This window comes from Arthrobacter sp. SDR-2R, assembly GCF_057747955.1.
On the sequence record NZ_CM173231.1, the window covers coordinates 3984360 to 4441231 of the forward strand.

At 66.8% G+C, this 456872-nt stretch carries 407 protein-coding genes, 11 tRNA genes, 3 rRNA genes, 1 other RNA gene, 3 pseudogenes and 9 riboswitches (2 of these 434 cut by a window edge); of the genes and pseudogenes, 179 read left to right on the forward strand and 246 right to left on the reverse strand.

Features of this window, described 5'->3' with window-relative positions; genetic code table 11:
• The 3 genes in view from iolD to iolC are tightly spaced (at most 31 nt apart) and all read right to left on the reverse strand, a layout consistent with a single transcriptional unit that may run on beyond the window.
• Positions 1-975: the 5' portion of a 3D-(3,5/4)-trihydroxycyclohexane-1,2-dione acylhydrolase (decyclizing) gene (gene iolD / locus AC3ANU_RS18385; RefSeq protein ID WP_268003350.1), read on the reverse strand. Its footprint begins 954 nt before the window's first position; the window shows 975 of its 1929 coding nt (coding positions 1-975); it begins with the start codon at positions 973-975; its stop codon lies off the left edge, out of view.
• Between the two features lie 31 nt (positions 976-1006).
• Complete coding sequence (locus tag AC3ANU_RS18390) at positions 1007-1942, reverse strand: Cgl0159 family (beta/alpha)8-fold protein (protein WP_488315039.1); 936 nt, start codon at positions 1940-1942, stop codon at positions 1007-1009.
• A complete protein-coding gene (gene iolC, locus AC3ANU_RS18395) occupies positions 1939-2943 on the reverse strand; it encodes a 5-dehydro-2-deoxygluconokinase (RefSeq protein ID WP_488315040.1) in 1005 nt (334 codons plus the stop codon). Before iolC ends, AC3ANU_RS18390 begins: the two co-directional genes overlap by 4 nt.
• Before the next feature lie 381 nt (positions 2944-3324).
• Between iolC and AC3ANU_RS18400 the strand changes: the two genes are divergently transcribed.
• Together AC3ANU_RS18400 and AC3ANU_RS18405 are read left to right on the forward strand one after the other, a co-directional pair.
• The gene (locus AC3ANU_RS18400) at positions 3325-3684 is read left to right on the forward strand and encodes an ArsR/SmtB family transcription factor (protein ID WP_488315041.1); all 360 of its coding nucleotides are present in this window, start codon (positions 3325-3327) and stop codon (positions 3682-3684) included.
• Positions 3684-4166 (forward strand): SRPBCC family protein, encoded by a 483-nt coding sequence (locus AC3ANU_RS18405; protein WP_018769584.1) that lies wholly within the window; start codon positions 3684-3686, stop codon positions 4164-4166. Before AC3ANU_RS18400 ends, AC3ANU_RS18405 begins: the two co-directional genes overlap by 1 nt.
• Here AC3ANU_RS18405 and AC3ANU_RS18410 read toward each other — a convergent pair.
• From AC3ANU_RS18410 to AC3ANU_RS18485, 16 genes are all read right to left on the reverse strand, one after another.
• Positions 4124-4942 (reverse strand): triose-phosphate isomerase family protein, encoded by an 819-nt coding sequence (locus AC3ANU_RS18410; RefSeq protein WP_134165628.1) that lies wholly within the window; start codon positions 4940-4942, stop codon positions 4124-4126. The genes AC3ANU_RS18405 and AC3ANU_RS18410 overlap by 43 nt on opposite strands.
• A gap of 29 nt (positions 4943-4971) precedes the next feature.
• On the reverse strand, positions 4972-6318 hold the full coding sequence (locus AC3ANU_RS18415) for an MFS transporter (protein ID WP_018769582.1): 1347 nt from the start codon (positions 6316-6318) through the stop codon (positions 4972-4974).
• A gap of 101 nt (positions 6319-6419) precedes the next feature.
• Positions 6420-7187: an SDR family NAD(P)-dependent oxidoreductase gene (locus AC3ANU_RS18420; protein WP_018769581.1), complete on the reverse strand. Its 768-nt coding sequence runs from the start codon at positions 7185-7187 to the stop codon at positions 6420-6422.
• Between the two features lie 17 nt (positions 7188-7204).
• Positions 7205-8158 (reverse strand): 3-hydroxyacyl-CoA dehydrogenase family protein, encoded by a 954-nt coding sequence (locus AC3ANU_RS18425; protein ID WP_488315042.1) that lies wholly within the window; start codon positions 8156-8158, stop codon positions 7205-7207.
• Complete coding sequence (locus tag AC3ANU_RS18430) at positions 8155-8649, reverse strand: ribose-5-phosphate isomerase (RefSeq protein ID WP_488315043.1); 495 nt, start codon at positions 8647-8649, stop codon at positions 8155-8157. Before AC3ANU_RS18430 ends, AC3ANU_RS18425 begins: the two co-directional genes overlap by 4 nt.
• A 10-nt stretch (positions 8650-8659) precedes the next feature.
• A complete protein-coding gene (dhaL, locus tag AC3ANU_RS18435) occupies positions 8660-10381 on the reverse strand; it encodes a dihydroxyacetone kinase subunit DhaL (protein WP_056389091.1) in 1722 nt (573 codons plus the stop codon).
• 46 nt (positions 10382-10427) lie between these two features.
• On the reverse strand, positions 10428-11426 hold the full coding sequence (locus AC3ANU_RS18440; protein WP_488315044.1) for a sugar phosphate isomerase/epimerase family protein: 999 nt from the start codon (positions 11424-11426) through the stop codon (positions 10428-10430).
• A 132-nt stretch (positions 11427-11558) separates the two neighbouring features.
• Positions 11559-12248, reverse strand: coding sequence for a GntR family transcriptional regulator (locus AC3ANU_RS18445; RefSeq protein ID WP_018769576.1), 690 nt, complete (start codon positions 12246-12248; stop codon positions 11559-11561).
• A gap of 115 nt (positions 12249-12363) precedes the next feature.
• Positions 12364-13140: an SDR family NAD(P)-dependent oxidoreductase gene (locus AC3ANU_RS18450; protein WP_018769575.1), complete on the reverse strand. Its 777-nt coding sequence runs from the start codon at positions 13138-13140 to the stop codon at positions 12364-12366.
• Positions 13141-13149: 9 nt separating this feature from the next.
• Positions 13150-14499, reverse strand: coding sequence for an MFS transporter (locus AC3ANU_RS18455; protein ID WP_026265817.1), 1350 nt, complete (start codon positions 14497-14499; stop codon positions 13150-13152).
• A 219-nt stretch (positions 14500-14718) separates the two neighbouring features.
• Positions 14719-15450, reverse strand: a complete 732-nt coding sequence (locus tag AC3ANU_RS18460) for a FadR/GntR family transcriptional regulator (RefSeq protein WP_018769573.1) — start codon at positions 15448-15450, stop codon at positions 14719-14721.
• Positions 15451-15641: 191 nt separating this feature from the next.
• Positions 15642-16544 (reverse strand): succinate--CoA ligase subunit alpha, encoded by a 903-nt coding sequence (sucD, locus tag AC3ANU_RS18465; RefSeq protein WP_018769572.1) that lies wholly within the window; start codon positions 16542-16544, stop codon positions 15642-15644.
• Positions 16545-16555: 11 nt separating this feature from the next.
• Positions 16556-17725, reverse strand: coding sequence for an ADP-forming succinate--CoA ligase subunit beta (sucC, locus tag AC3ANU_RS18470; protein WP_018769571.1), 1170 nt, complete (start codon positions 17723-17725; stop codon positions 16556-16558).
• A 225-nt stretch (positions 17726-17950) separates the two neighbouring features.
• Positions 17951-18667: a hypothetical protein gene (locus tag AC3ANU_RS18475; RefSeq protein WP_026265816.1), complete on the reverse strand. Its 717-nt coding sequence runs from the start codon at positions 18665-18667 to the stop codon at positions 17951-17953.
• A gap of 20 nt (positions 18668-18687) precedes the next feature.
• Positions 18688-21243, reverse strand: coding sequence for a DNA helicase PcrA (gene pcrA, locus AC3ANU_RS18480; protein WP_223993908.1), 2556 nt, complete (start codon positions 21241-21243; stop codon positions 18688-18690).
• A gap of 90 nt (positions 21244-21333) precedes the next feature.
• Positions 21334-22164 (reverse strand): inositol monophosphatase family protein, encoded by an 831-nt coding sequence (locus tag AC3ANU_RS18485; protein ID WP_134165632.1) that lies wholly within the window; start codon positions 22162-22164, stop codon positions 21334-21336.
• A 32-nt stretch (positions 22165-22196) separates the two neighbouring features.
• Here AC3ANU_RS18485 and AC3ANU_RS18490 point away from each other — a divergent pair, with 32 nt between their 5' ends.
• Positions 22197-22823: a hypothetical protein gene (locus AC3ANU_RS18490; RefSeq protein WP_056389110.1), complete on the forward strand. Its 627-nt coding sequence runs from the start codon at positions 22197-22199 to the stop codon at positions 22821-22823.
• Here the strand turns inward: AC3ANU_RS18490 and AC3ANU_RS18495 are convergent.
• Positions 22820-23593 (reverse strand): DUF998 domain-containing protein, encoded by a 774-nt coding sequence (locus AC3ANU_RS18495; RefSeq protein ID WP_223993906.1) that lies wholly within the window; start codon positions 23591-23593, stop codon positions 22820-22822. The genes AC3ANU_RS18490 and AC3ANU_RS18495 overlap by 4 nt on opposite strands.
• Before the next feature lie 83 nt (positions 23594-23676).
• Here AC3ANU_RS18495 and AC3ANU_RS18500 point away from each other — a divergent pair.
• The 3 genes from AC3ANU_RS18500 to AC3ANU_RS18510 all read left to right on the forward strand — a co-directional run bounded on the left by AC3ANU_RS18500 (position 23677) and on the right by AC3ANU_RS18510 (position 24679).
• Positions 23677-23749, forward strand: a tRNA-Arg gene (locus AC3ANU_RS18500).
• A gap of 1 nt (position 23750) precedes the next feature.
• Positions 23751-24245, forward strand: coding sequence for a DUF6314 family protein (locus AC3ANU_RS18505; protein ID WP_223993904.1), 495 nt, complete (start codon positions 23751-23753; stop codon positions 24243-24245).
• Entirely contained in the window at positions 24242-24679 is a 438-nt protein-coding gene (locus tag AC3ANU_RS18510) for an NUDIX hydrolase (protein ID WP_142068542.1), read from the forward strand. The genes AC3ANU_RS18505 and AC3ANU_RS18510 overlap by 4 nt, the downstream gene beginning before the upstream one ends.
• 10 nt (positions 24680-24689) lie before the next feature.
• Here AC3ANU_RS18510 and AC3ANU_RS18515 read toward each other — a convergent pair whose 3' ends face one another.
• Positions 24690-26603: an ABC transporter ATP-binding protein gene (locus tag AC3ANU_RS18515; protein ID WP_223993902.1), complete on the reverse strand. Its 1914-nt coding sequence runs from the start codon at positions 26601-26603 to the stop codon at positions 24690-24692.
• Positions 26600-28267, reverse strand: a complete 1668-nt coding sequence (locus AC3ANU_RS18520; protein WP_223993900.1) for an ABC-F family ATP-binding cassette domain-containing protein — start codon at positions 28265-28267, stop codon at positions 26600-26602. The genes AC3ANU_RS18515 and AC3ANU_RS18520 overlap by 4 nt, the downstream gene beginning before the upstream one ends.
• A 250-nt stretch (positions 28268-28517) precedes the next feature.
• Here AC3ANU_RS18520 and AC3ANU_RS18525 point away from each other — a divergent pair, with 250 nt between their 5' ends.
• Both AC3ANU_RS18525 and AC3ANU_RS18530 read left to right on the forward strand, forming a co-directional pair.
• Positions 28518-29249, forward strand: a complete 732-nt coding sequence (locus AC3ANU_RS18525) for a hypothetical protein (protein ID WP_056389121.1) — start codon at positions 28518-28520, stop codon at positions 29247-29249.
• A complete protein-coding gene (locus AC3ANU_RS18530; protein ID WP_223993896.1) occupies positions 29246-29983 on the forward strand; it encodes a hypothetical protein in 738 nt (245 codons plus the stop codon). The genes AC3ANU_RS18525 and AC3ANU_RS18530 overlap by 4 nt, the downstream gene beginning before the upstream one ends.
• A gap of 212 nt (positions 29984-30195) precedes the next feature.
• Here the strand turns inward: AC3ANU_RS18530 and AC3ANU_RS18535 are convergent, their stop codons facing one another.
• From AC3ANU_RS18535 to AC3ANU_RS18580, 10 genes are all read right to left on the reverse strand, one after another.
• Positions 30196-33228 carry an alpha-mannosidase gene (locus AC3ANU_RS18535; protein ID WP_488315045.1) on the reverse strand — a complete coding sequence of 1011 codons (3033 nt, stop codon included), beginning with the start codon at positions 33226-33228 and terminating at the stop codon, positions 30196-30198.
• A 125-nt stretch (positions 33229-33353) separates the two neighbouring features.
• Positions 33354-34232 (reverse strand): formate dehydrogenase accessory sulfurtransferase FdhD, encoded by an 879-nt coding sequence (fdhD, locus tag AC3ANU_RS18540; protein WP_018769558.1) that lies wholly within the window; start codon positions 34230-34232, stop codon positions 33354-33356.
• 50 nt (positions 34233-34282) lie between these two features.
• A complete protein-coding gene (locus AC3ANU_RS18545) occupies positions 34283-35761 on the reverse strand; it encodes a molybdopterin molybdotransferase MoeA (RefSeq protein WP_488315046.1) in 1479 nt (492 codons plus the stop codon).
• On the reverse strand, positions 35758-36054 hold the full coding sequence (locus AC3ANU_RS18550; RefSeq protein WP_056331155.1) for a DUF6457 domain-containing protein: 297 nt from the start codon (positions 36052-36054) through the stop codon (positions 35758-35760). The genes AC3ANU_RS18545 and AC3ANU_RS18550 overlap by 4 nt, the downstream gene beginning before the upstream one ends.
• Positions 36051-36725, reverse strand: coding sequence for a molybdenum cofactor guanylyltransferase (gene mobA, locus AC3ANU_RS18555; RefSeq protein WP_488315047.1), 675 nt, complete (start codon positions 36723-36725; stop codon positions 36051-36053). The genes AC3ANU_RS18550 and mobA overlap by 4 nt, the downstream gene beginning before the upstream one ends.
• Before the next feature lie 95 nt (positions 36726-36820).
• Positions 36821-37321 (reverse strand): HNH endonuclease, encoded by a 501-nt coding sequence (locus AC3ANU_RS18560; RefSeq protein ID WP_018769554.1) that lies wholly within the window; start codon positions 37319-37321, stop codon positions 36821-36823.
• Between the two features lie 268 nt (positions 37322-37589).
• Positions 37590-38357 (reverse strand): NlpC/P60 family protein, encoded by a 768-nt coding sequence (locus tag AC3ANU_RS18565; protein WP_018769553.1) that lies wholly within the window; start codon positions 38355-38357, stop codon positions 37590-37592.
• Between the two features lie 163 nt (positions 38358-38520).
• Positions 38521-39198 carry a C40 family peptidase gene (locus AC3ANU_RS18570; protein WP_134165666.1) on the reverse strand — a complete coding sequence of 226 codons (678 nt, stop codon included), beginning with the start codon at positions 39196-39198 and terminating at the stop codon, positions 38521-38523.
• Positions 39199-39268: 70 nt separating this feature from the next.
• A riboswitch (cyclic di-AMP (ydaO/yuaA leader) is annotated at positions 39269-39448 on the reverse strand.
• A 128-nt stretch (positions 39449-39576) separates the two neighbouring features.
• A complete protein-coding gene (locus tag AC3ANU_RS18575) occupies positions 39577-40398 on the reverse strand; it encodes a M23 family metallopeptidase (RefSeq protein WP_224084466.1) in 822 nt (273 codons plus the stop codon).
• A gap of 12 nt (positions 40399-40410) precedes the next feature.
• A riboswitch (cyclic di-AMP (ydaO/yuaA leader) is annotated at positions 40411-40622 on the reverse strand.
• A gap of 138 nt (positions 40623-40760) precedes the next feature.
• Positions 40761-41462, reverse strand: coding sequence for an iron-dependent transcriptional repressor DtxR (locus AC3ANU_RS18580; protein ID WP_018769550.1), 702 nt, complete (start codon positions 41460-41462; stop codon positions 40761-40763).
• Positions 41463-41755: 293 nt separating this feature from the next.
• Between AC3ANU_RS18580 and serC the strand changes: the two genes are divergently transcribed.
• Positions 41756-42886, forward strand: coding sequence for a phosphoserine transaminase (gene serC, locus AC3ANU_RS18585; protein WP_056389141.1), 1131 nt, complete (start codon positions 41756-41758; stop codon positions 42884-42886).
• Positions 42887-42946: 60 nt separating this feature from the next.
• Here the strand turns inward: serC and AC3ANU_RS18590 are convergent, their stop codons facing one another.
• Both AC3ANU_RS18590 and AC3ANU_RS18595 read right to left on the reverse strand, forming a co-directional pair.
• Positions 42947-43522, reverse strand: coding sequence for a DUF3027 domain-containing protein (locus AC3ANU_RS18590; RefSeq protein WP_488315048.1), 576 nt, complete (start codon positions 43520-43522; stop codon positions 42947-42949).
• Positions 43523-43529: 7 nt separating this feature from the next.
• Positions 43530-43913, reverse strand: coding sequence for a cold-shock protein (locus AC3ANU_RS18595; RefSeq protein WP_018762148.1), 384 nt, complete (start codon positions 43911-43913; stop codon positions 43530-43532).
• Positions 43914-44139: 226 nt separating this feature from the next.
• On the opposite strand from AC3ANU_RS18595, the gene AC3ANU_RS18600 reads away from it, so the two are divergent.
• Genes AC3ANU_RS18600 through AC3ANU_RS18610 form a run of 3 tightly spaced genes read left to right on the forward strand, consistent with a single transcriptional unit; the run spans position 44140 to position 48517 of the window.
• Positions 44140-44373, forward strand: coding sequence for a hypothetical protein (locus tag AC3ANU_RS18600; RefSeq protein ID WP_223993879.1), 234 nt, complete (start codon positions 44140-44142; stop codon positions 44371-44373).
• 10 nt (positions 44374-44383) lie between these two features.
• Entirely contained in the window at positions 44384-46858 is a 2475-nt protein-coding gene (locus tag AC3ANU_RS18605; RefSeq protein WP_488315049.1) for a helicase-associated domain-containing protein, read from the forward strand.
• 12 nt (positions 46859-46870) lie between these two features.
• The gene (locus tag AC3ANU_RS18610) at positions 46871-48517 is read left to right on the forward strand and encodes a DNA repair helicase XPB (RefSeq protein ID WP_488315050.1); all 1647 of its coding nucleotides are present in this window, start codon (positions 46871-46873) and stop codon (positions 48515-48517) included.
• A 19-nt stretch (positions 48518-48536) separates the two neighbouring features.
• Here the strand turns inward: AC3ANU_RS18610 and AC3ANU_RS18615 are convergent, their stop codons facing one another.
• Positions 48537-49406 carry an FHA domain-containing protein gene (locus tag AC3ANU_RS18615; RefSeq protein WP_056389153.1) on the reverse strand — a complete coding sequence of 290 codons (870 nt, stop codon included), beginning with the start codon at positions 49404-49406 and terminating at the stop codon, positions 48537-48539.
• A 5-nt stretch (positions 49407-49411) separates the two neighbouring features.
• The gene (locus tag AC3ANU_RS18620; protein ID WP_134165648.1) at positions 49412-49669 is read right to left on the reverse strand and encodes a hypothetical protein; all 258 of its coding nucleotides are present in this window, start codon (positions 49667-49669) and stop codon (positions 49412-49414) included.
• A gap of 245 nt (positions 49670-49914) precedes the next feature.
• Between AC3ANU_RS18620 and AC3ANU_RS18625 the strand changes: the two genes are divergently transcribed.
• From AC3ANU_RS18625 to AC3ANU_RS18640, 4 genes are all read left to right on the forward strand, one after another.
• Entirely contained in the window at positions 49915-50415 is a 501-nt protein-coding gene (locus AC3ANU_RS18625; protein WP_026265813.1) for a DUF427 domain-containing protein, read from the forward strand.
• A gap of 73 nt (positions 50416-50488) precedes the next feature.
• Complete coding sequence (locus tag AC3ANU_RS18630; protein WP_018769540.1) at positions 50489-51199, forward strand: response regulator transcription factor; 711 nt, start codon at positions 50489-50491, stop codon at positions 51197-51199.
• A gap of 2 nt (positions 51200-51201) precedes the next feature.
• The gene (locus AC3ANU_RS18635) at positions 51202-52713 is read left to right on the forward strand and encodes a sensor histidine kinase (RefSeq protein ID WP_488315051.1); all 1512 of its coding nucleotides are present in this window, start codon (positions 51202-51204) and stop codon (positions 52711-52713) included.
• Positions 52714-52819: 106 nt separating this feature from the next.
• The gene (locus AC3ANU_RS18640) at positions 52820-53107 is read left to right on the forward strand and encodes a WXG100 family type VII secretion target (protein ID WP_488315052.1); all 288 of its coding nucleotides are present in this window, start codon (positions 52820-52822) and stop codon (positions 53105-53107) included.
• Positions 53108-53132: 25 nt separating this feature from the next.
• Here the strand turns inward: AC3ANU_RS18640 and AC3ANU_RS18645 are convergent, their stop codons facing one another.
• Entirely contained in the window at positions 53133-54254 is a 1122-nt protein-coding gene (locus tag AC3ANU_RS18645) for a ribonuclease HI family protein (RefSeq protein WP_268002620.1), read from the reverse strand.
• 293 nt (positions 54255-54547) lie between these two features.
• On the opposite strand from AC3ANU_RS18645, the gene AC3ANU_RS18650 reads away from it, so the two are divergent.
• On the forward strand, positions 54548-55858 hold the full coding sequence (locus AC3ANU_RS18650; protein WP_488315053.1) for an ABC transporter substrate-binding protein: 1311 nt from the start codon (positions 54548-54550) through the stop codon (positions 55856-55858).
• A 150-nt stretch (positions 55859-56008) separates the two neighbouring features.
• On the opposite strand, the gene groL is transcribed toward AC3ANU_RS18650, so the two are convergent.
• The 5 genes from groL to AC3ANU_RS18675 form a co-directional block, all read right to left on the reverse strand.
• Positions 56009-57643 carry a chaperonin GroEL gene (gene groL / locus AC3ANU_RS18655; RefSeq protein WP_018769535.1) on the reverse strand — a complete coding sequence of 545 codons (1635 nt, stop codon included), beginning with the start codon at positions 57641-57643 and terminating at the stop codon, positions 56009-56011.
• Positions 57644-57933: 290 nt separating this feature from the next.
• On the reverse strand, positions 57934-59247 hold the full coding sequence (locus AC3ANU_RS18660; protein ID WP_488315054.1) for an ABC transporter substrate-binding protein: 1314 nt from the start codon (positions 59245-59247) through the stop codon (positions 57934-57936).
• Entirely contained in the window at positions 59247-59453 is a 207-nt protein-coding gene (locus tag AC3ANU_RS18665; RefSeq protein WP_134165653.1) for a cold-shock protein, read from the reverse strand. The genes AC3ANU_RS18660 and AC3ANU_RS18665 overlap by 1 nt, the downstream gene beginning before the upstream one ends.
• A gap of 53 nt (positions 59454-59506) precedes the next feature.
• Complete coding sequence (locus AC3ANU_RS18670) at positions 59507-60145, reverse strand: LytR C-terminal domain-containing protein (protein ID WP_488315055.1); 639 nt, start codon at positions 60143-60145, stop codon at positions 59507-59509.
• 51 nt (positions 60146-60196) lie between these two features.
• Positions 60197-60526 (reverse strand): DUF3263 domain-containing protein, encoded by a 330-nt coding sequence (locus tag AC3ANU_RS18675; protein ID WP_488315056.1) that lies wholly within the window; start codon positions 60524-60526, stop codon positions 60197-60199.
• 140 nt (positions 60527-60666) lie between these two features.
• On the opposite strand from AC3ANU_RS18675, the gene AC3ANU_RS18680 reads away from it, so the two are divergent.
• Both AC3ANU_RS18680 and AC3ANU_RS18685 read left to right on the forward strand, forming a co-directional pair.
• The gene (locus AC3ANU_RS18680) at positions 60667-61437 is read left to right on the forward strand and encodes a uracil-DNA glycosylase (RefSeq protein ID WP_488315057.1); all 771 of its coding nucleotides are present in this window, start codon (positions 60667-60669) and stop codon (positions 61435-61437) included.
• 14 nt (positions 61438-61451) lie between these two features.
• On the forward strand, positions 61452-62291 hold the full coding sequence (locus AC3ANU_RS18685) for a siderophore-interacting protein (RefSeq protein WP_488315058.1): 840 nt from the start codon (positions 61452-61454) through the stop codon (positions 62289-62291).
• Here the strand turns inward: AC3ANU_RS18685 and AC3ANU_RS18690 are convergent.
• The 3 genes from AC3ANU_RS18690 to AC3ANU_RS18700 form a co-directional block, all read right to left on the reverse strand.
• Positions 62288-63775 (reverse strand): threonine/serine exporter family protein, encoded by a 1488-nt coding sequence (locus tag AC3ANU_RS18690; RefSeq protein WP_488315059.1) that lies wholly within the window; start codon positions 63773-63775, stop codon positions 62288-62290. The genes AC3ANU_RS18685 and AC3ANU_RS18690 overlap by 4 nt on opposite strands.
• Before the next feature lie 34 nt (positions 63776-63809).
• Positions 63810-65126 carry a peptidoglycan bridge formation glycyltransferase FemA/FemB family protein gene (locus tag AC3ANU_RS18695; protein WP_134165655.1) on the reverse strand — a complete coding sequence of 439 codons (1317 nt, stop codon included), beginning with the start codon at positions 65124-65126 and terminating at the stop codon, positions 63810-63812.
• A gap of 132 nt (positions 65127-65258) precedes the next feature.
• Positions 65259-66392: a lipid II:glycine glycyltransferase FemX gene (locus AC3ANU_RS18700; protein WP_056389176.1), complete on the reverse strand. Its 1134-nt coding sequence runs from the start codon at positions 66390-66392 to the stop codon at positions 65259-65261.
• A gap of 121 nt (positions 66393-66513) precedes the next feature.
• Between AC3ANU_RS18700 and AC3ANU_RS18705 the strand changes: the two genes are divergently transcribed.
• Positions 66514-67059: a TspO/MBR family protein gene (locus tag AC3ANU_RS18705; protein ID WP_056389195.1), complete on the forward strand. Its 546-nt coding sequence runs from the start codon at positions 66514-66516 to the stop codon at positions 67057-67059.
• Positions 67060-67105: 46 nt separating this feature from the next.
• On the opposite strand, the gene AC3ANU_RS18710 is transcribed toward AC3ANU_RS18705, so the two are convergent.
• From AC3ANU_RS18710 to AC3ANU_RS18725, 4 genes are all read right to left on the reverse strand, one after another.
• Entirely contained in the window at positions 67106-68545 is a 1440-nt protein-coding gene (locus tag AC3ANU_RS18710; RefSeq protein ID WP_488315060.1) for an L-serine ammonia-lyase, read from the reverse strand.
• A gap of 142 nt (positions 68546-68687) precedes the next feature.
• A complete protein-coding gene (gene gcvT, locus AC3ANU_RS18715; protein ID WP_488315061.1) occupies positions 68688-69836 on the reverse strand; it encodes a glycine cleavage system aminomethyltransferase GcvT in 1149 nt (382 codons plus the stop codon).
• An 11-nt stretch (positions 69837-69847) separates the two neighbouring features.
• The gene (gene gcvP / locus AC3ANU_RS18720) at positions 69848-72706 is read right to left on the reverse strand and encodes an aminomethyl-transferring glycine dehydrogenase (protein ID WP_488315062.1); all 2859 of its coding nucleotides are present in this window, start codon (positions 72704-72706) and stop codon (positions 69848-69850) included.
• 53 nt (positions 72707-72759) lie between these two features.
• Positions 72760-72867, reverse strand: a riboswitch (glycine riboswitch).
• Between the two features lie 26 nt (positions 72868-72893).
• Positions 72894-72991, reverse strand: a riboswitch (glycine riboswitch).
• Between the two features lie 93 nt (positions 72992-73084).
• On the reverse strand, positions 73085-73621 hold the full coding sequence (locus tag AC3ANU_RS18725) for a TetR/AcrR family transcriptional regulator (RefSeq protein WP_142068613.1): 537 nt from the start codon (positions 73619-73621) through the stop codon (positions 73085-73087).
• A gap of 85 nt (positions 73622-73706) precedes the next feature.
• On the opposite strand from AC3ANU_RS18725, the gene AC3ANU_RS18730 reads away from it, so the two are divergent.
• Entirely contained in the window at positions 73707-75266 is a 1560-nt protein-coding gene (locus tag AC3ANU_RS18730) for an MFS transporter (protein ID WP_488315063.1), read from the forward strand.
• An 81-nt stretch (positions 75267-75347) separates the two neighbouring features.
• On the opposite strand, the gene AC3ANU_RS18735 is transcribed toward AC3ANU_RS18730, so the two are convergent.
• Positions 75348-75827: a Dps family protein gene (locus tag AC3ANU_RS18735; protein WP_018772030.1), complete on the reverse strand. Its 480-nt coding sequence runs from the start codon at positions 75825-75827 to the stop codon at positions 75348-75350.
• 221 nt (positions 75828-76048) lie between these two features.
• On the opposite strand from AC3ANU_RS18735, the gene AC3ANU_RS18740 reads away from it, so the two are divergent.
• Positions 76049-77605, forward strand: a complete 1557-nt coding sequence (locus AC3ANU_RS18740; RefSeq protein ID WP_488315064.1) for an APC family permease — start codon at positions 76049-76051, stop codon at positions 77603-77605.
• A 79-nt stretch (positions 77606-77684) separates the two neighbouring features.
• Here AC3ANU_RS18740 and AC3ANU_RS18745 read toward each other — a convergent pair whose 3' ends face one another.
• The 7 genes from AC3ANU_RS18745 to araB all read right to left on the reverse strand — a co-directional run bounded on the left by AC3ANU_RS18745 (position 77685) and on the right by araB (position 84202).
• A complete protein-coding gene (locus tag AC3ANU_RS18745; RefSeq protein ID WP_488315065.1) occupies positions 77685-78230 on the reverse strand; it encodes an AMIN-like domain-containing (lipo)protein in 546 nt (181 codons plus the stop codon).
• 159 nt (positions 78231-78389) lie between these two features.
• On the reverse strand, positions 78390-78692 hold the full coding sequence (locus AC3ANU_RS18750) for a DUF4193 domain-containing protein (RefSeq protein ID WP_026266196.1): 303 nt from the start codon (positions 78690-78692) through the stop codon (positions 78390-78392).
• Between the two features lie 92 nt (positions 78693-78784).
• On the reverse strand, positions 78785-78988 hold the full coding sequence (locus tag AC3ANU_RS18755) for a hypothetical protein (RefSeq protein WP_018772034.1): 204 nt from the start codon (positions 78986-78988) through the stop codon (positions 78785-78787).
• Between the two features lie 107 nt (positions 78989-79095).
• On the reverse strand, positions 79096-80109 hold the full coding sequence (locus tag AC3ANU_RS18760; protein WP_018772035.1) for a LacI family DNA-binding transcriptional regulator: 1014 nt from the start codon (positions 80107-80109) through the stop codon (positions 79096-79098).
• Positions 80110-80157: 48 nt separating this feature from the next.
• Complete coding sequence (gene araA, locus AC3ANU_RS18765) at positions 80158-81678, reverse strand: L-arabinose isomerase (RefSeq protein ID WP_488315066.1); 1521 nt, start codon at positions 81676-81678, stop codon at positions 80158-80160.
• A 56-nt stretch (positions 81679-81734) separates the two neighbouring features.
• Positions 81735-82451, reverse strand: coding sequence for an L-ribulose-5-phosphate 4-epimerase (locus AC3ANU_RS18770; protein ID WP_488315067.1), 717 nt, complete (start codon positions 82449-82451; stop codon positions 81735-81737).
• Complete coding sequence (gene araB, locus AC3ANU_RS18775; RefSeq protein ID WP_156400198.1) at positions 82448-84202, reverse strand: ribulokinase; 1755 nt, start codon at positions 84200-84202, stop codon at positions 82448-82450. The genes AC3ANU_RS18770 and araB overlap by 4 nt, the downstream gene beginning before the upstream one ends.
• A 266-nt stretch (positions 84203-84468) precedes the next feature.
• Between araB and chvE the strand changes: the two genes are divergently transcribed.
• The 3 genes from chvE (at position 84469) to mmsB (AC3ANU_RS18790) (ending at position 88511) form a co-directional block, all read left to right on the forward strand.
• The gene (gene chvE / locus AC3ANU_RS18780) at positions 84469-85596 is read left to right on the forward strand and encodes a multiple monosaccharide ABC transporter substrate-binding protein (protein ID WP_142068633.1); all 1128 of its coding nucleotides are present in this window, start codon (positions 84469-84471) and stop codon (positions 85594-85596) included.
• 106 nt (positions 85597-85702) lie between these two features.
• Entirely contained in the window at positions 85703-87232 is a 1530-nt protein-coding gene (gene mmsA, locus AC3ANU_RS18785) for a multiple monosaccharide ABC transporter ATP-binding protein (RefSeq protein WP_056391196.1), read from the forward strand.
• Between the two features lie 4 nt (positions 87233-87236).
• Positions 87237-88511: a multiple monosaccharide ABC transporter permease gene (gene mmsB, locus AC3ANU_RS18790; protein ID WP_018772041.1), complete on the forward strand. Its 1275-nt coding sequence runs from the start codon at positions 87237-87239 to the stop codon at positions 88509-88511.
• A gap of 77 nt (positions 88512-88588) precedes the next feature.
• On the opposite strand, the gene AC3ANU_RS18795 is transcribed toward mmsB (AC3ANU_RS18790), so the two are convergent.
• The 5 genes from AC3ANU_RS18795 to AC3ANU_RS18815 all read right to left on the reverse strand — a co-directional run bounded on the left by AC3ANU_RS18795 (position 88589) and on the right by AC3ANU_RS18815 (position 93755).
• Entirely contained in the window at positions 88589-89842 is a 1254-nt protein-coding gene (locus AC3ANU_RS18795; protein WP_056391193.1) for an MFS transporter, read from the reverse strand.
• Positions 89843-89881: 39 nt separating this feature from the next.
• Positions 89882-92062: an elongation factor G-like protein EF-G2 gene (locus AC3ANU_RS18800; protein ID WP_488315068.1), complete on the reverse strand. Its 2181-nt coding sequence runs from the start codon at positions 92060-92062 to the stop codon at positions 89882-89884.
• An 85-nt stretch (positions 92063-92147) separates the two neighbouring features.
• The gene (locus AC3ANU_RS18805) at positions 92148-92573 is read right to left on the reverse strand and encodes a ChaB family protein (RefSeq protein WP_134166099.1); all 426 of its coding nucleotides are present in this window, start codon (positions 92571-92573) and stop codon (positions 92148-92150) included.
• 68 nt (positions 92574-92641) lie between these two features.
• Positions 92642-92718: transfer RNA gene (locus tag AC3ANU_RS18810), tRNA-Thr, on the reverse strand.
• 149 nt (positions 92719-92867) lie between these two features.
• On the reverse strand, positions 92868-93755 hold the full coding sequence (locus tag AC3ANU_RS18815) for a DsbA family protein (RefSeq protein ID WP_018772045.1): 888 nt from the start codon (positions 93753-93755) through the stop codon (positions 92868-92870).
• Between the two features lie 178 nt (positions 93756-93933).
• Between AC3ANU_RS18815 and otsA the strand changes: the two genes are divergently transcribed.
• The 4 genes from otsA (at position 93934) to AC3ANU_RS18835 (ending at position 99162) form a co-directional block, all read left to right on the forward strand.
• Positions 93934-95436, forward strand: a complete 1503-nt coding sequence (otsA, locus tag AC3ANU_RS18820) for an alpha,alpha-trehalose-phosphate synthase (UDP-forming) (RefSeq protein ID WP_018772046.1) — start codon at positions 93934-93936, stop codon at positions 95434-95436.
• Complete coding sequence (otsB, locus tag AC3ANU_RS18825) at positions 95426-96259, forward strand: trehalose-phosphatase (RefSeq protein WP_134166101.1); 834 nt, start codon at positions 95426-95428, stop codon at positions 96257-96259. Before otsA ends, otsB begins: the two co-directional genes overlap by 11 nt.
• 218 nt (positions 96260-96477) lie before the next feature.
• Positions 96478-97560 (forward strand): ABC transporter ATP-binding protein, encoded by a 1083-nt coding sequence (locus AC3ANU_RS18830; RefSeq protein ID WP_018772048.1) that lies wholly within the window; start codon positions 96478-96480, stop codon positions 97558-97560.
• A 183-nt stretch (positions 97561-97743) separates the two neighbouring features.
• Complete coding sequence (locus AC3ANU_RS18835; RefSeq protein WP_018772049.1) at positions 97744-99162, forward strand: DUF4032 domain-containing protein; 1419 nt, start codon at positions 97744-97746, stop codon at positions 99160-99162.
• Between the two features lie 3 nt (positions 99163-99165).
• Here the strand turns inward: AC3ANU_RS18835 and AC3ANU_RS18840 are convergent, their stop codons facing one another.
• Positions 99166-100536 (reverse strand): FAD-binding oxidoreductase, encoded by a 1371-nt coding sequence (locus AC3ANU_RS18840; protein WP_488315069.1) that lies wholly within the window; start codon positions 100534-100536, stop codon positions 99166-99168.
• Positions 100537-100713: 177 nt separating this feature from the next.
• Here AC3ANU_RS18840 and AC3ANU_RS18845 point away from each other — a divergent pair, with 177 nt between their 5' ends.
• Positions 100714-102447 carry a glycoside hydrolase family 13 protein gene (locus AC3ANU_RS18845; RefSeq protein ID WP_134166103.1) on the forward strand — a complete coding sequence of 578 codons (1734 nt, stop codon included), beginning with the start codon at positions 100714-100716 and terminating at the stop codon, positions 102445-102447.
• 2 nt (positions 102448-102449) lie between these two features.
• Positions 102450-103535 carry a LacI family DNA-binding transcriptional regulator gene (locus AC3ANU_RS18850; protein WP_134166105.1) on the forward strand — a complete coding sequence of 362 codons (1086 nt, stop codon included), beginning with the start codon at positions 102450-102452 and terminating at the stop codon, positions 103533-103535.
• Here the strand turns inward: AC3ANU_RS18850 and AC3ANU_RS18855 are convergent.
• From AC3ANU_RS18855 to AC3ANU_RS18885, 7 genes are all read right to left on the reverse strand, one after another.
• Complete coding sequence (locus AC3ANU_RS18855; RefSeq protein WP_134166107.1) at positions 103532-104059, reverse strand: SRPBCC family protein; 528 nt, start codon at positions 104057-104059, stop codon at positions 103532-103534. The two genes, AC3ANU_RS18850 and AC3ANU_RS18855, sit on opposite strands and share 4 nt — an antisense overlap.
• A gap of 130 nt (positions 104060-104189) precedes the next feature.
• Positions 104190-104306, reverse strand: a 5S ribosomal RNA gene (rrf, locus tag AC3ANU_RS18860).
• A 171-nt stretch (positions 104307-104477) separates the two neighbouring features.
• Positions 104478-107607: ribosomal RNA gene (locus AC3ANU_RS18865) — 23S ribosomal RNA — on the reverse strand.
• A gap of 516 nt (positions 107608-108123) precedes the next feature.
• Positions 108124-109646: ribosomal RNA gene (locus AC3ANU_RS18870) — 16S ribosomal RNA — on the reverse strand.
• Together the 16S, 23S and 5S rRNA genes form the textbook arrangement of a ribosomal RNA operon.
• A 457-nt stretch (positions 109647-110103) precedes the next feature.
• Positions 110104-113808, reverse strand: a complete 3705-nt coding sequence (locus AC3ANU_RS18875) for a 1,4-alpha-glucan branching enzyme (RefSeq protein ID WP_488315070.1) — start codon at positions 113806-113808, stop codon at positions 110104-110106.
• Between the two features lies 1 nt (position 113809).
• Positions 113810-115603 carry a maltose alpha-D-glucosyltransferase gene (gene treS / locus AC3ANU_RS18880; RefSeq protein ID WP_018771179.1) on the reverse strand — a complete coding sequence of 598 codons (1794 nt, stop codon included), beginning with the start codon at positions 115601-115603 and terminating at the stop codon, positions 113810-113812.
• Positions 115600-117642, reverse strand: coding sequence for an alpha-1,4-glucan--maltose-1-phosphate maltosyltransferase (locus AC3ANU_RS18885; RefSeq protein ID WP_488315997.1), 2043 nt, complete (start codon positions 117640-117642; stop codon positions 115600-115602). The genes treS and AC3ANU_RS18885 overlap by 4 nt, the downstream gene beginning before the upstream one ends.
• 192 nt (positions 117643-117834) lie before the next feature.
• Here AC3ANU_RS18885 and glgP point away from each other — a divergent pair, with 192 nt between their 5' ends.
• Together glgP and AC3ANU_RS18895 are read left to right on the forward strand one after the other, a co-directional pair.
• Positions 117835-120453 carry an alpha-glucan family phosphorylase gene (gene glgP, locus AC3ANU_RS18890; RefSeq protein ID WP_186447770.1) on the forward strand — a complete coding sequence of 873 codons (2619 nt, stop codon included), beginning with the start codon at positions 117835-117837 and terminating at the stop codon, positions 120451-120453.
• Between the two features lie 63 nt (positions 120454-120516).
• The gene (locus tag AC3ANU_RS18895; protein ID WP_488315071.1) at positions 120517-122304 is read left to right on the forward strand and encodes a thiamine pyrophosphate-requiring protein; all 1788 of its coding nucleotides are present in this window, start codon (positions 120517-120519) and stop codon (positions 122302-122304) included.
• Between the two features lie 54 nt (positions 122305-122358).
• Here the strand turns inward: AC3ANU_RS18895 and AC3ANU_RS18900 are convergent, their stop codons facing one another.
• The 8 genes from AC3ANU_RS18900 to AC3ANU_RS18935 form a co-directional block, all read right to left on the reverse strand.
• Positions 122359-122715: a barstar family protein gene (locus AC3ANU_RS18900; RefSeq protein WP_018771183.1), complete on the reverse strand. Its 357-nt coding sequence runs from the start codon at positions 122713-122715 to the stop codon at positions 122359-122361.
• 7 nt (positions 122716-122722) lie between these two features.
• Positions 122723-123211: a guanyl-specific ribonuclease gene (locus AC3ANU_RS18905; RefSeq protein ID WP_018771184.1), complete on the reverse strand. Its 489-nt coding sequence runs from the start codon at positions 123209-123211 to the stop codon at positions 122723-122725.
• A gap of 5 nt (positions 123212-123216) precedes the next feature.
• Entirely contained in the window at positions 123217-125322 is a 2106-nt protein-coding gene (gene glgX / locus AC3ANU_RS18910; RefSeq protein ID WP_056389212.1) for a glycogen debranching protein GlgX, read from the reverse strand.
• Positions 125323-125412: 90 nt separating this feature from the next.
• The gene (rlmB, locus tag AC3ANU_RS18915; RefSeq protein ID WP_018771186.1) at positions 125413-126402 is read right to left on the reverse strand and encodes a 23S rRNA (guanosine(2251)-2'-O)-methyltransferase RlmB; all 990 of its coding nucleotides are present in this window, start codon (positions 126400-126402) and stop codon (positions 125413-125415) included.
• A 105-nt stretch (positions 126403-126507) separates the two neighbouring features.
• Positions 126508-127965: a cysteine--tRNA ligase gene (gene cysS, locus AC3ANU_RS18920; RefSeq protein ID WP_488315072.1), complete on the reverse strand. Its 1458-nt coding sequence runs from the start codon at positions 127963-127965 to the stop codon at positions 126508-126510.
• A gap of 9 nt (positions 127966-127974) precedes the next feature.
• Positions 127975-128475, reverse strand: coding sequence for a 2-C-methyl-D-erythritol 2,4-cyclodiphosphate synthase (ispF, locus tag AC3ANU_RS18925; RefSeq protein ID WP_018771188.1), 501 nt, complete (start codon positions 128473-128475; stop codon positions 127975-127977).
• Positions 128476-128483: 8 nt separating this feature from the next.
• Positions 128484-129266, reverse strand: a complete 783-nt coding sequence (ispD, locus tag AC3ANU_RS18930; protein WP_018771189.1) for a 2-C-methyl-D-erythritol 4-phosphate cytidylyltransferase — start codon at positions 129264-129266, stop codon at positions 128484-128486.
• 108 nt (positions 129267-129374) lie between these two features.
• Entirely contained in the window at positions 129375-129857 is a 483-nt protein-coding gene (locus tag AC3ANU_RS18935) for a CarD family transcriptional regulator (protein ID WP_011690592.1), read from the reverse strand.
• Positions 129858-130129: 272 nt separating this feature from the next.
• Here AC3ANU_RS18935 and AC3ANU_RS18940 point away from each other — a divergent pair, with 272 nt between their 5' ends.
• The gene (locus AC3ANU_RS18940) at positions 130130-130729 is read left to right on the forward strand and encodes a hypothetical protein (protein ID WP_134165864.1); all 600 of its coding nucleotides are present in this window, start codon (positions 130130-130132) and stop codon (positions 130727-130729) included.
• Positions 130730-130818: 89 nt separating this feature from the next.
• Here AC3ANU_RS18940 and AC3ANU_RS18945 read toward each other — a convergent pair whose 3' ends face one another.
• Together AC3ANU_RS18945 and AC3ANU_RS18950 are read right to left on the reverse strand one after the other, a co-directional pair.
• Positions 130819-131499 carry a response regulator transcription factor gene (locus AC3ANU_RS18945; RefSeq protein WP_026266060.1) on the reverse strand — a complete coding sequence of 227 codons (681 nt, stop codon included), beginning with the start codon at positions 131497-131499 and terminating at the stop codon, positions 130819-130821.
• A complete protein-coding gene (locus AC3ANU_RS18950; protein WP_224084464.1) occupies positions 131496-132728 on the reverse strand; it encodes a sensor histidine kinase in 1233 nt (410 codons plus the stop codon). Before AC3ANU_RS18950 ends, AC3ANU_RS18945 begins: the two co-directional genes overlap by 4 nt.
• Before the next feature lie 205 nt (positions 132729-132933).
• Here AC3ANU_RS18950 and phoU point away from each other — a divergent pair, with 205 nt between their 5' ends.
• On the forward strand, positions 132934-133596 hold the full coding sequence (gene phoU / locus AC3ANU_RS18955; RefSeq protein ID WP_018771193.1) for a phosphate signaling complex protein PhoU: 663 nt from the start codon (positions 132934-132936) through the stop codon (positions 133594-133596).
• Positions 133597-133671: 75 nt separating this feature from the next.
• On the opposite strand, the gene AC3ANU_RS18960 is transcribed toward phoU, so the two are convergent.
• Entirely contained in the window at positions 133672-134418 is a 747-nt protein-coding gene (locus AC3ANU_RS18960) for a phosphoglyceromutase (RefSeq protein ID WP_488315073.1), read from the reverse strand.
• 98 nt (positions 134419-134516) lie between these two features.
• On the opposite strand from AC3ANU_RS18960, the gene AC3ANU_RS18965 reads away from it, so the two are divergent.
• The gene (locus tag AC3ANU_RS18965; RefSeq protein WP_056389223.1) at positions 134517-135371 is read left to right on the forward strand and encodes a class I SAM-dependent methyltransferase; all 855 of its coding nucleotides are present in this window, start codon (positions 134517-134519) and stop codon (positions 135369-135371) included.
• Here the strand turns inward: AC3ANU_RS18965 and AC3ANU_RS18970 are convergent.
• Both AC3ANU_RS18970 and AC3ANU_RS18975 read right to left on the reverse strand, forming a co-directional pair.
• The gene (locus AC3ANU_RS18970) at positions 135356-135709 is read right to left on the reverse strand and encodes a DUF2516 family protein (protein WP_026266062.1); all 354 of its coding nucleotides are present in this window, start codon (positions 135707-135709) and stop codon (positions 135356-135358) included. The two genes, AC3ANU_RS18965 and AC3ANU_RS18970, sit on opposite strands and share 16 nt — an antisense overlap.
• Positions 135710-135718: 9 nt before the next feature.
• On the reverse strand, positions 135719-136909 hold the full coding sequence (locus AC3ANU_RS18975; protein WP_018771197.1) for a trans-sulfuration enzyme family protein: 1191 nt from the start codon (positions 136907-136909) through the stop codon (positions 135719-135721).
• A 135-nt stretch (positions 136910-137044) separates the two neighbouring features.
• Between AC3ANU_RS18975 and tmk the strand changes: the two genes are divergently transcribed.
• From tmk to AC3ANU_RS19005, 6 genes are all read left to right on the forward strand, one after another.
• Positions 137045-137719 (forward strand): dTMP kinase, encoded by a 675-nt coding sequence (gene tmk / locus AC3ANU_RS18980; protein ID WP_018771198.1) that lies wholly within the window; start codon positions 137045-137047, stop codon positions 137717-137719.
• A complete protein-coding gene (locus AC3ANU_RS18985) occupies positions 137716-138879 on the forward strand; it encodes a DNA polymerase III subunit delta' (protein ID WP_056389228.1) in 1164 nt (387 codons plus the stop codon). The genes tmk and AC3ANU_RS18985 overlap by 4 nt, the downstream gene beginning before the upstream one ends.
• Complete coding sequence (locus tag AC3ANU_RS18990; protein ID WP_144600289.1) at positions 138876-140441, forward strand: alpha/beta hydrolase; 1566 nt, start codon at positions 138876-138878, stop codon at positions 140439-140441. Before AC3ANU_RS18985 ends, AC3ANU_RS18990 begins: the two co-directional genes overlap by 4 nt.
• A 105-nt stretch (positions 140442-140546) precedes the next feature.
• Positions 140547-140619 (forward strand) — tRNA-Thr (locus tag AC3ANU_RS18995).
• A 494-nt stretch (positions 140620-141113) separates the two neighbouring features.
• Complete coding sequence (locus AC3ANU_RS19000) at positions 141114-143090, forward strand: APC family permease (protein WP_488315074.1); 1977 nt, start codon at positions 141114-141116, stop codon at positions 143088-143090.
• Between the two features lie 425 nt (positions 143091-143515).
• On the forward strand, positions 143516-144457 hold the full coding sequence (locus tag AC3ANU_RS19005) for a polysaccharide deacetylase family protein (RefSeq protein ID WP_223993854.1): 942 nt from the start codon (positions 143516-143518) through the stop codon (positions 144455-144457).
• 110 nt (positions 144458-144567) lie between these two features.
• Here the strand turns inward: AC3ANU_RS19005 and AC3ANU_RS19010 are convergent, their stop codons facing one another.
• Positions 144568-145809: an NAD(P)/FAD-dependent oxidoreductase gene (locus AC3ANU_RS19010; protein WP_018771203.1), complete on the reverse strand. Its 1242-nt coding sequence runs from the start codon at positions 145807-145809 to the stop codon at positions 144568-144570.
• Between the two features lie 122 nt (positions 145810-145931).
• Between AC3ANU_RS19010 and AC3ANU_RS19015 the strand changes: the two genes are divergently transcribed.
• The 3 genes from AC3ANU_RS19015 to AC3ANU_RS19025 all read left to right on the forward strand — a co-directional run bounded on the left by AC3ANU_RS19015 (position 145932) and on the right by AC3ANU_RS19025 (position 148376).
• A complete protein-coding gene (locus tag AC3ANU_RS19015) occupies positions 145932-146936 on the forward strand; it encodes a hypothetical protein (RefSeq protein WP_488315075.1) in 1005 nt (334 codons plus the stop codon).
• 62 nt (positions 146937-146998) lie between these two features.
• Positions 146999-148090 carry a hypothetical protein gene (locus AC3ANU_RS19020; RefSeq protein ID WP_488315076.1) on the forward strand — a complete coding sequence of 364 codons (1092 nt, stop codon included), beginning with the start codon at positions 146999-147001 and terminating at the stop codon, positions 148088-148090.
• A gap of 100 nt (positions 148091-148190) precedes the next feature.
• Complete coding sequence (locus tag AC3ANU_RS19025) at positions 148191-148376, forward strand: hypothetical protein (RefSeq protein WP_018771206.1); 186 nt, start codon at positions 148191-148193, stop codon at positions 148374-148376.
• A gap of 218 nt (positions 148377-148594) precedes the next feature.
• On the opposite strand, the gene AC3ANU_RS19030 is transcribed toward AC3ANU_RS19025, so the two are convergent.
• From AC3ANU_RS19030 to AC3ANU_RS19075, 10 genes are all read right to left on the reverse strand, one after another.
• Positions 148595-149440, reverse strand: coding sequence for an aldo/keto reductase (locus AC3ANU_RS19030; protein WP_026266063.1), 846 nt, complete (start codon positions 149438-149440; stop codon positions 148595-148597).
• Between the two features lie 117 nt (positions 149441-149557).
• Positions 149558-150001, reverse strand: coding sequence for a hypothetical protein (locus AC3ANU_RS19035; protein ID WP_018771208.1), 444 nt, complete (start codon positions 149999-150001; stop codon positions 149558-149560).
• A gap of 7 nt (positions 150002-150008) precedes the next feature.
• Positions 150009-150635 (reverse strand): bacterial proteasome activator family protein, encoded by a 627-nt coding sequence (locus AC3ANU_RS19040; RefSeq protein WP_018771209.1) that lies wholly within the window; start codon positions 150633-150635, stop codon positions 150009-150011.
• A 91-nt stretch (positions 150636-150726) separates the two neighbouring features.
• Positions 150727-150930 (reverse strand): YbdD/YjiX family protein, encoded by a 204-nt coding sequence (locus AC3ANU_RS19045; RefSeq protein WP_018771210.1) that lies wholly within the window; start codon positions 150928-150930, stop codon positions 150727-150729.
• Positions 150930-153227 (reverse strand): carbon starvation CstA family protein, encoded by a 2298-nt coding sequence (locus AC3ANU_RS19050; RefSeq protein ID WP_056389249.1) that lies wholly within the window; start codon positions 153225-153227, stop codon positions 150930-150932. The genes AC3ANU_RS19045 and AC3ANU_RS19050 overlap by 1 nt, the downstream gene beginning before the upstream one ends.
• Positions 153228-153453: 226 nt before the next feature.
• Positions 153454-153738, reverse strand: a complete 285-nt coding sequence (locus AC3ANU_RS19055; RefSeq protein WP_018771212.1) for a DUF1540 domain-containing protein — start codon at positions 153736-153738, stop codon at positions 153454-153456.
• Between the two features lie 93 nt (positions 153739-153831).
• Positions 153832-156696, reverse strand: a complete 2865-nt coding sequence (locus AC3ANU_RS19060; protein ID WP_488315077.1) for an ABC transporter permease family protein — start codon at positions 156694-156696, stop codon at positions 153832-153834.
• Positions 156696-157433, reverse strand: coding sequence for an ABC transporter ATP-binding protein (locus AC3ANU_RS19065; RefSeq protein ID WP_488315078.1), 738 nt, complete (start codon positions 157431-157433; stop codon positions 156696-156698). Before AC3ANU_RS19065 ends, AC3ANU_RS19060 begins: the two co-directional genes overlap by 1 nt.
• Positions 157430-158035, reverse strand: coding sequence for a PadR family transcriptional regulator (locus tag AC3ANU_RS19070; RefSeq protein WP_224084274.1), 606 nt, complete (start codon positions 158033-158035; stop codon positions 157430-157432). Before AC3ANU_RS19070 ends, AC3ANU_RS19065 begins: the two co-directional genes overlap by 4 nt.
• Positions 158036-158158: 123 nt before the next feature.
• Positions 158159-159142, reverse strand: a complete 984-nt coding sequence (locus tag AC3ANU_RS19075) for an NAD(P)H-quinone oxidoreductase (protein ID WP_018771216.1) — start codon at positions 159140-159142, stop codon at positions 158159-158161.
• Between the two features lie 108 nt (positions 159143-159250).
• Between AC3ANU_RS19075 and AC3ANU_RS19080 the strand changes: the two genes are divergently transcribed.
• A tRNA-Ser gene (locus AC3ANU_RS19080) sits at positions 159251-159338 on the forward strand.
• A gap of 93 nt (positions 159339-159431) precedes the next feature.
• Here AC3ANU_RS19080 and AC3ANU_RS19085 read toward each other — a convergent pair.
• On the reverse strand, positions 159432-161360 hold the full coding sequence (locus tag AC3ANU_RS19085; protein WP_144600281.1) for an FAD/NAD(P)-binding protein: 1929 nt from the start codon (positions 161358-161360) through the stop codon (positions 159432-159434).
• 84 nt (positions 161361-161444) lie between these two features.
• On the opposite strand from AC3ANU_RS19085, the gene AC3ANU_RS19090 reads away from it, so the two are divergent.
• From AC3ANU_RS19090 to AC3ANU_RS19100, 3 genes are all read left to right on the forward strand, one after another.
• Positions 161445-163688 carry a prolyl oligopeptidase family serine peptidase gene (locus AC3ANU_RS19090; protein WP_488315079.1) on the forward strand — a complete coding sequence of 748 codons (2244 nt, stop codon included), beginning with the start codon at positions 161445-161447 and terminating at the stop codon, positions 163686-163688.
• 189 nt (positions 163689-163877) lie between these two features.
• A tRNA-Ser gene (locus AC3ANU_RS19095) sits at positions 163878-163966 on the forward strand.
• Between the two features lie 205 nt (positions 163967-164171).
• Positions 164172-165653 (forward strand): MFS transporter, encoded by a 1482-nt coding sequence (locus AC3ANU_RS19100; RefSeq protein WP_478222345.1) that lies wholly within the window; start codon positions 164172-164174, stop codon positions 165651-165653.
• Here AC3ANU_RS19100 and AC3ANU_RS19105 read toward each other — a convergent pair.
• Positions 165577-167781, reverse strand: a complete 2205-nt coding sequence (locus AC3ANU_RS19105; RefSeq protein ID WP_478222346.1) for a RecQ family ATP-dependent DNA helicase — start codon at positions 167779-167781, stop codon at positions 165577-165579. The genes AC3ANU_RS19100 and AC3ANU_RS19105 overlap by 77 nt on opposite strands.
• 140 nt (positions 167782-167921) lie before the next feature.
• On the opposite strand from AC3ANU_RS19105, the gene AC3ANU_RS19110 reads away from it, so the two are divergent.
• The 4 genes from AC3ANU_RS19110 (at position 167922) to AC3ANU_RS19125 (ending at position 171608) form a co-directional block, all read left to right on the forward strand.
• Entirely contained in the window at positions 167922-169340 is a 1419-nt protein-coding gene (locus tag AC3ANU_RS19110; protein ID WP_018771221.1) for a phosphomannomutase/phosphoglucomutase, read from the forward strand.
• 6 nt (positions 169341-169346) lie between these two features.
• Positions 169347-169844 (forward strand): hypothetical protein, encoded by a 498-nt coding sequence (locus AC3ANU_RS19115; protein WP_144600277.1) that lies wholly within the window; start codon positions 169347-169349, stop codon positions 169842-169844.
• 15 nt (positions 169845-169859) lie between these two features.
• Positions 169860-170309, forward strand: a complete 450-nt coding sequence (locus AC3ANU_RS19120) for an RrF2 family transcriptional regulator (RefSeq protein ID WP_018771223.1) — start codon at positions 169860-169862, stop codon at positions 170307-170309.
• A gap of 138 nt (positions 170310-170447) precedes the next feature.
• On the forward strand, positions 170448-171608 hold the full coding sequence (locus tag AC3ANU_RS19125; RefSeq protein ID WP_018771224.1) for a globin domain-containing protein: 1161 nt from the start codon (positions 170448-170450) through the stop codon (positions 171606-171608).
• Positions 171609-171683: 75 nt separating this feature from the next.
• Here AC3ANU_RS19125 and AC3ANU_RS19130 read toward each other — a convergent pair whose 3' ends face one another.
• Positions 171684-173516, reverse strand: a complete 1833-nt coding sequence (locus AC3ANU_RS19130; RefSeq protein ID WP_018771225.1) for a phosphoenolpyruvate carboxykinase (GTP) — start codon at positions 173514-173516, stop codon at positions 171684-171686.
• Positions 173517-173793: 277 nt separating this feature from the next.
• Between AC3ANU_RS19130 and AC3ANU_RS19135 the strand changes: the two genes are divergently transcribed.
• The 5 genes from AC3ANU_RS19135 to AC3ANU_RS19155 all read left to right on the forward strand — a co-directional run bounded on the left by AC3ANU_RS19135 (position 173794) and on the right by AC3ANU_RS19155 (position 178847).
• Positions 173794-173870: transfer RNA gene (locus tag AC3ANU_RS19135), tRNA-Arg, on the forward strand.
• A 76-nt stretch (positions 173871-173946) separates the two neighbouring features.
• Positions 173947-175401 (forward strand): dihydrolipoyl dehydrogenase family protein, encoded by a 1455-nt coding sequence (locus AC3ANU_RS19140; protein ID WP_488315080.1) that lies wholly within the window; start codon positions 173947-173949, stop codon positions 175399-175401.
• 67 nt (positions 175402-175468) lie between these two features.
• Positions 175469-176170: an ABC transporter ATP-binding protein gene (locus AC3ANU_RS19145; RefSeq protein WP_134165841.1), complete on the forward strand. Its 702-nt coding sequence runs from the start codon at positions 175469-175471 to the stop codon at positions 176168-176170.
• A complete protein-coding gene (locus AC3ANU_RS19150) occupies positions 176167-178203 on the forward strand; it encodes a YhgE/Pip domain-containing protein (protein WP_144600273.1) in 2037 nt (678 codons plus the stop codon). The genes AC3ANU_RS19145 and AC3ANU_RS19150 overlap by 4 nt, the downstream gene beginning before the upstream one ends.
• Positions 178200-178847 (forward strand): TetR/AcrR family transcriptional regulator, encoded by a 648-nt coding sequence (locus AC3ANU_RS19155; RefSeq protein WP_018771229.1) that lies wholly within the window; start codon positions 178200-178202, stop codon positions 178845-178847. The genes AC3ANU_RS19150 and AC3ANU_RS19155 overlap by 4 nt, the downstream gene beginning before the upstream one ends.
• Positions 178848-179340: 493 nt before the next feature.
• Here the strand turns inward: AC3ANU_RS19155 and AC3ANU_RS19160 are convergent, their stop codons facing one another.
• Entirely contained in the window at positions 179341-180345 is a 1005-nt protein-coding gene (locus AC3ANU_RS19160; protein ID WP_144600272.1) for an EamA family transporter, read from the reverse strand.
• 72 nt (positions 180346-180417) lie between these two features.
• Here AC3ANU_RS19160 and AC3ANU_RS19165 point away from each other — a divergent pair, with 72 nt between their 5' ends.
• Entirely contained in the window at positions 180418-181356 is a 939-nt protein-coding gene (locus AC3ANU_RS19165; protein ID WP_134165870.1) for a LysR family transcriptional regulator, read from the forward strand.
• Positions 181357-181371: 15 nt separating this feature from the next.
• Here the strand turns inward: AC3ANU_RS19165 and AC3ANU_RS19170 are convergent, their stop codons facing one another.
• The 3 genes from AC3ANU_RS19170 to AC3ANU_RS19180 all read right to left on the reverse strand — a co-directional run bounded on the left by AC3ANU_RS19170 (position 181372) and on the right by AC3ANU_RS19180 (position 184434).
• Positions 181372-181899: a SixA phosphatase family protein gene (locus AC3ANU_RS19170; protein WP_026266065.1), complete on the reverse strand. Its 528-nt coding sequence runs from the start codon at positions 181897-181899 to the stop codon at positions 181372-181374.
• A 131-nt stretch (positions 181900-182030) separates the two neighbouring features.
• On the reverse strand, positions 182031-182897 hold the full coding sequence (locus AC3ANU_RS19175; RefSeq protein ID WP_018771233.1) for a winged helix-turn-helix domain-containing protein: 867 nt from the start codon (positions 182895-182897) through the stop codon (positions 182031-182033).
• A 568-nt stretch (positions 182898-183465) separates the two neighbouring features.
• The gene (locus AC3ANU_RS19180) at positions 183466-184434 is read right to left on the reverse strand and encodes a hypothetical protein (RefSeq protein ID WP_488315081.1); all 969 of its coding nucleotides are present in this window, start codon (positions 184432-184434) and stop codon (positions 183466-183468) included.
• Between the two features lie 226 nt (positions 184435-184660).
• Here AC3ANU_RS19180 and AC3ANU_RS19185 point away from each other — a divergent pair, with 226 nt between their 5' ends.
• From AC3ANU_RS19185 to AC3ANU_RS19210, 6 genes are all read left to right on the forward strand, one after another.
• Positions 184661-185401: a response regulator transcription factor gene (locus AC3ANU_RS19185; protein WP_018771234.1), complete on the forward strand. Its 741-nt coding sequence runs from the start codon at positions 184661-184663 to the stop codon at positions 185399-185401.
• A 13-nt stretch (positions 185402-185414) separates the two neighbouring features.
• Entirely contained in the window at positions 185415-186890 is a 1476-nt protein-coding gene (locus AC3ANU_RS19190) for a sensor histidine kinase (RefSeq protein WP_018771235.1), read from the forward strand.
• A gap of 155 nt (positions 186891-187045) precedes the next feature.
• A complete protein-coding gene (locus AC3ANU_RS19195) occupies positions 187046-188392 on the forward strand; it encodes a bifunctional glycosyltransferase family 2/GtrA family protein (protein WP_018771236.1) in 1347 nt (448 codons plus the stop codon).
• Positions 188389-190530 (forward strand): ArnT family glycosyltransferase, encoded by a 2142-nt coding sequence (locus AC3ANU_RS19200; protein WP_488315082.1) that lies wholly within the window; start codon positions 188389-188391, stop codon positions 190528-190530. Before AC3ANU_RS19195 ends, AC3ANU_RS19200 begins: the two co-directional genes overlap by 4 nt.
• A gap of 6 nt (positions 190531-190536) precedes the next feature.
• The gene (locus AC3ANU_RS19205) at positions 190537-192585 is read left to right on the forward strand and encodes an ArnT family glycosyltransferase (protein WP_488315083.1); all 2049 of its coding nucleotides are present in this window, start codon (positions 190537-190539) and stop codon (positions 192583-192585) included.
• Positions 192586-192792: 207 nt separating this feature from the next.
• Positions 192793-192953, forward strand: a riboswitch (cyclic di-AMP (ydaO/yuaA leader).
• A 5-nt stretch (positions 192954-192958) separates the two neighbouring features.
• A complete protein-coding gene (locus tag AC3ANU_RS19210; protein WP_488315084.1) occupies positions 192959-193672 on the forward strand; it encodes an aggregation-promoting factor C-terminal-like domain-containing protein in 714 nt (237 codons plus the stop codon).
• Between the two features lie 95 nt (positions 193673-193767).
• Here the strand turns inward: AC3ANU_RS19210 and AC3ANU_RS19215 are convergent, their stop codons facing one another.
• The 3 genes from AC3ANU_RS19215 to AC3ANU_RS19225 all read right to left on the reverse strand — a co-directional run bounded on the left by AC3ANU_RS19215 (position 193768) and on the right by AC3ANU_RS19225 (position 195682).
• The gene (locus tag AC3ANU_RS19215) at positions 193768-194169 is read right to left on the reverse strand and encodes a glyoxalase superfamily protein (RefSeq protein WP_488315085.1); all 402 of its coding nucleotides are present in this window, start codon (positions 194167-194169) and stop codon (positions 193768-193770) included.
• Between the two features lie 61 nt (positions 194170-194230).
• Positions 194231-194866, reverse strand: a complete 636-nt coding sequence (upp, locus tag AC3ANU_RS19220) for a uracil phosphoribosyltransferase (RefSeq protein ID WP_018771241.1) — start codon at positions 194864-194866, stop codon at positions 194231-194233.
• Between the two features lie 12 nt (positions 194867-194878).
• Positions 194879-195682: a phosphatase PAP2 family protein gene (locus tag AC3ANU_RS19225; protein ID WP_043425400.1), complete on the reverse strand. Its 804-nt coding sequence runs from the start codon at positions 195680-195682 to the stop codon at positions 194879-194881.
• A gap of 55 nt (positions 195683-195737) precedes the next feature.
• On the opposite strand from AC3ANU_RS19225, the gene tadA reads away from it, so the two are divergent.
• A complete protein-coding gene (gene tadA / locus AC3ANU_RS19230; RefSeq protein WP_144600265.1) occupies positions 195738-196244 on the forward strand; it encodes a tRNA adenosine(34) deaminase TadA in 507 nt (168 codons plus the stop codon).
• Here tadA and AC3ANU_RS19235 read toward each other — a convergent pair.
• The 4 genes from AC3ANU_RS19235 to AC3ANU_RS19250 form a co-directional block, all read right to left on the reverse strand.
• The gene (locus tag AC3ANU_RS19235) at positions 196241-197344 is read right to left on the reverse strand and encodes a glycosyltransferase family 4 protein (RefSeq protein ID WP_488315086.1); all 1104 of its coding nucleotides are present in this window, start codon (positions 197342-197344) and stop codon (positions 196241-196243) included. The two genes, tadA and AC3ANU_RS19235, sit on opposite strands and share 4 nt — an antisense overlap.
• 2 nt (positions 197345-197346) lie before the next feature.
• A complete protein-coding gene (locus AC3ANU_RS19240; RefSeq protein ID WP_018771245.1) occupies positions 197347-197742 on the reverse strand; it encodes a 6-pyruvoyl trahydropterin synthase family protein in 396 nt (131 codons plus the stop codon).
• A gap of 2 nt (positions 197743-197744) precedes the next feature.
• A complete protein-coding gene (locus AC3ANU_RS19245; protein ID WP_056389314.1) occupies positions 197745-198785 on the reverse strand; it encodes a zinc-dependent alcohol dehydrogenase in 1041 nt (346 codons plus the stop codon).
• 193 nt (positions 198786-198978) lie between these two features.
• Entirely contained in the window at positions 198979-200517 is a 1539-nt protein-coding gene (locus tag AC3ANU_RS19250; RefSeq protein WP_488315087.1) for an HNH endonuclease signature motif containing protein, read from the reverse strand.
• Positions 200518-200667: 150 nt separating this feature from the next.
• Here AC3ANU_RS19250 and AC3ANU_RS19255 point away from each other — a divergent pair.
• A tRNA-Ser gene (locus tag AC3ANU_RS19255) sits at positions 200668-200757 on the forward strand.
• Positions 200758-200826: 69 nt separating this feature from the next.
• Here the strand turns inward: AC3ANU_RS19255 and AC3ANU_RS19260 are convergent.
• The 14 genes from AC3ANU_RS19260 to AC3ANU_RS19325 all read right to left on the reverse strand — a co-directional run bounded on the left by AC3ANU_RS19260 (position 200827) and on the right by AC3ANU_RS19325 (position 217882).
• Positions 200827-201861 (reverse strand): zinc-binding dehydrogenase, encoded by a 1035-nt coding sequence (locus AC3ANU_RS19260; RefSeq protein ID WP_488315088.1) that lies wholly within the window; start codon positions 201859-201861, stop codon positions 200827-200829.
• A 176-nt stretch (positions 201862-202037) separates the two neighbouring features.
• Positions 202038-202559, reverse strand: a complete 522-nt coding sequence (locus AC3ANU_RS19265; protein WP_488315089.1) for a GNAT family N-acetyltransferase — start codon at positions 202557-202559, stop codon at positions 202038-202040.
• 64 nt (positions 202560-202623) lie between these two features.
• The gene (locus AC3ANU_RS19270) at positions 202624-203373 is read right to left on the reverse strand and encodes an SRPBCC family protein (RefSeq protein WP_488315090.1); all 750 of its coding nucleotides are present in this window, start codon (positions 203371-203373) and stop codon (positions 202624-202626) included.
• Between the two features lie 265 nt (positions 203374-203638).
• Positions 203639-205918: a gluconokinase, GntK/IdnK-type gene (locus AC3ANU_RS19275; protein ID WP_488315091.1), complete on the reverse strand. Its 2280-nt coding sequence runs from the start codon at positions 205916-205918 to the stop codon at positions 203639-203641.
• A 28-nt stretch (positions 205919-205946) separates the two neighbouring features.
• Positions 205947-207176 carry a D-mannonate dehydratase ManD gene (gene manD / locus AC3ANU_RS19280; protein ID WP_223993805.1) on the reverse strand — a complete coding sequence of 410 codons (1230 nt, stop codon included), beginning with the start codon at positions 207174-207176 and terminating at the stop codon, positions 205947-205949.
• Positions 207177-207242: 66 nt separating this feature from the next.
• On the reverse strand, positions 207243-208631 hold the full coding sequence (gene uidB, locus AC3ANU_RS19285) for a glucuronide transporter (protein WP_018772185.1): 1389 nt from the start codon (positions 208629-208631) through the stop codon (positions 207243-207245).
• Between the two features lie 198 nt (positions 208632-208829).
• Complete coding sequence (locus AC3ANU_RS19290; protein WP_261377428.1) at positions 208830-210179, reverse strand: mannitol dehydrogenase family protein; 1350 nt, start codon at positions 210177-210179, stop codon at positions 208830-208832.
• A gap of 77 nt (positions 210180-210256) precedes the next feature.
• Positions 210257-211660, reverse strand: coding sequence for a glucuronate isomerase (gene uxaC, locus AC3ANU_RS19295; protein ID WP_134165122.1), 1404 nt, complete (start codon positions 211658-211660; stop codon positions 210257-210259).
• A gap of 3 nt (positions 211661-211663) precedes the next feature.
• A complete protein-coding gene (locus AC3ANU_RS19300) occupies positions 211664-212569 on the reverse strand; it encodes a sugar phosphate isomerase/epimerase family protein (protein WP_488315092.1) in 906 nt (301 codons plus the stop codon).
• Positions 212570-212572: 3 nt separating this feature from the next.
• On the reverse strand, positions 212573-213736 hold the full coding sequence (locus AC3ANU_RS19305; protein ID WP_488315093.1) for a Gfo/Idh/MocA family protein: 1164 nt from the start codon (positions 213734-213736) through the stop codon (positions 212573-212575).
• On the reverse strand, positions 213733-214581 hold the full coding sequence (locus AC3ANU_RS19310) for a sugar phosphate isomerase/epimerase family protein (protein ID WP_488315094.1): 849 nt from the start codon (positions 214579-214581) through the stop codon (positions 213733-213735). Before AC3ANU_RS19310 ends, AC3ANU_RS19305 begins: the two co-directional genes overlap by 4 nt.
• A 2-nt stretch (positions 214582-214583) precedes the next feature.
• Positions 214584-215507 carry a carbohydrate ABC transporter permease gene (locus tag AC3ANU_RS19315; RefSeq protein WP_018772179.1) on the reverse strand — a complete coding sequence of 308 codons (924 nt, stop codon included), beginning with the start codon at positions 215505-215507 and terminating at the stop codon, positions 214584-214586.
• Complete coding sequence (locus AC3ANU_RS19320; RefSeq protein WP_018772178.1) at positions 215504-216514, reverse strand: carbohydrate ABC transporter permease; 1011 nt, start codon at positions 216512-216514, stop codon at positions 215504-215506. The genes AC3ANU_RS19315 and AC3ANU_RS19320 overlap by 4 nt, the downstream gene beginning before the upstream one ends.
• A 6-nt stretch (positions 216515-216520) precedes the next feature.
• Positions 216521-217882, reverse strand: a complete 1362-nt coding sequence (locus tag AC3ANU_RS19325; RefSeq protein ID WP_026266211.1) for an ABC transporter substrate-binding protein — start codon at positions 217880-217882, stop codon at positions 216521-216523.
• Between the two features lie 217 nt (positions 217883-218099).
• Here AC3ANU_RS19325 and AC3ANU_RS19330 point away from each other — a divergent pair, with 217 nt between their 5' ends.
• Positions 218100-219152, forward strand: coding sequence for a LacI family DNA-binding transcriptional regulator (locus AC3ANU_RS19330; protein WP_018772176.1), 1053 nt, complete (start codon positions 218100-218102; stop codon positions 219150-219152).
• A gap of 177 nt (positions 219153-219329) precedes the next feature.
• Here AC3ANU_RS19330 and AC3ANU_RS19335 read toward each other — a convergent pair whose 3' ends face one another.
• Both AC3ANU_RS19335 and AC3ANU_RS19340 read right to left on the reverse strand, forming a co-directional pair.
• A complete protein-coding gene (locus AC3ANU_RS19335; protein WP_134165126.1) occupies positions 219330-220589 on the reverse strand; it encodes an FAD-dependent oxidoreductase in 1260 nt (419 codons plus the stop codon).
• Positions 220582-221868 (reverse strand): MFS transporter, encoded by a 1287-nt coding sequence (locus AC3ANU_RS19340; RefSeq protein WP_018772174.1) that lies wholly within the window; start codon positions 221866-221868, stop codon positions 220582-220584. The genes AC3ANU_RS19335 and AC3ANU_RS19340 overlap by 8 nt, the downstream gene beginning before the upstream one ends.
• A 48-nt stretch (positions 221869-221916) precedes the next feature.
• On the opposite strand from AC3ANU_RS19340, the gene AC3ANU_RS19345 reads away from it, so the two are divergent.
• From AC3ANU_RS19345 to AC3ANU_RS19380, 8 genes are all read left to right on the forward strand, one after another.
• Positions 221917-222723 carry an IclR family transcriptional regulator gene (locus AC3ANU_RS19345; RefSeq protein ID WP_488315095.1) on the forward strand — a complete coding sequence of 269 codons (807 nt, stop codon included), beginning with the start codon at positions 221917-221919 and terminating at the stop codon, positions 222721-222723.
• A 109-nt stretch (positions 222724-222832) separates the two neighbouring features.
• Complete coding sequence (locus AC3ANU_RS19350; RefSeq protein ID WP_268002581.1) at positions 222833-223963, forward strand: cupin domain-containing protein; 1131 nt, start codon at positions 222833-222835, stop codon at positions 223961-223963.
• On the forward strand, positions 223963-224787 hold the full coding sequence (locus tag AC3ANU_RS19355) for a fumarylacetoacetate hydrolase family protein (RefSeq protein ID WP_223993791.1): 825 nt from the start codon (positions 223963-223965) through the stop codon (positions 224785-224787). Before AC3ANU_RS19350 ends, AC3ANU_RS19355 begins: the two co-directional genes overlap by 1 nt.
• Positions 224787-225539, forward strand: coding sequence for a maleylpyruvate isomerase family mycothiol-dependent enzyme (locus AC3ANU_RS19360; protein WP_223993785.1), 753 nt, complete (start codon positions 224787-224789; stop codon positions 225537-225539). The genes AC3ANU_RS19355 and AC3ANU_RS19360 overlap by 1 nt, the downstream gene beginning before the upstream one ends.
• A 235-nt stretch (positions 225540-225774) precedes the next feature.
• Entirely contained in the window at positions 225775-227373 is a 1599-nt protein-coding gene (locus AC3ANU_RS19365; RefSeq protein WP_488315096.1) for a PucR family transcriptional regulator, read from the forward strand.
• The gene (locus AC3ANU_RS19370) at positions 227370-228326 is read left to right on the forward strand and encodes a glutaminase (RefSeq protein ID WP_018772168.1); all 957 of its coding nucleotides are present in this window, start codon (positions 227370-227372) and stop codon (positions 228324-228326) included. Before AC3ANU_RS19365 ends, AC3ANU_RS19370 begins: the two co-directional genes overlap by 4 nt.
• A 47-nt stretch (positions 228327-228373) precedes the next feature.
• A complete protein-coding gene (locus AC3ANU_RS19375) occupies positions 228374-229891 on the forward strand; it encodes an amino acid permease (RefSeq protein ID WP_488315097.1) in 1518 nt (505 codons plus the stop codon).
• A gap of 40 nt (positions 229892-229931) precedes the next feature.
• Positions 229932-231647, forward strand: coding sequence for a thiamine pyrophosphate-dependent enzyme (locus AC3ANU_RS19380; protein WP_134165132.1), 1716 nt, complete (start codon positions 229932-229934; stop codon positions 231645-231647).
• 59 nt (positions 231648-231706) lie between these two features.
• On the opposite strand, the gene AC3ANU_RS19385 is transcribed toward AC3ANU_RS19380, so the two are convergent.
• The gene (locus AC3ANU_RS19385; RefSeq protein ID WP_018770854.1) at positions 231707-232054 is read right to left on the reverse strand and encodes a hypothetical protein; all 348 of its coding nucleotides are present in this window, start codon (positions 232052-232054) and stop codon (positions 231707-231709) included.
• Positions 232055-232269: 215 nt separating this feature from the next.
• Here AC3ANU_RS19385 and AC3ANU_RS19390 point away from each other — a divergent pair, with 215 nt between their 5' ends.
• The 7 genes from AC3ANU_RS19390 (at position 232270) to AC3ANU_RS19420 (ending at position 242579) form a co-directional block, all read left to right on the forward strand.
• Complete coding sequence (locus AC3ANU_RS19390; RefSeq protein WP_018770853.1) at positions 232270-232479, forward strand: hypothetical protein; 210 nt, start codon at positions 232270-232272, stop codon at positions 232477-232479.
• A 150-nt stretch (positions 232480-232629) separates the two neighbouring features.
• Positions 232630-233262: a hypothetical protein gene (locus AC3ANU_RS19395; RefSeq protein ID WP_134165133.1), complete on the forward strand. Its 633-nt coding sequence runs from the start codon at positions 232630-232632 to the stop codon at positions 233260-233262.
• Positions 233263-233345: 83 nt separating this feature from the next.
• On the forward strand, positions 233346-234116 hold the full coding sequence (locus AC3ANU_RS19400; protein WP_134165134.1) for a YcnI family copper-binding membrane protein: 771 nt from the start codon (positions 233346-233348) through the stop codon (positions 234114-234116).
• Between the two features lie 101 nt (positions 234117-234217).
• Complete coding sequence (locus AC3ANU_RS19405) at positions 234218-234871, forward strand: DUF4232 domain-containing protein (protein ID WP_026266006.1); 654 nt, start codon at positions 234218-234220, stop codon at positions 234869-234871.
• A gap of 90 nt (positions 234872-234961) precedes the next feature.
• Positions 234962-236569: an FAD-dependent oxidoreductase gene (locus AC3ANU_RS19410; protein WP_488315098.1), complete on the forward strand. Its 1608-nt coding sequence runs from the start codon at positions 234962-234964 to the stop codon at positions 236567-236569.
• Positions 236570-236734: 165 nt separating this feature from the next.
• On the forward strand, positions 236735-241756 hold the full coding sequence (locus AC3ANU_RS19415; RefSeq protein WP_488315099.1) for an ATP-dependent helicase: 5022 nt from the start codon (positions 236735-236737) through the stop codon (positions 241754-241756).
• Positions 241749-242579, forward strand: coding sequence for an Fpg/Nei family DNA glycosylase (locus tag AC3ANU_RS19420; protein ID WP_488315100.1), 831 nt, complete (start codon positions 241749-241751; stop codon positions 242577-242579). Before AC3ANU_RS19415 ends, AC3ANU_RS19420 begins: the two co-directional genes overlap by 8 nt.
• A gap of 22 nt (positions 242580-242601) precedes the next feature.
• Here AC3ANU_RS19420 and yczE read toward each other — a convergent pair whose 3' ends face one another.
• A complete protein-coding gene (gene yczE / locus AC3ANU_RS19425; RefSeq protein WP_018770845.1) occupies positions 242602-243237 on the reverse strand; it encodes a membrane protein YczE in 636 nt (211 codons plus the stop codon).
• A 61-nt stretch (positions 243238-243298) separates the two neighbouring features.
• On the opposite strand from yczE, the gene yczR reads away from it, so the two are divergent.
• A complete protein-coding gene (gene yczR, locus AC3ANU_RS19430) occupies positions 243299-244780 on the forward strand; it encodes a MocR-like transcription factor YczR (RefSeq protein WP_478222372.1) in 1482 nt (493 codons plus the stop codon).
• Positions 244781-244941: 161 nt separating this feature from the next.
• Here yczR and AC3ANU_RS19435 read toward each other — a convergent pair whose 3' ends face one another.
• Together AC3ANU_RS19435 and AC3ANU_RS19440 are read right to left on the reverse strand one after the other, a co-directional pair.
• Positions 244942-245634, reverse strand: a complete 693-nt coding sequence (locus AC3ANU_RS19435; protein WP_488315101.1) for an SRPBCC family protein — start codon at positions 245632-245634, stop codon at positions 244942-244944.
• Positions 245631-246269, reverse strand: a complete 639-nt coding sequence (locus AC3ANU_RS19440) for a helix-turn-helix domain-containing protein (protein WP_488315102.1) — start codon at positions 246267-246269, stop codon at positions 245631-245633. The genes AC3ANU_RS19435 and AC3ANU_RS19440 overlap by 4 nt, the downstream gene beginning before the upstream one ends.
• A gap of 110 nt (positions 246270-246379) precedes the next feature.
• On the opposite strand from AC3ANU_RS19440, the gene AC3ANU_RS19445 reads away from it, so the two are divergent.
• On the forward strand, positions 246380-247354 hold the full coding sequence (locus AC3ANU_RS19445) for an RluA family pseudouridine synthase (protein ID WP_018770841.1): 975 nt from the start codon (positions 246380-246382) through the stop codon (positions 247352-247354).
• Here AC3ANU_RS19445 and AC3ANU_RS19450 read toward each other — a convergent pair.
• Positions 247326-247856: an O-acetyl-ADP-ribose deacetylase gene (locus AC3ANU_RS19450; protein WP_018770840.1), complete on the reverse strand. Its 531-nt coding sequence runs from the start codon at positions 247854-247856 to the stop codon at positions 247326-247328. The genes AC3ANU_RS19445 and AC3ANU_RS19450 overlap by 29 nt on opposite strands.
• On the opposite strand from AC3ANU_RS19450, the gene AC3ANU_RS19455 reads away from it, so the two are divergent.
• Positions 247855-248514 carry a DedA family protein gene (locus tag AC3ANU_RS19455; protein WP_018770839.1) on the forward strand — a complete coding sequence of 220 codons (660 nt, stop codon included), beginning with the start codon at positions 247855-247857 and terminating at the stop codon, positions 248512-248514. The genes AC3ANU_RS19450 and AC3ANU_RS19455 overlap by 2 nt on opposite strands.
• On the opposite strand, the gene AC3ANU_RS19460 is transcribed toward AC3ANU_RS19455, so the two are convergent.
• The 3 genes from AC3ANU_RS19460 to AC3ANU_RS19470 all read right to left on the reverse strand — a co-directional run bounded on the left by AC3ANU_RS19460 (position 248511) and on the right by AC3ANU_RS19470 (position 252401).
• Positions 248511-248816, reverse strand: a complete 306-nt coding sequence (locus tag AC3ANU_RS19460) for a hypothetical protein (RefSeq protein ID WP_018770838.1) — start codon at positions 248814-248816, stop codon at positions 248511-248513. The genes AC3ANU_RS19455 and AC3ANU_RS19460 overlap by 4 nt on opposite strands.
• Before the next feature lie 124 nt (positions 248817-248940).
• On the reverse strand, positions 248941-251748 hold the full coding sequence (ppc, locus tag AC3ANU_RS19465) for a phosphoenolpyruvate carboxylase (protein WP_488315103.1): 2808 nt from the start codon (positions 251746-251748) through the stop codon (positions 248941-248943).
• Positions 251749-251861: 113 nt separating this feature from the next.
• Positions 251862-252401, reverse strand: a complete 540-nt coding sequence (locus AC3ANU_RS19470) for a hypothetical protein (protein ID WP_018770836.1) — start codon at positions 252399-252401, stop codon at positions 251862-251864.
• A 132-nt stretch (positions 252402-252533) separates the two neighbouring features.
• On the opposite strand from AC3ANU_RS19470, the gene AC3ANU_RS19475 reads away from it, so the two are divergent.
• A complete protein-coding gene (locus tag AC3ANU_RS19475) occupies positions 252534-253394 on the forward strand; it encodes a DUF1684 domain-containing protein (RefSeq protein ID WP_488315104.1) in 861 nt (286 codons plus the stop codon).
• Here the strand turns inward: AC3ANU_RS19475 and AC3ANU_RS19480 are convergent.
• Both AC3ANU_RS19480 and AC3ANU_RS19485 read right to left on the reverse strand, forming a co-directional pair.
• The gene (locus tag AC3ANU_RS19480) at positions 253391-254596 is read right to left on the reverse strand and encodes an acyl-CoA dehydrogenase family protein (protein ID WP_134165143.1); all 1206 of its coding nucleotides are present in this window, start codon (positions 254594-254596) and stop codon (positions 253391-253393) included. The genes AC3ANU_RS19475 and AC3ANU_RS19480 overlap by 4 nt on opposite strands.
• Positions 254593-255387 carry an SDR family NAD(P)-dependent oxidoreductase gene (locus AC3ANU_RS19485; RefSeq protein ID WP_018770832.1) on the reverse strand — a complete coding sequence of 265 codons (795 nt, stop codon included), beginning with the start codon at positions 255385-255387 and terminating at the stop codon, positions 254593-254595. Before AC3ANU_RS19485 ends, AC3ANU_RS19480 begins: the two co-directional genes overlap by 4 nt.
• A gap of 124 nt (positions 255388-255511) precedes the next feature.
• Here AC3ANU_RS19485 and AC3ANU_RS19490 point away from each other — a divergent pair, with 124 nt between their 5' ends.
• The gene (locus AC3ANU_RS19490) at positions 255512-256798 is read left to right on the forward strand and encodes a glycoside hydrolase family 76 protein (protein WP_488315105.1); all 1287 of its coding nucleotides are present in this window, start codon (positions 255512-255514) and stop codon (positions 256796-256798) included.
• Here the strand turns inward: AC3ANU_RS19490 and AC3ANU_RS19495 are convergent.
• Positions 256795-258435 (reverse strand): glycoside hydrolase family 32 protein, encoded by a 1641-nt coding sequence (locus AC3ANU_RS19495; protein WP_488315106.1) that lies wholly within the window; start codon positions 258433-258435, stop codon positions 256795-256797. The genes AC3ANU_RS19490 and AC3ANU_RS19495 overlap by 4 nt on opposite strands.
• 125 nt (positions 258436-258560) lie before the next feature.
• Complete coding sequence (locus tag AC3ANU_RS19500; protein ID WP_488315107.1) at positions 258561-259169, reverse strand: YdeI/OmpD-associated family protein; 609 nt, start codon at positions 259167-259169, stop codon at positions 258561-258563.
• Between the two features lie 125 nt (positions 259170-259294).
• Between AC3ANU_RS19500 and AC3ANU_RS19505 the strand changes: the two genes are divergently transcribed.
• The 7 genes from AC3ANU_RS19505 (at position 259295) to AC3ANU_RS19535 (ending at position 265697) form a co-directional block, all read left to right on the forward strand.
• On the forward strand, positions 259295-260038 hold the full coding sequence (locus AC3ANU_RS19505; protein WP_478222380.1) for a VOC family protein: 744 nt from the start codon (positions 259295-259297) through the stop codon (positions 260036-260038).
• A gap of 9 nt (positions 260039-260047) precedes the next feature.
• The gene (locus AC3ANU_RS19510; RefSeq protein ID WP_018770827.1) at positions 260048-260587 is read left to right on the forward strand and encodes an NUDIX hydrolase family protein; all 540 of its coding nucleotides are present in this window, start codon (positions 260048-260050) and stop codon (positions 260585-260587) included.
• Positions 260588-260675: 88 nt separating this feature from the next.
• Positions 260676-261671: a DUF6707 family protein gene (locus AC3ANU_RS19515; RefSeq protein ID WP_018770826.1), complete on the forward strand. Its 996-nt coding sequence runs from the start codon at positions 260676-260678 to the stop codon at positions 261669-261671.
• A gap of 72 nt (positions 261672-261743) precedes the next feature.
• A complete protein-coding gene (locus AC3ANU_RS19520) occupies positions 261744-262472 on the forward strand; it encodes an SRPBCC family protein (RefSeq protein WP_056392168.1) in 729 nt (242 codons plus the stop codon).
• Between the two features lie 51 nt (positions 262473-262523).
• Complete coding sequence (gene tgt, locus AC3ANU_RS19525; protein WP_488315108.1) at positions 262524-263819, forward strand: tRNA guanosine(34) transglycosylase Tgt; 1296 nt, start codon at positions 262524-262526, stop codon at positions 263817-263819.
• A 22-nt stretch (positions 263820-263841) separates the two neighbouring features.
• On the forward strand, positions 263842-264591 hold the full coding sequence (locus AC3ANU_RS19530) for a dienelactone hydrolase family protein (protein ID WP_018770823.1): 750 nt from the start codon (positions 263842-263844) through the stop codon (positions 264589-264591).
• A 167-nt stretch (positions 264592-264758) separates the two neighbouring features.
• A complete protein-coding gene (locus AC3ANU_RS19535; RefSeq protein WP_478222383.1) occupies positions 264759-265697 on the forward strand; it encodes a type IV toxin-antitoxin system AbiEi family antitoxin domain-containing protein in 939 nt (312 codons plus the stop codon).
• Positions 265698-265823: 126 nt separating this feature from the next.
• Here the strand turns inward: AC3ANU_RS19535 and AC3ANU_RS19540 are convergent, their stop codons facing one another.
• Positions 265824-266585 (reverse strand): queuosine precursor transporter, encoded by a 762-nt coding sequence (locus AC3ANU_RS19540; RefSeq protein ID WP_488315109.1) that lies wholly within the window; start codon positions 266583-266585, stop codon positions 265824-265826.
• 196 nt (positions 266586-266781) lie between these two features.
• Here AC3ANU_RS19540 and AC3ANU_RS19545 point away from each other — a divergent pair, with 196 nt between their 5' ends.
• The 4 genes from AC3ANU_RS19545 (at position 266782) to AC3ANU_RS19560 (ending at position 269708) form a co-directional block, all read left to right on the forward strand.
• A complete protein-coding gene (locus tag AC3ANU_RS19545) occupies positions 266782-267438 on the forward strand; it encodes a TetR/AcrR family transcriptional regulator (protein ID WP_488315110.1) in 657 nt (218 codons plus the stop codon).
• Between the two features lie 22 nt (positions 267439-267460).
• Positions 267461-268372, forward strand: a complete 912-nt coding sequence (locus AC3ANU_RS19550) for a TIGR01777 family oxidoreductase (protein WP_488315111.1) — start codon at positions 267461-267463, stop codon at positions 268370-268372.
• Positions 268369-268779 (forward strand): hypothetical protein, encoded by a 411-nt coding sequence (locus AC3ANU_RS19555; protein ID WP_488315112.1) that lies wholly within the window; start codon positions 268369-268371, stop codon positions 268777-268779. Before AC3ANU_RS19550 ends, AC3ANU_RS19555 begins: the two co-directional genes overlap by 4 nt.
• A gap of 71 nt (positions 268780-268850) precedes the next feature.
• Positions 268851-269708, forward strand: a complete 858-nt coding sequence (locus AC3ANU_RS19560; protein ID WP_018770817.1) for a hydroxymethylpyrimidine/phosphomethylpyrimidine kinase — start codon at positions 268851-268853, stop codon at positions 269706-269708.
• 112 nt (positions 269709-269820) lie between these two features.
• Here the strand turns inward: AC3ANU_RS19560 and AC3ANU_RS19565 are convergent, their stop codons facing one another.
• On the reverse strand, positions 269821-271569 hold the full coding sequence (locus AC3ANU_RS19565) for a pyruvate dehydrogenase (RefSeq protein ID WP_488315113.1): 1749 nt from the start codon (positions 271567-271569) through the stop codon (positions 269821-269823).
• A gap of 162 nt (positions 271570-271731) precedes the next feature.
• The gene (locus tag AC3ANU_RS19570) at positions 271732-273123 is read right to left on the reverse strand and encodes an MFS transporter (protein ID WP_488315114.1); all 1392 of its coding nucleotides are present in this window, start codon (positions 273121-273123) and stop codon (positions 271732-271734) included.
• Positions 273124-273354: 231 nt separating this feature from the next.
• On the opposite strand from AC3ANU_RS19570, the gene AC3ANU_RS19575 reads away from it, so the two are divergent.
• From AC3ANU_RS19575 to AC3ANU_RS19585, 3 genes are read left to right on the forward strand one after another with little or no spacing between them, the layout of a single operon-like run.
• On the forward strand, positions 273355-274026 hold the full coding sequence (locus AC3ANU_RS19575; RefSeq protein WP_026266003.1) for a response regulator transcription factor: 672 nt from the start codon (positions 273355-273357) through the stop codon (positions 274024-274026).
• A complete protein-coding gene (locus AC3ANU_RS19580) occupies positions 274023-275474 on the forward strand; it encodes a sensor histidine kinase (protein ID WP_488315115.1) in 1452 nt (483 codons plus the stop codon). The genes AC3ANU_RS19575 and AC3ANU_RS19580 overlap by 4 nt, the downstream gene beginning before the upstream one ends.
• Complete coding sequence (locus tag AC3ANU_RS19585) at positions 275458-276480, forward strand: TAXI family TRAP transporter solute-binding subunit (protein WP_488315116.1); 1023 nt, start codon at positions 275458-275460, stop codon at positions 276478-276480. The genes AC3ANU_RS19580 and AC3ANU_RS19585 overlap by 17 nt, the downstream gene beginning before the upstream one ends.
• 172 nt (positions 276481-276652) lie before the next feature.
• Here AC3ANU_RS19585 and AC3ANU_RS19590 read toward each other — a convergent pair whose 3' ends face one another.
• A complete protein-coding gene (locus tag AC3ANU_RS19590) occupies positions 276653-278164 on the reverse strand; it encodes a helix-turn-helix transcriptional regulator (RefSeq protein WP_056392189.1) in 1512 nt (503 codons plus the stop codon).
• Positions 278165-278201: 37 nt separating this feature from the next.
• Between AC3ANU_RS19590 and AC3ANU_RS19595 the strand changes: the two genes are divergently transcribed.
• From AC3ANU_RS19595 to aceB, 3 genes are all read left to right on the forward strand, one after another.
• Positions 278202-278330 carry a hypothetical protein gene (locus AC3ANU_RS19595; RefSeq protein WP_488315117.1) on the forward strand — a complete coding sequence of 43 codons (129 nt, stop codon included), beginning with the start codon at positions 278202-278204 and terminating at the stop codon, positions 278328-278330.
• Positions 278314-279630 (forward strand): isocitrate lyase, encoded by a 1317-nt coding sequence (aceA, locus tag AC3ANU_RS19600; RefSeq protein WP_018770809.1) that lies wholly within the window; start codon positions 278314-278316, stop codon positions 279628-279630. Before AC3ANU_RS19595 ends, aceA begins: the two co-directional genes overlap by 17 nt.
• Before the next feature lie 217 nt (positions 279631-279847).
• Positions 279848-281500, forward strand: a complete 1653-nt coding sequence (aceB, locus tag AC3ANU_RS19605; RefSeq protein WP_488315118.1) for a malate synthase A — start codon at positions 279848-279850, stop codon at positions 281498-281500.
• A 206-nt stretch (positions 281501-281706) separates the two neighbouring features.
• Here the strand turns inward: aceB and AC3ANU_RS19610 are convergent, their stop codons facing one another.
• Positions 281707-282900, reverse strand: coding sequence for an MFS transporter (locus AC3ANU_RS19610; protein ID WP_018771875.1), 1194 nt, complete (start codon positions 282898-282900; stop codon positions 281707-281709).
• Between the two features lie 130 nt (positions 282901-283030).
• Between AC3ANU_RS19610 and AC3ANU_RS19615 the strand changes: the two genes are divergently transcribed.
• Together AC3ANU_RS19615 and AC3ANU_RS19620 are read left to right on the forward strand one after the other, a co-directional pair.
• The gene (locus tag AC3ANU_RS19615; protein WP_488315119.1) at positions 283031-283990 is read left to right on the forward strand and encodes a D-2-hydroxyacid dehydrogenase family protein; all 960 of its coding nucleotides are present in this window, start codon (positions 283031-283033) and stop codon (positions 283988-283990) included.
• Between the two features lie 14 nt (positions 283991-284004).
• Positions 284005-284538, forward strand: a complete 534-nt coding sequence (locus AC3ANU_RS19620; protein ID WP_056392192.1) for a GNAT family N-acetyltransferase — start codon at positions 284005-284007, stop codon at positions 284536-284538.
• A gap of 31 nt (positions 284539-284569) precedes the next feature.
• Here the strand turns inward: AC3ANU_RS19620 and AC3ANU_RS19625 are convergent, their stop codons facing one another.
• Both AC3ANU_RS19625 and AC3ANU_RS19630 read right to left on the reverse strand, forming a co-directional pair.
• Entirely contained in the window at positions 284570-286738 is a 2169-nt protein-coding gene (locus AC3ANU_RS19625) for an amylo-alpha-1,6-glucosidase (RefSeq protein WP_488315120.1), read from the reverse strand.
• A gap of 57 nt (positions 286739-286795) precedes the next feature.
• A complete protein-coding gene (locus AC3ANU_RS19630; RefSeq protein WP_488315121.1) occupies positions 286796-287857 on the reverse strand; it encodes a glycosyltransferase family 4 protein in 1062 nt (353 codons plus the stop codon).
• Between the two features lie 213 nt (positions 287858-288070).
• Here AC3ANU_RS19630 and AC3ANU_RS19635 point away from each other — a divergent pair, with 213 nt between their 5' ends.
• A complete protein-coding gene (locus AC3ANU_RS19635; RefSeq protein WP_056392197.1) occupies positions 288071-288769 on the forward strand; it encodes a DsbA family oxidoreductase in 699 nt (232 codons plus the stop codon).
• Positions 288770-288804: 35 nt separating this feature from the next.
• Positions 288805-289491: a TetR/AcrR family transcriptional regulator gene (locus tag AC3ANU_RS19640; protein ID WP_134165163.1), complete on the forward strand. Its 687-nt coding sequence runs from the start codon at positions 288805-288807 to the stop codon at positions 289489-289491.
• Between the two features lie 18 nt (positions 289492-289509).
• On the opposite strand, the gene AC3ANU_RS19645 is transcribed toward AC3ANU_RS19640, so the two are convergent.
• Together AC3ANU_RS19645 and AC3ANU_RS19650 are read right to left on the reverse strand one after the other, a co-directional pair.
• On the reverse strand, positions 289510-290172 hold the full coding sequence (locus AC3ANU_RS19645; RefSeq protein WP_056392200.1) for a LytR C-terminal domain-containing protein: 663 nt from the start codon (positions 290170-290172) through the stop codon (positions 289510-289512).
• The gene (locus tag AC3ANU_RS19650; RefSeq protein WP_026266165.1) at positions 290165-290464 is read right to left on the reverse strand and encodes a type II toxin-antitoxin system VapB family antitoxin; all 300 of its coding nucleotides are present in this window, start codon (positions 290462-290464) and stop codon (positions 290165-290167) included. The genes AC3ANU_RS19645 and AC3ANU_RS19650 overlap by 8 nt, the downstream gene beginning before the upstream one ends.
• A 177-nt stretch (positions 290465-290641) precedes the next feature.
• Between AC3ANU_RS19650 and AC3ANU_RS19655 the strand changes: the two genes are divergently transcribed.
• The gene (locus AC3ANU_RS19655; protein WP_488315122.1) at positions 290642-291541 is read left to right on the forward strand and encodes a hypothetical protein; all 900 of its coding nucleotides are present in this window, start codon (positions 290642-290644) and stop codon (positions 291539-291541) included.
• Between the two features lie 94 nt (positions 291542-291635).
• A complete protein-coding gene (locus AC3ANU_RS19660; protein ID WP_018771865.1) occupies positions 291636-293261 on the forward strand; it encodes a stealth family protein in 1626 nt (541 codons plus the stop codon).
• Positions 293262-293278: 17 nt separating this feature from the next.
• Here AC3ANU_RS19660 and AC3ANU_RS19665 read toward each other — a convergent pair whose 3' ends face one another.
• Together AC3ANU_RS19665 and AC3ANU_RS19670 are read right to left on the reverse strand one after the other, a co-directional pair.
• A complete protein-coding gene (locus tag AC3ANU_RS19665) occupies positions 293279-294208 on the reverse strand; it encodes a phosphodiesterase (RefSeq protein ID WP_018771864.1) in 930 nt (309 codons plus the stop codon).
• Positions 294209-294367: 159 nt separating this feature from the next.
• Positions 294368-294880: a glutathione peroxidase gene (locus AC3ANU_RS19670; RefSeq protein ID WP_018771863.1), complete on the reverse strand. Its 513-nt coding sequence runs from the start codon at positions 294878-294880 to the stop codon at positions 294368-294370.
• Positions 294881-295152: 272 nt separating this feature from the next.
• On the opposite strand from AC3ANU_RS19670, the gene AC3ANU_RS19675 reads away from it, so the two are divergent.
• Entirely contained in the window at positions 295153-295635 is a 483-nt protein-coding gene (locus tag AC3ANU_RS19675) for a hypothetical protein (protein ID WP_488316017.1), read from the forward strand.
• Positions 295636-295757: 122 nt separating this feature from the next.
• Here AC3ANU_RS19675 and AC3ANU_RS19680 read toward each other — a convergent pair.
• Positions 295758-296564, reverse strand: a pseudogene (locus AC3ANU_RS19680) (M23 family metallopeptidase); the annotation flags it as partial.
• 102 nt (positions 296565-296666) lie between these two features.
• On the opposite strand from AC3ANU_RS19680, the gene AC3ANU_RS19685 reads away from it, so the two are divergent.
• On the forward strand, positions 296667-297602 hold the full coding sequence (locus AC3ANU_RS19685) for an oxygenase MpaB family protein (protein WP_478222400.1): 936 nt from the start codon (positions 296667-296669) through the stop codon (positions 297600-297602).
• A gap of 82 nt (positions 297603-297684) precedes the next feature.
• Here the strand turns inward: AC3ANU_RS19685 and AC3ANU_RS19690 are convergent.
• Positions 297685-297769: transfer RNA gene (locus AC3ANU_RS19690), tRNA-Ser, on the reverse strand.
• A gap of 391 nt (positions 297770-298160) precedes the next feature.
• Between AC3ANU_RS19690 and ffs the strand changes: the two genes are divergently transcribed.
• The 3 genes from ffs (at position 298161) to recR (ending at position 302384) form a co-directional block, all read left to right on the forward strand.
• Positions 298161-298257: signal recognition particle sRNA small type (ffs, locus tag AC3ANU_RS19695), an RNA gene on the forward strand.
• A gap of 21 nt (positions 298258-298278) precedes the next feature.
• Positions 298279-301692 carry a DNA polymerase III subunit gamma and tau gene (locus tag AC3ANU_RS19700; protein ID WP_488315998.1) on the forward strand — a complete coding sequence of 1138 codons (3414 nt, stop codon included), beginning with the start codon at positions 298279-298281 and terminating at the stop codon, positions 301690-301692.
• Between the two features lie 92 nt (positions 301693-301784).
• Entirely contained in the window at positions 301785-302384 is a 600-nt protein-coding gene (gene recR, locus AC3ANU_RS19705) for a recombination mediator RecR (protein ID WP_018771859.1), read from the forward strand.
• A 33-nt stretch (positions 302385-302417) separates the two neighbouring features.
• Here recR and AC3ANU_RS19710 read toward each other — a convergent pair whose 3' ends face one another.
• Entirely contained in the window at positions 302418-303536 is a 1119-nt protein-coding gene (locus AC3ANU_RS19710; RefSeq protein WP_488315123.1) for a hypothetical protein, read from the reverse strand.
• Between the two features lie 259 nt (positions 303537-303795).
• Here AC3ANU_RS19710 and AC3ANU_RS19715 point away from each other — a divergent pair, with 259 nt between their 5' ends.
• Positions 303796-305154: an aspartate kinase gene (locus tag AC3ANU_RS19715; protein ID WP_018771857.1), complete on the forward strand. Its 1359-nt coding sequence runs from the start codon at positions 303796-303798 to the stop codon at positions 305152-305154.
• An 85-nt stretch (positions 305155-305239) separates the two neighbouring features.
• Here the strand turns inward: AC3ANU_RS19715 and AC3ANU_RS19720 are convergent, their stop codons facing one another.
• Entirely contained in the window at positions 305240-305455 is a 216-nt protein-coding gene (locus AC3ANU_RS19720) for a hypothetical protein (protein WP_018771856.1), read from the reverse strand.
• A 118-nt stretch (positions 305456-305573) separates the two neighbouring features.
• Positions 305574-305816 (reverse strand): hypothetical protein, encoded by a 243-nt coding sequence (locus AC3ANU_RS19725; protein ID WP_018771855.1) that lies wholly within the window; start codon positions 305814-305816, stop codon positions 305574-305576.
• 77 nt (positions 305817-305893) lie between these two features.
• On the opposite strand from AC3ANU_RS19725, the gene AC3ANU_RS19730 reads away from it, so the two are divergent.
• The 4 genes from AC3ANU_RS19730 (at position 305894) to AC3ANU_RS19745 (ending at position 308263) form a co-directional block, all read left to right on the forward strand.
• On the forward strand, positions 305894-306382 hold the full coding sequence (locus AC3ANU_RS19730) for a MarR family winged helix-turn-helix transcriptional regulator (protein ID WP_018771854.1): 489 nt from the start codon (positions 305894-305896) through the stop codon (positions 306380-306382).
• A 78-nt stretch (positions 306383-306460) separates the two neighbouring features.
• Entirely contained in the window at positions 306461-307024 is a 564-nt protein-coding gene (locus AC3ANU_RS19735; protein WP_488315124.1) for an SSI family serine proteinase inhibitor, read from the forward strand.
• Positions 307002-307934: a 3-methyladenine DNA glycosylase gene (locus AC3ANU_RS19740; RefSeq protein ID WP_488315125.1), complete on the forward strand. Its 933-nt coding sequence runs from the start codon at positions 307002-307004 to the stop codon at positions 307932-307934. Before AC3ANU_RS19735 ends, AC3ANU_RS19740 begins: the two co-directional genes overlap by 23 nt.
• Complete coding sequence (locus tag AC3ANU_RS19745) at positions 307931-308263, forward strand: subtilase-type protease inhibitor (RefSeq protein ID WP_134165167.1); 333 nt, start codon at positions 307931-307933, stop codon at positions 308261-308263. Before AC3ANU_RS19740 ends, AC3ANU_RS19745 begins: the two co-directional genes overlap by 4 nt.
• A gap of 92 nt (positions 308264-308355) precedes the next feature.
• Here AC3ANU_RS19745 and AC3ANU_RS19750 read toward each other — a convergent pair whose 3' ends face one another.
• Both AC3ANU_RS19750 and AC3ANU_RS19755 read right to left on the reverse strand, forming a co-directional pair.
• Positions 308356-311487, reverse strand: a complete 3132-nt coding sequence (locus AC3ANU_RS19750; protein WP_488315126.1) for a S8 family serine peptidase — start codon at positions 311485-311487, stop codon at positions 308356-308358.
• Positions 311488-311748: 261 nt separating this feature from the next.
• On the reverse strand, positions 311749-311934 hold the full coding sequence (locus AC3ANU_RS19755) for a hypothetical protein (protein WP_018771849.1): 186 nt from the start codon (positions 311932-311934) through the stop codon (positions 311749-311751).
• Positions 311935-312203: 269 nt separating this feature from the next.
• Here AC3ANU_RS19755 and purS point away from each other — a divergent pair, with 269 nt between their 5' ends.
• From purS to purL, 3 genes are read left to right on the forward strand one after another with little or no spacing between them, the layout of a single operon-like run.
• Positions 312204-312455, forward strand: a complete 252-nt coding sequence (purS, locus tag AC3ANU_RS19760) for a phosphoribosylformylglycinamidine synthase subunit PurS (RefSeq protein ID WP_015935902.1) — start codon at positions 312204-312206, stop codon at positions 312453-312455.
• 1 nt (position 312456) lies between these two features.
• Positions 312457-313230, forward strand: a complete 774-nt coding sequence (purQ, locus tag AC3ANU_RS19765) for a phosphoribosylformylglycinamidine synthase subunit PurQ (protein WP_018771848.1) — start codon at positions 312457-312459, stop codon at positions 313228-313230.
• Positions 313227-315536 carry a phosphoribosylformylglycinamidine synthase subunit PurL gene (gene purL, locus AC3ANU_RS19770; protein ID WP_488315127.1) on the forward strand — a complete coding sequence of 770 codons (2310 nt, stop codon included), beginning with the start codon at positions 313227-313229 and terminating at the stop codon, positions 315534-315536. Before purQ ends, purL begins: the two co-directional genes overlap by 4 nt.
• A gap of 74 nt (positions 315537-315610) precedes the next feature.
• On the opposite strand, the gene AC3ANU_RS19775 is transcribed toward purL, so the two are convergent.
• Genes AC3ANU_RS19775 through AC3ANU_RS19790 form a run of 4 tightly spaced genes read right to left on the reverse strand, consistent with a single transcriptional unit; the run spans position 315611 to position 317184 of the window.
• Positions 315611-315904 (reverse strand): DUF503 domain-containing protein, encoded by a 294-nt coding sequence (locus AC3ANU_RS19775; protein WP_488315128.1) that lies wholly within the window; start codon positions 315902-315904, stop codon positions 315611-315613.
• Between the two features lie 14 nt (positions 315905-315918).
• Entirely contained in the window at positions 315919-316239 is a 321-nt protein-coding gene (locus tag AC3ANU_RS19780) for a putative quinol monooxygenase (RefSeq protein ID WP_488315129.1), read from the reverse strand.
• A complete protein-coding gene (locus AC3ANU_RS19785) occupies positions 316236-316778 on the reverse strand; it encodes a DUF1990 domain-containing protein (protein WP_224084262.1) in 543 nt (180 codons plus the stop codon). The genes AC3ANU_RS19780 and AC3ANU_RS19785 overlap by 4 nt, the downstream gene beginning before the upstream one ends.
• Positions 316771-317184 carry an MmcQ/YjbR family DNA-binding protein gene (locus AC3ANU_RS19790; protein WP_142069078.1) on the reverse strand — a complete coding sequence of 138 codons (414 nt, stop codon included), beginning with the start codon at positions 317182-317184 and terminating at the stop codon, positions 316771-316773. Before AC3ANU_RS19790 ends, AC3ANU_RS19785 begins: the two co-directional genes overlap by 8 nt.
• 45 nt (positions 317185-317229) lie before the next feature.
• Here AC3ANU_RS19790 and AC3ANU_RS19795 point away from each other — a divergent pair, with 45 nt between their 5' ends.
• The gene (locus AC3ANU_RS19795; RefSeq protein WP_018771842.1) at positions 317230-318258 is read left to right on the forward strand and encodes an isopenicillin N synthase family dioxygenase; all 1029 of its coding nucleotides are present in this window, start codon (positions 317230-317232) and stop codon (positions 318256-318258) included.
• Here the strand turns inward: AC3ANU_RS19795 and AC3ANU_RS19800 are convergent.
• The 10 genes from AC3ANU_RS19800 to AC3ANU_RS19845 form a co-directional block, all read right to left on the reverse strand.
• Positions 318255-318680, reverse strand: a complete 426-nt coding sequence (locus AC3ANU_RS19800; protein WP_488315130.1) for a CoA-binding protein — start codon at positions 318678-318680, stop codon at positions 318255-318257. The two genes, AC3ANU_RS19795 and AC3ANU_RS19800, sit on opposite strands and share 4 nt — an antisense overlap.
• Before the next feature lie 37 nt (positions 318681-318717).
• Complete coding sequence (locus tag AC3ANU_RS19805; RefSeq protein ID WP_488315131.1) at positions 318718-319689, reverse strand: hypothetical protein; 972 nt, start codon at positions 319687-319689, stop codon at positions 318718-318720.
• Positions 319686-320237, reverse strand: a complete 552-nt coding sequence (locus AC3ANU_RS19810; protein WP_056392220.1) for an RNA polymerase sigma factor — start codon at positions 320235-320237, stop codon at positions 319686-319688. The genes AC3ANU_RS19805 and AC3ANU_RS19810 overlap by 4 nt, the downstream gene beginning before the upstream one ends.
• 294 nt (positions 320238-320531) lie before the next feature.
• Entirely contained in the window at positions 320532-320903 is a 372-nt protein-coding gene (locus tag AC3ANU_RS19815; protein WP_018771838.1) for a YegP family protein, read from the reverse strand.
• 188 nt (positions 320904-321091) lie between these two features.
• Positions 321092-322381, reverse strand: a complete 1290-nt coding sequence (locus tag AC3ANU_RS19820) for an adenylosuccinate synthase (protein ID WP_026266160.1) — start codon at positions 322379-322381, stop codon at positions 321092-321094.
• Between the two features lie 238 nt (positions 322382-322619).
• On the reverse strand, positions 322620-323711 hold the full coding sequence (locus AC3ANU_RS19825) for a M14 family zinc carboxypeptidase (RefSeq protein WP_488315132.1): 1092 nt from the start codon (positions 323709-323711) through the stop codon (positions 322620-322622).
• 167 nt (positions 323712-323878) lie between these two features.
• A complete protein-coding gene (locus AC3ANU_RS19830; protein WP_134165177.1) occupies positions 323879-325606 on the reverse strand; it encodes a choice-of-anchor G family protein in 1728 nt (575 codons plus the stop codon).
• On the reverse strand, positions 325603-326100 hold the full coding sequence (locus AC3ANU_RS19835; protein ID WP_223993681.1) for a hypothetical protein: 498 nt from the start codon (positions 326098-326100) through the stop codon (positions 325603-325605). The genes AC3ANU_RS19830 and AC3ANU_RS19835 overlap by 4 nt, the downstream gene beginning before the upstream one ends.
• 232 nt (positions 326101-326332) lie before the next feature.
• Complete coding sequence (locus tag AC3ANU_RS19840) at positions 326333-326947, reverse strand: S24/S26 family peptidase (RefSeq protein ID WP_488315133.1); 615 nt, start codon at positions 326945-326947, stop codon at positions 326333-326335.
• Between the two features lie 18 nt (positions 326948-326965).
• Complete coding sequence (locus tag AC3ANU_RS19845; RefSeq protein WP_134165179.1) at positions 326966-327661, reverse strand: SipW-dependent-type signal peptide-containing protein; 696 nt, start codon at positions 327659-327661, stop codon at positions 326966-326968.
• Between the two features lie 256 nt (positions 327662-327917).
• A riboswitch (SAM riboswitch) is annotated at positions 327918-328021 on the forward strand.
• Between the two features lie 13 nt (positions 328022-328034).
• On the opposite strand from AC3ANU_RS19845, the gene AC3ANU_RS19850 reads away from it, so the two are divergent.
• Together AC3ANU_RS19850 and AC3ANU_RS19855 are read left to right on the forward strand one after the other, a co-directional pair.
• Positions 328035-329243 (forward strand): cobalamin-independent methionine synthase II family protein, encoded by a 1209-nt coding sequence (locus tag AC3ANU_RS19850; protein ID WP_223993677.1) that lies wholly within the window; start codon positions 328035-328037, stop codon positions 329241-329243.
• Positions 329244-329444: 201 nt separating this feature from the next.
• Positions 329445-330074: a uracil-DNA glycosylase family protein gene (locus AC3ANU_RS19855; protein WP_142069093.1), complete on the forward strand. Its 630-nt coding sequence runs from the start codon at positions 329445-329447 to the stop codon at positions 330072-330074.
• Between the two features lie 12 nt (positions 330075-330086).
• Here the strand turns inward: AC3ANU_RS19855 and AC3ANU_RS19860 are convergent, their stop codons facing one another.
• The 4 genes from AC3ANU_RS19860 to AC3ANU_RS19875 all read right to left on the reverse strand — a co-directional run bounded on the left by AC3ANU_RS19860 (position 330087) and on the right by AC3ANU_RS19875 (position 332662).
• Positions 330087-330227, reverse strand: a complete 141-nt coding sequence (locus tag AC3ANU_RS19860; RefSeq protein ID WP_018771833.1) for a hypothetical protein — start codon at positions 330225-330227, stop codon at positions 330087-330089.
• Positions 330228-330422: 195 nt separating this feature from the next.
• The gene (locus tag AC3ANU_RS19865) at positions 330423-330845 is read right to left on the reverse strand and encodes a DUF3151 domain-containing protein (protein WP_018772228.1); all 423 of its coding nucleotides are present in this window, start codon (positions 330843-330845) and stop codon (positions 330423-330425) included.
• Entirely contained in the window at positions 330846-331865 is a 1020-nt protein-coding gene (gene fbaA / locus AC3ANU_RS19870; protein ID WP_018772229.1) for a class II fructose-bisphosphate aldolase, read from the reverse strand. It lies immediately after the preceding gene.
• A 122-nt stretch (positions 331866-331987) separates the two neighbouring features.
• Entirely contained in the window at positions 331988-332662 is a 675-nt protein-coding gene (locus AC3ANU_RS19875; protein ID WP_018772230.1) for a TrmH family RNA methyltransferase, read from the reverse strand.
• A 40-nt stretch (positions 332663-332702) separates the two neighbouring features.
• On the opposite strand from AC3ANU_RS19875, the gene AC3ANU_RS19880 reads away from it, so the two are divergent.
• A complete protein-coding gene (locus AC3ANU_RS19880) occupies positions 332703-333545 on the forward strand; it encodes an HAD-IIA family hydrolase (protein WP_018772231.1) in 843 nt (280 codons plus the stop codon).
• Between the two features lie 2 nt (positions 333546-333547).
• Here the strand turns inward: AC3ANU_RS19880 and AC3ANU_RS19885 are convergent, their stop codons facing one another.
• The 5 genes and pseudogenes from AC3ANU_RS19885 to AC3ANU_RS19905 all read right to left on the reverse strand — a co-directional run.
• Positions 333548-334588 carry a thioesterase domain-containing protein gene (locus AC3ANU_RS19885; protein ID WP_223993675.1) on the reverse strand — a complete coding sequence of 347 codons (1041 nt, stop codon included), beginning with the start codon at positions 334586-334588 and terminating at the stop codon, positions 333548-333550.
• Positions 334589-334657: 69 nt separating this feature from the next.
• On the reverse strand, positions 334658-335278 hold the full coding sequence (locus tag AC3ANU_RS19890; protein WP_026266219.1) for a hypothetical protein: 621 nt from the start codon (positions 335276-335278) through the stop codon (positions 334658-334660).
• Between the two features lie 82 nt (positions 335279-335360).
• Positions 335361-336134, reverse strand: a complete 774-nt coding sequence (locus tag AC3ANU_RS19895; RefSeq protein ID WP_056392235.1) for a GAF and ANTAR domain-containing protein — start codon at positions 336132-336134, stop codon at positions 335361-335363.
• A 110-nt stretch (positions 336135-336244) separates the two neighbouring features.
• Positions 336245-336829 (reverse strand): orotate phosphoribosyltransferase, encoded by a 585-nt coding sequence (gene pyrE / locus AC3ANU_RS19900; RefSeq protein WP_196804802.1) that lies wholly within the window; start codon positions 336827-336829, stop codon positions 336245-336247.
• A 96-nt stretch (positions 336830-336925) separates the two neighbouring features.
• Positions 336926-338137: pseudogene (locus AC3ANU_RS19905) on the reverse strand (FAD-dependent oxidoreductase); the annotation flags it as partial.
• A gap of 75 nt (positions 338138-338212) precedes the next feature.
• Between AC3ANU_RS19905 and nadE the strand changes: the two are divergent.
• On the forward strand, positions 338213-339067 hold the full coding sequence (gene nadE, locus AC3ANU_RS19910; RefSeq protein ID WP_018772237.1) for an NAD(+) synthase: 855 nt from the start codon (positions 338213-338215) through the stop codon (positions 339065-339067).
• 114 nt (positions 339068-339181) lie between these two features.
• Here the strand turns inward: nadE and AC3ANU_RS19915 are convergent, their stop codons facing one another.
• On the reverse strand, positions 339182-339970 hold the full coding sequence (locus AC3ANU_RS19915; RefSeq protein ID WP_488315134.1) for an IclR family transcriptional regulator: 789 nt from the start codon (positions 339968-339970) through the stop codon (positions 339182-339184).
• A 170-nt stretch (positions 339971-340140) separates the two neighbouring features.
• On the opposite strand from AC3ANU_RS19915, the gene AC3ANU_RS19920 reads away from it, so the two are divergent.
• From AC3ANU_RS19920 to AC3ANU_RS19935, 4 genes are read left to right on the forward strand one after another with little or no spacing between them, the layout of a single operon-like run.
• Positions 340141-340857, forward strand: coding sequence for a CoA transferase subunit A (locus AC3ANU_RS19920; protein ID WP_134165184.1), 717 nt, complete (start codon positions 340141-340143; stop codon positions 340855-340857).
• A 45-nt stretch (positions 340858-340902) separates the two neighbouring features.
• Entirely contained in the window at positions 340903-342360 is a 1458-nt protein-coding gene (locus AC3ANU_RS19925) for a short-chain fatty acid transporter (RefSeq protein WP_488315135.1), read from the forward strand.
• Positions 342361-342392: 32 nt separating this feature from the next.
• Entirely contained in the window at positions 342393-343082 is a 690-nt protein-coding gene (locus AC3ANU_RS19930) for a CoA transferase subunit B (RefSeq protein WP_134165185.1), read from the forward strand.
• Positions 343079-344272, forward strand: coding sequence for an acetyl-CoA acetyltransferase (locus AC3ANU_RS19935; RefSeq protein WP_488315136.1), 1194 nt, complete (start codon positions 343079-343081; stop codon positions 344270-344272). Before AC3ANU_RS19930 ends, AC3ANU_RS19935 begins: the two co-directional genes overlap by 4 nt.
• 54 nt (positions 344273-344326) lie before the next feature.
• On the opposite strand, the gene AC3ANU_RS19940 is transcribed toward AC3ANU_RS19935, so the two are convergent.
• A complete protein-coding gene (locus tag AC3ANU_RS19940; RefSeq protein WP_018771684.1) occupies positions 344327-344905 on the reverse strand; it encodes a GlcG/HbpS family heme-binding protein in 579 nt (192 codons plus the stop codon).
• 197 nt (positions 344906-345102) lie between these two features.
• Between AC3ANU_RS19940 and AC3ANU_RS19945 the strand changes: the two genes are divergently transcribed.
• The 5 genes from AC3ANU_RS19945 to AC3ANU_RS19965 all read left to right on the forward strand — a co-directional run bounded on the left by AC3ANU_RS19945 (position 345103) and on the right by AC3ANU_RS19965 (position 348620).
• Complete coding sequence (locus AC3ANU_RS19945; protein WP_488315137.1) at positions 345103-346332, forward strand: sensor histidine kinase; 1230 nt, start codon at positions 345103-345105, stop codon at positions 346330-346332.
• Positions 346329-346955 carry a response regulator transcription factor gene (locus AC3ANU_RS19950; protein ID WP_134165188.1) on the forward strand — a complete coding sequence of 209 codons (627 nt, stop codon included), beginning with the start codon at positions 346329-346331 and terminating at the stop codon, positions 346953-346955. The genes AC3ANU_RS19945 and AC3ANU_RS19950 overlap by 4 nt, the downstream gene beginning before the upstream one ends.
• Positions 346956-347087: 132 nt before the next feature.
• Positions 347088-347291 (forward strand): cold-shock protein, encoded by a 204-nt coding sequence (locus AC3ANU_RS19955; protein WP_009357211.1) that lies wholly within the window; start codon positions 347088-347090, stop codon positions 347289-347291.
• Between the two features lie 149 nt (positions 347292-347440).
• The gene (locus AC3ANU_RS19960) at positions 347441-347770 is read left to right on the forward strand and encodes a hypothetical protein (protein WP_478222415.1); all 330 of its coding nucleotides are present in this window, start codon (positions 347441-347443) and stop codon (positions 347768-347770) included.
• Between the two features lie 67 nt (positions 347771-347837).
• The gene (locus AC3ANU_RS19965) at positions 347838-348620 is read left to right on the forward strand and encodes a MerR family transcriptional regulator (RefSeq protein ID WP_488315138.1); all 783 of its coding nucleotides are present in this window, start codon (positions 347838-347840) and stop codon (positions 348618-348620) included.
• Positions 348621-348639: 19 nt separating this feature from the next.
• Here the strand turns inward: AC3ANU_RS19965 and AC3ANU_RS19970 are convergent, their stop codons facing one another.
• Genes AC3ANU_RS19970 through AC3ANU_RS19985 form a run of 4 tightly spaced genes read right to left on the reverse strand, consistent with a single transcriptional unit; the run spans position 348640 to position 352293 of the window.
• Entirely contained in the window at positions 348640-349323 is a 684-nt protein-coding gene (locus AC3ANU_RS19970; protein WP_488315139.1) for a DedA family protein, read from the reverse strand.
• A gap of 27 nt (positions 349324-349350) precedes the next feature.
• Positions 349351-350127 carry an enoyl-CoA hydratase gene (locus AC3ANU_RS19975; RefSeq protein WP_488315140.1) on the reverse strand — a complete coding sequence of 259 codons (777 nt, stop codon included), beginning with the start codon at positions 350125-350127 and terminating at the stop codon, positions 349351-349353.
• Positions 350124-351140, reverse strand: coding sequence for a 3-hydroxyisobutyrate dehydrogenase (gene mmsB, locus AC3ANU_RS19980; RefSeq protein WP_488315141.1), 1017 nt, complete (start codon positions 351138-351140; stop codon positions 350124-350126). The genes AC3ANU_RS19975 and mmsB (AC3ANU_RS19980) overlap by 4 nt, the downstream gene beginning before the upstream one ends.
• Positions 351133-352293: an enoyl-CoA hydratase/isomerase family protein gene (locus tag AC3ANU_RS19985; RefSeq protein WP_478222419.1), complete on the reverse strand. Its 1161-nt coding sequence runs from the start codon at positions 352291-352293 to the stop codon at positions 351133-351135. The genes mmsB (AC3ANU_RS19980) and AC3ANU_RS19985 overlap by 8 nt, the downstream gene beginning before the upstream one ends.
• A 161-nt stretch (positions 352294-352454) precedes the next feature.
• Here AC3ANU_RS19985 and AC3ANU_RS19990 point away from each other — a divergent pair, with 161 nt between their 5' ends.
• Positions 352455-353261: an exodeoxyribonuclease III gene (locus tag AC3ANU_RS19990; RefSeq protein ID WP_026266132.1), complete on the forward strand. Its 807-nt coding sequence runs from the start codon at positions 352455-352457 to the stop codon at positions 353259-353261.
• 34 nt (positions 353262-353295) lie between these two features.
• Entirely contained in the window at positions 353296-354186 is an 891-nt protein-coding gene (locus AC3ANU_RS19995) for a DUF8083 family protein (protein WP_018771694.1), read from the forward strand.
• A gap of 4 nt (positions 354187-354190) precedes the next feature.
• Here AC3ANU_RS19995 and AC3ANU_RS20000 read toward each other — a convergent pair whose 3' ends face one another.
• The 5 genes from AC3ANU_RS20000 to AC3ANU_RS20020 form a co-directional block, all read right to left on the reverse strand.
• Complete coding sequence (locus AC3ANU_RS20000; RefSeq protein WP_018771695.1) at positions 354191-355243, reverse strand: LacI family DNA-binding transcriptional regulator; 1053 nt, start codon at positions 355241-355243, stop codon at positions 354191-354193.
• Between the two features lie 125 nt (positions 355244-355368).
• Positions 355369-355617 carry a hypothetical protein gene (locus AC3ANU_RS20005; protein ID WP_026266133.1) on the reverse strand — a complete coding sequence of 83 codons (249 nt, stop codon included), beginning with the start codon at positions 355615-355617 and terminating at the stop codon, positions 355369-355371.
• Positions 355614-356513 carry a carbohydrate ABC transporter permease gene (locus tag AC3ANU_RS20010; RefSeq protein ID WP_018771697.1) on the reverse strand — a complete coding sequence of 300 codons (900 nt, stop codon included), beginning with the start codon at positions 356511-356513 and terminating at the stop codon, positions 355614-355616. Before AC3ANU_RS20010 ends, AC3ANU_RS20005 begins: the two co-directional genes overlap by 4 nt.
• The gene (locus tag AC3ANU_RS20015; protein ID WP_026266134.1) at positions 356510-357547 is read right to left on the reverse strand and encodes a carbohydrate ABC transporter permease; all 1038 of its coding nucleotides are present in this window, start codon (positions 357545-357547) and stop codon (positions 356510-356512) included. The genes AC3ANU_RS20010 and AC3ANU_RS20015 overlap by 4 nt, the downstream gene beginning before the upstream one ends.
• Before the next feature lie 7 nt (positions 357548-357554).
• The gene (locus AC3ANU_RS20020) at positions 357555-358847 is read right to left on the reverse strand and encodes an ABC transporter substrate-binding protein (protein ID WP_018771699.1); all 1293 of its coding nucleotides are present in this window, start codon (positions 358845-358847) and stop codon (positions 357555-357557) included.
• A gap of 140 nt (positions 358848-358987) precedes the next feature.
• Here AC3ANU_RS20020 and AC3ANU_RS20025 point away from each other — a divergent pair, with 140 nt between their 5' ends.
• A complete protein-coding gene (locus AC3ANU_RS20025; RefSeq protein ID WP_488315142.1) occupies positions 358988-360790 on the forward strand; it encodes a glycoside hydrolase family 13 protein in 1803 nt (600 codons plus the stop codon).
• 85 nt (positions 360791-360875) lie between these two features.
• On the opposite strand, the gene AC3ANU_RS20030 is transcribed toward AC3ANU_RS20025, so the two are convergent.
• From AC3ANU_RS20030 to AC3ANU_RS20070, 9 genes are all read right to left on the reverse strand, one after another.
• Positions 360876-361487, reverse strand: coding sequence for a hypothetical protein (locus AC3ANU_RS20030; protein WP_018771701.1), 612 nt, complete (start codon positions 361485-361487; stop codon positions 360876-360878).
• A complete protein-coding gene (locus AC3ANU_RS20035) occupies positions 361484-362122 on the reverse strand; it encodes a hypothetical protein (protein WP_488315143.1) in 639 nt (212 codons plus the stop codon). The genes AC3ANU_RS20030 and AC3ANU_RS20035 overlap by 4 nt, the downstream gene beginning before the upstream one ends.
• Positions 362119-362499, reverse strand: a complete 381-nt coding sequence (locus AC3ANU_RS20040; protein WP_018771703.1) for a hypothetical protein — start codon at positions 362497-362499, stop codon at positions 362119-362121. Before AC3ANU_RS20040 ends, AC3ANU_RS20035 begins: the two co-directional genes overlap by 4 nt.
• Positions 362496-362687, reverse strand: coding sequence for a membrane protein (locus AC3ANU_RS20045; RefSeq protein WP_018771704.1), 192 nt, complete (start codon positions 362685-362687; stop codon positions 362496-362498). The genes AC3ANU_RS20040 and AC3ANU_RS20045 overlap by 4 nt, the downstream gene beginning before the upstream one ends.
• Positions 362684-363133, reverse strand: a complete 450-nt coding sequence (locus AC3ANU_RS20050; protein ID WP_026266136.1) for an Asp23/Gls24 family envelope stress response protein — start codon at positions 363131-363133, stop codon at positions 362684-362686. The genes AC3ANU_RS20045 and AC3ANU_RS20050 overlap by 4 nt, the downstream gene beginning before the upstream one ends.
• Before the next feature lie 198 nt (positions 363134-363331).
• Positions 363332-364927, reverse strand: a complete 1596-nt coding sequence (locus AC3ANU_RS20055; RefSeq protein ID WP_018771706.1) for a glycoside hydrolase family 68 protein — start codon at positions 364925-364927, stop codon at positions 363332-363334.
• A gap of 693 nt (positions 364928-365620) precedes the next feature.
• Positions 365621-365696, reverse strand: a tRNA-Phe gene (locus AC3ANU_RS20060).
• Between the two features lie 48 nt (positions 365697-365744).
• Positions 365745-365818: transfer RNA gene (locus AC3ANU_RS20065), tRNA-Asp, on the reverse strand.
• Between the two features lie 91 nt (positions 365819-365909).
• A tRNA-Glu gene (locus tag AC3ANU_RS20070) sits at positions 365910-365982 on the reverse strand.
• A gap of 164 nt (positions 365983-366146) precedes the next feature.
• Between AC3ANU_RS20070 and AC3ANU_RS20075 the strand changes: the two genes are divergently transcribed.
• The 5 genes from AC3ANU_RS20075 to AC3ANU_RS20095 all read left to right on the forward strand — a co-directional run bounded on the left by AC3ANU_RS20075 (position 366147) and on the right by AC3ANU_RS20095 (position 371297).
• Positions 366147-367163 carry a PHP domain-containing protein gene (locus AC3ANU_RS20075; RefSeq protein WP_018771707.1) on the forward strand — a complete coding sequence of 339 codons (1017 nt, stop codon included), beginning with the start codon at positions 366147-366149 and terminating at the stop codon, positions 367161-367163.
• An 89-nt stretch (positions 367164-367252) separates the two neighbouring features.
• Complete coding sequence (locus AC3ANU_RS20080) at positions 367253-368227, forward strand: DMT family transporter (protein WP_026266137.1); 975 nt, start codon at positions 367253-367255, stop codon at positions 368225-368227.
• Between the two features lie 9 nt (positions 368228-368236).
• Entirely contained in the window at positions 368237-368665 is a 429-nt protein-coding gene (locus tag AC3ANU_RS20085) for a metallopeptidase family protein (RefSeq protein ID WP_018771709.1), read from the forward strand.
• 10 nt (positions 368666-368675) lie between these two features.
• On the forward strand, positions 368676-369596 hold the full coding sequence (locus AC3ANU_RS20090; protein ID WP_018771710.1) for a cation diffusion facilitator family transporter: 921 nt from the start codon (positions 368676-368678) through the stop codon (positions 369594-369596).
• A gap of 192 nt (positions 369597-369788) precedes the next feature.
• A complete protein-coding gene (locus tag AC3ANU_RS20095) occupies positions 369789-371297 on the forward strand; it encodes a C40 family peptidase (RefSeq protein ID WP_488315144.1) in 1509 nt (502 codons plus the stop codon).
• A gap of 66 nt (positions 371298-371363) precedes the next feature.
• On the opposite strand, the gene AC3ANU_RS20100 is transcribed toward AC3ANU_RS20095, so the two are convergent.
• The 5 genes from AC3ANU_RS20100 to AC3ANU_RS20120 all read right to left on the reverse strand — a co-directional run bounded on the left by AC3ANU_RS20100 (position 371364) and on the right by AC3ANU_RS20120 (position 378477).
• Positions 371364-372248, reverse strand: coding sequence for an ABC transporter permease (locus tag AC3ANU_RS20100; RefSeq protein ID WP_018771712.1), 885 nt, complete (start codon positions 372246-372248; stop codon positions 371364-371366).
• Positions 372238-373308: an ABC transporter ATP-binding protein gene (locus AC3ANU_RS20105; RefSeq protein WP_488315145.1), complete on the reverse strand. Its 1071-nt coding sequence runs from the start codon at positions 373306-373308 to the stop codon at positions 372238-372240. The genes AC3ANU_RS20100 and AC3ANU_RS20105 overlap by 11 nt, the downstream gene beginning before the upstream one ends.
• 45 nt (positions 373309-373353) lie before the next feature.
• Complete coding sequence (locus AC3ANU_RS20110) at positions 373354-374469, reverse strand: LolA family protein (RefSeq protein ID WP_488315999.1); 1116 nt, start codon at positions 374467-374469, stop codon at positions 373354-373356.
• 60 nt (positions 374470-374529) lie between these two features.
• Entirely contained in the window at positions 374530-377373 is a 2844-nt protein-coding gene (locus AC3ANU_RS20115) for a PEP/pyruvate-binding domain-containing protein (protein ID WP_488315146.1), read from the reverse strand.
• Positions 377374-377436: 63 nt separating this feature from the next.
• Positions 377437-378477: a universal stress protein gene (locus AC3ANU_RS20120; RefSeq protein ID WP_056392273.1), complete on the reverse strand. Its 1041-nt coding sequence runs from the start codon at positions 378475-378477 to the stop codon at positions 377437-377439.
• A gap of 428 nt (positions 378478-378905) precedes the next feature.
• Between AC3ANU_RS20120 and AC3ANU_RS20125 the strand changes: the two genes are divergently transcribed.
• Positions 378906-379544: an NAD(P)/FAD-dependent oxidoreductase gene (locus AC3ANU_RS20125; protein WP_018771717.1), complete on the forward strand. Its 639-nt coding sequence runs from the start codon at positions 378906-378908 to the stop codon at positions 379542-379544.
• 49 nt (positions 379545-379593) lie between these two features.
• Here AC3ANU_RS20125 and AC3ANU_RS20130 read toward each other — a convergent pair whose 3' ends face one another.
• Positions 379594-380247 (reverse strand): copper resistance CopC family protein, encoded by a 654-nt coding sequence (locus tag AC3ANU_RS20130; RefSeq protein ID WP_082581780.1) that lies wholly within the window; start codon positions 380245-380247, stop codon positions 379594-379596.
• Between the two features lie 111 nt (positions 380248-380358).
• Here AC3ANU_RS20130 and AC3ANU_RS20135 point away from each other — a divergent pair, with 111 nt between their 5' ends.
• The gene (locus AC3ANU_RS20135; protein ID WP_056392274.1) at positions 380359-381798 is read left to right on the forward strand and encodes an NCS2 family permease; all 1440 of its coding nucleotides are present in this window, start codon (positions 380359-380361) and stop codon (positions 381796-381798) included.
• A 31-nt stretch (positions 381799-381829) separates the two neighbouring features.
• On the opposite strand, the gene AC3ANU_RS20140 is transcribed toward AC3ANU_RS20135, so the two are convergent.
• Positions 381830-383134 carry a cation:proton antiporter gene (locus AC3ANU_RS20140; RefSeq protein WP_056392276.1) on the reverse strand — a complete coding sequence of 435 codons (1305 nt, stop codon included), beginning with the start codon at positions 383132-383134 and terminating at the stop codon, positions 381830-381832.
• Between the two features lie 228 nt (positions 383135-383362).
• Here AC3ANU_RS20140 and hutG point away from each other — a divergent pair, with 228 nt between their 5' ends.
• Positions 383363-384352, forward strand: coding sequence for a formimidoylglutamase (gene hutG, locus AC3ANU_RS20145; RefSeq protein ID WP_056392278.1), 990 nt, complete (start codon positions 383363-383365; stop codon positions 384350-384352).
• A 19-nt stretch (positions 384353-384371) separates the two neighbouring features.
• On the opposite strand, the gene AC3ANU_RS20150 is transcribed toward hutG, so the two are convergent.
• Both AC3ANU_RS20150 and AC3ANU_RS20155 read right to left on the reverse strand, forming a co-directional pair.
• Positions 384372-385040, reverse strand: coding sequence for a response regulator (locus AC3ANU_RS20150; RefSeq protein ID WP_018771722.1), 669 nt, complete (start codon positions 385038-385040; stop codon positions 384372-384374).
• A complete protein-coding gene (locus AC3ANU_RS20155; RefSeq protein WP_488316000.1) occupies positions 385037-386617 on the reverse strand; it encodes a sensor histidine kinase in 1581 nt (526 codons plus the stop codon). Before AC3ANU_RS20155 ends, AC3ANU_RS20150 begins: the two co-directional genes overlap by 4 nt.
• Before the next feature lie 309 nt (positions 386618-386926).
• On the opposite strand from AC3ANU_RS20155, the gene AC3ANU_RS20160 reads away from it, so the two are divergent.
• The 4 genes from AC3ANU_RS20160 to AC3ANU_RS20175 are packed head-to-tail and all read left to right on the forward strand — an operon-like array spanning position 386927 to position 390429.
• Positions 386927-387937: a Bug family tripartite tricarboxylate transporter substrate binding protein gene (locus AC3ANU_RS20160; RefSeq protein WP_018771724.1), complete on the forward strand. Its 1011-nt coding sequence runs from the start codon at positions 386927-386929 to the stop codon at positions 387935-387937.
• A complete protein-coding gene (locus AC3ANU_RS20165) occupies positions 387934-388437 on the forward strand; it encodes a tripartite tricarboxylate transporter TctB family protein (RefSeq protein ID WP_018771725.1) in 504 nt (167 codons plus the stop codon). The genes AC3ANU_RS20160 and AC3ANU_RS20165 overlap by 4 nt, the downstream gene beginning before the upstream one ends.
• Positions 388438-389976 (forward strand): tripartite tricarboxylate transporter permease, encoded by a 1539-nt coding sequence (locus AC3ANU_RS20170; RefSeq protein WP_018771726.1) that lies wholly within the window; start codon positions 388438-388440, stop codon positions 389974-389976.
• A gap of 57 nt (positions 389977-390033) precedes the next feature.
• A complete protein-coding gene (locus AC3ANU_RS20175) occupies positions 390034-390429 on the forward strand; it encodes a universal stress protein (RefSeq protein ID WP_018771727.1) in 396 nt (131 codons plus the stop codon).
• A 2-nt stretch (positions 390430-390431) separates the two neighbouring features.
• On the opposite strand, the gene AC3ANU_RS20180 is transcribed toward AC3ANU_RS20175, so the two are convergent.
• Complete coding sequence (locus tag AC3ANU_RS20180; protein WP_018771728.1) at positions 390432-391313, reverse strand: fumarylacetoacetate hydrolase family protein; 882 nt, start codon at positions 391311-391313, stop codon at positions 390432-390434.
• Positions 391314-391520: 207 nt separating this feature from the next.
• Between AC3ANU_RS20180 and AC3ANU_RS20185 the strand changes: the two genes are divergently transcribed.
• Positions 391521-391781, forward strand: coding sequence for a hypothetical protein (locus tag AC3ANU_RS20185; protein WP_144601200.1), 261 nt, complete (start codon positions 391521-391523; stop codon positions 391779-391781).
• A gap of 70 nt (positions 391782-391851) precedes the next feature.
• On the opposite strand, the gene AC3ANU_RS20190 is transcribed toward AC3ANU_RS20185, so the two are convergent.
• The 4 genes from AC3ANU_RS20190 to AC3ANU_RS20205 form a co-directional block, all read right to left on the reverse strand.
• Positions 391852-392097, reverse strand: coding sequence for a hypothetical protein (locus AC3ANU_RS20190; protein WP_018771730.1), 246 nt, complete (start codon positions 392095-392097; stop codon positions 391852-391854).
• A gap of 162 nt (positions 392098-392259) precedes the next feature.
• Entirely contained in the window at positions 392260-393852 is a 1593-nt protein-coding gene (gene hutH / locus AC3ANU_RS20195; RefSeq protein ID WP_056392285.1) for a histidine ammonia-lyase, read from the reverse strand.
• A 3-nt stretch (positions 393853-393855) separates the two neighbouring features.
• Complete coding sequence (hutU, locus tag AC3ANU_RS20200) at positions 393856-395553, reverse strand: urocanate hydratase (protein WP_223993619.1); 1698 nt, start codon at positions 395551-395553, stop codon at positions 393856-393858.
• A 139-nt stretch (positions 395554-395692) separates the two neighbouring features.
• Positions 395693-396535 (reverse strand): IclR family transcriptional regulator, encoded by an 843-nt coding sequence (locus AC3ANU_RS20205; RefSeq protein WP_018771733.1) that lies wholly within the window; start codon positions 396533-396535, stop codon positions 395693-395695.
• A gap of 334 nt (positions 396536-396869) precedes the next feature.
• Here AC3ANU_RS20205 and AC3ANU_RS20210 point away from each other — a divergent pair, with 334 nt between their 5' ends.
• A complete protein-coding gene (locus AC3ANU_RS20210) occupies positions 396870-398357 on the forward strand; it encodes an amino acid permease (protein ID WP_186447830.1) in 1488 nt (495 codons plus the stop codon).
• A 48-nt stretch (positions 398358-398405) separates the two neighbouring features.
• Positions 398406-399041: a LysE family translocator gene (locus AC3ANU_RS20215; protein WP_026266143.1), complete on the forward strand. Its 636-nt coding sequence runs from the start codon at positions 398406-398408 to the stop codon at positions 399039-399041.
• Positions 399042-399185: 144 nt separating this feature from the next.
• Here AC3ANU_RS20215 and AC3ANU_RS20220 read toward each other — a convergent pair whose 3' ends face one another.
• Positions 399186-400049, reverse strand: a complete 864-nt coding sequence (locus AC3ANU_RS20220) for an SDR family oxidoreductase (RefSeq protein ID WP_488315147.1) — start codon at positions 400047-400049, stop codon at positions 399186-399188.
• 139 nt (positions 400050-400188) lie between these two features.
• Here AC3ANU_RS20220 and AC3ANU_RS20225 point away from each other — a divergent pair, with 139 nt between their 5' ends.
• Together AC3ANU_RS20225 and AC3ANU_RS20230 are read left to right on the forward strand one after the other, a co-directional pair.
• On the forward strand, positions 400189-400575 hold the full coding sequence (locus AC3ANU_RS20225) for a winged helix-turn-helix transcriptional regulator (protein WP_018772206.1): 387 nt from the start codon (positions 400189-400191) through the stop codon (positions 400573-400575).
• A 167-nt stretch (positions 400576-400742) separates the two neighbouring features.
• Positions 400743-401009, forward strand: coding sequence for a hypothetical protein (locus tag AC3ANU_RS20230; RefSeq protein WP_018772205.1), 267 nt, complete (start codon positions 400743-400745; stop codon positions 401007-401009).
• A gap of 22 nt (positions 401010-401031) precedes the next feature.
• Here the strand turns inward: AC3ANU_RS20230 and AC3ANU_RS20235 are convergent, their stop codons facing one another.
• Positions 401032-401781 (reverse strand): 3-hydroxybutyrate dehydrogenase, encoded by a 750-nt coding sequence (locus AC3ANU_RS20235; RefSeq protein ID WP_018772204.1) that lies wholly within the window; start codon positions 401779-401781, stop codon positions 401032-401034.
• A 63-nt stretch (positions 401782-401844) separates the two neighbouring features.
• The gene (locus AC3ANU_RS20240; RefSeq protein WP_018772203.1) at positions 401845-403224 is read right to left on the reverse strand and encodes an MFS transporter; all 1380 of its coding nucleotides are present in this window, start codon (positions 403222-403224) and stop codon (positions 401845-401847) included.
• A gap of 127 nt (positions 403225-403351) precedes the next feature.
• On the opposite strand from AC3ANU_RS20240, the gene AC3ANU_RS20245 reads away from it, so the two are divergent.
• Positions 403352-404248, forward strand: coding sequence for a LysR family transcriptional regulator (locus AC3ANU_RS20245; RefSeq protein ID WP_018772202.1), 897 nt, complete (start codon positions 403352-403354; stop codon positions 404246-404248).
• Here the strand turns inward: AC3ANU_RS20245 and AC3ANU_RS20250 are convergent.
• The 11 genes from AC3ANU_RS20250 to AC3ANU_RS20300 form a co-directional block, all read right to left on the reverse strand.
• Positions 404245-405156 carry a spermidine synthase gene (locus AC3ANU_RS20250; protein ID WP_018772201.1) on the reverse strand — a complete coding sequence of 304 codons (912 nt, stop codon included), beginning with the start codon at positions 405154-405156 and terminating at the stop codon, positions 404245-404247. The genes AC3ANU_RS20245 and AC3ANU_RS20250 overlap by 4 nt on opposite strands.
• A 32-nt stretch (positions 405157-405188) precedes the next feature.
• Complete coding sequence (rfaE2, locus tag AC3ANU_RS20255; protein WP_018772200.1) at positions 405189-406721, reverse strand: D-glycero-beta-D-manno-heptose 1-phosphate adenylyltransferase; 1533 nt, start codon at positions 406719-406721, stop codon at positions 405189-405191.
• A complete protein-coding gene (locus tag AC3ANU_RS20260) occupies positions 406718-408178 on the reverse strand; it encodes an aldehyde dehydrogenase family protein (protein ID WP_488315148.1) in 1461 nt (486 codons plus the stop codon). Before AC3ANU_RS20260 ends, rfaE2 (AC3ANU_RS20255) begins: the two co-directional genes overlap by 4 nt.
• A 95-nt stretch (positions 408179-408273) precedes the next feature.
• Complete coding sequence (locus AC3ANU_RS20265) at positions 408274-408990, reverse strand: SDR family oxidoreductase (RefSeq protein ID WP_142069206.1); 717 nt, start codon at positions 408988-408990, stop codon at positions 408274-408276.
• Positions 408991-409034: 44 nt separating this feature from the next.
• Positions 409035-410450: a D-glycero-beta-D-manno-heptose 1-phosphate adenylyltransferase gene (gene rfaE2 / locus AC3ANU_RS20270; RefSeq protein ID WP_488315149.1), complete on the reverse strand. Its 1416-nt coding sequence runs from the start codon at positions 410448-410450 to the stop codon at positions 409035-409037.
• Complete coding sequence (locus tag AC3ANU_RS20275) at positions 410447-411157, reverse strand: D-sedoheptulose-7-phosphate isomerase (RefSeq protein WP_134165211.1); 711 nt, start codon at positions 411155-411157, stop codon at positions 410447-410449. Before AC3ANU_RS20275 ends, rfaE2 (AC3ANU_RS20270) begins: the two co-directional genes overlap by 4 nt.
• The gene (locus AC3ANU_RS20280) at positions 411154-412419 is read right to left on the reverse strand and encodes a glycosyltransferase (RefSeq protein ID WP_488315150.1); all 1266 of its coding nucleotides are present in this window, start codon (positions 412417-412419) and stop codon (positions 411154-411156) included. Before AC3ANU_RS20280 ends, AC3ANU_RS20275 begins: the two co-directional genes overlap by 4 nt.
• Complete coding sequence (locus AC3ANU_RS20285; RefSeq protein WP_488315151.1) at positions 412416-413450, reverse strand: glycosyltransferase; 1035 nt, start codon at positions 413448-413450, stop codon at positions 412416-412418. Before AC3ANU_RS20285 ends, AC3ANU_RS20280 begins: the two co-directional genes overlap by 4 nt.
• Positions 413447-414535: a glycosyltransferase family 9 protein gene (locus tag AC3ANU_RS20290; RefSeq protein WP_488315152.1), complete on the reverse strand. Its 1089-nt coding sequence runs from the start codon at positions 414533-414535 to the stop codon at positions 413447-413449. Before AC3ANU_RS20290 ends, AC3ANU_RS20285 begins: the two co-directional genes overlap by 4 nt.
• Positions 414535-415071 (reverse strand): D-glycero-alpha-D-manno-heptose-1,7-bisphosphate 7-phosphatase, encoded by a 537-nt coding sequence (locus tag AC3ANU_RS20295; RefSeq protein ID WP_018772192.1) that lies wholly within the window; start codon positions 415069-415071, stop codon positions 414535-414537. The genes AC3ANU_RS20290 and AC3ANU_RS20295 overlap by 1 nt, the downstream gene beginning before the upstream one ends.
• 229 nt (positions 415072-415300) lie before the next feature.
• Positions 415301-416248 (reverse strand): sigma-70 family RNA polymerase sigma factor, encoded by a 948-nt coding sequence (locus AC3ANU_RS20300; protein ID WP_488315153.1) that lies wholly within the window; start codon positions 416246-416248, stop codon positions 415301-415303.
• 151 nt (positions 416249-416399) lie between these two features.
• Between AC3ANU_RS20300 and AC3ANU_RS20305 the strand changes: the two genes are divergently transcribed.
• Complete coding sequence (locus AC3ANU_RS20305) at positions 416400-417440, forward strand: NAD-dependent epimerase/dehydratase family protein (protein WP_488315154.1); 1041 nt, start codon at positions 416400-416402, stop codon at positions 417438-417440.
• 56 nt (positions 417441-417496) lie between these two features.
• On the opposite strand, the gene AC3ANU_RS20310 is transcribed toward AC3ANU_RS20305, so the two are convergent.
• Positions 417497-418213: a hypothetical protein gene (locus AC3ANU_RS20310; RefSeq protein ID WP_144601192.1), complete on the reverse strand. Its 717-nt coding sequence runs from the start codon at positions 418211-418213 to the stop codon at positions 417497-417499.
• 187 nt (positions 418214-418400) lie between these two features.
• On the opposite strand from AC3ANU_RS20310, the gene AC3ANU_RS20315 reads away from it, so the two are divergent.
• The 5 genes from AC3ANU_RS20315 (at position 418401) to AC3ANU_RS20335 (ending at position 422396) form a co-directional block, all read left to right on the forward strand.
• Entirely contained in the window at positions 418401-419390 is a 990-nt protein-coding gene (locus AC3ANU_RS20315; RefSeq protein ID WP_488315155.1) for a hypothetical protein, read from the forward strand.
• Entirely contained in the window at positions 419390-419821 is a 432-nt protein-coding gene (locus AC3ANU_RS20320) for a phage holin family protein (RefSeq protein ID WP_026265945.1), read from the forward strand. Before AC3ANU_RS20315 ends, AC3ANU_RS20320 begins: the two co-directional genes overlap by 1 nt.
• A complete protein-coding gene (locus AC3ANU_RS20325; RefSeq protein WP_488315156.1) occupies positions 419818-420480 on the forward strand; it encodes a DUF3618 domain-containing protein in 663 nt (220 codons plus the stop codon). The genes AC3ANU_RS20320 and AC3ANU_RS20325 overlap by 4 nt, the downstream gene beginning before the upstream one ends.
• A gap of 104 nt (positions 420481-420584) precedes the next feature.
• The gene (locus AC3ANU_RS20330) at positions 420585-421814 is read left to right on the forward strand and encodes a YihY/virulence factor BrkB family protein (RefSeq protein ID WP_223993591.1); all 1230 of its coding nucleotides are present in this window, start codon (positions 420585-420587) and stop codon (positions 421812-421814) included.
• A gap of 324 nt (positions 421815-422138) precedes the next feature.
• Positions 422139-422396, forward strand: coding sequence for a hypothetical protein (locus tag AC3ANU_RS20335; RefSeq protein WP_018772209.1), 258 nt, complete (start codon positions 422139-422141; stop codon positions 422394-422396).
• Positions 422397-422495: 99 nt separating this feature from the next.
• Here the strand turns inward: AC3ANU_RS20335 and AC3ANU_RS20340 are convergent, their stop codons facing one another.
• The 5 genes from AC3ANU_RS20340 to AC3ANU_RS20360 form a co-directional block, all read right to left on the reverse strand.
• Positions 422496-423272: a glycosyltransferase family 2 protein gene (locus tag AC3ANU_RS20340; protein ID WP_488315157.1), complete on the reverse strand. Its 777-nt coding sequence runs from the start codon at positions 423270-423272 to the stop codon at positions 422496-422498.
• Positions 423269-424648 (reverse strand): PIG-L family deacetylase, encoded by a 1380-nt coding sequence (locus AC3ANU_RS20345; protein ID WP_488315158.1) that lies wholly within the window; start codon positions 424646-424648, stop codon positions 423269-423271. The genes AC3ANU_RS20340 and AC3ANU_RS20345 overlap by 4 nt, the downstream gene beginning before the upstream one ends.
• A complete protein-coding gene (locus tag AC3ANU_RS20350; protein WP_488315159.1) occupies positions 424642-425730 on the reverse strand; it encodes a hypothetical protein in 1089 nt (362 codons plus the stop codon). Before AC3ANU_RS20350 ends, AC3ANU_RS20345 begins: the two co-directional genes overlap by 7 nt.
• 55 nt (positions 425731-425785) lie before the next feature.
• Positions 425786-426475, reverse strand: a complete 690-nt coding sequence (locus AC3ANU_RS20355; RefSeq protein WP_056389630.1) for an O-methyltransferase — start codon at positions 426473-426475, stop codon at positions 425786-425788.
• Positions 426476-426561: 86 nt separating this feature from the next.
• The gene (locus AC3ANU_RS20360) at positions 426562-426885 is read right to left on the reverse strand and encodes a thiamine-binding protein (RefSeq protein ID WP_488315160.1); all 324 of its coding nucleotides are present in this window, start codon (positions 426883-426885) and stop codon (positions 426562-426564) included.
• Positions 426886-427009: 124 nt separating this feature from the next.
• Between AC3ANU_RS20360 and AC3ANU_RS20365 the strand changes: the two genes are divergently transcribed.
• Positions 427010-427669, forward strand: a complete 660-nt coding sequence (locus AC3ANU_RS20365) for a TetR/AcrR family transcriptional regulator (RefSeq protein WP_144601442.1) — start codon at positions 427010-427012, stop codon at positions 427667-427669.
• 97 nt (positions 427670-427766) lie between these two features.
• On the forward strand, positions 427767-427991 hold the full coding sequence (locus tag AC3ANU_RS20370) for a hypothetical protein (RefSeq protein ID WP_018772216.1): 225 nt from the start codon (positions 427767-427769) through the stop codon (positions 427989-427991).
• 81 nt (positions 427992-428072) lie between these two features.
• Here AC3ANU_RS20370 and AC3ANU_RS20375 read toward each other — a convergent pair whose 3' ends face one another.
• The 7 genes from AC3ANU_RS20375 to AC3ANU_RS20405 form a co-directional block, all read right to left on the reverse strand.
• On the reverse strand, positions 428073-428453 hold the full coding sequence (locus AC3ANU_RS20375; protein ID WP_488315161.1) for a hypothetical protein: 381 nt from the start codon (positions 428451-428453) through the stop codon (positions 428073-428075).
• 81 nt (positions 428454-428534) lie between these two features.
• Positions 428535-428672 (reverse strand): hypothetical protein, encoded by a 138-nt coding sequence (locus AC3ANU_RS20380; protein WP_223993586.1) that lies wholly within the window; start codon positions 428670-428672, stop codon positions 428535-428537.
• Positions 428673-428905: 233 nt separating this feature from the next.
• Complete coding sequence (locus AC3ANU_RS20385; RefSeq protein ID WP_488315162.1) at positions 428906-429217, reverse strand: AzlD domain-containing protein; 312 nt, start codon at positions 429215-429217, stop codon at positions 428906-428908.
• Positions 429214-430014 carry an AzlC family ABC transporter permease gene (locus AC3ANU_RS20390; protein ID WP_134165223.1) on the reverse strand — a complete coding sequence of 267 codons (801 nt, stop codon included), beginning with the start codon at positions 430012-430014 and terminating at the stop codon, positions 429214-429216. Before AC3ANU_RS20390 ends, AC3ANU_RS20385 begins: the two co-directional genes overlap by 4 nt.
• Positions 430011-430472 carry a DoxX family protein gene (locus AC3ANU_RS20395; RefSeq protein ID WP_488315163.1) on the reverse strand — a complete coding sequence of 154 codons (462 nt, stop codon included), beginning with the start codon at positions 430470-430472 and terminating at the stop codon, positions 430011-430013. Before AC3ANU_RS20395 ends, AC3ANU_RS20390 begins: the two co-directional genes overlap by 4 nt.
• Before the next feature lie 155 nt (positions 430473-430627).
• Positions 430628-432013, reverse strand: a complete 1386-nt coding sequence (locus AC3ANU_RS20400; RefSeq protein WP_488315164.1) for a CoA transferase — start codon at positions 432011-432013, stop codon at positions 430628-430630.
• 7 nt (positions 432014-432020) lie between these two features.
• Positions 432021-432920, reverse strand: coding sequence for a glycerophosphodiester phosphodiesterase (locus AC3ANU_RS20405; RefSeq protein ID WP_018772223.1), 900 nt, complete (start codon positions 432918-432920; stop codon positions 432021-432023).
• A gap of 49 nt (positions 432921-432969) precedes the next feature.
• Between AC3ANU_RS20405 and AC3ANU_RS20410 the strand changes: the two genes are divergently transcribed.
• Positions 432970-434331, forward strand: coding sequence for a DUF445 domain-containing protein (locus AC3ANU_RS20410; protein WP_478222450.1), 1362 nt, complete (start codon positions 432970-432972; stop codon positions 434329-434331).
• Positions 434332-434547: 216 nt separating this feature from the next.
• On the opposite strand, the gene AC3ANU_RS20415 is transcribed toward AC3ANU_RS20410, so the two are convergent.
• The 3 genes and pseudogenes from AC3ANU_RS20415 to AC3ANU_RS20425 all read right to left on the reverse strand — a co-directional run bounded on the left by AC3ANU_RS20415 (position 434548) and on the right by AC3ANU_RS20425 (position 437794).
• Positions 434548-435297, reverse strand: a complete 750-nt coding sequence (locus AC3ANU_RS20415; RefSeq protein ID WP_488315165.1) for a LamB/YcsF family protein — start codon at positions 435295-435297, stop codon at positions 434548-434550.
• A complete protein-coding gene (locus AC3ANU_RS20420) occupies positions 435281-436081 on the reverse strand; it encodes a hypothetical protein (protein ID WP_026266216.1) in 801 nt (266 codons plus the stop codon). Before AC3ANU_RS20420 ends, AC3ANU_RS20415 begins: the two co-directional genes overlap by 17 nt.
• 172 nt (positions 436082-436253) lie before the next feature.
• Positions 436254-437794: pseudogene (locus AC3ANU_RS20425) on the reverse strand (amino acid permease).
• A 50-nt stretch (positions 437795-437844) separates the two neighbouring features.
• A riboswitch (glycine riboswitch) is annotated at positions 437845-437940 on the reverse strand.
• Positions 437941-438039: riboswitch (glycine riboswitch) on the reverse strand.
• 291 nt (positions 438040-438330) lie between these two features.
• A riboswitch (glycine riboswitch) is annotated at positions 438331-438431 on the forward strand.
• A 160-nt stretch (positions 438432-438591) separates the two neighbouring features.
• On the opposite strand from AC3ANU_RS20425, the gene gcvP (AC3ANU_RS20430) reads away from it, so the two are divergent.
• From gcvP (AC3ANU_RS20430) to lipA, 6 genes are all read left to right on the forward strand, one after another.
• A complete protein-coding gene (gene gcvP, locus AC3ANU_RS20430) occupies positions 438592-441465 on the forward strand; it encodes an aminomethyl-transferring glycine dehydrogenase (RefSeq protein WP_488315166.1) in 2874 nt (957 codons plus the stop codon).
• Positions 441466-441474: 9 nt separating this feature from the next.
• Positions 441475-442623, forward strand: a complete 1149-nt coding sequence (gcvT, locus tag AC3ANU_RS20435; protein ID WP_488315167.1) for a glycine cleavage system aminomethyltransferase GcvT — start codon at positions 441475-441477, stop codon at positions 442621-442623.
• A gap of 49 nt (positions 442624-442672) precedes the next feature.
• Entirely contained in the window at positions 442673-443056 is a 384-nt protein-coding gene (gene gcvH, locus AC3ANU_RS20440; RefSeq protein ID WP_018772259.1) for a glycine cleavage system protein GcvH, read from the forward strand.
• Positions 443053-444375, forward strand: a complete 1323-nt coding sequence (gene glyA / locus AC3ANU_RS20445) for a serine hydroxymethyltransferase (protein WP_488315168.1) — start codon at positions 443053-443055, stop codon at positions 444373-444375. The genes gcvH and glyA overlap by 4 nt, the downstream gene beginning before the upstream one ends.
• Before the next feature lie 326 nt (positions 444376-444701).
• Entirely contained in the window at positions 444702-446141 is a 1440-nt protein-coding gene (locus AC3ANU_RS20450) for an L-serine ammonia-lyase (RefSeq protein ID WP_488315169.1), read from the forward strand.
• Between the two features lie 47 nt (positions 446142-446188).
• Positions 446189-447202 (forward strand): lipoyl synthase, encoded by a 1014-nt coding sequence (gene lipA, locus AC3ANU_RS20455; protein WP_488315170.1) that lies wholly within the window; start codon positions 446189-446191, stop codon positions 447200-447202.
• A 25-nt stretch (positions 447203-447227) separates the two neighbouring features.
• On the opposite strand, the gene AC3ANU_RS20460 is transcribed toward lipA, so the two are convergent.
• The 3 genes from AC3ANU_RS20460 to AC3ANU_RS20470 form a co-directional block, all read right to left on the reverse strand.
• Positions 447228-449573 carry a glycoside hydrolase family 65 protein gene (locus AC3ANU_RS20460; protein ID WP_018769663.1) on the reverse strand — a complete coding sequence of 782 codons (2346 nt, stop codon included), beginning with the start codon at positions 449571-449573 and terminating at the stop codon, positions 447228-447230.
• A gap of 140 nt (positions 449574-449713) precedes the next feature.
• Positions 449714-450451, reverse strand: coding sequence for an HAD family hydrolase (locus AC3ANU_RS20465; RefSeq protein ID WP_488315171.1), 738 nt, complete (start codon positions 450449-450451; stop codon positions 449714-449716).
• A gap of 218 nt (positions 450452-450669) precedes the next feature.
• Positions 450670-451287 (reverse strand): alpha/beta hydrolase, encoded by a 618-nt coding sequence (locus AC3ANU_RS20470; RefSeq protein WP_056391027.1) that lies wholly within the window; start codon positions 451285-451287, stop codon positions 450670-450672.
• A gap of 172 nt (positions 451288-451459) precedes the next feature.
• Between AC3ANU_RS20470 and AC3ANU_RS20475 the strand changes: the two genes are divergently transcribed.
• The 5 genes from AC3ANU_RS20475 to AC3ANU_RS20495 all read left to right on the forward strand — a co-directional run bounded on the left by AC3ANU_RS20475 (position 451460) and on the right by AC3ANU_RS20495 (position 456267).
• Positions 451460-451717 carry a DUF6458 family protein gene (locus AC3ANU_RS20475; protein WP_018769660.1) on the forward strand — a complete coding sequence of 86 codons (258 nt, stop codon included), beginning with the start codon at positions 451460-451462 and terminating at the stop codon, positions 451715-451717.
• 267 nt (positions 451718-451984) lie between these two features.
• Positions 451985-452791, forward strand: coding sequence for a DeoR/GlpR family DNA-binding transcription regulator (locus AC3ANU_RS20480; RefSeq protein WP_056391029.1), 807 nt, complete (start codon positions 451985-451987; stop codon positions 452789-452791).
• Positions 452788-453825, forward strand: coding sequence for a 1-phosphofructokinase family hexose kinase (locus AC3ANU_RS20485; RefSeq protein ID WP_488315172.1), 1038 nt, complete (start codon positions 452788-452790; stop codon positions 453823-453825). The genes AC3ANU_RS20480 and AC3ANU_RS20485 overlap by 4 nt, the downstream gene beginning before the upstream one ends.
• A 2-nt stretch (positions 453826-453827) precedes the next feature.
• Complete coding sequence (locus AC3ANU_RS20490) at positions 453828-455924, forward strand: PTS fructose transporter subunit IIABC (protein ID WP_056391033.1); 2097 nt, start codon at positions 453828-453830, stop codon at positions 455922-455924.
• Between the two features lie 67 nt (positions 455925-455991).
• Positions 455992-456267 carry an HPr family phosphocarrier protein gene (locus AC3ANU_RS20495; RefSeq protein WP_018769656.1) on the forward strand — a complete coding sequence of 92 codons (276 nt, stop codon included), beginning with the start codon at positions 455992-455994 and terminating at the stop codon, positions 456265-456267.
• A 142-nt stretch (positions 456268-456409) separates the two neighbouring features.
• Here the strand turns inward: AC3ANU_RS20495 and AC3ANU_RS20500 are convergent, their stop codons facing one another.
• Together AC3ANU_RS20500 and AC3ANU_RS20505 are read right to left on the reverse strand one after the other, a co-directional pair.
• Complete coding sequence (locus tag AC3ANU_RS20500; RefSeq protein ID WP_056391037.1) at positions 456410-456841, reverse strand: SRPBCC domain-containing protein; 432 nt, start codon at positions 456839-456841, stop codon at positions 456410-456412.
• A gap of 3 nt (positions 456842-456844) precedes the next feature.
• Positions 456845-456872, reverse strand: the 3' end of a protein-coding gene (locus AC3ANU_RS20505) for a class I SAM-dependent methyltransferase (protein WP_018769654.1). The gene runs 815 nt beyond the window's last position; only the last 28 of its 843 coding nucleotides appear in the window; its start codon lies off the right edge, out of view; its stop codon occupies positions 456845-456847.

The window sequence follows — 456872 nt, forward strand, 5'->3', positions numbered from 1 at the left end:
CACGTCCGGGTTCTGGAACGCTGTGCGTGACGCGGTGGTGAAGTCCTCGTAGCGGGTGCCGATGCCGATGATCAGGTCGGCGTCGGCAGCGATGGCGTTGGCCGCCGTCGTACCGGTGGAGCCGATGGCACCCAGGCTGAACTGGTGGTCCCACGGCAGGACGCCGACGCCGGCCTGGGTGTTGCCTACCGGGATGCCCGTCAGCTGGGCGAGCTTTGCGAGCTCGTCGTTGGCGTAGGCGTAGAGGACGCCGCCGCCGGCGATGATCAGCGGGCGCTTCGCGGCACGGATGGCCGCGGCGGCACGGGCGATGTCGTCGTCGTCCGCGTCGGGGCGGCGGATCCGCCACTCCCGCTCGGCCAGGAACTCCTCGGGGACATCGAACGCCTCGGCCTGGACATCCTGAGGCAGCGAGATGGTTACGGCGCCGGTCTCCGCCGGATCCGTCAGGACACGCAGGCCGTGGTGGAACGCGGAGAACAGCTGTTCCGGGCGGGTGACGCGGTCGAAGAACTTGGACAGTGGCCGGAAGGCGTCATTAACGGTGATGTCGTAGGCGTAGGGCTGTTCGAGCTGCTGCAGCACGGGGTCTGCCGCGCGGGTGGCGAACGTGTCGCTGGGCAGCAGCAGCACCGGCAGCCGGTTCGTCGTGGCCAAAGCGGCACCGGTCAGCAGGTTGGAGGACCCCGGGCCGATCGAGGTGCTGATGGCGAAGGTCTGGCGGCGGCGGGTATGCCGGGCATACCCCACGGCCTGGTGCGCCTGGGCCTGTTCGTTCCGGCCCTGGTAGTACGGCATGATGGCCGGGTCCAGCTGCTGGTACTGCTTCAGGGCCTGCCCCACACCGGCAACGTTACCGTGCCCGAAGATACCGAACGTGCCGGGGATGAGCCGCTCCCGGTAGTCCACACCGCCCACCTTGTCGACGGTGTATTGCTTGGACAGGTATTCGACGACGGCCTGGGCCACCGTCATCCTGCGCGTTCCTGTTGTGTCCATGGGGAGGCTACTCCGATACTTCCGTGGTGTGGTTCAGCAGTGAGGCGGCCGTGGCCACGGCACCGGCAACATCGCCGTCGGCCGGGTACAGGAGCGTCCGGCCAACAGTGAGGCCCTGGACGCCCGGGAGCGCCAGTGCCGCCTGCCAGGACGCAAAGACCTCGTCCTGGGACCCATCCGGGTCTCCGCCCAGCAGGACGGTGGGCATGGTGGTGGCGGCCATGACGCGTTCCATCTCCGCCACGACGGGAAGCTTCATCCAGGTGTAGGCGCTGGTGGAGCCCAGCGCCTCTGCGATGGCGATGGACTTGATCACGGCGTTGGTGGACAGATCGTTGCGGACGCGGCCGTTTTCCCGGACCGACAGGAACGGTTCCACCATGGCAATCAGCTTGCGCTCCGCCAGCGAATCGATGGCCTTCGCGGTCGCTTCCAGGGTGGCCACGGTGTCGGGGTCGCCCAGGCAGATGCGGGTGAGCATCTTGCCGCCGTCAGCACCCAGGGCCTCCAGAGCGGCGGCGGTGTGGCCGGTGAAGCGGTCATCGAACTCGTTGACCAGCCCGGAGAGGCCGCCGCGGTTCATGGAACCGAAGACCAGCTTGCCGTCCAGGGCGCCCAGCAGCAGCAGGTCGTCCATGATGTCCGGGGACGCCAGGACACCGTCGACGGCGGGGTTGGCCAGGGCGATCTGCAGCCGGTCCAGCAGCTGACGCCGGTCAGCCATGGCCACGGGGTCGCTGCCGACGGCAAGGGCGCCGCGGGCGGGGTGGTCGGCGGCGACGATGAAGTTCTGCCGCCCCGACTTCAGGCCGGGGTGGCGCCGGCGGGACTTGGCCGCCCGGGCCACGGCACCAGGGTCTTCCAGCCGTATAGTGCTCAGGTGCTCATAGCGGCGCGGATCGTCGTCCACAGCGTTGTTGGAAGCAAGAGAGGTGAGGGTCACAGTGCTGCTCCTTCGGGAATCGAGGCGCCCGGAACCGCGCGGCCGCGTTCGGCCAGCAGCGAGGTGACCTCCTCCGGCGTCGGCATGGCGTCGGCGCAGGAAAGGCGTGAGGCGACGATGGCGCCGGCGGCGTTGGCGTAGTCCAGGACCTGTGCCAGCGGCCAGCCGGAGAGGAGTCCGTGGCAGAAGGCGCCGCCAAAGGAGTCGCCGGCACCCAAGCCGTTGAGGGTTTCCACCGGGACGGGCGCGGAGACCACGCGTTCGGTGCGGGTCTTGGCCATCACGCCTTCGGGGCCGAGCTTGACGACGGCGATTTCCACGCCGGCAGCGAGCAGGCGGTCCGCCTGCTCATCGGGAGTCCCCTCGCCGACTGCCACGGCACATTCCTTGTCGTTGCCGATCGCGACCGTGACGTGCGGCAGGACCTTGGCAACCTCGGCCCGGGCCTCCTCCTCGGAAGCCCAGAACATCGGCCGGTAATCCAGGTCCAGGATGGTGAACTGGCCCTCAGCCAGCCCGGTCCGCGGCCGCGCCTCATGCGCGGCAATGTGCGCTGATCGCGAGGGCTCCTGGCACAGGCCGGTCACCGTGGACCAAAAGATCCCGGCCTCACGGATGGCGTCCAGGTCCAGCTCTTCAGCCTTGATCTGCAGGTCCGGCGCCGTGGGGAACCGGCCGTAGAAGTACAGCGGGAACTCGTCCGTGGCCGGCTTGATCGCGCAGAAGGTCACCGCCGTGGGCCAGTCCTTCACCGGGGTAACAAAGGCGTCATCGACGTTGAACTTGCGCAGCTCGCGGTGCAGGTAGGCGCCGAACGGATCATCCCCGGTCCGGGTAATGACCCCGGTGCGGCGTCCGTGGCGGGCGGCGGCAACAGCGACGTTGGACGGTGAACCGCCAAGGTATTTGCCGAAGGAACTAACGTCCTCCAGGCCAACCCCGATGTCGTTCGGGTAGATATCAACGCTGATGCGCCCGATCGTAAGAAGCTCGTGGGTCACGGGAATCGTGGACCTTTCTGGTGTGGAACGCGGATCCTTCGAGGGGCAGGAGTTCCGGGACTGGCAGGCCGTGGCGTGGGCCACAGGCACTACTTTGCCTTAGATCCAATGTCCTGTCAAAGGTTTGTACTGACATACTGACAACTGATGCTGCCGGGCGCCGCGGTCCCAATATTGCGGGTGCCGGAACTACTTTCTAGCGACGGCCAACTCTCCCGTACGTACTGCGCGCAGCCGAAGCCGAAGGACCAGCCACCGGCGCTGTTTTCCACGTAGCCGAAATCCCGGATGACGCGGGGTCTTGAATCGTCACCCTGGGACTCCTATGCTTAAACAACTCAAAGGTTGATAAACCTGGAGGTTGATTAGAAACGGGCAGCAATGAACCCTGAAAGTGCGGCATTGGACTCGGCCTTCATGGCCCTGGCAGATCCCGTGCGGAGGAGCATCATCGCCCGGCTCAGCCGGGGCCCGGCAACAGTGAACGAATTGGCAGAACCGTTCGAGATCTCCAAGCAGGCGGTCTCGAAACACATCCAGGTACTCGAGCAGGCAGCGCTGGTGACCCGAAGCAGGGATGCACAGCGCAGGCCCGTCCACCTGAACCCGGCGCGGCTTGAGGAGCTGACCGCCTGGATTGACCGGTACCGGTTGGTCCGCGAAGGCCAGTTCCGCAGCCTCGACGCCGTTCTTAGGTCAAACGCTGCGGACAGCGGCGACAAATCCTCCAAGGAGTCATGATGAGCAATTCCCTGAAACTCAGCGTTCCTGAGGGCGTCCCCTTCATCGATTACGAGCGCGAGTTTGATTTCCCGGTGGCGGACGTGTTCCGCGCCCACAAAGAACCGGACCTGATTGTCCAGTGGCTGGGCCCGCGGGGCTTGAAAATGGAGATCGACCACTACGATTTCCGCACCGGCGGCAGCTACCGCTACCTGCACACAGGACCGGACGGTGTGGCCTACGAGTTCAAGGGCATCTTCCACACCGTCCGGGACAACGAATTCGCCATCCAGACCTTTGAGTTCGGCGGATACCCGGATGTGGTCAGCCTGGACTTCATGACGTTTGAGGACCTGGGCAACGGAAGGACCCGGTTGCGGGGCCACTCCGTCTACCCAAGCCAGGAGGCGCGCGACGGCATGGCCCAGTCCGGGATGGAGGGCGGCCTGAGCGAGGGCTACGAGCGGCTGGAGGAATTGCTGGCCGGGGCGCGGGTCTGAGCCAGGGCGAGGGCTTCGTCCAGCACGCGGCCAAGGTTGGCGGCGTCGTGCGCAAAACGGCCCAGGAAGAGTCCGTCCGCTGCGGGAAGCTGCGGCAGCAGCCCTGGCCCGGCACTGCCGCCATAAATCAGGGGGCAGTCCGGGCCCAGTGCGGCCCGGAGCAGGGTCAACACGGAGTTGATGTGCTGCGGCGGGGCGGGTGCAGGAGCACCGATAGCCCATACGGGTTCATAGGCCAGGACCAGGCAGCTTAGGAGGCTGGCGTCACCGCCAGTAGCGGCGTGGACCTGCCGCACGCAAAAGTCGGCGGCAGCACCGGCGTCGAGCCTGTCCGGCTCACCGATGCAAAGCAGCGGGGTAAGGGAACTGTCGACGGCGGCACGCACCTTGCGTGCCACCACGGCGTCGTCCTCGGCGAACAGGCTGCGGCGTTCCGCGTGGCCGATCTCGACGAGCTGGACGCCCAGTTCGGCCAGCATGCCGGGGCTGACTTCACCGGTGAGGGGCCCGTCCCCCCAGGCGCAGTTCTGGGCGCCGAGCAGGACGGGTGAGCCGGCCAGGATCCGTGTGGCCGGCTCCAGGACGGGGAAGGAAGGGATGACGAAGACCCGGACCGGTGCGTCCTTGGCGGAATGCGCACCCAGCCCGGGCCTTTCGTCCACAACGGAGCGCACCTCCGACAGCCAGCGCAGGCTTGCCTGGTAACCCAGGTACATTTTGGTGCTGACGCCGATGTGGACGGTGCCGTTGCCTGTGCTGCTGCCGGAGGTGCGCATGAAGTTCCTTGCGATGTGTTGTGACGGGCTCAGTCGAGCAGGTCGTCGGCCTTGTTCTTGAACCGCTTGGTGGCGTACATCATTGCGGCGGCCACGAAGGGCAGGACGCCCAGGGCGTACACACCCATGGATCCGGTGGGCGAGTGCGTGGCCTCGTTGACGGCGGTCCGCAGGATCGGGGCCACAAAGCCGCCCAGGTTGCCCAGCGAGTTGATCAGGCCGATGCCCGCCGCTGCTGCGGATCCGGCGAGGAACGCGGTTGGGTAGGACCAGACCACCGGACCGACGGCGAGGAAGCTGCAGACTGCCAGGGTTATGAAGATCATGCCCAGGACCGGCTGGTGGTTGGTTCCCGCCCAAGCCGAGCCGAAGATGCACAGGCCGGTGGAGAGAAACAGGATGGTGCCGAACTTCCGCCGCTTGGCAACGGTGTTAGCCGCCCGGCCGATGAAGTAGCAGGAGAAGATGCCGAAGAACCACGGGACCGCGATCAGCAGGCCGACGGCGAGGCCCACTTTCTGCCCGGTCAGGGACGACACCTGCTGCGGCAGGAAGAACGTCACGCCATAGACGGCGATCTGCAGGCAGAAGTAGATGGCGGTGAAGTACCAGACCCGGCCGTTGCGCATGGCGGCGAGGATGCCGCGGGGGCCGGTCTGGTCCTTGATGTTGTCTTCCAGTGCCATGACTTCCTTGAGCGCGTACTTCTCCTCCCGGCTGAGGAACTTGGCCTTTTCGGGACCGTTGATCAGGAAGAAGAAGGCGGCGATGCCGGCCAGGACTGCGAGCAGGCCCTCGACGAAGAACATGACCTGCCAGCCGCGCAGGCCCGGCACCTGGTCGCCGATGTTGATCAGCCAGCCGGAGAGGGGGTTGCCGATCATCTGGGAGAACGGCTGGGCCAGGTAGAAGATGGCGAACATCTGGACGCGCACCTTGTTGGGGAACCATTCGGCCAGGTACATGATCACGCCGGGGAACAGGCCGGCCTCGGTCACGCCGAGGAGGAAACGCAGGATCACGAACGAGGTCTCGCCCTGGACGAAGGCGAAGCACGCCGAAACGATGCCCCAGGTGATGGCGATGCGCGCCAGCCAGATCTTGGCGCCGACCTTCTTGAGCAGCAGGTTGCTGGGGATCTCGAAGATCGCGTAGCCAATGAAGAAGATGCCGGCGCCCAGGGCGAAGGCTGCGGCGGACACTCCTTTGTCCGCCCCGAGGGCCGCCTCGGCAAAGCCGACGTTGGTGCGGTCCAGGAACGAAACGACGTACAGGATGACCAGCATCGGCATGAGCCGGCGGGCCGCCTTGAAGATCGCGGACTTCAGGACCGGACGGGCCAGAAGTTCCTTGGATGTTGCGGTGGTTTCGGACACAACACTCTCCTTCGAGTGGTGACGTGGTGGTTTCCGCGGGCCGGCGGCCCGCATGTTGGTGGTGGCTCCGGTCTTCGTGATGCGAAGGGAAACGGAGGCCGTCAGTGCATGTACAGTCCGCCGTCGACGTTCAGCGTCTGGCCGGAGATATACCCGGCGTCCTCGCCAATCAGGAAATGGATGGCGGCAGCGATGTCGCGCGTGTTGCCCACGCGGTTCACCACCAGGTCCTTGACCAGCTCGTCCTTGCGTTCCTCGCTCAGGGTGCCGCCCATGATGTCGGTGTCGATCGGCCCGGGCGAGATGGCGTTGACAGTGATGTCGTACTCCCCCAGTTCACGGGCGGTGGCGCGGGTCAGGCCGATGACGCCGGCCTTGGCCACGGAGTACGGGGTCTTGCTGAAGGTTCCGCCACCGCGCTGGGCGGAGACGGAGGAAATGTTCACAATCCGGCCCAGCTGGTTCTTGACCATCGATTCGGCGGCACGGCGGGTGGCGTAGTGGACGCCGTTCAAGTTGATGCTGAGTACCCGGTCCCATTCGGCGGCGTCCAGTTCCAGGTACGGCACCGGGGAGCTGACGCCCGCGATGTTGGCCAGGGCCACCAGCTGCGGAAGTTCGGCCTCGATCTCGTCGATGGCCGCCCGGACCGACGCTTCGTTGCTGACGTCTGCGCCTGCTCCGTGGGCCTTGATTCCGTACTTTTCGGCCAGCTCCTTGGCCACGGCCTTGGTGGCGGCGTCATCGATGTCGATCACGCCGATGTTCCAGCCGCGCTCTGCCAGGTAGTCTGCGGTGGCCCGGCCGATGCCGCGTTCGGAGACAGCGCCGGTAACGATCACCGTGCGGTCTGTGGGAAATGCTGTCATGGAGGTGTTCCTTCGGATCAGGAAAGCGGGGCAGGGCCCAGCTCTTCGATGAGCTTCTGCATGGCGACGTACGCCTTGTTCCGGTAGGCAACCAGGGCTGCGGTCCGGTCTGCGGGGACGTCAAGGAAGCCGGAACCGGTCTTGGTGCCCAGCTGGCCGGCGTCGACCTTTTCCTGCAGGATCTTGGGGGTGGCGAACCGCTCCGGGAACCCGGTCTGGAGGGACTTGTAGCAGAACGCATATACGTCCAGGCCCGCCATGTCGGCGATCGCAAACGGCCCGAAGAACGGCAGACGGAAGCCGAAGGTGGTGCGCACCAGGGTGTCCACGTCCTCCGCGGTGGCGATGCCTTCCTCCACCACTTGGGCTGCCTCGTGGAACAGGGCGTACTGGAGCCGGTTGAGCACGAAGCCGGTCACGTCCTTGACGGTGGCTGTTTCCTTGCCGGTCTCCCCCACGATGGTGCGGGCCGCCTGGATGGTGGCCTCGGAGGTGCCCTCGTGCGGGATGACTTCCACGCCGGGAATGAATGGTGCCGGGTTGGAGAAGTGGACGCCCAGGAAGCGCTCCGGGTTGTCCACCACCTCGGCCAGCTTGGCGATGGAAATGGTGGAGGTGTTGGAACCAATGATGGCCTCGGGGCGGGCGGCGGCGCTGATCCTGCCCAGGGTGGCGTGCTTGATCTCCAGGATCTCCGGCACTGCCTCCTCGATGTACTCGGCGCCGGCCACGGCTTCTTCGATGTCCTTGGCTGCCCAGAGGTTTTCCTTGAGCAGGTCGGTGGCGTTGGCCGGGAACAGGCCGGCGGCGACGAACTCGTCGGACTCCTTCAGGAGCCGTTCGTAGTTGCTTTGCGCGATTTCAGCGGAGACGTCGGCGAGTGCCACGCGGGCTCCTGCGAGTGCCAGGACCTGGGCGATCCCGCCGCCCATATAGCCTGAGCCGACGACGGCGATGTTGCGGTTGCTCATTTGTCTTCAAGTCCTTCCGACGCGTCCTCGTAGGAGGAGATTGCGTCTACTTTGGCCGCGGATGGGGAGTCTTCATCGAAGCGGTGGTCAAGCCACTCGCCCACCAGTTTCTTGGCCAGTTCCAGGCCGATGACGCGCTGGCCCATGGTCAGCACCTGGGCGTTGTTGGACAGCACGGAACGCTCCACTGAGTAGCTGTCGTGTGCTGTGACGGCCCGGATGCCGGGAACCTTGTTGGCCGAGATGGCCACGCCGAGGCCGGTTCCGCAGATCAGCAGGGCACGGTCCGCCTCTCCGGCTGCGACCTTGCGGGCTGCGGCGACAGCAAGGTGCGGATAGGCAGTAGCGTCGTCGGCGCCCACGCCCACGTCCTCCACCGAGGCGACCCGGGGGTCTGCCTCCAGCATCTCGCGCAGCGCGTTCTTGTATTCGACGCCGGCTTCGTCATTGCCGACGACGATGCGCCAGCCTTGCTGGGTGTGTTCGGTCATGCGATTCTCCTTAGTGGCTTTCGATGGTGGCGGCGTACTCGGCCACCCTGCGGGCAATGAGGCCGAACGAAACGGCGCCGGGATCCGGGTGGCCCAGGCTCTTCTCGGCCAACGGGCGCGCCCGGCCTTTCCTGGGGCTGAGTCCGGCAGTCGCGTCAGCGGCCTCGGCGGCGGCCTCCGCTGCCGCACGAAGGCTGCCGGCCAGGCTGCCGCCGTCGTCAATTGCTTTGGTGAAGGTCTCGGCGAACGGAAGGAGCGCGTCCACCATGGTCTTGTCTCCCGCCTCGGCCTTGCCCAAGGTGACAATGGCGTCGCGGAGGGCATTGACGGCCGCCGCTGCGTCGGCCGCGGTGTAGGCGTCCTTGCTGCCCAGGGTCCTGCCGACGGCGGTGACCGCCGCGCCCCAAAGGGCCCCGGAGGTACCGCCGGCACGCTCGGCCCACTGCTCCCCCGCCGCCGCAAGCACTTCCTCCAGGCCGGCACCGCCGGCATGGGACTTCTCCGCGGCAGCAACGGCAGCATCCACTCCGCGGCGCATTCCGATGCCGTGGTCGCCGTCCCCGGCGATGGCATCCAGCTTCCCGAGTGCCTCCTCGTGTTCGACGACGACGGACCGGGCTTCCTTCAACACTCCCACCGCCGTGGCAGCCAGCGCGGTGGACGCCGGCGTGGCTGCCAGCCCCGGCGTCGTGGCCGCCTCGGCCAGGGACTCGACGGCCCGGGCCCGGCGCGGGGCCAGGTTGCCCTTGCGGAAGGCGGGGGTGTCAGCCGGCGCGGCCCAGAACTTCTCCAGTTCCGCATCCAGCCAGAACAGCGTCAATGACAGGCCGGACATGTCCAGGCTGGTCACCAGTTCACCGCACTCCGGCTCAACGATCTCGAGTCCGGCAGCGGTGAGCAGAGCCTCGATCTTGCCGAACAACAGGAAGAGTTCGTCGTACTTGACTGTTCCCAGTCCGTTGAGGATGGGCACTAACCGGCGGCCTGCGGTTTCCGGCTTGTCCTTCAAAAGCCCGTCCACCAACAGCTTGGCCAGTTCACTGGCACTGGGCAGGGGCAGGTCTGAAATCCCCGGTTCGCCGTGAATGCCCAGTCCCACGGACATCATGCCTTCCGGCACGGTGAAGAGGGGCTCGGATGCTCCGGGGAGGGTGCAGCCGGCGAACGCCACGCCCAGCGAACGGGTGTGGTGGTTGGCCTTGATGGCAAGCCGCTCCACCTCATCCAGGTCCAGCCCGGCCTCTGCCGCCGCGCCGGCAACCTTGAAGACCGTCAGGTCGCCGGCGATGCCGCGGCGCTTGCCGATCTCCTCGAGGGGCGCGCTGGCGATGTCGTCAGTCACCAGGACGGTGCGGGTTTCGATGCCCTCAGCGTTCAGCTTCTCCTGGGCCTGGCCGAAGTGGAGCACATCGCCGGCGTAGTTGCCGTAGCTCAGGAGGACGCCGCCGCCGGTCTGGGATGCCTTGGCCACGCGGTACACCTGCCCGGCGGAGGGGGAAGCGAACATGTTGCCGCAGGCGCTTCCGGCGGCGAGCCCTGCCCCCACCAGGCCGGCGAAGGCGGGGTAATGGCCGGAACCGCCGCCAATGACCACTGCCACCTGGCCCTCTGGTGTTTCGGTGGAACGGACAACGCCGCCGTCGACTCGCGCCACATACTTGCGGTTGGCGGCCACGAAACCGTCGAGGGCGTCGTCTGCGAACTGCGCTGGATCGTCAAATATCTTTGTCATGATTCCTCGTTGAACCGGTTGGATCGGTTGGGAAGCCTGCCGTGGCTTAGCGTGCGGGGACAGCCGCCGGGGCCTGCCGGCCCTGCGCTACCATGCTGGTGCCCAGGGTGTAGCCATCGCGCTTGGGCAGGACCTGGCGGCGCAGGTAGTCCTGGTTGGCGGCGGTGACGCTCAGGCCGTCGCCGCCGTAGTGCTCGGTGCAGATGATGCCCTGGAAGCCCACCGAGATGGCGAACTGGAAGGCCTCGCGGTAGCTGATGAGGCCGGATTCCATGGGCGCCGGCATGGCGACGTAGTGGTTCCGGGCCTGGTCCTCGTCGCGGATGTAGTTCTTGACGTGCCAGTAGTTGGAGTAGGGCAGCGTCTTGTGCACCAGTTCGCGCCAGTCTTCGATGGGGCGGTGCAGGCGGATCAGGTTGCCCAGGTCGGGGTTCAGTCCAACGTTGGGCAGGTCGATGTCCTGGACGAGCTGCACGGAGGAGTCAGCAGTGCCGAGGTACGTGTCCTCGTACATCTCCAGGGACACCAGGAGGCCGAGTTCAGCGGCGTGCTTGCCGACCTCCCGGATGCGGGTGACGGCGTTGTTCCAGGTTTCCTTGTCCGCTACCGGGTCCTTGTGGCCTTCAACGGTCCAGAACCAGAGCTGTTTCTGCTGCTCCGGGGTGATGGCCTGGTGCAGGCCGATGGAGACGACCTCGCAACCGAGCTGCGCAGCGGCGTCGATGGTCCGGTGGGTGTAGGCCAGGTTTTCCTCCCACTTGCCTTCCTCAATCACGCTGCGGCGGATGGCGGAGATGGAGGGAAGCCCGAGGCCGGCGGCACTGGCCGCGGCCTTCAGTTCGTCCAGACGGGCGCTTGAGAGATCGCCCGGCCGCACCCAGCTGTCGGTGAGGTCGGCGTTGCTGAAGCCGGCGTCTGCGACTTCTTCAAAGACCTGCTGCCAGTCGCTGGCGGGGGCCTCCTGGGCGGTGGTCCCGTCCGGCTTTGTTCCCGGGAACTGCAGCAGGGCAGCAGCGATGGGCCAGTTTTCAGCGGTGTACGGCATTGTCACTCCAAATTTAGAATCGCATTTCCTATAGGATCTACGCTATTCGAGGCCCTGTCAAGGGCCTCTCTGTTCCTCCCGGGCGGAGGTTGGTGAAAAAGTCGGGCCATATTGGGCCCATGGGCGTGCGTGCTAGCTGCGCACTTCGCTGTCGTGCTGCGAGCGCTGCTTGACGCCTTCGATGTGGTCGATCATTTTCTGCCGGGCAAGATCGGCGTCGCCGGTCTCGAAGGCTTTGAGGATCTCGGTGTGCTCGGCAATGGCGTAGTCGGCATCGGTCACGCCCAGGCCGCCAAAGAAGCGGAAGCGCTGCACCTGCCCACCCAGGGCGTTGTATGCGGACAGCAGGAACTGGTTGTCAGCGGACTCGGCGATGAGCCGGTGGAACCGTTCATCGGCTTCCCAGTAGGCGCGGAACTCCGTGAAGGATGGACCGCGCGGGGCTGCCTTGAGGTCCTCGATGGCCTGCTCCAGCTGCCCGGTCAGTTCCGGGTCAGCATGCTTGCAGGCCATGAAGGCATTGGCCGGTTCGATCACCAGGCGGGCGTCCATCAGGTCGGCCAGTTCTTCCGGGGAGAACAGCGGTGCCACACGGTAGCCGCGCAGGGCCATCCTCCGCACCATCCCGGTCGCTTCCAGCCGGGCGAGCGCTTCGCGCACCGGCGTCGGGGAAACGTCCAGCTCCCTGGCCATCCCGTCGATGCTGACCGGGGTTCCCGCCTCCAGCCGGCCGTCCATCAGGGCAACAAGAAGCGCTTCGTAAACGTGGTCGGCGAGGACCTGCCTGCTCACGCCGCCGGAGGCCTGGTTCTTGGTTGCCATGTAGAAATCCTATAGCCGGAAAATGTGCGGGAGCGCGTGGGATGGGGTGTCCCCGGACACGTCCCGCTGGTGCCGTACGGCCGGCAGGCAGCACTGCACCAGCGGAAACCGGTGGTCAGGAAACCTGCAGGCCGCCGTTGATGTCGTAGGTGGCGGCAGTAATGTAGCCGGCGTCCTCGCTGAGCAGGAATGCGATCAGCGCCGCCACTTCCTCCCGGGTTCCCACCCGACCCATCATGATGCCCTCGGACATCTGGGCCTTGCGCTCGTCCGTCAACGTTCCGCCCATGATGTCAGTGTCGATCGGACCGGGGGCGATGGCGTTCACGGTGATGTTGTGTTCACCCACTTCACGGGCCAGCGCACGGGTGAAACCGAGGATGCCGGCTTTCGAGGCGCTGTAGGCCACCTTGGAGTAGGTGCCGCCGCCACGCTGGGCCGAGATGGAGGAGATGCTGACGATCCTCCCGAGTTCGCGCTCGATCATGCCCCTGAGGACCCGCTGGGAAACAAGGAAGGTGCCGCGCATGTTGATGGCGAAGACCTTGTCCCATTCGGCCACCGTGGTCTCCATGAAGGGGGTGGGTGAGCTGATTCCGGCCAGGTTGACCAGTCCGACGATGGGCGGAAGCGCCTCCTCAATTTCCGTGATGGCGCGGTCAACCGATGCCTCGTCGGAGACGTCGGCGCCCACGCCGATGGCCTTGACGGCACGGCTGGAGCCGATTTCGGCAGCCGCGGCCTTCGCGTCTTCGGCATTGATGTCCAGGATGGCGATGGACCAGCCCTCGCTGGCCAGCCGGTCAGCGGTTGCCCGGCCAATGCCGCGGGCAGATGCTGCCCCGGTGAGGACAGCGGTGCGCTCTGCGGGGAAGGTGTGCTGTGTAGTCATTGATGCGTCCTAGTGGGTTTCGGCGGCAGGAACTGTGACCCCGGGGGCGGAGACACCCTCCGGCCGCTTGCGTGCGTAAAGGTAGGTGGCGGCGGCGGTCACGGCGAGGCAGGCGGCCAGGAAGACCAGCCCGCTCTGGCTGTTTCCGGTGGCGTCCTTGAGGATGCCCACGATGTAGGGCGCCACGAAGCCGCCCAGGTTGCCAAGGGAGTTGACCATGGCGAGGCCGGCGGCGGCTGCAGCACCGGTGAGGGCTGCGGAGGGCATGGCAAGGAACGGCGCGATGGCGGAGTAGATGCCCATGGCCGCGAGGGTCAGGAACACCATGGCGAGCACGGCATTGACCGGCAGCAGGTAGCCTGCGCCCAGGAGGCCGACGGCGGCGAGCACCATGCTCATGCTGGCATGCCATACCCGGTTGCCGGTGCGGTCTGAGCGCTTGCTCCAGAAGTAGACGAAGACGGCAGCGATGGCGTACGGGATGAAGACGATGAAGCCCACCTGGGTCGAGTCGAACTTGCCCAGCGCCTTGACGATGGTGGGCAGCCAGAGGCCCAGGCCGTAGATGCCGCATACCAGGCCGAAGTACAGGGCCGAGTATGCGATGGTGCGGGGGTCCTTCAATCCGGCAAGGAAGTTGTGGTTGCCGGACTTCTGCTTGTGGGCCAGTTCGGCGCTCATGGTGTTGGAGAGCCACTCACGCTCTTCCGGCTTGAGCCACTTGGCGTGTTCGGGCCGGTCCGTCATGACGAAGGGGGTGATGATGCCCAACAGGATGGCGGGAATGCCTTCCAGGATGTAGAGCCACTGCCAGCCGTGCAGGCCTGCCACGCCCTCCAGGTTCAGGAGCATGCCGGACACCGGGGCGCCGAGGGCGTTGGAGATGGGCTGGGCCAGGATGAAGATGCCCAGCACCGTCACGCGCTGCGCCGCGGGGAACCACAGGGTCAGGTAGAAGAGGATGGCCGGGAAGAAGCCTGCCTCGGCGGCTCCGAGGAGGAAGCGGATGATGTAGAACGTCGCTTCACCGTTCACCAGGAACATGGCGGTGGCAAAGATGCCCCAGCTGATGAGGATGCGGGCGATCCACTTGCGGGCGCCATAGCGGTACATGCCGCCGTTCGACGGGATCTCAAGCAGTGCGTAGCCGAGGAAGAAGATGCCGGCGCCCAGGCCGTAGGCGGCCTCGGTCAGTCCGATGTCCCCCTGCATGCCGAGCTTGGCGAAACCAACGTTGTTCCGGTCCAGGTAGGCAATGAAGTACAGGAGGACGATCAGGGGCATGAGCCTCCGACGAACCTTGCGGAGGGTGGTCTCGCCCAACTCGCTGAGAGCGGGGGCAGCAGCACGGGAGGTCATCGCAGGCCTCCCAGGGTGGTGTGGGGACCCTCGAAAAGGGAATGCGCGCGCATGACGACTCCTTTGGCTGGCGGCATTTTTTGGGGGTGATATCAGATGTCTGATGTCTGTAGGAGATTCTAATCACAGGGGACGGGAGCGTCAACACGGCTGCGGACGCGGCCTGGTGGGGATGCCGCTGACAGGGAATACCCCGATGGGACGGGCCCGGACAGGCGGCTAGCGGGCCGCGGCTCCGCTGCGGCTGGACACGGCAAGGTAGTGCTCGTAATCCTCGAAAGTCTGGGTGATATGTGCATCCATGGTGGAGCGGGCGGTGGCCGGGTCTCCGGCGGCGATGGCGGCCAGGACCATCTTGTGGTGGTGGATGGCGTGCCGCTGCACGTCGGGGAACGCCGAGGTTTCGCGCCGCATGGCGTAGAGCAGGGTGGACAGCTGGCCCAGCAGGGCCGGCACGAACGGGTTGCCGGACGCGCGCAGAACGGTGTCGTGGAAGGCGATGTCTGCCACGGTCAGCGCGTCCACGTCGCCGGCATGGTGGGCCGCTTCCATCTGCTCCACGCTGTCCTGCAGCGCGGCGAGGTCAGCCGGCCGGTGCCGGGAGGCAGCGAGTTCGGCCGCGCCGGTCTCCACCATGCGGCGGACCTCGAGCAAACGGAGTGCCACCTGGTCCGAGGCCACTCCCCTGGAGGCTGCGCGCATGATGGCGTCCAGTCCGGTCCAGCGCTCGGGCGGGTTGACGAAGGTGCCCAGGCCGCGCCGGACGTACACCACGTCCTGCGCTTTCAATACCTTCATGGCCTCGCGGGCCGTCAGCCTGCTGACACCGGACTCCTTGGCGATATCCGCTTCAGGCGGCAGGGCGTCGTCGGCCTTGATCTCTCCGCTGAGGATGTGCTCAAGGACTTTGTCGACGACGGCGTCGACCAGGGTCGGTCGCTTCTCTGCCATCCGTCATCCCCTGCCTGCGCGCGCAAGGCGCCCTGATTTTCCTTCCTCAACATTACTCGACGCACTCGGGCGCGCGCTGCCCGCCGTCGTCGTGCGTCAAACAGTCAGGTTGGTTAAACAGCAAACGCGGGGCCGCCCTGCCGGTCCCCAAAGGGGAACCGGGCCGGGTGGCCCCGCGTTGTGCAGGACTGCTAGAGGGCTGCGTAGACCTCACGGAGCAGCTTGGCGGTCTCGGACGGCGTCTTGCCGACCTTGACACCGGCAGCCTCGAGGGCTTCCTTCTTGGCCTGGGCGGTACCGGCGGAACCGGAGACGATGGCACCTGCGTGGCCCATGGTCTTGCCTTCGGGCGCGGTGAAGCCGGCCACATAGCCGACGACCGGCTTGGTGACGTTGGCCTTGATGAAGTCGGCTGCGCGCTCTTCGGCGTCGCCGCCGATTTCGCCGATCATCACGATGGCCTTGGTCTCGGGGTCAGCCTCGAACGCGGCCAGGGCGTCGATGTGCGTGGTGCCGATGATGGGGTCGCCGCCGATGCCGATGGCGGTGGAGAAGCCCAGGTCGCGCAGTTCGTACATCATCTGGTAGGTCAGGGTACCCGACTTGGAAACCAGGCCGATGGGGCCCTTGCCGGTGATGTTGGCCGGGGTGATGCCAACCAGCGCTTCGCCGGGGGTGATGATGCCGGGGCAGTTCGGGCCGATGATGCGGGTGACCTGGTTGCCGTCGGCATCCACCTTGGACTGGGCCAGGGCCCAGAATTCGGCGGAGTCCTGGACGGGGACGCCTTCGGTGATGACCACGACCAGGCCGATGCCGGCCTCGATGGCTTCCACAACGGCGTTCTTGGTGAATGCCGGCGGCACGAAGACGATGGAGACGTCGGCGCCGGTTTCCGCCATGGCTTCCTTGACGGTGCCGTAGACGTTGATTTCCTTGTCGCCGTGCAGGACCGTGGTGCCGGCCTTGCGGGCGTTGACGCCGCCGACGATGTTGGTGCCCGCCTTAAGCATCAGCGCGGTGTGCTTGGTGCCTTCGCCGCCGGTGATGCCCTGGACGATGACCTTGGAGTCCTTGTTCAGATAGATAGACATGGTGCGTCCCTTTACTTAGCTGCGTTGGCGAGCTCGGCGGCCTTGTCGGCGCCCTCGTCCATGGTGGCGGCCAGGGTTACCAGCGGGTGGTTGGCCTCGGTGAGGATGCGGCGGCCTTCCTCGACGTTGTTGCCGTCAAGGCGGACTACCAGCGGCTTGTTGGCGGAGTGGCCCAGCTCGGCCAGCGCGCCAACGATGCCCTTGGCGACGGCGTCGCACGCGGTGATGCCACCGAAGACGTTGACGAACACGGACTTGACCTGCTCGTCACCCAGGATGACGTCCAGGCCTGCGGCCATGACCTCTGCGGAGGCTCCGCCGCCGATGTCCAGGAAGTTGGCGGGCTTGACGTTGCCGTGGTTCTCGCCGGCGTAGGCCACGACGTCGAGGGTGGACATGACCAGGCCGGCGCCGTTGCCGATGATGCCTACTTCGCCGTCGAGCTTGACGTAGTTGAGGTCCTGCGCCTTTGCCTTGGCCTCAAGCGGGTCCGCTGCGTCCTTGTCCTCGAGCTGCGCGTGCTTCGGGTGGCGGAAGTCGGCGTTCTCGTCGAGGGAAACCTTGCCATCGAGGGCCAGGATGTCACCGTTGCCGGTCTTGACCAGCGGGTTGACCTCCACCAGGGTGGCGTCTTCCTTCTTGAAGACGTCCCAGAGCTTCAGGATGACGCCTGCCACCTGGCCGCGGAGTTCCTCGGCGAAGCCTGCAGCTGCGACGATCTCGTCCGCCTTGGCCTGGTCGATGCCCACGGCGGGGTCGATGGCAATCTTGGCCAGCGCTTCGGGGCGTTCGACGGCGAGCTGTTCGATTTCCATGCCGCCCTCAACCGAGCACATGGCCAGGTAGTTGCGGTTGGCCCGGTCCAGCAGGACGGAGAAGTAGTATTCCTCGGCGATGTCCGCACCCTGGGCAATCATCACCTTGTTAACGGTGTGGCCCTTGATGTCCATGCCCAGGATGTTGGTGGCGTGCTCAAACGCTTCGTCGGCGGACTTTGCCACCTTGACGCCGCCGGCCTTGCCGCGGCCGCCTACCTTGACCTGTGCCTTGACAACGGTTACGCCGCCGATCTTCTCGGCGGCTGCCTTTGCTTCTTCTGGGGTGTACGCCACGATGCCGGCAAGCACGGGTACACCGTGCGCCTCGAACATATCGCGCGCCTGGTATTCAAACAGGTCCACGGTTTAGTGTCCTTCTACGTCGAAGTAGTTTCTGTACAGTCGGACACCATCCGAAAAGACGATGACCGGGCTGCGGATTGCACGCACCGGCGGCCTGTCTGGAAACGAGCCACGCGGCGTAATGCTCCATGGGGAACTCTAGTCCTTTGGAGGGACCGGGCCGTCCCAGACTACCTCTTATGTGAGTAAGCACACTATTCTATGGAGCGTAGAAAAACCGCGGATTTACGGGGTTTTTGGGCCCTCTGCCTGCGGGGATGCACTGCTTTTGGCGGGGCCCGGGACCAGTTCGTAACGTTCGGGGGAGATGAAGAATCCGACGCCGGCGGAGACGTTTCCGCACGCCACGCCGCCGTTGTAGGCGGAACAGCGCAGCCCGTTCCGTTCGAGGTTCTGACCGTCCGCAAGCACAGGCAGCTGGGCCAGCGGGCCGGCCTTGGTCCCCTTGGGTCCGTAGGCCGCTTCCATCGACGTGACGCCGGAGCGGCATTCGCCGTAGCGTGCACTGTCCGGGGCCAGCAGGGCCACGCCGCCCAGGTAGCCCAGGTGGGTTCCGGCGCAGTCATCCCTAACGTCCCCGGGTTGGGGAGGCTGATAGGTGGCCAGCTCGCAGTGGGCCACCGGGACAATGGGCAGCTTGTTGTTGGCAGCGTCGCCGTAGCGGTTCTGCTGGTACGGCAGGTTCACGTGGTCCCCGCGCGCAGACGTCAATGAACAGGCGATGGTGCGGTCCGCGGTGATGAAGGAGAGGACGTCGCCACCGCTGGAGTATGTCTTGGCGTCGGCCAAGGGCGCCTTTTCCAGTTGTTCCATGGGCGGCAGCGGGGCCGGTGGAACGTAGGAGGGGTCCTTGGTGGTCACGCTGCATCCCGTGGCGGTGACAGCAATGAGGAGGAGAAGGGCGGCGAGCATCCCCCAGACATTCCGTCGCATGGGCTCCATTATGCCCGGCCGGGGGCGGCTTAGGCGTCGAGCTTGGTCAGCGGCGCGTACCGCAACAACAGGCGCTTCTCGCCGACGTCGAACTTCACCTTGGCCACGGTCTTGTCCCCCGCTCCTTCAAGCGCCAGGACCGTGCCGTTGCCGAAGCTGGTGTGGTTGACCTTGTCTCCCACGCTGACGGCGATGATTTCCTTTTGCGGCTGCACCCGGTTCTTGGCGATGAACGCCGGAACGTCGGCGTTGAATCCCGCCGAGGAGTCCGCTGCCGCGCCACGGGCAGTGCCGGCGCCCCAGAAGGACCCGCTGTAGCGGCCGGACCCGATGGAACCGCCGCCCCAGCCGCCGGCCTGCCTGCTGGTTCCTTCACGCTTCCATTCCAGGAGCTCCGCCGGGATTTCCTCGAGGAACTGGCTGGCGGGGTTGTACTGGCTCTGGCCCCACATGCTGCGCACCTCGGACCGGGTCACGTAGAGCCGCTTGCGGGCACGGGTCAGTCCCACGTACGCCAGGCGTCGTTCCTCGGCCAGTTCCTTGGGGTCGGTGGCGGAGCGCTGGTGCGGGAAGAGGCCGTGCTCCATGCCGGTCAGGAAGACCACGGGGAATTCCAGGCCCTTGGCCGTGTGCAGGGTCATGAGGGTCACCACGCCCAGCCGTTTGGCCTCGGCGACGGCGGCGTCGATGTCCGCGCCGGGAGCATCCGGGATCTGGTCGGCGTCCGCTACCAGGGAGACCTGTTCCAGGAACGCGCCAAGGCTTCCTTCCGGGTTCTCCTGCTCGTACTCGCGAACTACGGCCACGAGTTCAGCCAGGTTCTCCACGCGGGACTCGTCCTGCGGATCGGTGCTGGATCGCAGCGCGGCAAGGTAGCCCGTCTGTTCCAGCACGGCTTCCAGGGCGGCGGCCGCCCCGGATCCGGAGGCAACCTCGGCCAGGTCGTCCAGCATCTTCACGAAGCCCAGGACGGCGTTGACGGACCGGGTGGCCATGCCGGGCGCCTGGTCGGCGCGGCGGGCTGCCTCCATGAACGACGTCCGCTCACGCTGGGCCAGGGCCGCGACGGCGCCTTCGGCGCGGTCGCCGATGCCGCGTTTGGGCTCATTCAATACACGGCGGAGGTTGACGTCGTCATCCGGGTTGACCAGGACGCGCAGGTACGCCAGGGCGTCCTTGATTTCCTTCCGCTCGTAGAAGCGGGTGCCGCCCACCACCTTGTACGGCAGGCCCACGCGCACCAGGACGTCTTCGATGGAGCGGGACTGGGCGTTGGTCCGGTAGAAGATGGCAACATCGCCGGGGCGCAGGTTCTCCTCGTCCTGGAGCCGGTCGATCTCCTTGGCGATGAACTGCGCTTCGTCGTGCTCATTTTCGCCGACGTAGCCGATGATCTTGTGGCCTTCGCCCTCGGCGGTCCACAACCGTTTTTCCGGACGGTTGGGGTTGCGGGAGATGACCGAGTTCGCCGCGCTCAGGATGTTTTGGGTGGACCGGTAGTTCTGCTCCAGCTTGATGGTGCGGGCCTCCGGGTAGTCCTTTTCGAACTCCACGATGTTCCGGATGTCCGCCCCGCGGAAGGCGTAGATGGACTGGTCCGAGTCACCCACCACGGTGAGTTCCGACGCGCCCGGGCCCTCCCCCACGATTTCCCGCACCAGGGCGTACTGGGCGTGGTTGGTGTCCTGGTATTCGTCCACCAGCACGTGGCGGAACCGGCGGCGGTAGGACTCGGCGAGCGCGGGGAAGGCACGGAACATGTAGACGGTCTCGGCGATCAGGTCGTCGAAGTCCATGGCGTTGGCCTGCCGGAGGCGCTGGGTGTAGCCCTTGTAAACGTCCGCGACCGCATGTTCGAAGGGGTCGTTGTAATTGGCTGCCGAGGCAAAGGAATCGGCGTCGATGAGCTCGTTCTTCAACGCCGAGATCTTGTGCTGGATGGCCTTGGGCGCAAACTTTTTGGGGTCCAGGTCCAGGGCCTTGGAGACCTGGGTGACCAGCCGCAGGGAGTCGGCGGAGTCGTAGATGGAGAAATTGGATTTCAGGCCGACGTTGGCCGCTTCCTGCCGCAGGATCCGCACGCAGGAGGAATGGAACGTGGAGATCCACATGATCTTGGCGCGTCCGCCCACCAGCGCCTCAATGCGCTCCCGCATTTCCGCGGCGGCCTTGTTGGTGAAGGTGATGGCCAGGATTTCGCCGTGGTGGGCACGGCCGGTGGCGATCAGGTACGCGATCCTGTTGCTGAGCACCCGGGTCTTTCCGGATCCGGCACCGGCGACGATCAGCAGCGCCGGCCCGGCATGCTTGACCGCTTCCTCCTGCTGGGGGTTCAGCCCCTCCAGCAGCTGGGCAGCGTCCGGGCGGTGGCTGCCTTGGTGCCGGCCGCCGTCGTGCCTGTCCGTGCTGTCCCGGTCCCGGTGGTGCCCGACCCCGTTGTTCTGCTGCCAGCCGGCCTGGCTGGCCGGCATTCCGCCGGGCCCGGCCGTGGTGGCAACGCCCTCCGGCCCCGTCCTGGTGCGGGCGGTGGCGGCAGGAGCGGCCTTGAACGGTCCGTCAGAGTACGGGTCAAACAACATATCCATGGTGCATACAAGTCTAGGCGGTGGGACCGACAACGCCTTCCAGCCTGTGGACTACTGCCGCTGACCCGTGAACCAGTGCCGGCAACCGCCTCAGGCCACCGAGCCTGACTGAAGGGCTGCACGCAACTCCTGAACCGCCGTCGTTCCTCCTGCCAGGAACCACTCCAGCCCGTTGACGCGGACTGTGTCCACGGCGCCCCCCGCCGCCCGGACGATCGCCTTGCCCGGCAGCCAGTCCCATTCCGGGCAGCTGTGCTGGAACCAGCACCCCAGCTGCCCGTCTGCGACACGGCCCAGGTCGCAGGACCCGGATCCCAGCATGCGGAGGGACGCGGCGGAGGTGGCGGCCGCGTGCCAGGGCATGGCGCACATGGGATCCATCAGCCAGGTGGGGTGGATGTAGGTGGCGGCCCCAAGCTCGGCGACGCTGGTGGCGTTGCGTTTGCCGCCGTCGTCGCTGAAACCGGTGAGGAGGCCACCGTTCAGGGTGGCGGGCCGGTCACGGCCGCCGAGCCACAGTTTGTCCTCCTCCGGCTGGAAGACGGCGCCCAGCAGCACATCATCGCGGTCCTTCAGGGCAATGGCGGAACACCAGTAGGTGGATCCGTGCAGGAAGTTGTAGGTGCCGTCCACGGGGTCGATCACCCAGGTACGGCCGCTGGTTCCCTGGACGGAGGCGCCTTCCTCACCCAGGATGCCGTCATCCGGCCGGCAACGTTGGAGCTGCTCCAGCACGTAGGCCTCGGCGGCGTGGTCCGCCGCCGTCACCACGTCCGAGACGGAGGTCTTTTGTTCCGACTGCAGGCCGGCCATGCGCATGAGGAGCGCCAGTTGCCCGGCTTCGCGGACCAGCGCGGCCGCCAGTTCGTAGTCGTCCAGTGCGGGATCAAGAACAGCTGCGCTGTGTCGGCCAGTGGTCATGGCTTCAGTTTATGGGGCGGGATAATGGTGCCATGGCCAAAACCCCTGCCCAGAGGATCAAGAAGCACGGCGACAAAGCGGTTGTGCCGCAGCACCACCTTCCACCTGTCGTGAACCCCACCACGGCGCGGACGCCGCAGAAGGCTCAGGGCAACAGCAACCTGATTGTGGTTGCCGGCGTGGTGGCAAGCCTGTTCCTGTTCTGGTACCTGCACCTGCTGACCCTGGACCAGCTCACCCAGCTCACCAAGGGCCTGGCCATGCCCGATTCGCTGGTGGGCGGGTTCGATCCCGGCTACATCGGCCGCCTGCAGGCAGCGATGGACGGCGATGCCCTGGGCCAGCTGAACTATGTCCACAAGACCGCGGGGACCCTCTTCCCGCTGATCTTCGGCTTCACGTGGCTGCTGCTCATTGGGACCAATGTGGCACGGAAGGGGCTGCGCTGGGCGTTGTGGGCCTTGCCCATGCTGTTCGTTGTGGTCCGGTTGTGGGGGAACGTGGCCATAGACGCCATGATGGCCTCGGAAGGTCCCGACGCCGGCCAGGTTGCCCTGGCGTCCGGCCTCACGGTGGCGGGGTGGGTGCTTTTGGTGTTGAGCCTCCTGGCCGGGGCCGCGGCTGTGTTCCTGAACAGCCGGAAACGGAACGAGACCTAGCCGGCAGTTACCCGGGCCGCCGCAGCCGCCGCCCGCTGTTCCTTCCGGTGCCGGTGCACCCGCTGTGCAATGACCAGCCCGGCGGCGGCCATGCCCACTGTCACGGGGTACCCCATGAGCCGTTCCAGCGTCCCGGGCTCGGGAACCATCATGCGGGTAAGCCCGCCGGTTGCCACCGCGGCCAGTGACACGCCGCCGCAGGCCACCAGGAACCACGCCATCCCGGTCTTCCGGAGCCACAGGAGTCCCAGGACCAGCAGGGCCGCACCACCCGTCACGAAGTACGTGACGGCGCCGGCATAATGCCAGGGTGAGCCGGCGTCCTCCGGGACCAGGCCCACAACCACCGTCCCTGCCCCGGCGGCTCCGGTGAGCAGCCGGACCGCGGCGGCCGCGAGCCAGGGTCCCCTGCGGCCCCAGCCGACCCTGGTCCCGGGGCGGGCACCCACGCGCAGCAGCCCGGACGTCAGCATCACCGCCCCCACCAGCAGGCCAAGGCCCTGGACCACGAACGAGGCATTCATCAGCCAGTTCAGGGGTGAGCAGACGTCCCGGCCTGAGAACGTCCCGCAGTGGAGGGCACCGAGGTCACTGATGTACCCGGTCCGCAGGTCGTAGGGACGGGGTCCGGACCACGCCATGGCCACGGCTGCCTCCGCGGCGAAATACTGCAGCACGCTCAGGATTGCCCAGGCCCCGATGTACTGCCGGGTGGACGCAACGTTCGGAATGAAGGCGGCGGCGGGAGCGGCAGTGGGGGCTGGACTCATGCCATGAGCGTAGTACGGCCCGGCACCTTGTATGCTTGTAACCGTGTCCGGACGGACCGGCCCCGCCGAACCACCGGATGCCCGCCCTCGTAGCTCAGTGGATAGAGCACGGCTCTCCTAAAGCCGGTGTCGTTGGTTCGATTCCAATCGAGGGCACTTGAACTCCCGTGTCCCGGAGCCCAGCCTCCGCGCCTACCTCCTGGGCAACCAGCCGGCCGGCGCCGCAAGCCACAACACCCACCCGGGCCGCTGGCTGGTGGAGCGCGACCTGCTGGACAGGTCGGAGGGCACCCGCGGAACCTTTTCCGGCGTCGTCCTTTTCATCCCCACGGACGACGACGGCGTGGCCTTCCGTGAGGAAGGCACCATGCGCTGGCCTGCTTTTTCCGGCCCCGCCTCACGCGAGTACCTGCTGCGGACCACCGGGCGCCCTGACGCGCTGGACTTCTTCTTCCCCGACGGCCGCCCCTTCCACCGGATGAGCTTCACGCCGGAAGCCAACCTGGACAGCCACTGGTGTGATCCCGATACCTACCGGGTGACCTACACCTTGGAGGACCCTGACCACTTCAGCTACAGCTGGGATGTCACCGGTCCGCGCAAGGACCTGCTGCTGACTTCACACCTGGTGCGGACGCAGGCACCGGCATGAAACACCGCATCGTGGTTTCCGCCGTCTGCGTGTTCGACCACACCGGCCGCCTGCTGACCGTGCGGAAGCGCGGCACCACCATGTTCATGCACCCGGGCGGCAAGCCGGAACCGGGCGAGACAGCTGTGCAGGCCGCAGCCCGGGAGCTTGAGGAAGAAGTGGGCATCACCATCGACCCGCGCGAACTGGTGTTGATGGGCGTGTGGATCGCCGACGCAGCCAACGAGGCCGCCACTGACATTGAAGCCACCGTCTTTACCGCTCCGGGCACCTGGTCAGCACACCCTTCAGCTGAGATTGCCGAGATCCGCTGGCTGGACCTGGACGTCCTGGCTTCCGGCGCCGGACAGGCCCGGGACCTGGCGCCACTGCTGACGGACCACATCCTGCCCCTGCTGGCCGCCCGGGCAGTCCCGGGAGCCGCGCAGGCTTAGCTGATCAACCCTAGAACTCGGGGACGGACTCCTGGGCCACGGCGGTGGCCTCCGCGAACTGCGTCCGGTAGAGCTCGGCGTAGCGGCCGCCGGCGGCCAGGAGCTCCGTGTGGGTTCCGCGTTCCACAATTTGACCGCCCTCGACCACCAGGATGGCGTCGGCCGCGCGGACGGTGGACAGCCGGTGGGCAATCACGACGGCGGTCCGCCCCTCGAGTGCGGCGCCCAGGGCTGCCTGCACGGCGGCTTCATTCGTGGAGTCCAGGGCAGCGGTGGCCTCGTCGAGGATGACGACGCGGGGCTGCGCGATCAGGAGCCGGGCAATGGTCAGCCGCTGGCGTTCGCCGCCGGAAAGCCGGTAGCCGCGCTCCCCCACCACCGTTTCCAGCCCGTCCGGCAGGGACCTGATCATCGTCTCCAGCCGTGCCTGCCGCAGCACGTCCCACATTTCCTCTTCGGTTGCGTCGGGCTTGGCCAGCCGAAGGTTGGACGCGATGGTTTCATGGAACAGGTGGCCGTCCTGGGTCACCATGCCCAGGGTGTCCCGCAGCGAATCGAAGGTGGCGTCCCGCACGTCCAGCCCGGTGCCCCGCGCAGTGCCGCCGAGACGCACTGCGCCGGAGTCGACGTCGTACAACCGCGACAGCAGCTGGGCGATGGTGGACTTGCCGGCGCCGGAGGAACCCACCAGCGCCACCGTCTGGCCCGGTTCCACCCGGAAGCTCACGCCGTGCAGCACTTCCTCGCCGCCGCGGGTGTCCAGGGTGGAGACTTCCTCCAGCGAGGCCAGCGAGACCTTATCCGCGGACGGGTAGGCGAAGCGGACGTTGTCGAATTCGACGGACACGGGGCCGGCAGGAACGGGCTTCGCGTCCGGCTTCTGCTGGATCAGCGGCTGCAGGTCCAGGATCTCGAAGACGCGTTCAAAGCTGACCAGGGCGCTCATGACTTCCACCCGGGCGTTGGACAGGGCCGTGAGCGGAGCGTAGAGCCGGGTCAGCAGCAGTGCCAGCACCACCACATCCCCGGGTGCCAGCTGGCCGCCCAGGGCAAGCCAGCCGCCCAGGCCGTACACCAGTGCCAGTGCAAGCGCGGACACCAGGGTCAGGGCCGTGACGAAGGTGAACTGCAGCATCGCCATGCGGACGCCGATGTCCCGGACGCGGCCAGCGCGGGCAGCGAATTCGCGGGATTCCTCGTCAGGCCGTCCGAACAACTTGACCAGGGTTGCGCCCGGCGCCGAGAACCGCTCGGTCATTTGGGTGCCCATGGCGGCGTTGTGCGCGGCAGCTTCCCGGCGCAGGTCAGCCAGCTTGGAGCCCATGCGCCGGGCCGGAATCAGGAAGATCGGCAGCAGCACCATGGCGAGGACGGTCACCAGCCACGACGTATTGAGCATCACGGCCAGCGTCAGGGCCAGCGCCACCGAGTTGCTCACCACCCCGGAAAGGGTTCCGGCGAAGGCGGACTGGGCGCCGATGACATCGTTGTTGAGGCGGCTGACCAGCGCGCCCGTGCGGGTCCGCGTGAAGAAGGCAATGGGCATCCGCTGCACGTGGTCGAACACCCGCGTGCGCAGGTCCACGATGACGCCTTCGCCGATGGTCGAGGACAGCCAGCGGGTCAAGAGCCCCACCCCGGCCTCACCGACGGCCACGATGGCGATCAGCACTGCCAGCCAGATGACCGTGTCAACGCCGGTCTTGGCGATGATGGCGTCAACCACCTTGCCGGCAAGCACCGGGGTGGCGACGGCCAGGAAGGCAGCCGCAATGGAGGAGAGCACAAAGGCGATGAGCTTGCCCTTGTGGGGGGCGGCAAAGGCCAGCACCCGCTTCAGGGTCTCTTTGGAAAATGGCTTCGAAGCGCTCTTTGCGGTGCTGATGTTGTAGAGCGAACTCCAGGCTACGCGGTCCATGCTCATGGCTGTTTCTCCTGGGTTGCAGTGTGGTGGAGTTCCTGGACCGTGCCGTTTTCCAGGTGCCACCGGTAGTCGAGTCGAACGTTTTCCAGCAGCCGGCGGTCGTGGGTGACCAGCAGCAGCGCTCCGTCGTAGCTTTCAAGGGCCTCTTCCAGCTGTTCTATGGCCGGCAGGTCGAGGTGGTTGGTGGGTTCGTCCAGCACCAGCAGGTTCACGCCGCGGGCCTGGAGCAGCGCGAGGGCAGCCCGCGTCCGCTCACCCGGTGACAGGGAATCCACGGTCCTCGACGTGTGGTCCGCCTTGAGGCCGAACTTGGCCAGGAGCGTGCGAACGTCGGCACTGTTCCAGTCCGCCAGCACCGCTTCGACAGCGTCGCCCAGCGGCAGGGCGCCGTCCAGCAGCCCGCGGGCCTGGTCTATTTCGCCGACGGCGACGGAGGCACCCATGGAGGCATCGCCGTCGTCCGGCGCCTGGGTGCCCAGCAGCAGGCGCAGGAGGGTGGATTTGCCGGCGCCGTTGGGGCCGGTGATGCCCACGCGCTCGCCGCCGTTGAGCTGGAGGCTGACCGGTCCCAGCGTGAAGTCGCCCTGGCGTGCCACGGCCTTGCGCAAGGTGGCGACGACGGCGCTGGAGCGCGGTGCCTGGCCGATGCTGAACTGGAGCTGCCATTCCTTCCGGGGCTCCTCCACCGCGTCCAGACGGGCGATCCGGGATTCCATCTGCCGGACCTTCTGGGCCTGCTTTTCGGAGGATTCAGTACTGGCGGCGCGCCGGATCTTGTCGTTGTCGGGGTTCTTCTTCATGGCATTGCGAACGCCCTGCGAACTCCACTCCCGCTGCGTCCGTGCCCGCGAGACCAGGTCTGCCTTGGTGGCGGCAAACTCCTCGTACTTCTCGCGGGCGTGCCGCCGCATCACCGCGCGCTCCTCGAGGAAGGCGTCGTAGCCGCCGTCGTAGACAGCCACACTGTTCTGTGCCAGGTCAAGTTCGACGACGCGGGTCACACAGCGCGCCAGGAACTCGCGGTCATGGCTGACCAGCACCACGCCGCCGCGCAGCCCCGTTACGAAGTTCTCCAAGGTGGCCAGCCCCGCGAGGTCGAGGTCGTTGGTGGGCTCGTCCAGGAGCACCACATCGAAGCGGCTCAGCAGGAGGGCCGCCAGGGCCACCCGGGCGGCCTGGCCGCCCGAAAGACCCGTCATCAGCGCATCGGCGCCGGCGTCCAGTCCGAGGTCTGCCAGCACCGCCGGGACACGGTCGTCCAGGTCAGCGGCGCCGGAGGCCATCCAGCGGTCAAAGGCACGGGCGTAGGCGTCATCCGCCCCCGGAGCGCCGGAACCGAGTGCTTCCGCGGTGGACTCCATGTCGGCGGTCGCTTCCGCGCAGCCGGTCCGGCGGGCAATGTAGGCCGCCACTGTTTCGCCGGCAATGCGCTCGTGCTCCTGTGGCAGCCATCCAACGAAGGCATCGGACGGCGCAAGGTTGACCGAGCCCTGCTGGGGCTGGTCGACACCGGCCAGGAGGCGCAGCAGCGTCGATTTACCGGCACCGTTGGCACCCACCACGCCCACCACGTCGCCGGGGGCAACCGTCAGCGAGAGCCCGGAAAAGAGCACCCGGTGGCCGTGGCCACCGGAGATGTCCTTCGCAACAAGGGTTGCAGTCATCGAATCGTCCTTTCGCCGCTGCCCGGACAGCCGCCGACGGCCGGCAGAGGCGGCGAAAACCGGGCCGCGGCGCCGCTGGGGCTGCAGGACATAGAAGAACCCGCTGGTCCGGACTTGGGGGGTGTACGGACCAGCGGGCTCGACCATCAACTATAGGCGAAGGTGGACCATGGGCAAAATCGGCGGCACGGCCGGGGCGGGGACGGCACGGTAAAATCGTCCTCACCACCCGTTCTGCAGAGAGCACTCCATGACCCTTCCTGCCAAGGCGTTCCAGCGCTGGCTGCAAGGCATCGCGCCAGATGCCAGCACTGCAGACGTCTGCAGGGTCTCCGGAATCAAGCGGACCACGCTGGCCCAGCAGCTGGTCCGGGGCAAAGTCTCCGTGAGCACGGTGGTCAGCATCAGCCGCGCGTACAACATCAACCCCGTCGACGCACTGTCCGGGTTTGACGCCTACAGCGCCCTGGGAAGCCCGCCGCGTCCACCCACCCGCAGCGAGCTGGTCAGCCAGATTTCCACGCCGGACCTCCTGCGGGCGCTCCTGGCCCGCCCCGCAATGGACGCGGCCCGGGGAGCAGCCTCTCCCGCCCTCACTCCTGCCCCGCACGCCACCTCCGTGAAGAACTGGGTCGATGCCATAGACGACGGCGAGGTCCGGCACCGCGTGTCCGCCTCCACGGGAGTGGCGCCGCAAAACTATTCCGCCCAGTTGACCGCCAACCGGCTGTCCCCGGAGCTCGCCTTAGCGACGGCATTGGCGGCCGGAGTGGGACCCGCCGGCGGACTGGTGGCCACGGGAATCATTACGGAGGAGGAGGCCGGCTGGCCTCCCGGTGCCCGGCAGGCGGCGCTGGACAGCCTCACCGACGGAGAACTCACAGCCCTTGCTGGAGACCGGCTTCAGGCAATGGGCAAAGTACTGCGCCGCCAGGAGCAGGACCAAGCGCAGACAGAAAAAATTTGGGAGAACCTGGGATGATCGAAACCCTTCAATGGAGCACGCTGGCCATTTGCGCCCTTATTGCGGTGGCCCGCGTCCCCAGCACACTCAGAGGAGAAAACCGCTCCCTTTTCGGCATCTTTGCCTTGATGACCCTGGCCATCCTGTTGAGCATCCAGGGGCCGTACATCGTCATCGACCAGGCGCTGGGCGGGATCAACCTGGCCAACCTGTTGCTGCGCTTCGTCATTTTCGGCGCCATCTTCTTCATGGGTATCCGCGTTTCCAGGGGCTTCGGTGCAAGGGATGCGTACAGGCTCATAACCGGAAGGGCCGGGGTTTCGGTCCTTGCGGTCATTTCCGTTGTCATGGTGACGCTGTTCTTCATGATGGGCACTAGCGGGTCGTCGGCCGGGCTGACAGGGGTTGTGGGTACGGATCCCTGGAACTCTGCCTTACTGGAGTATTACGGGGCCGCCGGCCGGGCTTACCCCGCCTACATCACGTTGGCTTTGCTGCCGGCAATGGTGCGTGCAGTCTTCGGCCGGCTTCCCGCCCTGGTCCGGGTTGCCGCGGGGCTGCTGGGTCTTGGTGCCGTAGCCACGGGCCTGAGTTTGTCTTTCCCTCTTATCCCGCCCACCCTTGGCCAGATAGAGTTCCTTATTAACTACACGGCCGTGCTGTGCTTCGTCGTCGGGCTGGCATTAATCTGGGTCGCCAAAATGGTCAATGCGCGCGGCGCGGCACGCCGGAGGACATCTACCGAAATGTAACCTTCGTGCGCTTTCACAAAAACATTAGAATGTGAAACAATCATGAATGTGTGAAGGCGGGGCTGCCAAGCGTTTTCGAACGGGGATAAATTCCAAAGCGCCGGCCGCCCCGGGGGCCTTTGCACGCATTGGGGGGATGAGTGGTGGCGGATCGTTGGGGACCGCCCCCACTCAGCCTATTTAAGGACCATGGCCCCCAAGGGACACTGATCCTATTTCCTGGCAAACCTCAATGTCACCAACTGGAACGGCCGGAGCGCGAGCTCGGCACCGGTATCTGCCGGAACAATTCCGGGCGCCTCGGCGGCACGCTCCAGGAGATCCGTCGGCACCACGCCATTGACAGGGAAGTTGGCTGTGAGAGTTCCCACGGACCGCTGCCCCAACGACTCATAGAGCCGGACCACCACATCGCCCGATCCGTCCTGGGCCAGCTTCACCGCTTCAATGACCAGGGCCGGATTGCTGACGGAGAAGAGCGGCTCCACCGCGGTGCCGCCGCTGACCAGCCGGGGCGCCAGGTTGGTGCGGTACCCTTCCTGGACGGCGGCCGCAATGTCAGCACCTGGGCGGATGGTCACCGTCAACTCCTGGTGTCCGCGGTCGGCGTCGGGGTCGGGGAACTTAGGAGCCCGCAGCAGGGACAGGCGCACCGTAGTAGTGGTTCCGCCGTCGGATTCCCTGATGCTTCTGCCCACGTCGTGGCCGTACGTGGAGGAGTTGGCCACCGCCACCCCGTAACCGGGCTCCCCCACGTGGATCCACCGGTGGGCACAGATTTCGAACTTCGCGGCTTCCCAGGAGGTGTTGGTGTGGGTGGGCCTGAAGACGTGGCCGAACTGTGTTTCGGCAGCTGACCGGTCTGCCCGCACGTCGAGGGCAAAGCCGAGTTTCAGCAGCTTTTCGCGCTCCTGCCAGTCCACGGCCGTGGTGATTTCCAGTGACGGGCTGCCGGGGGCCAATGTGATGCGCTGGGTCAGCGGCGAGCTCCCTGCCAGCCGTTCCACCACCACCACGGCGCTGCCGTCTTCATTGGCCAGCCGGACCGACTCCGCGTGGACCAGCGGAGTGACATTGCGGCGGTAGAACTCGTCGATGTCCCAGGCGTCCCATTCGTTGGGGGTGTCGCGGTGCAGTTCCAGCAGGTTGCCGCGCTGGCCAGGGGCGATGGCCTCTCGTCCGGTGGCGTAGTCACGCAGGGACGCGAGGAGTCCATCGGCGTCCACCTCGACCCGGATAATCCCGTTGTCCAGGATGTAGCCGCCGTGGTGTGGCGTGGCGAGCACCGGCCCAGGGAGCGGCGTCGGTTCCGCTGCCGCAAGGGCGGGCACTCCATTCCTTGCGTGCGGCGCAGCGTTAAGCAGGAACTGCCGGTCCCCGGAGCCCAGCATGGCGGCAGCTGCCTGGCTGATGATTGCTTCAAGCGCCGTTTCGATGGCCTGGTAGTTACGCTCGGCGTCCTGGTGGACCCAGGCAATGGAGCTGCCGGGAAGGATGTCGTGGAACTGCTGCAGCAGTACCAGTTGCCAGAGCCGCTTGAGCTCGGCATCCGGATAGTCGTATGCGCCGGCCGACCGGACTGCAGCCGTGGAACACCACAGTTCCGCTTCACGCAGCAGGTGCTCGCTGCGCCGGTTGCCCTTCTTGGTCCGCGCCTGGCTGGTGTACGTGCCGCGGTGCAACTCCAGGTACATTTCGCCCACCCAGACAGGCAGTGCCGGGTAGTCTTCCTCGGCCTGCCGGAAGAAACTCTCCGCAGAGCCGATCCTGACCCTGGGCGATCCCTCCAGATTCGCGGTGCGGGCAGCCGCCGCAAGCATTTCGCGGGTGGGTCCGCCGCCGCCGTCGCCATAGCCGAAAGGCACCAACGACACCGTTCCGCGGCCGTGGTCCCGGTAGTTGCGCTCGGCGTGGGCAAGGTCCCTGCCGCTGAGGTCCGAGTTGTAGCTGTCCACCGGCGGAAAGTGGGTGAACAGCCGGGTGCCGTCGATTCCCTCCCAATTAAAGGTGTGGTGCGGCATCCTGTTTGTCTGGTTCCAGGAGATCTTTTGGGTAAGGAACCAGCGGCTGCCCGCGGCTTTTACGATCTGGGGCAGGGCGGCACTGTATCCAAACGAGTCCGGGAGCCACGCCTCCCTGCACTCAATGCCGAACTCCGCCAGGAAGAAGCCCTTGCCCTCCACGAACTGCCGCGCCATGGCTTCGCCGCCGGGCATGTTGGTATCCGATTCCACCCACATGCCGCCGACGGGCACGAACTGGCCTGCCCGGACCTTTTCCCGGATCCGGCTGTACAGCTCCGGGTACAGCTCCTTGATCCATGCCAGCTGCTGCGCGGACGAACAGGAGAAGACGAAAGTCGGGTCTTCATCCATCAGTGCCACCACGTTGGAGAACGTCCGGGCGCATTTGCGGATGGTTTCACGGACCGGCCAGAGCCAGGCCGAGTCGATGTGGGCATGGCCCGTAGCAACCAGTTGATGCGCGGAAGCGTAGGCGGGGCGGGCAAGGACTTCGGCGAGCTCCTGCCGTCCTGCCGGCGCGGTCCCGGCAACATCGTCAGGGTCCATCACATCCATCATGCGTTCGAAGGCCCGGAGGATCTCATGGCGGCGGGGAAGCTCCAGGGGGAGTTGTTCCATGAGGCCGGCCAGCGTCCACACGTCCTGCTGGAGTTCCCACACGCACTGGTTGAGTTCAGCGATGGCGATGTTGCCCAGCCGGTACTGGGGTGCTCCCCCGGCGGTCGCCTTGTCTCCCAGCGGGGTGGCGGCAAAGGTCCAGCCTTGCGCCATGTCCGGGTTCGCGGCCGCCTCCACGTAGAAGTCCACGGCCATGCCGCCGCCCAGCAGCTTCAGGGGAATGTACTGGTTGCGGGGTGAGATGGCCTTGATGATGGTCCCGTCAGGCCGCCAGGCGATGCCCTCGCACTGAAACCCGGGCGCTTCGGTGGTGAACCCAAGATCCACCACCACCTCCACGGTGGTTTCCGGGCCGCCGCCCCAGGATTCCGGCACCTCCCCTTGCAGCCGGAGCCAGGTGGTCCCCCACGGCCGGCCCCAGGCGGCGCCGTGCTCCTGCGGCTGGAACTCCTGCCGCATCGCTTCGAGCGCGGGGACCGGTTCACCGGGGGCGTCCCAACTGCTCAGGGCAAGCGGGACCGTCCGGCTGTAGACGGCAGGGGCGATGCGCTCGCGCACAAACCTGGCCAGGCGGACTTCCGTGATCCTGCGGTCGTCATGCAAAATAAGTCCTCTTTAGGCTCGGGGCTGGATCATCGCGTCCATTCGATGGACAAATCTACCCTCCGGCAGCATTGCAACCAACCCCCTTGCCCGGGCAGCCACGTCCCAGCCGTGCATTGGCCCTCCTAGCCACTGGGCACGGCTGGTGCAGGGCGCAGGATCCGCGAGTCCCCGGCGTAGACGTTAAAGCTGGTGTGCCGGCTGAAACCCGCCAGCGTCAAGCCGTTCGCCTCGGCCAGTTCCACGGCAAGACTGGAAGGGGCACTCACGGCAGCCAGGACGGGAATGCCCGCAAGGGATGCTTTCTGGACCAGCTCGAAGGACGCCCTGCCAGATACCTGGAGGACGGTTCCGGTAAGAGGCAGGAGGCCCTCGCGCAGTGCCCAGCCCACCACTTTGTCCACGGCATTGTGGCGTCCCACGTCCTCGCGCAGGCACATGAGCTGCGGCTCGCCGTCGTCATCGATCCTGAACAGGCCTGCCGCGTGCACGCCGCCGGTGTCCTCGAAGACACGCTGGGACTTCCGCAACATCCCCGGCAGGGCGGCCAGGACTTCCGCGTCCACAGTCAACGGGTCCGTCCGGGGGCTGAAGTGGGAGGACTTTTGGACAGCTTCGATGGAGTCCGTTCCACAGATGCCGCAGGAGCTGGACGTGTAGACGTTGCGGCCGGTGTCGGGAACTGGCACATCCGGCCGCAGCTGGGCCTCCACCACGTTGAATGTCTGGACACCGTTCTCGTCCTCGCCGGCACAGAATCGCAGCGAAACCAGCTGTTCGGGGGCCCATATGACCCCCTCGGACACCAGGAATCCAGCCACCAGGTCAAAGTCGTCCCCCGGGGTTCGCATGGTGACCGAATAGGAAAGCTTTCCCAGCCGGATCTCCAGCGGTTCCTCGACGGCGAGGACGTCTTCGCGGTGGCGGACCGGGTACTCCAGGGCTCCCGGCGAACCGTCCAGGACATACTTGTGCACCTTGCGGCGCTGGGTTACGCGTCCCATGTTCCACCCTGCTTGTTCATTACTCCATCATGGCACCAACAGGGGCCGCCTCAGCCCAGGAGGGCGCTCCAGTCCACGGGTCCGCTGGGTGCCGGCTTACCCTTGGGCTGGCCTGTCCGTGCGGCGCTTCTTGGTTTGGCTTTGGCCGGGCCGTCCTGGGTAGGAGGTATTGGCGGCCCCCATGGCAGGGCCAACGCGGGCACCGGCTCGCCGAGCTGCACGCCGTGCGGTGGCACTACCAGCACACCGTCCGCGGCGGCGAGCCCGCGCATCATCCCTGGCCCCGTATGCTGCGCCGGGGACGCCATGCCGTACAGCAGCCGGAACGGCATCAGCCGGGTACGCCCGGGGTCCGGCTCGATCATGGTCCCGCACGGCACCTCCTCCACCGCCGGCATGGGACGGTGCCCCAGTGCGGCCAGCAGCGGGGCCCCCACAGTGGAAAGGGCCATCATGGCCGCGAGCGGGTTGCCGGGAAGCCCCAAAACGAAGCGTCCGTCGGGCAGTTCGGCGAGCACGGCGGGGTGGCCGGGCCGCATGGCCACGCCATCGATGATGAGCCGGCCGCCGAGTTCGGCCACTGCCCTGCGGAGGTGGTCCGTTCCCGAGCGCCCGGTGCCACCGGTAGTAATGACGACGTCGGCCGGCAGGTCCGGCGCGTCCGGCACCTCCGGCAGCACGTCCTCGAGCGCCGCAAGCCATTCGTCATAGGAGTCGCCGATCCGCTGCTGCCCGACGGGTATGCCGCCCAGCATGGCGACGACATCCGGCAGCTGCGGGCCGAAGGTGTCGCGCACCTGGCCCGGGGCCGGCGTGCCGTGTTCCACCACTTCGGACCCGGTCAGGACCAGGCGCACCACGGGCTTTCCCTGGACCTGCACATCGTCGTAGCCTGCCAGCGCGGCAAGTGCCAGGTGGGCGGGATTGAGCTCCACCCCCGCCTTGACCAGGATGTCCCCTTCCAGGGCTTCCTCCCCGGCTTTCCTGATGTGCTCTCCCGCGCGGGGCTCGCCCGGGCGGGCCTTGCCTCCGGTCATCAGGAGTGGGAGTCCTTCATCGTCCTGGCCAAGGACTGCGCTCTCGGTGCGAAGCACTGCCTTGCCGCCTGCAGGGATCAGGCCGCCGGTGGCGATGGGGCTGGCCTGGTGCGGTGCCAGCCGGGTGCCGGGTTCCACCGGGATCCAGGGGCCGCTTCCGTTGACTACCCAGCCGTCCATGGCCGAGGACGCATAGTGGGGCATGTCCTGGAGGGCCACGATGTCCTGGTCCAGTTTGCGGCCCAACGCGATACGCAGTGCCACTGGTCCGGGAGGAATGGGGGTTGCGGCGTCGAACGCCGCCTGCCGGGCCTCTTCCCACGTGTGGGCAGCATGGTGCTGGCCCGCATGCCCTGCTTCCGCCGTCCCGGCTTGGACTGCGCCGGAGTCAGTGGTTCCGGGTTCAGTGGGTCCGGGTCCAGCTATGCCGGCCGGCCCTTCCGCTTCGCTGCCAGGTGGCGCCTCCGGATCGCTTTGGGGTTCCGCGGTCATTCGCCGGGAGTCCCGGCGGCAGCCTCGGCCTCGTAGTCCTTTGCCAGTGTGCGGGCAACGGCCAGGGCCGCATCCATTGATTCAGCGTCCATCTCCCTGCCGGGAGCCGCAGCCAGGCCCGCAGCGAACCCGGCGATGAAAGTGGTGAGCGGAGCGGCTGGCCGGACCACAGCATGGGCGGCGACGCCCGCAAGCGCCAGCACCGCGTTGACGTCCACCTGGACGTCCTCAAGCTTGTACGCCTGGAGAAGTGCCCTGCACCACTCTTCCAGTGTTTCGTCCTGGCTCTTCACGTATTGCCTCCCACGTTTGCTCCGCCCGTCTGCCGGTCCTGGCGTTCGCTCTGGTTCCCGGCGGCAATCCCCAGCGCGGCAGCGTCATCCCAGGTATCCACATCAGAGGTGGACCCGGCAGGGACTGTGACAAGCTGCACGTCCAGATTAGCAAGGAGCGACCTGACAGAGCCGTTGACCAGCGCCCCGCGGGCAGCGAGGTCCCTGCACGCCTTTGTTAACTCAGGCGTGCGGTAAAAACCCACCAGTGGCTGTGGGCGGTCGCCTTCGGCAGCCATGACATTTGCCGGGTCCGCCGCCGTGGACATCTGCAAAGCTTCCTGAAGCGCTGCCACCGCTTGGGATGCCAGCGGCATGTCGCAGGCCAGCACCAGGAGGTAGGGCGCACCCTCGCCGATGTCCGCCAGCGCATCCAGCCCGGCCGCTATGGCTGCCGCCGGGCCCGCGAAGTGCGGCTGCTCCCTGCAGCTCAGCAGGTTGGGAGGCCAGATTGGCAGGGAAGCCATCTCGCCCACAACTGCCACATGCCGGGCCCCCGCGGCGGCAGCGACAGCGCGTTCGAGGAGGGATTGGCCTTGGAAGACGAGCGACTGCTTGGGTACGCCGCCCAGCCGCGATGACCTCCCCCCGGCCAGGATCACGGCATCAAAGGCAAGCCCGTTCACTTCCACTCCCCCAGCCTAGCGACCGGCAGCGTAGGGGCCGCACTGCGGGTCAGAACATCCGGCGCACCGGAGCATCACGGCAACTCAGGCAGCGCGGGGTGTCAGGCAGCGCGTTCCGGAAGCAGGAAGGGGTCCCAGGCCGGCGTGGGCTTCTCCAGTTCCTTGATCTGCCAGATGGTTCCGTGCGGCGGTTCGGGCACGAACCGCAGGGTCCATCCCATCTCGGCTGGAGTGTGGTCGCCCTTGACGTTGTTGCAGCGCAGGCAGGCGGCCACCAGGTTCTCCCACGAATCGGCCCCGCCCCGGGACTTGGGGTGAACATGGTCAATGGTGTGCGCCGCTTTCCCGCAGTAGGCGCATTTATGCCCGTCGCGCCGGAGTACGCCCCTGCGGCTGACGGCCGTGGAGTGGTTGTACCGGGGCCGGATGTAGCGGTTGAGGAGGATCACGGACGGGCGGCCCAGAATGTCAGTAGGGCCCACCACGGGGTCGTCACCTTCGGCCACCACACTTGCCTTGCCCGTGAGCACAAGCACCAGCGCCCGGCGGAAAGTAATAACCGCCAGCGGTTCATATCCAGCATTCAGAACGAGAGTGCGCATGCACTTACCTCTTCACGGCCGCACCCGTCAGGGGCACGAGGGCCGGCTGCCCTCGGCATGTCCGGGCTATGGATCGACATCACAAGAGTAAACAAAGAAGTGCAGAATCGGGTAATCGCCACTCTGGAGCAGGACAACGGCTGGACACCGCGGGAGGGTCGGCCGCGGGCGGCGCGGGCCGATTAAGCGCGAAGGACCCCCACCGGGATGGCGGGGGTCCTTGGGGGCATTGCCAGGCCTGCGGCCGTTCAGGCCTGCCTTGGGATGCTTAGTTGACGCGGATGAACACGGGGCCGGAACCCACGTTTGCGCTGAAGACCACAGTCTGGTTTCCGTTGTAGCCGCCGTGGACTGCCATGCCGTTTCCGGCGTAGACAGCAATGTGGGCCATGCCCGCGCCGCCGTCAGCGTAGTAGATCAGGTCGCCCGGCTGCGCTTCGGCTGCACTCACGGTGCGGCCCAGGGACAGGTAGCCGGCGGGCCAGTCATGGAAGTGGATGCCGACGGCGGCCAGCGAGTTGGTGACCAGCATGGTGCAGTCCTGCATAACGCCGAGCTGGGCGTAGGCGGCCGAGAGGATTGCAGCGCCCTTGCCGCTGGCGGAAGCCTGGGCAGCGGGAGCGGCCGGAGCAGCAGCGGTGGCAACCTTGGCGGTGACCTTGGGAGCCGCAACGGGCTCGGCGGCAGGAGCAGCTTCCTGCACCTCGACCTGGGGCTCAGGCTCGGCGACGGGAGCCGGCGTGGTGGTGACAGCGGGCTTCTCGTAGCTGATGGCGATGGTGGAAGCCGCGGAAATCGGGGCGTCGATTGCGGATTCAACTTCCAGTGCGGACGCCGGAGCGGAATCACGCTTGACGTTGGCGTCGGCAGCGTTGGCCGCGATGCCGCTGGTCAGGACCAGGCCGGAAGCGGCAGCGATAACCGCAGCCTGGCGGCCCATGCCGCCTGCGTTGTCGCTGACGGCCTTTGCAATAACAGCGATCGAGTTGGTTTTGGTGACCTCGGCGCGATGCCGTGCGGTGGCACGAGTCGTCATCAGTTCTCTCTTTCGTTTTTCCCTCAAACCGCTTGTAGGCAGGCGAAGGTTGTTGGACGCGCCGGCATCTTGGGGGTACGTCGGCGCGTCCCGAACGGGGATGTGGTTTCTAGCGAAAAAGCCTTGGGCAAAGAAATAGCCCTTGGAGCGTTAAGCCCAAGAACTAGTTGCCGTAGTGGTAGTACGAGGAGGTGCCAGTGGCTGCAGGCGAGTGGAGCAGCGTGCCCTGGGAGGGGTTGAGTGCGCTGATCATCATGCCGTTGCCGACGTAGATGCCGACGTGCGCGCCACCGTTCTGGACAACCAGGTCACCCGGCTGCGGGGTGGAGGTGGGAGTCATGATGCTCCACGCATTGGTGCGGGGGATGCTGATTCCGGCCTGGGCGTAAACCCACTGCACGAACCCGGAGCAGTCCCAGCCGGTGACCGGGCTGGTGCCGCCCCACACGTAGGAGTGGCCGATGCCGGTGTAGGCGATGGCAGCGATGCCCGAGGTTGCCGCAGCGGATACGGTCTCCGCCGTCTTGGCGGCCGGAGACGCCTCCTGGCCTGCAGTGGTGGCGCGGTTCGCCGAGGCCGTGGACTGGGTACGCACCGCTTCCACCTTCGGAGCAGCGGTGGTCTTGACGACCGGACGCTCGAAGGACACCGTGGCCGTGGGTGCGGCCGTGACAGCGAGGGCTGCCTGGGACGAGCCGGACTCGGTGGAGGCAGAGACACCGGCCGTGGTGTCAGCTGCCGTGGCGGGCAGGCCCATGCTCAGGATGAGGCCGGAAGCCGCTGCCACAACGGCAGCCTGGCGGCCTACGGTCCCGGCATTTGCGCTGACGGCCTTGGACATGGCGTCCAGGGGGTTGGTGCGAACCGTTTGCGCACGGTGGCGCGCAGAATGATGGCGTGAAGACACGAAGGTAGCCTCTCCCAATGCCTGCGAGGTGAGCTGTCGGATTCGGATGGGAGTCACCCGGCCACGCTGCTTCCTGGGAAGCTTGTGACTTAACCCCAAGGCCTTCTGAACATGAAGGCCAAAATTGGTTCCCCCGCCCCTGCCAGACGATGAAATGCGAACGGACCTTGAGCGGTGGCAGAGTTAGGCAATCCACTCAAGAGCGTCAACTTCGGAAAAGTTGACGCGAGTTAGACGGTACAGCAGTTTTGCTTCAATGTCACATTCAGGTCACGGCGCGTCGCGGACATGTGAGAGCGGGCAACCATTTGGTTACAGCCAGCCCATGGGATCGACAACTTCGCCATTGACCTGCACCTCGAAGTGGAGGTGGCAGCCGGTGGATGCGCCCGTGGTACCGCTCAGTGCCACCACGTCCCCGCGGGAGACGGTCTGGCCCACCTTGACGTTGAAGGACGAGAGATGGTTGTAGGTGGTCTCCAGCCCGTTGCCGTGGTCAATGACCACGCGGTTTCCGCCACCGAACTGGTGCCAGCCGGCAAAGGTCACGGTACCTGTCGCGGCGGCCAGGACCGAGGTCCCGCACTGCGCCACGAAGTCCTGGCCCCGGTGGAAGTCTCCGGAGCCTCCGGTGATGGGACTGACCCGGTAGCCGAAGGGGGAAGCGGTGGTGAGGGAGGCGAGGGGTGCAGCCAGGGTGCCGGCCGAAGCGGCACGCGTGACGGAGCCGGCGGACTGGGCGCTCAGGAGTTGCTTCAGCTTCCCGTCCGGGTCGGCCTGGGTCACCACGGCCGACCGGCTGAAGTCGATCTGTGCTCCGACATCGGCCGAGATCTGGGGCTGGGGGCTGACGGCGGACGCGGCCAAGGGGGCACTGCCGGCGGCATCCGTGGCCATGACGGGACTCGTGGCGGGCACCGTGACCGTCAGCACCAGGCCTGTGGCGGCAAGGGCAATGCCGGCTTTTTGGCCAATACCGCTGGCCGCGGCAAACTCCGTCATCTGCCGGAAGGGACCCCGGCGGCGGCGCGCGTCACGATGCAGGTCGCGGGGGCGCTCCGCTGCGACAACTTCGGCAACCCGGGGTGCCGAAGGGGGGCCGGCCGCGCGGCGGCGGCCCCGGGAGGTCTGCATGGTCAAGAAGGGTTCCTCTCTGGAAGAAGCCTGCGGAGTTAGCTGTCGGATTCGGGTCAGAGAGATCAAAGACCCGGTCCGCCTTAGGCAAGCTTCTGCACAGGGGGTATTCCCGGAAGAATCCTTCACTGGAGAGGCTTGCTGCTGACGGACTTCACCCCAAGGCAGTCCCCCGCTGCCGCTTGTGGTTCCCCCGCCTCTGCCAGTAACGACTCGTGCACCTGACCCGCTGGCAGAGCTCGGCTCCGGATCAGGTAACGCTTATGTATCAACGCTTGGTTCCACTATAGAGGCTTAAGACCCTAGGTAACAATTCCGTTACCTTTGCGTGGTCGCCCCTCTGTGGGGTATGGGGGCCCCGATCAGGGCTGGCTGATGGCCACGAAGACGTGGGCGGCAACCTCGGGCGGCAGCTCCAATGCGCCTTCGATTCCGGGGACCCGCACGGAGATGTATTCGCCCACGCGTTCCAGCGCCACGGCGGCACCCGGCCGGATACCGCCCTCGTCCAGCTGCGCCAGCAGCTCCGGTTCCACCTGGATCGGCTCCGCCAGGCGGCTGATGGTCACTCCGGAGGCGGGCCCGTAATTCTTCATCGCTTCCACCAGGCTGATGGCGCCGTCGGCAAAGCCGGGCCCCGCCTGGCCGCCCAGCGCCGCAAGGCCAGGGATGGGGTTGCCGTACGGCGACTCGGTGGGGTGGTCCAGCATCTCGTAGATGCGGCGCTCAACGCGCTCGCTCATGACATGTTCCCAGCGGCAGGCTTCGTCGTGGACGTAGGCCCAGTCCAGGCCAATGACGTCTGCCAGCAGGCGTTCGGCCAGCCGGTGCTTCCGCATGACCTCCGTGGCGCGCTTGCGGCCCGTGTCCGTGAGTTCCAGGTGCCGGTCGCCGGACACGACCACCAGCCCGTCCCGCTCCATGCGGCCGATGGTCTGGGAAACGGTGGGACCGGAGTGGCGCAGACGCTCGGCGATACGGGCCCGAAGGGCAACGATGTTTTCTTCCTCAAGCTCCAGAATGGTCCTGAGGTACATCTCCGTAGTGTCGATCAGATCCGTCATCCAGCTCAGCTCCTCGAGCGCAGTACCTTGCGTTGTCCCACCGTATCGCCTCTTCGCGCAAAGTAGTCCGGGGGAAAGCTTAGCCTATTTTGACTTTGTCCGAATAGCCGCGCCCCGAGGGGCTGCGCGGGGACGGCACGTCTCACTGTCCGGACTATGACGGGCCTGGCTCCCGCCCCCGGCGGCGGTTCAGGCAGAATGGGAATGGCCCGCAGCGCAGCCACCGGCGCTGCCGGCCACCGACCGCCCGCCCTTCCGGACCAAACTTTTGTCCCCGCCGAATTGGAGCACCTGTGAGCGACACCAGCATCACGATCCCCGCCGACCTCCTGCCCCAGGACGGGCGGTTCGGAGCCGGCCCGTCAAAGGTCCGGCAGGAGCAGATCGACGCGCTGGCAGCAGCTTCCAAGACGATCCTTGGCACATCGCACCGGCAGGCCCCGGTCAAGAACCTGGTCGGAGCGGTCCGTGAAGGGCTGAGCCAGTTCTTCCGCGCCCCGGAGGGCTACGAGGTGGTCCTCGGCGTCGGCGGCTCCACGGCTTTCTGGGACATCGCGAGCTTCGGCCTCGTGGAGAAGAAGGCCCAGCACCTGTCCTTCGGTGAGTTCGGGTCCAAGTTCGCCGCCGCCACCAACAAGGCGCCCTTCCTGGAAGCCTCCTCCATCATCAAGTCCGAGCCCGGCACCCGGCCCGCAGCCAAGGCCGAGGCCGGCGTGGACGTCTACGCCTGGCCGCAGAACGAGACCTCCACCGGCGTCGCCGCCCCCGTCAAGCGGGTAGCCGGAGCCGACGAGGGATCACTGGTCCTCGTGGACGCCACATCAGCGGCCGGCGGATTGGACGTGGACGTTGCCGAGAGCGATGTCTACTACTTCGCCCCGCAGAAGAACTTTGCCTCCGACGGCGGCCTCTGGCTTGGCCTGTTCTCCCCCGCAGCGCTGGAACGCGCCGCGCGCATCAAGGCCAGCGGCCGCTGGATCCCGGATTTCCTGGACCTGCAGACCGCCATCGATAACTCCCGCCTGAACCAGACCTACAACACCCCGTCGCTGTCCACGCTGGTGACGCTGAATGCCCAGGTCCAGTGGCTGAACTCCAACGGCGGCCTGGACTTCGCGGCTGCACGGACGGCCGATTCAGCCGGCCGCATCTACAGCTGGGCGGAAGCGTCCGGCTTCGCCACCCCGTTCGTGGCCAAGCCCGAGGAACGCTCCAACGTGATCGCCACGATCGACTTCGACGAATCGATTGATGCCGCCACCGTGGCCAAGGTCCTGCGCGCCAACGGCATCGTGGACACCGAGCCTTACCGGAAGCTGGGCCGCAACCAGCTGCGCATCGCCACCTTCGTGGCCATCGAGCCCAGCGACGTCTCCGCCCTGCTGGCCAGCATCGACTACGTGGTGGGCGAGCTGCGCAAGTAACCACAGTTAAAGCACGACGGCGCCGCCCGGGTTTCCCCGGACGGCGCCGTTTGTTTGTGGTCAGGAAGTCCTTGTTTCGGCGTCAGGCTCCGCGCCGTCGTCGGCCGGCCCTTCATCCCCAGGTTCCCGCTCCGCTGCCCGAAGCCCATCCGGGTTCCCCTGCCCGGTCCCCTGCCCGGGCTCCTGCTGTTCCGGTTCCTGCTGTTCCGGCTCCTGCTGCTCCGGTTCCTGCTGCTGTTCGTCCTCGGGACGGACGCGTTCGGCCCACGGCACCCACTCCGGGGCCAGGACGGAGTCCCCGGACGGCAGCAGGCCCAACTCGTTGACCGTGACCACCTTGGAGCGCGAGTTACGGGTCAGTACCGCATACCACTGCCAGCCCACATAGCCGGGCAGCCGGGATTCGAACAGGTGCGTGACCAGCCGGTCGCCCTCGCTCTTGGCTGCCAGGTGCGGCCCGATGGTGCCGGCCGGGGTGATGCCCTCCACTGCAGCCCGGGCGGTGTCCACCGCCGCGGCCAGGAAAGCATCGGGCTTGCCCGTGCGCCACACGGGCACGCCTGCCTTGCGCTTGGGCTGGGTCTTGGCAGCCTGCTCCTGCACTGGCGTGCCCGGCTGATCAGGTTGGGGGTCCATGGGCAGCCTAAACGTCCAGCTCGTCGGCAACCTTACGCAGGGCGGCAGCAATGGCCTTGCCCTTGTTGCCGTCCGGGTACTTGCCCTTGGACAAGGTTCCGGACAGGTTGTCCAGGACGGTCACCAAGTCCTGAACCAGCGGGGCGAGGTCCTTCGCGCTGGGGCGCTTGGCCTTGGCGATGGACGGGGTCTTGTCCAGCACCCGCAAGCCCAGGGCCTGGGCGCCCTTGCGGCCGTCCGCAACCCCGAACTCCACCCGGGTGCCCGCTTTCAGTTCCGTCACGCCCTCGGGCAGCGACGACTTGGGCAGGAAGACCTCCTGGCCGTCTTCGCCCGCGAGGAACCCAAAGCCCTTGTCCTTGTCATACCACTTGACCTTGCCGGTAGGCACGTAATCAACCTTCTTCGTTCTGCTGTCATGAGACACGGCCGGCTGCCACCGCGTCCGCATTGTTGTGCGGGTTCAAGGTATGGCCAGCGCAAACCGTGTTGGTCTGTATCCTTCAAGGTTATCCTGCCGCGTGCCCTAATCACGCTTCCGGCCGCACCGTTCCGCCCCGGGCGCAAGCTCCCGGTGCTTTCACTTGCGGCGCTGCTGCCGCTGTAGCGTTACGTCCATGACTCCCTTGCGTTACCGGCGGCCGCTGATGGTCCTCGCCGCTGTTATAGCCGTGCTGTCCCTCATTGCTGTGGGAACTGTGATGGCGCTTGCCTTCGCCAACACGGTCGCCCCCGCCTGGGTCACCTACTCGGCCCTTTACGGCCTGCCGGCGGCCTTCGTCCTGATGCTCCTGGTGGTCCTGGACGGCGTTGCCGCCAGGCGGCGGGCGGGGAAGCGGGAGCCGCGGTAACGTTGGACTGATGTCCCTCATTCGAGCGCTCGGCAAGGACCTGGAGGCGCGCAGCGACGACTCGTTGCGCGCCTTGTTCGCCGCGCGGCCGGACCTCATTTCCCCCTCTGTTCCGGACTTCGCCGCGCTGGCGGCGCGTGCCAGTTCACGGGTCAGCGTCCAGCGTGCGCTGGAGCGCCTCACCCGGCCGCAGATGCAGGTGCTTGAGACCCTCCATCTGTGCACCAACACGGACACCGGGCACAGCGCCTCGGCGGAGGGCCTGCACCAGTTGATCCGGGGTTCATCCCTGGCCGTCATCGAACAGATCATGGACACCCTGCAGGAACTCGCTTTGGCGCATCCTGCGGTCCCCCCGCATGGCGCCCACGCCCAGGCTGCCGGGCACCACTACTACCTCCCTGTCGGCTCCCTCAAGGATGTGGTGGGAATCTATCCCGCCGGGCTGGGCCGCAGCTACACGGAGCTGGTCCGCCTGCAGCCGGCCTTCGCCCAGCGGGTGGTCCAGCTGGTCTCCGAACTGCACCGCGGCGGATTCGCGATCCACGATGCCAGCACGCCCATGGAGGCGGCGCTGGCGCTCCAGCATTGGACCTCCTCCCCCGAGGCACTGCGGGACATCCTCGCCAACGCCCCGGAACGGACGACGGCGTTGCTCGCCAGGTTCCGCAACTGGGCCATGGGTGCCGTCCCCCAGGCGCAACGGAAAGCGTCGGTCACCACGGAGGGTGCCGACGTCGGGCCCGTGGACTGGCTCCTTGCGCGCGGGCTGCTGGTTCCGCTGGATGCCGCCCACGTGGAGTTGCCGCACAGCGTGGGGCTGGCCCTGCGCGGCGGGGCGATCATCGACGACTTCACCCTGTCCCCGCCGGCCCCGGAGCTTGGCCGGACCACCGCGGCGCTGCGCAGGAATGCAGCGCTCAGCGCCATCTCTGAAACCCTGCGGCTGGTCTCCGAACTGCTGCATGCCGTCAGGGAGAACCCGCTGGCCACGCTGCGCAGCGGAGGCGTGGGGATACGCGAGATGCGCCGCCTGTCCGACCAGCTGCGCGTCGACCAGGGGGTGACGGGCCGGCTGTTGGAGCTGTGCGGCCTGGCGGGCCTGATCCGCCTCGACGTCGACTCGTCCTCATGGGTGCAGCCGCCGCAGCTGGAATGGCTGGTGCTGCCGAGGCAGGAACAATGGCTGTGGCTGGTCAACGCCTGGCTGGCCAGCGAGCGCGTGCCGTCGATGGTGGGCCAGCCCATGAACACGGCAGCGGCAGCACCTTCCCGGGGACCGTCCGGAGCCACCATCCCGGCGTTGTCCGCCGGTGCGCAGCGGCCTGACGCCCCGGTGGTCCGCAAGCGCATCCTGGAGATCCTGCACGAACTCACGCTCGAAGCTGCAGGACCGGACGGCACCGTGCCCGTGCTGGATGCCGCCGCGGTCCTGCAGCGTGCGGAATGGTCCCAGCCGCGGATGGCCCGGCGGTTCAGTTCCCTCATCCGGGGAGTCCTCGCCGAGGCGGAGATGCTGGGCCTGGTGGGCTCAGGTGCGCTGAGCCAACTCGGAAGCGCGTTCGCCGAAGACCAGCCCGATGCTGCCCTTGCCATCCTTGGCGAGCACCTGCCGGCAGCCCTGAACCATGTGCTGTTGCAGGCAGACCTGACCGCCGTTGCCCCCGGCTACCTCGCTCCCGCCCTGACCGAAAAGCTCCTGGTCATGGCGGACGCCGAGGGGCAGGGCCCGGCCACCATCTACCGCTTCTCGGCGACGTCCATCAAACGGGCACTCGATGAGGGCTACGACGCCGCAGGCCTGCTGGCGTTTCTCCGGGAACACTCCGCCACCGCTGTCCCCCAGCCGCTGGAGTACCTGGTGGAGGACACGGCCTCCCGGCACGGCCAGCTCCGGGTGGGCCAGGCCGCAAGCTTTGTCCAGAGTGATGATGAAGCTGCACTCCGCGAGTTGCTGGCGGGGCCCAAAGCGGCGCAGCTCGGCCTGGCCCGCCTTTCCCCCACGGTCCTCACGTCGTCGGCACCGCCCCGCGAGCTCGCCGCCGCACTTCGGAGCCTGGGCCTGTCCCCTTCTGTGGACGGCGTCGAACCCGCCGCCCACGTCCGCCGGTCTTCCCTACCGCAGGAAAGCCTGCGTCCCGTCTATACCGCCCCGCGGATGGCGCCCGCGGCGGAGGAGGTTGACGCCCAGCTGGACGTCCTGCGGCGGCCGGGCCCCGCCGTCGGACACCACCCCGGTACCGCCGCCGGCGGCGAGGCAGCAACCCAGCTGGGGCTTGAGGCACTGCAACGGGCCATCCGGCTGAAGCAGCGGATCCACATGAACGTGGTGGACAATCTGGGGAATGCAAGCCTGGAAATTGTTGTTCCGCTTTCTGTGAGCGGGGGCCGGGTCCGCGTGTTCGATCCTGCCAAGGACACCGAGCGGGTCCTGTCCGTCCATCGCATCATCGACATTGAGGCCGCAGAGGAACTGCGCCAGTAAAGGATTCCCCGCGTGACCGACGGACCCCTGATCGTCCAAAGCGATAAAAGCATCCTCCTCGAGGTGGACCATGAGCTGGCCACCGAGGCCCGGCACGCCATTGCGCCGTTCGCCGAACTGGAGCGGGCGCCCGAGCACATGCACAGCTACCGGCTGACCCCGTTGGGGCTGTGGAACGCCCGGGCCGCCGGGCTGGATGCGGAGAAGGTGCTGGATGCGCTGCTGAAGTATTCGCGTTTCCCGGTTCCGCATTCGCTACTGATCGACGTCGAGGAGACCATGTCCCGGTATGGACGCCTCCGCCTCGAAAAGGACCCGCGCCACGGACTGGTCATGCGGACCGATGACTACCCCGTGCTGGAGGAAGTGATCCGGGCCAAAAAGATCGCACCGCTGCTGGGTCCAAGGATCGATGGCGAGACGGTGGTGGTGCATGCCTCCCAGCGTGGGCAGCTCAAGCAGCTGCTGCTGAAACTCGGCTGGCCGGCGGAGGACCTGGCCGGTTACGTGGACGGCACGCCGCACCTGATCTCCCTCAACGAGGACGGGTGGAAACTGCGGCCCTACCAGCGCCTGGCCAGCGAAAACTTCTGGGCGGGCGGCAGCGGGGTGGTGGTGCTGCCCTGCGGCGCCGGCAAAACCCTGGTGGGGGCCGCGGCCATGGCCACCGGTTCCACCACCACACTGATCCTGGTCACCAACACCGTGGCCGCCCGGCAGTGGAAGGACGAACTGCTCAGGCGCACCTCCCTTACAGAGGAGGAAGTGGGCGAATACTCCGGCGCCCTGAAAGAGGTCCGGCCGGTGACCATCGCCACCTACCAGGTGCTCACCACCAAGCGCGGCGGCATCTACCCCCACCTGGAACTGGTGGACGGCCACGACTGGGGACTCATCATCTACGACGAGGTCCATCTCCTGCCCGCACCGATCTTCAGGATGACGGCCGACCTGCAGGCCCGCCGCCGCCTTGGGCTGACCGCCACCCTGGTCCGGGAGGACGGGCGCGAGGGCGAGGTGTTCAGCCTGATCGGACCCAAGCGGTATGACGCACCCTGGAAGGACATCGAGTCCCAGGGCTACATCGCGCCGGCCGACTGCGTGGAGGTCCGCGTCGACCTGCCAAAGGACGAACGCGTGGCCTACGCCATGGCCGACGACGCGGACAAATACCGGCTGTGCGCCACCTCCGAATCCAAGACACACGTGGTGGAGCAGCTGGTGGCGCTGCACGCCGGCGAGCAGCTGCTGGTGATAGGCCAGTACATTGACCAGCTGGACGATCTGGGCGAGCGGCTGCAGGCACCGGTGATCAAGGGCGATACCTCCGTCAAGGTACGGCAGAAGCTCTTTGACGCGTTCCGCGCCGGGGAGCTGCAGACCCTTGTGGTGTCCAAGGTGGCCAACTTCTCCATCGACCTGCCGGAGGCCTCGGTGGCCATCCAGGTCTCAGGCTCCTTCGGCTCGCGGCAGGAGGAGGCGCAAAGGCTGGGCCGGCTGCTGCGGCCCAAGAAGGACGGCAGGGCGGCCCGCTTCTACTCACTCGTGGCACGGGACACCCTGGATCAGGAGTTCGCTGCCAGGCGCCAACGGTTCCTGGCCGAGCAGGGGTATGCCTACCGGATCATGGACGCCAAGGACGTGCACGCCGCGGACTGACCCGCAGCGTGCACGCCGTTCACGTCACGCCCTCGGAACTGTCGCGCTCCATGGTGCCCGTTCTGGGATCGAACTGCGGGCGTTCGTAGGCCAGTTCCCCGCCGCTGCGGCCGCCGTAGGGACGGCCGTGGTCCGCAAATTCCTCCCGGAAGAAGGCCAGGCACCATTGCCCCATCTGGATCCTTGCCCCGGTCCGCAGGACGGATGGTCCCGTCCGGGAGACGCTGCCGCTGACGGGACCGTTCGGTACCAGGACGTATTCATCCTGCCCGTCGTGCCTGATTTCGGCGTGCAGCTCCGCCAGGCCCTCGAGCCGGACGTCCGCGCCTGCGCCGCTCCCTATCGTTGTAACGTCTGCCGTGAGGGCCACCTCCCGCGGAATCTGCCCGGTCCAGGTGGCGGCGTCCTGGACAAAGATCAGCCGCGGCCGGCCACCGCCCCTGGCGTAGTGGGTGGTGGTGATGCGGCGGGTGATCTTCCGCTGGACAGTGGGCACCAGCGGCAAGGGAGTCGACGGCGGCAGCAGCCGCATTCCTTTGGGCCTCCGCCTGCCCTGGCGGACCAACGGCAGCAGGGAGCCGAGTTTGCCGAGCTTGATGTGGGGGGAACGCGTGACCAGCCGCTGGGAGGCAGGGCTGGCCACGTTGCCCAGGCTGAGGATGTTTCCGCCGGGGCCGGCCACGGTGACGCTCACCCCCTTGCGGGCCAGCAGCTCCGCCAGCGGTTTGATCTCCTCCAGGGAGGGCAGCCCGCCGCCGGTCAACGGCGCCAGGCCTTCCAGGGACACTGTTACCTCGGAGCCGGCGGCCCTGGCGCTGCCCGAGGTGACGGCACCGGACTCGTCCGTGTAGGAGAAGTCCAGATCAACGTCCAGACGGTACTGGGGCATGTCCGTCAGCCGCGGTTCGCGTCCGACCCGGCGGCATCCCTGTCGCTGGTGGTGACGCGCAGGCTGCCGTTGAGCTTCCATGTGGCGCGCGGCGCGTCCGGGCCGATGTCGCGTGGAACTTCAATGGTCATATCGACGAACTGGTAATTGATCGCAGCACCCTTGCCGGTGAGATAGGACCACATCTCCTCGGCAAGGTCTGCCCAATCCCGGATGCTGCGTTCGTTTACAGCTGCGTTTTCAGAAGCACTCAGGTCAGTCATGATGGTCTATCCCCTTCGATGGGCCAGGAACTATCGGGTTACTACCGTTGTTGGCGCGGGACCACCAGGGACGGGACGAGGCGGCAGCCGGTGATCCGTTGGAACGCTGGTGCCGGGCTTGACCGCCCGGCAAGCATCACTGTATTCCCGGCCGCAGGGCGGGGGAAGATGCCGGGCGCGGAACGTTCTTGCCGTGAATTGGGTTCCCTGGTGCGTAACAGCGGTCTGCGACGCACACTGGAAGCATGAGTCCACGAATCATTCCCGTCGTGCCCGGGCCCGGGCAGGAGTCGGTCTGGGACTATCCCCGGCCGCCGCGGATCGAACCCAGCACGGAACGCATACGCATCGTCCTTGGAGGCGAGGTGATCCTTGACACCACCGACTCGCTGCGCGTTCTTGAGACCAGCCATCCACCGGTGTACTACGTCCGGCAGTCAGCATTCGTCTCCGGCGCGCTGGAGCCTGCTGCCGGCAGCAGCTTCTGCGAGTTCAAGGGCGCGGCCAATTACCTGACGGTGCGCGGCGGGGGTAAGGAGGCGGACGGCGCTGCCTGGTCCTACCCCGAGCCGGCGTCCGGGTTTGAGGCGCTCGCCGGGCGGGTGGCCGTCTACGCCGGGAGGATGGATTTCTGCGAAGTTGACGGGGAACGGGTGCAGGCGCAGCCGGGCCGCTTCTATGGTGGCTGGATCACCAGCCGCGTGGTGGGTCCCTTCAAAGGCGAGCCGGGAACAATGGACTGGTAAGCCCAAGCGGGCCTTCATCATGCTCACAACGAATATCCAGACAACTCCCAGAGACTGGGAGCATGATGGGAACATGAACAAGAACGGTCCAGAAGCCAGGCTGCTCGTCGTCGACGATGAACCCAACATCCGCGAGCTCCTCTCCACGTCATTGCGGTTCGCCGGCTTTGAAGTGGTCTCCGCTGCCAACGGGCGCGATGCCCTCGCCGCGGCCGACACGCACGCCCCTGACCTGGCCGTGCTGGACGTCATGCTGCCTGACATGGACGGCTTCACCGTGACCCGCCGGCTCCGTGCCGCCGGGAAGCACTTCCCGGTCCTCTTCCTGACCGCGAAGGACGACACCGAGGACAAGGTCACCGGCCTCACCGTGGGCGGTGACGACTATGTCACCAAGCCCTTCAGCCTCGACGAAGTGGTGGCCCGGATCCGCGCCGTCCTGCGCCGGACGCAGCCCCTGCTGGACGACGATGCGGTGATCCGCGTTGACGACCTCGAACTCGACGACGACGCCCACGAGGTGCGGCGCGGGGGCACTGTCATCGAGCTCTCCCCCACGGAATTCAAGCTGCTGCGCTACCTCATGCTCAATCCCAACCGGGTGCTGTCCAAATCGCAGATCCTGGACCATGTGTGGGAGTACAACTTCAACGGCGACGCGTCCATCGTGGAGTCCTACATTTCCTACCTTCGGCGGAAAGTGGACATCGACCCGGAGGCGCCGGCCCTGATCCAGACCAAGCGCGGCGTGGGCTACGTGCTCCGGACGGCTGAAAAGCGCTGACCTTGCTGAAGCGGTGGAAGTCGGCCTCGCTCAGGTCGCAGCTGGTGGCCATGATCATGGCCCTGCTGATTGTGGCCCTGACGGTGACCGGAGCGGTCACACTGACGCTGCTGCACAGCTATCTCCAGGGGCAGGTGGACGACAAGCTGAATGCCGCCGTCGACTCTGCCCGGAAACAGCGCTCGTTCACGCAGCTGCAGGCGCCCAGCTCCATTCCCACCGACTATTCGCTGATGCTCTTCGCCCCGGGTGAGCAGCCGTACACCTTCGGCGGTGATCCGGACGACCACCCGGACATCAGCGCCATCTCCGTGGAGCAGGCGCAGGCACGCGGGCTGGTTCCCTTCCAGGTCCGTGGAACGGACGGGGAAAACTGGCGGGTGGTGGCAGTGACCGTCCAGAACGGCCAGACCACCGCCGTGGTGGTCATCGGCCTGCCCCTGGAGAGCGTCGACGATGTCCTCAAGCATGCCACCCTGGTGGTCACCGGGGTGGGCCTGTTGACGCTGCTGCTGGCCTCGCTTATTGCCAGCTGGACCGTGTCGAGGTCCTTCCGGCCGCTGGCCCGCGTGGAGAAGACTGCGGCAGCGATTGCCGCCGGTGACCTCTCCCGCCGTGTGGAGGTGGAGAACCCTGCCACCGAGCTGGGCCGGTTGAGCAGCTCGCTGAACGCCATGCTGGCGCACATCGAGACCGCGTTCGCTGCACGGACCGCCTCAGAGGCACGGATGCGCCGCTTCGCCGCCGACGCGTCCCACGAACTGCGCACTCCCCTGGTCACCATCCGCGGGTTCTCCGAGCTGTACCGCCACGGCGCCCTGGCGACGGACGAAGACGTGGCCACCGCCATGGGCCGGATCGAAAGCGAAGCCAAGCGCATGGGTTCGATGGTTGAGGACCTGCTCCTGCTGGCACGCCTCGACGAACAGCGGCCGCTGCAGCAGAAGCCCGTGGACCTGCAACTGATTGCGCACGACGCCGTGGTTGACACCCAGGCCAGCGACCGGTCCCGGCTGATCACGCTCACCGGACTCGACGGCGGACCGGCGGCACCGGCCCCGGTCCTTGGGGATGAGGCCAAGCTGCGCCAGGTGGTGGGCAACCTCGTGGGCAATGCCCTGCGCTATACCCCGGAGGGCAGCCCCATCGAAGTCGCCGTCGGGGTCCGCGGGACCGACGGCGAAGAACGTTCCATCATCGAAGTCCGGGACCATGGGCCGGGTATCTCGGAAGAGGACGCAGCCAAGGTCTTTGAACGCTTTTACCGGGCTGACACGTCCCGGACCAGGGAGACGGGCGGCAGCGGCCTCGGGCTCGCCATCGTGGCGGCCATCGTGGGGTCGCACGGCGGTTCGGTAAGGGTGGAAAAGACCGACGGCGGCGGCGCCACGCTGGTGGTGAGCCTTCCGCGGCGAGAGGATTCCGCCCGCACTGGCGGCGTGGACGGGCAGGAAACCACCGCCCGCAGTGCCGCAGGGGCCAAGGGCAGCGACGGGTCGGTTATCCACATATAGTCCTCCGGCCATGGCTGCCGCCCGGTTCTGCTCCATAGGCTCGTCCCAGCAGCCCGGATCCGCCGGGCGCGGGGGCGCTCCGCCCGCCGTATCGAAAGGCACAGCCATGAGCATTATTTCCGTCGACACCGAATTACTGCAGCTGAAGTCCGCGAACGTCCAGGCCACCGTGGACCGGATCAGGGCGGACGTGCACGCAATGAAGCGTGGCCTCGACGAACTGCAGGGATCATGGCGCGGTGCAGCGGCCACCAACTTCCAGGCGCTCATCACCGAATGGACCATCACCCAGGGCCGGGTGGAGGCGTCGCTGGCGTCCATCAACGCGGCCCTGGCCTCTGCAGCGGCCACGTATGCCCAGGCGGAGCAGGGAAACACGCAGCGGTTCAGCTGACGCCCGTGTGAGCTGAACGGTTCGCCTACGCTTCCGGCGTTCCCTGATGGAACCGCAGCCGCCACCGGCCGCCGTCGAGGACCCACAGCGAGCTGCGCAGCGTGGTGCCTGAGCGGGCGAAACTGCGGTAGGTCAGCAGGACCGCGCTGGTGCCGATGCGGTCAGCGCCCAGGATTTCGATATCGGTCCGTTCACCGGGATCCTCTTCGAGGGCCATCATCATGGCGTCCCGGGTCCAGACCCTTCCCGAGCTGCCAATCTCCATGAAGTCCGGGTGCAGCAGGACAGCCGTCCGGCCGATATCCCCCCGCACCAGTGGGCCCAGCAGCTCACGTTCGAGCTCTTCGACCAGCGCCTCAGGCGGGATGGCGCCGGCCTGTTGCGTTGCCTCGGCCATGTCAAGGGCGTCGCTGTCCAGTTCGCTGAACAGGTCAAGTTCATCGAAGGCCGGGAGCGGTTCAGGGGTGGCGCGCGGCCTGCCGGCGCCCGCTGCCGGTGCGCCACCGCCGGCCCCTGGTACCGGGCGCCCAGGAGCAGCGGTCGGGATGTCCAGGGTGGCGGGCGGGAAGCCAATACCGGAGGGCTGCCCGTCGGCGGCATGTCCGGAGCCGGATGGGGTCGCAGCAGGTTGGTGTTCGGCTGCGTGGTGTGCAGCTGCGTGGTGCGCGCCAGGGTGGTGTCCGCCGGGGAACCCGGGCCCGGACCTGGCTGCCACGCCCTGCTGGTACGCCGTTGCCGCGGCCCTGGCCCGTTCGTCCGCAGCCTCGTTCAGTTCATGGCCGGCGTGGCCCTTGACCCACTCAAATGTGTAAACCCGGCCGGCCAGCTCGCGGTCGAGTTCCTTCAACAGTTCCACGTTCAGGACGGGTTTTCCGTCTGCCTTGCGCCAGCCCTTGCGCTTCCAGCCCGGCATCCATTTGGTAATTGAGTTGATCACGTACTGGCTGTCGCAAAGGATGCGCAGGTCCTCACCGGGCAGGTGGGCGGTGGCGCGCAGGAGGTCAAGGACAGCCATCAGCTCACCCTGGTTGTTGGTCCCGTGCGGCCAGCCCCCGGCCCGCCAGCAATCGTCATTCACATACCAGGCCCAGCCGGCCGGACCGGGATTTCCCAAGGCCGAACCATCAGCCGCTGCAGTAATCGTCACCAAACCATCCTGCCAGAAGCCACCGACATTGGACCGACGCCACAGCATCCCAGCCTGGGCGAGCTGCCGCACCCCTTCCGGTGCCCCGGCAGCGGGCTGTGCGAATGGTCGTAAGCGCAACTTTGACGACCGAAGCGGCAGGGGTCGGGAAAACGCTTACCGAAACTTCTTGACGTGAGCATGCCGGGCGCGACACAATCACTTCATCACTCGAGAAAACGGTTTCTGATCTTCGCCGGTCAGCGCATCACGGCGACCCCGGCGCACAAGGAGCCCATCCGGAAGGAACATCAATGACGATTCCAGTCGTAAGCCGGCGCCGCTTCCAGCTGGGCGCGGCCGCGCTGGCACTCTCCATACTGGCCACCGGCTGCGGGGCCCCCGGCGGTGCAGGCGACAACGGCCAGGTGACCTTGCGGTTCGCCTGGTGGGGCAATGAATACCTGAACGCACAGACAAACAAGGTCATCGCGGCCTTTGAGGCATCGCACCCGAACATCAAGATCAAAGCGGAGCCGGGAGAATGGTCCAGCTACTGGGACAAGCTGGCAACGAAGACCGCCGCCAACGATGCGCCCGACGTCGTCCAGATGGACCAGAAATACATCGCCGAATACGGCGGCCGCGGGGCGCTGATGGACCTGTCCAGGCAAAACGGCATCGATACCTCAAAACTGGACAAGGAAGCGCTTGCGTCGGGCCAGTACGGCGGCGCCCAGTACGGGCTGAGCACAGGCCGGAACGCCTATGTCATCATGGCCAACACGAAAGTGTTCCAGGCAGCGGGAGTGCCCGTGCCGGACGACAAGACCTGGACGTGGAAAGACTTCGTGGACACGGCGGCGAAGATCAGCGCAGCAGGTGACGGGAAGAGTTACGGGGCCGCTTATGGCAGCAACGAAGCCGACCTGATCATCTGGCTGCGCCAGCACGGCGAGAATCTGTACTCAGGGGACGGCAAGCTCGACTTTGAAGCCGCGACTGCAGCGTCCTTCTGGGAACGGATCAAGGAACAGCGCGACTCCAAGGCCAGCCCCGCGGCCACCGTGGCAACCGAGGATGCAGGGGCAGGACTGGAGGAAAGCCTGTTCGGAACAAACCGGGTGGCCATGGCCTGGTGGTGGACCAACCAGCTTGGTTCCCTTGAAGCCACCACCGGCAGCAGCATAAAGATACTGCGGGCCCCCAGCGTCGACGGCGCCTCGGCCGGCAATGGCATGTACTACAAGCCCACCATGTTCTGGTCTGCATCCTCCCGTTCGAAGCATTCCCAGCAGGCCGCGGAGTTCATCAACTATCTCACCAACAGTCCGGAGGCGGGCGCCATCCTGATGACCGACAGGGGCGTCCCCACCAATCCGGACATCGTTTCGGGCATCACCCCGCAGCTTAAGCCGGCTGACACCACCGTGGTTGGATTCCTGAAGGACATAGCCCCGGACATCAAGGACGCACCGCCTGTCCCGCCCGTGGGTGCAGGGAGCGTCCAGAACGTCATCAGGAGGTACACGGATGAAGTGCTGTACGACCGGATGACCCCGCAGGCCGCGGCGGAAGCCTTCAAGAAGGAAGTCCAGGGGATGCTGGATTCGGCCCGGAAGTAACTCCCCTCCCACAGCTCCTTGTCCGGGCGGCCAAGCCGGCACAGGCCGCATCCGTGGCCGGGAACAAAACCTCCGGCACAAAAGTGCGGCCCCCTCGCAAACGAGGGGGCCGCACTTTGCGGTTGGCGGGAGAGGTCCCGGCAGGAGGGCTTAGAAGCCGCCCATGCCTCCCATGCCGCCCATGTCGTCTCCGCCTGCGGGGGCGGCGTTCTTCTCCGGCTTGTCAGCCACCACTGCTTCGGTGGTGAGGAACAGGCCAGCGATGGAAGCCGCGTTCTGCAGGGCAGAGCGGGTTACCTTGACGGGGTCGTTGACGCCGGCAGCCAGCAGGTCGACGTATTCGCCGGTGGCTGCGTTCAGGCCGTGGCCTGCGGGCAGGCCGCGGACCTTGTCCACCACGACGCCCGGCTCGAGGCCGGCGTTGAAGGCGATCTGCTTCAGCGGGGCGTCGATGGCAACGCGGACGATGTTGGCGCCGGTTGCTTCGTCGCCGGAGAGCTGCAGGTTGGCGAATGCCTTGGCACCGGCCTGGATGAGCGCCACGCCGCCACCGGCCACGATGCCTTCTTCAACTGCAGCCTTGGCGTTGCGGACTGCGTCCTCGATGCGGTGCTTGCGCTCCTTGAGCTCAACCTCGGTGGCGGCACCGGCCTTGATGACTGCAACGCCGCCGGCCAGCTTGGCCAGCCGCTCCTGCAGCTTCTCGCGGTCGTAGTCGGAGTCCGAATTCTCAATCTCGGCGCGGATCTGGGAAACGCGGCCGGCGATCTGGTCGGCGTCGCCGGCACCTTCAACGATGGTGGTCTCGTCCTTGGTGACAACAACCTTGCGGGCCTGGCCCAGGAGTTCCAGGCCGGCGTTCTCCAGCTTGAGTCCAACCTCTTCGGAGATGACCTGGCCGCCGGTGAGGACGGCGATGTCGGCCAGCTGGGCCTTGCGGCGGTCGCCGAAGCCCGGAGCCTTGACGGCGACAGACTTGAAGGTGCCACGGATCTTGTTGACGATCAGGGTGGCCAGGGCCTCGCCCTCGATGTCCTCGGCAATGATCAGCAGCGGCTTGTTGGACTGCATGACCTTTTCCAGGACAGCAACCAGTTCCTTGACGTTGGAGATCTTGGAGTTGACGATCAGGATGTACGGATCCTCAAGGACCGTTTCCTGGCGCTCGGCGTCCGTGACGAAGTAGGCGGAGATGTAGCCCTTGTCGAAGCGCATGCCTTCGGTGAGCTCGAGCTCCAGGCCGAAGGTGTTGGACTCCTCGACCGTGATAACGCCTTCCTTGCCCACCTTGTCCAGGGCTTCGGCGATGAGGGCACCGATTTCGTCGTCACCGGCGGAGATGGAGGCGGTGGCCGCGATCTCTTCCTTGGTTTCGATTTCCTTGGCGGAAGCCAGGAGTTCGCGGGTGACAGCCTCGACGGCCTTCTCGATGCCGCGCTTGAGGGACAGCGGGTCGGCGCCGGCGGCAACGTTGCGCAGGCCTTCCTTGACCAGGGCCTGGGCCAGGACGGTGGCCGTGGTGGTGCCGTCGCCGGCAACATCGTCGGTCTTCTTGGCAACTTCCTTGACCAGCTCAGCGCCGATCTTCTCGTAAGGATCGTCCAGCTCGATCTCCTTGGCGATGGAAACACCATCGTTGGTGATCGTGGGGGCGCCCCACTTCTTTTCGAGGACGACGTTGCGTCCACGCGGGCCGAGGGTGACCTTAACGGCGTCGGCGAGGGTGTTCAGGCCACGCTCAAGGCCGCGGCGTGCCTCTTCATCAAATGCAATGATCTTGGCCATAACGGCAGTAGTCCTTTCGGGACAGTCGTTAAGAATGAACCTTCGCTGCAGTGCCCGCGACGGACGATCCTTTGACGGCGGCCTCTGTATGCCTCCGGGAGGGGATCTCACTGAAGTGAGGTGTTTCTTTCGCTCCTCGTCCGGTGCCCCGCGCCGCCGGCCGGAACCAGGCTTTGCTTTAGCAGTCGGTACGTCAGAGTGCTAACTCAATAATTAGCACTCCCCAGGTGAGAGTGCAAGCGAAAAGACGCCGGACGGGCGCGTAGGGGCAGCGGCTTCGCCCAGGGCGATCAGCTTGAATGTCCGGCCGTCTCCCGGCCGGTGGGGGTGGGGTTGTTCTCCGGGCCGTAGGTGAATACGGAGAAAACGGCGGTGGTGATATCTCCGTTGGCGTCGAAGGCAACCGGTCCTGACTCGCCGTCGTAATTGATGTCCGGATTGGCAGCAAGGCCGCCCAGGCACTCCTTGTACGTCAGGCACGGGGCGGGCGGGGCTGTTGCCCCCGGGGCAGGCGTCCCCGCGGAGGGCGTCCCGTCGGACGTGGTCCTGCCCGATGCGGCGCCACCCGAAACCGGAACCAGGTTGGCGGCGATGGAGCGTCCGGCATCGTCCTGGGCCCTTGCCGCCGCCAGGGCCGCCAGGGTCACGGCGTCGTAGGTTTCAGCAGCATACGAGACGTCCTTCAGGGAAGGATCAACGGCCAGGAGCTTTCCCTGGAAGGCGGCGGTGGGCAGTTGGCCCGGGACGACGGCGCGGGCGCCGTCCAGGGCCCGGGAGGGGAGCCCTGATCCGTAGCGGGCAAAGGCGCCATCGCTGAGGAGAATCTTTGAACCCCTGAGGCCGGAGTTGTTCAGCTCGGCCAACGCGCCCTGCGTCCCTTCCCGGGCAACCAGGACCACGGCGTCCGGGCTGGCCTTGGCTGCGGAGCGTGCGGCTTCGGCGGCGGCGCCGGGCTTGAAGGCGGCTCCGGGCAGGACCGTCAGGCCGGACTGTTGCGCGGCTTTCGTGACGGCAGCCGACAGGTCCTTGCCGTAGGCACCTTCCTGGTACACCACGGTGATGCTGGCGGCCCCGGCGTCCTTGGCGAGTTTGGCCAGCACAGGACCTTGCGCGACGTCGGCCGCGGCCGTGCGGAAGTAGTAGCCTCCGCTGGCGATCCCGGAGAGGGCGGCAGCGGTGTTGGCCGGCGAGATGAGGGGTATGCGTGCGTGGGACAGGATGTCCACGGCGGCGGCCGCGTGGCTGGAATCGGTGGGTCCAATGACCACGTCCGCCTTGGCGGCCACCAGGTCCTTGGCCTGGCCTGCGGCTTCCTGGTCCGGATGCGCCGGCAGCAGCTCCACCGGCCGGCCTTTGTGTCCGCCGGCGGCGTTGATTTCCTGGATGGCCAGCTTGGCGGCCGCCAGCTGGGGCGCATTAAGGAAGGCATTGCCGCCGGTGTTGTCCAGGATCAGGCCCACCCGGAGGACGCCATCGCCGGAGGCTTCGACCGGGTCCACCCTGGCGTTGCCGCCGGCGCCCGAACATGCTGTGACCGCGAGGACTGCCCCCAGGGAAACGGCCAGCGCCGCTCGGCCGCGGACCGGGAAACGGTAAAACGGCATCACTGGGCGGGCCGGACGTTTTCCGCCTGGGGACCTTTTTCGCCCTCCCCGACTTCCAGCTGCACCCTCTGCCCCTCATCCAGTGCGCGGTAGCCCTCCCCCTGGATCGCGGACCAGTGGACAAAAACGTCATCACCGGAGCCGTCAACGGTGATGAAGCCATAGCCCTTTTCAGCGTTGAACCATTTGACGGTTCCCAGTGCCATGATGAACAACTCTTTCCGTTGGGGTTATGCAGCCGTGGGCGGAGCGGGTGCGGCTAGCGGTATCCGGGGCCAAGCACCACCACGAGCCGCACCTGGAATTCGGTGCTGTTCACCACGGTGGGGATGTTGAGCAGCCCGGCAAGCGCCTGTGCGTTTGCCAGTTGCTGGGGGCCGGAGTAGAAGATCACGGAGGATTTCTGCGGGGCGCCGGACCAGTTGCCTACCTGGCCGAGGCGCCATCCGTCCGCCTGGACGGTTCCGGCCACCCGGCTGGCCAGCCCTGCCGTGCCTGCCGCGTTGTAAACCGCCACTGCCTGCGTCCTGTCGACGGCTGCCTCCCGGGTGGCGGAAGGTGTGGCCTGGGGCTCCGGGTCACTGCTTTGGGTTGGTTCAGACGAAGCAGACGGAGACGGCGAAGCAGGAGGCGCGGATGCCTGCGTGGCCGATGGGGTGGTTCCGGTTCCGGCCAGCGGAGCTGACTCCACGCTCGCCGATGCCTGGCTCGCGGTGGCGCTGAATCCCAGCTTGGGAAGGATCAGGAAGGACACCAGCCCTATGGCAAGGGCCGCCATCCCCACTACCAGGATGGGCCACAGCCGCACCCGGGACGGGGCCGAGGCCGTCCGGTGGACACCTTGTCGCGACGCGGCCTCCGGGACCTTGTCGAATTCATCGCGGGCGTATCTGGTCATGGTGGAAGGACATCCTTGTTGATTGCGGCTGTTGTCCCGGCCTGGGGGTTGTTAAGCGTCGGATCCCAGGCGCCGGGCAGTGCGCGCACGGTGGCGCGACGTACGTAGTCTACGCAATCTCTTCACCAGCATGGGATCGTGTGCCAGCGCATCCTCGCGGTCGATCAGTGCGTTCAGGAGCTGGTAGTAATGGGTCGCGGAGAGGTCAAAGAGGTCGCGGATGGCCTGCTCCTTGGCCCCTGCGTACTTCCACCATTGCCGTTCCAGGGCCAGCATCTGCTGTTCGGGCTCGGAGAGGGAGGACTCACGGAGGGTGAAATCCGCCAAAAGGGACTTCCGTGGATCCTGCTCCGGCAGGTGTTCCCGGGCCGGTTCCGCCACGGCACACTCCTTCGCTGGTTACGGTAAATGTCTTACCCCCATGCTACCGGTCGAATAACACCGGTGTCATTCGCGCCCCGCGCCTGCACCGGCCCGGTGCCGCGGGCGGGCGTCCCCCGATGGCCTGCAAGAATGGAACGATGTTTGAATCGGATGCGCTGTTCGAGCTGCAGCAGGACCCGGCGGACGGCACCCGCTTCGCTGACCTGGCTGACCTGCCCCTGGCGGAGCTCATGGCGCCGGACTGGGCCGCGGCCCTGCAGGGAGTGGAGGGCAAGCTCCGGTCGGTCCTGGCCTTCCTGGCTGCCGAAGAGGCGGCCGGGCACCAACTCCTGCCGCCGCCGTCGAACGTCCTGCGCGCCTTCCGCCAGCCGCTCGCCGGCGTCAAGGTCCTCATCGTGGGCCAGGACCCCTACCCCACCGCGGAGCACGCAGTCGGGCTGTCGTTTTCCGTCGATGCCCGCACGCGCCCCCTCCCCCGCAGCCTGGTGAACATCTACCGCGAACTCGAATCGGACCTCGGCATTCCGCCGCGCGTCCATGGCGACCTGTCGGCATGGACGGAGCAGGGCGTGCTGCTCCTGAACCGGGTACTCACGGTCAGGGCAGGATCTGCTGGGTCCCACCGGGGCAAAGGCTGGGAGGACATTACGACGGCGGCCGTCACCGCCCTGGCATGCCGCCGGGCCGCGGATGGGTCCAGGATGCCTTTGGTGGCGGTGTTGTGGGGCAAGGAGGCGGAGGGCCTCCAGCCGCTGCTGGCAGGCGCCCCCGCCGTCATCAGCCCGCACCCCAGCCCGCTGTCCGCCTCCCGCGGGTTCTTTGGCTCCAGGCCATTCAGCCGGGTGAACCAACTGTTGCGCGAACAGGGTGCAACGGCCGTAACCTGGGAACTCCCGCCGTCGCCCTAGCTTAGGCTTGCCTTATGAGCACCGTCCCCGCCGCCACCAGCGCCACGAAGAAGAGCCGCCCCCAGGTCACCCTGACCGTGCTGCGCAAGGAACAGCTGTCCCCGCACATGGTCCGGATCGTGGCCGGCGGGGAGGGCTTCAGCGACTTCGCCAACAACGGCTTCGTGGACCGGTACGTGAAGATCGTTTTCCCGCAGCCCGGGGTTGACTACCCCTCCCCGCTGGACCTGTGGGCCGTCCGGGAAACCATGCCGCGCGAGCAGTGGCCGTTCACCCGCACCTATACGCTGCGCTGGGTGGATCCGGAGGCGAGCGAACTCGCCATCGACTTCGTGGTCCACGGCGACGAGGGCCTGGCGGGTCCATGGGCGGCAGGGGCACAGCCGGGCGAGACACTGACCTTCACCGGACCCGGCGGCGCCTACAACCCCAACCCCGAGGCCGACTGGTACCTGTTCGCCGGTGATGAGGCAGCGCTTCCTGCCATCGCCGCATGCATCGAGGCCCTGCCCGCGGAGGCAACCGGGCTTGCCTTCCTGGAGGTAGGTTCCGAGGCCGACATCCAGCCTGTTTCCGCCCCTCCCGGGCTGGAGATTACCTGGCTGGCCCGCAACGGCACACCGGCAGGTGCCAGCGACCTGCTTGTCAGGGCGGTGGCGGAGGCCGAATGGCCCACCGGCACCGTGGATGTGTTTGCACATGGCGAACGCGGCTATATGAAGGCCCTCCGCGAAATCTTCTTCAAGCAGCGCGGCCTGGATCGCCGGCAGGTGTCCCTCTCCGGTTACTGGGCGCAGGGCCGCGTGGAGGACGTGTTCCAGGCCGAGAAAAAGCTCCCGGTCGGCCAGATCTAGCGGCGGCGCGCCCGGCGCCGCTCGTTGCTTGCCAGGCTGCGGGTCAGGGGCCGGGCCAGCACGTCGCCCAGGACGATGCCGCCGGCCGTTCCCAGCACGATGGCACCGGCGCTGAGCATTCCTCCGGCGCCGGCCACGATCTCGGACTCCTCAACGGTGAGGACGTACATGGACCGGAATATCGTGAGGCCGGGCAGCAGGATCAGGGCTGCGGGAACTGCCACCACCAGCTGCGGCGCACCCATCCGCAGCGCCACCACCCGTGCCAGCAGGCCAATGACGACGGCGGCCATGGCAGGGGCGAAACGGTCCCCGATGCCCAGCAGGCCGCAGCCCAGCAGCACCAGGTAGCCCGCCACGCCTACGGCTGCGGTTGGCAGCAGGAGCTTCCAGGTGGTCTGTTCCGTAATGCCGATGGCCATCACGGCGGCGGCTACGAAGATGATGAGGACCCACAGATCGTAGGCGGGCGGGAAGGTCTGGGTAACGTCGATGCGCTGCAGCCCGGTCAGCTCCCCCACCACGAAGGCAACAGCGATCCCTGCCACGATGGCGCCGAACGTCAGCAGCGTGGACAGGAACCGTCCGGCCGCCGTCACCGGGAAGCCGTTGATGGCATCCTGCACGGAGGACACCAGGCGCCCGGTGGGAAGGAGCAGCAGGATGCCGCCCACCACCACGATGGACGGCGATGCGGTGAGCCCGAACTGCCAGAGCAGCAGCGCCAGCATGGTGACCACGAAAGAGCAGCTGGCGGTGATGAAGAAGTCCGGTACGCGCCAGCGTCCCAGCTGCCGGGCCAGCAGGCTGATGCCGATATTGGCCACGAACGCAACTGCCGAGGACACCGGACCGCCGCCCAGCACGCCAACGAACACGGCGGCGAAGATGCCGAAGGCGGCCGTGACCATCCAGCGCGGATAGGGTTTCGGGCTGGTGATGGCCTCGTTCAGCCGGCGGATCGCCTCATCCCGGCCCACGCCGCCGGCCACGATGTCCGTGACCAGTTGGTGCACCTTGGCCAGGCCCGCATAGTTGTTGGTCCAGGAGCGCACCACGCGCAGCAGGGCGATCGGCGTCTGGTCCTTGGGTGCGTAGTTGATACCCACGGACTGGTTGGTGATGTCCACCTCGATGTTTTTCAGCCCCAGGGCCGCGGTGACGGCAATGATGCTGGTTTCCACTTCCAGGGCGCCGGCGCCATACCGGAACATGGTCTCGGCCAGGTGCAGGGCGAAATCCAGGGTCTTCCGGGCGGAGGTGTCCACGCCACCCACCTGGATGGTGGGGTTGGCGTAGGGACTCCCCGCCAGCCGGTCCACGATGCTCAACGGGGCGGTTGGTGGATTCTCGCCCTGCACCAGGCGGCGCAGCATCCTCTTGGCGGCAGCGTCCTGCCGAAGCTGCGCAGGGGTCAGCGGTTCAGTCTTGGGCAGGCCGTCAGTCTTTGGCCTGTGCCCTGGCCGTTCGTGCCGTTCGGTCATGCCCGCTTCCTCCCTGTACGCGGTTTATGGACGGTCAGGCTGCACGCTTCAGCGGCAACTTGCCCAGCAGCGTGCGGGCGGCGGCCGCAGCGGACCTGGCGAGCCTGTTGGCATGGAAGACGGCGGGCCGCACCGGCACGACGAAGTCTCCCACCAGCTGGACCACTTCACCGCCAAAGCCCTTCTTGAATTCGTAGCCGCCGTGGCCTTCCTCGTCCTGGCCGGAGATGCCGAAGGTGCCGTAGAAGTTGTACCGCGGGTATCCCTTCTCGAGGGCATGCAGCATCATTCCCCAGTACAGGGAGGTTGCGCCGTTGAAGTAGATGTAGTCCTGGACGGTGCCGCCGATGACGCACACCACCTCATCGCCGTAGCAAACGAAGTGGATGGCTGCCACGGTGGCCGTCCCCACGGAGTCGGGGAACCTTTCGATGTCCTTCAGGCTCCGCTCGTAGCTGTCCACCAGGTCCTGTACCACTTTGAGCCGGTTGGCCTTCTTTTTGCTGCCGGTCTCCTCCACCTCACGGCGGAGATCTGCTGCGGTGGCTGACTCCGTTGCCAGGCGCTCAGTGATGGATTTCCGGTAGGCCGGGATGTCGATCTTCGCCATCATCAGCTTGGTGAATTCCGGGGTGGTGGTCCGGAGCAGGTGTTCGTAGTAGGCGCGTTCGCGGTAGACGAATCCTTTTTCGTCACCGGCCCGGCTCAGGGCCCCGTAGAAGTCGTCCAGGGTGTCCAGGGTGGCCTGTTCCAGGAAGACGCCGTTCTTTTCCGCTTTGCGGATGGCTTTGCGCGTCCGGTAGCTGGTGCTCATGATCAGTTCTTCGGCGTCCTGGATGCCCACCAGGTTCTTGATGAACATCCAGTTGACGTTGACGAAGTTCATGTCCAGGCCCTGGTGCTCGAACCCCAGCCGTTCCAGGTCGGCCACCAGGGGCCGGTTGTCCTCGACGTCGGGGTGCTCGGCGCCGTCGGCGTCCCGGGCGATGTACCTGACGTTCGGCGAGATCCGCAGTTCAGCGGCTTTGCGGCCTGCCGCGTGCTTGCGGAGAAGCTCGACGACGGCGCCCACCAGGTTCCGGTCCGTGTAGTCCATAAGGGGGCCCTTGGCGCATTCACAGACGGTGTAGCCGAGGCGGTTTGTGGTGTAGTTGAGCTTTCCTGCCGCCACGAGTTCCCCGTTGCGCCGGACCCCGAAGAGTTCCACCTGCTGGCCGCGTGCTCGCTGGAAACGGGCAAAATCAATGGACTGCAGGAAACTGTTCTGCGGGTGCTTCAGGGCGAAGGCCTCAAAGTCGGCGTCGCTGAGGTTGGCGTATTCAAGCCCGGTAGCGGCGGAAACTGGATTCAAGGGGTGACCTTCTTCTGGACTCTTCGCGGCCTGGTGGGCGCGCGATGGGCGGGCGGTGTTCGGGGCGGCCGGCACGCGGGCGTGCTGGTCCGGCGGGGGTCGCGGGAGCTTTGCGGGTCTGGCGGCTGCAGGTTAGTAGAACTGCTGGCCGGTCCGTGCGGTTTCAATCCGGCGGAAGATCTTTTCGCCGCCTTTGACCCAAAGCCGGTGCCGCAGCGGGGACAGGACGTAGTCGTGGCAGCCCACGAAGTCGGTCACTGTCTTGGTGAAGCTGGTCTTGAACATGCCCATTCCGTAAAGGTTGTGGGTCTTGTCCTTGATGCGCGCAGCTGGAGGCGTGCCGCAGAAGTCGTACTCGGTGCAGCCGAGTTCCTGCATCCGGCGGATGGCCGCCCACTGGACCAGGTGCGAGTCACCGTACTGTTTGCGGTTCTGGGTGGAACCGCCGTCCTTGTAGGTTGCCTTGGCACCGTAGTTGATGACGAATGCGCCCACGCTGGGCTTTCCGTCCTCGTAGGTGAAGAAGAAGTTGCCCTGGCCGCGGTTGCTGAACTCATCCCAGAACTGTGCGTAGTAATCGTAGCTGCGCAGGGGCATGGATCCCTTGGCGCTGACGGTGTTGACCATCAGGTCGTACAGGGCGCGGTAGGTTTCAGGTCCGGGTTCCTGCCGGACCACCTGGCAGCCTTCGCGTTCGGCACGCCGGATGGCATTGCGGGCGCGCGAGGAGATGGCTTTGAATACTGCCTCTTCGGAGCCGGAGATATCCAGCAGGGCGGTGGAGTCGTTGGACTGGATATTGGGCGCTTTCACCAGGTTGGCCGCGCGCAGTTCCTTCTGCACCTCGTCGGAGTCGATAATGTCCGGTTCCACTTTGATGGTGAAGACATTCAGCTTCCTGCCGCGGACAAACGCGGCAACGGATTCAAGGACGGGGCCGAGGTCCGCTGCATCGGCCAGGTCGGGGCCCTTGATCAGGTACCACAACCGTCCCAGGACGGGGAAGCTCTTCTCCAGCACCAGGTTGTAGCTGGAGTTTCCGGGGCTTTCCAGCACCAGGAACCGGACTTTCCAGCCGCTTCCGTTCTTGACCGATGCATAGGCGGCGGACTGCAGCATATTGCCGCCGTTCGGATTGGCCGTGACGTGCTTGTCCCAGTTTTCAATTTCCTCGGCGGTGGCAAAACGTGCGGTGAATTGTCGCAAGGGGGCCTTGTCCAATCGGGTCTGTGCGCGGTTTCGGTAGTTCTGGGTGCGTGCGGACATGCAGCCTCAAGTCTAAAGCCTGATGTGCTTCCGGCTTTTCGCCGACCGGCGGTGCACGGGCGGCATCCGCGTTCAGAATGCCCGCTTGACGTCGCTGTTGGCGGTCAACAAGGGTGTAGGCATGAGGCCGGATGGGGAAGAGACTACAGCCCGCACGGGGAGCGACGGACAGCCCTACAGCGCCGGGGTGCAGGTGGCCGCGCTTATCGGATTCCTGGTGGCGTCACTGTTGGTGGCGGCGCTGGGCGGCCTGGCCTCGGCGGCCAATGTCTCCGGCTGGTACGCCACCGCAGACAAGGCGCCCTGGTCCCCGCCCAACGGCGTGTTTGGTCCCGTCTGGACCGTCCTCTATGCGGCAATGGCTGTCGCAGCGTGGCTGGTCTGGCGCCGGCGGACCAGCAGGACGCGTCCGGCAATGGCCGCCTACGCCGTCCAGCTGGTCCTCAATCTTGCCTGGACCCCCGCGTTTTTCGCCCTTTACCCCGCCCTTGGCACGCCGGCCCTGTGGCTGGGGCTGGCCATCATCCTTGCCCTGATCGCCGCCGTCGCAGTAACCGTTGTGTATTTTGGTCCCATCAGCCGCACGGCCGGGCTGCTCCTGCTGCCCTACGTGTCATGGCTGGTGTTTGCGGCCAGCCTGAACTGGTGGGCCGCGGCGCATAACTAAGCGATGGTCTCCGCGTGGCCTGTGGCGTCGCGTTGCCAGGTGGGGATCAGCATTCGACGACGTTGACGGCGAGGCCGCCCATGGCGGTTTCTTTGTATTTGGAGGACATGTCCTTGCCGGTTTCGCGCATGGTGATGATGACTTCGTCCAGGGACACGCGGTGGGTGCCGTCGCCCCAGAGCGCCATTTTCGCGGCGTTGATCGCTTTCGCGGCCGCGATCGCGTTCCGTTCGATGCAGGGGACCTGGACCAGCCCGCCGATCGGGTCGCAGGTCAGGCCCAGGTTGTGTTCCATCGCGATTTCCGCGGCGTTCTCCACCTGCGCCGGGGTCCCGCCCATGACCTCGGCCAGGCCCGCGGCCGCCATCGAGGACGCCGACCCCACCTCGCCCTGGCAGCCGACCTCGGCCCCGGAGATCGAGGCCTGTTCCTTGTACAGCACCCCCACCGCGCCCGCGGCCAGCAGGAACCGCACCACCACCGCGTCCCGGTCCTCCTGGGTGGCCTTGTCCATGCCCGGGGCGAAATGCAGGGCGTAGAACAGCACCGCGGGGATGATCCCGGCCGCCCCGTTCGTCGGGGCGGTGACCACCCGCCCGCCGGAGGCGTTCTCCTCGTTCACCGCCAACGCCACCAAATTAACCCACTCCTGCCAATACCTGGCATCGAACGGGCCCGCGTCCCACGCCGCATCCGTCTCCTCGACCGGGCCGCCCGCGGATTCCTTCTTCAACCGGTCGTACCAGTCAGGGGCGCGGCGGCGGACCTTCAACCCGCCCGGCAGCACCCCTTCCCGCCTCAACGAGGCGGCCACGCAGCCCTCCATCACCGACCAGATCTGCAGCAGCCCCGCCCGGATCTGCTCCTCGTCCCGGGAGACTTTTTCGTTCACGAGCATCACATCGGCGATGCCCAACCCGGTCACCGCGCAGTGCCCCAGCAGCTCCGCCGCGGTCCGGAACGGCAGCGGCAGTTCCTGTTTGGACGCGTCCAGTTCCTGCTGCGCCGCGTCCTCCTCGCCCTCCCGGACGATGAACCCGCCACCCACCGAGAAAAACGTCGCCGAATGCAGCACCTCCCCGGCCGCATCAGTGACCGTGAACGTCATCCCGTTCGTGTGCCGCGGCAACACCGTCAACGGCCGCAGCACCATGTCCTTCACCCCGTACGGCAAGGCCACAGCACCGGCCAGGTTCAGCACCCCGGTCTCCGCGATCGAGGCCAGCCGCTCCTCCACCTCGGCGGGCAGGATCAACTCCGGATGGAACCCCTCCAACCCCAACAAAACGGCGGTCATCGTCCCATGCCCATGACCCGTCGCCGCCAACGACCCATACAAATCAACCCGCAACCCCGCCACATCACCCAGGACACCCAGGCCCTTGAGCTCCTCAGCGAACACCGCAGCAGCCCGCATCGGCCCCACAGTATGCGAAGACGAAGGCCCAATCCCGATCGAAAACAGGTCAAAGACTCCAACAGCCATAACGGGGTATTTCCTAACTAAATCTGGTTCGGTTGCCGCTCAACCCACTTCCTGTACGTCCTGTCAGCCTCGACACACCGGTCCATGCGCACCAGGGGCCGGCAGAGCCGGACCCGAAGCCGGCCACGGTGCGGTACAGGGCTTACTTTTGGCGTTTGTAGAACGGGAGGTCGACGACTTCGAATGGCTCCGCCTTGCCACGGAGGTCCACGTCGAGGGCGGTGCCGGGTGCCGAGTATTCGACGTCGACGTAGGCCATGGCGATGGGGTAGCCAAGGGTGGGCGACGGCTGGCCGGAGGTGACTTCGCCAACCGTGGCGCCGTCCTTGAGGACGGGGTAGTGCGCGCGTCCGGCGCGGCGGCCCTGGCCTTTGAGCCCCACGAGGCGGCGGCCGGAGGTGCTGCCGGCTCCGGCTTCCTTTTTGGCGGCCAGGGCGGCTTTGCCGACGAAGTCGCCTTCCTTGGAAAGCGCGACGACGGGGCCGAGGCCGGCGGCGAACGGGTCGCCCTGCAGCGACAGTTCGTTGCCGTACAGGGGCATTCCCGCTTCGAGGCGCAGGGAGTCACGGGAGGCGAGGCCTGCCGGGGTCAGTTCCCTGTCGTCGGCGACGGCGATCAGTGACTGCCACAGCGCGGGGGCATCGTCGTTGCCCACGAAGATTTCGAACCCGTCCTCACCCGTGTACCCGGTGCGGGCAAGCAGGAGTTCCTTTCCGGCGCCGCCTACCAGGAGCGGCACGCTGACAGCGGCGTAGTACTTCAGCTCAGTGACCAGTGCGTGCTGCGCGGCCGGGACCAGGCGCAGCAGGAGTTCCTGGGCCTTGGGGCCCTGGACGGCGATCAGCGACGTGCGGGCTGAGGCATCCTCCACTACAACATCGAACCCGGCGGCCCGTTCCTGCAGGGCAGCGGCCACCACGGTGGCATTGCCCGCGTTGGGGACCACCAGGAAGACGTCGGCGCCGTCCTGCGCGGCAGGGCGTCGGTAGGTGATGAGGTCGTCGATGATGCCGCCGTCCTCGTTGCAGATCAGCGAGTACTTGGCCTTGCCCACGGCCATGGCGGAGATCTTTCCCACCAGGGCGTAGTCCAGGAAGGCTGCGGCATCCGGGCCGGTCACCCAGACCTCGCCCATGTGGGAAAGGTCGAACAGGCCGGCAGCCTTGCGGACGGCGTGGTGTTCAGCAAGCTCCGAGCTGTACTTCAGCGGCATCTGCCACCCGCCGAAGTCCGTGAAGGAAGCTCCAAGCTTCTTGTGCTCGTCGTAAAGCGCGGTGTATTTCTCGGTCATGGCGCCGGTCCTCAGTTTTCGAAGTCTTCCAGCGGCGGGCAGGAGCAGATGAGGTTCCTGTCACCTGCGGCGCCGTCGATGCGTCCCACGGGCGGGAAGTACTTGTCCTGCTTGTGGTGGGCAGGGAACGCCGCCTGCTCCCGCGGGTAGGCGCGGTCCCAGTCAGAGCTGACGACGGCGGCCGCCGTGTGGGGTGCGCGGCGCAGGGGTGAATCCGCTACAGCAAAGTCGCCGTTGGCCACCTGGTCGATTTCCTTGCGGATGCTGATCATGGCCTCGATGAAGCGGTCGATCTCGGCCAGGTCCTCTGACTCGGTGGGCTCCACCATCAGCGTGCCCGCGACAGGGAACGAAAGGGTGGGGGCGTGGAAACCGAAGTCGATCAGCCGCTTGGCCACGTCCTCGGCCGTGACTCCCGTCTTCGCCGTGAGTTCGCGCAGGTCCAGGATGCACTCGTGCGCCACCAGCCCGCCTTCACCGGTGTAGAGGACCGGGAAGTATTCGTTCAGGCGGGACGCGACGTAGTTGGCCGCCAGCAGCGCGGACTTGGTGGCCTCGGTCAGGCCCTCACCGCCCATCAGCTTCACGTAGGCCCAGGAAATCGGCAGGACGCCGGCCGAACCGAACCGGGACGCCGAGATCGCCACACCGTGCCCGGCTTCGTGCGCCGCCTTGTTCGCGTCGCCCGGCATGAACGGTGCCAGGTGCGCCTTGGCGGCAACGGGCCCGACGCCGGGTCCCCCGCCGCCGTGCGGGATGCAGAAGGTCTTGTGCAGGTTCAGGTGGGACACGTCCCCGCCGAACTGGCCCGGCTGGGCCAGCCCTACCAGGGCGTTGAGGTTGGCGCCGTCGATGTAGACCTGGCCGCCCGCGGCGTGCACAGCGTCACAGACTTCGCGGACATCCCCATCGTAGACACCGTGGGTGGAGGGGTAGGTGATCATGATGGCCGAGAGGACGTCCTTGTTGGCCTCGATCTTGGCCGTCAGGTCGTCGTGGTCGATGGTGCCGTCGGCAGCCGTGGCCACGACGACCACCTTCATGCCCGCGAGCACGGCGGAGGCGGCGTTGGTGCCGTGCGCCGAGGCCGGGATCAGGCAGACGTTGCGCTGCTGCTCGCCCCGGGAATGGTGGTAGCCGCGGATCGCGAGCAGCCCGGCGAGCTCGCCCTGCGAGCCCGCGTTGGGCTGGATGGACACCTGGTCATACCCGGTGATCTCGGCGAGGTCCGCTTCCAGGCCGGCGATGAGTTCGCGCCAGCCTTCGGTCTGGGAGTCCGGGGCGAACGGGTGGATCGAGGCGAACTCCGGCCAGGAAATGGCTTCCATCTCGGCCGTGGCGTTCAGCTTCATGGTGCATGAACCCAGCGGGATCATGGTGCGGTCCAGCGCCAGGTCCCGGTCCGAGAGCTTGCGGATGTAACGCAGCAGCTGGGTTTCAGACCGGTGCGTGTTGAAGACCGGGTGCTGCAGGTAGTCGGAGGAACGCTCGACGGCGGCCTCCAGCCCAAAGCCCTGGCCCTCGCCCTGGACCTCGGCAACCGTGGCGCCAAAGACGTCGGCAACCTGGGCGACGATGGCCGCCGTCGTGGTTTCATCGAGGGCGATGCCTACGGTGTCGGCGTCGACGCTGCGCAGGTTGATGCCCCGCGCCTCGGCGTCGGCGATGATGCCAGCAGCCCGTCCGGGGACCCGGACCGTAAGGGTGTCGAAGAAGCTCGTGTGCAGCACCTCGACGCCGGCGGCCGCAAGCGAGGCCGCCAGGCTACGGGCGTGGCGGTGCGCCGTTTGGGCAATCGCCTTCAGGCCGTCGGGGCCGTGGTAAACGGCGTACATGGACGCAACGATGGCCAGCAGCGCCTGGGCGGTGCAGATGTTGGACGTGGCCTTCTCGCGGCGGATGTGCTGCTCGCGGGTCTGCAGTGCCAACCGGTAGGCAGGCGTGCCGGCGTCGTCCTTTGACACCCCAACCAGGCGGCCAGGCAAGGAACGCTCCAGGCCTTTGCGGACAGCCATGTAGGCGGCATGGGGGCCGCCGAAGAACAGCGGCACGCCAAAACGCTGGGCTGAGCCGACGGCAATGTCCGCGCCCTGCTCGCCCGGAGGGGTGATCAGTGTCAGGGCCAGCAGGTCCGCAGCCACGGTGACCAGCGCGCCCCGGTCCTTGGCAGCGGCGATCACGGCGGACTGGTCCCACACGCGGCCGGAGACCCCGGGCTGCTGCAGCACGATCCCGTTGATGTCGCCCTCGGGCAGGCCCTTGGACAGGTCGGCGACCTCCACCTCGAAGCCGAGCGCCTCCGCACGCCCCAGCACGATGGCGATGGTCTGCGGCAGCACGTCGATGTCCAGGACGGTCTTGCCGCCTGCCGCGGGCTTGGTCTTGTTGGCGCGGCGCATCAGCAGCACGGCCTCGGCCACCGCCGTTGCTTCATCCAGCAGCGAAGCGTTGGCGATGGGCAGGCCCACAAGGTCCTGCACCATGGTCTGGAAGTTCAGCAGCGCCTCAAGCCGGCCCTGCGAAATCTCCGGCTGGTAGGGCGTGTAGGCGGTGTACCAGGCCGGGGATTCCAGGATGTTGCGGCGGATCACCGGCGGAGTCACGGTGTCGTAGTAGCCCTGGCCGATCAGCTGCACCGCCGTCTTGTTCTTGGCGGCAAGCTTCCGCAGTTCCGTGAGGACTTCAACCTCACTGAGGGCGTCCTGCAGGCGAAGGGCGGTGTCCTGGCGGATGACCTTGGGAACCGCGGTGTCCACAAGGGAATCGACCGAGTCGTAGCCTACGGCTTTGAGCATGGTGTCGACGTCGGCCTGGCGGCGCGCGCCGATATGGCGGTCTACGAAAGTGGTGGAGGCTGGGGTAACCGACACGAAGGAACTCCATTTACTCAGGCGGCGAAGGGTACGCCACAGCTATTCGGGTTCCTCCCCGCTCTGTATTGGACCTGAGAGTTTCCGCGTTCCCTGCCTGGGCAGGACCCGCTTGCACCGTCGGTGAGCACAACAGTCCCTACCTCTCCAAAAGAGAATAAGACTGCCTGCTGCTTTCCAGAGGTGCCTCGCCGCGGCGGTACGGGGGCCTGCGAGATTCCTGGGGAGGATTTGCTCCTACGGCGCCTGCCTGTACTTCCGGCAGAACTCTCCCGCCGCAGATCAAAGGCTATTCATTTGTTGGATCATGAAGGCCGGTGACAGCCCTCACAACTTTCTATTGTCCTACGCGGCAACCCCTCCCGGCAAATGACGGAGCTACCTGCGGAGCCGTTCCAGCGCGGCCAGGAGTTCCTCCACGTCAGCGGCCGCTCCCCCGGCCGGCGCAGGGGCCACGGACAGCATGGCGTTGAAGTACAGGCCGTCCCCCATATAGAGGACTGCCTTGGCCAGCCCAGGTCCCACATCCGCAGCAATTTCGTCCAGCCAGCGCTGCTGGATGGCCGCGAAGCGGCGCCGCGTCTCCTCGTGGGCCACCTCTGCAAGCCGGGTGGCGGCCACGATGGCACGGTCCAAAGGGGTATCCGCCCAGACCGAGGAACGGATGAAGTAGGCCGCGGCGCCTTCAGCTGCCGACGCCATGGCATCGGCATCCTCGCTCGCCAGGCCCTCCAGGCGGTCAAGCAACACGGCAATCAGGGCTTCCTTGTTGGGAAAGTGGTAGAGGAGGCCGCCTTTGGATACGCCGGCCTTGCGCGCCACGGCATCGAGGGTGGCCGCCCGCTCACCCACTTCAATCAGCAGGGACTCGAAGGCGTCAAGGACCGCGTCACGGGCAACAGGCTTTCGGGGCATGCCCTCCATCATGCCCTCCCCCGTGCAGGAATAAGGAAAACCATCGCATTTTTAAACTATACCGTCCGGACGGTATAGTTATCTCATGACCACTTCCATCGAGAGTTCGGCAACCGGGCAGGCAAGCAGCACTTCCATGCGTCCTCCGTGGCGCGACTGGCTGGCGCTGGGGCTCCTGATGTTTCCCGTGCTGCTGGTGGCGGTGGACAACACCGCACTGACGTTCGCGCTGCCGGCCATCGCCCGGGCCCTGGAACCCACGGGCGTGCAGCTGCTGTGGATCGTTGACGCCTACCCCCTGGTGCTGGCCGGGCTGCTGGTATCAATGGGAAGCCTCGGCGACCGGATTGGGCGGCGGAGGCTGCTCATCCTTGGCAGCATCGGCTTTGCCGCGCTGTCCGTTGCGACGGCTTTTGCACCCGCGCCGGAATGGCTCATCGCCGGCCGCGCCGCCCTGGGATTCTTCGGCGCCATGCTGATGCCGTCCACCTTGTCGCTGATCCGCAACATTTTCCCCGAGCCCAATCGCCGCAGGCTGGCCGTCGCCATCTGGGCCGCCGGATTCTCCGGCGGCGCGGCCCTGGGTCCGATCTTCGGCGGCTGGCTGGTGGAGCACTTCTGGTGGGGTGCCGTCTTCCTGGTGGCGGTCCCCCTCATGCTCCCCCTGCTGGCGTTTGGACCGGCCCTCATCCCGGAATCGAAGGATCCGGCACCCGGCAAGGTGGACATCCCCAGCATCCTGCTCTCCATGCTGGTCATGGTGCCCGTTGTCTACGGGATCAAGGCAGTTGCCACCGAAGGTCCAGGGGCGGCAGGTCTGGGCGCCATCGCCTTCGGCCTGGCCACGGGGGCGGTGTTCGTGCAGCGGCAGCAGCGGCTGGCGCACCCCCTGCTGGACATGTCCCTGTTCCGGAACAGGGTGTTCAGCATGGCCATCAGCGCCAACATCCTTGCCCTGTTCTCCTTCAACGGCTTCATCCTGTTCCTCGCCCAGCACCTCCAACTCCTCGAGGGAATGACGCCGTCCGCAGCGGGCGTTGCCATGATCCCGGCACTGGCCGCCACGGTGGTGGCCGGCCTGGTGGTGGTGCCGCTGGTCCGCAAGGTCCGCCCGGGATACGTGGTGGCTGCGGGGTTGGCGTTCAGTGCCACCGGCTACACCATGGTGGCATTCGGGAATCACGACGGCGGCCCCTCGCTGCTGCTGGCAGCCCTGCTGGTCCTTGCACTGGGCGTGGGTACGGCCGAAACCATCTCCAACGACCTCATCCTCGGGTCCGCGCCGCCGGAGAAGTCAGGCGCTGCCGCGGCAATCTCCGAGACCGGCTACGAGGTGGGGTCGCTGCTGGGCACGGCGGTACTGGGCTCCATCCTGACGGCGTCCTACCAGCAGAACCTGCGGCTGCCCGCAGGCCTTGACGGCATGCTGCCCGGCTCCTCCCTGCACAGCGCGAGGGAAACACTTGCCGGCGCAGTGGAAGCAGCAAACCTGCTGCCCGCTTCCCTGTCGGACACCGTCCGGGACGCTGCGGCGTCAGCGTTTGATTCCGGCGTGCACATCACTGCGGCAATTGGGCTGGTACTGATGGCGACGGCGGCAGTCCTCGCCGCCGTCGTGCTGCGGAAGGTGCCGAAAGCGGCCTAACCAAGCGAAACAAAAAGGGCGCCTGGTACCGGATCAATTCCGATACCAGGCGCCCAAAGGGTCCAGGCGGGTGGCCGCCGGCTACTTGGAGTCGGCGGCTGTGACCTTGGCGGTCGGCTTCATGTTTTCAGCCTGCACCATCCAGGCAAACTGCTCCAGCCGGGCAATGAACTCGTGCAGGAGGTCCGCGGAGGTGGGATCCTCCTCGTCCACTTCGTCATGGACTTTGCGCATGGTGCCCACGGCGGCTTCCATGGCGGCAACGATCCGCTCGATGGCATCCGTGGTGCTGATCAGCCCTTCAGGGAACTGGGCCAGGCTGGTGGTTTCGGCAACGGTGGAGCTGCGGCCATCCGGGAGTGCATGCAGGGCGCGCATCCGTTCGGCTGTGTCGTCGGCGAACTGGCGGGCAGCGTCGACGATCTCATCAAGCTGCAGGTGCAGGTCGCGGAAGTTGGTGCCCACGATGTTCCAGTGCGCCTGCTTGCCCTGGACGTGCAGTTCGATCAGGTCGGCCAGGACAGCCTGCAGATTGTTGGTCAGTGTCGGTGAAGCTTTCATGCGTCCTCCTCAAGTGGTCCAATACGGCCGACGCTACCAGCCGAGCACGTAGCGGCGGCAGGGCTTTCGGCAATTTCTCAGTGAGCTTACTAATTTGGAAAGGAAGTCATAAACGAATGTGATTCATATTGCGTCTTGCATCACAGGTCCGGCACCCCCATACTAAATGAACGCCATTCATATAGTGACCTCCGTCTCACAGCCTTCCAGAAAGTGGTGCCATGACAGAGACAATCCGCACCAGTACGGCCAAACCCGGTCCGCACGCCCACGCCCCGTCCGCGGACGGCGTCAGCGCCAAAGGCCTCAAGGGCGGGCAGCTCGGGCTCCTCGCCGTCGTCGTCCTGGGCATTTCAACCATCGCCCCCGCCTACACCCTCACCAGCGCACTCGGACCCACCGTCAATGAAGCCGGACTCCAGTTGCCAGTCATCTTCCTGATCGGGTTCATCCCCATGATCCTGGTCTCGCTCGCCTACCGGGAGCTCAACGCCGACTCCCCGGACAGCGGCACAACCTTCACCTGGGTGACCAAAGCCTTCGGCCCCTGGGTCGGCTGGATGGGCGGCTGGGGCCTGCTGGCCGCCAACATCATCGTGCTGTCCAACCTGGCCGGCGTCGCCGTCGACTTCTTCTACCTCTTCCTGTCCCAGCTCACCGGCTCACCGGAACTGGCAGACCTGGCCGGCAACAAAGCGCTGAACGTCCTGACCTGCTTCGTGTTCGTGGCGCTGGCTGTTTGGGTCAGCTACCGCGGGCTGCACACCACCAAGGTGGTGCAGTACGGCCTGGTGGGCTTCCAGCTTCTGGTCCTGGGGCTGTTCGTCGCCATGGCCTTCGCCAACTGGTCCACGTCCGAAACGGCCATCCCGTTCAGCTGGGACTGGTTCGACGTCACGAAGATCGAGACGTTCGGCCAGATTGCCGCCGGCATCTCGCTGTCGATCTTCGTGTACTGGGGCTGGGATGTGTGCCTCACGGTCAACGAGGAAACAGCGAACGGCCAGAAGACGGCCGGACTGGCCGGCACCCTGACCGCCGTCATCGTCCTGGCCATCTACCTCCTGGTCAGCATCGCCACCATGATGTTCGCCGGCGTCGGGGACACCGGCAACGGCCTGAACAACGCCGACAACCAAGAGAACATCTTCACGGCCCTGGCCTCCCCCATCATGGGCCCCTTCGCCATCCTGATGTCCCTCGCCGTGCTGTCCAGTTCCGCGGCCTCCCTCCAGTCCACGTTCATGTCGCCGTCCCGAAGCCTGCTGGCCATGGCGCACTACGGCGCCCTGCCTGAACCGTTCAGCCGGATCAGCAGGAAGTTCGCGACGCCGGGCTACGCCACCATCGCCGCCGGCGTCCTGTCCGCCGGGTTCTACGCGGTGATGCACGTGGTCAGCGAAAACGTCCTGAATGACACCATCCTGGCCCTGGGTCTGATGATCTGCTTCTACTACGGCCTCACCGCGCTGGCCTGCACCTGGTACTTCCGCCACAGCCTGTTCAACAGCACCCGCCACTTCCTGCTGCGGCTGGTATGCCCGGTGGTGGGCGGCGTGGGCCTGTTCGTGGTGTTCGTCCAGACCGCCGTGGACAGCCTGGCGCCGGAGTTCGGCAGTGGTTCCGAGGTCTTCGGCGTGGGCCTGGTGTTCATCCTGGGCATCGGCATCCTGGCCCTGGGCGCCGTCGTCATGCTGGTCATGTCCCGCACGCACCCCGGCTTCTTCCGCGGCGAAACCCTCAAGCGGGACACCCCCGCGCTGGTAGTGCCGGAATAGATCGCTGAAGGCCGCCACAACGCTGCCTGAACGAAAAAGGTGCCGTGCCCCCATCAGGGGCACGGCACCTTTTTCGTTTTCACCAGTAGTGCGCCACGTCGATCACCAGGCGCGAGCCCGGGCCGGGACCGGCCAGGGTGAAGACCCGGAACGGCAGGCGGGCCCGGACGCCCAGACCGAGGCTTGTGTACCCCTCGAAGCTTCCGGCCGAAACCACCTGGCGGAACGTCTGGTAGCCGGCCACGTTGCTGAGTTCAGCCTTGTCCGCCGGGTTGTAGGTGGGGTTGCCGTTCTGGTCGTAGGACGGCGCCTTGATGCTGATATGCAGGCGCGCGCCGCCCCGTACCGGGATGAAGGCCCCGGAGCCTTCCTGCTCAATCCGCGGCACATACTGCACCGTGTAGGACACGGGGGGCCCGTTGAGGTCCACCACCAGCCGGTCGAAGCAGTAGTGCTGCCCGGTCCGGACATTGGTGACCGATGCGGTCCCCGTATCCTGCCCGGTCTTCGCAAGGGAGCCCCATGTGAGGCCGCAGTAGGGCGCCGCCGAGGCGGGTGCCTGGACCACGATTCCCAGCCCGGAAGCCAACAGGATTGCCGCGAGCCAGGTGAGGAACTTCTTCATAGCAGTGCCATCCACGACTAAAGACCATTGGATGCTTCCAGCGTAGGAGTGTCCGGACCGGGAAACGAGGGGGCATTTTGATAACGACGGCGTCCGGGGACAAAGCAGCGCCGGCCACCTCGGGGAGGTGGCCGGCGCCGGCAAAAATCAGGAAGACACTCAGCCTTCGCAGTCGCGGCAGTACTTCAGGCCGTCCTTTTCACGGGCAACCTGGGAGCGGTGCCGGACCAGGAAGCACGACGAGCAGGTGAACTCATCGGACTGCTCGGGAACCACAATGACGGTCAGTTCCTCATTGGACAGATCGGCGCCGGGCAGGTCGATGCCTTCAGCGGTGTCGTTCTCGTCGACATCGATAACCGCGGTCTGCGCGTTGCCGCCCCGTGACGCCTGGAGGGCCTCGAGAGAGTCGGCCGGCGACTCTTCTTCCTGCTTGCGTGGAGCATCGTAATCGGTAGCCATAGCGTGTTCACTTTCGTTGCTGCGCAGCGCCATTTCAGGCACCTCAGTGCAGCAGTTTAGGGCATTATCGCGCTACCGGCGCAATAGTGTGGCTAAGCAGACATTCTGCCGCTTCCGCCCGCTGTTCCTGCATGCCCGGACCGGGCCTGGTCGGCACCGAGGGACACTCCGCTCAAGGCCGGAAGCCAGCCCCACCGGGTGGCGTCGGCCATGGCGCCGGCGGCACTGGACTCGGATTCGTAGGTGAAGGTGTCCAGCAGCCAGTCGCGGAGCCGGATGAGCAGGGTAGCCGTCATGCACTGAAAACTACGCAGCGATTGTTGTGGCCACGTTTCGCGCCGGTCTCCCCCGGATTAAATCAGCTGCCGGCAGGATCTCCGGCCGGATTCGGCAGGCGGGTTCTTCAGGCGGGCGGTGCCGTGCTGCTGCGCAGGACGAGTTCCGGCTCCACGACAAGTGTCCGGGGTCCTTCCGCGCCGCTGAACGCCGTCAACATCATCTGCATGCACCGCCGGCCCAGTTCCTCGAAGTCCTGCCGGACCACCGTCAGCGGCGGACTGAAATAGCCGGCCTCGGGCTGGTCGTCGAAGCCCACCACGGACACGTCCTGCGGCACTTTGATGCCGGCCTCGGTCAGGGCGCGCAGGACTCCCAGGGCCATCTGGTCGTTGCCCACGAAGAGGGCGGTGGCCCGGCGGGTGGCCGCGATCCGCCGGCCGATGGCGTAGCCGCTGCCGGCGCTCCAGTCACCTTCGATGATCAGGTCCGCCTCGAGTCCTGCGGAGGCAAGGGTGGACCGCCAGCCGTCGGCACGCGCCACGGCATCGATCCAGTCCTGCGGGCCCGCGACGTGCCCGATCCTGACGTGCCCCTGCCCAATGAGGTGCCGCACGGCGAGTTCGGCCCCGCGGCGCTGGTCCACCCTGACGCCGCCAACAGTGTCATTCCCCTCGGGTCCAACGGCCACCACCGGGACCCCGATGGGAAGTTCCGCCAGGGCGGCCAGCGTCTCAAGGTGCGGAACGATCACCACGATGCCGTCCACCGACTGGTCCAGGAAGTGCCTGACGGCGTCCAGGATCGCGTCCCGGCTGACCTCCCGCAACGCGGCGACGCTGACGAAATATCCGGCGTCCCTCGCAGCGCGTTCCACGCCCAGCAATGTATTGGCAGGACCGTACTGGGAGAGCTCGCTGCCCAGGACCCCTATGGTCTGCGAGCGCCGGGTGACCAGGCTCCGGGCTGCGGTGTTGCGGCGGTAGCCGAGCCGGGCTATCACCGCTTCCACTTTTTCCCGCGTCCCCGGGCTCACGTTGGGGTGGTTGTTGACCACCCGTGACACGGTCTGGTGTGAGACCCCGGCCAGCTCCGCCACGTCCTCAAGCCTCGGCAGCCGGCGTGGTTTGCCGTGCGTCACGGGGTTGTTGTCCGTGGCGGGCGCCGGGAGCTCAGCCGTGCCATTGGATCAGATCCCGCCTGCCAGCTTGTAGTAGGCGGCGTTCCAGTTCAGGTCCTTCTTGAACTGCCGGATGGTGGTGTCGTGGTCAATGGTCAGCAGTTCGGTTTTGGCGATCTCGGCGAAGTCTTCGAACACGTCCATGCCCACCTGGGTGGAGAGCACGGTGTGGTGGGCAGCGCCGGCCGTGAGCCAGGCTGCTGCGGAGGTTGCGAAGTCCGGCTTGGGCTCCCACAGGGCGCGGGCCACGGGCAGGTTTGGCAGCGGCTGGTCCAGGGGAACGACGTCGACGGCGTTGGCTACCAGGCGGAAACGGTCCCGCATGTCGGACAGGGCGACGACGACGCCCGGGGAGGCATCGGCGTCGAACACCAGGCGGACCGGGTCCTCCTTGCCGCCGATGCCCAGCGGGTGGATTTCCAGGCGCGGCTTCGACGCCGTGAGGGAGGGGCAAACTTCCAGCATGTGGGCGCCCAGGATCTTCTCGGACCCGGGCTCCAGGTGGTACGTGTAGTCCTCCATCAGGGAGGCACCGCCGGGCAGGCCGGCACCCATCACCTTCGCGGCGCGCACCAGGATGGCGGTCTTCCAGTCGCCTTCGGCGCCAAAGCCGAAGCCGGCGGCCATGAGCCGCTGGACCGCAAGGCCGGGAAGCTGCCGCAGGGCGCCCAGGTCCTCGAAGGAGGTGGTGAACGCGGCGGAGCCGTTGCCCTCCAGGAAGCTGCGCAGGCCCAGCTCGATCCGGGCGCCGTACCGCAGCGATTCATGCCTGGCCGCGCCTGCGCGGAGCTCCGGCACCACGTCGTAAAGGTCCGCATATTCCGCCACCAGCGCGTCGACGTCGGCCTCCGCCGCGCCGTGCACGGCGTCCGCGAGCTCGTTGACGGACCAGGTGTTCACGGCGACGCCGAAGCGCAGCTCCGCCTCGGTCTTGTCGCCTTCGGTGACGGCGACGTTGCGCATGTTGTCCCCGAAGCGTGTCAGCTTAAGGGTGCGGACGGCGGCCCAGCCGGCGGCGGCGCGCTGCCAGGAGCCCACCTGGCGTGCCACCTCGGGGTTGGAGACATGCCCGACGACGGTCTTCCGGGCGATGCCCAGGCGGGACTGGATGTACCCGAACTCGCGGTCGCCGTGCGCGGCCTGGTTCAGGTTCATGAAGTCGAAGTCGATGTCCGCCCACGGCAGGTCCCGGTTGGCCTGGGTGTGCAGGTGCAGCAGGGGCTTACGCAGCAGGTCCAGGCCCTGGATCCACATCTTGGCCGGGCTGAACGTGTGCATCCAGGCGGTCACACCGATCACCGAATCATCGGCGTTCGCCTCCAGGGCGGTGCGCCGGATGGCATCCGAATCGGTGAGGACCGGCTTCCAGACGATCTTGACCGGGACGGCGGAATTGGCGTTGAGCTGGTTGGCGATCTCCTGCGACTGGGCGGCCACCTGCTTGAGGACCTCCTCCCCGTACAGGTGCTGGCTGCCGGTGAGGAACCAGACCTCGTAGCCGTCGAGGGAGGTGCTTGCTGCGGTGCTCATGGATTCTCCTGGGAAGTTGTGTAATGACGGCGCCGTGGATTACTGGCCTGTGTTGTTTATTGGCCGTAGACGTTCTGGTAGCGGGCATAGAGGGAGTCGATGGAGCCCTGGTCGATGGGCAGCGGTTCGCCCAGCTGGCGGGAGATGTGGACGGTGCGGGCCACTTCCTCGCACATCACGGCGGCCTTCACCGCGGAGCGGGCGTCCTTGCCGATGGTGAAGGGGCCGTGGTTCTGCATCAGGACCGCCGGTGAATTGGAGTTCTTCAGCGTCTCCACGATCCCGTGGCCGATCGAGTCGTCCCCGATCAGCGCGAATGGGCCCACCGGGATGGAGCCGCCGAACTCATCGCCCATCATGGTCAGCACGCACGGAATGGCCTCCCCCCGGGCAGCCCAGGCAGTGGCGTAGGTGGAGTGGGTGTGCACCACGCCCCCCACCTCCGGCATGTGCCGGTACACGTAGGCGTGCGCTGCGGTGTCCGACGACGGCGACAGCGGCGGGTTGCCCCAGTCCACGGTCCCGCCGCCACCGACGTTGGTGCCCCTGACGGGCATGCCGTGCAGGTCCGTCACGATCATCTGCTCCGGGGTCAGGTCCTGGTAGGCGACCCCGGAGGGCTTGATAACCATGAGGTCGGTGCCCGGCACCCGGGCGGAAACGTTGCCTGCGGTCCACACCACCAGTTCGTAGCGCGTCAACTCAGCGTGCAGGGCGCACACGTCCTCCCGGATCCGGGCGATGGTTTCCAGGATCCCGGTGTCGGTGCTCATGCGGAGACCCCCACGGCAGGTTCGGCGGCGGAGCCGGGCAGGCTGGCCCGGGCGGCTTTGCGCTGGATGGCCTTGAGCCGGTGCATCACGTCATTGCCGCCGCGGCCAAAGTAGTCGTGCAGTGCCTTGTATTCCTGGAACAGTTCCTCGTACGCGGCAACGTTTTCCGGGATCGGCGTGTAGACCTCGCCGGGTTCGGCGCCCATGGCGGCGGCGGCTTCCCGGATGTCCGCGTATTCACCCGCGGCCACGGCGGCGTGGATGGCCGATCCCAGGGCCGGGCCCTGCTCCGAGCCGATAGTGGACAGCTGCAGGCCGGTGGCGTCCGCGTAGATCTGCATCAGCAGCCTGTTCTTGAGCAGGCCACCGGCCACGATGAATTCCCTGACCGGAACCCCGGCGTCGCGGAACGCGTCCACGATGGTGCGGGTTCCGAAGGCCGTGGCTTCCAGCAGGGCACGGTAGGTGTCCTCGGGCCGGGTGGCAAGGGTCTGGCCCACCACGATGCCGGACAGCTCGTGGTCCACCAGCACCGAGCGGTTGCCCGAGTGCCAGTCGAGCGCGATCAGGCCGTGCTCCCCGATGGCCTGCCGCGACGCCAGTCCGGTGAGGTACTCGTGGATTCCCAGCCCCGCGTCCCCGGCAGCCTCATGGTATTCGGGCGGGACGCCGTACCTGGTGAACCAGCCGAAGATGTCCCCCACACCGGACTGACCGGCCTCGTAACCCCACAGGCCGGGCACGATGCCGCCGTCCACTGCCCCGCACATTCCCGGCACTTCACGCAGTTCGCTGCCGTTCATCACATGGCAGGTGGAGGTGCCCATGATAGCCACCAGCTGGCCGGATTCCACGGCCTTGGCAGCAGGGGCAGTGACGTGGGCGTCAACGTTTCCCACGGCCACGGCGATGCCCTCCGGCAGCCCGGTCCAGGCTGCAGCCTCCGCCGTCAGGGTCCCTGCGGCGTCCCCCAGCCGCCCGATCGTGTGCTCCAGCTTGGAACTGACAAAGTCCTTGAAGTCCGGATTCAGGGCGGCCAGGAAATCCTCCGAGGGGTACCGCCCGTCCTGGTAGATGCCCTTGTAGCCGGCGGTGCAGGCGTTGCGGACGTAGCGGCCGCACAGCTGCCAGACGATCCAGTCGGCCGCCTCCACCCAGTGGTCCATTTCGGCGTAGGCCTCCGGGTCCTCTTCCAGCAGCTGCAGGCCTTTGGCGAATTCCCACTCGGACGAGATCAGGCCGCCGTACCGCGGAAGCCAGTCTTCGCCGCGTTCGGCCGCCAGCCGGTTGATCCGGTCGGCCTGCCCCTGGGCGGCGTGGTGGCGCCAGAGCTTCACGTAGGCATGCGGGCGGTTGGCATAGCCCGGCAATTCGTTCAGCGGCGTGCCATCGGCCTTCACGGGCACCATGGTGCAGGCGGTGAAGTCGGTGGCAATGCCGACGACGGCGGCCGGGTCGATCCCCGCGTCAGCCACCGCGGCAGGAACGGCGGTGCGCAGGACGTCCCGGTAGTCGTTGGGCACCTGAAGCGCCCATTCGCCGGGAAGCCGCGTGCCGTCGTCGCCCGCCACGTCACCGGGCAGGGAGCCGGTCACCACCGCATGGGGATATTCATGGACGGCGCTCCCAAGCTCCTTGCCGTCGCGGACCCGCACCACCACGGCGCGGCCGGACAGGGTCCCGAAGTCCACGCCGACCACGCAGTGGTCGTGGCGGGGGTCGGAGCTGGAAGTAAATAGCGCATCTGGCATGGGGTTGCCTCCATCCGGGAGGCAAGCGGCCTCATTACCGGTTTTGTAGGGTCAGGGTCGAGCTAAGTGCTGCAGCAAGTGTGAACGCTAACAAAGAAGAAGTCAATGCCATCGAAAGATTTCGGAGTTTCCGGGAGAAGGCTCTTGTTAGCGTTCACAAATCAGTCTATATTGAACCGACACATCAACCATGTGGCCAGGACCGGGAGCACCGTTGCTTCCCGGCCCAACAACACTTCGCGGCAATGCTGCCGCGGAAGGAGATTATGGTGAGAATCAAAAAACTCATGGGCGCGGTGGCCCTTGTCCTCGCCCTGACCGTGGGAGCCACCGGTTGCGGCTCCCGTGGCGGAACCAGCGAATCCAGCGGCGCAGCGAAGCCCAGCGACTCGCTGGTTGGCATCTCGATGCCAACCCAGACATCTGAACGGTGGATCGCCGACGGCGCCAATGTTGAGAAGTCCCTGAAAGACCTCGGCTACAAGACGGACCTCCAGTTCGCCAACGACGACATCCCCACGCAGGTCTCGCAGATCGAAAACATGCTGACCAAGGGCGCCAAGGCCCTGATCATCGCTGCCATCGACGGCACCACCCTGACCGACGTCCTGGCCAAGGCCAAGGAGCAGAACGTCAAGGTCATCGCCTACGACCGCCTTATCAACGGCACTCCGAACGTGGACTACTACACCACGTTCGACAACTACACCGTGGGCGTCCAGCAGGCCACCTCGCTGCTGACCGGCCTGGGGCTGGTCGACGCGAGCGGCAAGAAGGTGGACGGCAAGGGCCCCTTCAACATCGAACTTTTCGCCGGAAGCCCGGACGACAACAACGCCAACTTCTTCTGGACCGGCGCCATGGACACCCTCAAGCCCTACATGGATGCCGGCACCCTGAAGGTCCCCAGCGGCCAGACCAAGTTTGAGCAGGCCGCCATCCTTCGCTGGCAGGCACCCGTGGCGCAGAAGCGCATGGAGGACATCATCACCTCCGCCTACAGCTCGGGCACCAAGCTGAACGGCGTCCTTTCCCCGTACGACGGCCTGTCCATCGGCATCATCTCCGCCCTCACCAGCACCGGCGGCTACGCCAAGGGAAGCCTTCCGGTGGTCACCGGCCAGGACGCCGAAAAGGGCTCCGTGAAGTCCATCGTCGCGGGCGAGCAGTACTCCACCATCTTTAAGGACACCCGCCAGCTCGGCGCACAGGCCGTCAAGATGGTCGACGCCGTCCTCAAGGGCCAGGAACCTGAAACCAACGACACCAAGACCTACAACAACAAGGTCAAGGTTGTTCCGGCCTTCCTGCTGAAGTCCGTGATCATCACCAAGGACAACTACAAGAAGGAACTGATCGACTCGGGTTACTACACCGACGCCGACGTCAAGTAGTCAGCGTCCGGGGGCTGTGGCCGGACCTCCATCCGGCCGCAGCCCCGCCCGCAACCTCCTGCAGCAGCAGGACGGCCAAGCTTCGACCAGTCAGTGGGAATTGACGATGAACACACCCATTCTTCAAATGCGAGGAATCACCAAGACCTTCCCCGGCGTGAAAGCGCTGCAGGACGTCACCCTCGATGTGAACCGTGGAGAGGTCCACGCCATCTGCGGCGAAAACGGCGCCGGCAAATCAACGCTCATGAAAGTGTTGTCCGGCGTCTATCCACACAACAGCTTCGAAGGGGAAATCCTCTTCGAAAACGAACCCTGCAACTTCTCCAGCATCTCGGACAGCGAGAAGCGGGGCATCGTGATCATCCACCAGGAACTGGCGCTGAGCCCGTACCTCTCCATCGCTGAGAACATCTACCTTGGCAATGAACAGGCCACCAACGGATGGGTGGACTGGCGCAAGACCAACCTGGAGGCAGCAAAGCTGCTGGCCCGCGTGGGCCTCGACGAAAACCCCGTCACCCCCGTCCAGCACATCAGCGTGGGCAAGCAGCAACTCGTGGAGATCGCCAAGGCGCTGTCCAAGGAAGTGAAGCTGCTCATCCTGGACGAGCCCACGGCCGCCCTCAACGACGAGGATTCCGGCCACCTGCTGGACCTGATCCTCCATCTGAAGGGCCAGGGGGTAACCAGCATCATCATCAGCCACAAACTCAATGAAATCCGCAAGGTGGCCGACGCCGTCACCATCATCCGGGACGGCAAAACCATTGAGACCCTCCGGCTCGATGAAGGCCAGATCACCCAGGAACGCATCATCCGCGGCATGGTGGGCCGCGACCTGGAGAGCCTGTACCCGGACCGCGAGCCGAACATCGGTGAGGAAGTCCTCCGGATCGAGGACTGGTCCGTCCGGCATCCCCAGGACCACAGCCGCATGGTGGTCCGCAACGCCAACCTGCATGTCAGGAAGGGCGAGGTGGTGGGACTTGCCGGGCTGATGGGCGCCGGGCGCACCGAACTCGCCATGAGCGTCTTCGGCCGAACCTACGGCACCGCAATGTCCGGCAAGGTCTATAAGTACGGCGAGGAAATCAACACCTCCACCGTCTCCGACGCCATCCGCCACGGCATCGCCTACGCCACCGAGGACCGCAAGCACTACGGCCTGAACCTCATCGAGGACATCAAGCGCAACATCTCCCTTGCAGCGCTGCGCAAGCTCGCCAAACGCGGCTTCGTGGACAAGAACCAGGAGACCGTGGTGGCCAACGGCTACCGGAAGAGCATGAACATCAAAGCGCCCTCGGTGGCCGCCATCACCGGCAAGCTCTCCGGCGGCAACCAGCAGAAGGTGGTGCTCAGCAAATGGATGTTCTCCGACCCGGACGTGCTCATCCTCGATGAACCCACCCGCGGGATCGACGTCGGGGCAAAATTCGAGATCTACACGATCATCGCCAAACTGGCGGCCGAAGGAAAAGCCGTGATCGTCATTTCCTCGGAACTTCCCGAACTCCTGGGCATCTGCGACCGCATCTACACCCTCGCCGCCGGCCACATCACCGGCGAAGTCCCCATCGCCGAGGCCACCCAGGAAACCCTGATGCACTACATGACCAAAGAGAAGGAATAGCGAAATGTCCGCCTTACGAGAATCGCTCGGATTCCTCACCAGCCGCCTCCGCCAGGTTGGCATCTTCGTTGCCCTGATCCTGATCGTCCTGCTATTCCAGGGGCTGACCGGCGGGATCCTGCTGGAACCGCAGAACGTCACCAACCTGGTGGTCCAGAACAGCTACATCCTCATCCTGGCCATCGGCATGGTGATGGTGATCATCGCCGGGCACATTGATCTTTCCGTCGGATCCGTTGCCGGGTTCATCGGCGCGGTGGCCGGCGTCATGATCGTGCACTGGGGCTGGCCGTGGTGGGCCGCAATCCCTGCCTGCCTGGTGGTGGGTGCCCTTGTGGGCGCCTGGCAGGGCTACTGGATCGCCTATGTGGGGATCCCGGCCTTCATCGTCACGCTGGCGGGCATGCTGATCTTCCGCGGACTCACGCTCATCACCCTCAAGAACCAGCAGATCACCCCCTTCCCCGCCGAACTGCGGGCCCTGGGCGGCGGTTTCCTTCCGGACATCTCCGGCGGCACCTCCGTCCTGGAATGGCTCACCGTCATCCTGGGTGTCGGCGCTACGGTGGCACTGCTGATCCAGGCCCTCAAGGAGCGCAGGATCCGCAGGAAGTTCGATCTCGAAAGCGAACCCCTGGTCTGGTTCGTCATCAAAACCGCCTTCACGGCGCTGCTCATGCTCATCATCACCTTCCTGCTGGCCTCCTACCGCGGCACGCCGATCGTCCTGGTGGTCCTGGCGGTCCTGGTGATCGCCTACACCGCCCTGATGAGCAACAGCGTCTTCGGGCGGCACACGTACGCCATCGGCGGCAACCTCCATGCAGCTGAACTGTCAGGCATCAAGACCAAGGCCGTCACGTTCCGGCTCTTCGTGAACATGGGCGTGCTCGCCGCACTGGCAGGCCTGGTCTTCACTGCGCGGCTCAACTCGGCACAGCCCGCCGGTGGAACAGGCTTCGAACTGGACTCCATCGCCGCGGCCTTCATCGGCGGCGCCGCCGTTACCGGTGGCATCGGAACAGTCGCGGGAGCCATGATCGGTGGCCTGATCATGGGCGTGCTCAACAACGGCATGTCCATCCTGGGCCTGGGCACCGATTACCAGCAGCTCATCAAGGGCCTGGTACTCCTTGTCGCCGTCGGCTTCGACATCTTCAACAAGAACCGCAGCGGCGGCGGTGGTGACCTCGGCAAGCGGTTCAAGCTGAAGACCACGCCCCCGCCCGCCGAGGAAAAGCCGACGCCAGCGGCCAGCGAAACCGTAGGCGTCAAGTAGCGGCTACCGCGGCCGCGGCGCTGCTCCATGCAGACCCGGGCCTTGGACATCACGTCCGGGGCCCGGGTCTTTGCGGCTCAGGGCGCTGCCGCGAGCCCGGTAGCAACATCTGCCGGCGAGCGCCGGCGGCGGCTGAGGAGGATGAAGGGTGCCGCCAGCAGCTGCACCGCGCCGCCCAATGCGAGCGATGCCGGGTAGCCGTAGAGGTCTGCGGCCCTGCCGAGCGCCGGCTGCACCACCACTCCCCCACTGGACCCCATGAGCGAGGCGAAGCTCAGGACGGTTGCCCGCTGTTTCGAGCCGATCATGTCGTTCAGGTAGGCCTGGCGCACGGGGGTTCCGGCGGAGGCCACCACGGCCCAGAGTGCCAGGAGCACCAGTGCCAGCCAGAAGATGCTGGTGGCCAGGAGCACCACCAGGACCACCGAGCTGGTGATGGTTGAAATGATCAGGACGGTGGTGCGCCGGCGGACCAGTTTCCGGACCAGCGGAGCCAGCCAGCCGCCCAGGATGTCCGCGCCGGCAACAATGGCCGCTGCCAGGCCTGCGATGGCGTAGGCCCTGGGATCTCCGAAGAGCTGCAGCAGGTAAGGCTGGAGGGCATAGAAGACATAGAATCCCACGCCCTCGGTGAACGGCGCAGCCAGCATCATGTACCTCACCGGCGGGTTCCGCAGGCCGCCGTCCAGCGAGGCGCGCAGGACAGCCCGCGTGGCCTGCACCGGGTGGGCCGAACGCTCCGGGGTGAAGCCGACGTCGTGCATGAGCAGGAAGGCCACCGCGAACATTGCCACCAGCACCGCGACGCGCAGCAGGAACGGCACGCCCAGGTTCGTTGCCTGCGCGATGACGCCGCCGGCCACTGACCCTGCCAGCATGGCGATCCCGGAAACCATCTGGCCGCGGCCCAGGACCGCTTCCAGGCCGCCGTCGTAACCGGAGAAGTGCAGGGCGTCCACCAGCCAGGCTTCCACTGCCCCCGAAAAGAAGGTGAAGCCAAGCCCCAGCAGCGCCGACACCCCGGCCCACCACCAGAACGGTGCGGACAACTGCCACAGCAGGTAATAGAGGTAGGTGGATCCTGCCAGGGTTACGGTGCCCAGCAGGAAGGAGGTCCGGCGCCCCCAGCTGTCCGCGACTACCCCGGTGGGAACCTCGAAAAGCACCATCCCGGCAGTGAAGAAGGCGTTTGCAGCGAAGGCTTCCAGGTTGGTCAGCCCGGCGTCGAGCAGGAACAGCGTATTGATGCCCCAAATGAACGACGCCGCAAGGGTGTTGCCCAACGTCAGCGTCAGGTATACGGTCTGGATCTTTCGTGCTGCGGCGTTCACCGGCGGCCGTTCCCTGTATCTGTTCCTGCCATGGCGGGCTCAGGATGGGCTGTAATTAGGGGGTACGGGGTCATGGCGCAGGTACTGGCGGCGGAAGCGCCCGGTGCCGGCGGTCAGCGCCCGCAGTTCCACCGCATACCGCAGGAGTTCCTGGTCCGGGACTTCGGCGCTGATCTCCGTGAGGCCCTCACCGGAAGAGGTGGTGCCGGTGAGGCGTCCCCGCCGGCCGGACAAATCACTCATCACTGTGCCCACATGTTCATCGGCGACCGTGATGGAGACGGATGACACCGGCTCCAGCAGCTGGATCCTTCCTGCTGCCGCGGCCTCCCGGAGCGCCAGCGCCCCGGCCGCCTGGAACGCCGCATCCGACGAATCCACGCTGTGGGCCTTGCCGCCCACCAGGGTGACCCGCAGGTCAACTACGGGAAAGCCCGCGGCGACGCCCTTGTCCATTTGGGCCCGGACGCCCTTCTCAATGGACGGGATGAACGTTCCCGGGATCACGCCGCCCACCGTCTTGTCCACGAACTCGAACCCCGCGCCGCGCTCCAGCGGTTCCACCTCGATGTCGCACACGGCGTACTGGCCGTGTCCGCCGGACTGTTTAACATGGCGGCCGTGGCCGGAGGCGGCGGTGGCAAAGGTTTCCCGCAGCGGCGTCACCACGTCCACGGTGTGCAGTTTCACTCCCTGTTCGCGCAGCCTGTCCAGGACCACCTCCGCGTGCGCCTCGCCCATGCACCAGAGGACCAGCTGATGCGTTTCGGCGTTCCGGTCCACCCGCAAGGTGGGGTCACCCGCCGCTATCCGGCCCAGGCTGCGGGCCAGCGCGTCCTCGTCGCTGCGGGAATCGGCTTCCACGGCAACCGGCAGCAGCGGCTCAGGCATTTCCCACGTGGCGAGCAACAGCGGGCTTTCCCGGGCGGAAATGGTGTCGCCGGTTTCGGCGCTGCCCAGCTTCGCCAGGGCACACATGTCCCCCGCCACGCAAAAGGGGACGGGGCGAAGGGTAGCACCCAGCGGTGAGTAGATATGGGTCACCCGTTCATCGGTGTCATGGTCCTGGTGACCCCGGTCGGCCAGGCCGTGGCCGCCCACGTGGACCGGCGAGTCTTCCCGGAGTGTGCCGCTGAACACCCGCACCAGGCAGATGCGGCCCAGGAAGGGATCGTTGGAGGTGCGCACCACCTCGGCGGCGAGGGGGCCGGACGGATCGCAGGACAGGCTTCCGGCCGGTTCCCCCGCGAGGTCGGTGGTGTCCGGCAGGCTGCGCTCCCCTGGCGGCGGAAAGGCGCGGACCAGCAGGTCCAGCAGTTCGGCGGTCCCCAGCCCAGTGACGGCGGACGTGGGCAGCACGGGAAAGAACGAGCCACGTGCGACGGCGGTTTCCAGGTCTGCTGCGAGCACTCCGGTGTCGATGTCCTCGCCTTCCAGGTAGCGGTCCATCAGCGTTTCGTCTTCGCTTTCGGCGATGATGCCCTCGATGAGTGCGCCCCGGGCAGGCCCGGCAGCCGCGAGTTCATCCGGTGTGGCGGCCCGGACCTCAGGGGTTGCCTCGGCGGAGGAGTAGTCCGTTACCTCCCGGGACAGCAGGCCCAGCAGGGACAGCGGCCCGGCGGCCTCCTCTGCTGAGGGCAATGGGACACACAGCGGCAGCACGCCGTCGCCGAACGCTTTGCGGCAGGCGGCCACGGCGCCGTCGTAATCTGCCCGCGGGTGGTCCAGCCGGGTGATCACGACGGCGCGTGGCAGCAGCATGTGCGCGCACTCGCCCCACAGGGCGGTGGTGGTGGCGTCGATTCCGTCCACGGCCGACACTATGAAGAGGGCAGCATCGGAGGCGCGCAGCCCCGCCCGCAGCTCACCAATGAAGTCGGGGTAGCCCGGTGTATCCAGGAGGTTCACTTTGGTCTCGTCCACCATAAGGGGCACCAGGGACAGGGTGACGGAGCGCTGCTGGTGAACCGCGGCGGGGTCCGAGTCGCTGACCGTGGATCCGTCGGCGATGGAGCCTTTGCGCGTGATCATGCCGTTGGCTGCCAGCAGCGCCTCGATCAGCATTGTTTTCCCGGCGCCCGAGTGACCCACCAGGGCCACGTTCCGGATCCGCGCCGGGTCCTGGGCCGCGATGCCGGTGGCTTGGTCGGCGCGCTTTGACTCAGGCCCGTTCCTGCCGCCTCCCGCCCGCGCTGACTCCTTGGTGCTCTTCACCGACATTGGAACCTCCTGGCATCATCGCCGACCCGACCTGACGTGTCCCTCTGATTCGACACCTTGGACGGCAGGACGGCAAGAGCACAGGCTATTTGCTGCGGGCTTTGCGGGTGGCGGCGTCGTTGGCCTTCTGGATGGCCTTGACCAATTCACCCTTGTCCATCTTCGAGCGGCCTTTGACGTCCAGTTCCCTGGCCAGTTTGTAGAGGTGGTCCTTGGACGCATTGGCGTTGACTCCGCCCGCGGTGGGTTCGGAGGAGCGGATGCCCTGTTCTGCGCGCTTGTCCGACGGGCCCCTTTTTTCCTTGGGCTCCCAGTGGTCGCCCACCTTCTCGTAGCTGTGCTTCAGGGATGCGTATGCTGCGCGGGCCGCCCGCTGCTCATCCTGGTCGTACGACTCAAGGGCGGAATCATAGGTCTTGGCGAATGTGTCCTGCGCCTTTTGCTCAGAACGCTGCAGGGTGGAAGGAAGTTCTTCCTTGCGGGCATGATCGTTCTTGCCGGTCTTGGGCATGGCACCCATCCTCCTTTAGTCAGCACGCTGATTATGTGGATGGATCCAGCTTAAACCCGGAGGTTGAATGGAGCCCCCTGTCGGATTCGAACCGACGACCCCCGCTTTACAAGAGCGGTGCTCTGGCCAACTGAGCTAAGGAGGCGCGCCCCTGCGGGCGTGCACCGTGAAGGCGCTAGATAAGGTTAGCCCAACTCCCCCCGGGCGTAAAAACGCCGGACTACCGCCGGTGAATGCGGCAGGGGCCCGCCCCGGAAACGGTCCGGAGCGGGCCCCTGCCCTGGCTGGGAATCCTTAGCCCTTGGCGGCAATGGCTGCCTGCAGGAAGTCCGGGAATGGCGTCTGCGCGCTGTCGCCCTTGCCCCACTGCTTGCCGTCCACGAACACGGTGGGCGTACCGGTGACGCCGATGGCCGCGGCCTCCTTCGTGGTGAACTTCACGAACGGGCGGTAGGTCTTGTCATCGACGCAGGAACCGATGTTGACGCCCATGTCGGACGCCATCTTCTTCAAATCACTGTCGGAAAGGCCTGCGCTGCCTTCCGCCGGCTGCTTGGCGAACAATGCGTTGACGAAATCGGAGTACTTCTCCGGGGATTCGTTGACCACGCACGCTGCTGCGTTGGCGGCCCGGGATGAGTAGTTGGTGGTGGACCGGCTGTCCAGGAATCCGAGGGCCCGGTACTCAACGGTGATCTTGCCTTCGTTGCGCAGCGACGTGAGCTGGTCGTTGTACTGGGTCTCGAAGTTCTTGCAGATGGGGCAGATGAAGTCGATGTAGAGGACCACCTTGACCGGCTTGCCCGCCTCCGCTTCGGCGCCGGGAGCCACTACCTCGGCGGGCGCCGTCTTCGGCGCGTCCCCCAGGGAGGCGGCGTCAACCGTGGCCGGTTCCGACTTGGCCACATCCGTATTGGCCAGCAAAGTGACGCCGCCATGCACGTTGGCGTTGGCAGGCGTGGGGCCCTGGTCCGCAATGGGGGCGTTCTGCTTGAGGCTGTTCGTCACCACCAGCGCCACCACCACCAGGATGGCCACCACTGCCGCCACGATGCCCCAGCCGATCAGCAGCTTGTTGCGCTTGTCCTTCTTCAGCTGCTCTTCCCTGATCAGGCGCGCCTTTTCCCGCGCCTCCGCGGTTCGCTCAGCCTTGGACTTACGTACTTCGTTTGCGGGGCTCATGAGTTCCTTGGGTCGGTCGACGTAGGGGGACCACTTCGTGGCACTCCAACATTTTAGGGGAGAAAGCTGAGCGCTTGCGGTTTCAACCATTCCACCGGCTTGACCAACGGACGAATAGCCCCGATGATTCCGTCCGGCTAGGGTGGCTAAGAGGCACAAGCAACCCCAGGGGGCAGCAATGCAAACACCCGTCCAGGAAAAACCCGCCGGCAAAGCAACGGCCGGCAGCTCCGGTCCCAGCCATGCCGGCCATACGAAGTACGACTTCATGGTGGTCTCCAACAGGCTGCCTGTTGACCGGGTCGCGGCAGGGGATGCCGGTGATGACGAGTCTGGCTGGCGCCGCTCCCCCGGGGGACTGGTGACCGCCCTGGCCCCCATGATGACCAAGACAGACGGCGCCTGGGTCGGATGGCACGGCGCGCCGGACGAGACTGTCAAACCCTTCAGCCACGGCGGCATGGACCTCGTCCCGGTCCAGCTCAGCAACGACGACGTGGAGCTGTACTACGAGGGGTTTTCCAACGCCACCCTCTGGCCGCTCTACCATGACGTCATTGCCCCGCCGGAGTTCCACCGCACCTGGTGGGACGCCTACCGAAGGGTCAACCGCAGGTTCGCCGACGCCGTCGTACAGCATGCGGACCAAGGCGCCACCGTGTGGGTGCAGGATTACCAGCTCCAACTGGTGCCCCGCATGCTGCGCGAGGCGCGGCCGGACCTGCGCATCGGATTCTTCAACCACATCCCGTTTCCTCCGCCGGAGATCTTTGCCCAGCTGCCGTGGCGCCAGGCCATCATCGACGGACTCCTCGGCGCAGACCTGGTGGGTTTCCAGCGGCCCAGCGATGCCGGAAACTTCATGCGCTCCGCACGCCGTTTCCTCGGTGCCAGCGTTAAGCAGCAGCAGGTCCACGTAAAGGGCCAGGACGGGCAGGTCACACACATTGCCCGGGCACAGGCCTTCCCCATCTCCATCGACGTCAAGCACATCAGCGAGTTAGCCGCCAGGCCGGACATCATTGAGCGCGCCCGCCAGATCCGCCAGGATCTGGGGAACCCGAAGACCATCCTGCTCGGCGTCGACCGACTGGATTACACCAAGGGCATCAGGCACCGGCTTAAAGCCTTCGAGGAGCTCCTGGCAGACGGCAAGCTCTCGGTTGGAGACGCCACCCTGATCCAGGTGGCCAGCCCCAGCCGCGAACGCGTCGAGCAGTACCGGCTCCTGCGTGAGGAGGTGGAGGGCACGGTGGGCCACATCAACGGCACCTACGACACCATCGAGAACACCGCCGTCCGCTACCTGCACCACAGCTACCCCGTGGAGGAGATGGTGGCGCTGTACCTTGCCGCCGACGTCATGCTGGTCACGGCCCTTCGGGACGGCATGAACCTGGTCGCCAAGGAATACGTCACGGCGCGCACCAACAACGACGGCGCGCTGGTCCTCAGTGAGTTCGCCGGCGCAGCCGACCAGCTCAAGCAGGCACTGCTGATGAACCCGCACGACATCGACGGCCTCAAGAGCGCCATCATGCGTGCCGTGGAGATGCAGCCGCGGGAGTCCGGCCGCAGGATGCGGGCCATGCGGAAGCAAATCCTCGAACACGACGTGGACCACTGGTCCGCCGACTTCCTAAACGCACTGAACGAGAAGGTGGTCCGCGATGACTCCTGACGGCCACACCAAGGCAGCGCTGGCGCTCACCCCCGAACTGCGGGAAGCGCTGCACCGCATTGCCGGTACGGAGCACCTGCTGGTGGCCATGGACTTTGACGGGACCATCGCCCCCATCGTGGGCCGCGCCCAGGATGCGCGGCCACTTCCACGCTCAGCTGCGGCGCTCGCGGGGCTCGCCGTGCTTCCACGCACGACGACGGCACTCATCTCCGGGCGCGCCCTCGCCAGCCTGCGCGAGGTGGCGTCCCCGCCCGTGGACACCCTGCTGATTGGCAGCCATGGGGCCGAAGCCTGGCTTGGGCCGGGCTCCACGGAACTGACGCTGGACGACGGCCAGAAGACCCTCCTTGAAGAGGTGCGCGCCGAGTTGGCGGCTATCGTCGCGGAGGCGCCTGGCACGTCCCTGGAATACAAGCCCGCCGGCGTCGTCCTGCACACCCGACTGGCTGCGGATGACGTGGCCGAGGACGCGGTGTCAGCAGCCCGGTCGGTGCTCCAGGAGCGAAAGGGCGTCTTCCTCAAGGAGGGCAAGCGCGTCCTGGAGACCTCCGTGGTCAATGCCTCCAAGGGCGAAGGCGTCAGCTTCCTGCGGCAGGCCACCGGGGCCACTGCCGTGCTGTTCGCCGGTGATGACGTGACGGACGAGGACGCTTTCGGCCGGCTTGAACCAGGCGACGTAGGGGTCAAGGTTGGCCTCGATTTCACCCAGGCCCAATACCGGGTGGAGGCGCCTGTCCATATCGCGGAGCTGCTGGAAGCCCTGCTCCAGGAGCGGAGCATCGCCGTCGCCGAGGAAGACCCCCAGGCCGCTTCCGGATAGCCCGTGGCCGGAAGCACATGTGACATCCGTAACATTTGCGGTAAAAGAAGCAACTTCTGGCATACTCTTGGGTGTGATGTGGCGCACAACAACCGTGCGGCGTCACGTGGTGCTCCGCGCAAAGCCGCGGAGCATTTTGTGGGAACACAACTGAATAAACATGAACCATTCACAACGGATCGTCCGGCACGTACCTGCCGGTGAAGGGATTGATAACTGTGGCTACAGTTACTTTTGATAACGCTACGCGTCTGTACCCGGGCACAGATAAGCCCGCCGTCGATAAGCTCAACATCGACATCGCCGATGGCGAATTCCTGGTCCTCGTTGGACCCTCCGGCTGCGGCAAGTCCACCTCCCTGCGCATGCTCGCCGGCCTGGAGGACGTCAACGCAGGCCGCATCCTGATCGGTGACCGTGACGTCACCGATGTTCCGCCGAAGGACCGCGACATCGCGATGGTTTTCCAGAACTACGCGTTGTACCCGCACATGACTGTGGCCGACAACATGGGCTTCGCCCTGAAGATCGCCGGCGTCTCCAAGGAAGAGCGCGCCGAGCGCGTCCGCGAAGCCGCAAAGCTCCTTGACCTTGAGCAGTACCTGGACCGCAAGCCGAAGGCACTCTCCGGCGGCCAGCGCCAGCGTGTTGCCATGGGCCGCGCAATCGTCCGTAACCCCCAGGTCTTCCTCATGGATGAGCCGCTGTCCAACCTGGACGCCAAGCTCCGTGTCCAGACCCGCACCCAGATCGCATCCCTGACCCGCCGCCTGGGCGTCACCACCGTCTACGTCACGCACGACCAGGTCGAGGCCATGACCATGGGCGACCGCGTCGCCGTGCTGAAGGACGGCCTGCTGCAGCAGGTGGACACCCCCCGCAACCTCTACGACCGCCCCAAGAACGTCTTCGTTGCCGGCTTCATCGGCTCCCCCGCCATGAACCTGCTGGAACTTCCCGTCGTCGACGGCGGCGTCCAGTTCGGCGGCACCGTCTACCCCGTGCCGCGCGACGTCCTCGAAGAGGCACACGGCTCCACGGTTACGCTGGGCAGCCGTCCCGAGGACCTAGAAACCGCTCCGCACGGCGAAGGCCTGAAGGTTGAGGTGGATGTCGTCGAAGAGCTCGGCGCCGATGCCTACGTCTACGGCCACACCACGCTGGACGGCAAGGACCACGACATCGTGGCCCGTGTCGATGGCCGCCGCCCCCCGATGAAGGGCGAGGTCATCTACGTCCGTCCGCAGTCCGGCCACGTGCACCTCTTCGACACGAAGACCGGCCTGCGCCTGGGCGACTAAACTTCCCACCGGCACCCTAACCTCGCTTCGCTTCGGTCAGGGAACCCTGCCGGCGTGGGCCCACCCACGCGCGTAACTGACGGCGGTCCGCACCTTTTCGCAACGGTGCGGGCCGCCGTCGGCCTTTAACCATGGCCGCACAGGATTTACCGTCCCTGCCCTGAGTACGGAAGAATTGAGCCCATGACCGAGGAACACAGCGCCCAGTGGCATGACGAACCCACAGACTATGCCCAGGTGGGTAAGCTCCCGCGGTTCGTGGCCGCCAGCGCCGACGAGAACAAGGCCGCTTCGGTAGCCTCCTCGCTGAGCATCACCGCCGCAGCGGCGGATCCGGAGCTGCTGGACCTGCCCTGGCACATCGCCCTCGAGGAGTGGCCGGCGCAGTACCTGGCCGCACTCCCCCGGGGCATCTCCCGGCACATCGTGCGCTTCGCCCACCTTGGCGGCTCGGTGATTGCCATCAAGGAAACCTCCGAGCATGTGGCCCGGCACGAGTACCACATGCTGCGCAAGCTGGCCCGGCTGGACGTCCCCTGCGTGGAGCCCGTGGCCGTGATCACCGGCCGCACCACCCCTGACGGACGCCCGCTGAACCCCGTCCTGGTGACCCGGCACCTGAAATTCTCCATGCCGTACCGCGCACTGTTTTCGCAGATGCTGCGCAAGGACACCCTGACCCGCCTCATCGACGCCCAGGCGCTGCTCATGGTGCGGCTGCACCTGATCGGGTTCTACTGGGGCGACGTCTCGCTGTCCAACACCCTGTTCCGCCGCGACGCCGGCGCGTTTGCCGCCTACCTGGTGGACGCCGAAACCGGTGAGCTCTACCCCGACCTCTCCACCGGCCAGCGCGAATACGACCTTGAGATCGCCAGGGTGAACATCGCCGGCGAGCTGATGGACCTCCTGGATGGCGGTCTCATCGAGGAAAAGGTGGACCCCGTGGCCACCAGTGAGCTGATCATGGACAGCTACCGGCGGCTGTGGGCCGAGCTGACGGAGAAGGAATCCTTTGAGCTGGGCGAACGCTGGCGGGTGAGCGCCCGCATCCGGCGCCTGAACGAACTCGGCTTCGACGTCGAGGAATACGCCATAAAGACCACCCAGAACGGCTCCACCATCCAGCTCCAGCCCAAGGTGGTGGACGCGGGGCACCACCAGCGGCGGCTGCTGCGGCTTACCGGCCTGGACGCCCAGGAGAACCAGGCCCGCCGCCTCCTCAATGACATGGACTCCTTCCGGGCGGACAACAACCCGGACATGGATGAGGAATACAGCGCCCACCTGTGGGTCAGCCAGATCTTCGAACCGATCGTGCGCGCCATTCCCCGGGACCTGTCCGGCAAACTGGAGCACGCCGAGGTGGTCCACGAGGTCCTGGAGCACCGGTGGTACATGTCCGAGAAGCAGGAGCGCCACATTCCGCTGGCGGAAGCTGTCCAGTCCTACATCGACTCGATCCTCCGGCACCGCCGGGACGAGGCCGCGATCATGCTGAACCCTGATACCGAGCTGCTGAAAATCCTTGAGGTGGAGACCGAGGAGTCCCGTTACGGCGAAGACGAATCGGTGGACGAATACCCGGATTCGGACGACTGAGTCCTAGATCGCCTTACCGGGGTTGAGGATCCCCGCGGGATCGAACAGGTCCTTGATCCTGCGCTGGAGCTCCCGCACCGGTTCCGGCTGCTCCTGTCCCAGCCACCGGAGCTTGTACTGCCCTACTCCGTGCTCACCGGTGATGGTGCCGCCCATCGCCAGCGCCGCGGTGATGGACTCGTCCAGTGCCGCCTGCAGCCGCTGCATGGCTGCGGAGTCCACGCCTGCCCCCTGCCGGTCGATCCAAAATGTGGGGTGCAGGTTGCCGTCACCCGCGTGGGCCACCACCTTGAGGTGTACCTGCTGCCTGGCGGCCATGGCTTCGAGTTCCGCGACGTAGTCCACCAACCGGGAGCGGGGAACGGCCACGTCCTCGCCTACACGGTACTCGTCGTCCACCTCCGTCCCCCTGCTGTGCCGGCGGAGTTCCACCAGGCGCTCCGCCTCGGCGCTTGCCTCAGTAGTCACCGTTGCCCCGCCGGCGCGGAGGACCTGGCGCACAACCTCCGCTTCCGCGGCGGCGCCAAACCCGTCGGTCTGGACCAGCAGGAGTGATTTTCCGCGGGCGGTGAGGTCGGAGCCGTGGATGTCGTCGAGCTGGGCCAGGGTACCGCCGTCGAGCAGTTCCATGATCGCCGGCTGGACGCGTGCCTTGCCTACGGCCAGGACCCCTGCGGCAGCCATCCTGAAGTCCGGGTAGAAGGCGGCCACGGTGTGGACTTCCCGTGGCAGGTACTTCAGGCGCACGGTGATTCCGACGACGACGCCCAGGGTTCCTTCGGATCCCACGAAGAGGCCCGTCAGGTCATAGCCCGCCACGCCTTTGAAGGTTTGGTGGCCTGTGTGGATGAGGGACCCGTCGGCCAGGACCACATCCAGTGCCAGGACCGAATCCCTGGTGACCCCGTACTTGGCGCAGCGCAGGCCGCCGGCATTGGTGGCCACGTTCCCGCCGATGGTGGAGCTTCGGAAACTGGCCGGATCGGGGGCATACATGAGGCCGTGCGCTGCTGCGGCTTCGTTGAGGACCGCGTTCACCACGCCGGGCTCCACCATGGCTGTCTCATCGTCTGGGTTCAGGGCGAGGATCCGGTTCATCCGCTCCAGCGAAAGGATGATGCAGTTCCTGGTGGCATGGGCACCACCGGAAACGCCTGTACCCGCACCCCGGGGGACAATGGCCACTCCGCTGCCGGCGCAGGTTTTCAACACCGCCTGCACGTCGGCCACTGATTCGGCGAACACCACCGCCAGGGGAAGCTGGAAATCGATGACGGGGGCCTGGTCGATGGCGTACCGCCGGAGCGAGACCTCGCTGACATCCAGCTGTCCCGGCGCCAGGATGGCCTCCAGCTCGTCAACGATGCTTCCCACAAAGCCTCCACCCGTCGTCGGACATGTCTACCCAGTCTAGGGCGTGCGACGCTCCGGTCTTCTGGATTTGCCGGCGTGCAATCGCTTCCAGTTGTTGGACTGCAGAGCCTCGAAAGTTCGTGCAAAATTAGGCGAAACATGTATGGAAGCGTTTTCATTTATCGCCCGTCCGCCGCTATGCTGGCTTTCATGTCTGTCGATACTGTGACCCAGGACACCTCAGCTGCCACTGGCCCCCTGACGCTCATCCACGCTGCCGATACCGCTCCCGGCTGGTGGCGCTCTGCCGTGATCTATCAGGTCTACCCCCGGTCATTCCGGGACCTGAACGGTGACGGCGTGGGAGACCTCGCGGGAATTACCGAGGAACTGCCGCATCTGGCGGACCTGGGCGTCGACGCTGTTTGGCTGTCACCCTTTTACCGTTCCCCCCAGCGTGACGCCGGATACGACGTCAGCGACTACTGCGACGTTGACCCGATCTTTGGCACACTCGCCGACTTCGACGTCATGATGGCCGAATCCCACCGCCTGGGCCTGCGGGTCATCGTGGACCTGGTGCCCAACCACTGTTCGGACCAGCATCCGGCGTTCCAGGCAGCCCGTGCGGCACCGGCCGGTAGCCCCGAACGGGACATGTTCATCTTCCGTGACGGCACCGGGCCTGACGGAGAGGAGCCACCGAACAACTGGCAGTCACACTTTGGCGGATCTGCCTGGACACGGGTAACAGACGCCGACGGCCGGCCGGGCCAGTGGTACCTGCACCTCTTTGACTCCTCCCAGCCGGACTTCAACTGGGACAACCCCGCCGTCCACGCCGAGTTCGAGCGCGTGCTGCGTTTCTGGTTGGACCGCGGCGTGTCCGGTTTCCGGGTGGACGTAGCCCATGCCCTGGTCAAGGCCCCGGGCCTGCCCGCCTGGGGCGGCCGGGCCGATGGCGGCAACAGCGACGGGTACCCCGGCCACGAGGCACCCATGTTCGGGCAACCCGGCGTCCACGACATCTACCGCAACTGGCGGCTGATCCTGGACGAGTACGGCCCGGACCGGATCCTCTGCGCCGAGGCAAGCGTGGACCTTCACCGGCTGGCCCACTGGGTCAGGCCCGACGAGATGCACCAGGCGTTCAATTTCCCCTACCTCCATGCGGGCCTGGACGTCTACCGGCTGCGCTCGGTCATCACCGATTCCCTGACCGTCCTTGACGGCGTCGGCGCCCCGAGCACATGGGTGCTGTCCAACCACGATGTGGTCCGCCATGCCAGCCGGTTTGGCTACAACGGCCATGGCCCACGGGACGGCGACGGCATCGGGGCGGCCGATCCCCAGCCGGATGAGGAACTCGGCCGGCAGCGCGCAGCTGCTGCCTCGCTGTTCATGCTGGGACTGCCCGGTGCCGCCTACCTCTACCAGGGCGAGGAGCTGGGGCTGCCGGACGGCATCGACATCCCCGGCCACCTGCGCCAGGACCCCACGTTCGCCCGGACCGGCGGGCAGCGGCTTGGCCGTGACGGCTGCCGGGTGCCGCTGCCCTGGCGTGCCGGAGAACAACACCTGGGCTTCGGTTCGGGAAATGAACCATGGCTGCCCATTCCCGCTTCCTTTGGCGGGTTGGCGAGGGACCTGCAGGCGGAATCGCCGTCGTCGCACCTGTCCCTCTACCGCGACGCCCTGGCACGCCGCCGCGACCTGGACCTGGGCCGGGGATCCCTGTCCTGGGCCGAGGACTGGTGCACCGGGTCCTCGCTGGGCTACCTCAACGGCACTACGCTGGTGGTTATGAACCTGAACCACGAGCCGCTGGAGATACCTGCGGGCCGCGTCCTTATCCGCAGTACCACGTCCGGCACGGAAGGACTGCTGGCTTCGGGCGAAACCGCCTGGATCCGCATCACAGCAGCAGGCTGACCATGGCGGGCATCAAAGAAGTTGCCAGCCGGGCCGGCCTGTCCGTGGCCACCGTCTCCAGGGCGCTGAGCGGCAAGTCCAACGTCTCCTCCAGGAGCCGCCGCCTTGCGCAGGAGGCGGCACGGGAACTCGGGTTCGTCCCCTCTTACCACGCCTCCAGCCTCGCCTCCGGGCGGAACCACAACATCGGCCTGGTGGTGCCCAACGTCCAGCGCTGGTACTTCTCTTCGGTCCTGGAGGGCGTTTCGGAAGCCCTCCTGGACGCCGGCTACGACCTGACGCTGTACAACGTGGGAGAGCAGCCGGAGCACCGCAGCAGCATTTTGAACGACTTCCTGCTGCGGAAACGCCTGGACGCCGTCATTGCGGTGGCGCTGGTACTCAGCGAGGAAGAGATCGGCCAGCTGCTCGCCGTGCACCGTCCGATTGTGGGCATCGGGGGGGCGCTGCGGGGCGCCTCGACCATAAGAATCGACGACGAAGGCCTGGCCATGATGGCCACCCGGCACCTGATCGGACTGGGCCATACCCGGATCGCGCATGTTACCGGGGATGCGGCCTTGAACCGCGACTTCAACCTTCCGCAGCTGCGCCAGAAGGGCTTTGCTGCGGCGATGGCAGCAGCCGGGCTGACGGTGCGGCAAGAGTGGCAGGCCACGGCCGACTTCACCATCCAGGGCGCGTACGCGGCGGGCCGCCGGCTCCTGGGCACCTCCGCTGACCGCCCCACCGCAGTCTTCGCCGCGTCCGACGAGATGGCCGTGGGCATCATGCTCGCCGCCCGGGACTTCGGCCTTCAGGTCCCACAGGACCTTTCCGTCGTGGGGATTGACGGGCACGAACTTGCAGAGACATTCGGGCTGACCACCATCAGCCAGGATCCACGCGGACAGGGAAGGCTGGCGGCTGCCACGGCTCTGGCCCTGCTGGACAATGCCGGTGGAAGTTCCGAGGGCGCAGGTTCCGACGGCGGAGGTTCCGACGGCGGCCTGGCGGCGGATGGAGCGCGGGACCAGGAGTACCCTACGGAGTTTGTGATCCGGAACAGCACCGCCGTGCCGCCGGACAAGGCCGCGGGGCCGGGCTAGGCCACGCCTCCAGGCGAGCTGTCCGCTGCGGCGTCCCCGGCGCCCATGAACCGCGCATACCTGTCCAGGATCCGGGGCCACGCCTCCGCGTACTCTTGACGCGCGGCGGCAGGATCCTCGGCGCCTTCCCACCCTTCATGAAAGACCCGGACTTCAGTTCCGCCGCCGAGGGCGCGGAACGCCACCAGGAGCTCGGTGGACCACAGCGCCGTAGTACCGGGATGCCAGGTGGCATGGAAGGACAGGGGCGGCTGCCAGTCATCAAGGGTTCCCCAGATACTGGTGCGGCCGTCATCGGCTGTTTCGAGGATGAGGTTCTCTTCAAACTCCACGTAGGAGCCGGCACCATAGACACCGTGCTGCTCAAGGGGCCACCAGAGGTGGGTGTGCTCCGTGAAACCAACGAAAGCCCGGGCCACGGGACCGGGCACGACTACGGTGTTGACCACCGGTTCCAGCGGCTCAATTGCCCGCTGTCCGGCTTCTTCGAAAGGGTCCTGCGGGTGGCTGAAGATGCTGCTCATGAGGGACTACTCTACCCCCGGGCATGGTGCCCGGGGGTAGAGTCCGCCCGGAGGCAGGGCATCCTCTTTGTGCTGTTCGGTTAAAGCAGCAGGGCCCTGACATTCGTTGTCAGGGCCCTGCTTAATGTGTGTCCGGCGGTGACCTACTCTCCCACACCCTCCCGGGTGCAGTACCATCGGCGCTGTGGGTCTTAGCTTCCGGGTTCGGAATGGGACCGGGCGTTTCCCCCACGCTATGACCGCCGTAACCCTTGTACCCGCCCGCCCGGTGTTTTTTCGGGGGTGGGAAGACTCGTGGTTACAACATTGTGGTGTGTTATTCAGTTGTGTTGGTTCCGTGCCGTGACAACCCGTGTGTTGGGGGGTTGTTGGTTGGGAACCACATAGTGGACGCAAGCAGAGTTTTGTATGTATCTGTGTGGTGTAAGTTGTTGGCCTATTAGTACCGGTCAGCTTCACGAGTCGTTAGTCCTCGCTTCCACATCCGGCCTATCAACCCAGTGGTCTGGCTGGGGGCCTCTCACACCCGAGGGTGTATGGAAATCTCATCTCGAAGCGAGCTTCCCGCTTAGATGCTTTCAGCGGTTATCCCATCCGAACGTAGCTAATCAGCGGTGCACTTGGCAGTACAACTGACACACCAGAGGTTCGTCCGTCCCGGTCCTCTCGTACTAAGGACAGCCCTTCTCAAATTTCCTGCGCGCGCAGCGGATAGGGACCGAACTGTCTCACGACGTTCTAAACCCAGCTCGCGTACCGCTTTAATGGGCGAACAGCCCAACCCTTGGGACCTACTCCAGCCCCAGGATGCGACGAGCCGACATCGAGGTGCCAAACCATGCCGTCGATATGGACTCTTGGGCAAGATCAGCCTGTTATCCCCGAGGTACCTTTTATCCGTTGAGCGACGGCCATTCCACAATGTACCGCCGGATCACTAGTCCCGACTTTCGTCCCTGCTCGAGATGTCTCTCTCACAGTCAAGCTCCCTTGTGCACTTACACTCGACACCTGATTGCCAACCAGGCTGAGGGAACCTTTGGGCGCCTCCGTTACTTTTTAGGAGGCAACCGCCCCAGTTAAACTACCCATCAGGCACTGTCCCTGACCCGGATTACGGGCCGAAGTTAGATGTCCAAAGTGACCAGAGTGGTATTTCAACGATGACTCCACCCGAACTGGCGTCCGGGCTTCAACGTCTCCCACCTATCCTACACAAGCCACTCCGAACACCAATACCAAACTATAGTAAAGGTCTCGGGGTCTTTCCGTCCTGCTGCGCGTAACGAGCATCTTTACTCGTACTGCAATTTCGCCGAGTTTATGGTTGAGACAGCGGGGAAGTCGTTACTCCATTCGTGCAGGTCGGAACTTACCCGACAAGGAATTTCGCTACCTTAGGATGGTTATAGTTACCACCGCCGTTTACTGGGGCTTAAATTCTCAGCTTCGCCTTGCGGCTAACCGGTCCTCTTAACCTTCCAGCACCGGGCAGGAGTCAGTCCGTATACATCGTCTTGCGACTTCGCACGGACCTGTGTTTTTAGTAAACAGTCGCTTCCCCCTGGTCTCTGCGGCCCCGATCCCCTCCACACCGCAAAGGGTGTATCAAGGTTGGGGCCCCCCTTCTCCCGAAGTTACGGGGGCATTTTGCCGAGTTCCTTAACCATAATTCTCTCGATCGCCTTGGTATTCTCTACCTGATCACCTGTGTCGGTTTGGGGTACGGGCGGCTAAAACCTCGCGTCGATGCTTTTCTCGGCAGCATAGGATCACCAAATCCCCCCAAACGGGGGTCCCATCAGATCTCAGGCACCATGAGTGGCGGATTTGCCTACCACTCGCCCTACATCCTTAGACCGGGACAACCATCGCCCGGCTCGGCTACCTTCCTGCGTCACACCTGTTAATACGCTTGCCTCCCGGGATCAGGTCCTGCGCTCCACCAAAACCCTCACACCACAAGGGCGCTCGGGCAGGCTTCGGGCAGTTAGTATCCCCCGCTCAGCATGGGCGGTTTTTCGCCGGTACGGGAATATCAACCCGTTGTCCATCGACTACGCCTGTCGGCCTCGCCTTAGGTCCCGACTTACCCAGGGCAGATTAGCTTGACCCTGGAACCCTTGATCATTCGGCGGACGGGTTTCTCACCCGTCTTTCGCTACTCATGCCTGCATTCTCACTCGTGTAGGCTCCACCGCTGGTTTACACCGCGACTTCACCGCCCACACGACGCTCCCCTACCCATCCACACGCCTGAACCACAAGGGCTTAGCTAAAATGTGAATGCCACAACTTCGGCGGTGTACTTGAGCCCCGCTACATTGTCGGCGCGGAATCACTTGACCAGTGAGCTATTACGCACTCTTTTAAGGGTGGCTGCTTCTAAGCCAACCTCCTGGTTGTCTGGGCAACTCCACATCCTTTCCCACTTAGCACACGCTTAGGGGCCTTAGTTGGTGGTCTGGGCTGTTTCCCTCTCGACTATGAAGCTTATCCCCCACAGTCTCACTGCTGCGCTCTCACTTACCGGCATTCGGAGTTTGGCTGACGTCAGTAACCTTGTAGGGCCCATTAGCCATCCAGTAGCTCTACCTCCAGCAAGAAACACGCAACGCTGCACCTAAATGCATTTCGGGGAGAACCAGCTATCACGAAGTTTGATTGGCCTTTCACCCCTACCCACAGCTCATCCCCTCCATTTTCAACTGAAGTGGGTTCGGTCCTCCACGACGTCTTACCGTCGCTTCAACCTGGCCATGGGTAGATCACTTCGCTTCGGGTCTAGATCACGCCACTCACACGCCCTATTCAGACTCGCTTTCGCTACGGCTGCCCCACACGGGTTAACCTCGCGACGTAACACTAACTCGCAGGCTCATTCTTCAAAAGGCACGCCGTCACCAGAATCAGACTGGCTCCGACGGATTGTAAGCACACGGTTTCAGGTACTGTTTCACTCCCCTCCCGGGGTACTTTTCACCTTTCCCTCACGGTACTGGTCCGCTATCGGTCATTAGGGAGTATTTAGGCTTATCAGGTGGTCCTGACAGATTCGCACGGGATTTCTCGGGCCCCGTACTACTTGGGATACTCTCACAGGCGGTACAAACACATTACGGTTACGGGACTAACACCCTCTCTGGCCGGCCTTTCAAAACCGTTCACCTATGCGCGCACATCACACCCCACCAGCCCGGCAGAACTGGTATGGAAAGTCCCACAACCCCGACCATGCAACGCCCGCCGGCTATCACACATGGAACGGTTTAGCCTGATCCGCGTTCGCTCGCCACTACTAACGGAATCACTATTGTTTTCTCTTCCTGCGGGTACTGAGATGTTTCACTTCCCCGCGTTCCCCCCACGCACCCTATGTGTTCAGGTACGGGTCACCGAGTCACTCGCGCGCTCGGCGGGGTTTCCCCATTCGGACACCCTGGGATCACAGTCCGGTTATCGACTCCCCCAGGCTTATCGCAGATTCCTACGTCCTTCTTCGGCTCCTAATGCCAAGGCATCCACCGTGTGCTCTTAAAAACTTGACCACAAAGATCAAAAACATTTCTCGAGAGAACCACAGAAACCAACCACACCCCAACACCCCAAAGGGCATCAACAGCGCAGCCAGATCCAGGTTCATTAATCTTGGAAATTGCTTCTTATACAAGATGCTCGCGTCCACTATGTAGTTCTCAAACAACAACCCCACACCACACACCCCACACACCCAAACAGGCGCACGGAACGTCACGGCAGGGAAACCAGAAACAAACAAACCCGACAAGGAACCACCACGACCAAAGCCGCAGCAACCCCTCCCCGGCCCTGTTGCCTCAGGACCCAACAGTGTGCCAAACACTAAACCACGCATCCCTGCGCCCACCGTTCCAGAACCATCACTGGCTCGTACTAGACAAGACAAAAAAACACGCAGCCGCTATTTGCTGATATTCCACCCATGAGCACCCGCCACGGAACAATCGTCCATGCTGCGGGCTTGCTTCCTGACAACCCCCCACACCGGCATTCACCAGCACAGAAGAGTTGGAGGTGCTCCTTAGAAAGGAGGTGATCCAGCCGCACCTTCCGGTACGGCTACCTTGTTACGACTTAGTCCCAATCGCCAGTCCCACCTTCGACAGCTCCCTCCCACAAGGGGTTAGGCCACCGGCTTCGGGTGTTACCAACTTTCGTGACTTGACGGGCGGTGTGTACAAGGCCCGGGAACGTATTCACCGCAGCGTTGCTGATCTGCGATTACTAGCGACTCCGACTTCATGGGGTCGAGTTGCAGACCCCAATCCGAACTGAGACCGGCTTTTTGGGATTAGCTCCACCTCACAGTATCGCAACCCTTTGTACCGGCCATTGTAGCATGCGTGAAGCCCAAGACATAAGGGGCATGATGATTTGACGTCGTCCCCACCTTCCTCCGAGTTGACCCCGGCAGTCTCCTATGAGTCCCCACCATCACGTGCTGGCAACATAGAACGAGGGTTGCGCTCGTTGCGGGACTTAACCCAACATCTCACGACACGAGCTGACGACAACCATGCACCACCTGTAAACCAGCCCCAAAGGGGAAACCACATTTCTGCAGCGGTCCGGTTCATGTCAAGCCTTGGTAAGGTTCTTCGCGTTGCATCGAATTAATCCGCATGCTCCGCCGCTTGTGCGGGCCCCCGTCAATTCCTTTGAGTTTTAGCCTTGCGGCCGTACTCCCCAGGCGGGGCACTTAATGCGTTAGCTACGGCGCGGAAAACGTGGAATGTCCCCCACACCTAGTGCCCAACGTTTACGGCATGGACTACCAGGGTATCTAATCCTGTTCGCTCCCCATGCTTTCGCTCCTCAGCGTCAGTTAATGCCCAGAGACCTGCCTTCGCCATCGGTGTTCCTCCTGATATCTGCGCATTTCACCGCTACACCAGGAATTCCAGTCTCCCCTACATCACTCTAGTCTGCCCGTACCCACCGCAGATCCGGAGTTGAGCCCCGGACTTTCACGGCAGACGCGACAAACCGCCTACGAGCTCTTTACGCCCAATAATTCCGGATAACGCTTGCGCCCTACGTATTACCGCGGCTGCTGGCACGTAGTTAGCCGGCGCTTCTTCTGCAGGTACCGTCACTTACGCTTCTTCCCTACTGAAAGAGGTTTACAACCCGAAGGCCGTCATCCCTCACGCGGCGTCGCTGCATCAGGCTTTCGCCCATTGTGCAATATTCCCCACTGCTGCCTCCCGTAGGAGTCTGGGCCGTGTCTCAGTCCCAGTGTGGCCGGTCACCCTCTCAGGCCGGCTACCCGTCGTCGCCTTGGTAGGCCATTACCCCACCAACAAGCTGATAGGCCGCGAGTCCATCCAAAACCACAAAAGCTTTCCACCAACCACCATGCGATGGAAGGTCATATCCGGTATTAGACCCAGTTTCCCAGGCTTATCCCAGAGTCAAGGGCAGGTTACTCACGTGTTACTCACCCGTTCGCCACTAATCCACCAGCAAGCTGGCATCATCGTTCGACTTGCATGTGTTAAGCACGCCGCCAGCGTTCATCCTGAGCCAGGATCAAACTCTCCGTTGAAGTAAAACAAAAACAGACACAACCACAACCACCGGAAATAACGGCAGAAACAGCTGCACAAAATTTGAAACCAGCCAAAAACACCATGCACACCACGGGGTGGCGGCACAGCACAATCAACCAATTACATACATAATCGGTATCAACAAACTTGGCACACTATTGAGTTCTCAAACAACAGACACACCCGGCACCACCCAAACCAACGTCCAGGCTCGCTCCGGAGCAACTTTCCAAACTTACCGGCTGATCTCTCTCGTGTCAAACCGGCGTCCGCGACCATCCTCAGCGTTAGCTTGGGGGTTCGGTTTTCCGTCTGACTCCGTGGAGCAGCGCGGAAATAAACTCTACCACCACTCATTACGGATCGCCAGTCCGCTGCCGGAGGGCGTCCTGCGGACAGCCAAAAGGCCCGGAACCATGCGGATTCCGGGCCTTTCGCTTACTGCATCTGCCGTTATTTCTTCCCGTCGGCCTGGTCAGCCGATGCGGCCCCGGGCTTGAAGTAGGACGCTCCCAGCGGGGGAAGCGTGACAGTAAGGGTGGCCGGCTGGCCATCCTGTCCCTCGTTGGTGGCCTTCAGCTCTCCACTGTTCAGCACACCCGATCCGCCGTAGGTGGTGTGGTCCGTATTAAGGACCTCGGTCCATGCGCCGGCCGTGGGAACTCCAAGGGTGTAGCCGACGTGCGGCGTACCGGAGAAGTTGATGGCGCAGACGACCGGGTTGCCGTCGGCGTCCCATCGGATGAAGGACAGGACATTACGGTCGGCGTCTCCCCCGTTGATCCACTGGAAACCCGCAGGAACGTTGTCCTGGGTGTAGAGGGCGGGTGTCGCAGCGTACAGCTCGTTCAGGTCCTTGGTCAGCAGCTGCAGTCCGCGGTGCGCGGGGATGTCCGCGAGCCACCAGTCCAGTCCGTGCTGCTCAGACCACTCCGCTTCCTGGCCAAACTCGGTTCCCATGAAGATGAGCTGCTTGCCGGGGTGCGCCCATTGGTAGGCAAAGAAGGCGCGGAGGTTGGCCAGCTGCTGCCAGCGGTCGCCCGGCATCTTGCGGAGCATGGAGCCCTTGCCGTGGACAACTTCATCGTGGCTGATGGGCAGCAGGAAGTTCTCCGTGAAGGCGTAGACCAGGGAGAAGGTGACCGTTCCGTGGTGCCACTTGCGGTTGAAGGGATCCTCGGAGATGTACTTGAGGGAGTCGTGCATCCAGCCCATGTTCCACTTCAGGCCGAAGCCCAGGCCACCGTGGCTGGTGGGAGCGGTGACGCCCGGGAAGGCCGTCGACTCTTCCGCGATCATGACGGCGCCGGGGTGTGTCTTGTAGACGGTGGCGTTGACTTCCTGCAGGAAGGAGATGGCTTCCAGGTTTTCCCTTCCGCCGAAGCGGTTGGGCCGCCACTGGCCTTCCTGGCGGGAGTAATCGAGGTAGAGCATGGAGGCCACAGCGTCCACGCGCAGGCCGTCGATATGGAACTCCTCCAGCCAGTACAGCGCGTTGGCCACCAGGAAGTTCCGGACCTCGGTGCGGCCGAAGTCGAAGATCAGGGTGCCCCAGTCCGGGTGTTCCCCCAGCGCCGGATCCGCGTGCTCGTAAAGAGGCTCGCCGTCGAACTGGGCCAATGCCCAGGAATCCTTGGGGAAGTGTGCAGGCACCCAGTCCAGGAGCACGCCGATGCCCGCCTGGTGGAGGGCGTCCACCAGGTAGCGGAACTCGTCGGGATGTCCGAACCTGGACGTGGGTGCGAAGTAGGAGGTGACCTGGTAACCCCAGGAACCGCCGAACGGATGCTCCGCGACGGGCATGAATTCCACGTGCGTGAACCCGAGCCATTTGACGTACTCCACCAGTTCGTCGGCGAGTTCACGGTAGCCAAGGCCCAGCCGCCAGGACCCGAGGTGCACTTCGTAGACGCTCATGGCCGAGTTGTGCGGGTCCCGTTTGGCCCGTGCTTCCATCCATTCGTCGTCCTTGAAGGCGTAGGAAGGTTCCACCACCCGGGACGCCGTCAGTGGTGGCACCTCCGTGCCGAAGGCCAGCGGATCGGCCTTTTCGACCCAGTAGCCGCCCCGTGTCAGGATCTCGTACTTGTAGCAGGCACCTGCCGGGACGCCGGGAATGAACACTTCCCAGACACCGGAGGAACCCAGCGACCGCATGGAGTTTTCCCGTCCGTCCCAGGCGTTGAAATCGCCCTTGACCCGGACGGCCTGCGCGTTGGGGGCCCAGACGGCGAAGGACACACCGTTGACGTCTCCAAGCGATGATTTGTAGTGCCGCACGTGGGCACCGAGAACCTGCCACAGTTTTTCGTGCCGGCCTTCACCAATGAGGTGCAGGTCCACTTCGCCTACGGTGGGCAGGTAGCGGTAGGGCTCATCAATGGTCACCGGGTCCTTGCCCGGGTAGGTGACCGAGAGCCGGTAGTCGGGAACGTGGCCCTGGTCCTGCGGATCCAGGACCGCAACCCAAACGCCGTGAGCCTCGTGTTGCATTGGCACTTCACCGGCTTGGGTGACCACGGTGATCGCTTCGGCAAGATGCTTCACGGTGCGGATGGTGACATGCCCGTAGTCGTCCAGGTGCGCGCCCAGGACGGAGTGGGGGGCGTGGTGTTCACCGTTCGCGATCCTGCCCAGGGTGCCTTCGTCCACGTGCAGCGGCACCCCCGGCTGGTCAGTTCGTGCTGAGCCTGTCATTTTGTTACCTTCCGATGCTGCACCGGCCTGATCGCCGGCACCGTTACCGCTTAGGAGCCGCCTGGAGGCGTTTACTGGAATCGCCACCCAGTCGGGCCTGTTACGCATTTCATAAACAACTTCGTACAGCGCCTTGTCCAGCCACAATGCCACAAACAGGGGCGAGGTCCGGTCCACCGTGCCGGGAATGACCCCCGCGTACCCGGCAAGGAAGGCATCGGCGCAATCGTCGACCCAGCTGTCCGGGACCTGTGCACCTTCCTGCTCGCGCTGCGCCGCACCGGCCGCGTAGTCGAAGGAGCGCAGCATTCCTACCACGTCCCGGAGTGGTACGTCCGGGACGTTCCGTTCGGAGATGGGCCGCAGGGGCTCGCCCTCGAAATCCAGGATGGCCCAGCGCGATTGGTCGCCGGATTGTCCGGTCACGAGGAGGATCTGGCCCAGGTGGAGGTCGCCGTGGATGCGCTGCAGCGGCCCGGCGGGAACCTTGTCCAGGCCGGCCAGCAGGGCGTCCAGGGCGTCGTCGTAAGGCCCGACGGCGGCACGGGCTTCCGCCCAAGCAGCGCGGACACGCTGGGCAACAGCAGCTCCTGGCGCCTTTCCGGGTTCGGGCTCGGCTGACTGCCCCAGTGCCTCCGCCAACCGCTTGTGCACCGTTGCGGTGGCCGCGCCCAGGGCGCGGGCTTCTGCCGTGAAGTCGGTGCCGGAGCGGGCGGCGTCAACCGCCAGCCGCCAGGCGTCGCGGCCGCCGGCGAGGAACTCGTGGGCCACCGCAAGCTCACCTTGGACGTAGCGGCTGCTTTGTCCGGCGTTACCGGATTTTCCGAGCCACTCCCCGCGGACCCAGCCCAGGGTGGCGGGGACTTCCGCTGTGCCGGCCCTGGTCAAGGCAGCACCGACTTCAATCTCCGGGTTGGTCCCGTCCGACAGGACGCGGAAGAATTTCACCATGGCGGCAGATTCGCCGTCGTCCACGATGACTGAACTGTTGGACTGCTCCCCCGAGAGCACCTTCACCACGCCCTTGGCAGTGGGCAGGCGGTGCGGCCCTTCCACCCGGAATCCGGTGGCACTGCCGCTTGCGGCCTTCGACCCGTCCCGGATGAGGTCGAGCCAGGCGCCTACGAAGTCGGGGTCGTGGACAGCGTCGTAGACCCAGGGACGGGTTGGATCCATTCCTGCGGCTTCGCCTACCAGCGCCCGTTCCATGCCGCCGGCCGGTGCCGGGCGGAAGCTCAAGGGGACCTGGACCACGGCGCTGCGCGGGCCGCCGTCGGGCCCCTCCATGGTGACGTTGAGGAGGAATACGGCCAGCGCGGCGTGCCCGGTGGGATCCTCCAGGCCCAGGCTGCCGGCCTGGGAAATGGCGAAATCGGGTGTCTTGACGGGGAACCATCGCTGCTGCGGCAGCCATTCCTTGAGCAGCGCAGTCAGGGCGGGAGTGAGGATTGGCTGGTTCATCTCAGTTCTCTATCGACAGGATGGGCATGGCCTGGGTGAAGGGCGACGACGGATTGGACCCCGCCGACCGCATGCGGAGCCAGAAGAAGTCATGGCTTCCGAGGGTCAGGGTGAGGGTGCCGTCATCGCCGATGCCGGGGAAGATCTGTCCACCGAAGACGTCGCGCAACCCGCGCCCGGCATATTCCGGAATGCGCAGCGTGGCGGCGACGGGGTGCTGGGAGAGGTTGAAGGCGCACAAAATGATTTCTCCATCGACGCCCGCAGGGTTGCTGTCCGGCAGTTCACGAAGGTAGGCCAGGACGGCGTCGTGGTCCGCCTCCACGTGCTTGAACCCGCCCAGTCCGAAAGCCGGGTGGTTCTTGCGGACGCTGAGGATCTGCCGGGTCCAGCGCAGCAGGGACCCGGAGTGGGCAGCCTCCGCTTCGACATTGGCCATGCCGTAGTTGTAGACCAGCGACTGGATGGGCGGCAGGTACAGCTTGCCGGGATCCGCATGGGAGAAGCCGGCATTCCGGTCCGGGTTCCACTGCATGGGGGTGCGGACGGCGTCGCGGTCCTCAAGCCAGATGTTGTCCCCCATGCCGATCTCGTCCCCGTAGTACAGGAAGGGGCTGCCCGGAAGCGAGAGCAGGAGGGCATTGATCAACTCGATCTCGGCGCGGGAATTATCAAGCAGCGGTGCCAGCCTGCGCCGGATGCCGATGTTGGCCCGCATCCGGGGGTCGGGGGCGTACCAGCCCAGCATCGCCGCGCGCTCATCGGCGGTGACCATCTCCAGGGTCAGCTCGTCGTGGTTCCGGAGGAATGTTCCCCACTGCGCGCCCTCGGGGATGTCCGGGGTGTCGCGCATGGTTTCGATGATGGGAGCGGCCTTCTGGTCCCGCAGCGCGTAATAGAGGCGGGGCATGATGGGGAAGTGGAACGCCATGTGGCATTCGGGTTCCTCAACGGTGCCGAAATACTCCACCACTTCGGTGGGCGGCTGGTTTGCCTCGGCAATGATGACGCGGCCGGGATAGCTTTCGTCCACCATGGCCCGCAGCCGGCGGAGGAACTCGTGGGTGGCCGGGAGGTTCTCGCAGTTGGTGCCCTCTTCCTCAAAGAGGTAGGGGATGGCGTCTGCCCGGAAACCGTCGATCCCCTGGTCCAGCCAGAACCGGACAACGTCGAAGACGGCGTCGATCACCTTCGGGTTTTCGAAGTTCAGGTCAGGCTGGTGGCTGAAGAACCGGTGCCAGAAGAACTGCCGGCGGATGGGATCGAACGTCCAGTTCGATTCCTCGGTGTCGACGAAGATGATGCGCGCGTCCTGGTACTTCTCGTCCGTGTCGCTCCAGACGTAGAAGTCCCCGAAAGGGCCGTCCGGGTCCTTCCGCGATTCCTGGAACCACGGGTGCTGGTCGGAAGTGTGGTTCAGGGGCAGGTCGATGATCACCCGGACGCCGCGGGCATGGGCTTCTGCCACGAGGCGCTTGAAATCGCTGATGGTGCCGAATTCGTCCAGGACGGAGTTGTAGTCGGAGATGTCGTAGCCGCCGTCGCGCAGCGGTGACTGGAAGAACGGGGGCAGCCAGAGGCAGTCAACGCCCAGCCACTGCAGGTAATCCAACCGGTCGATGAGCCCGGAGAAATCCCCGGACCCATCGCCGTTGGCATCCGCAAAGGCCCTGACAAGTACTTCATAGAACACGGCCTTGCGGTACCACAGCGGGTCATGCTGGAGGCCAGGGGCATTTAGCTCGAACGTGCTCTTTGGGGTGAAGTGGCCGGAACTTTGCGGATTAAAACTCACGAATGCATTCTCCTCACGCTCAGGATGTGGGCCGGTTCCACGTGCGGGTCGAGCCGCACATAGTTGTACTCGCCCCACTCCCAGCTTTGGCCGGAGATCAGGTCGTCAACATAGAAGCCGCCGCCCGGGGTGCGGTCCTGCGGATCGAGCTCCAGGGCTGCCAGGTCCAGCACCACGCTGCTTTCCTTGGTGACATGCGGGTCCACGTTGACCACCACGATGATGGTGTCCTTGGTCCCGTCGGGAAGGGTCTTGTGCTTGGAGTACACCACCGTGGATTCGTCCGTGCTCTGGTGGACCGTCAGGTTCTGAAGGTCCAGCAGCGCCGGGTGGTCACGGCGGATGTGGTTCAGCCGTGTGATGTACGGTGCCAGCGAGCGCCCGGACTCGGCTGCGGCGTCCCAGTCGCGGGCCTTGTACTCGAACTTCTCGTTGTCGATGTATTCCTCGGCGCCGGGCCGGGCCACATGCTCGTACAGTTCGTAGCCGGCGTAGACGCCCCAGAGCGGGCTTCCGGTGGAGGCAAGGACCGCCCGGATCCGGAACGCGGCGGGGCCGCCGTACTGCAGGTATTCGGTCAGGATGTCCGGGGTGTTGACGAAGAAGTTGGGGCGGAAGAAGGCCGGGGATTCGTGGCTGACTTCGTCGAAGTACGCCTCGATCTCCTTCTTGGTGTTGCGCCAGGTGAAGTAGGTGTAGGACTGCTGGAAGCCGGCCCTGCCCAGTGCGTGCATCATGGCGGGGCGGGTGAACGCTTCGGCGAGGAACACCACGCCCGGGACCGTTTTATTCACTTCGGCAATAAGCCATTCCCAGAACCACACCGGTTTGGTATGCGGGTTATCCACCCGGAAAATCTTTACGCCGTGGCTGACCCACAACAGGACAATCCGCAGAATTTCCCGGGAAAGCCCTTCAGGATCATTATCGAAATTGAGCGGATATATGTCCTGGTACTTCTTCGGCGGGTTTTCGGCGTAGGCAATGCTGCCGTCCACCCGGGTGGTGAACCATTCCGGATGGGACTCCACCCAAGGGTGGTCCGGGGCTGCCTGAAGCGCAAGGTCCAGGGCAACTTCCAGGCCCAGTTCGTTGGCCCGCGCCACGAAGGCGTCGAAGTCCTCGAAGGAACCGAGGTCGGGGTGGATGGCGTCATGGCCGCCCTCCTTGGCTCCAATGGCCCAGGGCGAGCCGGGATCATTGGGGCCGGCAACCAGGGTGTTGTTGGGTCCCTTGCGGTGCTGCACGCCGATGGGATGGATGGGCGGCATGTACAGGACGTCGAAGCCCATGGCGGCCACGGCGTCGAGCCGCCTTGCCGCGGTCCGGAAGTTTCCTGACGTCCAAGCGCCCGTGTTGTGGTCCTTGACCGCGCCTTCAGAGCGGGGGAAGAACTCGTACCAGGCGCCGCGGCCGGCGCGGTCCCGCTCCACCAGGAGGGGGAACTTCTCGGAAACCGTCACCAGTTCCCTGATGGGCTGCCGGGCCACGATGTCAGCGATTTCCGGGCTGAACCCTGCCCCGAGCCGTTCCTCGGTGCTGCGGGACTGGTCGGCCAGGACGTCGGAGGCGTGCCGCAGCGCTGCCCGGTCCACCTCGTCCCGGAAGTCCTCGGTGGACGCTTCGCCCAGCAGTTTGGCACCTTCGGTAAGCATGAGTTCGACGTCGATCCCGGCGTCGATCTTCACCTCGGCGTTGTGGTGCCAGGTGCCGTAGCGGTCGTGCCAGGCTTCGATCACAAAGGACCAGTTCCCGGTTTCCGACGGCGTAAGCACGCCTTCCCAGCGGTCCGTTCCCATGCCGCGTTCCCCGCGGGGCGGCGCGAGCCGCACACGCTGGCGCTCCGCGCCGGAGGGGTCCAGGAGCACGGCGCTCACACCGAGCTGGTCATGCCCTTCGCGGAAGGCGGTGGCGCCCACCACGATGGCTTCGCCGGGCAGGGCTTTGGCCGGAAACTTGCCGCCCTCGACGACGGGCTGCACTGCGGTAATGGGAAAACGCCCGAACCGAAGGCCCTCCGTGATACGGCGCTGGGGCATTTTGGTGGATGCGGCACTGGTTCCTGAGTTAGTCGTCACAGGCTCGACGTTAGCGAGAAATGGCCAGGATTGCTAAGCGTGCTCACTAAAATTCCTCGCGCCGCGGCCCAATTTCTTCACGCCCCTGTCATTTACCCAAAAGAAACCGAAAGCTGGTTCCAGCCGCGCATGTTGTCGATTAGTGTGACGCAGGTGAAGGCAATCCGCAGGTTTACGGTCCGTACAGTCCTCCCCGAGCCCATCCGGCCCCTGGCCAGGCTGGCCAGCAACTTGCGGTGGTCCTGGCACCGGCCCACGCGGGAGCTTTTCGCGGCACTGAACCCGCGCCTCTGGGAGGAAAGCGGGCAGGATCCCATCGGCTTCCTGGGAATGGTCAGCCGCGAGGAATTCCAGCGGCTCGCCGCGGACCAGTCAGTGGTGGACCGGGTGCGGGCTGCCGAAGAGGACCTCGACCGGTACCTTGAGGAACCCCGCTGGTACCAGGGCCTGGGCCCGGACGCCCCCGCCTCCATCGCCTACTTCTCCCCCGAGTTCGGCATTACCGAGGTCCTCCCCCAGTATTCGGGCGGCCTGGGCATCCTGGCCGGTGACCACTTGAAGGCTGCCTCGGACCTGGGTGTTCCCCTGATCGGGGTGGGCCTGCTGTACCAGGCGGGTTATTTCAAGCAATCACTCTCGCGCGATGCCTGGCAGCAGGAGACCTACCCGGTCCTGGATCCGGACGGGCTGCCCCTGACCTTGCTCCGCGAGCCGTCCCCCGACGGCAACGGCAAGGCCCTGCAGATCTCACTCCCCCTCCCCAACGGAAGGCGGCTGCTGGCACACATCTGGCGTGCCGACGTCGGACGCGTTCCCCTGCTCCTGCTGGACTCCAACGTGCCGGGCAACGACGATGCCGCCCGCAGCATCACGGACCGGCTGTACGGGGGCGGCGGCGACCACCGGCTGCAGCAGGAACTCCTGCTCGGCATGGGCGGCGTCAAGGCCCTGCGCGCTTTCCAGAAGCTGACAGGCTGCGCCGCACCGGAGGTGTTCCACACCAATGAAGGGCACGCCGGGTTCCTTGGGATCGAACGCATCCAGGAGCTGATGTCCGGTGAACAGGCCCTGAGCTTCGACGAAGCACTGGCCGCGGGGCGTGCCTCCACGGTGTTCACAACGCACACGCCCGTCCCGGCAGGCATTGACAGGTTCGAAATCAACCAGATCAGCCACTTCTTCCAGGCCGGCCTGGCTCCCGCGGTGCCGCTGGACCGGATCCTGGAACTGGGCAGGGAAAACTATGCGGACGGCAACCCGTCCGTCTTCAACATGGCGGTGATGGGCCTGCGCCTTGCCCAGCGCGCCAACGGCGTGGCCAAACTGCACGGCGAAGTGTCCCGCGGCATGTTCTCCGCCCTGTGGCCGGGCTTCGACCACTCCGAGGTGCCCATCACCTCGGTTACCAACGGCGTGCACGTGCCCACCTGGGTGGACAGCCGCATCTCCAAGCTGGCCCGTGACCAGTTTGGCAGCGAGGCGGAAGCGCTGGGCAAATGGGACCTGGCCTACAACGTCAGCGACGCCGATGTCTGGGCGCTCCGCCGGGAGATGCGGGCTGCGCTGGTGGAGGACGTCCGCCGCAGGCTGCGCGCTGCCTGGAAGAAGCGCGGCGCGGCCGACGCCGAGCTGGGCTGGACGGACAGCGTCCTGGACCCGGATGTGCTGACCATCGGTTTTGCCCGCCGGGTGCCCACTTACAAGCGGCTCACCCTGATGCTGCGCGAACCTGCCCGGCTCAAGGCCCTGCTGCTGCACAAGGAGCACCCCATCCAGCTGGTCATCGCTGGAAAGTCGCACCCTGCCGATGATGCCGGGAAGAAAATGATCCAGGACCTGGTGCGCTTCACAGACGATCCCGAGGTGCGGCACCGTATCGCGTTCCTGCCCAACTACGACATCGCCATGGCCAGGACCTTGTTCCCGGGCTGTGACGTCTGGCTGAACAACCCGCTGCGGCCGCTGGAGGCCTGCGGGACCTCCGGCATGAAGGCGGCGCTGAACGGCTCGCTGAACCTGTCCGTCCTGGACGGCTGGTGGGATGAGATGTACGACGGCGAGAACGGCTGGGCGATTCCCACCGCCAACAACGATGCCTCCCCCGAGGAACGCGACGACATCGAGGCGGCGGCGCTGTACGAGCTGCTTGAAACACAGGTGGCACCGCGCTTCTACGGGAGCACGGTATCCGAGGGGGCAGGAGCTGCCGGGCCTTCGACCACCAGGAGCGAGAAGGTCCCCACGCATTGGGTGTCCATGATCAAGCACACCCTGTCCCACCTGGGTCCGGCCGTTTCCGCGGAGCGCATGCTCCGCGACTACGTGAACATCCTGTACCGCCCTGCCGCCGAAGCCGGCCGCAGCGCCACCGCCAACTCCTATGCCCAGGCCCGTGCCCTGGCGTCGTGGTCGGCCAAGGTCCGCTTGGCCTGGCCCCAGGTGCACGTGGAGCACGTGGATTCCGTGGGTGTGTCCGAGGATCCGCAGATCGGCGACACACTGCAGGTCAACGCCTACATAGCGCTGAATGCCCTCACCCCCGAGGATGTCTGCGTGGAAGTGGCTTATGGCCGGGCCGAAGAGAACGACGCCCTGGCAGACATCACCATGATGGAGCTGCAGGTGAAGGAGGACCTGGGCAACGGACGGCACCTGTTCAGCGGTTCGCTGGTGATCGACCGCTCCGGACCGTTCGGATACACCGTCCGCGTACTGCCCCGGCATGAAGCACTGGCCTCCAAGGCGGAGCTGGGGCTGATCGTCAACGCTTAGCCCGCCGCTCCGATGGGTACGGCTCCTGGGCAGGCAGGGACCAACCCGAAGCAGGAGGGCGCAATGACCGAACGTACGGTAGCGGATGTGATCGTGGAGCGCCTCACCACGTGGGGTGTGGGGCGGGTCTTCGGCTACAGCGGGGACGGCATCAACGGATTCATGGGTGCCCTGCGCCGCACCGATGGACGGGTTGAGTTCGTCCAGGCCCGGCATGAGGAGTCGGCGGCCTTCATGGCCGTGGGCCATGCCAAGTACACGGGCGGAGTGGGCGTGGTGACCTCCACCCAAGGCCCCGGCGCCGTCCATCTGCTCAACGGGCTGTACGACGCGAAGCTGGACGGCGTGCCGGTGGTGGCCATCGTGGGGCAGCAGAGCCGCACCGTGCTGGGTTCGGCCTACATGCAGGAAATCGACCTCAACGCCTTGTTCAAGGACGTCGCCTCCCAGTTCGTGCAGCTGGTGAGCGCGCCCGAGCAGGTGCCCATGGTGCTGGACCGTGCCTTCCGGACGGCGAAGGCAACCTCCTCCCCCTGCGTGGTCATCATTCCGCATGACGTGCAGTCCGCGCCTGCCCCGGAGCTGGAACAGCAGCACGGCATCGTTGTCACAGCCCCCTCCTGGAGTGCTGCGGCCAAGAGCCCCCGCGGGGAAGACCTGGCCGCCGCAGCTGCCCTCCTCAATTCCGCAGAGAGGGTAGCCCTCCTGGTGGGCCAGGGTGCCAGGCACGCCGGCAAGGAAGTGGTTGCCGTGGCGGAAAAGCTTGGGGCCGGCATCGCCACCAGCCTCCTGGGCAAGCCCTACGTGGATGAGAACCTGCCCTTCGCGGTGGGAACCATGGGGCATCTGGGCACCACGGCCAGTGCCCACCTTCTGGGCAATTGCGACGCCCTCCTCATAGTGGGTTCCAACGACCCCTGGACCGAGTTCTACCCGCCGCCCGGGGCCGCTCGCGCCGTGCAGATCGACATTGACGAGAAGAAGATCGGCAACCGCTACCCCGTGGAGGTGGGCCTGGCGGGAGACGCCGCATCCGCCCTGGAAGCCTTGAACCAACGGCTGGAACACCGCCCACGCACCCAATGGCGTTCAGATGTGGAGGAGGCCGTCAGCCGGTGGCGCATCCTCTCGGCAGACCGGGCTGCAGTTGCGGCGAGCCCCATTAATCCTGAACGTGTGGTGCGTGAGCTTAACGGCAGGCTGCCGGAGAACGCCCAGCTGAGTGTCGACGTCGGAAGTTGTGTTTACTGGTATGCCCGTCAACTGGTGCTGCCCCTGAACGTCCCGGCGCACCTGTCCGGGACGCTGGCCAGCATGGGCTGCGCCATCCCTTACGGGATTGCCGCCAAGCTGGCGCATCCGGACCGCCCGCTCGTGGCCCTGGCCGGGGACGGTGCCATGCAGATGCTGGGCGTGGCCGAGCTGGTCACGGTGGCGCACAGGTGGCGCCAGTGGCAGGACCCACGGTTCGTGGTGTGCGTCTTCAACAACCGGGAACTTACCGAGGTCACGTGGGAGCAGCGTGAGTCGGAGGCCGAGCCGCGGTTTGCCGCAAGCCAGGAGCTTCCCGATTTTCCGTTCGCCGGCTACGCGGAACTGCTGGGTTTGAGGGGCATCCGGGTGGAGGACCCGGAGCAAATCGCAGACGCCTGGGACCAGGCCTTCGCCGCGGACTGCCCCGTGGTGATCGAGGTACTGACCGACCCCGAGGTCCCGTTGCTTCCGCCGTTCCCGGCCGGGCGCCAGAAGGCGGAGAACATGCGGAAAGGGCTGTCAGCGGAGGACGACGGCGGCCGGGCCTCTGCGCTGCTGGACACCTATGCCGCGCACGAGGAGCGACCGGAGGGCTAGCCGCGTGTGCCCGGTTCCTTGGGGAGGAACGGGACTTTCAGGACGGGAGCCGGGTCAGAGCATGACGGCGGTGACGGCAAGGTCATTGCCCGCGTACCGTTCGGCGTCCTGCAGGATTTCGCAGATGATCCCGAACGACCTGTCGCTGCGGAACGGGGCAGCCACCTGCCACAGGACCGTGACGGGCGGGTTGCCGTTGTCGGTGATGCTATCCGCGAAGTCGTGGAGCGAGTCGTTCAGCGCGTCCAGGTTAACGCCATAGTGTTCGGGAAAATCCAGGACCTCACCGAAGGTTTCCAGGACGGCGCGTTTGCTGTCCGCGGGTGGGACCACCACGCTGCGCCGGCCGGCATCCGCCACCTGTTCCTGCAGTTCTTCCAGGGTCCAGGTGTCGCCGGAGAAGATTCTCATGGTTGCGCTAGCTGCCTTCCGCTATGTACTTGAACGTTGCGTAGTGGTCACTGGTGTAATACTTCTCCCCGCCGTCACCGGCGACGATGCGCCGTGCGCCCCGGTCCGGTTCGCCGGGGGTGGGAACGGTGTACTCGCGGTAATAGCCACGGTTCCGGACCGGCAGGACCCGCTCGAAGTTGCCGAACACCTGCTGGTCCTGGCTGTACTGGAACGGACCGCCCGCCCGGATCAGCCCCAGCACCCGGCGGCCCTCCACGGGAAGGGCGGACTCCCTGATCTCCGGCAGGCTGGACGGGTTCGCGCCCCGCTGCGGCGGGGACTGCTTCGCTGCCGGGGACGTTGCCGCTCCGCCCGGTGTGGGGGTGCGGCTGGAAGCAGTTTCCGGCGTCGTGCCTTCCGTCTGCCGGCCCAGCAGCCCGGCACCGCCGAACGCCACGATGGCCAGCACTACCAGCACGGCCAGGAGCAGGGGGAGGATGGAGCGGTTCCGCATGTGAGCTACGTGCGGTAGATGCTGATGGAGTTGGCCTCGGCCAGGTCGGTCTCCCCCGAAGCCACCTGGATGCCTTGCCGCTGCTTGTGGCGGGGCGAGGTGGTCAGCCGAAGCTCGAACAGGCTTGGATTCTTCCTCCCGGCGTCCGGCAGGGTGACCGTGACGTCCGAGGCACTGCCGTTCACTACCACCAGGCCGGCCAGTTCGCCGCCGTCGTCACCCAGCAGGAGCTGCATGACGCGGTGGTGCGGATCGTTCCAGCGTTCAGCGGACATGGGCTGGCCGTGCTGGTCGAACCAGTAGAGGTAGGACTGCTCGTCCCGCACCGGGAAATCATGCGGCTGGGCAGCCAGGAACTCCTTGCGCAGGCGGATGTACCGTTTGGTGCTGCGCAGCATTTCGTGCGCTTCCGGCGTCATGGTCCAGTCAAGCCAGGTGATGGCATTGTCCTGGCAATAGGCGTTGTTGTTCCCCTGCTGCGTCCGGGCGAGCTCGTCCCCGGCGGTGATCATGGGAACCCCCAGCGAAACCATCAGTGATGCCATCAGGTTCCGCCGCGACTGCGCCCGCCGGGCGAGGATCACACCGTTCTCGGTGGGGCCCTCCACGCCGTGGTTGTAGCTGCGGTTGTCCCCGTGCCCGTCCCTGTTCTCTTCGCCGTTGGCCTCGTTGTGCTTGCGGTCGTAGGACACGAGGTCGTTCATGGTGAAGCCGTCGTGGGCGGTGACGAAGTTGACCGATGCCAGGCGTGACCGGCCGGACGCCTGGAAGAGGCTGGCGGAACCGGACAGGGCGTCGGCGAGTTTGGCCATGGTCCCGCCGTGCCCGCCAGTGTCGATGGCGGCACGGTCTGCCAGCCAAAAGGTACGGACGGCGTCCCGGAAGTGGTCGTTCCAGTCCACCCATCCGGGCGGGAAGCGGCCTGTCTGCCAGCCTCCGTAGCCAATGTCCCAGGGCTCGGCAATCAGCTTGACCTCGGACAGCACGGGGTCGGCGGCGACAGCGGTGAGGAAAGGATGTTCGGGGTCGAATTCGTTCGCGGCGTCCCGGCAGAGCGTGACGGCCAGGTCGAACCGGAACCCGTCAATGTGGTATTCGTCCACCCAGTACCGGAGGGAATCGGTCACCAGCTGGACCACGCGCTGGTCCGCGAAGTTCAGCGTGTTGCCGCAGCCCGTCGTGTCGATGTACCTGCCGTGACCGTCCACGCGGTAGTAGGTGTCCTCCCCCAGTCCGCGGAAGCTCAGGACCGGTCCGCCCGGGCCGGCCTCGGCGGTGTGGTTATAGACGACGTCGAGGATGACCTCCAGCCCGGCCTCGTGGAGTGCCTTGACCATGGCCTTGAACTCATCCTGGACAGCCTGCGGGCCTTCCTCCCGGGCGGCCCGGGTGGCGTACCCGGGGTGCAAGGCGAAGAACGCAGCGGTGTTGTACCCCCAGTAGTTGGTCAGTCCCAGGTCCTGCAGGTGCGGCTCATCGACGTGGAAGTGCACCGGCAGGAGCTGGACGGAGGTAACGCCCAGGCTGGTCAGGTGCTCCACCACGGCTGGGTGGGCCAGGCCGGCATAGGTGCCCCTCAGCTCTTCCGGCACGTCGGGATGGAGCATGCTCTGGCCACGGACGTGGGCTTCGTACACGATCGTGTTGCGCCAGGGAAGGCGCAGGCGTTCGTCCGACCCCCAGTCGAAGTCGGTTGCGGTCCGGACGCTGGTGAGGACGCCGTCGCGCTGGTCCACTCCCCGGCCATAGGGGTCCAGGAGCAGGGGCTGGCTGCGGGAACCGTTCCCATTGCCTGCAGGAAGCCCGGAGGGCAGGGTTTGGCGGTCCGGCGTGGGACAGAAGCCGTAGTGCGATCCGTAGGGCAGGTCCTCGACAATGCCGTGATGGACGCCGCGCGTAACGTTGGGCAGCGTCTGGACCCGCCACTGGCCGCCCGGAGGGCAGTACACGATGTCCAGGCTGGACACCCCGGGGGCAAGGCAGGCGACGTTGGCGCGCGCGCCGGCGTGGTGGCGGGTACCTCCGGAATCAGCGCGCGGAACGCTGACACCGAGGGGAACAGCCGAGGAGGCATCCATGGCGGAAGCAGTGTCGAAGAGCGGCATGACCATCACCTAAATAGTAGCCGCCAGCGGCACCTGACCTGCCCGTACGCCACAGCGGCGCCGGGTAACCATCCCGGGATACCGGGCTGGAAGTACTTACCCCGCCGCGCGTTGGCGGGAGACCTCGTACAGCGAGATGCCCACGGCCATCGACGCGTTGAGTGACTCCATGGCGGAGTCGATGGGGATGGAGACGATCTGGTCGCAGTTCTCACGGACCAGGCGGCTCAGGCCCTTGCCCTCGGAGCCCACAACGATGCACACCGGTTCTTTGGCCAGGGTGAGGTCAGGCAGCGAAACGTCGCCGTCGCCGTCGAGCCCCAGGACGAAGATGCCCATGTTCTTGAACTGCTTCAGGGCGTTGTTCAGGTTGGAGGCGCGGGCCACGGGCACGCGGACCGCCGCGCCGGCGCTGGTTTTCCAGGCCGAGGCGGTGACGCCCACGGAGCGGCGCTCGGGCACGATCACGCCGTGGCCGCTGAAGGCGGAGACGGAGCGGATAATGGCACCCAGGTTCCGGGGGTCCGTGATGCCGTCCAGTGCAACGAAGAGCGGCGCGTTGGCGACGTGCCCCTTCTTCCACTTCTCCACGGTTTCCTCGGCCAGTTCGTAGGCGTCCTGGTAATCGTAAGGCGGGATCTGCAGCACCAGGCCCTGGTGGACGGCGTCGTCCGTCATCCGGTCCAGTTCCGCCTTGCCGGTTTCCATCAGCGGGATGCCGCGTTCGGCGGCGAGCTTCAGGGATTCCTTGACCCGGTCGTCCATCTCGATGCGGATGGCAACGTGCAGGGCTTTGGCAGGGATGCCGGCGCGGAGCGCTTCTACGACCGAATTGCGTCCGGTCACCACTTCCTCGGTGGCACGGCCCTTGGGTCCGGACTTGGCGGCACCGGCACTGCGGGCACCGGTTCCGCGCTTGGCAGCGGAGCGCTCGGCCAGCTGCTTGGCTTTGTGTGCCTTGTGGTACGGACGGTCCTCGGCCTTGGGCGTGGGGCCCTTGCCCTCGAGGGCCTTGCGGCCATGGCCACCGGTTCCGATGGTTGGGCCCTTCTTCGCTTTAACCGATCGGCGACCATTGTTGGCCATGATGTTCCACCCTTGATTGTGTTGACTGAATCTGCCTACCAGTCTACTGACCGAAGAAAAATCGGCAGCGCCGGTAAGCGATCCGTCCCCTGGGGCGGGTGGGGATCAGTCCCGCTTGAGGCTCCACGTGGCGCCGTCCGGGCCGTCTTCCACCACGACGCCGGCCTGGTTGAGCGTGTCCCGGATGGCGTCGGAGGCGGCCCAGTCCTTTTGGGCCCGGGCAGCCGCGCGGGCGGCCAGCTGCGCTTCGACCAGCACGCCAAGGGCCTCGGCCTCCCGGGTTGCCGCGGCAGCGGAGCCTTCGACTGCGTTCAGCCCCAGGACCCCGAGCATGTCGTGGACATGGTGCAGCGCCTGCCGGGCGTCCTCCAGCCGGTCCTCAGTGAGGGCGGTGTTTCCGGAGCGGACGGTGTCATGGAGTACTGCCAGCGCCTGGGGGACGTTCAGGTCGTCATCCATGGCGCGTTCGAACGCCTCGGGAACAAGCCCGTCCGTGGCAAGGGTGTAGGTTCCGTCAGAGGAAAGTGCACGCACGGCCCGGCTGATGAAGCCGTCAATGCGTTCGACGGCGGCCGCGGCCTCCTGCAGGGAGGTGGGCCGGTAGTCCAGGATGGAGCGGTAGTGCGCCTGGCCGAGGTAGTAGCGCACCACCCGCGGCGACGCGAGTTCCAGCATCTCCGCGGGGCTGATGGTGTTGCCGATGGACTTGGACATCTTTTCGCCCTGGTAGGTCACCATGCCGTTGTGCATCCAGAAGTTGGCGAACGGGTGTCCGGCCGCCTGTGACTGCGCCATCTCGTTTTCGTGGTGCGGGAAGCGCAGGTCCAGGCCGCCGCCGTGGATATCGAATGCGGTACCCAGGTACTTGGTGACCATGGCCGAGCACTCAAGGTGCCAGCCGGGCCGTCCTGCCCCCCAGGGCGAAGCCCAGCTGGCGGTGGCCGGCTCCCCTTCTTTGGAGCCCTTCCACAGCGCAAAGTCGCGGGGGTCCTTCTTGCCGCGGGGGTCGGCGTCGGGCGCCGCCTGCATGTCATCGATGTTCTGCCGGGTCAGTGCGCCGTATGTGTCCCACGAATGGACGTCGAAGTACACGTCCCCTGAATCATCCAGGGCAGGATAGGCATGGCCGCGGTCAATGAGCTGCTGGATCAGGGCATGCATCTCGGGGATGTGCCCGGTGGCCCGGGGTTCGTACGTGGGCCGGGAGACGCCAAGGGTGTCGTAGGCCTTCAGGAATTCCTGCTCGTAGCGGTACGCCAGCGCCCACCATTCCTCCTGAGGCACTTCGCCCACCTCTGGGCTGAAGTCCGGCGCGAACGAAGCCTCGGACTTGGCCAGGATCTTGTCGTCGATGTCCGTCACGTTGCGGACGACCGTGACGCGCAGGCCCCGGTACTCAAGCCAGCGGGTGAGCTGGTCAAAGGCGATGGCGGAGCGGATGTGCCCCACGTGCGGCATGCCCTGGACGGTGGCGCCGCAGTAGTAGAGGCTGACCTTGCCGTCGACGATGGGGACGAAGTTCCGGACTTCGGCGGAGGCGGTGTCATAGAAGCGCAGGGTCACCGCTCCAGACTAACTGATGGGCTGGGGCTGCTGGGGGTACACCAGCGCGGTGGCCACCGCCGAAATGCCTTCCCCGCGTCCGGTGAATCCCAGGCCGTCGCTGGTGGTTGCCGTGACGCCCACAGAGGCGCCTGCGGCTTCGCTGAGGACCTTTTGGGATTCTTCCCTGCGCGGCCCGAACTTGGGCCGGTTGGCCACGAACTGCACCGCAACGTTGCCAATTTCGAACCCGGCTGCCCGGACAATCCGGGCGGCTTCGGCCAGGAGGGTGGCGCCGGATGCGCCGGCGAACTCCGGGCGGTCGGTACCGAAGTGGGTGCCAAGGTCGCCGATGCCAGCGGCCGAGAACAGGGCGTCCGCGGCCGCATGGGCGACGGCGTCACCATCTGAGTGCCCGGCGAGGCCCCGTTCGCCGGGCCATAGGAGTCCACCGAGCCAGAGGGGCCGGGGCGAGTCTTCCGGCGCGTAGGCATGGACGTCGATTCCCACCCCGGTGCGCGGCAGAACCATCTCCGCGCTCATCCTTCCACCCACCGGGCGCCGAGCGGGCCTTCCAGGAGCCCTTCCGCGAAGATCAGGTCAAGGGGCGTTGTGATCTTGAGGGACTGCGTTGATCCGCGGACGGCATGGACGGGGGTGCCGAGCATCTCCACCAGCATGGCGTCGTCGGTGACGGCCGCGGACTGCTGCTGGTCCAGGGACTGTGCGGCCTGGTGCGCCTGCAGCAGCGCGCCGATCCGGAAACCCTGGGGCGTCTGCACGGCCCGGAGCTCCTGGCGGCGGGCTGTCCCCGTGACAACTTCGGGTGCAAAGGCCGCGTCCTCCCCGGTAGTGGCGGCCACCGTTTTGACGGTGTCTACCACGGGCAGCGCCGGAATGACGGCGGCAGCGCCGGCGGCAAGGGCATCGGAGACGCGGTGGAAAACGGATTCGGGCGTGAGCGCGCGGGCGGCGTCGTGGACCAGGACCGCCTCGATGCCGTCCATCAGTGCCGAGATGCCTGCGCGGACGGAGTCGGCCCGAGTGGCTCCGCCGTCGACAATCGTCAGGAGTGGACCACCATCGGCAAGCTCGCCACGGAAGTCGTCACACAACTCCCGCAGGCCCCGGTCACCGGCAGGCAGCGCCACGCACACCTGGCTGGCCACTCCTGACGCGACAATGCCCCGCAGGGCATGTATCAGGATGGGCTCGCCGCCGAGCGGAACAGCGGCCTTGGGCATGCCGTAGCCGAGGCGCTGCCCGGAACCGGCGGCCACGAGGATGACGGCCGTGACCAGGCGCGTGGGTGATTCACTCATGCGGACTAGCCTACGACGCCGCCACTGCGGTCAGGCGGCTTGGACACCGGCGGGTGATGCCAAAAAAAGAAGCCCCGGCGGCACTTGCGTGCCGCCGGGGCTAAATTCTTAGGAAGCCAGGACCTCGTCGAGAACGCTTGCAGCCTTCTCCTCGTCGGTCTTTTCAGCCAGCGCCAGTTCTGAAATCAGAATCTGACGGGCTTTGGCCAGCATACGCTTCTCGCCTGCGGAAAGGCCCCGGTCGTGATCCCGGCGCCACAGGTCGCGAACGACCTCTGCCACCTTGATGACGTCACCGGAAGCAAGCTTCTCCAGATTTGCCTTGTACCTGCGTGACCAGTTGGTGGGTTCCTCGGTGAACTCGGCGCGGAGCACATCAAACACGTGCTCCAGGCCTTCCTTGCCCACTACGTCCCGGACCCCAACAAGGTCAACGTTCTCTGCTGGAACTTCAATGGTCAGATCACCCTGAGCCACCTTGAGCTTGAGATACATCTTCTCTTCGCCCTTGATGGTGCGCATCTTGATTTCTTCAATCTTCGCAGCACCGTGGTGAGGGTAAACTACTGTCTCGCCGACCTCAAATACCATGTGGACATTTCCCCTTTCCCGCAGACCAGTTTATCACGATTCAGGCATATGACCGGCCGGAGAAAGGGCCTCCAACCGCGAAAATACGCGGAAAATGGGCCCAATCAACCCCCTTCACCCCCTTGACGGATGGGAGGATTAGTGCATCAGGTGAGCGCTCCCACAGTGGATGTGACACCGCCGAATCCTCGTTTGCCCCTCATTGCGGATAGGCTATGGGCTGAAAAAGACTTCAAATTTCTCGAGGAGTACGTGACGTGCGTTCCACTGCGATGAACCGGGCCCAGCGCGGCAAACTGGCACTGACGGCTGCTGCCCTTGGCGCCAGCCTGCTGACCGCGGGCTGCGGTTACATCACGCCCCAGCAGACCAGCCATCAGTACTCCGCCTCGGACGGCATCCGCGCGGACCTCGGTCCCCTGCAGTTGCGGAACATCCTGATTGTTTCCACCGGCGAGGACAAGCCCGGCCGCCTGATCGGCGCCGTATACAACTCCTCTTCCAAGGACGTGAAGCTCACGGTCAACGGCGCCAAGGGCTCGCAGACCGAGGTACCGGTGAAGGCCAACTCGTACACGCTCCTCAACGAGAAGTCCGACGAAGCCATCCTGAGCACCACTGGTGGCCAGCCCGGCTCCCTGGTGGACGTCAAGATCAGCGAGAACGGCACCAACGTCAGCAACACCGTCAAGGTTCCCGTCCTGGACGCTACGCTGGAGGAGTACAAGGACTACGTACCTACGCCGAGCGCTTCGGCAACGTCCCCGTCGTCCGCTTCTTCATCCGCCACCCCCTCTGCCGGCGCAACCTCCAGCGCCACGTCGAGCGCCTCCGCCCCGGCTACTGCCACCGCGACCGCCACGAGCCGCTAAGCAGGCGCCGGAACCCCGGACACAACGAAAGGGAGGAGCCCACTGGCTCCTCCCTTTTGTTATGCCTGCTGACGGAGTCCCGGTACGGCCTACGGCTCGAATTTGTACCCAAGGCCGCGGACGGTCACCAGGTAGCGGGGAGCGGACGGATCGGGTTCGATCTTGCCGCGGAGGCGCTTCACGTGGACGTCAAGGGTCTTGGTATCGCCCACGTAGTCGGAGCCCCAGACGCGGTCGATGAGCTGGCCGCGGGTCAGCACCCTGCCCGAGTTGCGCAGCAGCATCTCCAGGAGCTCGAACTCCTTCAAGGGAAGCAGGACCTGCTGGCCGTCCACGCTCACCACGTGCCGTTCGATGTCCATGCGGACCGGACCGGCCTGGACGGTTGAGGAAATCAGCTCCTCAGGCTCCCCCTGGCGCCGCAATACCGCCCGGACGCGGGCCACCAGTTCGCGGGAGGAGTAGGGCTTGGTGACGTAATCGTCAGCACCGAGTTCCAGGCCCACCACCTTGTCGATTTCCGAGTCCTTGGCGGTCAGCATGATGACGGGGACGCTTGAGCGCTGGCGGAGCTGCCGGCACACCTCAGTGCCGGAGAGGCCCGGGAGCTGCAGGTCAAGCAACACCAGGTCGGCGCCGTTGCGGTCGAATTCGGTGATGGCATCAAGGCCGTTGTCCACCACCTCCACCTCGAACCCTTCTTTGCCCAGCAAATAGGACAAGGGATCGCTGAACGACTCCTCGTCCTCGACAATCAAAATCCTGCTCAAGCGCTGGCTCCTCGATCTGTTGCGCCGGCGGCGCGGGGTAGGTGGGTAAGACTGGGTTTTTCCGGCGCCTGTGCCGGTGCTTCCGGCCCGGCCGGCGCGGCCTCGCCGTCCTGGCCTTCCATTTCGGGCAGCCGGAGGGTGAAGGTTGACCCTTGCCCGGGCTGGGACCAGAGGGTCACTTCGCCGCCGTGGTTGGACGCCACGTGCTTCACGATGCTCAGGCCCAGGCCGGTACCGCCCGTCTGGCGGGAACGGGCGGCGTCCACCCGGTAGAAGCGTTCGAACACGCGTTCCTGGTCCTCAGGGGTCAGCCCCTCGCCCTGGTCCGTCACGGAAATCGAGACTACGCCTTCCCTGGAACGTACACCGATTCCCACCCGGGTGTTGTCGGGTGAATAGCGGATGGCGTTGTCGATAAGGTTTCGCAGCGCTGTCACCAGCAGGTCCTGGTCACCGAAGACCTTGCCCTCGGTGCGGCCGCCCACCACGATGCTGATGTTCTTGCTTTCCGCGGGAAGCTGCGACCGGTCCACGGCCTCGGCGATGACGGCGTTGATGTCCACCGGGCCGCCCTGCTGGGTCACGCTGGCGCCCTGCAGGCGGGAAAGTTCGATGATGTCCTGGACCAGGGCGGCCAGGCGGGCGGATTCCTTGTGCATGCGCTTGGCGAAGCGGCGGACAGCGTCAGGATCGTCGGCGGAGGATTCGAGCGCCTCGGCCAGCAGCGAAATGGCACCCACGGGGGTTTTCAGTTCGTGGGATACGTTGGCGACGAAATCGTTGCGGATCTCTTCGGTGCGCGTGATCTCCGTCCGGTCATCGGCGAGGAGCAGGATGTATTCCTCACCCAGCATGGCCGCCCGCACCTGGACGATGATGGTTCCCTTGCCCAGCGGCCCCCTCGGGAGTTCGAGCTGCTTTTCCAGGATGACGCCGTCCCGCCGGACTCCCGCGGTCATGTCCAGGAGTTCCCTGTGGACCACGGTGTGCCCGCGGACCAGGCCGTACGCGTACGCTGCGGGGCTGGCCCGGACCACGCCGTCCACGTCGTCCAGCACCACAAAAGCCCGTCCGACGACGGCGAGCACCTCCGCTGCGCCGGGCGGCAGTGCCAGCTCCCCGGCGTCGATCTCCAGCAGCTCGCGCTGCTTCTCGCTGACCCGGTAGGCAAGCACGCCGAACGTGCCAAGCGCCAGGCCGATAAGGCCGGCAACCAGACCAATGAGCATAGGATCCACAGCTCCACTTTATGCTCTTGCCCTAAGCCCCCTGCCGACTTCCGGCCTATCCGGCCAACGGTTCAACTAACGTTCATCTGTGTGGGCATAATCGTTTACCGGGCGATGACAGAGTTGGTGGTCAGAGCGCCTAATGGCGACACGATTCCTGCTGCCCTGCAGCGGCCGGCGGGAGTTCCAAGGAAAGGACGCCTACGTGCGTAAGGTTTTTCAGGAAGAGCTCACCCAGGTCGGTGACCAGCTGGTGGAGATCTCCCGACTGGTCAGCGAAGCGATCAACAAGGCCACTACCTCGTTCCAGGTAGCGGACGTGGACCTCGCCCAGGATGTCATCGCCGCGGACGCGCGCATCGATTTCCTGCAGAACAGCCTCGATGAGCGGGCCATCGACATTCTGGCACTGCAGGGTCCTGTCGCCAGCGACCTGCGCATGATCGTCGGTTCCCTGCGGATGAGCGCGTCCCTCGAGCGGATGGGTGACCTGGCCCGCCACATCGCCCAGCTGGCCCGCCTCCGCTACCCCTCCACGGTGATTCCGGAGTCCATGACGGAGACCTTCAACCGGATGGCCGAGCTCGACCAGGAGATCGCCGACAAGCTGACCGTCCTGCTTGAAAGCCGCGACCTCGAGGTGGCCAGGGACATCCTCAAAGCCAACACGGCGATCAATGACCTGCACCTGAGCGTCTTCAAGGCCATCGCCGCGCCTGAGTGGCACGAGTCCCCCGCCACCACCGTGGACGTGGCCCTCGCCAGCCGCTACTTCGAGCGCTTCGCCGACCACGGCGTCTCCGTCGCCCAGAAGGTGACCTACCTGGTCACGGGCGCATGGCAGCCCACCGGGACAGAACACAGCTGACACCCAAGCTGCCGGAGGACGACGGCGGGCCGGTCACCTGAGGTGACCGGCCCGCCGTCGAACGGGTTTAATGTCCTATTTCTTGCCCTGGTTTGCCACTGCCAGGATGGCTTCTTCGGCAGCCTCGGGGTCCAGGTACGTTCCGCCGGGCTTGACCGGCTTGAAGTCCTCGTCCAGTTCGTACACCAGCGGGATGCCGGTGGGGATGTTCAGGCCGGCGATGGCTTCGTCGGTGATGCCGTCGAGGTGCTTGACCAGGGCACGCAGCGAGTTGCCGTGTGCGGTCACCAGGACCGTCTTGCCTGCCTTGAGGTCCTCCTTGATGTCCGATTCCCAGTAGGGCAGGAGCCGCACCAGGACATCCTTAAGGCACTCGGTGCGCGGCAGGGCATCGCCGAGTCCCGCGTAACGGGGGTCGTGCGCCTGGGAGAACTCGGAGTTGTCGTCGAGGGGCGGCGGCGGGGTGTCGTAGGAACGGCGCCATTCCATGAACTGCTCTTCGCCGTATTCGGCGAGGGTCTGCGCCTTGTCCTTGCCCTGCAGCGCGCCGTAGTGGCGTTCGTTCAGGCGCCAGTCGCGCTTGACCGGAATCCAGCCGCGGTCGGCCTTGTCCAGGGCGATGTTCGCGGTGTTGATGGCCCGCTTCAGCAGGGAGGTGTAGAGCACGTCCGGAAGGATGTTGTTCTCCACCAGCAGCTCACCGCCGCGCGCTGCTTCCGCGCGGCCCTGGTCGTTCAGGTCAACGTCCACCCAGCCGGTGAACAGGTTCTTTGCGTTCCATTCGCTGTGGCCGTGGCGCAGCAGAATCAGCTTGTAAGTCATGATTTTCATCCTAGCCGAGCAGTGTTGCCGCCCGCCCAGCGTTACAAGCCAGGCCGCGGTGGGCCCGCTTCCGCCAGGGCCAGGGATAGGGTTGTGCGGTGGTTCAAAAGGCTGAACGGGTGAACTCCCCGCAACTATCCGGCAGGACATCCGCCGCCCGGCAGGGCCGTCCGGTGGGCAACGTCACCCGCGGCACCACCAACCCCAACCGGATGCGCCGGGTGGACCGCTGGCTGGCCGGACCTCAGGCCTGGCGCCTGCGGTCGGCGGCTGACCCGCTCGTCATTGACCTGGGCTACGGCGCAACACCAGCCACCGCCGTCGAACTCCATGAAAGGCTCGCCGCTGTCCGGCCGGACGTGCGGGTCTGCGGGATCGAGATCGAACCGGAGCGCGTCCGCGCTGCGCTTCCGCTGCAGCGGCCCGGGCTGACCTTCCACCTGGGCGGCTTCGAGCTGCCCGTTCCCGGCCATCCTGTCCTGGTCCGCGCCTTCAATGTCCTGCGGCAGTACGAGGAAGCTGATGTCCGGGGCATCTGGCAGCTGGTGCAGGGCAGGTTGTCGCCGGGCGGCATATTCGTGGACGGCACGTGCGACGAGATCGGGCGGCGCGTGGCGTGGGTGACCCTCGACCGGGTCCGTCCGCTGTCGCTGAGCATCTCGGTCCGTTTCGGGAGCTTCGACCTGCCTTCGGACGTGGCCGAGCGGCTTCCCAAGGCCTTGATCCACCGCAACGTCCCTGGCGAACCTGTTCATGCCTTCATGCAGGCGATGGACCGCGCATGGCTTGGGAGCGCGCCGCTCGCCTCGTTCGGCAACAGGCAGCGCTGGGTCGGCATGTGCCGGGGCCTGCGCGAGGCCGGGTGGCCGGTGCAGGACGGGCCGGCCAGGTGGCGGCTGGGCGAGCTGACGGTGGACTGGGCGGCCGTGGAACCTGGTTACCAGGGGCCGTAGGGGCCCATGTTGCGGCTGCCGCCGCGGCCTGCGTCCTTCACTGCGGGACGGACGTCGGCCAGGTAGACGGAGGCTGCCACCACGGCGGCGAGCCCGAAGAGGCCAAGGGTGCTGATAATGCCGCCACCGGCGCCGAACAGCGAAATGATGCCCACCAGCAACGCACCGCCGGTGAGGGCAAGCCAGAACGTCTTGGTCCGCTTGCCCGTGGCTTCGAAGGCGTTGGCCCGGTGCCTGGCACAGTCCACGAACGCCCACAGTTCAAGCCCCAGGGCCACCAGGCCAAGGATAAAGAACACTGCCTGCTCTACGTACGCGATAATTATTCGACCGTCCACAAGCCCAGCCTAGCCCTCCAGCGTGTCCAGCGCCTGCTTCAGGTCAGCCCACAGGTCCTCAACATTTTCCACCCCGACGCTCAGCCGAACCAGGTTTTCGGGGACGCTGGCGGGTTCCGCCGAGTGCCGGCGCCGCCGTTCGATCAGGGATTCGACCCCGCCCAGGGAGGTGGCCGGCAGCCAAAGCTCCAACGCCTGCACCAGCTTGTCCGCGGCGTCGGCGCCGCCCAGGCCCGCCGTGGGTGCCACCTGGACACAGATAATGGAGCCAAAGCCCTGCATTTGTTCCTTGGCGCGGGCATGGCCGGGGTCGGAATCGAGCCCGGGGAACCGGATGGAATCAATGGCGGGGTGGGCGGCGAGGCGTTCCGCCAGGATCATTGCCGACTCCTGCGACCGTTCCACGCGCAGCGCGAGGGTCCGCAGACCCCGCAGTGCGAGCCACGCTTCGAAGGGACCCGCGATGGCGCCGTGGATGATGCGGTGGTGGAGCAGCGACGACCGGATGTCCGGATTGGAAGTAACCAGGGCGCCAAGGACGACGTCGGAGTGCCCGGCGAGGTACTTGGTCACCGAGTGGAGGACGACGTCGGATCCGAGTTGCAGGGGCTGCTGCACCAGTGGCGTGGAAAAGGTGTTGTCAGTGACGACGATTGCCCCGGCTGCATGGGCGGCCTCAGCGACGGCCGGCATGTCCGCTATTCCGAGCATGGGGTTGGTGGGGCTTTCCAGCCACAGCATGGCCGCGGCTTTCGCCGACGGGCCTTGCGGTGCCAGGGCATCCTTGACGGCGTCCGTGTCGGCAATGTCCACGGTCCGGAGTTCGATGAATCCTTTTTGGGCAAGTTCCGTCGCCATCACCAGGGAGCCGGAGTAGCTGTGGTTGGGCATGACCAGCACGCCGCCGGCAGGGATCAGGGACAGCGCGGAACTGACCGCCGCCAGCCCCGACGCGTAGAGCAGTCCGGGAAGGGCAGCTCCTTCAAGCTGGCCGAGGGCCTCCTCAAAGGGATCCCAGGTGGGGTTGGAATAGCGGCCATAACCCCGGTCGCCGTCACCCAGCGGACCGGTACCGAAGTAGGTGGAGGAAAGCGTGATGGGAGGATTGACCGGCTGGTCCCTTTCCCGCGGCGGACGCCCGGCCGCCACCACCACGGTCTCGGGTGAAAGGGAAGCGGCCTGGTGCTCGGAAAGACTCATGGTGAAAAGCGTACTGTTCCTGCCGGATCCGCCGGAAAGCGGTGTCGTTTTGTGGACGGCTGCCGTTCACCGGACTGCCGCCTTCGAGGTAGCTACGGATCGGGAAAAGTCGGTACCCCTCGGTAGGCTTGAGAAGTGAACAAACAGAGGGCCGGCGTATTCATCGCGTTCGAGGGTGGCGATGGTGCAGGCAAGTCCACCCAGGCCGGCCGGCTTGCGGCAGCATTGGAGTCCCTGGGCTACACCGTGCTGCGCACCCGGGAGCCCGGCGGCACCCCGGTTGGCGAGAAGCTGCGGTCGCTTGTGCTGGACCACGGCAATGGCGACATCGACGCGCACACCGAGGCCCTCATATTTGCGGCTTCCCGGGCCGCGCACGCCACCCAAGTAATCCGCCCGGCACTTGGCCGCGGTGAAATCGTCCTGACGGACCGGTACATCGACTCCTCGGTGGCCTACCAGGGTGCCGGCCGCAACCTGGGCCTGGACGCGGTGCGTTCCCTCAATGAGTGGGCCACATCGGGCCTCCAGCCCCACCTCACAGTCCTTTTGGACGTTGACCCCCAACTTGGCCGCCGCCGCCGAACTGCCGGCCAGGCAGCGGAAGACCGCCTGGAATCCGAGGCTGACGAGTTCCATACCCGGATCCGGGAGGCCTTCCTTAGCCTTGCTGCGGACCGCCCGGAGTCGTACCTGGTCCTCCCGGCCCACCTCCCGGTGGAAGACCTTGCCGCTCAGATCCTCGCCCGGGTGGAAACCCTCCTTGCCGTTCCTGCCGCCGCAGCAGCCACGGACGGCGGTGACTCATGACCGTCTGGGATGACCTCCAGGGCCAGCCCGCCGTCGTCGAACAACTGCGCCAAGCCGCCGGCGGCGAAAGCCTGACGCACGCCTGGCTGTTCACCGGTCCGCCGGGGTCCGGCCGCTCCAATGCCGCCAAGGCGTTCGCGGCCGCACTGAACTGCGACCAGGAGGACGTGGGCCAGCGTGGCTGCGGACAGTGCCAGGCCTGCCACACGATCCTGGGTGAAACGCATTCGGACGTGACCTTCGTGCGCACAGAGAAGGTCACCATCACTATTGACGAGGCCCGCGAACTGGTGGCAACCGCCGGCAACCGGCCGTCGTCCGGGCGGTGGCGGATCATCGTGGTGGAGGACGCCGACCGCATGGCCGAGCGGACCACCAACGTGCTGCTCAAGGCCATCGAGGAACCCACGCCGCGGACCGTGTGGATGCTCTGCGCGCCGTCCCCGGCCGATGTCCTGGTGACCATCCGGTCCCGCTGCCGAAGCGTTGCCCTGCGGCTGCCGCCCGCGTCGGACGTGGCAGCGCTGCTGGTCCGGCGCGACGGCGTGGACCCTGCCCTTGCGGAGCAGGCCGCCCGCGCTGCCCAAAGCCATGTGGGCATCGCCCGGAGGCTGGCCAGGGATCCGGCGGCAAGGGAACGCCGCCTGGAGACTGTCCGCTTCCCGCTGGGGCTGCGCGGCGTAACAGCGGCGGTCATGATGGCGGACAAGCTGGTCAAGATCGCCACTGCGGAGGCCAACAGCTCCAACGAGGAACGCGATGCAGCAGAGAAGGCCGCACTGCTGGCGACGCTGGGAGCACCGGAAACCGGCGCCCTCCCCCCGGCCATGCGCAGCCAGCTGAAACAGCTCGAAGACGACCAGAAGCGGCGGGCCAAGAGATCCATCACGGACTCCCTGGACCGAACCCTGACGGATTTATTGTCCTTCTACCGCGACGTCCTGATCATCCAGCTTGGGAACGCCGTGGAGTTGGTCAACGTTGAGCTGAGGAGTGAGCTGGAAGAGTTCGCAGCCCGCTCCACGCCGGAAGCCACGCTGGCCCGCATGGACGCCATTAACAAAGCCCGTGAACGCATCACCACCACCAACGTTGCCCCGCTGCTGACCATTGAGTCCATGGCTGCCAGCCTGATACAGCCCTCCAAGGAGACCCGATGACTGCCCGCCCCCTGCCCGCACGCCACAGGTCCCTGACGGTCGCTGTCCGCGCCGCCGCAGCAATGGCCGTGGCCGTTGTCCTGGCCTCCTGCAGCCTCCTTGGTGGCGACAAGAACCCGCCGGAAGCTGCCACGGCCAAGGCTGACCCCTCCATCGTGGCGTCTGCTCCCGCAGGGCTGGAAAAGTTCTACTCGCAGCAAATCGTGTGGGAGCCCTGCGAAGGGGAATTCCAGTGCGCCAAGGTGAACGTGCCCATGGATTACGCCAATCCCGGCGGCGACACCATCCAGATCGCAGCGCTCCGGGCACCCAGCACCGGTAAGAAGACCGGCAGCCTCCTGGTCAATCCCGGCGGCCCGGGCGCCTCCGGTTACGACTTTGTCAAAGACGCTGCCGGAACCCACTTTTCAGCGGCTGTCCGCAACGCCTACGACCTCGTGGGCTTCGATCCGCGTGGCGTGAAGCGCTCCGCTCCGGTCACCTGTGCCACGGACGCCGAACGCGACGCCGCCCGGGCCAAGATCTACGCGTACGAAACCGATGCCGGGCTGGCGGCGGCACTGGCTGACAGCAAGGCAATCGCTACCCAGTGCGCGTCACAAACAGGCCCCGTCCTGGGCCACATTGACACCGTCAGCGCCGCGAAGGACCTGGACGTGCTCCGCGCGGTTGTGAACGACTCCAAGCTGAACTACCTGGGGTACTCCTACGGCACGTTCCTGGGCTCCACCTACGCCTCGCTTTTCCCGGACAACGTAGGCCGGATGGTCCTCGATGGCGCCCTCGATCCGTCAATCAGCAATGAGGACCTGACCAGCGGCCAGGCCCGGGCCTTCGAAAAGGCGCTCCACAGCTACGTGGCCAGCTGCCAGAAGCAGACCAAGTGCCCCCTGGGCGGTGATGTCGACTCCGGCGTTCAGCAGATCCGGGACCTCATTGACTCCATACGGCAGACACCCCGCACGGCCAAGGACGGGCGGCTGGTCAATGCAACCCAGTTCGTCAGCGGCCTGATCACCCCGCTTTACAACGACCAAAGCTGGCCGGCCCTCACCCAAGCGCTGGAGGCCGCCGTTTCCGGGGACGTCAGCCTCATGCTCCGGCTTGCCGATATCGGTGCCGACCGGGCCCCCGACGGCTCCTATACGTCCAATTCGGCGCTCGCTTTCAATGCGGTCAACTGCCTGGACTACCCCATGGTTTCGGACGCCGCGGGCATGCGGGCGGAGGAAAAGCGGCTGGAACAGGATTCACCCACCTTGGGCTACTTCTTTGCCTACGGCGGAACCATCTGCGCAGACTGGCCGTACAAAAACGTCCGCACGCCGGCGGCGGTGGAGTACAGCGGCGACTCCCCCATCGTGGTCATCGGCACCACCGGCGACCCCGCAACCCCCGTTGAATGGGCAGCGTCACTGCGCAAGCAGCTGGGGAACGCCTCCCTGCTGACCTGGAAGGGTGAAGGACACACCGCGTACGGCCGGGCCAACAGCTGCCTGGAGGATTCCGTGGACAACTATCTGGTCAGCGGCAAGCTGCCGGCCGACAATACGGTGTGCTGAGGGTCGCAGCAGCGTCACGCCGGCCATTTTGACCGGGGCGGCGGGACTCTATTACAGTTGACTCTTGCATGAAGCGCCCGGTTCGTCCGGGGGATTTGGTGCGGTGCTTCCTTAGCTCAGTCGGTAGAGCGTTTCACTCGTAATGAAAAGGTCATCAGTTCGATTCTGATAGGAAGCTCGGGATAAACCCCGGACAACCCCTGTTTTCAGGGGTTTCCGGGGTTTTTCGCTGGTTAAGCGGGTAGTACTGCCTGAGGGCAGGGCACATGATGGGAACCCCTCCCGGCCACGATCCAAAGACAGTGCTGGCCGCCCGGAACGTGCGCCAAGCAGGCCCTGGACGTCAGTCCGCCAGGGCTATTGACGGGAGCGAGCTGCCGCTGAAACCACCACAACGCGCCGTTCTACGCCTACTTCGCACGAACCGGGGGCGTTCCCCGAAAACTGCTGCAGCGACTTTGGCGCGAACTCCACACCTGACCATCTACTCATGGTCGGCGGGCCAGTCACCGACACTGCGCAACCCGTCCCGGACCAGCCGCCGCGGCTGTGGGACATGCCCAAATGGACGCCCCGTAACCCCAGTTCCACGTACGGACCCGGACTAGAATTGGCCCGTTCGTGCGCTTCGACTCGTCGCCGACCACCCTGGTCATCAATAGAAAGTCCTCAATGACACCCCCTTCTGACCACCCGGTTCCGGCACAGGTCTCCCTGAAGCAGGACTCAAGCCTGGACCAGGCTCCCCTGGTCCGCTGGCTGCTCGCCAACCAGGTGGCCCCCGCCGGCCCGGAGGCCAAGGAAGACCATAAACCCAACGCCTGGTGGAAGGTCATGTGCCTGACCGGAGTCGACTACTTCTCCACCTTGTCCTACCTGCCCGGCATCGCCGCCCTGGCTGCCGGCGCCCTCTCCCCACTGGCCACGTTGCTGATTGTGGCCCTGACGTTGCTGGGGATGCTTCCCATGTACCGCAGGGTCGCGCAGGAAAGCCCCCACGGGCAAGGATCGGTGGCAATGTTGGAGAAGCTGCTGCCGTTCTGGCGCGGCAAGTTCTTCGTCCTGCTGCTCCTGGGCTTCGTCGCAACCTCCTGGATCATCACGATCACCCTCTCCGGCGCTGACGCGACCGTCCACCTGCTCGAGAACCCGCTCTTCCCCGAGGCCCTCAAGGGCAGCGCCGTCATCATCACCGTGATCCTGCTTCTGATCCTCGGCGGGGTGTTCCTGCTCGGCTTCAACGAAGCTGTAGGTGTGGCGATCCCCCTGGTGGCCATCTACCTGCTCCTCAATGCCGCCGTTGTGGTGGCTGGGTTCCTCCACCTGGCCGCGGATCCGTCGCTGGTCAGCGGCTGGACCGACCGGCTGTTCTCCAGCGGCGGCGGCCCGATCGGGCTGGTCAGCCCTGCCATCATCGCCTTCCCGCTGCTGGTCCTGGGCCTGTCCGGCTTCGAAACCGGCGTCTCCATGATGCCGCTGATCAAGGCCACGGGACGCACACCCGAGGAAGCGATGGCCTCCCGGGTCAAAAACACCCGCAAGCTGCTCACCACGGCCGCCCTCATCATGAGCGTCTACCTCATGTCCACGAGCTTCATCACCACGGTCATGATCCCCGCCAAGGAATTCGAGGAGGGTGGACAGGCCAACGGACGCGCCCTCGCGTTCCTCGCCCACGACCTGTTCGGAGCCGGGTTCGGTACCGTCTACGACATCTCCAGCGCCCTGATCCTCTGGTTCGCCGGCGCGTCCGCCATGGCAGGGCTGATCAACATCGTGCCGCGGTACCTGCCCGCCTACGGAATGGCACCGGAATGGGCCCGCGCGGTCCGCCCCGTGGTGTTGGTCTACACCGTCCTGAGCATCGGCATCACCATCGCGTTCCGCGCTGACGTGAACGCCCAGGCCGGCGCGTACGCCACCGGGATCCTGGCCATGATGGTCTCCGGGGCGGTCGCCGTCACGGTCTCGGCCATCCGGCGCCGGAGCAGGGCCGGGGCCGTCGGCTTCGGCATCCTGACCCTGATCCTGCTGTACGCCCTGGGCGACAACGTCCTCGAAAAACCGGACGGGATCGTCATCTCGGCGTTCTTCATCGCCGGGATCATCGCGGTCTCGCTCATCTCGCGGGTCACCCGCTCCACCGAACTGCGCGTGGACACCATTGAATTCGATGAGGCCGCCCGCCAGTTCATCACAGACTCGATTGCCTTCAACGGCGAGCTGCACATCATCGCCAACAAGAAGCAAAGCGGTGACAAGGCTGAGTACGCCGAGAAGGAGTACGAACAGCGGGGGCTGAACCCGGTTCCGGGCCCAGCCGACGTTATCTTTCTCGAGGTCGAGATCTCCGACCCGTCGGACTTCACGCACACGCTCCGGGTCGAAGGTCTTGAAGTCGAGGGCTACCGGGTGCTTAGGGTGAAGTCCCCGGCCGTGCCAAATGCCATCGCGGCGGTCCTGCTGGCGATGCGGAACTCCACCGGCGTGAAGCCGCAGTGCTATTTCGAGTGGTCCGAGGGAAGCCCGGTGGCGCACCTGATGCGTTATCTTTTCCTCGGGCAGGGTGACACCCCGCCGCTGGTGCGGGAGATCCTCCGCGAGATTGAACCCGACCAGGCGGCAAGGCCAGGCATTCACGTCGGCTGACGAGCGCGGCGCGGAGGCCAAGCCGGTGTCCGCAGGATTGAACGTGAAGGGGGCGCTCCGGCGTCCCCTACCGGCCGCCGAACCTGGTCAGCTACCTTCAGGGCCGCCCTGACAACCGCTCCTGTCCGGGCCGCCCAGGGAAGGGAACTCAGGAACGGCCTGCCCCGAACCGGGACGCCGAGCTGCCACCGCCAGGCCCGGATCCGCACTTTATTACGCCCGCCACCCCGGGTGCAGTGCGAGGTTCAGGGAACGGCAAGAAAGCCAAGGTATCCTCCCCACATGACCACCCGCTTCCAGGCTGCTGTTCCGCGCGCCGCGGCACATGCAAGCAGCTTCGGCCACCTCCTGCCGTACACCCCCGGAGGCCCGGCCCGGCGGGGCAGGACAAGCGCCCACTTCGCGGCGTTGGGGGGATCCCAGGGGTGAACCAGCACGCACCCCGGCACATGAACCAGGACGGGAAAGGACCCGCCCGCAGGACCATCCTCCTGGCAGCCGTGCTGACGTTGTCGGCCGCCGTGCCCGACCTGCAGCCGCAACCAGGGCACCCTTCCGCGGCACAGGACACGTCCGCGGACACCGCCAACGGTCCGGCGGACGGCTCCGCGCCGCTGTCGCATACCGGCTCCGACGGCGACGGGCCGGCATCCAGGACGCCTGCAGGCACCGTGCCCGCCCGGGCACAGATCATCGACACCTATGCGAAGCGCCAGGCCCACTACTGGGGCCTGGAGGCACCCGGCGTCCTGACGCGGCTGCCGCCCGGATCACAGGGCATCGCCCTCACCTTCGACTTTTGCGGCGGTCCCGGCGGCAGCGGTTACGATCAGGTGCTGATTGATACCCTGCGCCAACGGCACGTCCCGGCAACGCTGTTCCTGAATTCGCGGTGGATCACAGCCAACCCGGCCACGGCCCGTCAGCTGGCAGCGGATCCGCTCTTTGAGATCGCCAACCACGGGACGTCCCATAAGCCGTTGTCCACCGCCGGCAACACGGCCTACGGCATCCCGGGCACCAGGAACGCGGGGGAAGTCTATGACGAGGTCATACCCAACGACGGCGTCCTGGCCGGCATCACCGGTAAGCGTCCCCGGTACTTCCGCCCGGGCACCGCGTACATGGATGACATCGCCGTGGACATCCTGAACACCTTGGGCGTGAAGCCGGCAGGCTTCAGCATCAATGGCGACGGCGGCGCCACCTATCCCGCCGCCGTCGTCGCCAAAGAAGTGGGAAAGGCCCGGGCCGGAGACGTGGTCATCTGCCATGGAAACCACCCCAGCGGCGGAACGGCGGAAGGCGTGAAGCAGGCGGTGGACAAGCTGCTGGCAGCAGGAATCTCCTTCACCCATCTGCCCTGAACATGCCTCCGGAGCTCCGCCGGCCGGGTAGGTGCTGATCCATACGTTAGCGAACGCAGGACCCCGTCGATGCGCGATGGCGGGCGCCACCTTCCGGGTTTCGCCGGGAACTAATCCGGCCGGCCCACCACCACCTGGGCCGGGCTGTGGGTGACGTAGCCGTTGGCCCAGGAGAACAGCGCCCTGACTTTCTGCTGGAATCCGGGCAGCAGGGCCAGGTGGACCGCCAGCCAGGACACGAACGCCAGTGGGCCCTGCAGTTGCAGGCGGCGGCGCCCCAGCTCCGCGACCGCTGCGCCGCGTCCCACCATGGCCATATACCCCTTGTCCCAGTACCGGAAAGGCTGGCGCACACCGCCGGTAAGGTCTGCATAGATATTGCGGGCCGCCCACTTGCCTGATTGCTGCGCAACCGACCCGAGCTGCGGCAGTTTGTTTCCAGTGGCATCGGTGATGTTGGCGGAGTCCCCCAGCACGTAAACGCCGTCAAAATCAGGGACTGTCAGATCGGCCTGCACGTCCACCCTGCCGCCCTTGCCCTGTTTCAGGCCGGACCCGGTAATGATCCGGCCGGCCTGGAGGCCACCGGCCCACACCACCACCCGGCCGGGAATAACGGTGCCGTCCTTGAGGGTCACGCCGTCCGGGCGGACCTCACCAACAGGCTGGCCCATGTGCAGCTGTACGCCCAGCTTGGTCAGGCGGTCCCGCGCATACGCCTGCGACTTTTCGGAGAACGCGGCAAGGACGTTCGGAACCATATCCACCAGGTGGACATGGCACCGGGCAGCCAGCCCCGGCGAGAAGTATTTTGGCACGATGTATTTGACGTTCTCCGCCAAGGCGCCTGCAGTTTCCACACCAGTGGGACCCCCGCCCACCACGACCACGTCGGCTTCCGCCCCGGGCTCGCGGTCAGCTTCGTCCAAAACAGCAGTGATCGCGGCGCTCAGGCGCGTTGCGTCCGCCACCGAGTACAGCGGGTAGGCGTGCTCTTCGGCGCCCGGGGTGTTGAAGAAGTTCGGTACGGCCCCGGTGGCGATGACCAGGATCCTGGCCCGGTAGCTGGAGCCGTCTGCGGTGGTGACGGTGCGGTTGGCCGCATCGATAGACGTCACCTCCGCGGTGAGGACGCGGACATTGTTGACCTTGCGGAACTCCGACCGGAGCGGCCGGGTGACCGCCGAGACGCCAATCTGGGATGCAGCCACCTGGTACAGGAGCGGCTGGAACTGCTGGTAATTGTTGGCATCGAGCAACAGCACCCGGACGCCCTTGCGGCCCAACTCCTCAGCCGCCGTCTTTCCGGCGAATCCGCCGCCAACCACGATGACCTGGTATGAATCGTCCATTCGTGCAACTTACCCCTCCGGGCCGATGAGTAACAGAGTGCCGAGGCCACTGGCAGGGCGGCCGGCGTCCGGCGCCCGCCGGGACCGGACGCCGGCGGGAGCACGGCACCTAAGATGGCGGCATGGAAGACGAAGCCCTGGCGGACATTGCGGACAGGCTGTACGGCGGGACGCTGGACGACTTCGTAGCGGCCAGGACCGCCGCTGCCAAGGATGCCGGGCGGCAGGACAAGGAACTGGGGGCAGCGGTCCGCGCCCTGCCGAAACCATCCGTCGCCGCGTGGGCGCTCAACATGCTGGCACGGCACCGGCCGGACGTGCTGGCCGCGCTTCGCGGACTTGGCGAGCGCATGCGGGCAGCGCAGGTGTCACTGGATGCGCCCGCCCTGCGCGAACTGGGCCGGGAGCGCCGCACCATGCTGGCTGACGCCGTCGACGCTGCCCGGTCTGTGGCCGAGGAGCAGGGCCGCTCCATCAGCGACGCGATGGCCGCCGACGTTGAGGAGACCCTGCGGGCACTGACGGCAGACGAGCGTGCGGCGGCTGCGGTGGGCAGCGGCCGGCTGCTGAAAGTCCTGTCAGCCGACGGCATCAACGACGTCGACCTGGACGGGGCAGTGGCCCTCCCCGGGCTGCTCCCGGCCGCGCCGGCCACCCCCCGCGCAAGTGCTCCCCCGGCTCCAAAGACGAAAACGGAGGCGCAGGCAGCGGGGCCAAAGGCAACAGCGGCAAAGACACGCACGACGGCGGAGCACCACACCCAGCCAAAGCCCGCCAAGCCCCGGCTTGAGGCAGTGCGGCAGACTCCCCGGCCGGCCTCGCCGCCGGCGCTGGAAAGGGCCAGGGCCGCGCTGGCCGAGGCCCAGGCCGCTGAAGAGGAGGCCTCCCGGCTCGCGGGCGAGCTGCAGGACCGGGAGGAGCAGACACGTGCGGAAATCGCGTTACTGCAGCAGGAAACGGCTGAGCTTCGAAACCGGCTCAAGGCCGCCGAGGAAAGCCTGGACCGTTCCCGGAAGCGGCTCGCCGCCACCACCGCAGAAGCGAAACAGGCGGTCCGGGCGGCCGACAAAGCCAGCCGCACGGCCATGCTGGCACAGGAACGCGTACTCCGCCTGGCCAGCACCTGAGGGGCGCCAACTACTTGGCATGCCCTCTCGCCCCGGGCATCGGCGGGACCTACTGTGGAGCTATGGACGCCGCAGCAGCACACGCCTTTGCGATCCCGCCGGTATCGGTTCACCGTCCCACCACGGCCGTGGAAGACGCCGTCACCCTCGCGGCCGGCGTCTGGCTCCTCACGGGGACCTACGTTGACGGCTGGGCGCACAACAACCTCCGCGGCCTGGAGACGTTCTTCACACCGTGGCACGCGATCCTCTACTCAGGCTTCGCCGCCTGCGCCCTCTGGATCGGCGCTTTGACCTGGCGCCGGCACGCCCCGGGGACGAGGTGGCGGGAAGCAGTCCCTGCCGGCTATGGGGCAGCCGCCGCCGGCGTACTCCTCTTCCTTGCTTCCGGGCTGGGCGACTTCGCCTGGCATTCGGTGTTCGGCGTTGAGCAGAACATCAGCGCCCTGTTCAGCCCGTCCCACCTGGGTCTGGCTACCGGCGGCTTCCTCATTCTTGGTGCACCTTTCTCGGCAGCGTGGCACTCACCTGCCCGGCCATGGGGCCGGCAGGTGCCGGCGTTCGTGAGCGCGATGCTCGCCGGCATGGTTGCAGCTTTCATCCTGCAGGAGTTTGCGGTCTTCTCCCGCCATGGCCTCATCCAGACGTACTCCGGCCCCGCCGGGACCCAGCCGGCGGTGACGGGTCCAACGTCGTCGAGCATCATGGTCTCCTTGGCGACATTCCTGGTCTCGACGTTCGTGCTCTTCGTTCCCATCCTGTTGCTGTCGCTGCGGTGGCGGCTGCCGGCCCTGGTGCCGGCGGCGATGGTGCTGGTCCCCTCCGCAGCCCTGCAGATCATGGTGGCCCTGCGGGATGCCTGGCTGTTGCCGGCTGCCCTGGCCGGTTCACTCCTGGTAGGAGTGGTGTGGGCGGTGGCGCGGCCGGTCCCGGACAGTCCCGCGCGGCTCCTGACCGCGGCAGGCCTCTCACCTGTCGTCTTCTGGGCCCCCTATTTCGCTACTGTGGCGCTTCACGACCGGGCGCTCAGCTTCCCGCCCGAGATATGGAGCGGAACCCTCACATGGAGCGGGCTTGCAATGCTGTCCGTGGCCGCACTCGTGCTGAAGGTGCGGGCCACCGGCGCCGCAGTCCCGGATCCACGGGCCCTTTAGCCCGCCAGGTGCGCGGCCTGGCTTCAGCCGGGTTGGCAAATCCCAACAACACGCGGCGCTGCTTCCGGTGAATGTCAGACCCCGGTTGCACACTGGATTTATGGAAAACCAAGCCGTACAGGAATTTCACGTAACGTACTTCGACGCCGACTGCGGCCGGGCCCGCTCCGAGTATTTTGACACCCTCGAAGAGGCCGAGCGCTTCGCCTCCCGGCACTGCCACGGCGAAGACAGCTGGGCCGTGGTGGACGCCGTCACCGTGGAGCACGTCCGAATCGCCGCCTGACCGGTTCAGCCAAAAACCCCGCGGTCCACTGCCCAGGCCAGCCGGGGCCCAGCTCCGCCAACCAGGGTGCAAACCAGGCAGGACAGCCACGCCGGTTACGGGCGCCAGCCTCGCATTAAAGCCGTCAGCCCGCGCTGCCTGGCGGTTGCCGGCAGCACGGGCTGACGTTGGTTCGGCGGAGGTCCCCGGCCGGTTGGGCCGGCACCGCCGGTCGCGGGTTACGCGAAGTCGGAGACCGCGGGATCGGGTCCGATGCGGCCCTCGCCGCCGGCGGTGCGGTCCAGGTTGTTGATGGCTTCAACGTCCCCGGCGTCCAGGGAAACCTCGAGTGCCGCGAAGTTCTCCTTGATGCGGGACTCAGTCACGGACTTGGGGATGACCACGTTGCCGATGGCCAGGTGCCACGCAATGACCACCTGGGCGGGAGTCGCCTGGTGCTTGGCAGCGATCGACGCAACAACAGGGTCCTGCAGCAGTTCCCCGCCCTGGCCCAACGGGGACCATGCCTGGGTCAGGATGCCTTTTTCTGCTCCAAATTCCCGCAGTTCACGCTGGCTGAAGTAGGGGTGCAGTTCGATCTGGTGGATGGCCGGAACCACTCCAGTTTCATCGATCAGGCGCTGCAGGCCCTCGGCGGTGAAGTTGGAGACACCGATGGACTTGACCCGGCCGCGCTTCTGGAGTTCGATCAGCGCCTTCCACGTGTCCACGTATTTGTCCTGCTTGGGCTGCATCCAGTGGATCAGGTAGAGGTCCAGCGTTTCGAGGCCAAGCCGGTCCATGGATTCCTCGAAGGCGGCGAGGGTGGATTCGTACCCCTGATCCGCGTTCCACAGCTTGGTGGTGATGAAGATCTGTTCCGGTGACAGGCCGGAGCCGGCGATTGCACGGCCAACGCCTGCCTCGTTGCCGTAGATCTTCGCCGTGTCGATGTGCCGGAAGCCGGCTTCGAAGGCCTGGCGGACAACCTTTTCAGCCACGCCGTCCTCAACCTGCCACACACCATAGCCGAGCTGGGGGATCGTGTTTCCGTCGTTGAAAGTCAAGGTAGGTGAAGAAGTCATTTCTTCATCCTGCCAAACGTCCCCCGCTTCAGGCTCCCGTTTGGTTCGATGTCAGCCACGCGCGTAACCGCGATATTTGCGTCCCAAACCGGGAATATTTGCGCGGCACCGGTCCAGCTACTCCCCGCGAAGCTGCCTCTCGGCGTCGTTCACCTGCTGGAACACCGCCTCAGCCCGGCGCCGGACCGACACCGCACCAACCGGTACCGGCCCCACGGCGAGCCGCAGCATTGCCGCCGCCTCAGCCGTGGTGGCCAGCGAATTGCCCGCCTTGGAGAGGGACCTGTGGACGTCCGCAAGGCCGGCCGGGATGTCCAGGCCGTCACTGGGCGCACGCCGCTGCGCTTCCATGCATACCGTCCGGACACGCTGCAGGAGGCCGGCCAGTTCGTTGGCGATATCCACCAGTTCCCCGTACAGCTGGTCGTCCTCCACCCCTTCGAGCACCTGGTGGAAGCGGTCAAGTCCCCGCTGGAAGCGGTCGTGCGCGCGGCGCCACAACCCCTTGCCCAGTTCAACATCATCCTTGCGCCCCTGCCGTGCGGCGCTGAAAAAGCCCAAGCGGAGCCTACAGGTACTGCCCGGGACCGTGGTCCGGTTCGTCACGCTGGTTGGGCCGTGCCTGCGCCCCCGGCCGTGCTCCGGCCGGGGCGCGCTGCGGCTCGCCGTTTTCGCCGATGACGACGCCGGGCGCAATCATGGTGCCTGGCGGCAGCTGACGCAGCTGCAGCTGCGCGGCGGCGTGTTCGCGGGCGGCGTTCTGCGCCGCGATGGCGGTCTGGATCCCGTGGAACAAGCCCTCAAGCCAACCCACCAGCTGCGCCTGGGCGATCCGGAGCTCGGCGTCGGAAGGCGTGGCGTCGTCCGAGAAGGGCAGGTTGATCCTGTCCAGTTCTGCCACCAGCTCCGGCGCAAGCCCGTCCTCCAGCTCCTTGATGGAGCGGGCGTGGATGGCGGCCAGCCGGCCCCGCGCAGCGTCGTCAAGCGGCGCGGACTTCACCTCTTCGAGAAGCTGGCGGATCATGGTGCCGATCCGCATCACCTTGGCAGGCTCGTCCACCAGATCCTGCAGGCTGCTGCCCCTGGGCTTGCCGTCCGCGGCGGACGGAATCTGCACGGGGTCCTGGGTGTCGTCAACGGGAGTGCCTTCTACCGGGAGGTCCTCAGCTGCCTGAGTGTCGTTGGGATCGCTCATGCGTTCATACTCTCACGGCCCATCCGCCCGGAGTCCACCCGTGAACGCCTGTGGCGGGCTTGTCCGCTGCCGGCTCAATCAGCAGGCCCAATCAGCAGCACCTGCCCTGCGGGTTGTTGTCCTGGCGGTCCGTACGGTCCCGCCAAAACTCGCGTTCGCTGAGGGGCTCCTCCTGGTGCCCGGCTGCCCTGTGGTGCTCGAGGTACTTAGTGTAGGCGTCCGCGCCCATGACGCCGCCCAGGTAGCGGGCGAACCCGCGGAAGCCATTGGCCACCAAAGCCACACCGGTGCCCATCAGTGCCTGGCCCGTTCAAGCCGTGCGTCTGCGGGCACCCTGTCCCACTCGGCTGCCAACTCACGTTCGGCCGTCGTCGGCACCAGTCCGGCGGGGGCGAAGACGCGCGAGGGAACCGCCGGGTCCTCGTTGTCCGTGGTGGCAGTGCCGGCCGCCCTGTCACGGAATGCCTTGACCGTGGCCAGCACCGCCGTGGCAATCACGATGATGCTCAGCACCACGAAGATCACGGAGAGCCAGCCCTGGATGGCCGTGTTGCGGACCACAGCTTCCATGGCGGCCACGGTCTTCGCGGTACCGAACTCGGTCTTGCCGTCCGCCAGCGCCTTGCTGAAGGCGGCGTTGTTCGCGAAGTACCCCACGGCAGGGACGGGCGAGAAGATCTTCAGGTAGCTGGCGGTGATGGTGACCACGGCGGCGAAGGCCAGCGGCAGGGCAACGATCCACAGGTACTTGAAGGTGCCGCGCTTGGCGACGATGGCCAGGCATACAGCCAGCGCGATGGCGGCCAGGAGCTGGTTGGCGATGCCGAACAGCGGGAACAGGGTGTTGATGCCGCCCAGCGGATCGGTCACGCCCATCAGCAGCACGGCACCCCAGGCAGCCACCATGATGGCCGTGCAGAGCCAGGCCCCGGGCCGCCAGGAGGCTTCCTTGAACTTGGGGACGAAGTTGCCGATCGAGTCCTGCAGCATGAAACGTGCAACGCGGGTGCCGGCATCCACGGCGGTGAGGATGAAGAGTGCCTCGAACATGATGGCGAAGTGGTACCAGAACGCCATCATGGCCGTCCCGCCGATGAACTGCTGCATGATGTGCGCCAGCCCCACGGCCAGCGTGGGTGCGCCGCCGGTACGGGAGACAATGCTCTGCTCCCCAACGTTGGCGGCGGTTTCGCTGAGCAGGCCGGGGGTGATGTTGACGCCGCTCAGGCCCAGGCCGTTGACCCAGGTGGCTGCCGTTTCCACGGTGCCGCCCGTCAGCGCCGTGGGGGCATTCATGGCGAAGTAGAGGCCGCGGTCGATCGAGATGGCTGCTACCAGCGCCATGATGGCCACGAAGGATTCCATCAGCATGCCGCCGTAGCCGATGTACCGGGTCTGCCGTTCCTTCTCCACCAGTTTGGGGGTGGTGCCGGACGAGATCAGGGCGTGGAAACCGGACAGCGCACCACAGGCGATGGTCACGAACAGGAAGGGGAACAGTGCGCCGGAGAACACGGGCCCGTTCTCGCGGCCGGCGAATTCGCTGAAGGCCGGGACGGTGATTTCGGGCCGGACCACGATGATGGCCAGCGCGAGCATCACGATCACGCCGATCTTCATGAAGGTGGAGAGGTAGTCGCGCGGAGCCAGGAGCAGCCATACGGGCAGGATCGCAGCAATGAAGCCGTAAACGATCAGGCCCCAGGCGATGGTGACCTTGTCCAGGTGGAACACGGTGGCGCCCCATTGGGTCTGCGCCACAAGGCCGCCGCCGATGATGGCCGCCATCAGGAGGACGAAGCCGATGATCGAGACCTCCATGACCTTGCCGGGGCGCAGGTAACGGAGGTAGACACCCATGAACAGGGCGATGGGGATGGTCATGCCCACCGAGAACACGCCCCACGGGCTTTCGCCCAGGGCATTAACGACGACGAGCGCCAGGATGGCCACGATGATCACCATGATGAGCAGGGTGGCGATGAGGGCGGCCGTGCCGCCGATGACGCCAAGTTCCTCGCGGGCCATCTGGCCCAGCGACCGGCCGCCGCGGCGCATGGAGAAGAACATGACCAGGTAGTCCTGGACGGCCCCGGCAAGGACGACGCCGAGGATGATCCAGATGGTGCCGGGCAGGTAGCCCATCTGCGCCGCGATGACCGGCCCCACCAGCGGGCCGGCGCCGGCAATGGCGGCGAAGTGGTGGCCGAACAGGACGTTGCGGTCGGTGCGGACGTAGTCCTTGCCGTCTGCCTTGTATTCGGCAGGGGTGGCGCGCCGGTCGTCAGGCTTGGTGATGTAGCGCTCGATCACCTTCGAGTAGAAGCGGTACCCGATGAGGTAGGTGCAGACGGAGGCAAAGACGAACCAGATGGCATTGACGGTTTCCCCGCGGACGATCGCCAGCATGAACCAGGCCACCCCGCCGAGGAGGGCGATTGCTGCCCAGAGCGCGATCTTGCCTGGCGTCCACCTCCGGTCTTCGGCGTCGAGCCGTGCCTCGTCCACAGCGGGCGGGGGAAGATTCGGGTCAGTCGCCAACCCGCCCTCCGCCCGGGATCCGTTGTTCCGCTGGTCAGGCATTCCGGCCATGTCTCCTCCTTGAGAGTTTTCCCTCGTTTGCTACTGGGCACCCTACCAACGCCGATCCTGCCAAAAGGGTCCGACGGCGGCGCGGCGCCGGCCTGTGCGGCGAGCGGCGGCAGTCCGGCGCTGAATGAGCGGTGACGGACGTACGACGGCGGGCTGCGGCAAAAGCGAAGGCTCCCGTCCGGATTCCGGACGGGAGCCTTCGCCCTTCGCATGGCGGCAGGGACGGTCAGGCGTGGGCGTAGGTGAGGCAGTCAGCGTTGTCGGCTCCCGGCCCGACGTGCACCTCCGGGGCGTTGCACATCAGGTGGTCATTGTGGACGCACTCGGCCCGCTGGCAGGCTCCCACGTCGGCGAGGACCTTGGGCAGGCCGCCGTGGATGCCGGTCTCGATGAACGTGGCGCAGGATGCGTGGTCCTGGCTTCCCCCCACGGTGATGGCATGGGCGGTGCAGCCTTCATGGTCGTTGAATGAACAACGGGTGACACTGCAGTCGGCAACATGGGTCGTCATGAAGTTCCTCCGTAAGTTCCACCGCCCGGGCGGGCGGCTCGTGCACCTACGGTAGGCCTGATCCCGGTGATCAAAAAGACCCAATACTTTGACCTAATGCCCCTCCGCCAGGCTGCGCCTGGACAGGGGCAGCCCGGACCGGGTGAAGGCCCAGGCGAGCGCTGCCGCCGTCAAGGGCACTGCCACCAGCAGCGCGGACAGGTGCAGCCAGGGAACCTCGAGGGCTGTCCGCATGTCCGTGGAAAGGACCAGCAGGACCGCGGGCACCGTTCCTGCCAGCGTCCCCAGAACGGCTCCAACGCCGCTGGTGAACAGTCCCTGCGACCCGGCAAGGGCCTTGCGCAGCCTTGGCGAGGCCCCGACGCCGGCGAGGACCGCATGGTCCTTCCGGGCATCAGCCATGGAGAGTCCTGTCGTAATGCCCGCCGCGCTGAAGGTGATCAGCGCAGCCGCGGCCACGATGGACCAGGTGATCCACTGGCTTACCTGCGAAACGCCCGGTTCCGCCTGGAAAGTCATGCCCGGCTGCCCGTAGACGGCGGCGGCCGCAGCGGAGGCCGCATCTGCCTCAGCCTCGGAGGGGTAGGCAGAGAGCTGCACGAGCAGTCCGGCCGGGGCCGCGCGGAGGTCCAGGCGTTCGGCGGTTTCCGGCGAGACAACGCCGTAGTAGGGCACCGGGACAGCCGGTTCAAGCACTGCCGCGGCAAGGGAGTCGCTCCTGACGGTTGAGGGGACGGTGCCCGGCCCCGAGGATGCCGGCTCTTGGGTCCGTACGTCCTTTCCCTCGAGCAGTACCCTTCCATCACTGACGAACACCGGGTTGGTCACCACCATCCCGCCGGCGTCCAGCACCGCCGTTGCCTCGGCGGTGGCGCTGCGGCCCAGCGCCGCCCGGATCTCCTCGCCGCCGCCCACCAGGATGGCCCGGCCGGACGGTTGTTCGCTGGCCATGGAACCGCGGCACCGCCAGTCGCCCGGGTCCAACACCCTTCCCTTGGGAGTCCTAGGGCATTCATTTGCCTGCGGCCTGGCAAGCGAAAACAGCAGGCAGTTTGACGTATCCGTGCGCGCCGGCAGTCCGGGATCAGCCGGGCCCTCGGGGCAGTTGCGCAGGCCCTCCGGCGCCGTGATCACGTGCGTCGATTCGACGGTGCCAAGGGCATCTGCCACCGCAGAGGAGAGCTTAGGGACATCCACCCGGACGGCCGGCTTCCTGCTGCCATCGGCCGACGCCGGCGGGTCCACCACCAGCGGCAGGTACGCCTGGTTTTCCAGGGCGCCCCAGTAATGTGATTCCCGCATCCCTGCCTGCTGGCTGGCGGAGAGCACCAGGGCGGCGCTTGCCAGGGTGGCGGCGGCGAGTACCGCGGCCACAGCGGGAACGCTGCGCCCGCGGTTCCGGGCCGAATCACGGGCCGCCATCCGGAGTGACAGCGGCATCCACTGGATGCGGGAGGTCAGGCGGAGGACCAGCCAGCCGGTCAGCAGCACCAGGGCAACAACCGCCAGCACGGCGCCGAGGATGAGCACCGTGACCACCAGCGGCAGTTGCTCCGCCAGCCGGTCCGGATCGTTGGTGGACCGTCCCAACAGCCAGCCCGCCGCCAACAGCCCGGCAGCGAGTACCAGCACCCCGGCGCCGGCCAGGGGTGCCCGCCGCGGCTTCGCGGAGGGTGCCCGGCCGGCTTTGAGGGCACCCAGCACCGCCTGACGGGAAACCTGGCGGGCAGGTACCATCGCCGCGATGGTGCAGGATGCCAGCCCCATGGCCATGGCGGCGAGTGTCAGCAGGAAATCCGGATGCAGCCCTGCCAGCCGTGCCGAGCCGTGCAACCGGACCACGTGGACGACGACGGCAGCGGCTCCCAGCCCCACCGCGGCTCCGGCGGCAACGGCAACGCCGCCCAGCCAGAGTCCACCCGCGGTGACAACAGCGCGGATGGCGGGGCCTTCCGCACCCGAGGATGCCAGCAGTGCCAGCTCACGCACCTGCTGCCTGGCGCCCACGGCGAAGGCAGCACCGGCCAGCAGGCCCACCTCCAGCAGCGCCAGGGCGCCGATCAGGCCGAAGCCGGCGTAGACGGCCACCGCTTCCGTGGAATCATCCCGGGGCACGGAACCGGCAACGGTCCGTTCCTCCCGGGACGGCGGGTCCAGCACCACGCTGCGGGACAGCACGCCCACGCCTTTACTGTTGGCTTCCATGACCTGCGGCCAGGTGACCGGCTCCGGACCCACCAGGTAGTAGGACACGGACTGGCGGGTCTGCGGTCCCCTGGCAAGGTCAGAGGGTACCTGTCCTGCCTGCAGGTACAGGAAACTGGTGCCGTCCGGGAGGCCGGCATCGCGAATGGTGCCCACCGGCACGAAGGTGCCTGCCGACGTCGTAAATTCCTGTCCGAAAGTGAGGTGGAAGCGCGTCATCAGCCCGGGCGACGCCAGCACCTCCGTGCCGTCGCGCGGGGCCCGGCCCGCCAGGAGGCTGAACTTTCCGGTGAAGGCCGGATTGAGGGCATCCACTTCGCGGCCCTGCAGCGAAACAAGTGCTTCCCCCACGCCGGTGGTCAGCTGGAGCAGGCGTTGCGGCAGCACATCGTAGCCCGCGGGAATGGCGTCAAGCGGGTCGGTCCGCCGGAATTCAGGATCGAACCGGCCGGTGCTGGAGGCGACCACACCGTCATTGAGCGGGTCCTGGAGGGAGTCCGCGCTGGGAACGGGCAGGACGCTGAACCTGGCCTGGGTGCTTCCCAGTTCGTAGGTGACGATTTCACCCGGCGTCCGCTGCGAGCTCTGGTAGAGGGTGGCGGCACCCGTCATCCCGGCCACGGGCAGCATGATGAGCAGGATGATGAGGAGGGACCGCCCCTTGTGGCGGGTGATGTCCCGGCGCGCCAGCCGCAGGGCAACCCGAAGGCTGCTCCGGCGGCTTGTGGGCGCCGGAGCAAGGTCCACCGGCATCAGAGACCGGCCTGGGTGAGCAGCATGGTGGGATCGTGCATGGCGGCGGCCTGGTCGATGATCCGCCCGTCCCGAAGGAAAACCACGCGGTCCGCCCAGGCGGCGTGCCTGGCTTCGTGGGTGACGAGCATGACGGCCGCTCCGGCGTCGGCACGGGCCCGCAGGACCTCCATGACCCCTTGGCCCGTTGTCGAATCCAATGCACCTGTAGGTTCATCGGCCAGGATCAGCCGCCGCTGGCCCACGATGGCCCTGGCGATCGCGACGCGCTGCTGCTGGCCGCCGGACATCTGGTCCATGAACCGGTCCGCCAGTTCGGGAATCCCCACTTGCCGCAGCGCATCGGCGGACTGCCGGTGCGCTTTCCTGGTGGAAGTTCCGTCCAGTTCCAGCGGCAGCGCCACGTTCTCCGCGGCGGTCAGCGTGGGAACCAGGTTGAAGTCCTGGAAGACGTACCCCACGGCCCGGCGGCGCAGCCGGGCCAGTTCGTTCAGGCCCAGCCCGGCCAGCGGCGTGGACTCAACGTAGACAGCGCCCGACGTCGGCCGGTCCAGTCCGCCGGCAATGGCCAGAAGGGAGGACTTGCCGGAGCCCGACGGGCCCATGACCGCGACGAACTCCCCAGCTGAAATGGTGAGGTCAACGTCGCGGAGGGCGGCGACCGCCGTCGCGCCGTGCCCGAAAGTCCTTCCCACCCTGGCGAGTTCAAGGACCTGCTGCGGCCCCTGCACGCTCACCGGCGGATGTCCGCGTTGAGCGGGGTGTCTTCCGTGGCCCCGTTGGAGGCTTTCCGGGCTCCACTTGCCGCCGTGGCCTGCGCCTGCTGGACCATCCTGGCCTCGCATAGGTCCAGCCAGCGGACTTCCGCTTCGGTCTGGAAGATCAGTGAATCGAGCACCAACAGCCAGGCAGTATCCGTGGCCCGCTGGTTTGCCGCCGTATCGCGGCGCGCCCTGGTGTAGTCCTGCAGGGCGCGGATGGACGCCACCCGCTGGGCCTGGATGATGGCCTGGACATCGACCCCGGGCAGGGTAACGGCGAGCGCAAGCTTGATGGCGAGCTCGTTGCGTGGTGGGCTGTTCCGCTCCACGGGGGCGGAAAACCAGTTCCGCACCTCGTCCTTGCCGGCAGGGGTGATGCTGTACACCACGTGCCCTTCGCCGTCGTCGCCCTCCTTAGCCACCAGGGCATCGCGCTCCAGCCGGTCAAGCGTGGTGTACACCTGCCCGATGTTCAGCGGCCACGTGGCCCCGGTGCGGTTCTCGAACTCGACCCGCAGCTGGTAGCCGTAGCGCGGCTGGTCCTGCAACAGGGCAAGGAGGCTGTGGCGAATGGACATTGTGCTCCCCCGGGCTGGTTCCAACCGGTATGCACGAGCCCCCAAGACCCGTGCATACCGCGTATAGGCAGCCTAGCCCCGACTGACGCCCCGGCGCAATACCGGGTATGCAATCGGGGGTTCCTACATGACCAGGAGGACCTTGCCCACGTGGTCGCCGCTGTCGAAATAGCGGTGGGCTGCCGCTACCTGGTCCAGCGGGAAGGTCTTGGCGACCAGCGGACGGATCCGGCCGTCAGCCACCAGCGGCCACACGGCGTCCCGCACCGCAGTCATGATGGCACCCTTTTCGGCTACCGGCCGGGGCCGCAGGGCGGTGGCCACCACGGCTGCCCGCTTCTTCAGCAACAGGCCCAGGTCCAGCTCCCCCTTGGTGCCGCCTTGCAGGCCGATCACCACCAGGCGCCCGTAGTCGGCCAGGGCCTCCACGTTCTGCTTGAGGTACTTGGCCCCCACCACGTCCAGGATGACGTCCGCCCCGTAGCCATCGTTCTGCCGCCGCAGGCTCTCCGGGAAGTCCTCCTCGGCGTAGTTGATGGCGATGTCAGCACCAAGGAACGCCTTGGCGGTGCCCACCTTCTCGTCAGTGCCGGCAGTCGTGGCCACCTTGGCGCCAAAGGCCTTGGCAAGCTGGATGGCCATGGTGCCGATCCCGCCGGTGGCGCCGTGGATGAGGACGGTCTCCCCCGGCTGCAGCTGCGCCGTCATGATCAGGTTCGAATAGACCGTTGCGGCCACTTCCGGCAGCGAGGCCGCTGTGACCAGGTCCACCCCGTCCGGCACCCGCAGTACCTGCTCGGCCGGAACCGCCACCTGCTGGGCATAGCCGCCGCCGGCCAGCAGGGCCACCACCTTGTCCCCCAACGAAAATGGCTTGCTGACGCCGGGGCCAAAGCCTGCGATCCGGCCCGAAACTTCCAGCCCGGGGATCTCGGAGGCACCGGGAGGCGGCGGGTAGAAACCCCGGCGCTGCTGGACATCGGCCCGGTTCAGGCCCGCAGCCACCACGTCAATGAGCACTTCGCCCTGGCCAGGCACCGGCGCATCCACGTCCCGGACTTCCAGCACTTCCGGGCCGCCCGGTTCCGATATGTAGACGGCTTTCATGGACCTCTCCCGTTCCTGACTCAAATCCTGGCTGCAACAAGTGTGCACCGGGCACCTTCCCGCTCCTGTTTTGTTGCAGGCAAGTGCCTATGAAACACTACTAGCTGAGGAAGGTTGTCCGAGCGGCCGAAGGAGCTGGTCTTGAAAACCAGTGTGCGGTAACCCCGTACCAAGAGTTCGAATCTCTTACCTTCCGCACTGGAAACCCCTGGCAGCCGGCACCGGCCGCCAGGGGTTTTGTGTTTTGGGCGCTGCTGTCTTACCGGTCAAGCGTGACAGGGCGTTCGGGTCAGCGTCGCAGGATGGCTGCCGCGATCTCATCTGCATCCCTGAGGGTGCGCTGGCCGCTGCGGTAGGCGGGGCTGCCCGGCTGGAGGGCTTCGGCCGCGATGGCCGTGCCCCACTGGGTGGAGGACAACTGGAGGCCCAGCACGTACAGGTTTTCCGTCACGGACCCGTTGGAGGCAAGTGGGCGGTACGGGTGGGGCTCCACGTCCAGGCCCGTGGACTCGACGGGGGCACCTTCTGCGGTCATCATGAGCCGTGGACGCACCAGCCCATCGGACAGCATCTGCTCCAGGACCGGCGAATCATTGGCCGACACCCTGTTGCCCGGCGCAAGGGCCTCCACCATGGTCCGTGCCAGGACCGGCGGACCGGCAACCCACGGCGAGGAAGCCGTGAACATCGCGGACTGCCGGTCCACGCCGAACTTGGGGTCGGGTCCAACGAAGCTGACCACCCCTGCCCTGGCCAGTGCGGCGAGCTGTTCGGCGCGGAGCGCCGGCGGCCCGCTGGCAAGGCCTTCCACGAAGGATTCAAACCAGCCGCGCAGCCCGGCGACCCATGATTCATCGGTGATGCCGCCGTCGGCCACCGCCGTTTTGAGGAGGGCCCGCCCGTGGTGCAGGGCGCCGATGGCCATCTTGACGGGGTCGTCCTCGCCGAGCGCGGACCGGCGTGCATCGTCCAGCAGGAACTCCACCACGGCGGCATCGTGCTCACGCCGGGACGCGAAGGAGCGCCCCGCCAAGGGGGCCGCGAGGCCCGGTAGGTCCAGCCGGTGCCGCGGACCAACGTGGACGGCCAGGACGCTTTCCACGGCGTCTTCCCAGTTGGCGGCGCTGTGGGCGTGCGGCTGCAGGGCTTCCTCCAGCGCTGCCAGGAAAGCCGCCGCATCGGGGACAGCCCCTGGCTGCGAGCGCACCAGGGTTGCGTAGTACGCCCAGAGGGCATCGCGGTGCAGCAGGGGCCACAGGTCGTGGTCGAACGAGGGCCGGATTCCGGCCTTGGCCAGCCGCTCCAGGGCGGCTTCGGTGAGGTAGCGGAGCGTGATGGAGGTGGCGTAATAGCCGTTGAGGGCTGCTTTTGCACGGTAGGGGGTTCCGCGCCGGGACGCCGCGATGATCAGGGGTTCCTGGCCGGACGGTTCGTACTCCAGGCGGCTTCCCGTGGACACGAACTTTCCGCCGCGGCCTTCGGTGAGTTGCCCCATCGTGTCGAAGAAGTTCAGGCCCATCCCGCGGACCAGCACGGGTTTCCCCGCGGGAATCCGTGTCCAGTCCACGTCTGCGGGCACGGCAGGGGGAAAGTACTGCAGGCCCAGCTGCTCGGCCGCGGCGTGCAGGCCGCGCTGTTCCGGATTCAGCCGCGACGGGATGTGCCCCAGGGCGAGCACCACTGCGTTGGCGCGGAGGGCAGCCCCGGTGGCCAGGCCGACGTCGAACATTCCGTCCCCCACCGGACGCACGGACACAGCCGACGTTTCGTGGAATTCGACCGTGACGCCGTCGGGAGCTTTGGCCAGCAGCTCCTCCAGCATGCACTTCAGGTAGCGGCCGTACAGGGCGCGGCTGGGGAAGTCATTGGACCCCAGCACCGCCAGTTCCGCCCGCTCCTCACCGGTGAGGGCCGGCAACGGATGCCGCTGCTGCCGGGCACGCCACTGGTCGAACGTGGTGCCGGCCACGGGCGCCGGCAGCGACGGTTCCTGGGGAACCAGCGTGGGGTAGAAGGATTGCGTATTCATGAGGAACAGCCGTGACTGGCCGGGCTGCCACACGTGCCCCGGGCCCGCCGGGTAGGGGTCAACCACGTCGATGTGCAGCTGTGCAGGGCCTCCGGCCGCGGCGGCGTGGGCGAGCAGCCGCTCGAGCACGCTGGTGCCACGGGGGCCGCCGCCGATGATGACGGCCCGGTTGCTCTGCGATAATTCCACGGCATCCAGCGTACGGGCTGAAAGCGGAGGATGTGCCGGACGCTTGACTTGCCAGCCTTGGGGGATGTTGTTTGGATGGGGCGCATGACCACCACAGCAGCTGATCAAGCCTCCGCTCCCGGCCCTGGCCAGGACACCTCCGGCACCGCATCCCAGGAAACTGCGCCCGTGCCCGTCGACGAGAATGTGTGGCTGGAGGACATCTACGGCGAGGAACAGCTGGCCTGGGTCAGGGAGCAGAACTCCCGGACCGAGGACCTGCTGGAGGACGCCGGGTACGCCGAACTGGAGACCAGCATCCTGGAGGTCCTGGACTCCACGGACCGGATCGCCATGGTGGGCAAGCGGGGCGAGTGGTACTACAACTTCTGGAAGGACAGCCAGAACCCCAAGGGCCTGTGGCGGCGGACCACCTGGGAGAGCTACCTCACCGATTCCCCCGATTGGGACGTCCTGCTGGACGTGGACGAGCTGTCCCGGACCGAGGGCGAAGAGTGGGTGTTCCACGGCGCCACGTTCCTGCGCCCCGCGGCCGGAGCCCCCTACCGGCTGGCGCTGCTGGCCCTGTCCCCCGACGGCGGCGACGCGAACCGCTACCGCGAGTTCGACGTCGAGGCGCGCGGCTTCGTTGACCCCGCCCGGGGCGGGTTCGACCTGCCGACGGCGAAGGGCAGCGTGTCGTGGCTGGATGCCGACACACTCCTGGTTTCCTCCACCGCGGAAGGCCTGCCCAAGACCGCGTCGTCCTACGCCCGCACAGCGGTGACCCTCAAACGCGGCGGTTCCCTGGCCGCTGCCCCGCGCCTTTTCGACGTGCCGGAGGACCACATGATGGCCGTCGCGGCGCACGATTCCACACCCGGATTTGAGCGCACCTTCGCTGTTGACTACATCGACTTCTTCAACCGGACCAACTTTGTGCTCCGGGACGGTGACTGGACGCCGATCGATGTGCCCACCGACGTCAACGTCAGCGCGCACCGGGAATGGCTGCTCTTCCGCCCGCAACAGGACTGGGTCCTCGACGGAACCACCTACCCCTCCGGCGCCCTGCTCGCCGCAAACTTCGAGGACTACCTCGCCGGGAGCCGGCAGCTCACCGTGCTGTTCACCCCCGATGACCACACATCGCTGCAGTCCTGGAGCTGGACCCGCAGCTTCCTGCTGCTGAACCTGCTCAGGGACGTTTCCTCGGAAATCCGGGTCCTGGATCCATCCAGGCCCGCCGGCACCACGGACTGCGGCTGGGCGGCCACCCTCCTTGACGCCTGCCCACCGCTGCATGACGTGAATGCCTACGCCGTGGACGACGAGGACGACGGACCAGCCGACGGCGGCGCCGGCGACGACTTCTGGCTCGTCGCCACGGGTTTCACCACCCCCACCACGCTCATGCGCGGCACCCTGGAGCACCACAGCGCCGGGACGTCCGGCGTGGTGGGCCGGCATGCGGCAATCAAGGCCTCGCCGTCGTTCTTTGCCGACACTGACTATGAAGTGGAGCAGCACTTCGCCGTGTCCGACGACGGCACCCGGGTTCCGTATTTCCAGATTGCTCCGCGGGGGCTGGCTTTGGACGGGCAGAACCCCACCCAGCTGTCCGGCTACGGCGGGTTTGAGGTTTCGCGGACGCCGTCCTACAGCGGCACGGTGGGCCGGGCATGGCTGGAGCGGCGGACCACGCTGTCCGGCGGCGACGGCGGGAAGGCGCCCCACTCCCGCGGCGGAGTGTACGTGGTGGCGAATATCCGGGGCGGCGGGGAGTACGGGCCCGCCTGGCACCGGGCGGCACTGAAGGAAAACCGGCACCGGGCCTACGAGGACTTCGCGGCCGTGGCACGGGACCTCATCTCCCGCGGCGTCACCTCGCCCCGCCGCCTGGGCTGCGTGGGCGGCTCCAACGGCGGCCTCCTGGTGGGCAACATGCTCACCCGGTACCCCGAACTGTTCAGGGCCGTCTCCTGCGGAGTGCCCCTGCTGGACATGCGGCGTTACACCAAGCTCTCCGCCGGGCATTCGTGGATCGCCGAGTACGGGAACCCGGACGTTCCCGAACAGTGGGAGTACATCAGGACCTTCTCGCCCTACCACCTGCTCAAGGACGCGGTGGAGTACCCGGAGACCTTTATCTGGACGGCAACCTCCGATGACCGGGTTGGCCCCGTGCAGGCGCGGAAGATGGCAGCCCGGATGCTGGCCATGGGCATCCCCAACGTCTGGTTCCACGAAGCCCTGGAGGGTGGCCATGCTGGCGCCTCGGACAACCGGCAGGCTGCCGCGCTGCAGGCCCGCAGCCAGCACTTCCTGTGGAAGGCGCTGGCAGGCTGACCGGCGTGGGCCCCTGGCTGGCTGTCCGGAGGGCCGGTTCCGGCCTCCCGGAAATCCGCATCGTCCGCCCCGGGCAACGATTGCCATAGGGCGCCGGGGCCGCGGCGGGCATGCCCGCGGCTGCGGCGGGGACCGTTTTGCACTGCATGGCCGGATCTGCGTATCCTTGGTGGGCTAGGAATAGCAATTGGAGACGTGCCAGAGCGGCCGAATGGACTTCACTGCTAATGAAGGGTCGGGGTTAAACTCGACCGGGGGTTCAAATCCCCCCGTCTCCGCGTTTGGCCCCGGTCCTGGACCGGGGCCTTTTGCGTTTCAGGGTGCCCTTGGCCAGTCCTAAGCCCGTTGGCGAATCAGCGCCTTGAAGGTTCGGAAACGCGAACAAGCTTCTGATACGCCGGGCGTGGGCCCGGTCCGCGGAAAACGCTGTCCGGTAGCCGGACGCTGGGCGCGCAGGCTTTGCCGCAGTGGCAGGATTAGCGCATGGCGGCACGCAGCAACTCAACCCAACCGGATGTGGGCCGGGCGGCATGGAATCCACGCCTGGCGCTTCTGGTGGCGGCAACGTTCTTCATGGAATTCCTGGACGGCACGGTCCTGACCACGGCCATTCCCAGCATTTCGTCGGACTTCGCCATCCCCGCCGCCGACGTCAACATCACCATGACCGCGTACCTGCTGACGGTAGCCGTCGGCATTCCCATCAGCGGCTGGCTGGCGGAACGGTTCGGCGCCAGGCGGATCTTCTGCGCGGCCATCGCCATCTTCACGCTCGCTTCCCTGGCCTGCGCCCTCAGCCAGGACCTTGCCACGCTGACGCTGAGCCGCATCGCCCAGGGCGTTGGCGGGGCCATGATGGTGCCGGTGGGAACCCTGGTGGTCCTGCGCGGAACGCCGAAATCCGAATTACTGCGTGCCACCGCCTTCCTGGTGTGGCCCGGGCTCCTGGCACCCGTCCTCGCGCCGCTGGTAGGCGGCGCGCTCACCACGTACCTTTCCTGGCATTGGATCTTCCTGGTGAACATTCCCCTTGGTGCCGCCGCATTTGCCGCCGCCCTGCGCCTGGTCCCCCCGGCTCCGGGAGATCCGCACCGGCGGCTGGACTGGCCCGGAATGGCCCTGACCACGGTGGGGGTGGGCGCACTCGTGGCCGGTCTGGAACTGGCCAGCAGCCATCCTGAACTGCCCTGGGCCGGGATCAGTGCCGCCGCCGGGGTTGCCGCCCTGGCCGGGGCCGTGTTCTGGATGCGCAGGACTCCCCATCCGCTGTTCAACCTGCAGGTCTTCCGCACCCGGACCTTCCGGGCCATGGCCACCGGCGGGTTCATTTACCGGGTCACCATCAGTTCAGTGCCGTTCCTGCTGCCCCTGATGTTCCAGACCGGGTTCGGCTGGTCTCCCCTGCATGCCGGGGCGCTGGTGGCGGCCGTGTTCATTGGGAATATCGGGATCAAACCGGCCACCACCCCGCTGATCCGGAAGTTCGGTTTCAAGGCAATGCTGGTGTTCGCCTCGCTGGCCTCCGCCGTCACCTTCGCCCTCTGTGCCCTGCTGACACCGCAGACCCCTGAGGCGTTGATGTTTGTGCTGCTGGTGTGCAGCGGGGCCTTCCGCTCCATCGGTTTCTCGGCTTATGCCTCCGTGCAGTACGCCGACATCCCGCCGGCACAGCTGACCTCCGCCAACACGGTGTCGGCCACCCTGGTACAGCTGGCCACCGGCTCGGGTATCGCGGTGGCAGCCCTGCTTATCCGGACCTTTGACGGGCTGGCCCTCGGACCGCAGGACCCCGCCGGGCCCTTCCGCGGCGCTTTTGTGGCAATGGCCGTCCTGATGCTGGCCAGCACCGCGGACAGCATCCTGCTCCCCCGCCATGCGGGGGCAGCCGTCAGCCGGCCTGGGCCAAAACCAGGGGAAGCACCGCTCCCGCCCCGGCCTGCCGAAGGGCGCGCCCCGCGACGGTAAGGGTCCACCGGCTGTCGGCGAGGTCATCAATCAGCATGACCGTCTGGCCCTGGACGGACTGCAGGGCGGCTTCGAGCTCCGGGCCCACCACCAGCCTGTCCCACACGCCCGCCAGCCGGTAAGCGCTGTTTCCGCCGCGTCCGCCGGTGGGACCGCCGTGCGCCGGCTGCAGATCACCAAGGTAGGGAATGCGCCCGATCTCGGAAATCCCCCTGGCCAGCGAGCCCACCAGCTGCGGTTTGCTGCGGGACGGCATACCCACGATGGCGGCCGGCCTGCCCGCGCCGCTCCAGCCCGGGTTCCGGGCATCGCCGGTTCCCCATTCGCGCAGGACCTGCACGCAGGCCTGGAGCATGCCGGGATCCACCGGCCGGTCCTCCGCGCCGGCGGCAAACAGCTCCCGCAAGGCACCGCCCCACCCCAGGTCGGTCAGCCGGGCCAGGACACGTCCCTCCGAAAGGCCCTCTGCCGGCTTGAGCTTTCCTTTCACCGGTACTCCCAGCCGGTCCATCCCGCTGGGCCACTGAAGGCGCGGTTCAAGGACGCCGCCGGCCCTGCTCAGGGTCTGGCCGGCCGCCGCCGTGGCATCGGCTGCCACGTCTGCCGGGAACCACCGGCCGGCGCAGTTGTCGCACCGCCCGCAGGGACGGGCCGTCTCGTCATCCAGGACCGAGGTGATGTATTCCATCCTGCATCCTGCGGTGTCCTGGTAGATCACCATGGAGTCCTGCTCGTCCACCCGTGCCTCGGCAATGCGGCCGTAGCGTTCCGCGTCATAAACCCAGGGCTGGCCGGTGGACCGCCATCCCCCGCCGACCCGTTCCACCGCCCCGTCCACCGACAACACCTTCAGCAACAGCTCAAGCGGCGTGCGGCGAAGGTCCACCCTGGCCTCCAGCGCCACGGTTGACAGGGCGGTTCCGGCTTCAGCCAAGGCCGTCAGCACGGCTCCGGCCTTCTCCTCGGACGGCATGGACGCGGTGGCGAAGTACTGCCAGATCTCACGGTCCTCCGCGCCCGGGAGCAGCAGGACGTCCGCGTTGGCGGCACCACGTCCGGCACGCCCCACCTGCTGGTAGTAGGCGACGGGCGAGGACGGCGCACCGAGGTGGACGACGAAGCCAAGATCGGGCTTGTCGAAGCCCATCCCCAGGGCGGACGTGGCCACCAGCGCCTTGACCTGGTTGTCCTTCAGTAACTGCTCGGCCCGTTCACGGTCCGCGGGATCGGTCCGTCCGGTGTAGGCGAGTACGTTGTGCCCCGCTTCTGATAACAGGCGGGCGGTGTCCTCGGCCGCGGAAACGGTAAGGGTGTAAATAATCCCGCTGCCCGGAAGATCGGCCAGGTGGGTCAGCAGCCAGCCCAGCCGTTCCTTGGAGTCACGGAGCGACAGGACACCAAGCCGCAGCGAGTCACGGCCCAGGGAGCCGCGGATGGTCAGGACTCCCTCACCGAGCTGCTCTTCGATATCGTGCACCACGCGTGAGTTGGCCGTGGCGGTGGTCGCCAGGACGGGGACGGAATCCGGCAGCCGCGTGATGAGGTCCGCGATCCGGCGGTAGTCGGGGCGGAAGTCGTGCCCCCAGTCGGAAATACAGTGGGCTTCATCGATGACCAGCAGGCCGGTCCGGCGGAGCAGTTCGGGCAGCTGGGTTTCGCGGAACGCGGGATTGGTCAGCCGCTCCGGCGAGACGAGGAGGACGTCCACCTCATCGGCGGCCAATTGGCCACGCACGGTGTCCCACTCCAGCTGGTTGGCGGAGTTGATGGCAACGGCACGCACCCCGGCCCGGGCGGCGGCGGCCACCTGGTCCCGCATCAGGGCAAGCAGCGGCGAGACGATCAGGGTGGGCCCGGCGCCCCGGCGCCGCAGCAGCAGGGAGGCCACGAAGTACACAGCCGACTTGCCCCAGCCGGTGCGCTGCACCACCAAAGCCCGCCGCCCGCCGTCGACCAGTGCCTCAATGGCCTCAAACTGCCCGTCATGGAAGACCGCGTCCGGGTGCCCCACCAGGCCCCGCAGGACCTCAAGCGCTTCGGCATGGGTGGCGGTGCCCGATGCGCCGGGAGCTGCCATGTCTGCAACGGCGGTAGCGGAAACTGTGGACGTGTACTGGTTATCGGCCATTGGTTCAGTATCCCAGCACCCTCCGACACCCTGCACAGCCGCGGGCTGCTATGTGGAAAGCCGGCCGCAAAGCGGACCTGTTACGAAAGAGCTCCCCAATCCACATTGGCCGGAAGCGCTGCCCACGTAAGATAAAGCCCGTGACTAGCGAACAGACAACGACATTTGACCTTTCGGCATCCTTCAAGGCCTACGACGTCCGTGGGATTGTAGGCGAGTCGATCACCGCCGAAATCGTCGAAGCCGTGGGGGCTGCGTTCGTGGATGTCCTGCAGCTCGAAGGCCAGACCATCGTGGTGGGCGGGGACATGCGCCCCTCCTCCCCCGAGTTCACCAAGGCCTTCGCCAACGGAGCGGCAGCCCGCGGCGCCAATGTGGAGCTCCTGGACCTGATCTCCACCGATGAGCTGTACTTTGCCTGCGGGTTCCTCAACCGCGCCGGGGCCACCTTCACCGCCAGCCACAACCCCGCCGAATACAACGGCATCAAGATGGCCAAGGCGGGCGCCGTCCCCATCTCCTCCGAAACCGGCCTCAAGGAGATCCAGGCCCTCGCGGAGCAGTACCTCAACTCCGGGTCAATCCCCGCAGGCGGCACGCGCGGCCTCATCAGTGTCCGCGACGTGCTCAAGGACTACTCCGAGTACCTCCGCAAGCTCGTTGACCTCTCCGCGTCCCGCCCCCTGAAGGTGGTGGTGGATGCAGGCAACGGCATGGCCGGCCTGACCACCCCGGCCGTCCTGGGTGACGCGCTGCTGCCCAAGCTGCCTTTCGACATCGTTCCCCTGTATTTCGAACTGGACGGTTCCTTCCCCAACCACCCGGCCAACCCCCTGGAGCCGGAAAACCTCCGCGACCTGCAGGCAGCTGTCATCGAACACGGCGCGGACATCGGCCTGGCCTTCGACGGCGACGCCGACCGCTGCTTTGTCATCGACGAGAAGGGCGAGCCCGTCTCGCCGTCGGCCATCACCGGCATGGTGGCCCGCCGCGAGATCGCCCGCGCCAAGGCCCAGGGCGAGGAAAAGCCCGCCATCATCCACAACCTGCTGACCTCCCGCGCCGTCGCCGAACTGGTGGAGCACGACGGCGGCCGCGCCGTCCGCACGCGCGTGGGCCACTCCTTCATCAAGGCAGTCATGGCAAAGGAAGGCGCAGTATTCGGCGGCGAGCACTCCGCCCACTTCTACTTCCGCGACTTCTGGAACGCTGACACCGGCATGCTGGCCGCCATGCACGTCCTGGCAGCCCTGGGCGAGCAGGACGGCCCGCTCTCCGAGCTGGCCCGCGAATACGAGCCGTATGTCAGCTCCGGCGAGATCAACTCCGAGGTGGAGGACAAGCCCGCAGCGGTGGAGCGGGTGCGCCAGGCCTTCGCGGACGAGGACCTCACCGTGGACAACATGGATGGCAGCACGTTCACGGCCAACGACGGCAGCTACTGGTTCAACCTCCGCCCTTCCAACACCGAACCGTTCCTGCGGCTCAATGCCGAGGCAACGGACCGGGCCACCATGGAACGCATCCGCGACCGCGTCCTGTCCCTGGTGCGGGCCTAGCAGCGGATGGCTGACCACACGGGGCAGGCAGCGGGCGGAACCGGCGGGCAGGAAAGCTGGCGCGATTCCGTCTCCGAGGCCACGGCAACTGACCTGGAGAACCTCCTGGGCACGGGCGTCAGCGCGGCCCAGGAGCAGCTCCAGCGCAACGGCGGTTTCCTGCCTTTCGCGCTGACAGTCCAGAACGACGGCGAGGTGCGGCTGGTGGCCGTCTCGCCTGCTGATGCCGCCGACGGCGCGGACGGGGATTTCGACGCGGATGCCATGATCCACGACCTTCAGGCCCTCCTCCGCCAGAACCGGGACGATTTCCGCGCCGCCGCGGTGGTCTGCGACATCCTGCTGGTGGAGGAGGATTCGGACGCCATCCATGTGGCCGCCGAACACCGCGACGGATCCCTGTTTGCGGCCGTGCTGCCATACTCCGCCAACGCAACCACACAGTCCTGGGAGTTCGGCGAACTGGGCGCGGACGCCAGCGAGCCTGCGATCTGGGTGGACTAGACCGGACCCGCAGCCATGAAGATCAATGCCTTCGCTGACGTCAGCCTGCGAGCACTCATGGTGCTCGCAGCCGTTCCGGACGGCACGCTGCTCACCACCCAGAGCATCGCGGACGCGGTGGGCACACCCTACAACCATGTCAGCAAGGCCATGGCCAAACTGCGGAGCATGGGCCTGATTGAGGTTGTCCGGGGCCGGTCCGGCGGTTCCCGGCTCAGCCATGCGGGCCGGATCGCCTCCGTGGGCCAGATCCTGCGGCAGCTTGATACCCGCACCGATCCTGCCGATTGTGTTGCGCCTGGCGGCAACTGCCCGCTCATTAACGAGTGCAAACTGCGCGGCGCACTGGCCCGCGCCCGCGAAGCCTTCTATGCGGAGCTGGACTCCGTGGTGATCGCGGAACTCCCCCAGGCCCGGCAAATGGCTCCGGTCTTCCAGATGATCGGCCTCCGCCCGGGGCTTTGAACCGACTATCCGAGCGCAGGCTCCCGGTTTGATTTCAAACTTCTACAAGGTGTAGAACTGAGGCAGAAATACTCGTATTTCAAATATGAGTTTTCCTCCGGCCGGACGAAGGCCCCGGCCACTACCTCAGGAGTTCAGATGCTCTCGGACAAGTCCCGCCCCGTCATTGAGGCCACCCTGCCGCTGGTCGGTTCCCGGATCGGATCCATCACCCCCAACTTCTACGCCCGCCTGTTCGCGGCGCACCCCGAACTGATGGATGGCCTGTTCAGCCGCTCCAACCAGCGCTCCGGCAACCAGCAGCAGGCCCTCGCCGGGAGCATCGCCGCCTTCGCCACCCATCTGGTGAACAACCCGGGCACCCTGCCGGAAACTGTCCTTTCGCGCATCGCGCACCGGCACGCCTCCCTGGGCATCACGGAGCCGCAGTACCAGGTGGTCTACGAGCACCTGTTCGCCGCCATCGCCGAGGACCTGGCCGAGGTGATCACTCCTGAAATCGCCGAAGCCTGGACCGAGGTGTACTGGCTGATGGCGGACGCCCTGATCAAGCTCGAAAAGGGCCTCTACGCCGCGCAGGCCAACGACAAAATGTGGACGCCCTGGCGGGTGGCAGCCAAGGCACCGGCAGGAACCGGGTCCATGACCTTCACCCTGGAGCCGGCCGACGACACCCCCGTCACCCCCGCCCTGCCCGGCCAGTACATCAGCGTCAAAGTGGCCCTCCCGGACGGGCTGCGCCAGGTCCGCCAGTACTCCCTCTCCGGCGATGCAGGCACCAGCCGCATCTTCACCACCAAGCTGGACGACGGCGGCGAGGTCTCCCCCGTCCTGCACCACACCGTCCAGGTGGGCGACGTCGTCGAGATCTCCAACCCCTACGGCGAGATCACGCTCAAGGAGGGCGACGGCCCCGTGGTCCTCGCCTCCGCCGGCATTGGCTGCACGCCCACCGCCTCCATCCTCCGCTCCCTCGCCGAATCAGGCTCCGACCGGCAGGTCCTGGTGCTGCATGCCGAAAGCACCCTGGACAGCTGGGCCCTGCGCAGCCAGATGACGGACGACGTCGAGCGCCTGGACGGCGCGGAACTCCAGCTGTGGCTGGAGAAGCCGGTGGAGGGCGCCCGGGAAGGGTTCATGTCCCTGCGCGAAGTGGACCTTCCGGCGGACGCCTCCCTCTACCTCTGCGGCCCCCTGCCGTTCATGAAGAACATCCGCAACGAGGCCATCAACGCCGGCATCCCGGCCACCAAGATCCACTACGAGGTCTTCGGCCCGGACATCTGGCTCGCCAGCTGAAACAGCCATCCAACGACGGCGGCCCCGCACCTTTTCGAAAAAGGTGCGGGGCCGCCGTCGTGGCTTCAGCAGTGACTAGTGCTTGGCCATGCGTTCCTTGAGGGAAGCGAGCTCGGCACGCAGGGCATCCGGGAGTGAATCCCCGAACTTGGCGTACCACTCCTCGATGGAGGCCAGCTCGGCGTCCCATTCCCCGCGGTCCACGCGGACAGCGTCCTCCACGTGGGCGTGGGTCAGGTCAAGGCCGGTGAGGTCAAGTGAATGGCCGGCGGGCACGAAGCCGATGGGTGTTTCGACGGCGTCCGCCTTCCCTTCGATCCGCTCGATGGCCCACTTCAGGACGCGGGCGTTGTCGCCGAAGCCGGGCCAGGCAAATCCACCGTCGGCGGTGCGGCGGAACCAGTTCACCAGGAAGATGTGCGGCAGGCGTTCGGGGTTGGCCTTCCCGGAGACGCTGATCCAGTGCTTCAGGTAGTCGCCGGCGTCGTAACCGATGAAGGGCAGCATGGCCATCGGGTCGCGGCGGAGCACGCCGACCTGTCCGGCGGCTGCGGCCGTGGTTTCGGAGGAAAGGGTGGACCCCATGAAGATGCCGTTGGTCCAGCTGCGTGCCTCGGTGACCAGGGGAACGGTGGTCTTGCGGCGGCCGCCGAACAGGATGGCCGAGAGCTCCACGCCTTCCGGGCTGTAGTATTCCTCGGCAAGCATGTCCACCTGCGAGATGGGGGTGCAGAACCGGGAGTTCGGGTGGGCGGCGGGACGGCCCGAATCTGGGGTCCAGGAGTTGCCCTGCCAGTCGGTCAGGTGCGCCGGAACCTCGTCCGTCATGCCCTCCCACCAGACGCCGCCGTCGTCGGTCAATGCCACGTTGGTGAAGATGCTGTGGCCCTTGGCAATGGCGCGCATGGCGTTCGGGTTGGTGCCCCAGCCGGTGCCGGGGGCTACGCCGAAGAGGCCGGCCTCCGGGTTGGTGGCGCGCAGCTCGCCTTCCTTGCCGATCCGCATCCAGGTGATGTCGTCGCCAAGGGTTTCGACTTCCCAGCCTTCAATGGTGGGGTCGAGCAGGGCAAGGTTGGTCTTGCCGCAGGCCGAGGGGAAGGCCGCGGACATGTAGTACGACTTCTTCTCCGGCGAGGTGAGCTTGAGGATGAGCATGTGCTCGGCCAGCCAGCCCTCGTCACGCGCCATGACCGAGGCGATGCGCAGGGCGTAGCACTTCTTCCCAAGGAGGGCGTTGCCGCCGTAGCCGGAGCCAAAGGACCAGATGGAGCGCTCTTCGGGGAAGTGGACAATCCATTTGTCCGGGTTGCAGGGCCACGGCACGTCGTCCTGGCCGGGGGCCAGCGGTGCGCCGAGGGAGTGCAGGGCCGGAACGAAGAAGGCGTTGGTGGCCGTGATCCTGTCCAGGACCTCGGTGCCGATGTTCGCCATGATGCGCATGGAAGCGACAACGTAGGCACTGTCGGTGATTTCCACGCCGAACTTGGGGTCCTCTGCGTCGAGGTGGCCCATGACGAACGGGATGACGTACATGGTGCGGCCGCGCATGGAACCGGCGAACAGCCCGCGCAGCTTCTCCTTCATCTCCCGCGGTTCCATCCAGTTATTGGTGAAGCCGGCGTCACGCCGGTTTTCCGAGCAGATGAAGGTCTGTTCCTCGACGCGGGCGACGTCAGCGGGATCGGAGAACGCAGCGAAGGAGTTCGGGAAGAGGTCCTGGTTGAGCCTGGTCAGGGTGCCGGCAGCAACAAGCTCGTCGGTAAGGCGGGTGTTTTCCTCTTCGGACCCGTCAACCCAGTAAATGCGGTCCGGCTGCGTAAGCTCAGCAACCTCTTCGACCCATGCCAGCAGGCCGGCATGTGTGGTGGGTGCTTTCTCAAGCAGCGGCTTCTGCGCCAGATCGCCCATTGCAGTTCCCTTCCTCGGGTTCATCGGTGTGAGCTAAATGCTATGGTCCGGACCAGTGGAGTTTTTGGGGAGCTTGACTGACATCTCCGGTCACCAAATGTGAATTCCGCGGAAAATCAAGGAATTATTCCCGCAAAAAAGCCGATTAAGTGACAAAGGTCACCTATACCGGTCTAGTTGCGGAGATTACAGTCGGTTCGATTTGGCACTACGGGCCCTGCTCGCGTAAAGTAATTCGAGGTTCGGGGAGAGCGGTTCTTCTCCCGGGACACGGAATGCGCCCATAGCTCAGCTGGATAGAGCGTCTGTCTACGGAACAGAAGGTCAGGGGTTCGAATCCCTTTGGGCGCACCAACAAGGTCCGCACCGGCTCGCCGGTGCGGACCTTTTTTGTGCAGCCGGGCCCGTGATCCCCGGCTAGGCTTTGCACATGATGCCCGACGCCGCTGAGCGCGAATTTGATGTTGTTGTTATCGGCGCAGGCGCCGTGGGGGAAAACGTGGCCGGCCGCGTTGTGGAGGGCGGGCTCACCGCCGTGCTCGTGGAAGCGGAACTGGTGGGCGGCGAATGCTCCTACTGGGCCTGCATGCCATCGAAGGCACTCCTGCGGCCCGGCACCGCGCTGCACGGAGCACAGACGACGCCGGGCGCCAAGGAAGCAGTCACCCGTACCCTCGATGCCGCGGCCGTCCTGGAACGCCGAAACTATTTCACCTCCAACTGGCAGGACGACAGCCAGGTCTCATGGGTGGAGGACACCGGCATCGACCTGGTGCGCGGCCATGCATGGCTGACCGCCCCCAGGGCGGTGGAGGTGGCAGGCCTGGACGGTACCCGCCACCTGCTGCGGGCGCGGCATGCCGTAGTACTCGCCACCGGCTCCACCCCCAACACCCCGCCCATCGACGGTCTGCAGGATGTACAGGTCTGGGGAACCCGTGAAGCCACATCGGCGGCCGAGGTTCCGGAGCGCCTGGCAGTATTGGGCGGCGGCGTGGCCGGCGCCGAACTGGCCCAGGCCTTCGCCCGCCTGGGCTCCAGCGTGACCCTGGTGGCGCGCAGCGGGCTGCTGGGCAACTTTCCGGAGGAGGCCGCGGCACTGGTTGCGGCAGGACTGCGCGCGGACGGCGTCGAACTCCGCTTGAACACCGCCACCAAGCGCGTCAGCGAGAACGGCGACGGCACCCTCACCGTCAGCCTGGGCGACGGAACCGACGTCACGGCCGAGAAGGTCCTGGTCTCAACGGGCCGGCATCCGGCCCTCGAAGGCCTGGGCCTGGAGAGCGTCGGGTTCGAGCCGGACGGCTCCGGGCACCTTTCGCTCACCACGGACACCTCCGGCCTGGTCCAGGGAACCCCCGGTGACGAACCCTGGCTGTACGCGGTGGGAGACGCCGCCGGCCATAACCTTTTCACCCACCAGGGCAAGTACGAGGCGCGGGCCACCGCTGACGCCATTGCTGCACGGGCCAGGGGCGAGCTCAAGGGCACGCCCGGCGAGTGGACCCGCTTCGCCCAGACGGCCAACCAGCACGCCGTGCCCAGCGTCGTCTTCACGGACCCCGAGCTGGCCAGCGTGGGACGCACCCTGCAGGCGGCCAGGAAGGACGGGTACAACGCGTCCTCGGTGGAGCTGCCCATCCAGGTGGCCGGATCGTCGCTCCATTCGGAGAACTACGAAGGCTGGGCCCAACTGGTGGTTGATGAAGACCGACGGGTCCTCCTTGGCGCAACGTTCGCCGGCCCGGACGTGGCGGAACTGCTGCACGCGGCCACGATCGCCGTGGTGGGCGAGGTGCCGCTGGACCGCCTGTGGCATGCCGTCCCCTCCTACCCCACCATCAGTGAGGTGTGGCTCCGGCTGCTGGAGAAGTACGGCCTGTGACACTTATTTGAACTGACCAGTCAGTTCGGTTAGCCTTGATGCAGACCATTCCTGCGAAAGGCAAGCCTTGCTCTCAGCACTCCAGCTCCATGCCAAAGGACGCCGGGACCCGCTGCTTCCGCCAACCTCGCTGGCCGTGGGCCGCGGCGAACTGCTGCTCGTTACCGGTGACCGCCAGGACCAGCGCACCGCTTTGTCCCTCCTGCTCAGCGGGAGGATGAAGGCTTCGGGCGGCCAGGTCGGCTGGGACAACAGTCCCCGGACCAAGCAGCTCCGCCTGGCAGCGGCCCTGGTGGACTCCCCCGGCGTCAATGAACCTGAAGAACACCTCAGCGTCCGCGACCTGGTGACCGAGGACCTGGCTCTGATACCCCGGCGCTACCGTGGGGCATTGCTCAGCGGCCCGTGGCTCAAGGTCAACCGGTTCGAGGACATCGCGGGCCTCTGGACGGAACAGCTTGAGCCCCGCCGGCGGCTCGAACTCCTCACGGCGCTGGCCCTGGCCAACCCCCGCACGGACCTGCTGGTGGTGGATTCCCCGGACCGCCACAGTGCAGATGAGCTCACCTGGCTGCCGCGCCTGCAGCAGCTGGCGTACGACGGCGGGCGGCCGCTTGCCGTCGTTGCGGCCGTCAGCGCCGTCCCCGGCTCATGGGACGGGCCCGTCGCCGCCATCGGCAACGCCGCCCCGGAGCCGGCCCCTGCCGCGGAAGCCGGGCCGGACCCGGAAAACCAGGAAACCCCACTCGAAACAGAGGTTGCCAAGTGACTGTCCTGCGGCTGGCCCGCTCCGAACTCAAGCGCATGACCGGCGGCCTGCTCCCCAAGCTGACCATTCTGGCGCTGACCATGGTCCCCCTCCTCTACGGCGCGGTGTACCTCTACGCGAACTGGGATCCGTACGGCCACCTCAACAACCTGGACGCAGCCCTGGTGGTGGAGGATGCGGGCGCAACCACGGCGGACGGCAGCCGGCTTGAGGCCGGAACAAAAGTGGCGGACAGCCTGGTGGAAGGCAATGTCTTCCACTGGGTGCCGGTGGCCAGCTCCACGGAGGCCGACGCGGGTGTGAGCAGCGGGCAGTACGCCTTCGCACTGAAGATCCCCAAGGACTTTTCGGCCAACCTGGTATCGCCCGGCAGCTTCGACTCGGCCAGCCAGGCCATGTTGAACGTGACCACGAACGACGCCAACAACTACCTCCTGAGCACGATCGTGGACAAGCTGACCACTGCCGTGCACTCCAGTGTCGCCAAGGAGGTGGGTGAGGAGACCGCCAACCAGCTGCTCACCGGGTTCGGCACCATCCACTCCAAGATGGTCCAGGCCGCGGACGGTGCCACCCGGCTGGCAGACGGCGTGGCCACGCTCAGGGACGGAACGGTCACCCTCCACGAGGGGACCTCGGCCCTGAGCAGCGGGGCGGACCAGTTGTACGCCGGCCAGCTGAAGCTGCGGGACGGCGCCAACCAGCTGACCGACGGCGCGGGGCAGCTCAGCAGCGGACTGTCAGTCCTGAAGGACAAGACGGCCACCCTGCCAACCGATACCCAGACCCTCGCGTCCGGCGCCGCCCAGGTGGCTGCCGGGAACGCCCAGTTGAACGCCAAGGTCCAGGATGTGGCGGCGCAGCTGGAGGCAGCGGACCAGGGACTGCGCTCCCGGGTGGTGGAGTCCAACAGCAGGCTCGTCGCCTCGGGCGTCCTGACGCAGGAGCAGGCGGACAAGGTGCTGGCGGATTTCGACGCCGCCGCGGCATCCAGCCCCGTGGCAGCGGCCAAAAGCAGGATCCAGACGGATGCGGCCCAGGTCCAGCAGCTGGCCAGCGGTTCCGAGGCGGTCAGTGTCGGCGCAGCCCAGCTGGCAGCCGGGATGCCGGCCCTCAGGGACGCGATCGCGCAGGCCTCGGCAGGGGCTGACCAGCTGCACACGGGCGCTGCCGCGCTGGCAGCCGGTGAGCAGTCCGCCGTCGACGGTGCCGCCGGCCTTGCGGACGGAGCACGGAAGGTGGATGCGGGGGCAGCGCAGGTGTCCGACGGAGCGGCCCAGGCCGCGACGGGGTCCGGTACTCTCGCCGACGAGATCGGGAAGGGCGCCGGCCAGGTCCCCAACCCGGACGATGCCCAGAAGAGCAACCTGTCCCAGGTCATGGCCGATCCTGTGGCGGTCAGCAACGTCTCGCAGGCCAAGGCCGGATCGTACGGTGCGGGGCTGGCGCCGTTCTTCCTCACGCTCGCCCTGTGGATCGGGATCTTCATGCTGGTCCAGGCCATGCGCCCCATCACCCAGCGGGCACTGGCCTCCAACGCGCCGTCGTGGAAGGTCGCGTTGGGCGGCTGGCTTCCCTTCCTGCTGGTCTCGGTGGTGCAGGCGTCGCTGCTGACCCTGGTGGTGGACGTGGCCCTGGGCCTGGACCCGGCGCACCCGGTCCTGATGTGGCTGTTCATGCTCGCCGCTGCCATGGCGTTCAGCGCGCTCATCCAGGGTGTGGTGGCGCTGCTGGGTTCGCCGGGCAAGCTGGTGGTGCTCATCCTGCTGGTCCTGCAGCTGGTGTCATCCGGCGGCACGTTCCCGTGGCAGACCACCCCGCAGCCGCTGCACGTGGTGCATCAGGTCCTGCCCATGGGTTACGTGGTGACCGGGATGCGGCACCTGATTTACGGCGGTGACCTGTCCATGATTGCCCCCACGCTGGCGGGCCTGCTGGGCTACACCCTGCTGGGGGCGGCCATGTCCACCCTCGCAGTACGCAAGAACAAATACTGGACGCTCAAGACACTGAAACCGGAGATCGCGGTATGAGCACCGAACCCACGGCCGCGGGCAAAGGGCTCCGGCCCGCCCGCACCAACGCCACCCGCCAGAAACTGTTCGATGCCTCCATGGAGCTGATCGGCGAGCGCGGCGCGGCCAGTGTCACGGTGGATGAGATCGCAGCGGCGGCCGGGGTCTCCAAGGGCACCGTCTACTACAACTTCGGCAGCAAATCGGAGCTGATCGCGCAGCTTCTGCGGCACGGTGTGGACATCCTCAAGGCGCAGCTGCTCGAGGCCGCGGACAGCGAAGGCACCGGCCGGGACCCCTTGCTGGCCATGGAAGCGATGATCGGCCAGGCCATGGATTTCATGGCCGAGTACCCTTCCTTCGCCCGCCTGTGGGTCAGCGAGAACTGGCGGATCCCCAGCGAATGGCAGGGCACCTTCTCGGTCCTGCGCCGCGAGCTCCTGGAGGTCATTGGCCAGGCCGTGGAGAGGGTGGCCAAGGCCTATCCCGTGGACGAATCGGTGTCCCGGGGCAGCCTGGAGACGGCCATCTTTGGGGCCTGCTTCGTGGTGGGCCTGGACCGGCAGACCTACAACCCCGAGCGCACCCGTGACCAAAGTGTTGCAGCAATCATGGCCATCATGCGCGGCTACGTCCTCAAGGAGCCGGCTCCTCGGGGATGATGGAGCACATGCGCCATACGGGGAAGAGCGGAAAGTTCGCGGTCATCTGCGGCGTCGTCGCTGCGGGGCTGCTGGTACTCACGGCGATGACACTGGCCGAACCGGTCTTCCTGGCTTTCCTGGGCGTCCTGGGGCTGGCCTACCTCGGCGCGCTTGCCGAGATCCTGGTCAGGCGGCGGCGGTTTGCCCTGCTGGCCGCGGGCGCCGGGACCGCCCTGGCACTCGGCTTCTCCCTGGCGTTCGTCAGCACGTGGGAGCTGGCGTTCAGCGGCCAGTCCTCATTCCTGGGCACCCCACTCCCCACGGACGACCCCGACAACTACTTCGTGGGTGCCGCCTGCGCCCTTGCCGGAACGTTCGGGATCCTCTTCCTGGGTGCCTTATGGCCGGGAAGGGGCCAGGCAATGCCGGCCCGCAGGCCTTCCTCCGCCAGGCGCGGAAGTCCCCAGGCAACGCGTCCTTCCGCGCGCTCCGGCAACCAGGCCTCCGCCCCTCAGCGGGCCTCCGTCACCCGTAGACCGTCCGGCGGCTCTTCGACCGCAGCCAGGCGCCCGTCGTCGTCCGCCTCCCCCTCAGCCAGGCCGGCACCCAGGTCCGGGAGCGGCTCCGCTTCCCGGCGCTGACGCCGCCTGCCTGCACCGGTGAGCACCGCCGTCGCCACCCCGCCCAGGAGGAGCAGCCCGCCCGCCAGCTCCGTTGGCGACGGCACCTCCCCGAGCACCAGCCATGCAGCACTCATGCCCACCACGGGGACCAGCAAGGTGAACGGAACAACAGCCGACGACGGGTGGCTGGCCAGGAGCCGGTTCCAGATTCCGTAGCCCACCAGTGAGGCGAAAACAGCGGTGTAGAGGGCGCTGAGCATGGTTGGCCCCTGGAGATTGGACAGCGAGTCCCACACGGCGCCCGGCCCGTCAACCACCAGCGACAACGCCCCCAGCGGCAGTGGCACCACAGCTCCGGACCAGACAACCAGCCCCAGGCCGGAGGCAGCCCTGGCCTTCCGGGCAATGACGTTTCCGGCTGCCCAGGACAGTGCCGCCGCCAGGACGATGACCAGCGGCAGGAGCGGTGCCACGGCGCTTCGTCCCACGGCCACCAGGGCGAGTCCTGCTACCCCCAGCCCGACACCCGCCAGCTGGCGTGCGCTGGGCCGCTCATGCAGGAACCCGGCGGCGAGCAGGACGGTCAGGAGCACCTGTGCCTGAAGCACCAGCGAGGCAAGACCGGCCGGCATGCCAAGCGCCATGGCAAGGTACAGAAGGCCGAACTGGCCGGCGCTCATGAAAAGTCCGACGCCGATAATGGCCTTCCAGCCCACGTCCGGCTTCCTGACGAAGAAGATCCAGGGGACAACCACCAGGACGAAACGCAGCGCGACGAACAGCAACGGGGGAAAGTTCCGGCCGCCGGCGTGGAGCCCGATGTCGATGGCCACGAAATTCAGGCCCCACAGCAGGGCTACAAGGACGGCAAGGAGGGATTCGCGCAGGCTCACGCTCCCACTCTGGCAGAGGTATCAATGAAGCACCAGCGCGTAATTCAGCACTGGATCGTGTACGTTTTCTTCATGATCGACATCGGGTCGTTGCGCGCCCTTGCGGCAATCGAGCAGCATGGGACGGTTATTGCGGCGGCGGAAGCCATGGGATTCAGCCCGTCCGCCGTGTCCCAGCAGGTGAAGAAGTTGGAGAAAGAGGGCGGCTTCGCTGTCCTGGAACGCCGCGGCCGCGGGGTTCTGCTCACCGAGCGGGGGCTGGCCCTGGCGGCTTATGGGCGGCGCATCCTGGCAGAGCTGGAGGAGTTGGAGTCCACGCTGCTGGCAGACCCGGCGAAGCCCAGCGGCAGCCTCCGCATCGTTTCGTTTTCCACTGCCTGCCGCGGACTGGTGGGGCCTCTGCTGGCCCAGGTTGGGCAGTCGGGGGCGGCGCTCGACATTTCCGTCCTGGCGGAGGACCCGCGCGAGGCCGTGGCCAGGGTAGCCAACGGCGAAGCCGACCTGGGCCTGGTGCACAACTGGAACTCCGTGCCGCTGGTGATCCCTGAGCACCTGGCGCTGGAGTGGCTGTGCGAGGACGTGGCCGATGTCCTGGTCCACCGCGGGCATCCACTCGCGCTTAGGGCGGAAGTTGACCCTGCCCAGCTTGTCGACGAGCGCTGGATCAGTACGCCGGCCGGCGCGATCTGCAATGAAGCGCTCCTGCGGATCTTCGCCGACCTGGGCCGGGTTCCGGACATCAGGGTTTACGATCCGGATTTTGCCACGCACATCGCTTTCGTGGAGCAGGGCGTGGCGGTTGCCCTGGTGCCCCGGCTGGGACGCCCGGCGCTGCCTCCGGACGTCGTCGCAATTCCAGTGGTCAATCCGGTCCAGGCGCGGCAGGTGGGGCTGGTCCATCGCAGGACCATGACGGCCAGTCCGGGCATCAGGCACGTCGCGGCGCTGCTGCGCGGCATCGCGGCGGATGGGCCAGGAGCCGGTGAGGCTGGGAGCCAGTGGGCCCGGTAGCTGGTGAGGCTGGGGCTAGTGGGCCCGGGGCACCTTGAAGCGGGTGATCCGGGCATCCTGCCCATCGAGTTCCGCCCACGTTTTCTCCGTCTCCAGGACCGTAAGCGCATTGGTGGGAAAGCGGGTGGCGGCGTCCATGTAGGCGTCGTGGTCGGAGTCGCGTGAGGCGAGGTGCATGGCCAGGTCCTGCACGCCGGGCAGGTGCGCGATCACCATCAGGGTGGTCACGGTGTCCGGCACGTGGTTGACCACGGTGAGCATCCGGAGGGCCGAAGCCGCATACAGGCCGTCTTCCAGCTTGGGCGTCGGCGCTTTGTCACCGAGTTCGGAGCAGACCCAGGTGCAGGTCTGCCGCGTGCGCAGCGCGCTGGAGCACAGGATGAAGTCCGGGACGATGTTGTGCTTGAGCAGCCAGCGGCCGGCCAGCGGCGCCTCCCTGTGCCCGCGCTCCTCGAGCGGCCGCTCATGGTCGGCCACCCCGCCGGGCCAGTCGGCCTTGGCGTGGCGCATGATCACAAGGCGTCGGACATGGTGCGAACTCATGGCCCAAGCCTAGCCCCAGCAAAAGCAGAGGGCGCCCGCAAATACAGGCCTCAGCAACAGAGAACCGCACCAAAGCATGCCCACAGTGACACGAGGACCCCCAGAGGGCGGGCGCCTCCCGTACAGAGGAACTAGATCGAGTACTCCGGAGCGGCCCAGACAACAACTTCCGGGTGCTCGTAGAACCGGTAGCCCTGGCCGCGGACGGTGCGGACGGTGTTGGCGAGGCGGCCCAGTTTGGAGCGGAGGCGGCGGATATGGACGTCGATGGTGCGCTCGTTGGGAACCTCTTCGGCGTTGCGCCAGAGACCTTCGAGCAGTTCGTCACGGCCCACGGTGCGGGTTCCGTTTTCGACGAGGTAGTTGAGGAGTTCGAACTCCTTGAACGTCAGGTTCAGGGATTCGCCGTCGAGGTGGACTTCGCGGCGGGCGAGGTCGATGAGCACGCCGGAGGGGCGCGGTTCCTGCGGCTGGGCAGGGCGCGGGGTTTCCGAGCGCTGGCGGGAGTTCACGGTGGGGTCGCCGAAGGTGGAACGGACGACGTCGAGAGCGGAACCGGGGGTGCCGGCCGGGGCTACTGCGACGGCGGCGTAGCTTTCGGCGCCGGAGACCAGCGACTGGGCGTATGCGCGGATTTCCTGCGCGAGCTTGGCGATGGAGGTTCCGGCTGCTGCCGCGGTCTCCTCGTCGATGCCCATGTAGAGGACGAATCCGCGGGCGACGTTCTCGTTGGCGACAGGGCGGACCTGGTTGGCGCCGGCCACGACGGGGGTGGGAGCGGTCACCGGCGCGGAGTCTGCGGGATGTACGGCGCGGAGCTGCCCGTATGAGTTGGGGTTGTATCCCTGCGGGGCGAAACCCTGGCCGGGGAAGCTGCTTCCGGGAGTGGAGGGAGCGAGTGCCGGGCGCGGGCCGAAACCGGGACGAAGGCCGGAGGGCTGGCCTGCCTTGGCGGCGTTACGGACTGAGATGTGGACGTATCCGGATGCAACTGACATGAAATGCTTACCTCAATGTGAAATGGCCGTTTTCGCGGCTCGAATGCTGGCTTCCCCGTCACAGGAACCGGGGATGGGCGCCCGACGCTGGGCTTGGGGGCGAATGCCTAAGAACTTCGTTGGGTGGGAAGGTCAGGCGTGCATTCGACAACAGCGCATGTCGGCAGCAGCGGATGTGCTGGGCCAATATTCTGCGGCTGCAGGTGCTGTTGAGTTCTTGTTCACATTGGAAGTGTGCAGCGTAACAATGCCAACTTGCAAGTAACAATGGACCAAATCGTCCGCATTGTGAGACGAAACGCAGGATTGTGCGGTAGATCACTATTTCGGAAGAGGGATTTATTTTTGATGCTTATCCGGTGGATGGCCTTCTATCTACCCGTTTGCAGAACATTATTCGCTCGAATCAGATTTGACCGAATCTCTCTGAAATTCAACCGTTTGACATAGAATCGGCTGGCCAGGCTCCGCTCCTGTCCAGCCGACATTCCCTCTCCTCCAGAATTTTTTTGCCGCGGGACCGTCGGGTGCCCGGCCCCACATGGTTCGCCCCGTTCGTCTTTGCGTGTCAGTTACTGCTTGCTCCGGAGCCCGGAGTGGTTGCCGTGCCGGATGTTGCCAGCTGGATGGTCTGGGCGGTGTAGGTGTCCGAATCCTTCACGGCCGTCACCCGGACGCCCGCTCCCGTGGTCACGTTGGACATGCTGAGCGTGCTGCTGGTGGATGCACTGCCCCGCTGCCGCATTCCCTGCGTGACCTGCACGCCGGAACCGACCGCATAGGTACGGGAGAAGCCGTCCCCGCTCCTGACGGTCAGGGAGGTCGCGGAAACCTCCGTGACCGTGCCTGTCTGGCCCGCCATGGTCACGTAGGTCGAATCCTGGAGGACCACGTATTCGGAGTGGACGGCAGCGTTCAGGCCGGCCGCTCCCATCCCCAGGCCACCGGGGCCGCCGTCCATGCCCATTCCGCCGTCCATGCCGCTTTGGCCGCCGGGGCCCATCATGCCGCCCTGTCCGGTCATGCCGCTTTGTCCTCCCGGGCCCAACTGGCCCGCGGCACCTGTGCCCTGGCCGTTGTTCGCGGACGCCGCAGTGGCACCGTTTCCGGCAGCGTAGGCGCCGGCACCGGCCGCGGCGCCCACAACCACCGCCACGCCGCCTACCAACAGGCCTTTCTTCGCGGTCCAGTTTCCTTTACCGGAACGGGAAGACGTGCCGGAGGCGTACGGCTGCGGCGCGCCCCACCCACCGCCGGCGTTTGGCACCTGGCCAGGTGCCGCCGTCGTTCCCCAGCCTGCGGTAGGCGCAGCGGAAGCGGACGAACCCCAACCCTGCACAGGCTGCCCCTGGGGTGACCGGGCCGGCTCCCCGCGGCCGCTGGTACTGCCTGCGGGGACACGCCATCCTGTGGCTGCCCCGTCCCGGTCCGTGCCGTCGGCTGCCCCGCCCCAGATTGGAGCCGGCTGGGGCGTGTGTCCTGAGGCGCCGGGTTGCCCCGATGCCCCGGGGACGGCGCGGTCGTCTTGCTGATCCATGGCTTTCTCCAAGAAGTTGAAACTGATGGTGGTGATGCTGTTGTTCCAACAGGGTCTGCCGCCATGCTGTGCGGCGGCTGTGCGGCAGGCCAAGCCTGCCTGTGACCTTCGGGGCCGCATTCCCAGGGCAGAGCTTGCGTTGGGTTCAGGTGGCTAGGCTGGACCTCACAGCTGGAGCACAGCAACGGCAAAGCGTCGGCAAACCGACAGATCGGAGAGTTGTCCCATGGCATCCCCGCACTCCATGACCAACAACCTTCCCCAGCTCACCCACCCGGACGGGTCGCCGATCCGTGCCCTGGTGGTGGATGACGAGCCGAGCCTGTCCGAGCTCATGAGCATGGGCCTGCGCATGGCGGGCTGGTCTGTGGCCGTGGCAGCGGACGGTCCCACTGCCGTCAAGCTCGCCAAGGACTTCCACCCGGATGTCCTGGTGCTGGACGTCATGCTGCCGGGGTTCGACGGCGTGGAGCTGCTGGGCAGGATCCGCGCCTTTGCGCCGGAGGTGCCTGCGCTCTTCCTGACGGCCAAAGACGACGTCCAGGACCGCATTGTGGGACTGGCCGCCGGCGGGGACGACTACGTCACCAAGCCCTTCAGCATGGAGGAAGTCCTGCTGCGCCTGCACCGGCTGGTGCAGCGTTCCGGCGTGGCCGCCATGGACACTGCCGAACTGGTGGTCGGCGACCTGGTGCTCAATGTGGACACCCGTGAAGTCACCCGTGCCGGGGAAGGGATCCAGCTGACGGCAACACAGTTCGAGCTCCTCCGGTACCTGATGGAAAACCCCAAGCGCGTGGTCAGCAAGGCCCAGATCCTGGACCACGTCTGGGATTACGACTTCGGCGGCCAGGCGAACATCGTGGAACTGTACATTTCCTACCTGCGCAAGAAGATCGAAGCCAACCATCCGCCGATGATCCACACCGTGCGCGGAGCAGGCTACGTCATCAAGCCCGCAGACTAGCCAAAGGATACGCGTGTCTCTTTCCGGTGTCCCCCGGCCCACCGGCCGGTCCTGGTTCAACCCGTCCACCTGGCACCTCCGCACCCGCCTGATCCTGCTCTCCATGGCGCTCCTGGTGGCCATCTCCAGCGCCATCGGCGTGGTCAGCTACGCCTCCATGGATGTGGTCCTGACCAACCAGCTGGACTCGCAGCTGATGCTGGCCTCCCGCGGACGGCCGCCGGAGGGCAACCCGTCCGGCCGACCGGACCCCCTCGATGCCCGGGGCCAGAGTGTGGGGACGCTCAACGCACGGGTGGTGGGCGGCCAGGTCAGCCGGGAGGCGGGCTTCCTGTCTTCCGATGCCACCCGCACGGCGCTGACTTCCGCCGATGTGGCCACCCTGCAGGCGTTGCCCCGCAATGGCCTTCCCGTGGACCGCAAGCTGTCCAACGGCGATTACCGGCTGATGGCCACGGCCACCCCTTACGGCGACGTGGTGATCACCGGCCTGCCGCTGGCAACGAAACAAAGCACCGAGGCCTCGCTGGTGCTCACGATGGTGCTGGTGTCACTGGGCGGCCTGGTCGTGATCGGGCTTGCGGGCACTGCCTTGATCCGCCGGACCATGCGTCCGCTGGAACAGCTGTCCGACGTCGCCACCAAGGTCTCCAAACTGCCCCTCGACGCCGGCGAGGTGGCGCTTGCCGTGCGCGTACCGCCGTCCGCAGCGCATCCCACCACCGAGGTGGGCAGCGTGGGCCATGCCCTGAACCTGATGCTGGACAACGTCTCCAGCGCCCTGGAAGCCCGGCAGCGCAGCGAGATGAAGGTGCGCCAGTTCGTTGCGGACGCTTCCCATGAGCTCAGGACGCCCCTGACCGCCATCCGCGGGTACACCGAGCTGATGCGCATGACCGAGACCTTTACCGAGGACGGCCGGAAGTCACTGGGCCGCGTCCAAAGCCAGTCCGAGCGCATGACCGCGCTGGTGGAGGACCTGCTCCTGCTGGCCAGGCTTGATGAGGGCAAGGCAACCGAAACCACCGATGTGGACCTTACCCAGCTGGTGGTGGAAACCGTCAGCGATGAAAAGGTCATGGCCCCGGACCACACGTGGCAGCTGACGCTGCCCGACGAGCCCGTCACGGTCCGCGGGGATGCCACCCAGCTGCACCAGGTGCTGGCCAACCTGCTGTCCAACGCCCGGAAGCACACACCGGCCGGCACCACCGTAACCACCGGGTTGATGCGCTCGGCCGATGGGAGCGTGGTGGTGACGGTTACCGACGACGGGCCCGGCATCCCCGCCGAATTCCAGGGCAACATCTTTTCGCGCTTCACCCGGGCCGACGCCGCCCGCTCAGGCTCAGAAGGCTCGTCGGGCCTGGGCCTGTCCATCGTCGAATCCATCGTCATGGCCCACGGAGGCACGGTGGAACTGGTGTCCCGGCCAGGCAGGACCGAGTTTGCGGTCCGCCTTCCCGTGCCCGGACCCGCCGCCGCCTGACCGCCACACACGCAGAGGGCGGTGGCCACTGAAGGCCAAGCCCGCGCCAGTTGCACAGCGCCGGTTGCACAGCGCCAGTTACACAGCGCCAGTTACACAGGCACATCACAGGTTGCGCCTAAAGCCCTCAAATCCGGCGGCGCCACTGTTGATCCATGACGCTCACCGACTCCACTTCAGGAACCCTGCCGGACGCCGCGGTGGCCCCGGCGGGCCTTCCTTCCCGCGGACATGCCGCGCGGCGCGCACCCGTGGACACCCGTACCACCGTCCCCGTCCTTGACGTGACCATTCCCGTTTTCAACGAGGAACGTGACCTTGAGGAATGCCTTCGCCGGCTCCACGGGCACCTGCTGGATACCTTTCCACACAGCTTCCGGATCACCGTGGCGGACAACGCCAGCACGGATGGAACCCTGAAGATCGCCGAGCGGCTGGCCCGGGAGTTCCCTGAGCTCGTGGCGGTCCACCTGGATGAGAAGGGCCGCGGCAACGCCCTGCGCAAAGTGTGGCTGGCCTCCCCGTCACCGGTGCTGGCCTACATGGACGTGGACCTTTCCACCGACCTCGCCGCCCTGCCGCCGCTGCTGGCGCCCCTGATTTCCGGGCATTCGGACCTCGCCATCGGCACCCGGCTGACCCGCAACTCCCGCGTCGTCCGCGGGCCCAAGCGGGAGTTCATCTCACGCAGCTACAACATGATGCTGCACTCGTTCATGGGCGCGCGGTTCAGCGACGCGCAGTGCGGGTTCAAAGCCATCCGCGCCGACGTCGCCCAGCAGATCCTGCCCTACACCGTGGACAACTCCTGGTTCTTCGACACCGAGCTTTTGGTCCTCGCCGAACGCTGCGGCCTGCGTGTCCATGAGGTCCCCGTTGACTGGATCGACGATCCCGATTCCAGCGTGGACGTGGTACGCACAGCACTGGCCGACGTGAGGGGAATGGCCCGGCTCACCCGCGACTTGGTCTACGGTCGCATCCCGGTCCCGGAACTGCGCGCAGCCCTGGCACGGGGTCCGATCCCGGCGTCCTCGCGGTCCGGTGAGCAGACACGCGGCAGCAGCCTTTTCGGCCAGCTGGTCCGGTTCGCCGCGATTGGCGCCGCCTCAACCTTGGCGTACCTGCTGATCTTCGTGTTCTGCCGGGGATTCATGGACCCGCAGTTGGCCAACTTCCTTGCACTGCTGATCACCGCCGTGGCCAACACTGGCGCCAACAGGCGCTTCACGTTCGGCATCCAGGGCGGCAACCCGGTCCGGCACCACTTCGAAGGGCTGATCGTGTTCGGCATCGGCCTGCTGCTCACCTCCGGAGCACTCGCCTTTGTACACCGGACGACGACGCCTGACCGGTGGGTGGAAGTCCTCACCGTTGTGGCGGCGAACCTGGCAGCCACGGCGGTCCGGTTCCTGCTGTTCCGGCTCTGGGTGTTCCGCGGCAACCACGGCAACCGGACCACCAAAGACGCCCCCACTTCGACAGAAACGGCAGCATCATGACCTCCACCATTTCGCCGGCGGACGCCGGCTCACCCGCCGGCCGGCAGCCGTCGCCATCCGGCCACGCTGCCTCCTCCCCCGGGGCGGCCGATACCGCACCCCGCTGGACCCGCTACGCCTTCGGTGCGCAGCCCCGCTGGGTGAGGCCTTCCGCCGTGGGGCTCCTGGCAGCCACGGCGGTCCTGTATCTGTGGAACCTGGCAGCAACCGGCTACGGAAACTCCTTCTATGCAGCCGCCATCCAGGCCGGCACCAAGGACTGGACGGCGTTCCTTTTCGGCTCGCTGGACGCAGGGAACGCCATCACGGTGGACAAGCCGCCGGCAGCACTCTGGATCCCCGCCCTCGCAGGGCGCATCTTCGGTTTTTCACCACTGAGCATGCTGGTGCCGGAAGCACTCATGGGGGTGGCCGCCGTCGGGTTCCTCTACTTGGCCGTCAAACGCGTCTCGGGACCTGCCGCAGGCCTGCTGGCCGGCGCTGCCCTGGCGCTGACGCCGGTGGCTGCGCTCATGTTCAAGTTCAACAACCCGGACGCCATGCTCACCCTGTGCCTGGTGCTTGCTGCCTACTTCACCACCCGCGCCATTGAGAGGGCGGGTTGGAAGTGGCTGGTGGCCGCCGGCGCCGTGGTTGGCCTGGCATTCCTGACCAAGATGCTGCAGGGCTTCCTGATTGTTCCCGCGCTGGGACTGGCCTATCTGTGGGCCGCACCCACGCCGGTGGGGCGCCGGCTGGTGCACCTGCTTGGCGCGCTGGGCGGAATCGTCGTGGTTGCCGGCAGCTACATCGCCCTGTTCCAGCTGACACCGGCCTCCGAGCGGCCGTACATGGCAGGGTCCAGCACCAACAGCTTCCTTGAACTGACGTTCGGCTACAACGGGCTGGCCCGTCTCACCGGTTCCGGCGAGGGCATGCCCGGCGGGGCCGGGGGTGCTGCTGCCGGCGGTCCCGGAGGCGGCTTCGGCGGCGGCAACGCCGGATTCGGCGGGGCGGCCGGGCTGCTGCGGATGTTCGGCACCAGCTTTGGCGGTGAGGTCTCGTGGCTTCTGCCCGCCGCCCTGGTCCTGCTGGTGGCAGGCCTCTGGTTCACGCGCCGGGAAGTACGCACCTCCCCGGGCCGCGCGGCCCTGATCCTGTGGGGCGGCTGGCTCGTGGTCACCGGAGGTGTCTTCAGCTTCATGAGCGGCATTGTCCATCCCTACTACTCGGTGGCACTGGCGCCGGCGATCGCAGCGCTGGTGGGCATAGGCGCAGTGGAGCTCTGGCGTGGCCGCAGCTACTGGCCGGCCCGGATCGTCCTCGCCGTGACCGTCCTCGGCACCTCTGTGTGGTCGGCAGTCCTGCTGGGCCGCGACACGTCGTGGCTCCCCTGGCTGCGGGTCGCCATCATCGTGCTCGGCGTCCTCGCCGCCGCCGCAATCCTCCTCCGCCTCGACGCACTGGGCACCTCGAAACCGGGCACCTCGAAACTGGGCGCCTCCGGACGGTTCCGCCGGGCCGGTGCGGCCGCCGTCGTCGTCGTATCCCTCCTGGCCGGCGGTCTTGGGACAGCGGGGTGGACCCTCGCCACCGCTGCTTCCGCCCACTCCGGTTCCATTCCGACGTCGGGCCCGGCGGGTTCGTCCGCGGGTGGCTTCGGCAACCGTGCCGCTGGATTCGGCGGCGCACGGGCTGACGGCAGGGAGGCCGCCACTGACGCTGCCAACGGTGCGGGTGGACTCGATCCCTTCGGCGGCCTCGACGGCGCAGCCGGCCCCGGAGGTGCCGGGGGTGCCGGGGGCGCCGGCGGCCCGGGCGAAGGATCCGCAGATGCGGCGGTGGCGGCACTCCTGAAGGCCACCACCACGAAGTGGTCCGCGATCGTCTCCGGCGCCAGCCAGGCAGCCAGCCTGGAACTCGCCACGAACACCAACGTCATTGCCCTGGGCGGTTGGAACGGCGGTGACCCCTACCCCACGCTCGCCGAGTTCCAGGACATGGTGGCCAAGGGCGAGATCGGCTACTTCATCCAAGGCGGTGGCATGGGTGGCGGCGGCATGGGTGGTCGCGGCAATTCCGAGGTGGCCGCCTGGGTCCAGGCCAACTTCCAGGCCCAGACCGTAGGCAACTCCACCGTGTACCAACTCACCAAGTAGGACTCCATGGCCAGCCACTACCCAGCGCCCGTCCACACTGCGTCGGTCCACACCGGACACCCTGCCGGCGCTCCTGCCGCCGCGCATCATCCTGTCCCGGCCTGCTACCGGCCGGACCCGCGGGCGCTCCGGCGGGGGCTGGAACTGGCAGCGGTGCTGGCCGGGACCGCCGTGCTGTACTTGTGGAACCTTGGAGCATCCGGCTGGGCCAACGCGTTCTATTCCGCCGCGGCCCAGGCCGGATCGCAGGACTGGACGGCCTGGTTTTTCGGCTCTTCCGACGCGGCCAACGCCATCACGGTGGACAAGCCGCCGGCGTCGCTGTGGATCATGGGGTTGTCCGTCCGGATCTTCGGCCTCAGTTCCTGGAGCATCCTGGTCCCCCAGGCACTGATGGGCGTCGGCACCGCCTGGCTGCTTTACCTGGCCGTACGGCGGGCCGCGTCGCCTGCCACGGCCGATCCACGCCTGGCGCACCGCGCAGGACTGATCGCCGCGGCCGTCCTGGCCCTCACCCCCGTTGCCACGCTGATGTTCCGCTTCAACAACCCGGACGCCCTGCTGGTGCTGCTCATGACGGCAGCCGCCTACGCGGTCCTCCGTGCAGTCCAGGAGGACCGGTTGCGCTGGCTCCTGCTGGCCGGAGTGTTCCTGGGCTTCGGCTTCCTGGCCAAGCAGCTGCAGGTCCTGCTGGTGGTTCCGGGATTCGCAATCGCCTACGCGCTGGCAGGCCCGCACAGTCTCCCGCGGCGCCTGCTCCGGCTGGCCGCGGCGGGAGCGGCCATGGTGGCCTCCGCCGGGTGGTGGCTCCTGGCGGTGGAGCTGACGCCGGCCGGCCTGCGTCCCTACATCGGCGGATCGCAAACCAACTCCATCCTGGAGCTCACGCTGGGTTACAACGGGCTGGGCCGGCTGACGGGCGACGAGACCGGCAGTGTGGGCGGCGGCAACGGCTGGGGAGATCCCGGGCTGCTCCGGATGTTCAACAGCGAGTTCGGCGGCCAGATCGCGTGGCTGCTGCCGTCCGCCCTGATCCTTGCGGCGGGCCTGCTGTGGTTGGGCCGGCGGGCCCCGCGGACCGATGCGGTGCGCGCCGCCGTCATCATCTGGGGCTCGTGGGTGCTGGTGACGGGCCTGGTCTTCAGCTTCATGGCCGGCATCATCCACCCTTACTACGCCGTGGCGCTGGCGCCGGGGATCGCCGGGCTTGCGGGGCTGGGCACGGTCCTCCTGTGGCAGCACCGGCAGCAGCCACCCGCCGCACTCCTGCTGGCCGCAGCGGTGGCCGCGGCCGCCCTGATGGCCTTCCAGCTGCTGGGCACCACGTCCGCCTACGGCGCGTGGCTGCGTTGGCTGGTCCTTTCCGGAGGCTTGGCGGCCGCAGCGGGCGTGGCGTTCGGCAGGTTCCTGCGCTGGCGTGCCGTGCAGCGGACGACGGCGGCGCTCGCCATTGCGGCGTCGCTCACCGGGCCGCTGGCGTACTCCCTTTCCACGGCGTCGACAACGCACAGCGCGGCGATCGTCAGTGCCGGGCCCTCGTCGGGCTTCGCCCCTCGCGGGACGGGCCCTGGCCGGAGCGGGACAGGCAGCACCAGGCAGCCAGCAACCCAGGGAAACACGGCCCGCCAGCAGGGCGCGCCCGGGGGAACACTTCCCGGCGGAACCGCTGCTGCCGGTGGTCGCGGAGGCGGGGCCGTGGGAGGCCTCTTGGGCGCCCCCACGCCGTCCGCGGAACTCGTGGCAGCACTCAGGAATGGCGCCTCGGGCTACACCTGGGCAGCGGCAGTGGTGGGGTCGAACAACGCTGCCGGTTACCAGTTGGCAACGGAACTGCCGGTCATGGCGGTGGGTGGGTTCAACGGCACAGATCCCGCCCCTACCTTGGCGGAGTTCCAGGATCTGGTGTCCCAGGGAAAGATCCACTACTTCATCACAGGCGGAACCATCCGGGCCAGTACCGGTTCGGACGCTGCCGCCCAGATCGCCCAGTGGGTGGCGAACAACTTCACGGCGCAGAGCATTGGCGGCACCACCGTCTACCTGTTGGCTGGGTAACGGGAACTGTAACGGTCGGCGCGCTGCGCTCATGAAATGGGGCGGCCATACCCCAATGGGACCGAGGTTACGAACGGGGAATCCGGCAAATCAACGCGCTGAGGATCGTGACTTCCGTTACCTAAATGTGACTTTCGCGTGCACTTCCTGTAGCGTCGATTGGGTGCGGCCCCCGTTCGGGCCGCATATCCCGGGTCGACGCCAAGCTCTGCCGCTTCCCCGGATTCCGATTGAGCTACGGCAGAGGCGGGGGACCCACCGTCCCGGGCACTGAATGCCCTTGGGGTTAAGCCAGTACGTGATCTTTCCGTATGGCCGGATGCCCTCATCCGAACCCGACAGCTAACTCCGCAGGTGTGAGAGGCGATCAATCATGTCCAAGAACACGGCAGAAGCACGCCTGCTGCAGGCCAAGGCTAAACACAGGGCCAAGCAGCAGGCCAAAAAGACCACCCTGGGCCAGCGCGCCGCCGTCCTGGCAGTATCCTGCGCGGTGCTGGTGGGGGTAGGCGCGGCAGGACAGGCCACCAGCAGCATGACTCCGGTGTCATCCACCGCATCCAACCCTCCCACGTCGGCGTCCGACGCTCAAATGAGCATCGAGAAGAGCGAGATCCGCTCCAACCCGGCAGCAAACCCCGCTCCCGCTGCCATCAGCGTGGCGCCGCAGGCAGCGGAACCGGCCCCTGCAGCGGCACCGGCAGCCCCCGCACCCGCCGCGCCAGCCCCGGCCCCGGCGCCTGCCCCCGCACCTGAGCCGGCTCCCGCCGTCGCGGTTAACGATCCCGCAGGCGCCCAGGCGTACGCCGCCAGCCAGCTGGGCGCGTTCGGCTGGGGACCGGACCAGATGCAGTGCCTGCAGACGCTGTGGACCAAGGAGTCCGACTGGACCACCACGGCCACCAATTCCAGCAGCGGGGCTTACGGCATCGTCCAGTCCCTGCCCGCTGAGAAGATGGCCAGCGCCGGTGCGGACTACCTCACCAACTACCGCACGCAGATCAACTGGGGCCTGGACTACATCAAGAAGAGCTACCAGTCGCCCTGTGGTGCCCTGAACTTCCACCTGTCCCACAACTGGTACTAGGCACTCCTCCCCCCGGCGGCAGCGATGCCGGGGAACTGCACCAAAGCGGCGGGCCGCATCATCACGATGCGGCCCGCCGCTTTGGTTAACCAGCGCTATCCGGTGCCCTCACCAGCTTCCTGTCCGTCGTTCCGCCACGGGATGTATTGGACAGCCCACTTGTTCCCGTCCGGATCGGCAAAGTAGACGAAGTGGCCCCAGTCCTGCACGTCCACGTCGCTGACATCCACGCCGTTGTTTTTCAGCTGGTCATGGGCGGCATTGATGTCGTTGACCACCAGCTGCAGGTTGGAGCCCGTGCCGGGCGGGGCGTCGACGAGTCCTTCGCCGATGCAGATGGAGCAGGCCGAGCCCGGCGGCGTCAACTGCACAAAGCGGATGGAGTCCGACGGCCGCTCGTCGTAGTCGGCGTTAAAGCCCACTTTGTTGACGTAGAAGTCCTTGGCACGGTCAACGTCGGATACGGGGACAAAGACAAGCTCGAGTTTCCAGTCCATCCGCACAGGCTAGCGGCGGGACACCCGTTGGGAAAGAGCCCGTTCAAACAGGGCAGCAGCGCTACCCGGCGATGCCGTAGAGGCGGTCGCCGGCGTCGCCCAGCCCGGGGACAATGTAGGACTTCTCGTTGAGCTTCTCGTCGATGGAGGCCAGGACGATGTGCACGTTGGCCCCTGACAGTTCCTCCTCCAGCCGCGCCAGGCCCTCGGGGGCGGCCAGCAGGCAGATGCAGGTGACGTCGGAAGCGCCGCGCTTGAACAGGAACTTGATGGCTTCGCGCAGGGTTCCGCCCGTGGCCAGCATGGGGTCCAGGACGAAAACCTGGCGGCCGGTGAGGTCCTCCGGCAGGCGCTCCGCGTAGGTGATGATGTCCAGTGTCTCCTCGTCCCGGGCCATGCCCAGGAAACCCACTTCAGCGGTGGGAACCAGCTTGGTCATGCCTTCCAGCATTCCCAGGCCGGCGCGCAGGATGGGAACCACCAGCGGGGTGGGCTTGGTGAAGGCGGTGCCGACGGTGGTGCTGACGGGCGTCTCGATGGTGACGGGCTCGGTGCGGACCTCCCGAGTGGCTTCGTAGGCCAGCAGGGTCACCAGCTCTTCCGTCAGCTGGCGGAAGACCGGCGACGGCGTGTTCTTGTCCCTCAGGACAGTGAGCTTGTGGGCGACCAGGGGGTGGTCAACAACGAGAGTGCGCATCCCCCAAAACTATCACTCGGCGCTGCCCTTCCCGCGTCCGGAGTGTTCGCCGTCGTGCAGTTCCTCGGCCACCACGTCCCGGACGATGGGACGGTCGAACGACGGCGCTGCCCCTGCGTGCTCGCGCCTTCGGACCAGGTGGAACAGCCGGTGGGCCAGGATAACGATTGCCACCCAGGCCAGGCCCAGGATCCAGCCGGCCATAACGTCCGTGAGCCAGTGGTGGCCCAGGAAGACCCGGCTCAGGCCCATGGCGATGATGAAGATCGAGCCGGCGGTGATGGCGGTAACCCGGACCCGCATGGTGTGGAACTGAAGGCAGATGAGGTAGATCACCAGACTGATCACCACGGTGGTGTTCAGGGTGTGCCCGCTGGGGAAGGATGGCGAATCCTCGTAAGGGGGGACGGCGTCCGCATGGTCGGGCCGGGTACGGCCCACCAGCTTCTTGCCGAACGTGGTGGCGGTGACGGACGCTGCCGCTGCACCGCCGATCAGGACCAGCGGACGCCAGTTCCGGCTCAGGAAGGTCAACCACGCGGTGAGGATGCTGGCCAGGATGGGCATCCCGATGCCGCCGCCGATGTTGGTGAAACCGGTGACAAAGGAGTCAAGGCCGGGGCTGCGGAGGCCTTCGGCAAAGGCAAGGGCAGGCTTGTCCAGGTTGGCCAGGCCAGCGGAGTCCACCACATCGTCGTAGACCTCTGCCCCAAGCAGCGCCAGGGACACGATGACCACACCGCCCACAAGGATGGTGAGGATCAACGCCGCATAGGGTTTGAACCAAATACCCAATCGGTCCCGAAGAGTGTCCATGGTGCCTCCCGGCATCGGCAAGTAACCTGACTAACCCCGAAACTATCATTGAGCCATGCCCTTGCCCGAAAAGAAACACGAGGCCTGGATGGGCCTTGCCCTGGCGGAGGCCCGCCGTGCGCTCGACACGGAGGACGTGCCCATCGGCGCCGTAGTGATAGGGCCCGACGGCGACGTTCTGGGTTCGGGACGCAACCAGCGGGAGGAGCTGGGCGACCCCACAGCCCACGCCGAGGTGGTGGCCATCAGGGAGGCGGCCGGACGGCTGCAGGAACGGGCACGGCTCGGCGGCGGCCAGGGCGACGGGTGGCGCTTGTCCGACTGCACGCTGGTGGTCACCCTGGAACCCTGCGCCATGTGTGCGGGCGCAATCGTCCTGGCGAGGATTCCCCGGGTTGTGTTCGGGGCCTGGGATGAGAAGGCCGGCGCTGCGGGATCGGTATTCGATATCCTCCGCGAGCGCCGGCTGAACCACTGGGTTGAGGTGTATCCCGGGGTCCGCGGGGAAGAGTGCGCTTTACTGCTGCGCGAATTTTTCGCCGCCCACCGGAGCAGCCTCTAGCCCTGCCGCTCCCCGTGTCCGCCGGGTCCCTCCAGGAGGGCCAGCACGTCCTGCGCTGGTTCGCTCCATCCCGGCAGCCTGGTCCGCGCATCGAGCGCAGCTGAACGCCATTTTTCCCGGGTCTTTCCATCCACCAGCCAACCCCGCAGTGCATTGGCCAGGCGGCCGGGACTCTCCTGTCCGCCGTCTGGAAGGGTAAGCACTGCCCCCGGAAGGCGGGGTTCGCCGTCGGCCGTTCCCAGCCCGCCCATGCCAAGCGCCTCCACCGCCCCGGTCCCGGCACGGACCAGAACAGGAATGCCGTGGGCCAGGGATTCGGTGACGGCCATGCCGAAAGCCTCCAGCCGCGACACCAGCAGGGTCAGGTCCGTCCGCGCCCATTCGGCCTCTAAGGCTTCGCCAATGAGCTCGCCGGTGAGCTGCACCCGCCGCTGGAGCCCGTGGGCAGTAATGGCAGCCCGGACCTCCCGTGCGTAGTCCGGGTCCGCCTGCTCGGAGCCCACGAACGACGCAGTCCATTCAAGGTCCTGGATCCGGGCCAGGGCATGCACGGACAGCAACTGGTCCTTGTTTGGCAGCAGCGCGGCGATGACCGCCACGTGCGGCGGCCTGGATCCCTGGGCCAGGGGTGCGGGGTTGACGCCGGGAAGGACAACGGTGACCCGGGAAAGCCCCCTTTCCAGGAGGAGGGATGCAGATGACGTGCTGGTGCAGATCACGCCGGTTGCCGCACGGAGGGCTCTCGCTTCGCGTTCCAGGGCTGCGGCCCCGGAGCTTTCCTCAACGGGCATATGCACCAGGACCCATGTTTCCCCGCCCGCCTTCGCGGCGTATTCGAGTTCATCCGGGGCACCTACCGCCACCAGGCCGTCCACGATGGCCACTGCTTCCCCGTGGTGTGCCTCAGGTTCCCATGCTCCGAGGAGGGTGGCCAGCCGGCGTCGTTCCTTGGCGCCGGCGTCCGGCCAGTTGCCTTCCACGGCAACCACCTCCACCTCCGCGCCCCGTTCCTGCAGGCCCGCAACCAGGCGCGCGTTGTAGACGTTGCCGCCTGAGCTGTGGCGGATATTGCCGGGAACCAGCAGCCGGATGGGACGCATTGCTACGCGGTGAGGTCCAGGGAAAAGGTGGCCCAGGCGTCAGGATTCTCGCGCAGGGTGACCTCCAGTCCTGCGAGTTCACGGCCGTCGTCGTTGTCCTTGATCTCTGCGGCCACCTTCCGGGCGATGTACTCGGCGAGGGCTTCCGTGGTGCTGAGCTTGCCCTCGAAGTCCGGGTGCTCGTCCAGGTTGCGGTAGTTCAGGCCGGCGAGCACCTCCTCGATGATGGTCCCGGCGGCGCCGATGTCCAGGACGATCGCGTCGGCATTCAGGGCGCGACGGCGGAAGGCCACCTCGGCGACGAAGGTTGCACCGTGCAGGCCCTGGGCGGGGCCGAAAGCCTCACGGGGAAGGCTGTGGGCAATCATGAAGTGGCGGCGGATGGTCAGGCTGAACATTGTTACCTCAAGTCTTTGGGGGTGTGGGTGGCTGGGCTGGGCGCGGGACTGCCGGCAGGGTATTCGACGACGTGGCACAGGGCTTCCAGGCTGCCGTCCGCCAGGCTCTGGACCACGCCAGGCAGGTCCTCGAACCGGGACGATCCCGTCAGGAACGCGTCGAAGACGGGGTCCTTGAGCAGCGATACGGCCAGGTCCAGGCGGTCCGCGTTGGTGCGCCTGTGGCGCCGGGAACGCGCCACCATGCCCACCTGGCTCGCCCTGATGGACAGCCGTCTGGCGTGGAAGTCCTCCCCCAGCGGCACAGTGACCTCACGGTTGGCATACCAGGACATTTCGATGATTTCGCCTTCATCGCCGGCGAGCTGCAGGCTGCGCTCCAGGCCTTCCTGCGAGGCCGAGCAGTGGAACACGATGTCGCAGTCCGCCAGGGCGTCATCGGGGTGTGCGAAGTCCACGCCCAGGGTGTCCGCGAGCTTTTTCCTGCCCGGATCGAGGTCCACCAACTGCAGGCGCTGCAACGGGAAGGTGCGCAGCAGCGTAGCCACCATGCCGCCCACCAGGCCGGCTCCGACGACGGCAATCCGGTCGCCCAGCCGAGGCCCGGCTTCCCACAGGGCGTTGACTGCGGTTTCCACCGTGCCGGTGAGGACCGCCCGCCGGGATGGAACGCTGTCGGGAACCCTGGTTAGAGAGGTCACCGGCACCACATAGAGGTCCTGATGCGGATTCAGGCAAAAGACGCGCCGGCCCTTCCACTCCTCAGGACCTTCCTCCACGACTCCCACCGAGAGGTAGCCGAATTTCACCGGCCCTGGAAACGTTCCCTCCTGGCGTGGGGCACGCATCTCTTCCGCGACACGTGGCGGCACGGCTCCGGCGTGGACCACCATTTCGGTGCCCTTGCTGATGCCGGAGTACAGGGCACGCACCAAAGCTTCGCCCGGCCCCGGCGCGGGCACTTCTTCGGCCCTGAGCTCGCCGTGTTCCTTGGCGGTGGTCCAGTAAGCGGTTGCGTGGATCGGAGTCTGTGAATTTGTCATCTTGCTGATGAATCTAACCGGACGCGCGGTGGCGGGGAAAGTCCGACGGCGGATGGCGGGGTTTGGTGCCGCGCGGCGGCGTCCGTGCCAGCATCAAGGCGGGGCGGGTGCGGAGGGTGGCGCCGGGACGTGGACCTGCCGCAACTTGCGCGGGCGGACCGGACTGAAGACGCGGCAGTGCAGCAGCTTCGGCTTAGACGCCGAGGTGTTTAAGCAGTGCCTCTTCGAGGAGGCTTCGTTCGCCGGGCAGGAACCCGGGTGGCCACTTTGGTGGTTCCCAGTCCTGGTGTTCGCTTGTGTAGTGGCGGCCTGTGGGTGAGGTCCAGCCCGGTGGTTCGTTCGTGCTGGCCGGGGTGGGTTTCCAGGCGGTGGTGTGCCGGAGCCGGTGGTGCTTCGGACAGGGCTGTCCCAGGTTGCTGATTCCGGTGGTGCCGCCGTGGTGCCAGGCGAGGAGATGGTCGGCCTCCGTGTCCAGGGAGGTGTTGCTGCAGCCCGGGAACGGGCATTTCCCGTCCCGCATCCGCAGCCAGGCCCGCATCGCCCTGGGAACCCGGTAACTCTTCCGGCCAATCTCCAACGGCGCCCCGTCCCGGGGATCCACCAACACCCGGTAAAACGAGGCCGCCCCGTCCGCGACCAGTCGCCGCGCCATCGACGCCGGCACCGGACCATACCCGTCCAACATCGCCGGCTCATCCGTCAAACCCATCAGCGCGAACACCGGAACCGTAACCAGCACCTCGGCGCGGACCGGCGGCGGCCGGTGGCCAGTTCCGGATGCGGCGCTATCAGTGCCACCGGCACCGGCGCCCGGCCCCGCAGCAGCCACGACGCCGGCAGTGGCACTGGCACTGGCACTGGCACGGCTGAGACTGGTACTGCCGCCCCGGATGTCGCCGCTGCCGAGGATCGCGGCGGCGAAACTGTCAGCCCGCAACTGGGGCATGGTCCTGTCCTCGGCCGGCCCCTGCAAACCTCGTGCGGCAGCGGTGAGCCGGTTCCACCCAGCCATGGCCTGGTCCGCGGGCAGGTACGCGCCCAGCCACGCCATCCCGTCCCGGTCCGCCCGGAACTCCACCCGCCGCTCCGCCACACCCCTGGCGTGCCGCTTCTCCATCGATTCGGCGTGGTGGCGTTCCCGCCAGGTCCGGGCCTTGACCCGGAACCGGTGCGCCGGCAGCTCCCCAACCGGGCAGCCGCGAGCCGGGTTAGGGGCGTCCGGGTCCGGTGTATCGGGTGGCAGGAAATGCGCCTCCAACGCCGCCGCCCCGGCCGCATCAAGGGACGCCGTTTCGTCGGCCAGCACTATCGCGTGCTGCCATGACAGGGTCCCGGACTGCAACGCCTCCAAAGTCCGCGGCAAGCTGCTGGTCAGGGCGTGGGAGGTGGCCAGGAACGACCCGGCGGCCCGCGGACCCAACGCCAGCACGCACCCGATCTCCGCCGCCACCGCCATCTCCTGCGCCACCACCGGCACGTCCGGCCCCGCCACAGCATGCGCAGCCTCCGCGTACCTCACCGCAGCCTTCGCCTTCACCCCCGCAACCCGCGCCTCCACCTCCCGGGCCCCGGCGAGGATGTCCAGGCAGGCACCGGCCAGACCGGCCAGCGGATCAGAAACCGCATCAGCATCCGCGAACGCCTCCAGACCCGCCCCATCCACCTCAGCCTGAAGCACAGCAAGGGCAGCACGGATCTCCTCGAACGCCCTCACCACCGCCGCTTTCCCCATAAACCCATCATGGCAAGGGGGTCCGACAATTATGATCCTGCTCCAACGCCCATCCCCCAGGCAGCGCTGGGTTGGATGAAACCCGCAATAGGCACCCACTGTGCGTCCGTTTTGGGGATGCAGGCCATGCTCCGGTACCCTATTGAGGTTGGTGACGTGTCCGAGCGGCCGAAGGTGCAACACTCGAAATGTTGTTTGGTGTAAAAGCCAACGTGGGTTCAAATCCCACCGTCACCGCCATATAGGAAAAGGCCCTGGGCTCCCTTGTACATCAAGGAAACCAGGGCCTTTTGCTCAGCGGCCAAAGCGTCAGCGCGCGGGATCGATCATCGTCATGCCCGCGACCTTAACAGTGTCGAACTGCGGGAGCATGTCAGCGGCCTCGGTCAGCCCGATAACGCGTTCGATGAGCTTCTGCGGTTCCAGTGACCCCGACTCGATGAGGGCGAGCATCTGCGGGTAGTCGGCCGCAGCCATCCCGTGGCTTCCGAACACATCCAGTTCCCAGGCAATAACGCGCGCCATAGGCACGCGGGGGTGACCCTCCATGGGCGGGAGGAGGCCGATCTGGACATGCCGTCCACGGCGACGAAGGCTCAGGAGCGCGTCGGCGCACGTCTGCTCGCTGCCGACAGCATCAATGGAGACATGGGATCCTCCCGTGATCGCATGCACCTGTGCGGGGATGTCCGAGCCGTCCGCGACCAATACGCGGTCTGCGCCGAGGGAAGCGGCCACCTCCAGGGCGGCGGGGTTCCGGTCGACAGCCACAACCTTTCCGCCGAGCGCCTTCGCAACCATGACGGCGCTGAGCCCCACACCGCCTGCCCCGACGATGGTGACCCATTCATCGGCCGCAAGCCGGGCCCGGCCCGTGAGCGCCCGGTAGGCAGTGGCGAAGCGGCATCCCAGGCTGGCCGCTGCTTCGAAGCTGACCCCTTCGGGAATTGCCACGAGATTGGTGTCGGCCGCATGGATCACAACTTGCTCGGCAAAGGAACCCCAATGGGTGAAGCCTGGCTGCTGCTGCTCCGGGCAGACCTGCGCGTTGCCGCCGAGGCACCATTCGCAGGCGCCGCAGCCTTCCACAAAGGGTGCGGTCACGCGGTCGCCAACCGTCCATCTGGTCACACCCGAACCAACCACGGCCACAACGCCGGCGAACTCATGGCCTGGAACGTGCGGCAGAGCGATGTCGTCGTGGCCTACCCATGCGTGCCAGTCACTGCGGCATAATCCGGTGGCCACGACGGTGATCACCACACCGCCGGCAGGCGCCTCCGGGGCGTCGACCTCGTGAACCGCCAGCGGCCCGGCAATGCTGTTCATGACAATCGCGCGCATAGTGTCCTCCAGGCATCGAATTCGTCCCGTCCTGTTCAGCCGGGAGTCCGGCGACATCTTCGCACGCGGCGATGGTGCATCGAAATCCCTCCCCTGTGTCCTGCCGCGAAGCCGCACATGCTGGCCAGCCACGGATGCTGCCGGGAGCATTGGCGTCACTGCCGGTCTCCGCAGGATTAGAGAATCCGCTGATACATCCGGTGGTCCTGCCACCTGCCGGCTATCCGGAGGTAGTCGGGGGCCGTTCCGTAAGCCACGAAGCCATTCTTTTCCAGCACTCTTTGCGACGCCGTGTTGTGCACCAGGGTTGCTGCCTCGAGTCGGTGAAGTCCCAATGCAGCCTGTGAAATATTGACGGCCGCCGCTACTGCCGCCGTCATAAGCCCTTTTCCTTGGGCTGTGCGGGAAATCCAGTAACCAACGTGCGCGTTCTGGAATGCGCCACGCACGATTGAGCTGAGGGTCAGCAGCCCGACGATACCGTCATGTTGTGCCAGCACCATGGGAAGTGCCGTGCCCGAATCGAGTTCAACAAGCCGCCGCTCAACCACGTCCCGCTGGCCCTGGACGGTGTAGAACTCCTCAAGCCGGACAGGCTCCCACGGGGCGAGATATGACCGGTTCTCCTGAAACGCCGCCGCCAACGCCTCTGCGTCCGACGCCCGGACGGGACGGAGCACAACACCTTCGGCAATCACACAGGAAAAGTCCAGTGCTTCACACTACGCCGAGCCCATATAGTCGCCCACGTCCAGGACGGCGTCACTGCGGGGTCGGCAGCGGCGGACGCCCCTGCGCTTCCGTCTCGACGCGCTTTTTGATGCCCAGGAGCATGGCGCGGTCCATGACCAGGTAGCCGGGCCGAAGAAGGAAGTCCGTCACACGAAGCCCGGCAGGGCGTCCCGGGCCCGTGCGCGTCCTAAGCAGCAGCCTGGTACCGGCAGCCCCAGCATCGTGGAGGACGAACTGCCAGGTTCCTGTCACCTTTCCGGGCGGGGCACCAGGGCTTGAGTCCAGAACAAGGTGGCGGCCCTCCTCCAGCTCCACCACGCGCGGCCCGCGCCGGCCGCCCGGGTAGCCTTCCGGCGTGAAGGCGATGATGTCCCCCACCTGCAGGTCCTGCCACTCCGGATGAATGCGGTCCGCGTTCGTGACACCCAGGTGCAGCAATCCGTTCTCCACCGCCGTGTAGGAATACAGCCCGGCCCGGTCCACACCCATTTGCACTATCCAGGGCCACACTTGCTCGGGACGGGCGGAGACAGTGACCGCCATGGTCTGGATGTCCTCGGGATCGGGAATCAATTCGTCCCCGGGAAGGGGCATTGTTCTTTCGGGCTCCGTGGTTCCCCATGTCCCCAGGGCACGCGGCACGAGGGCGTGCGTGAGAAGCCCGGCAGCGGCCGCAGCACCAAGGAATCCGGAAAGCCGGCGGCGGGAAGGGGTGGATGAATGATTCGTGCCTGTCTTCGGCCGAATGAAGGCCAGGACATCCGACGCCGTGCTGCTCATGGCACGCCTCCCTTTGGTTGAGGTGGTTCCGCGATGCCTTGCAGCCTACAAACCATCATCTGGCCGCCACAGAGTCCAAGGCCCCCTTGCGGCCGCCCTGCAACGACTGACGTCCCAGGCAGGCAACTGCCTGGCAACCACCCATCAAGAAGTCATCAGGCAGTGCGCCCAAGAACGTGGCGGTCTCCGGAACCCAGCCCTGGCCTTCCGGGCATGAAGGAGGCGCCACCGCTGTTGCGGCGGCGCCTCCTTCTTCAGTACCTGCTCAAAGCCGGGTGTCGAACGACCCGCAAAATACGTTCTCGTTGAACGTTCCCTGGAACGCGGACTTGCCCTGGATCTTCTCTACCGCGGCACGGATGGCTTCCCGAGTCCCGGCATGCGCGTGGATTGCCGTCTTCACCATGGGCACGTCAATCAGGTGGTTCGGCTGGTTGAGGGACACGAACACCGTGGGCACCTCCGTGACGTACCACGGGATCTCCGCGGCCATCGGCGAGGACCACTTGATCCGGATGGCGGCCTCCTGGGCGAAGCCCTTGACGTTGGCAAAGACAAATGCGGCGTCGTACTTTTCCGCGTAGTCCCCGGTGGCTTCCTCGGAGATGACGGACATGAAGTTCACCCCGGTCTCCCCCGCCGCCTCGCGCTGTTCAGCCGTCCGGTACAAGAACACTTCGAAGCCGGCGGCCTCCAGTTCCTCCTTCACCACGTCCAGGTAGGCCAGCGGATCTGCCCGCGTGAAGTCGGCACCGCCGGAAATGCCGTACAACCGGATCCGCGGATGAGTCCCGGGGGTGATGGGCAGGTTCCCTGCCGTGTCCTTGACCAGTGTGACGGTCTTGTCGGCGATCTCGGCCGCAATCGCCCGGTGCGCCTGACTGCCGATCACGGCCAGCGCCTCGGCCGGCGGCACCAAGTGGTCAGCGGATTTCAGGTGCAGCCCCAAGGATGCCTTCAGTCCGAGGATCCGCCGCAGGGCGTCGTGCAGCCGCTGCTCGGTGATGACCCCGGACTTGTATCCGTCCAGCATGTACTGGAAGTCCTCGGCGGGGTTCCGGAAGAACAGGAACATGTCGCAGCCGGCCGCAATCGTTGCCGGAACCAGGTCCTTCCGCTTCATCGCCTGCGTCAGGCCCACCATCTGCGAGGCGTCGGTGAGGACCAGGCCATTGAAGCCCAGTTCGCCGCGCAGCAGGTCCTGCAGCAGTTCCGGGGACAACGTGGCCGGCAGGATCCCGGCATCAGGAAGACCCGGCCGGAAATGCCGCGAGACCTCCGGCGCCCCAATATGGCCCACCATGATGGACTGCACGCCGTGCGCGATCATCTCCCGGTACACGTGCCCGTAGGTCCGGTTCCATTCCTCGTACCCGAGGGTGTTGTAGGACGTGACCACGTGCTGGTCCCGCTCGTCGATGCCGTCGCCCGGGAAGTGCTTCATGGCGCAGGCAGTGGGTGATTCGCTGATGCCGTCGAAGTACTCCTTGGCGCGCTCCACCACCACCTCGGGCGTATTGCCGAAGGACCGTGTGGAAATGACGGTGTTCCGCCAGTTGTAGTGGATGTCCACGATCGGCGCGAAGGCCCAATTGCAGCCCAGGGCAGCCGTCTCCACGCCTGCCACCTGCCCCATCTGCCGGGCGATGTTCCTGTCCGGGTGCGAGCCTGCCTGCAGGTGCGTGGATACGAACGTGCCGTCGTCGCAGCTGCCGGCCCCGCCCATCTCCGGGTTGGAGGCAATCAGCAAGGGAATCCGGGCCTTGGACTGCGCGTAGCGGATATGTTCCTGGACGGCGGCGGACGGGCCGGGCCGGTACCGCATGCCGCCCACGTGGTAGTTTTCCAGCACCCCGTCGAGGTATCCGGGCGAGTAGTCGTTGTTGTGGTTGATGAACAGCTGCCCGATCTTTTCCTCGAGCGTCATGGCACCAATGGTGCCTTCCACCCAGGCGATCGCGCCGGCGTCGAGCATGAATGGCGCTGCCGCAAGGTCGACGTCGAACTGGCGCGGCCTGGTGCCCGCGGCCCCCTTGGCAGGAGGTACGACGGCGGCAATCCCCTTGAGTGCCTCCGCCACCACGTCCTGAACGGGTGCGGCGATGTCAACCACCACGCCGCGCTCGTCTTCCTGCAGAGGTTCCAGTGTGGCGAGTTGGGATTCCAACAGCGCGGGAGGCATGAAGTGCCCGGTCCGTCCCTCGGTCCGCGCCTTCAGAACCTCCTTGCTGCCGTCCAGGTGCAGGAAGACGGTGTCCGGGGCCTGTTCCCGGATGGCGTCCCGGTAGCTTCGGCGCAGGGCAGAACACGCCAGGACCAGCCCACCGTCGCCGGCAGCCGCCAGCTTGCTGCCCACCGTTGCGAGCCATGGCCAGCGGTCCTCGTCCGTCAGCGGTGTGCCCGCAGCCATTTTCGCGACGTTCTCCACGGGGTGGAGGGAATCGCCGTCAACGAACGGGACGCCCAGTTCGCGGGCGACGAGGTCACCGATGGTGGTCTTGCCGCAGCCGGAGACGCCCATGACGATAATGCGATGTTTGATCATTGTTTGGTCCTTGCCAGTCGTGGCGGTCTTACCAGTCGTGGACGGTGCCGTCGACGAGGCGGTTGTAGGGCAGGTAGGCCTGCTGGTAGGGGTAGGCCGCGGCGGCTTCTTCGTTGAATTCGACGCCGATGCCCGGCTTGTCGCCCGGGTGCAGGTACCCATCCACAAACGTCATGGACTGCTCGAAGACCTCGTTGGTCTTGGCCGAGTGCTGCATGTACTCCTGGATCCCGTAGTTGTGGATCGCCAACCCCACGTGCAGTTGCGCCGCGAACCCCACCGGGGATATATCGGTCGGACCGTGGAAACCGGACTTGATCTGGTACTGCGCCGCGAAATCCATCACCTTCTTCAACGGGCTGATCCCACCGAAGTGCGTGGACGCCGCCCGCACATAATCAATCAACTGCTCCTTGATCAGCGTCTGGAAGTCAAACACCGTATTGAAGATCTCCCCGATCGCCAACGGCGTGGTGGTGTGCTGCCGCACCAGGCGCAGCCCCTCCTGGTTCTCCGCCGGCGTGCAGTCCTCCAGCCAGAACAAGTCATACGGCTCCAACGCCTTGCCCAGCTTCGCGGCCTGGATCGGCGTCATCCGGTGATGCCCGTCATGCAGCAACGGGATCTCCGGGCCGAACTCGTTCCGCACAGCCTCAAACACCGTGGGCAGGTGCCGCAGATACGCCCGGGTGTCCCAGTCCTCCTCCTGCGGGAACGCACCCCGCCCGGCCGGCTCATAGTCATACCGCTCCCCCGACGCCTGCGCCTGCGCCGCCACCCCATACACGGCCTTGATCCCCGGGATCGCCGTCTGGATCCGGATCGACTTGTACCCCAACTCCAGATGCTCCCGCACCGAATCAAACAACGACTCAATATCCGCACCCGAAGCATGCCCATACGCCCGCAACCCGTTCCGCGACGCACCACCCAGCAACTGGTACACCGGCAACCCGGCCACCTTGCCCTTGATATCCCACAACGCCATATCCACCGCAGCGATCGCCGCCATCGTCACCGGACCCCGCCGCCAATACGCACTCCGGTACAGGAACTGCCACGTATCCTCAATCCGGTGCGGATCCTTGCCAATGAGCAACTGCGCCACGTGTTCCTTCAGGTAGGCGGCGACGGCGAGCTCGCGCCCGTTCAGGGTGGCGTCGCCAATGCCCGTCACACCCTCGTCCGTGGTGATCCGGAGGGTCACGAAGTTTCGGGTGGGGCTGGTAACGAACACTTCCGCGGCAATGATTTTCACAGCTGGTCCTTTCGGAGACGGTCGGTCGGAGGGGGGCGTTGTGGCGGGAAGGAGTGTTTTCGGTGGTCAGTGGAGTTCCGCGTGGGTGGCGGCCTGCCGGCTTGTCCCGGCGGCGGCTACAGCCTGGCGGGCTTTGATCTCGGCGACGATTTCCGCGTGGGCAGTGTCAGTGAGCCTGTAGAACTTCATGATGGCCATGCCCAGCCCACAGAGGACCAGGGGCACCAGTCCTGCGGCAAGCTGCAGCCCTTGGATGGTGGCCTCGCTTTGGCCGCTGTCCGACCGGACGTAGCCGGCGCTGGCAATGGCGTAGGCCATGACGGCTCCGCCCAGCGCCTGGCCCATCTTCCGGGTGAAGGAGAAGAGGGAGTAGATGATGCCTTCGGTTCGGACACCCGTACGTGCTTCGCCATACTCCACAGTGTCCGCCTCCAGTGCCCACACCACGATGTTCATCATCTGCACGCCCAGGAGGCTGATGACGAGCCCGGTAAAGGCCAGGTAGGTCAACGAGTGCGGGGCCAGCATGACCACCAGCGAACCGAGCACCACCAGGCCTCCGGCTGCCAGGTACAGGGCCTTCTTCCCCCAGCGCCGGACCATGGCCGGCGTGAGCACGATGACCACCACGGCCAGGACCACGTTGATGACGGCCATGGGCTGGGCAAGGCTGACATTCTGCAGCACGTCCCGCAGGTAGTAGACCTGGATGGTGGACAGCCCCGTGCTGGCGGTAAGCATCAGCAGGGATGAAATGCAGAGCATGAGCAGTGGACGGTTGCCCTTCAGGGTGGCCAGGGACTGCTTGAAGGTCACCTTGGGAACCTCGCGGTGGACCACTTCCCGGGTAGTGAAGACGGTCAGCAGGTAGAGCGCCATGCCCACCACTACGAAGGCAATGGTCAGCGTGGTGAAGAGTGGTTGCAGCTGCGCGGCACCCTGTTTGGTGAGCGGCGTAATGAAGAACAGCAGGCCGGAGCCCACAACGAGTGAACCGCAGGAGCGGGCAGCGCCCAGTTTGGCACGCTCGGCCGGCTGCTGCGTCATGGCGCCGGCCAGCGAGCCGTACGGGATATTGACCATGGAGTATGCCAGGCCCAGGCCGGCGTAGGTCAGGTAGGCATACGCAAGCTTGCCGTCATGGCTCCAGTCCGCCGGCACGGAGAAGGTCAGGGCACTCATGATCAGCAGGGGAAGGCCACCGAAGAGGATAAAGGGGCGGAACTTGCCCAGCTTCCTGTGGAAGGTGCGGTCAACGATCCGGCCCGCGAAGATGTCCGCAAAAGCATCAAAGACGCGCACCAGGAGGAAGAGGGTGCCTGCTGCCGCCGCTGAGATACCGGCGACGTCCGTGTAGTACAGCAGGAGGTAGGTGGTGGAGAGGGTGAATGCAAGATTGTTGGCAAGATCCCCCGCGCCATAGCCGAGGATGCTGAGCTTGGTCAGCCTGTTCATTCTGAGAGTCCTAACGCGTCATTGCGGTGGTGGCCAAGAGAAGAAGTGCGGGCCGCGTGGGCGCGCCGGGTGTTGCTCCGGCAGTAATACTAACGAAACGGCAAACCCAGCGGCAACCGGTTGCCAAAAATTGCCATAATTTCGTTTCACACAAAAACTGCCCGGCACGCGCACGTGCCGGGCAGATTTGACTCATGATTATTCGGAAGCGGAACGCCCGGCAGCGGTGCCGCACAGGCTTTCCACCAGTCCCACCACACCGGCATCCCCTGCCAAGGCAGGATCCACAACTGCCAGCAGCGCCTTGGTTCGCTCAGTGCCTGGCAGCCGGTTGGCGGCTGTCACGGCCTGCTCCAGAGGGTCCTGGAACGGGGAGGCGGTGGCACTGTAGTCCATCCACACGGCAATCATCAGCGCCGCCGCGGCACCGGACCGTCCCGCGGCGCGTTCAGCCTGCAGCACCGGGACAGCGCGCATCCGAAGTTTGGTACTGCCGTCCATGGCGATCTGGGCCAGGTTATGGGCGATCCTCGCGTTGCTGAAACGGGCCAGGAGAGCCTGCCGGTACTCGGGTATCCGCAGGTCGGCGGGGCCGGCAAGGTTCGTTTCTGCTTCGTCCCAGAAAGCCTCCACTGCCCGCCTGCACCAGGGGTCGGCCAATGCCTCCGCGACGGTCGCATGGCCCCGCAACTGGCCCGCATAAGCCAGCAGTGAGTGTGCGCCGTTCAGCAGCCACAGTTTCCGGTTCTCGTAGGGTTCGATGTCCTGGACGAACAGGGCACCTGCGTCCTCCCATCGCGGGCGGCCCGCGGGGAAGTCCCCGCTGAGCACCCAGCTTGAAAAGGGTTCAGCCACCACCGGGGAATTGTCCACGTAACCGCAGGCTTCCCGGACGGCGGCGAGGTCCCCTTCCGTGGTCCTGGGCGTGATCCGGTCCACGGATGTGCTCACGAAGCTGACATTGCCCGTGACCCACGCGGCGAATTCGGAATCCCAGGCCCCGGCAAACCCCGCCACTGCCTGCCGTGCCACCGTGCCGTTGTTGGACAGGTTGTCGCAGCAGACAATCGCGATCGGCCCGGAACCGGCATCCCGGCGGGCGGCGAGCGCAAGCACCAGCCGTCCCAACGGCGTGGTGGGCCGTCCGCTGCCGGAACCCAGCAGCGCAAGGTCGGCGGCGACGTCGGGCGCCTTGGTGTCCAGCTTGCCGTCCGCACCCAACCCGTAGGCGGCCTCGGTGATGGTCAGCGTAACCAGGGCGGTCTCCGGTGCAGCCACGAGGGCGGCAAGCCGCTCGATGTCCGCACCGTCCAGGGCCTCCACGATGCTGCCCATGACAGTAAAGGAGTCGCCCTCGTCTGCGCGTTCCACCAGCGTGTAGAGACCATCCTGTTCAGCCAGGGCAAGGGCCGCATCCGGCCGGCGGCCAGTGAAGGCGGCGATCCCCCAACCGGCGGAATCTGATGCCTGTTGGGTGTACCAGGCCTGGTGCGAACGGTGGAAGGCGCCCAGCCCCAGGTGGACAATGCGGACCGGCGCCTTGGGCACCTGACGGAGCGTCCGGTTCAGCCGCGGAAGCTCCGCAGTGGGCGGCGTGGCCGACGGAGGGGACGTAAAGGGGGCACTCACAGCTTGAACACCCGGCGGGGCGAGGCGTCCACGATGTCCACGATCAGTTCGTGCGCCCGCTCTTCGGTGACCCGGTGCTCGGCCACGAGCCGCGCCAGGAAGGAGGCTTCGATCCGCCGGGCCGTGTCATGGCGGGCCGGGATGGAGCAAAAGGCCCGGGTGTCATCGATGAAGCCGGAGGACCGGGAGAAGCCCGCCGTCTCCGTCACGGCAGACCGGAAACGGAGCATGGCGTCCGGCGCATCCAGGAACCACCACGGCGCTCCCAGGTACACCGACGGGTAGAACCCGGCCAACGGGGCAAGTTCCCGGGAGAACACCGTCTCGTCGAGCGTGAAGAGGACCAGGTGGAAGTCCTTGGCGGTCCCGAAATCCTGCAGCAGGGGCCGGATGGCCCCGGTGTAGTTGACCGCCACAGGAATATCGTGGCCGGTATCCGCCCCGAACGCCTCGAACGTGGGGGCATGGTGGTTGCGGAAGGATCCGGGGTGGACGGTCATCACCAGGCCGTCCTCCACGGACATCCGCGCCATCTGGTAGATCATGTGCGCTTCGAAGGCTTCCCTGTCAGCTGCATCCGCCTGGCCGTTGCGCCCGCGCTCAAAAAGCCGCTCCGCCTCGGCGTCGTCCAGCTTCAGGGTGGCAGGAGTGAAAACGCCGTGGTCGGCCGAGACGGCGCCCCGCTCCACGAAATGCCTGCGCCGGGCCTCAAGCGCCTTGATGTACCCGGCGTAACCCGAAGCGCCATCCCCCGCCGAAGCGATCAGGCGGTCCACGTTGTCCCGCCAGGCCGGGTGCGCCATGTTCAGGTACTGGTCGGGGCGGAAGGTGGGCAGGACGCGCCCGGCAAAGGATGGGTCCGCGTGCAGCGCGGCGTGGCTGTCCAGTGAGTCCAGGGGATCATCCGTGGTGGCCAGCACCTCGATGTTGAATTCCTTGAACAGCTCGCGCGGCCGGAAGCCCGGCTCAGAGAGCTTGGCCTGCAGGGCGTCGTAAAGCCGGTCCGCGTTCTCCCGGGACGGTTCCTCCGCCAGGCCGAACACGTGGGCGAACTCCTGCCGGATCCAGTAACCGGATGCCGTTCCCTCAAAGGTGGGCCAGGCGGCACAGAAGTGGCGCCAGACCTCCCGTGACGCGGCGGGATGGCCACCCAGCCCCAGCTGGTCCATGGGCACCCCGCCGGCGTGGATCAGCCGGGTGACGTAGTGGTCCGGGGTGACCAGCAGGGCAGCCGGGTCCGGGAAAGGGGTATTCTGCTCGATGACCGCAGCGTCCACGTGCCCGTGCGGGGAGATGATGGGCAGCCCTTCCACAGTTGTGAACAGTGACCGTGCGATGCTCCGGACACCGGGATCAGCCGGCAGCAGCCGGTCGGGGTGTTCCGCAATCGGCGTTCCCACGGGTCATCGCCTCCCTGCGGGGACGGAAAGTCCCGCCAGCGCGGCCGCGGAGCGGAGGTAGTCAAGGTTATCTGCCGTCCGTTCAGCCAGCGGGAGTTCGGTGGAGAAGTCCTCCACCGTCACCCAGCCGTCATAGCCATGGGCCGCTAGTGCCTTGAAGTACTCCAGCACGCTGCCCTGGCCGGAACGCAGCGGGGCCCACTCGTTCCGGAAGATGGCGGCACCGGAGTCGTCGGTTTCGCCGCTGTTGACCCAGACGGCGTTTTTGACGTGCACGTGGGCCAGGTAGTCGCCCAGGAGCTGGAACGCGGGGAGGTAGTCCTCCTGGCCTTCGATCAGCAGGTTGCCGAGGTCATGGATGACTCCCACGTGCCGCGGATCAAGTCCGTCCAGCAGCCGCAGCGCGGACGAGGCCGCAGCGGTGATGGTGCGGTGGTGCAGTTCCACGAGTGCCTTCACGCCGTGGTGGGCAGCCCGTTCGGCGATCCACTCGAAGTCACGGCGGGCACCGGCAAACAGCTCAGGGTACGGGGTACCGCTGGCCGGTTCGTTCCCCCAGACGGCTGTTCCCAACGGAGGGGTGGTCACCCGGACCTGCCCGGCGCCGAGCCTGGCAGTGGCGGCCAGCATCCGGTCAACGTCCGCATGGTTGTCGCACCGTGCATATCCCCCGATGCCGGAGAATTCCAGGCCCGCGCCGGATGTGAGGGCGGCAATCCGGTCCAGCTGGTCCTCCATGCCGGTGAGCGGGACGGTGGCCTTGTTGCCGGCCCAGAAGCCCGGCTCGGCAGCGTCGGCCTGGTCGGTGATCCGCCACTCAATGCCATCCCAGCCCTGCCGGGCCAGGTGCTGCACTGCTTCGTCGGGGGTCCATTCGGGGGTTGATGCGGTAAATACTGAAAACTTCATGGCTCAGGCGCTTTCTGCCGAAGTGCCGCCGGTGCGGACTTCGAGGTCGTTGTACTTGCCGGCCAGGACATCGTCGAAGAGGACGGGCTGGCCAAGCGTGGCCGAAACGTAGACGGAACGCACCGCGGCGAGTGCGTTGACGGCGTCGCTGACGGTGACGCCGGCCTGCCGCCCACCGGCGATGGCGCCCAGGATGTCCCGGTACTGCCGGACGTGGCCGGCCGGATACACGGTGGGGTCCGCGGCCTTGTAGTCCTCCTCGGGGTATTTGGCCAGTTCCTGTTCCGCCTGGTTGCCCCCGCCCTGAAGGCCCATGTCCGCGGACTCGCCGCCCGCGTCCTTGCTGTGGAAGTACTGCAGCCGGTCGTTGTCCACCACCGCCGAGCCCTCGGACCCCATGAGCTGGACGCGTACGGTCAGCCCCGGGTAGGCAGCGGTGGTGGCGTGCAGGACGGCCAGGCCGCCGTTTTCGAAGGTGATGGTGGCAACGGCGGTGTCTTCCACCTCGATGCGTTCGTGCGCAAGCCTGGCGGTGTGCGCATGGATCTCAACGGGGCGTCCCATGAACCACAGCAGCAGGTCCACCGTGTGGACGCCCTGGTTCATCAGCGCACCGCCGCCGTCCATGGCCCAGGTGCCGCGCCAGTCGCCGGAGTCGTAGTACCCCTGGCTGCGCCACCAAGCCACGGAAGCGATGGCGGACGTCAGCCGCCCGAAACGTCCTTTGGCCACAGCGTCGGCAACGGCGACGCTTGACTGGTCAAACCGGTGCTGGCTGATCACCGAGGCAACAATCCCCTTAGCGGCCGCTTCCTTGGCTGCGGCTTCGATTTCCTGGGCCCGGGTGAGGTCAACGTCGAGTGGCTTTTCGATCACCACGTGCTTACCGGCGGCCAGGACTTCCAGGCCCTGCTGGATGTGGAGGCCGCTGGGGGTGGCCAGGGACACAAGATCGATGTCCTCAGCCGCAAAGGCCTCCGCCTGCGTGCTGTACAGCGCCGGCCTCTGGCCGCCGCGCTGTTCGATAAAGTCCGCCAGGGCCTCGGCGGCGGCCGGGATGGCATCCACCAGTGCCACGATCCGTGCTTCCGGAAACGCCTCGAGGGCTACGGCGTGGGTGCGCCCGATGACGCCGCATCCGGTGATGGCTACGTTAAGGGTGCTCATGCGGTCTGGACTCCTGCTTCTGCGGTGACTTTTGCAAAGGCGCGTGCTGCGATGCCGAACGCGGTGGGGCCGGAGAAACCGCCCAGTCCGTGGGCACCGGCGAGGTGCGGCTCCAGGGAGGCGAAGCCCTGGTACCCGTCTGCCTTCAGGGCCTCCACGGTGCGGAGCACATCCCCGTCGCCTTCACCTGCCGGCACCACGTGGCCGTTTTCGAACAGTGCGTCCTTGACCTGCAGGTACTCAAGGTGCGGACGCAGTTTGGCGTATCCCTCATCGAAGGGCTTGACCCCCACCTGGACGAAGTTCGCGGCATCCCATGCCACCTTCAGCGCGGGCGAGTTGACGGTTTCGATGATGTCCAGGACGCGGTCGGGTACGTCGCCGAAAATGTCTTTCTCGTTCTCGTGCAGCAGGATCACGCCCGCTTCCTCAGCCACATCGGCGAGCGCCCGCATGCGTTCGATGACGGCATCGCGGATGGACTCCACCTGCACGGACTCGCCGTAGTAGAAGGAGAAGATGCGGATGTACCTGGCGTCCAGGACCTTGGCGGCGTTGACCGCCCGGCGCAGCCGTTCCACTTCGTGCTCCACCGGCAGGCTGACGTCCACCTTGCCAATGGGGGAAGCGACGGCGGAGACCTTCATGCCCTTCTCCGCCAGCAGGGACGCCAGGGACTGGAGCTGTTCATCGCTCAGGTCCACGATGTTGGTGCCCCAGGCGCTGCGGACTTCAATGTGGTTGGCGCCGAGGGCCTGCAGCACTGCTATCTGGACCGCTGGGTCGTCGTCGATCTCGTCGCCGAAGCCTGACAGCAGCCACGTGACCTGGGTGGTCGAAACCATGGTTATTTAACTCCTCCGGCGGTGAGCCCGCCTACTAGGTAACGCTGGAAAATCAGGTAAAGAATGACCACAGGAGCGGCGCAAACCAATGCCGCCGCCATCATCTGGCCGTAGAACGGAATGGCGCCGCCTTCCTGCGAAGCACCAAAGATTTGAAGTGCGACGGCGGCCGTCTGGCTTTCCGGGCGGGTCATCACCGAGGCGAACAACACGTCATTCCAGCCCAGCAGGAAGGCGAAGATGCCTGAAACCACGATGCCGGGCCAGCTCAGCGGAAGGATGATCCGGAACAGGACGCCAAGGTGGGACGCGCCGTCGATCCGTGCTGCTTCTTCAAGTTCCTTGGGAAGCCCGCGAAGGTAGGTGACCATCACCCAGGTGGAGAACGGCATGGCGAAGGTGAGGTAGGTCACGAACAGGCCCCACTGGGTTCCGATCACCTGTATGCCGAGGTAGGTTGCCGCCGAGGAAAACAGGACGAAGACCGGCAGCACCATGAGGGTTCCGGGCACCGACTGCAGTGCCAGCAGCCCGCGGAGGATGGTCAGCCTGCCGCGGAAGCTGTAGCGGACCAGGACGAACGCAGTGGAGATGGACATCGCTGCGGAGACCACCGCGGTTGCTCCCGCCACCAGGACGCTGTTGGTGAGGCCGGTGGCCAGGCCAACGCTGGTCCAAATCTTCGAGTAGTTATCGAATGTGACTGAGGACGGCCAGAACTCGCCATTGGCCACCCCGATGTCCGAGTTCACCGAAGCCAGGAAGATGTACAGCACAGGGATCAGGACAAGTGCGCCGAGGAATACCAGGATGATGACCAGCAGGGGGCCCGGAAGGAGCCGGAGCACCTCATGCTGGCGGTGCGAGCCCGGACGGTCAACATCAACGGTTGACGCACTCCGCCGGGTGGCTGTCGTGGTGCTCATTTCTTCGCTCCTGGTGTTTCGGCGTCGTCAAGCTTGACGGCACGGAGGTAGACGAACAGCGGAATGGCGATCAGCACCAGGGAAATGAAGGCCATTGCGGCGCTGAGTCCAAAGCGGAAGCTCTGGAAGCTGGTGACGTAGGTCAGGATGGGGAGGACTTCGACGTCGGCCGGCGCAGGGACGCCGAACAGCACGAACGGGAGGGTGAAGTTGTTGATGTGGTGCAGCATCCCGATCAGGAAGGCCAGAGCCAGCGGGCCCTTCAAGTACGGGAACACCACGTACCGGAGCTTGTTCCACCACAGCGCACCGTCGAGTGCCGACGCTTCGTGCACCTCATGGTCCACCGACTGCAGGCCGGACAGGGCCAGCAGGTAGATGAACGGCCACGATGCCCAGATCTGGACCAGCACCAGCGTCCAAAAGGTCTGCGGGCCGTTGAGCCACAGCCCCACGTGGATCCCCACGGTGGCCAAGGCCTCGTCCACGATCCCGCCGGGCTGGAGCATGGTGCGCCAGACGGTGGCCACCACGAAGGATGGGAGGACGTACGGGATGAGGAAGACCGAGCGGATCACTGCCCGGCCCTTGAACGCGTTCTGCGTGGCCACCGCGGCGGCGATGCCCAGCGGCAGCGTCACCACCATGGCCAGCAGCGAGTAGCTGACACTGAGCCAGACGGCGTGCAGCAAGGGCGATGCCGTCACCGCTTCAACGAAGTTTTCGGCTCCGATGAGCGGCGCACTGATCCATTTCCGCAGGGTGTACTGGTCCAGGTTGAGGACGGACATGTAGATGCCCAGCAGCAGCGGGACCACGATGATGATGATCATCAGGACCCCACCCGGGATCAGCATCCAGAGCGGCCGGTTGCGTTCGCTCATTCCCTTGCGGCGCAGGCCGCCCTGGTGGCCGGGCTGTTGCCCGGCGTCGTGTGAATCGCGGGGCGCCCGGCCCGCGGCGGAATCCACCGCAGGCCGGACTTCATGAGAGGCGTCGGTTGACATCAGAACCTATCCTTTGGAGGCCCGGTCCAGGGAAGCCTGGCCCTTGTTCTGGGCGTCCTTGATCCTTTGTTCGAGTGCTGACTCGTCCACCTTGCCCGCGGCCAGGTCCGGGATCGACTGCACGGTGACGTTGAGGAGGCCGAGCTGGATATCGCCCCAGGCGCCAGTGAACGGTGTGGCCTTGGACTTGGCGGCGGCGTCAGCCACCGGCTTGAGCTTGGGGTCTGTCAGAGCGGCCAGGGCTTCGGCGTTTGCAGGCAGGTCGCCGAAGGTCTTCTGGTAGTTCAACTGCTCGTCCTTGGAAGTGATCAGTTTGATGTAGGCGAAGGCAAGGTCCTTCTGCTTGGAGTAATCAGCCACCACCAGGTTGTCGCCCGAGAGGATGCTGGCGGCCTCGCCATCGGACTTGGACTGCGTCTCGCCCGGTGCGACCGTGGGCATCAGGGCGTACTCGTACTTCCCGGCAACTGCGGACTTGTCGAGGGTGGGGATGGAGCTGGAGGTGGTCATCATCAGGTAGCCGGCCTTGCCGCTGGCGAAGGCCGCCACGGCGTTGCTGTTGCTCCAGCCGACGGAAGCAGGGTCAACGACCTTGTCCTGGGTCAACCAGCCGAAGTAGGTCTGGTAGGCCTTCTTGACGGTGGGGTCGTCCATCTTGAGCTTGTTACCGTCGACCAACGGGTTTCCGGCCTGGACGGCCATGGCCCAGATGAACTTCCAGGGGTCATAGTTGTCCTTGTAGCCCGTGGCGATGCCATAGGTATCAGCCTTGGTCATCTTCTTGGCCTGGGCTGCGAGCTCGTCCCAGCTGGTTGCGGGCTTGTCAATGCCGGCCGCGGCGAGCAGGTCCTTGTTGTACGCCATCACGAACGGGCGGCTGACGAAGGGGATGCCGGCCTGGTGGTCCTTGTCCGGGCCGGAAATACCGAGGGCGGCCTGGTTGAAGCGGTCCTTGCCGCCAACCTTCTTCCAGTCGTCATCCGAGAGGGTGACGAAGGCCTTGGTGGCATAGGCCGTGGGGGTGAAGGTGGTGCCGAGTCCGTAGACATCCGGCCCCTGGCCGGAGACTACGGAAGTCTGGATGCGGGTGAGCTCGTCGTTGGCCGAGGCGAAGGTTTCAAACTTCACGTCGGCCCCGGTTTCAGCCTTGAACTTGGCGGCGATGTCGCTCTGCCACTGTTTCTGCTGCTCGGGGTATTGGCTGAGAACGCCAGTCAGGACGTTCAGCGTCTTGCCCGTCCCGTCCACTTTGCCGTCCGCATTTGTGGACCCTCCCCCACCGGTCCCGGAACCCGAACCGCAACCGGTCAGGGCCAGTGCTGCAGCCGTAACAATCGCCGCAAGCCCAGTAGTCGATTTAAACCTCATTGTTTTTCTCCTCTAGGACACCCACATGGCCACATCCGTCCTGTGGCGGAAATCACTGCAGGCGACTCGAATGCCAGTCTAGGAAGGATGCAACAACTCCGGCAAGCGGTTGCCAAAAGTTGCCAAAAATGGTGGGATTAAGGCACAGAGTCAGGGGCCTCGCCGGCGTTAATTGTCGACGGCGGTTCGTCCAGCCAGCGAGGAAAGGTCCAGCGTCATGGCTGATCTACCCGTCGAAGCCACCACGCGCGGTGCGCTAGACCTTAACGCCGGTGCAAACCGGCCGCCCACCATCCGCGACGTGGCGGAACTGGCCGGAGTGGCCACCTCCACGGTGTCACGTGCCCTGTCGCGGCCGGACCGGGTCAATGCGAGGACCCGGCAGCGGATCGAAGAGGCAGCCGCGGAGCTGAACTACGTGCCGAGCTCCCAGGCGCGGGGACTCAGTTCGGGGCGCACCAACGCCGTGGCGGTGCTGGTGCCCGATATCACCAACCCGTTCTATTTCGACATCATCCGGGGCACGCAGCACCAGCTCAAGGCAGCCGGTTACACCCAGCTGCTGGTGGACACTGAAGAATCCAACGAGGTGGAACTCGATGCATTGCACAAGATGCGCAAATCCGCCGACGGTTTCATTCTCGCTGCCTCCCGCCTGACGGACGCCCAGCTGGCGGAGGTCTCGCGGACGCAGCCCCTGGTCACCTTCAACCGCGCCTCCACCAGCGCTCCCACGGTCATGATCGATACGCCGTCGGCCATCATCCAGGCCCTGGAACACCTGGCCTCCCTGGGCCACCACAAGGTCTGCTACGTCGCCGGACCACCCACGTCGTGGTCAAACCAGATGCGGTGGAAGGTCTTCGAGGAGGACGCGAAACGGCGCGGTATGGAGGTCCACCGGATCGGGCCCTACACCCCGAAGACGACGTCGGGGGCTGCTGCGGCGGACGCGGCGGTCAGGACGGGTGCCACTGCCTGCATCGTCTTCAACGACCTGTTGGCCATCGGCATGCTCCAGCGCCTCCAGGCCCGCGGCATCCGCGTCCCGGAGGACATGAGCATCATCGGGTCCGATGACATCTTCGGCGCGGACTTCTGCAACCCGCCCCTGACCACCATTTCAAGTCCCATCGAACAGGCCGGCCGGGTGGCGGTGTCCATGCTGCTGGCCCAGCTCAACCCGCTGGCGGGAAGAGCCGCCCGGCAGCTGGCGGTCATGCCCACCCACTTGACTATCCGGGAGTCCACAGGCCCTGCACGACTATAGGAAGGCGAGGCTCATTCCCCCCCCCCCCCCCCCCCGGACGTCCGCGGCGGGCGATGGCGTCAACGACTTCCTGCCTGGAAAGGCCCCGCTGGCGCGGGTCCAGGTGGGGGCCGCTCCGGCGGGCGTACGACGGCGGGAGCCACCCGCCGTCGTACGCCCGCCCTGGAAAATCAGTGCTTAGGCTTCCACCAGCCTGGACCCCGCCGGAACCCCGGCCGGAACCTCCGCGGGAACACCGGGCTCACCGCGCCCGTACAGCCAGTCGTTGTACTGGAAGTTGTTGTCGCCGCGGCTCTTGAACAGCATGTTCCGCAGGACGCGTGCCACGCCGCCCACGTGCCAGGACTCGCCCCAGATCCGGGCGGTGCGCTGCACTCGGGCCGTCCGCGCGGCGCGGGCTTCGTTGAACTCGCGGAAGGCAGCTTCCCAGGCGCCGGCGTCGATGCCCTCGGGCGTGAAGACCTTTTCGCGGGCCACGTCCTGCAGGACTGCCGCGTCCTCCAGCGCCTGGCAGGCACCCTGGGCCAGGTACTGCAGCATCGGGTGGGCGGCGTCGCCGATGAGTGCCATGCGGCCGGAAACCCAGTTCTCGATGGGGTCGCGGTCGTACATGGGCCAGCGGATGCCGGTGGCCAGGTTCTTCAGGGCTTCCTGCACGGCGGGGACGCAGTCCTTATAGGCTGCCTCGAGCTCGTCCACGCCGCCGTACTGCTCTTCGCCGCGCTCGAAGGACGGGGACTTGAACACCGCCACGGTGTTGAGCAGCTGGCCCTTGCGCAGCGGGTACTGGACCAGGTGGCAGTCCGGTCCCAGGTAGACGATGACGTCCTCCAGGTCCGCGGCCGGGGTCTCCTCGGTGATGGGCACGGTTCCGCGGTACGCCACGTAGGCCGAATTCACCGGACCGTCATTGGCAACGGTGCCGCGCAAGGTGGACTTGAGCCCGTCCGCAGCCAGGATGGCGTCGGCTTCGAAGACCTCGCCCTTGGCGGCGTAGGCGCGGGCCCGGTCGCCGTCGGTTTCCACCTTCTGCACCAGGACGTCGTTCACCAGGGTGACGCCGGCTTCCTGGCAGGCTTCGAGCAGGATCCGGTGCAGGTCGCTGCGGTGGATGACGACGTAGGGGGCGCCATAGCGCTCCTCGAACTCGCCGCCCAGGGTCTGGCGGGTCAGCTCCTCGCCGGTGATGGCGTCGCGGAACACCAGGTGCTTGGGCTGGACGCCAATTTCCAGCGCCTTCTCCAGCAGGCCCCAGCGCTTCAGGACGCGGGATGCGTTGGGGGCCATCTGCAGGCCCGCACCCACTTCACCGAAGGCCGGTGCCACTTCAACCAGGGTGACGTCGGCGCCGTTTTCGCGAAGCGCCAGCGCTCCGGCAAGCCCGGCCATGCCGCCGCCCACCACGAGGACGTCGGTGGACGCTTTGACGTTAGACATTGGAAACTCCTACTGCTGTTGATTTCTTGATTTTGATGCCGACTGCTGCGAGCAGGACTGCTGCTGCAGCGGCTGCTCCGGCAAACGCCAGGAAGTTTGAGTTGACGCCCAGGCCCGCTGCGAGCAGGAGCCCGCCGGCCTGCGGTGCGGCCACTGCCCCGATGCGGCCCACGCCGAGTGCCCAGCCAAGGGCAGTACCGCGGAGGTGTGCCGGATAGTGGCTGGCCACGGCCGCGATGATCAGGCACTGGGTGCCGTGCGTTCCCACGCCGGCCAGCACCAGCATGAAATAGACGACGGCGACGGGCGGCCCGGACACCAGGACCACCAGGGCGACGGCGGCCACCGCCGCTGCCGCAATCGCCGTGGGAATGGGCCCGAACCTTGTGCCGGCCCAGGCGGTCAGTACCGAGCCAGCCACGGCGCCCAGGTTGAGCGCCAGCGCGAACGTCAGGGCGGAGCCAAGGTTGTACCCGGCCAGCTGCATCAGGTTGGGCAGCCAGGTGCCCAGCCCGTACCAGGCGAACAGGGTCACCAGGGTGCCGATGGCAAACAGCAGGCTGGTGCCGAGGTAAGGCGCCCGGAGCAGGGAGCCGAATCCCACGGACTCCTTCGCGGTGCTGCCGCCGGTTGTCTTGGGTGCCAGTGTTTCCGGCAGGTAGCGGAACCCCAGCGGGATCACTACCACCAGGGCGACGACGGCCACGAGGAACATGATGGGCCAGCCGAAGGCCGGAATCAGCGGAATGCCCACCAGCGCGGCGAGGGAGCCGCCGATGGGAACGCCGGACATCATCAGGGTGGCGATGGTTGACCGCCATTTTTCCGGCACGAGTTCGGCCACCAAAGCGTTGGCTGAGGGCACCAGGCCCCCCAGTCCGATGCCGGCCAGCAGGCGGAGGCCGCCGAAGACCGGCGCATTGGGGGCAAAGGCGCAAAGGATGGTGAACGCGGAAAACACGATGGCGCAGCCGATGATGGTGCGCCGCCGGCCCCAGGTATCGGACATACGGCCGGCAAAGACCGCTCCAATCATCATGCCGACAAAGGCCATGGACCCGATGGTCCCGGCCGTGGCCTTGGTCAGGCCCCAGCCGGTGTCGCTGATGAGTGAGCCCTGGACGGTGCCGTAGACGATCAGGTCGTAGCCGTCGAAAACGACCAGCAGCCAGCACACCAGGACGGCAAGTACGGAACGCCGGGGGAACCCGGAGAGGCCTGCGCCCGAGGTGGGGGCGGCCGTGCGCTGCGGCGCTGCAGCGGAAGTTGTGTGATTCATCCCACCACTGTGCTGGTAGTCATACCAGCGCGCCCATATTATTCTGTCATGCAGAATCTTCCTGCCCGGCGGAAGCCCACCTACTCCATCGAAGCGGTGGATAACGCCCTGCAGCTCCTCCAGCTCCTGCGGGACGTCGGCAGCCTGCGGCTCAAGGACGCTGCGGCGGAGCTCGGCGTGGCGCCGTCCACGGCACACCGGCTCCTGGCCATGCTGGTGTACCGGGGCTTCGCGGTCCAGGATGAAACGCGCCGGTATGTGCCGGGCCCCGCGATGGGCGCGGGCCCGGCGGGCTTGAGCTGGACACGCCAGCTGCGGGACATCTCCCGGCCACACATGGAACTGCTGTGCGCACGCACCAACGAGACCGTCAACCTCATGATCCGGGTGGGCACCAAAGTCCGCTTTTTGGGCACGGTGGAAAGCACCAACATCCTGCGCGTCGGGGACCGGCAGGGGACCCTGCTCCCCGCGCATAAAGCCTCGGGCGGGAAAGCCATCCTGGCGGAGCTCGATCCCGCCGTGCTGGAGCAGCTGTTCCGCAGCCCCAACGCGGAACTGGGCGGCGACTACATCCCGGACGCCGACTACCCCGCGTTCCTGCGCGAGCTTGAGTCCGTCCGCGCCAACGGATTTGCCGCCAACTTCGAGGGTACCGAGGAGGGCATCAGCGCCTTTGGGATGGCCCTGCACAACGGCAAGGGCATGGAGGTGGGCGCCCTGAGCGTGGCCACTCCCGTGGCACGGTTCCGGCCCCTGTTCGACGCCGGGCTGGTGGGCGTCATGATGGAGACCCGGCGCCAGCTGGAAATAGACATCGCGGCCAATCCGGCGGACGGGGCAGCCGGAAGCTGACCGGCAGGGCCGAAGGAATTCTGCATGCCAGAATATGCTGGGGATCACAGCAGATCTTCCCTAGGGTCGAATCCACGTCGCAGTCAGTCCGCACGCAAGGAGAAGGCCAGTGTCGATCAGCGCTGAAAACCAAACGCACGAATCCGTGGCGCAGGAACACCACGTTCCCGAGCCCACCCCGGAGGAGGCTGCGCAGCTTGAGCAGCTGTACCGGGATTTCGATAAGGAAAACCTGATTCCGTTGTGGACGGAGATCGCGGACCTGATGCCCATGGTCCCGTCCCCGAAAGCAGTGCCGCACGTCTGGCGCTGGAATGACCTGTACCCCCTGGCCGCCCGCGCCGGGGACCTGGTGCCCGTGGGCCGCGGCGGGGAACGGCGCGCCATTGCGCTGGCCAACCCGGGCCTGGCCGGCACGCCTTACGCCACCCCGACGTTGTGGGCGGCCATCCAGTACCTGGGCGGCCGTGAAACGGCCCCGGAGCACCGCCACTCGCAGAACGCGTTCCGGTTCGTCGTCGAGGGCGAGGGCGTGTGGACCGTGGTGAACGGGGACCCTGTCCGGATGTCCCGCGGCGACTTCCTGCTCACCCCGGGCTGGAACTTCCACGGCCACCACAACGACACCGACCAGCCCATGGCGTGGATCGACGGCCTGGACATCCCGTTCGTGCACTACGCAGACGCCGGCTTCTTCGAGTTCGGCACCGAGCGCGTCACCGACGAAGCCACCCCGGACGTCTCCCGCTCCGAGCGGCTCTGGGCCCACCCCGGACTGCGCCCGCTCTCGGGCCTCGATGACACCACCAACTCCCCCATCGCGGCCTACCGGTGGAAGTACACCGACGCCGCCCTGCGCGAACAGCTGCTCCTCGAGGACGAGGGCCACCCCGCCACCGTCTCCCAGGGCCACGCCGCCATCCGGTACACCAACCCGACCACGGGCGGGGACGTCATGCCCACCATCCGCGCCGAGTTCCACCGGCTGCGCGCCGGCGCCTGGACCGAGACCGTCCGCGAGGTGGGCTCCAGCGTCTGGCAGGTCTTCGAAGGCACCGGATCCGTGACCCTGAACGGCGAAACCAAGGTCCTGGCCAAGGGCGACCTGTTCGTCGTCCCGTCCTGGCAGCAATGGTCCCTGGAAGCCGGGACTGAGTTTGATCTGTTCCGGTTCAGCGACGCCCCCATCTTCGAGCGCCTGAACTTCAACCGCACCTACATCGAAGGACGCACCAAGTAATGAAACTCCTCACCCTCCGCACTCCCGACGGAACAAAGGCCGCACGCCAGGACGGCGAGACCCTCACCGAAGTCCCGGGCTTTTCCGATGTCGGGGCACTCCTGCAGGACCCCAACTGGGAAACCATCGCCAAGGATGCCAACGGCGCAACACACGCGTTCGACGGCGCCGACCTCGCCGCCGTCGTGCCTTCCCCGGGCAAGATCATCTGCGTGGGCCACAACTACCGCAACCACATCAAGGAGATGGGCCGCGAGGTCCCCGAGTACCCCACCCTGTTCGCCAAGTACGCCGAGTCGCTGATCGGGCCCAACGATGACCTCGCGCTGCCGCAGGAATCGGACACCGTGGACTGGGAAGCCGAGCTCGCCGTCGTCATCGGCAAGGCCGGCCGGCGCATCCCGGAGGCAGAGGCTGCCGGGCACATCGCAGGGTACTCCGTGCTGAACGACATCAGCATGCGCGACTACCAGTTCCGCACCATCCAGTGGCTGCAGGGCAAGACCTGGGAGAAGTCCACCCCGTTCGGCCCGGCCCTGGTCACCAAGGACGAATTCACCCCCGGGCCGCTGATGACCTCGGCCGTGGATGGCGACGTCCAGCAGTCCACCCCCACCAGCGACCTGGTCTTCACCCCGGAATACCTGGTCTCCTACATCTCCACCATCATCACCCTGAACCCGGGCGACGTCATCGCCACCGGCACCCCCGGCGGCGTGGGCCACGCGCAGGACCCCAAGCGCTACCTGCAGGAGGGCCAGGTCCTGGTCACCACCATCGAGGGCCTGGGCCAGCTGACCAACCGCGTGGTCAAGGAAGCCTGATGGTTGCCCGGCACGACCAGGCCAGCGACCCCGTGCTGCTCGAGGGGCTGCTGCAGGCCCGGCGCGGCACCGCGTTCTTCGCCCGCAAGCTCAACGAGCTTCCCGACGCGGAACTGGACGGGGGCTCGCTGCTGCCCGGCTGGACCCGCCGCCACGTTGTAGCCCACGTGGGCTACAACGCCAGGGCCATCGCCCGTCTGGTCGAGTGGGCGGCCACCGGGGTGGAAACACCCATGTACCCTTCCGTTGAGGTCCGCAACCACGAGATCGACTTCGGGTCCACCCTCAGTCCCATCGCCCTGCGGAACCTGTTCGACCACTCCGCCGTGCACCTGAACGTCGAATGGCGCGACCTGCCCGCCGCCAACTGGCACCACAAGGTCAAAACCGTCCAGGGCAGGACCGTCCCGGCCGAAGAGACCGTGTGGATGCGCACCCGCGAAGTCTGGGTCCACGCCGTGGACCTGGACAACGGGGCCACCTTCAAGGACATCCCTGCACCCGTCCTGGAACGCCTGCTCAAGGACATCACCGGCGCCTGGCATGCGCGCGGCACCGACGCCGGGCTCCTCATCACAGTGGACGGCACCGGCTTGTCGTTTGGGGACACCGCCGCCCTGTCGCCCACCGTGGTGTCCGGTTCACTGGCCGCCATCGCCCAGTGGGCCGCGGGCCGCGGCACGGACGGAACCACGGCGAAGCGCGACGGCGAAGCAGCTACCCCGGCGCCGCCGGCACCGGCCTGGATCTGACAGGCCGCCGTGGCACCCGCCACAGCACCGCACCAGAGGCGGGCCAGCACCGGCTGGCCCGCCTTTCGGCGTTCCTGCCCGCATGTCCCGTCACGTGCGGTGCGTCGCCTCAGGCTGGAGCCTAAAAAGGATCCCCTGGACTTGGAGGAGGTTCCATAAAATCAGCCCAGGACGCTGGATAGCATGAGGTGACCGGACAGAGCCGTCCGGTGGGATCGACGCAAAAGGACAACCCATGGCCGCGGTTACGGTGGATGACATCCTCTCGGATCTTCCCCTCGGCTTCGCCAGCCTCATCCTTCGCCCGGCCCCCTCGGCGCCGGACATCGAACGGTTCCTGATCGTCGACGCCGACGATGAAGCAGCCCAGGCCGGCAAAGCCTTTGTCCTGCTCATCGGGGTCCGTGGCCGTTCGGCGCTGCCTGCCCTCCGGCGCCTCCTGAAGAACCCGCCCCCGGTGGTCGCCGTCAAGGGCCAGCGCGAAGACCTGGCGGAAGCGGAAGAACTCCTCCGCGCAGCCGGATCGGGACTGCTGCTGGTGGATCCGGCAGCAGACTGGGACCGCCTGCTCTCCATTGCCAAGGACCGGATCCAGCCGCGCAGCTACCAGAGCGAAGTGCTGACCCTGCTCGAGGAAGACCTGTTCGCGATCGCCCAGACCACAGCGCGGCTCACGTCCAGCCACGTGCTCATCGAGGATGCGGCCAACAAGGTCCTGGCCTACTCCACCGTCACCAATGACATCGACGAACTCCGCAAGGCTTCCATCCTGGCCCGGCGCGGCCCCCGCAAATACGAACTGCTGCTCAAGGATCTTGGCGCCTACCGCGAACTGCACCGCACCCGGCAGCCGGTCCGGGTACCCGCACGGCCCCAGGACGGGCTGCGGGAACGGGTGGCCATCGCGCTCTTTGCCGGCGAACGGATCATGGGCTACATCTGGCTCCAGGAGACCGGAGCCGGCTTCGGCCCGGACGTTGAGTATGTCCTCACGGGATCCGCGGCACGCGTCTCGGCCGAACTGATCCGGTACCGCAACCAGCAGTCCGTCCATATGCGGGAGGACCGGATTGTTCGGATCCTGTCAGGTCCCGCGGAGGCCGCCGCCAGCGCGCACAGCGGAAAAATCCCTTCGGAACGTCCCGCCGCCCTCATCCTCATCGGCATGTCCGACGCCGACTCGCGCGCCGACGACGCCGCACTCAAGCACGGGGAACTTGCCAATCTCGCCTCCATCCACGCGGCCGCGTACAAGCCCACCGCCGTCGTGGGCCAGTTCAAGGGTGACACCGCCATCATCGTGCCTGACCTGCAGTCCAGCACCGCGGAATCGGGGCTGCGTTCCCTTGCCGAGGCAATCGTCCGGGATGCCCGCAAGCACCTCGGCATCAGTCCATTCGCGGCCGTGGGCCCCTTGGTGCCGGACCTGTTGTCCCTCCATACGGTGACCGGGGTGACGGAGGCGCTGCTGGCCTGCGTGGGCACGGCAGAACCCGGCACGGTTGCCGCGGTGGGCGATTTCGAAGCGGAAATCCTCTACCGCGAGGCGGTGCGGAACTTCCACACCTCACCGTTCCGCCACCGCGGCCTGGCAGCGCTCCTCCAGGAGGACGCCGAACTCGCCGACACCCTCCGCACGTATTTCGATGCGTCCTTCGACGTCGCCGAATGCGCCAGGCGGATGAACCTGCACAAGAACACTGTCTACTACCGGGTGGCCAAAGCCACCCGGGTGACCGGCCTCGACTTCGGCAGCCCCAGGGATTCCCTGGTGGCGCTGCTCCACCTCCAGGAGTGGGCCTCCACTTCCTACGACACTTCAGGCAGGAAATGACCACAACACTCGGCGCACCACCCCTGGACATCCTCCTCGAGGACATCGTCCGGCGTCACCGTCCGCGGAAGGAAACGGGTGCAGTACCCCGCAACATCCCCTTCCTGGCCAAGGTCCCCTTCGACCGGTTTGGCATTGCCGTCGCCACCACGTCCGGTGACGTTTTTTGCTCCGGTGACGCCGATGTCCCCTTCTCCATCCAAAGCATCTCCAAGGTCTTCACCCTGGCCATGGCGCTGCAGGGCGGCCGGTCCGCCCGGCTGTGGTCTCGGGTGCTGCGCGAACCGTCCGGAACAGCCTTCAACTCCCTGGTTCAGCTCGAGGCCGAACATGGCATCCCGCGCAACCCCTTCATCAATGCCGGGGCGCTGGTGGTCACCGACCACCTGATGCAGGAGACGCCCGACGCCGCCGCGCACCTCCTGCGGTTCCTGACCGGACAAGCGGGTCACCAGGGACAGGCGGACAGCCGGGGACAGGGGCCGTTCATTGACGAGGCAGCTGCCGCCGGTGAACTGGCCGGCAGCAGCCGCAACCTTGCCCTGGCGCATTTCCTGAAGGACTTCGGGAACCTCACGCAGCCTGCGGAATCAGTGGTGGAGAATTACGTCCGCCAGTGTTCGATCATGATGACCTGCGCGGAGTTGGCCAAGGCCGGCCTGTTCCTTGCCAATGACGGACAGGGAGCCGCCGGCACCGTGTTGTCCCGGAGCGAGGCCAAGCGGATCGGCTCCATCATGCTGACGTGCGGCATGTATGACGCCGCCGGCGAATTCGCCTACCGCGTGGGCCTGCCCGGAAAGAGCGGGGTGGGCGGCGGAATACTGGTCATCGTGCCGGGCCAGTGCGCCATCTGCGTCTGGAGCCCGCGCCTGGATGCCAAGGGCAATTCCCTCGCCGGCACGGCAGCCCTTGCCGACCTCTCCGACCGCACCGGCTGGTCAGTTTTCTAGTTTTTCCCATCCAAGACAGATCTTCCCCGGATCGAAAGGAAATACCCATGCCCAACAACCCCAATGACGAGGTTGGCTTCGACCACATAATTGATGGTGGTCACGCGCATGCGTCCGAGACCTCCCTGCACGCGGAGGACAAGGGTTACCACAAGAACCTCAAGCCCCGGCAGATCCAGATGATCGCGATCGGCGGCGCGATCGGCACCGGCCTGTTCCTGGGCGCCGGCGGCCGGCTCAACGCCGCGGGCCCGTCCCTGGTCATCGCCTACGCGGTCTGCGGGTTCTTCGGGTTCCTGATCCTGCGCGCCCTGGGCGAACTGGTCCTGCACCGGCCCTCCTCGGGCTCGTTCGTCTCCTACGCCCGCGAATTCTTCGGCGAAAAAGCCGCGTTCGTCTCCGGCTGGTTCTACTGGATCAACTGGGCCACCACCACCATCGTGGACATCACCGCCGCCGCCCTCTACATGCACTTCTTCGGCAACTACATCCCCTGGATGGCCGACGTCCCCCAGTGGGCCTGGGCACTGACCGCCCTCATCGTCGTCCTGGCCCTGAACCTGGTCTCGGTCAAGGTCTTCGGCGAAATGGAATTCTGGTTCGCCCTGATCAAGGTCGCCGCCCTGGTCGCGTTCCTCATCATCGGCACCTACTTCGTCATCTTCGGCACCCCCGTGGACGGCCAGCAGGTCGGCATCAGCCTCCTGTCCGACAACGGCGGGATCTTCCCCAACGGCCTGCTGCCCATGATCATCCTCATGCAGGGCGTCCTGTTCGCCTACGCCTCCATCGAACTCGTCGGCACCGCCGCCGGCGAAACCGAAAACCCCGAAAAAATCATGCCCAAGGCCATCAACTCCGTGGTCTTCCGCATCGCCGTGTTCTACGTCGGCTCCGTGATCCTCCTGGCCCTGCTGCTGCCCTTCACCTCCTACCAAAAAGGCGTCAGCCCCTTCGTGACCTTCTTCGGCTCCATCGGCGTCCAGGGCGTAGACGTCATCATGAACCTCGTCGTCCTCACCGCCGCCCTGTCCTCCCTGAACGCCGGACTCTACTCCACCGGCCGGATCCTGCGCTCCATGTCCGTCAACGGCTCCGCCCCCCGCTTCGCCTCCCGCATGAACAAAGCAGGCGTCCCCTACGGCGGCATCGCCATCACCGCCACCGTCTCCCTCCTCGGCGTCCCCCTGAACTACCTCGTCCCCGCCGAAGCCTTCGAAATCGTCCTGAACATCGCCTCCGTCGGCATCATCATGACCTGGGCCACCATCGTCCTGTGCCAAATCCAACTCAAACGCTGGGCCGACAAAGGCTGGGTCACCCGCCCCTCCTTCCGCATGTTCGGCGCCCCCTACACCGGCTACCTCTCCCTGCTCTTCCTCATCGGCGTCCTCATCATGGTCTTCATCGACTCACCCCTGACCATGCTCGTCACCGCCATCGCCTCCATCCTCATGGTCGCCGGCTGGTACGCCTGCCGCACCCGCATCCGCCAAATCGCCGAAACCCGCGACGGCTACACCGGAAAGTCCCCCGTCATCGCCAACCGCACCCCCATCTCCTGACCCCATCCCTTCCGCCAACCTTCCGAGCCAAAGAAAGAACATGACACCAGAGCCGCAGCCCACCCTGACCTCCTCCCCCACCCGGCCCGCCGCCGTCGTCCATCACCAGGACACCGTGGCGCCCGCCCTGAAATCCGCGGGGCACGTGATCGTTGACTCGCTGGTGGCGCATGGCGTGGAACGCACCTATGTGGTTCCCGGCGAGAGCTTCCTGGATGTGCTGGACGGCCTGCACAACTCGAAGATCGAAACCATCGTCTGCCGCCATGAAGGCGGTGCCGCGTACATGGCGGAAGCCGACGGAAAGCTGAACCAGCGCCCGGGCGTGGCGATGGTGACCCGGGGGCCCGGCGCGGCCAACGCCCACGTAGGGCTGCACACCGCCTGGCAGGACTCCACGCCGATGCTGCTCTTCGTGGGCCTGATCCCGTTTGCCCACCGGGACCGCGAGGCGTTCCAGGAATTCGACATCAAGTCCTGGTTCGACACCGGCGCCAAGCGGGTGATGGTCCTTGACCACCCGGAACGGGCCTCCGAGATCGTGGCGGAGGCCATGTTTGCGGCAATGAGCGGCCGGCCCGGGCCCGTGGTGGTGGGCCTGCCCGAGGACGTCATCCGGCGGGAGGTCAGCCCTGCGCTGCATCCTGCGATTCCCGTGGCCGCAGGCGGGATGGGCAGCGCTGATGCGTCAGCCCTGGAAGCGGCGCTGGCGGAATCGTCCAAGCCGCTGTTCGTGACCGGCGGCAACGACTGGACGCAGGAGGCCGCGGACCAGCTCACCGCCTGGCTGGAACGGCACCACATCCCGGCGGCGGCGGAATGGCGGACGCAGGGAACAGTGCCCTTCGATTCGCCGTCCTACGTGGGACCGATCGGCTATGGCCGGCCGCGCCCCACTTACGACCTGCTGGAGGAGACCGACCTCCTGGTCTTCGTGGGAACGGTGCCGGGCGACGTCATTACGGACGGTTTCGTCTGCCGGCAGGACTGGAACAAGGAAAATTTCCTGGTCACCGTGGACCCGTCGCTGCGGGGAAGGTCCGGCCCGGTGTCGCGGCAGATCCTGGCCAAACCGGAAGCGTTCGTGCGCGGCCTGGAGGGCATCAGCCTGCCCGTGAAGGAAGATTGGAAGGCCTGGACGGCCAGGATGCGCGCCGAGCAGGAGCGCTTTGCCACGCTGCCTCCTGCTGCCCCGGCGGCCGGGCAGGCCCGGATGGACACCCTGATGGCCAACCTCGTCCCCCGGCTGCCCGACGATGCGATGGTGACGTTCGGTGCAGGTGAACACACCAACTGGGCGCACCGGTATTTCCCCACCCGCCGCTACGCGTCCATGATCAGCGCGCGGAACGGGTCCATGGGCTACTCCGTCCCCTCGGCCATCGCAGCGTCCCTGGCCGAACCGAAGCGGCGCGTGGTCACCATCGCCGGGGACGGCGAATTCCTCATGAACGGGCAGGAGCTGGCCACGGCTGCCCAGTATGGGGCCACCCCGCTGGTGGTGGTCATGGACAACCAGGAGTACGGCACCATCCGCACGCACCAGGAGCGGCACTATCCCCGGCGCGTCTCCGGTACCCAGCTGAAGAACCCCGACTTTGCGCTGATGGCCAGGGCTTTCGGCGGATTCGGGGTCACGGTGACCGAGGACCGAGATGTCCCGGCAGCGCTGGATGCAGCCCTGGCAGCGATTGACCGGGACGGCGTATTCGCCCTCATCCATCTCGTGGTGGAGCAGCGGGTCAAGGCGTACTAGGCCAAGCGGAAGGCCGGCACGAAAGTGCCGGCCTTCTTCCTTGCTCTTGCTGCGGGCGGTTAGAGCCGGTCCGTCCGGTCCTCGCCACCCTTGTGGCCGGCCCCGCGGAGGTTTTCCTGGACTTTGCCGAACAGGTCCTTGATGGTGGATTCCGCGTTGGTGATGACGTCCACCGGCACAAAGACCTCATGGGTCAGCGGCAGGTCATATTCGTCCTTCAGGTGGGTGCCGTTTCCAACCCCCGTCAGCGACAGGTAGACCATGGCCTCAGTCCGGGCGATGCCCGCGAGCTTGCCGAACACAACCGTGAACTCGTTCGGCTTGAAGCTGATGGTCTGCCCGATGTGGCTGCGGCCCAGTTCCCCGGCGGTTACGGCCTTCTCCGACTGGCTTCCGGTGTAGTCCATGAACTTCTCCTTCGATCGCCAACACGTATGCAGGCAGTCTAACCCTGCCGCTCCATGCCGGCACAGGGTCCCTGCTGGAGGGATGCACAACAAGGGACCGGAACCCGTGGCCATTCCTCCATTGAGCCGCGCCGTGGCGCAGCGGTTTGATGGCATCACCGGGGCCGCAGCAGCCGCCCCGGCCAAGCCTCTTCAAAGGAATATCCGTGACTTCAATGACGAGCCGCGTAAAGAGCCCTGTCCGCTGGGACGCCGTCCAGGTCGGCGACAGCGTGGAACTCAGGAGGGATGGGCACACCGCCTTCAGCGGCCTGGTGGATGCCCGGACCGATGACGGCGACGTGGTGTGGGTGGCAGCCCCCGCGGGAGGCCGGCGCTTGTTCCATATCGCCGACGGCTACGACCTGGCAGGGGTGCCGGCATGACGGACTGCCCGGACGATTGCCCCTACTGCACCGGGCCGGAGACTGACTAAGGGGCCGGTAGAATCTTGAGGGTCCGGGCACCGGCTCCGGACCCGTAGGCGGAACCGGCCCTGCACCCTGCAGTGCCGGCGGACAGAAGGAGGAGCAGCCGTGCGTGGTTCCCTCCCGCAGGTCCCTTTCCACCTCCTCCGTGCCTCGACCCTGGCCGCCGGCACCCTGGCCCTCGCCGGCGGCGCCCACGTGGTTGGCGGAGGCCGCCTTCCGGCCCCGGGCATCCTCCTGGCCGTGCTGGCCCTGACAGCACTGGCCAGCACGGCCGCAACCCGCCTTCGGCTGGCGTTTCCGGCCATGGCCGCGCTCCTGGGCGGCGGCCAGCTGGCCCTGCACGAGCTTCTCACCGCCTTTTCCGCTCCCCTTGAGAGCGCAGCAGGTGCGCCGGCGGCGGCCCACCTGCACCAGGTCCCCCTGGCCGGGTTCGCAGCGTTCGCTCCCCTGGCGGAGCACCTGAGTCCCGCAAATCCCGCGCTGGCACCACTGATGCTCGCAGCGCACGCGGCGGCCACGCTGGGCTGCGCCCTCCTCCTCGCCAAAGGCGAAGCTGCCCTGTGGGCACTGGCCGACTGGCTGCGGCCCTTTGCCGGCCTTCCCGGGCCGGTGGCACCTGTCCCTGCCGTCCGCCTCAACGGACTGTTCGGGCACGTTCCCTTGCACCGCTCCCCCTGGCGCAACGTCCGCCAGGACAGCCGGCGCGGCCCGCCTTCCGCCGTCGTGCTTCCCTGCTAAAGCCCCGCACCGGCCTTCCGCACGGCGTCGGGGTACACATTTTGCACGCCCTGTATCAGTGGTGTGCGCCAGAAAGGCAACCCATGACAACCCCGTTTTTTCGCCGTGCCCTGACCGCATCCGCAGCCGCCGCAGGCTCAGCCGTTCTCCTGCTCGCCGTGGCGGGCGGCGCCTCAGCGCATGTTGGCGTGACCCCGGACAAGACCGGCGCCGGTTCCTATGCCCTGCTGACGTTCGGCATTCCGCACGGCTGCGGCACGTCCCCCACCACGAAGGTGGCCATCACGCTGCCCCCGGAATTGAATGACGCCCAACCCACGGTCAACCCCAACTGGACAGCGGAAAAGGTGACCGAACAGTTCGCCGAACCCCGGAAGCTCCCGGACGGAACCGCCATCACGCAGCGGACCAGCCAGATCGTCTATACGGCCAAGACGCCGCTGAGCCCCGAACTGCGCGACGCCCTGGTCCTTTCCGTGCACCTGCCGGACATGGCCGGGACAACCCTGAACTTCCCCACGCTGCAGACCTGCGAAAGCGGCCAGACCGACTGGTCCCAGGTCGCCGCTGACGGCCAGGACCCCCACGGGCTGAAAGCCCCCGCCCCCTCGCTCACCATCACGGCGGCGGACAGCGCGGACGCCCACGGCGCGGCAGGAGCTGCCCACGGCACCGGACAGGCGGCGGGGACGGACAGCGGCGCGGAGGCGCGCAGCTGGACCGGGCTTGCTGCCGGCGTGGGCGGACTGGTCCTGGGCGGGGCGGCACTGCTGCGGAGCAAGGGCAGGCTCCGCGCGCCGGGCAGCAACACTGCCGCCGGCACTGCCGGCCGGGAGCCGGCCGGCAAGCCCTAGGGTCGTAATTGGTGCCCGGATCATCACGATCCGGGCATCAAATTGCCCCTACTGCAGGTGGCATCGTTGACGCGGGCAACGGCTACCGCGAAGGTGGTCCCATGAGGTCTCAGAAAATTTCCCAGGGGTTTGCCATGACGACGGCGGCCGCAGCGGCAGCGCTGCTGCTCACCGCGTGCGGCCCAAGCCAGCCGCAGTCCCAGACTACGACGGCGCCCGCCACCGGGCAGGCCAGCCAGTCCCCCTCGCCGACCGCGTCAACGGCGCCTCCGGCGTCCTCGGCGCCGGCCACGTCGACGCCGGCTTCCCCGTCCCCCGTCAGCCCTGCCGGCACTCCGGGCCTGTGCAAGGCGGCCGGGCTCACGGCGGCCACGGATCCGTCCGGTGGCGGCGCTGCCGGCAGTGTCTACATGAAGCTCAACCTCACCAACAGCGGCTCCGAGCCGTGCATCCTCAGGGGCTTCCCGGGCGTCTCCCTGGTGGCAGACGCCGCCGGCGCCCCCATTGGCGCCCCCGCCACACGGGATGAGTCCGCAGGTGTCGTGGACGTTCTGCTGGCCCCCGGCCAGACGGGCACTGCGGTGCTGCGCTACACGCAGGCAGGCAACTACATGGACTGCTCCCCCGTGGATGCTGCCGGCTACCGGATCTATCCGCCCGAGGACACCGATTCCCTGTTCCTCCCGCAACCTACCCGGGCCTGCGGCAACGCAAACATCACACTGCTCAGCATTGGAGCGTTCCAGCCCGCCTGACCCCGGGACCTGACCCAGGAGGGAACCGGGAATGGAGGGATGCACAAACTGGCCTGCGAGGGCCGTGGACCGTAGGCAGGTTGGACTGGCATGACGTCGATTTGGCTGGACCGCAGGGATCCCTTCATTTCTGATCCGTTTGAACCGGACACCAGGTATGACACGGTGGTGGCGGGGGCCGGCCTCACCGGCCTGGTCGCCGCACTGCTGCTGGCCCGCTCCGGGCAAAGCGTACTGGTACTGGAGGCCCGCCGGCCGGGGGCCGTGACCACCGGCAACACCACTGCAAAAGTAACGCTGCTGCAGGGCACGTTCCTGTCCCAGCTGGCCCGCCAGTATTCGCAGAAACAGGTGCAGGCGTACGTGGACGGAAACCGGGAGGGCCAGGCCTGGCTGCTGCGCTACCTGGAGGAGCACAACGTGCCCTTCCAGCGCCGCACCGCTTACACCTATGCTGCGTCAGCACAGGGAACGGAAAAGCTGCGGGAGGAGGTCAGCGCCGCCACCACTGCCGGGCTGGACGTGGATTACGTCCGCGACGCGGGTTTGCCGTTTCCCGTCCACGGGGCCGCCCGGCTGCGGGACCAGGCCCAGATCAACCCGATGGAGGTCCTCGACGCACTGGTGGCGGACATCCGCCGCCGTGGCGGCCGGATCGTCAGCGGCGTGCGCCTCCAGGACGTCACCGGCGATGCGCCCTCCGCCGTCAGGACCGACCGTGGCAGTGTCAGGGCGGACACGGTCGTCCTTGCCACCGGAATCCCCGTCCTGGACCGCGGCCTCTATTTCGCCAAGCTGAAGCCAAGCCGCTCCTACGCGGCGGCCCTTGCCCTGCAGGAGGACCAGGCACCTCCGCCGGGCATGTATATCTCCGTTGAGCAGCCCACGCACTCCCTTCGCGACTATGAGGTGGACGGCCGGAACCTGCTGCTTGTGGGCGGTCACGGCCATCACGTGGGGCGGACGGACTCAGAGAAAGCGCACCTCACCGGGCTGCTCGACTGGGCGGGCCGGCATTACCCCGGTGCGGTCACCACGCACACGTGGTCGGCACAGGACTACATGCCCACCAACCTCATGCCCTTCTTCGGAAAGCTCCCGCGCGGCAAGGGCCGGATCTACTTCGGCACCGGCTACAACAAGTGGGGAATGACCAACGCCGTCGCCGCCGCGCTGGGCATCTCGGCGGACATCCTGGGCGGCCAGGTGCCCTGGGCGGACACCATCCACCACCGCATTACATCGCCGGCAGGTGCGTTGTCCGCCGTGGCGCTCAACGCCGGCGTTGCCGCGAGGATGGCCTCCGACTGGGGGAAAGTGACCACTGAGGGCCGCAGGATTGACGGCCTCAAACGGGGAACCCGCGGACCCACCGTTCCCGCAGCGCCTGCCCCCGCAACACCTGATACCGCAGGCCCGGCCGCCGGGACACCTGGTCCTGCGGGTGCTGCTGCCGCCGTCCCGGCCGAGGGCCAGGGCAAGGTCTACCGCCAGGGCAACCGGCCGGTGGCTGTATCCACCGTGGAAGGAACCACCTGCAGGCTCTCGGCGGTCTGCACGCACCTGGGCGGCATCCTGCACTGGAACGACAACGAACAGACGTGGGACTGCCCCCTGCACGGCTCCCGCTTCACGAACCAGGGAAGGTTGCTTGAAGGCCCGGCCACCAAGGACCTGCCGGAGTCCGAAACTGTTTGAACAGGAATTGATCAGCTATTGAACAGGGATTTGCCGGCCGAGGCCCTGCAGGGCTGCCGTCTGCCTTGGCCGAAATCCCGGGGTTGGACGGGGTGATGTTCGGCTTCGGGCGGAACCCCGGCCGCCCGGGAGTCGGGTGTCAGTGCCTTGCGGCATGATGGAGGCATGAACCAGGAACAGCGTCCTGCCGGCAGCAGTGTTTCCGGTGCGGCCGCCCCCATGGGCCAATTCAGCCGGCCCACCAGGGACTGGTTCCTTGGCGCGTTTTCCGAGCCGACTCCTGCGCAGGCCGGGGCCTGGAACGCCATCTCCTCAGGATCGCATGCGCTGGTGGTGGCCCCCACCGGCTCCGGAAAGACCCTCGCGGCCTTCCTCTGGGCGCTGGACAGGCTGCTCGCCTCGGCGTCCCAAGCCCCTGATCCCGCCGCTGCCGAAGCGCCCGCAAAAGGCAAGCGGGCCCGGGCGCCAAAGCGCAAGACCCGTGTCCTCTACATTTCGCCCCTTAAGGCTTTGGGCGTTGACGTGGAACGGAACCTGCGGTCCCCGCTGATCGGCATCACCCAGACGGCAAAGCGGCTGGGACTTCCCGCCCCGCTGATCACGGTAGGGGTCCGGTCCGGGGACACTCCCGCTGCGGACCGCCGGACGCTGTTGACCAACCCGCCGGACATCCTCATCACCACCCCGGAGTCGTTGTTCCTCATGCTCACCTCCAAGGCCCGCGAAACCCTTGCCGAGGTGGACACCATCATCATTGACGAGGTCCACGCCGTGGCCGGGACCAAGCGCGGGGCCCACCTTGCCGTGTCCCTGGAGCGGCTGGACGCGCTGCTGCCCAAGCCTGCGCAGCGCATCGGGCTTTCCGCCACGGTGGAGCCGCGGGAGCTGGTGGCCCAGTTCCTGGCCGGTTCAGCCCCCGTGGAGATCGTCGCCCCGCCGGCCAGGAAGAACTGGGACCTCACCGTATCGGTGCCCGTGGAGGACATGTCGGACCTGCAGGGCGCGGCAGGGGCGTTCGACTCCGGCCCAGCTTCCGGCCTGCAGCCGCAGGCTTCCATCTGGCCGCATGTGGAGGAAAAGATCGTGGACCTGGTGCTGGCCAACCAGTCCACCATCGTCTTCGCCAACTCCCGGCGGCTTGCCGAACGCCTCACGGCGCGGCTCAACGAGATCTACGCCGAACGCCAGCTGATTGCCGTCGGCGGGGGCTGGGACGATCCCGGCCCGGAAGGGCAGGCCGGCGCGCCCGGCACGCCGGGGGGACCGCCGTCGGGCATTCCCGCTTCAACCGCCACCCCTGCGCACATGATGGCCCAGGCCGGCAGCTCCGCGGGCGCTGATCCGGTCCTGGCCCGCGCCCACCACGGTTCCGTGTCCAAGGACCAGCGCGCGCTCATCGAGGACGACCTCAAGTCCGGGCGGCTGCGCTGCGTTGTGGCTACGTCGTCCCTGGAACTGGGCATCGACATGGGTGCCGTGGACCTGGTGGTGCAGGTGGAGTCGCCGCCGTCCGTGGCCAGCGGCCTGCAGCGGGTGGGACGCGCCGGGCACCAGGTGGGCGAGATTTCCCAGGGCGTCCTTTTCCCCAAGCACCGGGCAGACCTGGTCCACACAGCCATCACCGTGGAGCGCATGCTGGGTGGCAAGATCGAGCGGCTCAGCATCCCTGCCAATCCGCTGGACATCCTGGCCCAGCAGACCGTTGCCGCAACCGCCCTGGGCAGCATCGACGTGGAGGAGTGGTTCAGCACCGTCCGGCGCTCGGCGCCTTTTGCTTCCCTCCCCCGGTCAGCGTTCGAGGCGACCCTCGACCTCCTGGCGGGGCGCTACCCGTCCGACGAGTTCGCCGAGCTGCGGCCACGGATCATCTGGGACCGCAACGCCGGCACCATCGAGGGGCGGCCCGGAGCCCAGCGCCTGGCCGTTACGTCCGGCGGCACCATCCCGGACCGCGGCCTGTTCGGCGTCTACATCATCGGCACCGAACAGGAGGGTGCTGCCTCCCCCTCCGGGGACGGCAAACCGGCGCGCGCACCAAAGGGCGGCCGGCGCGTGGGCGAGCTGGACGAGGAAATGGTCTACGAGTCCCGGGTGGGCGACGTCTTTGCCCTGGGCGCCACCAGCTGGAAGATCGAGGACATCACCCACGACCGCGTCCTGGTCTCCCCCGCGTTCGGGCAGCCCGGAAAGCTGCCGTTCTGGAAGGGCGATTCGCTGGGCCGGCCCGTGGACCTGGGCCGCGCACTTGGCGCCTTCGTCCGCGAACTGTCCGCGTCCGACGCCGGCCCTGCCACCGAGCGCTGCAAGGCCAGCGGCCTGGACGACTTCGCCGCCAACAACCTCATCCAGTACCTCAACGAGCAAAAGCAGGCCACCGAGGTGGTCCCCAGCGACACCACCCTGGTGGTGGAGCGGTTCCACGACGAACTGGGCGACTGGCGCGTGATCCTGCACAGCCCGTTCGGCATGCCGGTGCACGCGCCCTGGGCATTGGCTGTGGGGCAACGGCTGCACCAGCGCTACGGACTGGACGGCTCCGCCATGGCCGCCGACGACGGCATCGTGCTGCGGGTGCCCATGATGGAGGACGAGCCGCCCGGCGCCGAGCTGTTCCTCTTCGATCCCGAGGAACTCGAGCAGATCGTCACGGCAGAGGTCGGCGGCAGCGCCCTGTTTGCCTCGAGGTTCCGGGAGTGCGCCGCCCGTGCGCTGCTGCTGCCCCGCCAGACCCCGGGCAAGCGCCAGCCGCTGTGGCAGCAGCGCCAGCGGTCGGCCCAGCTGCTGGACGTGGCCAGGAAGTACCCCACGTTCCCCATCGTGCTGGAAACAGTGCGCGAATGCCTGCAGGACGTCTACGATCTGCCGGCGTTGAAGGACATCGCCGCGTCCGTGGAACGGCGTGAGCTGCGGATCCTGCAGACCACCACCCAACAGCCCTCGCCGTTCGCCAAGTCCCTCCTCTTCGGTTATGTGGCCCAGTTCCTCTATGAGGGCGATTCCCCGCTCGCCGAACGGCGGGCCGCCGCCCTGGCCCTGGACTCCACCCTCCTGAACGAGCTGCTGGGCCGGGTGGAACTGCGCGAACTCCTGGACGCCAAAGTCATCGAGGCCACCGAACGCGAGCTGCAGCGGCTGGCCCCGGACCGGCGTGCACGGGGCATGGAGGGCGTCGCGGACCTCCTGCGGTTGCTGGGCCCGCTGACGGCCGGGGAAACGGCGGCACGGCTCCAGGGTTCACAGCCGGCAGGGGACGCAATCCAGGTGCCCGAGCCCGGTGACGCTCCGCCTGTCGAGGCTGCGGCAACCGTGCAGGAGGCGGCGGCCCACCTGGCCGCGCTCCAGCGCGCCAACCGCGCCGTCAAGGTCAACATCGGCGGGGTTGAACGCTTCGCCGCCGTGGAGGATGCAGCCCGACTCCGCGACGCCATTGGCGTTCCGCTGCCCATGGGCGTTCCGCTGGCCTTCATCGAGCCGGTGGCCGATCCCCTGGGCGACCTTGTCTCCCGGTATGCCCGGACCCATGGGCCCTTCACCGCTGCCGAAGCCGCTGCCCGGCTGGGCCTCGGTGTGGCTGTGGTGGGTACGGCCCTGAAACGCCTGGCAGCGGATGGACGCGTGGTGGAGGGGGAATTCCGGCCCCACGTCACCCCGCCCGAAACCGCGCCGCCGGAGGCCGACGAACCTGCCGGACCACCGCCAGCCGATGAAGCCGCCAGCGCTCCCGTCCCCGACGTTGCGCACACTATCGCCAGCGAATGGTGCGACGCCGAGGTGTTGCGCAAGCTCCGCCGTCGTTCCCTGGCCGCGCTGCGTGCCGAAGTGGAGCCGGTGGACGCTGCCGCCTACGGACGCTTCCTGCCCGCGTGGCAGCATGTCAGGACTCCCGGCGGCGGCCGCGGCCAGCCCTCGCTGCGCGGCCTGGACGGCATCATCACCGCCATCGACCAGCTCTCAGGGGTGCCCGTCCCCGCGTCAGCCTGGGAGCCCCTTGTGCTGGCCACACGGGTATCCAATTACCAGCACGCGATGCTGGATGAACTGATGGCTGCAGGTGAAGTCCTGTGGTCGGGGGCCGGGGCGCTCCCGGGAAACGATGGCTGGATCAGCCTTCACCTGGCGGACTCGGTGGAACTGACCCTCAACCCATCGCCCGAGTTTGAACCGGGGGACGCCGGCCAGCGGCTCCTGGACCACCTGCGGAACAACGGCGGCGGGTACTTCTTCCGCCAGCTGACCGAAGTGGCGGGCGGCATGGACGCCGTGCTGAGCGACCAGGAGGTGGTGGCTGCGCTGTGGGACCTCGCATGGGCCGGCAGGATCACCGGTGACACGTTCGCCCCGGTCCGGGCCTTGATCGCGGGAGGCCACACGGCCCACCGCCAGGTGGCAAGGGCACCACGTGCCAGGGCGCCGCGGCTCAGCCGGCTGGGCCGCTCCCACGGCACCGGCCTGATGGGCTCCCCCGGGCTGGCCGGCGGCCGGTATGGAACGCAGGGTGCCGCCACTCCGCCCACCGCCGCCGGGCGGTGGTCGGCGCTTCCCGAGCCTGAACTCGATCCCACCATCCATGCCCGCGCCACGGCGGAACTCCTGCTGGACCGCTACGGCGTGGTCACCCGGGGCTCGGTCATGGCCGAACAGATCGTGGGTGGCTTCGGCCTGATGTACAAGGTCCTGGCCCGGCTGGAGGAGGCGGGCCGCTGCCGCCGGGGGTACTTCATCGAACATCTTGGTGCCGCCCAGTTCGCTGTTCCGGCCACCGTGGACCGGCTCCGCTCCCACTCGGAAGACACGCAGCTGGCGAAGGCCGAACCGGTGGCCCTGGCCCTCGCCGCCACCGATCCCGCCAACCCCTACGGTGCGGCCCTCCCCTGGCCCGCGCTGCAGGACGATGCCGGAACCGGCCACCGTCCCGGCCGGAAGGCCGGCGCGCTGGTGGTCCTGGTGGACGGTGCGCTGGTCCTGTACGTCGAGCGTGGCGGGAAGACCCTGCTGGCCTTCAGCGATGACGAGGCCGTCCTGGCGGCGGCGGGTGCCGCGCTGGTGGGGGTGGTCACCCGCGGTGCGGTGGACAAGCTGATCATGGAGAAAGTGAACGGGCACGGCATCCTGGACACCCCGGTGGCCGCTGCCCTCAGCTCCGCCGGCGCCTACTCCACCCCGAAGGGATTGAGGATCCGTGCCTGAGGGCGATTCGGTTTGGCGGGCCGCCCGCCAGCTGCACCAGGCTTTAGCCGGACAGACGCTGCTCGCCTCCGACTTCCGCGTGCCCCGGTTCGCCACCCTCAACCTGGCCGGCTGGACCGTTGCCGAGGTGGTTCCCAGGGGCAAGCACCTGCTGATGCGGGTGGTCAGCCCGGAGGACAAACGGCTGACCATTCACTCCCACCTGAAGATGGAAGGCGCCTGGCAGGTGTATCCGCCTGGCGAAAGGTGGCGGAAGCCGGGATTCACCGCCCGGTGCGTGCTCCGCACGGCCGTGGCAGACGCCGTCGGCTTTTCCCTTGGCATTGTGGAAGTGGTGGCCACAGCCAATGAGGACTCCATCGTGGGATTCCTCGGCCCGGACCTCCTGGGCCCGGACTGGGACCCGGACGAGGCGGAACGGCGCATCCGTTCGCGCCCTGAGGCGCCGGTGGGGGTTGCCCTGCTGGACCAGCGGAACCTCGCAGGCATCGGGAACATTTACCGCTGCGAAACGTGCTTCCTGTCCGGGGTGCATCCCGCCACGCCGGTTTCCGGGGTCACGGACGTGCGGACCCTGATGACCGATGCCAAACAGCTTCTGGAAGTGAACCTCGGGCCCGGCCGCCGCGTCACCATCCTGAATGCCCGCGGCATGCCGGTGGGCAGGATGGCAGGCAGGCCCGGCTACTGGGTGTACGGCCGGGAACGCCAGCCCTGCCTGAAATGCGGCACGCCCATCCAGCGCGGACTCCTGGGCAAGCCAAACGGTGAGGAGGAGCGGGACATCTACTTCTGCCCGAAATGCCAGCCCGTACCCAGTTGATCTTTAGGCGCAGGTGGTCCTGTCAGGCGCAGCCCTCCGGAGCCATAGCGGTCCGTGCCTTGCCGTCGGTCTTCGGAACGGCGGCAGGAACCATGAAGCGCGGCAGCAGCACGTGGACCAGCGGACCAATGGCCAGGGCGTAGACCACCGTGCCCACGCCCACCGAGCCTCCCAGCAGCCAGCCGATGGCCAGCACGGACACCTCAATCAGCGTGCGCGACAGCCGGACTGACCACCCGGTCCGGCGCGCCAGTCCCGTCATCAGCCCGTCGCGGGCACCCGGCCCGAACCCGGCCCCGATGTAGCAGGCTGAGGCGACGCCGTTCACCAGGACGGCCCCTGCAAGAAGCCCGGCCTGGCCGGCCACGTGGGGTACGGCAGGAATCAGGGCCAGGCCGACGTCCGCAAATACGCCCACCAGGACCGCGTTGCAGAGAGTGCCGAAGCCGGGCATTTGCCGGAGCGGTATCCAGAGCAGCAGCACCAGGAAACTCACAGCGATGACCACCACACCGATGCTCAGACCCGTCCGGTTCGCCAGCCCCTGGTGGAACACGTCCCAGGGGTCCAGCCCCAGCCCGGCGCGGATGAACATGGCCAGGGAGATGCCGTACATGGCGAGGCCGGTGAAGAGCTGGAGGAGTCTGCGGGTCATCATGCAAACAACCATTCCATGCAACTGGCATTGGAATACATAGCCAGTTTGAGATACTGGCTACATGTCCACCACCTTGAGCGCCACCGCCCTGTCCCGCCTGCTTGGCACCTGGAACAACGGCACCGGCCCGGCCTACCGGGAACTGGCCGATGTGGTCCGGCTCCTGATCCTGGATGGCCGTGTGGCCCTGGACAGCGCGCTGCCCAGCGAACGGTCCCTTTCGGCAGCCCTCGGCATCAGCCGGACAACCGTTACCGCCGCCTACTCCAGCCTCCGGGAACAGGGCTTCCTCAGCAGCGGCCAGGGCAGCCGCGGCAAGACGCGCATCCCCGAACTCACGCCGTTCGGCCGGGCGCTTTACGGCCCGCAGCCGCGGCCGGCCGAACCGTTTACCGCACCTGGCCTCACCGCACCGGAAGGGTTGATCGACCTTGCCTATTCGGCCCTGCCTGCCAGCGGCGAGGTGGTGCACCGGGCCTTCGCCGCGGCATTGACGGAGCTTCCCGCCCTGCTGCCGGGATTCGGCTACGACGCCCTGGGATTAATGCCCCTGCGCCAGGCGATTGCGGACAGGTATTCGGCAGCCGGGGCGCCCACCCAGGCAGGCCAGATCATGGTGACGTCCGGCGCGCAGCATGCCCTGACCATCATCATCCGCACGTTGGCAGGCCGGCAGGACCGGGTCATGGTGGAACACCCCAGCTACCCGCACGCGCTGGATGCCATCCGGGCGGCCGGCTGCCGTGCCGTCCCGGTGGCTTTCACGAAGTCCGGCTGGGACCTGCCCGCCATGGAGTCGGCCATGGCCCAGCAAAAGCCAAAGCTCGCCTACCTGGTCCCCGACTTCCACAACCCCACGGGCATGATCATGCCGGACGCCCAGCGCCGGCGGCTGGTCCGCGCCGCCGCCGCTGCCGGAACCGTGCTGGTAGCGGACGAGACACTCCGTGAACTGAACCTGGACGGCGTCGCCACCACTCCACTGGCCGCCTTCGGCAGCACGGTGGTGTCCATCGGATCCCTCAGCAAGTCGCATTGGGGCGGCCTGCGCACCGGCTGGATCCGGGCCTCGGAAGCGATGATCCAGCGGTTTGCCGCGGCACGCACCACCCTGGACCTGGGCGGACCCGTCATGGAACAGCTCGCCGCCGCCCACCTGGTGCGGGCCCTGGACGAACCGCTGCCCGCGCTGCTGGAGACCCTCCGCGGCAACCGGGCAGCACTTCTCGGCCTCCTGGCCGAACATCTGCCCACCTGGCGCACCACGCGTGCAGCCGGCGGCCTGTCCATCTGGTGCCGGCTTCCCACGCCCATCAGCACGGCATTGACAGTGCTCGCGCCGGACTTCGGGGTCAGGCTGGCGGCGGGACCCCGGTTCGGCATCGGCGGCGCGTTCGAACGCAACCTGCGGGTGCCGTTCGCCCTTCCACCGGACAAGCTCGAAACGGCGGTGCTGGCGCTGCGCGCCGCCCAGGACAAGCTGGACTCCGCTCCCCAGCTGCGGCGCTCGCTCACCCATGCCCCCGCCGTCGCCATCGCCTGACCCGGGCCCGGACTGGCCGCCGTCGGAATCGCCGGACCGGCCGCGACCGGCCGCGACCGGCCGCCAGCGGAATCGCCGGAACGGTGCCAAATCGCCGGAGAGGTACGGCGATCCCGCACCGTTCCGGCGATTTGGAGCGCCACACGGAACGTTAGGGGCAGCTACGCGTACACGCGCTCCAGGAAACCGCCCCAGGCCTTGGCCGTGGTCGCGGAATCGGCGGTGCCGCTGAAGTCGTGCACGGTCATGCCAACGGGGGCACCGAAAGCGTTGCGGCCGAAGAACCGGTAGAGGGCGTCCGGGGTGCGCACGCCCAGGAAGTGCTCATTGGAGAAGTCCACCTCGCCTGTCAGCCGGCCCACGCCGTCGAGCTCCACATCCACCGCAGCGCCCTGCCCGGCCGCGCCGGCACGCAGCGCTTCGCGAAGCCGGATGAAACCATCGGGGGCCTGGGATGCCGCCGGTGCCTGGACGTCCGTAAACACGACAGGCCTGCCGTCGAAGTACTGCAGGTACTGGCCCAGCGTGTGCAGGTAGAACTCGGTGTGGCGGCTGGCGCCGTCGTACTGCTGGTCCCAGTTGTCCGCGAAGATGCCGCTGTGGACGTAGTGGAGCCGGGCCCGGCCGCCGTCCAGCGGTTCCAGCACATGTTCCAGCTGGTTGAACCAGCCGTCGGGCCCGTCCATCCGGGAGACCAGGTGGTGCGGGTACTCCTCCACCGTCCTGACGTCCGGCCACTGGTCCGTGGGGAACATCCATGCGGGCGTTCCATTGGTCACCGCTTCCCACACCCGCTCGGGCGTGCCGGGGAGCTCCGTGTCGTAGACGATTTCGAAGTTGCGGTTGTCGGTCATTTGTCCTGCTCCTTGCCTGGATGGGATTGGTTGGTTGCCGTGGGGGCGCCGGTTTCTTTAAGGGCCGGGTGCAGCGCCACGACGAGCCGGTGCCGCCGCCCCCGTGATGACGGGGCGCTGTCGTGATACTTGTCCACCAGCCGGGTGACCTCGGTGCCGAGCTCCTCGGCGAAGGCTGCCCGGTCCGCGGCGGTGCGGAACGTGATCTCGCCATCAATGGCGAACGTAGCCAGCTTTTGCCGGGCAGCGGCGGCGCCGGCAATCAGCTTGCCCACCTCCTGGACCATCCGGCCCGCGAGCGCCAGCAGCCAAAAGGCGGAGAAGCGGTCTGCAAACCGTCGCGGGTCCGGGGACACCTCATTCAGCGCGATAGGTGAGATGAGGTAGGACGCCGCCGTGGCCTGCAGGACCCGCTCGGTCACATTGCCCTTGCGGCGTTCCTCCACCAGTTCCACCAGCCCGTGCCGCTCCAGCGCCTTGAGGTGGTAGTTCACCTTCTGCCGGGGCAGGCCTACACGGACAGCCAGCTGCGTGGCGGAAGCCGGCTGGACCAGCTCGCGCAGGATCCGGGTGCGGATGGGGTCCAGGGATACCTCGGCCGTGGCCGGGTCCTCGATGACTGCGATGTCCTGCATGCCTCCACTATCGCAACCGACAACTTTTATTGTCAAGAACTTTTTTATCGTCGGTGGAGGCTGGACCCGGCCCCGGAGGGCCACGGCCGCCCCGGTAGAATGGGCAGGTGATGCAATCCCCCCTTCCCGTGCGCGACGGCGTGAACGCCACCCGCCTGCGCCTTCCGGAAGAGGGTCCGTGGGACACGGCAATGGACTACATGATGCACCGCTGGGGACATATCGATCCGCAGGGCATCGAGGACAGGTTCGACGCCGGCGAGATCGTTGGCGAGGGCGGCGTCCCTTTGGACCGCGCCACTCCGCTGCAGGACCACACCTTCATCTGGTACTACCGCACGCTGCCGCCGGAGACGCGGCTGCCCGTGGAAATCAGCATCCTCCACCAGGACAACCACCTACTGGTGGTGGACAAGCCGCACTTCCTGCCCACCACCCCGGGCGGCACGTACATCCAGGAGTCGGCCCTGGTGCGCCTGCGCAACCAGTTGGACCTGCCGGACCTGATCCCCATGCACCGGCTGGACCGGATGACCGCCGGCGTCCTGCTCTTCTCCACCAACCCGAAGACCCGCGGCAGGTACCAGGTGCTTTTTGAGAAGCGGCAGGTGCAGAAGGAATACGAGTGCGTCTCGGCCGCCGAGCCCGCGCAGGGGTACCCCGCCGTCGACTTTCCCGTAGTGGTGCGCAACCGGATGACCAAGTCCCGCAGCTACCTGCTGGCGGAGGTCATCGACGGCGAGCCGAACGCGGAAACCAGGATTGAGCGGCTGGAAACGTTCGACGGCGGCCCGGCGGCGGTTGCCGCGGGCACCGGTGCCGGCGGCAGGCCGCGCCTGGCCAGGTACCGGCTGGAACCGCACACCGGAAAGACCCACCAGCTGCGGGTGCACATGGCCTCACTGGGGCTGGGGATCGTGAACGACGCCTTCTACCCGGACCTGCTGGACAAAGCCCCGGACGACTACGCCAGACCGCTGCAGCTGCTGGCACGCGGCATACGGTTCGTGGATCCGATCTCCGGCCGGCCGGTGGAGTACCGCAGCAGCCTGGAACTCAGCGAAGCGGCCCCAACACGTCCCTGAACACCGCCTCCACGTCTGCGGTGTGCAGCACGAACTCCACCAGTTCCAGGCCGCTTGCCGGATGCGAGGCCCGGAAACCATCAACGGCCTCCAGCGCCGCCTGCGCCACCGCCGCAGCCGGCCACCCATAGGCTCCGGCCCCCACGGCCGGGAAGGCAAGCTCCCCGGCTTCCAACCTGTCGGCCAGCCGCAGGCTTTCGCTGAAGCAGGACACCAGGAGCGCACGGTTGGTCTGTCCGGCGCGGCGGTTCGGTCCCACCGTATGGATCACCCAGCGGGCCGGCAGCCGGAACGCCGGCGTGGCCACGGCGGCCCCGGTCTGGAGGCCGTGCGGCAGCGCCGTGACACGCAGTTCCCGGCACGCTGCCAGCAATTCCGGCCCGGCGGCCCGGTGCAGCGCACCGTCCACTCCCCCGCCGCCCAGCAGCGAAGGGTCGGCGGCGTTCACCACCACGTCCACCCGCCGCTGCGTAATGTCGCCCTGCAGAACCGAGATCCGCATGCCGCCAGTTTCCCAAGTGCGGTACCTTGTGGCAATGGACTTCGGCGGCATTGACAGCTGGGGGGCGGCCCTTTATTTCTGGGTCATCCCGGTGGTGATCGGCGACGCCATTTTTCCCCCCATCCCGTCGGAGATGGTGGTGATTACCGGAGGCGCGCTGTCCGCCGACGGCCGGGCCAACGTGTTCCTGGTGCTTGTCCTGGCCGCCCTGGCCTCCTGGATGGGAGACATGGTGGTGTTCCAGCTCTTCCGGCGGCGGCTGAGCCATGTGCTGGACCGCTGGAAATGGGGCCGCCGCGTCCACGCCGGCATCCATGCCGGACTGGCCAAGGCGGGCCGTTCATCCACCTACGGCACCATCATCGGGGCCCGGTTCATCCCCGGCGGCAGGCTGGCCACATCGGCCGCCTCCGGGATCGCGAACGTCTCCGTGCGGGGCTTCAGCCTCTGCGCCGGGCTGGGGGCGGTCCTGTGGGCATGCTGGCTGGTGGGGCTGGGCTACTTCACCGGTTCGGCCACCAAGCTGCCGTTCTGGGCCAGCTCACTCATCGGCGTGGCCGTTGGCCTGGTGATCGGCGCCGTCGTGGGGATCATCGTCACCCGGCGGCGCGGTGACCGGTCGCCGGTGGAGGACGAGCCAATCCCCGACGCAGGCTAGACGGGCAGCCACTTGCCGCGGCTGCGCCGCAGCACGCTGAGCGAGCCTGTCAGCGCAACGCGTTCGACGGCGTCGCGCATCATGGCTGCCGACTCCACCGCCTGCCGGTTCTCGCCGCTGTACTCGCTGGCTTCGACGAGGAAGCGCAGGTTCAGCTGCGGCACGCCGCCGGCGAGCTGGAGCTGGTGCGCCTCCACGTGGTGGCGCGTGCCCAGCGCCTCCACGGCCGCGTCCATGACAGCCTCCGGCGGATTGCCCGGCCGCAGCCCGGTGATCTTGAGGCGGGTCTGGAAGGAAGGCATGCCTCCAACCCTATCCAAACCCCCGCTCACATCCTGCGCCTGGATCCGAAACGCCCGCCCACCTTCCGGGCGGGAGGTGGGCGGGCGTTCCATGGAAAGCCGCCAAACGTGAGCGGGCGTGTGCCTAGCCGGTGTTGCGGAGGCCCGCCGCCACGCCGTTGACGGTGATCAGCATGGCCCGCTGGAGGCGTTCGTCGATTTCCGCTCCGCTGATCCCGGCTTCGGTACGGATGCGGCGCAGGAGTTCCACCTGCAGGTAGCTGATGGGGTCCAGGTACTGGTCGCGGATTTCCAGCGAGCGCTTCAGCGTGGGCTGCGCGTCCAGGAGCAGGTTCTCGCCGGTCAGCTTCCGGACCTCGGCAACGGTGAGCTCATACTCGTCCCGGATGCTCCGGAACAGGTGGTGCAGCTCCTCCGGGACCAGGGTGGCCACGTAGTAGCCGGCGATGTCCATGTCCGTTTTGGCGAGCGTCATTTCCACGTTGGACAGCACCGAGCGGAAGAAGTGCCAGTGGTCCATCATCTCCACCAGCTGGGCGGAATGTCCGGCCTCACGGGCCGCCTTCAGTCCGGAACCGACGCCGAACCAGCCGGGCACGATCTGGCGCGACTGGGTCCAGCCGAACACCCAGGGGATGGCGCGCAGGCCGCCGAGTCCGGCGCCGGAGTCGGGGCGCTTGGAGGGGCGGGAGCCGATGTTGAGGGAACCCAGCTGCTCCACGGGCGTGGAGGCCATGAAGTAGGCGGGCAGGTCCGGGTGGTCGATCAGCTTGCGGTAGCGGTCGAAGGCGGCATCCGAGATGGCCTCCATGACGTGCCCGTAACGCTCGCGCTGGTCCTCCGAGGTCCGCGGATCGCGGTGCAGGGCCGAACCCTGCAGCACCGCGGCGAGGGACAGCTCCAGGTTTTCCCGGGCGAGTTCCGGCAGGGAGTACTTGTCGGAGATGACTTCGCCCTGCTCGGTGAACTTGATTTCGCCTTCCAGGACGCCGTTCGGCTGGGCAAGGATGGCGTCGTAGGTGGGCCCGCCGCCGCGGCCCACGGAGCCGCCGCGGCCGTGGAACAGGCGGACGCGCACCCCGTGCTTGGCGGCCACGTCGCGCAGTTTGCGCTGGGTCTTGTGGATCTCCCACTGGCTGGTCATCACGCCGGATTCCTTGTTGGAGTCCGAGTAGCCCAGCATCACTTCCTGGATGTCCCCGCGCAGCCGCACCAGTTCGCGGTAGGAGGGGTCGGACAGCAGCTGGTCCACGATCTCGGCCGAGGCGCGCAGCTCCTCGACGGTCTCCAGCAGCGGCGCGAAGCCGAGCTTGGCGTAGGGCTTGTCGCCAAAAAGGTTCACCAGGCCGGCTTCGCGGGCCAGCACGGCGGCGGCCAGGACGTCGTCGGCGCCGCGGGTCATGGAGATGATGTAGGTCTCGATGACGTCCGGGCCGTACATGCGCAGGGCCCGGCGGATCTCGCGGAAGACGTCATAGGTTCCGTCCGCGGCGCCGTCGAGCTTGATCGGGTGGCCGGACAGCGGGCGGCGGGAGGCCAGCTCGGAGCCCAGGACCTCGAAGCGTTCCTCGCGGCTCAGTTCGGCGTAGCGGAGCCCCGGGCCGCCGATCCGGTCCATTAGCTGCCCCACGGCGTCGTGGTGGTGGTCCGCGTGTTCGCGGATGTCCAGGGTGGCCAGGTGCAGGCCGAAGGAGGCGATAGCGCGGCGGACGCGGGCCAGGGACCCGTCCGCGGCCAGGGCGGCGGAATGGTTGCGCAGCGACAGTTCCAGCAGCTGCAGGTCCGCCATGAGTTCATCGGTTGCGTTGTAGTCTCGGCCGTGCTCGTGGTTGGAGTTTGCGGCCACCCGCTTGCCGGTGTTGATGAGCTTGGCCTTGATGCAGGTGAGCTTCAGCCGGTACGGCTCCTGGGCGTTCAGCTCCAGGACCCGCTTGTCCAGGCCGGGCAGCCTCTTCAGGTCCTCATCGATGGACTTCAGCAATGCCTCGTCCGCGCCTGCCAGTGCCGTGGAGTTGGACAGGATGGAAATCAGCTCATCGATCATGCCGATGCTGATCCGGATGGCGCTCTGGTTCTGGATCTGCAGGATTTCGCGGGTCACGGCGGCGGTGACATTCGGGTTGCCGTCGCGGTCGCCGCCGATCCAGGAGCCGAACCGGATGGGGGCGTCCTTGGACGCCAGGGTGACGCCGTGTTCGCCCAGGAGCTCGGAGAGCTCGGACAGCATCTCCGGCATGGCATCGGTGAGGATGCCGCCCAGGTAGTAGATGGCGTTCCGGGCCTCATCCACAGGGGTGGGCCGAACCTGGCGCAGCTCGTCGGTCTGCCACATCTGGTCAATGATCTCGGCCAGCTTCCGGTCCTGCCGGCGGCGTGCGGTGGACCCTTCGGCGGTGGGCTGGGCCAGGACGTCGGAGAGCTTGCGGATCTTGTCCAGGACGGAGCGGCGGGAGGCCTCGGTGGGGTGCGCCGTGAAAATGGGGCGCACGTCCAGCCCGTTGACCACTTCCTGCAGCACCCCGGGGCCGGCCTGGGTGGCGATCTCCGCCACGGTCTTGGCCAGCCAGCCGTCCTTCTCGGCCCGGGTCCGCAGGCCGCGAACGCGGTGGACGTGCTCGGCGGCGTTGGCCAGGTGGAAGTAGAACGCGAAGGCGCGCACCAGGTCGGTTGCCTGCTCGATGGGCAGGGATCCGAGCAGTTCACGGACCTGGGCAACGACGTCGTGCGCGCTCCAGGGGCCGGTGGCATGTGCACCGCCGCGGGCTGCTTCCTTGGATTCCTTGGTCAGGAGCCGGACCTGCTCCACCAGGTCCAGGAGTTCGGGTCCGTGCTGGCGGACCAGCGATTCCCCCAGAAGGGTGGAAACGCGGCGGACGTCCGCGCGCAGTTCGGAGGCGAGATCTGTTTCGGGCGCTGTTGCAGTGTGTGCCATTGAAGCAATCTTTCGAGGGTTATGGACTTGGCTCGTACACTGCGCTGGATACTGTGAGCCACGTTACTAGCTAAAGATGCTACCCCCGGTGCGGTGCAGCAGTGGAATCCGTCTCAAAAGATGTCGCGGTACCCCACATGGCGCTTCACGGCGTCCAGTTCCACGCGGAGCTGCTCCACCTCGCTGCGCCAGGCGGCATCGTCAGCCTTACGACGGCGGGCCCTCCCCGCCTGAACGGCGGCGGCCGCCAGCCCCACCGGCACCGAAACGGCCAGGGCCCAGCCGGCGGCTGCGAAGAAGTCCAGGGCCACAGGCAGCGCAGCGCGGAAGTCGATGAAGTCGTTGACCCCGCCGGCCATGCCCGCCAGGGCCCCATCAAGCGGCTCCAGGAACCGGCCCACCACCGGGGTCCCGGAAAGCGGCGGCGGAACGAGCTTGGCTTGCGCGTCCCCGCCCCAGCGCCCGTCCGCCAGGTGGTTCAGGACGTAGATGCCGGCGCCAACATTGGCTGCCATGAAGACGACGACGGCGGCGAGCGCGGCGAGGTCGGCCCGCCTGCGTCGCCATGCCAGCACCATGGCGCCGGCAACCAGCGCCGCCAGCCACGTAAGCGCCGCCAGCCACTCCCGATTCACTCCGGCAAGGATGTCCACCCCTCCATTCAACCCCGGCGGACCACCGTGCAGCTGGAATCCGGGATGCCCAGCGGGTTGCCGGCGTCCGTCCGGCGGAATGAACCGTCCATGCCTGCGGTTGTAGCGGGGGCAACGCAACCGGAAGGAACCATGGCCACCACCCCAGCCACCCCCGCCGCCATTCCCGCCGCCAAGGTCGAGCGCTGGCAGCGCTTCCGCGCCAGCCGGGACAAAGCCCTGGCAGCGCCGCACGGCTGGCTCACCCTCACCTCGTTCCAGTGGCTCGAAGACGCCCCCGCCGCCGTCGACCTGGCCCCGGGCCTGTGGTCCACGGACCCCGGAGGCACCGCGGCGTTCCTCACCGCTGCTCCGCCGGACGGGCTCACGCTGGTAGAGACGGGGGAAAAGGTGGACGGCACGGTGTCCGCCGTCCTGGCGGACGAGGAGTCGCTGATGTGGGTGCAGTTCGGCGGCCCCAATGGGGACCAGGTGGTGGTGGAACTGGCCATGCGCGGCGGGCGGTACGCCATCCGCACCCGGGACTCTGCATCTCCGGCCTTCACCGGGTTTGACGGCGTCCCCACCTACCCGTACAACCCGGACTGGGAGGTGGCGGGCCGGTTTGAGCCCTACCCGGCCCCGGTGGCCGTGCCGATCAGCACCGCGAACCCCCTGGTGGACGGCGTGCACCGCAGCGTGGGGGAAGTGGTGTTCAGGCTGCCCGGCAGCAACCATGAGTTCCGGCTCCAGGCGGAGGAAGAGAAGCTCGGCGCCCTGACCGTCACGTTCCATGACGAGACCAACGGCGACACCACTGACGAATGGCGGAAACTCTCCATGCCCAGGCCCCGGCACGATGCCTCGGGCAGGGCGACCGTGGTGCTGGACTTCAACCGGGCCATCAACTACCCCAGCGCCTTCACGCCCTACGGCACCTGCCCCATGCCGGTGAGGAACAACAGCCTGGACATCCGGGTGGAGGCAGGCGAGAAGCAGCCGTACCCTGCCTAGGAGATGGCGGAGATCCCGGTGATGGCCCGGCCCACGATCAGGGTGTTCACCTCGAACGATCCCTCGTAGGTGTAGATGGCCTCGGCGTCGGCGAAGATCTTGGCCATCCGGTAATCGGTGACGATGCCGTTTCCGCCCAGGATGGAACGGCCCAGCGCCACGGTTTCCCGCATCCTGGCACTCAGGTAGGACTTGGCCAGCGCCACCTGCGGCATGTCGGCAGCACCCTGGTCCTGCAGCCTGGCGATCCCGGCCATCATGGCCATGCTGGCCACGGCGTTGCCCAGCATGGTCACCAGCTGCTGCTGGATCAGCTGGAAGTGTGCCAGCGGGCGGCCGAACTGCTCGCGTTCCACGGCGTACTGCCGGGCGACGTCGAACGCCGCCAGCTGCTGGCCCACCGTCTGCCAGGCCACCATGATCCGCGAGCTGCGCAGCAGTTCCTTGGTGTCCTCGAAGCTGTTGATCCCGCTGAAGCGGTCCGCCTCCGGTACCCGGACCTCCCGGAAAACGATGTCCGCGTTCTGGACAGTGCGCAGCGCGATCTTGTTCTCGATCCTGCTCCGGCTTACCCCCGGCAGGGTGGCGTCCACGACGAAGCCCCGCACGGAACCGTCCCCCTCGTCCCGTGCCCACACCAGCATGTAGTCGCAGAATGTCCCGTTGCCGATCCACCGCTTGGCGCCGTTGAGCACCCAGGTGTCGCCGCCGTCGTCCGGCTCCCCGGTGCTGGACGATATCCGCCGTGCCCGCGTCTCCATGCCGCCCGCCACGTCGGACCCGTGCAGGGGTTCGGTGAGGGCGAAGGCGCCCGTGGTGCGCAGCTCCGAGGCGTCAGCCAGCAGCCGCTGCTTCTGGTCCTCGCTGCCGAAGGTGTGCAGGGACTCAACGAAGAGATCGTGGTGGACCAGGAAGAAGGTGGCGATGGAGGTGTCCACCCGGGTCATCTCCGCAATGACCAGCCCGGCGAACAGGTGGCTGTAGCCGCGGTGGGCGGGCGTGCTCAGTTCCAGCGCAGCCAGCTTGGGCAGGATGTGGGCGGGGAACTCGGCCTTGTTCCACCAGTCCCCGGCGTACGGCGCCACTTCGGCGGCCAAAAAGTCCCGCAGCTCGGCCAGCTTGTTCCTCTCGGCCTGGCCCAGCAGGGATTCGACGGCGAAGAAGTCCGCCGCGGGCAGCTGTGACACGTCAGGCGCGCTCATTTCGGCCCCATCCGGATGGCACCGTCAAGGCGGATGGTTTCGCCGTTCAGCATGGCGTTGTCCACGATGTGCGCCACCAGGTTGGCGTACTCCGCCGGCTTGCCCAGCCGGGACGGGTGCGGAACCTGGGCGCCCAGCGAGTCCTGGGCCTCCCGGGGCAAGCCGGCCATCATGGGGGTCTCGAAGATTCCCGGCGCAATGGTGACCACGCGGACCAGCGAGCGCGCCAGCTCCCGCGCGATGGGCAGCGTCATGGCGGCCACCGCCCCCTTGGACGCGGAATATGCAGGCTGGCCGATCTGCCCTTCAAAGGCCGCCACGGAGGCGGTGTTGATGATGACGCCGCGCTCCGGGCCGCCCAGCGCGGTGACGGCAGGCTCGGTGGCCACCATCGCCTCGGCCGCCAGCCGCAGGACGTTGAAGGTGCCGATCAGGTTCACCTGGATGACACGGCTGAACGTTTCCAGCGGCAGCACGCCGTCGCGTCCCAGGACCTTTCCGGGGGTGGCGATCCCGGCGCAGTTCACCACGATCCGGAGCGGGCCCATCCCTGCGGCGGTCCCGACGGCGGCCCGCACGTCCGCCTCGCTGGTCACGTCAGCGGGGGCGAAGACGGCGGACTGGCCGGCTTCGGCCCGGCCGTTGAGTTCGTCCGCGGCTGCCTGCCCGTTGGAGGACGGGAGGTCGACGAGCACTACGGAGGCCCCGCCGTCGAACAACCTCCGCGCCGTGGCAGCTCCCAGCCCGGAGGCACCGCCTGTCACCAGTGCGACGCAGCCCTTGATGTCCATACATCCTCCTTGATGCGTGTCCCCATGCCGCGGCGCGGCCTCGAGCAACAGTTAATGAATGTTAACTGAAATGCGCCGCCGCCGCACGCGCCCGGGCTGCGTGTGCCCCGTTAGGGTGGACGGCATGACCTCCAGCAGCACCTCCTTGACCGCCTGGCAGGACAGGGCGAACCACGCGGCCCAGTCGGTGACCACGCTGTTCGGCCGGAAACTGCTGTTGCTGCCCGGAACCCACCTGGGCGCCGTGCTGTGGCAGGGCAAGCACCCGGCGGGGCAGGACCAGCCTGCGGCGGAGCAGGGACAGGAGCCCGGCGGCCGGCGGCTGGGACGGTGGCTCGCGGCGCTCCGGCGCGTCCGGCCGGCCGCGGGCCTGGTCCTCCCCTGGCACTACTGGTGGCAGGCCCATTACGTGGACTGCCTGGTGGATACCGGCTGGCGGGAGCTGGGCGGCGGAGCCACCCCCGCGGCCCGGTTCAACGGCCCGGACCGGCCCAGCGCCGGACGCCTGGCCTCGCGCCTGGTCACCGGCATCAGGCTGCGCAACGCCCTGACCTTCGTGAACAGCTACTACGACGACATGGCGTGGCTGGCGCTGGCAACGCTGAGGCTGGACGGGCTGGCTGAGGAGACACGGCGCCCCGGCCGCCGCCGCAACGCCACGGTCCGCGCATCGCTGACGCTGCAGTTCGACGCCGCATGCACCGATGACCTGGGCGGCGGCACGTTCTGGAGCAAGAAGCGGGACTTCAAGAACACCCCTGCCACGGCCCCCGTGGCGTTGTTCTACGCCCGCACCGGGCAGCGCGGCAAGGCGCAGGCGCTGCTGGACTGGCTGGACGCCACCCTCTTCGACCTGGACCAGGGCCTGTACCTGGACGGTGTGCGCCCGGACCCCGCCGGCGGCGTGGTGGTGGAACGCGCCGTGTACACCTACAACCAGGGTCCCGTGCTGGGGGCCCTCCTGGAACTGGGCGGCGACGCCAACCTCGCACGGGCGGCAGCCCTGGTGGACGCGGTAAACATGAAGCTCACGGCCGTGGACAGCCCAGTGCTCCGGTGCGAAGGAACGGGCGACGGCGGCCTCTTCACCGGGATCCTCTGCCGCTACCTGGCGCTCGCGGCAGCCGACACCCGGCTGCCCGCAGCCACCCGTGCCACGGCTGCCCGGCTGGTGACGGACACCGCGGAGGCGTTCTGGTCCGGCCGGCGCTCCGTCGGCGCCGGGGAGGCCAGGGCACGGCTTGAAGGCACCAGCATCTTCTCCATCCATGCCGCCCACCCGGCCGCTGAGGCGTATCCCCCGGGCGCCGCCGTCGAGCTTTCCACGCAGCTGCAGGCGTGGATGACGCTGGAGGCTGCCGCGGCAGTCACCGCGGCAAGTCCCGACGGCAGCGCGCCAACCGCTGGCTAACGGATGCCGGCCAGGGGCGTGACGGTGCCGGCCCCAAGCAGCACCCCGCCGTCGGCCGCCAGGCGGGCCTCCCTGGGGCCCGCGGGCGGAAACACCAGGGAGGTCAGGGACTGCCCGCCGACGAAGACCTCGATCGATGAGCGGTCCACGTATGCCGTGAGGTGCACCGTGTCCCCCGTGGGCCGGACCTGGACGGAACGCGGCTGCCGGTACTCGGTGTCGGCTGCCGGGTCGGCGGCCTTCCGCTGGCCGCCTGCCACCGTGTCACCGTCGCGGGCCACATAGGCCCGCCCGGCAGTGAAGTCGTAGCCAATGGTGGCGTAGGTGCTCCCGCCGCTTTGCAGGAGCAGCCGGGCTTCACCGGTCCCGTTCCCGGGTTTCTCCAGTTCGACGTCGACCTTGAAGGCGCCGCCCTCGGGAACCGGCAGCGGCTGCCCGTCCCCGATGCTGCCGGCCTGCAGGCGCGCCGGGTCCCCCTCCAGCGACCGGAGCCCGGCGGTGGGCGATGACGCCAGCACCGGGCGGCCGCCCTCGGAGGTGAGGCTGATGTCCCGCACCACCGAGGCGGCCCCCTGCCAGTCCTTTGTGGGCAGCTGCCGGGCGTAGGCCCAGTTGTTCATCCAGCCGATGGCGTGCCGGGAGGCCTTCCGCCGGCCGTCGTCCAGGCGCGGATCCTCCCAGGTGACGGCCGCGTAGAAGTCCGGGCCGCCGTCGAGCCACTGATGGCTGCCCTCGGGGGTGAAGGCCTTGCCGTCAAAGCCGCCGGTCCAGTAGGCCAGCCCCGTGCTGCGGCCCTCGGCGGAGCCGTTGGCGCTCGCCGCCAGGACCCAGGTGCGCTTGGCGGGGTCGCCGTCGATATCCATCTGGAAGAAGTCCGGGCACTCCAGGATGCCCAGCCCGTCCTTCTGGAAACCCGACACATAGGTCCATTGCAACAGGTCCTTCGAGGTGTAGAAGCCGATCTTGGAACCCTCGGCAAGCAGCATCAGCCACTGGTTGTTGGCGTCGTCCCGGACGATGCGCGGATCCCGCCAGTGCTCGGCGCCGGGGTTCTCCATCACGGGGTTTTGCCCGTAGCTTTGGAAGCTGTAGCCCTTGTCCGTGGAGTAGAACAGGGACTGGCGCTGGACGCCGTCGTGCTGCTGGGTGAGGACGGCGACCACCGCCCCCTTGCCGAACCCGGCCGTCCCCTCGGTGTCCACCACCGCGGATCCGGTCTCGATGTCGCCCAGGCCATTGCCGAACTTCTGGATGGCTACGCCCTCGTTCTTCCAGTGCACCAGGTCCGTGCTGGTGGCGTGGAACCACTCGGTGCCGTTTCCGTCCGGGTAGTCAGCGTTGTAGAGGTAGTAATAGTGCCAGACGCCGTCCAGCAGGAAGGGCCGCTGGGGATCGTTCATCCAGCGCTGGTCCGGGCTGAGGTGGTAGGCGGGGCGGTAGCCGGGATCCTGAGCCGGAGAAGATTCCGTGGGTGCGGCCGTGGGCTGCCCGGCCGGCCGGCTGTCGTCACGCTGGGCATTTCCCACGAGCACCAGCGAACCGGCCATGGCCAGGGCTGCAACCGCGGCCACCACGGACCACAGGAGGGGCCGCCGCCGAAGGGCTGCAAACGCGGTTCTGAAAAAGGTGGATGGCATGTCGTGTCAATCCGTCGCTGAACGCACAAGTGCCGTCCCCCGGGTTCGGGGAACGGCACCAGCGCAAGTGAACCGTCAATTTTACCGGCCCGGCGCCCGGGAACCGAATCCCGGAGCGTCATGAACTATTGCCGGTCCTGGCCGGCAGGGCGCTTCTTCTGCGGAAACGGGGTTTCTCCGCGGGCCAGCATCTCCACGAACCCCGCGATCCGGCGTTCCCGGGTGGCTGCCTGCTTGGCCGAATTGGTCCTGTACACCAGGGCGAACAGGTTGGTTTTAGTGAGGACGTCGAACATCGCCTGGGCCTCGGGGTTCGCGGCAATCGCGGCAGCCAGGTCTGCCGGAACCTTCACGTCGGCCTGCCCGCCGTACGCTGCGTCCCAGCGGCCGTCCGCCTTGGCCGCCTCCACCGCCGCCCTGCCGGCGTCGGTCATTTTCCCCTCCTCTTCCAGGCGCGCAACGTGCCCCACGTTCCGGGCGGACCAGACGCTCCGCGGACGCCGCGGCGTCATCCGCTGGAAGGAGCTTTCATCATCCCGGCGCCGCAGCTGCCCGTCGATCCAGCCAAAGCAGAGTGCCTCGTCCAGCGCCGCCGGGTAGTCCACGCCGGTTACCGTGCCGCCCTTCTTGTGCAGGACCAGCCACACTCCCGGGCTGGTCCTGTGGTTTTCTTCCAGCCATGCACGCCAGGCGGCAGCGTCAGGTACCAGCAGTTCCTCGAGGTCATCGGCCATGGCCCCATTCTGCCCGGAGAATCCCAGGCCACAAGCCCTGTGTGCGCCGGCGCTTCCGGTGGCATCATGGCCATACAGCAGCCGTCACCCACTGCCGCCCGTCAACCAGCATCAAGGACAATGCCATGCTCCGAGTCCGTCCCGTCCACTTCACGTCCCGCATCGAGCCCTGGAAGCAGTTCCTCACCGCCCTGGGAATGGTCCAGACAGAGGACGACGGCGGGTGGCAGGTCTTCGACTCCGCGTCAGGCCGCCTGGCTTTGCACGGCGCCGAGGCAGGGTCCGGCCAGGACGGCCGCACCGTGTTTGGGGTGGAAGTGGGCGACGTGGCGGAGTTCGCCCGCCGCACCAACCTGTCCGCCCAGGAGGGCGGACCGCAGGCGGACGGAACGCAGCCGGCCGAACTCGTCGCAACGGACCACGGTGAGGCCTGCCGGGTCACCGCGCCGGACGGATTCAGCTTCCTGGCGGACAAGGCCGTCCACGGCGCCCAGTGCGCCGATGCCGATCCCGCACTGGCCGTCGCCGGCGTCTGGTACACCCCGGACCCGGAGGCAGCCATCCGCACCCTGCTGCACGCCGGCGCGCGTCCCCGGCCGGTGCCGGACAACGACGAAACCGCCGATTTCACGGCCAAGAACGGCGGCGTCCTCTTGGTGCGCCCGGCGTCGGGGCCCCCGCGCTCAGGCCTGGGCTTCGAATACGACGGCGGGCTGGAACCGTTGCGGGAGCGCCTCGCCGGTGCCGGTTTCTCGGCCAGCCTGACCGAGGAAGCCTTTGGGAGCACTCTTCACGTGGCCAATCCGGACGTGGGCAGCCCCAACGCGCCCGCCACGCTCTGGATCTCCCAGCACCGCCCCATGGGGTAGAACTTAACCATGAACGTGCGCACACCTGACCCGAATCCCGGCTGGCTCTCTGAAGAAGACCTCTTTGAGGCCCGCGGGCGGCTGCCCATGGTGTACGTGGAGGCCGTGCCGGTCAGGCTGGATCCGCTGGGGTACGTCAACGAGGTGGGCACGCTGCTGCAGGCCGACGCCGACGGGACAATGGTGCGGTCCCTGGTCTCCGGCCGGGTCATCTACCGCGAAACCATCCGCGCCGCCCTGCTGCGGCACATGGAGAAGGACCTGGGCCCCCTGGCGTTTCCGCAGCTGCCGCTCAGCCCCGTGCCGTTCACGGTGGCCGAATACTTCCCGGCACCGTCCCAGACGGGGTTCACCGACGAGCGGCAACACGCCGTGTCCCTGGCCTACATCATCCCGGTCACGGGCGAGTGCGAACCCCGCCAGGACGCCCTGGAACTGACATGGATGACCCCCGAGGAAGTCCTCAGCCCGGGCGTCCAGATGGAGTTCGCGGGCGGCCGCGGCGGCCTCATCCGGCAGGCCCTGGCGTTCGCAGGTGTGGGCTTCTGACATCCGCGCCGGGACCTGGGGGTCCCCGGTTTTAGGCGCCCGCCTTTGTAGACTGTAGGGCGGACCGCAAGAGAACTTAAGGACTCCCATGACCGAATCACCAGCCGCCAGGCACCACCGTGAACAGCAGGCTGGATCTCTGACCACCGGCACCCACATCCTCCTTCCGGACGGCCACCGCACCGCCGAAATCGACCAGGTGGAGCTTGAGCGGGACGATTTCGGCTCCCCGGCACTGGTGCTGGCAAGCCTCTCCGGCGGCGGGACGCTGCGGGTCGCCATAGGTGCCACCGTCACCGTTGTGGACGGAACGCACGACGACGTCACCCAGCTGCCGCTGCCGGCTGACCTCCCGGAAGCCACACCGCCGGTGGAAACCGCCGGGACCGGGCCCATCACCGTGGCGCCCGCCGTCGTCGTACCTCCCCTGCCGCCGGTACCGCCCGCGGCAACCGGACCCAGCGAGGAGGAACTCGCGCTCATCCCGGCGCCGGCCGGCACCCCTGAGTCCGTGGTGGAAGCCGCCGCCGAGGCCCACCCGGATGCCGAGGGCGTCCTGCTCCTGGCCGACCGGCTCTCCAAGGGCGTCAACTTCAAGTCCGGAAGCTGCCTGAAGGACCTTACCGACCTGGCGCACGAATTGTTCATCACGCTCAAGGATGCCGACGGGGCTCTGGCCGTGGCTGACCTCCTCACCGTGCTGCCCTATGACGGGAACCCCGGCCGGTGGACCTCGGTGGAGGCCTCCCTCGCCCTGGCCAGCTACATCTGCCGGCAGGACGGCCAGGACGAACGCGCCGAGGTCTACGAGAAGCTGATCCGCACCCCGGAAAACCAGGAAACGGATGCGTTCAAGGCACGCATGGCCGCCAAGGTGCGGCAGCGCTCACTCAACGAACCCAACCTGTACGACAAGGAAATCTTCCGCTCCATCGACAACTCCAACCACGATGCCGAGCGTGAATGGCGGTTACTGCGGCTGGAAAGCCTGCTGTTCCTGCGGGCCCACGGCGGCTCGGAAACCATCGGGATGCCCGAGCTGGAACGCCGGATCAGCAATGAGCTGGAGGCTGTCCGGTCCTGACCGCAGGACCGGCTTCGGGGCGGGGGAAATTACCCCTACCCGGGGCGTAGCCGGAGTTGTACATTCGGGGCTATGACCAACAATCTCAGCGTAGTGATCAACGCCGACGCGCCGCAGGTCTGGACCATGCTGCGTGAACCGTCCAAGGTAGCCCAGTGGCACGGCTGGCAGGCCGAGGACCTGGAGTCCGAGATCAAGGAGATCTACTTTTCCAGCGACGTGGAGGAATCCGCGGACCATACCAGCCTCACCGTCCACGGCGGGGACACGTTCGAGCTTCACCCGGTGGCCGGCGGAACCCGGGTCAGCGTCACCCGCGGGGCCATGGATCACGACTCCGAGTGGGCTGCCTGGGACGAGGACATCACCCAGGGCTGGCTGACCTTCCTGCAGCAGCTCCGCTTTGCCCTGGAACGCCACCCGCACGGCAAACGGCACACCCTGTTCCTGCACCTGACAGAGGGGAAGGGCTCCGCGATCGAGAAGCTGGGGCTGGCCGACCTCCCTGCCCCGGGCGAGCCGTACCAGGTCACCTTGGATACCGGAGAGGAAATCAGCGGCAAGGTCTGGTACCGGACCAGCCACCAGGTGGGACTCACCGTGCACGGCTACGCAGAGCATGGCGAGGGGCTGCTGGTGGTGGCCGACCATCCCGCCATCAAGGACGTCCGGGCAGAGGGTGAAGGGTCGCTGGTCATCGCCTCCACCTACGACCTGGGCGCCGGCAAGGTTGACGCCATCCGGTCCGCCTGGGATTCGTGGCGCTCCAGGAACTACCCGGACTCGGAACCGGTCAGCTGACGGCGCCGGCTGGTTTATTGGGGCAGCGCCAATTGCTGGCACACTGGTACCGTGCCTGCCGATCCCGCCTTTGCCCTGCCTGATACCCGGTCACAGTTTTCCTTCACGGTGGGCACCCGCCTGGCGGAGACCTGTCCGCCCGCTGCCGCCCGGACGGCTGAAAACGGCGGGGAGTTCCTGGGCCGCACCGGCACCATCACCACGCCGCACGGTGAAATCCAGACGCCGGCGTTCATCGCCGTCGGGACCAAAGCCACGGTGAAGTCCGTACTGCCGGAATCCATGGCAGACCTGGGCGCCCAGGCGCTGCTGGCCAACGCCTACCACCTGTACCTGCAGCCGGGGCCGGACATCCTGGACGAGGCCGGCGGCCTGGGTGCCTTCATGAACTGGCCGGGCCCCACCTTCACGGACTCCGGCGGATTCCAGGTGATGAGCCTGGGCTCCGGGTTCAAGAAGGTCATCGACATGAAGACTGTGGCCGCCGCGGGCGCGCCCGGACCGGACGATGCCGTGGCCCCCGGCAAGGAACGCCTGGCCCACATCGACGACGATGGCGTCTGGTTCAAGAGCCACCTCAACGGGGACCGCCACCGGTTCTCCCCCGAGATCTCCATGCAGGTCCAGCACCAGATCGGGGCGGACATCATGTTCGCGTTCGACGAGCTCACCACGCTGCAGAACTCCCGTGGCTACCAGGAGGAGTCACTGGAGCGCACGCGCCTGTGGGCGGAGCGGTGCCTCGAGGAGCACTTCCGCCTCACGGAGGCACGGGCCGGCAAGCCGTACCAGGCACTGTTCGGCGTGATCCAGGGCGCCCAGTACGAGGACCTTCGCCGGAAGGCCTGCCGGGACCTGGGTGCCATGCCGTTCGACGGGTTCGGGATCGGCGGGGCGTTGGAGAAGGAGAACCTGGGCACCATCGTGCGGTGGTGCAACGAGGAACTGCCGGAGGACAAGCCACGCCACCTGCTGGGGATCTCCGAGCCGGATGACATTTTCACGGCCATCGAAAACGGTGCCGACACCTTCGACTGCGTCTCCCCCACCCGGGTGGCCCGGAATTCCGCGTTCTACACCCCGGACGGCCGGTTCAATCTCTCGGGCGCCAAGTACAAGCGCGATTTCGGGCCGCTGCAGGAAGGCTGCGACTGCTACGCCTGCGTCAACTACTCGCGGGCGTACATCCACCACCTGTTCAAGGCCAAGGAGATGCTGTCCGCCACCCTGATCTCCATCCACAACGAGCGGTTCGTGGTGAAGTTGGTGGATGACGCCCGGCTGGCCATCGAGTCCGGCACCTTCTTCGATTTCAAGGCGGAAACCCTGGGCCGGTATTACTCCTAGGCACGTCCGCTAGGCTGGCCGGATGCTCATTCATATCCCTGCCGCGGAAGGTACTGCAGAGGCCTTGGTGGCCCGCCCGTCCACCGGAACCGGTCCTTTTCCCGGCGTCATCCTTTACATGGACGCCTTCGGCCTGCGCCCCCGCATCCAGGAGATGGCCCAGCGCATCGCCGACTGGGGCTATGTGGTGCTGGCCCCCAACGTTTTCTACCGGGACGGAACGGCCGCCGAACTCGCCCCCGCCACGGACATGACCACCCAGCAAGGCCGGGAAGCGGCGGGCAGGGCCGCCTTCCCGCGGATTGGCCGCCTGACTCCTGACAAGGCGCTGCCGGACATCGACGCGTGGATTTCGGCGCTGGCGGCACTGGACGGCGTCGCCCCCGGCCCCATCGGCACCGTGGGCTACTGCATGGGCGCCCGGCTGGCTGTGCGCACCACCACCTCCCACCCTGAAGTGGTGGCTGCCTGCGGCGGCTTCCACGCCGGCGGACTGGCCACTGACGAGCCGGACAGCCCGCACCTTGGGCTCGGGAAGGCGCGGGCCCGGTTCGTGTTCGGCCACGCGGACCATGACCGGAGCATGGCTCCCGACGCCGTCGCCCGGCTGGGCAAGGCGCTCCAGGCTGCGGGGCTCGAGGCGTCCAACGTCATCTATGAAGGGGCGCCCCACGGGTACACGATGGCGGACACGTCGGCCTTCCACCCTGATGCCACCGAACGCCATTTCCGTGAGCTGCGTGCCCTCCTGGACGGGACACTGAAGGGCTGACCCGGCCGGCCGCCGTCGAACTCGCCGGAAAGCTGCCGGATCGCCGGAACGTTGCGGCGAGCCGGACGGGTTCCGGCGACCCCGGGAGGCAGGACGGTCCTGGCAGGTTTTCCACATGACGACGGCGGCGTCTTCCTGAGCTGTCGCAGCGGCAGGATCCTGTCGGGATGACACCCCAGCCGCCAGTCCGCCTCCCCTCCCTTCCGAGCACCGGCAACCTGTGGCGGACGGGGCAGTTGCACGAGAGGGGCCTCAATTCCCGGGCCATCAAGGCATTGGTCCTCCACGGGAAGCTGGTACGTCTTCGCCACGGCTGCTACATCCGCGCTGAGCTGTGGGAGAAGCAGACGAGTCCCGTCCGCAGCAAGCAGTTGATTCGCGCCCACGCGCACGGGACGCTGACCAGGTCTGCGGGCGGCTATGTGTACAGCCATACCTCTGCCGCCCGGCTGCACGGTCTGCACTTGTGGGCAGTCGATGACACGATCCACCTTCTGCTGCCGGGGAACCCTTCCAGCGAGCGGCTCGGCAAGGATGTCCGGGGCCATACCCGGCCGTGGACAGCGTCGGAGGTGGTAACCCTCGGCGGCCTCAAAGCGACCTCGCTGGAGCGGACGGTAGTGGATTGCGCCATGATGCTGGGTTACCGGCAGGCCCTGGTGCTCACCGATCACGCCCTCCGGCTTGGGGCCGACAAAGCCCTCCTGAAAAGCATGGCCGAGGGCCTGGAGGGACGCCGCGGGGTCCGGACCCTCCGGCGCGCCCTTACCCACGCTGATCCACGTTCGGAGTCAGCTGGTGAAACACTAACCCGCGAACTCCTGACGCGGCTGAAGCTTCCCCTGCCGGAGCCTCAAGTGTTGGTAGCAACACGTGCCGGCCGGTACCGGCTGGATTTCGCCTGGAAGGATAAGAAGGTGGCACTCGAATTCGACGGGAAAACGAAGTACTTCGACTATGGGCCAACGGCTGAGGTGCTGTTTCAGGAGCGGCAGCGGGAGAAGGCCCTCACCGAGAATGGCTGGACCTTCCTTCGCCTGACATGGGCCGACCTTTTCCGTGAACATGAGTTCAAAGCCCGTGTCCTTGCTGCGCTCCGGCCCTAGCCACGCCGCCGGCCGGAGCGCCAAACCGCCGGAACGGGACCAGGCCGCCGGTAATTTCCGGCGATCCGGCAGCTTTCCAGCGATCCCACGCGATCAGCAGTTGGAACGTACGACGCCGGGCGGCAGCTATGCGGCGTTTGTCACCGCTTCCGCGGCGTGGCCCGCGACGCCGTAACTGGGCTCGCGACGCTTGACCCAGTTGATGACCAGCGAGGTCACGGGGACGAAGAGGAACTCCACCACGGTCTTGTAGACGAAACCCACCAGCACGTAGTTCACGAAGCTGCCGGGGTCGGCGATGCCGATGACGGGTGCGGCGATGCTGCAGAAGATCAGCGTGTCCACAAACTCTCCGGCGCCCGAGGATCCCATGAGCCGCGCCCATAGGGACCTCTCCCCGGTGCGGGCCTTCATCCGGACCAGGATCCAGGAATTGATGGTCTGCCCCGCCAGGAATGCCAGCAGGGAGGCCAGGACGATTTGTGGCACGGGGCCAAGCGCCCCTTCCAGGGCGGACTGCTTGGCGGCACCGTACTCGTCGTCGAATCCGGGGAGCGCAATGACTACCCAGTAGCAGAGGGAAGCGAAGACGGACAGCGCAAATGTGGTGAAAATGGCTTTGCGGGCCACCTTGAAGCCGTAGACCTCACTGATCACGTCGCCGAGGATGTAAGCCAGCGGGAAGAGGAAGAAGCCGCCGTCGGTGACGATGGGGCCGAATGCCACCCCCTTGGACGCTCCGATGTTTGACAGGATCAGCACCACTGCCATGGCTGCCAGCATGATCCCGAAGTAGGGCGAACCGATGTCCGCGAATCTGGCGGCGGGACCTGCGGCAGTGGGTTGGATGGTTTGGGGCAGGGCACTGTGGCCGGGGGCGGAGGTCATCGAGGGATCCGTTCAGGAGTGGTGGGCCGGCCTGCCGTACTGGGCGGCCGGTTGTATTAGCACTCGTGCCATTCTCGCACCGGGCCGCGTGGCAAAGCTCCCCAAGGAGAAGGGTTAGTTAGCCCGGACAGGTTTTGAACATGTTCAACTATTGTCGCACACTGCTTTTGAACATGTTCAAAGAATGGGGATGCCGATGGCAGCGAAGAGCGAACAGACCAGGCAGCTGGTGGCGGACACGGCGCTGCGCATGTTCCGAGATATCGGGTTCGAGAAGACCACCATGCGCGCCATCGCCGCCGGGGCAGGCGTCTCCGTCGGCAACGCCTATTACTACTTCGCGTCCAAGGATGACCTGGTCCACGAGCTGTACATCCAGGTGCAGGCAGAGCACGCGGCGCGGGCCTCGGAAGCGCTGGACGGGACCGCTTCCCTGACTGAGCGCCTGAAGGCCACGCTGCATGCCGGCCTTGACGTCATGGCCCCCTACCACCGGTTCGGTGCGGACTTCGTTGCCACCGCAATCCGGCCAACATCACCGGTGAACCCCTTCTCAGCACGGTCCACGCCTGCGCGCGAGGCCTCCCTGGACATCTTCAGGCGCACTGTGCATGGGGCCCGGCCCGGCGTACCGAAGAAACTGCGGACCGATCTGCCGGAGCTGCTGTGGCTCTGCTACATGGGCATCACCCTCTTCTGGGTCTATGACGCCTCGGAGAGCCAGCGGCGGACCAGGAGGCTGGTGGACGGCGCGGCCCCACTCATTGCCCGCGGTCTCGCTCTGGCCCGCATCCCGGGAGTCAGCAAGGTGTTGGACGACGTCCTGGACCTGGGCCGCAGCATCCGCGATTAGAGAAGAAGCATTGGGGGAAAAGATGGGCTGCACAAAGACAGTTGTGGTGGCGGGGGCTTCCGGCTTCATCGGCACGTACCTTCGCCGGCGCTTCCAGGAAGACGGATGGACCGTGCGCACCATTGGACGCAAGGGAACGGGCAGCGCCGCAGCCGGATGGGATGACGACGCCGGCATGGTGCGGGTGCTCAACGGCGCCGAGCTGGTGGTGAACCTCGCCGGACGGTCCGTCTCCTGCCGCTACAACCGGCGGAACAAGGCGATCATCATGGACTCGCGCGTGGCCACCACCCAGGCGCTCGGGCGTGCCATCGCACAATGCCCGGAGCCGCCGTCGACCTGGTTGAATGCCAGCACCGGCACCATCTACCGCGATGCCAGAGACCGCCCCCAGCCTGAAACCGACGGCGAGCTTGGCTCCGGGTTCTCCGTGGACGTGGCCAAAGCGTGGGAGGCCGCCCTCGCGGCGGCCACCACGCCGGCCACCCGGAAGATCCCGCTGCGAATCGCCATCGTGCTGGGCCGCGGCGGCGGCGCGCTGGCGCCGTTCGCCAACCTGGCGCGGCTGGGCCTGGGCGGCCACATGGGCGACGGCAGGCAGAAGTTCAGCTGGATCCACGTGGAGGACCTGTACCGCAGCATCCGCTTCCTGCATATGCGGACCGACGTCACCGGACCCGCTAATGTGGCGTCGCCGGACGTGGTGAGCAACCGGGAAATGATGCGCCTGGTGCGGCGCGCCTACGGCGCCCGCTTCGGGCTCCCCACCCCTGCGTGGCTCCTCCGTGCAGGGGCCGTCCTGATCCGCACCGAAACCGAGCTTGTGCTCAAAAGCAGGTGGGTCCAGCCGCAGAAACTCCTCGACGCGGGCTTCGTCTACAGCCAGCCGGAGCTGGGCCGGGCACTGCTGCAGATCGCCAAGGGCCGGGAATGAGCCGCCCGCTCCGCGTCACCTTCGGTCCAGGCGCGTTCCTTCCCGGCGCGGGCCTTGCGGTCCTGGTCTTCGGGTTCCCCCTGGGCTTCCCCGGCTATCTCTACGGAACGCTCGCCGCACTGCTTCTGGGAATGCCCCTGGCGCTGGCTGCCGGGATTTGCATGCGGACCGTCCGCAACCAGCTGCTGCACGTCCTGGCCGTCGGCGTGGCAGGGCTGGCAACCGGGATGCTTACGCTCATGTTCATCACAGGCAGCCACTGGTCCGCGATGCGGGGCATGGTCCTGTGGACGGGGTGCTGCGCGGCGCTGGGGCGGGCAGCTGTGTCCGGCCTCGTCACAATCCATGACGCGCCCGCGCGGGAACCCGTGGCTGCGCAGAAGCCCGGCCCACCGCTGGAACCCTGACCATACGGCGTCCCGGCGCCCTGTCCGGTGACACATGGAAAGCGTCCGACGGCGGGTGGCAGGATGGGTGCATGACTTCCGCTACCCCTGACGCAACGCTGTCCGCCGCAGGCCCCGCCGTCGTCCTCACTATCGCCGGCTCCGAAGCCACCGGCGGCGCCGGCGCGCAGGCGGACCTGAAGACCTTCCAGGAACTGGGCGTCTTCGGCATCGCCAACCTGACCTGCATCGTGTCCTTCGACCCCAAGGACAGCTGGAACCACCGCTTCGTGCCGGTGGACCAACAGGTGATTGCCGACCAACTGGAGGCGACGACGGCGGCGTACGGTCCGGCGTCGGGCGCCCCTTCCGCCCTGGACACCGTGAAGATCGGCATGCTGGGCAGCCCCGCGACCATCAGCACGGTGGCGTCTGCCCTGCAGGAGAACAGCTTCGCCAACGTTGTCCTGGACCCGGTGCTGATCTGCAAGGGCCAGGAGCCCGGGCACGCGCTGGACACGGACCAGGCCCTGAAGGCGCAGATCCTGCCGCTGGCAACGTTCGTCACGCCCAACCACTTCGAGGCGGAGTCCCTGTCCGGCCTGGAAATCACCGACATCGAGTCGTTGAAGGCCGCCGCCGTCCGCATCCACGAACTCAGCGGCGCGGCAGTTCTTGCCAAGGGCGGGGTTCGGCTGGACGGCCCGGACGCCGTCGACGTCTTCTACGACGGCGAAACCCTGGAAGTCCTCACCGCCCCGAAGGTGGGCGAAGTTGCCGTCTCCGGTGCCGGCTGCTCACTCGCCGCGGCCGTGACCGCGGAGCTGGCCAAGGGCGCCAGCCCGCTGGAGGCTGCACGGACCGCAAAGGACTTCGTCACCGCCGGCATCCGCAACCGTGTTGCCTCCGGCGCCCCGTTCGACGCCCTCTGGCAGGGCGGCGCCCGGTAGAACCGATCTCCCCGCGCCGGGTTCGCCGGAAACCCTCGAGATCGCCGGGAATTTGCGGCGAACCCGGCAGTTCCCGGCGAACCCGGCAGTTCCCGGCGAGCTCGACGTGTGGCTAGCGCCGGGGGATGTTGCGCAGGTTGCTGCGGGCCATGCTCACGGCCTCGCCCGCCCCGCGGTTCAGGACCACCTTGGACATGGCGGTGGCGAATCCGATCACCTGCGAGCCGGAAATCTTGGGCGGGATGGACAGCGCCTTGGGATCGGTGATCAGCTCCACCAGTGACGGGCCCGGGTGGGCGAAGGCCTCCCGGTACGCCGACTCGATCTGCGCAGGATCGGTCACCCGCACGGCATGGAAGCCCAGGGCTTTGGCCACGGCCGCATAGTTGGCGTCCGGCACGTCCACGCCGAAGTCGGGCAGCCCGTCCACCAGCATCTCCAGCTTGACCATGCCCAGGGTGGAGTTGTTGAACAGCACCACGTTGACCGGCAGCTTGTACGCGGCCGCGGTGATCAGCTCGCCCAGCAGCATGGACAGCCCGCCGTCACCCGAAACCGAGATGACCTGGCGGCCCGGGTTGGCCAGCTGGGCCCCGATGGCATGCGGGAGGGCGTTGGCCATGGAGCCGTGGAGGAAGGACCCGATCAGCCGGCGGGTGCCCAGCGGGTTGATGTAGCGCGCGGTCCAGACGTTGCACATGCCGGTATCGGCCGTGAAAATGGCGTCCTCCGCCGCCACCTGGTCCAGCAGCGAGGCCGCGTACTCCGGGTGGATGGGCTGCTTCTTCTCCACCTTGCGGGTGTAGGCGCCCACCGCCTTGTTCATCAGCCGGTCGTGCTTCTTAAGCATCTGGTCCAGGAACCGGCGGCTCTTCTTCGCCTTCACCAGCGGCAGCAGGGCGCGCAGGGTGGGGAGCACGTCGCCGTGGACGGCGATGTCCACGTCCGTCCGGCGGCCCAGCCGGTGCGCCGCCCGGTCCACCTGCGCGGTCCTGGTGTCGGGCAGGAACTGGTCATACGGGAAATCCGTGCCGAGGAGGATCAGCAGGTCCGCGTCCTCGATCCCCTCCGCAGCGGCACCGTAGCCCAGCAAACCGGTCATGCCGATATCGAACGGGTTGTTGTACTGGACAAAGTCCTTGCCGCGGAGCGAGTGCCCCACCGGCGCCTTGGCCAGTTCGGCGAGCGCCATCAGCTCGCTGTGGGCGCCTTCCACGCCGGCACCGGCGAAAATGGCCACCTTCCCGGCGTCGTTGATGGCGTCCGCGAGGGCCTGGACGCTGGCCGGGTCCGGGACCAGGCTGGCCGGCCGGAACGTGGCGGGAAGCGGCGTGGGGCCTGCGGCTTCCAGTCCTGCGATGTCGCCGGGAAGGGTCACGACGGCGACTCCGCCGAGTCCCAGCGCGTGCTGGATGGCGCTGTGCATCACGCGGGGCGCCTGCTCCGCGGTGCTGACCAGCTCCGAATACACCGAGCACTCGTTGAACAGCCGGTCCGGGTGGGTCTCCTGGAAGAAGCTGCTGCCTATCTGCTTGCTGGGAATGTGCGAGGCGATGGCCAGCACCGGCGCGCCGGACCGGTTGGCGTCGTAGAGGCTGTTGATCAGGTGCAGGTTCCCGGGGCCGCAGGATCCGGCACAGACCGCGAGCTTGCCGGTGAGTTGCGCCTCTGCAGCCGCGGCAAAGGCGGCCGCTTCCTCATGGCGGACGTGGATCCAGTCGATGCCGCCCTTCGCGGCGCCACCCGTCTGGCGGACGGCGTCCACGATCGGGTTGAGGCTGTCACCCACAATCCCGTAGATCCGCTGCACGCCGGCAGCCTGGAGTTGTTCGATGAGCTGGGTGGCAAGTTCCTTGGCCATGGGTGCAGACTCCCGCGTTTGTGGTGGTGGCTGACATGGCCCAATATAGTCCGCCCACCTGGGCTGGCACCTGACGGGCATGCAGAGGAGGCGTACGACGGCGGCCTGGCAGCCGCCGTCGTACGCCTCCTTGGGGAGCTGGCCCCCGGGTGCCGCTAAAGGCTACCGTCCGGCACCCACGCGCTCTTCGCCGTCGGCCGCGTTGGATGCCCATGCGTGGCCCTGTTCGGCGTCAAGGTGCGTGGCCTTCTTGTTCTTCAGGGCGAAGATGTAGACCACCAGCGAGATGGCGACCGCCACCGTGACGTACGTGAAGAAGAGGTCCTCCCGTCCGGACTTCTGGAAGGCGGCACCGATCAGCGGCACGGTTCCGCCGAAGAGGGAGTTGGCGATCGCGTAGCCCAGGCCCACGCCCAGGGCACGGATGGAGGCCGGGAAGAGCTCGGCCTTCACCAGGGCATTGATGGAGGTGTAGCCGCCCACGATCAGCAGGCCGCCCATCATCAGCAGGAACGCGGTGAACGGATCCTTGGTGCCGGCGAGCGTGGACAGCAGCGGCCAGGTGAACAGCACACCGGTGATGCCGAACCAGAGCAGCAGGGGCTTGCGGCCCACCTTGTCCGAGATGATGCCGTAGACGGGCTGCAGCAGCATGAAGATAAACAGGGCCCAGAAGTTGATCACGGAGGTGTCGGTCTTGGCGATGCCGGACGTATCGTTCATGAACTTCAGGATGAAGTTGGTGTAGGTGTAGAAGGCCACGGTGCCGCCAAGGGTGATGCCAATGCAGACCAGCAGCGGCTTCCAGTAGCCGGTGAACAGCAGCTTCATGGTGCCCGGCTGGGCCTGGCCGGCCACGGCGGGAGTCTTTGCGGCGTTGATCTGTTCGGCGGAGACGGTCTCCTCCATGGAGCGGCGCAGCCACAGGACAACAAGGGCCGCCACGCCGCCGATGGCAAACGGGATCCGCCAGCCCCACTCGTTGAGGTCGCCCTTGGGCATGGCGTTCTGCAGGATCACCAGGACCAGCAGGGCCAGCATCTGGCCGCCGATCAGGGTGACGTACTGGAAGCTGGAGAAGAATCCGCGCCGCTTAGTGGTGGCGGCCTCGGACATGTAGGTGGCGCTGGTGCCGTACTCGCCGCCCACGGAGAAGCCCTGGATCACGCGGACCAGCACCAGCAGGATCATGGCCCACAGGCCGATCACGTCCTGCGTGGGCAGCACCGCGATGGCGAATGAGCCGGCGGACATCATGGTGACGCTGAGCGTGAGCGCCGCCTTGCGGCCCTTGCGGTCCGCGTACCGGCCGAAGAACCAGGCGCCGATGGGGCGCATGAGGAACGACGTCGAGAACACGGCCATCGCTTCGAGGCCCGCCTGGAGCTCGTCCTTGGAGTTGAAGAAGTGGGCCTGGAAGTAAGCGGCGAAGACGGTGTAGACGTAGAGGTCATACCATTCCACAAGGTTGCCGGCGGAGCCCTTCAGGATATTGCCCACGGCCCGTCGGGTCTGGGCTGCCTCCGATGGGGGTGCGGTCTGTTGGGTGCTCATCGGCGAGTTCCTCCTTGTAGTGACGGCGGCCTCCGGCAGCGGAGGGCCTCATCCACGGTATGGGTGATCCACCGCACAACCAACGTCGTGGGGCATTTCCTAACACTTCCTTAGGATTCGGCGCCCGGCCCCGCTGTTCTGCCCGCTGCAGCCGGGCAAATCGGGCCGGCACGCGGTAATCTCACCAAGCGGGGGTGAACCGGACACCGCACTACAGCAAGGAAGATGGCCATGGACGTGCTGATCGTCGAGGACGACGACGCCATGGCCGGTGCCCTGACCGCCGCCGTCGAAAGCGCCGGCCATCACCCGCAGCGGCTGTCCCGGGGTGCGGACGCGCTGCTCTCGCACCGGAACTTCCAGGTGATCCTCCTGGACCTGGGGCTTCCGGACATGGACGGGCTGGAGGTGCTGCGCAAGCTGCGGCAGGTCACCGACGTGCCCATCCTGATCCTGACCGCCCGCGACGACGAACGCAGCGTGGTGCTCGGGCTCCGCTCCGGCGCCGACGACTACCTGGTCAAGCCCGTGAAGCTGGTGGAGCTGCTGGCCCGGATTGAAGCCGTGACGCGGCGGGCGGGACGGAGCCGCGGGACACCGCAGGAGGACGTTATTGTCCTGGACGACCTTGCCATCGACCTCAACCGGCGCACCGCATCCAAGGGCGGTGACCCGCTCCCCCTCACGGCCACGGAATTCGAACTCCTCGCACTGCTGGCACGGCATGCCGGCTCTGTGGTCACGCGTGAGCAGATCCTGGACGCCCTGTGGGGCGATGCGTTCCTGGCCTCTTCCCGGTCCCTGGACGTGCACCTCACCGGGCTGCGGGCAAAACTGCAGAAACCAGGTTTCATCATCAATGTCCGCGGGGTGGGCTACCGGGTGGAGGCGGCCGGCGCATGAGGCTCCGGGTGCTGGGCGTCCTCAGCGTGCTCTGCCTGGTGGTGGTCTTCCTGATTTCGGGGACCATCCTGGGGTCTGCCTCCCGCGAGCTGACGCAGGAACTCCAGATCAACCGGGCGGCGTCCCTGAACCGGCTGGCGCAGGTCGCTTTTGATGCCGCCGGCGACGGCGACACCGTGCGGCTGCAGCGGGAGATGGACACCTATTCCGGGCTTTACGGGGAAGGAATCGTAGTACGGGTCCAGCAGGACACGCTGGCGTCCGGCGGCCTGGATGCACGGCGGTCCGACGTGCAGGATGCCCTGTCCCTTGCCCGGCTGAACGTGAGCAACACATCCCTGGAACCGCTGGAGCCCTTCGGTTCCAGTTCCCGCGTCATCTTCAGGCCCTTCGGCAGTGCCAGCCAGGTCCTGGGCGCCGTGGTCCTTGACGTCCGCGCCGGCACGGCGCAGCAAAAACTCCGGGAGCGGTGGCTCGCGGTGGGTATCGCTGCGCTTGCCTTGGCTGCCGTGCTGCTGGTGGGCGCCGCGCGGGTCACCGGCTGGGTGCTGCGGCCCGTCCTGCGGCTGGACTCAGCGGTACACGAGCTGGAGCGGACCGGGCGGGCGGGGCGCCTCCCGGACGACGGACCGCCCGAACTGCGGGAACTGAGCCGGTCCTTCACGGCGATGGCACGGACCGTGAGCGCCAGCATGGCGGCCCAGCGGCAGCTGATCTCGGACGCGTCCCACCAGCTGCGGAACCCGGTGGGGGCACTCCGGCTGCGGCTGGACCTGCTCCAGCTCGAGCTGAAGACCGCCCGCGAGCACGACGCCGCCGAGCGGGCCCTGGCGGAGCTTGAGCGGGTGGAGGAGATCCTGGACGGGGTCCTGAAGCTCGCCGCCGCGGAGCACAGGGCATCCGAAGGGTACCTGCGGGCGTCGGGCACTCCCGCAGACCATGCGGCCGCCCAGCCCATGGACCCGTTTCCCATCCTCCAGGGGGAGCTGGAGCGGGCAGCACCGCTGGCGGAGCAGGCCGGTTGCCGGCTGGTCCTTGCCGCGGCGCCGCAGCCGGCGGCACTGGTTGCCTGCCACCCGGCAGAACTGGCGCAGATGGCCGGCGAACTGCTCAACAACGCCATCAAGTACGCCCCGGGCGCCACCGTCACCGCTGCCGTGCGGACGGAAAAGGACGCGGTGGTGGTGGAGATTTCCGACGACGGGCCGGGGCTTTCGGAGTCCGAGCGCGCCTCGGCTGCCACCAGGTTTTGGCGGTCTCCGAGGCACTCTTCGGTTCCGGGGACCGGACTGGGCATGACCATTGTGGGCGAGCTTGCCGCCGCGAACGGGGCCCGGCTGGTGCTGGCCGAAGCGGCCCCCCACGGTCTCGCGGCCCGGATCCGGTTCCCCACCCCATCGGCGGCCCAGCTGGCAGTTGGGTCCGGCAGGGATGGTGCCCGTGCGTGAACCTGGCGCCCCGGGCGGTGCTGCCGCCCACCCGCGGCGGCGTTCCGTGCTCAAGTCAGCCCTCGCCGTCGGACTCTCCGCATGCCTGCCGCCTGCGCTCAGTGCCTGCACCGGCGGGGACCGGCCGGAGAGCCTCATTGTGGCGGGCGGCGAACCGGGCGGTTTCTACCTTGAGTTCGCAACCCTGCTGGCCGCTGCCCTGGAACGCCACGGATTGGCGCAGCACGCCAGGGCCGTGACCACCGGGGGAAGCCTGGACAACATCGCGGAACTGCGGGCGGGACGGGCAGCGTTTGCTGTGGCCCTGGCGGATGCTGCGAACCAGGAGCCGGGCGCTGACGCCGCCGGGATCGCCGCGGTCGGCAAAGTGTATGAAAACTATGTCCACTGCGTGGTGCGGAAGGACAGCGGCATCCGGGACATTTCCGGGTTGGCAGGACGCCGGGTCGCCGTGGGCCAGCCCGGCTCCGGCACGTCGCTGACCACGCCCCGGTTGTTCGAAGCGGCGGGGCTGGGTACCTCGGCAGGTGCCGCTGAGCCGCCAGCCGGAAGCGCCGCCGTCGAAAACCTTGGCCTGAACGACGGCATCGCCGCCCTCAAGGCGGGGGCCGTCGACGCCCTGTTCTGGTCCGGTGGCGTTCCCACTGCCGCCATCGCCGCGGCACAGCAGGAGGTGGCCCTGGGCCTTCTGGACCTGTCCGGCCTGCTGCCGGAACTGCGGCGGCGGTACGGCGGCATCTACGACCGCGTGCTCATCCCGGAGGGGAGCTATCCCGGCGTGCCGACGGTGTGGACGGTAGGCGCTCCCAACCTGCTCCTGTGCCGCCGGGACCTGGACAATGCCACCGTGGAGCGGACGGTGCAGCTGCTGGTGCACTCGGCCGCCGAGCTGATCCCGCAGTCCAGCCTGGGCGTGCAGTTCCTCAGCGCCGAAAGCCTCATCAATACCGCCGGTGTCCCTCTGCACCCGGCCGCGGCGGACGCGTACCGGGCGCTGCACGGCTAACCAAACGCCCCATCACTTTCTGTCCCACAAACCGAAACGCCCCATCACTTTCGCCGAGAAAGTGATGGGGCGTCAGGAAGAAACCTGCAGAAAGTGATGGGGCGTCAGGAAGAAACCTGCAGAAAGTGATGGGGCGTCAGGAAGAAACCTGCAGGAAGTGATGGGGCGTTGTTCAGCTCCCCGAGTGGGCCTGCAGGAAGCTGTACACCTCGGTTTCGTCCACGCCCGGGAAGGCTCCCGGAGGCATGGCGGCGAGCAGGTGCGAGTGCGCTCGCGCTGAGGGCCACGCGTTGCCGGCCCACTGCGTGGCCAGTTCGGCTGGTGGCCGCTTGCAGCAGGTGGGATCCGGGCAGTTGGATGTGGCCCGCGCAGTGGTCTCCCGGCCGCGGAACCACTTCACGTGCTGGTACGGGACCCCGATGCTCAGGGAGAACTCCCCGGCGGCCGAGCGCTCGGTACGGGCGGTGCACCAGTAGGTCCCGGACGGCGTATCAGTGTACTGGCTGTACGCGCTGAACTTGTCCGGCACGTCGAACACCGCACGTGACGTCCAGGCCTTGCACGACGGCTGGCCCTCAATGGCGCCGGTATGGTCCTGAGGGAAGTTCACGCCGTCGTTCTCATACGCCTTGTAGATGATGCCGCTCTGGTGTGTCTTCTGGAAATGCGTGGTGATGCCCAGGTGCTTGGTGGCCAGGTTGGTGAACCGGTGCGCGGCGGTCTCGTAGGATACAGCGAACGCGTCCCGGATGTCCTCGACGGCGATTTCCTTGGCCGCCTTGGCTTTTTGCAGAAATTCCACGGTGGCCTGCTCGGGCAGGAGCAGGGCGGCGGCGAAATAGTTGGTGGCCACCCGCTGGGCCAGGAAGTCGCCGTAGTTCCGGGGCGTTTCGTGGCCCAGGACGTAGTGGCCAAGAGCCTGGAGCAGCACGGAGCGGGGGTCGTGGTCCTGCCGCTGGCTCTGGGTCAGGTAAATTCTGCGGTTCTTCAAATCCGTCACTGAGCGGGTGGAATGCGGCAAATCACCCACGTGGTGCAGGGTGAAACCGAGGTGCGCGGCGATATCTGCGATGACGTGCTGGCTCAGCGGACCGGTGGTGTAGCCCACCTCCTTGAGGACCTTCTGGGCCTCGGCTTCGTACTCCGGAAAGTAGTTCCCACGTTCCCGCATCATGGCCCGCAGTTCCCCGTTGGCGCGGCGGGCTTCCTCGGGGGTGGCCACCTGCTCGTTCATCTTCCGTTCGAGCTCATGCAGCAGCCCCACCTGGGCCTCCAGCACATCCAGCGGCAGCCTTGAGCTGATGCGGATTTTCGGCAGGTCCAGGGATTCGTAGAGCGGACCGCGCTGGTACCGTTCCAGCTCGATTTCCAGGGCGGCGCGGCGGCTGGGCGGCTCGGCCCCCAGCAGCTGGTCGATGGTGACATTGAGCGCCCCCGCGAGGTGCTGGAGCAGGGTCAGCTTGGGTTCACGCTTGCCGTTTTCGATCAAACTGAGCTGGCTGGGAGCGGTGCCGACGGCGGCGCTCAGGTCATCGAGCGTGAGCCGGGCTTGTTTGCGCAGATGGCGGACGCGGCGACCCAGGGCAATGACGTCCAGTTCCGGGGCGGCGGTGGACGACGGCTGGGAAACGTCCCTGTTCCAGCTTGAAGGTGACATTTCTGAAGAATACGTGAAGAACTGCATTTCTTTCCACCCTTTTTCTCTAGAAAGGGGGCTGGAAGTGCTGAAAAGTAGTGGCTACGGAAAGAAACACCGCACCGGAAAAGCCGGTGGGAACCGCAACGGCGCGGTTCCCACCTACCCCATCCGGAGCTCAATCAAGGAGATCAACGATGACCGCAGCATTTGAGCCCACCCAGCAGACGCCCGAACAGCAGGCCGCCGCCCTGGAGCTCGAGTGGGCCGCCAACCCCCGCTGGGAAGGTGTGACCCGGGACTACTCAGCCTCCGACGTCGTCCGTCTCCGCGGCCGCGTCTCCGAAGAGCACACCCTGGCCCGCCGCGGTTCGGAGAAGCTGTGGAAGCAGCTCACCGAGGAGCACAAGACCGGCGGATACACCAACGCCCTCGGTGCCCTGACGGGCAACCAGGCCGTGCAGCAGGTCAAGGCAGGCCTGCGCGCCATCTACCTCTCCGGCTGGCAGGTGGCGGCCGACGCCAACAACTCCGGCCACACCTACCCGGACCAGTCCCTCTACCCGGCCAACTCCGTTCCCACGGTGGTCCGCCGCATCAACAACGCCCTGCTCCGGGCGGACCAGATCGAGTTCTCCGAGGGCATCCAGACCGTCGAGGACTGGATGGTGCCGATCGTCGCGGACGCCGAGGCCGGCTTCGGCGGTCCGCTGAACGCCTACGAACTCATGAAATCCATGATCCAGGCCGGCGCGGCCGGCGTTCACTGGGAGGACCAGCTCGCCTCGGAGAAGAAGTGCGGCCACCTCGGCGGCAAGGTGCTGATCCCCACCCAGCAGCACGTCCGCACCCTGAACGCCGCCCGCCTGGCAGCCGACGTCGCCGGCACCCCCACGGTCGTCATTGCCCGCACTGACGCCGAGGCAGCCACCCTGATCACCTCCGACGTCGACGAACGCGACCAGGAATTCATCACCGGCGAGCGCACCGCCGAGGGCTTCTACAAGGTCCGCAACGGGATCGAACCCTGCATCGCCCGCGCCAAGGCCTACGCCCCGTACTCCGACCTGATCTGGATGGAGACGGGCACCCCGGACCTGGAACTGGCACGCAAGTTCGCCGAATCCGTCAAGGCCGAGTTCCCGGACCAGATGCTCTCCTACAACTGCTCGCCGTCCTTCAACTGGCGCAAGCACCTGGACGATGCCACCATCGCCAAGTTCCAGCGCGAACTCGGCGCCATGGGCTTCACCTTCCAGTTCATCACCCTGGCCGGCTTCCACGCCCTGAACTACTCGATGTTCGACCTCGCCCACGGCTACGCCCGTGAAGGCATGAGCGCCTACGTCGAGCTCCAGGAAAAGGAATTCGCCTCCGAATCCCGCGGCTACACCGCCACCAAGCACCAGCGCGAAGTCGGCACCGGCTACTTCGACACCATCTCCACGGCGCTCAACCCCAACGCCTCCACCCTCGCCCTGGTCGGATCGACCGAAGAGGGCCAGTTCCACTAACGCTTACGACGGCGGCGCTTCCGTCCGGCCTTCGGACCGGCATCGCTCTGCCTGCTATGCCCCACGTCCGGCCTTGGGCTCGTAGAACTCGCCGAGGCCGGACGCAGGGCCCCTTTTACGCAGGCTGCCACGACACCGGCTCCTCGGCCTCGTGCCTCAGTCGCCACCCTGCTGCTACCCGCCGTCGAACTTCCCTTTCGTCTTTAAGGAGACTGAGATGAACAGCTTTACTGACAGCTTTACGATCAATGGCATTACCTTGACCGCCCAGCCCATTTGCCGGCAGGACGAGGTGCTGACTCCGGACGCCCTCTCCTTCATTGCCAAGCTGCACCGGGCCACCGCTGAGCGGCGGCAGGAGCTGCTGCAGGCACGGCGGGCACGGCGGGCCGACATTGCCGCCGGGGCGGACCCCCGCTTCCTGCGGGAGACCGAGGAGATCCGGAATGATCCGTCCTGGCGGGTGGCTCCCCCGGCACCCGGGCTGGAGGACCGCCGTGTGGAGATCACCGGCCCGGTGGACAAGAAGATGACCATCAACGCCCTGAACTCGGGCGCGAAGGTGTGGCTCGCGGACATGGAGGACGCCTCCACCCCCACATGGCGGAACGTCATCAAGGGCCAGCTGAACCTCACCGACGCCCTGGAACGCCGGATCGACTTCACCAGCGAAGAAGGCAAGGAATACAAGCTCCGCCCCGCCGGTGACCTGCCCACCATCGTGGTCCGCCCCCGCGGCTGGCACCTGCCGGAAAAGCACATGCTCATCGACGGCCAGCCCATCGCCGGCGGCATCGTGGACTTCGGCCTGTTCTTCTTCCACAACGCCCGCCGTCTCCTGGCCCAGGGCAAGGGCCCGTACTTCTACCTGCCCAAGATCGAGAACCACCTCGAAGCCCGGCTCTGGAACGACATCTTCATCCTGGCCCAGGACCTGCTCGGCATCCCGCAGGGCACCATCCGCGCCACGGTGCTCATCGAAACCATCACCGCGGCCTTCGAAATGGAGGAAATCCTCTACGAACTGCGCGACCACGCCTCGGGCCTGAACGCCGGCCGCTGGGACTACATCTTCTCCCTGATCAAGAACTTCCGCACCCGCGGCCCCCGTTTCGTCCTCCCGGACCGCGGCCAGGTCACCATGACGCAGCCGTTCATGCGCGCCTACACCGAACAGCTGGTCAGGGCCTGCCACAAGCGCGGCGCCATGGCCATCGGCGGCATGGCCGCGGCCGTTCCCAACCGCAAGGACCCGGAAGCCAACGCCAACGCACTCGAAAAGGTCCGTGCGGACAAGACCCGCGAGGCCAACGACGGCTTCGACGGTTCCTGGGTAGCCCACCCGGACCTGGTGCCCGTCTGCCGCGAAGTGTTCGACGGCGTCCTGGGCAACAAGCCCAACCAGCTGGACCGGCTCCGCGAGGACGTCACCCCCGATGACCGCGCCCTGATTAACGTGGCCGCCACCACCGGCACCATCACCGAACAGGGCATCCGGAACAACATCGAAGTGGGCATCCGCTACATCGAGTCCTGGCTGCGCGGCAACGGCGCGGTGGCCATCCACAACCTGATGGAGGACGCCGCCACCGCCGAGATCTCCCGGTCCCAGCTCTGGCAGTGGATCTACGCCCGGGCCATCACGGACCACGGCGAGATCATCAGCCACGAATGGGTGGAGGAACTCCTGGACGAGGAATTCGCCCGGCTGGAGCGCTTCGACGGCGACCGCTTCGAGGACGCCCGGGACATCTTCGAAGAAGTAACGCTGGCCCGTGAGTTCCCGTCCTTCCTCACCCTCCCCGCCTACGCCCGCTACCTCACCGAGGCCCGCGAAAAGGCCACCGTCGAGGAGCTGGCCGCAGCCTAGCCAGGGACCAGCACCACACACTTCCGTCCGCCGGGCCGGCACGCCCTCCGCAACAGGCCCCCCGAAATCCGGGGCGCCGGCCCGGCGACGGAGCAACCGCCACACCCCCGCTCACTTGGTGCGGGAAAACCAAGACGCCCGCTCACTTTCCCAAAGAAAGTGGGCGGGCGTTTGAGTGGCGGAACGTTCGACGGCGGACGCCCGCCTCAGCGCCCTTTCGGCACCTTCCGCACAGACAGGGTAGTGCTGACGAAGAAGGCCAGTACCGACACCAGGATGACCAGCAGTGCGGGAGTCCATGATCCCGAGCTGTCGTGGACGAAGCCCACCAGCGGCGGGGCCACTGCGGCGAGGCAGTAGCCCAGGCCCTGGACGGTGGCGGACATCCGGCCGGCGGAAGCCTGGTCGCGTGCCAGCTTGATGATGGCGATGAAGATCAGGGTAATGCCGCCGCCCTGCGCAATGCCGCCGGACGTGGACCACAGCCACCAGAGCTCAGGCAGCAAAAGCAGCCCGAGGGGAACCGCCAGCCACAACGTACCCAGGGTGACCGCCACCGCCGTCGTACTCATGTATTTGGCCGCGAAGGGCACGCCGAGGCCGCCCACGATGGCCAGGATCTGGAAGATCGAGGACGCGGCGCCCGCCTCGGACGTGGACATGGCGAGCTCGTCGTGGAGGTAGCTGGGCAACCATGCCGTGACGCCGTAGTAGGAGAACGCCTGGCCGCCGAAGCCGGCCGTGAGGCCGAAGGTGGTCCAGCCCGAACCGGCCGCCCGGGGCAGCGGCGCGTCCCCGCCGTCGTCCCCCGATACCAGGAACGCCGTCCGCGGTCCCACGGCCAGGACCCACACCACCACCGCGGCGACTGCCAGGACGGCGACGGCGGCCAGGGCCAGCCTCCACCCCGTCACGGCCGCCAGCGGGGCCATGGCCACCGAGGTCAGGAAGGACCCGATATTCAGGGCGGCGGTGTAGATTCCCATCGCTGTCCCCTGCCGGCGCGGCGCAAAATCACGGCGGATGATCAGCGGCACCGCGATGTTCCCCACGGTGATGGCCAACCCGATGACCACCGTGCCGGCCACCACCAGCACCGGGCCCCCGGCGGAGCGCACCAGCACGCCCGCCAGTACGCCCAGGATGGTCAGCGTGACCGCGAACTCGGCCCCGAATTTCCGGGCGGCCAGGGACGCCAGCGGAGCCGCGAGCGAGAAGCAGAGCACCGGAATGCTGGTGAGCAGTCCCAGCAGGACCGGCGAAAAGTGCAGTTCCGCCTGCATGGGGTCCACCAGGGGCGCGACGGCGACGAAGGGGCCGCGGAGGTTCAGCGCCAGCAGGCCGATGCAGGCCAGCAGGACCCAACTCTTCGGGACACGGGAGAGGACGTGGCCGCTCACAGGGGCAAAATCGGGAATGGGCGTGGATTCATCACTCCCATTGCTATCATGCCCGGCGTGACGGGAGTTTCAGGCACCCTGCCATACGATGAACGTGACCCAAGGACGTAGGACACCGCGAAGGACAGCCATGACGCACCGCCTTGCCATCCTCGACGACTACCAGGACGTGGCCCACGGCTTCGCCGACTTCGCGTCCCTGGAGGCGAAGGGTGTCACCGTGACGTCCTACCGGGAGCCCTTCACATCCCCGGATGCGCTGGTGTCGGCGCTGGCAGACACCACCATGGTCATCGCGATGCGCGAACGGACGGCCTTCCCCCGTGAGGTGTTCGAAAAACTGCCGGCGCTTGAGCTGCTGGTCACCACCGGGATGGCGAACGCCTCCATCGACCTGGCGGCAGCTGCTGACCACGGGGTGACGGTGTGCGGTACGCCGGGTTCGCCCTCCGCTGCGCCGGAACTGACCTGGGCCCTGCTGCTGGCTATCGCCCGGCACCTGCCGGCGGAGGAAAACTCGCTCCGGGCGGGTACCTGGCAGTCGACGGTGGGGGTGGAGCTCGCCGGCAAAACCCTGGGCATCGTGGGTCTGGGGAAGATCGGCCGGCGGGTGGCCGCCTACGGGCAGGCGTTCGGCATGGACGTGGTGGCCTGGAGCCAGAACCTCACGGCTGAGGACGCCGCACAGGCCGGCGCCCGGCTGGTGTCCAAGGAGGAGCTCTTCACGGCAGCCGACGTCGCCACCCTCCACCTGCGGCTCTCCCCGCGGTCCGAGAACACCGTGGGCGAGGCCGAGCTGCGGCTGCTGGGCCCGGACGGCATCCTGGTGAACACCGCCCGCGGCCCGCTGGTTGACCAGGACGCGCTGGTCACGGCGCTGAACCAGGGGTGGATCCGCGGCGCCGCCCTGGACGTCTTCGACCAGGAGCCCCTTCAGGCCGGCCATCCGCTCCTGGCCGCGCCGAACACCGTGCTCTCCCCCCACCTGGGCTACGTCACCCAGGAAAGCTACCGGCTGTTTTACGGCGGCGCCCTTGAGGACATCACCGCCTGGCTCGCCGGCGCCCCCATCCGGACCCTCACCGCCTGACCTGGAAGAAACGCATGACCCACACCATCCGCAGGGCAACAACGGACGACGCCGGCCCGCTCGCCGCCCTGGCTTCCGTCACCTTTCCGCTGGCCTGCCCGCCGTCGTCGTCACCTGCCGACATCGCCGCGCACCTGGCCAACACGCTCAGCGAGGAACACTTCAAGGGATACCTCGCGGACCCGGACACCACCATCCTGGTCATCGACGCGGACGGCCGGCTCAACGGCTACAGCCTGCTGGTGGACCGGCCAGCCGCGGATCCGGATGTGGCGTCCGTCCTGACCCTGCTGCCGTCCGTGGAAATCAGCAAATGCTACGTCCACCCGGACTACCACGGACTGGGCGCCGCCGCCGAACTCATGCATGCCAGCCTGGCGGCTGCCGCAGCGTCCGGCGGCGCCGGGGCATGGCTGGGTGTCAACAGCCAGAATGCCCGCGCCATCCGCTTCTATGAAAAGTCCGGCTTCCGGAGGGTGGGTACCAAATCCTTCCGGCTGGGCAGCACAGTGGAGCATGATTTCGTGCTGGAGCGCGCACTGCCGTAGCGGTCCAGGTCCTTGATTAGCAGCGCCGCTGTCAGTGCAGCCTGCTGGCGTTCGCGCCGGCGCCCACCCTTTCCACCGGGTAGGCCAGCGGCGGACGCGGTTCGTCCAGGAGTTTCAGCCCCGGCGGGAGACCGTCGATGGTGCCGGTGGATCCGGCGGCGCTGATGGTCACCCGGCTGCTGTCCAGCAGGACGTTTTCCGCCCGGAACGAGCCCACGGACTCCGGCAGGATCGGTGCGAGGTGCACCACCCCGCGGGTGAAGACGGGGTCGAACCGGAGCAGGATCCGGGCGAGCTGCACCGGCGCGGCCGCAGCCCAGGCTTGCGGTGAGCAAGCGGTGGGATACGGAACGGGGCCGGGAAATTCGCCGCGGTCAAAGCCGCAGAACAGTTCCGGCAGCCGGCCGTCAAAGTGCTCGGCAGCGTCGAGGATGCCCATGGCCACCCGCCTGGCTTCGTCCACGAATCCGTAGCGCATCAGCCCGGTGGCCACCAGCGCGGTATCGTGTGGCCACACCGAGCCGTTGTGGTAGCTGACGGGGTTGTAGGCGCCCATGTCCGACGCCAGCGTGCGGATGCCCCAGCCCGTGAACATCTGCGGGGACATCAGGTTCTCCATGACGGACGTGGCTTTGTCCTCGTCCACCACCCCCGTCCATAGGCAATGGCCAATGTTGGAGGTCAGCGCATCAACATGCCGCTTGTCCTTGTCCAGTGCCACCGCGAAGTACCCCTTGTCCGGCAGCCAGAACTTCTTGTTGAACTCCTCCTTGAAAGCTGCCGCCTTTCCGGCCCAATGCTGTTCCAGCCCCGAATCGCCGCTCCAGTGGGCCAGCAAGGACCTGCCCAGGTAGGCGGAGTACACATAAGCCTGGACCTCGCAGAGGGCGATCGGCGCCTCCGCGATGGTCCCATCCGCGAAGTTGATCCCGTCCCAGGAGTCCTTCCAGCCCTGGTTCACCAGGCCATGGTCGTTGGGACGAAGGTATTCCACAAAGCCGTCGCCGTCGCGGTCGCCGTACTTTTCGATCCATTCCAGGGCCCGGTCCGCGTGCGCCAGCAAGGGCTGGATCGCATCCCGGGAGAGCCCCCACCGGCTCAACTCGCCCAGGGTGGAGACGAACAGGGGGGTTGCGTCGACGGTGCCGTAATACGCGGTGCCGCCCAACGACAGGCCGGCGGTGACACCAAGCCTGACCTCGTGCGGTATGCGGCCGGGTTCCTCCTCTGAATCCGGGTCAACCTTCTTCCCCTGGATCCCGGCCAGGGTCTGCAGCGTGCCCAGCGCAAGGTTCGGGTTGACCATCAGGCTCATGTAGGAAGTCAGCAGCGAATCCCGTCCGAACAACGCCATGAACCAGGGCGCACCTGCGGCTACGGCCGCGCGGTCGGGGTGATGGGCGTCGAAGATCCGCAGGGCACCAAGATCGCTCTGGCTCCGGTTGAGCACGTTCTGGAAGCTTGCGTCCTCGACGCTGATCCGCGGGACGTTCTCTTCCCAGGCCAGATGCCGCCGCACACCTTCCCGGTGGTGCGGAAGCTGCCCTTCCTTGAAGGGCTTTTCCGGCGCCTCCCCGTTCACCAGCGGCACCACAATCACGCTGGTGGCCCATTTGCCCCGGGCAGGGACGGTGATGTGAAAACGCAACCCGTCCGTGTCCACCTCTGCACCCCGTGCCCCGATGGCGGAGCCCCGCTGCTGGCCATGCCGTGATGCCTCGATGATGAGCTTTCCATCCACCACGGTGCGCGTTGTATCGTCCGGGCCGGTGGTCCGCCCGCCCTTAACGTCGAAGAGATCGGCCTGATCCGCATCCACGAGGAGTTCGATGTCGCACTCAACAGGCTCCGCCGCGTAATTCTCCAGGCTGATGTCATCCTGCAGGCCGGGCCCGATGTGGCGGACCTGACGGACCACCAACGGGCTGTCGAACCTGCCCCCGGGCCACGCGGCACGGCCAACGAACGTGGCCTCGAACGGATGCGGCCGCTGGGCAGACAGCGGCTCCCGCATCGAGCCGTTGATGCGCAGCACCCAGCGGGAGATGATCCGGGTGTCCTGGAAGAACGCGCCGTTCGTGCCGGCGTCTGGGCTGATGTCACCGGTTCCGGCCGATATGCAAAACGAAGAACCCTCCAGGACGGTGACGGCGCCGACGTCCGACCCGGAGGCCTCGTTGTCTTCGTTCCAGGCGGTCATGAAGGACTCCCTTCTCAGGCGATTTGCTGCCGGGGAGCCGGAAGGCCGCCCGCCCCCTTAACGATTTTGGTGCACGGGCGCGGCATCCGGAACCCCTCCGGGCAATCTGCCCGCCAGCAGTTCATCAAAGAGCCTCAGGTGCTGCGCCACCATCCGTTGGGCATTGAACCTCTCCTCCACTGATGCCCGGCACCGTTCCCTGCTCAAGCCGGCTGCTGCCTCAACGAAGCCGGGCAAATCCTCTGTCTGCCCCAGGAAGCCCGTCCGGCCATGCTCCACGATCTCGGGCGCTGAACCGATGCGCGTCCCGACGACGGGAGTGCCCGTGGCCAGCGCCTCGATCATCACCAGGCCGAACGGTTCGGACCACTGGATGGGGTTGAGGAAGGCCGTGGCCTCGCCCATCAGGCGGTACTTGGCGGCATCGTCCACTTCCCCCACGAAATCCTCGTTTGGGCCCAGCATGGGCTCGATGACCTCCCGGAAGTAGCGGACCTCGTCCTTCTCCCGCATCTTGACCGCTATCTTCAGGTGCATGCCCACCCTGCGGGCGATCGTGATGGCCTCAAGCAGCCCCTTGTCATGGCATGCGCGCCCCACGAAGCACAGGTAACCGCCGCGGCCGCTTCCCACCGGGACAGTGGAAACGTCCATGCCGTGATGGATCACCTGGGTGACGGGAACCTCGGGAGCGTGTGAAGCCTGGTCGCGGGAGATCGCCACGATTGCCACATCCGGCGCCATGGCCCGGTACAGGTCCTCTGCCTGCTTGTGGAGCGGGCCGTGGATGGTGGTGACCACCGGAACCTTGGCCGGACGGTGGGCGTAGAGCGGGCCGGCGAGCGTATGGTCGTGGATGATATCCACGTCCTGCAGCCCCTTGTAGGCCCGGATCACGTGGCTGAGTTCGGACATGGTTGAGCCAAGCTCGTCCCGGGACGCCGGCCGCATGCCCGGCATCAGCGGCACGGGGCATGTGCTTTCGGAAGGGGCGGCGAGCAGGACCTGGTGTCCGGCGGCCGCGAAGCCACGCGCCAGGGTGTCCACCACCCTTTCGATGCCGCCGTAAGTCAACGGAGGGATGGGAATCCAGGGTCCCGCAATCAGTCCAATTCGCATGTCTGGCCTCCAGGGAAGGGGCCCGAGCTCCCCAGCCGCCAGGCGCATCAACCCGCGGGACCGTTGGGGTCCCGTGGTGTTCTCATTTTGTTTGGCGTCTGCTTCACCTAACTCCGACTATTGCCCAGGATTGCCCCGGCCACAAGAGCGGATGTGTGCCATCTCATAAGGCGCCGGCGGAATGGCCGCAGGCGCGGCCCGGTTGTGCAAGGCATGAAGATTGAGATCTGGTCTGACGTTGCCTGCCCGTGGTGTTTCATCGGGAAGCGCCGGTTCGAGGCGGCCCTGGCAGCATTCCCCCACCGTGACGCCGTTGAGGTGGTGTGGCGGAGCTACCAGCTGGATCCCACCCTGCCGGAACACTACGACGGGACCGAGCTGGAGTACCTGAGCAGCCGCAAGGGCATGCCGTCACGGCAGGTCGCGCAGATGTTTGAGCACGTGGCGGAGCAGGCAAAAGGCGAAGGCCTGGACTACCGCTTCGACAAAGTGGTGGTGGCCAACAGCTTCACCGCGCACCGCCTGATCCACCTTGCAGCGGCGCACGGCCGGCAGGATGCGGCCAAGGAGCGCCTCCTGAGCGACCACTTCGAGCACGGCAAGGACATCGGCAGCCGGGAATACCTGTCCTCCCTCGGCAACGATCTTGGCCTGCCGTCCGATGAGGTGGAGGAGCTCTTCACCACGGACAAGTACACGGACGAGGTCCGGTTCGACGTCCAGGAGGCACAGGGCCTGGGCATCAGCGGCGTGCCGTTCTTCGTGATCGACCGCAAGTTCGGGCTGTCCGGAGCCCAGCCGGCGGAGACGTTCACCGCCGCCCTCGCCCAGGCCTGGCAGGCTGCCAACCCGCTGGTCCTGGTCAACTCCTCCGACGGCGGCGCCTGCGGCCCCGACGGCTGCGCGGTGTAGCGCCTTTTACTGACACATCGCGGTAAAGTGTCTGCATGCCCAGGATTTCAGCGGCCAGCAATGCCGAACAACGCGCGGACACCCAGCGGCGCATCCTCACCGCTTTTGGGGAACTCCTCTTCACCCATGGCCTCCCGGGGTTGACCATGACAGACGTGGCCAGGCATGCCGGGGTGGGCCGCACGGCCGTCTACAACTACTACGCAGACATCGAAGAACTCCTGATCTCCTACGCCCTGGATGAGACCGAGAAGTTCCTTTCCGACCTGCGTGAATCGTTGGCCCGGCTGGAGAACCCCGTGGAACGGCTGGCCCTGTACGTCCGCGCCCAGGTGGTTGACCTCAGCCGCCGCCACCTCCCGCCCGGACCTGCCATGGGGGCGGTGCTGTCGCCGTCGTCCTTTGCCAAGCTCTCGGACCATGTAGGCGAGCTGAGCGTCCTGTTGCAGGACATCCTGCGCGACGGCATGGAGCAGGGGTACCTGCCGGTGGCGGACGTGGGCCAGCAGTCCCAGCTGATCCTGGGGACCCTGTCCTCCAGTGCGGCCAGGGGCAGCGACGAGCCGGCCGAGCTGGAAGCCCGCGTGGCCAGGACGGTGCGCTTCATCCAGTTGGGTGCGGGTGCGCGGTTCGACGACGACGGGCGGCCCATCCGGGTGGCGCAGCTTCCGCCAGCGGCGCAGCTTCCGGCAGTGGCGCAGCTTCCCGCAGTGGCCGGCTAAGGACCGGCTGGCTGGAGGTCAGGCCGCGGGGGTGACAGGCAGTCTGTTGGTGTCCGCTATGCGCCGGCTTTCCCGGGGGCAGCTGAGCTTTCCCGGCGTCTGGTCCACCAGATCCGGCGGGACCAGTGCCTTGTAGTCCTGCGCCAGGATCACGTCCACGCTGGCGTCGGTCCTGCCGTCCTGGAAGTAGTCCGACCCCGGCACGTTGCGCTGCACGGTGAATGCCGCCGACTGTCCGCCCGCACCTGACACCACGGCCGCCACACCCCGGTAGCCGGCGTTGGTATTCGAGACGTTCCCCACCACGAACTTCCGCGCCAGGAACTCGTCCGCCACCGAGCGCGCCAGCCCGGCCCTGGTGGTGGAGTTGTAGACGTTGAGGTTGATCTTGTCGTTGGGTACGTAGTCGAACATGGAGGCCGGGCAGGAGGAAACCGGTGCCGGGGCGGGCTCGGCGGCGGGGATCTTCAACCGGCCGTTGATGATGGCCATGGCAATGATGATGCCTGCGGCGATCAGGCCTGCCAGGAGGACCAGCACCACCCCGTGCAGCACGCGGCGGCGGACCCGGGCGGTCTCATCGGCATCCGCGGCCGCTTCCATGGCGGCGCGCAGCTCAGGGCCGGAAACAACATGGTGGCCATGAAGGACACTCGGGTCCTTCGGCCGCCCCCTAGCCATCGAGCACCAGGACCCGGGCGTGGATCGCGGTGCGCTGGTGCAGGGCGGTCCGGACCGCGCGGTGCAGGCCGTCCTCGAGGTAGAGGGTCCCCTTGTACTGCACTACGTGCGGGAACAGGTCGCCGAAAAATGTGGAATCCTCCGCCAGCAGCGCTTCCAGGTCAAGGGTGCGCTTGGTGGTGACCAGTTCGTCCAGCCGGACCGGTCGCGGCGGCAGCGACGCCCACTGCTTGGGGGTGCTGTAACCATGGTCGGGGTAAGGGCGGCCCTCGCCCACAGCTTTGAATATCACCATGCCACAGTAGGCACCGCGCTGCCCCAGCGAAAGTGGCAGGGCGGACCGGCGCCAGGTTGTAGCCAAACAGTGACCATATGCCATGCGCCCCGGCCGTAGGGCGGACACACAGCGGCAGCGCCTGCCGTGCTGACAGAATGGAACCATGACAGTATCCGAGTCCCTGCCGCGCCCGTGCCCGGAATCCGCCAGCCGTCCGCGCCGCCGCTGGCGCTCCTGCTTGACGTGGACGGCCCCGTGGCCAGCCCGCTGACGCGGGACGTCAAACCGGACATCATCCTGGACCTGGTGGCGCTGGCCGCAGCCGGCATCCCCGTCATTTTCAACACCGGCCGTTCCGACGCCTTCATCCGCGAGCAGGTCATGGAACCGATGATCGCCGCCGGCATTCCAGCCGGAACTGTCATCCATGCCGTCTGCGAAAAGGGTGCGGTCTGGTTCAGCTACACCTCTGCCGGCCCCGGCCCCATCCACGTGGACCGGGAGCTTGCCGTTCCGGCGGCGTACGGCGACGACATCCGCCGGCTGGTGGCGGAGGACTATGCAGCCCACATGTTCTTCGACGAAACCAAGCGCGCCATGGTGTCCGTGGAGCAGCACATCGATGTGCCCAGCGCGGACTACCTGGCCGAGCAGAAGCTCTTCGACGCCGAGGCCATGGCGCTCATGGGGCGCCACGGGCTGGGCGTTGTCCGCCTGGACCACCACGCACCGAACTCCGACGACGAGGTGGACTACCGCGTGGACCCCACCATCATTTCCACGGACATCGAGTCGGTGCGGCTGGGGAAGGATCTTGGCGCCAGCCGGGCGGTGGAGCTGCTGGCGGCCCAGGGCATCACGCCGCAGGCGTGGCGGACGGTGGGCGATTCCCGCACCGACTACGCCATGGCGGACTGGCTGCACCATAACGACCACCCGGTGAAGCACGTGGATGTGCGGCCGGCGGACGGTGTGCCGGCCAAGCCCTATCCGGTGCTGACCGCAGCGGACCTCGGGCTGGAGGAAACAGTGATCCACGACGACGCCGGCGGGGCCTTCCTGCGCAGCTGGCGTGAGGCGCTGGACGCCTGAGCCCCTGCCGGGCCGCCGTCGAAACGTCGCCAAGGGGCTTCAACCGGGCCCCGAAACCTTCCGTTACTCCAGCAGGACTATCATGCAGTTAAGAATGCCCACTTCCACCAGCTCGGAGACAACCATTACAGAAGCACCGGTCCAGGACGAGGTCTACTACGGCGGCCAGGCGTCCGTGGAGGAACAATTTCACGCCGAGATCACGTCTCCGGCGGCAGAGCAGCGGCTCAGGCACCGCCCCGATGTCATCCGGCACAAGGGCCGTTTTGCCCTGATCAATGACACCAGGACTCCGTACCAGGCCATGGTGGAGGACCTGCTGTTCCTCCGCAATGTCCTGGCGAACGCGGGCCTCAACTATCTGCTGGTCCGTGGCAACAACGACCGCCCTGTCCTGGCCCTGGACTGGAAGGACCGGAAGAAGCTCCGGGCCGCCCTGGTGGAGGCGTGCCGGGACGAGCCCTTCTATTCCATGACCGTGGACGCCAAGAAGAAGACGTCTGTCCTGGTGGCCGACGGGGAGCTCTCGCCCAACCGGCAGGGCCGCATCTTCCGCCTGTACCGGCCCCGGGTGGAGCCGGTGGGCGGCTTCGAGTTCGGCGCCTCTGCCGGGGTGCAGATCGAACTCTGGTCCTTCGAGGGCGAGGAACTCATCCTTCCCATCGAAAACTCGCTGACCCGCAGGACCCTGCTGCGCCAGGACGCCGTCCGCGGCACCGTGGAACGCTACGGCCACACCTGGCCCACCATCGAGAACATGTTCGCCGACCACGCAAGCGACATCAGCTTCGACATCGACCTCGTCTTCTCCTGGGTGGACGGAAGCTCCCCGGAATACATTGCTGCCCGCCGCGCGCAGCAGCAGGGCGTCGTCCTGGGCGAAGGTGACGACCACGAGGCCCGGTTCCGGCAGATCAATGAACTCAAGTACGCGCTGCGGTCCGTGTACATGTTCGCGCCGTGGATCCGCCGCATCTTCATCGCCACCGACTCCCCCGCGCCTGCCTGGCTGGCAGAGCACCCGTCGGTCACCATTGTCCGCAGCGAGGAGTTCTTCGCGGACCCCTCCGTGCTGCCCACCCACAACTCCCAGGCCGTGGAGTGCCAGCTGCACCACATCGAAGGGTTGTCCGAGCACTTCCTCTACTCCAATGACGACATGTTCTTTGGCCGCCCCGTGGGCCCTGACATGTTCTTCACGCCCGGCGGCATCACCAAGTTCATCGAGGCGGAAACCAGGATCGGCCTGGGTGAGAACGCCGCTGAGCGCAGCGGGTTTGAGAATGCCGCCAGGGTGAACCGCAAGCTCCTGTGGAACCGGTTCGGCCGGATTACCACCCGCCACCTGGAGCACACCGCCGCGCCGCTGCGGCGCAGCGTGGTGGCCCAGATGGAGGAGGAGTTCCCCGCGGAGTTCAGCAAGACGGCAGCCAGCCGCTTCCGCGCTGCGGACAACATCTCCGTGACCAACTCGTTCTACCACTACTACGCACTGCTCACCGGCCGGGCCGTTACACAGACAGCCGCCAAGGTCCGCTACGTTGACACCACCATGCGCTCAGGGCTGAAATACCTGCCCAAGCTGCTGGCCAAGCGGAACATGGACTTCTTCTGCCTGAACGACGGGAGCTTCCCGGAGATCAGCGCGGACGAGCGCGCCGAAGTGGTCACGGACTTCCTGGAAAGGTACTTCCCCATCAAGGCGCCCTGGGAGAAGTAGCCCGGTCCAGGCTGTAGTCACCGCCTGGTGGACGCTCCGAGCTTGGCGTTGCCGCGCTGCTTGGTGGTCTCCGGGATCCGGATCCCCGCAGCCTCCAGCCGCCGGGCCGTTTCCTCGGGTGACACGTACTCGCCCACCGTTGGTGAAGCGCCCAGCGGGACCACGGAGTGCACGATGGTGTGCTCGTAGACGTGCACCAGGTTGAAGGCCTGGCCGCCGTCCTGCCCGCGCGTGCCTCCTACCGGGACGTTCAGGTCCTGGGTGTAGCAGGAGGCGGAAGCGACCGAGACGGGGACGCCGGCGAAGCTGGCCGTAGTGGAGTAGTGCAGGTGGCCGGCCAGGATGGTGCGGACGTCCGAGTTGCGGACCACTGCCTCCAGCGAGGCCTGGTCGCGCAGTTCCACAAGCACGGAAAGGTCAAGCACGGACGGGACCGGAGGGTGGTGGAGGGCCAGGATGGTGCCGTCCGGGGCAGGGGTTTCCAGCTGCCGGGCCAGCCAGTCCAGCTGGGCGCCGCTCAGTTCGCCGTGGTGGAAGCCCGGCACAGTGGTGTCCAGCGTGATGACGCGCAGCCCATTGATGAAGTAGCTGTGGTCCACCGGCTCGTCGCTGCCGGGCTGGTCGAGCAGGCCCTTGCGGAAGTTGGCCCGGTCATCGTGGTTTCCCATGGCCCAGATGACCTGGGCGCCGAGCTCCTTGCAGGCAGGGTCCACAATGGCCCGCAGTTTCACGTAGGCCCGGGGATCGCCTTTGTCAGCGAGGTCGCCGGTGAAGATGACGGCTTCCGGCCTTGCGCCGGATGCTTTGACTTCGTCGAAGAGCTGGATGAGCCTGGCTTCGCTGTCGACAGTTCCGTAGAGGGGGTCTGGACCTCCCAACAGGTGGGGATCGCTCAGGTGGAGTAGGAAGTGGCGTGGCCGGGGGTGTTCGGCCTCGATGTGCTCCATTGCTACCTCTATGGTCGGTGGGAAGCCGTTCTTCCCTTGTACCCTTCAGTAATATTTATCCAATCAGACATTTGGCAAACTTGGGGTAAATCGCCGGAGCTGATGTGGAAAAAGTTGGAAGAACTGCGCTTTTGCAGACCCGGTTCGGCCAGACCGCGTTTATCCGAGCTCCTGCTCGACCGCGTCGATGACCTCGGCCGAGTCCGGTTCAACGGTGGGGGCAAAGCGGGCCACCACCTCGCCGTCGCGGTTAACCAGGAACTTCTCGAAATTCCACTTCACCAGCCCCGGCAGCAGCCCCGTTTTGAACTTGGTGAGCTCGGTGTAGAGCGGGTGCTGATTCCTGCCCCGGACATCGGCCTTGGCGGTGAGCGGGAACGTGACCCCGAAATTGCGTTCGCAGAACTCCGCGATGTCGCGGTCGGTTCCGGGCTCCTGCCCTGCGAACTGGTTGCACGGAACGCCCAGGACCTCGAATCCGCGGTCCCGGAACTTCTCGTAAAGGGCCTCCAGTCCGGCGTACTGGGGGGTGAAGCCGCAGTTGGAGGCCACGTTGACCACCAACACCACTTTTCCCTTGAACTGGCTGAAGTCCGTCCGGGTGCCGTCGTTGAGGACCAGCGGGATGGGATACAGCGGCGCATGCCGTCGGGTCTGCGGAAGGTTGCTCATATGGACAGTTCGTTGCCGAGGTCCCACCGTACGGGTCCAAAGTGAAGATTTCCTAGGCCGGCGGGGTGGTGGCCGTCGCGCTTGGCGTCATGGTTGACGAGGTGGCTGCCGTGGGCTCGGGTTCTGCCGGCGGAAGCGCCAGGGTTGGGGTTGGCGTGGGGCTCGGGGTCGGGGTCGGGGTTGGAGTCGGAGTCGGGGTTGGAGTCGGGGTCGGGGTCGGGGTCGGTTCGAGGGTTGTCTGCGCCGGGGTTGGCGTAGCGGCCGCTGGAGCGGTGGGCGATGGTTCAGTCGGCGTCGGAGTTGGACCAGGGTCAGTCGGCGACGGCGACGGCGTCGGGCTGGGTGAGGCCGTTGAAGTTGCCGGGTCAGTCGGCGACGGCGTCGGGCCGGGCGAGGCAGTTGGATCACTCGGCGAGGCCGTCGGAGTTGCCGGGTCCGACGGGCTGGGCGAGGCCGTCGGAGTTGCCGGGTCGGTCGGTGACGGCGACGGGCCGGGCACGGGGTCCGTGGGCGACGGCGACGCGGCACTCCCCGAAGGTTCAGCGGGTGGCGGGGCCGTCGTCGTCAATTGCGCGTCAGGGGGCGCAAGCACTACACCCGTCGCCTCCGAGGGCGCAGGTGCCGGTGCAAGCGGCAGGAGTGGCGGGAAGGGTGAAACCTGCAGCCCGGCAGCGGGGATTTCTCCGCCCGGATCCACCCGGAGGGGGATGGTCCAGCTGATCCTGCCGGCAGACAGCCCCTGGCCGGGCGCGTAGGAGACCATGTCGGCAGGAAGGGCCCAGTTCAAAGTGCGGAGCTGCAGGAAGCTCCATCTGAGGGGGTTTGTATACCGCCCGTTCAGGATGGCCTCGAAATGCAGGTGGCAGCCCGTGGACCATCCGGTGGTACCAACGCGCGCGATGACTTGGCCTGCCTGCACTGTATCGCCCGTATGGACGCCGATGGACTCAAGGTGGTTGTAGGTGGTGATGAGGCCGTCGCCATGATCGATCTCCACACGGTTGCCGCCGCCCCAGGGATGCCATCCGGCCGCGCGTACAACACCGGCGTCGGCTGCGTGGACGGGCATGCCGCAGGCCGCTGCATAATCCTGGCCCAGGTGGAAATCACCAGCAGTCCCGCTGATCGGGCTGACCCGGAAGCCGAACGGCGAACTCGGCTCGAGGAGCTGAAGCGGGGCCATCAAAAAGCCGGCTCCGGGCCTGCCCGTGCCCGCCGGCCCTACTGTCAGGGCCGCCGGGGCATCTGCGCCCGTACTTCCTATCGCCGTATGTGGGAAAGCCAGGGTGACCATAGGACTGGACAGGATGGCCGGCGGAAGGGCGCCGGCGCCGACTTGGTCCGACGCCGGCGGACCGGGTTCCCTTTGCGCTTCCTCGATGCTGTTCCCGCCGGATGTTCCGCCGGGGACTGCAGCACCCTCGGTCCCGGTGCCCGCAACTGATCCCGTCCACTGCACGGGCCCTGCCGGGCCGGCAGAAAGGTTGACGGCATAAACGGACGCCGCCAGCACCCCCGCCGCGGCGACGGCGCGTGCAACGGGGGGAAAGCTACGCTGGGCCGGCTTTCTGGTGCCGGGCGCTGGATTCTTGCCCAAGTGACTGACTCCACGTCGTGGCCTGCCGCCCGTTGTCTCGACGGTATGTCCCATGGGACCACAGCACCGCAGGGGTGGAAACCCCATGGGTGCACATTGCGGGTTTTTTGCGGGCGTTAGGGGGTTGGGAGTTTCCGCTGCTCAGGAGGCTGGTCGCGGTGCCCCTGCAGAAATGGGCAACAATGTCTCATGCGCAATGTCCTTCGTACATGGCAGGACGAAATCAAGAAGACCTTTTCAGGGAAGGCTGATGCACCACCGGACTGGTCGCTGCGGCTGGCGGAAGGCGACGACGCCGGCTACCACCTGCCCGGCTCGGCCGTCTGGGCAGTTCATGGCTCCATGACGCCGATCGTTGGCGGGATCCGGACGCTGCTCATGCAGTCGCTGCACCCCGGTGCCCTGGCGGGAGTGCACGAACACTCCAACTTCCGGGAAGACCCCTTGCGCCGGCTGGCCAACACCATCCGGTGGATCTTCACGGTGACATACGGCTCAACGGCGGCCGCCGAGGAGGCAACACGGCGTGTCCGCCGGCTCCATGAGCCGGTCCAGGGCACCTACAAGGACAACGACGGCGGCACACGCACCTACAGTGCCAACGACTCCGGGCTGGCCGGCTGGATCCATATCGCCTTCACGGATGGCTTCCTGGCAGCCCATAAGATCTGGGGCGGACCCATTCCTGGCGGCCCGGACGCCTACGTCCGGGAGTGGGCCCAGGCCGGGCGGCTGATGGGAGTGGACAACCCGCCGCTGACCGAGGCGGAGATGCGCGGCCAGCTGGACCAGTGGTACACGCAGGGCGTCCTGCGCGCGGACGACAGGGTGAAGGAAACGGTTCAGTTCATCCGCAACGCTCCGCTGCATCCCCTGCTAAAGCCCGGTTACCGGATCCTGTTTGCGGCCGCCGTCTACAGCTTGGAACCCCGGTACCGCCAGATGCTCGGGCTTTCCGTTCCACGGCTGGGCCCCTTCCCCCTGCCCGTGAGGCTGGGCACAAAGGTGGTGCTCGGCGTCGTCCATCTTGCCCTGGGCGGGCTTCGCCGGCGGATGGGTCCCAGCGAACTGGCTGCGAGGCAGCGCCTGAGGCGGCTGGGCGAGCCTTTGGCGGACATGGCCTAGGGGGGGTCCACGACCAGGAGCCCATGACGGAGGAAACGCAAGAACCCGGCCCCGGAATCACCGGGGCCGGGTTCTTAACCGGCGGAGAATGGGGGATTTGAACCCCCGAGGGCGTTAACCCAACACGCGTTCCAGGCGTGCGCCATAGGCCGCTAGGCGAATTCTCCAACTGCTTCTGAATCAAAAGCAGGTATTAGATTACCTGAACTTTTCCGCATCGCCCAATTGGGCTGTTCGGAGCAGGATTTCCGCGCTCCCCTGCCCGTGCCCGGAGACGCCTGCGCATCGCCCTTAAGCTGGAAATGGACGCCCCCAACGCGCCCATTCCCCGATGCACCGTTGAGCTGCCGGGTCCGTCCCGTTCAGCCAGGCCACGCAGCTCACAACCTTGAGATTGCCCCAATCGGTGTACATACCAATGATCGCGGCTGCCGGTGGGATAAGCAATGAAGACCGCCGTCTGAATAGCTTCCGGCACTGTGTTGTTCCCCAGAAGCGGGCTCCGGGAAGCAGGCGACGGCCGATTCGAGTCGAGCCGGATGTTCGGGTAAAGTAGCTCGCGGCCCCTCATGTGGCGTCATCCTGTTGAACTCCCCCAGGACCGGAAGGTAGCAAGGGTAGACGGGCTCTGGCGGGTGCATGGGGGGTCTTTACTATTCCCCCACAGGGCGGCATGATGTCGGCCCGGATTGGTAGGGTTTTCTCTGTGACAGTTACTACCGCCCTGTACCGCAGATACCGTCCCGACTCGTTCGCTGACGTTATCGGGCAGGAGCATGTCACCGAGCCGTTGATGACGGCTTTGCGGAAAAACCGGGTCAACCACGCCTACCTCTTTTCCGGCCCCAGGGGCTGCGGCAAGACCACGTCCGCCCGCATCCTGGCACGCTGCCTCAACTGCGCCCAGGGCCCTACGGACACCCCCTGCGGAACCTGCCCCAGCTGCGTTGAGCTGGCCCGCGGCGGTTCCGGTTCCCTTGACGTCATCGAGATTGACGCGGCGAGCCACGGCGGTGTTGACGACGCGCGGGACCTCCGCGAGCGCGCCACCTACGCCCCGGTGCGGGACCGCTACAAGATCTTCATCATCGACGAAGCCCACATGGTCACCTCCGCCGGGTTCAACGCCCTGCTGAAGATCGTCGAAGAGCCGCCGGAACACATCAAGTTCATCTTTGCCACCACAGAGCCGGACAAGGTCATCGGAACCATCCGCTCCCGGACCCACCACTACCCCTTCCGGTTGGTGCCGCCCGAGCCGCTGATGGCTTACCTTGAGCTCCTGTGCCGCCAGGAAAACGTTCCCGTCGCCCCCGGCGTCCTGTCACTGGTCATCCGCGCCGGCGGCGGCTCCGTCCGTGATTCGCTCTCCGTCCTGGACCAGCTCATGGCAGGCGCCGGACCCAATGGACTGGACTATGAGCTCGCCGTTGCACTGCTGGGCTACACCCATGCCTCGCTGCTGGACGACGTCGTGGAGGCCGTGGCCGCCTCCGACGCCGCCACAGTCTTCCGCGCCGTGGACCGGGTCATCCAGACCGGGCACGATCCCCGCCGGTTCGTGGAGGACCTGCTGGAGCGCTTCCGGGACCTGATCATTGTCCAGGCCATGCCCGAAAGTGCGCACGCCATCCTTAGGGGAATGCCCGCGGACCAGATCGCCCGCCTGCAGAACCAGGCCCACAACCTTGGCGCCGCCGAACTCTCGCGGGCCGCGGATGTCACCAACACGGCCCTGACCGAAATGACCGGAGCCACGTCCCCGCGGCTGCACCTTGAACTGCTGTGTGCCCGGATCCTGCTGCCCAGCTCGGAACAGAATGAGCGCGGCATGGCGGCCCGCATTGACCGGGTGGAGCGGCGGCTCAACTACACAGGGAACGACGTCACCGCTCCGGCGGCCCAGGCTGCTCCCGCAACGGCAGTGCCGGCAGCCGCAACTTCCGCCGCCACCCCGGGCACCTCCTCGCCCGAGCCCCTGCACCCAGCGGTGGCGGCCGGCCCTTCCGTTCAGGCGGCACCACAGTCACAGGCCCAAGCCGTCCCCACGCCATCCGAACCCACCCGGCCCGGCGCTGCCGAGTCCATTCCGGCCCAGGCCGCGCCCGCCCGGCCTGGCACTGACGCGCCCCGGAGCCCGCTGACACCGCCGCGGGTAAGCACCAATGACTGGCCTGTCGAGGACCCGGCGCGCCTCGGGACACCGGAGCGCCCCGCCGCCGCACGCACCGGCCAGGCAGCGCCCCAAAGTAACGCAGCGCCCCAAAGCAATGCCGTGCCGTCCAGCAGCGCAGCACCGCAAGCCAATGCCGCGCCGCCAAGCAACGCAGCAACGCCAGCCATTGCCGCATCCCGGTCTCCGGAGGACCGGCAGGCTTCCGCCCAGGCAGCGGTGCCGCCGCCGCACCAGGAGGCGGCCGCCAGGCCCGCCCCTGCGGCTCCCGCGGCCATGGGTGACGTGGAGGTCCTCCGCAGGGCGTGGCCGGATGTCCTGCAGGTACTGTCCAAAATCAAGCGCAGCACCTGGGCCCTCGTTGAGCCCAACGCGCAGGTCAGCGCCTTCGACGGCAGTGTTGTGACCTTGTCCTTCACCACGCCGGGACTCGCGGGCGCCTTTGGGAGGGCGGACCACTCGGACAACCTGCGCCAGGCCATCCACAAGACCGTCGGCATCGACTGCCAGATCAACGCGGTTTCCGGCGGCACCAGCCAAACGAGCTCTGAGCCAAACCCAAAAGTGCCGTCCAGCCCGGTGGTTCCGGCCACTTCAGCTGACGTTGCCTGGGGGCTTGCTCCTGCCCCCGCGCAGCCTGTCCCGCCGGCGCAGGCTCCCACAGCCGCCCCACCCGCGGCTCCGGCGGGCGGAAGCCCTGAGAGCCCCGCCGCTGCCCGGAACCCGGTGCCTGCCCAGGGTCCCGCTGTTGGCAGAAGCTCCGGGAGCACAGCTGTTGCCGCAAGCCCGGAAGCCGTACCGGAGGGGACTCCCGCTGTGGCCGGCTCTCCAGGCGCAGGTCCGGTGACCGACGCCGGCGTGCGCGGCCACGGGGACGCACAGCCCTCCCGTCCCGGCGCCCAGGGCCCGGGCACAGCAGCCGGCGCCTCAGGCCCGGACGCCGGCCAATCCCCATACCCGTCGGCAGGTGGCGACTACTCCTACTCCGACGACGACTGGGGCCCGCCGCGGGATGAGGACGCTCCCCCGCTGGATGAGGAACCCCCGATGGACTGGGTGCCCGCCACGCCGTCCGGCAACCGGGCAATGCCACCACCCCCCGAGGTGGGCGGCAGCCAGGAACCGTCAGGCTCCCGCGGTGACGCCGCTGCGCGCCCTCGGGAGGCAGCAACCAGTGGTTCCACCCCGGGCACCGTTGCCCAGCCCGGCAGCACAGATGCGGGTCCGGCCCACGATCCCTGGACGCGGGCTGTGGAACAGGCCCCCGGCGTCTGGGTTGTCGGAGACAAGAGCAACGTGGGTGCCAACCCCGCACCCGGCTCTGTACCCGATAACATCGGAACACAGGCCGACGTTCCGCATTACGCCCCTGCAACAGCCCAGGTACCGCCCTCCATCCCCGTTTCACCCGCGGCCGCGGCCCCTGCCCCTGCCGCAGCAGCGGGATGGGGTTCGGGCACGAGTACGGGTTCCACCGCAGGTTCCGCCCCGGGGGCAGTCTCCGGCCCCGGTCGCGGCGCGCCCGCCGCGGGATCCTACCCGGCGCAGTCCCCCGCCTCCGCTCCCGCGCCGGAATTCGCCATGGCCTCGGCGGCAGCCGCCCCGGTGGCCAAGGCAGCGGTTGCGCCCTCCCGTCCCCAGCCGGCGGCGGCTGCACCCGTGGCCGGACGGACTGAAACGCGGCAAAGCCTCTACCAGCGGCTGTCCAACAGCCCAGAGGCTGAGGCAGGACGGGCGAAGGCACCGGCCAGGGCCGCGTCCGCACCCAGCGCCTATGTCCAGGACGTGCCCAGCGCCGACGATGAAACCATCGAGGAGTCCGGCGTCTTCGGCCGGGCTGCCGTGGAACGCATCCTGGGCGGAAAATTGATCGAGGAGCGGTCGCTGGACGGAAGCCCGGTCACGCCACGCTATTGACGGCCGGCAAGGTCGACCGCCGGCGGGCAGCCCCGCAGCCATGACCAACTGAGTGTTCCACCCGCCATCCACACCAAACTAAAGAGGGAAACGTGTACGAAGGTGCTGTCCAGGAGCTGATCGACGAGCTCGGACGCCTTCCGGGGGTGGGCCCCAAGTCCGCACAGCGGCTGGCGTTCCACATCCTTGAAGCCGACCCCCAGGATATGAAGCGGCTGGTGGAAGCAATCACCACCGTCAAGGAGCGGGTCAAGTTTTGTACGGTCTGTGGCAATGTCACGGAGCAGGAACTGTGCAACATCTGCCGCGACCCGCGCCGTGATCCCGCGATCATCTGCGTGGTGGAGGAATCCAAGGATGTCCTGGCCGTGGAGCGCACCCGTTCGTTCCGCGGCAGGTACCACGTGCTGGGCGGTGCCATCAATCCCATCGCCGGCGTGGGACCGGAACAGCTGCGGATCCGCGAGCTGCTCACACGGTTGAACGACGGCGAAATCCAGGAAGTGATTATCGCCACCGATCCCAACCTTGAGGGCGAGGCAACGGCTACTTACCTGGCCCGCATGCTCAAGACGATCGGCATAGCCGTCACCCGTCTTGCCTCCGGCCTGCCCGTGGGCGGTGACTTGGAGTATGCGGACGAAGTCACCCTGGGCCGGGCCTTCGAGGGCCGGCGCAACGCCCTGGGCTGAGCGCAGGCGCCCGGTTTTTCCGAAGCACGCCCTTCAGGCCGGATCACCCCGTGCCCCGTCGCGGCGCCGCGCTGCGCGGTAACCTCCCGCCACGACGGCGCCGGCAATCGCCGCCTGGCCAAGGAGCCCCATCCCGGGCATGGGCGCCCGGGGCTCGTCCCGGCTGCGCGGTTGCCCCTGCACGCATGGCACCTGCATCCCGTCCGCAGCTTCCTGAATCGCTGCGGGCACCCATCCCAGGACCCGGCCGGCGCGGTCTGCCTCCGCCCCAGCCATCAGGAACAGGACGGGCGGGCTCAGCGCCGGGAGCCACATCAGACGCTCGGTGTGGTAAACCTCGCTGATGCCGGCCTCGATCTCGGAGCATCGGAAGGCCACGTGGGTTCCGTCGCGCGCCCGTTCGACATTCAGCGCCACCGTGACACGTTCCTCCGCCCGGACCAGGGGCAACAATCCGATGGCTGCGGCCGGGGCCCCTGCCACAAAGGCCAAGGCCAGCAACCCGCCGGCGGCATTCGCCAGGCGCGGACGTCCAGCCCATGCGGAGAGCCCAGCGCCCATGGCACCAAACACCCCGCACTCCACCAGGACGACGCCCGCAGAAACGGCCGCCACTGCCCCCGAAGCGCCCGCGATCCAAGCCTGCACCAGCAGTACACCGAGAACAACAGCTGCCAACACCAGTCCCCGCAAAGCCGTGGCCAGCAGTACCGCCAACAGGGCAAAACCTCCGGTACGCCCCCTCACGCCGCGGAACCTGCCCTCCGCTCGCACGCCCCAGGCAACAGCGGGCAATGTGGCGGTCGCCGGCATCAGGGCTGACGCCAGCGAGTAGACCAGCAGGGGAAAGACTTCCGGACCGGCCCCGCCGCCCAGGGGCGCAAGCAGGACCACGGAGCCGGCAGCAGCCCACGTGCACAGGACCGCGGCCGCCACCGTAAACCAGAACCGGATGGTTGTCAGGCTGACCAGCCAGTCGGCCAGTCCCTTGACCAGGCTTGTCCTTGCGAAGCCCGGGCGTGGAGACCCGGAACGGTCGGTATCCAGGCCCTCGTTGGCGCTTTCCCCGCCGCGCTTATCCGCGTCCGGGCCGATCGGCTCAAAAAGCGGCTCCTGGGGCATTCCTGCAGTTGGCTGCGGGTCGTCGGCCACTACGGAATCCTCCATATCTCCAAAGGACCCCCGGCCCTGTGCCTGCCAAGGTCCGGGCTGCGGCCCGTGAAGCCGGGTAACTGGTCCCATCGTGGTCCACCACCCCGGGCCTGTCCATAGGAACCGTCGTGGCCGGTATGTGGTCACAATTCAACGCCGCTCCGGGCGCGGCGATAAACTGTCGGAGGAAAGTCGCGCCGTCCCGGCGTCAGGCTGCCTGGTTTCCCAGAACTCCAATTGATCCAATGAAGGTACGCGCATGAGTACGCCCACTGCCGAAGTGCACAACGCAACCCAGCCCCAGGTGGCCCCCGCCGCCGGCGCGGTGACGAAACAGCTCATCGTGCAGAAATTCGGCGGGTCCTCCGTTGCGGACGCCGACGGGATCAAGCGCGTGGCAAAGCGCGTCGTGGATGCCCAGGAAGCCGGCAACGAGGTAGTTGTAGTCGTCTCAGCCATGGGTGACACCACTGATGAACTCCTGGACCTCGCTGCCCAGGTGACCGACTCCGCCCCCGCCCGCGAAATGGACATGCTCCTCTCGGCCGGTGAACGCATCTCCATGGCCCTGCTGGCCATGGCCATCAACAAGCTCGGCGCCTCCGCCCAGTCCTTTACCGGATCGCAGGCAGGCATGATCACCGACGGAATCCACGGCAAGGCCCGGATTATCGACGTCGACCCGCACCGCATCCGCACCGCCCTGGACAAGGGCCACATCGCCATCGTGGCAGGCTTCCAGGGCATGAGCCGGGCCACGAACGAAATCACCACGTTGGGCCGCGGCGGCTCCGACACGACGGCGGTGGCTCTGGCGGCTGCCCTCGAAGCGGATGTCTGCGAGATCTACACCGACGTGGACGGAATCTTCACCGCCGATCCGCGCGTGGTCCCGTCGGCACAGAAGATCGACACCATTTCCAGCGAGGAGATGCTGGAGCTCGCCGCCTCGGGTGCCAAGATCCTCCACCTGCGCTGCGTGGAATACGCCCGCCGGTTCGGCGTCCCCCTGCACGTCCGTTCCTCATTCAGCCAGCATGAAGGCACCTGGGTCATCCCCAGCGCCGACGACAAGATCACCACTCAAGAGGGAGTTGCCTTGGAGCAGCCAATCATCTCCGGCGTTGCGCATGACCGTTCCGAAGCGAAGGTCACCGTGGTCGGCGTCCCCGACATCCCCGGCAAGGCCGCCGCAATCTTCCAGGTCATCGCCGACGCACACTCCAACATCGACATGATCGTCCAGAACGTGTCCACCCATGGCACGGGCAAGACCGACATCTCCTTCACCCTGCCCATCGTTGAAGGCGCGGACGCCCTGGCCGCACTTCACGCTGCCCAGGACCAGATCGGTTTTGAGGCCATTGAATACAACGAGCAGATCGGCAAGCTCTCCCTGATCGGTGCCGGCATGCGCTCCCACCCGGGCGTCTCCGCCACCTTCTTCAAGGCGCTGTCCGACGCCGGCATCAACATCAACATGATCTCCACCTCGGAAATCCGCATTTCCGTGGTGACCCACGCCGACCTGCTGGATGAGGCTGTCCGCGTGATCCACAAGGCGTTTGGGCTGGACACTGAAAGCGAAGCGACGGTTTACGGCGGCACCGGCCGCTAAGGACTCAACGAAAAAGCCGGGCTGCCTCTCCTCCCACGGGAAAGGCAGCCCGGCTTTTTGGGTCTTACCGTGCGCCTGGACAGGTTTAGCTTTCGCGTTCCAGGTCTTCGCGGCGCACCGCGTAGTGGTGGCCGGTTGAATCGGTCTCGACCACGAAGTGCGAGAGTTCCTCTTCGGAGGCCTGTTCGAACTCATCATGCTTGTGCACTACAGGCGCATCGGCATCCAGCCGGGTGGCGGGACCAAAGACAAAGCGCAGCCTGTCAGTCAGGCTCATGAAACCGCTGAGGACATGTGCCACTGTTTTCCACCCCCTTCCCGGACCTCGGGCGAAAGTGCAGCAGGCTCCGGCAGGAGCCAGTGCCCTTATTTTAGACCCGGGGCAGGAAAAAGGCGCCTGTTCGCGGCGGAACGGGCGTTTAGCGCAGGGACCGGTCTTCGGGGTTCCGTGGCACCACGTAAGTGCTGCCGTCCGGCCTGGTGATGGTTTCCCACTGCTGGGTTTCCGCCTGGCGCTGGACCAGCAGCCGACGGTTTTCTTCGGTCATGTCGTGCGCCAGCGCGGTGCGGCTGGCGGGACCGAAAACCGCCCGCAGCTTGCCTGTGGCGCGCATGAAGCGCTGGGAAGCATTGCCCTTGCCTGCGGACTTGTCCCTGCCCATGAAGAGGCTTCCTTCCACTCACTGTTCACCTCCAACAAATGTACACTAATGATTAGTGCACTAACAATGGAGGACGTATGACCGCCGCAGCAGAAGCGCAAACGGAAGAACACTCTGCAGAAGGGCCATCCGGGGTGCAGGAGGACGACCTGCTGCTGGAGCACCAGCTCTGCTTCGCCCTCACGGTGGCTGCCCGCAGTGTGGTGGGGGCCTATAAACCCGTGCTCGAGAAGCTCAACCTCACCCATCCGCAATACCTGGTGATGCTCTGCCTGTGGGAAGACAGCCCGCGGACAGTAAGGAACATCAGCGAGGCCCTTGCCCAGGAGCCGGCCACCATTTCCCCGCTCCTCCGGCGGCTGGAGGCAGCGGACCTGCTCACGCGGCACCGGGCGGACGGAAACGAGCGCGCCCTCGCCGTCGAACTCACGGCCAAGGGTGCCGCCCTGCGGCAGCAGGCGCTCAAGGTACCGGGGACCATGATGGAGCGGCTCGGGCTGACCCGGGAGCAGGTGACGGAACTGCACGCGTCCATGATGGGCCTGATCGCTGCAACGTCCCGTTAAGTGCCGGCAGGACCCGTCCCGGGCACGTCGGCAGGGCGTCAAGCGACTAGAATAACCAGACCAAGGAGAGGAAGCCTGATGCGTAGTTTCCGCATACTCGCAACGGTCCTGGCAGTTGGCGCCGGGCTGATCACCGGTTGCAGCGGCACTCCTGACAATGGCACGTCCGCCTCACCGGCGCCCTCCACCTCCGCAGCCGGAAGCTCATCCGCCGGCTCCCCTACTCCTTCCCCGGACACCGAAACGTCGGTACCGGCTCCCGCCCCCACCACGTCGCGGCCAAGTGCCGGCCCGGGGCAGGGAAACGCTGAACTCGCCATCACGGTGGTGCCGTCCCAGGGGGCGGATGAACTCGACTACACCCTGGTTTGTTCCGCCGGCACCCCTGCCGCGGAAAGCAGCCACCCCAACGCTGCCGCGGCCTGCGCAGCGCTGAAAGCCAACCCGGCCATCCTGTCCCCGGCGGCCCCGGGAACTTCCCAACCCTGTACCCAGCAGTACGGCGGCCCCCAGAAGGCAACCGTGACGGGCATGGTTGACGGTGTTGCCGTGGACTCCACCTTTGCCCGGACCAACGGATGCGAAATCAGTGCGTGGGACGCTGCCAAGGACGTGCTGGGTGCCGCCGGTGGAGCCTCTTAAGCTCCTGGCGGCAGACAACGCCCAGGCGAGGGAAGAAGCCCACCTGCAGCGCGTGAGCCGCTACGCCGATCCCTACCTGGCCCGACGGTCCGCTGGCCAAAAACACCCGGTGGAGGATTTTCTCTTCACCTATTACACGCAGAAGCCGGGCCAGCTGAAGCGCTGGCACCCCGGCGCCGGAGCGGTCCTTACCGGCGCCCAGGCAGCCACGCGGCTGGGGTGGAAGCATTACAGGATGCTCGACGACGGCGAGCTCGCCTCCCTGGGGCTGGCCGCGGGAAGCACCGCGGCCACCTTAGATCGGCGCGCCTTCCTGGCCGACCGCAAGGATGCCGTGGCCTTTGCCGGCATCATCCTCCAGGGGACGGCGGCCAGGCCGGCACAGTTCGGCTGTTTCGGCCTCCACGAGTGGGCCATGGTGTACCGCCAGGACAAATTCGACCTCCGGCATGAGTATCTGCAGCTGCGGCTGGGAGCGGCCGGCACCGACCGGGTGGTGGAGGAGAACAGGATCCGCTGCACCCATTTCGATGCGTTCCGCTTCTATACCCCCGACGCCATCCCGCTCAACGAACACTCCCCCAGCCGGGACAAGCAGCGCCACATGGAACAGCCGGGCTGCCTGCACGCCAACATGGACCTTTACAAGTGGGCGTACAAGCTGCTGCCTGCGCTGTCCAGTGAACTGGTCATGGACTGCTTTGAACTGTCCTGGCGGATCCGGGCCATGGATATGCAGGCTTCCCCGTACGATCTGGCTGGCTGGGGCTATCCGGCCATCCCCATCGAGACGCCGCAGGGCAAGGCCGCCTATGTCGAGCACCAGCGTGCCTTCGCCACGGAAGCGGGGGCCCTGCGGGAACGGCTCGCCGCGGAAATCGGGGCCGTGTCGGACGGAGCGCCGCATTGATCGACCTGACCATCCGAATCCGCGAGGCCCCCGATGCGCCGGAGCATGTGTTCCGGCTGGTAGCCACGGATGGCGCCCCCGCAGCCGGGACCACGCTGCCCCGACCTGGAGCAGCCCTCGCCGCCGTGGAGCGGTTCGGTGAAGGCATCTTCTTCCCCAAACCTGGTCCTCCCAAGCTGTGCACCCAGCAGTACGGCGGCCCGCAGGTTGCCACGGTCACCGGAACTTTCCATGGGCGCCACGTCAACTCGACCTTTACCCGCACCGACGGCTGCGAGATCGCCCGCTGGAAGGCCATGGCACCTTTACTGGGCGGCACAGCCACTTAGCCTTCCGCTGCCTGGCCTTCCCGCCGGCAGGAACGAAAAAAGGTCCCGGGCGGCCTGATAGCCGCCCGGGACCTCCCCCCATGCCTTCCGGATCAGGTTGCGGGTACCGCCTGGGCCAGGTCAAGCCGGGGAGCGCCGGCCGGGGCGGGGGCAGCGCCCTGTCCCACCTGCACGTTCACCCAGGTTTTGATGCCGTTGCTGCCAAGGCTCAGCCGGGAGAGGTAGGAGCCCTCCTGGAGTCCGGTCCAGCTCAGGGTCGCCGAGGTGGCGGTTCCGTTCGGCGCCACGATGGGGTTCGGGTTCACCGTGAGGTTGCCCGCGTCACCGGCGAAGGTCACAGCCTGGACGGACGCGGTGGCCGGCCCATTGTCCGGCGTGGCGTAAAGGTTGGCCACCACATAGTAGGTGCCCGCCCGCGGCGACTCCAGGTCCAGGAATTCACTGGCCGAGGCAGTGGCCACCTGGGTGGCCGTCAACCCGCCCGACGCGCTCGGTGCGTAGACCACCATGTCCCAGTCGACGTCGTTCGACTGTGCCTGGATGCCCAGCCGCGCAAACGAGGCACCGGCCGGCACCTTCACCTGGAGCAGGGCGTTGTGCGCGTCATTCGTGGCCGCGTACTCGCCCGGGGTCTTGGTGATGGCGGTCTGGCTCAGTGGTGCCAGGCCCTCCACGCCGACGGCGATGGGGTTGTCGGAGCCGGATACGAGCTCCATCGTGCCGCTGCCGGTGCCCGTGGCCGAGCTGAAGGAGAACGACGGGGCAATCTGGGCATCAACAGGACGGATGGCAATAGGGGACGTAACCGTCCGCGGGCCCTTCCAGGTGAGGCTTCCAGTGCTGAACTTGCCAACCGGTCCGCTGACGTTCCGGATGGTGACGGTGACTTCACGGGTCTGGCCGGCCCTGGCGAAGTTCAGCGCCTTGGGTTCGACGTTGACGTTGAAGCCCGGCATGTTCACCTCGGGGTGGTACATGCCCGGGACCAGGGCGGTCAGCTTGCGCTTCACCTGGACTTCGCCCACCAGGCTGCCCAGCGCGATGGAGGGCAGGTTGAGGTCGCGGGCGGCAATGCTGCCGGCCTGCGGCGCTCCGGTGTCAACGCCCTGCCCGTTCAGGAAGCCGAGCCAGTCCTGGATCCCGGAGTCGTAGACCAGCCCGGGATCAAGGACGCGGGTGGAATCGATGTGGCCGGCGCCGCCCTGGAAGGGGTCGGTGTTGGGCGAACCGTCGGCATTGACCAGAGAGTAGGCGGTGGTCATCATGGCGGACTTAACCATTGCCGGGGTCCACTTCGGCTGCTTGCCCAGGACCAGGGCACCGAAACCGGCGATGTGCGGTGCGGCCATGGAGGTGCCGGACATGAACCCGAACTGGTCGCCGTCGTTACCGATCGTGGAGACACCGGCCAGGACGTTGACGCCCGGGGCGGAGATGTCCGGCTTGAGCAGGTCGCCGCCGGATGCCAGGGTGGGCCCGCGGGACGAGAAGCCCGCGATTTGGGGTGCCGCGGCTGGTGGCAGGCCGGTCAGGTCGCCCTTGACCAGGCTGACGGTCAGCGCCGGATTGGCTTCCAGCTTGGACTTCAGCTCCAGGCTCTTGGGGGCATTGACGTGGACAGTTGGAACAACGTGGTTGTCTGCGTCCTCCGAACTGCTGGTGAGGTTCACCAGGATCATGCCCACGCCGCCCTTGTCCAGGACCTCCTGGCTCTTGGCGGTGCGGTCCACCACGCCGCGGTCGCAGACCACAACCTTGCCGGCCACCTTGGAGCCGTCAAGGGTCCCCGGGCCGCAGAGGTTCGGGTTTGCCGCACCCGCGGCCGCGGCGGCCGCGGCGAGGACAACGGGCTTGTCCGCCACTTCCGACTTCATAATGGACGCTCCGCGGTACAGGGAACCGTCGGACACCTTGACCGTTCCCAGCAGGTCGCTGGGGAAGGTGGAAGCAGCCACGGTGGTCAGCCACGGTGAGGCATGGTTCACGGTGGAGGCCGCAGGGCCGGAGTTGCCTGCCGAAGCCGAAACGAAGACACCTGCGGAAGCCGCGTTCAGGAACGCCAGCGCCACGGGATCGGTGGTGCTGTTGTTATTGCCCGATATGGAGTAGTTCAGGACATCGACGCCGTCCTTGATGGCTGCGTCCACGGCCTCGACCGACGCCGAGGAGTAGCAGCCGCCCGTGTCCGGGTTGGTGTCCTCCCAGCAGACTTTGTACACCGAGACTTTGGCTGCGGGGGCCACTCCCGAGCTCTTGCCGAAGCTGGTTCCATCGATCACCTGCTCGACATTGGCATTGCCCGCCGCCGTGGTGGCGGTGTGGGTGCCGTGGCTGCCAACGTCCACCGGGGAAATCTGCTCTTCCGGGGCACGGTTTCCCGGCGCCACGTACTGCAGGAAGGAATCGGCGAAGTATCGGGCGCCGATGACCTTGGTATTGCAGAGCGAGCCGTCAAACCCGGCCCCGGTGCCCTCGCCTTTTTGGCATTCCCCTTCGAAGGTGGTGCCGTCCGCTTTGAGCATGGCAATCCTGCCATCGCCGGTGCGGTACGGGACGCCCACCTGCGGGTCACCCTGCAGTGGCTTCACGGGTTCGCCCTGCAGGAAGGGGTTGTCCGGTGCGTACCCCGAGTCGATGACACCCACCACAACGCCCTTGCCGGCGTTTGCCTGGCCGCCGAACTGTTGGGCCCATGCGCCGTCCGGGCCGGTGAGCTTGAGGAAGTCGGTGGTGGTGTAGTCAGGCTTGTTTTCGACGTCGGGTGAAACCACCAGGACGCGGTTGTCCTTGGACAAGGCTGCCGCCTGCGTTGCGGTCAGCTCGGCAGTGAACCCGTTCAGTGCTGCGGTGTACTGCTTTGCGGGGCTGACACCCTGCGCCGCTGCGACTTCACGCTGCTGGTTGCGAAGGTGGGCGTCGTAGGCCTTGTAGTTGGGGCTGCCGGCGTCGAGCTTCCTGCCCTGCTGGGGCTTGGTGGCTCCCAGTCCGGCAACTCCCCCTTCGTACGCCGCGGCAGCCGGGCCGGCCAGCACCACGATGTACCGGCCGTCCTTGAATTGGCTGTCCTTCGCAGTGGAGGAGGCATTTTCCGTACCTTGGCCGCCGGGTGCCGCCGACGCGGGACCCACGGCCATGGAGCTAAGGAGAAGGGGCAACCCGACGGCCAGTGCGGCCGCTTTCCGGAGGCCCCCAGCCCGCGAGGGGCTCTTTCCAGTTGATTTCACGTGCAACCCTTTCACGATGTACCGCCCAGCCTTGGTGGGCAGCCCGAACGACTGGAACTGCAGAGGGAATTACAGGTTTTGTAATTTGCTGAGACCAGACTGTTCACAGATTACAGACTGAGAGCACGATATGACATAGGGCACATTCGAGAATTTTCCGCTTGTCATACGGGGTGGGGCGTTGGCCCGCAGGACCCGGAAACAGGCATGGAAAAGGGCGCCCCGAAGGACGCCCTGGCAAACGAGAGACCGCAGGCGAAACTACTGGCGGGGAGTGCGCACCACGTCACTGATCCATTGCCTGGTTTTTTCATCCACAGGACCGGCTACCCGCGTCTCCCGGGCCAGGCGGTCCGCCTTCACTTTTTGAAACACCATCCTGCCCAGGCCGGCGAACACGGCCGCGGCGACCATCGGCAACAGCACGGACTTCGAATTTTCTCCCATTCAGCAACTCTAGTGAACGCCCTCCGGCAACTCCATAACCCCGCCCAGGGGCGCCCCCGTCCATGGTTCATTCCCCGCCGCCCGGCTGCCCAGGAGGCCGGATGCAAAGGGGTGCGCCCGGCCCGGTAGAATGGTAAGGCAAGCTCGCGGAGCGCCCGACCTCATGGTGAACCAACGCAGGTGACCAACAGTCCCCCCAACCCCGGTACGGCGTGAGACGGCACCACTCCGCTGCGCCCTTACCCAAGCTCACGCACAGGAGTTGCCGGATGCCCCGGATCGTTGTTGACGTCATGCCCAAGCCCGAGATTCTGGACCCGCAGGGGAAGGCGATCGTCGGCGCTCTCCCCCGGCTGGGCTTCACCAGCTTCAGCTCTGTCCGCCAGGGCAAGCGTTTCGAACTGACGGTCGACGGCGAGGTGACCGAGGAAATCCTGGCCCAGGCCCGCGACGCCGCCGAGACCCTCCTGTCCAACCCCGTGATCGAAGATGTCGTCAACGTCGAGGTCGTCGAGGCCTGACATGACTGAACTCCCCCTGATCGGCGAAGCCGTCGCAGTCGCGGCGGAGCCGCGCCTCGCCGGCGCCCGCATCGGCGTCGTTACCTTCCCCGGCACCCTTGATGACCGCGACGCCGCCCGCGCCGTGCGCCTTGCGGGCGGCACCGCCGTCGAACTTTGGCATGGCGACAGCCAGCTCGGCGATGTGGATGCCGTGGTCATCCCCGGCGGCTTCTCTTACGGCGACTACCTGCGTGCCGGCGCCATTGCCCGCTTTGCGCCGTTGATGTCCAAGATCATCGACGCCGCCAACTCCGATGCCAAGCTGCCGGTCCTCGGCATCTGCAACGGCTTCCAGATCCTCACCGAGTCGCACCTGCTGCCCGGATCGATGATCAAGAACGACCACCTGAAGTTCCTCTGCCGCGACCAGGTGCTGCGTGTCGAGAACAGCAACACTGCGTGGACCCTGGACTACCAGGCGGGCCAGGAGATCACCATCCCGCTGAAGAACCAGGATGGCCAGTACATCGCGGACGAGAAGACCCTGGACGCCCTTGAGGCTGAGGGCCGCGTTGTCTTCCGCTATGTGGGCTTCAACCCGAACGGCTCCCGCCGCGACATCGCCGGCATCTCCAATGCCGCCGGCAACGTGGTGGGCCTCATGCCGCACCCCGAACACGCCGTGGAGCCGGGCTTCGGGCCCGAATCGCTGGACGGCATCGGCGGTTCCGACACCGACGGCCTGGGCTTCTTCACCTCCGTCCTGAACAAGATTGTGGGAGGCGACAAGTGACCACGGAAACCACCAAGAAGTTCAACATCGACACCGTCGAGCACGCCGCGAAGACTCCGGACACGGAACTGCCCTGGGCCGAACTCGGCCTTAAGCAGAACGAGTTCGACGAGATCGTCAAGGTCCTGGGCCGCCGCCCCACCGGCGCGGAACTGGCCATGTACTCCGTCATGTGGAGCGAGCACTGCTCCTACAAGTCCTCCAAGAACCACCTGCGCCAGTTCGGCCAGAAGGTCACCGAGGAAATGAAGAAGGACATGCTGGTGGGCATCGGCGAAAACGCCGGCGTGACCAACCTGGGGGACGGCTGGGCCGTGACCTTCAAGATTGAATCGCACAACTCGCCGTCGTTTGTTGAGCCCTACCAGGGTGCCGCGACCGGCATCGGCGGCATTGTCCGCGACATCATCTCCATGGGCGCCCGCCCGGTTGCCGTCATGGACCCGCTGCGTTTCGGCGCCATCGACCACCCGGACACCGCCCGCGTCATGCACGGTGCCGTTGCGGGCATCGGCGGTTACGGCAACTCCCTGGGCCTGCCGAACATCGGCGGCGAGATGGTGTTCGACTCCGTGTACCAGGGCAACCCGCTGGTCAACGCCCTGGCAGTGGGCGTCATGCGGCACGAGGACATCCGCCTGGCCAACGCCTCCGGCAAGGGCAACAAGGTGGTCCTGTTCGGTGCGCGCACCGGCGGCGACGGCATCGGCGGCGCCTCCGTGCTGGCCTCCGAGTCGTTCGACGACACCAAGCCCTCCAAGCGCCCCGCCGTCCAGGTGGGCGACCCCTTCGCCGAGAAGGTCCTCATCGAGTGCTGCCTGGAGCTCTTCAAGGGCTCCCTGGTGGAAGGCATCCAGGACCTTGGCGCCGCCGGCATCTCCTGCGCCACGTCGGAACTTGCTTCCAACGGCGACGGCGGCATGCAGGTTGAGCTGACTTCCGTCCTGCTGCGCGACCCCACGCTGACCCCGGGCGAGATCCTGATGTCCGAGTCCCAGGAACGCATGATGGCCGTTGTCACCCCGGAGAACGTGGAAGCGTTCGAGGCCGTGATGGACAAATGGGCCGTGGAGTACTCCTGGCTGGGCGAGGTGACCGATACCGGCCGCCTGATCATCACCTGGGAAGGCGAGGTGATTGTCGACGTCGATCCCCGCACCGTGGCGCACGACGGCCCGGTCTACGACCGCCCGTTCGCCCGCCCCGAGTGGCAGGATGCCGTGCAGGCGGACACCTTCACCGGTTCCGTGCAGGACGCCGGCCGCCCGGCCGCCCCCGCTGAGCTGGCCAAGGCCGTCACCGAACTGGTGGCGTCGCCGAACATGTGCTCCAAGTCCTGGATCACCAACCAGTACGACCGCTACGTGGGCGGCAACACCTCCATGGCGTTCCCCGACGACGCCGGCGTGGTGCGCGTGGACGAGGAAACCGGCCTGGGCGTTGCCCTGGCCACCGACGCCAACGGCCGCTACACCTACCTGGACCCGTACCACGGCGCGCAGCTGGCACTGGCCGAGGCCTACCGCAACGTAGCCACCGCAGGCGCCGTCCCCATGGCCGTCAGCGACTGCCTGAACTTCGGCTCCCCCGAGGACCCGGATGTGATGTGGCAGCTTGCCGAGGCCATCCGCGGCCTGTCCGACGCCTGCATGGTGCTGGGCATCCCTGTCACCGGCGGCAACGTCTCGCTCTACAACCAGACCGGCACCACGCCCATCCACCCCTCCCCGGTGGTGGCAGTCCTGGGCAAGCTCGACGACGTTGCGCGCCGCACGCCGTCGGGCTGGCGTGAGGATGGCCAGGCGATCTACCTGCTGGGCACCACGGGCGCCGAGCTGGACGGTTCCGAATGGGCCAACATGCGCGGGCACCTGGGCGGACAGCCGCCGAAGGTGGACCTCGAGGCCGAGCGCGCGCTGGGCGAGATCCTGATCAACGCGTCCCGCGACGGCATGATCGACTCCGCCCACGACCTCTCCGAAGGCGGCCTCGCGGCTGCCCTGGTGGAGTCCTCGCTGCGCTACGGCGTGGGTGCCCGGATCGCGCTGCAGGACGTCATGGACCGGGACGGCGTGGACCTGTTCACGGCCCTGTTCTCCGAGTCCCAGGGCCGTGCCGTTGTGGGCGTCCCCCGCTCCGAGGAAGTCCGCTTCACGGACATGTGCACCGCCCGCGGCTTCACCCACACCCGCATCGGCGTGGTGGACGCGGCCAGCGGCAAGCTGGAGATCAACGGCGTGGAGGGCCTGTCCCTGGACGCGCTCCGCGAAGCCCACGAAGGGACCCTGCCGAAGTACTTCGGCTAGGCCCCACAGAACGCGGACGGACACTCAAGCCCATAGAGAGGGCTTTGGGTGTCCGTCCGCATTTAAGGACCGGTTCAGTCCTCGCTGTGCAGCTCCCGCTGCCGTGCACTGAGCAGCTCGAACTCCGGCCGGGCTGCCACAAAACGTTCGACGGCGGCCAGCACCTCCACGAGATGGGCCCGGTCAGCTGCCACCAGGCCAACGCCGACCTGCGAGCGCCGGTACTGGGCATGGTCCCCGACTTCGGCGACTGACAGTTCGAAGCGGCGTTTGAGCTCGGCAAGGAGCGGCCTGACGACGGAGCGCTTTTCCTTCAGGCTCTGCACGTCCCCAAGGAGGATGTCGAACTCGATCCAGCCGATCCACATGGCCGCCCCTGTCTTTACTCGATGGTGAGCTCACCCATCAGGTCCCAGCCTTCGCCGTCCAGCTGGCGGCTGATGATCCTGGGTGTTTCGGCGAGTGCCTGGGGCATGTCGGCCATGGCCTTCTTGAAGTGCCCGCTGTTGACATGGTCTTCCGCGGCGTCGTCCTTGAACGCTTCCACCAGGACGAACTCGTTGGGATCGTCCACACTTCGGGACCAGTCGAACCACAGGTTGCCCGGCTCCTCCCGGGTAGCCCGGGTGAAGTCTGCCACCAGATCGAGCCAGCGCCCGGACCAATCGGGCTTGACCTTGAACTTGACGACGATAAAGATCACTGGGATGTTCCTTCCGCGGCGAGGGTGCGTGCCCCTTCAATGTACCGGGAAGTAACGTAGCGCTGTGCCGCGCGGGTGACCAGGCCACCGGCGGCGTAGAACCAGTTGGCAGGCCTGCTGAAAGCACGGATCCGCAGCCACACCTCTCCGTGGCTGTTGATCTCCACCTCGAAGGATTCCTCGCCACGGGCGGGGTGGCCGGGCAGCGTCCCGTAACCAAACCCGGCGGATTGGGGAACACCGTCCGGTGCCGGCTCCCGCGCCCACACCACCTGGCAGGGCGCGGGCAGGCGGAAGGGCCCGACGCCGAAACCGCTCACCACGTGTGCCCCGGGCACAGCCCTTGGCGCGTCTGCCCGCACCGTGAGGCCAGCCCTCCGCTGCAGTTCCCAGCCCAGGATGCCGTCCGCCACGCGCCGGTAGACGCCAAGGCCGGTACCCAGGCGGGCTTCCTCAAGGACGCGGTCGTACCCCACTGGCGCGACGCCGTGCTCCGTGCCGCCAATTCCCGGATAGCCGAGTCTTCCCGCGTCAATCATCGCCGCCTGCCCTTTCGAGGCGTGCCCACCCCAGTTGCTCCTGCTGCTTCCGGCTCAAGCCTGACACCACAAGGTCGTAGGAGTCCTCCACCATGTCCCGGATCATCCCGTCCGGCAGCGACCCGTCGATGCGCACACCATTCCAGTGGGTCTTGTTCATGTGCCACGCCCCGGTGATTGCCGGGTGTACCGCGCGCAGCTGCACGGCCAGGGCCGGCTCGCACTTCAAGTTCACGTAGAAATCGCGTTCGTCCATGGACGACAGGGCAAACAGTTTAGCCTCGTGCCGCGCTCCCCCGGCAGTCCCGGCACGGACCTTGAAGACCGAAGTCTCCGGTCCGAACGGAAAATCCTCATAGGCTCCGGGAAACGAAAGGCAGATCTTCCGCAGCGCACTTGGGTCCATAACGGAAGCCTATAAAGCAGACCTGCGCGGTGCTAGTCTGCGAACATGTCACGCGACCAGGGAGCCATACCTGTTCTGGACCTGCGTGCCGCCCGGCGGGCCGACGGCACATTCAGCCCGGAGTTCATCGACCAGCTGCGGCACGCCACCCACGACATCGGGTTCTTCCAGGTCACCGGTTATGGTGGCCGCCCGGGACAGGCCGAAGAGCTCCTGGACACTATTCAGCGCTTCTTCGACCTGCCCCTTGAGGAGCGGATGAAGCTGGACAACCGCCTCTCCCCCCACTTCCGTGGCTACACGCGCATGGGCACCGAGGTGACCCAGGGCCGGGCCGACGCTCGGGAGCAGATCGACTATTCACCGGAGCGCGAGCCGGTGCGGGACTACCCGGACAGCCAGCCTTACTGGCTGCTGCAGGGTCCCAATCTCTGGCCCGATGAAACATTCCCCGAGCTGAAGCCTGCTGCCATGGAGTGGGCGGAGCTGATGTCCGGCGTGGGCATGGAACTGTTGAGGGCAATCGCCGTTTCGCTCCAGCTGCCGGAGGACTACTTCGACGGGCCCTTCCGGGATTCACCGGCATGGATGGGCAAGCTGGTCCACTACGTGGGCGGCGTGGTGGAAGCGGCCGGGGACCAGGGCGTTGGCTCGCACGCGGACTACGGCTTCGTAACCCTCCTGCTGCAGGACAACGTGGGCGGCCTGGAAGTGCTGCCGCCCGGAACCACCCAGTGGCTGCCTGTGGAGCCCCTGCCGGGGGCACTGGTGGTGAACCTTGGCGAGATGCTCGAAGTAGCCACGGCGGGATACCTGGCGGCGACCATCCACCGCGTCCAGGCACCGCCACCGGGCGTCGACCGGTACTCGGTGCCGTTCTTCTGGTCGCCGCGGCTCGACGCGGTCATCGAGCCCGTCCCCCTGGCACCCGAGCTAAAGGCGGCTGCCCGGGGTATCACGGACGATCCGGACAACCCGCTCCTGGCATCGTTCGGCCTCAACATGCTCAAGGGCCGGATGCGGGCACACCCGGACGTGACCGAACGGCACTATCCGGAGTTGATGAAGCGCTAAAGGTTGTACTTCCAGGCAAGCTGCGCCGGACACAGATTCATCACCACGTCCAGCCCCGCCGCCTTGGCACGTTCCGCCGCTGCCTCGTCGATGACCCCGAGCTGCAGCCACACGGCTTTCGCCCCGGCGGCAATGGCCTGGTCCACCACGCTGCCCACCTTCTGCGAGTTCACAAAGCAGTCCACGACGTCGATGGGCTGCTTATCCGCCGGGATGTCGCCGAGGGTGCGATAGCCGGGTTCGCCGTGGACAGTTTCGCCGTTCAGGTTGACGGGGATGATCTCCATGCCGAGCCGGTCGCGGATCATCAGCGAGACGTCGTAGGCGGAGCGCCACTCATTGGTGGTGAGTCCGACGATGGCCCACCGGCCCTTGGTTCGCAGAAGGCGTTCGATGACTGCGGGATCGTTCGTGTGGCCCATGGGATCAGCCTACGCTGCCCGTCCTGTCATGCTTCAGCTACTTCAGCGGGGTGGCGGCCTTGGGGCCTGTGCCCTGCGACTCTGAACCCTCTGCGCCCTGTGTCCCTGGTTCCTGCGTCCCTGGGTTTTGTGGCTGGCCTTGGCCCGGCACCCGGCCGGTGGTGGCAGCGGAACCGGCCGCCTTCTGCGCCGTCCCGGCCGGGTCCACGCCGCCTGCCACAGTAGCCGGTGCCGGCGCCCCGGCCTTGCCCGGTCCGGCCGCAGCCGGATCCGCCGGGGTTCCCGCCGGCACAGCCCGTCCGCTGCCATCCATGCCGCCGACGGCTCCACCCACTGCAGCAGCCCCGGGTTCGGCCGCGCAGTTCCCTGGACCTGTGCCGGCGTCGTGCTTGACGGGGCCGGCACACGCCGGCGTGCGGGTGCCGCCGAACAGGCCGGCAGGATCGCGCAGGAAACGGGACGCACGGTGTGACGCGTCCGCAGCCCCAGCCGGTGCGGCAGTTGCGCCGGACTGGGTGACTTCCCCTTCCGCGCCCACGTCTGGCCCGCCGTCGGTGGAGGAGGCAGCCGACGCGGCGTCGGTCGTATGGTTCCACGGCATCCATTCCGTCAGCACGTGCTCAATGGGGCTGCCTCCGGGAGCGGTGGAGCTGGCGGCTACTCCGCCAACGCCCAGCCCCATTCCCGCCGCGAGGACCAGGCCCAGCGCGGTGGGGCGGTGCCGACGGCGGCGGCGCGCCAGTTCATCGCCCGGCGGGTCGTCAACCCATTGCTCACCATCCGGCTGCTCAACCCGCTGCTCACCCTCGAGTTTCCCGGAAGTGGCGTCTTCTGCCGGACCTCCCGCTGCCAGCATCGCGGCAAGCTCGCCGGTGGGCGCGGGTACGGGCAGTGAGGCCAGGGCGCCCAGTGCGACCAGGGTGTCACGGAGTTCCGCATCCTGGGCTGCACCGGCGTCCTGGAGCATGTCGTCGACGAGGGCGATGAGATAATCCGAAGCGGACGTCATGGCGTGAAATACTCCTTCACTGCCGCAAGTTCCCGAAGTTTCAGCAGCGCGCGCCGCTGGAGCTGTTTCACGGCACCGGCGCTCTTATCGATGGTTTCCGCGGTCTGTTCCACTGTCAGGCCACCCACCAGGCGAAGCGACAGCACGTCCCGCTGGTCCTGCGGCAGCCCGTCCAGCAGCCCGAGGACTTCCCGGGGTGAGATGCGCTCCAGCGCCAGCTTTTCCGCTGAGCTGTCCTGGCGCTGGTCAAGCTCTGGCTCGAACGGCAGTTTGAGCGGGCTTCGGCTTTGGCGGCGGTGGTCGTCCACCATCCGCGCATGGGCAACGGAGAAAATGAAGGTACGCAGCCCCGCATCCCCTCCGCGGACACTGTCGAGCCTGGGCAGGACGGAAAGAAACACTTCCTGCATGGCGGCCTCCGGATCCTCGACTCCCCGGGCGGTGAGATAGCCCAGCACCTGCGACGCGTACGTCTTGTAGACGAGGCTGAAGGCAGCGGTCCCGGGAGTTGGCTGGTCCGGAGCCTCGTCTGTCTGTGCATCGGTCACTGACGTAGTGCTTTCCGTCAAAGAGGGAGTTGGCAAGGTGAACGCTCAGTACATCCGGAACGCTGCCCCTACTTTACCCTTCAGTAACAACCGCTGCCGGAAGCGCCACGGCGCCGGGTAAGCGGGCCGTGGCGGGCTCCCGGCACCTGAAGCCGGCTGGGCGGAAAACAAAAGAGCCGGTCTGGAACGTGATGGGGGACAGGTTCCAGACCGGCACTTCATAGGGGTAATCGCTACGCACCCCCAAAGGGTTACGCGATTTCAAAAACTTTTTTGGCAGCCGTTCCGCGGCTGTCAGCGGGCAGCTGCCCTGGTCCACCGGGGCGGCGTCGCCTGCCTGCGCGATGCCTTGGCCAGCGCGAAAAAGTGCAGCCTGGCGGGCAGGCGCTCGTCGCTACAGACAGGTACGACGGCGGAGGGCAGCTCCGCGGGAACGGCGGCGGCTGCCGCTACGGGCACGGTTGCGGGACGGGATACGGCCCCGGCGGGACAGAGGTCGGTGACCAGGCCGGTGCCGGCGCACTCACGCACGGCAGCGATCCCTGCCGCCAGGGCCTGCTTGTCCTGGTACGGCCCGGAGACAGCCACCACTGCGCCATCCGGGGCCAGGAGCCGGAACCGGAACAACGAATCAGCGTCAATGAATGCTTCAAATTTTCCGGCCATGACGATCCTTCCTTGGGCACCAGGGGGTACTACCGAGTCTTGCCGGTACGCGTGCAGCCTCACAAGACCGTGCGCGTTAAGCCTGTGTAAATTGCTTTTCCACCCGGGGCCGAACGTCCCGGGACGCACAAGCGGCAGGCCACCCGCAAAGGTGGCCTGCCGCCGTCGTCATGCTGCCCTGGGGAGTGTCAGTCGTTGATGAGGTCGTTCACCACGATGGTCTGGTCCCGGTCCGGGCCCACGCCGATGGCGGAGAACCGGGTTCCGGAGAGCTTCTCAAGGGCCAGCACGTAATTCCGGGCGTTCTCCGGCAGGTCCGCCAGGGTGCGTGCCCCGGTGATGTCCTCGGTCCAGCCGTCGAAGTACTCGAAGATGGGCTTGGCGTGGTGGAACTCGGTCTGCGTCATGGGCATTTCATCGTGCCGGACGCCGTCCACGTCGTAGGCCACGCACACGGGAATCTGTTCGATGCCGGTGAGCACGTCCAGCTTGGTGACGAAGTAGTCCGTGAAGCCGTTGACGCGGGAGGCATGCCGGGCCAGGACGGCGTCGTACCAGCCGCAGCGGCGCGGGCGTCCGGTGTTGACGCCGAATTCGCCGCCGGTCTTCTGCAGGTACATGCCCATCTCGTCGAAGAGTTCCGTGGGGAACGGGCCGGCGCCAACGCGGGTGGTGTAGGCCTTGATGATGCCGATGGAGCGCGAGATGCGGGTGGGCCCGATGCCGGAGCCAACCGACGCGCCGCCGGCGGTGGGGTTGGAGGAGGTCACGAACGGGTAGGTGCCGTGGTCCACGTCCAGGAACGTAGCCTGGCCGCCTTCCATCAGGACCACCTTGCCCTCGTCCAGCGCGGTGTTCAGGACCAGGGTGCTGTCGATGACCAGCGGACGGAGCCGCTCGGCGAAGGACAGGAAGTAGTCCACGATCTCGTCCACGACAACGCTGCGGCGGTTGTAGACCTTGACCAGGAGTTCGTTCTTCTGGCGCAGCGAGCCTTCCACCTTCTGGCGGAGGATGGATTCGTCAAAGACGTCCTGGACGCGGATGCCCAGCCGGGCCACCTTGTCCATGTAGGCGGGGCCGATGCCGCGGCCGGTGGTGCCGATGGCGCGGCTGCCCAGGAAGCGTTCGGTCACTTTGTCCAGGACCTGGTGGTACGGGGCCACCAGGTGGGCGTTGGCGGAAACCCGCAGCTTCGAGGTGTCCGCACCGCGGGCCTGGAGCCCATCGATTTCCTGGAAGAGGGCTTCGAGGTTCACCACGCAGCCGTTGCCGATGATGGGAACAGCGTTGGGGCTGAGAATGCCTGCCGGCAGCAGCTTGAGTTCGTACTTTTCACCGCCTACGACGACGGTGTGCCCGGCATTGTTGCCGCCATTGGGCTTGACGACGTAGTCAACACGGCCGCCCAAAAGGTCGGTGGCCTTGCCTTTTCCTTCGTCGCCCCACTGGGCTCCTACGATCACAATTGCTGGCATGGGATCCTCCCCCATTCGTTCGGGCTGCCCGGGTCCAGCCACCTGGTGGCGGGCCCATGCAGCGCCGTTCATGAGAATGCCCCGAACATACCGGCCTTCGCACAGCCGCAGCACGGCACGGCGAAGCAAGAGTTCCGGGGCTCTTACCACCCAAGTTTAGCCGATGGGGCACTTTGTCCACTGTTGTGGCCCGCCGCGGCCCTTTCGCAAATATGGGCCGCGGCGGGCGCCGGGCCTCCTACTCGTCCTCGGCCTCCCCCGCGGGCCGGGACGTCTGCTCGGCGAGCGTGTCCCAGAAGGAGGTGTCGGCGTCGGCAATGGATCCATCCGCGATGGCCGCGGCGGTGGACGCCAGCGTGGTGACCGTCTGCTTGATCAGGTAGCCATTGCTCCGCTGCCCCAGCGCGTAACCATCCAGGTAGTGGTCGGACATGCCGCGCATCTCGAAAAGCAGGGTGGCAATGCCGTATTCCACGGAGATGCCGTTGCGGCTGATGGTCTCGGCGCTGCCGCCCTGGTACCTGCCCAGGTGGCCCCAGCCGGTGGAGTCAACGTTGTTGAAGACAACGGCGCCGAGCCGCTTTGATTTCTCGACGACGGAGGGGTCGGCGTTCGGGGTGGTGGGGTACAGGATGGAGCCGGAAACCAGCTTGCCGTCGCGCTCGGCGCGGGTGCCCTGGTGGTGCAGGTCGATCATGTAGTCAATGCGGTACTTGCGCATCACGTTGTTGTGCAGCGCCTGGGTCTCCGGCTGGACCTTGGCCACATGGTCCCGGTTCAGGTCCACGCCCTCCGCGTTGTAGCGGGTGAGGTGGCGGTCCCCTTTGGCAAGGTAGTCGTCCAGGGAGAAGTTGACATCCCCCATGGCACCGTCCGCGTTGAGCATGGGCACGATGAGGATGTTCACGCCGTCCAGGATGCCTGCCGACTTGCCCGTGCCCAGGTGCTTGACGAACTCGAGGGCACCCTCGGTGGTGAGCTGTTCATTGCCGTGCTGCTGGGTCAAATACAGGATGGTGGGCTTGGCCGGGTCCGATATGTACTTGACCAGGTGGATGTCGCGGCCTTTGACGGTCTGGCCGATGACCTCCAGCTCCATGGCGGGCTGGCGCGCATCCTGGTCCTTCAGGAACGAGACCATCTGGTCGTAGGTGGCCAGCTTCGACGTGGTGATCTGGCCGTTGCCGTCGTAGGAAGGCCCTTCGCCTACGGCGCCGGCCAGGGGCGCCGGACCTGCTGCGACGACAGCGAGCGACAGGGCGCCTGCGGCGGCGAGGGCCTTGAAAGAAGACAGGGATATTTTCACGTGCGGTACCTCTTTCGAGTGCATTGAGTGGGTCCAGCCGCCATGTCCCCCATCGCGGACTGTGACAAAATCCAAGCAATAATGCGAAATTCTGTCAATTAATTTGACAGTCGTATTTAATATCGGAAGCACTTCAAAACAATGCCAGTAACGATTGATATGCCGAAAAAGTTCCCGCGCGGACAGCAAAATCACGAAGGCCGGTAATTTACCGGCCCAGCGGAAGAAGTGCCAAGCGAAAGACTCAGTGGTTCCGGATCATTAATCACGCCAATCCTTACAGCCGACACTTTGTATTCCCCTGCTTTGGCTGATACGTCAGCGGGTTTTACCCCGGCCCAGGGTTTGTCAGGTTGGACGTTTACGTGGACGGAGACGAGGGAGCTGATCGACGACAGCAGGTTGCCGACGGCTGTTCCCGCATCAACGACCAGCGCATCGATGCCCGCCCCCACCTGCGGCACCAGGCCTGCTGTGAAGATCGTCGCTCGAAGGGCGTCCTGAATCACGCCATTGGCACCGTTGGTCAGAGTGCTGAGGATGATGTTCAGAAGGGTTCCGCCGATTCCGAGCCCCAGCAGCTTGGAGGTGACGAGGGGTGGAGGGGCCGTACCGGCCAGGAAGTCATTCAGCTTCAACGGGCCGGTAGCAACGACAATCTCGGCCACCGGCACGCCCAGGGTGCCCACCACAGTCACAACAGAGCGGGACTCGATTGTGGCCTCACGTATGGCCGCAGTCAAGGCATCCGCAACTCGAATCTCCCACTGGTTCAGGAGCTGGGTGACTTTGGCAGTGGCCTTCCCCGTCACGGTGCTGTCCAGGACCGTGTGGTTTGCCACTTGACGGTTAAGTCCCAGCGTCCCATCGGTGAGCGCTGCAATGTCTATCCGGACGGTACCGGCCGCGAGGTCGACAGCGACCGTATTCTCATTGTCGACCAGCGTCTCTTCCATGAGGGCGCGCACTGCGCCAAGGCTGGGAGCTGACAAAGTGGCCGTTGTGGAGGCCGAACTGTCCAGCAGTCCCAGAACAGGATCAAGCAAGGAGTTCAGGCCGCTGGAGATTGCGGTGGTCAAGGCACCGGGGGCAACCAAAGCCGTCAACTGGTTCGGCACATCGTCGAGCTGGGATTCTCCGCTCCTGCTGAGAGCCCCAATCGCAGGGACGCTGGTCCTTAGGTTGAGGCTGGCGATACCGTACTCCCGCGCAACGGCGGGAGTTGCAGCCAGCGTAGGCCAGCCGTTGATCAGGTCGCACGCTTGGACCGATGCGGAGGACGCCACGGCCCCGACGTCGAGGGTGACGCCGGCAAGCGACCCGGGCACGACGTTGCCCAGCGAGATCGTGGCAGCCTGCGGCGCAGTGTTGGCTCCGGTGGCCGTCCCGCCCACGTCCACAGCCCCGGACTGGTCAGTGACGAGCCCGGCGGCAGCGCGGGTTTGTCCGCTGTCCTGCGCCTGCGCCCACTGCGTATAGGTGCCCAGGCCACCAACCGGGAGCCCCAGCCCCAGGCCCGCCGTCACCGGATTAGCGCCAAGGGCCGTGACAGGCAGCTTGCTGATGAAGGCGTCCGGAACGCCTGTCACCGGAGTAGCCGTGAGAGGCAGCGGTGACACCGCACCGTCGACGTTGGTGACTGTGAGACCCTCAACTCCGGCTACGGAATTCAGGTCTGTGCCCAGCACGCTCCCCGTGAGCTGGGTGGCCGATGCCTCGCCGCTGAAGAGCGTGTTGGTGGCGCAGTCCCCCGGAGAGCCGACGCCTACGCTGCCGGCGGCCCATTCGTTGTCCACCCACGCCGCCGTGGTGACCGTAGTGGTTGCCGCCAGGCATACCGCAGCCGCCGCTGCTATCGCCAGGGAGGTGCGCGGGTTCCTGGCCGCGCGGTGGAGGAGGTTCCTGCGCGGAGATGTCATGATGTTCTCCCGGTCCGGGCCCTGGTTCGGCGGCCGGCAGCTACGGCCGCCGCGCCCAGCAGCAGGAGGCCGCAGCCCGCGAGCAGTCCCTGGAGCACCGCCGTCCCTGTGTTCGCCAGCGGTGCTGGCGGCCGCTGCCCCGGCGGGGTCACGGCGTCGTCAATGCCTGCAGCGGTGACCCCAATGCCCAAGGTCAGCGACGTGTCCGGTGGATCCTGCGAACCCGCGGGCCGGTAAAGGATGAAGCGGAGGTAAGGTGAGGGGCCGCCGCGCAGATCCCGCAAGGGAACCAGCACGTCCTGACGGTGTTCGGCCAGCGTCACCGGCGCTATGCGCGGCGTGGAACCGATGGGACAGCGCAAATCCCCGCCCAGGCCGCTGCTTCCCTGCCAGGCGACGTCGCATTCGTCCACGGAAACCAGGTAGGTCCCTGTGCCGGCAAGCCCACCGTCCGCAGTCACCTGCAGCGTCGACTCACCGCTGGGTTGGTCCACCGAAATGCCAATCTGCCAACTGAAGGACTCCCCTGCTTGAAGCGCAGGAAGGGCCAATGGATACATCGACGAAGAAAGGGACAGGAAGCCTGCCGCTCCTGTCTCCGGAACCGGAACCAATGGTTCGTCAGCCACCGCTGCGCCGGGCGCAGCGGTGGCCAGCAAAACTGCGATAACCCCCGCGGCTCTTGCGACGCGCCTGAAGCTGGCTCCCGCCATGTCATTTACGACCTTACTGTTGTGGTTTCGCCGGGGGTTCGTCGTCGACCTCCGCCTGGCCAGTTGCACCGTGTCTCGGCCAGTAGGCCCATGTCACCAGCACGGTCACAGCGAGCGTTGCTGCACCCAGGAACTCCGGCCCCCGTGAAGCCATGACCCAAGCTCCTAAGCCGGGAACGGTGATCAGCACCTTCTGCGCCGTGGCCACCTCGTAGGGCAACGGGTCATCCGAAGTGTTAGCGTCGCCGCGAAGCCTTAGCGACGCTGTGGCCCCCTCCACACTGGGCGGGTCAACTGCCACCACGCGGTGGGTCACCAGGGCGGTCGCCGCATCCCGGCGGACCGACACGACGTCGCCCGGGACGAGATCCTTGGCGGTGACCTGCACGGTCAGGGACAGCGCACCGACTGGATAGAGCGGCTCCATCGATCCCGTACGGAAAACGACGAAGGACGCTTTGAAGAAAAGGCCGAGGACCAGGGAGAGGATGCATGCCAGTCCCAGCAGGGCAACGACGGAAAGCAATACCTCCCTGAACCCCCGGGCCACGCTTCCCACCCCCGGCGGGAGCCGGGTTCCGGACGGCACGGCCGCCGCCCGGAACCCGGACTCACGCCTGGCGGACATCCGAAGCACGGGTGGCGGCTACGACTGGCCTACGGTGCTGCTGAAGGTCCACAAGGGGGTGGTCCGCAATCCCTGAAGATCAACGCTTGCATTCGAAGGGAGCGTCATTGCGAAGCAAAGACTCACAGGTGTGCCCGCAGCTGCGTCCGTAGCTCCGGCCGGAAGGTTGATCGGAGTGTCCGAACGGGTGTTCAGGGTCGAGCCAACAGGAACAAGATCAGTTCCATTGGAGGAGAAGTTGGTGGCGTTGCAAAGGTCCTTGTCCACCTCCTTTTTCAGCTGGTACCGAAGAGCACCGTACAGCGCTGCAGAGTTGGTGGCTGAATCAGTTCCGTCGAGCCGGGCAGCCCCCGTCAGCGTGGCCACCAATGATTGGGACTTGTCGGAAGCCCGCAACTGCATCGGGGCGTAGACCGTCGACCCCGGCACGAGATCGTCAGCATTGACGCTGAATGTCAGGGCTCCACCGGGAGCAGTCGGCTCGTCAGCCCAAACCGCCTCGCTTGAAGTACCGGACCACGTGTTCTGCTGCATGTGGTAGACCTTGGTACCCGGGCCGCCGCCGTTCCCGCTCTGGCCGAAGACCCACTCGTTGTCCGTCCACGCAGCGAGAGTGAAGGCTGCGCCGATCCCCAAGACAAGGCCGCCGGCAAGAATAGCGCGGACTTTATTAGCCTTTTGCGAGCGCGGCTTAGCGCTGGTTGATTCAACCATGATTTCCCCCAAATTAGAATTAAACCCCGAACGGTAGGAACCGGGACACTGGTATGGGGGATTATCGGCATTTCCCCCAAAAGACCGATGTTTCTACATCATCATTACTTACTAATTAAAGTCAAGTCGGTGTATTAAATGTTATCAACTGTCGCTTTCTCCGGCGGAATCGTGCGGACGCGCTCCGACGGACGCTGCCGCGCCACATTATGAAACCGAGTTGCCCCGCCGCCACGCTGTCGCTTTAGGTGGGAGTGAACCATCCGGAGCGGCCGAGAGACCTGGCTCAATGACGCCGCAGCAACCACGTCCCGGCAGACTCCTGCCGGCCGAAGGTGCTACTGCCAGGACCGATGGAAAGGAAGATTCCAGCATGTCCCAGAACACCGACCATATCCGCGTGACCCACGCCGGTTCATTGCCCCGCACCCCTGAACTCATTGCGGCCAACGCCGCCAAGGAAGCCGACGGCATCACGCCGGAATTCCTGGAACTCCTCGAAGCCTCCGTAGTGGACGTGGTGCAGCGCCAGAAGGACCTTGGCATCGACATCCCCAACGACGGCGAGTACGGGCACACCATGTCCAGCTCGGTGGATTACGGGGCGTGGTGGAATTACTCCTTCGCCCGGCTCGGGGGCCTTGAGCCAACCACCGTGGACCGCTGGGCCGAGTCCGGCGTCCGCCGCTCGTCCCCCGGCAACGTTGTCCTGACCTCGTTCCCGGACCGGCGCGACCGGCAGGCCTTCAACGAGGCCTACAGCGATCCCGCATCCGGCATCCTCACCCACCGCAGGAGCGTTGCCCAGCCCAAGATCGCCGGACCGCTGACGTACACGGGCCAGGACCTGGTGGCCTCGGACATCCGGAACTTGAGGACCGGGCTCGCCGCCGCAGGCCTCACGGATGGCTTCGTGGCCTCCCTCTCCCCTGGCTCATGCGCGCGGGTAGCCAACGAGTACTACAAGAGCGACGAGGAACTCGTCTACGCCTGCGCTGATGCCATGCGGGAGGAATACAAGGCCATCATCGAGGCCGGCCTTACGGTGCAGCTCGATGATCCGTCCCTGGCCGAAAGCTGGGACCAGATCAATCCCGAGCCGTCCCTGGACGATTACCTGAAGTTCATCCAGCTGCGCGTCGAAGCGACCAACTGGGCGCTGCGCGGCCTGCCGCAGGAACAGATCCGGCTGCACGTGTGCTGGGGATCCTGGCACGGCCCACACACCACGGACATCCCGTTCGCCGACATCATCGGCTCTGTGCTTCAGGTCAACGCCGGCGCCTATTCCTTTGAAGCGGCAAACGTCCGCCACGAACACGAATGGCGGGTGTGGGAGGACACAAAGCTCCCCGAGGGCAAGGTGATCATCCCGGGCGTTGTTTCGCATGCCACCAATGTGGTGGAGCACCCGGACCTGGTGGCGGACCGGATCGTCCGCTTTGCGGACCTCGTGGGCCGCGGGAACGTCATTGCCTCCACCGACTGTGGCCTGGGCGGCAGGGTGCACCCGCAGATCGCCTTCGCCAAGCTGGAGGCACTGGGTGAGGGTGCCCGCCGCGCCTCGAAGCGCCTCTTCTAGCCGCTCCCGCACCGACGCGCCGGCTGTGCCTTCCATCACCGGAAGGGGCGGCCGGCGTTTCGCTTGCCTGGGCTTGCTAAACTGGAGTAGGCCGACCAGGAGTTGGTCCACCCCAATCAACCGCCACTGATGTGCCGTGCCGCCGTGCGCCCATGTCCGTGGCGGCAGCAACGCCAATCCCCGCAGGAGATCCAGCACTTCATGACAGCCCTGGCACCCGAAACATTCCACGAACAGCTCATGAGCCGCCGCTACGAACCCAGCGTTGCCGCCGTCAACGAACTGTGTGATTCCCTGCAAGAGGCCAAGCCCGGAACCGTGGTGCCCTACGTGGACCCCATGCACGACGTGGAGGAATGCCGCATCATCAGCCTGTTCTCCAACATCGGCGAGGTGGATCCGTCCGGGTTCATCACCCCCGGCGACCAGGACGCTGTTACCCGCATGCTGGGGATCCAGTGGAAGCTTGGCCTGCGCCCGGAGTTCGTCATGCCGTGGAACGTCCACCCTTGGCACGTCCCGGGCGAAGCCAACGGCAAGTTCACTCCGGACCAGATCCAGTCAGGCCTGAAGCCCCTGCTGAAGTTCCTGGCCCTGGTCCCCCGCGCCTCGGTGATCGTGGCGCATGGCACCGAAGCCAACCGCCTGGCCAACCTGCTGTTGAAGACCGAGGTGCCCCTCCTCTGGCGCCGCGGCCTGAAGACCTACAAGGTCCGCTCGCTGAGCGGCCGCGCCTTCGCCGGTTCCCCGGCCCGCCAGGAGGAGTACCTGGAGGACATGCGCACTGCCTATGCAGACGCCATGGCCCGCACGGGTATTGCCAAACCTTAAGACCTGCGCCGCTCAGCCTGTGGCATCGGACTCGGTAAACGAAATTCCCGGTGCCGATTCGTCTTCGGCTTCAACCCAGGTGGTGAAGTCGGCGTACGACATCCACGAGTAGTAGTCACAGAACCTGAGACGCGATTTCTCCTGCTTTCCCACGCTTCGCGCAGCTCCTCCTTTCCTCCCCTGGCCCTTCGATTCTTTTAACCGAAATGAGGGACGGCGCATTCCAGGCCGGATACGACGGCGGGCGGTCACCTTCTCATTGAAAGGTGACCGCCCGCCGTCGTTCCCAGCCCGAACCCCTCCCTGGCAATCTGCACCAGGAAACAGTGCGGGCGTGGGCCCAGGGAGTTATTCGCCCTCGATGGCTGCCTTTGCCGTGGGGTCGGAATCGTTCAGGAACTTCTCGATCCGCTCCGGCTCTTCAGCCTCGCCGATGGCCGACGAGGCCCGGCCCAGGGAGTAGAGGGCCCGCAGGAACCCGCGGTTTGGCTCATGCTCCCAGGGGATGGGCCCCACGCCGCGCCAGCCGTTGCGGCGCAGCGCATCCAGTCCGCGGTGGTAACCCACCCGGGCATAGGCGTAGGAGTCGATGGTGCGGCCTTCCGTCCACGCCTCCTCAGCCAGGACGGCCCACAGGAGCGAGGACGTTGGGTGCTTCGCCACCAGGTCCAGGGCCTCCTGGCCGGCCTCAAGCTGCGCGTTCACCTCGGTTTCGGCAGGCAGGAGAGTGGGCTCCGGCCCCATCAGGTTCCGGCGGAACTCGTCCGACATCTAGAAGGTCTTTCCGGCCGAACCGAGCTGCTTGGTGGCTTCCACCACGCGGGCCGCCAGGCCGGCTTCGGCGGAGGCGCCCCAGACGCGGGGGTCGTAGGTCTTCTTGTTGCCCACTTCGCCGTCCACCTTCAGGACGCCGTCGTAGTTCTTGAACATGTGGTCAGCAACCGGACGCGTGTAGGCGTACTGGGTGTCGGTGTCGATGTTCATCTTGATCACGCCGTAGGAGACGGCGTCGGCGATTTCCTGGTCGGAGGAGCCGGAGCCGCCGTGGAACACGAGGTCGAACGGGTTGTCCTTGCCGATCTTCGCGCCCACCTGGGCCTGGATGTCCTTGAGGATCTCCGGGCGGAGCTTGACGCCGCCGGGCTTGTAGACGCCGTGGACGTTGCCGAAGGTCAGGGCCGTGATGTAGCGGCCGTTTTCACCGGAGCCCAGGGCATCGATGGTGGCCAGGGCGTCCTCAACGGTGGTGTACAGCTTGTCGTTGATGGCGTTTTCCACGCCGTCCTCCTCGCCGCCAACGGTGCCGATCTCCACTTCGAGGATCATCTTGGCGGCAGCAGTGCGGCCGAGCAGTTCGCGGGCGATGCGCAGGTTTTCCTGGAGGGTCTCGGCGGAGCCGTCCCACATGTGGGAGTTGAACAGCGGGTTCCGGCCGGCCTTGACCTCAGCCTCGGAAGCAGCCAGCAGGGGCAGGACGAAACCGTCCAGCTTGTCCTTGGGGCAGTGGTCCGTGTGCAGGGCGACGTTGACGCCGTAGTTCTTGGCTACTTCGCGGGCGAAGGCTGCGAAGCCCAGGGAACCGGCAACCATGTCCTTGGTGGATGCGCCGGACCAGTAGGCCGCACCGCCGGTGGAAACCTGGACGATGCCGTCGGACTCCGCCTCGGCGAAGCCGCGGAGCGCTGCGTTGAGCGTCTGCGAGGACGTGACGTTCACGGCCGGGTATGCGAAGCCGCCCGCCTTCGCGCGGTCGATCATTTCGGAGTAGATCTCTGGGGTTGCAATGGGCATGCTGGCTCCTCTGCTGAGTTTCGTCTGTGGGTGGAAGACCCTCAAGTAGACCGCTTACGGCTAGGCACCATCCTAGCCATTCCCGGACCACGAGGGTGTTTCGGGTCACCGCTCAGTAACACTCAGACGTGCTGGTTGAACACGTGCCGCCGGATCCAGGCGTGCATGGCGATGGCGGCTGCCGAGGCGGCGTTGATGGACCGGGTGGAGCCGAACTGCTCGATGGACAGGGTGGCGGCGGCGGCCTGGTGGACTTCGGGGGTCAGGCCCGGGCCCTCCTGTCCGAAGACCAGCACGCAGTCGCGCGGCAGCTCGTAAGTCTCCAGGGGAACCGAGTCCGGGAAGATATCGATGCCGATGATCGCCAGCCCCTCCCCCTGCGCCCACTGGACGAAGTCCTCGACCGTGGGGTGGTGGCGGACGTGCTGGTAGCGGTCGGTGACCATGGCGCCGCGGCGGTTCCATCGCCGCCGGCCGATGATGTGCACCTCTTTGGCGAGGAAGGCGTTGGCGGTGCGCACCACCGTGCCGATGTTCAGGTCGTGCTGCCAGTTCTCGATGGCCACGTGGAAGTTGTGCCGCCGGGAATCGAGCTCCGCCACGATCGCTTCGTGCTTCCAGTAGCGGTACTTGTCCAGGACGTTGCGGCGGTCCCCGTCGGCAAGGAGGTCAGGGTCCCAGTGGTCGCCTTCGGGCAGTTCGCCTTCCCAGGGCCCGACGCCGACCTCCGCCTTTGCGGGCTCGGCCTCCCCGGGCTCGTGGCGGGGTTCGTCTGGCAGGCCGGGCGTTTGGTTCACCCCTCAACACTAGACTGGAGCACTGGAGCATTCATCACCGGTGGAGGTAAACGTGGCAGAAGAAGACCAGGTAGCAGCAAACCCCGCGGTTTACCGCAGCGGCCAGGAGATCGAGTGCTGGCTGACGGACATGGACGGCGTCCTGGTCCACGAGAACCAGCCGATCCCCGGCGCCGCGGAACTGATCCAGCGGTGGGTGGATACGTCCAAGCGCTTCCTGGTGCTGACCAACAACTCCATCTTCACCCCGCGCGACCTTGCCGCCCGCCTGCGTTCCTCCGGCCTGGAAATTCCGGAGGAAAACATCTGGACTTCGGCGCTGGCCACGGCGCAGTTCCTCAAGGACCAGGTGCGGGGCTCAGAGTCCGGCAACCGCGCCTACACGATCGGTGAGGCGGGGCTCACGACGGCGCTGCATGAGGCCGGCTTCATCCTCACCGACCAGAACCCGGACTTTGTGGTGCTTGGCGAGACGCGCACGTACTCTTTCGAAGCCATCACCATGGCCATCCGGCTGATCCTTGCAGGTGCCCGGTTCATCGCCACCAACCCGGATGCCACCGGCCCCTCCAAGGACGGCCCCATGCCCGCCACCGGTGCCATCGCGGCCCTGATCACCAAGGCCACCGGCCGCGAGCCGTACATTGTGGGCAAGCCGAATCCCATGATGTTCCGCTCCGCGATGAACCAGATCGATGCACACTCCGAGACCACCGCCATGATCGGTGACCGGATGGATACGGACATCATCGCCGGCATGGAAGCGGGCCTGCACACCGTCCTGGTCCTCAGCGGCATCACGCACAAGGATGACATTGCCGCGTATCCGTTCCGCCCCAACCAGGTGCTGAACTCCGTGGCGGACCTGAAGAACCAGATCTAGGACTAGAAGATGCTCACCCGGGAGCCGCCCCGGGGCAGCGGGAAGAACCCGTCCAGCAGTTCCGTCACCAGGGGCCGGTAGACCTGCGGATTCCAGCCGGGGCTGGCGTGGGCGGGTGCCGCGCCGGTGGTCTGCAGGTTGCTTGAGACCATGTTGTCCTTGAAGACCACGGCCCAGGTTTCCGCCGCGGTTTCGTAGTCGACCGTCCTGTCCTTGGGGTTCCCGATATAGGCCATCTTGGCCGTGCCCAGCCTTCCGGCGAACTGGCTTCCCTCGAAGTGGTAGATATACGCGGACTCGGTCTGGATCAGGACGCTGGACGGTGCGATCGGGGACAGCTGCTCCAGGGTCTGGTCCAGGACCTGCCGCCAGCTCCGTTCGTCCTTGTGGATGATCCGTTCACCCAGCTCATACCCACCGCGCAGCGTGGACGGGAACCTGACGCCGCGCTCGTAAAGGAACACCACGCCGTCGAACCAGCTTTGGTCCAGCACGTCGTGCGCACTGTAGGGACTGGAGTCCAGGAGGATGAACTGCACCTGGACTCCCTGCAGGGCAAGGAGTCGGGCAGCCACCTGGGTGGCCAGCATCCCGCCGAAGCTGTGCCCGTAGAAGAAGAGCTTGGTGATCTTCTCTTCGGCAATGTAGTCGGTGATCGCGTTGACCACCTCCGTGATGTTCAGCCCCAGGTTGGAATATCCGACGGCGGCGAGCCGGGCGCGCTTGTTCAGCGCCCCGCGCAGGGTGTTGAGGATCCACTGTGCCTCTTCCCAGCTGGTCTTGTACCCCGGGAACAGGAACCAGCTGGCATCCGGGTAATAGGCGTCCGCGAAGTCGTCCGCAACGCTGAGGATCCTGGTGGTCCGGCGCTGCGACTGGACCTCGCGGGTCACCAGCATGTCGGCAGCCAGCAGCCCGGACGCCCCTGCACCCGCCAGGAACGTGCGCCGCGAAAAGCGTTTCAGCGCAGCCGCCTCCGCCAGCAGCCGGGCGTGGGAAACCCCGCGCCCGCCCTGCGGACTTACCTCCCCCTCATACGGCACACTCCTACCGTAAACCCACCCAAACGTACCGCCGCAACGGGCGGGGGTAACCGTTCGGTGACGCTGGGGTCAGCAGGCGGCCTGGCCCTCCGCGGCGGGGATTGGGGACGTGGGTTCCTGCCGGCGGCGATGGATCTCCAGGCCGATGTCGTTGTAGCGGCCCAGCAGGTCGGCACTGTCCTGGGTGTTTGGATTGTCGAGCAGCGCGAAGAGCGCGTCACTGGCCGCAAGGAGCTCCTCGTTGGAGTATTCCGTAAGGGGCGGCCCGTACAACTCCTCGATCCACATGACAGGAAGGTGTGGATACTCCCCGGCGAAGCGGCCTCCGGGGAACAGCTCACGGACGTCGCCGTCCAGGGGAAGTGGCTGCTCGCCGGATGGCCGGTTCAAGGAAGCATTGTGGGCAGCGGGTACCAGCTGCAGGGAAACGCCTGCACCACAGGCTCCCGGCAGCGCGTTGGCATCCAGCGCATTCAGGTCGCTGCGCAGGCCGGCCAGCGCGGTTGACTCCACCAGGTCCGCCATTGAGAGGTCAACGCAAATATGGCAGCGGATGCCCATTCGCCGGACACGGCGGATGATGTGGACCAGGTGGGGGCGGGAACCGCTGTCAAGGCTCCCCCGGACTTCAATCCGGACGATGTCTGCAGGGACATCAAAATTAACAACTGCGTCTAATGCTCGGTCCATAGGTACTCCAAAAGAGGTCTATGGCCGACGGCTCAACCTCCGCAAGCCTAACCTCCGCGGGAGCCCCTGCACAACCCAACCCTTAGGAACGGGCCGCGCGGATTACCTTTCCCGGCTCCTCATAGTGCGTCCGGGCACCGGCTCCGCCCACTGAGTCCACCAGGGACTTGGCGATGTCCCGCAGCTTGGTGTTGCTGTTGCTGGATGCCTCGGTGAGGATTTCGACGGCAGCCGCCTGGCTGCAGCGGTTCTGGGCCATGACAATGCCCACGGCGATGTCGATGATGGTGCGGGACTCCAGCGTGGCCCGGAGGTTCGACGCGCTGTCCGCATGCAGGGAGAACCGGACGGCAAGGCGCAGGGCCTGCGAAATTTCACGGGTGAAGTCCCGGGCCCTTGCCGTGGCCCGTCCTTCGAACTTCCGGGGAACATCGGAATAGAGGTTCAGGGCCGCCTTGGCCTCGCCCTGCAGGGTGAACGGGAGGGAAAGCACCGAACGCAGGCCATGGGCGGCAACGGCCGTTGCGTAATCGGGACCCCACCGGTTCTCCTCCAGCAGATCGGGAACGTGGACTTCGCGTTCCTCCTCCGCAGCAGTCAGGCAGGGGCCCTGAGACAAGGAGTACTGGATTTCGTCCACTTCCCGCGCCGAATCGCTGCTCCACCCGATGGTGGCCGCCTTGCGGTCACGGAGCAGGGTGATGCCACACAGGGCGTCGTCACCGTCGCCTGCCATCTGGTGGGCGGAGAAACGGGCCAGTTCGTTGAGGAAGTCCTCAAAATCAGCGCTTTCCAGGATGAGGTTCTGGACCTGGTCGGTTGCGCTCAAAGGCTGTTCTGGGGGGAGCAAATGCATGATCTCCAAGCAACTGAAAAGTGTTAAAGGACATCATAAAGCAGCGCCAACAGCCCGGCCAACGGCCAGCATACTTGTTCCCAGGCGATTTCCCGGGTCCGCAGCAGGACCTAGGACAGCCCCAGCTCGTCCTTGCTGAACGCAAACAGGTATGGAACGCCGGTCTCGGCTTCGATTTTTTCCTTGGCACCGGTGTCACGGTCCACGATCACTGCCACCGCAACCACGTTGCCGCCGGCCTTCCGGACGCCTTCCACTGCCGTCAGCGCGGAACCGCCCGTGGTGGAGGTGTCCTCCAGGACCAGCACCTTGCGGCCTTCAACGGAGGGGCCCTCCACCTGGCGGCCCATGCCGTAGGACTTCTGGGCCTTGCGGACCACGAAAGCATCCACGGCACGGCCGGCATCAGCGGCAGCGTGCATCACTGCAGTGCCCACCGGGTCAGCACCCATGGTGAGGCCGCCGGCGCACTCAAAGTCGATCCCGGCGTCGTCCGCCAGGGCGAGCATGACCTGGCCCACCAGCTTGGAGGCCTCGTGGTGCAGGGTGATGCGGCGGAGGTCGATGTAGTAGTCAGCCTCGGCCCCACTCGAGAGGATCACCTTGCCGCGGACCACGGCGAGTTCCTTGATGAGTTCGAGCAGGCGGGCGCGGGCAGCTGCGGTGTCTACCGCAGTGTCAGAGGGCGAAGTCATGGGCTCAAGTTTAGTGGGTGGGCGGACGGTGAGTGGGCGGGCAAAGCCTGGCGCGTGCTCGGGGCGGGGCCCGAAGGCGATGACGCGCGGCAGGACACGCCTGACCACGGGGTTGTGGCGCAGGATGAAGAAGACCAACCGCGTGATGGAGAGCGTAGTCCGGGCACCATCCCCGGCCAGGGTCGCCCCGGACAATCTCCCGGCGAAGAGCGGAACAAAAACCACCCTGTGCAGGATGCGCTGCACGGTTTGGACCACCACTGTAGGCATGCGCCGGCGGCGCTGGATTGCCGCGAGGGTCCTGGCCGGCACGTGGCCCCGCCGCAGGTCCGGGGCCAACCGTTCGGCGGCCGCCACTGCATCCTGGATGGCCAGGTTGATGCCTACGCCGCCGGCCGGTGACATCGCGTGGGCTGCATCCCCGATGCACAGGAATCCGTCGGTGTACCAGCGCTGCAGGCGGTTCAGCTTAACGTCCAGCCAGTGAAGGTCGTCCAGGCTGCGAATGGAGTCGACGCGGTCGGCGAGATCCGGACGAAGTGCCGCCACGCGCTGCCGGAACCGTTCCACGCCGCCGGCCCTGATCCCGGCATCCGAGCCCTTGGGGGCGAGGTACCCCAGCTGGTAGTAGTCGGTGCGGTTCAGGGCAATCATGGCGTCCCCGTCACCCAGCGACGGCACCACACCCGCCACTTCGCCCTGCTCGGAAGCGTGGCGCGGGAGCCTGAACCACCAGGTGTCGAACGGCACCGGGTACTCCCTGGTGCGCATTCCCGCCGCCTCCCGCAGCACTGAATGGCGCCCGTCCGCGGCCACCACCACATCTGCATGCAGCACGTGTTCCGCCCCCGGCCCGGCCCCGCCCGTGGCCCTGTAGCGCACTCCGGTGACGCGGCCGCCGTCGAACTCCAGGCCGGTGGCCTCGCTCTCCATAAGCAGGCTGAACGTCGGTTCCGCAGCGGCCGCCGAGGCGAGGAAATCCAGGAAGTCCCACTGCGGCATCATGGCCACGTAGTTGTACGGGGGCTTCAAAGAGTCGAAGGCCGCCAGGGTGACCAGGCCGGCGCCGGGGACCGGAACAGCCACGTTGTTCAGCCTGCTTTGGGGCAGGCTGCGGAATCCCGCGCCCAGGCCAAGTTCGTCGATCAGGCGGATGGTGGAGGCATGCACCGTGTCGCCGCGGAAGTCGCGCAGGAAGTCGCGGTGCTTCTCCAGGACGGTCACCTGCACTCCGGCCCGGGCCAGCAGCAGTCCCAGCATCATTCCCGCGGGGCCTCCGCCCACCACGGCACACCCTGTCCGCTCCATGCAGTTACGCTACGCCGCGCAGGGGCCGCCCGGAACAGTTGAGGGTTGTTGACAGTGCTGGCTAGGCTGGACAACATGCGCGAACTCCAGGCCAAAATCATTGAAGAAATGGGCGTTCAGCCCCGGATCGATCCCGCGGGGGAGGTACGCAAACGCGTCACGTTCCTCAAGGAATACCTGAAGGCAACCCACACCAAGGGCTTTGTCCTGGGCATTTCCGGTGGCCTGGATTCATCCCTGGCGGGCAAGCTTGCGCAACTGGCGGTGGATGAGCTTGAGGCCGAAGGCGTGGAAGCCAATTTCGTGGCCGTCCGCCTTCCCTACGGAGTGCAGCACGACGAGGAAGATGCCCAGGCAGCCCTGGACTTCATCAAGGCCAAGACGGAATGGACGTTCAACATCTCCGCCGCCGTGGACGGTTTTGAAGACGAGTTCGAAAAGACCGTGGGCTCGGAGATCTCCGATTTCCACAAGGGCAACACCAAGGCCCGCACCCGGATGATCGCCCAGTATGCGCTGGCGGGCGAGCACAACTACCTGGTGGTTGGCACCGACCACGGCGCCGAGTCCGTCACCGGCTTCTTCACCAAGTACGGCGACGGCGGCGCGGACATCCTGCCCCTGTTCGGCCTCAACAAGCGGCAGAACCGCGCCCTGCTGGCTGAACTTGGAGCGCCGGCGCGCGTCTGGGAGAAGGTACCCACCGCCGACCTGCTCGATGACCGGCCAGGCCGAACCGATGAGGACGAACTGGGCCTCAGCTACGACCAGATCGACGACTACCTCGAAGGCCGCGAGGTTCCGGACGCCGTTGCCGACTCCATCGAACAGAAGTACCTCCGGACCCGCCACAAGCGCACCGTGCCGGTCACCATCTTTGACACGTGGTGGAAGGACCAGGGCCCCGAGGAGCCCCGCGTGGGCCTCTAGGCAGCCTCGCCGGACTTCCCCACCTTTGGGGAGCACGTCTTCGGGGAGAACGACGGCGGGCGGCACCGGAAGGTGCCGCCCGCCGTCGTCGTTCGCGGCCAGAGCCGGGGAGGCTCAGCGGGGCCGCCGCCCGGCGCCGCCGCCCACGCCAAGCTGCTGCGTAATTCGGTGCGCCTCCGCCATCAGGAGGCCGCCGAGTTCCTCCTGCCGTTCCGGCTTGAAGCGTGGTTCGATGCCCGTCAACGACAATGCCCAAGCCGGTTTCCCGGAGCGGTCAAACACCGCCGCGCCCATCCCCCAGCTTCCCTCCAGGACCAGGCCGGGGTTCACCGAATAGCCGGCCAGCCGGGTGCGGGCCAGGTTCTTGCGCACCACTTCGGGAGTATGGTTCCCGGCGAACTCGCCCGCGTGTTCGCTCCAGCGCCCCAGCATTTCCTCCTGCTCGCTTTCCGGCAGGAAGGCCATGATGGCCGTCCCGGCCGACGCGACGCCAAGGGGGAACCGGACACCCTCGTGCAGGACGAAGGAGCGGACCGGGAAGCTGCCTTCCTCACGCAGCAGGCAGACCGTCCCGGCGCCGCGGCGGATGGAGAAGAAGGCGCTCTCGCCCGTGGCCTGCGCCAGCCGGCGGAGGCTGGGCCGGGCGATGTCCTCCAGGGGAAACCGCGCCGAAGCCACCGAGCCCATCAGGAGGATCTCGGGGCCCAGCACCCAGTTCCCCGTCACGGGATCATGGTCCAGCAGGCCTTCCGCGGCCAGGGACGTCAGGAGCCTGTGGACCGTGGGACGGGTAAGGCCGGATTCCCGCACGAGGTCCACCAGGGGCATTCCCTCCGAGCTCCTGCCCACCAGCCGCAGCAGGCCGGCGATCCGCGTCACCACCTGTGCGCCCTGCACCTGCATGGTCGTAACCCTCCTAATGTCCACAATATGGATACACGCCATCCTACTGTCCACACTGTAAATAGGCCACGCCGTGGTCCTTGACAGGCGCAATCCTGCGCCCGTAGTCTCCAGACTCAGATCCCCGGCATCCACTTAGTGGACACCGCCGTGCTCAACGAGGAGACGACATGAAGAAACTCCAGGCTTCCGCCGCCAGCGCCCTGGAAGGGGCCCTGCAGGACGGCATCACCCTCGCCGTAGGAGGATTTGGCCTGAGCGGCATTCCGGCCGACCTGATCGAAGCTGTGCGTGATTCCGGCGTCCGGGACCTCACCGTGGTGTCCAACAACATGGGCGTGGACGGCAAGGGGCTGGGCATCCTGATCGAGGCGGGCCAGGTCCGCAAGGTCATCGCGTCCTACGTCGGCGAGAACAAGCTGTTTGCCGAGCAGTACCTTGCCGGCAGGCTGGAGGTGGAATTCACTCCGCAGGGCACCCTGGCCGAGCGGCTTCGCGCCGGCGGCGCCGGCATCCCTGCCTTCTACACCAAAACCGGCGTGGGCACCCTGGTTGCCGAAGGCAAACCGCACGAGGTGTTCGACGGCGAAACGTACGTCCAGGAGCGGGCCATCCGGGCCGACGTCGCGCTTGTCCGTGCCCACACCGCTGACACGGACGGCAACCTCATCTACCGCTACACGGCCCGGAACTTCAACCCCGTAGTGGCCACAGCCGGCACACTGACCATCGCCGAGGCGGAAGTGATCGTGGAGCCCGGCCGGCTGGACCCGAACCACGTTGCGACCCCCGGCGTCTTCGTCCAGCGGCTGGTGCAGGCGTCGGACCGGGTCAAGGACATCGAGCAGCGGACCGTCCGGCAGCGCGCCGGCCTCGTCTCCGCCTGACCGGCCTCCGACGCCGCCACCCCAACAACGGAAGAACATCACTCAATGGAGAGAAACACCGCCATGGCCACCAGCCAGCTCGACCAGCCGGACGTCCGCCAGAAGGGCTTGGCCCTGATGGCTGAAAAGCTGGCCGGATGGACGCAGAAGTGGTTCCCGGACGCTTACATCTTCGCCCTGGCAGGCGTGCTGCTGGTGGCCATCGCAGCACTCGCCATCGGCGCCTCCCCCAAGGCAGTGGTGGACTCCTTCGGAAACGGCTTCTGGGACCTCACCGCCTTCACTTTGCAGATGGCCATGGTGGTGCTGACCGGCTACGTGGTGGCCACATCACCGCCCGTGGCCCGGTTGATTGACCGGCTGGCGCAGGTGCCAAACTTCGCGCGCGCCGCCGTCAGCTTCGTTGCCGTGATGTCCATGTCGGTGTCGTTCGTGAACTGGGGTTTGAGCCTGATCTTCGGCGGCCTCCTGGCGCGTGCCGTGGCCCGCCGGGCGGATCTGCACGTCGACTACCGGGCGCTCGGGGCAGCGGCCTTCATGGGGCTGGGCGCCGTCTGGGCGTTGGGCATGTCTTCCTCCGCGGCCCAGCTCCAGGCCACAAAGGCCTCCATTCCCCCGGCGCTGCTGAAGATCACCGGCGTCCTGGACTTCGGCACCACCATCTTCACCTGGCAGTCCCTGCTGACCCTGGTCATCCTGATGCTGCTGACCACCGTCATTGCCCACTTCTCCGCCCCCACGGGCGGCGCCGTCAAAACCGCGGCCGACCTCGGCGTCGACCTTGATGACCAGCCCGAACCGCCGGCCGAAAAGTCGCGCCCCGGCGAGTGGCTCGAATACAGCAGGGTCCTCCCCGTCCTGGCCGGGGTTCTGACGCTGGGGTGGCTGGTGTCCCAACTCCTGACCCTGCCCATCCTCAGCGTGGTCAGTTCACTGAACGGCTACCTGCTGGTCTTCCTGATGCTGGGGCTTGTGCTGCACGGAACCCCGCGCAAATTCCTCCAGTCCGTGACCAAGGCCGTGCCCGCAACCGCAGGCATTTTGGTCCAGTTCCCGCTCTATGCCGCGATGGCGGCCATCCTGACCAAGGCCACCGGCGCGGGCGGCCTCTCGGTGTCGGAGCATCTGGCCCATTTCTTCACCAGCATCGGCGGCAACGGGGCGTTCGCGGTCATCATCGCCATCTACACGGCACTCCTTGGCATGTTCGTTCCGTCCGGCGGCGGAAAGTGGCTGGTGGAGGCACCATACGTCATGCAGTCCGCCACCGACGTGAACATGAACCTCGGCTGGACCGTGCAGATCTACAACATGGCCGAGGCCCTGCCCAACCTCATCAACCCGTTCTTCATGCTGCCGCTGCTGGCCGTCTTGGGCCTGCGCGCCCGGGACCTGGTGGGCTTCACGTTCCAGCAGTTCCTGTTCCACCTGCCGGTGGTCCTGCTGCTCGCCTGGCTGCTGGGAATGACGTTCGAGTTCGTGCCGCCGGTAATACCCAACTGAATTACAGCCAAGACGACCAAAGGAGAAAACCCATGGGATGGACCAGGGATGAAATGGCTGCGATTGCGGCCGAGGAACTGAACGACGGCGACTACGTAAACCTGGGGATCGGCATCCCCACGCTGGTGGCGAACAACCTGCCCGAGGGCGTGCGGGTGGTGCTGCAGAGCGAGAACGGGCTGCTGGGCATGGGCCCGTTCCCGTACGAGGGCGAGGAGGACGCCGACCTCATCAACGCCGGCAAGCAGACCGTCACGGTCCTGCCGGGCGGCAGCATCTTCGACTCCGCCACCTCGTTCGGCATGATCCGGGGCGGGCACGTCAAGGTGGCCATCCTGGGCGCCATGCAGGTCTCCGGCAACGGCGACCTGGCCAACTGGACCATCCCCGGGAAGATGGTCAAAGGCATGGGAGGTGCCATGGATCTGGTGGCAGGAACACCGCGCGTGGTGGTCCTCACCGAACACAACGCCAAGGACGGCACCGCCAAAATCGTCCGCGAATGCACGCTGCCGCTGACCGGGCTCAGCTGCGTGGACCGGATCATCAGCGACCTCGCCGTCTTCGACCTTCACAAAAAGGACGACGGCGGGCGGCAGCTCACGCTGACCAGGCTGGCACCGGGGGTCACCGTGGAGGACATCCGGGAGAAGACCGAAGCCGGCTTTGAGGTCGCCCCCTCCCTCGATCCAGCCACCACCTTGGAAGGAGCCTCGGCATGAGCCTCAAAAAGCAGTTCGGCAAGGATGTCCTGATCACCGGCTGGGGTCACAGCAGGTTCGGGAAGCTCACCGACGACACTCTGGAATCCCTCATCGTCCAGGTGGCCACGGACGCCATCAGCAGCGCAGGGATTGAGCCGGCCCGGATCGATGAAATCTACGTGGGACAGTTCAACTCCGGCATGATGCCGCTGGCGTTTCCATCCTCCCTGGCGCTGCAGGTGTCACCGGACCTGGCCAACGTCCCGTCCACCCGCGTGGAGAACGCGTGCGCCTCGGGCTCGGCGGCCTTCCAGCAGGGCACCAAGGCACTGCTCGCCGGAACCGCCAAAACGGTCCTGGTGATCGGCGCCGAAAAGATGACCCACGCGGGAGCTGATGTGGTGGGCGCCGGGCTGCTGGGCGCCGACTACGACATGGCCGGCAAGCCCTCCACCACCGGGTTCACCGGACTCTTCGCGGAAGTGGCCAGGCACTACGCCAAACGCTACGACGCTGACGGGAAGCTGGGCGACATCCTGGGTACCATCGCGGCCAAGAACCACCGCAACGGCGTGGGCAACCCGTACGCCCAGCTCCGCAAGGACCTCGGTGAGGAGTTCTGCCAAACCGTCTCGGACAAGAACCCGATGGTGGCCGATCCCCTGCGCCGGACCGACTGTTCCCCCGTGTCCGACGGTGCCGCCGCCGTCGTGCTGTCCACTTCGCCAACCGGAGGCCTCACGGCACCGGTACGGCTCGCCGGCTTTGGCCAGGCCAACGACTTCTTCCCCGCGGCGCGCAGGGACCCGACGGCGTTCGAAGCCACGCGGGTGTCCTGGCAGCGTGCCCTGGCGATGGCCGGCGTCGGGATTGAGGACCTGGACCTGGCCGAAGTCCATGACTGCTTCACCATCGCTGAACTGCTCATGTACGAGGCCATGGGCCTGACCGAACCCGGCCAGGGCGCCCGGGCGCTCCAGGAAGGCTTGGTCTACAAGGACGGGAAACTTCCCATAAACCTCTCAGGAGGCCTCAAGTCCAAAGGCCACCCTGTGGGTGCCACCGGCGTGTCCCAGCACGTCCTGGCGGCCATGCAGCTCACGGGCACCGCGGGCGACATGCAGCTCCCGGCTCCGCGCAGGGCAGCCGTGCAGAACATGGGTGGCGTGGGCATCGCCAATTACGTCAGCATCCTGGAGGCCGTGTAGCTGTCCGGGACCGGTCCGCCGTCGTGGGCTGCTTTCACGACGGCGGACCGCAGCCTATTTCGCAGTGCCTGCGATGGACTCGGCGCCGGCAGTGGCGCACGCTTCGTCAAGGGCACCATCGGGCGCCCCGCCCACACCGATGCCGGCCACGGAAACGCCGTTGACCTTCAGCGGGACTCCGCCTGCCAGGAACAGGGTGCCCGGCAAGTCTGCGATCGAGGGGCCATTGCCATTGATGCGCTTGGCCAGCTCGCTGGTGGGGGTACCGAAAGCTGCTGCGGTGTAGGCCTTTTCCTTGGCGGCCTCAATGGTGTGCGCCGCGGCATTGTCTCCCCGCAGCAGTGCCTGGACGGTGCCGAAGCGGTCAACGAGCGCCACCGTGACGAACGGCAGTTTGTCCGCCTGGCACTTGGCGAGTGCCGCGGCGACGGCCTGGGCGGAGGCTGTGGCGGAGATACGGTTCTGCTGCACCACAGTCTCCGGCGCCGGCTGCACGTCAACGGCGGGCACGACGGCGGGCGCTTCAGTGCCGCTGACGCGGCCGGTGCCGGCGTTGGCGGCTGCCGTGGCTCCGGCCGTGACCAGGATTGCTGCGGCTGCGGCGGCTGTGAGTGCCTTGTGGGATTTCTTCATGGTGCGTTCCTTGGGTTGATAGGTGTGCTGTTGCCGGTTTCCATCCTTCTCGGCAGCGGTTGGCGTGGCATCGGGCCTTCGGCTGCCCCTAGCTGGCCCGAAAGGCCAGCCGTATCAGCCAAAAGGCTGAGGAACCCGGCAGGCGTGGAGCCCTAGCATGGAAGGCAGTGCTTCCCACCACGAGATCCGGATCCCGCATGCCTGCCAAAGATTCCACCCCGGCCACCGGCCCGGCGGCCGCCGTTGCCGCCGGGGGCGCCGGGGGCGCGTCCCGTCCGGTGCCGCCCACCCCCAAGGGCCGCCTGGGCAGCATTGAGGCCGCCGTCCATCTGGGCTTCGCGGTGCTCCTGGTGGCATCGGTGGTGCGCTATGTCATGCGGCATTCCCCTTCCGACAACGTCCTGGTCCTGGGACTCGCCGCCGCCGCCTGCCTGCTGTACGCCGTCGTGGCCCTGCTCTCGCTGCGGGACCGGCACAGCGCGCCGTGGATGGTCGCGTTGGTGGCTGTCTGGGCGGTCCTGGTGGTGGCAGCACCGAGCTTCGCCTGGTGTTCCTTCGCCCTCTTCTTCCTGTGCAGGAGTGCCCTGCGCGGTGCTGCGTCCTACGTCCTGGCGGGCGGCATCACCCTGGCAACCGCGGCCGGCCTGTTCCGGCTGGGCAACGGTACGGACCTTGCCATGCTGTTGGGACCTGTGGCCGTAGGCGTCATGCTGACGCTCATCTATGACCGGATACAGCACGACGCCGAGGAGCAGCGCCGCCTGCATGCGGAGGTTACCCAGGCCCAAGGCCAGCTGGCGGCCAGTGAACGCCGTGCCGGCACCATCGCCGAACGGGAGCGGGTGTCCCGGGAAATCCACGACACCGTCACCCAGGGGCTCGCCAGCAGCCTGCTCCTGCTCGAAGCCGCGGGGCGTGGCTGGCCAAGTGGCGCCGCGCAGCAGGATCTCCACCAGGCCACCAGCCTGCTCCGCACCAACCTGGCGGAAACCCGGAGCCTGGTCCACGAGCTTGCTTCCCCCGGGCTGGAATCAACGCCGCTGCCGGAAGCGCTGCTGCTGGCCGCCCGGCAATACCTGCCGGAAGTCACCCTTGTGGTGACAGGAGCCCCCAGGCAAGTCTCACCGGACATCCGGCACGCACTGCTGCGGGTGGTGCAGAGTGCGGCCTCCAACACCGCGCTGCACGCTGCGGCTTCAGTCGCTGCCCTGACGGTGGGCTTCCTGCCGGACGCCGTCACCCTGGACATCTACGACGACGGCGCCGGTTTTGATCCGGCGGCGGCAGCTCCGCCGTCGACGGCCGGAGGTTACGGCCTGCGGGCCATGCGGCAGCGGGTGGAGCAGCTGGGTGGCATATTCTCGATCCAAAGTGCCCCCGGCGAGGGGACCATCGTGGCGGCGCAATTGCCGTTGGAGGGCGCGTGAGCAGCATCACGGTCCTGTTGGTGGACGACCACCTTGTGGTCAGGAGCGGGCTGCGCGCGTTGCTGGGAACCCAGCCTGACCTGGAGGTTGTGGCGGAGGCATCCTCGGGAGAGGAAGCGTTGCAGCTGGTGCATGCGCACCTCCCGGCTGTGGTGGTGATGGACCTTGCCATGGGCCCTGGCATGGATGGAATCGAGGCCATCAGGCGGATCCGGGATCTCAACAGCGGGCAGGCAATCCTGGTTTTCACCACCTACGACTCGGATGCCGATATTGTCCGCGCAGTCGATTCCGGCGCCATGGGCTACCTGTTGAAGGACGCCGCCCCGGAGGAAATCTTTGCCGCCATCCGCGGCGCGGTTCAGGGCAGGAGCGTGATGAGCCCGCCGGTGGCTTCGCGGTTGTTCCAGCAGCTGCGCAACCCCGAAGAAGTCCTCACCCCCCGGGAGGCAGAATTGCTCAGTTTGCTCACTGAAGGCCTCAGTAACAGGGAACTCGGGCGGCGGCTTTTCATCTCCGAGGCCACCGTCAAAACCCACCTGGCGCACATCTACGCAAAGCTCGGAGTGGATACGCGGGCGGCCGCTATTGCCACCGCGATACGCCGTGAGGGCATGCGGTAACCGCGGTTTATGGCCCTTACCCTTGCACCCGGGCCCTGTGCCCCGTACGTTTGGGACTGCGGGGACTAACTCCCGCGCACTCCGGGACGATTCCCCGGGGAGAGAATCAGAGTCACATGAAGGAATGCAGCCATGGCAACAGGCACAGTTAAATGGTTCAACGCCGAAAAGGGTTTTGGCTTCATTGCCCCCGATGACGGGTCCGCTGACGTTTTCGCCCACTACTCGGCAATCGCCACCAGCGGCTACCGCTCACTGGACGAGAACCAGAAGGTCGAATTCGATGTGACCCAGGGCCCCAAGGGCCCGCAGGCAGAGAACATCCGCCCGCTCTAAGTCTTCGGCGGCCTCCGGCACCTGCCGGGACCCCATCCAGCGGCCCCTCCAGCTCAGGTTGGAGGGGCCGCTGCTTTTATGTGGGGGTTTTGTGGGGCACGTGTTCCCGGGGCCAGTCCTCCGGTTTCCCCTTTTGGGATAATTGATCCATGACCGGACAGGACCAGGACAGGGACAAGGATCCGTGGGAGGAGTTTGACGCTCTGGGGCCCGCTGCACCGGACCGCGTGCCGGGCCAGCCCGGCGGGGAGCCCTACGGTTTCGGCTTCCGCACCGGGGTACGCAGCGCCCGGGTGGCGGTCGGCTTTGCCGTCTACGCGCTGGCGCTGGGAACCATCCTGGCCCTGACCGGGTGCATTGTGTTCATCAGCCGGCAGCTGTGGCTGCTGGCCGGCCTCATGCTGGTGATCGAGGCAGTGTTTGTTTTCGCTTTCACGCGGCTGGTGGCCCAGGCCAGGCGCCGCCGGCAGGCGCGGTGACAATTCCAAACCTTGACCTTGACCTTGACCTTGACCTTGACGCAGCGTCAAACCCTAGGCTCGGAGCATGGAAGACATCCCCGACACCGGCACGGACTGGTCCATCCAGGACGTAGCCAGGATGGCCGGCACCACCAGCCGCACGCTGCGCCACTACGATGACATCGGCCTGCTGAAGCCCAGCAGGGTGGGCAGCAACGGTTACCGCTATTACGACGGCGCCGCCCTCCTCCAACTGCAGCGCATTCTCCTGCTGCGGGAGCTGGGCCTGGGCCTGCCGGCCATCGCGGAGGTCTTCCACCAGCAGGCTGACCCGGTCACCGCGCTCACCCGACATCTTGAGTGGCTCGGACAGGAGCAGCAGCGGCTGGCACGGCAAATGCAATCCGTGCGGCAAACCATTGAAACAGTAAGGGCAGGAGGCCAACTGATGGCAGAGGACATGTTCGACGGCTTCGACCACACCCAGTTCAAGGATGAGGTGGAGGAACGGTGGGGCAAGGAGGCCTACGCAAAATCCGACGCGTGGTGGCGCGGCATGGCGTCGGACGAAAAGCAGGAGTGGATGTCCAAAGTGGAAACCCTTGGCAACGACTGGAAGGCTGCCGCCCGCTCCGGCGTTGCTGCGGACGGTCCCGAGGCCCGGGAACTGGCAACGCGGCACGTCGACTGGCTGAGGTCCATCCCCGGGACTCCGGCCGCCGGAAACAGCGGGAATATCAAGGGATACGTCCTGGGCCTGGCGGACATGTACGTGGAAGACCCGCGCTTCGCCGCCAATTACGGCGGAGTGGAGGGGGCGGGCTTCGTTCGGGCGGCCCTTCGCAGTTTTGCGGAGAAGTATCTGTAGGGCAGAGGCGGAAGGCAGCCTAGCGGCTGGTCTTGGAGCTGCTGGCGCCCGCCCGATCAGTCTTGGCGCGCCGGGTCCGCCGGACCACCAGCAGCACTACGGCAATGGCCAATGCGGCGTAGACGGCATAGTTCAGGAAGCGTGAGTACTCCTCGATCAGCCTGTATTGGGTGCCCAGCAGGTAGCCCAGGCCGATGAGGGCGCCGTTCCACAGCCCGCTGCCGGCCAGGGTGAACAGGGTGAAGGTGGCAAAGGGCATGGCCGCCGCCCCCGCCGGAAGGGAAATGAGGCTGCGGACGCCGGGCAACAGGCGGCCGAAGAAGATGGATGACCTGCCGTGGCGGCGGAACCATCCTGCCGCGTGTTCGAAGTCTTCGCGGTCCACCAAGGGCAGTTTGGACAACCACCGGATGGACCGCTCCAGCCCCAGCTTGGCGCCGAGCCAGTAGAGGAACAGCGCCCCCAGATAAGCGCCAAGGGTGCTGGTGGCAAAAACGAGGAAAAGGTTCAGGGAGCCCTGCTTGGCCAGATATCCCGCCAGGGGGAGGATCACCTCGCTGGGGATGGGAGGCACCACGGTTTCGGCGAGCGTGAAGCCCCCCACGCCCCACTCCCCCAAAGTGTCGATGGCCCTCGCCGCAAACCCGACGATTCCGGTGAGTCCCTCAGTTGGGCTGGCTGCACCGGTCAAGATTGTCCACATACGCCCGTCCCGTCCTCTGCGCCCGGGTTACCGGTGCTTGAATTCCGGCTGGCGCTTCTCGGCGAACGCCGCCATGCCTTCCTTTTGGTCCTCCGTGGCGAACAGGGAGTGGAAGAGCCGCCGTTCGAACAACACCCCCTGGGCCAGCCCGGTTTCAAAGGCGGCATTGACAGCTTCCTTGGCAGCCATCGCCGCGGGCTTGGACTTGGCGGCAATCACCCCTGCCACCTTGAGTGCCTCGGACACGACGTCCGCCGCCGGAACCACACGGGACACCAGCCCGCACCGGTCGGCTTCCTCCGCCTCGATGAACCTGCCGGTGAGGATCATGTCCATGGCCTTCGCCTTGCCCACGGCCCGGGTGAGCCGCTGCGAGCCGCCCATGCCGGGGAGTACGGCGAGGTTGATTTCCGGTTGGCCGAATCTGGCGTTGTCCCCGGCGATGATAAGGTCGCACATCATGGCCAGTTCGCAGCCGCCGCCCAGGGCAAACCCGGACACCGCAGCGATGGTGGGAATCCGCAGCCGGGCAAAGTCCTCCCAGCCCCGGAACCAGTCGGCGGCATACATGTCCATGTAGCCCTGGTCCGCCATTTCCTTGATGTCGGCTCCGGCCGCGAACGCTTTGCCCGAGCCGGTGATCACCACGGCACCCACACCGGGATCGGAATCCATGGCGGTAACGGCGGCCACCAACTCCTCCATGGTGGCCTTGTTCAGCGCATTCAACGCCGACGGCCTGTTGAGGGTTACCAGCCCTACCCTGCCCTGCTGCTCCACCAGGATGTTGGCGTACTCCGTCATTCGGGGCTCCCGTCGTCGTGTGCTGTTGTGGTCTCTGGCCGGCCCGGTATTTCCGTGCCGGTGCTCTCCCCCGCCGCCGGCTCTTGCTGCCTCGCTGCATGCTGCCCGGAGGCGTCGCGGATGTCCGTAATGATGGCCGAGAAGTCGCGGCCCGCGCCGCCTTCCGCGGCAAACCTATCGTAGATCCGGGCGGCGAGCGCTCCCATCTGTCCCGCCACCCCTGTGCTGTCCAGGGCGTTGACGGCGAGGTTGAGGTCCTTGGCCATGAGCGCTGCGGCAAAGCCCGGCTGGTAGTCCCTGTTGGCGGGGCTGGTGGGAACCGGTCCGGGCACCGGACAATTGGTGGTCAGCGCCCAGCACTGGCCGGACGCGGCGGAAGCGACGTCGAACAAGGCCTGGTGGGTCAGGCCCAGCTTTTCGCCGAGCACGAAGGCCTCGCTGACCGCAATCATCGAGACGCCCAGGATGAGGTTGTTGCAGATCTTGGCCGCCTGGCCGGCTCCGTGTCCGCCGCAGTGCACCACCCGCTTGCCCATGACCTCCAGGAGCGGCCGCACCGCCTCAAAGTCAGCCCCGTCGCCGCCGGCCATGAAGGTCAGGGTGCCTGCTTCGGCCCCCACTACGCCACCGGAAACGGGGGCGTCAACGGAGCGGTGGCCTGCTGCGATGGCCAGGCGGGCGGCGTCCCTGGCCTCGTCGACGTTGATGGTGGAGCAGTCCAGGAACATCGTCCCCGCCGGCGCCGCTGCCAGCAGCCCGGGTCCGTCTGCACCGCCCACGTAGGCGTCCAGGACGTGGCGGCCGCTGGGGAACATGGTGAGGACAACGTCGGCACCGGCCAGCGCCTCCACGGCGCTCCCTGCCACCGGAATACCCTGTGCACGGGCCGACTGCAGGGCTTCAGGGACCACGTCGAAACCAGCAACCCGGTAACCGGCGCGGACCAGGTTCAGGGCCATGGGACGCCCCATGTGTCCAAGGCCCAGGAAGGCCACACTGCTCTTGTCAGTCATGGTCCGTCTCCTTCATCTGCAGGTCGGGGTTGGAGTGCGGTTCAAGCCGGGGGTGCAGCTCAGACGGGACATGGAGGTCCAGTTCCCCGCCGTCCAGGGGCTGGAAGAACCCCTCCACCTGGGCGGGAAGCACCTCGGCCAGCGTGGCAGGTTTCCACTGCGGGTTCCTGTCCTTGTCCACTACCTGGGCGCGGATTCCTTCGCGGAAGTCCGGTGCGGCCAGGAAGCGGATCCCGGCCCGGTACTCCTGGGCCAGGGCCTCATCCAGGGTCAGGCCGGCCGCGCGGCGCAGCGACGCCAAGGTGACCGTGACCGAGGTGGGTGACTTGGCTTCGATCGTGGCGGCGGCTTCCGCGGCATCGTCGCGTCCGGGCCCGGTCCACGCCCGGAGGCGCCGGACAATCTCTCCAGCATCGTCCGGGGCGTAGCAGGAGTCGATCCATTCCCGCTGCCCGGCCAGCATGGAGGCAGGGGGCTGCCCGGCATAACGGGCGACGGCGTCTTCCGGGCTTTCCTTCTCCAGCGCAGCCACGAGGCGCGGCAGCGCGTTCGACGGAACGTAGTGGTCGGCAAGGCCCAGGAACAGGGCATCCCCGGCTGCCAGGTGTGCTCCCGTAAGCGCCGCGTGGGTTCCCGCCTCGCCTGGTGCGTGTGAAAGCAGGAAGGTCCCGCCGACGTCGGGCGCGAAGCCAATGGTGGTCTCCGGCATCCCCATCCTGGTCCGCTCGGTGACCACCCGGACGTCCCCGTGCGCGGAGATGCCCACCCCGCCGCCCAGGACCAGGCCGTCCATGAGGGCGACGTACGGCTTGGGGTACCGGGCAATCAGCGAGTTCAGGCGGTACTCGGTCTGCCAGAAGTGGGCCGTCCCGTTCCCGCCGTGCAGCATGTCCCGGTATATGGCCACGATGTCCCCGCCCGCGCACAGGCCCCGCTCCCCGGCGCCCTGGACCAGGACGGTGGCCACGCCGTCGTCCCCTGCCCATGCGGTGAGCTGCCGCAGGAGCAGCTCCACCATTCCCGCGGTAAGTGCGTTGACGGCCCGGGGCCGGTTGAGGGTGATCACGCCCAGCCGGCCGCGGCGCTCAAAGAGTACGTCCGCGCTTCCGTCCCCTGCCGCGTTGTCCGTTGTGCTGTCCTTGGCTGCGGTCATCGGCTGGGTGCTCCTTCGCATGGTGGCCGGATGAGTGATCCAGGTCATTCTGTTGCGAATATACCCGCCCCTTCACGCCCGGAACCAACCACGGCCGATCGCGGCCGCGGGGACGGCCAAGGCTTTACCCGCCCTGCGGCTGCCAAGGTAAGTTAGGAACCGTGAAGATAGCTACCTGGAATGTGAATTCGCTCCGTGCCCGCGCCGACCGTGTTGAAGCCTGGCTCCAGCGCAGCGACTGCGACGTCCTGGCCATCCAGGAGACCAAGTGCAAGGACGATAACTTCCCCTGGGAGCTCTTTGAACGGATGGGCTACGAGGTGGCCCACTTCGGGGTGAACCAGTGGAACGGCGTAGCCATCGCCTCCCGGGTGGGGCTTGAAGACGTGGAGCGGACGTTCCTGGACCAGCCCTCGTTCGGCAAGGCGGGCAAAGATCCCGTGCAAGAAGCCCGCGCCATGGCTGCCACCTGCGGCGGCATCCGGGTCTGGAGCCTCTACGTCCCCAACGGCCGTTCGCTGGACGACGAGCACATGCCGTACAAGCTCAAGTGGCTGGAAAGCCTCAAGACGCACGCCCAGGCCCTGGTCACGGACAACCCCCAGGCACAGGTGGCCCTGATGGGTGACTGGAACATCGCGCCCTTCGATGACGACGTCTGGGACATCGACCTGTTCATCCGGAACCGCGCAACGCACGTCAGCCCGCCAGAACGGGAGGCGTTCCACGCGTTCGAAGCTGCCGGCTACGCCGATGTGGTGCGCCCCTACACGCCGGGCCCCGGCGTCTACACCTACTGGGACTACACCCAGCTGCGGTTCCCCAAGAAGGAGGGCATGCGGATCGACTTCATCCTGGCCTCCCCCGCCTTGGCCGCGCGCGTCACCGGGGCCTCGATCGACCGCGAGGAACGCAAGGGCAAGGGCGCTTCGGACCACGCTCCCGTGCTGGTGGAACTGGCGGACTGATGACTGCATCCTGGACCCATTCAAGGAGACCGTAATGACGGGAAACCTCTATCGGGGCCAGGCCGGCCTGCCATTTTCCTCAACCCTGCGCGTCTACGAACCCCTGGAAGCCTTTCCGGAGGACCAGCGTCCGGCCATCAAGGCCGCGGGGGCCCGGGCGGTCCCGCGTGCCGCCGTCGAAAACGCTGAACTGCTGGCCTCGCTGGGCCGCATCACCCGCTCCGGCGGGGACCCCTTCCCCACGGGGCGCACGGACCTGGTGCGCGTCACCACCGTGCCGGCCCCGGAGGGTGGAGCGCCCGACGACGGTGCTGACGCCGACGCCGAACCCGTCCTCCTGTACTGCCCCAGCCAGCTTGTCCTGCGCGCCGGCCTGGCGGCCAACGCCTTGATGGAGGGAATCCATGGCCCCCTGGCCGAGCTGCTGATCCCGGAGGAGCAGCGTGACCGGCACCAGGAACGGATCGACCAGGTGAAGGCCCGGGACGGATCCATCCGGGTACATACGCGGGCGTCCACCTGGGGAATCCCGTTCAGCTGGTTCTCGCTGTTCATGGAGTCGGACCGCAAGGATGTGGTGGAGGCCGCTGGGCGCATCCTCACCGTTCGGGTCTGGGCGCCCATCACCGATGCCCTGGAACGGGCCCGCTACGCGGTGGCCAACCTGGCCCTCGCCGCCCCGGACCTGGACATGCTTGACGACCTGGCGCAGCTGACGGAGTGGCTTGAGCTGTTCCACGTCAACTCCATGGTGGAACTGGACTACGGCGCCGTGGCAGACAAGGTCTACCCGGACGAATCCCCCATGGATATCAGGCTGGGCATCGAGTGCCTGGCGGAGGGTGACATGACCGGGGCTGCGGCCGCCTACCGCAGGCTCGCGTCCCGCTGGATCCCCATCCGGCAGCTGGCCCGCGCGTCCTGACTCGTCAGTTCCTGGGGGGCGCGGTGGTGCGCCGGATGATGAGTTCATGGGGCGCGACGGCTGAGTGGACGGATCCGATCTCGCCGTCCAGTTCGTCCAGGAGCATCTTGGTGGCCAGCTCGGCCTGCTCGTCGGGGCGCTGCCCAACCGTGGTCAGGCCCATGGCATCGGCGAAATCATGGTTGTCAATGCCCACCACCGACAGTTCGCCGGGGACGTTGACGCCCAGGCGGTTGGCCTCGAAGATGACTCCCATGGCCATCTCGTCCGAGGCGCAGAAAATTGCCGTGGGCTTCTGTCCGGGACGGGACCACAGGCGGCGGAAGGCTTCCTGTCCGCTGCGGACCGTGAAGTCCCCCCATTCGTCCCATTCCGGCCGGGTGGGCAGGCCGGCCGCGGCCATCACGTCCTTGAACGCCAGGATGCGCACCCGGGGGACGTCGAAGTTCAGGTCGGTTTCGTCGTCGCCATGCAGCAGGGCAATATCCCGGTGGCCCAGGTCGATCAGGTGCCGGACGGCTGTTGAGGCGGCGGCGTAGTCGTCGATGCCGATGTAGGGGCATTCCTCCACGTGGCCACCCACCACTACCAGCGGAATGTCGATCTTCTGCAGGTGCTCGATCTCTTCGTGGCTGAGCGCCATACATAGAACCAGCAGGGCGTCGATCTGCTTGTAGACCATGGTCTTGCTGAAGAGCCGCTCACGGTTGCTGCCGTGGCCGCCGAGGTTGAACAGGGAGAGGTTGTAGTGCCGGGCATGCAGCTCGCGGTCCGCGCCCTCAATTGCTTTGGAGAAGAACCAGCGGCTGACGAACGGGGCCAGGACACCGATGGTCTTGGTCCGGCCCGTGGCCAGGCCGGAGGCGGAGGACGATGCAACGTAGCCCAGGTTTCCGGCCACCTCCAGGATTTTTTCCCGGGTGGCCGGCGAGACCCGGGGCAGGCCGCGTACAGCCCGGGAGACAGTTGCTGTTGAGACTCCGGCGGCTGCCGCCACGTCCTCGATGCTGACGCCGTTATGGCCGCCCCGCTGGGACCTTTCCGTTGTCCGTGCCACCGTGTCCCCTCTTTAACTCCTTTTCGGCGTAGGGCCGAAAGGCCCTGCGTTACGCCCGCCCTGTATTTTCGCATTCCACGGCGAGGCATTGATAACTATGGCGGGGAACCGACGCATGGGCTCCCTTACCTGCGGGCCGGCAGCTTTCGGCGCAGGCGAACCATTCCATACAGCGCCAGCAGTGTTGCCAGCAGGCCCAGGGCCCAGCCGAGGGCCGGTTGGGCTGTGACTTCCATCCACACGGTTACCACCAGGAGGACAAGGGCCCAAAATGCGAGGAAGCCGATAATGATGTCGAAGTCTTCGCCCGAACGGACCATACGGCTGCGGTTTCCCGCCCCCGGAGTGCGGGGGCGGGAACCGTTGGGCGTCACTTGACCGCACCAGCCGTAAGGCCGGCGACGATCTTGCGCTGGAACACCAGCACCAGGATCACCAGCGGGATGGTGACGATGGTGCCCGCGGCCATGATGGCCGTGTACGGGATCTGGTTGGGCTGTGCACCGGCGAAGTTGGCAATGGCCACCGTCACCGGCTGGGTTGCGTCGCTGGACAGCTGGCTGGCGATCAGGAACTCATTCCACGAGGAAATGAAGGCCAGGATCGCCGTGGTGAAGATTGCCGGCGCTGCCAGGGGCATGATGACCTTGCGGAAGGCCTGTCCCTGGGTACAGCCGTCAACGCGCGCCGATTCTTCCAACTCCCAAGGCATTTCCCGGAAGAACGAGGTCATGGTGTAGACCGTCAGCGGGAGCACGAAGGAGATGTTCGGGATGATCAGCGCCTGGTACGTGCCCATCCAGCCAATGTTGGTGAACAGCTGGAAGAGCGGGGTGATCAGGGCAACACCGGGGAACATGGAAGCTCCCAGGATGAAGCCGAGCACCAGGAACTTGCCCCGGAAGTTCAACCGGGCCAGCGCGTAGGCGGCGAACACGCCGATGAGCAGGGACACGAGCGTCACCACGCCACCAATGAACACACTGTTGAGCAGCGCCTGGCCGAACCTGTTGCCGAATGACGTATCAAAGGCGGTCCTGAAGTTGTCCAGGGTCACGTGCGTGGGAAGGATCGACGTGTCGTAGGTGAACCCGACCTCGCGGAAGGCGGTCACCACCATCCAGTAGGCCGGCGCCAGGCACCAGAGCAGCACGATGGCCGCGCTGATGTAGGTCCTGCCCTGCGCCCACTTTTCCCGGTTTTGCGCAGCCTTGCGGCCCTTGTCCTGCCTTGCCCGCAGCGCCGAGGCGTCTGCCGTTGCCGTGGTCATTTCTTCCCCTTTCCTGTGGCGCCGCTCTGTTCAACGACGTTTGCCCCGAGGAAGCGGACAAAGATGAAGGCCACAAGGAAGATGATGATGAAGGTGATGGTGGACAGTGCGGCTGCCGAGTTGAAGCCTTGCCTGATCTGGTTAATTACCAGGATGGACAAGGTGGTGGTGTTGTTGGCGCCGCCGGTGAGGATGTAGGGCAGGTCAAACATGCGCAGTGCATCCAGGGTACGGAACAGGATCGCCACCATGAGCGCCGGCTTAACCAGCGGCAGGGTGATCAGCCGGAACCGCTGCCATGCAGTGGTTCCATCCACCTTTGCGGCCTCATACACTTCAGCCGGGATCATCTGCAGGCCTGCCAGGATCAGCAAAGCCATGAACGGCGTGGTCTTCCAGACGTCAGCGATGACCACAGCCCACTTGGCCGGCCACTCGCTGCCCGTCCACAGGATGGTGGTGTTGAACAGCTTGTTGGCGATGCCCTCGAAGGCGAAGATGAAGAACCAGAGCTTGGCCGTCACGGCGGTGGGGATGGCCCACGGCACCAGGACAGCTGCGCGGACCAGGCTGCGGCCGCGGAATTCGCGGGCCATGATCATGGCCATCCAGAAACCAAGCACCGTTTCGAACGCGACCGTGACTACGGTGAAGAAAAATGTTGTGGCGGTGGCGGACCAGAACTGGCCGCCCAGGGTGCCAGGCGGGCAGGCGACTGTTCCGCCTGTCGGCGCCGAACACTGCTGCGCGAGCCAGTTCACATAGTTCTGGATGCCTGCCGGGCCACCCGCGGTGAACAGGCCGGTGGCTGGGTCAAGGCCGGCGTCCTTCTGGAAGGACATGACGATGGCGCTGATGATGGGGTAAACAATGACAATGCCCAAGGCAATGATGGTGGGAGCGAGCAGCCAGGATGCCCAGCGTCCTTGGCTGGCGATCCTGTTGTCCTCCCCCACACCCTTGGGCGCGTGATGGACGGGGGTACCGCCCGACGCCGGTGCTTTGACCGGCGTCGGGCCTAGTTCGGTTGCCATGGCAGAACTACGATCCCGCACCGGCGGATTCGATGGACTTCTGCATGTCAGAAAGTGCGGTTTCCACGGGCTTTTCTCCCTTAATTGCGGAGTATGCGTTGTCTTGGATTGCCTTTGTCACGGCCGGGTAGAACGGCGTCACGGGACGCGGCACGGCGTTCTCGATGGACGTCTTCAGGACCGGCAGGTAGGGCAGCTTGGCTACAAGTTCCTGGTCGGTGTACAGCGATCCAAGGACCGGAGCCAGCGAGCCCTGCGTGGCGTAGAACTTCTCGCTCTCGGCCGAGGTCAGGAACTTCACGAAGTCCAGTGCAGTGGCCTTGTGCTTGGAGTACACGCTGATTGCGGTGTTGTGGCCACCCAGTGATGATGCACCGGGGCCGCTCTTGCCCGGAAGGGCAGCCATGCCGAACTTGTCCTTCACAGCCGACGAGCCTTCAGTGCTCATGAGGCTGTAAACGTAGGGCCAGTTGCGCAGGAACAGGAGCTTGCCGCTCTGGAACGCCTGGCGGCTGTCCTCTTCCTTATAGGTGATTGCTTCCTTGGGGATGTTGCCGTCCGCGTAGGCCTTGGCGAGGTTCCCCAGGCCGGCCTTGGCTTCAGCGGTGTTCAGGCTGGGCTTGCCGTCCTTGTCCAGGACTGAGCCGCCGGCGGAGTTGATGGCTTCGGCCGCATTGACCGTGAGGCCTTCATACTTGCTGAACTGTCCCGCGTAGCAGCCGATGTTGTTCTGCTTGGCGATGGAGCACATGCCCATCATCTCGTCCCAGGTCTTGGGCGGATTGGGTACCAGGTCCTTGCGGTAGAAGAGGATGCCGCCGTCGGAAGTGCGCGGTGCAGCGTAAAGCGTGCCCTTGTACGTGGCACTGTTCACGGTGGCCGGAAGCATGGCACTCGTGTCAACCGCCATCTTGTCCTTCAGCGGCTGCAGCCAGCCCTTGGCGGCAAACTCTGCCGTCCAGACGACGTCCACGTCGGTGACGTCGTAGTCGGACTGCTTGGCCTGGAAGTGCTGGACGAGGTCGTCGTGCTGCTGGTCTGCCTGGTCGGTCTGTTCCTTGAAGGTGACCTGCTCATCCTTGTGGGCCGCATTCCACTTATCGATGAGGGGACGGATCACATTGTTGTTGTCCTTGCCCTGGACGAAGGTGATCGGGCCGCGGGCATCGAGGTTGGCGTCAGCGTCACTGCCTCCACCGCCGCCCGTGGTACCCCCTCCACCTCCGCCGCCGCAGGCGGACAACGTAAGGGCCAGGATGCCGGCAGTGGCCGCCGGAAGCAGGAATCTCGGGGTTTTCATTAGCTTGAAGCTCCTCGCTGAGTGACAAGTAAGTCGACAGTGCGCTTGCTAGGTGAGGTTGATGTGGTGACCATCACACTAGTAAGGTGACTGTCGGGAATGCAAGCGTTTACATCAAAAAGTTATCAGAGGGGAACCAAATGCCCGACCCAACCGTTCCGGCGCCCCGCCAAATGCCCTCCTGGTGGACAGACGCCGTTGTCTACCAGATCTATCCCCGGTCGTTTGCCGACGGCAACGGCGACGGGATGGGCGACCTTCGCGGTGTCCTGGACCGGCTCCCCTATCTTGAAGGGCTGGGAGTGGATGCCATCTGGCTGTCCCCGTTCTACAAGTCGCCGCAGGCCGACGGCGGTTATGACGTAGCGGACTACCGGCAAGTGGACGCGCTTTTCGGGTCGCTGGCCGACTTCGACGCCATGTTGCAGGAAGCTCACCGCCGCGGACTGAAGGTGATCGTGGACCTGGTTCCCAACCACACCTCCGATGAGCATGCGTGGTTTCGGGAAGCGCTGGCGGCGGAGCCGGGAAGCCCGGAAAGGGACCGGTACATCTTCCGGGACGGCAAGGATGAGGTGCCGGGGTCCGGGGATGGCGGACGGGCGCCCAACAACTGGAAGTCCGTCTTCGGCGGCCCGGCCTGGAGCCGCGTGGCCGAAGCCGACGGGTCACCCGGACAGTGGTACCTGCACCTCTTCGACACCAAGCAGCCGGACCTGAACTGGGAGAACCCGGAAGTGCAGGAGGAAATGCGTTCGGTGCTGCGTTTCTGGCTGGACCGCGGCGCGGACGGCTTCCGGGTGGATGTTGCCCACGGCCTGGTAAAGGAAGCGGGTCTTCCGGACTGGGATGGGGTGGCGGCGATGGTGGAAGGAACCTCCGCTCCGCGCCTGGAAAGCCACCTGCCGGGCGACGCCCCGCATGCCCACACCGATGCCGAGGAACCGCACCGGGCCGTCTCCCCGATGTACCCGCCGTCGCCGTTCTTCGACCAGGACGGGGTCCATGCCATCTACCGGGACTGGAACCGGGTCCTGGCCGAATACGGCGGTGACCGGATGATGGTGGCCGAGGCCTGGGTGGAACCTGCCGAGCGCCTGGCACGGTATGTCCGGCCCGATGAGATGCAGCAGGCCTTCAACTTCGATTTCCTGTTGGCCGGCTGGGACGCCGAACGCATGGCCGACGCCATCGACGCATCCCTGGCAGCGGCAGCATCCGTGGGTGCTCCGTGCACGTGGGTCCTCAGCAACCACGACACCGTGCGGCACAGCACCCGGTTTGGGCTCAAAGATCCCACTACTTTCCCCAAGGGCATCGGCGCCGCGGACGAACAGCCCGACGCAGCCCTGGGACTTGCCCGGGCCCGGGCCGCCTCACTGGTCGCGCTGGCGCTTCCGGGCTCGGCATACCTCTACCAGGGCGAGGAGCTGGGCCTCCCGGAGCACACCACCCTTCCCGACTCGGCCAGGCAGGACCCTACCTTCTTCCGGACCGACGGTGCCGAGATCGGCCGGGACGGCTGCCGCGTCCCGCTGCCGTGGGCAGGGGATCAACCCGGCTTCGGTTTCTCCGGAGCACTGTCAGGGGAAGCTCCCGAGCCCTGGCTCCCCCAGCCGGAAAGCTTCGGCCCCCTGGCCGCCGATCAGCAGGACGGCGAGGAGGGCTCAACGCTGGAGCTTTACCGTGCCGCCCTTGCATTCAGGTCAGCCCGGCACCTGGGCAGCGGCAGCGTGGAGTGGACGGACGAACACGCACCGGACAGTGGACTGTTGGCGTTCCGGAACGGGGAGGTGGTGGTCCTGTCCAACATGGGCTTCGCCTCGGCCCCCGTGCCCGAAGGCTATGCCGTAGTGCTCTCCAGCGGTCCCGAACCGGCCGACGACTGGACCGGGATGACAGAGGTTCCTGTGGACTGCACCGTGTACCTGCAACGGATATAGCTGCAAAGGATGAAGCGGGGCAGGTGCCGCTGCGCAACTGGCGCAGCGGCACCGCGGGCGCGGCAGCCTACGGTTGGCAATGGGTTCAGCGGACCCGCTCGGCCCGGCTGAAGCGGGTCCGCGCGCCCGCCCCGATGTGGATAAGGACAGGAATTTCCTTGCCCACCACAGCTTCCATCGCGTCAAGCAGCCCGGCGACCTCCACTGCCAGCAGGTGCGGTGCCACGCCCTGGCGCGGCAGGAGACGCACCTTCAACGCGGGAGAGCCCTTGACGTCGTAGGTGGTGACGGTGGCACCGGCCAGGTCCGGCCGTCCCTCGAGGGCGTGCCGCAGCGCTTGTTCCGCCACCCCGCCGCCGATCCGGACGTCGCCGGGCGTGTCGCCGGGATCGTATTCGGCGGCCAGAAGGTTTGACCGGCCCTTTCCTTGCTGGGCAATCCAGGCAACCATGAGGCCCATCAATGCCAGCAGCGCCAGTGCCACCACAATCCACAGCCAGCTTTCCGGCCGGCCGGGGAACCGGGTGGCGTCAAAGAGCCGGTTGATGCCGCTCCACACCCCGGCGGACCAGGAGTGCCACCAGGAGGCAACCGGAGGAACGGCCGCCAGCAGCAACAGCAGGACGCCCGCCCCCAGGAGGATCAGGCCCAGCAGGGTGAGCAGGATGCGGTTGAGCAGCGCCGGTGTGCTGTTCACGCTCCGATCACCCCCGAAGGAGTGACATTGACGCGGGGAACAGGCGCCGGTTCCAGCAGCATCTGGTCCAGCTCGTCGCGGACGGCTTCAAGCACCCTGTCCTGCTCCACAGGTACACCGGAGGTGGGCCGCACGTTCACCAGAACCTGCCGCTGGGAGACAATCACCATGACCTGTTCAGGCGTGACGTTGGCGGCCAGCCGTGCCCGGCGGGCGAGGGAGGAGGCGATGACTTCGTCGTCCACCACCACCGCCGGAAGCCCTTCCTCCCGTCCGCCGGCCAGCACATGGCGGGCGCGCTTTCCCGGGAGGATGCCGCTGAGGAGGAAGATCAGCCCCACCATGGCGAGCACGCCGCCGATCGCGGCAAGCAGCAGCGGCGAGGTACCGGCGGGAAGATCCACGATGCGCTGCGCCGCCACCTGGGGCTCAATCAGCCACGCGGGCTGGCCCACGGCGTGCACTCCCGATTCGAGGACGCCGTAAGCGGCCAGCACCAGCACAAGGGCGGCGGCAACAACCGACACCACCGCCCGCGGGGAATGGGTCTCGCGGTACACCACCCTGCGCATGTCCGGTCCGTTGCTTCTGCGCGGTCCGCTGTTCACCGGGCGGCTTTCCACACTGCTGCTCACCGTACCCGCCCTTCTGTACTGATCCTTGCCCCGCTGATCCGGATGTCCACGCGGCTCAGCCGGGAACCGCTCAATTCCGAGACCGTTGCCAGGATGCTTTCCTTGGCCCTGACGGCGCGGTCCCAGATGGACCCGCCGAGTGCGTCCACCCGTGCAGGGTTGGCCACCACGGACTGCAACGGCGGGACGCCGATAGGGGTGACGAGGGACAAAGCCAGCAGGCCGTCGTCGTCCGTCCAGTCCGCCCGCACGTCCTGGGCGTCGACGCCCAACGCCTGGGCCGCAGCAGCCTTGGCGAGGCTGGTCAAGGCCTGGGTGCTGATCCGGTTATGGCCGCTGAGCGCCTGCCCACGCACAACGGGCGCGGGCGAGCTCATGAGGACGAGCGCCGGCCGGTGATAGCATCGAACACCCCGCGCAGGTCCAGCTTCCCTTCGGCGGCACGGCCCAGGAGCGCTCCGATTGCCATGAAGAGCAGGGAGACGAGGAAACCCCACAGTCCGAACTGCAGGGACATAAACGCCACGAAGGCGCCAATGGCGGTGCCTGCAATCGTGAGGCTCACAGCAGCGCCTCCCGTTCGGGAGCAGACGGCGCGGTTGTTTTGACCGGCGGCGGAACGTAGACATCCGCGATCTCGACGTTCACCTCGATGACCTGCAGCCCCACCAGTTCCTCAACTGCGCGGTACACGGCGGCGCGGACATTATTGGCCAATGCATGCAGCGGTGTGCCGTAGCTTGCCACCAGGGTGATATCAACAGCTACCTGCGTTTCGCCCACTTCCGCGTGGACGCCCGCAGCGTGGTCAGAACTTCCGACGGCGTCGCGGATCGCGCCCAAGGCACGGGACGGGCCCGAACCCAGGGAGTAGACCCCGGGAACCGCCCGCGCGGCGATTCCCGCCACCTTTGCCACGGCAGTCTCGGAAATTATCGTCCGGCCCGGCCCCGGAGCCGGGCTTCCGGAAGGACGGTTTGGCACCACGGGTTGTGGGTTCTGGTATTCCATCAGGCACTCCCCCTTCTGTTGTTTCCACCCTATCCCCAGGGTGCGGCACATGCGCTGGAAACTCTGCGGCCCGCCGACCGGCCTGGACTTAAAGGACCCAGGCGGGAACGCCCCCAAGGACATTCCCGCCTGAGCGGTGCCGCCTGTGTCAGCGGCGGTGCGGCAGAAGCCGCGGTCTATTCAGCTGTGCAGGCTGTCCTACTTGTAGAGGCCTTCGCCGCCAACCCTGACGTTGGTGGGCAGGTAGCCGAACGGGCCGAGGCCGTTCTGGCCGAAGCTGCGGTCCACCTGGGTCACGCCGTTCCTGAAGTTGATCTTGACAGTGGGTGACAGCGATCCGCCACGCACGCCGTTGACGTTGTCGATGAACGACTGCACGAGTCCGCCGGGCTGCACGTAGTGCGAGTATGCCTGGAACTGGCGACCGTTCTGCTGCCCGGAGATGGTACCGCTTGGGTTGTTGGCCGGCAGGTTGAGGTCGGTGGGTGAACCGAGGGCCAGGCCGCTGTTGTTCACCGGCTGGTAGTCCGAGCGCACGCCGTCACCAACAAAGCCGTAGACGCCGTCGGGGCCGCGCATGCCGGCCGCGTAGGTGAACTGGTGGCTGATCGTGTACAGGTAGTACTTGTTCTTGCCGTTTTCATTCTGGATGAAGATCTGCGGACGTTCCGTCTGGTCGTTGACGCAGTTGGCCGAAAGGATCGGCGGCAGGAAGGACCACTTGGTGAGGTCCTTGTTGTCGGCTACAGCCAGGCCCACATTGGCGGTCTGGTAGTTTGCGCCGCTGTTCTGGACGTCGCCAACGCTTTCTGCCTGGGGGTCGCCCGGCTGGTAGCCGAGGTCCTCACCCTTGCACTGGTAATCGCCGCGGGTGCCGGCGGTGTTGCCTTCGAAGACCATGAAGGTCTTGCCCGGGTGGGCGGGGTCGGCGAACGTGTACGGGTCCCGGAACGCGAAGCCCGGGTTCTGCGCCTTGGTCTGGTACATCTTTCCGTCCGGTTCCAGCAGCTTGGTGTGCTCGAAGCCGTCGAAGCTGACGCCGTTCTTGTCAGCGTGGATGTTGCCCAGGGCCTTGGCGATGGCAGCGTCAGGAGCGATCCCGCCGCCACCTGCGTTCCGCTCGGCCACGTCGTGGAAGGTGGTGGCGGTGTAGAAGACGTTGACGTGGTCGCCCTGCATGAGGCGGGTGGAGCCGGACCATTCGGTGTTGCCGATGGAGGTGTTGTCCAGGAAGAGATGGCCACCGTAGTTCCACTTGTCCTTGGCGGGGTCGGCGTTGGTTTTGCGGAAGAAGTAGCCGATCCGGGCGTTCCAGTGGCGCTGGTCGAAGCCGTAGCCGGCGTGGCGGTCGGCAACAAGGGAGAAGATGACGTCCCAGCCCTTGTAGCTGATCTGGTTGGCGTTTTCATCCGTCAGGGACCAGGTGTCCCAGACCCAGACGTCGTCATTCATGGCGGGGAAATCCTGGGGGATCTCCGGCATGGTGACGTCGGGACTCATGGAGTTCTGGCCGGGAGCCACCGTGGGATCGCTCTGCGCCATGATCTGCTTGGCGTCTGCGCGGGTCCACTTGGAGGTGAAGTCCGACGCCGGGTCGAAGGCCTCCTGCGTGTGCTCGGTGGGGAGGGCGAAACCGGGAGTGGGGGCCGGCAGCTGCCCGACCGTCGGCGGGTCCGACGGCTCGTTGGCTTGGGCAGAGGGGACGGCCAGGAAGGCCGAGGCAGCAACGGCTGCGGCCAGTGCTGCGGCGGCAGGGCGCCACCGCAGCAGCCGGTGTTGGGGGTGCTTGTGCATTTCTTGCTCTTCTCGCGGAGTTGTGACTGTTCGTGGAAGACGGGCATGTGCCCATAACCCCGAAAACAACCGCGGCCCGGTAACACCTCAGGCGTCGCCGGGGACGCCGTTGTGCTGGGGGGATCAGGACCTGGGTGGGGCCCTGCGGCCGATGGAAAGCATGCTTTCCCTCCGCCGCGCTCCACGCTAGAACGGGCGCCGGATGCAGTTCAAACCCTGTTTCACAGCCCAAAAACGGCTACCGCCGAGTAGGGTGCAAGCGCTTACGCAAGCCAACGCGCGCGCGTGCCACATCGGTTTGGCAATAATCAAATGTTGCAGGGCGGCGCGATTTTTTCCTGGCAAGACAAGCGATTTGTTGCGCAGGCCACGCCGCCGCAGGCCGCTCGTCCTGGTGGCGCCGGGCACGCACGATCCCTAAAGGGCGGCCCACCTGAGCATGACGCGCACATTCGCCGGCGCCGCCCATATTCCGTATCGATACGCAAATGTGGGCTGCGCAGGCGACCAAGGGTGTCGGTTTCGATTTTGCGTGCCAATGCCGCGGTTGGTGCGCCGGAGGTGAGGCGGGCGCCGGACAGTTGCTCCGGGGCCATCCACCTGGACAAGGGCACGGAACGCACTTGAAGAGCGGCTGGCCAATGGCGGTTAAATGAAGAAAAGCACCAGTTCCGAAGAACCGATGCTTCCCAGTGGTGGCTCCGACCGGCGTCGATCCGGTGACCTTTCGATTTTCAGTCGAACGCTCTACCAACTGAGCTACAGAGCCTAGGTGACTAGTCACCATGACAGCCGGAATTTCTTCCAACAATCAGAGCGACCCTGACGGGACTTGAACCCGCGACCTCCGCCGTGACAGGGCGGCGCGCTAACCAACTGCGCTACAGGGCCTTGCGTTTCTTGCTTTCGCAGTATCTCTACCGCTTTTTTCAAGGCTTCCAGCCTACCAGACTTTTTTAGCCTGTTTGACCAGTTCCTTGCGTACCCCCAACGGGATTCGAACCCGTGCCGCCGCCGTGAAAGGGCGGTGTCCTAGGCCGCTAGACGATGGGGGCCAGAACCCGTTCGGAACAAAATAAAAGGCGTCAAGCGAGGCTTTCCGTCTTTGTCCTTTGCGTTTCTCCGAACTGGACTCTAAAACTATAGGGCCTCCGCAGGAATTATCCAAAATCGGCGAAAAACCGCGCCGTTGGGCCGCCGCACGGGTCAAGATGGACGGATGGATGCCGTCGCAGCGCTCAATGAGATTGCTTTCTGGCTGGAGCGCGGACGCGCCGCCACCTTCAAGGTCCAGGCCTTCCGCAAAGCGGCGGCGGCCATCAGCCCCCTTGGCCCTGAGGAAGTAGCCACCCGGGCCCGGACCGGCCGGCTCAAGTCCATGAAGGGCATCGGCGACCGGACCTACGCGGTGATCCGGCAGGCGGTGGACGGCGAGGTTCCCGACTACCTGGCCGACCTCCGGGAGAAGGGCGCCCAGCCACTGGCCTCCGGTGGGACGGAAATCCGTGGGGCATTGAGGGGCGACCTGCACAGCCACAGCGAATGGTCCGACGGCGGCTCCCCCATTGAGCTGATGGTGGCGGCAGCGGAGGTGCTGGGCCGGGAGTACCTGGCATTGACCGACCACTCCCCCAACCTCACCATCGCCAACGGGCTGTCGGCCGGGCGCCTGCTGGACCAGCTGGACGTGGTGGCAGCGATCAACAGCAACGGCGGGAACACCCGGCTGCTGACCGGGATCGAAGTGGACATCCTGGAGTCCGGCCAGCTGGACCAGGAGCCTGGGCTGCTGGACCGCCTGGACATTGTGGTGGCGAGCGTTCATTCGAAGCTGCGCGCGGACAGGAAGACCATGACCGCCCGGATGCTCGGCGGCATCCAGGACCCGCACACCAACGTCCTGGGCCACTGCACCGGGCGGCTGGTGGAGGGCACCCGCGGAACCCGGCCGCCGTCGGAATTCGACGCCGCGGAAGTGTTCGCCGCGTGCGCGGAGCACAACGTGGCCGTCGAGATCAATTCCCGCCCGGAACGGCAGGACCCGCCCGATGCGCTGATCCAGTTGGCGCTGGATGCAGGCTGCCTGTTCTCGATCGACAGCGACGCGCACGCACCAGGGCAGCTGGATTTCCTGCAGTACGGTGCCGAGCGGGCCGCCCGCAACAACGTGCCTGCCGAGCGGATCATCACCACCTGGCCGGCGGACAAACTGCTGGCCTGGGCCGGTTCGAAGTAGGCCCTGGAAGGCGCAGGCACGGTTACCACCGCTGCCGACATGGCCGATTTCCGCCAGCCCGGCGTCCGTTCCGGCCGTACATTTGTCCCATGCCGCCAACCAGCCCCGCCCATGAACCCCTGGCGTCCGCCACTGCAGCAGGAAAGCCCGTGAAGGCCCTCGGCGTGGCGGCCATGGTGGTCACGGTGGTCCTGTGGGCCTCAGCGTTCGTGGGCATCCGGGCCATCGGCCCCCACTTCTCCCCCGGCCCGCTGACCCTGGGCAGGCTGGCGATTGCCGCCGTCGTGCTGGCTTTCCTGGTGGTGCCGCAACTGCTCAGGAGCCGGATGCTGCCGCGGGGACGGGAATGGCTGCCCATCCTCGCCTATGGCGTGATGTGGTTTGGTGGCTACAACGTGGCGCTGAACGCCGCCGAGCACATCCTTGATGCGGGCACCAGCGCCCTGCTGATCAACGTCAACCCCATCCTGGTGGCCATCATGGCCGGCATCTTCCTCAAGGAAGGCTTCCCGCGCTGGCTGCTCATCGGCAGCACCGTGGCTTTCGCCGGCGTCGCAATGATCGCCCTCGGCTCCGGACAGCCACGGACGGGGGAAAGTTCGACGGCGGACCTGGCCGGGGTGGCGCTTTGCCTCCTTGCCGCGGTGCTCGCCGCCGTCAGCGTCATCATCCAGAAGCCGGTGGTGCGGAAGTTCCCGGCGGCGCAGGCAACCTGGTTTGGCATCGTGGTGGGGGCAGTGTGCTGCCTGCCGTTCGCCGGGCAGTTGGTGTCCGAGGTGCAGGCGGCTCCGCCGCAGGCCACGCTGGGGCTGGTGTATCTGGGGGTGTTCCCCACCGCCATCGCCTTCACCACCTGGGCGTACGCATTGTCACTGGTGGACGCCGGGAAGCTGGCCGCCACCACATACCTGGTCCCCGGCACCACGGTCTTCATCTCCTGGCTGCTGCTTGGTGAAATCCCCTCGGCGTTGGGACTGGTGGGTGGGCTGGTATGCCTGGTGGGGGTGGGGCTCACCCGGCGGCGGAGCCGGGTCCACGGCGGCCCGCGGCCGCTTCGGCGCTAGAGTCGGGGTATGCCAGCCAGCCTTCCGCCGGGACTGCCCATCATTCCCGACGGCCCGCACGAACCGCCGGAATTCACCATGTCCCCTGACGAGTTCGAGGCAGCCGTCCAGGATGCCCTGGACAGCATTCCGGACAGGCTGGCCCGGGCCATGGACAACGTGGCCGTCTTCATCGACGACGACTACGTGCCGGGGCCGGGGGAAGATCCGGACACCGTGCTGCTGGGACTGTACGAAGGGGTTCCGCTGACGGAACGCGATTCCTGGTGGGACGCCGGTTCGCTGCCGGACCGGATCACCATTTTCCGCGAACCCATCCTGGAGATCTGCGGTTCCAGGGACGATGTGATCCACGAGGTGGCCGTAACTGTGGTGCATGAGATCGCCCACCACTTCGGGATTTCCGATGACCGGCTGCATGAGCTGGGCTGGGGCTAGCCTTGTAAGCATGGGACACGACCACAGCCACAGCCATGGGATCACCGCCACGGGGCGGCACCGGAAACGCCTTGTGGCCGTCCTGGGAATCACGCTTGGCGTGGTGGTCATCCAGATCATCGGGGCTGTGCTGTCCGGATCGCTGTCCCTTCTCGCCGATGCGGGACATATGCTCTCGGACGCGGCAGGTGTCACCATCGCGCTCCTGGCCTCCTGGATTGCGGGCCGCCCGGCGAGCAACCAGCGGACGTACGGCTACCAGCGCGCTGAGGTCCTGGCCGCCCTCGCCAATGCGCTGATCCTGATCGTGATCTCCGTGGTCATCTTCACGGAGGCGCTCCGCCGGTTCGGTGCCCCGCCGGAAGTGCAGACGGACATCATGCTTTTTGCGGCCGTCCTCGGTGCGGTGGCCAACCTGGTGTCGCTCGTGATCCTGCGCACGGCACAGGATGAGAGCCTGAACATCCGCGGCGCCTACCTGGAAGTCCTTGGCGACCTCCTTGGTTCCGTGGCCGTCATCATCGCCGCCGCAGTGATCATGCTGACCGGCTTCCAGGCGGCGGACACCATTGCCTCCGTCCTGATCGCGCTGATGATCCTGCCGCGGGCGTGGAGCCTGCTGCGCGATGTGGTGGACGTCCTCCTGGAAGCCAGTCCCAAAGGGGTGGAGGTGCAGATGATCCGCGAGCACATCCTTTCGGTGGCCGGTGTGACGGATGTGCATGACATCCACATTTGGACCATCACGTCCGGCGTCCCCGTCTTCTCGGCCCACGTTGTGGTGGAGGACGGAGTGCTCAATGCCCGCGGCGCCGACCAGTTGCTGGACAAGCTCATCACCTGCCTGGGCTCCCACTTCGATACCGACCACTGCACCTTCCAGCTGGAACCTGCCAGCCACTCCGAGCATGAGGCGCACCAGCACGCCTGACCCCGGCCGACCACGACACACCGGACAAAAACCGCCCCTAATGACACTGTTGTGGTTTATGTTATTGATGTGACTGCTGTTGCTAATGTGCAGGGGGTCACGTAACCTCGGACTGCTGGGGGCAGCTGAGGGGCATCGTCGTGCCGCATCCAGAACCTCACTCCCGGCCTTAACGTTGCGAGGTCTCTGCAGATGGCTTTATCCGGATCCGGCCGCAGGACGGCCGTGCTGTGCGCCGCCGTCGTCCTTTTTGCATCCGCGGCAACGCCGGCAGCCGCTGTACCGGCGCCGTCCGCTCCACTGGCCGTTCCGGCGTCGCCTGACATCCCTTCGCCGGAGGACATTGCCGCGGCTAAGGCCAGTGAGGCCGCCACGGCGGACCAGGTCGGCGCCATCGAGCGCATCCTTGCCGACGCGTCCGCAGCCCAGCAGGCAGCCTTTGCCGTGGCCATGCAGGCCAACAACTCGTACAGCGAGGCACTGGTGGAGCTGCAGCAAAGGACCGAAGCGGCATCCGTTGCATCAGCCAAAGCCTCGTCCGCCCGTGAACAGCAGGACAAGACCCGGAAGCAGGTTGGGCAGCTTGCCGGGGACCTGTACCGCAACGGCGGCCTGAACCCGACCCTCGGAACCATTGCCAGCGGCAGCGAGAGCCTGCAGCAGGCAGCCACGCTCGAGGCCCTCTCGGCCAGCCGCAGCCGGGCCTTCGAAGCGGCGGACACCGCGGCCACCGCCTACCGGTCCCTGACGGCAGCTGCCGACGATGCCACCAAAGCCGCAGACGACGCAGCGAAGACCGCTGAACAACGGAAGTCCCAGGCGGAACAGGCCAATGCCGCGCAGGCCAAGGCCGTGGCCGACGCGAAAGCGCAGCGGACCATCCTGGTGGACCAGTTGGCGCAGCTCCGCAACACCACTGTGGCCCTTGAATCGGCCCGCGTGGATGCCCTGGAACGGCAGCGTGAAGAGGCGCGGCTTGCCGCCCTGTCCGCCGCCGCAGACAAGGCCGCCCAGGAAAAAGCTGAGCAGGACAATGCCGCCCAAAACCAGGCAGCACAGAATCAGGCAGCTGGCCAGACAGCGAACCAGGCAGCGAACCAGAACAGCCGCGGGCAGGAACTGGCCCCGGCGGCTCCGGCAGCGCCTGCCCCGGCTGCTCCCGCCCCCGCCGCCCCTGCGCCTGCCCCGGCTGCACCCGCCCCCGTTCCTGCTCCGGTTGCCCCCGCACCCGCCCCTGCCGCACCAGCACCAGCACCCGCACCCGCACCCGCTGCACCGGCACCCGCACTCGCCGCGCCTGCACCGGCGCCTGCCCCTGCCACCGGCTCGGGCACCTACGAGGCAGCCATCACCGTCGCTTTGGGAAAGGTGGGCGCGCCGTACTTCTACCAGTGGGGCGGTACCGGCCCCTACGGCTTTGACTGCTCCGGGCTGGTGCAGAACGCCTTCGCCGCAGCCGGCAAGTACCTCCCCCGCACAGCTTCACAGCAATATGCCGCCGCGCCGGTCCACGTCCCCATTTCGCAGGCCCGTCGCGGCGACCTGCTGGTCTGGGGGTCGGCACCGAACTTCTACCACGTGGCCATCTACCTCGGGAACGGCCAGGTGGTGCAGGCACTCAACCCGCAGGAAGGCATCACCGTTTCCACCATCAGCTCCATGGTGGGGATGGACCTCTATCCCTACGCGGCCCGCTACTAGGCGGCACGGATGAATTGTGCGGTTGAACGGTGCGGTTGACTTCCACGGATAGATTGCTTGACTGCCTCAGCTCAGGATGTCCTTGGTGACGAACCGGCCATAGGCGAGCGCCCCGAACACTGCCACATACCCGGCCTGCAGGAGCGCATTGCTGGCAAAGGAATCCCACACTAACGGCTGGCGCAACATGTCACCGAAACCAAGCCAGTAGTGGCTAAAGAGCCAGGGGTGCAGCCACTCCAGCTGCGGAAGCTGGTCAAGGACCTGCGAGACCACCGAGACCACCACGGTGGCGGCCATCGCTCCCACCGGCACCACTGTCAGCGTGGACAGGAAAAGCCCGATCGCCGAAAGGCCGGCGAGTGACACCGCCAGGTAGGCAGCGATCAGCACGATGCGCAGGGCAGCTTCGGACGGCTGGACCACCCCGCCGGACAACAGTGTCACGGGACCCACCGGGAAAAGTGCCGCGCCAATGGCAGCGCCGGCAAGACCGACGGTCAACGGGGCCACGATACAGAAGGCCAGCGCGCCCGCGTACTTCACCAGGAGGAGCCTGACCCGCCCGGCCGGTGCCACCAACAGGTACCGGAGGGTGCCCAGGTTCGCCTCCCCGGCGATCGTATCCCCCGCCACCACACCTACCGCGAGCGGCATGAACAGCGGCACGGAAACCAGCATGGCGGTGAAGGCCACAAACAGGCCGTTCTGGGTGATCCGGTCAAGGAAGGCGGGTCCCCGCCCGGGCGGGACCGCGGAAGAGACCTTCACGGCAACGGCAATCAGGACCGGAATGGCAGCGAGCGCCAGGAGCAGCGCCCAGGTCCGCCGGCGCCCGAACAGGACCTTGAGCTCCGACCCCAACAGGGACAGCCCGGAACTGCGCGGCACTGCGGCCGGCCGGGCTGTTCCGACAGCCTCCGGAAGATCCGCGGGAACACTACTGGGCAACGTCGAATCCTTCCCCCGTGAGGGCAACAAAGCGGTCCTCAAGGCTTTCACGCTCGACGGCGAATCCCCGGACCCGGACGCCGGCCTGGACCAGGTGCGCCACGACGTCCTCGGGAAGCACCGCGGGCGGCTGGGCACCGTCCACCATGGCCGCAACGATCGTCTCGCCGTCCGGCCGCGCCCGCGCGGGTTGAGCGGGTCGGGGTTCAGTGGGTCCGGGTTCAGTGGGTCCGGGTTCAGCGGGTCCGGGTTCAGCTTGTCGGGGTTCAGCGTGTCGGGGTTCAGCGTGTCCAGGTTCCGGTACCAGCCCCAGCCGCGCCAGGACCTGCCGGGCCGCACCGCCGTCGGGGGTTACCAGCCGGAGCCGGGTGCTGCCGGCCTGCCGCAGCTCAGCCAGGGGCCCCTGTGCCACGAGCTTTCCTGCGCTCATGACGGCAGCGTGGGTGCACATCTGGTCCACCTCGGCCAGCAGGTGGCTGGACACGAAAACGGTGGTGCCCTCATGCGCCAGCGACCGCACCAGGTTCCGGACTTCCCGGGTGCCCTGCGGGTCCAGCCCGTTGGTGGGTTCGTCCAGTACCAGCAGGTCCCGTGGCGACAGCAAGGCGTTGGCGATGCCCAGCCGCTGCTTCATGCCCAGGGAGTACGCGTGCACCCGTTTGCCGGCGGCGTGCTCCAGGCCCACGCGCTCCAGCGCCCGCTGCACCCTCGCTTTGCGTGTGGCGGGCACGGTGTGCGGGCCCGCGGCGTCGAGCCGGTGCAGGTTGGCGGCGCCGGACAGAAAAGGGTAGAAGGCGGGGCCTTCCACCAGGGCGCCCACGCGCGGCAACACATCATGGAGCTTGCCGGGCATCTCCTGGCCCAGCAGGTGAACCGTCCCCGCGGATGCGGCCGCCAGGCCGAGCAGCATCCGGATGGTGGTGGTCTTGCCGGAGCCGTTGGGCCCCAGGAAGCCGAAGACACTCCCGTGCGGGACGGCCAGGTCCACGCTGTCGACGGCGGCCTGCCGGCCAAAGTGCTTGCTGAGTCCCCGGGTCTCGATCGCCAACCCCGCGCTCACCGGGCCGGCCCCCGTCCGGCCAACACTCCCCCGTCCACCCAACACTTATTGGGCCGCTGCTGCTGCGGCCTGCAGCCGCTCCGGCGGCACCATTCCTGCGAAGATCCGGCCGTCGTCCGTGACCAGGACGTTGAGCAGGGCGGTGGAGAGCAGCCGGCCGCCGGGGACGGCAACGGCGGCCTGGGACAGCAGCGGGTCCTGCAGCAGCGACTCGGCAGCGGCAGCAGACCCACGCGCCGTGCCCACCACGGTCTCCCATCCGGCGCCGGTTACGGAAACGTCTTTAGTGGCACCGGGATGCATGCCGTCGGGGCTGTGCATGTCTGCGGGCTCATGGAGCTTGTCCGGAACGGGAAGTTCCTTGACCGTGCTGCCCGGAGGCGGGGTAAAGGTGAAGACGGACTGGTCAGGAGCCTCCAGCGAAAGGCTGGTGAACCCGGAACGGAACGCCGGGGTGTCCGCTCCGCGTGCGGTCACCTGCACGGACAGGGGCATGCCGTTTTCACCGTCGACGGCGATGGCCACCTTACCCACCAGGGTCGCGTCGGTGCGCGGCTCAATCAGCAGGTTGTAGGCAGCCCGTCCTGCGACGGAAACGTCCGGCCCCACCGAAACGGCCGTGGTCGGTTCAACCTTGGACAGGAAGCGTTGTGCCAGGTCGCCTGGCGTCGGCATCCCACCTGCCCACTGATGGTCCTTCGCCCGGGATGGATCCTGGGCATGCTCCGGCAGGGTCAAGTGTGCGGCTGTGTTGTCCTTCGACGAATAGAACCAGACGTCGCTGCCGTGGCGGACCGCGTCACGTTCAGCCAGTTGGTCCATCACCTGCACGCGGGCGTTGTCCTTGCCGTCCAGGTAGACGCGCGCGGTGTGCTTGCCGGACAGCAGCTCAATCACGGATGCGGCACTCCCCGCGGCCGCGGGACCGGATGGCTTCCCGGTGGCGGGCAGCTCCGGAAGCCCCAGGTCGGCGGACTGCTCCACTGTCCCTGAGAACGTGTGCACCTGGTGGCTTGCCGCCAACTCCAGGACCTGCGCCGGCGTCTTGGCCGGAAGTGGGTTGCTGGCACCGGCCGGAAGGGAGCCGGCCAAGGCGCCCGCAGCGATCGCCAGCGGAGCCGCGACGGCGGGCAGCCACCGCAGCCATGCCCGGCGGTTCATTGTGCTGTTTCGTTGCGACGGTCCGCTGGAATCCAGCGTGTTGGAGCCCATAGGTAAAGACTACGCCGGTGCAGGTGGATCGGTGTCACCCGCAGCGCCCCCATCCTGCTGCCGGCCGGGCCGTTCCGGCACTACGGTGCCCGCACCGCCGTCGACCGTTATTTGTTGGCCGGTCCTGATCAGCCCGGTAGCGTCCGCGACTCCGACCACCGCAGGTATCCCGTACTCCCTGGCCACAACTGCGCCGTGGGAATTGGCTCCGCCCATTTCCATCACCAGCCCGCCCGCAGTGAGGAACAGCGGCGTCCAGCCGGGGTCCGTGGAAGGGGCAACCAGGATTTCGCCCGGCTCAAGCCGGGCTCCCACGGGATCCAGGATGACGCGCGCGGCAGCGGTCACTGTTCCTGCCGAGGCTGCGCTGCCTGTCAGCATTCCTTCCATGGTGACGCCGACGGCGGTGCGCACCGCTTCGGGTTCGGTTCCATCCGAGAGCAGAACCCGGGGAATATGCCGGCGCCTGAGCTCCTGGGCGTAATCCTCGCGGCGGCCGGCCACGAGTGCGCGAAAGTCCTGGACGGGCGCTCCGCCGTCGGCGTCCACGGACAAGGCCTGCCTGGTTTCAACCAGGTCCAGGAAGAACACGTCGTCCTGCTGTTCGATGACGCCCGCCCGGGCCAGCTCCCCGCCCACCAGCAGCAGTTGCCGGCGGACTTCCCCGAGGCCGGTCACCAGCTGGTACTTTGGCAGCTCGCGCAGGCCGGCGAACAGCCGTGCCCTGTGCAGCGCGGCACGCACCAGCCTTCCCCGGATCCTGCCGCGGGCGGCGGCGCGGGCAACGAGCCGGTCCACCTGCGTTTCCGCGTCCTCCACAGCCTTGCTGAACTGTGCGTCAGGCGCCAGGGCCGGGTCCTCGAGCCTGAGGTAATTGGCGAGGATGCCCAGGATGTGTGCCGGCTCTTCGGACCATCGCGGCAGGCCAACGTCGATTTCGCCCACTGCCCGGTGGCCGTACTCGTCCAGGAACCGGGTGAGGCCCGCATCGAGGCGTGCGGGCAGCTGTCCGGCCTGGAACGCGGCTGCCAGGACGGTGGGATCGCCGGCCATGAGTTCGGTTCGTGATTGAACGTCTTCCCGGATTTCCTTGGCAAGGTGCCACAGCTCCAGGTCCATTTCGGTGGTGATGTTGTTGGGCAGGCCACGGATCACGGGCTGCAGCTCAGCCCAGGCATTGCCACCCAGCACTCTTCCCGCAACGCCGAGCATGGCGAACCCCAGGGCGGGAAGGGGAAGAATTGCCGGAACAATCGGGAACAGGCGCTGCCCAAGGAGGGATTCGGCGTGGTCAAGGCGTGCCGACGCGCCGGCACCGTCTTCGGAGCCCAGGGATGCCTCGAAGTCGCGCGTGAAGCGGTCCAGCCGCCGGAGCGCTGCCCGGGGCCGGACCAGCGCCCGGAGAAGCGTGGCAGGAACCCTGGCGCGGGCTGCGACGGGAACGATGTGATGCAGCAGCCCGAAAGGCGTCCTCGTGGTCACCGAAAAGGCGGGATCGTCGAACAGTTGCCGCATGACCGTTGCTGTCCGGGCCTCCATGATGTCGAAGACGCGGGGTACAAGGCGCCGGCCCACGGTGCTGCGGATGGGAGTGGTGAAGTCGACGTAGATCCGCTGCCCGGCCTCGGCATAGGGCGACGGTCCGCCACGGGGGTCCGGAACAGGGAAGCCTGCAGCCTGGGCGATGGAGGAGGCGACGAGCCGCAGCGCCGCAAGGCCCATGGGCGTCAGCGGGCGGGTAAGCCCCTGGGCCAGGCTGAAACAGAGATACGCCCTGGTACCGCTTGCGGCGGGGCTGCCCAGGGGGACCCTGCCCGCGGCACCGTTGCTCTCCGGGACGGGGTAGAGGGTGGTGATCGGCCTGGACTGGGTGAGCCACAGGGCCCCGGTACGGTCGATGGCCCACTCGGTGTCCTGCGGGGCGCCGAAATGATCCTCGGCCTCCAGGCCAAGGCGCGCCAGTCCAGCCAGTTGGCTGTCCGTCAGGCAGGCAGCATTGCTGGTTGCGGGAACCTTCAGGGTCTGCGTCCCGCCGCCGGGAAGGGGGCGTACCGCCACACCCTTATCTCCCAGTTTCCGTTCCAGGACCCTTCCGGTCAGGGCGTCCACCACGAAGTGGTCCGGATTGACGGCGCCTGAGACGACGGCCTCGCCCAGGCCGGGACTGGCATCGATAACGATCTGCCGCCTGCGGCCGGTCAGGGGGTTCGCCGTGAACATGACGCCGGCGGCGTCCGCGTCCACCATCCGCTGGACCACCACCGCGAGCGCCACGCCGGCCGGATCGATCCCCAGGCTTGCCCGGTATGCGGTTGCCCGGTCCGTCCACAGCGACGCCCAGCAGTTGCGGACGGCCTCAAGCAGGGCAGGCACTCCGACGACGTTGAGGTAGGTGTCCTGCTGCCCGGCGAAGCTGGCGAATGGCAGGTCTTCTGCGGTGGCCGAGGACCTGACCGCTACCGGAACATCGGGTCCCAGGGCCGCGTACGCCTGTTCCACCTCGCGGGAAACCGCCGCCGGAAGCGGAAGTGCCAGGATCGCGGCACGGGCTGTTTCACCCAGCCCTGCCACGTCATGCGGTTCCGTAACGCCGGACCGGGCGGCGTCCCCCAGGGTGGCATAAACCCCGGCCAGCGCGGGAGGCAGGGAGTCGGGGGCGCCGGTTGCCTGCCGGTATGCAGCGGTAGTGAGGCAGAAACCCTCCGGGACCGGCAACCCTGCGGACAACAGCTCTCCAAGGTTGGCTGCCTTGCCACCCGCCAAGCCCAGCATTCCGGCGTCGAGCCGGCGCAGGTCCAGCACCAGCCCGGCGTCCGTGCTGGTGCCGACTTTTGACAGCCCTGGCTGCTCCATGTCCCAGATGCCTTATCCGAGCGGCGGTATTCCGGGGATGCCTTGCTGTTTGTCCGGTGCCGGCTAGGCGGCGTCGCCGAGGATCGGACCGAACCGCGCACGGTCCGCCAGGCGGGGGTCTTCCCGGTCCGGGACCACCATGACCGGGCCCTTTGCATGGTGCAGGACACCATCGGACGTTGAGCCCAGAAGCATTCCGGTGAAGCCCCCGCGGCCGCGGGTACCCACCACCACCAGTTCCACGTGCCGGCTTTCCTCCACGAGCACGTCCACCGGCGAACCGTCCTTCAGCTCGTAGTCAGCCCGCAGGTGCGGGTAGTGGCTGCGGAGCCACGCCATGCCGGCCTCCAGGGTGACCCTGATATCGTCAAACAATGCCTTCCGGTCCATGGGTGCGGGAACCCAGGCCAGGGAACCGCTGTACTGGGGGACGGCACAGATCACGCGGAGCGAGGCACCCAGCCGTTCGGCCTGGTCGGCTGCTTCGAGGACGGCAACGCGTGCCTGCTCGGAGCCATCGACGCCGACCACCACCACGTTCTCCACCAGCCGGTGGCCGGACTTGGCCTGCTCCGCCTTGACGCGGCGGTCCTCGGTGGTTTCACCGAGCCGGTCCGAACAGAACAAGGGGACCGTCACGGTGGGGCATTTTGCATGGGCAGGCAGGGCACTGCTGACCGATCCCAGGAGGCGGCCCACGAAGCCGCCGCGGCCGCGGGTGCCCACCACCAGGAGTTCCGCGGTTTCGGAGATTTCCAGCAGGACTCCTGCTGCGTCGCCGTTCTCTACGGAGGAACTGACATCAATGTCGTAAGCGGAAACCTTTTCAACAGCCTGCTTGGCGATGGCCTCGGCACCTTCACGGATGACGGAATCGTCCACCGTGGCATAGCCTCCGTCCAGTCCGGACGCGGCGAAGATCGGCACGGAATAGGCGGTGACGATATGGAGCGGACGACGGCGGCGCTGGGCTTCCCGCGCGGCCCACACCAAGGCGCACTGGCCATGGTCCGAACCGTCCACGCCCACCACGATGCCGTGGGGAGCGGGTGACGCACCACCACCGTCCCGGGCCTGGTCCGGGTGCAACTCTCGTGAGCCCATGGGGGCCGCCTCCTCGCGATACGCCTGATGTTGCGGCTATTCTGCCAGAAAACGGACCACTCCCCGTGCATCCCGGCCCCCAGCGGCACCGGCAGGAAAAGGCCCGTTCCCGATTCCCACTATTCTCCGTCCCCCAGGGCTTAGCAAGCCTGTTCAGGGGCGGGTAGGCCGGGTTATCCACAGGCCCTCCGGAGCGGCTGGGAAAGCGCCTTCATGTCATCAGAAACGTTTTCCTCATTGGGCTATCCACGGCCGCATTTGTTCTGTAGTCTTCAGGACATTGTTGGTCCGGGACGCCAACCGCAACTTCCTGCGCGCACTGTCCCGGGCCATGCGCTGCGGCCGTACTTGGGGGTAACGGGACGCGGGCCGGCGAGGACGCCGGCACCTGCCGAAAGCTTCGAAGGAGGGAAACTGTAGTGTCAAGCATGCCTGGGGATGCCCAGACCGAACAGACCACCACTGTCATCATTGGCACGGGCCTGTCCGGGCTTGCCGTGGCCGCAGAACTGCGCCGCCACCGCGTGGCCTCCATTGTGGTGGACGGGCTGGACATCCTCGGCGCCGGGCAACCCGCAAACACGTCATCGCTGCAGCGTTGCGACGCGGCGGACAGCGACACCCTCCGGGAGCGCAACGAGATCCTGCGCCATCTGCGCAATTACGCCACAAGCCACAGCGTGGACGTCCGGAACACAACCCGCGCGGTCCAGCTGACCATGCTCCAGGGACCCGGGCACGGCGCCGCTCCGCAATGGCAGGTGCACACCCCCACCGGCATCCTGGTGGCCGACCACATCGTCCTGACCAGGTGCGCCCACAGCCAGCTGCGGCGCATGCTCAACGACTTCGGGATCGCCGTAGGCCGGAACGTGGCAGCGGCCATGCGGGCCATTGGCATCTACCTGGTGGGAGTGGGTGAGCTGATCACGCCGTCGCCCAAGGAAGTACTGCGCCAGGCCAAGACGGTGGGCCAGGCCATCTCCGCCAAGGTCAATCCGGGCAGTGGCCACCCGTCCGGCGGCGCCTTCCCGGCAACGGGCAGCTTTGCGGTGCTGACCTGCTGACAGCCCTGCCCGCCGCCAGGCCGGAGCCGGCCGGCACCCCCGGGCCGGGCTACCCCCGGCCGTCCTCCCCGGCATCCATGCCGTCCCCGTCATCCCCGTCGCCTGTGAGCCGGCGCCGGGCCAGGACGCCGAGGGCCACCAGCAGCCCCACGGCAACGGCCGCAAAAATCACGATGCTCCACTGGAAGGGCTCGCCGGCATTGGCAGGCACGGACGGCTCCTCCGTAACCCCGGGCTGCGCTGTACCCATTCCCGGAACTGCACCCGCCGCCGTCGGACTGGCCGGGCCCGCCGTTGCGGACGGGTCGCCTGTGGCCGCGGTGAAAGTGAATGTGCCCTCAATGGGGTGCGAGTCCGAACTGACCACGCGCCATGCCACGGTGTACTTCCCCGCGGGGCCGCCTGGCCGAAGCTTTTGGGTGGCCACGTTGTCCACGATCTGCACGGACCCGTCAGCCCATTCGGTACCGCCGGCGTCCTTGACCGAGAACGACGAGCCGATGCCCAGCGGCTTGTTGCTGAAGGTCACCGAAACCTCGCCGGGCGGCGCCGGCAGCGCCGCACCCTGGGCCGGGCTGGTGGACTCTGCGGCATCGTGGGCGCTGGCCGGGCCCGCCAGGCCCAGCATCGCGGCGGCGAGGACAAAGGAGAGGACGAAGAAACCGGGCACAAAGCCCAGCAGTCGGCGGCGGACGTGGCGCATGTTTGGGCTGCTCCTTGTGTTGGCTTCCTTACAGACTAGGCGCATTTGCCGGCCCATTCCCTGCCGCCCCCTTAGGATGCAGGTATCCCCACACACTTCCCCGGAGGACTAATGCTTAAGCAAGGCTCTGCCCTGGACCGGTATTTCAGGGTCACCGAGCGCGGTTCCAACCTTTCCCGCGAGATCCGCGGCGGGTTCGCCACCTTCTTCGCCATGAGCTACATCGTGGTGCTGAACCCGCTGATCCTGTCCGGTCCGGACTCGAACGGCACCACACTGGGCTTCACCGCCGTGGCCGCCGTGACCGCGTTCGTGGCAGGCATCCTGACCATCCTGATGGGCGCCTGGGGCCGGCACCCCTTCGCGCTGGCCACCGGCCTCGGCGTGAATGCCTTCGTGGCCGTCACCGTGGCCACAAACCCGGAACTCAGCTGGCCGGACATGATGGGCCTGGTGGTCCTCTCCGGCGTCACCATGCTGATCCTGGTCCTCACCGGCTTCCGGACCGCCGTCTTCAAGGCCGTGCCGGACGGCCTCAAGACGGCAATCGTGGTGGGCATCGGCCTGTTCATCGCCCTGATCGGGCTGGTCAACGCCGGATTCGTGCGGCGCATTCCGGACGTTGCAGGCACCACGGTGCCCGTTGGCCTTGGCTTCGAAGGCAAGCTGCTGGGCTGGCCCACGGCCGTGTTCGTTTTCGGCCTGATCCTGACCATCGCCCTTGTGGTGCGCAAGATCAAGGGCGCCATCCTGATCGGCATCATCACCTCCACCGTGCTGTCCGTGATCCTTGAGACAACCCTGCACATCGGACCCAGCTTCGACGGCAAGAACTTCAACCCCCAGGGCTGGTCCCTGGTGGCGCCGGCGTTCTCCGGCTGGGCCGCCCCTGACCTGTCCCTGATCGGCAAGGCCAATCCCTTCGGCGCCTTCGAACACCTCGGCTTCGTGGCCGCCACCCTGCTGGCCTTCGTAATCCTGCTCAGCATCTTCTTCGACGCCATGGGCACCATGGTGGGCCTGGCCAACGAGGCCGGAACGGTGGACGAGCACGGCAACATTCCCGACGTCGACCGCGTGCTCCAGGTGGACGCACTCGGCGCCATCATCGGCGGCGGCGCTTCCGTCTCCTCCAACCAGATCTATGTCGAGGCCGGCGCCGGCATCGGCGAAGGCGCCCGCACCGGTATCGCCTCGGTGGTCACCGGCCTGCTGTTCCTGGTGGCCATGTTCTTCACCCCGCTGATCAACCTGGTGCCGTTCGAGGCAGTGGCCCCGGCGCTGGTAGTGGTGGGCTTCATGATGGTGTCCCAGGTGGGCAAGATCGACTGGCAGGACTGGGGCATCGCCATCCCGGCGTTCCTGACGTTCACCCTGATGCCGTTCACCTACTCCATCGCCAACGGCCTGGGCGCAGGCTTCATCGCGTACGTCCTGATCCGCACCGTCCAGGGACGGGTCAAGGACATCCACCCGCTGATGTGGGCCGTGGCCGCGGCGTTCGCACTGTTCTTCGCCATCGGGCCCATCGAGGCCGCACTGGGCATGTAGCTACACCCCTGTATAGCTGCACGGCATGCAGCTATACAGGGGTGTTCGGCGCGAGTCCCTCGTCGCCGGACACCGCCAGCGCCTTCCTTTCGCGCAGCCGGTCCAGCCGGTTCATGAGGGGCGAGGTGGTGGCGCCATGGATCACGATGGACAGCGCCACCACCAGCCCGATGAAGGACCAGAGCCAGTGTGCCTGGTCCGTGAAGTGGCCTTCGCCCAGCGCAAAGGCCAGGTAGTACACCGACCCGATGCCGCGGATGCCAAAGAAGGAGAGCGCCACGCGTTCCCGCGGCCCGGTCTTGCCGCCCAGCAGGCCCAGCCAGCCGGCAAGCGGCCGGACCACCAGCAGGAATGCCAACGCCACCAGCACTTCCCCCAGGCCAATCCCTTCAAGCAGCCCACGGGCGATTGCACCGCCGAGCAGGACCAGGATCACCACCGTCAGGAGCCGTTCCAGCTGCTCCACGTAGGAGTGCAGCACCCGGTGGTAGCCGTGGGTGCGTTCAGCTGCGCGGATGGTCACGGCGCAGACGAAGACCGCGATGAATCCGTAGCCCGCCACCATCTGCGTCAGCCCATAGGCCAGGAATGTCGCCGCCAGGGCCACGAACCCCTCGGAGTGGTTGGACAGCCTGAAGCTCTCCGCATGGGCGGAGAAGAAGACCCTTGCCAGCAGCTTGCCGGTGAGGAAGCCCACCAGCAGCCCGATGGCCAGCCGCCACAGCACGTCCAGCCCGAACCATTCGCCAAACCAGGCAGTTGGGCTTGCCCCGGCGACGCTGATGGCAATGGCCAGGTACACGAACGGGAAAGCCAGCCCGTCGTTCAGCCCGGCTTCCGAGGTGAGTCCGAACCGGACCTCATCCTCCTTGTCGGTATGGCCATCCTGGTCCGCGGGCTCGCCCACCTGGACTTCGGACGCGAGGACCGGGTCCGTGGGGGCGAGGCTGGCGGCCACCAGCAGGGCCGCGCCCAGCCCCAGGCCCAGGAACCACATGCCCAGCAGCGTCAACCCCAGGATGCACAACGGCATGGCGATGCCCAGGAGCCGCCACGTGGTGGACCAGCGCTTGCGTCCCACCGGCCGGTCCAGGGCCAGTCCGGCGCCCATCAGCGAAATGATCACGCAGACCTCCGCAAGGTGCATGACAAAATCGCCGTGCTCCACCGGGTTGGGGTCCGGCAGCGATGGAATCAGCGCGAACGCCCCCATCCCGGCACCAAGGAAAACCATGGGCATGGACAGCGGCATGTCGCGCAGCAGCTTGGGCAGGACCGCGGCGATGAAGACGGCGATGCCTGCCGCGGCAAAGAGGATGTCTGGGGCTTCGAACATGGGGAAGGCTCTCCAGCCTGGAATGGTTGCGTGGATCCGGAAGCGGACACGCCACGCTTCGATGGGGCGGACTGCTCTCACCATAACCCCTGCACCCGGCATATCCCCGGCGCAGTAAGAAGTCCGGGTACCTGGAAGCCGGGTCCTGGAGTTAGGGGTTCTTGGATCCCGGACAGGACGACGGCGGCGTTGCTGGTTTTCGTGCCCCGCATGCGGTGAGCTTGAGTCATGTCCCTCCAGCTCCCCGCCGTCGATGTCCCGCCCCAGCCCTGGACCGGGAGGTTCGACGGCGACGCTCCCGGCCACCGCCGATGGTGGCAGGCAGTTGACACGCTGGACAGCACCACGGCGGGTGCGGGGGACGGGATGGGTGCGCCGGGTACGGGGGGTACAGCGACCGGCAGGCCCGTGGCCCTGCTGGGCTTCGCCAGCGACGAGGGCGTGCGCCGGAACAAGGGGCGCACCGGAGCGTCCGCCGCCCCCGCAGCCTTGCGGAAGGCGCTGGGCCCGCTCGCTTTCCACCTCGACCGGACGGTGGCTGACCTCGGCGACGTGGCGGTGCCGGGGGAAGACCTGGAAGCCGGGCAGGAACGGCTTGGCCGCGCAGTGGCGGCCCTGCTGGACGCCGGCCACCAGACCGTTGTCCTGGGCGGCGGCCACGAAACCGCCTACGCGAGCTACCTCGGCGTCAGCGCCTCGTCGGCGGTCCGCAACGGGCAGCGGCTTGGTGTCCTGAACCTTGACGCCCACTTCGACCTCCGCGACGAGCCGGTGCCCAGTTCCGGGACCCCGTTCCTGCAGATGGCCCATGCGGAAGCGGACGCCGGGCGGGAATTCCGCTACGCCGTCGTGGGCATCTCGGAGCCGAACAACACCCGGGTCCTGTTCGACACCGCCCGGACGCTGGGCGTTCGGTACCTGCTGGACGAGGACTGCGACGCAGAGAGGGTGCGGGACTTCGTGGACGCCTTCCTGGCGGACATCGACGTGCTGTACCTGACCATCGACCTGGATGTGCTGCCCGCGGCCGTGGCGCCCGGGGTGAGCGCGCCCGCGGCCTACGGCGTGCCGCTGCCTGTTATTTCCGCCGTGTGCCGGCAGGTGGCGCGGAGCGGGAAGCTCCTGCACCTGGACGTTGCGGAGCTGAACCCGGCCTTCGACATCGACGGCCGGACCGCCAAAACCGCAGCGCGGCTGGTGGACACGCTGCTGCGCTGAAAGACGCCGCAGCCCGGAATCAGGCTCCCTTCAGGACGTACCGGCGCTCCGGCCGTCCCACGCCGTACTTGAGCCGCACCTCAAGGGTGCCTTCGTCGTGCAGGTATTCCAGGTAGCGGCGGGCGCTGACGCGGGAAGTGCCCAGTTCCTGGGCCACTTCTGCGGCTGACACGTCACCGGCGGCAGCGTTCAATGCCGCCTCCACCAGCTTCAGGGTCTCGATGCTGCAGCCCTTGGGGAGCGGACGTTCGGCGCGGTCCAGGCCGAACACCCGGTTGACGTCCGACTGCTCGGCCACGTCCTTGGACGCGTCAAGGCCTTGGTAGGCATTGCGGTAGTGCTCCAGCCGCTCCTGCAGGTCCGTCTGCGAAAAAGGCTTGATCAGGTAATGGACAATGCCGCCCCGGAGCGCCTTCCGCACGGTCTCCACCTCCCGTGCGGCACTGATGACCAGCACGTCCAGCTCCGGTGCCACCGCTCGCAGGCGCTGCATCAGGTCAAGGCCGTTGATGTCCGGAAGGTGGATGTCCAGCAGCACCAGGTCCGGCTGGAGCCGTTCGGTTTCCGCCACGGCCTGGGCCCCGGTGTGTGCCGCACCCACCACGGCGAAGCCCGGCGTGCGCTGGATGAAGCCGGCATGCACCTTGGCCACCATGAAGTCGTCATCGACGATCAGGACCTTGATCATGGCTGGGTACTCCCTCGTTTCAGCACGGCGGTAAAGACAGCCCCATTATCGTTGGCCACCGCCAGGTTCCCGCCACTGCGGCGGCACACCACCCGGGACAGCGCCAGCCCGAAACCGCGGCTGCCGGCCGGGCCCGGTTCCTTGGTGGTGAAGCCCTGGCGGAAGATGTGGTCCGTGGAGCTGCCGGGAACGCCGGGACCATTGTCCCGCACCGTCACCACGACGTCTTTCCCTGCCTTGCCCTCCACCCGCACCGTGACGGCTCCCTGCGGAAGCCCGGTGACGGCGTCGAACGCGTTGTCCACCAGGTTCCCCACCACGGTGGTGAGGTCCCGGGACAACTCGTCATCAACGGGGTCCAGCACGGAGTCGGGGTGCAGCTGCAGGGCCACGCCCCGTTCGGTGGCGAGGCTGGACTTGGCGATCAGCAGGGCAGCGAGCGCGGGATCCTTGATCCGGCCGGTCACTTCGTCATTGAGCCGGGTCCGGTCCACGGTGGCACCGTTGACGAACTGGACCACGGAGTCGTACTCGCCGATCTGGATCAGGCCGGAAATGACGTGCAGCTGGTTGGCGAACTCGTGCGCCTGGGCCCGCAGGGTGTCCGTGGCAGTGCGGGTGGTGCCGAGTTCCTGCTCCAGTTCGGAGAGTTCCGTGCGGTCGCGAAGGGTTGTGACCGAGCCGATGACCCGGCCGCGGGACTGGATGGGCACCCGGTTCATCACCACCAGCCGGTCCCCCACCAGCACCAGCTGGTCCGGCCCGGGCTGGTCCCGGGTGAGGACTTCCTTGAGGGCGGGTTCGACGGCGAGGCCCGCCACGCGTTTGCCCACGCAGTCGGGCGGGAGTCCGAGCAGGGCGCGGGCGCTGTGGTTGGCCACCGTGATCCGATCGTGCAGGTCCAGCGCAACCACACCCTCCTTGAGGCCGTGCAGCATGGCTTCGCGGTTCTCCACCAGGCTGGTGATTTCGCTGGGTTCCATGCCGAGAGTCTGCCGTTTGACCCGCCGCGAGAGCAGCAAGGAGCCGGCAATGCCCAGGACGCTGGCGACGCCCAGGTACGTGAGGAGGTTGGGGACGGCGTCGCCCAGCCGCTCGAGCACGGTGGGATAGTTGCGGCTGATGGAGGCGATCCCGATCATGCGGCCGGTATCGTCCAGGACCGGGACGTGGGCGGAGAGGAGCGGGGCCGGCGTGCCGCCCACCACTCCGGTCCAGGCCCTGCCTTCCATCACCCGGCTGGCGCCGAGCTCCAGCGGCTCGCCCAGCAGGCTGGGGTCCGAGGACGCCACCACGGTGCCGTCCAGTTTCGCGAGCGCGACCCGGGAGGAGCCCGAGACGATCCGGACGGATTCCGCCACCGACGGCAGGACGGCCCCGCCGCGCGGTTCGGCGTCCGGGAGGAGTTCGCGCACCACGGGGTTGCCGCCCAGGGCTTCCGCGGCCGACAGGGCACGCCTGCCTTCGATCCGTTCGAAGGCGGCCGCGGACTGGGCCAGGGAGATGGCCACCACGCCCACCAGGACGGCCAGGACAATGAGCAACTGCAGCAGAAGGTACTGCCCCGCGAGGGACATTCCTCGTCGTCGAGTCACAATGGTCTTCCTGGAGTTGCTGGTTGGGCCGGGAGTTGTCCGGCGGGTTTGGCTGGCCCCTTATGCGCGCAGCAGCGCGGGCCCAGGGCCGGGGTTGGTACCGGGAACTATATCCCAAAGCCCGCGGCCGGGCGGTTGTGGGGGTTTGGAAACGTGAACGCAATGAACACAACTTTCTCTGCGTACACAAGAGTGATCGGCGTCACGGCCGCCCCTAGCATCGGAACCACAAGGCATCGGAACCGCAAGGCAGCCGATGCCGGTCAAATTTGTTCGAGAGAAGAGGAACACATGCGCCAGATCCGCGCATTGCGAATTGCCGCCGTTGCCGCCGGCATCGCCCTGATGGCCACCGGTTGCGGTGCCACCAGCAAGAGCTCCACCGGTTCGGAAAGCTCCGGCGCCGCCGCCGGACCCATCACCGGCCTGCAGATCATGGTCCCCAACACCCCCGGCGGCGGTTACGACACCACCGCCCGCGCCGCCGCGAAGGTCCTCGACGACGAGAAGATCTCCACCAACACCGAGGTCTTCAACCTCGCAGGGGCCGGCGGCACGGTGGGCCTGGCCCGCGTGGTCAACGAGAAGGGCAACGGCGATCTTGCCATGCTCATGGGCCTGGGCGTTGTCGGCGCCAGCTACACCAACAAGTCCGAGTCCAAGCTGACCGACACCACCCCGCTGGCCCGGCTGATCGAAGAGCCCGGCGCCATCATGGTCAGCAAGGACTCCCCGTACAAGACCATCGATGACCTGGTGAAGGCCTGGAAAGCCGATCCCGGTTCCATCGCCGTGGGCGGCGGCTCCTCCCCCGGCGGCCCGGACCACCTGCTGCCCATGCAGCTGGCCGGGGCCGTGGGCATCGACGCCACCAAGGTCAACTACGTTGCCTACGACGGCGGCGGCGACCTCCTGCCCGCAATCCTGGGCAACAAGCTGGGCTTCGCCGCTTCCGGCGCCGGCGAGTACCTGAAGCAGATCGAATCCGGCGAGGTCCGGGTCCTGGCCACCAGCGGCGAGAAGCGCCTGGACGGCGTGGACGCACCCACGCTCAAGGAATCCAACATCGACCTGGTGTTCACCAACTGGCGCGGCGTCGTGGCCCCTCCGGGAATCAGCGACAAGGACAAGGCATCCCTGATCGCAGCCCTGGAAAAGATGCACGGCACGGCCGGCTGGAAGGAAGCGCTGAAGACCCACAGCTGGACCGATGCCTTCATCACCGGTGACCAGTTCAAGACCTTCCTCACCGAGCAGGACAAGCGGGTGGCGGACGTCCTCACCAAGCTTGGGTTGGCGTGACCTCCCTGACCACAGGCCTCAAAGGCCGCTCCGAGCTGGGAGTTGCACTCCTGCTCGGGGCGGCCGGCGTCCTGGTCTTCCTGGATGCCAACGGCCTGGTAACCCCGTATTCGAAGTCCGACCCGGTGGGTCCCAAAACCGTTCCGTTCATCGTGGCCGGAATGCTGGTGGTCTGCGCCGTGCTGCTGGCCGTCAACGTCCTGCGCGGCGGCAAGGGCGAGGCTGAGGGCGGCGAGGACGTCGACCTCACGCACCCCGCCGACTGGAAGACCGTCCTGCCGCTGGCCGGCGCCTTCATCCTGAACATCCTGCTGATCGACTGGGCCGGCTGGGTGATCTCCGGAACCGTCCTGTTCTGGGGCAGCGTCCTGGCCCTCGGCAGCCGCCGCTACGTCCGGGACGGCGCGATCTCCGTGGCCCTGTCCCTGTTGACCTTCTACGGCTTCTACCTCGGCCTGGGCATCGCGCTGCCGGCCGGCCTCCTGGAAGGAATCCTCTAAATGGACGTCTGGTCCTCCCTGATGGACGGCTTCGCCACCGCCCTGACCCCCATGAATTTCCTGTACGCCGTCATCGGCGTCGTCCTGGGCACCGCCGTCGGTGTCCTCCCCGGCCTGGGCCCGGCCATGACCGTTGCCCTGCTGCTCCCCGTCACCTATGCCCTGGAACCCACCAGCGCCTTCATCATGTTCGCCGGCATCTACTACGGCGGCATGTACGGCGGTTCCACCACCTCGATCCTCCTCAACACCCCCGGCGAATCGTCCTCCGTGGTCACCGCCATCGAGGGCAACAAGATGGCCAAGGCGGGCAGGGCGGCGCAGGCGCTTGCGACGGCGGCCATCGGCTCGTTCGTCGCCGGCACCATCGGCACGGCGCTGCTGGCCGTCTGCGCGCCGATCGTGGTGAAGTTCGCAGTGAGCCTTGGTGCACCCAGCTACTTCGCCATCATGGTCTTGGCGCTGTTGGCGGTCACGGCCGTACTCGGTTCGTCGCGCTTGCGCGGCTTTGCTTCCCTGGGCCTGGGCCTGGCCATTGGTCTTGTGGGCATGGACTCCGTGACCGGCCAGCGCCGACTCACCTTCGGCCAGCCGCTCCTGGCGGACGGCCTGGACATCGTGGTGGTGGCCGTGGCCATCTTCGCCGTGGGAGAGGCCCTCTGGGTGGCCGCGCACCTGCGCCGTACCCCCCTGCATGCCATTCCCGTGGGCCAGCCCTGGATGGGCAAGTCCGACTGGAAGCGCTCCTGGAAGCCCTGGCTGCGCGGGACCGCCTTTGGCTTCCCGTTCGGCGCACTGCCGGCAGGCGGCGCCGAGATCCCAACCTTCCTCTCCTATGTCACGGAAAAGCGCCTCAGCAAACACCCCGAAGAGTTCGGCAAGGGTGCCATCGAGGGCGTTGCCGGTCCGGAAGCAGCCAACAACGCGGCGGCCGCCGGCACCCTGACTCCCATGCTGGCACTGGGCCTGCCCACCAACGCCACCGCCGCTGTCATGCTCGCCGCCTTCACCAGCTACGGCATCCAGCCGGGCCCGCAGCTTTTCGAAAGCCAAGGGCCCCTTGTGTGGGCGCTGATCGCCAGCCTCTTCATTGGCAACCTGCTGCTCCTGCTGATTAACCTCCCGCTGGCACCGATGTGGGCGAAACTCCTGCAGCTGCCCCGCCCCTACCTGTATGCCGGCATCCTGTTCTTCGCCACGCTGGGCGCCTACTCGGTGAACCTGCAGGCGTTCGACCTGGTGATCCTGCTGGTCCTGGGCGCACTGGGCTTCATGATGCGGCGCTTCGGGCTTCCCGTCCTGCCGCTGATCCTTGGCGTGATCCTGGGTCCGCGGATCGAAGGGCAGCTCCGCAAGACCCTGCAGCTGAGCGCGGGTGACCCGGCAGGGCTCTTCAGCGAGCCGATCGCCGTCGGGATCTATGTCATCATTGGCCTCATCCTGCTCTGGCCCTTTGCCTACAAGCTGTACCGGCGCAGCCGTCCGGACCGCAGGCCGCTGGTTCCCGCCAATTCGGGCGCAGCTGACTACAGCGACTGAGCAGGCCCGCCCCGTCGCCAGATCCCACTACCCGCATCGAGCAGAAAAGGAGACTCCATGACCGTCGTTGTGGGATACGTCCCCACCCCCGAGGGCGAAGCCGCCCTCACCCAGGCCATCACCGAGGCCAGGAAGAGCAACAGCACCCTGGTGCTGATCAACTCCTCAAAGGGCGAAGCACCGGTGGACAACCGCTTTGCGCAGGACGGCGACATCCAGGACATCGAGAAGCGGCTGGCCGGCCAGGGCATCGAGTACCTGATCAAGCGGCCCGTCCGCGGCCATGATGCCGCGGCCGAGGTGCTGGACGCCGCGGAGGAGCACAACGCCGAACTGATCGTGATCGGCCTGCGCCGCCGCACCCCGGTGGGCAAGCTGATCATGGGCAGCACGTCCCAGCGCATCCTGCTGGAGGCGGACTGCCCGGTCCTGGCGGTAAAAGCGGGCCAGTAACCCTAGGCTCTGACGGCCGCCCGTGCCCGGAACAACTCCTGGCGCTGGCGGCCCAGGCCGTCCACCTCTACCTCCACCACGTCGCCCGGCTGGAGGTAGGGGAAACGGCCGCTGAGGGCCACACCCTGCGGCGTCCCGGTCAGGATCACGTCACCCGGTTCAAGCCGCATGTACTGGCTGCAGTGGTGGACCAGTGTGGGCGCATCAAAGATGAGCTCCGACGACGACGAATCCTGGCGCGGCTCACCATTCACCCAGCTGCGCAGCCGCAGGTTGCCGCCGTCGATCTCCCCCGCCGGAACCAGCCAGGGGCCCAGGGGCGTGGACCCGGGAAGGGATTTCCCCTTGGTCCATTGCCCCGCCGCTCCCGGCAACTGGTATTCCCGCTCGGAGAAGTCGTTGGCGGTCACATAGCCGGCAATGCACTTGGACGCCTCTTCGACGGACCCGAGGTAGGTGGCTTCGCTGCCGATCACGATGCCCAGTTCCACTTCCCAGTCATATTGGGTGGAGTGCGGCGGAAGCGGGGCGGGGTCGCAGGGTCCGGTGACGGTGTTGCTGGGCTTGAGGAAGACGACGGGAACCGTTGGCGGTTCGGCACCCGATTCGGCGGCATGGGCGGCGTAGTTCATCCCGATGCCCACCACCGAACCGGGCCGGGCCACGGGGGAACCAACCCGAAGCGCAGCGGCGCCCGCCAAAACCGGCAGTTCCCCGGCCTCCAGTGCATCCCGCACCCTGTCCAGTCCGCCCCCGGCAAGGAACTCCCCGTCCACGTCGGCGGTAAGGGGCAACAGGCTGAAATACCGGTCGATGCCGTCCGCCGGGGAAACCAGGACCGCAGGCTGCTCGCTGCCGCTTTCGCCCAGGCGCATGATCTTCATACCGAATTCTCCTCAAGCCGTATCGATCGGGTGCTTCCAGGGCCCCCGGGCCCCGAGATCCATGGTCGTTGATTCGCTGCGATCCCGCGAACAAAAGCCTTTGTGACTGCACATCCAGCGCCCGAAAGGACAGTCATCTGACATCTAACCGGAGCAGTCGGTAGAATGGTTGAGCCATCTTGGCACGAAACACAGAAAGTGCAGTACATGACTACAGCCACATTGGAGCGGATCCCCACCGCCGCCAAGCCCACCGAAGGACCTGCTTTGCGGTCCATCAGCCTGGAGTTCTCCAGCGCCAGCGAGGTCCACGCAGGACTGGAAGAGGCGGTGGCCGAACTGATTGGGGTGGCAGCGAAGGATGCCGAGTGCGGCATCCGCGTCACCAGGCTGCACCCGGGAAGCTACACGGTAGCCCTGGACGCATCAGTACCTTTCGGCGAAACGTACGAGTCCTTCGCGGTCTGACCACGCCTACAAAAAATCCCCGCACGCCATACGGCAGTGCGGGGATTTTTTATTGCTGCTTGCGGGACTGCTAGCCGCGGCGGACCTCCACGCCGTCGGACTTCAGGAAAAGCTGCTTCTCCGCGGGGCCTGACGGACCGGCCGGAACCAGCCAAAGGACGTTGCCGCTTTGGGACACCTCTTCCACCTCCCCGGCTGCCACCACATGCGCATGCTTGATGATCTCGACGCGGTCCCCGGCCTTGAGGGCCTTCCAGTTGGATACCGCGGCGGAATGGGCATTGCGCCTGGACAGGACTGCCCCACGTGCTTTCATTTGAACTTCTACCCCTTTGTATCGTTCTGCTGCCACAGCTTCTTTGATGTGACTTTCACTACATCTTCAGTTCTACTACACTCCCGGCGCCACGGTGGGCCGTGGCGCCGGAAATTCCACCTTTCGGACGGACGGTCAGTAGGCGCTGAAGATTCTTCGGTATCAGGCGAGCGGCCCGACGGCGGATTCGGCTGCCCGGAGCACGTCACCTGAGGCGACCAGGCGGTCAGCCGCTTCCAGTTCCGGCGACAGGAACCGGTCCGTCCCCGGCCCCTCCACCACCCCGCGGAGCGCGGCCACGACAGCGGTACCCGCGGGCCCCGGCGTCAGGACCCCGCCCGAGAGCTGCGAGCGGATGTCCAGCGCCCGCGCCGAGGTCACCAGTTCGATGGCCAGGACGCGGCGGAGGTTTTCCACCGCCTTGCGCAGCTTGCGTGCCGCATGCCAGCCCATGGAGACATGGTCCTCCTGCATGGCGGAGCTCGGAATCGAGTCCACGGAGGCCGGAACGGCAAGCCGCTTGTTGTCCGAAACCAGGCCGGCCTGGGTGTACTGGGCGATCATCAGCCCGGAGTCCACGCCGGGGTCAGCGGCGAGGAAGGCGGGCAGGCCATGCGACCGGGCAGGATCCAGCATGCGGTCGGTCCGGCGTTCAGCGATGGAGCTGAGGTCGGCGACGGCGATGGCCAGGTAGTCCAGGACGTATGCCACGGGCGCGCCGTGGAAGTTGCCGTTGGAGCTCACACGCCCGTCGGGAAGGACCACGGGGTTGTCGATGGCTGCCGCCAGCTCCCGGGTGGCCACCAATTCGGCGTGGTCAACGGTGTCCCGGACGGCACCGGCAACCTGGGGGGCGCAGCGCAGCGAGTAGGCGTCCTGCACCCGGGAGTCCCCCACCCGGTGCGACGCCACGATGGGAGAGTCCGACAGCACGCGGAGCATGTTGTCCGCGCTTGCCGCCTGGCCCGGGTGGGGCCGCAGCGCGGCGTGCAGTTCGGGCAGGAATACCTGGTCGGTGCCCAGCAGCGCCTCGACGCTGAGGGCGGCGGTGATGTCCGCCGTCGACAGCAATTGGCGAAGATCGGCGATGGCCATCAGGAGCATGCCCAGCATGCCCTCGGTGCCGTTGACCAGGGCCAGGCCCTCCTTTTCGGCGAGGGTGACGGGCTCGATGCCGTGTTCTGCCAGCAGCTCAGCGACAGGCCGCTCTCCCCGCCCGCCGTAAGTCACGCCGTCGGGCCCTTCCGCTTCCCCTTCGCCCATCAGGACCAGGGCGCAGTGGGACAGTGGCGCCAGGTCACCGGAGCAGCCCAGCGAGCCGAACTCGCGGACCACGGGGGTGATGCCGGCGTTGAGGACGTCCACCATGGTCTGCAGGACCACGGGGCGGACGCCGGTGCGGCCGGAGGCGAGGGTCTTGGCGCGCAGGAACATGATGCCGCGGACCACTTCCCGCTCCACGGCCGGCCCCATGCCCGCAGCGTGGCTCCGGATGAGGGACTTCTGCAGCTGGGTGCGCAGTTCATTCGGGATGTGGCGGTTGGCCAGGGCACCGAACCCGGTGGAGATGCCGTAGGCGGGGACGTCGCTGGCGGCGAGGTCATCGATGTGGGCGCGCACCTTGGCGACGGTTTCCAGGGCGTCCGGCGCGATGGTCACCTTCGCGCCGTGGCGTGCGACGGCGAGCAGATCCCCGGGCGTGACGCCGACGGACCCGAGGGTGACGGTCAGCGGTTCGTGTGTCGTAACAGTCATTTTCTACTTGCCTTCATTCATGGGGATGCGGACGCCGCGTTCCCTGGCGACGTCGAGGGCGCGTTCGTAGCCGGCGTCGGCGTGGCGGATGACGCCCATGCCGGGGTCGTTGGTGAGGAGGCGCTCGAGTTTCTGCGCTGCGAGGTCGGTGCCGTCGGCGACGGAAACCTGCCCGGCGTGGATGGAGCGGCCGATGCCCACACCGCCGCCGTGGTGCAGGGACACCCAGGTGGCGCCGGAGGCAGTGTTGAGCAGGGCGTTCAGCATTGGCCAGTCGGCGATGGCATCGGAGCCGTCCGCCATGGCCTCCGTTTCGCGGTACGGGGAGGCGACGGAGCCCGAATCCAGGTGGTCGCGGCCGATCACGATGGGAGCCTTGACCTTGCCGTCCTTGACGAGCTGGTTGAAGAGCAGGCCGGCCTTGGCGCGTTCACCGTAGCCGAGCCAGCAGATGCGCGCCGGCAGGCCCTCGAACTCGACCCGTTCCTGGGCGGCGTCAATCCAGCGGTGCAGGTGCTTGTTCTCCGGGAAGAGCTCCTTGATGGCTTCGTCCGTCACCCGGATGTCTTCCGGGTCACCGGACAGGGCGACCCAGCGGAACGGGCCAAGCCCTTCGCAGAACAGGGGCCGGATGTAGGCGGGGACGAAGCCGGGGAACTCGAAGGCCCGGGCGTAACCACCCTTGCGGGCTTCGTCGCGGATGGAGTTGCCGTAGTCGAACACCTCGGCGCCGGCGTCCTGGAATTCCACCATGGCCTGGACGTGCCGGGCCATGGATGCCTGGGCCTTCTTGGTGAACCCTTCAGGATCAGCCTCTGCCTCGCGGTGCCACTCGTCCACGGAAATGCCTTCGGGCAGGTAGGACAGGGGATCGTGGGCGGAGGTCTGGTCGGTGACGATGTCCACGGTGAGTTCGCCGGCCTTGTGGCGGCGCAGGATCTCGGGGAAGACTTCGGCGGCGTTGCCCACGTAGCCCACGGACCAGCCGCGGCGTTCCTCCTTGGCCTTGAGCACCTTGGCGATGGCGGCGTCGAGGTCGGTTTCCACCTCGTCCAGGTAGCGTTTGCCGGCCCGCCTGCGCAGGCGGGTTTCGTCGACGTCGACAATCAGGCAGGCGCCCTCGTTCAGGGTGACGGCGAGCGGCTGGGCGCCGCCCATGCCGCCGCAGCCGCCGGTGAGGGTCAGCGTGCCGGCGAGCGTGCCGTTTTCGTCCCCTGTGAGTTTGCGGGCGATCGCGGCAAAGGTCTCGAAGGTGCCCTGCAGGATGCCCTGGGTGCCGATGTAGATCCATGAACCGGCCGTCATCTGGCCGTACATCATGAGGCCCTCGGCCTCGAGCCGGCGGAATTCGGGCCAGGTTGCCCAGTCGCCGACGAGGTTGGAGTTGGCCAGCAGCACGCGCGGGGCCCACTCGTTGGTACGGAAGACGCCCACCGGCTTTCCGGACTGGACCAGCAGGGTCTCGTCCTTTTCCATGGTCTCCAGGGTGCGGGTGATGGCATCGAACGCTGCCCAGGAGCGGACGGCGCGGCCAGTGCCGCCGTAGACCACCAGGTCGTCCGGGCGCTCGGCGACCTCGGGATCCAGGTTGTTCATCAGCATGCGCAGCGGCGCTTCGGTCTGCCAGGACTTGGCGGTGAGCTCGGTGCCGCGGGCTGCTTTGACCGGGCGGGCCCCGGTGGTGAAATCGGCGGGTGCCATGATGGGCTCCTTTTCTTGGTGTCTGAGGTTTCGAAGAAGTTCTGTATCAACTAAAGCCCTTTGAGGACGGGCTTCACAGCGGTTTTAGCGGGGTGCTGTCCGGTATTTCAGACCAGCGCCGTCAGTTGTTTGGCTGCGCTCATTTGACCGGGCGGCCGTGGATGCGGACCGAGAGTTCGTCGGCTACTTTCTGCACCCGGGCCGCCAGTACCGGCCACTCGTCAGCAGGCAGTTTGTCCTCCAGGAAGGTGACCGCGACGGCCGCGGTAGGCCACCCCAAATGGTCGGTGACCGCGGCGGCAATGGAGCCGAAGCCAGGGGTCACCTCGCCGTGTTCGGTGGCGTAGCCCCGCTGGCGGACCTGGTCCAGGTGCGAGGACAGGGCGGAGTACTTCATGATGGCCCCCTCCACCTCGTGCCGCGCAGTGAAGGCAGCAGCGTTGGGGTACAGGGCGCGCACCTGGGATTTGGGCAGGGCGGCAAGGATGGCCCGGCCGCTGGCAGTGAGGTGGCTGGGAAGCCTGACACCGACGTCGGTGACCAGGGACGGGCGGTTCTTGGCCCGCTCCTCCACGATGTACAGGACGTCGCGGCCGTGCAGGACGGCGAGGTGGGCGCTCTCGCCAATCGCGTCCACCAGCGAGGCAAGCAGTGGGCGGCCCAACCGGGACAGCGGCTCCTGGCGCGAGTACGCGGAGCTGAGCTCGAAAGCGCTGATGCCCAGCCCGTAGCGCTGTTCCTCGTGCAAATGGAGGACGAAGCCATTGGCCTCCATCACCCCCAGCAGGTGGTAGACGCTGGAGCGGGGCAGGTCCAGGCTGGACGCGATCTGCGACGCCGCCATGGGGCCACGCCGCGAAGCCAACAGCTTGAGGATGCGCAGGGTGTTTTCTGCGGCAGGAACTTTTGACGTTGCCTTGACGGATGCCCGGGGCGCCTGGTTCCCGGCGCCCCCTGTTTCGGCGCTTAGTGCAGTGCTCATCGGCTGGAAGGGTCTTTCTGGCTAGCTCTGTCCGGTATCCCGTACTTAAGCTTGCGCCCCTTGAGGTGGCACTGGAACCCCGTTCGGACTCACCGTGTCTGGAATACCGGACATTCGCTCCGTCGTACGCCTTATCGACACGCATATCCCTTTTCGCGCCCTAAATATCCGGCGCGAAAAGTAAGATGCGCAGCGCCAAATGATATCCGCAGCGAAAGGGCGCCGCGAACAGTCTGAAATGAAAGACAGCAACCCGCCGTGAGCCTCATCACGGTGCCTGCGAAAATGGTCTGCTGGTTAGCGGCTCCCCTCCCAATGACGAGAAGGTATTTGCATGCAACCAGCTCCAACCCCAACCCGGACCGAAACCGCGGCGGAAACGCACAAGCCAACTGCCGGCGTGGGGCATGTCCTCAACCGCGGGCTGAACGTCCGGCACATCCGCTTCATGGCGCTGGGCTCGGCGATCGGCACCGGCCTCTTCTATGGCTCAGCCTCCGCCATCCAGAAAGCCGGGCCGGCAGTTCTGCTGGCCTACATCATCGGCGGCGCAGCCGTGTTCATGGTGATGCGCGCCTTGGGCGAAATGGCCGTGCGGCACCCGGTATCGGGTTCCTTCAGCCAGTACGCGAGCCGGTACCTCGGCCCCCTCGCCGGCTTCGTGACCGGCTGGACGTACGTTTTCGAGATGGCCATCGTGGCGATCGCCGACGTCACGGCCTTCAGCATCTATATGGGCTTCTGGTTCCCGCAGGTGGACCGCTGGATCTGGATCCTGGCCGTCATCTGCTTCCTCGCCGCGCTGAACCTGCTCAGCGTCAAGGTCTTCGGAGAACTTGAGTTCTGGTTCTCGCTGATCAAGGTGGCGGCCATCATCGCCATGATCGCGGGCGGCGCTGCACTGATCGTGTTCGGCTTCCAGGGCGACGGCACTGCCGTGGCTCCGGGACTGGGCAACCTCGTTGACCATGGCGGATTGTTCCCCAACGGCTTCGAAGGCCTCCTGGCATCGTTCGCCGTGGTGATGTTCGCGTTCGGCGGCATCGAGACCCTGGGCATCACGGCCGGCGAGGCGGCTGACCCCAAAAAGGTCATCCCAAAGGCCGTGAACACTGTGCCCGTGCGCGTGCTGCTGTTCTACGTCCTCACGCTCGGAGTCCTGATGAGCCTCTTCCCGTGGGACCAGGTGGGCACCAGTGGCAGCCCGTTCGTGCAGATCTTCAGCGGCCTGGGCATCCCGGCGGCACCGCACATCCTGAACGCCGTGGTGATCACGGCCGCGCTTTCAGCCATCAACAGCGATATCTTCGGCGCCGGACGCATCCTTTTCGGGCTTTCCAGCCAGGGCCATGCACCGGCCGCCTTCGGCAAGGTCTCCCGGCACGGCGTCCCGTGGATGACCGTGGTCATGATGGCGGGAATCCTCCTGGTGGGAGTGGTCCTCAATGCCGTTATTCCGGAGGATGTGTTCCTGGTGATTGCCTCGATTGCCACCTTCGCCACCGTTTGGGTCTGGGTGATGATCCTCGCGTCCCATGTTGCAATGAAGCGGGAAATCGCCCGCGGGGGCCTGCCGGCGTCGGAATTCCCGTCGCCGTGGTGGCCCGCCGCCTCCGTCCTGACCATCGCTTTCATGGTGCTGGTGATCGCCATCCTGGGCGCGTTCGAGGACACCCGGATCGCCCTGTACGTGGGCGCGGCATGGCTGGGACTGCTGGTGATGGCCTACCGCCTGTGGATCAAGGGTGTCGGCCGACGCCGGGCCCACCTTGAGGACGAGACCTCGCCGCTGCCGGTGGTCGGGGCAGGCACGGGCAGCTAAGCCGGAAACAGCCGGCTGCGGACGCCCGTACCGGAGCTACAATCAGCCATGGTTCCAATGTCCAACCTGGTGGCATTCGCCCTGGCGTCCGTAATCCTGATCGCCGTCCCGGGCCCCAGCGTGCTGTTCGTCATTGGACGTTCCCTCGCGCTGGGGTGGCGCGGCGGCGTCCTTACCGTCCTGGGAAATGCCACGGGCCAGTTGGTCCAGGTCATCGCCGTGGCCCTTGGCGTGGGTGTGGTGGTGGCCGAGTCCGTGCTTCTTTTCAGCATCGTGAAGCTGGCAGGTGCCGCTTACCTGGTTTTCCTGGGGATCCGGACGATTGTCCGCCGGGGGCACGGTTCCCGGCGGCTTGCGCCGCCGCCGGCCTCCACTCCGTGGACGTTGGTGCGCCAGGGGGCGGTGGTGGGCGCCACGAACCCGAAGTCGGTGGTGTTCTTCGTGGCGATCCTGCCCCAGTTCGTGGACTACCCTGCCGGCAACATTCCGTTCCAGCTTGCACTGCTGGGTGCTGTCTTCCTGCTGATCGCGCTGGTCTCGGACAGCGTGTGGGCGATCGCGGCGGGGTGGGCGCGGCTGTGGTTCGTCCGCTCACCGCGGCGCGTCCCCGCGGTGGAGGCGGTCGGCGGGGCAATGATGATCGGCCTCGGCGGAACGCTGGCCCTAACCGGATCCAAAACCTAGGACTCCACCTGCCCTGGCAGCAGTACTGAAGCAAGAAGTGCCCGGTCCCCGAACGGACCGGGCACTTCCATGTTCTGCTCTGTAAGACCGGCGCCTGTCAGGCCACTGCCCCGTCAGTCCAATGCCTCGTTTGGCCGGCGCTCCCTAGCCCGCAGCAGCGGCGGCCCGTACCGCCTGGCCGAGGGACGTCGTCGGGCGCCCGATCAGCCTGCGCAGGTCGCCGGTGCTGACCAGGAGATCGCCGCGCGCAATGCCCAGGTCCGAATCAGCCAGGATCCCGGCAAAAGCCTCGGGAACACCCACACCGGTGAGCAGGCCAACGTAATCCTCGGTGGGCAGGTTGTTGTAGCGGACGGGTTTTCCGGTGGCTGCAGTGATCTCGGACGCCAGGTCCGCCATGCTGAAGGCCTCGTCGCCGCCCAGCTCGTAGACCTTGCCGGCCTGGCCATCGGCCACCAGGACCGCTGCTGCGGCGTGGGCGTAGTCGGCCCGTGCGGCCCCGCTGACCTTGCCCTCTCCGGCACTGCCCGCGAGCGCTCCCTGGGCCAGGGTGCCCGGCAGCTGTTCCGTGTAGTTCTCCAGGTACCAGCCGTTGCGCAGCAGGACGAAGGGGACGCCGGATTCGCGCAGCAGCGCCTCCGTGGCCTTGTGCTCATCCGCCAGCAGCATGCCCGTGGTGTCCGCATTGGCGATGCTGGTGTAGGCCAGCAGCTCCACGCCTTCGGCCTTTGCGGCGTTGATCACGGTGCGGTGCTGTTCCACCCGCCGGCCCACTTCGCTGCCGGAAATCAGCAGCACCCGCCGGGCGCCCTTGAGTGCTTCGGCCACGGAATCAGGGTCGGCATAGTCCATGTGCTGCACGCGTACCCCGCGCGCGGAAAAGTCTGCGAGCTTCTCCACCGACCGGCCGGCGGCCACGATATCCGCGGCGGGTACGCCCCGCTCCAGGAGGGCTTCAAGAACGTGGCGGCCCAACTGTCCGGTGGCGCCTGTAACAACAATGCTCACGGTGGTTCCTTTCGGGAGTTTTTCTCTGTCAGAGGGCACAACCATGGCCAGTCGGCAGAACTTCCCAACAGAGAGTACGCACTTTGAAGTAAGGTACTAACCCAAAAGTTAGGTACCAGGCTTTGGGTAAGCTGAAGGCATGGAAACAGCACCTCACGCGTCGCCCCTCCCGCAGGCCTTTGCCGACGGCGTGTTCCCCGCCGGGTGCCCCAGCCGGACCCTGCTGGACCACATCACCAGCAAATGGGGAGTCCTGATCCTGCTTTCCCTGTCCGAGGGTGAGCAGCGCTGGAGTGATTTGCGGCGGCGGGCCGAGGGAATCAGCGAGAAGATGCTGGCCCAGACATTGAAGACCCTGGAGCGTGATGGCCTGGTCAGCAGGAACGCCCAGCCGGTCATTCCGCCCCGCGTGGATTACAGCCTCACGGAGCGGGGCTACGAATTGAGCGCTCTCCTGGTGCCTTTGGTTGCGTGGGCATTCGACAACGCCGAGGACATCATCAACGGAGCCGGCCTGGGCAGGTAATGCCCCCCTCAGAACTTGAGTACCTGTTACTGATGTTGCTGATGTGATTAGCGCCTAGCGTGGGCGTACGGTGGCGGCCGGAATGGGAGGACCATCCTCCGCTGGGAGCGTCCGGCCAACCAGCACCGTTAGCGGGCGGCAGGCTGCCGCCTGGAGGAGTTGGTCACATGGCCAGGGACGACTACGCACAGGATTTTTCCCGCCTGGGCCAGCCCGTCAGCGTGGGTGAAGCGCTGGGACAGGTCCTGGGACTGATGCTGGAGGCCTTCAGTCCGCGGTCCCCTTACCGGGTGGGTGACACCGTCATAGGCGACGACCCCTTCAGCGGCAGGCGCGAAGGGGTCGTCGTGTGGCGGGACCGGCGTTCGGTGGGGGTGAAGACGACCTACGGCGTCTTCTTCTTCGACCACCGGCTGGTCAAACCCCTGGAATAGGAGGCGCGGGGCCGGACGGGTGCTACCGCGCGGACCAGCCCCCATCCATGGTGTAGCTGGCGCCGGTGACCATTCCGGCGTCCGCGGAAGCCAGCCAGGCCACCAGGGACGCCACTTCTTCCGGCTCCACCAGGCGCTTGATGGCCGCCTCGGTGAGCATCACCTTGGCCAGGACCTCGGATTCGGGGATGCCGTGAACCTTGGCCTGGTCGGCGATCTGCGACTCCACCAGGGGCGTGCGCACGTAGCCGGGGTTGATGCAGTTGGACGTGACCCCGTGAGCCCCGCCTTCCAGCGCCGTCACCTTGCTCAGCCCTTCCAGGCCATGCTTGGCGGAAACGTAGGCGCTCTTGAACGGGGAGGCCCGGATCCCGTGCACCGACGAGAGGTTGATGATGCGGCCGAAGTTGTTCGCGTACATGTGTGGCAGCGCCGCCCGGATCAGCAGGAAGGGCGCCTCCAGCATGAGGGTGATGAGCCGGCGGAAATCTGCCGGCTCAAAGTCCTCGATGGGGCTGATGCGCTGGATACCGGCATTGTTCACCAGGATGTCGCAGTCCAGGCTGAGGGTGGCCAGGGCGTCAACGTCCAGCAGGTCCACGCCCCACGCGGTGCCGCCCACCTCATCGGCGAGCGTCGCCGCCGCGGCGGCGTCGACGTCGGCCACCACCACTTTCGCTCCCCGCGCGGCAAGTGCGCGCACGCACGCCGCCCCGATTCCGCTGGCACCGCCGGTGACCAGCGCCTTGCGTCCATTCAACGTGTCCTCCATTGCAGTTCTCCTTTTGTGCGCCTACGCGGTCCAGCGGGTTCCATCGGTCCAATGGTGGCCAGGTCAGCCGTGCGTGGGGCTGAGCAGTCCCTCGCGGGCGGCGTCTTCCTTGTCCACGTCTTCCAGGGCAATGCCCTTGGTTTCCTTCAGGCTCAGGACGGCCACGGTTGTGATGGCGCAGGCCACCACCAGGTAGATGGCGGTGGGCACCCATGAGCCGGTGTCCTTGAGCCACTGGGTGGCCAGCAGCGGCGCCAGGGAGCCGGCGAAGATGGACGTGACCTGGGAACCCAGGGAGGCTCCGGAGTACCGCATGCGGGTGGGGAACATCTCGGCCATGATGGCCGGCTGGCCGGCGTACATGAGGCCGTGCAGGCACAGTCCGATGGTCACGGCCAGGACAATCACCACGGCGTTCCGGGTGTCGAACATGGGGAAGGCGAAGAACGGCCAGGTGGCACCCAGGATGGCTCCGGCGAGGTAGACCGGCTTGCGGCCGATCCGGTCCGCCAGGCGGCCGTACTGCGGGATGATGGCGAAGTGGATGACGTGCGCGATCAGCAGTGCCAGCAGCAGTGATGACGTGTCGTACTTGTGCACGCTCTTGAGGTAGACAATCGCGAAGCTGACCACCAGGTAGTACATGATGTTCTCCGCGAACCGGAGGCCCATGGCCTGGAAGATGCCCTTGGGGTACTTGCGGACCACCTCGAACACGCCGTAGCTGACGGCCTGTTCCTTTTCCACCAGTTCCTTGGCTTCGAGGAAGATGGGGGATTCACTGACGTGGGTACGGATGTAGTAGCCCACGAAGACGATCACGGCCGAGAGCCAGAAGGCCACGCGCCAGCCCCAGCCAAGGAAAGCCTCGCTGCTGAGGGTGGTGGACATGATGTACAGCACCAGGGTGGCCAGCAGGTTGCCCACCGGGACGGCGGCCTGGGGCCAGCTGGACCAGAAGGCGCGGGTCTTGTTGGGGCTGTGTTCTGCCACGAGGAGGACTGCTCCGCCCCATTCGCCGCCCAGCGCGAAGCCCTGGATGAACCGCAGGGCCACCAGCAGTGCGGGGGCCAGGTACCCGATGTCGGCGAAGCCGGGGAGGCAGCCCATCAGGAACGTGGAGACGCCGATGATCACGATGGTGAGCTGCAGCGTGGGCTTGCGGCCCAGCTTGTCACCGATCTGGCCGAACACGATGCCGCCCAGCGGGCGTGCAATGAAGCCCACGGCGTAGGTGAGGAAGGCCTGGATGATCCCGTCGAGCTCGTTTCCGGTGGCGGGGAAGAAGTACTTGCCGAAGACCAGGGTGGCGGCGGTGGCGTAGAGGAAGAACTCGTACCACTCCACCACCGTCCCCACCATGGAGGCCGCGACGATCTTCTTCAGTCCTGATCCTTTGGGTGCATGCCCGGCCTCGTTGGCGGGGCGCTGCTCTACGCTCATGGTTTCTCCTAGTGTCCACATTGACACGCGCTGTGATCTCCAGCACAAGTGACTCAGATGAGTATTGCTGCACAAACCAGGCACTTCAATGCCCAAAGCGGCACGAAACATGTGCACAATTGCAGATATGAATGCGAACCCCGATGACCTGCTGGTCCTCCTGGCAGTGTCCCGCTCGGCCAGGTTCACGACGGCGGCCCAGGCCCTGGGCTTGAACCACACCACGGTGTCCCGCAGGATCGCCGCCCTTGAGAAAGCGCTCGGCGGCCGGGTATTGTCCCGGGCAGCAGGCGGCTGGGAACTGACGGAGCTCGGCGAACGGGCCGTGCGGGCAGCGGAACAGGTGGAAGCGGTGCTGGGCACGCTGGGACCGGCAGGCCAGGCACCCGACCCGATTACCGGCGTCGTACGCATGACCGCCACCGATGGCTTCAGCGCCTACATTGCAGCCCCAGCGGTGGCGCGCCTGCGCCGGGACCATCCGGGCCTCAGCGTGGAAGTGGTGACCATGACGCGCCGTGCCCTGCAGCAGCGGTCCGGCCTGGACATCGAGGTGGTGGTGGGCGAGCCGCAGGTGCACCGGGCGGAGGCCATCCGGCTGGGTGAATACCGGCTGGGAATGTACGCGTCCCGCGCCTACCTGGCGGAGCACGGGACACCGGCCACCGTGGCTGAACTCAACGGGCACCCGCTGGTGTATTTCGTGGATTCAATGCTGCAGGTGGATGACCTTGACGCGCCGCGGCGGCTGGTTCCGGCCATGCGCGACGGCCTCACCTCCACCAACGTGTTCGTGCACGTGGAGGCAACCCGGGCCGGGGCGGGGGTCGGGTTCCTGCCGTGCTTCATGGCGGACCTGCACGATGACCTGGTCCGGCTGCTGCCCGACGAGATCGGCGAACTGCTCCCCTACTGGCTGGTCCTGCGCCCGGATTCGCTGCGCCGGCCCGCGGTTGCCGCGGTGGTGCAGGCCCTCCGGGAACGGATGGCGGATTACCGCGAAGCGCTCCTGGGCCGGGCTTAGGCTTCCGGGGGCGCCGGCGGGTCGTGGCGGACTGCCGCTCCGGCGGCGAACGCCCGGACCTGGGCGTCGTCCCAGAGGTGGGCCGGGACGGCTCCGCCCAGGAGCCTGCGCCGCAGCTGTGGGTCGTCCACGATGGGCGAGTCGCTGCCGGCCATCACCATGTTTCCGTAGCGCCGGCCCTTCAGCATGGCGGGGTCGGCAATGATCACCGTGTGCCGGAAGGCTGCCGCAATGGTGGCCGCGTCCTCCCGCGCATTCCGGAGGTCGGGGGCATCGCCGGAGTTGGCCACGTACAGGCCGCCCGGGGCCAGGACCCGTTTGACGTGCGCATTGAATTCGGCGGTGGTCAGCGGGCGCGGGGTGTGGGCGCCGGCGAAGACGTCGCGGATGATGAAGTCCCGGGTGCCGGCCGTCAGGGTCTCCGTCACGGCGCGGGCCTCCCCTACCCGGATCCGGAGCAAAGGCGCCTTGGGAAGGTCGAACCAGTTGCGGACATGCTCCGCGAGCTTGCCGTCCAGTTCCACCACCACCTGGCGGGCGTCCGGGTAGGCTGCGGCGAAGTAGCGGGCCATGGAGCAGGCGCCGCCGCCCAGGTGCAGCCCGCGCAGCTTTGCCGACGATGCGTCCGACGGCGGCCAGCGGGATTCAATGAGCGCCGCCATCCACCGCATGTACTCGAAGTCCAAAAACAGGGGATCGGCGAGGTCGATGTGCGAGCTCATGACCCCGTTGATCTTCAGGAGCCAGCCCGTGGAGTTGTCCTGGTCCGCCACCAGCTCGCAGTCACCGGTATCGATGTAGTAGACACCCTCCACCGGACCACTCTGGCGGGAGCCCGCAGGCACCTCCACCACGCCTGCAACCGCACGGATGCTGTTCCGGCCCCCTGACCTTCCGCGTTTTGCCATTACCCGTGCCACGCTTCAGTCATGCTTCAACCTTAGTTGGTAGGCACTGCGCCTTCACCGTCGCGGATCCGTTTCACCACGGCGGTGGTGGACCGTTCAGCCACGTAATCAAGAATGGCGATCCGGCCGCCGTACTCTTCCACCGCCGGGGTCTCCTCCAGCATTTCCGGCGTGTAGTCCCCGCCCTTGGCATAGACTTCGGGCCGGAGCCGGCGGATCAGCGGGGTGGCCGTGGGGGTATCGAACACTGTCACATAGTCCACGCAGCTCAGGGCCGCCACCACGGCTGCACGGTCCGCCATGGTGTTGATGGGCCTGCCGGGGCCCTTGAGCCGGCGCACCGAATCATCACTGTTCAGTGCCACCACCAGGATGTCGCCCAGCTGTTTCGCCTGGTTGAGGTACCTGGTGTGGCCGCTGTGCAGCACATCGAAGCAGCCGTTGGTCAGCACGATCCGCTGGCCCTGGGCGCGGTGTATTTCCATCTGCCGTTCCAGTTCGTCCGCACTCAGGGCGGTATCGGCGAAGGCCTCCAGGTACCGGCTGAGCTGGGCGGTGCTGCACACAGACGTGCCGGGCTGGTGGACCACCACGTCGGCGGCCGACTGGGCCAGGTCCAGGCTGGCGGTCAGCGGCAGCCCGGCGGCACGGGCAAGCGTCAGGGCCGCCACGAAGGTGTCCCCTGCCCCGGATGCCTGCTTCTCCGCGGCGGGCCGGGCCCACGTCCGGTGCCGCACGCCGTCGGGCATCAACAGCACGGTTCCGTCCCGGTCCAGGGTGACCACCACGGCCCGGGCGCCGGTTGCCTGAAGCAGGGCCGCGGACTCCGCGGACACCGCCTCCACCCGCGCCTGCCCTTCCGGCAGTTTCCGGTCCAGGAGCCGGGCGGTTTCCTGCGCGTTCGGGGTCACCAGGTGGGGCTGCAGGGCAGCCCAGGGGCGCGGATCATGGGCGTCGACCACCACAAGCGGACGGTTTTCGCCGGCGGTGTCAGGTCCCAGGACGCGCGCCAGTTCCGTGCGGACAGGGTCCGCCACCACGCCGGTCCCGTAGTCGCACACCAGCACGGCGTCCTGGCGTTCGACGGCGGCACGCACCGAGGCGGCGAGCGCGGCCAGGGCGTCGGCCGGGACAGCGCCGGCCGAGTCGTCGAGGCGCAGCATCACCTGGCCGCCGCTGCTGATCCGGATCTTGGTGGTGGTGACCATGTCCGGGTGGGTGTGCAGGTGCCGGACGTCGATGCCGGCGGCGGCAAGCTGCGCACGGAGGTCTTCGCCGGCGTCGTCAGAGCCGATGATTCCGGCTACCGAGACCTTTGCTCCCAGGGCGGCCAGGTTCATGGCGGTGTTGGCCGCGCCGCCCGGGACCGATTCGCGGGACTGGATGTCCACCACGGGGGCGGGCGCTTCCCGGCAGAGCCGTTCGATGCTGCCGCTCCACCAGCCGTCGAGCATCACGTCGCCGATGACCAGGATGGAGGGATGTTCCGCGGCGAGCCGGCCGGGGAGCCAGTCGGACAGTGCCCGCTGGGTGGACAGGTCGATGGATTCCGGGGACGCGTTCACGGCAGGTCCCGGTCGTCAGTGTTGATGATGGTATCCGGGCCGTCGCCGGAACCGGCCGCCGGCGGGGCCGCGATGTGCACCACCTTGACCTGGCTGAACTCGTCCAGGAGCTCTGGCCCGTAGCCGAACCCGGCCCCGCTCTCGCCGCGCGGCTGGGCTGCTCCGCCGGGGGCGCCGCCGAACACCTCGTTGACCTTCACCGTTCCCACGGGCAGCGCAGCCACCGCCTGCTGGATGTGCGCGATGTTGCTGCTTAGGACGGTGGCCGCCAATCCATACCTGCCGCTGCACGCCAGGCGCAGGCCGTCGTCGAACGTGTCCACCACCTGCACCGGAGCCACGGGGCCGAACGTTTCCTCCGCCATCACCTGCATGCTTTCGGTGCAGCCGAGCAGGACGGTGGCCGGGTAGAAGGAACCCGGGCCGGCCGGGAGGGCACCGCCCTCCACCGCGCGGGCGCCCTGGGCCAGGGCCTCGGCGACGTGGGCGTGGACGGCGTCGCGCATCCGCAGGTCCACCAGCGGCGCCACGCTGCTGCTGCTGTTCCGGAGCGCTGCCTCGGCCTCCAGGGCTTTGCAGAACTCGGCGGCAATGTCCCTATGGACGTAGATCCGTTCCACGGAGGTGCAGATCTGGCCGCTGTTGCTGAAGGCTCCGATGGCTGCCTGCTGGGCAGCCCACCCGGGATCCACGTCGCGGTCCACCAGCAGGGGGTCGTTGCCACCGTTTTCCCTGATGACGTGGGCGCCGGTAAGGGCTCCGGCCTGGGCAATGCGGGCGCCTGAGGCGCTGGATCCCACGTGGGCTATGACGTCCACGGCGGCCTGCGACAGCGCCGCTCCCACCCCTGCGCCACCGGAGAGGGTCTGGAATACCCCGGCAGGGAAGGCCGGCGCCAGCACTTCGCCCAGCGCCTCCCCAAGCCGCGGGCACCGCTCGCTGGGTTTGTGGATGACCGTGTTGCCCGTGGCCAGCGCGGCGCCGATCAGCCCGCAGGCAACGGCAACCGGATCGTTCCAGGGGGTCAGCAGGACGGCCACGCCGCGCGGTTCGGCCAGCGTGTAGTCGGAGGCGAGCCGGTTGCCGCGGAGGCTGTGGCCACGGTGGACCGGGCCAAGTTCCGCGTACTGCTCCAGGGTGGAAACCCCGGCGGCGATGCCGGCCAGGGCCTCATCCTCCGGCCGGCCGGTTTCGCTGGCGTTCAGCCCCGCGAGCTCCCGCGCAGCTGCATCAAGGGCTTTGGCGGCTGCCCGCAGCGCGGCGCCCCGTTCGGCCGGTGCAGTTGCGGCCCACGCTGCTGCACCGCTGCGGGCCACACCCACGGCGTGGTTGATGGCCTCGGGCGCCGCTTCGGGCACCGTCCAAAGCACTTCACCGGTTCGCGGGTCCTGGATGGTGATGCCGGAGCCCTGGACTGTCTCATGGCCTGCGGATGTTTCGGTGGCTGTGGTGGGCATGGTGTTCCTCCCGCCTTTCCGTGCTGGATGTGTCGGTGCTGGATATGTCGCTTGTGCAAACTGCGGATGGCAGCGTAGTTGTGGCCGGCGGCGGCTTAGGGCCAGGAGCCCTCTTCCTCGTGGCAGATCAGCATCTCGCGCACCTCGCAGCCGGTGGGCTGGTTGAGTGCGAACAGGATGGCCTGCGCGGTGTTGGCGGGGTCGTTGAGCCGGGAGTCGTCCTGGGGCTTGTACTGCTCGGTGCGGTCGTCGAAGAACCGGGTCTTCATGCCGCCGGGGATCATGGTGGTGACGCCGATTTCGCCGCCGGTTTCCGCGGCCAGTGCGTGGCTGAACCCCACCACGCCGAACTTCGAGGCGCAGTACGCGGTGGCATCAGCCACGGCGCGCTTGCCCAGGGTGGATGCCACGGTCACTACGCGGCCGTGGGTTTCCTTGAGGTAGGGCAGGGCGGCGCGGACCACGGAAACGGTGCCCATCAGGTTGACGCCGATGACCTTTTCCCACTCGTTGGCTTCGACGTCGGCGAGCTTGCCGCAGCGGTCGATTCCGGCGGCGGTGACCACGGCGTCCAGGCCGCCCAGGGTTTCGGCGGCTTCCAGGACAGCCTTCTCCACGGCAGCGCGGTCAGCGACGTCCACTTCGAAGGCCTTCACCCCGGAGACGCTGCTGATGTCGCGGTCCAGGACCACCGGGGTGCCACCTGAGCGGAGGACGGCGTCGACGACGGCGGCCCCCAGTCCGGAGGCACCTCCAGTGACCAGGACGCGGCCGGGGTTGGTGGATGCGGTTGCAGTTGGTTCTGCTGTCATGGTGTTCCTTTCAATGGGGAAAACGAGTCGATGGGCAGGGCGGTTCAGCTGACCTTGGCGAGTGCGTCCGCCAGGCCGGTGGTGGAGCGGGCCGGGTGGAAGGGGACGGTGAGGCAGCGGCCGCCCCAGCTTTCCACCAGGTCCGTCTCGGGCAGGCGGGCGCCCTTGTAGTCGCCGCCCTTGACCCAGATGTCCGGACGCAGTCGGTCCAGGACGGCTTCCGGTGTGTCCTCGTCGAAGACCATCACGGCGTCCACGCATTCCATCGCCAGGAGCAGCTCGGCGCGGTCATGCTGGCCGATGATGGGACGCTCCGGCCCCTTGAGCCGGCGCACCGAGTCGTCGGAGTTGAGGCACACGACCAGGCAGTCCCCCAGCTCCCGGGCTGCGGTGAGTGACCGGACGTGGCCGGCGTGGATCAGGTCGAAGCAGCCGCCGGTGGCAACCACTTTTCCGCCGTTTTCACGGACCGAACGGGCCAGGAGCAGTGGTTCGGTGGTACGCCGGCCGGGCGCCTGCGCCGGCCCGCGATGTCCGGGGGCGGCATCTTCCCCACCGGCATCGGGCAGGGCCGACACTCCTCCGGCGGCCAGGAAATCGGCGGCATCATGGACCGCCAGGGCCGCCGCATCCGGCAGGCCGCGGCCGGCCAGGAGGTGCACCGCCAGGCTGGCTGCCAGCCGGTCGCCTGCCCCGCAGGGATCGCCGGCCTCCACCCTCGGCGCGGGAACGGAACGGGCGGCGGTACTGCCCCGCTGCAGCAGTACGGCCCCTTCCTCGCCTTTGGTCACCAGCACCGCCTGGCTGCGCCAGCGTTCCAGCAGGACCCCTGCCACGGCTGCGGCTGGGTCTGCGGAATCCGCCTGGGCGGAGCCCTTCCCCGGACCGGACTGCACCGCCTTGGTGGCCTCGGAAATGTTCGGGGTCACCACGGTTACGCCGGGCACAGGTTCGGGCCCCGAGGGATGCGGGTCCCAGATGACCGGCACCCTGTCCGCGAGCCGGGCCAGCACGTCGCGCAGCTGCGGGTTGGCTGCCAGTCCCCGGCCGTAGTCCGCCACGATCACCACGCCGGCTTTTTCCACGGCGCGGAGCATGGCGGGGCTGACCTCCGGGACCGGCGTCTTTTCACAGCCCTGGTCGAAGCGGACCACCGGATGGGAACCCGCCCGGACCCGGGTCTTGACGGGCGAGGGATAGCTGCTGCTGCCCGCGACGAGCCGCACGCCGGCCAGCTGCGCACGCAACTGGCTGCCGGCGTCGTCGTTGCCAAGGACCGTCACCAGCGTGACGGGCCAGCCGTCCTGGGCCAGCATGCGCGCCACCAGGCCTGCGCCGCCGGCGCGGCGGCGGACAGCCGAAACGTCCACCACGGGAACAGGGGCGTCCGGGCTGAGCCGGGTGGCCTCACCGGAAAGGTCGACGTCCAGCATCACGTCTCCCACGACGACGATCCTCATGGCCGGCCACCTCTGGGGAACCCTGGGACCACTGACGGGGTGTGCCGGGCAACCTCAAGGTCGAAGGCCCGGCACACGGCATGCAGAGCGATGAGGTGCCCTTCCTGGGCGTTGGCGTTCAGGGCGTCGATCATGACGGCCTGGTCGCAGACGTCCGCCAGCGGGTTGGGGCCGGAGCCGGTGAGCGCCCAGGTGGTCACGTTGAGCCGGGAGGCCGCTTCCGCGGCGCGCAGCAGGTTGGGGCTCTTGCCGCTGGTGGACAGCAGCATCAGCACGTCACCGGAGCGGCCATGCGCGCGGACCTGCCGGGAAAAGACTTCGTCGTACCCGTAGTCGTTGGCGATGGCGGTGACCGCCGATGACTCCGCGTGCAGGGAAATGGCGGAGAACGGGACCCGCTCGCTGTCGAACCGACCCACCAGTTCGGCGGTGAGGTGTTGCGCCTCCGCGGCTGAGCCGCCGTTGCCCGCGGCCAGGAGCCGCTGGCCGCGCAGCAGGCGCTGTGCCAGCTCCACGCCCCAGGCAGCCAGCCGGCCCGACTGGCTGCGGAGCGAATCAAGCGCCGGAATGACGTTGTCCAGGTGGGTGCGGACGGCCTCGGCGCTGGCGGCATCCACGAACGTGGCGCCCGGGAGCACAGCGGGCAGGGCCGGTACTGCGGTCAGGGTACGGAGGTCTGCTTCACGCAGGGACGATTCAGCAGTCACAGGGCGGCTCCTTCCATCGGTACGATCCCGGCCGAAACGCTGGCCGGGGCACCGGCCATGGCCAGCTGGTAGGCCTTTTCGGTTTCCGCTGCCACCCGGTCCCAGGAGTAACGGGTGCGTGCGCGCCGCTCCCCGGCCTGGCCGAGTTTTGTCCTGAGGGCGGGGTTTTCCAGCAGCAGTGACAGTGCCGAGGCGATGGCCTCGGGGTCCCGTGGCGGGACGTGCAGGCCCGTGGCATGGTCAACCACCGTGTCCCGGAGGCCGCCCACGGCTGCTGCTACTACCGGAATGCCGCATGCCATGGCTTCCAGCGGCACGATGCCAAACGGTTCATACCAGGGTGCGCACACCACGGCATCGGCACTGCGGAAGATGCCGGGCATCTCCGCGCGGGACACCTGCCCCTGCAGGGTCACGTGTTCAGACACGCCCAGCCCGGCGGCGAGGTCCAGCAGGCGCCGGATTTCGGGGTCGGCGTGCATCACGTTCGTGTCGCCGCCCCCGCCCACGATCAGGAGTTCGACGTCGTCGAATCCCGCCGCCTTGAGGTACGGGAGCGCACGGATCACCAGGTCCACACCCTTGCGTGGCACCAGCCGCCCCACAGACAGGATCCGGTAGCGGCGCTTCCTGGCTGCCACCGGCCCCTCTGCAGAGAAGAAGCCCAGGTCCACGCCGCAGGGTGCAATGGAGATCTTGCCGGTGGCGATACCCATGGCCTTGAGCTCGAAAACTTCGTCTGAGCAGGTGGCGATGATCCGGTCGGCAGCTCGTCCCACGCCGGGTTCCAGCCAGCGGCGTGCCTCCGGGCTGGTGTCCTCCGCGCCCTGGTGCCTCCGCTTGACGGTGCCCAGCGCATGGAACGTTTGCAGCATGGGCACGCGGTATCCGGCATCGGGCCGCCTGGCCGCCTCCAGGGCTGCCAGGCCGGACATCCAGAAGTGGCCGTGCACCACATCCGGCGGCCGATGCCCCCAGTCCCTGGCCACGCCGTCCGCGAGGTCGCCCATGTAGGGCAGCAGCTGGTCCTTGGGCACGTGGCGGGCGGGCCCGGCGTCCACGTGGACCACTTCGAACCGGCGCCCCACCCGGACCCGTGCGGGAAGCTCCGTTGCGTCCCTGCGGGTGTAGACGGTGACGTGGTGGCCGCGCTTGGCAAGGGCCTCGGACAGCGCGGCAACGTGTACGTTCTGCCCGCCTGCATCCACCCCGCCCAGTGCCGCCAGCGGACTGGCGTGTTCAGAAATCATGGCGATCTTCATGGTGTCTTCCTCTCCCGCGCCGGAACGAGGATCCGCTCTTCCGGCCGCTCGTTAACGGGGTGCCGCGGATGGTTCCGCAGGTCCGCCAGGAGCTCATCCCAGCGGTCCTGGAACTTGCCCAGGCCGTAACGCTCGAGTGCCGCCTCCCGGGCGGCAACTCCCCGCCGTCGGGCTTCATCCGGATTGGCCACCAGCCGCGCCGCGCAACGGAGCAGCTCGTCGACGTCGGCCGAGACCACGCCGGCTTCCTGCGGCACGGCACGTGGGGCCTCGGTGGTGGCAAGCACCACCACCGGCATGCCCAGGTGCATGGCTTCCAGGAGGGACAGCCCCAGCGAGGTCCAGCGCATGGGATGGACGTAGACCCGGCAGCGGGCAAGTTCCCGGTGCAGGTCCCGGGTCTTCAGGTCGCCCCGGGACGTCACGCGTGAAGCCTCGATTCCGGTGGCTGCCGCCAGGCCCTCTGTCTTCATGCCGAACACCTGCAGCGGCGCCACCGACGCGAAGGCCGGCAGCAGGTCGGTTCCTGTGACCCGGCCGCGGCGGACCGGTTCGTTGACCACTACCCCCAGTTCCGGCAGTTCACCGGTATAGAGCTGGCCAGGGTCCGGGATTCCGTGCTCGATCACCGTGGTGGGAGCGGAGCCGTTGTCCCAGGCCAGGCGGTTGAAGTGGGTGACGTGGACCACCGGGATGCTGGTTTGGTCCGCAAGCGGGTGGCTGGTGTTCGGGAAGTTGCCTTTGGGCGTGTTGTGCTCCACGAACACGGCCGGAAGGTCGACGCCGGGCATCCGGCCCAGGGTTCGGACCACCTCATCGATCTCTTCCGGGCGTTGGAGGACGACGGCGTCCACGGCGTCAGGGTGGAGCGTCGCCAGGTCCACCTCCCGCACTGATTCCGGCCAGTCCCTGCCGGCGCGGCCCAGGCCCCATGCGCCGCCTCCGGGCAGGACGGGAAGCAGGTACTCGTGGCGGCCGCGGACAAAGGCGTCCGTCCAGGAACCGTGGACATGCCAGAGCAGGATTCTCATCTGTTGCGGGCCTTTCTACGGGTGCTGACATGGGTGCTGAAGGAGCTCACTCCGCTGATCAGGCGTTCCACCGCTGCCACCACTTCCTCCGGTGACACGGAGTCGAGGCAGGGGTGGCCCGGGACGGGGCAAAGCCGGGCGCGGGACATACGGCAGGGTGCGTTCTGGTCCCCGAGGAGTTCCAGGGGCACGCCATAGGGCGCCCACCGGATGGCCGGGACCACAGGGGAAAACAGGCACGCCACGGGTGTGCCCACCGAGGCTGCCAGGTGGGCCGGTCCGGTGTTCCCGCTGACCACCGCATCGGCTCCGGCCATGACGGCGGCCATGGTGGGCAGGTCGGTGCGCCCGCCGAGGTCCACCGCAGAGGGGCCGGCCACCGTGGCGGTCAGCGACTCCTCGCCGGGTCCGCCGGTCACCACCACCCGGTACCCGGCACCCTGGAGGAGTTCGACGGCGGCGGCATGGTGCAGCGGGGGCCACGCCCTGGCGGGAACAGCGGCTCCGGGGTGGACCACAACGTACGGTTCGTCACCCACCAGGCCCGTCACGTCCGGACCGGACTTCACGCGCAGCTTCCCGTCGTCGCCCGCGGGAAGTCGGAAACCTGCGGCCTCGGCAATGCCCAGTGCCCGCTCCGCCTCGGGCTGGTCTTCGGGGAAGTCCTCCCCCGGCTTGAGGCGGACATCCAGCAGGGAGCCGGCGTAGTCAGTGGAGGCGCCGGTGATGCGTTCCACTCCTGCCAGCCGCAGCAACAGGGCCAGCGGCAGCGGCGACTGGTGGAAGGACGTGAGGATGACTGCTTCGGTGATCCGGGAATTGCGGACATACTCGATCAGCCGGTCGGCGTGCGGCCCGGTCATCCCGGGCGCCGGGTTCATGATCCAGGGACTGTCCCAGCTGTACACCTCAGCGGCGCCAGGGAGCATCGCGGCCGCAGCTTCACCCTGCCTGCCGCACAGCATCACCACGTGGTTGGTGCTGCCGCCGTACTGGCCACGGCCGTTGGCTACCGCCCGCACGGCCGGACCTGCCAGCAACACATCGCCCATGCTGTCCAGCCGGGCCACCAGGACGCGCCCCATCAGGGCGTCCCCTGCAGCAGGCCGACGGCGGACGCCAGGTCGGAAGCAACCAGCCGCGCCGCAGCCACCTCCTCGGCACGGGTCACGGGGGTGGGAACCAGGACTCCGGTGGCGCCGGCCGCTTCGGCAGCACCGACGTCGGCGCCAATGTCCCCAATCAGGGCGGCCTCCGAGGCATGGATGCCAAGTTTGCGGCAGGCGCTGTGGACCATCCCCGGAGCGGGTTTCCGGCATGTACAGCCGTCCTGCTCCGCGTGGGGGCAGACTTCCCACACGTCAAAAGGTCCCAGCAGTTCTTCCACCCGGGCGTTGACTCTTGCCACGTCCCCGGCCGAGATCAGGCCGCGGGCAATGCCCGACTGGTTACTGATCACGCCGGTGGCGATACCCTCCGCCCGCAGGCTGTCCAGCACGGCCTTGGCGCCGGGCATTGGCCGTACTTTGCCGGGGTCCCCGTTGTAGGGCACATCGATCACCAAGGTTCCGTCCCGGTCGAACAGGACAGCGCGGAGCTTGGATCTTTCAGAGCTTCCCATGACCAAACAGTTCCCTCCTGCTGATGCTCCTAAACAGGGCCACGGCCTCTTTCAGCCGCAGGAGCGTGTTTCCTTTCGGCGGCTGAACAGGCAAGATAGGATGCCTGTTGCTGCAGGCACTCCCTCCGGGGCGCTTCGCAGCCCCTCCCGGCAGCCGGCGATGATGTGCTTCCGCGGCCGCCACCCGCCGTCGTCCGTTGACTGCGCGGGTCCGGTCGAAGGCCGGGCTTTACCTGGTCCCCGCACCGCCGAAGCGGCGGCCGGCACCTGCGCCGGTGTGCCCGTTCCGGGCACGGCGGAAAGGCGCGGGGTGGTTGGCTGTCCGGCCTGCCGGCACAACCCGGGATGAGGTCCCGTTGCCGGCGGCATCCTCCGGCGCGCCGAACTGGGCGCCGGCCTCCAGGCGCCGCTGCAGTTCCACCAGCACCTTGGCCAAACGGCGGGACACCTGCATCTGGGACATCCCCAACCGCTTCCCCAGCTGCACCTGCGTCTCCTCACAGAAGTAGCGCCGGTACAAAAGCTCCCGGTCCGAGTCATCCAGGTCCTGCATGGCGTCCCGCAGGCAGGCGAGTTCCTCAAGCCGTTCCAGGGGCGTCTCGGGGCTTGCCAGGACGTCGCCGATGGACGGGGCATCCGAGTTGGGGTTCGCGGCGTCAAGGGAGTCCGGGTGCATGCTGCTGGATGCCGAGATGGCCTCCTGCACCTCAGCCGGGTCGCTTCCCAATTCGCTGGCCAGTTCGGCGACGCTGGGATTCCGGCCCAGGGATTGGGTCAGTTCCGGCTCTGCACGGAACAGCCGCGTCCTCAGGTCCTGGATGTGGCGTGGCGGGCGCACAACCCAGGTCCGGTCGCGGAGATACCTCTTGAGTTCGCCCGTAATGGTGGGCGCGGCGTAGGCCGGAAAGCTCTCGCCCTTGGCCTGGTCAAAGCCGCGGGCCGCTTTGACCAGGCCAAGGTAGGCCACCTGGTTCAGGTCTGCCCGCTCCCGGCCGCGGGCCTCAAAACGGGCGGCCAAAGCCTCGGCGAGGTCCAGGTACCGGAGGACCAGTTCGTTTTCAAACGTTTCCCGCAGCCGTCCTGAGGTTGCGGGAGGAGTGGGTTGTTGTGCCGGTTCGGGCTGTTGGCAGCGGACAGGGGCAGCGTCCACGGCAAATGCGGCAAAGGATTCGGGCATGAGTGTTGGTTTCCCTCGGTCTGGTTCCGAAAGCCTGCGGCAAGACTTAGAAGCAGCAAATCATAAGGTTGCTTATAAAACAATGCTTCTCCGCTGTAGGCTCGTCCTGAAGGGCCCGCAACCAGTCCGAGCGTGCAAAGGAGTCGTTGGCATGCGCATTGCCATCACCGGGGCCAGCGGAAACGCGGGAACAGCACTGCTGCGCAACCTGCAGGGCCACGTCGCCCGAAAGCCCGGGAGCCTGCAGTTGGTTGGCATCAGCCGGAGGGTGCCTGACACGTCCCGGGACCCCTACAGCGGCGTGCAGTGGCACAGCCTGGACGTGGGCCTGGAACAGGACAGGCCGCTGCTCGAGAAGGCGCTCGAAGGGGTTGATTCCGTCGTCCACCTGGCGTGGCAGATCCAGCCGAACCGCGATTTGCCCCTCCTGCACCGCACCAATGTCACAGGCACCAGGAATGTCCTCGACGCTGCCGGAAAGATGGGCGTCAAACAGGTTGTCTGCGCCTCGTCCGTCGGCGCCTACAGCAAGGCGGACAAAGACCGGCGCAGGGACGAGTCCTGGCCCGCCACCGGGATGGCCGGATCGCATTACAGCCGCCACAAAGCCGAGCAGGAAAAGCTCCTTGACCAGTTCGCCGCCGCTGAACCGGAGATTTCGGTCGCCAGGCTGCGGCCGGCCCTCATCTTCCAGGGAAACGCAGGGAGTGAAATTGGCAGGTACTTCCTGGGAAGGGTTCTTTCGCAGCTCGTACCCCGCAAACCCTGGGTTCCATTGCTGCCGGTCCCGGACAACCTGGTCTTCCAGGCCGTGCACGCGGACGACGTGGCAGAGGCCTACTGGCGGGTGGTGGACCAGCGGGCCAGCGGAGCCTTCAACATCGCCGCCGAGCCGGTTTTGACCCCGCAGGAACTGGGCCGCATCCTGGGCGCCAAGAGGATCCTCCCCATCCCCATGCGGCTGCTTCACGCCGTGGTGGACTTGACGTGGCGGGCACGTATCCAGCCCACGGATTCCGGATGGGTGGAGATGGCGGCGGGCGCGCCCATCATGGACACCAGCCGCGCACAACGGATCCTGGGGTGGGAACCACGGGTGTCATCAATAGACGCCGTCAAGGAAGTCCTCGCTGGCATGGGAACGGGGGAAGGCGTTGGCCCTTCCCCCGTCCTCAAGCCGCGGCGGCCCTAGCGCTTAAGACCCCGGGCTCAACCACTGCGGCCGCCGCCTGCGGCCGCTTGCGGACCTTAGATACGCGGGTTTTCCCTGCCGCGCGCATCACGTCCCGTGGGGGTGTCTGGATTTTCCGAACTAGTTGGATTTTCCGAAGTGCCCGTATTTCCCGGGGTGCCAGTCTCATCGCGATGACGCCTCCGCTCGGATTCGGCGCCAGTCATGCCCACCGGCATATCCGACTCGTTTCCGCCGTCAATCGTGCCGCGGCTGCCGCGGCCGTCATGTGGCAGGTCGGCATGTCGGCCCTCCACGTATCCCGCGTCCCCGCCCGTAGCCCGGCCGGCACCAGCGTCGGCAGGTCCACGCCCGTCATGGCCGGCATTCCCGTATTCCGCCTGGCGGCCGTCTGGGCCCGCCGCCTGGTCCCGCCGGCCATCCCGGCCGACGTCGGGATCGAGCTCGTCCGCCTTCCGGGTGTGGCTGGCTACGTCGCCACGCAGGGCCTGCGCCTCATGGGCCCGCTGCTCGGCTTCCTGCCGAAGGCGCGCCGCGTCGACCTGTGCCTGTTCGGCGTCGGCGCGTGCCCGGGTGGCCTTGGCTTCCCTCTCGCGGGCGTCGATTTCCATGTTCTCGGCTTCACGCCGGATCTCTGCCGCCTTTTCCCGGTGCTCCTGGTCCCGCTTCTGCTGGAGGGCCTTCCGGCGCTTTCCGCCGGCCAAAAGGAGCACCACGATCAGTGCAATGACAACGATGGCAACTATCACCCAAACCCATGGAGCTGTATCCATGTTTCCCACCACTTTCCACTTCGTTGTGACCGGGCAGGCCCTCGCCATTCCGGCTGACATTTTTGGAACGGTTATAACTCGCTTAGCAAGGGTACTTACTTTTTATTAGTAACCATGCTTATCATTTTACGGCCAGTATTGCTGGTTCTTGATCAACAACCGGCCTTCTTGGAAAGAGAGAGCGAAGATGACAGAGAACCAATGGCCCGAGGACCCCGCTTACACGACTCCTCCGGGCAGCACAGGAATCCCCGGTGAACGGGAGGCCACCACCTTCCCGTCAACCGCCAGCCCATACGCGGGCGAGGCCGGAACCGGCTACCCCACCACCGGTGACACCTCTGCGTCCTCGCGCAAAGACGCTGCCAAGGAAGAAGCAGCCGATGTGGCCCGGACCGCTGCCGGATCCGCCCAGAATGTAGCGGAGACCGCCAAGGGCGAGGCCGCGAATGTGGCCCACGAGGCCAAGCTCAATGCCCAGGACCTGCTCCACCAGGCCAAGTCGGGCCTGGCCACCCAGGCCGGCACGCAGCAGCAGAAGGCCGCCGAGGGCATCCGCAACATTTCCAGCCAGCTGCACAGCATGGCCAGCGCCCCGGACCAGCAGGGCATGGCCAGCGACCTTGTCCGGCAGGCAGCCGAGCGGACCTCCTCCATTGCGTCCTGGCTGGAGAACCGGGAACCCGGTGACCTCCTGAACGAGGTCCAGCGGTACGCCCGCAACAATCCCGGCACGTTCCTGCTCCTCGCCGCCGGCGCCGGTGTCCTTGCCGGACGCCTCACCCGCGGCCTCACCGCAGGCGCCCCCGACACTTCATCCACTTCTGCCGGCACCAGGACATCCGGCCTGTCCGGCCAGTACTCCGGCACCCCCTACGGTGGCCAGTACAACCAGACAAGCCCCGTTGCCGGCGGGACCGTTCCTCCGCCTCCGGTCCAGCTCCCCGGCCCGGCCACCACTACGGCCGGTTACGACGGCGGTGCACCGGGCAGCAGCTATCCGGAGGCAGCGGGGCCGGCCAGCGGCCTGGACAGCCCGCAGCTGGTGGAAGAACCGTGGTCCGGAAACCAGCTCTCGGACGATCCGCTGCGTGACCGCGCACTCGCCGACGATCCCATGGCAAACGACCCCCTCACGCAGGACCGCAGCCGGGGCGGCCAGACGGGTGGCCTGTAATGAGTAGCCAGATTCCGGAAATGCCGCCGAGTGCGGCGCATGTGAAAGCCGACAACGCGTCCCTGGGCGAGCTGCTGGGCGACGTGACCCGGGACCTGTCCACCCTGATGCGCCAGGAAGTGGAACTGGCCAAGGCCGAACTCAAACAATCCACCTCCCGCGCAGGGAAAGGCGCCGGCATGCTCGCCGGCGCCGGCGTCGGCGGACACTTCGTCCTGCTCTTCCTCTCCCTGGCCCTGATGTGGGCCCTGGGCGCCATCATGCCCCTGGGCTGGTCCGCACTGATCGTCGCCGTCATCTGGGCCATCATCGCCGCCGTCCTGGCCTCCATCGGCCGCAAGGAACTCAAGCAGATCAAAGGCCTGCCCCAAACCGGGGAAACCCTCTCAGAAATTCCCCCAACCCTAAAACCAGGTGAGGTAAACCGATGAGCGAAAACCCTGACGTCATCCGCGCAGACATAGAAGCCACCCGGGCACGCCTGGGCACCAACGTGGACGCCGTGGCAGACAAGGTCACCCCGTCCAACATCGTCCACCGCCAAACCGACAAGGTCAAAGACGCCGTCACCGGCGTCAAGGAAAAAATCATGGGCGCCGCAGACAACGCCACCACCAGGGTCCACGACACCACCGCCACCGGCGCCGGGCACACCACCAACGCCATGCACACCGCCGGCGACAGCCTCCACCAGGCAGGCGACACCGTCTCGACCAAACTCAGCGACGCCGGCCACGCCGTCTCCGCCGCCCCGGACCAGGTCAAAGCCAAAACCGCCGGCAACCCCCTCGCCGCCGGCCTGATCGCCTTCGGCGCCGGACTCCTGGTCTCCTCCCTGATCCCGGCAAGCCAGAAGGAACGCGAAGCCGCGGACCAGCTCAAAACCGCAGCCCAGCCCCTGGCAACCCAGGTCACCGACGCCGCCAAAACCATGGCCCAGGACCTCAAGGAACCAGCCCAGGAAGCCATGGAAAACGTCAGGGCCACCGCCACCGACGCCGCCCAAAACGTCAAACTCGAAGGCCAACAAGCCGCAACCGACGTCAAAGACCGCGCCACCGACGCCAAAGACCACGTCCAAAACACCTGATCAGTCCAGCACCGCACCGTAAGGCAATAGTTTCGTTCGGCAGGCCGGCACCGCCACTCCGCGGGCCGGCCTGTTCGTTTCGCCCCTGATTGAGAGGACACCCCATGGCCACTCACGACGATTCCGAGACCAGTACCGCCAAGGCGGGCCAGGCTCCGGATCCAAACGACGCAAGGAAACCCACCAGCCCGAGGGACTTGGACAAACCGTCCTGGAAATACATCACCAGGAAGACCCTCCGGGAGTTCAGCAAGGACCAGTGCCCCGACCTGGCAGCAGCCCTGACCTACTACGCGGTCCTGTCGCTGTTCCCCGCCCTGCTGGCACTGGTCTCACTTCTTGGCCTCTTTGGCGATCCCCAGAAGACCACTAATGCCTTGCTGGAAATCGTGCGCGGCTTCGCTCCTGCCGAGACCGTCAATACGATCAGCGGTCCCGTCTCGGAACTGACGAGTGCCCCGGCGGCCGGGCTCACCCTGGTGATCGGCCTTGCCACCGCCCTGTGGTCGGCATCCGGCTATGTTGGCGCCTTTGGGCGGGCGATGAACCGGGTTTACGAGGTGGATGAAGGGCGCGCCTTCGTGAAGCTCCGTGGCACCATGCTGGCCGTCACCCTCCTGGCCGTGGTCATCGTGGCACTGTTGGCCGGCATGCTGGTCCTCAGCGGGCCGGTCTCCGAGGCCGTGGGCGGGCTCATCGGCCTCAGCGGCCCGTTCCTCATGGTCTGGAACATCGCCAAGTGGCCCGTCATGATCGTCCTGATCATCGCCATCATTGCTGTCCTCTACTACGCCACGCCCAACGTCAAGCAGCCCAAGTTCCGCTGGATGAGCATGGGCTCCGGAATCGCGCTGGTCGTGTTCCTGATCGCCTCGCTGGGCTTCGGCTTCTACGTGGGTAACTTCGGCAACTACAACAAGACCTACGGCGCCTTGGGCAGCGTGATCATCATGCTGCTCTGGCTCTGGATCCTGAACATGTCCCTGCTCTTCGGTGCTGAGTTCGACGCCGAAGTCGAGCGGGGGCGCCAGCTCCAGGCCGGCATCAAGGCGGAGGAGACCATCCAGTTGCCCCCGCGGGATACCAAAAAGAGCGAAAAGATGCAGCAGCAGATTGAGGAAGACATCAAGCACGGCCGTGAACTCCGGGAGAAGTACTCCTCGGAGAACGGCGGTAACGGCTCCGCCGACAGCCAGGACGGGCAGCCTGCCGGCAATGGCCAGGACGGCGGCCAACACGGTGAGCGGCACCGCGACAGGGTCCGCGAGAAGGTACAGCACCGCGCTGGCAACGGGGAGTCCGACGACGACGGCCGGCCAAGCGGGAAGGCGTAGCGGGCGCGGTCCGGCTACCGGAAGAGGGACTAGGCAGGACCTTCAAGATGGAGGAAAATTCATCTTGGAGGTCCTGTTGAGGTTTCCCGGGTGGCATGCGGCCCGGGGCAATGCGGGGCCGGCGGTGAGATGGCCTCTTCTGAGACCGAGGCCAGTCCCCCCAGTCGCCGTCGGCCCCCTCAGCCTCCCCCCGGGGGTCAGGCCCTGACTGGACAAAGCGCAGTGAACTGCAATACTTTCTTGAATACCTCGCCGGGATCCTTTGGAGACCGGCAGGTCCGCTGAAGCAGACGGCGGCACCACGGTCAACCCTTATGAGCGGACATGCCTGCTACCCATTTTGAACAGTTTCTTTCCGAAGCAGTTGTCGCGGACAGGGAGCCAGGCCTGGGCCTGGGACGCGACGAGCTGTACGGCCTCTACACCAGCTGGTGCCTCCTGCACAAAGCTGAACTGCAGCCGCCGGCTGCGCTTTGGGAAGCCATGCACGATGCCGGGATCAACCCGGACAGCAACAACCTTTCCATGACCGGACCCGCCGCGGCGGACTACATCGTAGCCAGCGCTCCGGACTTGGTATAAGGCCTGCACGCGGAACCTGCGTCCGCACCGTAAAGGGCTGTTGCCGGAAGGCAGCAGCCCTTTCTGCATCCCATGCTGCCCCGCCGTTGAGGGTCCCGGCTATGGCTGGGCCAGTGCCAGGAGGTAGGCGGCAAACCCCCGCGGCGCCCGCCCCACGGTCCTTCCGGAGGTGAGAACCCGGGTTGTGTCCGTGGCAACCATGCTCGCCCCGCTGCTGCGAAGCCGGTCCACCAGAGCCCGGTCCTCATCGAAATCAACCCCGGGAAACCCGCCTGCCGCAAGGTAGGACGAGGCACGCACCCCAAGGTTGGCACCGTACACGTGGGGGTGGTTCTCCGTTGGAACATGCCGGGCATGCCATCGGGCAGCGAGGTGGTGGGGCATGCCGTGGCCATCAGGCTCCACAGATCCAAGGACGACGTCGGCGCCCCCGGCGGCCAATTCCAGTTGGCGCACCAGCCAGTTTTCCGGAACGCAGGAATCGGCATCCGTGTTGGCCAGCCAAACGTGCCGCAGCGAAGAACCTGCCGTGGATCCACCCGCAGGAGAACGCCTGGTTGCGTTCTCCAGCGCGGCTTCGGCCCCTGCCTGCCTGCTCTTGCCCACGCTCCGGAAGTCCACCGGCAGGACCATGTACCGCGGGTCCTCAGCAGCGAAGACCGCCGCCACCGCAGCGGAGCCATCCGTGCAGCTGTCCAGGACAACCACCACCTGCACGCGTACGCCGGTAAGGTCCGACTCGGCTTGGTCTGCCGCGTCACGGGCTGCAGTCAGCGCACGCTTAAGGTGTTGCTCCTCGTTGTGCGCGGGAATCACCACCGCAACTTGCCGGATGCTGTTGGCAGCGCTGCTTCCCCCTGAAGCCGTGACCGTCATGCCGACGCTTTGTGGCCGGGGGCCACCATGAGTTCCAATACGAAGTCCCGTTCCTGGTACAGTCCTGCGGTCCGCCAGCCCAGACGCTGCCGGGCCATCGCGTGGACGGTGTCGCCGTCGAGTTCCCAGCCTGCAATGGGATGCCGCCAGTGGCACAGGAGCAGGGTTCCGCCCGGGTTCAGGGACGCTTCGATCCGGTCCCACAGTTGGCCCAGCTCACCCGCGGACAGGTAGTAACCAACCTCCGAAACCACCACAAGGTCAAAAGTTCCGCCCGGCCATGCCCCGGGGACGACGCAGTGTTCAACCCGGACCCCGGGGCAGCCTGCAAGGTGCTGCCTGGCCCGGTGGACCGCGGTTCCACTGGCATCCACCGCCAACATCTTGCGGCACCGGGCAGCCAACCCGGCTGTCAACGTCCCGATGGAGCAGCCCACTTCCAGGCCGCTTTCATAGGATTCCTCCGGGAGGGCAGCAAGGGTGAGCGCCCGCTTGCGCCGCTCGTACCAGCTCCCGGTGTAGTTCCAGGGATCCGTGGAGCCACCATGCACGCCGTCGAAGACCAGTTCCGCGTCATCGCTAGAATGCGCCTGCGCGGATGCAGTGGGCGCCGGCGTCCAGGCGAAGACCTCAAAGGGGCGTGAGAAGTGCGCCAGGAATTGCCCGCTGAGGAGTGTTTCGTCGCCGGGAAGCGGAGACAGGGGCTGCAGCTGTGTTGCGTGCTCCGCCATGGCCCGCCTTTTAGCCGCCCGGGCCGGTTCATCCAGGTGGAATCGCAGCCATGACCGCCATTCCGGCACCTGGGGTGCGGCCCAGTGCCAAAACCAGATGGGGTATTCCAGCAGCGCGTGGCCGTCCTGCCGCGCAACTTCTGCCGCCGCTGCACCGAGCGCATCGTGGTCACCATGCCCGTCGGCCCGGTACGGTGCCACGAGGGCCAGCCGGTCGGGATCACCGGGAAGCCGGCGGGCGGCCTCCCGGACAGCCTTGGCGATGGTTTCGGCATGCTCTCCAAGTCCGCGGTCCGGCAGCCCGAGGAATGCCCAGCGGTCCGCCAGGCCCAGTGCGGCCAGGGCCGCTGAGAATTCAGCCAGCCGGGTGTGGGCCAGCTGTTCCGGGGAGGTGGTGGGCGAATCCGGGTGTGACCCCTCCCCTGCCGTGCACAGCAGGACGTCCACCTCGGCTCCCAGCGCCGCCAGGGACGCCATCAGCCCACCGGCCCCCAGTGTCTCGTCATCCGGATGCGCCGCCAGGACCACGAAGCGCATGCCGGCCAGTTCGGCGGGGTCAAGCGGCAGCTCGGGTGCTGCGTCCAGGCCGCTCACGGCCCAGGCGGCCTCGCCAGTTCCCTGGTCAGCGTGCGAAAAGGTCACCACGGGCAGTCCCCCTTGAGCGCAAGCCGGCCCAATTGGGCATCATCCCGTGCCCCGTGATGCTGCCGGACGTAGAGTGCCAGGTCGGCCATCCTCTTGGCGTACGGCCCGTCAAAGGCAAGCGGACCTGGACCCCGGTTGGAAGCCACCAGGGAAAGGACGCGTTCGACGGCGGCCGCAACAGTTCCGCGGACCCGCTGCGCTTCGCTCCACGCGCTGTGGTTGCCGGCGGAGCCGAGGGTGCCGGCATCGATGCCCGCTGCGGTCCGGGCAAGATACTGCAGGGCAGCCGAGAGCGTGCGGTCCACCTCTCCGAGCGCCGCAAGTGCCACCTGGTCGGGCTCCCGCCCCGCTTCGGCCCCTGCCAGCAAGCCGTTGCGGAAGTCCCGTGCCACGCCCACTGCTCCCCCCAGCCAGCAGGCAGCCACGCCTATCCCGCCCCAGGCGAAGCCAGGCCGGCTGTGGTACCAGCCGGTACCACCCAGGGGGCTCGCCGGGACCTGGTCGAAGTGAACTGTTCCGCTGGGGATTTCCTGGAGCCCGCGCGCGATCCACTCCGGTTCCTCACATGCCACGCCGGGATGGCGAAGATTGACCGCGAAGGCCGCCCTGCCGCCGTCGTCCGTGTGGGCGGTGACCACCGCGCAGTCCAGGGCCGCGGCGAGGGAACACCACGGCTTGGACCCGCTGAGGGTGGTGCCGGCACCTGCGGAATGCGCTTCGAGCCGGGCACCCGGTGCCTCTGCGGCGAAGACGCCCCAAGCGGCATCGCTGCTCCCGTCCGGGAACGGGTGTCCGGGCTCAGCTGCGTGGGCAGCCTGGGCAAGAATGGCGACGGCGTCGAGGTGCGGCTCAAGCACCCGGGCCGCGGCCACATCGGTGGCAGCCACGGAAGCCAGGAGTTCCCACAACACGGCGGTCCGCCCCTCACCGGGCAGCGGCCACGTCCGCCCGGCCTCGACGGCAAGGGCCAGCAGGGCAGGGACGTCACCCGTTGCGGCGCCGACGGATTCGACCAGCGGAACCCATGGCGAAAAATCTGCGGGCGTGGAGTCCAGGAGTACAGGAGCAGGTGCCGCGTGCAAAAAGCCCTCCCTCTACGATGCCCGGCACTGCGCCGGACGCATCTCCACAGCTTACTTACTGTTTTTGCGGGAGGATGCGCGCCAGCGCGAACCCGTCCCACCCCTTGGAACCCACCGTCTGGATGACAGTGGCGTCCAGGCGCGGGTGGTTGCCGAGCAGCCGGAGTGCGTCGATGATTCCTGGCGCGTTGACCGGGTCCATGTCCGGGTCCAGGACGGCCCCTTCCCAGATCGTGTTGTCCAGGACCACCACCGCACCCGGCCTGCCCAGCTTGACGGCCCAGTCGAGGTAGCGGCTGTTGTTTTGCTTATCGGCGTCGATGAAGATGAAGTCGAACGGCTCCCTGTCCTCTTCCTCGAGGGCAGCCAGGGTTTCCAGCGCGGGGCCCAGCCGGATTTCCACCCTTTCACCCAGGCCGGCGGCGTCGATGTTGGCCCACGCCACTTCTGCATGCTGCGGCAGGTATTCGCAGGTGACGAGCTTGCCGTGGTGGGGAAGGCCGCGGCCCATCCAGATGGTGCTGTAACCCGCCAGGGTCCCGATCTCCAGGATGCGGTGGGCGCCGGACAACTGGACCAGGAGCTTCAGGAGCTTCCCGGCGTTTGGCGCCACCTCAATGGCCGGCATGCCGGCGTCAGCCGCAGTGCGGATGGCCTGCTGGACCGCCTCGTCCGGATGCACCACAGTGCGGGACAGGAACTCCTCGGTGGCAATCCATTCCGGCCGGGGTTTGTGCTCGAACATGGGCACAGTTTGGCACGCGGCGTTCCGGCGGTCCAGACACTTCAGCCGGGCCCACGCCAGCCCCGGCGCGGAGGCGCAGGACAGGCTTAGGACTCCTGGGCCAGGGCGTTTTCGAGGCGGTCCACCTTTGCCGTCAACTCGCCGCTGTAACCGGGCCTGATGTCGGCCTTGATCACCAGTGAGACGCGGCTGCCGTAGCGTCCGACCGCCTCGGTGGCGCGCTTTACGACGTCGAACACTTCATCCCACTCACCCTCAATGGTGGTGAACATGGAATCGGTCTGGTTGGGCAGCCCGGATTCCCGGACGATCTTCACGGCGGCTGCAACGGCGTCGTGCACGGACGCATCGTTTGGCCGGGAACCTTCGCTGGAAACGCCTGACGGAGCAACAGAAAATGCAAGCAACATGCCTCCAAGTTTCGCACGCGGTCCCCGGACTGCCGCAGGCCCAAACGCGGGAGCGCGCCGTCACATAAGCTCCTACCCCGGAGTAACCATGGTGGCCGAAGACTCCGTTGCTACCCTTTTGGGCATGAGCCTCGCAGTCGCCCGTAAGCCCCTCCGCGCAGACGCAGCGCGGAACGTGGACAAAATCATCACGGCGGCGCGCCAGTGCTTCCGGGAGTTCGGCCCGGAAGTACCGCTCCAAACCATCGCATCCACCGCGGGCGTTGGCCCCGCAACCCTGTTCCGCAACTTCGCGGACAAGGAAGAACTGGTCCTGGCGGCACTGAACCGGCAGCTCCGGCTTACCGTGGATCCCGTCATGGACGGCGCCCTGGCCGATATCGATGCCGCTGCCGGGCTGCTGCGCGTGCTCGAGGCCCTGATGGCTGCGGCAAGCGACGACGCCAACCTGCTGTGCGCTGTGGCGGGCCGGCGCGAACTCCTCACCGGCATTACCGGGTCCCTCATGGAGTCGATCAGCATCCTTTTGGTGCGCGGGCAAGGCCAGGGAAGCCTGCGCACGGACATCACCATGACGGACATGTTCCGGCTGCTGGCCATGCTGATCGGCGTTGTCGACACCATGGAGCCGGGCTCCGATGCATGGCGCCGTCCGCTGGCACTGGTCGAGGACGCCATCCGTACGGTCCGCCCGCCACGCCCGCTTCCCGTGCTGGTGCCCGTCCCTGCTGCCGCACCCGGCATCCCCGGGGGCACCATTGTCGGCACACAACACGTGCAATAAACTCAGAGCGGGGTTAGGCAGCCAGCCTCGAATAGTCCGAGATGGAGCGACCCATGGAACTTTTCCTGCGTATCCACCCTGCAACCGCCGCGCTGCGATGACCAGATCAAAACTCTTCCACTACCTCACTGACGCCCGCGGGCCGGAAGAAGTCCTCCCTGCGCTGACAACCGCGGAACTCGTCGAATTGCTTGACGCCCTGTACCAAAACCTTGATACCCCCGAGCCCGAGTTCGGCGCGCAGGTGTGGTACGAGATGGGCGTGGAAGAAAGCTGCCGCAGGTCGGTCTCGCCCGACGGCGCAGCCCACGGCGTGGCGTAGCTACCGCTGTATCGAGCCCCTGACAGCCGGCCGGCGCTGCCCGGCTGTCAGGAGTGTTTCCCCGGTATCGGGAGCGTTCCGTCAGGGATTTTCCCCGTTTTCTCCAGTGCCGGTTTCTCCGCCTTGGGTGCCGGGCCGGGGCTGTTCTGATGGCTGTCCTGGCTCAGGATGCCCGTGTGACTGGGGTTCGTGGTCATGGTGCTCATGGAACTCGTTGGGGATGTGGTGCTTCGCCTCCATCAGGTGCTGCTGGAGTTTCTCCTCGGCATCCCGGCGCCGCCGTGCAGTGTCCCGTAATTCACGCGTTGCCTCGGAGCCGCGGGGGTCCAGGTAGGCGGGCCGCAGCTTGCCGGTTTGCTCAGCGGCAGGAATTCCGGCGCTGCGCGCTTCCCCAGCCTTCCCTTCGGTGTCCTCTGTGCCCTGGCCGTCCTGCGGCTTATCAGGCCGTGACTGTTCGTCCATCTCGATTCCTCCTTTGGTGGCCGCCTGGTGTGGGCTGCATCTCCTCCAGTCCACCACACCTGGCCCCGCGATGCTGGCCCGCTAGGCGTTGCCCGCGTCTGCCCGCTTGCGGAGTTCCTGACGCACCAGGGCCTGCAGCGCTGGAACGGACGACGACGGGTCCAGGTCGAATGCCTCCCGGAGCCTTTGGGCGAGAATTTCCAGGTCCTCTTCCGGCACGTCTGAAAGGCGGGAAAAGCGTCTGAAGAAGCGTTTGGCTGGGAGGCCTGCCCGCCGTCGGGCGTCCTTGTGGCGGGGTCTGCCCGCCAAGCCGCCTGCGGGATACAGCTGATTTTCCATGGTCGCCGTTCGTAGGAATGCCATGGCCAACTGCATAAGCCGATTTCATAGTACAGCCGCCGCCGAGCCGGGGAAGTGACCCGCATCACTAATTTATGCAGACGCCTGCCAAACTAGCTCCAGCCCAATGCCCTCAGCAGGGCAGCGGTACCGGCCCCGGCGATGACCACCACCAGGAAGGGTGCGCGGAACGCCAGCGCGAGTGCGGCCGCGGCAAGCGCCCCCAGCCTGGCGTCAGCCGCGAGTCCCTGGCCAGACACGACGGCATTCACCACGGTAAGGGAGGCCAGCAGGCCGATGGTCATGGTGCCCGCAACCCGGGATGTGCGCGGGTCCTCGAGGAACCTGGCGGGCACGAAGTAGCCCACGATCTTCCAGGCGTACGCCAGCGCGCAGGCAAGAAACAGCCAGATCCACAGGCTCATGCTCCTGCCCCCGGATCCGTGCCTTCGCTCCCCTGCGCACCCGGATACGGGCGGCTTGCGTCCTGCTGCCGGCCAGGGTGATGGTCACGGTGTCCGCCATAGGGCTCGACGTCCGGCTCAAGGCCCTCGTCGCGCCGGCCGTGGCTGAACCAGCCCACCAGCGCGGCCACCAGGGCGGCCACCAGGATGGGCACCCCCGCCGGCACGAAGGGAACGGCGACAACGGTGGCCACCGCACACACCACCGCGATGGCAATGGGCTCGCGGCCCTTAAGCCTCGGCCAGAGCAACGCCAGGAAGGCGGCCACCGCGGCACCGTCGAGCCCCCATTGCTTGGGATCGCCCAGTCCGCTCCCGGCGAGCGCGCCCACGGCGGTGAAGAGGTTCCACAGCACGTAGACGCCGATCCCTGCAGTCCAGAATCCCCGCCGCTGCTCGGCCGGGTCCGTCTGGCCCGTGCTGGTGGCCGTTGATTCGTCGATGGTCAGCTGCGCGCCGACAAACTTGCGCCAGCCGGTGGGCCGCAGCAGTGCGTTCAACTGCATGCCGTAGATGCCGTTGCGCATGCCCAACAGGGTTGCTGCGCTCATTGCGGCGATGCCCGAACCTCCACCTGCCACCACACCGATAAACGCGAACTGCGAACCACCGCTGAAGAGGAGCAGGCTCAGGGCCATGGTCTGCCACAGGTTGAGCCCGGAGGTCACTGCGAGCGCTCCGAAGGACACCCCGTAAAGGCCGGTGGCGATGCTGATGGAAATCCCCACCCTGACCGCCGGCGAGGCCAGGAGTTTCACACCCAGCCTCCAGGTTTGCGTGCCTTTTGGATGGGCTTCCGGAGGCTCCAGGCCCAGAGGATCAACGGTGCCTGGAGCGGCAACCGCACGGTGTGGATCTTCCGCCGGCGGGGCGTACCCTGCGGACCGTAAGCCTTCGCCAGTGCGTCAGCGTGTCCCGCCAGGAATGCGATAAACATCGCTGTGAGGGCGGTGGCGGTCAGCTTCCGGGTGGGCGGGAGGAGGATTCCGACGGCGGCTGCCAGCTCCAGCAGTCCGCTCACGGCGATCCACTCATCCCGGGACAGGACGGCCAGGGGATGGTTGGGCACAGGATGGTTGGGGACCGCAGTGTGGGCCGCACCGGGTTCCGGATCCGGTTCCGCGTCCCGGCGGCAGAGGTAGTCCGGAACGACGTCGCGGTAGAAGCCGGGATCCCTGAAGTGCTTGCCCGCACTGGCCAGCAGGAGGGCTCCCATGGCAGCCGCGGACAGAGTCTGAACGGCGGGGCCCTGAAGGGAAAAGTTCGGTACGGACAAGCCCCTGACTGCAGGACCGGACCAGGGAAGAGGCATGGAACCACTCAATCACAGCCACGGTGGCCGCCAGAAACCGGCCTGTGAGGCAAGGTCCCTCAATTCCAGGCGGGCGGAGAGCTTCCATACGGGGGCGGCGGGGACAGGTAGTCCACCGGCCGGCCCGCGTCCAGCAACGGTGGACCGACGTAGCGGAGCTGCCCGTAGGTGCTGTCCATGGAGTTGTGGTGGGGTCCGGGTAGCTCTGCCGGGCCGTCAGTGACCCCTGGTTCGGTGTCCCCTGCTTCGGTGCCCATTGGAAGGGAAAACAGTTCCTCGGCGGTGCGGGCAAGGGACAATTGCGCACAGGCACCCATCCCAGCCTCCCGGCGTCGGTCCAGGAGGCGGACGGCCGCCGCAGCCACCCCGTATCCTGTGGCGTGGTCCAGCGCCTGGACAGGCAGGGCACCCGGGCGCCACCCGCCGTCGTCATTGTCCTTCCCGTACACGTGCGCGATTCCGCAGGCGGCCTGGACAATGCTGTCAAAACCGCGCATACCGCTCCATGGCCCGGCGCTCCCCCAGCTGTTGAGGGTGACCACCACCAGCCGAGGGTGCGAGGCCAGCAGTTCCCGCGGGTTGAGCCCGAAACGGTCCAGGGCGCCGTGCCGGTAACCCGTGACCACGACGTCGGCGCGGGCCAGGAGCTGCTGGAGGCTGTGCTGGTTCTGCGGAAGCCCCAGATCGGCTTCCGCGCTGCGCTTGCCGAACGCGGTGTCCACGAACTGGTCTTCGATTTCCGGGAAGGCTGGCGGGTCGATCCGCAGGACGTCGGCTCCCAATGCTGCAAGCAGGCGGGTGGCCACCGGCCCTGCAATCACCCGGGTCAGGTCCAGGACCCGCAGCCCCTCCAGCGGCGGTTTGTGGCCGCCACCGATGCCCTCGCCGCCTGCCGTAGTAGCCGCCGCGGCAAAGTCCTGCAGTCCCAGACCGGCCGTGGTGCCGTCGGTATGCTCCACGGCAATCCAGGGTCCGGATCCCGCCGCCCGGCCCATGCCGGACGCAAGCCATTCGTCACGCGTCCTCACGGCCGCAGCGATCCCGCCGTGGCCCTGGATGGCGGCCTCAGCCTCAAGCGCCGCCATGGAACGAAGAGCCTGTTCCGCCCCTTCCGCGGAGGCGGCTCCCAAGGCGCGCAGCAGCCGCTGCTCGTGGTGCGGGTAGTTGGCGTGGAGCCGGATCCAGCCATCGCGGGTCTGCCGGAAGCCCGACAGGGGCGCGAATCCCTGTGGCTTGCGTCCGGCAATCCGCAGGTGGCCGAAGGAATCGAAGGCAGCCGCGGTAAGCGCCGGCGTAGTGCTGAACCGGCCGGGCGTGCGCGCATACACGTTCAGCGCTTCCGCCGCGGCTCCCACCGAGTACAGTGCCAGGCCTTCGACGTCGAGGGCGCCGGCCCACCAGCGTCGGGGCGAATACGGGAGCGGATTGACGTGGTGCGCGTCCACGTCCGCCCTACTTTCCCTGCGGAGAGGCTGCGTGGAGCTGGTCCAGGACGCGGGCCGGCACGTTGGTGGTGATCTCGTGGATGCCCAGCTCCTGGCAAAGTGCCACATCCTCCGGGGAGTCCACGGTCCACACCCGGAAGCGCCGCCCGGAGTCCAGCCATCGGCGGATTGTGGCCGGGCGCTCCCTGACGTAGTCGATGCCGGGGCCGGCCATTCCTACTTCCCGGTCGTCCAGGATCCGTTCACCCTCCAGCTGGGTGGCCTTCATGAGGTTGGCGACGGCGCTCCCCGTAATGAGGCCCAGGCCCAGACCGCCGCGGATCTCATGGATGGTGAGGTCGTCCACCAGTTGGCAGATGTATTGCGGCGGGACGGACTGGAGCAGGTGGCGGACCGAGTCCGGGCTGAAGCTCATGAAGGTCACGGCCACGTTGTCCACGGTGGAGCTTTGCGGGTCCCAGCCCTCGCTGCGGAGCACCTCCAGCACGCGGTCCTCCAGTTTGAGCTGGTAGGGACTGGGATGCTTGAGCTCGATGGCGAGTTTCACCGGGCGGCCCGCCCCGCGGAGGATGTCCAGCAGCTCCGGGAGGGTCAGCAGCTGTTCCGAACGTGCTCCATACTCTTCGGGAATGCGGACCCCCTTCCAGGATGAGAAGTCCAGCTGGTGCAGCTCGCGCAGGGTCCGTTCAGCCACCGGCCCGGTCCCGTCCGACGTCCGGTCCAGGTTGGCGTCATGGAGCAGGACCAGGTGCTGGTCCCGGGTGAGGTGGACATCGCACTCCACCCCGTCGGCCCCGTCAGCCAATGCCTGCAGGTAGGCGGCCCGGGTGTGTTCGGCGTATGCGCCGCTGGAACCACGATGGGCAAAGACCAGCGGCCGCTGCGGCACTGACTCGTCAATTGTCATGGACACACGGTAGCCGACCGGCCCCCGCCTTCGGGGCTAGGCTTGGCACATGCAGGTGAACTCTGAGGCAACTACTGGGCCAACCAGGCAGGATCCCCCCGCCGAGGCCGCACAGCAGGTGCGCCCTGGCACTGTGGCGGCAGGCGCCGTCGTAAGCCGCCAGCCCGGTGCCGGCGACGCCGAGAAAGCGGCAGCGCTGCGGAAGATGAAGCTGCTGGCGCTGAGCCTGCTGATCGCCATGGCCGTGATTTTTGTCTTTGCGTTCGCGCTGCAGAAGGACTACCCGTGGCTGCAGTATGTGCGCGCGGCGGCCGAGGGCGGAATGGTGGGCGCGCTGGCCGACTGGTTCGCCGTGACGGCCCTGTTCAAGTACCCCATGGGCATCAAGATTCCCCACACCGCCATCATTCCCCGCCGGAAGGACCAGATCGGGGCCTCGCTGGGCGAGTTCGTGGAGACCAATTTCCTCTCCGAGCAGGTGGTCCAGGAGAAGCTGGCCAGCGTCAACATCGCGCGGCGGGCCGGCGTTTGGCTGGCCGGCCCTGGTGGTGCCGAACGCGTGGCCAAGGAGGGAGCTGCCGTTATCCGCGGCGCCTTCAAGGTTTTGAATGACGACGACGTCCAGGCCGTCATCGAGGGCATGGTGCGCAAGCATCTGCTCACCCCGCCGTGGGGACCTCCCGTGGGCAGGCTGGCGGAGCGCATCTTCCATGACGGGCACCATCACACGCTGGTGGACCTGCTGGTGGACCGCGCGGCGGACTGGGTGGACGACAACCACGAAACCGTCACCCGCCTGGTGTCCGACCGCTCCCCCACGTGGGTTCCGCAGTTCGTGGACGGACTGGTGGGCGACAAGGTCTATATCGAGATCCTGAAGTTCGTCCGTGCCGTCCAGGCTGACCCCCGCCACCAGGTGCGGCAGTCAATCGACAAGTACCTCAACGACCTGGCACAGGACCTGCAGCATGACCCCGCGATGATTGCGCGCGCGGAAGACATCAAGGCGCAGGTCCTGGGCGACCCCGAAGTGCGCGAACTGGCCTCGCGGACCTGGGGAACGGTCAAGAACGCGCTGCTGGGCGCCGTGGATGATCCGGACAGCGAACTCACCATCAAGTTCAAGGCTGCGGTGCGCGATTTTGGGTCACGGCTCGTGGACGACCCCGAACTGGCCGGGAAGGTCAACGCATGGATCGGTGACGCCGCCGGGTACCTGGTCCGCACCTACCGTTCGGACATCGCAGGCGTTATTACGGACACCGTGGCTCGGTGGGATGCCGAGGAAACCTCGCAGAAGATCGAGCTCCAGGTGGGTAAGGACCTGCAGTTCATCCGCATCAACGGCACCGTGGTGGGGTCCCTGGCCGGGCTGGGGATTTTCACGGTGGCACAGCTGATCTTTGGGTAGTTTTCCGCTGCTGTAGGTCCCGGGTGGACTTGGCGCTGCGCATCTTCCTTTTCGCTGCAGATTCATCTTGGCGCTGCGCATCTTCCTTTTCGCTCGGGATATTTGGGGTGCGAAAAGGAATGTGCGTGTCGATAAGGCGTACGACGGCGGCACGGAGGGCTGGAGTGACGCTCGGATTGTTGGAATGGAGTCGGCCCGCCGTACGGCTGCAGGCTCCTAGGCGAAGGACTCCAGTGCGACGCCTGCGCCCTCAAGTCCTGCCCTGATCCGGGCCGCCATTTCTACGGCGTCAGGGGTCCCACCGTGAATGCACAGGGAGTCGGGCCGTACCGCAATTACGGATCCGTCCACGGCAACCACTTCGCCTTGCGTGGCCAGGCGGACGGCCCGTTCGACCACCGCATCGACGTCGTACAGGACGGCATCGTCCTCGGAGAGCGGCACCAGGCTGCCGTCGGCGAGGTAGGCACGGTCGGCGAAAGCCTCAACGAACACCGGGTGCCCGGCTTCCTTGGCCTGCTTCAGCAGCTCCGAGCCCGGGAAGCCCAGGAACGGAAGGCCTGGATCGTAGGCGTTGACCGCAGCCACTACGGCGGAGGCCTGTTCGGCGTCATGGATCGTGGTGTCGTACAGCGCTCCATGCGCCTTCACATAGTCCACGGAGGCGCCCACGGCATGCGCAACCCCGTCGAGCGCGCCCAGCTGGTACAGCACGTCCCCGAAGAGCTCGTCGAAGCTCATGCCAAGCATGCGGCGCCCGTAGCCGGCCAGGTCCCGGTAGCCCAGGTGCGCACCGACGGTGACATCAAGTTCGTACGCGGCCCTGCAGCTGTCGAGCATGGTGACGGGATCCCCCGCGTGGAGGCCACAGGCTACGTTGGCGCTGGTTGCCAGCTGGAGCATCGCCGGATCGCCTCCCGCGGTCCAGGAGCCGAATGATTGGCCTACGTCAGCGTTGAGATCCAATGATGTTGCCTTCCAGCGTCAGGTTGTCCGGCCCGGCAGCGGAAGTCAGCTCCCCGGGAATGGTGTCCGGCATCGGCCCGAACGCCTCCCGGGCATTCTTGGCCACCGCACGGCCCATCACGAGGTTACCGGCTCCGCCGACAACGGCCCCTATGCCGAACGGGAGGGCCCGCCCGAACAAGGCAGTCCCTTGGCGCTTGAGCAGGTTCTTGAGGAAGGCATGCTGGATCCTCTTCCGGACGCTGCCGAAACCCGGCACCACCATGGATTTGGACAGCGCGTTGCCCCAGGTGTTGGTGGCGCCGCCGGATGCCTGGCCGCTGAGCGTGCCCAGCAGGGCGGTGCCCTCCTCGCCGAGCATGATGGCCATGACCATGGTGCCGGCCTTTTCCGGGTTGGTCAGACGGATGCCGTGCAGTTCAGCCAGCGATGTTGCGTACAGGGCTGTGGCTTCCAGGAAGCCAACGGTGGCGGCTGCGGAAAGTCCCAGCGACGCCACGGTTCCAACGCCGGGGACGACGGCGGTGGCACCCACCAGGGCTCCCCCTCCGGCAACAGCCCGCAGGTAGTCGCGCTCTGCGATGTCCGCCAGCTGCGCGGCCGTCGCCCGCGGATGCCTCTTCTGGAGCCTGCGGATGTAGCCAACCACCAGGGGCCGCTGGATCTGCACTGCTTTCAGGAGCATGTTGTGGACGCCGGGCTTGGGCTTGCCCTCGGCGTCAAACATTGCGTTGTGGGCGGTTTCCTGTGCGATGCGTACTGCGGGGTTGCTGCGCCGGGCCATGGTCACCTTCATTCAAATCGACCTGCAGCGGCTAGGCTGCCGTGCCTTTCCATCCTATGTGGATAGACACTAAGCATGCTTAACTTCCGGGCCGTGGCTTCGTCCGGCGGGCTGCGGCGGCAGGATGCGGTACCTGCACCTCACCGCCGCCGCTGCAACCCGCCGTCGGACGTTACTTCCCGGCCTGCTGGACCTCGCGCCCCGCCGCCCCGGCGTCCTGGCCGCCGCTGCGCGCGGCAGTGGCCTGGTCTGCCTGAAGCTCGGCACGGAAGACCTCGAAGCGGGCCAGGTGGGCGGGACGGCGCCGCAGGATGGCCCAAGCCACGCCCAGGATGACGAACCAGATGGGGGTTACCAGCAGTGCAACGAGAGTGTCGGGCTGGGTGGTAAGGGCCCAAAGGACGAAGGCAAAGAATGCGTACACCACCCACACGGCGGGAATGCCACCGGGCATCTTGAACTTCGACGCCGCATGCAGGTGCGGCCGGCGGCGCCGGAAGGAGATGTAGCTGGCGAGGATGATCGACCAGACGAAGACGAAGCAGACCGCAGACACGGTGGTCACCATTTCAAAGGCCATGCCGACATCCTGGCCGGCATACATGAGTACGACGCCGGACAGCAGCAGGACGCAGGACAGGAACAGCGCGTTGCTGGGCACCTTCCTCGTGGAGAGCCGGCTGAAGATACCGGGGGCGTCGCCTTCCTGGGCCAGGCCGAAGACCATGCGGGACGTGGAGTAGATGCCGGAGTTCGCGGAGGACATCGCCGAAGTCAGGACCACCAGGTTGACCACCGTGGCCGCGGCGCCGAGGCCGGCCAGGGAGAACATCCCGATAAAGGGGCTGTGGCCGGCGGCGAACTGGGTCCACGGGGTGACCGCCATCAGGATGACCAGCGCACCGACATAGAAGAGCAGCACGCGGACGGGGATGGCGTTGATGGCCTTGGGCAGCGTGCGCTCGGGGTTCTTGGCCTCGGCGGCGGTGGTTCCCACCAGTTCGATGCCTACGAAGGCGAAGACTGCGATCTGGAATCCGGCCACGAAGCCCATGAACTCATTGGGGAAGAACCCGCCATGGCTCCACAGGTTGGTGAAGCTTGCGGTGCCCGCGTCGCTCTGGAAACCGGTGAAGATCATGAAGAGTCCCACGATGATCAGGGCTGCGATGGCGACGATCTTGATGAGGGCGAACCAGAACTCGGTCTCGCCGAACGCCTTGACGGTGGCGAGGTTCAGCAGGAGCAGGATGCCCACCGTGGCCAGGCCCGGGATCCAAAGTGGCAGCGCCGGCCAAAGTTCCTTTGAGTACCCTGCGATGGCGATGACGTCGGCGATTCCGGTGATCACCCAGCAGAACCAGTACGTCCAGCCGGTGAAGAATCCGGCCCACGGCCCCAGGAGATCGGCGGCGAAATCACTGAAGGACTTGTAGTTCAGGTTGCTGAGCAGCAGTTCACCCATGGCCCGCATGACGAAGAAAAGCATAAAGCCGATGATCATGTATACGAAGATCACGGATGGGCCGGCCGCGGAGATGGTCTTGCCGGAACCCATGAACAGGCCCTGCCGATCGCGCCGCCGATGGCGATGAGCTGGATATGCCGGTTGGTGAGCTGCCGCTCCAGGTGGGGAGGCTCGCTGCGGGCTGCCGTGGCAGCGCCTTGGCTGCGGGCTGGTTCGCCGTTGGACGTGGGGGGATGAATCGCCATGAGGAACTCCATCGATAAAGCGGCTTTTGGGTGCCGCAAAAGATTTGGTTCCTCCCCGCTCTGTAGTGGACCTGAGAGTTTCCGCAGCAAAAGCCGCTTGCACCGCCGGTGAGCCAGGGTCATGCCCGGCTGCTTTCCAGAGTTGCCTGTCCGCGGCGGTACGTGGGCCTGAGAGTTTCCTGGGGAGGGTTTGCTCCTACGGCGCCTGCTGGATGTACCCGGCAGGGCTCTCCCGCCGCAGGTCGAAGGCGTATTCAGTTGGAAGCCGCAGGCTTTTTGGGCCACGGCCGGTCATGCAATGGGACAGGCGCCGACTGGTGGGCTGCTCCGGATACGCTGAGCCAGCCACCGGCGGCGCCATTCCCGGGGTTCAGTGTGGTGTCCGTCACGATCGAATGTCAAACCCCTCCCGACACAAGCGGGGAAGAACGGCGTCACGTGCCCCTCGAGCCCCGCACGGAAGCCGCCCGATTTGCCACGGACGAGTCTATCCCGGTACCTTGTGAGCCGAATCACCCACATTTGAATAAGCCTTTCGAGCTGTGACGGGAGAGTCCTCCCGGCGAAACACCGGTCAGGCGCCGTAGGAGCAAATCCTCCCCAGGAATCTCTCAGGCCCCCGTACCGTCACGGCGAGGCGACTCTGGAAAGCAATCAGGCTTCTGCCTGGTTCACCGACGGTGCAAGCGGTCCCCTGCCAACAGCAGGCAACGCGGAATCTCTCAGGTCCAATACAGAGCGGGGAGGAACCCATCCCACGCCGTGCCACCTTCGGCCGGCCAGATCTGGAGTTCCTCATGACGATTCATTCGCATCCAACATCGTTTGTTGACCGCCATATCGGCGCGCGCCGCCAGGCCGACATCGACACCATGCTCAAGGCCATCGGCTACGACAGCCTGGATGGCCTGGTTGACGTGGCCGTCCCCGCGCCCATCCGCCAGGAAACTGCGCTCAAGCTGACCGACGCCCTCAGCGAGGTTGAAGTCCTCACGGAACTGCGGAAGCTTGCCGCCAAGAACAAGACGGCAGTCCAGATGATCGGCCAGGGCTACTACGACACCGTGACTCCGCCGGTGATCCGCCGCAACATCCTGGAATCCCCGGCCTGGTACACCGCCTACACGCCCTACCAGCCGGAGATTTCCCAGGGCCGGCTTGAGGCGCTGCTGAACTTCCAGACCATGGTGCAGGACCTGACGGCGCTCCCGGTAGCAAACGCCTCCCTCCTCGACGAAGCCACCGCCGTCGCCGAAGCCGTGCTGCTGATGCGCCGCGCCAACAAGTCCAAGACTGCGAAGGACGGCAAGACCGTCCTCGACGCCGACCTCCTGCCGCAGACCATCGCCATCGTGCTGGGCCGCGCCGAAGCCCTGGGCTTCGAGGTGGAAATTGCAGACCTCACCAACGGACTTCCCGACGGCGACATCAACGGCGTCGTCCTGCAGCAGCCCGGCGTCTCCGGCCGCGTCTGGGACCAGTCCGCCGTCATCGCCGAAGCCAAGGAGCGCGGCGCGCTGGTCACCGTGGCTGCGGACCTGCTGGCCCTGACACTGATCACCCCTCCGGGCGAGCAGGGCGCGGACATTGCCGTCGGCTCCACCCAGCGTTTTGGCGTGCCGCTGTTCTTTGGGGGGCCGCACGCCGCCTACATGACCGTCCAAAAGGGAATGGAACGTACCCTCCCGGGCAGGATCGTGGGCGTCTCCAAGGACAACGCCGGCACGCCTGCCTACCGGTTGGCCCTGCAGACCCGCGAGCAGCACATCCGCCGCGAGAAGGCCACGTCCAACATCTGCACCGCCCAGGCGCTGCTGGCCATCGTGTCCTCCTTCTACGCCGTTTACCACGGCCCCGACGGCCTGAAGGCGATCGCAGAGACCGTACACCACAAGGCCAGGGTCCTGGCAACAGCACTCACGTCACTGGGCCGCGAACTGGTCACGGACTCCTTCTTCGACACCCTCACCGTCCGCGTTCCGGGCAAGGCCGCCAAGGTGATCACCGCCGCTGAAGCCCGCGGCATCAACCTGCGCTTCATCGATCCGGACACGGTGGGCGTCTCCGTTGATGAGACGACGACGGCGGCAACACTTTCCGCCGTCGCCGTCGCCTTTGGCGCCGGTCCGGTGGGTGACGCCCAGGGATTCGAACTGCCCGACACCATTGTGCGCACCTCGGCCTACCTGCAGCACCCGGTCTTCAACACGCACCGGTCTGAAACCCAGCTGCTGCGTTACATCCGCAAGCTCTCGGACCGCGACCTGGCGCTGGACCGCACCATGATCCCGCTGGGTTCATGCACCATGAAGCTGAACGCCACGGCCGAGATGGAAGCCATTTCCTGGCCGGAGTTCGCCTCGATCCACCCGTTCGCCCCGGACTCCCAGACCGAAGGCTGGCGCGAACTCATCGCCGGCCTGGAAGCGGACCTCGCCACGATCACCGGGTATGACCAGGTGTCCATCCAGCCCAACGCGGGCTCGCAGGGCGAACTCGCCGGGCTGCTCGCGATCCGCGGCTACCACCATTCCCGGGGCGAGCAGCAGCGCAACGTCTGCCTGATCCCGGCCTCGGCGCACGGCACCAACGCCGCCTCCGCCGTGCTCGCGGGCATGAAGGTGGTCGTCGTGGCCACGGCTGCCGACGGCACCATCGACCACGACGACCTGACGGCCAAGATCGAGGCCAACAAGGACGTCCTCTCGGCCATCATGATCACCTACCCCTCCACCCACGGTGTCTACGATGGGGATGTCCGCGAAGTCTGTGACGCTGTGCACGCCGCGGGCGGCCAGGTCTACATCGACGGCGCCAACCTCAACGCCCTGGTAGGGCTGGCCCAGCCGGGCCAGTTCGGCGGGGACGTGTCCCACCTGAACCTGCACAAGACCTTCTGCATCCCGCACGGCGGCGGGGGACCCGGCGTCGGGCCCGTTGCCGCCAAGGCGCACCTGGCACCGTTCATGCCGGGCGACGCGAACAAGGCGGCGCACGAAGCCGGGCACGGTGTGGCGATCTCGGCGTCCCGGTTCGGTTCGGCCGGCGTCCTGCCGATTTCCTGGGCCTACGTGAAGCTGATGGGCGGTGAGGGCCTGACCGAGGCCACCAAGTCCGCGCTGCTGGCGGCCAACTACGTCGCGTCCCGCCTGAACGAATACTTCCCGGTCCTCTACACCGGTGAAGGCGGGCTGGTGGCGCACGAGTGCATCCTGGACCTGCGCGAACTCACGGCGAAGACGGGAGTCACGGCCGAGGACGTGGCCAAGCGGCTGATCGACTTCGGTTTCCACGCCCCCACCCTTTCGTTCCCTGTCGCGGGCACGCTGATGGTGGAGCCCACCGAGTCAGAGGACCTGGCCGAGATCGACCGCTTCATCGAGGCCATGATCAGCATCCGCAAGGAAATCGACCAGGTGGCCAACGGCGACATCACCCTGGAGGCATCCCCGGTGCGCAACGCACCCCACACGGCGGCCGCCGTCGTCAGCTCTGACTGGGACCGCGCCTACCCGCGGGAGCAGGCGGCCTTCCCCGTTGCCTCGCTCCGCCAGGACAAGTACTTCCCGCCCGTCGGCCGGATCGACGGCGCCGCCGGCGACCGGAACCTGGTCTGCTCCTGCCCGCCCCTCGAAGCGTTCGAGGACAGCACAGCCGAATTTGAGAACTGAGGACTTCCAATGACTGAGAACTACACCGCTCTTTTCGAGCAGCACAAGAAGGCCGGGGCCTCGTTCACGGACTTCGGCGGGTGGCAGATGCCGCTCAAGTACGAGTCTGAACTCGCGGAACACCATGCCGTGCGCAGGGCGGCCGGCCTGTTCGACCTCTCCCACATGGGCGAGGTCTGGGTGACCGGCGCCGACGCCGCCGCGTTCCTGGACTACGCCCTTGCCGGCAAACTGTCCGCGGTGGCCGTGGGCAAGGCAAAGTACTCGCTGATCTGCAACGCCGATGGCGGCATCATCGACGACCTCATCACCTACCGCCGGCCATCCCCCGAAGAGGGCGTGGACAGGTACCTGGTGGTGCCCAACGCGGGCAACGCCGCAGTGGTGGCCAAGGAACTGCTGGAACGCGCCGCCGCCTTCGACGTCATTGTGGAGGACGCCTCCGCCGACACCTCGCTGATCGCCGTCCAGGGACCGAATTCCGAAGCGATCCTCCTGACGCTGGTCCCGGCCGAACAGCACGCACTGCTCACCGGGCTCAAGTACTACGCCGCCGTCGAGGTGGGCATCGCCGTCAACGGTACGGTCCAGGACCTGCTCGTGGCCCGGACCGGCTACACCGGCGAGGACGGCTTCGAGATCTACGTTCCCAACCTGGACGCCCCCGCACTGTGGGAGGCCCTGCTCCAGGCCGGCGAAGGCTCCGGCCTGGTTCCAGCCGGACTGGCCGCACGCGACTCGCTCCGCCTCGAAGCCGGGATGCCGCTCTACGGCAACGAACTCTCCCGCCACGTCAACGCCTACGCGGCCGGCCTGGGCCCCGTGGTGTCGCTGGCGAAGGAGAGCGGCTTCGTAGGCAAGGACGCCCTGGCCGCCATCAAGGCCGCAGGAGTCGGTTCAAGCATCGGGCAGAAGCTGGTGGGCCTCAAGGGTGCCGGACGCCGCGCTGCCCGCGCCCATTACCCCGTCCTCAAGGACGGCACCCTGGTGGGCGAAGTAACCTCCGGCCAGCCCTCCCCCACCCTCGGATACCCCATCGCCATGGCCTACGTCGACGTCGAATTTGCTGAAGTCGGGACCGTCCTGGACATCGACCTCCGCGGCAAGCCCGAGCGCTTCGAAGTCGTCCCCCTCCCCTTTTACAAGCGCCAGAAGTAAATCGATTTCGCCCAACCACCACAGGTTTTGAAGAGAAGGAAAGTAGACAATGAGCAAAGTTGTTTCTGAACTGAAGTACTCCGCCGAGCACGAGTGGGTTGCTGTTGACGGATCCGGCCCCGCGGGGATCGGGATTTCCGCCGTTGCTGCCGACGCCCTGGGCGACATCGTGTACGTGGACCTCCCCGAGGTCGGCTCCACCGTGACGGCCGGCGAGACCTGCGGCGAGGTGGAATCCACCAAATCCGTCTCCGACCTCTACGCCCCCGTGACCGGTGAGGTCACCGAGATCAACGACGGCGTGGTCACGGACCCCGCCCTGATCAACAGCGATCCCTACGGTGCGGGCTGGCTCTTCAAGGTGGCCGTTACCGAGGAAGGCCCGCTCATGTCGGCAGAGGAATACGCAGCAGCAAACGGCGGCGAGCTGTGAGCGCCCCGGCAGAAGTGGGCGCCTTCGAGCAGGTGGCCTCCCCAAGCCTGAACGCCGACCTGTCCATCCTGGACCCTGAGGTTGCCGCGAAGATTGACGACGAGCTTGGCCGCCAGCGCGACGGCCTGGAGATGATCGCGTCCGAGAACCACACGGCCGCTGCGGTCATGCAGGCCCAGGGCTCGGTCCTGACCAACAAGTACGCCGAAGGCTACCCCGGCAAGCGCTACTACGGCGGCTGCGAGCACGTGGACGTCATCGAGCAACTCGCCATCGACCGCGTCAAAGCCCTCTTCGGCGCCGGGTTCGCCAACGTCCAACCACACTCCGGTGCACAGGCCAACGCCGCCGCCATGCACGCCCTGATCAAGCCCGGCGACACCATCATGGGCCTCAACCTGGCGCACGGCGGCCACCTGACCCACGGCATGCGGATCAACTTCTCCGGCAGGCTCTACAACGTGGTCCCGTACCAGGTCCGCGAGGACACCCACACCATCGACATGGCAGAGGTGGAACGGCTGGCCCAGGAGCACAAGCCTCAGCTGATCGTGGCCGGCTGGTCCGCTTACGCCCGCCAGCTCGACTTCGCAGAATTCCGCCGGATCGCCGACTCCGTGGGGGCCTACCTGATGGTGGATATGGCGCACTTCGCCGGACTGGTGGCGGCCGGGCTGCACCCGTCGCCGGTGCCGCACGCCCACGTCACCACGTCCACCACGCACAAGACCCTGGCCGGTCCGCGCGGCGGCATCATCCTGACCAACGACGCCGACATCGCCAAGAAGATCAACTCGGCTGTGTTTCCCGGTCAGCAGGGTGGCCCGCTGGAACACGTGATCGCCGGCAAGGCCGTGGCGTTCAAGATCGCAGCGTCCGAAGAGTTCCGCGAGCGGCAGGAGCGAGTCCTTGCCGGTGCCCGCCTCCTGGCGGAACGCCTGGTCCAGCCGGACGTCACCGCCAAGGGCATCAGCGTGATCTCGGGCGGCACCGACGTGCACCTGGTCCTCGTTGACCTGCGCAACTGCGACCTCGACGGGCAGCAGGCCGAAGACCGGCTCGCCGCCATTGACATCACCGTCAACCGCAACGCCGTTCCCTTCGACCCCCGCCCGCCGATGGTCACCTCAGGCCTGCGCATCGGCACGCCCGCACTGGCCACCCGCGGGTTCGGCGAGGACGCCTTCCGCGAGGTTGCGGACATCATCGCCCAAGCTTTGATCGCCGACGCCGACGCCGACCTCTCCGGTCTGCGTCACCGCGTCGAGGTCCTGGCTTCGGCGCACCCGCTCTACCCGGGCGTGGCACCTCTGTCCTGAGGGATCGTGATCGCTAACGGGCCCGGCGGACCGGACATTTTCACCGTGCTTGGGCCCACGCCGTCAGGGTTCCCTGGCCGAGCTTGCGAGGTTAGGGAGACGGTGGGGAGCAGGCTTTCGAAAAGTCCGGCTCCGCCGGCCCCTCGTGGGCATGTCGCCTTGGTGACAGACCCTCGGAGTGGGCGGGGCATCCGGCAGCGTGCGTCTAAGGGAGCGTCACGTCCGCTTAGCGGGCGTCTTCGCGACCGAGCACGCAGAGGATGTCCTGCCCGCCCACCCCAGCCCGGCCACACCAACCGAACCACAGTTTCAGTAAGGATTTAGTTATGGCAGTCGGAGTCTTTGACCTGTTTTCGATCGGGATTGGGCCTTCGTCTTCGCATACTGTGGGGCCGATGCGGGCTGCTGCGGTGTTCGCTGAGGAGCTCAAGGGCCTGGGTGTCCTGGGTGATGTGGCGGGGTTGCGGGTTGATTTGTATGGGTCGTTGGCGGCGACGGGTCATGGGCATGGGACGATGACCGCCGTTTTGTTGGGGTTGGAGGGGTTCCATCCGGAGTTGATCCTGCCCGCCGAGGTGGAGGAGCGGCTGGCCTCGATCGCGGAGACCGGGGTGCTGAACCTGGCCGGTGCGGTGGCCTTGCCGTACGGGGTGAAGGACATGGTGCTGCGGCCGTTGACGGTGTTGCCGCGGCACACGAACGGGATGACGTTCACGGTCACTGATGCGGCCGGGGAGGTGCTGCATTCGGCGACGTTTTTCTCGGTGGGTGGCGGGTTCATCGTCCGTGAGGGCGAGGAGGACGCGGCGCAGCAGGAACTGGACGCGTCCAAACAGGAACTGCCGCTGCCGTTCCGGACCGCGGCGGAGCTGCTGGGGCACTGCGCGGTGACCGGGTTGGGCATCGCCGATGTGATGCTCGTGAACGAAAAAGTCTCCCGGGACGAGGAGCAGATCCGGGCGGGGCTGCTGCAGATCTGGTCGGTGATGGAGGGCTGCGTGGCCGCCTCGTTGAGGCGGGCGGGGGTGCTGCCGGGCGGGTTGAAGGTCCGCCGCCGCGCCCCTGACTGGTACGACCGGTTGAAGAAGGAATCCGCGGGCGGCCCGGTCGAGGAGACGGATGCGGCGTGGGACGCGGGCCCGTTCGATGCCAGGTATTGGCAGGAGTGGGTTAATTTGGTGGCGTTGGCGGTGAATGAGGAGAACGCCTCCGGCGGGCGGGTGGTCACCGCCCCGACGAACGGGGCGGCCGGGATCATCCCCGCGGTGCTGTTCTACGCCCTGCATTTCGCCCCGGGCATGGACAAGGCCACCCAGGAGGACCGGGACGCGGTGGTGGTGCGGTTCCTGCTGGCCGCGGGCGCGGTGGGGGTGCTGTACAAGGAACAGGCCTCGATCTCCGGGGCCGAGGTCGGCTGCCAGGGCGAGGTGGGGTCGGCGTCCTCGATGGCGGCCGCGGGCCTGGCCGAGGTCATGGGCGGGACCCCGGCGCAGGTGGAGAACGCCGCGGAAATCGCGATGGAACACAACCTGGGCCTGACCTGTGACCCGATCGGCGGGCTGGTCCAGGTCCCCTGCATCGAACGGAACGCGATCGCGGCCGCGAAAGCGATCAACGCCGCGAAAATGGCGCTCTGGGGCGACGGCACCCACCGCGTGTCCCTGGACGAAGTCATCATCACCATGCGCGAAACCGGCAAGGACATGTCCTCCAAATACAAAGAAACCGCCATGGGCGGCCTCGCCGTCAACGTCGTCGAATGCTGACCGGCAAAAACCTGCCGCGAATCCCCAAGCAAGCAAAGGAAACAACCATGACATTGGCACCTGAAGGCCGGAAGATGCTGCGGATTGAGCAGCGCAACGCTGCGGTCCCGGTGGAACGCAAACCGGAGTGGATCAAGGCCAAGGTCCAGATGGGCCCGGAATTCGTCCAACTCAAGAACCTGGTGAAAAAGGAAGGCCTGCACACCGTCTGCGAAGAGGCCGGCTGCCCCAACATCTTCGAATGCTGGGAAGACAAGGAAGCCACCTTCCTGATCGGCGGCTCCGAATGCACCCGCCGCTGCGACTTCTGCCAGATCGACACCGGCAAACCCTCACCCCTGGACCGGTTCGAACCCACCAAGGTGGCCCGCTCCGTCCAATCCATGCAGCTGCGCTACGCCACTGTCACCGGCGTGGCCCGCGACGACCTGGAAGACGAAGGCGTCTGGCTGTACGCCGAAACCGTCCGCAAAATCCACGAGCTGAACCCCGGCACCGGCGTGGAACTGCTCATCCCGGACTTCTCCGGCCAACCCGAGCACATCAAGGCCATCTGCGACTCCGCCCCCGAGGTCTTCGCGCACAACGTCGAAACCGTGCCCCGGATCTTCAAGCGGATCCGCCCCGCGTTCCGCTACGACCGCTCCCTGGACGTCATCACCCAGGGCCGGAACCTGGGCATGGTCACCAAGTCCAACCTCATCCTGGGCATGGGCGAAACCCGCGAAGAAATCAGCGAAGCACTCCGCGACCTCCACGCCGCCGGCTGCGACCTGATCACCATCACCCAGTACCTGCGCCCCAGCGAGCGGCACCTGCCCGTGGACCGCTGGGTCAAACCCCAGGAATTCGTGGACCTCCAGCACGAAGCCCAGGAAATCGGCTTCCTCGGCGTCATGTCCGGCCCCCTGGTCCGCTCCTCCTACCGCGCCGGCCGGCTCTGGGCCACCGCCATGCGCAAAAAAGGCCGCGACATCCCCGCCGAACTCGCCCACATCGCCGACGGCATCCAGGACTCCGGCACCACCCGCCAGGAAGCCGCCACCCTCCTGGCAGGCTAAGGAGCCCCTGCACGCACCCGTGAACCTAGCTTCTGCCGCGCACCACGGGAATGCTCGCCGTCGGTGGTCCGCTCGGGAAGACCGTGGGCTCCGGCTCCGGGATGCGCTCCAGGTGCACCTGCACGGGCTGGCCCGTGACCATCAACCGCTGGCCGCGGACGTCCACCTCCAGGGGTTCGCCCTCCTGGACCGTGAGCGTAATGGCGTCGGCAGAAAGCCGGACCAGCAGCAGGCGGCCGCGGATCTTCAGGTGGAAGGCAAGCCCTTCCCACTGTCCGGGCAGGCGCGGATCGAAAAACGGGACCGGGCCCTGGTCGCGCAGTCCGGCGAAACCGCACACCAGGGAACTCCATACGCCGCCTGTGGACGCGATATGCACGCCGTCGATGGTGTTGCCGTGGGTGTCGTCGAGGTCGATGAACACGGCGTTGGTGAAGTGGTCCAGGGCCTCCTTGAAGTAGCCCACCTCGGCGGCCATGATGCCCTGGACGCAGGCGGACAGGGTGGAGTCGCCCGTAGTGATGGGATCGTAGAAGTCGAAGGCGCGCTGCTTTTCCTCCGCCGTGAAATCCTGCCACTGCAGGAACATGGCAAGCACCGTGTCGGCCTGCTTGAGGACCTGGTGGCGGTAAATCACCAGCGGGTGGAAGTGCAGGAGCAGCGGATACTTGGACCGCGGCGTGGTCCAGTCCCAGGCCTCCAGGGTCATGAAGTCATTGTCCTGGGAGTGCACCTGCATCCGCTCGTCGAACGGAAGCTGCATCCGGCTGGCCGCGGCTTCCCACATCTGGCGCTCTTCGTTGGTGATTTCGGCATGCTCAAGCGCGGCGGCGGCACGCAGGTTGAAGCGGGCCATCACGTTTGTGTACAGGTTGTCGTTCACCACGGCCGTGTACTCATCAGGGCCGGTGACGCCGTGGATATGGAAGAGGCCGTCCTTGCCGAAGAAGCCCAGGGAGATCCACATCCGGGCGGTCTCGATCAGCAGCTCGGCACCCATTCCTTCCCGGAAGGCGGCGTCGCCGGTGGCCCAGAGGTACCTGTTGGTGGCAAAGGCGATGGCGGCCGCGATGTGGAACTGCGCGGTGCCGGCGGCGTAATAGGCGCTGGCCTCGAGCCCGTTGATAGTGCGCCACGGGAAGAGGGCGCCGTCAACGCTCAGCTCCTTGGCGCGGATCTTGGCTTCGGGCAGCATGCCGTGGCGGAACTCCAAAACCTGCCGGGCGCCGTCGGGATTGGTGTAGGTGAGGTACGGCAACAGGTACACTTCCTGGTCCCAGAAGTAGTGCCCCTCGTAACCCGAGCCCGTCACGCCCTTGGCAGGGATGCCGGCAACATCGGCGCGCGCGGTGGCCTGCGCCAGCTGGAACAGGTTCCACCGGATAGCCTGCTGCAGGCCGGGCCCGCCGCCCTCAACCACAATGTCCGATGTGGCCCAGTAGCCGCGGAAATGGGCTTCGCTCTCGGCAAAGATGTCATTCACCGGGCGCAGCGCCTCTTCGGCCACTGCAGCTGCGTCGACGTCAGGGTCCTGCACCGTGCGGCCGGCGGCGTAGCTGACGCTCTTTTCCAGCCGGAACGGCTCGGCGGCATCCACTGCCAGGACGTACCGGACGCTGCTGTCATCCTGGTCCACCAGAGTCTCGAACGGCTGGTGCCCGGGGGACGTCCAATGGTCAACCGCGATCCCCACGCGCTGCTTTGATTCGGAGGCCTCCCAGGACAGGCGCAGGGAGCCATCGCCGCCGTCGAGCCGCACGGGCAAAAGCACGCGCCCGGCGTGGCGGCCCGCGCGGCGCGGATCATGCACGGAGTGGTCTTCCACCGGCTGGTCCTGCCGGTTGATGACGGAGGAGGTGACGTCCAGGGAGACCTGGCGGTCCGTGGCAACGTCAAGCGAAATACCAAGGCTGCCGCGGGAGGCGAAGCCAACGGCCCGCCGTTCCGTGGTGGTCACCACGGCGCCGGACCGGCATTGCCAGGTGATGCGGCATTCGTAGATGCCGGTGCAGAAGTCGATGCTGCGCCGGTAGTCGACGACCTCGGATTCGGCCAGGCTCAGGCTTTCCCCGTCCACCACCACGGTGAAGTTGTTGGCGTCCGGGATGTAGAGGATGCGCTGCCCCGTCCGGGCGAACCCAAACGCATTCTCGGCGTGCTTGATGTCCCAGATTTCGTGCAGCCCGTTGATGAAGCTGCCCGGGAGTTCGGCGTCGGCCGCAGCCCAATGGGCACCCCGGATGCCCAGGTGCCCGTTGCCCAGGGCAAACAGGGTCTCAAGCGTTCCCGCGTTTTCGGATTCATGGCGCGTTTCAACGAGCTGCCAGGGGGTGTCGGGGAACCGTTCGCGGTCCGCAGTGATCAGTGCCATGGTCGGGGTCCTTTTGGCGATGCCGTGCGGGCGGGCGGGCCGGCACGGAGTATTCGGGGGAATGCGGTATTCGAATTGGTGCTGCCGGGGAAGCAGCAGGGGTTGCCCGGGGGAAGGCAACGGGGTTTCTGGCGGCGGGTTTAGGGAAGAAGTTCCTGGAGGTCGTTGACCACCAGGGTGGCTCCGGCATCGAGCAGCGTCTGCCGCCCTGCGCCCCGGTCCACGCCAATGACCGAGTGGAACGATCCCGCGTGTCCGGCCTGCACGCCGGACACGGCGTCTTCCACCACCACGCACCCGGAGCTGGCCAGGTCCAGCAGCTTGGCTGCGTATTCGTAGGTGGCCGGGCTTGGCTTTCCGGGGAGGCCACGCTCTGCGGCCACCACCCCGTCCACTACGACGGCGAAATGGTGGCTGAGTCCGGCGGCCTTCAGGACGGCGGGGGCATTGCGGGAGGAGGAGACGACGGCGACCTTGAGTCCGCGCCCAAGCGCAGCCTGGAGGAAGCGCACCGAGCCTTCGAACGGTTCGACGCCGGCGCTCACGATGTCGTTGAAGATCGCGTTCTTCCGGTTGCCCAGGCCCTGGACCGTGTCATTGGAAGGGTCGTCATCCAGCGGGCCTTCCGGCAGCGTGAGTCCCCGGGACGCCAGGAAGTCGCGCACTCCGTCAAAGCGGGGCTTGCCGTCGATATGGTCGAAGTAGTCGCTTTCGCTGTAACCGGAGACCCCCGGCTGCGAGGCCAGGTATCCGTCGAACAGTTCCTGCCAGGCACGCTCATGCACAGTGGCCGTGGGCGTCAGCACCCCGTCCAGGTCAAACAGGATTGCTGCCGCGCCGGTCCAGGCGGCGGTATCAGCTGCAGTTTGTTGTGTCATCAGCAGTGCGGTGTCCTCTCGGGTTGCGGACTACCGGCCCTGCCGGGACAGCCTGAAGGAAGGTGCTGCCGGCGCATTTGCGCACAGCATCGCTTCCTTGCCCGCCCACTGCAGGACCGATCATGGCCGTAGACGAGTGTAAGCGCTTGCAAATTTGACTTGCAAATGTTTTTTTAGCCGTTCACACAACTGCCCACGGCCATGCAGCAGCATAGGGGTCAGCGCAGCACGTAATGGCGCAGGAAGGCGCTGACGTCCACCATTTCCGCCTTGGACATGGCGTGCCCCATCCCCGGGTAGGTGCGGGCAGTCAACAGCGTGTTCTTTTCGAGCCATTCGGCGGTGTAGGCAACGGCGTCTTCGTTAATCACCAGGTCCGCCTTGTCCCGGCCCCAGAAGAAAGGCGGCTTGGCCTCGAACGAATCCATCACGGAGAGGAGCTCGTTGTTGAGTACGAAGCCGGACAGCCCCACGACGGCCTTATAGTCTTCGGGATGCAGCCGCAGGAGGGTGCTGGCCATGGCCATGCCCTGGGAGTACCCCATGAGGCTGACGCTGCTGTGCCGGTCCTTGACGGAACTGATCCAGGCGTGCACCGCGTTGGCGGCCGAGATGACGTCCGCAAAGTCGTTGGCCAGGAAGTAGTCGAGCAGGAACCAGCCCCAGTGGTCGCCGATGGGCATGGGGGCCCGCAGTGCCGCGAAGGTGAACTCCTGCGGCAGGTACTCGAACAGGCGCACCATCCGCGACTCGTCCGTCCCGTATCCATGCATCATCACCAGTAAGGGAGTGCCGGCGCGTTGCCCTTCCGGCCTGGACCACACAACTGTTTCCACCGGACAAGCCTAGCCATGGAACCGCGCCGTCCCGGGCGGGTCGTTGAATCCGGAATCACAGGGAGGTAGCGTGACGCTTGACAGACAGCAGGCTTAGCTTTCGAAGTGTACGCACCACCTTTCCGTCAGGCCCTACCAGCGCCGCGCAGGACGCGGCCCTAAGGAGCAAGTCATGAGAATCGGCTCGTCAATCTTCCTCATCGCCCTCGGCGCCATCCTTGCCTGGGCCGTTGCTCCAGGACTGATTCCATTCGTGGACCAGCAGCTGGTGGGCTACATCCTGATGGCCGTGGGCGTGATCGGACTGATCGCTTCGCTCATCCTCGCTTCCCCCGGCCGCAGCCGCCGCGTGAGCGAGTCCCGCTCCGTCATTGACCCCAATACCGGCGAGCGCATCACCCGGCACGAAAGCCGCGACGGCGGCGTCTAAGCAAGGCGCAATTCGGGGCAGGTGCCCGGAGAGGCGGCGATGAAAACCCGGAAAGCCGGGCTGGACAGAACCTGTCCAGCCCGGCTTTCGCCATTCCCGGCACCTCCCCCCAAGAAACGCAAATATTGTTTCATGTTGGTTTCCATTGACAAACCAACAGAAGCAAAGATAAAGTCAAGTAACCCAACATCGATGTGATGCCAGTCACGTCGAAGTCGGGAACCCGCAAGGCAACAGATACAGCAGGACCTACGCAACGGAGGGTACGTGTTCGCCGAGGAGCGCCAGCAAAAGATTGCCGAGCTTGTCGCCGGCAGCGGCCGGGTCAGTGTGACCCTGCTGGCTGAGCGCTTCAGTATCACCACCGAAACAGTCCGCCGGGACCTTGCAGCCCTGGAAAATGCCGGCACTGTCCGCCGAGTCCACGGCGGCGCGGTAGCGGCAGACCGCTTCAGCACCACCGAGGAAAGCGTTACCGACCGGGCCATCCAGCGGCCGGACCAAAAAATCCGGATTGCCGAAGCCGCCCTGGCCCTGATCCCCCGGAACTCGTCCGCCAGCGTCCTCATGGACGGCGGCACCACCACCGAGGTGCTGGCAGACATGCTGGCGCGGCGCACCGCCGTCGAACCTTCCGACGGGAACGGACCCCACCACGAACTGGTGGTCATCACCCACGCCGTCCCCATCGCCAGCAAGCTCTCCAACGTCCCCGGCGTTGCCCTGCAAATCCTGGGCGGCCGGGTCCGCGGAATCACCCAGGTGGCCGTGGGACAGGCAACCGTGAACGCCGCCGCCCGCATCCGCCCCGACATAGCGTTCATCGGCACCAATGGCATCCACGCCACTTTTGGCGTCAGCACTCCCGATCCTGAAGAAGCAGCCGTCAAGGCAGCCTTCGTCCAGTCGGCACGCCGCATTGTGGTGCTGGCCGACTCCTCCAAGCTGGACACGGAAACCCTGGTCCAGTTCGCCTCCCTGAAAGATCTGGACACCTTGATCACAGACAGTGAACCCGGACCTGAGCTCGCAGCCGCCCTGGAAGATGCCGGCGTAGACGTGGTGGTCGCATGATCATCACCTTCACGGCCAACCCCAGCCTTGACCGGACCGTCGCCCTCCCGGGCCCGCTGGAAAGGGGTGAAGTGCAGCGCGCCGTCTCCGTCCGCCAGGAGTCCGGCGGCAAGGGCGTCAACGTCTCCCGTGCACTGGTGGCTTCCGGCCTGGAGTCGCTTGCCGTCCTCCCCGGGGCGGACGGCGATCCCGTCCTCGCCGGCCTGCGTGAAAGCGCAGTTCCCTTCGTCTCGCTCCCCATCGATGAGCCGCTGCGCACCAACGTGGCGCTCACCGAGCCCGGCGGCGTGACCACCAAGATCAACGAACCCGGCCCCGTCCTGGGCGCCGACCAGCAGGAAGCCCTCGTCAAGCTGCTGCTGGAAAGCTCCCGCGGTGCCAGCTGGGTGGTCCTGGCCGGCTCGCTGCCGCCTGGATTCCCGGACAACTTCTACGCCACGGTGGCCCGGCGGATCCGGGAGGCGGGCAACGGCACTGCGCCGCTGATCGCCGTCGACTCCTCCGGGGCGCCCCTGGCCGCCGCGTTGACTGGCAACGGCGCCTCTGACGCCGGAACCAGCGGCGGACCAGGCACCGGCGGCGGAACAACCACAGGTTCCGGGAAACCGGACCTCCTCAAGCCCAATGCCGAGGAACTGGCGGAGCTGGCCGCAGCCGCCGGCTTCGCCCCGGCCTCCGGTGACGAACTGGAAGCGGACCCGGCTGCTGCCGCGGCCGCCGCAGCCGCCGTCGTACGTTCCGGTGTGGGTGCTGTGCTGGCAACTCTCGGTTCCAAGGGAGCTGTCCTTGTTACGGCCGACGGCGCGTGGCTGGCCACGCACCCGCCGGTCGCCGCGGTCAGCACGGTTGGCGCGGGCGATTCCGCTCTTGCCGGCTACCTGCTTGCCCACGGCCGGGGCGCCGCCCCTGCCGACTGCCTTCGCCAGGCGGTGGCCCATGGTGCCGCCGCTGCCTCCCTGCCGGGTTCCACTGTTCCGGCAGTAAACCAAACCACCCCGGATGCCGTAACCATCACGGCCCTTCGAAAGGATTGACAGTGACCCAGCTCATCACCACGGAACTGGTCGAGCTCGACCAGAACCTGGGCAATGCCCCCGAAACGGTGATCCGGCATCTGGCAAGCAAGGTAGCTGCCGCCGGACGCGCCTCAGAAGTCGAAGGCCTGTTCGCAGACGCCTTCGCCCGCGAGCAGAAGACGGCCACCGGAATCCCCGGCGGCATCGCCATCCCGCACTGCCGCTCTGCAGCGGTCACCGTGCCCACCCTGGCCATGGCCCGGCTCAACCCGAAGGTGGACTTCGGCGCCAAGGACGGACCGGCAGACCTGGTGTTCTTCATTGCCGCTCCGGACGGCGCGGACCAGGAGCACCTGAAGCTGCTGTCCAAGCTGGCACGGTCCCTGATCAAGAAGGACTTCACCGCAGCCCTCCGCAACGCTTCATCGGAAACGGAGATTGTGGAACTGGTCGAAGGCGCACTGGCTGACAAGCCGGCCGCACACGCCGCACCCGCCCCCGCTGACGCAGTCCCGGTTGGCGCCGGCGTCGGTTCAACCGGTTCCCCGGCTGCTGCCGGTGCGCCCGCAGGGGCATCGGCAGGTTCCGCCGGCAAGGGCCCCAAGCGCCTCGTCGCCGTCACCGCATGCCCCACCGGCATCGCACACACCTACATGGCGGCCGATTCCCTCGTGGCAGCCGCCAGGGAAGCAGGCGTGGACCTGCAGGTGGAAACCCAGGGTTCCTCCGGCGCCAAGGCGCTGGACCCCGCCGTCATTGCCGCGGCGGACGCCGTGATCTTCGCCGTGGACGTTGACGTGCGCGGCAAGGAGCGCTTCGCCGGCAAGCCCGTCATCAACGCCCCCGTGAAGCGCGGCATCGACGAGCCGGACAAGATGGTCCAGGAAGCGCTCGCCGCAGCCGACAACCCCAATGCCCGGCGCGTCCCGCACTTCGGGGCTGAGGAGCAGGCCGAGCACGAGGCTGAGGAAAAGGGCGAGCACATCGGGCAGAAGCTCAAGAAGGCCCTGCTCACCGGTGTCAGCTACATGATTCCGTTCGTGGCAGGTGGTGGCCTCCTGATCGCCCTCGGCTTCCTCATGGGCGGCTACCTGATCACCAAGTACGCAGACAACATCGTGGTCCAGAACAGCCTCTTCAACCTGCCCACCGAGTTCCCTGACAACGCCTGGGGCCCGCTGGGCGCCTACCTGGGCGCGGTGCTGTTCAAGATCGGTGCGCTTTCACTGGGCTTCCTGGTCCCGGCGCTGGCCGGCTACATCGCCTACGCGATCGCTGACCGTCCGGGTATCGCCCCCGGCTTCGTTGCCGGTGCAGTGGCCGGATTCATGGGAGCCGGCTTCCTCGGCGGTATCGTCGGCGGCCTGCTCGCCGGTTACATCGCCCACGTGGTGGGCCGCCTGCAGGTGGCGCGGTGGCTGCGCGGCCTGATGCCGGTGGTCATCATCCCGCTGCTGGCATCCCTGGTGGCTTCCGGCCTGATGTTCGTCATCCTTGGCGGACCGATCGTGGCCATCACCAAGGGCCTGAACGCGTGGCTGTCGGGCCTGACCGGCGCCGGCGCCATCGCCCTGGGCGTAATCCTGGGCCTGATGATGTGCTTCGACCTCGGCGGACCGGTCAACAAGGTTGCCTACTCCTTCGCCGTCGCCGGCCTGGGTGCAGCAACCATGGACAACCAGGCACCGTGGCAGATCATGGCAGCCGTCATGGCGTCCGGCATGGTTCCCCCGCTGGCCATGGCACTGGCCTCCACCGTCCTGAACAAGAAGCTCTTCAGCCTGGCTGAGCAGGAAAACGGCAAGGCCGCCTGGCTGCTGGGGGCCTCCTTCATCTCCGAAGGTGCAATCCCCTTCGCCGCAGCCGACCCGCTGCGCGTCATCCCCGCCAGCATGCTGGGCGGGGCCGTGACCGGAGCCATCTCGATGGCGGCGGGCGTCGGGTCCAAAGCACCCCACGGCGGACTCTTCGTGTTCTTCGCCATCGACAACTTCCTGATGTTCGTCGTCTCAATCGCCGTCGGCACGGTGATCACCGCGCTGTCGGTCATCGCCCTGAAGCGCTGGGCAGTCAAGAAGACCGTTGATACGGTTGAACCGGTTCCCGTAACCGTCTGAACCGGCTTAGCCGCATACCCCACCGGCCGCTGAACCCTCAGCACGCCGAAAGACTAAAGGAGCAACAATGCCAGAACGCACCGCAACCGTCGCCAGCCGCGTGGGCCTGCACGCCCGCCCCGCCGCCATCTTTGCAGAGGCAGCCGGCGAGTACGACCTGGACATCACCATCGCCCGTGAAGGCGAGCCGGTCGACGAGGCGATGGACGCCGCCAGCATCCTGTCCCTTATGAGCCTGGGCGCGTCGCACGGCGACGTGGTGGTGCTCCGCGCCGAAGGTGCCGGTGCGGACGATGCGCTGGACCACCTGGTGCAGATCCTGGAAACGGACCACGACGCCTAGCAGCAGCCACGCTGCCTGAGGGCAGCACACAAGCCGGCGGCCGCCGTCGGATGTTCCCCCATTGGAAGAACATCCGACGGCGGCCGCTTGGCTTTTAAGCGTTGGGCACCCCGGTTAAGCGTTGGTTCCAAGGGCGGGCGGGTCAGCGGCGTTCAGCGAGCGCCTTGACGTCGGCCAGGAGCTTGTCCCACATGGCTTTCGAGTGCGCGGCGGCTTCCTCGGTGGGGTTCCTGTCCTGGGCCAGTGTCAGCCGGGTGGCGCCGCCCTGGTCCTCGAGCGTCCATTCGAGTGTGTGGTAGTTGTCCGGCTCGTCCTCCTGGCCGGACAACGGGCTGAAATGGGTGTGGACCAGTTTCCGTCCCGGTTCAACCGCCAGGATTTCGCCTTTGTCCTGGTACGCCTTTCCTTCCCACTCGCCCTGCCAGGTGATGGGGCTTCCAACGTTCCAGTCGGTCTCCAGCGTGGTCCCGAACATGAACTCCTTTACGGCAGCCGGGTCCGTGATCACCTCCCACACCCGCCCAGGACTTGCGTTGATGGTGGTGGCGGACGTTGCCACATGGTTCTCCGCCATGGCTCAGGCTTTCCTGGCCGTGAAGAGCAGG

Excerpts from the sequence above, each read along its gene's own strand:
- AC3ANU_RS18400 (WP_488315041.1), top strand. The coding sequence starts at position 3,325 with ATGAACCCTGAAAGTGCGGCATTGGACTCGGCCTTCATGGCCCTGGCA.
- AC3ANU_RS18405 (WP_018769584.1), top strand. The coding sequence starts at position 3,684 with ATGAGCAATTCCCTGAAACTCAGCGTTCCTGAGGGCGTCCCCTTCATC.
- AC3ANU_RS18410 (WP_134165628.1), bottom strand. The coding sequence starts at position 4,942 with ATGCGCACCTCCGGCAGCAGCACAGGCAACGGCACCGTCCACATCGGC.
- AC3ANU_RS18420 (WP_018769581.1), bottom strand. The coding sequence starts at position 7,187 with ATGACAGCATTTCCCACAGACCGCACGGTGATCGTTACCGGCGCTGTC.
- AC3ANU_RS18425 (WP_488315042.1), bottom strand. The coding sequence starts at position 8,158 with ATGAGCAACCGCAACATCGCCGTCGTCGGCTCAGGCTATATGGGCGGC.
- AC3ANU_RS18430 (WP_488315043.1), bottom strand. The coding sequence starts at position 8,649 with ATGACCGAACACACCCAGCAAGGCTGGCGCATCGTCGTCGGCAATGAC.
- dhaL (WP_056389091.1), bottom strand. The coding sequence starts at position 10,381 with ATGACAAAGATATTTGACGATCCAGCGCAGTTCGCAGACGACGCCCTC.
- AC3ANU_RS18440 (WP_488315044.1), bottom strand. The coding sequence starts at position 11,426 with ATGCCGTACACCGCTGAAAACTGGCCCATCGCTGCTGCCCTGCTGCAG.
- AC3ANU_RS18445 (WP_018769576.1), bottom strand. The coding sequence starts at position 12,248 with ATGGCAACCAAGAACCAGGCCTCCGGCGGCGTGAGCAGGCAGGTCCTC.
- AC3ANU_RS18450 (WP_018769575.1), bottom strand. The coding sequence starts at position 13,140 with ATGACTACACAGCACACCTTCCCCGCAGAGCGCACCGCTGTCCTCACC.
- AC3ANU_RS18455 (WP_026265817.1), bottom strand. The coding sequence starts at position 14,499 with ATGACCTCCCGTGCTGCTGCCCCCGCTCTCAGCGAGTTGGGCGAGACC.
- AC3ANU_RS18460 (WP_018769573.1), bottom strand. The coding sequence starts at position 15,450 with ATGGCAGAGAAGCGACCGACCCTGGTCGACGCCGTCGTCGACAAAGTC.
- sucD (WP_018769572.1), bottom strand. The coding sequence starts at position 16,544 with ATGTCTATCTATCTGAACAAGGACTCCAAGGTCATCGTCCAGGGCATC.
- AC3ANU_RS18475 (WP_026265816.1), bottom strand. The coding sequence starts at position 18,667 with ATGGAGCCCATGCGACGGAATGTCTGGGGGATGCTCGCCGCCCTTCTC.
- pcrA (WP_223993908.1), bottom strand. The coding sequence starts at position 21,243 with ATGGATATGTTGTTTGACCCGTACTCTGACGGACCGTTCAAGGCCGCT.
- AC3ANU_RS18485 (WP_134165632.1), bottom strand. The coding sequence starts at position 22,164 with ATGACCACTGGCCGACACAGCGCAGCTGTTCTTGATCCCGCACTGGAC.
- AC3ANU_RS18490 (WP_056389110.1), top strand. The coding sequence starts at position 22,197 with ATGGCCAAAACCCCTGCCCAGAGGATCAAGAAGCACGGCGACAAAGCG.
- AC3ANU_RS18495 (WP_223993906.1), bottom strand. The coding sequence starts at position 23,593 with ATGAGTCCAGCCCCCACTGCCGCTCCCGCCGCCGCCTTCATTCCGAAC.
- AC3ANU_RS18510 (WP_142068542.1), top strand. The coding sequence starts at position 24,242 with ATGAAACACCGCATCGTGGTTTCCGCCGTCTGCGTGTTCGACCACACC.
- AC3ANU_RS18515 (WP_223993902.1), bottom strand. The coding sequence starts at position 26,603 with ATGAGCATGGACCGCGTAGCCTGGAGTTCGCTCTACAACATCAGCACC.
- AC3ANU_RS18520 (WP_223993900.1), bottom strand. The coding sequence starts at position 28,267 with ATGACTGCAACCCTTGTTGCGAAGGACATCTCCGGTGGCCACGGCCAC.
- AC3ANU_RS18525 (WP_056389121.1), top strand. The coding sequence starts at position 28,518 with ATGACCCTTCCTGCCAAGGCGTTCCAGCGCTGGCTGCAAGGCATCGCG.
- AC3ANU_RS18530 (WP_223993896.1), top strand. The coding sequence starts at position 29,246 with ATGATCGAAACCCTTCAATGGAGCACGCTGGCCATTTGCGCCCTTATT.
- fdhD (WP_018769558.1), bottom strand. The coding sequence starts at position 34,232 with ATGGGACGCGTAACCCAGCGCCGCAAGGTGCACAAGTATGTCCTGGAC.
- AC3ANU_RS18545 (WP_488315046.1), bottom strand. The coding sequence starts at position 35,761 with ATGACCGCGGAACCCCAAAGCGATCCGGAGGCGCCACCTGGCAGCGAA.
- AC3ANU_RS18560 (WP_018769554.1), bottom strand. The coding sequence starts at position 37,321 with ATGCGCACTCTCGTTCTGAATGCTGGATATGAACCGCTGGCGGTTATT.
- AC3ANU_RS18565 (WP_018769553.1), bottom strand. The coding sequence starts at position 38,357 with ATGACGACTCGTGCCACCGCACGGCATCGCGCCGAGGTCACCAAAACC.
- AC3ANU_RS18570 (WP_134165666.1), bottom strand. The coding sequence starts at position 39,198 with ATGTCCAAGGCCGTCAGCGCAAATGCCGGGACCGTAGGCCGCCAGGCT.
- AC3ANU_RS18575 (WP_224084466.1), bottom strand. The coding sequence starts at position 40,398 with ATGCAGACCTCCCGGGGCCGCCGCCGCGCGGCCGGCCCCCCTTCGGCA.
- AC3ANU_RS18580 (WP_018769550.1), bottom strand. The coding sequence starts at position 41,462 with ATGACGGATCTGATCGACACTACGGAGATGTACCTCAGGACCATTCTG.
- AC3ANU_RS18590 (WP_488315048.1), bottom strand. The coding sequence starts at position 43,522 with ATGGACCCCCAACCTGATCAGCCGGGCACGCCAGTGCAGGAGCAGGCT.
- AC3ANU_RS18600 (WP_223993879.1), top strand. The coding sequence starts at position 44,140 with ATGACTCCCTTGCGTTACCGGCGGCCGCTGATGGTCCTCGCCGCTGTT.
- AC3ANU_RS18605 (WP_488315049.1), top strand. The coding sequence starts at position 44,384 with ATGTCCCTCATTCGAGCGCTCGGCAAGGACCTGGAGGCGCGCAGCGAC.
- AC3ANU_RS18615 (WP_056389153.1), bottom strand. The coding sequence starts at position 49,406 with ATGCCCCAGTACCGTCTGGACGTTGATCTGGACTTCTCCTACACGGAC.
- AC3ANU_RS18620 (WP_134165648.1), bottom strand. The coding sequence starts at position 49,669 with ATGACTGACCTGAGTGCTTCTGAAAACGCAGCTGTAAACGAACGCAGC.
- AC3ANU_RS18625 (WP_026265813.1), top strand. The coding sequence starts at position 49,915 with ATGAGTCCACGAATCATTCCCGTCGTGCCCGGGCCCGGGCAGGAGTCG.
- AC3ANU_RS18630 (WP_018769540.1), top strand. The coding sequence starts at position 50,489 with ATGAACAAGAACGGTCCAGAAGCCAGGCTGCTCGTCGTCGACGATGAA.
- AC3ANU_RS18640 (WP_488315052.1), top strand. The coding sequence starts at position 52,820 with ATGAGCATTATTTCCGTCGACACCGAATTACTGCAGCTGAAGTCCGCG.
- AC3ANU_RS18650 (WP_488315053.1), top strand. The coding sequence starts at position 54,548 with ATGACGATTCCAGTCGTAAGCCGGCGCCGCTTCCAGCTGGGCGCGGCC.
- groL (WP_018769535.1), bottom strand. The coding sequence starts at position 57,643 with ATGGCCAAGATCATTGCATTTGATGAAGAGGCACGCCGCGGCCTTGAG.
- AC3ANU_RS18660 (WP_488315054.1), bottom strand. The coding sequence starts at position 59,247 with ATGCCGTTTTACCGTTTCCCGGTCCGCGGCCGAGCGGCGCTGGCCGTT.
- AC3ANU_RS18665 (WP_134165653.1), bottom strand. The coding sequence starts at position 59,453 with ATGGCACTGGGAACCGTCAAATGGTTCAACGCTGAAAAGGGCTATGGC.
- AC3ANU_RS18670 (WP_488315055.1), bottom strand. The coding sequence starts at position 60,145 with ATGACCAGATACGCCCGCGATGAATTCGACAAGGTCCCGGAGGCCGCG.
- AC3ANU_RS18680 (WP_488315057.1), top strand. The coding sequence starts at position 60,667 with ATGTTTGAATCGGATGCGCTGTTCGAGCTGCAGCAGGACCCGGCGGAC.
- AC3ANU_RS18685 (WP_488315058.1), top strand. The coding sequence starts at position 61,452 with ATGAGCACCGTCCCCGCCGCCACCAGCGCCACGAAGAAGAGCCGCCCC.
- AC3ANU_RS18690 (WP_488315059.1), bottom strand. The coding sequence starts at position 63,775 with ATGACCGAACGGCACGAACGGCCAGGGCACAGGCCAAAGACTGACGGC.
- AC3ANU_RS18700 (WP_056389176.1), bottom strand. The coding sequence starts at position 66,392 with ATGTCCGCACGCACCCAGAACTACCGAAACCGCGCACAGACCCGATTG.
- AC3ANU_RS18705 (WP_056389195.1), top strand. The coding sequence starts at position 66,514 with ATGAGGCCGGATGGGGAAGAGACTACAGCCCGCACGGGGAGCGACGGA.
- AC3ANU_RS18710 (WP_488315060.1), bottom strand. The coding sequence starts at position 68,545 with ATGGCTGTTGGAGTCTTTGACCTGTTTTCGATCGGGATTGGGCCTTCG.
- gcvT (WP_488315061.1), bottom strand. The coding sequence starts at position 69,836 with ATGACCGAGAAATACACCGCGCTTTACGACGAGCACAAGAAGCTTGGA.
- AC3ANU_RS18725 (WP_142068613.1), bottom strand. The coding sequence starts at position 73,621 with ATGCCCCGAAAGCCTGTTGCCCGTGACGCGGTCCTTGACGCCTTCGAG.
- AC3ANU_RS18730 (WP_488315063.1), top strand. The coding sequence starts at position 73,707 with ATGACCACTTCCATCGAGAGTTCGGCAACCGGGCAGGCAAGCAGCACT.
- AC3ANU_RS18735 (WP_018772030.1), bottom strand. The coding sequence starts at position 75,827 with ATGAAAGCTTCACCGACACTGACCAACAATCTGCAGGCTGTCCTGGCC.
- AC3ANU_RS18740 (WP_488315064.1), top strand. The coding sequence starts at position 76,049 with ATGACAGAGACAATCCGCACCAGTACGGCCAAACCCGGTCCGCACGCC.
- AC3ANU_RS18745 (WP_488315065.1), bottom strand. The coding sequence starts at position 78,230 with ATGAAGAAGTTCCTCACCTGGCTCGCGGCAATCCTGTTGGCTTCCGGG.
- AC3ANU_RS18750 (WP_026266196.1), bottom strand. The coding sequence starts at position 78,692 with ATGGCTACCGATTACGATGCTCCACGCAAGCAGGAAGAAGAGTCGCCG.
- AC3ANU_RS18755 (WP_018772034.1), bottom strand. The coding sequence starts at position 78,988 with ATGACGGCTACCCTGCTCATCCGGCTCCGCGACTGGCTGCTGGACACC.
- araA (WP_488315066.1), bottom strand. The coding sequence starts at position 81,678 with ATGAGCACCGCAGCAAGCACCTCCCTCGACGGCTACGAGGTCTGGTTC.
- AC3ANU_RS18770 (WP_488315067.1), bottom strand. The coding sequence starts at position 82,451 with ATGAGCACCGACACCGGGATCCTGGAAACCATCGCCCGGATCCGGGAG.
- araB (WP_156400198.1), bottom strand. The coding sequence starts at position 84,202 with ATGCCAGATGCGCTATTTACTTCCAGCTCCGACCCCCGCCACGACCAC.
- chvE (WP_142068633.1), top strand. The coding sequence starts at position 84,469 with ATGGTGAGAATCAAAAAACTCATGGGCGCGGTGGCCCTTGTCCTCGCC.
- mmsA (WP_056391196.1), top strand. The coding sequence starts at position 85,703 with ATGAACACACCCATTCTTCAAATGCGAGGAATCACCAAGACCTTCCCC.
- mmsB (WP_018772041.1), top strand. The coding sequence starts at position 87,237 with ATGTCCGCCTTACGAGAATCGCTCGGATTCCTCACCAGCCGCCTCCGC.
- AC3ANU_RS18800 (WP_488315068.1), bottom strand. The coding sequence starts at position 92,062 with ATGTCGGTGAAGAGCACCAAGGAGTCAGCGCGGGCGGGAGGCGGCAGG.
- AC3ANU_RS18805 (WP_134166099.1), bottom strand. The coding sequence starts at position 92,573 with ATGCCCAAGACCGGCAAGAACGATCATGCCCGCAAGGAAGAACTTCCT.
- AC3ANU_RS18815 (WP_018772045.1), bottom strand. The coding sequence starts at position 93,755 with ATGAGCCCCGCAAACGAAGTACGTAAGTCCAAGGCTGAGCGAACCGCG.
- otsA (WP_018772046.1), top strand. The coding sequence starts at position 93,934 with ATGCAAACACCCGTCCAGGAAAAACCCGCCGGCAAAGCAACGGCCGGC.
- otsB (WP_134166101.1), top strand. The coding sequence starts at position 95,426 with ATGACTCCTGACGGCCACACCAAGGCAGCGCTGGCGCTCACCCCCGAA.
- AC3ANU_RS18835 (WP_018772049.1), top strand. The coding sequence starts at position 97,744 with ATGACCGAGGAACACAGCGCCCAGTGGCATGACGAACCCACAGACTAT.
- AC3ANU_RS18845 (WP_134166103.1), top strand. The coding sequence starts at position 100,714 with ATGCTGGCTTTCATGTCTGTCGATACTGTGACCCAGGACACCTCAGCT.
- AC3ANU_RS18850 (WP_134166105.1), top strand. The coding sequence starts at position 102,450 with ATGGCGGGCATCAAAGAAGTTGCCAGCCGGGCCGGCCTGTCCGTGGCC.
- AC3ANU_RS18855 (WP_134166107.1), bottom strand. The coding sequence starts at position 104,059 with ATGAGCAGCATCTTCAGCCACCCGCAGGACCCTTTCGAAGAAGCCGGA.
- AC3ANU_RS18875 (WP_488315070.1), bottom strand. The coding sequence starts at position 113,808 with ATGAACCAGCCAATCCTCACTCCCGCCCTGACTGCGCTGCTCAAGGAA.
- AC3ANU_RS18885 (WP_488315997.1), bottom strand. The coding sequence starts at position 117,642 with ATGCCCCAGCGCCGTATCACGGAGGGCCTTCGGTTCGGGCGTTTTCCC.
- AC3ANU_RS18895 (WP_488315071.1), top strand. The coding sequence starts at position 120,517 with ATGACCGAACGTACGGTAGCGGATGTGATCGTGGAGCGCCTCACCACG.
- AC3ANU_RS18900 (WP_018771183.1), bottom strand. The coding sequence starts at position 122,715 with ATGAGAATCTTCTCCGGCGACACCTGGACCCTGGAAGAACTGCAGGAA.
- AC3ANU_RS18905 (WP_018771184.1), bottom strand. The coding sequence starts at position 123,211 with ATGCGGAACCGCTCCATCCTCCCCCTGCTCCTGGCCGTGCTGGTAGTG.
- glgX (WP_056389212.1), bottom strand. The coding sequence starts at position 125,322 with ATGGTCATGCCGCTCTTCGACACTGCTTCCGCCATGGATGCCTCCTCG.
- rlmB (WP_018771186.1), bottom strand. The coding sequence starts at position 126,402 with ATGGCCAACAATGGTCGCCGATCGGTTAAAGCGAAGAAGGGCCCAACC.
- ispF (WP_018771188.1), bottom strand. The coding sequence starts at position 128,475 with ATGGTTCTGCCGCGCACCGGGGTGGGAATCGACGTCCATGCCTACGCG.
- ispD (WP_018771189.1), bottom strand. The coding sequence starts at position 129,266 with ATGAGTGAATCACCCACGCGCCTGGTCACGGCCGTCATCCTCGTGGCC.
- AC3ANU_RS18935 (WP_011690592.1), bottom strand. The coding sequence starts at position 129,857 with ATGGTATTTGAGGTCGGCGAGACAGTAGTTTACCCTCACCACGGTGCT.
- AC3ANU_RS18940 (WP_134165864.1), top strand. The coding sequence starts at position 130,130 with ATGAACCGGGCCCAGCGCGGCAAACTGGCACTGACGGCTGCTGCCCTT.
- AC3ANU_RS18950 (WP_224084464.1), bottom strand. The coding sequence starts at position 132,728 with ATGCTCATTGGTCTGGTTGCCGGCCTTATCGGCCTGGCGCTTGGCACG.
- AC3ANU_RS18960 (WP_488315073.1), bottom strand. The coding sequence starts at position 134,418 with ATGACTTACAAGCTGATTCTGCTGCGCCACGGCCACAGCGAATGGAAC.
- AC3ANU_RS18975 (WP_018771197.1), bottom strand. The coding sequence starts at position 136,909 with ATGAGTCTTTCCGAGCACCAGGCCGCTTCCCTTTCACCCGAGACCGTG.
- AC3ANU_RS18985 (WP_056389228.1), top strand. The coding sequence starts at position 137,716 with ATGACCGTCTGGGATGACCTCCAGGGCCAGCCCGCCGTCGTCGAACAA.
- AC3ANU_RS18990 (WP_144600289.1), top strand. The coding sequence starts at position 138,876 with ATGACTGCCCGCCCCCTGCCCGCACGCCACAGGTCCCTGACGGTCGCT.
- AC3ANU_RS19000 (WP_488315074.1), top strand. The coding sequence starts at position 141,114 with ATGACACCCCCTTCTGACCACCCGGTTCCGGCACAGGTCTCCCTGAAG.
- AC3ANU_RS19010 (WP_018771203.1), bottom strand. The coding sequence starts at position 145,809 with ATGGACGATTCATACCAGGTCATCGTGGTTGGCGGCGGATTCGCCGGA.
- AC3ANU_RS19015 (WP_488315075.1), top strand. The coding sequence starts at position 145,932 with ATGGAAGACGAAGCCCTGGCGGACATTGCGGACAGGCTGTACGGCGGG.
- AC3ANU_RS19020 (WP_488315076.1), top strand. The coding sequence starts at position 146,999 with ATGGACGCCGCAGCAGCACACGCCTTTGCGATCCCGCCGGTATCGGTT.
- AC3ANU_RS19025 (WP_018771206.1), top strand. The coding sequence starts at position 148,191 with ATGGAAAACCAAGCCGTACAGGAATTTCACGTAACGTACTTCGACGCC.
- AC3ANU_RS19030 (WP_026266063.1), bottom strand. The coding sequence starts at position 149,440 with ATGACTTCTTCACCTACCTTGACTTTCAACGACGGAAACACGATCCCC.
- AC3ANU_RS19040 (WP_018771209.1), bottom strand. The coding sequence starts at position 150,635 with ATGAGCGATCCCAACGACACTCAGGCAGCTGAGGACCTCCCGGTAGAA.
- AC3ANU_RS19045 (WP_018771210.1), bottom strand. The coding sequence starts at position 150,930 with ATGGGCACCGGTGTGGCTTTGGTGGCCAATGGCTTCCGCGGGTTCGCC.
- AC3ANU_RS19050 (WP_056389249.1), bottom strand. The coding sequence starts at position 153,227 with ATGGCCGGAATGCCTGACCAGCGGAACAACGGATCCCGGGCGGAGGGC.
- AC3ANU_RS19055 (WP_018771212.1), bottom strand. The coding sequence starts at position 153,738 with ATGACGACCCATGTTGCCGACTGCAGTGTCACCCGTTGTTCATTCAAC.
- AC3ANU_RS19060 (WP_488315077.1), bottom strand. The coding sequence starts at position 156,696 with ATGCCGGTGGACCTTGCTCCGGCGCCCACAAGCCGCCGGAGCAGCCTT.
- AC3ANU_RS19070 (WP_224084274.1), bottom strand. The coding sequence starts at position 158,035 with ATGTCCATTCGCCACAGCCTCCTTGCCCTGTTGCAGGACCAGCCGCGC.
- AC3ANU_RS19075 (WP_018771216.1), bottom strand. The coding sequence starts at position 159,142 with ATGAAAGCCGTCTACATATCGGAACCGGGCGGCCCGGAAGTGCTGGAA.
- AC3ANU_RS19090 (WP_488315079.1), top strand. The coding sequence starts at position 161,445 with ATGACCACCACAGCAGCTGATCAAGCCTCCGCTCCCGGCCCTGGCCAG.
- AC3ANU_RS19100 (WP_478222345.1), top strand. The coding sequence starts at position 164,172 with ATGGCGGCACGCAGCAACTCAACCCAACCGGATGTGGGCCGGGCGGCA.
- AC3ANU_RS19105 (WP_478222346.1), bottom strand. The coding sequence starts at position 167,781 with ATGGCCGATAACCAGTACACGTCCACAGTTTCCGCTACCGCCGTTGCA.
- AC3ANU_RS19115 (WP_144600277.1), top strand. The coding sequence starts at position 169,347 with ATGGCTGACCACACGGGGCAGGCAGCGGGCGGAACCGGCGGGCAGGAA.
- AC3ANU_RS19120 (WP_018771223.1), top strand. The coding sequence starts at position 169,860 with ATGAAGATCAATGCCTTCGCTGACGTCAGCCTGCGAGCACTCATGGTG.
- AC3ANU_RS19125 (WP_018771224.1), top strand. The coding sequence starts at position 170,448 with ATGCTCTCGGACAAGTCCCGCCCCGTCATTGAGGCCACCCTGCCGCTG.
- AC3ANU_RS19130 (WP_018771225.1), bottom strand. The coding sequence starts at position 173,516 with ATGGGCGATCTGGCGCAGAAGCCGCTGCTTGAGAAAGCACCCACCACA.
- AC3ANU_RS19140 (WP_488315080.1), top strand. The coding sequence starts at position 173,947 with ATGATGCCCGACGCCGCTGAGCGCGAATTTGATGTTGTTGTTATCGGC.
- AC3ANU_RS19155 (WP_018771229.1), top strand. The coding sequence starts at position 178,200 with ATGAGCACCGAACCCACGGCCGCGGGCAAAGGGCTCCGGCCCGCCCGC.
- AC3ANU_RS19165 (WP_134165870.1), top strand. The coding sequence starts at position 180,418 with ATGATCGACATCGGGTCGTTGCGCGCCCTTGCGGCAATCGAGCAGCAT.
- AC3ANU_RS19170 (WP_026266065.1), bottom strand. The coding sequence starts at position 181,899 with ATGAGTTCGCACCATGTCCGACGCCTTGTGATCATGCGCCACGCCAAG.
- AC3ANU_RS19175 (WP_018771233.1), bottom strand. The coding sequence starts at position 182,897 with ATGTCAGTTGCATCCGGATACGTCCACATCTCAGTCCGTAACGCCGCC.
- AC3ANU_RS19180 (WP_488315081.1), bottom strand. The coding sequence starts at position 184,434 with ATGGATCAGCAAGACGACCGCGCCGTCCCCGGGGCATCGGGGCAACCC.
- AC3ANU_RS19185 (WP_018771234.1), top strand. The coding sequence starts at position 184,661 with ATGGCATCCCCGCACTCCATGACCAACAACCTTCCCCAGCTCACCCAC.
- AC3ANU_RS19195 (WP_018771236.1), top strand. The coding sequence starts at position 187,046 with ATGACGCTCACCGACTCCACTTCAGGAACCCTGCCGGACGCCGCGGTG.
- AC3ANU_RS19200 (WP_488315082.1), top strand. The coding sequence starts at position 188,389 with ATGACCTCCACCATTTCGCCGGCGGACGCCGGCTCACCCGCCGGCCGG.
- AC3ANU_RS19205 (WP_488315083.1), top strand. The coding sequence starts at position 190,537 with ATGGCCAGCCACTACCCAGCGCCCGTCCACACTGCGTCGGTCCACACC.
- AC3ANU_RS19210 (WP_488315084.1), top strand. The coding sequence starts at position 192,959 with ATGTCCAAGAACACGGCAGAAGCACGCCTGCTGCAGGCCAAGGCTAAA.
- AC3ANU_RS19215 (WP_488315085.1), bottom strand. The coding sequence starts at position 194,169 with ATGGACTGGAAACTCGAGCTTGTCTTTGTCCCCGTATCCGACGTTGAC.
- upp (WP_018771241.1), bottom strand. The coding sequence starts at position 194,866 with ATGCGCACTCTCGTTGTTGACCACCCCCTGGTCGCCCACAAGCTCACT.
- AC3ANU_RS19225 (WP_043425400.1), bottom strand. The coding sequence starts at position 195,682 with ATGGACACTCTTCGGGACCGATTGGGTATTTGGTTCAAACCCTATGCG.
- tadA (WP_144600265.1), top strand. The coding sequence starts at position 195,738 with ATGCCCTTGCCCGAAAAGAAACACGAGGCCTGGATGGGCCTTGCCCTG.
- AC3ANU_RS19235 (WP_488315086.1), bottom strand. The coding sequence starts at position 197,344 with ATGCGTCCCATCCGGCTGCTGGTTCCCGGCAATATCCGCCACAGCTCA.
- AC3ANU_RS19240 (WP_018771245.1), bottom strand. The coding sequence starts at position 197,742 with ATGTTCAGCCTGACCATCCGCCGCCACTTCATGATTGCCCACAGCCTT.
- AC3ANU_RS19245 (WP_056389314.1), bottom strand. The coding sequence starts at position 198,785 with ATGACAAATTCACAGACTCCGATCCACGCAACCGCTTACTGGACCACC.
- AC3ANU_RS19250 (WP_488315087.1), bottom strand. The coding sequence starts at position 200,517 with ATGGGGAAAGCGGCGGTGGTGAGGGCGTTCGAGGAGATCCGTGCTGCC.
- AC3ANU_RS19260 (WP_488315088.1), bottom strand. The coding sequence starts at position 201,861 with ATGCGCGCGATTGTCATGAACAGCATTGCCGGGCCGCTGGCGGTTCAC.
- AC3ANU_RS19270 (WP_488315090.1), bottom strand. The coding sequence starts at position 203,373 with ATGAGCAGCACGGCGTCGGATGTCCTGGCCTTCATTCGGCCGAAGACA.
- AC3ANU_RS19275 (WP_488315091.1), bottom strand. The coding sequence starts at position 205,918 with ATGATCAAACATCGCATTATCGTCATGGGCGTCTCCGGCTGCGGCAAG.
- uidB (WP_018772185.1), bottom strand. The coding sequence starts at position 208,631 with ATGAACAGGCTGACCAAGCTCAGCATCCTCGGCTATGGCGCGGGGGAT.
- AC3ANU_RS19300 (WP_488315092.1), bottom strand. The coding sequence starts at position 212,569 with ATGAAGTTTTCAGTATTTACCGCATCAACCCCCGAATGGACCCCCGAC.
- AC3ANU_RS19305 (WP_488315093.1), bottom strand. The coding sequence starts at position 213,736 with ATGAGCACCCTTAACGTAGCCATCACCGGATGCGGCGTCATCGGGCGC.
- AC3ANU_RS19310 (WP_488315094.1), bottom strand. The coding sequence starts at position 214,581 with ATGGTTTCGACCACCCAGGTCACGTGGCTGCTGTCAGGCTTCGGCGAC.
- AC3ANU_RS19315 (WP_018772179.1), bottom strand. The coding sequence starts at position 215,507 with ATGAGCACCACGACAGCCACCCGGCGGAGTGCGTCAACCGTTGATGTT.
- AC3ANU_RS19320 (WP_018772178.1), bottom strand. The coding sequence starts at position 216,514 with ATGTCAACCGACGCCTCTCATGAAGTCCGGCCTGCGGTGGATTCCGCC.
- AC3ANU_RS19325 (WP_026266211.1), bottom strand. The coding sequence starts at position 217,882 with ATGAGGTTTAAATCGACTACTGGGCTTGCGGCGATTGTTACGGCTGCA.
- AC3ANU_RS19330 (WP_018772176.1), top strand. The coding sequence starts at position 218,100 with ATGGCTGATCTACCCGTCGAAGCCACCACGCGCGGTGCGCTAGACCTT.
- AC3ANU_RS19335 (WP_134165126.1), bottom strand. The coding sequence starts at position 220,589 with ATGTCTAACGTCAAAGCGTCCACCGACGTCCTCGTGGTGGGCGGCGGC.
- AC3ANU_RS19340 (WP_018772174.1), bottom strand. The coding sequence starts at position 221,868 with ATGAATCACACAACTTCCGCTGCAGCGCCGCAGCGCACGGCCGCCCCC.
- AC3ANU_RS19345 (WP_488315095.1), top strand. The coding sequence starts at position 221,917 with ATGCAGAATCTTCCTGCCCGGCGGAAGCCCACCTACTCCATCGAAGCG.
- AC3ANU_RS19355 (WP_223993791.1), top strand. The coding sequence starts at position 223,963 with ATGAAACTCCTCACCCTCCGCACTCCCGACGGAACAAAGGCCGCACGC.
- AC3ANU_RS19360 (WP_223993785.1), top strand. The coding sequence starts at position 224,787 with ATGGTTGCCCGGCACGACCAGGCCAGCGACCCCGTGCTGCTCGAGGGG.
- AC3ANU_RS19365 (WP_488315096.1), top strand. The coding sequence starts at position 225,775 with ATGGCCGCGGTTACGGTGGATGACATCCTCTCGGATCTTCCCCTCGGC.
- AC3ANU_RS19370 (WP_018772168.1), top strand. The coding sequence starts at position 227,370 with ATGACCACAACACTCGGCGCACCACCCCTGGACATCCTCCTCGAGGAC.
- AC3ANU_RS19375 (WP_488315097.1), top strand. The coding sequence starts at position 228,374 with ATGCCCAACAACCCCAATGACGAGGTTGGCTTCGACCACATAATTGAT.
- AC3ANU_RS19380 (WP_134165132.1), top strand. The coding sequence starts at position 229,932 with ATGACACCAGAGCCGCAGCCCACCCTGACCTCCTCCCCCACCCGGCCC.
- AC3ANU_RS19385 (WP_018770854.1), bottom strand. The coding sequence starts at position 232,054 with ATGGACTACACCGGAAGCCAGTCGGAGAAGGCCGTAACCGCCGGGGAA.
- AC3ANU_RS19390 (WP_018770853.1), top strand. The coding sequence starts at position 232,270 with ATGACGAGCCGCGTAAAGAGCCCTGTCCGCTGGGACGCCGTCCAGGTC.
- AC3ANU_RS19400 (WP_134165134.1), top strand. The coding sequence starts at position 233,346 with ATGACAACCCCGTTTTTTCGCCGTGCCCTGACCGCATCCGCAGCCGCC.
- AC3ANU_RS19405 (WP_026266006.1), top strand. The coding sequence starts at position 234,218 with ATGAGGTCTCAGAAAATTTCCCAGGGGTTTGCCATGACGACGGCGGCC.
- AC3ANU_RS19410 (WP_488315098.1), top strand. The coding sequence starts at position 234,962 with ATGACGTCGATTTGGCTGGACCGCAGGGATCCCTTCATTTCTGATCCG.
- AC3ANU_RS19415 (WP_488315099.1), top strand. The coding sequence starts at position 236,735 with ATGAACCAGGAACAGCGTCCTGCCGGCAGCAGTGTTTCCGGTGCGGCC.
- yczE (WP_018770845.1), bottom strand. The coding sequence starts at position 243,237 with ATGATGACCCGCAGACTCCTCCAGCTCTTCACCGGCCTCGCCATGTAC.
- yczR (WP_478222372.1), top strand. The coding sequence starts at position 243,299 with ATGTCCACCACCTTGAGCGCCACCGCCCTGTCCCGCCTGCTTGGCACC.
- AC3ANU_RS19435 (WP_488315101.1), bottom strand. The coding sequence starts at position 245,634 with ATGACCGACAACCGCAACTTCGAAATCGTCTACGACACGGAGCTCCCC.
- AC3ANU_RS19440 (WP_488315102.1), bottom strand. The coding sequence starts at position 246,269 with ATGCAGGACATCGCAGTCATCGAGGACCCGGCCACGGCCGAGGTATCC.
- AC3ANU_RS19445 (WP_018770841.1), top strand. The coding sequence starts at position 246,380 with ATGCAATCCCCCCTTCCCGTGCGCGACGGCGTGAACGCCACCCGCCTG.
- AC3ANU_RS19455 (WP_018770839.1), top strand. The coding sequence starts at position 247,855 with ATGCCGCCAGTTTCCCAAGTGCGGTACCTTGTGGCAATGGACTTCGGC.
- AC3ANU_RS19450 (WP_018770840.1), bottom strand. The coding sequence starts at position 247,856 with ATGCGGATCTCGGTTCTGCAGGGCGACATTACGCAGCGGCGGGTGGAC.
- AC3ANU_RS19460 (WP_018770838.1), bottom strand. The coding sequence starts at position 248,816 with ATGCCTTCCTTCCAGACCCGCCTCAAGATCACCGGGCTGCGGCCGGGC.
- ppc (WP_488315103.1), bottom strand. The coding sequence starts at position 251,748 with ATGGCACACACTGCAACAGCGCCCGAAACAGATCTCGCCTCCGAACTG.
- AC3ANU_RS19475 (WP_488315104.1), top strand. The coding sequence starts at position 252,534 with ATGGCCACCACCCCAGCCACCCCCGCCGCCATTCCCGCCGCCAAGGTC.
- AC3ANU_RS19480 (WP_134165143.1), bottom strand. The coding sequence starts at position 254,596 with ATGAGCGCGCCTGACGTGTCACAGCTGCCCGCGGCGGACTTCTTCGCC.
- AC3ANU_RS19485 (WP_018770832.1), bottom strand. The coding sequence starts at position 255,387 with ATGGACATCAAGGGCTGCGTCGCACTGGTGACAGGCGGTGCCTCCGGG.
- AC3ANU_RS19490 (WP_488315105.1), top strand. The coding sequence starts at position 255,512 with ATGACCTCCAGCAGCACCTCCTTGACCGCCTGGCAGGACAGGGCGAAC.
- AC3ANU_RS19495 (WP_488315106.1), bottom strand. The coding sequence starts at position 258,435 with ATGCCATCCACCTTTTTCAGAACCGCGTTTGCAGCCCTTCGGCGGCGG.
- AC3ANU_RS19500 (WP_488315107.1), bottom strand. The coding sequence starts at position 259,169 with ATGGCCGATGACCTCGAGGAACTGCTGGTACCTGACGCTGCCGCCTGG.
- AC3ANU_RS19505 (WP_478222380.1), top strand. The coding sequence starts at position 259,295 with ATGCTCCGAGTCCGTCCCGTCCACTTCACGTCCCGCATCGAGCCCTGG.
- AC3ANU_RS19510 (WP_018770827.1), top strand. The coding sequence starts at position 260,048 with ATGAACGTGCGCACACCTGACCCGAATCCCGGCTGGCTCTCTGAAGAA.
- AC3ANU_RS19515 (WP_018770826.1), top strand. The coding sequence starts at position 260,676 with ATGACCGAATCACCAGCCGCCAGGCACCACCGTGAACAGCAGGCTGGA.
- AC3ANU_RS19520 (WP_056392168.1), top strand. The coding sequence starts at position 261,744 with ATGACCAACAATCTCAGCGTAGTGATCAACGCCGACGCGCCGCAGGTC.
- AC3ANU_RS19530 (WP_018770823.1), top strand. The coding sequence starts at position 263,842 with ATGCTCATTCATATCCCTGCCGCGGAAGGTACTGCAGAGGCCTTGGTG.
- AC3ANU_RS19535 (WP_478222383.1), top strand. The coding sequence starts at position 264,759 with ATGACACCCCAGCCGCCAGTCCGCCTCCCCTCCCTTCCGAGCACCGGC.
- AC3ANU_RS19540 (WP_488315109.1), bottom strand. The coding sequence starts at position 266,585 with ATGACCTCCGCCCCCGGCCACAGTGCCCTGCCCCAAACCATCCAACCC.
- AC3ANU_RS19545 (WP_488315110.1), top strand. The coding sequence starts at position 266,782 with ATGGCAGCGAAGAGCGAACAGACCAGGCAGCTGGTGGCGGACACGGCG.
- AC3ANU_RS19550 (WP_488315111.1), top strand. The coding sequence starts at position 267,461 with ATGGGCTGCACAAAGACAGTTGTGGTGGCGGGGGCTTCCGGCTTCATC.
- AC3ANU_RS19555 (WP_488315112.1), top strand. The coding sequence starts at position 268,369 with ATGAGCCGCCCGCTCCGCGTCACCTTCGGTCCAGGCGCGTTCCTTCCC.
- AC3ANU_RS19560 (WP_018770817.1), top strand. The coding sequence starts at position 268,851 with ATGACTTCCGCTACCCCTGACGCAACGCTGTCCGCCGCAGGCCCCGCC.
- AC3ANU_RS19565 (WP_488315113.1), bottom strand. The coding sequence starts at position 271,569 with ATGGCCAAGGAACTTGCCACCCAGCTCATCGAACAACTCCAGGCTGCC.
- AC3ANU_RS19570 (WP_488315114.1), bottom strand. The coding sequence starts at position 273,123 with ATGAGCACCCAACAGACCGCACCCCCATCGGAGGCAGCCCAGACCCGA.
- AC3ANU_RS19575 (WP_026266003.1), top strand. The coding sequence starts at position 273,355 with ATGGACGTGCTGATCGTCGAGGACGACGACGCCATGGCCGGTGCCCTG.
- AC3ANU_RS19580 (WP_488315115.1), top strand. The coding sequence starts at position 274,023 with ATGAGGCTCCGGGTGCTGGGCGTCCTCAGCGTGCTCTGCCTGGTGGTG.
- AC3ANU_RS19585 (WP_488315116.1), top strand. The coding sequence starts at position 275,458 with ATGGTGCCCGTGCGTGAACCTGGCGCCCCGGGCGGTGCTGCCGCCCAC.
- AC3ANU_RS19590 (WP_056392189.1), bottom strand. The coding sequence starts at position 278,164 with ATGCAGTTCTTCACGTATTCTTCAGAAATGTCACCTTCAAGCTGGAAC.
- aceA (WP_018770809.1), top strand. The coding sequence starts at position 278,314 with ATGACCGCAGCATTTGAGCCCACCCAGCAGACGCCCGAACAGCAGGCC.
- aceB (WP_488315118.1), top strand. The coding sequence starts at position 279,848 with ATGAACAGCTTTACTGACAGCTTTACGATCAATGGCATTACCTTGACC.
- AC3ANU_RS19615 (WP_488315119.1), top strand. The coding sequence starts at position 283,031 with ATGACGCACCGCCTTGCCATCCTCGACGACTACCAGGACGTGGCCCAC.
- AC3ANU_RS19620 (WP_056392192.1), top strand. The coding sequence starts at position 284,005 with ATGACCCACACCATCCGCAGGGCAACAACGGACGACGCCGGCCCGCTC.
- AC3ANU_RS19625 (WP_488315120.1), bottom strand. The coding sequence starts at position 286,738 with ATGACCGCCTGGAACGAAGACAACGAGGCCTCCGGGTCGGACGTCGGC.
- AC3ANU_RS19630 (WP_488315121.1), bottom strand. The coding sequence starts at position 287,857 with ATGCGAATTGGACTGATTGCGGGACCCTGGATTCCCATCCCTCCGTTG.
- AC3ANU_RS19635 (WP_056392197.1), top strand. The coding sequence starts at position 288,071 with ATGAAGATTGAGATCTGGTCTGACGTTGCCTGCCCGTGGTGTTTCATC.
- AC3ANU_RS19640 (WP_134165163.1), top strand. The coding sequence starts at position 288,805 with ATGCCCAGGATTTCAGCGGCCAGCAATGCCGAACAACGCGCGGACACC.
- AC3ANU_RS19645 (WP_056392200.1), bottom strand. The coding sequence starts at position 290,172 with ATGGCTAGGGGGCGGCCGAAGGACCCGAGTGTCCTTCATGGCCACCAT.
- AC3ANU_RS19660 (WP_018771865.1), top strand. The coding sequence starts at position 291,636 with ATGCCCACTTCCACCAGCTCGGAGACAACCATTACAGAAGCACCGGTC.
- AC3ANU_RS19665 (WP_018771864.1), bottom strand. The coding sequence starts at position 294,208 with ATGGAGCACATCGAGGCCGAACACCCCCGGCCACGCCACTTCCTACTC.
- AC3ANU_RS19670 (WP_018771863.1), bottom strand. The coding sequence starts at position 294,880 with ATGAGCAACCTTCCGCAGACCCGACGGCATGCGCCGCTGTATCCCATC.
- AC3ANU_RS19685 (WP_478222400.1), top strand. The coding sequence starts at position 296,667 with ATGCGCAATGTCCTTCGTACATGGCAGGACGAAATCAAGAAGACCTTT.
- AC3ANU_RS19700 (WP_488315998.1), top strand. The coding sequence starts at position 298,279 with ATGTCGGCCCGGATTGGTAGGGTTTTCTCTGTGACAGTTACTACCGCC.
- AC3ANU_RS19715 (WP_018771857.1), top strand. The coding sequence starts at position 303,796 with ATGAGTACGCCCACTGCCGAAGTGCACAACGCAACCCAGCCCCAGGTG.
- AC3ANU_RS19725 (WP_018771855.1), bottom strand. The coding sequence starts at position 305,816 with ATGGGCAGGGACAAGTCCGCAGGCAAGGGCAATGCTTCCCAGCGCTTC.
- AC3ANU_RS19730 (WP_018771854.1), top strand. The coding sequence starts at position 305,894 with ATGACCGCCGCAGCAGAAGCGCAAACGGAAGAACACTCTGCAGAAGGG.
- AC3ANU_RS19735 (WP_488315124.1), top strand. The coding sequence starts at position 306,461 with ATGCGTAGTTTCCGCATACTCGCAACGGTCCTGGCAGTTGGCGCCGGG.
- AC3ANU_RS19755 (WP_018771849.1), bottom strand. The coding sequence starts at position 311,934 with ATGGGAGAAAATTCGAAGTCCGTGCTGTTGCCGATGGTCGCCGCGGCC.
- purS (WP_015935902.1), top strand. The coding sequence starts at position 312,204 with ATGCCCCGGATCGTTGTTGACGTCATGCCCAAGCCCGAGATTCTGGAC.
- purQ (WP_018771848.1), top strand. The coding sequence starts at position 312,457 with ATGACTGAACTCCCCCTGATCGGCGAAGCCGTCGCAGTCGCGGCGGAG.
- AC3ANU_RS19775 (WP_488315128.1), bottom strand. The coding sequence starts at position 315,904 with ATGTGGATCGGCTGGATCGAGTTCGACATCCTCCTTGGGGACGTGCAG.
- AC3ANU_RS19785 (WP_224084262.1), bottom strand. The coding sequence starts at position 316,778 with ATGATTGACGCGGGAAGACTCGGCTATCCGGGAATTGGCGGCACGGAG.
- AC3ANU_RS19790 (WP_142069078.1), bottom strand. The coding sequence starts at position 317,184 with ATGGACCCAAGTGCGCTGCGGAAGATCTGCCTTTCGTTTCCCGGAGCC.
- AC3ANU_RS19795 (WP_018771842.1), top strand. The coding sequence starts at position 317,230 with ATGTCACGCGACCAGGGAGCCATACCTGTTCTGGACCTGCGTGCCGCC.
- AC3ANU_RS19800 (WP_488315130.1), bottom strand. The coding sequence starts at position 318,680 with ATGGGCCACACGAACGATCCCGCAGTCATCGAACGCCTTCTGCGAACC.
- AC3ANU_RS19805 (WP_488315131.1), bottom strand. The coding sequence starts at position 319,689 with ATGACGTCCGCTTCGGATTATCTCATCGCCCTCGTCGACGACATGCTC.
- AC3ANU_RS19815 (WP_018771838.1), bottom strand. The coding sequence starts at position 320,903 with ATGGCCGGAAAATTTGAAGCATTCATTGACGCTGATTCGTTGTTCCGG.
- AC3ANU_RS19820 (WP_026266160.1), bottom strand. The coding sequence starts at position 322,381 with ATGCCAGCAATTGTGATCGTAGGAGCCCAGTGGGGCGACGAAGGAAAA.
- AC3ANU_RS19825 (WP_488315132.1), bottom strand. The coding sequence starts at position 323,711 with ATGCACTCGAAAGAGGTACCGCACGTGAAAATATCCCTGTCTTCTTTC.
- AC3ANU_RS19830 (WP_134165177.1), bottom strand. The coding sequence starts at position 325,606 with ATGACATCTCCGCGCAGGAACCTCCTCCACCGCGCGGCCAGGAACCCG.
- AC3ANU_RS19840 (WP_488315133.1), bottom strand. The coding sequence starts at position 326,947 with ATGTCCGCCAGGCGTGAGTCCGGGTTCCGGGCGGCGGCCGTGCCGTCC.
- AC3ANU_RS19845 (WP_134165179.1), bottom strand. The coding sequence starts at position 327,661 with ATGGTTGAATCAACCAGCGCTAAGCCGCGCTCGCAAAAGGCTAATAAA.
- AC3ANU_RS19850 (WP_223993677.1), top strand. The coding sequence starts at position 328,035 with ATGTCCCAGAACACCGACCATATCCGCGTGACCCACGCCGGTTCATTG.
- AC3ANU_RS19855 (WP_142069093.1), top strand. The coding sequence starts at position 329,445 with ATGACAGCCCTGGCACCCGAAACATTCCACGAACAGCTCATGAGCCGC.
- AC3ANU_RS19865 (WP_018772228.1), bottom strand. The coding sequence starts at position 330,845 with ATGTCGGACGAGTTCCGCCGGAACCTGATGGGGCCGGAGCCCACTCTC.
- fbaA (WP_018772229.1), bottom strand. The coding sequence starts at position 331,865 with ATGCCCATTGCAACCCCAGAGATCTACTCCGAAATGATCGACCGCGCG.
- AC3ANU_RS19890 (WP_026266219.1), bottom strand. The coding sequence starts at position 335,278 with ATGGACCGAGCATTAGACGCAGTTGTTAATTTTGATGTCCCTGCAGAC.
- AC3ANU_RS19895 (WP_056392235.1), bottom strand. The coding sequence starts at position 336,134 with ATGCATTTGCTCCCCCCAGAACAGCCTTTGAGCGCAACCGACCAGGTC.
- pyrE (WP_196804802.1), bottom strand. The coding sequence starts at position 336,829 with ATGACTTCGCCCTCTGACACTGCGGTAGACACCGCAGCTGCCCGCGCC.
- nadE (WP_018772237.1), top strand. The coding sequence starts at position 338,213 with ATGCGCGAACTCCAGGCCAAAATCATTGAAGAAATGGGCGTTCAGCCC.
- AC3ANU_RS19915 (WP_488315134.1), bottom strand. The coding sequence starts at position 339,970 with ATGCAGGTGCAGGGCGCACAGGTGGTGACGCGGATCGCCGGCCTGCTG.
- AC3ANU_RS19920 (WP_134165184.1), top strand. The coding sequence starts at position 340,141 with ATGAAGAAACTCCAGGCTTCCGCCGCCAGCGCCCTGGAAGGGGCCCTG.
- AC3ANU_RS19925 (WP_488315135.1), top strand. The coding sequence starts at position 340,903 with ATGGAGAGAAACACCGCCATGGCCACCAGCCAGCTCGACCAGCCGGAC.
- AC3ANU_RS19930 (WP_134165185.1), top strand. The coding sequence starts at position 342,393 with ATGGGATGGACCAGGGATGAAATGGCTGCGATTGCGGCCGAGGAACTG.
- AC3ANU_RS19935 (WP_488315136.1), top strand. The coding sequence starts at position 343,079 with ATGAGCCTCAAAAAGCAGTTCGGCAAGGATGTCCTGATCACCGGCTGG.
- AC3ANU_RS19940 (WP_018771684.1), bottom strand. The coding sequence starts at position 344,905 with ATGAAGAAATCCCACAAGGCACTCACAGCCGCCGCAGCCGCAGCAATC.
- AC3ANU_RS19945 (WP_488315137.1), top strand. The coding sequence starts at position 345,103 with ATGCCTGCCAAAGATTCCACCCCGGCCACCGGCCCGGCGGCCGCCGTT.
- AC3ANU_RS19955 (WP_009357211.1), top strand. The coding sequence starts at position 347,088 with ATGGCAACAGGCACAGTTAAATGGTTCAACGCCGAAAAGGGTTTTGGC.
- AC3ANU_RS19960 (WP_478222415.1), top strand. The coding sequence starts at position 347,441 with ATGACCGGACAGGACCAGGACAGGGACAAGGATCCGTGGGAGGAGTTT.
- AC3ANU_RS19965 (WP_488315138.1), top strand. The coding sequence starts at position 347,838 with ATGGAAGACATCCCCGACACCGGCACGGACTGGTCCATCCAGGACGTA.
- AC3ANU_RS19970 (WP_488315139.1), bottom strand. The coding sequence starts at position 349,323 with ATGTGGACAATCTTGACCGGTGCAGCCAGCCCAACTGAGGGACTCACC.
- AC3ANU_RS19975 (WP_488315140.1), bottom strand. The coding sequence starts at position 350,127 with ATGACGGAGTACGCCAACATCCTGGTGGAGCAGCAGGGCAGGGTAGGG.
- mmsB (WP_488315141.1), bottom strand. The coding sequence starts at position 351,140 with ATGACTGACAAGAGCAGTGTGGCCTTCCTGGGCCTTGGACACATGGGG.
- AC3ANU_RS19985 (WP_478222419.1), bottom strand. The coding sequence starts at position 352,293 with ATGACCGCAGCCAAGGACAGCACAACGGACAACGCGGCAGGGGACGGA.
- AC3ANU_RS19995 (WP_018771694.1), top strand. The coding sequence starts at position 353,296 with ATGACGGGAAACCTCTATCGGGGCCAGGCCGGCCTGCCATTTTCCTCA.
- AC3ANU_RS20010 (WP_018771697.1), bottom strand. The coding sequence starts at position 356,513 with ATGACCACGGCAACGGCAGACGCCTCGGCGCTGCGGGCAAGGCAGGAC.
- AC3ANU_RS20015 (WP_026266134.1), bottom strand. The coding sequence starts at position 357,547 with ATGGCAACCGAACTAGGCCCGACGCCGGTCAAAGCACCGGCGTCGGGC.
- AC3ANU_RS20020 (WP_018771699.1), bottom strand. The coding sequence starts at position 358,847 with ATGAAAACCCCGAGATTCCTGCTTCCGGCGGCCACTGCCGGCATCCTG.
- AC3ANU_RS20025 (WP_488315142.1), top strand. The coding sequence starts at position 358,988 with ATGCCCGACCCAACCGTTCCGGCGCCCCGCCAAATGCCCTCCTGGTGG.
- AC3ANU_RS20040 (WP_018771703.1), bottom strand. The coding sequence starts at position 362,499 with ATGAGCTCGCCCGCGCCCGTTGTGCGTGGGCAGGCGCTCAGCGGCCAT.
- AC3ANU_RS20050 (WP_026266136.1), bottom strand. The coding sequence starts at position 363,133 with ATGGAATACCAGAACCCACAACCCGTGGTGCCAAACCGTCCTTCCGGA.
- AC3ANU_RS20055 (WP_018771706.1), bottom strand. The coding sequence starts at position 364,927 with ATGCACAAGCACCCCCAACACCGGCTGCTGCGGTGGCGCCCTGCCGCC.
- AC3ANU_RS20075 (WP_018771707.1), top strand. The coding sequence starts at position 366,147 with ATGGATGCCGTCGCAGCGCTCAATGAGATTGCTTTCTGGCTGGAGCGC.
- AC3ANU_RS20080 (WP_026266137.1), top strand. The coding sequence starts at position 367,253 with ATGCCGCCAACCAGCCCCGCCCATGAACCCCTGGCGTCCGCCACTGCA.
- AC3ANU_RS20085 (WP_018771709.1), top strand. The coding sequence starts at position 368,237 with ATGCCAGCCAGCCTTCCGCCGGGACTGCCCATCATTCCCGACGGCCCG.
- AC3ANU_RS20090 (WP_018771710.1), top strand. The coding sequence starts at position 368,676 with ATGGGACACGACCACAGCCACAGCCATGGGATCACCGCCACGGGGCGG.
- AC3ANU_RS20095 (WP_488315144.1), top strand. The coding sequence starts at position 369,789 with ATGGCTTTATCCGGATCCGGCCGCAGGACGGCCGTGCTGTGCGCCGCC.
- AC3ANU_RS20110 (WP_488315999.1), bottom strand. The coding sequence starts at position 374,469 with ATGAACCGCCGGGCATGGCTGCGGTGGCTGCCCGCCGTCGCGGCTCCG.
- AC3ANU_RS20115 (WP_488315146.1), bottom strand. The coding sequence starts at position 377,373 with ATGGAGCAGCCAGGGCTGTCAAAAGTCGGCACCAGCACGGACGCCGGG.
- AC3ANU_RS20120 (WP_056392273.1), bottom strand. The coding sequence starts at position 378,477 with ATGGGCTCACGAGAGTTGCACCCGGACCAGGCCCGGGACGGTGGTGGT.
- AC3ANU_RS20125 (WP_018771717.1), top strand. The coding sequence starts at position 378,906 with ATGCCTGGGGATGCCCAGACCGAACAGACCACCACTGTCATCATTGGC.
- AC3ANU_RS20130 (WP_082581780.1), bottom strand. The coding sequence starts at position 380,247 with ATGCGCCACGTCCGCCGCCGACTGCTGGGCTTTGTGCCCGGTTTCTTC.
- AC3ANU_RS20135 (WP_056392274.1), top strand. The coding sequence starts at position 380,359 with ATGCTTAAGCAAGGCTCTGCCCTGGACCGGTATTTCAGGGTCACCGAG.
- AC3ANU_RS20140 (WP_056392276.1), bottom strand. The coding sequence starts at position 383,134 with ATGTTCGAAGCCCCAGACATCCTCTTTGCCGCGGCAGGCATCGCCGTC.
- hutG (WP_056392278.1), top strand. The coding sequence starts at position 383,363 with ATGTCCCTCCAGCTCCCCGCCGTCGATGTCCCGCCCCAGCCCTGGACC.
- AC3ANU_RS20150 (WP_018771722.1), bottom strand. The coding sequence starts at position 385,040 with ATGATCAAGGTCCTGATCGTCGATGACGACTTCATGGTGGCCAAGGTG.
- AC3ANU_RS20155 (WP_488316000.1), bottom strand. The coding sequence starts at position 386,617 with ATGTCCCTCGCGGGGCAGTACCTTCTGCTGCAGTTGCTCATTGTCCTG.
- AC3ANU_RS20160 (WP_018771724.1), top strand. The coding sequence starts at position 386,927 with ATGCGCCAGATCCGCGCATTGCGAATTGCCGCCGTTGCCGCCGGCATC.
- AC3ANU_RS20170 (WP_018771726.1), top strand. The coding sequence starts at position 388,438 with ATGGACGTCTGGTCCTCCCTGATGGACGGCTTCGCCACCGCCCTGACC.
- AC3ANU_RS20175 (WP_018771727.1), top strand. The coding sequence starts at position 390,034 with ATGACCGTCGTTGTGGGATACGTCCCCACCCCCGAGGGCGAAGCCGCC.
- AC3ANU_RS20180 (WP_018771728.1), bottom strand. The coding sequence starts at position 391,313 with ATGAAGATCATGCGCCTGGGCGAAAGCGGCAGCGAGCAGCCTGCGGTC.
- AC3ANU_RS20185 (WP_144601200.1), top strand. The coding sequence starts at position 391,521 with ATGACTACAGCCACATTGGAGCGGATCCCCACCGCCGCCAAGCCCACC.
- AC3ANU_RS20190 (WP_018771730.1), bottom strand. The coding sequence starts at position 392,097 with ATGAAAGCACGTGGGGCAGTCCTGTCCAGGCGCAATGCCCATTCCGCC.
- hutH (WP_056392285.1), bottom strand. The coding sequence starts at position 393,852 with ATGACTGTTACGACACACGAACCGCTGACCGTCACCCTCGGGTCCGTC.
- hutU (WP_223993619.1), bottom strand. The coding sequence starts at position 395,553 with ATGGCACCCGCCGATTTCACCACCGGGGCCCGCCCGGTCAAAGCAGCC.
- AC3ANU_RS20205 (WP_018771733.1), bottom strand. The coding sequence starts at position 396,535 with ATGAGCACTGCACTAAGCGCCGAAACAGGGGGCGCCGGGAACCAGGCG.
- AC3ANU_RS20210 (WP_186447830.1), top strand. The coding sequence starts at position 396,870 with ATGCAACCAGCTCCAACCCCAACCCGGACCGAAACCGCGGCGGAAACG.
- AC3ANU_RS20215 (WP_026266143.1), top strand. The coding sequence starts at position 398,406 with ATGGTTCCAATGTCCAACCTGGTGGCATTCGCCCTGGCGTCCGTAATC.
- AC3ANU_RS20225 (WP_018772206.1), top strand. The coding sequence starts at position 400,189 with ATGGAAACAGCACCTCACGCGTCGCCCCTCCCGCAGGCCTTTGCCGAC.
- AC3ANU_RS20230 (WP_018772205.1), top strand. The coding sequence starts at position 400,743 with ATGGCCAGGGACGACTACGCACAGGATTTTTCCCGCCTGGGCCAGCCC.
- AC3ANU_RS20235 (WP_018772204.1), bottom strand. The coding sequence starts at position 401,781 with ATGGAGGACACGTTGAATGGACGCAAGGCGCTGGTCACCGGCGGTGCC.
- AC3ANU_RS20240 (WP_018772203.1), bottom strand. The coding sequence starts at position 403,224 with ATGAGCGTAGAGCAGCGCCCCGCCAACGAGGCCGGGCATGCACCCAAA.
- AC3ANU_RS20245 (WP_018772202.1), top strand. The coding sequence starts at position 403,352 with ATGAATGCGAACCCCGATGACCTGCTGGTCCTCCTGGCAGTGTCCCGC.
- AC3ANU_RS20250 (WP_018772201.1), bottom strand. The coding sequence starts at position 405,156 with ATGGCAAAACGCGGAAGGTCAGGGGGCCGGAACAGCATCCGTGCGGTT.
- AC3ANU_RS20260 (WP_488315148.1), bottom strand. The coding sequence starts at position 408,178 with ATGCCCACCACAGCCACCGAAACATCCGCAGGCCATGAGACAGTCCAG.
- AC3ANU_RS20265 (WP_142069206.1), bottom strand. The coding sequence starts at position 408,990 with ATGACAGCAGAACCAACTGCAACCGCATCCACCAACCCCGGCCGCGTC.
- rfaE2 (WP_488315149.1), bottom strand. The coding sequence starts at position 410,450 with ATGAGGATCGTCGTCGTGGGAGACGTGATGCTGGACGTCGACCTTTCC.
- AC3ANU_RS20280 (WP_488315150.1), bottom strand. The coding sequence starts at position 412,419 with ATGAAGATCGCCATGATTTCTGAACACGCCAGTCCGCTGGCGGCACTG.
- AC3ANU_RS20285 (WP_488315151.1), bottom strand. The coding sequence starts at position 413,450 with ATGAGAATCCTGCTCTGGCATGTCCACGGTTCCTGGACGGACGCCTTT.
- AC3ANU_RS20290 (WP_488315152.1), bottom strand. The coding sequence starts at position 414,535 with ATGGGGCGCGTCCTGGTGGCCCGGCTGGACAGCATGGGCGATGTGTTG.
- AC3ANU_RS20295 (WP_018772192.1), bottom strand. The coding sequence starts at position 415,071 with ATGGGAAGCTCTGAAAGATCCAAGCTCCGCGCTGTCCTGTTCGACCGG.
- AC3ANU_RS20300 (WP_488315153.1), bottom strand. The coding sequence starts at position 416,248 with ATGCCCGAATCCTTTGCCGCATTTGCCGTGGACGCTGCCCCTGTCCGC.
- AC3ANU_RS20305 (WP_488315154.1), top strand. The coding sequence starts at position 416,400 with ATGCGCATTGCCATCACCGGGGCCAGCGGAAACGCGGGAACAGCACTG.
- AC3ANU_RS20310 (WP_144601192.1), bottom strand. The coding sequence starts at position 418,213 with ATGGATACAGCTCCATGGGTTTGGGTGATAGTTGCCATCGTTGTCATT.
- AC3ANU_RS20315 (WP_488315155.1), top strand. The coding sequence starts at position 418,401 with ATGACAGAGAACCAATGGCCCGAGGACCCCGCTTACACGACTCCTCCG.
- AC3ANU_RS20320 (WP_026265945.1), top strand. The coding sequence starts at position 419,390 with ATGAGTAGCCAGATTCCGGAAATGCCGCCGAGTGCGGCGCATGTGAAA.
- AC3ANU_RS20325 (WP_488315156.1), top strand. The coding sequence starts at position 419,818 with ATGAGCGAAAACCCTGACGTCATCCGCGCAGACATAGAAGCCACCCGG.
- AC3ANU_RS20330 (WP_223993591.1), top strand. The coding sequence starts at position 420,585 with ATGGCCACTCACGACGATTCCGAGACCAGTACCGCCAAGGCGGGCCAG.
- AC3ANU_RS20335 (WP_018772209.1), top strand. The coding sequence starts at position 422,139 with ATGCCTGCTACCCATTTTGAACAGTTTCTTTCCGAAGCAGTTGTCGCG.
- AC3ANU_RS20340 (WP_488315157.1), bottom strand. The coding sequence starts at position 423,272 with ATGACGGTCACGGCTTCAGGGGGAAGCAGCGCTGCCAACAGCATCCGG.
- AC3ANU_RS20355 (WP_056389630.1), bottom strand. The coding sequence starts at position 426,475 with ATGTTCGAGCACAAACCCCGGCCGGAATGGATTGCCACCGAGGAGTTC.
- AC3ANU_RS20360 (WP_488315160.1), bottom strand. The coding sequence starts at position 426,885 with ATGTTGCTTGCATTTTCTGTTGCTCCGTCAGGCGTTTCCAGCGAAGGT.
- AC3ANU_RS20365 (WP_144601442.1), top strand. The coding sequence starts at position 427,010 with ATGAGCCTCGCAGTCGCCCGTAAGCCCCTCCGCGCAGACGCAGCGCGG.
- AC3ANU_RS20370 (WP_018772216.1), top strand. The coding sequence starts at position 427,767 with ATGACCAGATCAAAACTCTTCCACTACCTCACTGACGCCCGCGGGCCG.
- AC3ANU_RS20375 (WP_488315161.1), bottom strand. The coding sequence starts at position 428,453 with ATGGACGAACAGTCACGGCCTGATAAGCCGCAGGACGGCCAGGGCACA.
- AC3ANU_RS20385 (WP_488315162.1), bottom strand. The coding sequence starts at position 429,217 with ATGAGCCTGTGGATCTGGCTGTTTCTTGCCTGCGCGCTGGCGTACGCC.
- AC3ANU_RS20395 (WP_488315163.1), bottom strand. The coding sequence starts at position 430,472 with ATGGGAGCCCTCCTGCTGGCCAGTGCGGGCAAGCACTTCAGGGATCCC.
- AC3ANU_RS20405 (WP_018772223.1), bottom strand. The coding sequence starts at position 432,920 with ATGACAATTGACGAGTCAGTGCCGCAGCGGCCGCTGGTCTTTGCCCAT.
- AC3ANU_RS20410 (WP_478222450.1), top strand. The coding sequence starts at position 432,970 with ATGCAGGTGAACTCTGAGGCAACTACTGGGCCAACCAGGCAGGATCCC.
- AC3ANU_RS20420 (WP_026266216.1), bottom strand. The coding sequence starts at position 436,081 with ATGGCCCGGCGCAGCAACCCCGCAGTACGCATCGCACAGGAAACCGCC.
- gcvP (WP_488315166.1), top strand. The coding sequence starts at position 438,592 with ATGACGATTCATTCGCATCCAACATCGTTTGTTGACCGCCATATCGGC.
- gcvT (WP_488315167.1), top strand. The coding sequence starts at position 441,475 with ATGACTGAGAACTACACCGCTCTTTTCGAGCAGCACAAGAAGGCCGGG.
- gcvH (WP_018772259.1), top strand. The coding sequence starts at position 442,673 with ATGAGCAAAGTTGTTTCTGAACTGAAGTACTCCGCCGAGCACGAGTGG.
- AC3ANU_RS20450 (WP_488315169.1), top strand. The coding sequence starts at position 444,702 with ATGGCAGTCGGAGTCTTTGACCTGTTTTCGATCGGGATTGGGCCTTCG.
- lipA (WP_488315170.1), top strand. The coding sequence starts at position 446,189 with ATGACATTGGCACCTGAAGGCCGGAAGATGCTGCGGATTGAGCAGCGC.
- AC3ANU_RS20460 (WP_018769663.1), bottom strand. The coding sequence starts at position 449,573 with ATGGCACTGATCACTGCGGACCGCGAACGGTTCCCCGACACCCCCTGG.
- AC3ANU_RS20465 (WP_488315171.1), bottom strand. The coding sequence starts at position 450,451 with ATGACACAACAAACTGCAGCTGATACCGCCGCCTGGACCGGCGCGGCA.
- AC3ANU_RS20475 (WP_018769660.1), top strand. The coding sequence starts at position 451,460 with ATGAGAATCGGCTCGTCAATCTTCCTCATCGCCCTCGGCGCCATCCTT.
- AC3ANU_RS20485 (WP_488315172.1), top strand. The coding sequence starts at position 452,788 with ATGATCATCACCTTCACGGCCAACCCCAGCCTTGACCGGACCGTCGCC.
- AC3ANU_RS20495 (WP_018769656.1), top strand. The coding sequence starts at position 455,992 with ATGCCAGAACGCACCGCAACCGTCGCCAGCCGCGTGGGCCTGCACGCC.
- AC3ANU_RS20500 (WP_056391037.1), bottom strand. The coding sequence starts at position 456,841 with ATGGCGGAGAACCATGTGGCAACGTCCGCCACCACCATCAACGCAAGT.